This is a genomic window from Acidobacteriota bacterium (genome assembly GCA_038040445.1).
Lineage (GTDB): Bacteria > Acidobacteriota > Blastocatellia > UBA7656 > UBA7656 > Onstottus_A > Onstottus_A frigus.
The window spans coordinates 1-386,787 of record JBBPIG010000002.1 but is presented as its reverse complement, the minus strand read 5'-3'; the positions used below and the strand labels follow the sequence as shown (position 1 = coordinate 386,787).

Genomic DNA, 386,787 nt, shown 5'->3' with positions numbered 1-386,787 from the left:
CTTCGCCCCAAAGCTGCCCGTGCCCGTGCCCAGCAGAATCGAGACGGTGTCGCTATAGTAGTTCGCCACCGCCAGATCGAGCGCGCCATCGCCATTGAAATCGCCCACCGCGACTGAGAATGGACCGAAGCCCGTGCCGAAGTCGGTCTTCGCCCCAAAGCTGCCCGTGCCCGTGCCCAGCAGAATCGAGACGGTGTTGCTATTAATGTTCGTCACCGCCAGATCGAGTTTGCCATTGCCATTGAAATCGCCCACCGCGACTGAGAGTGGATTGTTGCCCGTGCCGAAGTCGGTCTTCACCCCAAAGCTGCCCGTGCCCGTGCCCAGCAGAATCGAGACGGTCGCGCTATTAGCGTTCGCCACCGCCAGATCGAGCGTGCCATCGCCATTGAAATCGCCCACCGCGACTGAGCGTGGACTGTCGCCCGTGCCGAAGTCGGTCTTTGCCCCGAACGAAACGGTTTGGGCCGCCGCCTCTGGTTCAAGCAGTCCGCCCAACATAACCACGAGCAGCAGGCTGAGCCACAGAACACGCGAAAGACGGATGAAGCCGAGGCGAAAGGGATCGCCCGGTAGAGCAGTGTTGGCGCCCGTGCCCAGCAGAATCGAGACGGTGGGAAAGCTTCGTCGTTGCATTTTGGATCTCCTTTTCTGACTGAATCTGGCAGTCGGCCGCTCAATTTGTGGATGTGATTTCAGGGTTTTCATGGAAGTAATCTCCTTTCTAAGAATCTCTATTGCGTCATAGCTATGATTGATCTATGAACCTGTGAAAATGAATTCCTGCGAGAGTGCGCCGTTGGGATTCAACACTTGGAGCTTGTCACCCGGTTTGATCCTCTTTGCCAGCTTCTTTGCGACCAGTTGTCTTGTATTTTCCGACTTCTTAGTTTGCAGCTCGAAACCGTTGCGCAACATCACGGCATCGGGGCCAAAGTTCTCGCCAAACAGGACGAGCTTCTTGCCGGTTACCAAAGTGCCGGTAATTACTGGGACTCCGCGGCCCGTCCAGGTTTCAGTGTCTGGGTCGTACAGTTCGGAGCTGTTGAGTAAGCCGGGGAAACCAGTCGAACTAGCCCCTCCGGCGGTCAGGACCCTGCCGTCAGGCAGAAGAGTAACCGTGTGAGAGGAGCGAGGCGCGTTGAGTCTAGCAGTGAGGCTCCAGGTCCCGGTCTCCGGGTCGTACAACTCGGCGGTGTACCTTCCTGCAACCAGGACTTTGCCACTGTGCAGGAGAGTCGCCGGATCTCCCGCTCGACGCGTGTTGAGGCTCCCTGTCGTTTTCCACGTCTCGGTGTCTGGGTCGTATAGCTCCGCGCTGCTGATCAGGGGGTATTCATCGCTTAAGGTAGCATTGTCTACGCCCCCCGCAACCAGGATCTTGCCGGTTTGGAGCAGCGTCGCCGTGGGTCCGTAGCGATGTTGGTTGAGTTTGCCTGTCTCACTCCATGTTCCATTCGTTGGGTCGTACAGTTCGACGCTGTCGAGCACGCCAGTATCAAAGGGAGAGTCTCCCCCGGCTACCAGAACCTTGCCGTTTTGGAGCAGCGTCGCCGTGTGTCCGTAGCGATGTGTGTTGAGTTTGCCTGTCTCACTCCATGATCCAGTCGATGGGTCATACAGCTCGGCGCTGCTGAGAAAGACTGTGCCAGTTAAGCCGGTGAATCCTCCTGCTACCAGCACCTTGCCGTCTGGAAGCAGCGTCGCCGTGTGAAGTCTGCGCGTCGTGATCAGATTGCCGGTAGCACTCCACTTGCCTGTGGCGGGATCATACAGCCACGCGCTGTTAAGAGGAATGTTATCAAACCACCCAGCGCCCGCGGCGACGAGCACTTTGCCATCAGTCAGGAGGGTCGCCGTGTGACCAACAAAACGCGGCGCTTGGAGGTTGCCGGTAACGCTCCACGTTCCGGTCTCCGGATCGAAGAGCTCTGGATCCGGGAATTCCGTGCCATCGGAACCAATGTCTCCTCCGACTATGACGACCTTACCGGTGGTCAGGAGAGTTGCTGTGTGGGCAGAACGGCGCTTGTTCAGGTCGCCAGGGATGCTGGCACCCATTGACGTTTGAGTCGTCGACACGACTGTCTGACCGGTCGCGGCCAGCACGCCGACCAGCGCCAGGAGCAGACTAGCTGTGTGCTTCGCGCGGCTGATTCGATTCCTCAAGTGATGCATTTGTTCAATTCGTGAGTCAGATTTCATAAGTTTCTCCTTCGTCATAAAGTCGAGATGATCCTCATCTCTTGCACCGGCTCGCTTCGTTGTCACTGCCCTACGAGCCTGTGAAAGTGAACTCCTGCGACAGGGTGCCGTTAGGGTTTAGCACCTGTAGCTTTTCGCCGGGTTTGAGCTTCTTGCCCGCCTTCTTCCCGATCAATGCGGTCTGCGGATTCTGGGGATCGTTCTTGGTCGTCTGCTCTACTCCGTTACGCAGTATCACCGCGCCGGGGTCAAAGTTCTCGCCAACGACAAAGAGCCTCTTGCCCTCGACCGAAGCGCTGACGATCGTTGGGATCGCGATTGGGGCCGTCGGATCATAGAGCTCAGCGCTGTTGAGGGGCTCCGCGCTGTTGAGGGTGCTGCCGCTTTGGCCCCCTGCGACCAACACTTTGCCGTTGGACAGTAGCGTCGCTGTGTGATGAGAGCGAGGCGTGCTGAGGTTAGTGGTGGTGTCCCATATCCCGATGGCCGAGTGATATCGCTCCGCGCTGTTTAGTAAGGAACCGCGATTCCAATCATCTCCTCCCGCGATCAGGACCGTGCCGCCAGGCAGCAGCGTCGCGCTATGACTATTGCGGGCCGCATTGAGAGTGCGGGTATCGCTCCACGTCCCGGCGGCTGGATCATACAGCTCCGCGCCGTTTAGAGATCTCGGAGGCGAATTGTATCCCCCTGCGACTAAGACCTTTCCGTTGGGCAGCAACGTGGCCGTGTGAAAAATAGGGGCGGCATTGAGGTTTGCGGTGACGCTCCACGTCCCGGTGGCCGGGTCGTATAATTCCGCGCTCGCTAAGGTGGAGTCGAGGTTACCATCGTCCGATCCTCCCACGATGAGAACCGTGCCGTTTTCTAGTAGCGTCGCCGTGTGCGCATAGCGGGCTGCTATGATGCTGCCGGTGACGCTCCACGTCCCGGTGGCCGGGTCGTATATCTCCGCACTCTTGAGAGGGAGATTCAAGTCGGAGCCTCCCACAACTAAAACCTTGCCGTTTTGAAGCAGTGTCGCTGTATGCCAAAAACGGACCGTGTTAAGGTTGGCAGTGCTGCTCCACGTCCCATTGGCCGGGTCGTATATCTCGGCGCTGTTGAGAGCGAGGTTATCAAATCCTCCTGCGACCAGAACCTTGCCGTCAGGCAACGGGGTCGCAGTGTTGACGATTCGAGGTATGTTGAGGCTGCCGGTATAGCTCCACGTCCCAGTGGCCGGGTCGTATAGCTCCGCACTGTTAAGGATGCGGTTATCAAAGCCGCTGCCCCCCGCGACTAGGACCTTGCCATTGGGCAGCAGCGTCGCCGTGTGACTGTGGCGTGCTGCGTTGAGGTTGCCAGTGTTGTTCCCAGCCGAATTCGCCGCTGGCACAATTTCGGATTGGGAAGAAGACTGCTGATTCCAGCAATAACCCGGCAAAGCAAGCCCGCTGGTCAAGCAGATCACTGCCAGTATCACACCAGCCGTATGCTTCACCAGGCTTGCTCGATTCTTCCAACAAAGCAGTCGCTCAATTTGTGGATGAGATTTCAGAGTTTCCATCGAAGTAATATCCTTTCCAAGAATCTCTATTGCGTCATTATTCCGCACATCCAGGGCGCGCCCTCTTCGTCTTAGTGCCCATTACCCTTAAGTTTCTCGCGAGTTGTCATGTAGATGTCGGACATCCCATCGCCGCCGGCGCGGCCTGAGCCGAAGTACATGGTCAAGCCGTCGCGCGACAGCGTCGCCCGCGCATCGGTTGCCGCGCTGTTGATCAGGGGGCCCAGATTGGTTGGCGTCGACCAGTCATCGGCGGTGGTCTCGCGGCTCGACGTCCAGATGTCCAGGTTGCGGGTTACGCCGGTGAAGCCGTCCCGGTTCGAGTCAAAGACGATTTCGAGTCCGTCTTTGCGAACGTTCGGTCGAACATCGTTGAATGCGGTATTGAGTCCGGGAGCGAGCTGCGCCGGGCCGAAATCGACGCTGAAGTAGATGTCGGGGTCGATGCCGCCGGGTTCGAAACCGCCGGCCCGGTTGCTTGAGAAGTAAAGGATGGCGTGTCCGCTCTCGTCCTCGAAGTACGACGGGCCCGACTCGCTGTCTGTACTGTTGATCTGGCACCCGACGTTTTGCGGCTCCTCCCAGGCACCGTGTTTAAAGCGCGTGAAGTAGATGTCGTCCGATCCGCAGCCGCCGCTCCGCGCGCTGACAAAGAAGAGCCCGTGGCCCGGCACCGGCGTGGGGGACCAGTCGTTAGCGCTGCTGTTCACAGGCAGGCCGAGATTCTCCGGGGCTCCCAACGGGTCGTTCTTGCTGGCGCGGTGGGCGACCCAGATGTCCAGGTTGGCAGTTACGCCGGTGAAGCCGGGCCGATCTGAAACTATGTAGAGACTGAGACCGTCCGGCGACAGGATCGGGTAGCCCTCGTTGGACGTCGTATTTAGCTCCGAACTGGTGCCGGGGATCGATTCTGCGTTCACCGGCGCGCCCCAGTCGCCGAAGTGCTGCGCTGAGACGAGCGACGTGAAGGCCAGCGCCACCGCGACGCTGGCGCATGCTAGCAGTCGTGCATTCATCGCTTGTCCTATGCCATTACCGATTGACCTTTTGAATATTCTCGCTGCTCGGAGGGCGAGCGTTGGCTTGATGGTTTTCCTGGGCATGATTTTGTTGATCTCCTTTTCTAGACATGGATTTGTTTCACTCCGTTCGAAGGATCCGTTTGTGTCATTGCTGTGATGAGACGGTGAAAACGAACTCCTGCGAAATAGTTCCGTTGGTATTCCGAACCTGCAGCGTGTCGCCGGCCGTGATCTTCTTTCCCGCCTTCTTGCCGATCAACGCGGTCTGCGGATTCTGGGGGTCGTTCTTGGTTTCTGCTGGGCTTTTGGCACCCTCATCTATGAAGGCGTCGCCTGCTCGAAAAAGTGCTAACGCACTCCGAGATATTGTTCCGAGCTGAACTCACCGCTGGCGCAACTGGCCAAATGCTTCGCGCGCTTTACTCGGTTTCTCAAGAGGATGCGATGGCTGAATCTGCGAAGCTTTCAATGGGTATTGTTTTGCTCCGGAAGACTTCATCGCATTATTGGTGCGCCAATTGCGCGAGTGTGGTAGCTTATGGCGTTAGCATCTGGGCTCCTGCTCGCATCGCGCAACACCGGAGGGTTCCACGGACACTCCCTCAACCCACGAGATCACTCAACTGCTCGTCGCCTGGAACAACGGTGATCGGGTGGCACTGGATCAACTCATGCCTCTGGTCCACACAGAATTGCACCGCATAGCCCGCCGCTACATGGTTGCCGAGCGCCCCGGCCACATTCTGCAGACGACGGCGCTGGTCAATGAAGCCTATCTGCGGCTGATCGATTGGAAAAATGTCGAGTGGCAGAACCGCGCTCATTTCTTCGGGCTGGCGGCCCAAATCATGCGGCACATCCTTGTAGATTTCGCCCGCGCCCAGGCTCGCGAAAAACGCGGGGGCGGCGGGCTGAAGGTCTCTATTTCGAAGGCCGCCGACATTGAAACCGAGCGAAGCGCCGATCTTGTGGCCCTCGACGATGCGTTGACAGCGTTGGAGAAGCTTGACCCGCGACAGGCTCGCGTTGTGGAGCTGCGCTTCTTCGCAGGGCTGAGTCTGGAAGAGACAGCCGAAGCTCTCAAAGTCTCTGTCGGCACGGTCCGCCGCGACTGGAGCCTGGCAGAAGCCTGGCTTTATAGGGAGCTGAGCGAAGGGAGAAGAGATGACTCCTGAGCGTCACCGCAAAGCCGGTCATCTCTACCACGCGGCTCTAGAGATCGAGCCTGAAGCGCGGGCGGCCTTTCTCGATGGGGAGTGCGGCGAGGACGAGGAGTTGCGCCGCGAAGCCGAATCGCTGCTCCGTGCCCACGATAGAGTCGGAAATTACTTCGTCGCGCCCGCCCTTGCGATAGCGGCAGGGCTCGTCGCCGGGCGGCAAAACCTATCGCTTGCGGGCCAGAGCCTCAGCCATTACCGCGTGCTGTCATTGATCGGGGCAGGCGGGATGGGGGAAGTCTACCTGGCCGAAGATACCAGCCTGGGGCGCAAGGTCGCGCTCAAGCTTCTGCCAAAAGAATTCACCGAAGATCCTGATCAGGTGCGCCGGTTCGAGTTGGAGGCGCGCGCCGCCTCAAGCCTTAACCACCCGAACATCGTGACGATCTTCGAGGTTGGCCAGGTAGACGGGCGCCACTTCATCGCCACCGAATACATTGACGGCCAGACGCTGCGAGAGCACCTGTCCGGTGGTCACCTTGAGGTACGTGAGGCGCTCGATGTGGCGGCGCAGATCGCGAGCGCGCTTAAAGCGGCGCACGAGGCGGGGATCGTGCATAGAGACATAAAGCCGGAGAATGTCATAGTGCGGCCAGACGGGTTGGTCAAAGTTCTGGATTTCGGTTTGGCAAAACTTGTCGAGCAAGAAAACAAGGCTCTTATGGGACTGGACGCAACCACTAGGAATCAGACGGCGAAAGGCGTGATTCTGGGAACGGTTAATTACATGTCGCCCGAACAGGCGAAAGGCGAACGGGTTGACGAGCGGACAGACATTTTCAGTTTCGGCGTGGTGATTTATGAAATGCTGGCGGGACGAATACCGTTTGAGGGCGATTCGCTGTCGGAAACTTTCGCTAATTTGATCAATACCGAGCCGCAGCCGCTTTCAGGTTCTGCTTCAAATGTGCCGGACGAGTTGAAGCGTATCGTTGCCAAAACGCTCCGCAAAAATAGGGACGAACGTTATGAAACGATGAAGGACGTTCTCACGGATTTGAAGGACTTGAAAGAAAATCTCACCCTGGAAAACAAATTAGAAAGGTCGCTTTCGTCTGATAGACAAAAGGCAACCGCGGTTTTGCAAGCGACGACGGGAGATGCGAACAAACAAACCGCGGAAACACAGCACGGTTTTTCAGTGACTGTCAGACGCCATAAACCGGTTTCCGCATTTGCGCTAGCCGCATTGCTCGTCGGCGTAATTGCAATTGGCTATTATTTTTTCTATAGGGGAAAGACAGCTTCGAGCGCGGACGGTACGAAATCAATTGCCGTCTTGCCGCTCAAACCAATCAATACAGCGAACCGGGTTGAGATTTACGAAATCGGTATCGCCGATTCCCTGATTCACAGAATCAACTCTATGAAGGGTATTATCGTCCGCCCCTTGAGCGCTACACGCAAATATGCCGACATCAACCAGGACTCGCTTACCGCCGGGCGGGAGCAGCGGGTAGATTACGTTCTCGCGTCGAGTTATCAATTGGCAAACGGGAAAATCCGCGTCACCGCACAGCTTTTGAATGTGGCGAGCGAGCAGATTGAACAAACTTATTTGATCGAGAAAGACGCGGGTGATGTTTTTGCGATGCAGGACGCGATTGCGGGCGAGGTTGGAAACAAATTGCTGGCGCGATTCTCAACTACTTCAGGCAATCCGACGGCCAAGCGCGGGACGACCAATGAAGACGCGTACCGGCTCTATCTGCAGGGGATGTATCTATACGACAAAAGAACCGTGGCGGACGCGCAAAAGGCGGTTGGGCTCTTGGAGCAAGCCATTCAGTTTGACCCTAATTATGCCCGGGTTTGGGCGGGAAAGGCGCATGTACACCGCGCTCTTGGCAATTTCGGAGGTAACACACATGAAGAATATAAAAAATCGATTGAAGCGATAAATAACGCATTAGCATTGGACGAAAATCTGGCTGACGCGCATAGCGCCTTGTGTGAGAACAAATTTTTCTACGAATGGGATCTTGACGGAGCCGAACGGGAATGCAAACGCGCCATCGAATTGGACGCCAACTCGGGTCGGGCGCATGACATGTATGCGCGTTACCTGTATGGTCGCGGACGTTTTGACGAAGCCATTGCCGAAATTAAGACCGCGATAGACCTTGAGCCGACGTCGCTATTTATCCAGCGAAATTATGGTGTCAGCTTGTATTATGCCCGGAGCTATCCAGAAGCGATCACCCAATTCAAACGAGTGTCAGAAATCGATCCGAATTTTGTTGCAACTTACGCCTGGCTTGTTCCCGCATTGAACGTGCAAGGCAACGAAGCCGAAGCCTTTGAATGGTTTATGAAATGGCAGGCTGTACTGAAAACAGACGAAGAAACCGTTCAAGGTTATAAGAAAGCATATCAAACATCGGGATGGCACGGTGTCGGGCGTGAACGAGTCAAAAGATTTGATGAAGGCAAAATACGCTCTTACTTCCTGGAAGCGTGTTTGACCGTCCATACAGGGGACAAGGATAAAGCATTTGAATACCTGGAAAGATCGTATCAACGACGCGAATGGGGCATGCCGTATTTACGAATCGACCCGAGTCTTGATGCCCTCCGCGATGACCCGCGATTCGATGAATTGGTCAGGCGCGTTGCGTTGAAGTGAGGTAAAGGGCGAACGGGATGCGCGACTGGAGCCTGGCCGAAGCCTGGCTTTATAGAGAGCTGAGTGAAGGGGGAAGAGGATGACTCCCGAGCGTTACCAGAAAGCCGGTCATCTCTACCACGCGGCTCTAGAGATCGAGCCTGAAGCGCGGGCTGCCTTCCTCGATGGAGCGTGTGGCTCAGATGAAGAGTTGCGCCGCGAAGCCGAATCGCTGCTCCGTGCCCACGATAAAGTCGGCAATTACTTCGCTGCGCCCGCCCTTGAGGTCGCGGCAGGGCTCGTCGCCGGAAGGCAAAATCTATCGCTGATGGGCCAGAGCCTCAGCCACTACCGCGTGCTGTCATTGATTGGGGCAGGCGGGATGGGGGAAGTCTACCTGGCCGAAGATACCCATCTGGGACGCAAGGTCGCGCTCAAACTTCTGCCAAAAGAATTCACCGAAGAACCTGATCGTGTGCGCCGGTTCGAGCTGGAGGCGCGCTCCGCCTCAAGCCTTAACCACCCGAACATCGTGACGATCTTCGAGGTCGGCCAGGTAGACGGGCGCCACTTCATCGCCACCGAATACATTGACGGCCAGACGCTGCGAGAGCGCCTGTCCGGCGCTCAGCTTGAGGTAGGTGAGGCGCTCGATGTGGCGGCGCAGATCGCGAGCGCCCTTGAAGCCGCGCACGAGGCGGGGATCGTTCACCGCGACATAAAACCTGAGAATGTCATGGTCCGGCGCGACGGGCTGGTCAAAGTCCTGGACTTCGGGCTGGCGAAGCTTACAGAGAGGCAGAGTCGCTCGGGTTCTGAGTCAACGACTGTTGTGGATGTGGACACGACGCCAGGGCTGGTGCTTGGGACGGTGAGTTATATGTCGCCGGAGCAGGCGCGCGGACTGAAGGTAGACGCGCGCAGCGACAACTTCAGCCTGGGAGTGGTGATATATGAGATGGTGGCCGGGCGCTGCCCCTCCGAGGGGGCGACGCCGAGTGATGTGATAGCGGCGATCTTACAGAACGAGCCGTTGCCGCTGGCGCGGTTCGCGCAGAACGTCCCTGCCGAATTGGAGCGGATTGTAGCGAAGGCGCTATGCAAGGACAGGGAGGAGCGATACCAGACGGTCAGTGAACTGTCGGTTGATCTAAAGAGCCTGAAGCAAGAGCTGGAGGTCGAGGCGCGGCTGAGTCGCTCTCTTCAGCCGGATGGAAACGGTGGAAAGATAACGACAACAAGCGGCAGTCAGGCGGCGGTCGAGACTGTCTCGGAGTCTGCCGCAACGACTGGTGATGGTGCGACGGCACGTACGACATCGAGCGCCGAGTATCTGGTCAGTGAGATCAAGCGCCATAAGCGCGGCGCGGTACTCGCGGCAGCAGCCGTTGTCGTTGCCGTCGCGGCCGTCGCATATTTCTTCTACCCGGCCAGAAGCGGCGAGGCGATAGATTCGGTAGCGGTCTTGCCTTTCGTCAACGTGAGCGCCGACCCCAACACCGAATACCTCTCGGACGGCATCAGCGACAGCATCATCAACAGCCTCTCACGGTTGCCTAACCTGAAAGTCATCTCGCTCAACAGGGTCTTGCGTTACAGGGGGCAGCAGGTAGACCCGCAGGCAGTCGGGCGCGAGTTGAATGTCAAGGCTGTGTTGATGGGCAGACTGACACAGCAAGGGGATGGCCTGGCAATCAGCACCGAGCTGGTGGATGTGAGAGACAACCGCCGACTGTGGGGCGAGCAATACAGCCGCAAGCTGTCGGGTATCCTCGTCGTTCAAGGTGAGATCGCGCGGCAGATTTTAGATGGGTTGCGGCTGCGGCTCTCCGGCGAACAGAAAAACCAACTGGCTAAACCGTACACCGAGAACACCGAGGCTTATGAGCTTTACATTTTGGGCAAACATTACTTCCGTAAGCAAACAAAAGAGGCATTTGAGAAAAGCATTGATTACTACAAGCAAGCCATCGAAAAAGACCCGAACTATGCACTGGCTTATACCGGGTTAGCTTATACCTATTACTTTATGGTAAATCGTGGCTTCTGGACCACGAATGAGTACTTGCCAAAACTCGAGGGGGCGGCGCTAAAAGCGCTGGAGCTTGATGACACACTTGCCGAAGGTCATGTCTTCCTGGGGGTGGCTAAGTACAGTAATTTCGACTGGGCGGGATCAGAGAAAGAACTCAAACAAGCTCTGGAGCTTGACCCGAACTCCCCACTAGCTAACATCGCGTTTTCCAATTATCTGTCGAGCGTTGGGCGACCGGATGACGCCCTTCCCTATGCGAAACGGGCTGTGGAACTTGACCCAACGAGTCAAGCCGGAGGCCTTGCTAATGCGTATTTGGTTGCGCGCCAGTATGACAAGGCAATTGAGCTGTACCGGGAGGTGCTGGATAAGAACCCGGATAGACCTCAACCGCACGCTCTCCTTGGTGAGACTTATCTAGCAAAGGAGATGTATGAGGAGGGCGTCGCGGAGATACAAACGGCCGTGACCCTCGATAACGCACCGGAACGATGGGATAGACACCCGATGCTGGCATACGCTTATGCGGTGGCGGGCAGGCGCGATGAGGCCTTGAAAATACTCAACGAGCAGAAGAGGCTGGAAAAGCAACGCTACATCTCGCCTTATAACTTTGCGATCATCTACACGGGTCTCGGCGATAAGGATAGAGCATTCGAATCGCTGGAAAAAGGTTATGAGCAGCGCACACCGCTGATATATCGCCTCAAGAGCCGACCGATGTTCGATAGCCTGCGCTCAGACCGGCGATACGCTGAATTGCTGCGGAAGATGAACCTAACGCCGTGAGGTTCAAAGTTCAGAGTTCAAGCTTTAGCTTGCCAGCGGCACCAGCAACCTAAAGGTCGAACTCTGAACTCTAGGTCTGAACTTTGAATAACTCTGCGGAATTACGTTCCGCTATTACGTCTATATGAAGTAAGACGATGAGCAAGATTCAATCAATGCTTCTACTGGTGGCGTTGGGGACAGTCGGTGTGGCCCACGCGCAAGCGCCGACCGGAACAATCACCGGAGTTGTGACCGACGCGACCGGCGCAGTCGTGGCCGGAGCGCGCATCACCATCACCAATCGCGCAACCGGGCTGAGCAGGAACCTCACCACCTCTGCGGAAGGCGATTACAGCGCGGTGGCGCTGCCCCCAGGTGATTATCAGGTGACGGCAGAAGCAATGGGGTTTAGCGTCCTGGAACGCACGGCCACCGTCGAGGCCGGGACGACTACCACCGTCAATCTTCAGGTCCAGATCGGGATAACCGAAAACATAACGGTCAGCAGTGTCACTCCGCTAATCCATTATGACGGCCATCAGGTTGGCGGCCTGGTCAGCCGCAATCAAATTGAGAACCTGCCACTCAACGGGAGAAACTTTCTGGACCTTGCAAAGCTGGAACCGGGCGTGACCAACGCGACCCCGTCCACGAACAACCGCGTCTTTGTGCCGGTGCTCGGCACAGGTGTTTTTGTAGCCCCGCGCATCGGAAACACCCGCGTCACCGTAGACGGCGCAAACATCGTCACCATTGGCAACCTCAGCGCTATCCTGCAAATCTCCCAGGAGGTCGTGCAGGAGTTTCAACTCTCGACTGTCAACTTCGATCTTTCGACCAGCCTGACGACCAACGGCGCGATCAATATTGTGACGCGCTCCGGCGGCAACGAGTTTCACGGCAGCGGATTCTACTTTTATCGAGACCATACCCTGGCCGCCGACCCAGGTCTACAGCGTGACCCGAACAACCCTGACCCTTTCTTCCAACGGAGCCAGTTCGGCTATCATCTCGGCGGCCCGATCGCCCGCGACCACGCCTTCTTCTTCACTAGCTACGAGCGCAACGACCAGAGGGGCGTCTTCTCGGTCCAGCCGCGCACTTCCGAGTTTGCGCCGCTCGGGGGAGTCTTTCCCAGTCCTTTTCTCGGCAATCAATTCAACGTGCGCTTCGATGTTCGTCTGAACCAGGACCACAACGCCTTCATCCGTTACACTCACGACGGCAACAGTCTTTTTGGTCCCAACGAGGGCAACAGCAATACGCTGCCTTCGGCCTGGTCGCGCGTCAAGAACTGGGTGGATCAGAGTATTGGTGGAATCACGAGCGTCTTGTCACCTGGCCTCGTCAATGATCTGCGCTTCTCTTACTTTTTCGTCAGCACTGGAGAAACGCCCGCAACCGCCGAGGACTGTCCCGGTTGTTTGGGTGTGGGAGTCCCGCGCATCAACATTGCGGATGCGGAGGTATCGTTCGGCCAGGCGCGAGGGTTTTCTTTCGTCGGACGCCGCTATCAGTTGACCGAGAGCCTGGCGTGGCAGCGCGGTAATCACAGTCTCCGCTTCGGCTTTGATTGGGAGCACGCTGCCACTTCAACCCAATTGATCACTAATGAGCCCGCAACGATTCAGCTATATTCGCCGGAGGAGGTGCGGCGGTTCAATACGACGGCGGCGCCCTCGGCGCAGATTCCTCTGCCGTCATCATTCTCGACGCTAGATGACATTCTCCGGCTTTCTCTCCGTAGTCTCTTGACCGGCATTGGACCGGGCTTGACTCCCCAGCGTGACTTTCGCAAGCGCCGCCATCTGGATCTTTACCGCCTCTATGCGGCCGACACGTGGCGCATCGACTCGCGCCTGACTGTGAACTATGGTCTGGCCTGGTCTTACGAACCGAACAGTCTCAATACAGATCTCTCGAAGCCCAAACTCTTGACGGCGATCCTTGGCCCGGACGGTCTTGGTCCTCCTGTTGCGCAGAAAGATAACTTCTCGCCTACTGTAGGATTTGCGTGGGCGGCGACACGTGATGGCAAGACGGTGATTCGTGGGGGCGCGGGCCGTTACTTCGACCCTGTCAGCTTCAACGGACTCAATTTAGAACGAGAGCGTCTGGCACTGTCGCCGGCAGGTACGGGCCGAAGGACAAATATTTCAGGCACCGGCATCTTCCTTGATGGCCGGGCGCTGGATTTCCAAAGCCCCACCGCTTTTACCGGCGCTGATCTGCAAAACATCCTGCCAGGCATTCGCGCGAAGTTGCTGCAACAACGCAACCCGGACAACCGTGATTTCACTTTCCGCAACCTCGATCTCGACAAGGCGGGTTCAAATTTGTACGATCCGCTTTATGAAGCCCCGTACGCTTTGCACCTCAACGTAGGCGTGCAGCGGGAGATAGCCCGCGATCTGGTTCTGTCGGCCGACTTTGCCTGGCGGCGATTCCTTCACACGTTCCTCGGAGGAATCGACTACAACCACTTCAACCGCCGAATCAACGGTGTGCGAACCCCGGTGATTCCGTCGTGCACCCCCACCCAGCGGAACGATCTGGCCGCAATCTGTTCCGCGGGGCAGATCACGTTTGACAACACCACAGGCATCGCCCAGTACAAGGGGCTGCTCGTGAGAGTTGAAAAGCGCTTCTCGCGCCGGACACAGTTTCTGGTCTCCTACGCGCTGGGCAGCTTCAAGGGAAGCAACGGACCCGGTAACCAGGAACCTGGCACTGGATTCAACAACGACGACTGGTTCGAGAACTACGGTCCGCTGGCGACCGATCTGCGCCACGTCCTGAATCTCTCCGGCTTCGTCGACCTGCCCTGGCGGTTTCAAGTCTCCTTCAATTTATCCGCCTACAGCCGGCCGCCGTTCTCGGCCTTTGTGAGCGGAGTAGATTTCAACGGCGACGGCAGCGTAAACGATCTGCTGCCGGGGACGAGAGTGAATCAGTTCAATCGGGGGAGGGACCGTGATGACCTGGCGCAGTTGGTCGATAGCTATAACCAGGAGTTTGCCGGCAAACAAACCCTCGGCGGACAGCCCGCTCCGCGTGTGACGCTGCCCGCTGATTATACTTTCAACGACAGCTTCTTCACGCAGGACCTGCGCATAAGCCGCACGTTCCCGCTCGGCAGAGAGCGTGTGAGCCTCATGGTGTTGGGCGAGGTATTCAATTTTCTGAACACTGCCAACCTGGTCGGCTACAGTGGCAACATCGGCAATAGCGCGGAGTTCGGTCAGCCCGGCGCGCGATTTAGCCAGGTCTTTGGCTCCGGCGGCCCGCGGGCTTTTCAGTTAGGCGCGCGGGTCAGTTTTTGAGGATCTCGAGTTGCGTTTCGTAGCCAGGTCCGGGTCGGCTTTTTCGTGGACGGTGGCAACGCCGCTTGTGCCGCGACAGACGACGGAGGCTTCTGGATCGAGTGGCATTGCTGGATCTTCAATTCTACGGATGGGCGGGTAGATTCTACCTCACCTTTCGCGCTCGCTCTTTACTTTGCGATAGAGGTCTTCAGGCTTACTCGAGGCAGGCATTGTCTCAACAACAATGTAGTCAGGGATTTGGATATGAATAGTGTCGCCCAATGAATTGACGCGGGGAACTTCCCACACAATTCCGTTCCAGACGGCGAGATCGAACGACTCAGGGTCATCCGGCGCTCCGCGAATCCTGATCCATGCCTTCTGACCTTTTATCATTACTACTCAACTGCGACAACTCGACTGCGCCCCTGCTCAGCCGGCGGCGCGCCACTAGCTTGCACGCGGAAAAGGGGCCGCAGGACACAGCTACAAAGTTGCACACTTTGACCGGCAATTACAAGATAGCCATTCGCTCAGGCTCGCGGTCGGGAAGGGTGGCTTGCCCCCGCTGCCTCCTAAGCCTCTTCTAGACTCACAGCGGTGTATTCCTCAGCATTGACCACGCGGGGGCAAGCCACCCTTCCCGACCACGAGCTTGAGTATCACATCGCACGCACACATCATACACCGTCTTAGAAAGGTCCTTGTTGTCGGGGGGGGCCTGGCTTTCGCGCGCGCGCCACGCCGGTTGCGCTGACTGCGTCGCGGTCTCCTATCGATAGCAAACTACAACGGAGTGTCTATCAGCCCTGAGCCGCCTGCTCAGCCGACTCAGGCTTTTGCCCGGCCTTATCCGCTTCGTCTCCGTTCTGCTGACCTTGCTGGTCTTTTTGATCTGGGCTGCCGGCCGCTCCGCCGGCACCGCTTTGTGTCTGCCCGCCGACGGGAGGGGACTCGGGGGCCTGCTGTTCCGGTAGCTTCATGCCCAGATATGTCCCTGAGCTTATCCCCATCAGAGTAAGAAGGCTCGTGCCAAACTCCGGCATTGCCAGATGGCTCATAACGCTTCTGGCGAAGACCAGGCCGAGTACGATGGTCCAGACTACGATCTGAAAACGGTGAAAGGTGATGCCCGTCCCGTCGCCGAGGAGGTCGTTGAGCAAGCCCTTCGATTCGTCGCCGGGCCGCGGCCGGGTCGTTGTTGTATTGCGCTTGCCCGAATCTATTGCCGTCGCTCCAAGCGCCGTGCCTGCGCTGATGCCGATAAGCACAAGAACGCCCTCCGTTATCGTGTCGGTGTTCCCGGTAATCATCCAGATGAGAACGAAAGCGCCGATGACCATGAAGAACCAGAATGCCATCTGAGTGCGGGCGAGGCTGAAAGGGCCGAGCCTGGTGTCCGCGGATCCGCGCCGCCACAAAACAGAGAAGCCGGGCATGTAGCCCTGGCTGATGCCTGGATCGCGAAGCAAAGCTGTGCCTGCGGCGAGTCGAAAGAAGATGTACAGCACGACCAGGAAGAGAGCCATTGCGACTACGAACCATTTTACCGGAATGACGACGAGGTTGAATTTGGCTACGCAAGTTGGGAACTGCTGCTTGTCTTCAAGACCGACGCTGAATGTCATCACGCGCGGCTCGAAACCAGGATTGCTCAGCAAATCAGTCCACGCTTCCTTCGAAGCTGGAGTCCGCCTAAGGTGAAAGGTGAGGGTGTGGCTTCCGGGATCGACGGTTTCCGGATATAAGCCGGTTAGAGGCCTGGCATTCAAGTAAGGGACGAGTTTGAGCACTTGAGCGTGGGTGAGTCCCGGAATCCAGCTCGGCTCCTCGCCGTACGGCACACTGTTTTGATCGCCGGTCTGACTTGCCGAATTGTTGTTGGGAGGCGAAGCCGGTTGACTCGTGTTGGCGGCGCTCTGAGGAGCCGGCATCGAAGCCTGCGGTTCCGAACAGGACGGCCACGCTTCAACCCGGACGCTGACTCTATCCCCGAGGCCCGCCGTGGCTGTCGGGTCCAATCTAGGCGCACCACCGGCGACCGTAACCGGAAAACCGACAACTCTAGGTTGAGGATTGTTCTGCGCGTTAGCGGTGGCGGCACACGCAATCGCAAGCGCGAAACATCCGAACAAACCAAACGTCCAGCGGCTGGCTCTTGTCTGCAACATAGACCGACCTCCTCCTCAGTTGATTCGGGGCATCCTTGTTCGATTCAGTGTAAGGGAAGTTTCTTGCGCCCGCAGCCGGTCGGAATTCTATCATCACTGTCAACTACGGTCGCACTTCGGGTTGGGCCACGGCAGGCGAAAGGCGACGATCTGCCTGTGAGTCAGGCGAGCGCGGGGAAGTCACCAGCCGATCGCGAGTCAAATCACGGTAGTCACTATCTCGCGGATGCTGCGTTGGAGCTCGACGTCGTCCGTTATCGGGCTGCTTATCGCAACCTCACACGCCAGGTGGGGATGAATGCCGCTGCTGACTAGCTGCGCGGCGTAGACCAGCAATCTTGTAGATACGCCTTCCTCGAGCCCGTGGCCTTTCAGATTGCGCACCTTCTCGCCGATCAACACCAGATCGCGCGCGGTCTGCGCATCGACTTTGCCCTCGTGCATCAAAACATCGGCTTCGAGGTGAGCGGGCGGATAATCGAACTCGAGCCCGACGAAACGCTGCCGGGTTGATTGCTTCAGATCCTTGAGCACGCTTTGATAACCCGGGTTGTATGACACAACCAGCATGAACTCCTCGGGCGCTTGCAGTATTGTGCCGCGTTTTTCGACCGGCAAGATCCTGCGGTCGTCCGTTAGAGGGTGGATGAGAACTATCGTGTCCTTGCGTGCTTCGACAACTTCGTCAAGGTAGCAAATCGCACCGTACTTGACTGCGGTGGTGAGCGGTCCATCATGCCACACGGTCTCGTCGCCTTCCAACAGGAAGCGGCCCACGAGGTCAGTTGCTGACAAGTCTTCGTGGCAGGCGACCGTGATCAATGGCCGATTCAAGCGCCAGGCCATGTATTCGATGAACCGAGTCTTGCCGCAGCCGGTTGGACCCTTGAGCATGACCGGAAGCTTCGCGCGGTATGCCGCTTCGAACAGCCCGACCTCTTCGCCGGCCGGCAGGTAGTATGGTTCCCGGCTGATGACGTGTTTCTCTATTGCTTGTTCTACCGTGGCTTGATCTGCAGTCATATCAGGTTGGGGATCAAACACAAAGGCACAAAGACACTAAGACGACCTGGGAGCGCAGGCATCCCTGCCTGCTTGTTCTTGTGCGAGAGGCGTTTTGAAAAGAAGATAGCCATAGTGAAACGAGGCAGGCACGGATGCCTGCGCTCCCAGGTGCCTTAGTGTCTTCGTGCCTTTGTGGTTGAGTCTCGCGATTATCGGTCGTTCCTTTCCGCGATGCTTCGGCGTTGTGTATAATTCTTAGCTTTGAGCCCGGCATGCACTATTAACTGAGCGTATAACGAACCGGAATGATAGCATCGCGTAAGCGCGCGAGCAAAGATCAGGCAAGCAATGACGATAGCAGCAGCAATGAGCGGCGGCGTTGACAGTTCGGTCGCGGCCGCGATGCTGAAGCGGCAGGGCCACGACGTCGTCGGCTTCACGATGCAGTTGTGGAATCAGCGGCGGAGGCTTGCTCCCGATGAGGAGCCTCAGCCCTCGCGGTGCTGTTCGCTCGAGGACGTCTACGATGCGCGATGCGTGGCCCAGGATCTGGGAATCCCTTTCTACGTGCTCAACCTTGAAGAGGAGTTTGAGCGCGCGGTTGTCCGACCGTTTGTTGAAGACTATCTCGCGGGCCGCACTCCGATCCCGTGCGTGTCGTGCAACACCAAGCTGAAGTTTGCGCGGCTCGTTACCGTAGCGCGAGAGGTGGGCGCCGAACGCGTCGCGACCGGCCACTATGCCCGCGTGGAATACAATGAACAGAACGGGCGCTTCGTTCTCAAGAAGGGGCGCGATCTCTCGAAGGATCAGTCGTACTTTCTTTTTGAGATGACGCAAAAGCAGCTTGCGCGCGCGGTATTCCCGCTCGGCGATATCACCAAGTCCGAGGTGCGCGAGATCGCGCGAAGCATCGGGCTCGAGACCGCCGAGAAGCCCGAGAGCCAGGAGATATGCTTCGTACCTGACGGCGACTATGCGCGGTTCGTCGAGAACTATGCGCGATACGAGATGGGTGAGCCGAGCGTTCCCGCGGGCGAGATCAAGACTGCGGACGGCAAGGTGATTGGTGAGCACGCCGGATTGCACCGCTTCACGATTGGCCAGCGACGCGGCATCGGCATCGCGTCCAATGAGCCGCTCTATGTCGTCAAGATCGACGTGCCGCGCAATCAATTGGTGGTTGGCCGGCGGAGCGAGTTGTATGGAAAGTCGTTGAGTGCGAAGGGTGTCAACTGGATTGCGATCGCGCCGCCTGATCGGCCCCTTCGGGCGAATGTGCGCATACGCTATCGCTCGAATGACGCAGCGGCTACGATAACGCCGACTGAAACCGGGCGCGTTCGAGTCGAGTTCGATGAGCCCCAGGCCGCGATCACGCCGGGGCAGGCAACGATCTTCTATGACGGCGATGCGGTGGTTGGAGGGGGATGGATCGTATGACAAGTAAAAAGGCAAAAGTAAAAAGGAAAAAGGGAAGAGCGCTCTTACTTTTGCCCTTTGCCTTTTTACTTTTTACTTCTTGTGGGGCCGGTCGCGGAGACGCGGTTCCGGCAGGCGCGACTTCCGGGTATTGTCCCGTCTGCCGTATGAAGGTCAATGTGTCTGACAATTGGGCGGCTGAGATCTATTACAACGATGGAAAGAAGCTGATGTTTGAATCGCCGGGAGACATGCTTGCGCTCTACACATCTCCGAATAGTTACGACGCCGGCGACGCGCACAAAGATCGCGCTAACATTGAACGGATCACGGTGAAGGACTATCAGTCAAAGCAAACGGTCGATGCTCGAGAGGCGAAGTTTGTTTACAAGAGCAGGGTCGAGGGACCGATGGGACCGGACTTCCTGCCGTTCGGGAAGCGTGAGGACGCCGAAACGTTTGTTGGCGCGAACGGGGGAACGGTGTTGTCGCTCAATGAAGTGACCGGGGAGATGGCTCGCGACGTGAGGAAGTGATCGGGAGGTACCGTAGACTGTCCAGTCTGCGGATTTATTTTTCAAGATTACTCGGCGCCGCAGACTGGACAGTCTACGGTACACTGCGGATGAAGACACGAACTCCTTATGACAAGCTATAAATCAGTCATCAATGCCGGAATAGCCGCACTGGTACTGGGCCTTTTACCGCTCACCGTACTCGCTCAAGGCAGCGATCGCGTGGTCAAGGCAAAGGGATTCGCGTCGGTTGACGGCGTGCGGCCCGGCGACAAGTTCAAGGTCGCGGTCGCGGTTGAAGTGGGCGACGGCTACCACATAAACGCGCATCGACCCTCGCTTGATTTTCTGATCCCCACTACCGTCAAGTTCGAACCCTCCGCGGGCATCAGCGTTGCACAGGAAAAGTATCCCGCCCCGAAGCATCGCAAGTTTGAATTCGCTCCTGAAACGGAACTCGCTGTTCACGAAGGCACGTTGTTCATAACCGCCGAGGCGCAGGCTGACGGAACGATGCAGCAAGGCGCGGCCAACATTCGTGCGTTGGTTACCGTTCAAGCGTGCAATGACACTCAATGCCTCGCGCCATCGGACTTGACCGTCGAGATACCGATCAAAGTCGTCACGGCGAAACAGTCGATCAAGGAAGCGAACGCAGATGTTTTCGCCAGGGCTGCGGCTACGCCTGTTGCCGACGACGCAGAGCCTCAACAGGTCGGCGGTCTGGTCCAATACCAGGGAAGCTCTCAACCGCCGAACAAGATTGCCGAATTGATTTCGAGCAAGGGGCTGGCCCTCACGCTGCTGTTTGTTTTCTTATCGGGGCTGGTACTCAACACCACTCCGTGCGTTTATCCGATCATTCCGATCACGGTTGGCTTCTTCGTGAATCAGAGCGCCTCGCAAGAGGGCAAGCCCAGGCTGCGCCGAACATTTTCGATGGCGTTGATGTACGTGCTCGGCATGGCGATCACCTATTCGGTGCTCGGCGTGATTGCTTCGCTGTCAAAGGGCTTGTTCGGCGCCGCGCTGCAGAATCCGATCGTTCTTATTGTTCTAGCCGGCGTCATGGTCGCTCTGGCGCTGTCGATGTTTGGGGTATACGAATTCAAGCTGCCCGAGTCGTTGAACCGATTCGCAACCAGCAGCACTCAATCGACAAGCGGCATATTGGGGGCGCTGGTTATGGGCCTGACAATGGGAATCGTTGCCGCTCCGTGCATCGGGCCGTTTGTGCTGGCGTTGCTGGTCTTCGTAGGCGAGAAGGGCGATCCGGTCTACGGCTTCTTCATGTTCTTTGTGCTGGCGCTTGGATTGGGACTTCCATATCTGGTGTTGGGGACCTTTTCGGGCGCGATCAAGGCGCTCCCGCGATCGGGCATGTGGATGGTCACCGTGCGCAAGCTGTTCGGCCTGGTGCTCATCGGAATGGCGCTCTACTTCTTGATGCCGCTGCTTGGAGACTATTCGACGTACGTGTTTGTAGCGTTCTTCGCGCTGTCGGCGCTGTACCTGATCTTGTGGGAGGCGGGCAAGACCAAGCCCAAACAATTCGCGTGGGTATTGCGCGTAGTCGGAATAGGCGCGGCTGTCGTTGCGGTGATGTTGGCCTTGCCGAAAACGATCGAGGAGGAAATCGCCTGGCAGCCCTACAGCGAGCAGGCCCTGGCTGACGCAAAGAGAGACGGCAAGGGCATCATCATCGACACCTTTGCCGACTGGTGCATACCGTGCAAGGAACTCGACAAGCTCACCTTTACCGATGCGGCGGTGAAGAACGAAGCGGAGAGATTCGTCACGCTCAAGCTCGACCTCACCAGCAGCGACGAAAAGTCGGAGGCAGGCCGCGCCAGACAACGATTCGGAATTCGCGGCGTGCCCACGGTGATCTTTTTGGATGGCACGGGCCGCGAGCTTGGGGACTTGCGCCTCGAAGGATTCGAGAAGGCCTCGGCTTTTGTGGCAAGGATGAAGCAGGTCGAGTCTTCGCCGAGCGCCGGCGTGGTCCAGACGCTGGCGAAGAACACCGCCGACACCAAGGCGCCAGTCGCGGATGCAGCCTCGGGTGCGGCTCCCGAACCCGCGCCCGCAATCAGTTTGAATTTGCTCAATGGCGGAGCGCTTAGTCTCGAGTCGCTTCGTGGGAAAGTCGTGGTCGTAGACTTCTGGGCGACGTGGTGTGTGCCGTGTCTTTCCGAGATACCGATGTTCAATCAGTTGAAAAAGGACTACCAGCCTCGCGGAGTCGAAGTCGTGGCCATTTCGCTCGACGAAGAAGGCGCGGCGAAGGTGAAGCCGTTCTTGAAAGCTCATCCGATGGACTATACGCAGGTGATCGGGGATCGCAGCACAGCCGGCGCGTTTAACGTTGACGACTCATCGCTGCCGGTGACGCTGTTGATCGACAGGCAAGGCCGCATACGTATCCGGCACGTCGGCATCGTAAAAAAAGACGTGCTCGAAACCGAGATCAATCATTTGCTGAACGAGTAACTGTTGGCAGGTGCTCGGCTTGACTACTGCTTCTTCGAAATGTACGTTGAGGCGTATAGCGAAGGTACGATACCTCCTTACAGGATTAGAAGTATGCGAGAAATCCCGATTGCAAAAGCCCGCGACGAGTTGACCAGCTTACCGGAGCAACTCGCTGAGAAACTAGCTACCGTAGCCGTAACGCGGCGCGGCAAGCCCGTCCTGGCTGTCATGCCCTGGGAACTCTATGAGTCCGTCATTGAGACTCTGAAAATTATGGGCGATGAAGAACTCATGGCTTCTTTGAGGCAGTCAATACAGGAAGTCGCAGAAGGAAAGACAATTCCCTGGAAACAAGTTAAGAAGGAGCTCAATCTTAACGTACCAAGCAAAGAACCAAGGCACTGGAGTTTCACGCAATGAATGGTTATCTGATTTACCACCCAACCCGTCGTAGTTCTACATTTGGCGATATTACTGTCTATCACGATGGAACTACGGGCAATCAAGATCCCTATGTTTGGAATACAAAGTTTCTCCATACATACTGTCACATGACCCAAATGACTCCTAATATTGGGCAGATCAATTTTGGGTGAGCGGTGACTCGTTCCCAGACTTCTCGCACTTGTTCTGCGATCTCGTGTTTTCGATCGAGCGAAAGGATTACTGGCAGGAGGCGAATTCAATTTATAGGGATGAGCCCATGATCGAGTCGGAAGCAGCATACGTAGATCACTATCAGTGGGCCTTTTTTCAACACCACTTCAAAAGCAGAAAGCGTTTTACATTAAAGGCTCACCCTTTACAAAGTTTTCAGCCACAGAATGCAGATGCCACGCTGATAGACATTGTTCCCTTTCTAACTGGTTCGGGTCTGTCCTTAGAATCATTGCGCCATGGATTGAGGGCGGGCTTTAACTCGAAGCCGTTCTTACTGGGCGAGGTTACGTGCAAGCTATACGAATGGCTGAACCGAACTGCCGGTATTAAACTCATCGGAAGTAAATTAGAAGAAATACGACGAAATAACCCACAATTAGCAAGCCCGTCTCAGATGGATTTGCGGAATTGCGGACCCTGCATCAAAAGCTAACGGGTTAATGTAAGAGTGTTGGTGGGCGCCCGCCGCATATCTCAACGCGCTGTCTGTGACGACAGGCCCCGAACTTCACGCCCGCAACGCATTTTGAGCCTGTTCCTGTTTGTTACTTATCAGCCATTGATCACGGTCTGGGCAGCCACATCTCCGCTCATAACCGCGCTCTCGATCGTCGCGGGCAATCCTGTATCGGTCCAATCGCCGGCGAGTATCAAGTTCGAAATTGATGTTCGAGGGCCGGGTCTCAAGCTATCCGATTCCACTGTGTGTGACAGCGTCGCTTCGCGTTCTTTTACGATCACGCTGTGAAGTAACGAGCCTGCGCGGCTGGCCGGTAGAAGGTCGTGCAGCTCGCTGATAGCCATATCGACCAGATCGTTCCTTGTACAATCCACAAAGTCGCGCGCGGCGCTGATGATCACTGCCACCTGATTCGACTGTTTGCCTGCCGACAGAATCAGATCCTTGTTGAAGATCCACTGACTGCGAGTCCCCAACAACCCGACGAACTCGTGATCGATGATTGGTCTGTCAAGCCAGAGATTGATCGAAACTATCGGAGACGATCCCAATGCCATCAGCGAAGCGAACTCTTTGTTTTGCAGTTCCTCCGGCAAGATGGCGAACAGCGCTTCGGGAGGAACCGCGCTGATGAAGTAATCTCCTTCAATCCGCTGGCCGTCTTTCAACTCGACTGCGGCGACTACGCCTCGCTCGATGATGAGCCTTTGAACTTGCGCGCCGGTTTGAACGTCACCGCCTCTTGACTTGATGAAGTCGAATGCGCCGTCGGTGTAGAGGTCACTCAACCCAACTCGCGAGATCCCAATGCTTGAGTTTTTCGAACTGCCGCCGAAGGCTTCCTGCAAAACTACCTTTAGCATTCGGGCTGAGGCGATGTGGGGGCTTTGATTCAACGTTGCGACGACCATTGGATACCAAAACCGCTGTTTGATTCGCGCGGATTGCCCGAGCTCGTCGAGCCACTGATCGACGGTGAGCGCATCGGGAGAAAGGCTGCCGTTGCTCTTGATCGCGTGGCCTACTTTGAAGGCCCGAAGCTTATCGCCAAGACCAAGCCCTTTCATTTTCAGCAGGCCGGCGAGCACGTGCAGCGGAGCCGGAAGCGGTGGGCAATCGAAACTGGTGAAGCCTTCACGGTCGAGAAAATCGACTCGGGGCCGCTCTTGAAACTTGAGACGGTTGCGCCGCCCAATCGTTTCCAGAAACGCGATGGTGTGATGATAGCAGCCCATGAACAGGTGCTGCCCGTTATCGACTACATCGCCAGTCTTCGCGTCGATAAACGAATACGCGCGGCCGCCCAGATGATTGCGGCGTTCGAGCAGCAGCACCTCAAAGCCGCGCTCGCTGAGCCTGACTCCCGCGGTGAGCCCGGCGAATCCGCCTCCGATTATCACCACGCGCTTGGCCACGTTATCTCTGGAATTTGCTCTTCAGCCAGATGCTGATTGCGATTTGCAGCCGCCGGGATTTCGAGACTGTGACGCGATTCCGAAAAACATCAAACTGCACCGCGGCTATCTGGTCGAGCAGCTCTCTGTAGATCGAGCCCATGATGTCGGCGGCGAACATCGAAGGACGATCTTGATCGGGAAGGGAAGCGGCGGCCTTTTCGAAGTATGACCGAGCGCGAGCGTGCTCGTATTTCATCAGCTCGATGAACGGCGCGTTGTAGAGATTCGCGCGAAGCTCGCGTTCGGAATAACCGAATCGCTCGAGGTCTTCGACCGGTATGTAGATCCTCCCCCGCGCGATATCTTCCTTCAAGTCGCGCAGGATGTTGGTGAGCTGCAGCGCGAGGCCCAGGTTCACGGCATACTCCCGAGTGCGCGCGGACTCGTAGCCGAATATCTCGATGCATATCAGTCCGACAGCCGAAGCCGCGCGATAGCAGTATTCGCGAAGGTCGGCAAAGGTCTGGTAGCTGTGCCATTTCAAATCCATTTCCATTCCGTCGATCAAGTCGAGGAACGGTTGCTTGGGCAAATCGAACTCTTCAATCGAGCCGAGCAACTGCTCGCCGAATTCGCTGGCAGGGCTGCCCTGATAACAGGCTTCCACTTCGCCGCGCCAATACTCGAGCTCGGCGTAAGGATCGCGTCCCGTCTGGTCTTCATCGACTACGTCGTCGAGCAAACGGCAGAACGCGTAGACATTGTTGATCGCGTGCCGCTCGGAGCGGGGCAGCAGGAGAAATGAGTAGTAGAAGTTCGAAGCGGCCGCGCGCGCCAGCTTGCGCCGCGCTCCAAGCACTCGAGACACAGTTGACGAGACCGTCGAAGCCATCAGTAACGCCGAAAGCCTCCCTTGCTCGCCGCCACGGCAAGGATTCTTACCTTGTCCATCGAAGTGATCACCGGCCTGTGAGAGAAAACGTCGTAACCGTTCTGTTCGATTCGTTCGAGTATGCGCACACCGCCAAGCCAGACAGACCGCAGTTCGAGGCCCAGTCTCCCACTCACCGACGTGCACAGCGTTTTGCCGCGCGCGAACATCTCTCTCGCGCGTTCGACTTCAAACTTCATCAATCGCTTGAAGCCGTCGCTCGCACCGCGACGCATCAAATCATCCACGGTTAGATCGAAGCGCGAGAGGTCTTCGTCCGGCAGGTAGATGCGATTCTTTTCAAGGTCGATAGCGACGTCTTGCCAGTGGTTGGCGAGTTGAAGTGCCGTGCAAATGTCATCCGACCACCGATGATGCTGCTCATCTCGATAGCCGAACACCAAGAGTATCAGCCTGCCGATCGGGTTGGCAGACCGCCGGCAATAATCGAGCAACTGATCGAAGCTCTCGTATCTGCGAACCGTTACATCCTGGGCGAAAGCGGAAAGCAAGTCTTCAAACAGCGCGGCCGGCAAATCGAATTGTTCGACAGTGTGTGCGAGAGCAACGAAGACTGGGTGCCTCGCCCCGCCAGCCGGCGATTCCGCCAACATTCGCCGCCACTCATCGAGCAGATCAAGCCGCTCGCGCTCGCTGTAGTCGTGACCGTAGCCCTCATCGGCGAAGTCGTCCGCTATTCTGGCGAACGCGTAGATCGAATAGAAGTGCTTTCTCAAACGCTTCGGTATCAGCGCGGAGCCGACCGGGAAATTCTCGTAGTGCGAACGCGTCAACCGCTCGCAGTATTCATACGCGCGATCCAGCGGCCAGCTCCCCGCGGCGTCGAGCGGCTGCGTGATGGCCTGAGCGAGCGTGCTGGCGCCATGTCGTGTTGCTGTACTCATTTCCCTTTGATTGAAACCGATCAGTGCGTGAAATGTTTATATTGGCTTTGGGGTGGGAAGAAAGCAAGCGGACCCTGGGAGCGCAGGCATCCCTGCCTGCCTCTTTCGCGAACGGCTTATGGCCCTTCAACAGTGCTGGTGTGGCTTAATGCCTGGCAGGCAGGATGCCTGCGCTCCCAGGGGCGCACACCGGCGCCGCCGCGACCCTGACTCGTCGTTGCCTGGTGATTTTAAGCTTTGATTCAATGTGGGAGCGGGGCCCCGCTCCCAACCCAAGAGACTTACTCTGTGACTTCAGTGCGCGATCGCGGCGCGCGATGACCTCGATAGCGGTCTCGAGGGCGCCGTGCGCGTATGCTTCGTGCAGCATTGACGGAGCGCCTCATCCACCAGCGGCTCGACTACGCATTCCGACTTGCGGCATACGGTAGACATCTCGCTAACGACAAGGTACCGTGCGCGCTCGAGCATCCTCTTCTCACGAAATGAGAGCGGCTTGCTCATCGACAGGTAAGTGAGATTCTTCAAGACCTCTGCGACGTGAAAGATGTCCCCCGTCTTCATCCGTTCAAGGAATTCCTTGTAGCGGTCTTTCCAATCGATTGGGGGGTTCGTGAAATCCGCCGAGAGGGCTTTGAGGAGCCTGTCGCACTGGTTGTTGTTGATCGGCGACCTTAGACCTATTTCCACCGCGTTGGCGATCGGAACCATGACGGTCGATTCGGTCGCCTTCAGCCTGAGCAGGTAAAAGCTGTTCAGCATGCCTCCAACGTCGGTAGTGGTAATCTTCTCGATTACGCCTATACCGTGATTAGGATAGACAACCTTCTCGCCTATTTTGAAGCTCACAGATTCCTCCTTGTGACCATTTGAACGGAGTCGTGCCTCGGAGTGAGGACTTCGGGGAGTGACCTACCCATTGACATATCGAATTACTCAGTTTATTGACGACGAGCCGCGAACTGAACTCGTCGGAGGGTGCGTTGCGTGATCCGTAGGGCAAGTTCGGTTTTAGAACCGCTCACACTGCCCGTCCCACCTTGTTCATAGACCCAAACCGAAGTCTACAGTAGCCGGTCCAAAAGGGTCAAGCAGAAGATCGGAACCATTTATCATTTTCCATTTTCCATTTCTCATTTGTCATTGCTCACGGGACTGCTGCGGCGAATGGCAAACAGTCACACATGGAAAATGGAAATGACAAATGGAAAATGACCAATGTCATGGCATTGTGAACGAGACAATCCATACACGCCGCAGCGGACCGCGCTCCTTGCGCAGTACCTTGATGACGACATCGTCGCCACTCTTGAGCTCGCGGGTGATGCGGAGAAAATCTTCCTGGTTCGTGACCGGCTTGTTGTTCGTCTCAACTATCAAATCATCGGCAGTCAGATTGTTCTCGTCGGCGATGCTTCCAGGCTCTACGCTGACAACGAATGCGCCGCGAGCGCCGTCAAGCCCCTGAAGCCTTGCCAGTTCAGGCGTCAGCGTTTTCGCGTTGATTCCGAGCCCCGATCTGGACTTGCTGCGGTCTTGCTGATCTTCTTGCTTCTCGGGTGCGCGGCGCGGATTGCGCGGATCGAATGGAAGCGGCCGGTTCAGACGCTCTTCCGCTTCCTCTTTCCTCTCTTCGAGCTTCACATTGGCAGTTCGCCGCTCGCCGACCCTTATATACTCAATGGTGGCGAGGCTCCCAACCGGAAGCGAGGCGATTCGCCGAATAAGCTCGCGCGTATTCTTCACCTTCTGTCCATTGATGCCTGTGATCACATCCCCGCTTTGCAAGCCGGCCCGGGCAGCCGGGCTCGTATCGCTGGTGAGCTCCCGCACGAGCACGCCCTGGCCGTCTGCGATCTTATTCAAGCGGGCGATCTGCGGCGACATCTCTTGCGGATTGATCCCGAGGAAGCCTCGGCGCACGCGGCCTTCGGCAACGAGCTGATTGTAGATCTCAACTGCGGTCGCCGAGGGTAGAGCGAACCCTATCCCGTTGTAGCCGCCGGTGCTGGTCGCAATCTGAGTGTTGATGCCTATCACTTCGCCCGCAAGGTTCACGAGCGGCCCGCCGGAGTTTCCCGGATTGATCGCTGCGTCGGTTTGCAGAAACTGCTGGAATGGATTCGAACCGTTGTCGGTCACCCGATCCTTCGCGCTGATTATTCCCGCGGTCACTGTTTGCTCGAGCCCGAACGGAGATCCGATGGCGAGCACCCAGTCGCCGACCGTGAGCTTATCGGAGTCTCCCATTCGCGCTACCGGCAGCGGCTTGTTGCTTTCGATCTTGATCACCGCCAGATCGGTCTGGGTGTCGATTCCAATGACTCTTGCATCGGTCTCAACCCCGTCCCAGAGTTTGACCCTGATCTTGTTCGCGCGTCTCACCACGTGCGCGTTTGTCAGAATGAACCCCGCCGGGTTCACGATCACGCCTGAGCCGGTGCCCTCGCGCCCATACGCTTCGCTCTCCCATACCCTTATGTGAGCGACGCACGGCTCGACATCGCGCGCAGCTCGCGCGAAAGCGCCGGATAAAACGTCCGGGGCGATGGGCGCGCTACTGATCGATAGTCGGTTGTCTTCTGATTTGGCGCGTCCGATTCCGCTCACGATCGCGCCTACGGCGATTCCGATAGATAGGCAGCAGATCGCGATGAGCAGTATGATCACTCGCGCATAGCCGGATTTCGACCGGCTGTCGAAGTGGTTTACGGGCGGCTCGATTCGTTGGTACATAGCAACTCCTTCACAAGTCGGAACCCGATTTAGGATTGAATAGGTTATCGCGGTCGATTCACTTGGATTATATCAGAGGCTTGATTGATGTTGAAGATGACAAGGAGCCAGGTGGTGTCCTAGTTTGAACTATTCTCTGCGCAACCTCTGCGTTCTCTGCGTCGCCGCGCTGAATACTGGTGGCAAAACCTCACCGCCGAGGCGCAGAGGACGCCGAGATCGCGCAGAGAGTTGAAACTAGGACACTACGCCTTCTTCACTCAATTTGCGCATCACGACGTCGTTCAACTCTGATCGATATCTCAGACCTGTTGAGCCGCTTGCAAGCAACGCGTCTCTGATGCCGCCGTTCAGCTCATCGACCGTCGCATAGCGCGCCTCGGCAATCTCGCGGGTGTCGATCGGCTGAAGCTCGCCTCCGATCTGACTTGCCGTAAGAACGTGAGTGGTCCAGTCGATTAACCCACCATCGTGAGAAAACCTCACCCGCGCTCTCACGATGTACTTTTCGAGTGAGACTACCAGACCGGTCTCCTCGTGTGCCTCGCGCAGCGCTCCTTCTTCAAACCGCTCGCCCGGCTCAATTCCTCCCGACGGAGCGCGGTATGCGCCTGGCGGATACATCGGCTTTTTTATGACGGCAATGCGGCCATCCTTTATTATGAACAGAGTCACATCGTGAGCCCGGCCGTGCTTTTGGCTGCCGCGCACGATCTCGAACTCGCGTTCGTTCATTTCGTACGCGAGGGAAAGCTCCTCCGGCTGTCCATATTTCTTTTCCAGCTCGACAATGATTTCAGAGGAGACGTACATTGGGTATTGGTTGAGTTTCTAATGGCCTGTAACATGCGCTTCACTAGTGCAGTATCCGCGCAAATCGGTCGAATCAGTGTCATCCGTGGTCTATACACCGATGGGAATGCGATTGTTACACGAACTCATAGACCACCGATCACACCGATTTGACGGATTCGCACCGATTTCGTACCCATTTGATCGCTACCGAAAGGCTGTTGCAAGTCACTAGTATTACCTCATTTCATTTCGAGGCGGGCGACTTCACATTCTTGTCGAAGAAATCCATCACGGCCGGGAACGACGAAGCCACCACGCTTAGGTGGTCGCCATCAGGAACCTCCACGTAGCTAACCTTCAGGCCCGCTTTCTCAGCGGCCGCCGCCATGGTGCGCGAAAGCTGCGCGGGCGCTATCCCGTCTTGCGCTCCATGAACTATAATCGCCGGCAAGCTTTTCATCTTTTCCAAGAGCGCAGTCAATGCATCGCCCTGCACCGGCGGCCCGCCTGAGACGGCGGCGACCGCGGCGAACTTGTCAGGCTTGCTCGACGCAACAAGCCAGACCCCAAATCCACCCATCGAGTGGCCGGTCAGGTATATTCGCGAAGGATCGATCTTGTAATCGCGACTCACGGCGTTGATGACTTCAAACACGTCTTCCTGGCTGGGACCGCTGTACGCGGGAAACCGGCTTCTTCCATTCACGCCTGCCAGAATGTAGCCGCGCCGTTCAGCTTCGCTTTTCATGACGGCCGGATCAAAGAGCCCGCTGAAGTAATAGCGCTCGTCGCCAAGGGCCCCGTGTAGCATCACGACCAGCGGCTTCGGACTCGCGGCGTCGTAGCTCTTCGGAACATAAACGCGATAAGGCACCAGCTTGTTGTCGGAAGCTTGATAGGCGCGCTCGACTTCACCGCGCTCCGAGGCAAAGGGGTCCCGTCCCTTCGCAAGCGCCGAAAGTTCCGACTCGATGCGATCGATTTCCTGATTCGGATTGATATCGACCTCGCCTCTGGTCCCGTTCAACTGTGCAAGCCGCTGAAGCTGAAACTCGGGCGTGGCAACCAGGGCCGCAATCGCTTTCACCTTCGAGTCAGATGAACTCTTGATGCCCGAGATCGCTTTCGACATCTGAGAGATGCTGTCGTTGAAGTCGCTGATCGCGTAAATCTGCCGCTTGAGTTCGGCGATCTTCTGACCTCCTGCTTCGACTAGCGCGACCACCTGGTAAACGCCATCCGGCAGCAACAGACGGCGAGCCGAGTTGCTGCTGGTTTCCGCGATGCTCAGCCGTTCGGCAATGAGCAGCCGCTGTGACAGAGCCGGCGCCGCCGGTGCTTCGGCGGGCTTTGAAGCAGCTTCGCCGGAGACGATGACGAACGTTACCGTTGCCGCGGATGCAAGAGCTTTGTCGATGCTCGCCGGGAACATTCGAGTGAGCGACACCTGCAGCGTTTGATTCGGCTCGACGACCAGACGATCGGTTTCCAGCGTGAGCGAAGCGATAAACTTCTGACGCTCGTCCCACTTCTTACCGGCGAGAAGCGCTTGAGCTTCGGCTATCGCTTCGAGGATGCCGGGAATGTTGCCGCGCTTAAAAGCTTCCTCGCCTCGCTTGCGAATCGGTTCAACGCCAGAGAGGCTCGCCCCGGCGCGGCGTTTCTCGGTGTACAGCCGATTGAACTCTTCGTAGCGCGAAAACAGTTCCGACAAGAAGGGAATCTGCTGCGCAACCGCGCTTAGCTGACCGGTCGCGGTGATCGCGAGAAAGAGAAACGAAATGAGAGTTTGTTTCATCGGTGAGCCATCCTCACAGATTGATTTCCGACGCAGTGTAGCACAAACGCAAATGGTTCAGGGTTCGGAGTTCAGGGTTCGGAGTTCAGGGTTCGGAGTTCAGGGTTCAGAGTTCTGGGTTCAGAGTTCCGGGTTCAGAGTTCCGGGTTCAGAGTTCAGGCTTTAGCCTGGTAGTACCCTCCTCCTGCGACGCACAACCAGGCTAGAGCCTGAACTCTGAACCCTGAACTCCGAACCCTGAACCCTGAACTCTGAACCTTTTGCTCTTTGCTCTTTGCCTTTGCTATATTCCACGCACAACGAATTCAAATCCGGTTTCGAGGAGCCCACAAATGAGTGCTACCGAACGCGCCTCCTTCATGAACGACCCGAATCTGAAAGTCCTGATCGACGTTGCGCCGCTGCAGGCGCGTGTGCGCGAGATGGGCCAGCAGATCACCCGCGACTACACAGGCAAGAACCTTCATCTTGTAGGCGTGCTCAAGGGCGCATGTGTGTTTCTGTCAGACTTAATGCGGTCAATTGATTTGCCGCTGTCCGTCGATTTCATCGGCATATCCAGCTACGGGGCGTCGACCAAATCGTCGGGCGAGGTGAGAATCACGAAGGACCTCGACGTGAGCCTCTTAGGCAAGGACGTGCTGGTGGTCGAAGACATAATCGACACCGGATTGACCTTGAACTACATGGCGAACATCTTCCGCTCGCGCGAAGTGAGCTCACTGGCGATCGCGGCATTGTTGGACAAACCGGAGCGTCACGAGATTGCGATCGATGCGAAATACATCGGCTTCACGATCCCGAATCATTTTGTGGTCGGGTATGGCTTGGATGTAGGCGAGATATACCGAAACCTTCCCTTCATCGCCGTTCCCGAGGTGCCCGAAAACCTGATAAGAAAGTAACCGCCAGCCTTTCAGAAGTCGCAACGCTGCCAATCAGTTTCCAGAGGGATGAAAAAAACCATCGCGGCGAAAGCAAAATCTATTGGGCTCGCGGCGGTTGCGCTCAGCTTGATAGTCTTTTGTGCTCCGACACTGTTCTGCCAGGTGTCGGTTTCCGCCGAACCGCCCGATATTGTCCTCGAGCAACCCGACGATGTCGATTCGCGCCCTCTGAAACTCACACCGCATCGAGTCGTGTTAAGGATCATCTGCCCGAGCTCATAGACGCTGCGGTTAAGGGAGAGCAGATTGTCATAACAAAAGACGACCAGACTCGCGTCAGACTCGTGCCGCTTCAAAACGCTAAGCCTCGCCCGCAGTTCGGTAGCGGCAAAGGCCTGATCACAATGGCTGATGATTTTGACGAGCCGCTAAAGGACTTTGAAGAATACTCCTGACGAGAATCTTGCTCGATACACACGCCTTCCTGTGGTTCTGCGTTGGTGACAGAGTTCCTGGCGATCTCATCGGGTGCCGCCTTCGCATGAGCCTGGACCTTCTTTTGTCTGATTCTGGATCGAGGGCGACAACAACGCATCGAAGTTTGGTAGGCAAGTAGTATAATCTGCCGTGTCGCAGCTAGAACGGGAGGATATAATGACCGCATACAAGAAGTACGTCACGATCAAAGACCCGAAGAGCCTCGTCCTTACCGATCTGCCATTCAAGCAAGGTCAGGTGGTCGAGGTCGTCGTGATTGCTCAAGACAACGGCGAATTGGAAGAGCGAGTTCGCGGTTTGCAGGCGTTGCTCAAAGAGACTCAGGCCCTGCCGCAAGCGAAGGCGATAAGCGAGGATGAAATCGCTGCTGAAATAGAGGCTTACCGGGCTGGGCGATGAAGGTCATTATCGATACCAACGTGCTGGTCTCGGCTGCCTTGAAAAACAAAGACCCCGAGGCTGTGATTGTCTTCGTCACCGCCCAGCCAGACATCGAATGGATAGTCTCTCCACAACGATCATTTCGGTCTCGTTGTTCAAGAAGCTAGTCTGCGATGCTGCCCCCTGAGGCGAGCTTACTTAGGAGAAGTGCCGGCGCACCTAGCGAGTTGATAGCCCAGAGGTTGCCGACCTTGCGTTGATCGTTGCGCTGGACGGCGAACTTCTCGACCATATCTACGCTGTCGGCCATCTCGCCCAGCAGAGGTCATTCCGATGTTTTTGGCGTCACTATCCGTTGATGAGCCGTCTCGCAATCTCTTCGAGAACAGCTTCCGCTTTTCCTTCGATCTCTTCCTTCGTCTGATCCTGAATTGGGTGCGCGACGTAGACCGCATCAAGGTCTGATCTGCCGAGCGCGCTGGCTTGCGCGCGAGCAGCGGTCACGAACTCGGTGGTTGCCACAGGCACCGACGGGATTCCAAGGCTCTCGAGCTTTGTCGAATCGTGCAAACTGCACGTTGTGCACGAGCCTCAATCGGCGAGCGCCTCGATCACCGCGTCGCATTTCGCGTCGAGGAATTTTGCGATCACCGCGTCAGGCGCCGGCTTGGTGAAGGTAGGCTTCATAGCTCGAACGATCTCGGCGACGCCGTAACGCTGCTTCAACAACCGCTCGAGGTGATCGAGGAAGACGCTGCCGCCGGGCTTGCTTATGTCGAGCAGCCCGATCGTTTTGCCGCTCAGGCTACTGAGCCGTGCTGCCGGCTTCGAAAACACGCGCGGGGTTTCGTCGAGCGGGTTCACAAGGGTTGTTGGCATTTCACCTCCATCAGAAACAATCGACCACGGATTAGACGGATCAGACAGATTTGGCACGGATCTGTGTAGATCGGTCAAATCCGTCTGATCCGCGGTCTATACCGCAATTGGGTACGTAACCATCTGACTTCCTCTTGGGCCGGCTGCCCAACTGCCGATCACCGCCGAAAACTTGCCGGCGGTTCCCCCGGCGACCACGAGCTTGATTGCCGCGCGGTCGGGAAACTTCAAGTAGCAGGGCTCGCCGTCGATCACTGCCTGCCTGTAGAGCTTCACATACTGAGTCCCTTCGCCTGCGCCGTGTTGATAGTCTCGAATCGGAATGCCGGTGTTCTCAAATAGGAACTCGCGCACGGCTTGCTTGGTGAAGCCGTCGCGATGAAGCGTCTTCACGTGCTCGGGGCAAAGCACTACCAGCGCCTCGACGCCCGCGCATACCCGATATGACCACACCGTCGCAAGCGCGCGGCTGATTGCCTTCAAGATCTGTTTTCCCTCACGCGCCATATGTTCGCTTACACCGTGCGGCGGTTCAGCGGCGAACAGGGTCACGGTGCTCTGCTCGCGCCTGAAACCCATTTCGACGTGCAAAGGCAACCACGGATTCTCTTCTTCGTTTTCGGCGATGCAGTAGGAGAACTTGCCCGGGTTTCCGAGCGTGGACATATCGATCTCGCCGGGTCGCGCGCCTCCCAGATTGGTCAATACCAACTGCAGCGCGCGGCCCAGCGTGCTGTTCGCGCGAGCGACGTTGCTGAAGACGTTGCTTGCACAAGCGAAGCCCAGCTCGCCGCGAATCGGCCCGTTGACTATCACGAGCGGCGCGGCGAAATGAGTGGTCGCCTGCACACCGTGAATGTTGAAGCGCTCATCGCACACGGCTCGCACCAGCGGAATCAATACGCGCATCATCTCTGGCTTGCAACCTGCCATCACTGCGTTGGCGGCGATCTTTTCCACGGTTGCCGCTCCGTAGTTGGGCGGAATCAGCCCGATAACTTCATCTGGCGACGGCGAGGCGGCTGCGAGCATGCGCTCGACTCGATCGACGGTCGGCGGAATCACCGGCAGCGGATCGCCAAACGCCATGCAGTACTCGAAAGGGTCGATCGAGTCGTCCAGCTCGATGCGCGTAGCGCGCGCGGCTCGCTTGATGTAAGGGTTCGCTGCGGCTGCGAGGTCCCCTTCGGAGCCAGCTTCAAGATGCCGGGACGTGCATCCGAACTTGGTATCGGGCGCGCCGTCGAAGGGCTCGGCTATTGTGAGTGGTTCGCCGGCCATCGCCGTCGCGATTTCATTCAAGGCGCGCTTATCAAAGCCGCTTAGAGTTTGAAGGATGTGGCCGTCGCTGCCGATGAGGAAGAGTGTTGGCACCGCCACCGGGTCATAAATCTTACTGACGTTGAGGCCGTGATCAAGCGCGACCGGAAATTCTATCGGAGCTTGCTCGACCAACTCTCGCGTCGGGTGCTCACCGTCTTGAGATATGCCGAGAATGTCCGATGCCTCGCCAAGCTCGCGCGAGAGGCGATTGAGATAAGGAATCGTCAACCGGCAGGTCGGGCAATCCGTCTCGAAAAACACAACGAGGCGCGGCTTCGATTGACGGCCACTCTCAAACTCAGACGCTTTTCCATCCAGCCGTGTGAGAGAGAAGCTCGGAGCCTGTTGACCGGTTTCAAGCATAGCGTCGATCCACACTCAACCTGGGCCGATGGTCACGCCGCCGTCGATCACAATCACCTGGCCCGTCGTCCAATTGCCGGCGCGCGATGCAAGAAAAACCGCGGCTCCGGCGATGTCATCAGGCTCGCCGATGCGGCGCAGCGGAGTAGCCGCTTCAGCCTTGGCCAACAACTCCGGATTCTCCCACAGCGCGCGAGCGAAGTCGGTGCGGACAAGTCCCGGCGCGATGCAGTTGACCCGGACGTTTTGCGGCCCCCATTCGACAGCCAGGTTTCGCGCTAACTGAAAATCGGCGGCCTTCGAAATGGCATAGATACCGAGATGGTGCGAGCCTCTGAGCCCACCGATGCTCGAAACGACGATCACGCTGCCATCTTTTCTCCCGGCCATCTCCGGAATCACCAGGTTGCAGAGCCAGACGTTGCTGCGGACGTTTGAGTCAATGACCTTGGTGAACGCATCATCGCTCAAGCCGGACATCGGGCCGTAGTAGGGATTGACGGCTGCGTTGCACACCAGCACGTCGATCTTGCCGTAACGCTTCCTGGTTTCAGAGACGAGATGCTCGACGTCCTCTCGCTTGCCGATGTGGCAGGGGATGGCCGTTGCGTCGAGAGCTTCAGCCTTGATGGCGTTGGCGACTTCTTCGCAATTGTCGGCCTTCCGGCTCGAGATGACGACGTTGGCGCCGGCGCGCGCCAACGCCTCGGCGATCGCTCGTCCGATGCCCTTTGTTGAACCGGTGACAATTGCCACTTTGCCGGTTAGATCGAATAGGGGGTTTGACATTTGTTTCCTGGGATCAGGGAGTTTCGCGGAAGTTTAAATGGTGCCCCCGGCGCGACTCCAACGCGCGACCTTCCGCTTAGGAGGCGGACGCTCTATGCAGCTGAGCTACGGGAGCACATCGGTCCTAAACTAACAGATACTCTTTTCGCCTGTCTAGATATGCCGCGGATCAACTAGTCGTCGTACCTGAGCAACGACGCAATCTTGTAGCCTGGAAAGCGGTCGCGCCCCTTCAAGAAGTTCAGCTCGACAACGAACGCGAGCCCTGCCACGACTCCGCCGAGTCTTTCGACCAGGTCAACGACCGCGCGCGCCGTGCCCCCGGTAGCCAGCAGGTCGTCGGCGATTATGACGCGATGCCCTTCGCCGATCGCGTCCTTGTGAATCTCGAGTGTGTCGGTGCCATATTCCAGGTCGTAGGTTATCGACTCGATAGCGGCCGGCAACTTGCGCGGCTTGCGCACCGGTACGAACCCGGCTTTCAAACGATAGGCGAGGGCCGGCGCGAAGATAAATCCACGAGCCTCCATGCCTATCACCGTGTCGATGTTTGGATCATCTATGCACTCGACCAGGCGATCGATGGTGGTTCGAAGACCGTAAGCATTTTTCAGCAGCGTGGTGATGTCGTAAAACTTGATCCCCGGTTTCGGAAAATCAGGAACGGTTCTGATCATCTCTTTGAGATTGTCCACTAATGTCTCCTCGTTTATTCATCAAGATACAACATCGAATCCCGTGTAGCGCCCGGTCGGCTGCGTCCGTGTCTCGTCGACCTGAGTGACGTGACCGTAGGACGGTCCCTGTTCAAGCGCCGCGCGGAACTCGGCGATCGCCTCGGCCGGGCCTTCCGCGATTGCCTCGACGGTTCCATCTGCGAGGTTTCGAACGGCGCCGTCGACACCCGCTTGTCGAGCAGCTCGAATCGCGAAATACCGGAAGCCAACCCCCTGAACTCGTCCTCTGACTATGAATCGCCGAGCTACGGTCATACGCAAGCCTCGCAAGCTTCCGCGGAATCGATTTGGATCTGCCTTAGCTCACGAGTCTCGTCCCAGGAGTTTGTAGCCGAAGAAGTCCGCGATAGCCTTGCCGCTCGAAAAAGACGATTTGGTTTTGCCGATCGTCTTCGCGTTTCTTATATCATCCGTCCAGTCGTGTTGTCACCCGAAGCCGAGGTTAGGGGCGGGCAAACGGGCTGTGAGTCTTCTGGAAACTGACTACCGCTCTTTCGGACGGATCAGGGAACAAAGAACACACGGGGCTGATGGGACATCGGTTTTCAACGCGAGTGCCGGGCGGCGCTTCCCTTTGGCGGCAAGAATCACCTTGACAGAGCAATCCGGCTTTGAAATGATCGGGGCCGCCAAGTATCAGAACTGTGCAGAACGTCACATCGCGCCGGATTTTCGGCGTGATGTCCCGATCGGAATTGGTTTCCGTTAACGTCACAACCGCCTAGGAGGAACGACAATGAAAAACCAGAAGACAGTGCGTTTTTTCACCTATCTAGTGTTTGCTATGTGCGCCAGCGTTGCGGCCCTGGGTCAATCCTCAAGAGTTGATTCCGTTGCGGCTGTTGCTGCTGACCGAACGGAAGTGAGATGGCAGCCGCAGGTTGAATACGGCCGCATCGTCCTGACCGTGTCGGCGCCCAGCGGCGAAGTATTCAGGAAGGAGTTCGAGGCAGACGCTATTCCTTCGTTTAAGCTCACCGATGACAAAGGCTTCAACCTGCCCGACGGTTCCTACTCCTACGAATTGCGCGTGATCCCGAACCTGAGCCGCGAAGTGAGGAAGGCTCTGGCGGCTTCAAGGGAGAAGGGCAACACCGCGGAGGTCATTCAAGAGTTGCAAAAGAGCGGCAAATTGCCGGCCAGCGTCCCGGTTCAATCTGGCTCCTTTTTAATAGAGAAAGGCGCGGTTCTTACGGGATCTCCTGAAGATGGCGAGGAACCGCGAGAGCCGAAGCAGAACTCAAGTGGAGCCGCCAACGAGGTTCAGAGCAAGAAGAAGGGTAGCGGCACCGTCGTAATACAGGATGTGGTGACTCCGGACGATGTGATCATCCAGGGCAGCGCCTGCATTGGGCTGGATTGCGTCAACAATGAAAACTTCGGCTTCGACACGATCAGGCTGAAAGAGAACAACACGCGGATCCAGTTCGACGACACGAGTGGCGCCGGCTTCCCAACTAACAACTGGCAGATAAGGGCGAACAGTTCAGCGGCGGGTGGCGCAAGTTTCTTGGGGTTCGTAGACCAGGGCGCTGCCGGCAATTCGGAGGCTGGGACCATTGTGTTTGAAGTCGACGCGGGTGCGCCGGCCAACTCGCTTAAGGTGAGTAGCACCGGCCGAGTAGGGCTGCGCACTGCGACTCCGGTGTTGGATCTGCACATCGCTACAGGCGACACGCCGGCACACCGGCTGGAGCAGACCGCCGCGAGCGGATTCACGGCCCAGACCTGGGACATTGCCGGCAATGAAGCCAACTTCTTTGTGCGCGATGTCACCGGCGGCAGCCGGCTGCCCTTCAGAATCCGTCCCGGAGCGCCAACGAGCAGCATCGATATATCAGCCAGCGGCAACGTTGGGGTCGGGACGGCATCGCCGGCCGATAAACTTGACGTCGTGGGGCCAGTTCGAGCTTCGGGAGCGAACGGCGGGTTTCTAGCAGCGCCCCGGGACGGCAGCGGAGCGAACCAAATCTGGTATAACCCCACCGGAGACGACATGCGTTTGTTCAACACCGTGAACGGTGACGTCGTAACCGTTCAGAACGCCGGCAACGTCGGTATCGGGACGACGACTCCGGCCGGAAAGCTGGATGTGAACGGCACAATTTTCCAGCGAGGCATTCAGCTTTTCGCAGACTATGTCTTCGAGCCGACCTACAACCTCGAATCCATCGAAGAGCACGCCGACTTCATGTGGACAAACAAACACCTGCCCGCCGTGGGCGGCAGGAAGGTTGATGAGCACGGTCGAGAGGTCGTCGAGATCGGCGCGCGAATGCGTGGGATGCTGGAAGAGATCGAAAAAGCCCACATCTACATCACGACGCTCAGCGATAGGATCACCCAGAAGAACGCGGAGATGGTGAAGCTCGAGCGACAGAACGCAGAACTTGCCGAGCGACTGGCTCGCGTCGAGGCTATGCTCTCTACTTCGAAGGGCGAAAAGAAGTAGTCCGGAGCGTTAGAATGAAAATCAAAGGGGCGAGGGCCAACCTCGCCCCTCTTTCATTGGGCGTGGAGTCGTTCACGCCGATTCGCACCCGGCCAGGACACCGCGAGTGCCAACGCCCTGGTCTTCAGCTTCCCTCAAAAGAAAAAGCGAGAGCCGAATTCTGCTCTCGCTAATTCACTTGAAGCAATGGTCGGGGCGATTGGATTTGAACCAACGACCTCTCGGTCCCGAACCGAGCGCTCTACCAGGCTGAGCCACGCCCCGTAATGACGAAGCTGTATGATAGCCGCGCGCTTGCGGGCTTGTCAAAGCAGCGATCAACCAATTCAAGCTCGCAGTGGCGAATTCATTCGCTTGATCGAGACGAAACGAATAGATTCGTTACTACGAGAGCGAGTCCTTGGCGACTGCCTGTCCTTCAGTCAACATCTCAATAAACTTGCGAGCGGCCGCGCTGAGTATCTTCCCTTTGCGATGGATGATCCCAATCGGCCGCGCGAAACTCTCCGTAAAATTCACGGCGCGCAACGTGCCGGCTCGCACTTCGTTTTGAATCGTAGCTCGCGGGACGATGGTCACCCCCAGGTCGGCTTCGACCGATTGCTTGACGGTCTCGATGTTGTCGAGTTCCATCACATACTGCACACTGACGCCGCGGTCTCGCAGAATTTTGTCGACCGCTTTACGGGTTGGAATGTCACGCTCGAACCCGATGAACCGCTGCCCATCAAGACTGGCGATATCGAGTCGTTTTTTTGCTGCAAGCTCGTGTTCGGGGCTGCACACCAGAACAAGCGGATCATTTCCAAACGGTATTATTTCGATCTGAGGCCGAGGCGTCGGATAAGCCACGATCCCAATGTCGATCACGTGATTGATGACATCGTCGTACACCTTGTTGGGGCGGCTGTACTCGATGTGAACGTTGACTTGCGGAAACGACTTGATGAAGCGCTTAAGCACGGGCGACAGCTCGTGAATGCCCACGGAATAGATCGTCGCAACCCGCACCTGGCCGCTGACGATGTTGCCCAACCCTTTCATCTCCTCGGTGAGGCTATTAAAGCGATCCATGATTTCGCGACAACCCTGATAAAACGTCATTCCTGCGTCGGTCGGCACCAGGCTGCCCCCGCGGCTTCGCTCTACCAGCCTGCGGTTGAATTTCTCTTCTAAGGCGCGGATCTGCTGACTCACCGCTGATTGCGAGATGAAGTTTTTGGTCGCCGCCTTCGAGAAGCTCCGCGTGTCAATGAGATCGCAAAAGACTTTCAGAGACTCGATGTGCATTACCCCACCTTATTAGCTGAGCCTTTCTGCTGAGACTCTCTTATACCATAACTCGGTCAGCGCTCTTAACCCACGCCAGGCTTGCTCTCGACGGAACTGTTTGAAAGAGTAGAGACATGCGTCGGCGGTTCAGAGTGTGCTAAACGACGGCAGACTCTTGGAAGAAAACAGCCGATTCATCCGTCTAACGGGTTAAGGTTGCACGGAACGTTCATTGACGTGAGGGACAACTATGGAAGGCTTCTGGCAAGACTTGCGTTACGCGGCTCGGCTCCTTACCAAGTCTCCTGGCGTCACCGCGACCGCGATCATCGCTCTCGCGCTTGGCATCGGAGCCAACACCGCCATGTTCAGCTTGGTCAATGGGGTTTTGCTCCGTCCTTTGCCCGGCGTCCAGGGACCCGATCAACTCGTCACGCTCGAGCGCACGCAAAACGGAAAGGTGCAATACAGCTTTGGCTATCCGGACTACGTGGACTACCGCGACCACAACAGCTCTTTTGCCGGGCTGGCGGCGCATTGCGGGACGCCGCTCAGTTTCAACAACGGCGTGGCCGAGCGGCTGAGAGGCGACCTTGTCAGCGGCAACTACTTTTCGGTCCTTGGAGTGACGCCCGCATTAGGACGTCTGATTTCACCCGATGACGATGACCAGCCCGGCGCACACCCGGTAGCCGTGCTGAGCTACGGTCTATGGCGTCGAGCATTCGGCGGCGACCCGGACGTCGAGGGCCGCAGCGTGAAGCTGAACGACACCGAGTTCACGATTGTCGGCGTTGCCGGAAAGAACTTTAGCGGAACAGAAACCGGGGGATCCTACGACGTTTGGATTCCGATCAAGATGCAAGTTCAGGCGATGCCGAGAACGATGGGGCGCCACTGGTTCAACGATCGATCCGCTGGGTGGCTCGGCTTGTTCGGCCGGCTCAAACCAGGGGTCGCGGTGGAACAGGCTCAAGCGGAATTGTCGGCGATCGCTCGCGGGCTCGAGCAGAGTTATCCCGACACCGACGCAGGCAGGAGCGTCTCAGTTCTGGCAGGGGTCGGACTGGATTCCGATGACCGGGTAAGCCTCCGCAACTTTCTGGCGCTCTTGCTTGCGGCAGTGCTGCTGCTGCTACTGATAGCTTGCAGCAACGTCGCGAATCTTCTTCTGCTTCGGGCGACGTCGCGCAAGAGGGAGATTGCCGTGAAGCTGGCTCTGGGAGCCACTCGGGGCCGTCTCGTCCGACAGTTGCTGACCGAAGGCCTGATGCTCTCGTTGATTGCCGGAGCTTTGGGGTTGCTACTGGCTCCGTGGTCCGTCGAGCTGATTCTCGCCTTTCAGCAACCTGCTTACGGGCTGCGCGGCGTCGATATCACCCCAGACGGCCGGGTCCTCGCCTTCACTGCGGCGCTTTCGATATTGACTGCGGTTGTATTTGCTCTCGCGCCGGCGTGGCAAGCCTCAAAGGTTGATCTGGTGACATCGCTCAAGGATGGAGCGCCAAGTTCCGGACACCGCAAGTCGCGTCTGCGAGGGTATCTCGTCGTCGCACAAGTCGCGCTCTCGCTGGTGTTGCTCATTGGCGCGGGTCTCGCCGCGCGAACGATGCGGAAGGCGGTGACGATGGATCGAGGCTTCGACAGCGAGAATATGGCGCTGATGTCGATGGACCTCACAATTCGCGGCTATACTGAATCGCAAGGTAGAACGTTCTACGAAGAACTGATCAAACGGGTCGATGCACTCCCGGGCGTGATTTCCTCCAGCCTCGCGAAGACGGTTCCACCCAATGACTGGAGCGACAGGTTGTCGGTGTTTCACGTCGGTGAGCAGCCGCCTCTAGAGCTATTGCGCGCTCGAGACGATCTCGGCGTGAGAGTGGATGCGAACCGAATCGCGCCGCGCTACTTTCAGACGCTGGGCATCCCGCTCTTACAAGGACGTGAGTTCACCTACCAGGACAGAGTCGGCGCCACACCAGTCGCCATCATAAATGAACAGCTCGCCAGGAAGCTCTGGCCCGAGGAGAGCGCGATTGGAAAGCGGCTCTCAGTGCCGTTTTGGAACGATGCGTCTCGTCTTCCCGTCGAGATCATTGGAGTCGCCCGTGACACCAAGCATCGTTCTCTGCTGGCCGATATGCCTATGCTGCTCTACCTTCCGGAGCTGCAATGTTACGACGGGAGGGCGACGCTTGTGGCGCGCACCAGCGGCGATCCAAACGCGCTTATTCCGGCGATTCGCGGTGAGGTCGATGCGCTCGATAGAGACTTGACGCTGTATGCCGTGAAAACCATGACCCAGCAGATCGAAAGCACTCTGTGGCAGCAACGCACAGCCGCCGGGCTGATAGGCATCTTCGGGTTGTTGGCGCTCGGACTGGCGGCGATTGGCATTTACGGCGTGATCGCGCACTCGGTGGCGCAACGAACTCGCGAGATTGGAATCCGCATGGCGCTTGGAGCCGACGCCGGCATTGTGGTGCGGATGATCTTGAGGCAGGGACTTTTGCTAGCGTTGACTGGAGTGGCTGTGGGACTTGCGGCTGCGTTCGCATTGACCCGGCTCATGTCTTCGTTGCTGTACGGAGTGAGCGCAACCGATCCCGTTACGTTTGCAGTTTCAAGCGCTGCGCTCATAGGAGTGGCTCTGGTAGCCTGCTTAGTGCCAGCCCGCCGGGCTACGAAGATTGATCCGATGATCGCGCTGCGATGTGAATAGGAAACCCGGTAAGAGGAAGCGACGCAAACGCAAAAACTGAGCGGCCCTCTAAACTACTATCGCGCAACGCAGCAGAATACGCGGACAAACAGCACCCCATACAGGCCGGCCGGGGCTGAGGGTCCGCACCGATAGTCCAGAGAGAATTTGGATGATTGAGGGAGTTCTGGCGTCTGCCGTCATAGGGGGAAACCACGACCACCCCGCAGTCACAAATGGCGACGGTTTTACCGAGCGTTACCATGGTATTATCCCCGACGCTGCGCAATGTAATAAATGCCTTTGCGCTCTGGTCCAGAGTGAAGGGCTGAAGCAGGCCTGTGAATCAGAGCACCACCGTTGCCACAATAAGATTGAGGGAGGATAGGCGCTTATGTGGGCACTCAGGAAACGATTCTGGAACAGGATCGCTATGGCGAAGTTTAGCCGCAACAAACCGGCGGTGATCCCTATTCCGGGCGACGATAAACGCAAATTGAAGCCTGTAAGCCTTGCGAGCCAATTCTCCGGTATCCCCATTCCCAATATTCTGGTCGCCGATCACGTGCCCGCCGATGAGGCCGAAAGGCTTAAGCACGCGTTCTATGAGTTTCAGGTGGCGATGTACGGTGTGCTTTCTCCAATGGAGGACGGACTGCCCCCGATTGACGCCGATCCCCAAAAGGCGATTGATGAGGCGTACTCCAGCGCACACCGAGACTTGTTCCCTGTGCCGGTGTTGCCAGATGAGTATAAGAATCGAGCCGACCTCGGGCACTTAGCGGTTGCAGGTCCCTATGCTTGCTTCGTTGAGAAAGCGCCCGAAGGCGGTTACCAATGGGATTTTCGGAAACTCGAGCGCTACGAGCACCACGAAGGTCTGCGCTCGCTCGGCGTTCGAGTGAGATTCCGCGTCGACGAGCCGGCGCGGCGGCTTGAGGCGGCGCAGATCGAGTGCGAGTTGGGCGCCTGCAAACCGGGCGATGCGAACTGGGAGATGGCCGAGAAGATAGCGCTGTGTGCGGCTACGACGCATGTCTCGTTAGTACGCCACTTCAATTGGGTCCATCTCGCTTCCGGCGCGCCTCTGGCGATGGCGACGCGTAACAGCCTGCCCGCAAATCATCCGGTGAGACGCCTGCTGTGGCCGCACATATTTGGAACGCAGTACAGCAACGAGCTCGTAACGAAAGGCCAGATGGTCAAAGGCGGTGACTTCGAGACGATTTTCAGCTTCACCCACCAGGGTATGTGCAAGCTGTTCGAGGAAACGTACAACGAATATGACATCACCACTCTGGATCCCACGCTAGACGCCCAACGGCGCGGCATCAAGCACGCAGGTTTTGAAACACCAGCCCTGGCCAACCGCCAGGCCCTTTTCGACGTTATGCACGCGCATGCCCTGGCGTACCTGCACCTGTACTATTCCTCTGACCAACAACTACGCGCCGACGCAAGCTTCCAATCATGGATCGACGAACTTCAGCGAATGATACCCGGCGGCGTCCAAAAGCTGCTCGGGAGCCCAATCACGATCGAAAGCGCCGCCCGGTTGATTGCGGCGTTCATCTACCTTGCATCAGTCGAGCATGAGATTCTAGGCACTGGGCTCTGGAATTATCAGGTGTGGACTCACATCCAGCCGGCGCGCGTCTACAAGAACGGTCAGCGCGAGCCGCTCGATGTGTACCAGCGCCTGGTCAACGCCAACTTCAATCTTAACGTGAGCCGCGCTCAGCTTTTGCAGGACTTTTCGTACCTGGCAATTGACGAGCAGGGAGCTGCTGCCTTTCGGACTTTCCTGAGCGAGCTGCGCGGTCTGCAGGCTAAGCTGGAGCAGGAGCCTTTTGCGCACTGGAAGATTTATCCGGAGATCCTCGAGGCCAATATCAACGCTTGATCGGTCAAGCAATGTTTGTAGTTCGGCCTTCAGGCGGAAGTTTGTACGGCATTGCGAGAGAGCCAGCCTACGAACTTCCGCCTGAAGGCCGAACTACGAACATTGTTCGGGTGCAAAGCCTTTCGTTGAAAGCCTCTCTCCTCGTCACTACAATGCTCGAATGAGCGAGAACCCGCCGGGGCGAGCCGTGGGCTACATCGAACTCCTCCGCGGCAATCGCGACTTCCGCAATCTGTTCATCGGCCAGTTGGTCTCGCAAACCGGAGACTGGTTCAACTCAGTCGCGCTGTTTACTCTTCTGCTCAGTCTGACCGGATCAGGCGAAGCGGTCGGCTACATCCTAATCATCAAGCTGCTGCCTTCTTTCTTTGTCGGACCGCTCGCGGGCGTGGTCGCCGATCGATTCAACCGCAAGACGGTGATGATCGTATCCGACATCGTTCGCGGGTTTCTGGTGCTGGGCTTCTTGCTTGTGCAACGTCCCGAGCATGTATGGATCGTTTACGTGCTTGCGGCGATGGAAATAGCTGTGTCCACTTTCTTCGAGCCGGCGAAGTCCGCGGCTATCCCGAATATTGTCTCGAAAGAAGAGCTGATTCCAGCAAATGCGTTATCGGCTGCGTCGTGGTCAGTGACACTGGCCCTCGGCGCAGCGCTGGGCGGAGTGGTGACCGATGCCTTCGGGCGCAACACCGCTTTCATTGTCGATGCTCTTTCGTTCTTCGTGTCCGCCGGATACATCTGGGCGTTGCGCGCGCGCTTAACGGCCGAGAGGCCCGAGCGGGCTCAGCATCTGTCGTTGGCCGACGCGATAGGCGTGACCGACCTCATCGAAGGCGGGCGGTACTTAAAAACGAACCCTCGAGTGATGGCTCTTCTATTGGTAAAGAGCGGCTGGGGTCTGGGCGGCGGGGTGCTGCTGCTGCTGACGATCTATGGCAAGCAGATATTCCCGATTGGCCGCGACGGCGCCGCCTCGATAGGGCTGATGTACGCGGCTCGAGGGCTCGGCGCACTGATCGGGCCGATGATCGCAGGGGTCATCACCAGCGGTGAGCCGCGCACGATGCGAAAGGCGATCTCAATCGCGTTCTTCGTCTCGGCTGCGTTCTATCTTCTGTTCGCGCATTCGCCGGTGATGGCTGTTGCATTGATCTGTGTGCTGGGCGCGCACTCAGGTGGCAGCATTCAATGGGTTTTTTCCACTACGCTTTTGCAGATGACGGTGCCGGACAGATTCCTTGGCCGAGTGTTCGCTCTCGAGATGGCGCTGTTGACTCTAACGATGTCGGTCTCGACTTATGTGACGGGGCTAGGGGTGGACTACCCGGGACTTGGGGCGCGGCGAATGGCGACCGTTCTTGGTTTAGCCTTCGCGGTTCCCGGCATCGGATGGTTGATGCTGCAGAGATGGCTTGATCGAGGCGATGAGAAGGCTCGCGTTCATCCCTCGCTTGAAGTCGAGCCAGGGACGGAGAAATCTTATCCGCCAGTTTGAGGTCGCTCGACTTCGACGGGGCGAGCCGACTCCATTAAATAAATTCTATTTGACTATCCCACCGCTCGGATGATATTCAGTTCGCCAACATGAAAAGCTTTTGAGCCCAACCTGATCCTTCTCGAAGCCTCGCGGCGCGGTCCGAGCGATGGCGGCGAGTGGAACGACGCAACGGTGAACCGCCGTAAGTGCGGCTGAACCTGACGCGTACGTCCATCGTTCTCAATTACTGTTCTCAACCGACAATTGAAGGCTAATGAATGGAAGCGAGAAAACCAGAACTAAATGATGCCGCATCTTCGCACGAGCAGGCGAGAGATGATTCGCGAAATGATTCAGGAGTCAGGGGCTGGGTAAGCTTTCTCCGCGAAGCCGTCGTCGGCTCGCAGCAGGACTTCACCGAAGGCTCGATCGGGCGCGCCATCTTTCTCCTAGCCGTGCCGATGGTGCTCGAGATGATGATGGAGTCGCTGTTCGGCATCATCAACGTCTTCTGGGTCGCCCACCTCGGCGCCGAAGCGACAGCCACCGTGGGAATAACCGAGTCGCTCCTGACGATGGTCTTCGCCGTCGCGATGGGCTTGAGCATGGCTACCACCGCCACCGTCGCGCGTCGCATCGGCGAAAAGGACCATCACGGGGCTTCGGTCGCCGCGGTTCAATCGATCATTCTCGGCATAGTCGTTTCCATTCCGGTCGCGATCATCGCCATCGCTTTCGCGCCGCAAATGTTCAGGTTGATGGGCGCCTCGCAAGGCGTGATGGCGATTGGCACCGGATACGCGCAAGTGATTCTCGGCGGAAACGTCGTGATTATGCTGTTGTTCCTGATCAACGCCGTGTTTCGCGGAGCCGGCGACGCTTCGATCGCGATGCGAGTGCTGTGGATCGCAAACGTGATCAACATCGTTCTCGACCCGTGCTTGATCTTCGGGCTGGGTCCGTTTCCCGAGCTCGGCGTGACCGGCTCAGGCATAGCAACGACGATCGGACGCGGTGTGGGCGTCTTGTTTCAGCTTTGGTATCTGTTCAGCGGAAGAGGGCGGGTCAAGGTTGACTGGCATAGAGCGCGGCTCGATGCTCAGGTAATGCTCAGACTGGTGCGCATCTCGCTGGGAGGAATGTTCCAGTTTCTAGTGGCCACGGCGAGCTGGCTCGGGCTGGTGCGCATAGTAGCGGTGTTCGGTGATGCGGCGCTTGCGGGCTACACGGTGGCTTTGCGAATCATCATCTTCGCGATCTTGCCGTCGTGGGGCATGAGCAACGCGGCTGCGACGCTGGTGGGTCAGAACCTCGGGGCAGGGAAGCCGGAGCGCGCGGAGCGGTCGGTATGGGTGACCGGCTTCGCCAACATGTGCTTTTTGGGATTGGTGGCGATCACGTTCATCGTTTTTGCCGAGCGGCTGATCGGCATATTCACTACCGACCCGGCGGTTGTTCCATACGGCGTGTCCGCGTTGCGATTCATCAGTTACGGTTACGTGTTCTACGCGTACGGAATGGTGATGGTGCAATCGTTCAACGGGGCGGGTGACACGAACACCCCGACGGTTATCAACCTGTTTTGCTACTGGCTGGTCCAGATTCCACTGGCTTACAGCCTGGCAATTCCGTTTGGGTTTGGGGCGAAGGGAGTGTTCGCGGCGATCACAATAGCCGAGTCGTTGCTGGCAGTGGTGGCGATCGTGGTGTTCCGTCGAGGAAAATGGAAAGAGCAGAAGGTGTGAATTACCGACGCCGGAGATTGTTGGTCAATCAGAGGACGATGCCCGAGCAGTTAACCCTGGAAGGGTGTCGGTACAAAGCCACGGGTGAGTCCGCGAACCCGTGGAGTGAGGCGGAAGGGGCAACGATAACCCGCGAAGCGGGTGGGGGAATAAAGCCACGGGTGAGTCCGCGAACCCGTGGATCGGGTCAGGTGGGCAGACAAACCCGCGAAGCGCGTGGCGGCCAACACGCTCATCGCGCCTAACTCCTTTAAGACGGTGTTTCTCAAACATTGCACCGTCGCAACCGCTTCGTTGACCGTCACCCTCTACGCGGGTTCGGGAGCTTTGCTGTCGTACGGCCCACGGGTTCGCGGACTCACCCGTGGCTTTATTCCGGCATCCCTCCGGGATTGAACCGGGAACTCGAATCGATACTTGGAGGTTTGAGCGATGGACATATCAACTGTTTCAACTCCTAACGCGCCCGCGGCCGGGGGACATTACTCTCAAGCTGTCGTCTACAACGGGCTCGTGTTTGTAGCCGGCCAGCTCCCCATCGACCCGCTCACCGGCGAAAGACTCACAGGTTCAATCGAACAGCAGACCGAACAGTGCCTGAAGAACATCGATGAAATCCTCAAAGCGGCCGGCAGCCGTTTGAGCCGGGTGTTGAAGATGACGGTGTACATTTCCGACATCGACTTGTGGAGCGCAGTGAACACTGTCTACGCCAGAATGATGGGCGATCATCGGCCCGCGCGGGCTGTCGTCCCGGTCAAGGACCTCCACTACGGATTCAAGATCGAGATAGAAGCTGTTGCCGCCACCGACGCTTGATCGCTTGCGGTGGCAACGGCGCTTGAGCTTTCGGTTGGTTTTGATATTGTTCTGGTCTTCAACGATCAAGCAAAGCCAGGGGTCCGCGAACCGTGGAGCTATCTATGATTCGAAAGATATTCCATCTGGTGGTCCTTACCGGCGCATGCTTCGCCGCGTCGATGAACGCTAACGCCAGCCAGCTCATCGAGTCAAAAATCGAAACGAAACTCTTGCCTGCGCCGGTTGAATACAACGTCCTGCTTCCCGATGGATACGAGACAGCGAAAGACCCGCTGCCTCTGTTGCTCTTCTTGCATGGCGGCGGGGGTGATCGAGGCTTCCTCAATCGAATGCGCGCCACGATCGACGACATGTGGAAGGCGGGTACGCTTCCGAAAATGGTGGTCGTCACGCCGAGCGCCTCGCGATCATTCTACATGGATTACAAGGACGGCTCGCAGAAGTGGGAGTCGTTCATCATCGGCCCGTTTCTCGAACACTTGAGGCAGACCTACAAGGTCACCCGCGAACGCAAGGGGACCTTGCTGTTCGGAATCTCGATGGGAGGCCTGGGTGCGTTGAGGCTTGGTTTCAAATTCCCTGACCGGTTTGAAGGGATTGCGGCGCTCGAGCCGGGCATCGATCCCGCGCTGAAGTGGAAAGACGTCAAGCCGCGGAATCGATTCTATCGCAGCGATGAGTTGATGCAGACGATCTTCGGCAAGCCGTTTGACGAAGCATATTGGGAAGCCAATAATCCCGCCTCGATTTGTGTTGCGAACGCCGACAAGATTCGCGCTTCGGGATTGGAGATTTATTTCGACGTCGGCGGTCTGGACGCTTTCAACATCCACGAAGGCACGGAGTTCATCCACCGCGTGCTTTGGGAGTACAAGATTGCGCACGAGTATCATCTGGTGCGCGGCGCGGATCACGTTGGGCGCACGCTTCGGCCTCGCACGACTGAAGCGCTCGAGTTCCTGGCTCGGGTGTTGAATCCACCGGCGGCCGACGCGGAGGCAGAGGCGCTGCATCAACGGCTTGAGCCGATGAAGCGCGCGGCGGAGAAGAAGCCGTAACGTAGTTAGTTCTTTGCGGCTTTGCGTCTGAGCGTGAGGCCTTCAACGCAAAGACGCAAAGGCGCCAAGACCCCTCACCCGCCTCTCGCGAAAGTGTTACGTGACCGCGCACCGATTCTTGTGGTAAGTTCACCGGCGCAGTTGCTCTCAAACTCTTCCCAGGAGGCTGAATGTCGAACTCGAAAGATCTCCAGCAGGGCTCTCCAAAAGTATCGCGACGAGAGATGCTCAAGCTCACCGCCGCCGGCGCGGCCGGACTCACTTTTCTTCAACGGCGCTCGGTCGCGCGGACGCTCTCGAAAGAAAGCTTTCTCGATCTAACGGCCGTCGAGCGAATCGCCGATCGCGACACGGCAACGCTCAAGCCGCCGCTGCTGATCGATCTTCAAACCCACGTGTGGTGGCGCGCCGGCGGAATCGCAAAGATGTCGCCGCGAGGCGAGACCTTTCTCAAGACTCTGGCTGGCGCGCGAGCCTCGGTCATCGGGCGGCCGGTGCCGGTCGCCGACATGGGCCGCGTGATGCTCTTCGACGACATCTTCATGCAAAGCCAGACCGACATCGCTTTCCTGAACAGCTTCGGAATGAAGGGGGCCTTTGACGGCATCGATCTCTTCCCTCCACGCGAAGCGGCGATGATCCGTTCGATGGCGCCCGCGAGAATCAGGGTGCTCGGTTGCGTCGATCCGCCTGATGGCAAATCGGCGGTCGAGTCGCTCACATATCAATGCGAGGCGCTAAAGATCGACGGCCTCAAACTCTATCCTCCCGGACCCGACACGCGCGGTTGGCGGATGGATGATGAGAAGAACACCTACCCGCTCTACGAGGTGCTGCGGAAGCACCGCGTCAAGAACGTAACCGTCCACAAAGGTCTGCCCGGCATATTCCTCGAGGACTACTGTCACACCGGCGATATGGTTCGAGCGGCAGCCGACTTCCCGGATTTGAACTTCATAGCGTTTCATTGCTCGTATCCGTGGGACGCGGAGTTGGCTGATTACGGGAAGAAAGCGAAGGTGAAAAACATCTACGCTGAGATGGGCGCCATGGCGCAAGTGATGGTTCAAGCTCCAGAACGGTTCGCAACGATGCTGGGAACGTTGATCGATGGACTGGGAGCGGATCACATTCTGTGGGGAACGGACACGCCGGTGATCGGCCCGCCGCACTGGCAGATTCAAGGCTTCCAGGCGTTCACGATTCCCGACCAGATGATCGAGAAGAACAACTACAAGCAGCTCACCACCGAAGTGAAGAACAAAATATTGGGCGAGAACGCCGCGCGCTTGTTCAATATTGACATCAAGGCGGCGCGCAAGGCTGTCGAGGGTGACTTGCTGTACAAGCTTCGTGAAGACGGCAACCCGCTGCCGGTGGTGGTGGACATTAACAAGCTTCGACGGCAGTGACTGCTCGAGAATAGAAACAGAAAAGCAAGAGAGCGATGAGAGTGACGCGACGTGAAATGCTGCGCGGCGCCGGCAGTTTTGTCGGCGCCGCTCTGCTTGGCGAAAGCGCGATCGGCCGGATCAAGCGCAAACGACCGCGACGCAGCCGAGAAGTGAAGAGCGTCCGCGTTGGCGACTTGGGACCGCTTTCCGGAGCGAAGCTGTTTGAAGATGTGATCGCGTACTACAATCGCGGCGAGCATCGAACCGCGTCCGAGGTGGACCTGCGAACTTCGCAATGGCTGGCTGAACAACTCCGCGCGGCCGGCTTGAAGGCGACATTTCAATCTTTTGAGCTGCGGCAATTCCTCATTCATCAGACCAGGCTCGCGCTTGGCGATAGAAACATCAGGGCGTTTCCACTGTGGTTCCCTCATGCAACCGGTCCAAAGACGATCGACGCAACACTGGCCGTGTTCGACAAAGGCGCCGAGACTCGGTCATCGCAGGGCGCAATCGCGCTTGTGAAGTTTCCGTTCGATGCTCGTGCGGCGGTGGTCAACGGTTCGGGGCACGCTGAAATTATCTCTGGCGCCGCGAAGGCCGGGGCGTCCGCGGTTATTGCCATAACTGAGGGACCGACAAAAGAGATCATCGCTCTGAACTCACCGGCTGGAGTTGAACCGTGGCCGATTCCCGTCGTGTTGGTGGGGCCTCGGGACGAGGCCGGGCTTATGGCTGCGGCGAGGTCGGGCGCAAAAGTTTCGCTGTTGCTGGAGGGCGAAGATGATCGCGCGGCGAAAGCGAAAAACGTCATCGCTACGATGGAACGCGGAAAAGACTGGATCGTCGTTTCAACTCCCCAGAGCGGATGGTTTCGCTGCGCGGGCGAGAGAGGTCCGGGCATAGCGCTGTTTCTGGGACTCGCGCGATGGGCAAGCCGGCGCCCGTCTGGCGCCAGCTTCTTGTTCGTCTCGACCTCGGGTCACGAGCTGGGCGGGGTTGGAATGAAGGCTTTTCTGAAAGAGCTAGCCCCGCCGCCAGAGCGCGTCTTGTGTTGGCTGCACCTGGGAGCCGGCATTGCGACTTACTCGTGGGAGGAAACGGCGACGGGCTTGAAACGGCTTCAGGAGCCAGATTCAAGGCGATACTTGATGACTAGCCGTGATCTCGTGCCGGTTCTCACCGATGCATTTGCAGGCCTTTCGGGATTGACCCCAACGGTAGACCGCGCGGTTGGTGAGTTCGAGTTCATGCTAAAGGCCGGCTATCGAACTTTTGGAATCGCAGCCGGGCATCGGTTTCATCACACACCAGCGGACAGTCCCGAGATGACCGGGCCGGAGATACTCGAACCAGTGGGTAGAGCTCTGTTGAATGCTTTGGAAGCGGTGGAAAGGTCAGCAAGGGTCTGAGTACGCTAAAGCTCGTCATAAATCGTTGCACCCTCCCCTGCCGCAAAGAATGAGGAGTATCAGGTAGGAAAACGGGATTACCGGAATTAGCGCGGCGTTCTTGAGCTTTTCCCTGAAAGTTGTTTTGAATTTCAAAGCGACTGTTTTGATGTCTGAATCCGCTATGACTAGCACTTTACCCCTCTTTCTGATTTCCGTTCTGCAGTCATTGCGATCATGGCAATTATGGTCCCGCCGGTAACCCTCGACTTGCTCTCCTGTCTTGAGTGTGACCTTGATGTTAGGACACGAGCCTTGCCGAAGTTCGATCCGCTTGATGTCCTTATCAGGGATTGTTTGAATAGCTCCCTTCAGCTTGATCTCAATTTGGTCGCGCTGATGCCTATACAAGTCGCTCTCGATCTTGCGGCCGCTATTGAGCGTAATTCGGACGTGCTCGCAAACTGATGGATGTTGACCGAGGTCGCTTTGCAATGAGTTCGCGTTGGACTCCTGCTTTGGTTTCGCAATTGCGCTTAAGGGTGAGAGCAATAAACTCGCTGCTATGAACGAGGAAACCAGACGATGCATGATTTCGCTCCTTTCAAGATCGCGTTGTCGCGCGATTACCAGGCCACGCTACGCCCCACGATGAACTTGCGACAAGCCCGGTTGTGACACTTCCTGGATTGACACAATGCGCTTAGAGCCGACGTCTGTAGGATTGGTTTCAGCTCTCCAAAAGCCGACGCTATATCGATCTATCTAAGCCAAAAAGTCGAAAGCCGAGAACTGAGTCCCAACTCAAGTTTCTTGGCAAAAACCTGTAACGAAGCTCAGAAACCCCTTGACACGTAAGCCTTAGCGAAATAAGATAGAAGTGCTCGAAATCCAAGTTCTGCAACCTAGCAGACCACCAAAGGAGACAGGCTCGTGGCCAAGAAGCTCACCCTCCCCCTTCTCGTCGCTCTTTGTTTAATCGCGCTCGCAATCGGCAGTTCCAGCAGCGCCAATTCCGGTAACAAGAAAGACGTCACCTTCACCCGTGACGTCGCGCCGATCTTCCATAAGAACTGTGCGGAATGCCACCGTCCAGGCGAAGCTGCGCCGATGTCGCTCTTGAGCTACAAGGACGCGCGTCCGTGGGCTCGGGCGATCAAGGAGAAAGTCGCCACCAAACAGATGCCGCCCTGGCACGCTGACCCGCACTATGGCGAGTTCTCGAACGATCGCCGCTTGAGCCAGGCTCAAATCGAGACGATCTCCGCTTGGGTGGATCAAGACGCCAAGGAAGGCGACCCGAAGGACTTGCCGGCGCCGCCGAAGTTCGTCGAAGGCTGGATCATCGGCAAGCCCGATATCGTTTTGCCGATGCCCGAAGAGTTCACGCTCGAGGCTTCAGGGCCGGACGAGTATCAATACTTCGAGATCCCGACCAACTTCAAAGAAGACGTCTACGTTCAGGCGGCCGAAGCGCGGCCAGGAAACCGCAAGATCGTGCACCACATCATCGCGTTTGTTTCGCCTCCGTCGAAGGACGGCAAGCAGATGCAGTTCACCAAAGAACAGATCGAGAAGTACCAGCAAGACGCTGAAAAGAAATCCATGTTCCGTAAGGAAGGCTTCCTGATGCGCATGAAGCCGGGTATGCCCGTCCACGACGACGGTTGCGCGCTTCCCAACGGCGGGAACGGCGAGTCGCTGGACACGAAAGAGGAGTCACGCGGGTTTGATCTGCTTGTTGGCTTTGCGCCGGGGATGCCTCCGGGAGTGATGGAACCGGGTACAGTCAAGAAAATCCCGGCAGGCTCGAAGATCCTATTGCAGATGCATTACTCGAAAGCGACCGGCAAAGTCGAGAAGGATCGCTCATCGATCGGGTTGGTGCTGGCGAAGCAGCCTGCCGACAAGCATGTCTACACGCACGGAATCGCCAACGTCTACTTCCAGATTCCTGCGGGCGCCGACAATCACAAGGTCACTTCGTGCTGGACCGCGAAGGAAGACATTCACCTTCAAACCTTGATGCCGCACATGCACCTGCGCGGGAAGGCGATGAAGTTCGAAGCTATCTATCCTGACGGCCGTTCCGAAGTCATGATCGATGTGCCGAATTATAGCTTCTCGTGGCAGACGGTCTACTACTTGAAGAAGGCGATTGCGCTTCCGAAGGGGACCAAGATCGTCGTAACGGCGTTGTTCGATAATTCGACCGGGAATAAGTACAACCCGGACCCGAAGCAGGTGGTGCGTTTCGGCGATCCCACGTATGACGATATGATGATCGGTTGGATCAGCTACACGGTTGACAAGCAGCGCTTGCGAGACGAAACGGCGCTCAATCGCGCTGGTAAATAGCGCCGTCGTCGTGGAGACACTGACGCAAAGCAAACACGAAGTGGAACTTCGGGAGGGCTTGAAGATGAAAAGAACCTTGTCGGTTTCGATGGTGCTGGTGGCTGGGATACTGGCGGCAAGCATGATGTTGTCGGCTTCGATCAGCGCAAGCTCTGGCAGCAAAAAGGAAGTTACTTTCAACAAGGATGTGGCGCCGATCATTTACAAGAACTGCGCGGAGTGCCATCGCACGAACGACATCGCCCCAATGGCGTTGATGAGCTACAAGGAGGCTCGGCCCTGGGCGCGTTCGATAAGAGAAAAAGTGCTGACGCGTGAGATGCCGCCCTGGAGTCCCGACCCGAAATACGGCGAGTTCACCAACGATCATCGGCTCGCTCAGAAGGACATCGACACGATCGTCGCCTGGGTCGATCAAGGAGCGAAAGAGGGTAACGCAAAGGACCTGCAGCCGGTCCCCGAGTTCACCTCAACGGGTGGTTGGCGGTTAGGCAAGCCCGATGCGGTGTTCGATATCGGCAAAGACTTCACCGTCAAACCAGGAATGCCGGACACGATAGAGAACTTCATCGTTCCCACGAACTTCAAAGAAGACAAATGGGTATCGGCCGCAGAGATTCTTCCAGGGAACCGGAAGGTCGTTCATCACGTAATCGCCTTCATCCAGACACCTGAGATGATCGAGCAGTTCAAGAAGGGTGAAGGCCGCGCCCGCGCTGTGATGCAGAGCGACGTCTTCTATCGCGACGGGACGCTGCTCAAGGTAAAGGCGGACGCACCGGTAATTGACGACGGCTGCGGCAACCCGAACGGCGGGTCGGCTTTTAAGCGCCCGAGCGCCAGCGAAGGCGGCGACGTGTTTGGGCTGTTTCTGGCCGGGTACGCGCCGGGAAAGGGTATAGATGTTTTTCCGGCCGGCACGGCAAAGAAGGTACCGGCGGGTTCGATGCTGGTGTTTCAGATGCATTACTCGAGCTACGGCGGCAAATTCGATGGCGCGCAGGGCGATCGAACCAGGCTGGGACTGCACTTCGCGAACAAGCCGCCTGAGAAGTCTTTGAATACGGTTGGGATTCAGAATCATTACTTCAAGCTCCCAGCCGGTGATGGAAATCATGAGGTGACTGCGTGCTACACGTTCGACGCGGATGTACGCTTGACCAGCTACATGCCTCACATGCATCTTCGTGGCAAGGACATGCGCTACGACGTCATCTATCCGGACGGACGTAAGGAAACGCTACTGTCGGTTCCGAAGTTCAGCTTCAACTGGCAGACTATGTATTATTTGAAGCGGCCGGTTTCCCTGCCGAAAGGCACGAAGTTGATCGTTACGGCGCACTTCGATAACTCGGACAAGAACAAATACAATCCCGATCCGGCGAAGACGATTCGCTGGGGCGACCCGACCTACGAAGAAATGATGATAGGTTGGATGGAATACTATGTAGACGGCTCCTCCAGGATGGAGAAGCCGGACGCGACCGCGCGAAAGTAATAGCTTGATGGTCGCGCGGCTGTTTCGATTCACCAGAGGTTGCGCGTAGCGCGGCAAAGGGGACTAATGAAGAAAGCGATTTCGATGAGTGTTGGACTGGGGTGCCTGGCGGTGCTCGGGTTTATTTTCTCGCCGTTGACGCGCGCCAGTGGACCGGGCACGGCAAAGGCAGTCACGTTTTCCAAGGATGTGGCCTCGATCCTGTATAACAATTGCGCCGTGTGCCACAGGCCAAACGACATCGCGCCGATGACGCTGCTCAGCTACAAGGAAGTGAGGCCGTGGGCTCGCTCGATCAAAGAGAAAGTAGTCAATCGCGAGATGCCGCCCTGGAGCCCCGACCCGGCTTTCGGGGAATTCACGAACGATCACAGGTTGGCCCAGAAAGACATTGACACGGTTGTTGCCTGGGTCGATCAGGGCGCCAAAGAAGGCAACGCAAAGGACCTCCCGAAGATGCCCGAGGTTGTCGGCGGCGGATGGGAAGTCGGCAAGCCGGACGTCGTGCTTCAGATGGCCGAAGAGCATGTAGTCAAGCCGGACGATCCGGATCAATACATCAACTTCTTCATCCCGACCAATTTCAAGGAAGACGTCTGGGTACAGGCGGCCGAGATACATCCCAGCAACAGGCGAGTCGTGCATCACGTGATCGCTTTCATCCAGACTCCGCAGATGATGGCCAAGCGGGTCGAAGACGCGAAGGCTAAGGGCGAGAAGCTCGGAAAACGCGCCGCAGGCGGTTCGGGGTTGTTCTATCTGGACGGAAATCTGAGACGCGTAAAAATGGACGCGCCGGTGATTGATAACACTTGCGACCAGAAAGTCGCGGGCGGCCGGCAGCCAGGCGGGAACGGTGAAGGTGAGAACGAGGGGATGCTGCTGGCCGGCTTCGCGCCGGGAACGGGGAACACTGCTTATCCTCCCGGCACCGCCAAGCGACTTCCGGCTGGTTCGACTCTGATGTTCCAGATGCACTACTCCGCTTTCAGGGGCTCGCTCAAAGAGTCTGTGACTGATCGCACCAGCATTGGGTTGATCTTCGCCAAGCAGCCTCCGGACAAGATGGTCCTCACCAGCGCGGCCGCCAACGTGACGTTCAAGATTCCGGCAGGCGACGGCAACCACGAAGTCGTCGCGTGCCAGACGGTCCCGCGCGACATTCAAGTGATCAACTACATGCCTCACATGCACCTTCGCGGGAAAGACATGAAGTATGAGGCTATCTATCCCGACGGAAAACGCGAGACGCTGTTGTGGGTGCCGAAGTTCAGCTTCAACTGGCAGTCGGTTTACTGGTTGAAACGGCCGGTGAATATTCCCAAGGGCACGAAGTTAATCGTGACCGCTCACTTCGACAACTCGACAAAGAACAAGTACAACCCCGATCCGAAGAAGGATGTCAGGTGGGGCGATCCGACTTACGATGAAATGATGATCGGTTGGATGGACATCACGATCGACAACCCGATGAAGGCTCCGAAGCCTGACGCAGCGAGGGCTAGCGGTAAGTAATCTTGAATCTAGCACTGCGAACAATGGGCGCCGGTCACGGCAAAGAAGCTTTGCCGTGGCCGGCGCGTAGTGTATAAGAGAGAAACTGGAGACTGGCGCGACGCCGCCGGGCTCGTTAGGCTAGGGGAAGAGGAGCCTTAGTATGAAGAAAGCGATTACACTCTTGTTTGCCGGAACAGCCTTAACAGCGTTTTGTTTTCTTCTTTCACCGACGATCGACGCGAGCGATTCGAAGAAGGCCGTAACCTTTACGAAAGACGTCGCGCCGATCTTGTACAAGAACTGCGCTGACTGCCATCGGCCGAACGATATGGCGCCGATGTCGCTGCTGACCTACAAGGACGCGAGGGCGTGGGCCCGCTCGATCAAAGAGAAAGTGGTCACTCGCCAGATGCCGCCCTGGCACGCGGATCCGCACTACGGTCAGTTCTCGAACGACCGCACGCTAACGCAGCAGGACATCGATACGATCGTCGCCTGGGTCGATCAAGGAGCGAAAGAAGGCAGCGCAAAAGACCTTCCGGCCCAGCCTACCTTCCCCACAGATTGGAAGATCGGGAAACCCGATGTAGTTCTCTCGATGCAAGAGGATTACACCATCGAAGCCAGCGGTTCCGACGAGTACATCAACTTCACTATGCCGACCAGCTTCAAAGAGGATGTGTGGATTCAGGCCGCTGAGATTCATCCCGGCAACAGGAAGGTCGTACATCACGTCATCGCGTTCATACAGACTCCGCAGATGCTGGCTCAATGGAAGAGCACTGGGGGCCGTCCAAGCGCCCAGTCCATTTTCTATCAGGATGGTACGTTGGTTCGCGCGAAGCTGGACGCGCCGGCCTACGATGACGGCTGCAGCGCGCCCAACGGCGGGCTCGCTCGCGGCAGCGGCCAGGAAGGTCTTGGGTTCCCCTTGTGCTTCTACACCCCCGGCAAAGATATGGATGTGTTTCCTCCGGGCACGGCCAAGTCGATTCCCGCTGGCTCGAATATAGTCCTTCAGGTTCATTACTCGAAGACGACCGGCAAGGTTGAGAAAGACCGCAGCAGCGTGGGGCTGTTCTTCGCCAAGGGTCCGCCCGAGAAAGTGCTCACGTCGTTCGGCGTTATCAATCACTACTTCAAGATTCCCGCGGGCGCCGACAACCACGAGGTCAAGGCTTGTTACACCTTCAGCCGCGATGTCGAGCTGTTCACCTTCCTTCCGCACATGCACCTGCGTGGGAAGGACATGAAATACGAAGCGATCTATCCAGACGGCAGGCGCGAGACGGTGCTCTTCGTTCCCAATTACGACTTCAACTGGCAGACGTTGTACAAGCTCGAGAAACCGCTCCTACTTCCAAAAGGGACGAAGATGCTGGTCACCGCTCACTACGACAACTCGGAGAAGAACAAATACAACCCTGATCCTACGAAGACGGTGCGATTTGGAGACCCGACCTATGACGAAATGATGGTCGGGTACTTCGACTACGTCTCGGCGGCGCGAGCCCGCAAGGTCGCGAAGATCGACCTCAAGACGTACGACACATACGCGGGCGAATACGCGATCGGCCCGCAGCTTTTCACGATCATCAGGGAAGGCGACAAGCTGATGTTCTCGGTGCCAGGACAGGGTAAGGTGGAAGCGTTCCCTGAATCCGAGACCAAGTTCTTTTTCACGGTCATCGACGCGCAAGTTACCTTCGTGAAGAATGAGCGGGGCGACGTAACCGAGCTTATCTTTGAGATCAATGGCATGAAGCTGCGCGCGAAGAGAGTGAACAAGACAGCTTCGAGCGGCGCAGGTAAATAGGCTTTGCGCTCGTCATCAATCCGGTAGCATGCAGACGTTCACTGCGGTATCTTAGACGCCAAGGTCGCCCGATGATTTTCCAGGGCAAAGTATCTTGTTTGAAGCGAAGGAGAGAAGGATGAAAAGAACTCTGGGAGCCTCGATCACCGCTCTTTTCCTGGGAGCTTTCTGTGCTGTTGCTGTAGCCAGCGGTCCCGATGTGAAGAAGAGCAACGTTACGTTCGCTAAGGACATCGCGCCGATCTTCAATAACAACTGCGTAGGGTGCCATCGACCCGGCGAGATCGCGCCGATGTCGCTGTTGAGCTACAAGGACGCGCGGCCGTGGGCGAAGTCGATCAAAGAAAAGGTCGCGACCGGTGTGATGCCGCCCTGGCACGCCGACCCGCACTACGGTACTTTCGAGAACGACCGCCGGCTCTCGCAGAAGGACATCGACACAATCGTAACCTGGGTCGATCAAGGCGCGAAGGAAGGCAATCCCAGGGACCTGCCACCGTCGCCGCAGTTCGCAGGCGGGTGGAACATTGGCAAGCCGGACGTCGTCTTCTATCTGCCTCAGGAATTCACCGTGCCTGCAAGCGGCGTCGTCGAGTACAAATACTTCAAGGTCCCAACCAACTTCAAACAGGATATGTACATTCAAGCAGCCGAGATTCGTCCGGGCGAACGCGGCGTCGTGCATCATATAATCGTCTTCGCCCAAAGCGCGAAAGACCCGCAGCGCTTGATAGTCGGCTACGCGCCGGGCGAGCAGCCCGCGGTAATCGGCAAAGGACTCGCGCGCAAGATACCCGCCGGCTCGGATCTGATCTTCCAGGTTCACTACACGCCGAACGGGACGGAAACGAAGGACAAGTCTTACGTTGGATTCGTTTTCTCGAAGGAGCCGCCAAAGGCCGAGATCATGACGCGGCCGATTATGAACGCAAGGTTCGCGATTCCGCCGGGCGATCCGAACTATCGCGTCGAGTCGTCCTACACATTCACTCAGGACTCGCACGTCTACTCTCTGATGCCGCATATGCATTATCGCGGTAAGGACTTTGAGTTTCGCGCGACGTTCCCGGACGGCACGACGAGAGTTCTGCTGTCGGTGCCGAAGTATGACTTTGCGTGGCAGACCTACTATGTGCTGAAAGAGACATTGGCCGCGCCGAAGGGCACGCGCATCGACTGCCTTGCTCACTTCGACAACTCGGAGAAGAACAAGTATAACCCCGATCCGAAGAAGGAAGTGCGCTGGGGCGATCAGACTTGGGAAGAGATGATGATCGGCTGGATGAGCTACACCGTCGACGCTCCGCAAAGCAAGGTCGACGTCAGCCAGAACAAACAGTAGCAGCGGTCTGATTCTCTCGCTTAGAACTTTCGGTTAGAATCAAAGGGCCGATTCAACCTGCACGGTTGGGTCGGCCCGAGTAATATGACGGCAAAAGGCAAAAGGCAAAAGGCAAAAGTAGCGGCGCCAGGCTCGGCGTCGTGGCTGCCGCGGGCCCACCCACTCAGACGCTCTTTGCTCAGTGTTCTTACTTTTGCCTTTTGCCTTTTGCCTTTTGCCTTCACTTCCGCGCACGAGCCGATAACGACAAAAGTCAGGTTCAACAAAGAAGTCGTGCGCACCTTGCAGCGGAGTTGTTTGGGATGTCATCACACCGGCGGCATAGCTATGTCGCTAGCTACCTACGACGAAGCCCGCCCGTGGGCGAAGGCCATCAAAGAGGAAATTCTCGAGAAGCGAATGCCGCTGTGGCCCGCGGCTAAAGGCTACGGCGAATTCCGCAACGCGCCTTCGCTGACGCAACGCGACGTAGACTTGATAGTTAATTGGGTCGAAGGCGGCGCGCCCAAAGGTGACGATAAAGACTTGCCGGCAGCCCCGTTGTTCTCGAATGACTGGCAGTTGGGCACACCCGATCTTATTCTCAAGCCGGAGATCGAATCGAAGATTGAGGCCGATGCCAACCAGTACCGGACCTTCGAACTGCCGACTCACTTGAAAGAAGACCGTTGGTTGACAGCAATTGATTTGCAACCCGGCAACGGATCAGTGGTCCACTGTGCGGCACTGTACGTTTTGAAAAACAATGTGGGCGTGCAGCCGCCGCCGATGATGCCTGTCAAGAACGAAGAAGCGGCCTCTCCTGCGGATCCAGCGAATGCGGTAGTGCTTGCGACATGGATGCCAGGGCAGAAGACGGTCCGGTTTGATGATGGTGTCGCACGGCTGCTGCCCGCCGGCTCTCGCATAGCAGTCAAGATTCACTATCGCGGCTCGGCCGAAGCAAGCAAAGACGTGAGCGCGGTCGGCCTCTACTTTGCAAAGACTCCGCCGCGCAAACAGGTTCAGGAGTTCGCAATCACCAATCCTGACGCAATCATTCCTGTCGGCGCTGAGTTTCATCGATTGAAGCTGTCGTTCACGACGCCGGGCGACACAGAAGCAATCGCGATTCGCCCGAACGTGCATCCGCTGGTCGTTTCACTTCAGGCGACTGCATACCGGCCCGATGGCTCGGAGGAAGTGCTGATATGGACTCGCGGCTATCAGTTTGACTGGGAGCCAACCTATTACTTCAAGCAGCCCGTCGCCTTGCCTAAGGGCACGCGAGTCGAAGTGATTGCCTACTTCGACAACTCCGAAGACAATCAGAACAACGCGAGCAATCCACCTAAATCGGTGCGATGGTCCGAGCTGACTGCGGACCCGCTGTGTGCGCTTCTAGTCGCGAGCAACCGCGCCCTCACTGAGGGTGTGACCACGCGCTGACACCGTCAGCTCGGCGTTGGACAAGCCGAAGTATGGAAATAATACCCAAAGTAGTTGTGAAGATTGCCCTTTCTGGAGTCTAATATCCTCCAACGCTTGGTAGAGGAAGGAGACCTCAATTATGAAGGTGTTGCTCGTCTATCCGGAATTTCCGGAGACCTATTGGAGCTTCAAGCACGCGCTGTCATTCGAGGGCAAGCAGTCTGCTTTTCCACCCCTGGGACTGCTGACAGTTTCGGCGATGCTGCCCGAATCCTGGGAGCGAAGGCTGGTGGACATGAACGTGCGCTCGTTGAAGCAAAAGGACGTTGAATGGGCCGATGTTGTTTTTGCCAGCGCGATGATTGTTCAACAGGACTCGCTCAAGAGTGTGGTCAAGCTGAGCAAGTCGCTAGGCAAGCGAGTCGTCGTCGGAGGCCCGTTCGTCACCACCACCTTGCAACCGTTAGAGGGAGCCGATCACGTCGTGCTGGGCGAAGCCGAAGAGACTTTACCCGACATCATCCGTGACCTCGAGCGCGGCGAGGCTCGAGCTGTGTACGAAGCGCCCGAGCGTCCGGCGATGGCGCTAACGCCGATTCCTGACTTCAAGCTTGCCGATATGAGGCGCTACAGCGCGATGTCTGTTCAATATTCGCGCGGCTGTCCCTTCAATTGCGAGTTCTGCGATATCATCGAAATTTATGGCCGGGTTCCGCGAACGAAAAGCAACGAGCAGATGCTGCTAGAGCTGGACGCGCTACGCGACACCGGATGGCGCGGGACGGTATTTATCGTCGATGACAACTTCATCGGGAACAAGAAGAACGTCAAAAAACTGCTGCCCGACCTGGCTGAGTGGCAGGAGCGGCATGGCCGTCCGTTCACCTTCATCACCGAAGCCAGCGTCAACCTCGCCGAGGACGATCAACTGCTCGGCGGGATGCGGCGAGCCGGATTCAACCGCGCGTTCCTGGGAATCGAGACGCCGGTCCAGGAAAGCTTGAAAGAAGCCCAGAAGGGTCAGAACATGCGGCACGACCTTCTCGAATCGGTCAAGAAGATTCAGAGCTACGGCATTGAGGTGATGGCCGGTTTTATTGTCGGTTTCGACAACGATCCCGACGACATCTTCGATCGCATGATCACCTTCATAAAGGAGAGTGCGATTCCGCTGGCGATGGTCGGGCTGTTGACTGCGTTGCCTAACACGCAGCTCTGGCGAAGGCTGAACGGGGAAGGACGGCTGCTCGGCGAGAGCGGTGGAAACAATACGCATTCGGACCTGAACTTCATCACGCGAATGGATTCAACCCGGCTGGTGGAGGGCTACAAGTCGATCTTGCGAACGATCTACGACACTCGCGAATACTACGATCGCGCGCTTGAATGTTTGAAGCGAGTCTCGCAGCCCGGACCGAAATCACAGCGAGGGAACTCATTTATGCGAGATGTGTCCGCGCTGACGCGAATCACGCTCAAGCTGGGCGTGCGAGATCGCGACCGGATGGAGTTCTGGCGGTTCATGACCCAGACACTCGCGCATCATCGCGGAGCGTTTGCTGATTCGATGAGGCTGGCAGCTATGGGCTACCACTTCCGCAAGCTGACTGAGACTTATTGCGAATAGTGTACTGGGGCAATTCGCAAACGCCACTTGGTGGAATTACGCTCGACCTAACGAGCACGTCCCCGACATTGTCTGCCGCCAATCCAGCAAACGGGGTTGGTGGATCGTTCAAACTAGTGGCCCGTAACATCGCTTCACGTGAAGGGCGGTATCCGCGCAAATCGGCCGAATCAGTGTCATCCGTGGTCTATGGCAATGCGATCCTTAGGAACCGATAGACCACCGATGACTCGGGTTTGACGGATTCGCACTGATTTCGTACCCGTTTGATCGCTAGCGAAACGGCTGTTACAGGGCACTGGCCAGGAAGCAAACAATGAAGGCTGATGTTTTCCACAAGAGACAATCTCCTTTTCAGTTCGTTCTTGATGAATTACTTCCGATTCGTCCGGCCGTCAAACAGATGTTCGGGTTCACCTATGTCTACCTCGACCAGAAACTCCTTCTCTCAGTCCGCGATAGCGCTAAGCAGCCGCGGTTCAATGGCGTTTGGCTTTATACTCTGGCCGAACACATTGAGAGCCTGCGCAAGGAGTTCCCCCAGCTACCGAGGCGCTCCTTCTGGAGATCGGGGAAGAATGCCTGGGTGATTCTGGCTGCCACGCTCGAGGACTTCGAGGAGTATGCTCTCCGGGCCTGTGAGCTGATCCTAAAAGGGGATCAGAGGGTTGGTAGAGTAACCCGTCGCGGTGGAGCCCGCTAAGTCGCTCGAGCTCACGCGCACCTCGGCTTGAGGATCATCTCTCAAGTTGAAGCCACGCGGCCTCGTTCGGCATTGGACGCTCTGCCGAAGTTCATACACCTTCGTTTGACAATTACCTTGACTGACTACCAAGAGCGGCAAGGCGGGCTTGCCGATAATTCTGCTACGGAGCAAACACATGAAGCGAGTTCTGTCACCCGTGATCGTAGTGCTGATGCTGGCGCTTGGCCTGCAGGCGCAGACGGCGCAGGATGAGGCCCCACTGACCAGGCTGCTGAAGGAGTTTCTTGACGGCGCCTCGCGCAACGACGCCGCGATTCACGACCGGTTCTGGGCCCAGGACCTGATCTATACCGGCTCGTCCGGGCGGCGGATCGGCAAGGCGGACATCATGCGGGATCAGCGCTCGGCGTCGGCCCCCAAGCCCAGAGATCCGGCGACTACTTACGCTGCCGAAGACATTCGAATTCAGCAGTACGGCAATACCGCGATAGTCGCGTTCCGGCTGGTTGGCACGACCATGAAGGAAGGGAAGAGCGAGACCTCGAACTACTTGAACACCGGCACCTTTCTCAAGCGCAACGGCAAGTGGCAGGTCGTGAGCTGGCAGGCGACCCGGATGCCGCGCTCAGAAGAAGACGCCAAGAAAGAAGTCGCTGCAAGCGAGGCCGCTTTTCATAAGGCCATACGCGCTGCGGATATCAAAACACTGGAATCGTTGATGGATGAAAGCTTCATCTGGACGCATGCCGCCGGAGAGCAAATGACCCGGCAGCAATTGCTCGATCAACTCGGATCAGGTCGCTTGAAGTATTCGAAGCTGGAGACCAACAACGTGACCGTCTCGGTGTATGGTGACACGGCGGTTGTGCGCGGAACATCGCCGCGTCAACGCTCGTCGATCCCCGGCTCCGAGGGCACTGGAGATGCCAGCCCGTTCACCGCTTTTTACACGCTGACGCTTATCAACAAAGGCAGTGGTTGGAAGGCTGTGGCGATGCAGACGAGCCGGACGTAACTTGGTGGCTGGCAACGTGTGTGATACCTAATCGCAGGCCCGGTCTGCGGCCTTTCGCGGTCTAGTCCGGCTCTTGCGGAATCAGATTGCCTGATCGCAGCTTTGCGATTGGAGATGCCTTTCAAACTTCGACGGCGCATTCAAGGAGGTCGACATGTCGCTAAACGGAAAGCACGCGCTGATCACCGGCGGCTCCCGTGGCATTGGCAGGGGAATCGCCCTGAAACTGGCGGAGAGCGGCGTCAAAGTAGCCGTCCACTATTACCAAAACGAGGCTGCCGCAAGAGACACGCTCGCCGAAGTCCGCACGCGCGGATCGGATGGTGTGGTGGTGCAGGCTGATGTTATGCATCCGGAAGAGATCACCAGTATGGTCCGGAAGGTGAAAGAGGCCTTTGGGAAGATTGACATCTTCGTGAGCAACGCACGCCCCGAGATACCGGCGTTCTTCCAAGGCCCGTTGGACATCACGCTGGAACAGTGGGACGCAGCGTTTGATTCACAGGCGAAGGCGTTCCTCGTTGCGGTTCGAGAGGCGATTCCACTGATGGGCGACGGCGGAAGAATCTTCGCAATCACCTACGCCGAAGGGAGCCGCACTGGCGGGTTGCAACCCTGGGTTGGCATGGGCTCAGCGAAGGCAGCGCTCGAGTCACTCGTTCGTTATTTCGCGGTAGCCCTCGCCAAACGCGGCATCACGGTGAATGCGATCAGCCCCGGATGGACCGAGGACAGCGTATTGAACACGCTGCCCGAGGAAGCGCAAGAACTTCTTCGCAATTGGCACCAACGCGGGTGGACTCCGATGGGGCGCCTCGGAACGCCGGAAGATATCGGCAACGTTGTGTCGCTGTTTTGTTCGGCTCAAGCTAGCTGGATAACGGGACAGGTGATATATGCGGACGGCGGCGCGTCGTTGATGAATCCGGAGGTCCCTACTGAAATACAATTGGGATAGTCCCGTTGCAAAACCGGTGAGTTGCAGTATAATCCGTGTCGGCTCGTAGTAAGCGATATATTACAGACCCGCTCACGTGAGATTTGGTTACTTCGCTTTAGTCAGTTCACAAACTACGAGGGATCACGAGAACTATTATGCTAAGATGCCCCCACTGTACGGTCGCATTTCACGACATCTGGGCTGAACCCCACCTTCAACAGGACGGTAAACGTAACTGGAATGTACGCCATACGCTCTGCCCTTCCTGCCGCGAATTGACTATAGAACTTGTTGTATACACTCTACAAGCTGGTCATAATGTACGGACTTTACAAATTAGGATTTATCCCAAGGCCTCAACTCGTTCACCCGTCGCGCCAGAGGTGCCCGAGCCTCTCTCGTCGGACTACACAGAAGCCTGTCTGGTTATGCCTGATAGTGAGAAGGCAAGTGCAGCATTGAGCCGCCGTTGTCTTCAGATGATTCTTCGAGACAAGGCTGGTATAAAGCACGGAAATCTAAGCGATGAGATTCAGCAGGTCATAGACTCGAGACAACTACCCTCGCAGTTGTCGGACGCGGTTGATGCAGTAAGGGTAGTAGGAAACTTTGCGGCTCATCCGATTAAGAGCACTAATACCGGCGCGGTGATTGAGGTTGAACCACAAGAAGCAGAGTGGCTGCTCGATACCCTCGAAGCGCTATTTGATTTTTATTTTGTGCAGCCAGCAATACTTCAGAAGAAGCGCGATGCGCTTAATCAGAAACTTACGGATGCGAGCAAGCCCCCTTTAAAATAGAGTCTGATATGTGGCAGCCTAAACATCGCTCGCGTTGCACATCCGGCACGTTGCCGTATAATCCGGGTCGGCTCGGAGTAAGTGGTGTATATATCACACGTCGGGCTGCTTCGTCATTCTTGCTCATGCTCCCTAGTCGCCGTATGGTTCTGCGACCTTAACGGAGTCTGATCCGATCTTGATTACACGGCCCAATCGCCGTGGTATGACTACGGGGACCATTCAAAGTTGGACCTCCAGAGGTGAATTAGCGCTATGAAAAGATTCCTGGTATCTCATCTATGGTGGATTACATTGTTGCTCGCGCTTTCTATGTTAATAGCACACACCCTGTCATTTCAGCCGATCAAGATAGATAACACTTCCATAATTCTCCTACTCGTCATCCTTCTTAGCCCTTTCATTTCGGCTATCACAAAGATCAAGATAGGTGATTTCGAGGCGGAGATTGATCCGAAGGAAGTAAAGAGAATAAGGGAGGAAGTTTCTGCACAGATCACTGAGTCTGAGAGCGACGCTCCTAGGCAGGTCCTAGAAGCCGAAAATACCACCAAAAGCATTAAGGCATTGGCTGATACTGATCCAATTCTTGCCCTGGCGAAGCTTAGGATCGAGTTGGAGAAAGCCCTCAACAAGCTCTACCGGATAACGCATAAAGATAATCGGGATCGCCGCTCTAAGACCGCAGGCCAGCTCGTGCATATACTCTCTAACACAGAGATATTGCCACCAGAGATTGCGCGTTCAACGCGCGAAGTTATTTCAATCTGCAACAGAGCTATTCACGGAGAAGATATACAGAGGGAAGATGCAGAATCTGTTGTCGCGAGTGGTTCCTCCTTACTCTATCAACTCTCCTTTTACATGACTGAGTACTTATTGAAGCCCTTCGAGTCAACCACGATTGATAAAGCTACTTTAGATCAATTCTGGAATTCGCGCTATAAAGTGATCGCGATTGTACCCTTGGTGGACAGTCCTGTTAAGAACACTTACATTTTTGATCAAGAGGAACTCGATGAATATCTTGAGGGCTATGATGAATATGCAGAATTTATTGTAGAAATGAAGAAGCTAGACTCAGCCGAAGAGGTCTGAAAGCGCATGCAACGGAGGTCGCGAAGCGCAGTTCGCGTGATACCTCGGGTTGCTCAGGCCGTGAGCTGACAGCCTGTCGTCGAGATCAAGGCGGCTATCGAGCCGTGTAACAGGGGAGCATTTATGGAACCGTTCATTGATGGGCGCTCTGCAAACTATAAAAGTCTTCAGTATATTGAGAACAAAAGCTGGATCTGCGGCTATTGCTCGCGCACAGTCTCATCGGATCGGGGTTACATGATTGGTCAGCACCAGGACGCGAGTGGCGCACAGACCGGAGGAGTCTACATCTGTCCGAACTGCCGCGGACCGGCGTTCTTTGCTCCGACAGGCTCGGTTCTTCCTTCACCGGCCTTTGGCACACCAGTACAACATCTACCTGAAACTGTTGAAGCCGTCTACGAAGAAGCGAGACGTTGTGTTGGAGTAACCTGCTACACTGGAGCCGTATTGCTCTGTAGAAAACTGCTGATGAACATTGCAGTTGCACAAGGGGCGCAAGAAGGTTTGAGGTTCATCGAGTATGTGGACTTTCTCGCCGCGAATGGGTATATCCCGCCGAATGGCCGACACTGGGTCGATCACATCCGCAGAAAGGGAAACGAGGCAACTCACGAGATAGTCCTAATGGAGGAGACGGATGCAAAGGAGATATTAGTATTTACAGAGATGTTGCTCAAATTCGTCTATGAGTTCCCGGCGATCGTGCCGTTGCCCAGCGCCAGCCCGCAAACAGCGTTATAACTCTTCAATACACATTTAGCGAGGAAAGACGCGCCGCACGATCGTCAGCTAGAACACCTTCGGCGATCGTGAGCCGAGAAATCGAAGGCATGGATACTCAGATTCTCATTGCGCTAGTAACGTCCGGGTCGGCCCTGCTCGTCGCGATTACTACTGGCATCCTTCAGTTTCTCCAGTCGCGTTCGTATAGTCGTCAGCAGAAGAGTCTTACGCGAGACGGTCGGGCCTGGGATATTGCGATCGAGCAGTGGCGCGAGAAGCAGAAGGCTATTCGCGAAAGTTCCAAAGCGATTCAGAGCTTCCAAGACGAGATGCTGCTCTTGATCAGATCTGCGCCGAAGTCATTGCTTGCCGCTGAACGACGCGAGCGCGTGCAACACGCCCAAGACGCGGTTATCACGGCATACCGTGAGCATCACAGCGTGTTTGATAACGACGAGCGTCGTCGCTTTCAGGTTGCGAAGGAAAAAGCGATCGAGATCTCCCTCTTTTTGGACATGACTGGCGTATGGGACGGCCAGTGGCTGGAGATCGGTGACCGCGAGGCCACCGAGATAGATAGGGCATTGTCGGTAATTAGCCAGAGCCAGCACGAACTGTTGCTTTCTGCTCTAAACGAGTTTTCTTCACTGGCTCTACCACGACTGGGTTGATCATGACCAAGAACCTCCGCCTCCTTTGGGTTGACGACGATGCGACGTCTCTGCTTCGTCCGTTGGGACTCTTCTTTGAGAGAGAAGGGTGGCTGGTGTCCGCGGCTGCAGACATCTCCACCGCTGAGCACCTGCTGAGGTCGGAGCCTTTCGATGTTGTACTGCTTGATCTGGTCTTTGACGATCCAGCTTCTTGGAGATCTGGCGGTCTTGGTGGCCTCGAACTCGCTGAGAAACTTCAAAACAAAGAACTCGGGCCGAAAAATGCTGATGTCCCGACCCTCTTCCTCTCGGTTGTGCCCCGAGATGAAATCGCCGAGAAAACGGGTGAACGGTGGACTGCCCACTATCACTTCGACAAAGCAGCGCTCCTCGATCAGGACATGATCAAGCAACTTTTGGCCGCGTTGAAGCAAGCCGCCTTGGCGAGAACGAAAGAGGGTGATGAAGTGGAACGGTGACAGGGTTCATCTAGGTGGCGAGCGACCTTCCAACTGGCCCTATGCTCCACAACCGCAAACTACTCGTCGCGAGGTACGCACCCTTAGACTGCAGCAGAAGCTGCTGCTTCGAACGATAGGAATGGTGGATAACTACCGACAGTTGCGACGGGGGCTCTGATGAATCACAGAAACCTTAAGCGGTACTTCCTTGCTCTCTTGCTCGTGTTGGGGTGCGTTGTCTTCGCCCGTAGAGGTGATGCGCAGAGGACTCCTAACAACTGGAAGCCTGAGATACCAAAGACCTGGGTGGACACCGAGATCGCCGCGTTAGAAATACCCCTTTCCGATCCTGCTAGCTCACCGAAGCATATTCCCGCTGATTACTACTACCGCATCCCTGTTCGGCCAATCTACAAGAGCTATCCGGTGTACGCCCCGGATAAAGAGCCGCCGGAATACATCGAAGGGCTTGGCAAGCTGGAACCAGAAATCATCTTCGATGCTTCAAAACTCAGGACAGAGCAAGATTGGATAAAGGCGGGCGAACTTGTATTCGACGCGCCCATAGGCACCGGCAAGTTGGGCGCCCTAGGGCCGAGTAGTGAGCTTTACCTGAAGAGGCGAAATGGTACTCAACAACAATAGCGCACGTTGCTAAGGACGGCACGTTACCGTTTTACCGCTACGTTATCTCGGAAAAAGGAGAGGTCGAGATTGGAATTCTCTCTTGCGCGATGTGCCACACACGGGTCATGCCGTACGGAAGAATCCCCAAAGGCGCGCAGGGCAATTCCCCGTTCGACCGCGCATTGGCCTATGACTTCCGATCAGCAGCCGACAAAGTTGACGCCCCACGGACCCTCGAACGTTTACTCTTTACCGTGCCCGGCGGTGACTCCAAACCGGAGAACAAGTTCGACAAGATGTCAGTTGAAGACCTTGCCTCGCCGCATGAGGCGATTCCGCCGGGAGTGTTAGCGCGTCATCGTTCGAGCCCGTCGTATCCGGTGCAAAGTACCTTCGCTGAAGGGTGTGTGGTATAGAGGGCCCTTCGAGCACAGCGGCTCCGTTGCTACTCTTGAGGATTGGTTTGACCGCCGACGCTTGCGAGACGACTATGTGCCGACAGGATTCAAGGGCTCTGAAGTGAAGACGCGTGCGGTGAAGGGGCAAGAGTTCGGGCTGGATCTTTCGGCGGAAGATCGTAAGGCGCTGATCGCGTCGCTGAAGACGTTGTGAGAGCGCCGGAAGGTTGTATGAGAATCATCGATCTCACTGCTGATAACACCCGAGCGGTCGAGCAAGCTGCGAGGCTTCTCGTGGATGGCTTTCGTGATACTGGTTCGGAGGCCTGGACGAATCTCGACGACGCTCTAGCGGAAGTGAGAGAGTCTTTTCAACCGGGGCGCATCACCAGGATTGCCGTTGACGAAGGGGGCAACGTACAAGGCTGGATCGGCGGGATTGAAGAGTAGACCGGACACGTTTGGGAGCTTCATCCGTTGGTCGTCCGCCGGGATTGGCAGAGGCAAGGAGTGGGTCGCGCGCTGGTGTTGGATCTTGAACAACAAGTTGCTCAGCGGGGGGGTACGACAATTATGCTAGGCACCGACGATGAGAACTCTCGGACCTCCGTGGGTGGGATTGAACTCTACCCGGACGTCTTGGGCAAGCTTCGAGTGATACAGAATCTGCGTCAGCATCCCTTTGAGTTCTATCAAAAAGTTGGTTTTGAAATTGTCGGCCTCATTCCAGACGCGAGTGGCTTTGGCAAACCGGACATCTGGATGGCAAAGCGTGTCGGGAAGCCCGAAGAATCCGTCTGACAGGTGAACGGGAACTTAACGCAAGGACGCAAGGGCGCAAAGACGCAAAGAACGAAGAGACTTTGCGCTCTTCGCGGCCTTGCGTCTTTGCGTTAAGCTTGGTTTCACGCTGAATCGAATACCACCGCGCCTCGCAGGCGCATAACAGGAGCGATAGAAATGACGCGAAGAAAATTCATCAAGACCAGTGGCGCGACGGCGCTTGCCGCGGCTGGGACCGCAGGCAGCGCGCTTGCCACAACGAACTCGACTCAGGCCAAAGCCGGGAAGAAGAAAGTATCCACTGATCGCGCTCCGAAGCCGGTAGGCCCGTATAGTCAGGCGATCGTCGCCGGCAACACGATCTACGTCGCCGGGCAGGGACCGTTCGATCCGAAGACCGGAAAGATGGCCGCGACTTTTGATGAGCAGGCGATCCAGGTCCTTGAGAACATCAAAGCCATAGTCGAAGGGGCTGGCGCCACGCTCGCCGACGTGGTCAAGGTGAACGTCTATCTCGCAGACCTTGCGAACTTCGGCAAGATGAACGAGGCGTACAAACGCTATTTCACCGAAGCCTATCCCGCGCGGGCGACTGTCGGCAGTCAGTTGCTCCTAGGGATGGGGATTGAAGTCGAGTGCATCGCAGTGAAGGCGTGAAGGGCACGTTAACGCAAAGACGCCAAGACGCTAAGGCGCGAAGAAGCTTTGCGCTCTTTGCGGCTTGGCGTCTTTGCGCGCGACCGGCCTCGGAGTGTTATGATTAAGACGGTGCGAGTTGGCGACATCGTGGGGTTTCGGACCTTCACCAGCGTGATTCGCTACGGAGAAGTTGTAGATGTGCTCGCGCGCGGCGAAGGCGGAAGGCCGAATCGCAGAGATGAAATCAGCGTGCGGCTCAAGCCTGACGGTCAGGTGGTGATGGTTCAACGCTGGCGGCTTGCAGAGCGCTACGATCGAAGGAAGATTTGATGCACTGCGGAACGAAAGAAGCCCAAATAAACTTAAAGCTAAACGTACTGCGGTGTATGGATCGCGCGCGTGTTTTGCGAGTACACCGGCGGCTCAGCGTTGGGGTTTGCGGCATCGTTCTGATACTGGTGTTAATCGCAACCATGGGGACTTCGCTAGCGCAGGGCAAGAAGAAAGCGCCCCGCAAGTCCGAACCGAGCCTCGCCCAACGAGTGGCAAAGGCGAAGGCCGAAGTCATCGCCGCCGCTAACGATTACAAGGCGAGTCTCGGAAAGCTGCTGGTGTTTCAAGAGAACGACGTGAAGGCCCTTGCCGAGACGCTTGAAAAGAGGAAGGCCTTGCTTGTCGAGAGCATCATTTCAAAAAAGGAAGTTGATGAGAGCGAACAAGCGCTGGCAGTCGCGCAAACGAAGGTTGCCGACACCAAGAAGCAGATGACTGATGCTGACAACTTGATTGCGGAAGCGAAAGCAGAAGAGCAATTGGCGAAGCTTGGGCCGTCGCGTCTTGGAGCTTATCAAACAACCGCCGCGCTGATTCGGTACAACGGGCCGGCGCACTGGGTGCTGACCGACGCCGCGAAGGTTCAAGGCTTCTTCGCGTTGAGATTCAATCATGCGCTACCCATAAGCGCGTTCGGACAAACAGCGGTTCACGACCACCTGGGCTTCGATCACCACAACTCGATAGACGTAGCCGTGAGCCCCGACAGCGCGGAAGGCCAGGCGTTGATGGCTTACTTGCGCAGCGCAGGCATTCCGTTCATCGCATTTAGGCATGCTGTTTCGGGTTCGGCTACGGGAGCGCACATTCACATCGGGTATCCGTCGAAGCGGCTTGGTAGGTAGACTGATCGCGATCACGCTTCGGGTTGGCGGTTGGGTTTAGCCTTAACTACTCGTCTTAACGCCCTCGTCGGAAGGCTTGTGGCGGTTATCGCCAGGACTGAAAGGCTCGCATCCCGCCCAACCGGCCAAAACTAGCGTCGCGGGCTCGCGTGTCTGCTTTAGGTCAAATACTAGGCTTACGACGTACATACACAGAAACTGTTGGCAGTGTTTCGGTCCATAATGGTGAAAGTCATCCCTTGCGAAAAGATCTGAATTGACGCATTGCCTTTGTTTGCGCTCATATCGATCTTGACGATTACCCTGCGGTCAGGGCCGTAGTGCTGCAGAGTAATGATACCGCCCTTCTTGATTAGTGTTCCTGTCCCTCCAATAGTAAGACCACTGCAAGTTGTGAACAGGTAGTCCCCTGTAATTGAGTTTAGCGTCAGGATACTCCCATTGCTGTCATCCCGGATGCAGGTGTCGAAAACTACGTTGTTGTATCGAGCTAGCACGCCCGGGAAATCTGAGTTGCTGGCCTGGCCTGCAACAACAATTCTGCCGTCACTCTGGATCGCTACGCCAGTCGCTCGGTCGCCATCGTTAGAGACAATGGTGATGACTTTACCGCCGGAGCCAAAGGTCGCGTCAAGGCTACCCGCGCTGGTGTATCGGGCCAGTCCGAAATGATATACCTCATCAAATCTGCTAGAGGTTTTAATCTGTCCTACAACGATGATCTTGCCGTCGGCCTGGAGGGCAACGTCAGTCCCAAGATCGTCGCCATTGAAAAAATCGGTTGTCACGTAACCGCAAAGGAACCTGCATTGTTGGAGTATCCAACAGCGACGATTTTGCCGTCATTTTGAATCAAGACATCAAGCGCGAAATCATAGCTGCTGGAAAACGCAGTGACTACCTTGCCACCTGGCCCAAACGTGAGGTCCGGGCTTCCATCAGCATTGTATCGGGCTAGCGCGAAGTCAGTATCACTGGGATTCATGAGAACGTCGCCTGCAACAACGATTTGGCCGTTGCTTTGGAGGGCCACTGAGAAAACGTCGATTTCGGCCTTAACCTTACCGCCTGCGCCAAAGGTTGCGTCGAGGCTTCCGTCGCTAGTGTATCTTGCTAGATTGCCGAGAACCCCTGAGGCAATGATCTTGCCATCACCCTGGATGGCGAGTGCTCTCACAGACTCCACAGTGGGGAAATGAGTCGTAACTTTGCCGCCCGAGCCGAAGGTCGGATCAAGACTCCCATTGATGTTGTAACGAGCCAATGCAAAATCAAATTCAAAACCGGCATTCGTAAGAGTGGAGATACCTCCGGCAGCGATCATCCGGCCATCGCTTTGGATTGCTATCGCGTTAAAAAAGAAGTTCGACCTTACTATCCCGCCCGAACCAAAAGTTGTATCGAGGTCGCCGTCCGCCGCCTCAACCGTCCGCATCATTGTCGATACCAAAAGCAAACCTATTAGACCGGCTGCCAAGTAATTGCGGACTACTGAGCCATACTTACGGGCATTGCCTAAAACCGGTGGAATCCTGTTAGTCATATAGAGTCCTTTTCTGGTCGATGCTGGCGGCATTACCCGGCCTACTGAACCAGGTGCCATGAGGCAGCATCACTCGCTAAGGTCTCAACTCGAGAGTCTTGAGGCCAAGGATAATTCCGATATCGCGTGGTGAGGATCCGTGCCTTCGAGGTGCTTGCGAGTCAAATCCTACATACACCCCGATTACTAAGCAAGCCCCTTCGCTCTATGCAGCAGCTCTCACGTGGCAACACGCACCAGCCTTGCACGCCGCAATCTCTCCCTGTAACCTGTCACCGTTCGTCGTCAGAATCGCCACGTTTCTTTCTCGGTTCAGCGGCGAACTCAAGGGAATCTTCTAGAGCAATCATCATGAATGTTGGCACTGAGTGGCTGGTTGACGCGGAGGGTTGTTCGGCAGAAGCTCTTCGCGACATCGACACGGTTCGCAGTGTTTGCGAAGAGGTCATCGCGGATCTCGGTCTGCGCGTTGTCGGCGATCCGATGTGGCACCAGTTCCCGCAGCCAGGCGGTGTAACCGGGTTGTACTTGCTCACTGAATCTCACCTCGCTTGCCATACGTTTCCTGAGACGGGACTAGCGACGTTCAATCTCTATTGTTGCCGTCCGCGTCCGCCCTTCGCCTGGGAAGAGCGCTTGCGCGCGATGCTTAACGCGAGTCGAGTGACCGTGCGAACGGCTGCTCGCGGCTCGCAAGCGGCTGCCGACCACGATTCACTCGAAGCAAGCGGCCGCCCTTCATTCGAGGCGCAGGTTTCGGAATTGACTTCAGCGCGTGAGGTGAGTCGCCGGTGAGTGTTGAAGTCTCCTGTCCAGCATGCGGCGCGCCAATCGCTTTCAAGATGGGCTCGTCCATCGTCGTCGTGTGCGAGTTCTGTCATTCAGTAGTCGCGCGCGGCGATCGCAAGCTTGAAGATCTGGGCAAAGTCGCGGACCTCGTTGAAACCGGCTCGCCGCTCGATGTTGGTTTACGCGGCGTGTATCAAGGCGTTCCCTTCGAGTTAACAGGACGCGCTCAACTCGGCCACGAAGCGGGCGGAATGTGGGACGAGTGGTATGCCGCGTTTCAAGACGGCCGCTGGGGCTGGATAGCAGAAGCGCAGGGCCGATTCTACCTGACTTTTCAGCAGTCCATCCCAGAGCAAAGCTTGATCCCGCCTTTCGAAATGATCCAACTCGGCGGGCCGGTGGCTGCTTTGGGAACCTCGGTGCCGTTGACCGTGGCCGAGAAGAGCGTTGCGACTCAGCTTGGCGCGAAAGGCGAAATACCTTACCGGCTTGTGCCGGGCGAAGAGTACGAGTTCGCCGATCTGTCTGGACCGAACGGTATCTTTGCGACGCTCGATTACAGTGAGGCCCCGCCGCTCGTGTTTGTCGGACGCGTAGCGACGCTCGCGGAACTAGGCTTAGCCGGCACGGCTTCGCCTGAGCGAGAAGCGCGTCGAGTCGCAGCGACTCAGCTTAACTGCACGCAATGCGGAGGGCCGCTCGAGCTGCGCGCGCCGGATCAGACTCTTCGAGTGACGTGTCCGAACTGCGGCGCGCTGCTCGATGTGAGTCACGGGCGGCTCGAGTTCATGCAGGCGCTTCAGCCGCCGAAGACTCCGCCGATCATTCCCATCGGCTCTGTCGGCGAGTTCGAAGGCGTCAAGCAAATGGTCATCGGGTTCATGGTCCGCAGCGTCGAGTTCGAAGGCGTGCGCTATTACTGGGAAGAATTTCTGCTCTACAACCCGCAGATCGGATTCCGCTGGCTGGTGCGAAGCGATGACAACTGGAGCTACGTGCAAGCGGTCCCGCCCGGCGACGTTTTTCACAAAACCGGTTCGTTCGGAGGCAAGGGCGACACGGTTCAGTTTCAGGGCGAGCGCTACAAGATCTATCAAGACGCGATCGCGCGTGTTGAGTACGTCATCGGCGAGTTCTATTGGAAGGTTGCCGTGGGCGAGCAGACGCGTGCTGTCGACTACGTTCATCCGCCTCGAATGCTGTCGATGGAGGCTTCGCTGGTTCAGCTCGGAGTGGAAGAAGACACCGAGCCCACGTCGAAGAAGAAGAGCAAGAAGGTGAGCTCGGCGCAGACGGGCGAGATCAACTGGTCGCTCGGGACTTACGTGAAACGCGAGGATGTCGAGAAGTCTTTTGGCATGACCGACCTTCCACGCACATCGAAGATCGCGCCCAATCAACTGTTTCTTCACAAGAAGGTCTACAAGTACTGGATCCTGATGTTGGCGGCGACCTTCCTGCTGGGCTTGGTGATAATTGCGACTGGCTCTCGCACGAAGGTCTTCGATCAGACGTTTGCGCTGCAGCCGGTCGCTAACGCCGAGGGCACGCAGGTGATCTTCAGCGAGCCGTTTCAGTTGAAAGGCCGGCAGAACCTCAGGGTGACTGCGCGGGCCAACGTCGACAACTCATGGCTGTACGTCGAAGGAGATTTGATAGACGACGCAACAGGGGAGGTTCAATCTTTCTCGATGCCGGTCGAGTATTATCACGGTGTCGATAGCGGCGAATCGTGGAGCGAAGGGAGTCAATCTCCAACCATTCACCTTTCTGCAATGCCTGCAGGCCAGTACATGCTGCGGCTCGAGGCGCAGTGGGAGAAGTGGCAGCAGCCGGCGACGGTCAGCGTCCGCATCGATCAGGGCGTCCCTCGGGCTCTGCATTTGTTCTTGGTGATGCTGTTCGTTTCGCTCCTCCCGTTGATGATGATGGTTTATCATTTCAGCTTCGAGAAGCGCCGCTGGGCGGATAGCGATTACAGTCCGTTTGGGAGTTAAGACAGTTCGGGGTTCAGAGTTCAGGGTTCAGAGTTCAGGGTTCCGGGCCTGGTACTAAGTTGTTCGAATTCCTGGGTACATTCAAGAGGAAGGAGAATCACGATGGCAACGTTTAAGAAGTTTGAAGACATTGAAGCCTGGAAAAAGGCCCGTGAGGTGACGCGCGAAGTGTATCGGCATTCGAAGGTTGGTCCGTTCTCAAGGGACTTCGGGCTCCGAGATCAGATTCGGCGCGCGACTGTTTCTGTGATGTCAAACATCGCCGAGGGGTTTGAGCGCGGCGGTACAAAGGAGTTCATGCAGTTTCTTGCAATTGCTAAGGGATCTGCAGGGGAGCTTGAGGCGCAACTCTACGTGGCGCTCGATCAGGCTTACATCAGTGAGGAGGACTTCGTCTCTCTTAAGAGACTTACCGGTTCCACAAAGCGGCTTCTTGGTGGCCTGATGGGCTACCTTCGCCAATCGGATATGAAGGGAGCGAAGTATAAGTAGACTTCACCAACCCGGAACCCGGAACCCGGAACCCTGAACCCGGAACCATGGAGGCCTTATGCTAACCAAACTCTATCTGATCATTGGAGCCATCATCATAGCCGGTTATGGATTCGTTGCGTTCACCGGAAAGGAATTCGGCGACCCTGAAAGACAGCGCGTGCCCGCCGACGTTAGGCAATCGCCGGGCGGCTACCGCTCGTTTCACTTCTGGCACGCAGGCTACCGAGGAGGAAAATAAATGCCCGCACACATGCTGAAGTTGCTCGACACCAAACTCACTTCCACTATCGCCCTGGTAGTGCCGATGAACCAGATAGTCGATCTGATCGTGGAAACGCTTGCGTTCACGCTGATCGGGCTGCTCCTGTTCGCGATTGCATTCTGGATCATCGTGAAGGTCTCGCCTTTTTCGATTCGCAAGGAGCTGGAGGAAGATCAGAACGTCGCTCTTGGAATCGTCATCGCAGCGGTGATAATCGGCATCGCGTTGATCGTCTCGGCCGCGATCCACGGGTAGTTGATGAACCGCACGCCTGTATTGTTTCTGAACGTGCTGATCATCGCGACCTGCGGGCTGGTGTATGAACTGCTCGCTGGAACGCTCGCCAGCTACGTGCTCGGGGACTCGGTCACTCAGTTCTCGCTCATCATTGGAATATACCTCTTCGCTCTCGGCGTGGGCGCGTGGCTCTCGCGGTTCATTGAGACCGGACTCGCGCGCAAGTTCATCGAGGTCGAGTTGGCGGTGGCGCTGCTCGGAGGCGCGTCAGCGCCGCTGTTATTTTTGAGCTTCGGGCGGCTGAGCTACTTTCACGTCGTCCTCTACGGCGTGGTGTTCGTCATAGGCGTGCTGGTCGGCCTCGAGCTGCCGTTATTGATGCGAATACTAAAAGACGTGCTCGATTTCAAAGAGCTGGTCTCGCGCGTGCTGACCTTCGACTATGTAGGCGCGTTGATCGCTTCGCTTTTGTTTCCTCTCTTCTTAGTGCCGAAGCTTGGGCTGGTTCGAACGTCGTTGGTGTTCGGACTATTGAACGCGGGGGTGGGCTTGTGGGCGACGTGGTTCATGCGGCCGCTGATCAAAGGCGAAGTGTCGGGGCTTCGCGGGCGAGCCGTCATCGTCATCGCGCTGCTGGTGATCGGCCTGATCAAAGCGAACGCGCTGACGACGCTTTCAGAAGACGAGTTGTTCGCCGACGAGATCATCTACACGCGAACTACGCAGTATCAGCGGATCGTCGTTACCAGAGGCCGCGCCGGATTTCAACTTTTCCTGAACGGGCATCTGCAGTTCAGCTCGGCCGACGAGTATCGCTATCACGAAGCCCTGGTTCATCCGGCTATGATGCTTGCGGGCTCACCGCGCAATGTGCTGGTGCTCGGCGGAGGCGACGGGCTCGCATTGAGGGAGATCTTGCGCCACTCGTCGGTCGAATCGGTCACCCTGGTTGATCTGGATCCGGCGATGACGAAACTGTCCGAAGCTTTCTCTCCTCTCGCCGAACTGAATGAGCATTCCTTTGCGGACCCGCGGCTTCAGGTGGTCAACGAAGACGCGATGATCTGGCTCGATGCCGCGCGCGGTCCCTACGATGCGGCGATTATCGATTTCCCCGACCCAAACACGTTCGCGTTGGGAAAGCTGTACACGACGCGCTTCTATCGCTTGCTGAAGGCGAGCCTGGCGCCTGATGCGGCCGTCTCGGTGCAATGCACTTCGCCGCTGTTCGCGAGGAGTTCGTACTGGTGCATAGTGAAGACGATCGAAGCGGCGGGCTTTGCGGTAAGGCCTTACCAAACTGCGGTGCCTTCATTTGGCGTGTGGGGGTTCGCGCTCGCTCGCGTGGCGCCGTTCGATCCGCCGGCTCGCGCGCCGGCCGGTTTGCGCTTCCTTGACGATCAAGCGATTGCCGCGCTGTTCGTCTTGCCTTCGGATTTGAGCGCCGTGCCGGTCGAGATCAACCGATTGGACAATCAAACGCTCGTCCGTTACTACGAATCGGAATGGAAGCGATTTGAGTGATAAGATCTGATCACATATTAAGAGGTAATTAGAGGTCTCTCACTCACGGGGACTAGTCATGCGAATATCAAGAACACTCACACTCAATGTTGTGCTGTCTGGGGTTGGAGCTCTCGCTGCACTTGCATTGGGTCAGGCTTCCGCCCAGGGCGACGACTACCTGAGATGGAGCGCGCAGCAAACTCAGACAATCGGCAGAAGCATGCGTAAGAGCGGTCGGGTCGGAAGCATCTGGAGCTTTCGTGGTCTCCATACGGAGCGAGCTTCGAACTACAAGTTGAGGGCGACGTGGCTGGCCCCTGAAGTCATAAGAGCCTCTGCCCGGCTTGAACAGATGCGAAGCCGGCTTTCCGAGGACACTACGAAGGCGCTGGTTGCCGAAGCTGAAGCGGCCGGCGACACCGTAATCATGGTGGAGATTGATCCTGACGAAGGTTCCGGTGTCATACCGCTCGAATGGCAGGCGTTTCTTCAGCCAAAAAATCTTAAAGAAGGCGATATCCAACCGGTGGGCGGAGTCAATACTCCAAAACTGCGCGCGGTAAAGGCGCTCGCTGGCGTGGCCGAGCGAGATTACAACTACGATGTTTTCTGGATGGTGTTCCGGCTCGCGACTGACCAGGGCCAACCGATACTCTCAGCGTCGGTCAAGGAGGCCGAACTTGTCGTTCGTATCTACAACAGGGAAGCAAGAGTGTCCTGGCTGGTTCCGGATTCGATTCGGAACAGAACTACGAGCGTTACAACGAAGCCCCCGGGTTGAGACCTGGCGTCTAAGGAAATCAAGGAGGAGATGATGTTAATACGAATCTGTATGGTTGTTTTGTGTTTGACCGGAGTTGCCTCTGGGCAGGCGGGCGCATCGAGCAGCAAACGCGGTGAGCGAGAGCGCCCTGATGTCATAGCGACAACAGGACTCGTCTCGACTAGTCCAACCGCAGCGGCAGATGCTCAGCCATCTGCCCGCCCGTTGGACCAGCGCGAGTTTCGCCTTCTCGCGACCAACAAGACATCGACGATGCAGAAGGAGATGAACGAGGCGGCCGACACGGGATTCCACTTCGAAGGCACAATGGGCGGCGAGACGTCCTTCGGCGGTTCGGAAGTCGTAGTCATCATGTCGCGAGACCCGTCCGCGCCAAAGAAGCGCTACGACTACAAGCTGCTTGCGACCAGCAAGACTTCTACAATGCAGAAAGAATTACAACAGGCTGGCAACGCCGGTTTCGAGTTCAAAGGCCAGTCTGTTTACTCGTCCACGTTTGGCGGCAAGGAAGTCGTCGTAATCCTCGAACGTGACTTAGAAGCTAAACCGGGGCAGTGGGAATACAAGCTTCTTGCGACGAAGAAAACTTCGACTATGCAAAAAGAACTGAACGAGGCCGGCGCCGAGGGATTCGTGTTCGTCGGTGTCACCGTGGGCGACACGCTGGTTGGGGGAAAAGAGGTTGTTTCGATTCTTCGCAGGCCCTCGTTAAAGTGAGAGCGCTACGAACCAAATCAAGGCTATCGGCGTGGTGCAAAGATCACAGGTGGGATAGGTGCGCGTCAGGGTTTTGAAATTCCCCCAACTGAAGTTGGGGGTATTTTCGAGAATCTGAAGCGCACCGCTTTGCATGAGTGGCTTGCCCCGCTCCTTTTGCAAAGTTAGGTTGACTCTCACAATCCTTGGACTGTTTCAACTCGATGCGTGCTGGTTCATCAAGCGGCCATAGCTTCACAAGACGCGAGGTGCTTGCGGCGTTTTTGGGTGTGCCGGCCGCGCTCGCAGCTTGTCGCTCGCATGAAGCGCCGCCATTGCCGCCGGGAGAAATCGTCGGCGCGTCCGACGTGATCGGTCATCGCATTCGCGACGGCCTCAGCATCACGCCTTCGCGCGATCAATGGGAGCGCACGCGCCTGGTCATCGTCGGAGGCGGCATCGCGGGGCTTTCGGCCGCGTGGAAGTTGCTTAAAGCCGGCTTCGAAGATTTTGTTTTGATTGAGCTTGAGAAGGCGCCGGGAGGAACCTCTCGCAGCGGAGCGTCGCCGCTCATCGCTTATCCCTGGGGCGCGCATTATCTCCCGGCTCCAATGAAAGAGAACACCGCGCTGGTCGCGCTGCTCGATGAGATGCGCATTCTGGAAGGCCGTGACAATGATGGCGAGCCTATCGTTGCCGAGCAGTTCCTATGTCGTGATCCCGAAGAGCGAGTCCACTATCGAGGCCGCTGGTATGAAGGTCTCTACCTCCATGCGGGAGCGAGCGCGGAAGACCTCGCGCAGTTCGAGGCCTTCAACGCCGAGGTCAGTCGATTGGTCGGGTGGCGTGACGCGCGAGGCCGGCGCGCGTTTGCGATTCCTGTTGCGACCGGAACTGACGACGCCGAAATCACTGCGCTCGACAAGTTCACGATGTCCGAATGGCTCGACCGCCGTGGATGGCATTCAGCGCGACTTCGTTGGGTGATTGACTATGGCTGCCGTGATGATTATGGATTGACGATCGATCAAACGAGCGCGTGGGCGGGACTCTTTTACTTTTGTTCGCGCGTGACCAAGCCCGGCGCCGAAGCGCGACCCTTGATGACCTGGCCGGAGGGAAACGGCCGGCTGGTGTCTCACCTTTACGGCAAGGTGAAATCGAAAGTCAGACTGGGGCTCGCGGGGGCAGAGATCATTCCGACTGATCCGAACGGGCGAAGCGGCGTGGATTTGATTGCTGTTGATCATGAAGGGCGGAACGCCACCGGGTTTCACGCCGATCAAGTGATCTTCGCTGCGCCGCACTTTTTGAGCAGCTACGTTATTCGGCCCTATCGAGAGAATCCACCGGCTCATGTCGCGGAGTTTCAATACGGCGCGTGGATGGTGGCGAATCTGTTTTTGAAAGACAGGCCGAAGGATCGCGGCTTCCCGCTGGCGTGGGACAACGTGCTTTACGAGAGTCCATCGCTCGGCTACGTTGTAGCGACGCATCAGCGCGGGCTGGATCGCGGCCCTACGGTGTTTACTTACTACTATCCGCTTTGCGATTCTGATCCACGAGCGGCACGATCAAAGCTGCTCGCCGCAGGTCGGGATGAATGGGCGGACATCGCGCTGACTGATTTGTCTCGCGCTCACCCTGAGATTCGCTCATTGACCGAGCGACTGGATGTGATGCGGTGGGGGCACGCGATGATAAGACCGAGACCTGGCTTCGTGTGGAGCGAAGCTCGGCGAGCCGCTTCGAAGCCGTATCGTGGAATTCACTTCGCGCATACGGACCTGAGCGGAGTGGCGTTGTTTGAGGAAGCGCTTTATCATGGCATTCGCACTGCTGAAGAAGTGCTGGCTGAAGTTGTACCGTAGACTGTCTAGTCTGCGGCATTCGGCAAGCGTCCGAGTTGATGGGTCCGCTGACGCGCAACTATTCGTTCTCTTATCCCGGCGGTTCTGGGAGTCCTCAGACTGGACAGTCTAAGGTACATCAATGAGCTCAATCGCAACCAACAACGCCGTTGATTCACCGAGTGTCCGCGTTTCCGCGGCGGCGCGTCACTTCCCGTGGTTGTTCTCCGCGCGCACAGACCTAACCGTCTTTCTCGGCAGCGCGGTGGTGTCTCTCCTCGCTCTGTGGATCGGCGCGCGCGCGGGAGTGCTCAACGGCGACGCGCCTGACTGGGCATGGGTGCCTGCGGTATTGTTGATCGATGTCGCGCACGTTTGGTCGACCAGCTTTCGAGTCTATCTCGACACAGATGAACTCAGGCGGAGGCCGTGGTTGTATTCGCTCGTACCCGTGCTCGGTCTTGCAATCGGAGTGGCGCTGTACTCTGAAGGTGAACTTGTCTTCTGGCGAGCTCTCGCTTACCTGGCGGTCTTTCATTTCATCCGGCAGCAGTACGGTTGGGTTGCGCTTTATCGAGCGCGTGCCGGCGAGCGCGATGCTATTGGAAAATGGATCGACACGGTTGCGATCTACGCGGCGACGCTGTATCCGCTGATCTACTGGCACACCCATCTGCCGCGGAGGTTCTGGTGGTTTCTGACTAACGACTTCGCGACGATGCCTTCGATGATCGAGCGAATCGCCGCGCCGATCTACTGGCTCGCGCTTGGTCTCTACACGTTCAAGTCTTTGTATGGTTGGCTCGTGAAACGGGAAGGGAATCCCGGCAAGGACATCGTCGTGGTGACGACAGCGGTCTGTTGGTATGTTGGAATAGTCGGTTACAACTCGGACTATGCTTTTACCGTCACGAACGTTGTGATTCACGGAGTGCCCTACTTTGCGTTGATCTATTGGTACAGCCGCGTGCGCATGAAGCAAACGGCCGGACGGGGCGTCTATCGGATCTTTGCGAAGGGTCCGGCGGTGTTTCTTGTCTCGCTATGGGCGATCGCTTACATCGAGGAGATGTTCTGGGATCGCGGCGTGTGGCAAGGCCGAAGCTGGCTCTTCGGCTCGCCGTGGGAGATAGGAACATTCAAGCTGGTGCTCGTGCCTCTGCTCGCGCTTCCTCAACTGGTTCACTACGTCCTCGACGGTTTCATCTGGCGCCGCAAGAACAATCCCGATTTCGCGCTCGTGCCGTCAGAGCCGCGCATCTAGCGGCACAGCGGACGGGGCACAGGCCGCGTACGCGGGCGAGAGCGTGTCCTTGAGATGTCTTCGGCGAAGAAAGGTTCAGCCTAAGCTCAGCGGCTGATTCGGATGTTACTCGCCAACGCGCGAGCCGGTGGTCGGAGAGCGTTGTTTGTAGCTCGCCGTAGAAGCCACCCGTCCTCCTTGAGGGACTCTACCGCTGTCGCCCGCTACGCGGGCTTGCCGCATAGCCGCGTGGCCGATTCCCAGGGCTGCGCAGACTTGCCCTGGGCTACACGCTGTCGCCCGCTACGCGGGCTTGTGCGATTTGGGTGGACGGACGGGGGCACCACTCGCCAGCTCCCAGGGCTGCGCAGACTTGCCCTGGGCTACACGCTATCGCCCGCATACGCGGGCTTGCGACCCCGTCGGATCGCCGACTTCCCACTTCACATCTCTGGGCGTTTTCCGATCTACGTCGCCGCCTTGCGGACTCCCTCACCGCCAAACGATAATCAAATCATCCACAATCGAGGTAAGCTGAAATGAGATTGTTCAAAGCATCGCTTCTTCTCTTGAGTATCGTTATGCCATTGACCACGCCAGCTCAGAACAAGATTTTCCCGTACAAATACTTCACCGACGATCTGCCTAACGGGTTGCGGGTCATCACCATTCCGACCGATTACCCGAACATCGTCGCGCTCTACATAGCCGTGAACACCGGCTCGCGCAATGAGGTCGAACCTGGCAAGTCGGGCTTCGCTCACTTGTTCGAGCATCTGATGTTTCGCGGCACGGAGAAGTTCTCGGCTGACGCATACAACGAAGCGCTGAAGAACGCCGGCGCGGATTCGAATGCCTACACCAGCGACGACCGCACTGTCTATCACACTGTATTCTCGAAGGAAGACCTCGATCAAATAATGATGCTCGAAGCCGACCGCTTTCAGAATCTGAAGGTGCCCGTGGATCTCTTCAAGACCGAAACCCGAGCGGTGCTGGGCGAGTATAACAAGAACGCTTCCAGTCCGGTGCGCAAGATCTACGAGGCGCTTCGCGAGATCGCTTTCAAATCTCACACCTATCAGCATACTACGATGGGCTTCCTGCGCGACGTCGAGAACATGCCGAATATGTACGACTACAGCCTCGAGTTCTTCAAGCGCTACTATCGGCCCGAATACGTGACCATCATCGTCGCCGGTGACGTTAAGCACGACGCCGTTTTGCAAATGGTCAACAAGTATTGGGCCGGCTGGAAGCGCGGCAACTACACACCGGAGATCCCAACTGAGGCTGAACAGACCGCCCCGCTATCCACCGAAGTTGCCTGGCCCACGCCAACGCTGCCGTGGGTCGCAGTCTCGTTCAAAGGTCCGGCCTACTCTGATGATCAGAAGGACAAGCCCGCGCTTGACCTGATCAGCAGCCTCGGTTTCTCGCAGACCTCGGATCTCTATCAGAAGCTGGTCATCAAGGAGCAGAGGGTTGACACGATCTTCGCCGATTTTGAAGACCATCGCGATCCTTACCTATTGACGGTTGTGGCTCGTGTCAAAGACCCGAAGGACATCGAGTACACGAAGGCGGAGCTGATCAAGGCGTTTGACTCGTACAGGACGACGCCGGTCGCGGCCGACAAATTGAACGCGGTGAAGTCGAATCTGAAGTACGGCTTCGCGCTGAGTCTGGATAACTCCGAAGCGCTAGCCGCCAACCTTGCTCCGTACATTTCACTGAAGCGCACGCCGGAAACCTTGAACAAGCTTTACGATTTGTACGCTTCGATCACGCCACAAGACATTCAGCAGATGGCCCGCAAGTACTTCGTCGAGACGAAGCGCACGACGGTGGTTCTCGCGCACAAGGAGAAACAAAATGCGAGCAAGTAGCCGGCTGGCGCTGATTGCAGTCACGTTGATCCTGGCGGTCGCCGCGCCGGGTATGGGCCTCGCGCGGGCCGGAAAGGCTTCCTCAAGCATGGCATCAGTGCTCCTGCCCAACTCTTCACCTCTGGTGAGCTTTCGTTTGCTGTTCAATGCCGGTTCGGCGTCGGACCCCAAAGGCAAAGAGGGAGTGGCCGCTTTGACCGCCGCGATGATCTCGGATGGCGGCAGCCGCGCGATGAGCTACGAACAAATCTCTGAGGCTATGTACCCGATGGCAACCGGCTTCGGCTCGCAAGTAGACAAAGAGATGACGGTCTTCGTTGGCACGACGCATGCCGACAATCTTCAAAAGTACTATCAAATCATCTCGGGCATGTTGCTCGATCCGGGCTTTCGCTCGGATGACTTCACTCGCCTTCGCACCGACGCGATCAACTTTTTGAAAGAGAGCCTTCGCGGCAACAATGATGAGGAGCTCGGCAAGGAAGCGCTGTACGTTTCGATTTACAATGGTCACGCGTATGGGCATCAAAACGTCGGGACGGTCGAGTCGCTCGAGAAACTGACGATCGACGATTTGAAGAGGTTCTACCGGGACAACTACAGGCGGGACAACTTCGTTCTCGGGCTGGCGGGCGGTTATCCGAAGGGCTTCGAAGAGAAAATTCAATCGGACGTCGCCGCAAAGCTCCCGGCGGGCGCGGCGTCGAAGCCCACGCTGGCTCAACCTGAGAAAATCAGCGGCCTCGAGATGCAAATCATTCAGAAGGACACGCCGGGCACCGCGATATCATTCGGCTTTCCGATCTCGGTCACGCGGTCCGATCCGGACTGGCCCGCGCTGTTACTGGTACAGTCGTATTTCGGCCAGCACCGATCGAGCAACAGCTACCTCTATAAGCGGCTCAGACAGATTCGCGGGCTGAACTATGGCGACTATGCTTATATCGAATACTTTCCTCGCGGGATGTTTCAGTTCGAGCCTGACCCGAACCTCGGCCGGCGCCAGCAGATCTTCCAGGTGTGGATTCGACCGGTCGAGCCTAAGAACGGAGTGTTCTCATTGCGCGCCGCGTTGTATGAGCTGAACAAACTTGTGCAAAGTGGAATGTCACAAGAGGACTTCGAGGCGACGCGGCGGTTTCTGACCAAGAACGTGAACGCTCTGACGAAGACACAGAACGCGCAGTTGGGCTACGCGATTGACAGCAAGTACTACGGCATACCCGGCTTCACCGATTATGTGCGCGATCAGCTTGCGAAGCTAAAGCTCGAAGATGCGAATCGAGCGATCAAGAAACACCTGCAAGCGGACAACGTTAAGATCGCGGTGGTGACGAAAGACGCCGAAGCGTTCAAGCAAGCGGCGGTCGAGGGCAAGCCTTCGCCGATCAGCTACACGTCACTGCCTCCGAAAGAAATCCTGGATGAAGACAAGATCATCGAGAGCTACAAGCTGAATTTCAATCCGACGAAGGTTGAGGTGATCCCCGTTGATAAGGTGTTTCAGAAGTAAGGGCCAGCCCGATGTCGATCCAAGCCGCGACCGACGTTTCAGTGTGTCGGCCTTGATCTCCCACGTCTAAGCTCGACGATGTGCTTAGGGTTGCAGCACATCTCGCCCAGTGTGTAGTCAGGCGCGGGTCGCACCTTGATGCCGTGCTCGCTCTCGGGCAGAGAGTTTACGGTGATGTACACGAAACGCTGAGTCATAACATAACCACAGCCTCGAACGCCAAATATCCAAGAGACGGTCGCCCGCGCCGTGGGTCCATTCCATGGCCAACAGTCATTCGGTCCGCGCCGATGGACCTGATCCCAACAACTCGACGTTGGCTTTCGTGAACATTCCCGGGTTGATCCTCTTTGCCATATTCCTAAGTCCTTTTCTCAGGGTTGCTTGTGTTTCGCACGATAGTATGACGTTTCTCTCCTCTCGACAATTACTTGTTTACAACTCAGCCTCGCTATGAATATAATCACAACTCCCCGAGTCCTTTTGGTACAGTTGTTCCTTTCACATCGCGCTCAGGTCAGAGATCGGTTCTAGCATACTTGAATATTGAAGAGGAGGAGCCTCGATGACGTCACATCGTGTACGTGCACGCGTGTTCTTTACTCTCGTTTGTTTCCTGCTCGCAGCCGTCCCGGCGCTCGCCGGCGATGACCGGAGACCCATTGACTGGAAACCCGTTGACCCGGCCCATCTCGCCTTGAAAGCGCCGGTCGTGGAACCAGACGCGGACGCAGAAGCGATATTCTGGGACGTGCAAGTGGACTTCAGCCCCGGCAAGACCGTGTTTGCGAACTACGTCCGCATAAAGATATTCACAGAGCGCGGCAAAGAACTGCGCAGCAAAATAGAACTCCTTTACTCTTCGAAGAACAATCGAGGACATCGCCGGACGCACCATCAAAGCCGACGGCACGATAGTAGAGCTGAAGAACGAAGCCATCTTCGACAGCACGCTTGTTAAGCTTCGCCGCGTCAAGATAAATGCAAAGACATTTGCGATGCCGGCTGTGGAACCGGGTGTGATAATTGAGTATCGCTGGCGCGAAGTGAGACACGATTCCTCGGGCTACTTCGCGCGTCTGAGCTTTCAGAGAGACATTCCGATTCAACTCGTTAAGTATACCCTGAAGACCTCCTCCGAGATATTTCTGGGCTTTCGCGCCAAGCCGTTTAATATGGCATCCACGCCGATGGTGATGGAGAAGGACAAACGTTTCAGCGATTCGATGACCAACGTGCACGGGTTTCACTATGAGCCTCACATGCCTCCCGAGGACCAGGTGCGCTCCTGGATGCCCGCCTTTTACCAGCCGTCGCGATACTCGATGTCAGTTGATTTCAATAAGAGTGTTTACGATGAATACACGTCAAAGATGAAGGTGAATGACGACATAAGACGAGCGGCTCAGGCGACGATTGCCAACGCCTCAACGCCGGACCAAAAGCTGGAACGGCTCTTCGACTTTTGCGGGACCAAAATCAAGAACATCAATGACGATGCGTCTGGTCTGACCGGCGATGACCTCGCGAGGTTGAAGGAAAATAAAAATGCCGCTGACACGCTGAAGCGCGGAATGGGCACAGGTGAGGATATTGACCTTCTCTTTGGCGCGCTCATAGACGGATTCCCTTTGTGCGATGAAACCAACACCTCTATGCGGCTTGGTGAGCCGGCGCAGGTCTCATATCTGAACCTCGAAGCTCGAACCTTTGAGAAAGAAAAAGCTCATCTTTCCATTGCTCTTGTTGGCGAGGTTGCTGAAGAGTTTTTCAACCTTCTTCATGTGCGCCTTAGCCTCGGCGTTTTTCGTTACGGTTGAACTGCTGTTCACCGAAAACTTGAACGGGTTGCCCACTTGAGGGTTTGAGCTGAGCTTCGCGCCAGTGCTGATGCGCGAATCCGCGATCGCTTCAATCACTTGCAAGTCAGGATTCTCATGTTTACCGTTTCCGCAAAAAACATAGTGGTCGGCGGTGACGGCTCGACAGAAGGCTTCATTAAGGTTGTGCTCGCTGCCGTGATGCTGGACCTTCAGAACATTAACGTGGATACCCCCCGAACCGTTCAGCTTCTTGATGTGTTTGAGACCCTTCAAGATATCTAAATGGTGACCGTCGCCTGTCAGAAGCAGCGTCTTTCCATTCTCTTCGACGAAGAACATCAGCGAGGCGAGATTCGGAGTTGTAACATTCTCGCGCTCGCCGAGTTTGAACGCCGTTGCCAAGTCGTCCGGCGTCAAGAGCGCGCTCATCTGCTCCGCCTGCGCGAGCTTCGGCAGAAGGAGGTCGTCGATCTCGGCGGCGCCAAAACTGGCCTCGTCTTTTTTGGCCGCTGCCTGTATGGATTTTAGCTGCGGTTTATTATCGGTCAGCCACTTGTTCCATTCCGCTCTCAGCTTCGTCAGGTCCGCGGAGAATGGCCCGATGATGGAGAACCGCATGCCGCCGAGTTTGATGGCGGCGGTGGTTGAGGGGCGTACCAGCATCAGCTTTCCCTTGGCCGGGACATTCAGTTTGATGCCGAGTTGAGCCGGGCTGACGCGCTTGGTCAGCTTGATCGCCTCGGCGATGCTTGTCACCAGCTCGTCCTGCGCCGACGCAAGCTCTCTGACGGACTCTCTCCCAGCGCCTGAGAGGATAGCCGCCGAAGCCGCCAGCATTTCCTCGATCTCACCGGCATTGTCTTTGATCTGGTCGTGAAAGGCGTTATGCCAAATCTGGGCGACCTTCGGCGGGCGTGGGGAATCGGGCTCCTTATGATTGGGGTTGTCGTTAGTCACCTGGAAATCATGAATGCGCCAGGCAACTTCGTCGTCCATCATTTGCAGCACGCCCGATATGTGATCCTGATCGATGTGCGAGACGTAAACGACGTCGATGTTCTCGCCGTTGTCGCGCAGCTTGCCCGTCGCGGGCGCGACGTGCTCTGAATAAGAGGCACGCATTCCGCCGTCGACCAGCATCCGTCGCCCGTCCGCGCCTGTCAGCAGAAGGCAGTCCCCCTTGTCGGATTGAAAGACGGTCAGCTTCATTTTGTTTTGTCCTCCCGTTGATTGATCATCGCCGCTTCTGCCAGGCAAGCATCGGGATCAATCCTTCCGAAGCCCGAATCATTAAGCCATTTGAAGCTTGCCCCGGGCAGAGGGCGGGCGGTGCGGATGATGATGCCTTCGAGTTGCGCCGCGGTGAGTTTCGGCTCAACGCCCAGCATCAGTCCGGCGACGCCGGCTACGAAAGGACTGGCCATGCTGGTGCCGGTCATCGAGATCCACAGGTCATCAGGCCCGGCGAAACCCTTGGCTGCGGGGATATTCGTGCCTGGAGCCGCCGTGTCCGGCTTGTTTCGCTCGTCCCGAGTTGGCCCCTGACTGCTTGTGATGTGGATGCGCTCGGCCGCGTCATCCAGGTTGGCCACACCGATAACGCGGTTGCCGCAGGCCAGCGAGCTGACCGATGAGTTGTCAACATTCGACGCTTCGGAAAAGAAGGAGGGGAATCGCCACATCTCCCGCTCGCCCAACCGGCCCTGAGGGCGCGGGTCGTCACGTTCGATCCATGCGTGATAGCGGCCGTCGCGCACCTCGCGCCCGAGCAAGCGTACCGTCCAGCGTCCGGCCTGCACTCCGACGATTCCCTTCTCGGAAAGCAGCGGCGAAAGGTAGATCGAAATGTAGTTGGCCCCGTTCGCCGGATAGTAAAGCTCATTGTAGATGCTCAGAAAACTCCCGTCCTTGAGTTGCCGATTCTCGATAAACTGGCGGGGCTCAACCGGGCCGATCCATTGCGTCGAATTGGGCGGACGAACCATCACAGCGAAGCGGTCCTGCGGGCTGTACCAAATCTCCAGCTCGTTCTCGGAAACATCCGCGATCCCGTTGCCCACCACTAGCCACTCGATGTCTTTCACCAGATCGCGTGCGGGGACGCCGCCACTGGTGTGGATACGGCCCATGACGAATCCGCTGTCGCCTTCAAAGGCGGCGACTTCTTGTCCGGCGTTGCCCGCGGCAACACAAACACAGCGACCCGGAAGGGACATCGCGGCGTCAATCCAGCGCGAGATCGCACTCGAACCATCGTGCGCGTGTCCATTGGTGCCCAGACTGATGTTGACCGACAGGCGCACAGGCTCCTTCCGTTTGGCGGAGAACTCGGCCGTGAGGTTGACGAGATAATCAACGGCGTCGGCAATGCGCGTCGAATCGTAAAAGGATTTACGCCGGTCCTGATCTGCCGCCGGAAGCGATATGACCACACCGGCGATCATAGCCTCAGGGCAGACGCCGCGATTGCCGGCAGCAATGCTAGCCACGTGTGTGCCGTGCGAGCCAACCGCCATCTGTGACTGCGGTTCTAACTCAAAAGGAGGAAGCTTGAGTTTGGGCGCGGCCGCAATCGCGGCATTCAGATGCTCTCGACGAAATTCCGATCCGTAAGCGAATTGCTTGACGCCTTTTGGGTGCGGGCGGGTCGAGCCTCCTTGATCCCAGATCCGTACGAACCTGGTCTGCCCGCCGGCATCAAGAAAATCGGGATGTGAGAAGTCGAAGCCCTGCACGTCTATGATTCCTATCAGCACATTCTCAGCGTTCTTCCTTTGCTGTGCGGTGCCGAATCGGCGCAGGGATTGGGAGGGCGCCGCGACTGATTTGGCGGAGACTGTTGGCGTGGGTGCGGCGAGCCGTTCGCCCAGCTCTATGTAAGTAACGTTGTCCCTGGCGGCAATCTCCTTGATCTTGTTGAGAGGAACCTGAGCGGTCACCAGATTCGATTTCCGCGCCCGCTCTCCGGGAAACTTTCGTTTCTGCGGCGCCGTGGCATCGAGTGTTTCGATGAAGACATTGGCGAGAATATCCGCGGGCACCTGCTTTTGTGTCTTGGGCATGACGCTTTTTGGAAGCTCGATCCTTTTCAATGGGACCGCATCCTCGCCGCGCAGGAGGGGAATCTCTTTGAGAAGCTTGGAGTTCGTTACCGAGAGCGACGAACATTGCTCGGCTCTTACCGTGTTAACCTTATCGCTCCCGTTGGCGATCATCCGAAGACGCGGTTGACACTTGCGACTTTGGTCACCCAAAACAAGTGGCTGCTTCTTTATTGCCATCGTGTCTCCTTTAGCAATTAAACCATCGTTCGAGCCGAAATCTGCTTCAGCAGAAGGAGGTGCTAACAGACGATTAAACTCACGTTAGAGCCTGCCGAGGATACTTAACAGGCTGAAATTTGGCGTAGCGGTGCATAACCTATCATCCCTTGCGCCGGGTTGCAATGGAATTTCCTTGCGAAACTCTTCAAAGCACGTTGAGCGCGCGAACAGCATTCGAGGGGCAACTTGGGGCGTCGTTGAAACTGTTCGTGCTCCCAAGAAAGTGAATTACCCGTGCAACGTTGTTACTCTCTCTCTCGATATGATGTAGCCCAGTTGCTCGATCATTTCATCGATCGTTGTTGGGAGGCCGGGTTCTCGTGCCGGTCCTTTGTAGCACAGACTTTTTTAGTCTGTGTCTGCGGCGGAACAATCGCCAGTGGTGCTCGTCAAGAGGTAGGCAGGGCCGCAGAGTCCAAAACGCCTTCAATGCCTCGCTTCCCGAAGCCGGTTCTAAACTGCAATCGTAGCGCTCGCGTAGCGTTGCTGACCCGATTCCGGCCCCTGCGACAGGGTTCCAACTCCTGATTTTCTTCGGACGGTCAAGACTGGCACTCTTGCAGGATCTCGCGGGCGTCTTCGAGCTCGGGCGAGCCGAGCCGCGTGAAGATTGCCACCGCCCGCTGGGCGTGGGGAAGGGCTTCGGCGGGCTTGCCCTGCCGCACCAGCGCTTGGGCGAGGCGTCTACTGTCGAGGGCAATCAGTTCCTGGCGGCCCAACTTTTCGGACAAGGGCAGTGCCTCGCGGGCCAAGGTCTCGGCCCCCGTCCAGTCTTCCCGATCCAGCGCCAGCGCAGCCAGACTGCCAGTGAAGTCGGCCACTCCCTCGACGTAACCGACCGCGCGGGCGACTCGTAGCGCCTCGCGATAATCTCGCTCCGCCGCCTCAAGATCGCGGCAGAGTTGCTCGGCACCCGCGAGGTCGTTCAGGGCGGTGGCCACGTCCACGCTCTCGACCGACAAGGTGCGCCACAGCTCGAACGCCTCCCGGTAGGCGGTGATGGCGGCGGCGTAGTCCGTCTTCAACTGGTGACCGATAAGAGATCCGCGCAAATCCGTCGAATCCGTTTCATCGGTGGTCTATCCGTTCGGAAGAATCGGTTTGCTAGTGCCGCATAGACCACGGATGACACTGATCCGGCGGATTTGCGCGGATACACGTCTTCACTGCGAAATGTCTGTTACACGCTCCTCTAGGTATGATCCGTGAAGATCGCCGCTGCTTCCTCGATGCTTGAAGTCACGCGGCATTGAGGAATGCTTTGGAGAAAAACCCTTCCGTAGGACTTCGTCTTCACTCGCGGGTCCAATATCGAAAGGACACCTTTGTCGCTAGTTGAACGAATCAGTCTGCCCAAACCTTGCTTCAAGGTGATCGCTGCTTGAGGCACCGAGTATTGATAAAACGAATTGCCGCCTTGATCGTCGATGTATTTCTGGCGAGCGGCGACGACCGGATCACTGGGGACCGCGAACGGCAGCTTCGAGATGATCACGCAGGAGAGCGCTTCGCCCTGAACGTCAACGCCTTGCCAGAACGAAGAGGTCGCAAACAACACCGCCCCTTCAGTCTTTCGAAAGCGATCGAGCAGACCTGTCTTTGAACCCTGGCCTTGAATGAAAGTTGGATAGTCGATCAAGTCGCGCACTCGCTCGTGCGTCTCGCGCATCGAAGCCAGGCTCGTGAACAGCACAAACGCGCGCCCTCGAGTCGCTTCCAGAATCCGAACGATTTCGTCCACCGACGCGTCCAGGAAGTCACGGCTTCGCGGGTCGGGCATGCCGCGGGGAAGATAAAGCACTGCCTGCTTCTTAAAATCGAAATGAGATTCGACGATCAACTCACGAGCTTGTCGAATGCCGAGCCGGCCGCGGATGAAATCAAAGGCTGCACCGGCGGTCATCGTTGCCGAAGTCAGCACGGCCGTTTGCAACTTGGCGAAGAGGTTTTCTTCCAGTATGCCGGACACGTCGATCGGCGTCGCATTGATGAACACGCCTCGGCCGCGTTTTTCGCACCAGTAGACGAAATCCGGCTGATCGCAGCTCACGACGAACTCAAGATCGAACTTCAGGCTCTGTGCTCGCCGAACGATGTTGTCGAGTTCCGCCGGCGGGTCCTTCACGACGCCGAGCATGGTTGTCAGACGATCGATGGCATTACTGAGCGCGATGTAAGCTTCACCGGTCGCGGTCGGTGTAAGGTTGTCTTCGCGATCGACTCGAGCGAACCGCGAGCTGCTCAGCGGATAGCGTCCATCCAGTGAAGAGCCGCGGGGCCGGTATGTGTTTCTGTTCGATTGCCACCGGCCACTGGATGGCGAAGCATTGCCGCCGCCTTCCGGCGAATCGTCGTCGAGGCTGCCTCCGCGAAACGATAGCCAGAACATATCCGATCGCTGAGTCAATCTCGCCAGCGCCTTTAGCAACTCTCCTTGCTGTTCGGGCTCTTTGATCGCGAGTTTGTTTGCATCTTGGACGAGGTCATTCACGCGGTAGTTCGAAACGCTTGTGCCGAAGTAAGAAGCGGCAACGTCTTCAAGCTCGTGCGCCTCGTCGAAGATAACCGTATTGTAGTCGGGCAGCACCGAGCCGTAGTCTCCGCCGCGCAGCGCGAGATCGGCGAAGAAGAGATGATGATTGACGATCACCACGTCGGCCTCCATCGCCTCGCGCCGCATTCGCGTTATGAAGCACGCGTCAAAGTCCGGACACTTCTGGCCGAGACACGTATCGGCTCGCGCGTCGATCTGGGGCCAGAATGAAAGGTCTTCGGGGAGGTCGGTTAGCTCGGCACGGTCGCCGGTTTTGCTCTCGGCCGCCCATTTCCGAATCTGATCGAAGTAATCGATCTCTTCGAGTCCTTGTAACATCGGCGTGCCGGCGGCCTTCTTCATCCGATGAAGGCAAACGTAATTCGAGCGGCCCTTCATGCAAGTGACTTTGAACTCACGCGGGATGATCTGTTGAAGAAAGGGAACGTCTTTTTTATGCAGTTGCTCTTGGAGGTTCTTTGTCGCGGTTGACACAAGCACACGGCGTCCGGCTGCGATGGCGGGTATCAGATACGCGAGCGTTTTGCCGGTTCCGGTTCCGGCTTCGATCAAGGCGAGGCCGCCGTCCTTAAGGATATTGTTGACAGCCTCGGCCATCTCGACCTGGCCGGGCCGGTATTCGTAGTTGGGATGATGTTGGGCGATTAATCCGCCCGGGCCGAATACTTCTTCCATTAGCCAAATCGTAGGCCCTGCAGTATAACCGAATGCAACCTGGTGAGGTAAGATTGCTCAGTGGCTCAACTCGGGTTTATGTTTTCAATCTCTTCATCAAGGTACTCTGTTTCGGCATCGTTGTAACGCTTCGCTAAAGCGCTGATTGACGAAAGTAGGTCTGACTCTTCTCCTACGGCTCGCCTCATGGTCGTTAAAAGTCCTATCCCGTCTTTAATCAATTCCCATTTCTTCCTTCTCCTCTCTGCCCAAGGCCCGGGTTCAGAATCGAGTGACGCTGAAATTGATAAGTCCTGTTGAAGTTTATCCAATTGGCGACGAGCAATCTCCTCAACTGCCTCGTTGATTCGAAGCGAGCGTGCGACCCACGCAAGCTGCGAAGCATCAGATATTCTCAAGGCAGCCTTAAACTCAGATCTCAATTCACTCATTTCAGCGCGTATTATTTGGAGAAGGGGATCCCTGTCAGCTTCTTGCAAATCGGCCAAGCTCGCGGGTTGACTGAGCGACAGTAATCTGATGATTGAGTTGACTCCTTGCCCACTCTCGAATGCTTCGCGCGTGGCGCCTATCGCAATTGCGATCTTCTCCCGATCTTCAAGTACCTCATGGTAAATACGCTCTTTGTGATACTCGGTATATCGAAGCGGACCGATATCAAAAATGTCATCTGTGCCAATTTCCCGAACCAGGACTACTGGTTGGTCAAAAGCCTGTCGGAGCCCCAACTCGAAGAGTACGTTTGGATTCCGACTGCTTAAGTCACATAACGCCATTGGTGATTCGATTAGCTTTTGCAAAATGTCCAGGTGTATGAGATTTGTCGCTCGAACCTGGTCTGCGCGAATCGGTCGAAACCCAGCCTTGTCACAAGCGGGTGCGAATATATCATCGAACACATGCTTAAAATGTCCCGGTGCGTAGCCGTCAGGATCACGTACCGGCATAACCACAAAGCACTCCTCGCCGTTGGTAGTGTGTCCTGGCGTAGTTTTGCTTGAGTCCATTCTAGTGCTCCTTGTCATCAAAGTCAGTTAAGTGTCACAGGATCCTCCAACAATTCGCGGACACGCTCGGCGTCACACTGACCGTATCCCGTAAACAAAAGACCGGCGCGAAGAGTTTCCGGGTGATTGCGGACGATCAATGTTTGCTCCAACACTGCTTGAGGGTTTGCAAAAGCAATGGTGACGGTGTCTAGTCCAGCGCGCGCTCTCTTTTTAACCATGCCAGAAGTTTGCTTTGAATCCAACCCCTTGGAACTCAAGAAAAGTGCGAAGGGCATTTGCTCGCGAGAAAACGTGTCAGCGATCACATTTATGGGTGACAGCGATCACGGCGAGCGCGCCTCGAAACGGTGTAGGCTGGAATTCAGCGTGCTGAGTGTTTTCGAGACGGCAAGGGAGTGGTGCGCACGAGGATTGGTTGGGATCGCTTGATATTAGAGATGTAACAGCCGCGCTGTGGACTCGTGTCTGAACCGCGGTGGTCGTGGAACACTTCGCGTAAGCAGCGGGTCTCAGAACAGTGCATTGCCTTGAAGCCCCCAAAAGTTGGCCCTTGTCAGCAGTCTTTGCAAGTGCTAGTCTGCGACATCCAAAGAGATGACGGAAACCGCAATGCAGCGTGTGACAGAGTTCCCGTTGTGGTTTTTCCGCTGCGGAGTTGACGGCTAAATGTCTCTAGAGGATTATTTGGCGGCAGCAGGGTATCCTAGCTAGGAGGCTGTTTTATGATTGACACCGCGACAAAAACGAAGAGAATAGTAGGCATGGCGAACGGTCGTCCACTGGCTCACCTGAAACAGGTCGATCCTGCAGTCTATGAATTGTTGATGAGACAGGAAAGACAGGAGCTAACAACTCTCAAGCTAATTGCCTCCGAAAACTTTGCTTCCCTAGCAGTTCTTGAGGCGACCGGATCAATCTTTACCAATAAATACTCTGAGGGTTATCCGGGAGCGCGCTACTACGAAGGGAACGACATTGTAGACGAGTTGGAAGAACTCGCTAAGACTCGGCTTAAGGACCTTTTCGGTGCGGAGCACGCAAATGTGCAGCCTTATTCCGGCTCGCCTGCGAATCAAGCAGTATATCGCGCGCTTCTCAAGCGGGAAGACAAGGTGATGGGGATGTCGGTCCCGGAAGGCGGCCATCTAACGCACGGGTGGGGTGTCAATTTCTCCGGAACGGACTACCAGCGTATCCCATACGGAGTTGATCACCGTACCGGGATGATTGACTACGACGTGCTGCGCGATACGGCGCTCCGTGAGCGGCCGAAGCTAATCTGGGTTGGCGGCACTGCTTATCCTCGCGTCTTCGACTATGAGCGCGCCGCCGAGATCGCGCGTGAGGTAAGCGCATATTTGGTTGCTGATATCGCACACGTAAGCGGGCTAATAGTCGCTGGTGCCCATCCAAATCCAGTGCCTGTTTGTGATGTGGTTACAAGCACGGCTCACAAGACTATGCGAGGTCCTCGTGGCGGATTCATACTAAGCCGCCTTGAGGATCGTTATCAGGAGCAATACCACGCGGATTCAAAATTCAATCTCGCAAAGCGAATCGATAGGGCCGTCTTTCCGCATCTTCAGGGTGGCCCACATATGAATACTATTGCGGCTCTTGCCGTGGCCCTTGAGGAAGCTACGACTAGGGAGTTTCGGGACTATGGCGAGCAGGTCGTTCGCAATGCGAACGCACTAGGTGTTGAGTTAATCAACCTCGGCTATCAGTTAGTGAGTGGTGGAACAGACAATCATATGCTGATCATGGATTTCCGGGATCGGCCCTTTTCAGGCAAAGATCTCGCGGTAGCCCTCGCTCAGGCAGGGATCATCACCAATTTCAATATGGTGCCAGGCGATCCCCGTAAGCCATCAGTTACTAGTGGTGTTCGAATAGGCACACCGGCAGTAACGTCGATGGGCATGAAAGAGCCGGAAATGGCCGTTATTGCGGGATTGATTGACCGAGTGTGCAATAGTCTCGATCGACCTTCCATTCACAAAATGGTTGCTGCCGATGTAGCTGAGTTATGCCAGCGATTTGCAGTTCCTGGTGTATGCGATCGAGGTGCGGTAGCGAGCAAGCCGCTAAGGCGACTTGAAAAGGTTCGGTAAAATCAAAAACGGTGCAATCATTCTCCTGCGACTCGCAACGACCACAACTTGCGGAGAGGGCTAACTGATGAAGTTTTCGTCCTTCGGTGTTAAGCCTCCAGGCTCTCTCGCTACCGCATTCCTTGCCACTTGTGACGTAGTTGTCATGTCGCAAACCCCGATCATGATTGGTAGGCGCTGCTAACGCGGCTTCGCAATCCGATTAAGTAATAACATTGGTTGAATACGTCAGTTTAATACGTCGATGGCTGGAGTATCTCGGATAGGCTGAAGTCTATGCTTGCTCTTGGTATAACGGGAGCCTCAGTTCAATGTGCTTATGTAGTGGACATCCTTTTGACAAAATAGTAGTATCGAGTGCCTTCGAAGGAGCCACCATAGTTCAGAAGTCAGATCTAATAGCAACAATTTGTTGGCTGGCCCCTTAACTTACAGGTTCAAGATGCAAGTTCTGGGTGATCTAATAAGCCTGCCACGGGATCGAACTGACTTACCTCTGCCTTGGTGGCATCGCGCGCCTCTGGGCTTCCAATCCTATACGCGATGTTACATATCGTTAATTGAAGGAAGGGAACGCCCGGTTGGTGATCTCATCGTGTCAGTGCTCGACCCTTTCCAGCGTCATCGGATGATACGCGTTGAGTGTCGTCGCCGGGATCAGCCCGGCGTCGTCGCTGGTGCCGTCGATGTAGTTAGCAATCTCAATATCGCGCTTGCCGAGTCAATAACAATGGAAGGAGGAGCGCTCCATGATATTACCTTGATATGTGAGCCTATGCAGGGCAGAAGAGCTTTCCCGGTCCGATCGCAATCCTTAAGGCGGACACTCACAGATCGGGGTTTTGAAAGGGTTCGTATCGAGCACTTTCCACAGCGACATGTCAGGTGGACCGATAAAGGCGAGGTTGAACACGGGTGGCTGATGCGCACCCGCTGGAAGAGAGAGATTGCCCGACGTTATGGGAGTCTAAGCAACAATATTGATTTGACCAAAGCTGTCGTTTCAGCCGATACGGATGAGCGCCTTCTCCGCTTCGTATTTCCTTATAAGGGAGCGAAAACCGTATCTATCGAGCATTCCGACCGGCCTGGAGCTTTGAAGGTGCTAACTCAAATTCTGGTTGACCGTAATCTCAACATACTATCCACGCTCTTAAGGCGCGGCGGAGCATCAGCGGGTAACGCTGTCCTAGTTGCCGTCTGTGAGCCGAAGGGTGGGAGCAACAGTGATGGTATTTTTGAAGGAGTAGAAACTGACCTTCTCGACCTTCCGCCAGAGTATTTGATAAAAGTGAACATGAACGATGGAATAGCTGGCGTTGATTCGGTTTACCCTCGTACTCCCGATGCAGTCGTTGCCCATGTTCCGAAGAACATTCTCTACCAGGTGCGGCATGAACAGAAACGCGTACCGGACGGCCAGATCCCAATCTTTGTCTCCCGTCGGTTTACTAGCGACTCTCGTGCCGAGCAAATTGCGCGCAGCGTTCGCGACAACCTGGTTGCTAACGGATGCATGGCGCTGGAGGCGTCCCCCGAACGAGAGCCAGAGGCCCCGGTCCTGATTTTTAATGAAGTCTCAGCGAAAATGTGGATCGCCGACGCTGCTATCGTTCTTGTCGTAGGTCTAAGTGGGTCCGACGTGCTGGGTAAGAATCTTCCATATGAAGCTGGATTCTTCCACGGGCAAAGCAAACCTGTCCTTCTCTTGGTGGAGGGTGGATCGGCTGATAGCCTGAGAGATTGGTCAAACATATATGGTATTTACGCGCCACATTTCGCTGAGGGCGGTCGCGCTTTTGATTCTGCCGCCGCTGATTCGATCCCTCAGTTAGTTAAGAGCTGGGTAGAAAAACTCCGACACTGAAAAGAATCTCCACTTTCGTCCATAATAGAGGCGGGTGTTTTGAGACACTGAAGATTCTTCGGGACGGTAGGATCTCGCGGCGCGTTCTATTGAAAGAACGTTCGGAAATTGTTCCTGGAGATGACCACCTGCGAAGCGAATTTTGGGGTGTCGGCAGGGAAGTTGGCATCGCGGTTGTTGATCTTTAGCTTGAGCGTAGTCCGGTCGCCGTAGTTCAGCGTGACCTGGCTTTGGGCCGGAGGAAGGTCTTGGGACTGGCCCCGTTTCAATACCAGAGTAGTCGGCTTGGCGTCATCGACCTGGTATTTGACCCAACTATCGCCGGTAGCTGCTTCGATCTTGACGAGGAGCGGCTCGCCAGCCGGCGCCGATGCCGGAGGCGAAGACGTTTCCGCGGGCGGCGGGGAAGCAGGCTCACCGGACGAGCGCGAGCCGGGTTGAGCCGCCGGCTGTTTCCCCGTTTGAGGAGCTTGCTTCGAAGGCGCATTCTTTTGCTCAGAAGAAGTGGCTTGCGATTCGGTTTCACCTCCCCCTTGATTGAGCTGCTTAACCAGAGCGATCACAATGATCACGATGAAAATCACAATTCCCGCGCCGATCACGATCGTCGGCCAGCTTGTGCGGGCAGGCGACTGACGAAAGGTGACCGGCTCGAAGCGGCGTGAACTCGCGGCAACGGGCGCTGCCGGTCTGGCGATACCGGATGAAGTGGGCGCCAGCTTGGTTATCTTCTCCGCCGGCGGGGTCTGAATGTTGGGTTGATCTGCTGGTTGTTGTTGCTCAATGGTCGGGCCCGCGACCTGTTCGAGATACAATCCTATCGCTTCGTCTTCGTTCATGCCGACGTGTTTGGCATATGCTCGGATGAAGGAGCGGGTGAAGATTCCGCCTGGAAGGATGGAGAAATTGTCCGTCTCGATGGCTTTCAGAAAGCGCGTGCCGATCCGGGTCGCTTCCGCTATTTCAGCAAGCGTGATACCGCGCTGTTCCCGCTTGTGTCTCAGTTCTTCGCCCAGTGTCGGCATATTAGCCGAGCGACCTCTCTAGCTCCTGCCATCAACTTGAAGGGGATTTGTAGATCGTCATCTTAAGACAAGGAGTTAAGGCTGTCAAGCAATCGCGCTGTGATGGTTATCTAGAAGTAGCCTAGAATTCAGTCTGTTGGCGATGCTATTGACGGGACTAGCAAAGACAACACAGACTAAAGTCCGTGCTACTTCGGGTGTGCTTGACGCTCTGCGCAGCAAGGACAACACAGACTAGAGTCCGAGCTACTTCGGGTGTGCTTGACGCACTGTGCACGTTTTGTTAGTTTCAGTCTCTCCGTGAGCACTCTCGCCAAAGCTCGCGCCCAAGCTCATTTAAAGCCGCAATTCTCGGAGGATTCTTATCTATGAATACCGAAGCACTAGGAATGATCGAGACCAAAGGATTCGTGGGAGCAGTGGAGGCCGCTGACGCAATGGTCAAAGCCGCCAACGTCGTACTTGTTGGCCGCGAGTACATCGGGGCCGGCTACGTGACCGTGTTGGTTCGCGGCGACGTCGGCGCTGTAAAGGCGGCGACCGACGCGGGAGCGGCTGCGGCCCGTCGCGTCGGCGAGTTGGTCAGCGTTCATGTAATACCGCGTCCCCATAAGGAGCTCGAGCAAGTGTTGGAATCGAGTGGGATCGTCAACCCTGGTGCGCAACTCGGCGGAGAAGCCCGCGGCCAGTTGACGGCTGGCGCGCAAGAGGACGGCAAGCGCTCGCTGTCTTCTCCTACCCCTTCGAAAGAGCGAGCTAAATAGGAAATCCGTAGTCCGTAGCAATTTGCCGGCTGCACACTTACGGACGGACTACGGACTCTTTGATTGAGCAGTTGTCATGAGCAGCGACAAGGACCTGAAATCCATCGAGCAGGCGCGAGAGCTTGTCGAACGAGCGCACGAAGCACAAAAGACACTAGGCGCGTTCGCACAAGAGAAAGTTGACGAGATCGTGGGCGCGATGGCCCGCGTAGCACTGGAAGACGCCTACCGCCTCGGCGAGATGGCCCACCTGGAAACTGGCTACGGTTCAGCGGCAGATAAGGCCAGCAAGAATCGATTCTCAGCCGAACAGGTTTATAACTTTATCAAGCCGATGCGTACCGTCGGCGTCGTTCGCCAGACCGACAGCATAATCGAAGTCGCTTCACCGCGGGGCGTGGTAGCCGCGATAATTCCTTCGACCAATCCGACCTCCACTGCCATCTTCAAAATCCTGATCGCCATCAAGGCTCGCGACGCAGTGGTGTTGAGCCCGCATCCGTCGGCTACCAACTGCATCAACGAGACAGCGCGGGTGATGCGCGAAGCGGGGGAAGCAGCCGGCTTGCCCGCAGGCGCGATCGGATGCATGACCGTAGCGACGATCGAAGGCACACAGGAGCTGATGAAGCACAAGCGAACCGCGGTGATACTTGCAACGGGCGGAATAGGCCTGGTGCGCGCGGCGTACTCTTCCGGCAAGCCTGCCTTCGGCGTCGGGCCGGGCAACGTCCCGGCGATGATCGAGCGCTCAGCCAATGTCTCGAAAGCTGTGCGCGATATTCTTACCGGCAAGTGTTTCGACAACGGGACCATCTGCTCGTCAGAGCAAGCGATCGTCGTCGAGCGGGCAGTCGACTCGCACGTGCGAGAGCGGCTGCTTGCCGAGGGCGCTTACTTCCTGGGCAAGGAACAACAGGACGCATTGACGCGGGTCGTCGCGACGGCCACTAACACACTCAATCCGAAGATTGTCGGCAAGAGCCCGAAGGTTATTGCTGAGATGGCCGGGCTCACGATACCCGACGGAACTCGCGTGCTGATCTGCGAGCTTTCCGGCGTGGGGCGCGATCATCCGCTGTCGATGGAGAAGCTCTCGCCGATACTTGCTTACTACGTGGTTGATAGTTTCGAACAGGGCTGCGAACGATGCGCTCAGATACTCAGATACGGAGGCATGGGTCACACCGCTTCGATCCACACCGAGAGCCGCGATGCCGCTCGCGAATACGGTATTCGCATGCCCGCGTCGCGAGTTGTGGTCAACAGCCCTTCGACGCACGGAGCGATTGGCTTCACAACCGACCTCGAGCCGTCGATGACGCTTGGGTGCGGATCGTGGGGAGGGAACGTTACCTCGGACAACATCTCGCCGCGCCATCTCCTAGACATAAAACGCATCGCGTTCGAGACGAAGCCGATCAATCACGCAGCCGCGCCGGCGCGGCCAGTAGCGCGGCCGGCGGCGACGGTCGATCGCGCCGAAATTGCCGCGCTTGTAGATCGGTTCCTGGCCGAACGCCGTGTTCAGCCACCCGCGCAACCGCTGTCGCAGCTTCCTAGCCCTGCCGGCACTTCGTTTGAGAGACCGCACCAACAGGCGCCATCGCAAGCTGCGCCGCCGGCGTCAACGAATCGAGCGAGCAACGGACGAGTCTACGATTTCGTCTGTGAGGAGGATGTGAAGCTCGCAATGGCGGCGCACGAGAAGATCTACATCAACGGCAAGACCATAATCACACCGGCCGCGCGCGAGCTTGGCGAAGAGCGAGACATATTCGCGCGAACCTAGGTGCGCTCCCGCAATTCCGTTGTGGGGTTGTGCTGGCCTGCCACGCGGCTATTGGGGATCGGAACGTTGACGGGCGGCTGGCGAACAGTTCACACGATGGGCGCGCGCATAACTAAACTCAAACCGGCCGGAGGATTCGCGGCGGAGACTGCCTGAGCAGCGACGCCTCGCTTCCTCCACCAGCCTGTTCGGGCCTTAATGTTGGCCCTAAGGCCAGGCGTCTCCTGAAGTATGGAAATCCCGCGGCAATCCGAAGTGTGGCCGTTGCGTGTAGTATGAAACTCCAAACGTTACGCGTGTCAATCTCGGGAATCTTCTGATGGAAGCGAAGAACTCCAGCAGGTTAGAGGGGAGGTTGTGGGAATGTGTGCTCGAGCGGGCTCTCAATTGTGAAGATGAAAGGCGAGCCGCGGCCCAGATCGCTCGCTACTGAAACCTGACCACTGTGCGCGTACGAGGTTGCTTGAATATCGTCAGCCGCAGCTTCCCGCTACCCTCGCACTTGCGCGAGCGCGGTTTTTTCCTGCGATTCAGTTCGATCGAAGGCTCCCGGTTAAGACCAGAGAATGCCGACGCTTTTCTCGACGCTTAGTACACGATAGCAAGACCGGTTCGTGCGGATATTCCAGTATGCGGGCAATCTATTCTTGAATGTCTAACCCTCGTGATTCGACTGAGAGGCAATAGCCGACTCCGACCATGCTCTCTATCCGAAGACCGAACGGCTGAAACGTCCGTCGCAGGCGATGAATGTGTACACGAAGGCTCAGTGAGTTGAATGGCGAGTCGCCCCACGCATAACGCCATATCTCTTCGGAGGGCACGATGCGATCGGCGTTGCACGCGAGCCGAGAAAAGATCAGAAACTCTTTGAGCGGAAGCGAAATCCGCTTTCCGCCGCAGGCGACGTAATAGTTGTCGTACTCTACGCGCAGGTAGCCATCATCGTAGACGTTTGCGTCTTGATCGTTGTTTGCGCGTGAGAGTTGCCTGAATGAGAATCTTGGTTCTGATGCCATTTGTTCGCCAAACCGGGGCCGGCCTGCTTGTTTCAAATTGCAAATCGGGATGGCTCACGCTCAAGTAGCCTCGGCGTGAGCCATCCCATACAGACAAAGCAAAGTCAGAGAACCCGACCGGCCTGTCCGTTTAGTTCTAAGGCTCGCTAAAACCTGAGCTTCAGCCCAAACTGCATCACGCGCGGCCCGCCTACCGTGTTTGTGATCGTTCCGAGATCAAGCCGGTCTTGCAGGTCGTTGTTGGGCGTCGCGAAGTTGACGTTGTTGAAGAGGTTGAAAACCTCCCAACGGAACTCGATGTTAACGTCTTCAACTATCCTCGTCGTCTTCGACAGGCTCACGTCAAATCGCTTCTGATTCGGCCCGCGAAGAACATTGCGCCCGATGTTGCCAAAGCCCCCAAGCGGGCTGGCAAGCACATCCTTGTTGAAGAAAGCCTCAGTCGGGTCGGCTCCCGTCCGCCTGAGATCGTCAAGTGTCGTGCCCGGTTTGAGGCTAGGACGCCCAAAGCCTAGCCGGTACAGTCCGCCCGCTCCGAGATTCAAAGAGAGCAGATCTCCCAGCGTTCGCGCTTCAGGCTCCGATGTAAAGATACTGAACGGAGTGCCGGACTGCGCCTGAATGAAACTGGCTATCTGCCAGCCTGTGAACAGGCGCGAATCGCTGCCGAAGCTTGGAATGTTGTAGACGAACGACAATGAGACGCGATGCGGCCGATCGTAGTCCGAAAGCGCACGGCTCGAGCGAACGTCTCGCTGATTGCCCTGAAGCACGAATCCGACGTTTGGAACGTCGGGCTTGCCGCCGCCTGCCGTCGAGCCGGGATCAGACGAGCTTGTGTCCATTGATTTCGAGAAGGTGTATGCGGCATTGAACTGCAATCCGTTCGACATCCTTTTCATCAAGCCAAGCTGCAATCCGTGATAGGTTGAATTGCCACTTGATGTGAGAAGCAGCGCTTCAGGTATGTTGAACCCGAGGCTCACCCCGCGAGCCTCGAACGGTATTATGACTCGCTGCGTGAGGTTGGGCTGGCCGTTCACAAGCGCAACCGGCTGGGAGAAGTTCAGGTCGATCTGGCCACTGAGCGGATTCGTGAATCCGAACGCCTTGCCAAGGCCGCGCGCGCGCGCCGTGCTTCCGGCATTGAGCGCGCCGCGCGGCGAGCCTGCCGCGACGTAAGCATCAACGAAACGCTGATAGATGTAGTCAGGGGTCGAAGGATCATTCAAATCGAATGGCTGATTGAACGCGAGAGCTTGCAGCAGCTTTGTCCCCTTAGTCCCAACGTATCGCGCTTCGATGAGCAGATTCTTGGCTAGCTCGTGCTGGAACCCCAGATTCCATTGCTGGATGTAAGGCGTGCGCAGGCCGCGGTCTATCGCCCGAAACTCGAACGTCTCGGCGATGTTACCGAGGGTGGGCTGTCCGGTGGCAGGATCATTCGCGTTGAGCGTGCCGTCCGCGCCTCTTGTCACGCCGGTGTTGTCGCGTATCTCATATACGCCGCTTCTGAGGATAATCCTGAACGGCAGGAACTGGCTAAACGGCAAGTTCGGATTCTGCTGCGAGAACGCGGTCAGGAAAGGAACGGCGTTGCTCGGGGCTGTCACTTCGATCTCGCGCAGGAATGGATAGTTTGAAAAGATCGTGTTGACGAACGCCGCAGATGGACGGTCAAAGAAGATTCCGTAGCCGCCGCGAACGACCAGACGGCTTGAGTCAAATGGGGTCCAGGCAAATCCTAATCGCGGTTGGAAGTTGTTCAGGTCCTCCCCTTTCAGCGTGTGGTTGTTATCGATTTTCACCGCGGTTGCGACCGTTGCGTCAATTGCGCCGAAACCCGTGGACTTTACATTCTTAGGCACGATGAAAGCGCTCGGCAAAAGGTTCGGTCCGACCTGCTCGAAATCCACGTTGCCGATGCGGCCGTTCTTTTCGGTGGGCCAAGCGAACCAGTCCCAACGCAGGCCGGCGTTGAGCGTCAGACGGCGCGAGACTTTCCAGTCGTCAGCCACGAACCAGCTCAAATCGTGCATGCGGAAATTCTTTTCGGTGATGCCGAACTGGGTATCGCCTTCGGTCGTCAACCCTCGAAGCAGCGACGTGAAGCCGCGCTGTTTTTCAAACTCGGTCTGCTGCTCTTCCGGCAAACTCGTGTCATAGAAGTGCCGCTTGTACTCGCCGCCCAGTCGCAGCGTGTGCGCGCCCCGCGTGTAAGAGAGAATGTCCGCTAACGTATAGGTCTGCTGCTTGCGCGTGTTGTAGGAGTCATTCGGGTATCCGAACGAGAAATTGAAATTCGGAGCGGCCGTGTAGTGTCCGAGACGGCGTGTGGCCAAGCTGTCGTCGAACAGCACGGAAGGGTTGAATTGCTGAATCGGCACCCCTGTCCCCTCAAGCACGCTCTCACTTGTGATGCCGTCAAACTGCGCGGCGCCCTGCCGCGTGTTATTCAGCTTGAAATAGCCAAAGCGCGCTTCGTTGACGGCCCGGCTGCTTATCAAGTGAATGTCAGAAACGGAAAGCGCCCGCGCGCGGTCATTACGCTCGAGGGTAAACGGGGATGCAAGGCTCGATGGATCCGGAAAGGGATCGAGGCCGGGGAAATTCGAGAAGAAGAATGTGACGGCCAGCTTGTTAGCCGTCGTCAACTGCGTATCGTTGCGAAGGGTGAACTGGTCTTGCTCGAACTCAGCGGGAAAGACCTGACGCAAGCGCGCGAGCGGATTTCCTTCAAGATCCACCAGCGGGACCCCATTGGCGTCAACCAAATCCTTTACTCCGGGAAGGCTGCTCGGCGCAGGGATGATGAAGCCGCCTGTTGCCGGATTCTTGAGGTTAAGCAGGTTCAGCGCAAACCTCGACACCTGCGAAGCGTTGAGGTTAAAGCCGGGATTGAGTTGCTTGAAAGCACTGATCAAAGCCGCAGCCGAGCGATCAGTTCCGACTAAATCCAATGCGCGCGGAAGCAGAGTGATGCTCTGCGCGGTCGGCACAAACCCAGTCTTGGCCTGCGTTCGCTGGTAGCTTCCGAAGAAAAACGACCGCTCTTTGATGATAGGGCCGCCAATAGCAAAGCCGCCTTCATTGCGGCGCGCCACCGGCCGGTTGATCCCGTCTTTGTTGTAGAAGAAGTCGTTCGCGTTGAACTTCTCGTTTTGAAGGAACCAGTAGAGTGAGCCGTGGAAGTCGTTGCCGCCCGACTTGGTTATCAACTGGAAGTTCCCGCCGCCGCTCCGCCCGGTTGAGGCGTCATAGAGGCTCGTCTGCAGCTTGACCTCCTGAAGCGTTTCAGGTGCGGGCGAAATGTTGTCCGTAAGCGAGCCTTCGTTCGAGGTGATGTTGGTGGTGTCAACGCCGTTAAACTGCAGGCTGTTTGACGTGGGGCGCAAACCGTTTACCGACGGCGAGAGATTGCCATTGCTGTTTGTGAGCACTGGCGGAAGGTCTGCGCTCACGCCTGCTTCGGCTGACAGCAGGTGAGTAAAGCTGCGCGTCGACGAAGGCACTTCCTGTAGCTCGAGCGAGTTGAGCTGACGGAAGGTTGTAGCTGTCTCGCGCTGCAACACCTCGCTCCCGGCAACAATGTTTACCGCCTCCTGGATCGCGCCGGGCTCAAGCTTGATATCGACGGTTCGCGGGACTGCCGCTTCGACCTCGACTCTCTCAGCAATCGCCTTCTTAAAGCCTGTGGTCTCAACAACGAGAGTATAAGTGCCAACATCAAGGGCGGTAACCTTCCATCGCCCTTCATGATCTGTGGTGACACTCCTGCTGGATTTCGTCGCGGCGTTGGTGATAGTGACGGCGGCGCCAGCCACCAGTGCGCCGGTTTGGTCGGTGACCGCGCCGGTCAATGTGCCGGTCGGACCCGACTGCGCCCAGGTCTTGGACCACGGTGTGGTGAAACCTGATAGCAGCAAGAAGACGATTAGTGTCTTCGCTAGTTTCTTGTAGAGAAATGGGCGGATATGCGTAGTTCTTGGCTTCATCAGTCTATGCCTCCTGCTCATGTTGAGAGAATTGTTTGCCTGGTTAGTCGATTCAAGTCGCCTGCGCAGACAACCCAGGTGGAAACGGCGAAAATTGGTATGTGTGTCGCCGCTTCAGCTTTGCAATCTGGCCATTCAGATGGCGGAGTCTAGCAGGGCACGGTTAATGAGTTATGAAGGTGACGTTAAATAGATGTGAAAGCTTTGCCGATGGAAGGTCATCTTACGAACCCGCAGAGTTCACAACTATTTCAACAAGAATTCATACTCTGATAACCCTGCTCGTTTAGATTTGCTTCATGGCAGGAATCACAATGGAACATACAGGGTTGCAAAAGATGTCAAAGAAGGTAGAGAAGAAAGCTAGACGGCTGGTGCGCAAAGCTGAGAATCGAGCCATGGTTATTCGCCGCGTGGTCCGAGACTATAACGATGCCGAGCGCATCTCCACGATTGGCGGCAATGCGCGCCAGCTCGAGCGTCAGAGGCAAATCGAACAAGCGGTGATGAAGTACAATCAGGCGAACAAGGCGATCGGGCGGCTTCGCAAGAAGATTCAATTGAAGGATAGGGATCCCCGCGATTTCCTACGCGACCTTTGAATCACTAAAGTGCCCATACTCTATTCTCCGTAGGCGGTATCTCCGGCTGGCTATGCTGTGTTCGCACAGGTGGCCAGTTACTGGCTGCTCCGATGGTCTTAAGGCGCGGATGCGAGCTACGAGAAGTCCAGGCCCTCAAGTGCCTCGTGCACCGCTGTTCTCTCTAAAAGCTTTTCCTCTTCACGCTTGCGCCGCTTCTTTTCATCCTTCTCGGCCTTCTGTTTCAGGAACACCAGGTACTTCTCGTTGGCGGCGTCCACCGATGAGCGGAGGTTTGGAAAGACCGGCTTGATTTCGCTGAGAGCACACTCGATCACCAGTTCGCTTTTTCTCACGTAGGCTTGTGCCTTTGGAGCGGCCGATCCCTTGCGATGAGATCGCCAGACGTCGTCAAAAATGTCTTCCCAATCTCGAGGCGGCTTAGCGGACAGCGCGAAAGGCACAACATAACGTTCTTTGCTGGCCGATGCCCGCCGCACTTTGCTCTCATCTGCTCGGGTGATCTTAATAGGCACGAAATCTATAACCATCTCCACCTCCGTTTGTCTTGATGAAAACGCGTTAGGGTCTCAGTTACCCCTTAGGTCACAACGGTAATTAAGTGGCCAAGAATTTACCACAGTGCGGAGTGGGATGCTATGACGCGCGCGTTAAATTCACGTGACGAGCGGATTAAATATTTGTAAAAGCCGCGACGCCGGGAAGAGGGAGAGAGCAGAGCTGATTGACCCGATTGAACAACTATGCTTGCGACGATCCCTGCCAGAAGATCAGATCGATTTTGATGAGGGAGTACTGCTGGCGAAGCAGTCGAACCTTCCGAGCGATGGCGGATACGCGACAATCCGGCGCTGCCACCTCAAGGTATCTGTTTTGCGCTGGTAGATAGAAGCCCGGAGTGAAGCTATCCACAAAGTTTCCTTCCTGGTCCCATTCGACGGAAAACGTGCGAGGTTTGTACCGCCAGAGGATTCGATGCGCTTCAAGCGTCCGCGCAAATTCTTCTTCAGATTCGTTCGCGAATTCGACGGACCAAAATGTGCAAATATCTCCATCGAGCCTTGCTCGGTCGATTCGATCCAATGCCGCGGATGAACTAAGTTCCAGCAGCAAGGTGTGTGCGCGGTGCTCATCAATGCGCCGATCGACCCGGGTGAGGTTGAATTGAGCTGTCTCAACGGCGTGCTCTTCTAGATAGCGGGTATTCATGATTCCTCCCTGTCCTGCTCGCACAGTCCGCGCGCTGTCAGCCGCGGCGAGGTGTGCTTCAGGGCGCTTAGCCGGCGTCCAGCTTCATGAAGGATAGGCGCGAAGAGTTAGATTGGTGTGGCCTCACTCTTAACTTTGTGTGAATTGTCCTAGCGAAGAAACCTCGCGCTTTTGGCTGAATTATTTGGGAGTCGGAAAGGTTCACAGAACATTCATCAACATTTGACGTGAAGTTCAACACGCTTCACTACCATGGACCTGGCCTGCGTTCCCTGGGGAACGCGAAGGGGCCATTCACTCTCGCGGGAAGATGTGGATGGCCCATAGAAGCTGAAATAGTTCTTCTGAGCAGCAAAGGCGCACAGCATACCATTGGCTTCGTAGTAGGGCAGGTTGTATTTGATTGACTCTGTAGCTTTGGGAACGGCTTTCCGAATCATAGCGCGCAGCTTGTTCAAGTGAGGTCTTTTGTGTGCGCTCAGAGAATCGAGGTACGAATCAACATCTTTGTGCTTGTCGGTCATTTGGTCTGCTTGGCTATCAATGATTCCAGAGGGCCGCAAATACCTGCATCAGCTTTTTCCGTGGTGGGCGCGACTGGCATCGCGAATGTAAAGCAAGAGCCGGCGCCCAGCTTGCTCACAACGGAAACCTCGCCGCCGTGCGCGCGTACCAGATGCTTGACGATGGCAAGCCCCAGCCCCGTGCCCTCCGTCTTTCGAGAGCGTGATTTGTCACCGCGATAGAGCCGCTCGAAGATGCGGGGCAGATCAGATGCTTCGATTCCGACGCCTGTATCCTCGACGCTTACGACAACACCCCCTTCTTGTTCTTCCGCCGTGACCCTGACGGAGCCGCCCGGCCGGTTGAACTTCACCGCGTTGTCAATCAAGTTGTACAGAATCTGTTCCAGCCTCGTGCGGTCGGCCTGCACGAAGACATCCTCGCCAATCGACGCGCTGAAGGAGATGTCGATATCTGCTTTGCGCGACTCGAGTAGAGCAACAACATCGGCGACGACAGGCCGCAGCCTCAAAGGCTTGAGGGTAAGCTCGACCTGACCCGACTCGATAGCTGAGAGATCCGAGATGTCCGAGATCAGTTCGCTCATCCGCGTGGCGTGTTTGAAGAGAGTTTCAACGAACCTCGTTCGGCTGGCCGGATCATCTATCGCGCCACTCAGTAGGGTCTCTGAGCAAGCCAGCATCGCCGTCAACGGAGTGCGCAACTCATGCGACAGGTTGGCGAAGAATTCTCGCCGGACGCGTTCGAGCCTCTCGAGTTGAGTGATGTCGAAGAAGATTCCCACCGCGAGATCGATGCCAAGCGACACGATGTTCAACTGAAAACTGCGACGTTCGCGGTCTGCCATTTCGACGCGCAACTCGACCGGCGTCTTGTCTTCTATCACGCGGGCGAAGGCCCTGTTGATTGCCGGATCTCGAGTCGCGTCCGTCAAGCGATACGCGCGAGCCGAGTCGACGACGCCAGATGAAGCCCAGGCCGGATCAATCTGCGAGCGTGCGGGCATCGGTTCTCCGTTGAAGCTTTCGCCGATTGTGCTCTCAGACGTTGGCCGACGCGTGCCCGGCTTACCCGCACTCGCCGCCGGGAGCTTGAATATCCGCGCCGCCGCATCGTTGTAGAGCGCGACGCGCATCTGTGAATCGACAATCAAGACGGCCTCGCGCATCGTGGCCAGCACGCCGGCCAACAGCCGATTCGTTTCTTCGGTGATCGCAGTTTGGCGCTGAATCTCACCCAGAGCGCCGCCATAACGGCCGAGTGCGTAGCGCGACACAAAGAAGGTCATCACTGCCACTACGATAACGGTGATGAGGTGCGAGTTGATCGCCGAGAGGTGTGGGAACAGCACTGTCTTGATAGTCTCGTAGACCACAAAGATAAGCAGCGCTCCAAAGGTCACCAACCAGACTCGTCGGGCAAGATCCTTCATACTGATTTTGGATTTTAGATTTTAGATTGTCGAACGTGGCGTTGGAGGCGCTGTTCCCTCAATCCAAAATCCGAAATCTAGAATCCAATTAGTTCTGCTTGCGGCTATCGACCAACCTATATCCTATCCCTGTTACTGTTTCAATCACCGAAGGATCGTCGAGCTTCTGACGAAGCCTTCGAATATGAACGTCCAGCGTGCGGGAATCACCGTAATAACTCACGCCCCACACTCGGTCGAGCAGCACCTCGCGCGTCAATACGCGACCCTGATTGCGCGCGAGTTCCGACAGCAAGGCGAACTCTTTGCGCGTCATCCGCACATCGCGCCCGCGATAGTTCACCGTGAAAGTAGAAGGATCGATCCTGAGCGATCCGTCGTCGAAGACCGGGCGATTGACCTCTGAACCCTCCGCGCGGCGCAGCGCGGCATTAACTCGCGCGACAAGCTCGCGCATGCTGAACGGCTTGGTTATGTAGTCGTCGGCGCCAATGTTCAAGCCGAGCACCTTATCTGTTTCATCCGTGCGCGCCGTTAGCATCAGTATTGGCACCTGCGCGGTCGTCGCTTCAGAGCGCAAGCGGCGGCACAACTCGAAGCCGCTCATGTGGGGAAGATTGAGATCGAGGAGTATAAGATTCGGCGGACGATCGAGTATCAGGTTGAGCGCGTCTTCGCCCGTCGCCGCCAGGCGAGCGCGAAAGCCTTCCCGTTCCAGGTTGTAACGGATCGAGTCGGCGATGTCTTCGTCATCTTCGACGATGATTATTGTGCGGAGGCGGGTCTGATCGCTTGCTACCATACAGTGTGTTTGATGACGTGTCCGCGTGCCATATAGACGATCTGCTCGCAGATGTTGGTTACGTAGTCGGCTATGCGTTCGAGATGCTTCAACACAAACAACCACTCGGCGCCGCGCGATACAGTTGATGAGTCGCGCGTCATTGCCTCAATCATCTGCGCGAAGAGTCTGTCGTAGAGCGCATCCACTTCATCGTCGCGCGAGATGGTTGCCTGCGCGCGTTCGGGATCGCCTGATGTGAAGGCGTCCAGCCCATCGACCAACATCTCCTGCACGACCTTCGCCATGGTAGACAGCTCGATACGCGCGCCAATCTCCGGTTGGTTGTTAAGCGAGAGCGCGTGTTTAGCAATGTTGACGGCGTGATCGGCTATGCGCTCGACGGTGGGCGCCGCTCGGGCGACCGATACGACGAAACGCAGATCGCTGGCCGCAGGCTGTTTGAGGACAAGCACGTCGACGCACATCTGGTCGATCTCCAGCTCCATTTGATCGATCGCGTCGTCCTCGCGAATAACGCGCTCAGCAAGGTCGGAGTCGCGCTCGATGAGCGCCCGCATCGAGAGCATGATTGCTTTTTCGGCGGCGCCGCCCATGATCAGCAGCTTGTCTCGCAGCAGGTCCAGATTGTCTTCGATGAGTCGCTTATGCATGCTAATAGTCCGTAGTCAGTAGTCCGTAGTCCGTGGTCCGTAGTCCTTAGACCTGGCTCGTAGTGGAGAGAGCTACGGACTACGGACCATCATTCATCCAAATCTCCCGGTGATGTAATCCTCAGTCATTCGCTTTTCGGGTTTCGTGAATATCTTTTCCGTTGTGTTGAACTCGATCAGCTCTCCCAGCCAAAAGAATGCCGTCCGGTCCGAGATGCGAGCTGCCTGCTGCATGTTGTGAGTCACGATCACAATCGTGTACTTCTGCTTGAGGTCGGCAATCAGCTCTTCGATCTTTTGCGTTGCTATCGGATCAAGCGCCGAAGTCGGCTCATCCATCAGAACCACCTCGGGTTCTACGGCGAGCGCTCGCGCAATGCAAACCCTCTGCTGCTGTCCGCCCGACAGCCCGAATGCCGATTCCTTCAAGCGATCTTTCACCTCGTCCCAGAGAACCGCCGCTCGCAAGCTGGCCTCGACCTTTTCAGCGAGTTCGGCCTTTGAGCGGGTCATCCCGTTAATTCTAAGGCCATAGGCGACGTTATCAAAGATCGAGCGCGGGAAAGGGTTCGCTTTTTGGAAGACCATCCCCACGCGGCGGCGCAACTCCACCACGTCCGTCGCAGGCGCGTACAGATCCTGACCATCCAACGTCACGCAACCCTCGACGCGAATTCCCGGGATCACGTCGTTCATTCGGTTCAAGGTGCGAATCAGCGTTGACTTACCGCAGCCTGACGGCCCGATGAAGGCAGTCACCTGTTTCGAGCGAATGTCGAGCGATATGTCTTTCAAAGCGCGAACGCGGCCATAGTAGAAGTTCAGCTTCTCGATGCTCATCTTGAGCTCCGGCGCCAACTCACCCGACTGGTTGTGGGCTTTGAACTGGGGGTCTACGGTTTCCTTTTCCATATAAGGGGCGCGTACGATTGTTCCTGCGAGATTTCGCCTTTGCATAAATGTTGATCTGACGCTCTGTCTATTGTGAGCTCGGCCATCACTCGGACCGCCATCGGATTCACGCTCGTCGGATTGGTTCCAGCGCTTGACACCTCGAACTCATCGCCGGCTAGCTCGCGCAACCAGCCTTCGGCCATCTGGCTGCGGCACGAATTGCCTGTGCAAAGAAGAAGCACGCGCTTTTTGTTTGGTAGCGCGCTCATTGATAACGGTTCCTCGCAAGGAACTTCACCGCGACGTTGATAGCCAGTATCATCGCAACCAGCACGAGCGTTGCGGCCCAGGCCATCGCGTGCCACTGCTCGTAAGGTGACCCTGCATAGTAAAAAATTTGATACGTAAGCGACGCGATCGGCTGATTTATGTCCGTGCTCATGTAATTGTAGCTGAGCGCAGTGAATAGCAGCGGCGCGGTCTCGCCCGCAATGCGAGCGATCGCAAGCATCGCGCCTGTTGCAACGCCGCCTGCTGCTGCCCGCAGCACTACTCCCAGGCTCATTCGCCACACCGGCGCGCCGAGCGCAAGCGCTGCCTCGCGCATGCTCTGAGGCACGAGCCGAATCATTTCTTCCGTGGTGCGCGCGACTATCGGCATCATTATCATAGCAAGCGATACACCGCCAGCCATCGCCGAGAAGTGACCCATCGGACGGACCATCACCGTCCATACAAACACGCCGACGACGATTGACGGAACGCCCGTCAGTGTGTCGATCAAGAAGCGCAGCGCGTTGCCGAACCGACTCGAAGCGAATTCGGCCAGATAAAGCCCGGCCAGTATTCCAACCGGTAGCCCAATTGCGGACGCTATCCCGATCAGGATAAGTGTGCCGACGATCGCGTTGGCGATTCCGCTGCCCGGTTCGCCGACAGGCTTCGGGCTGTTGATCAGGAAACTGATGTTCAATTCGCTCACGCCGGTAACCGCGATGTAACCGAGGATGACTATCAGGGCGATGATGACCAGCGCGGCAAATAGGCCGGTCATAAAGGTCATCACACTGCTCAGCAGTTTGCGACGCCGTTGACTACGCATGCGCAACCTTCCCTTGTCCGCGCGTCACTCCCCACACAAGCAGCCTGGCTAGCGCGTTAATCACGAAGGTGATTATGAACAGGATCAACCCAAGCTCGACCAGCGCGTGGCGATAAATCTCGGTCGTGGCTTCGGTGAACTCGTTTGCAATGGCTGATGCGATAGTGAAGGAAGGATCGAAGAGCGACGCCGAGATGTGTGGCCGGTTCCCGATGACCATTGTTACCGCCATCGTCTCGCCCACAGCCCGGCCCAGGCCGAGTATCACAGCGCCGGTTATGCCCGATCTCGCGTTTTGTAGCACCACCCGCGTTGCCTCCCACTTCGTGGCGCCGAGCGCGAGTGATGCTTCAGGCTGCGCTCGGGGAACTGCTCGCATGACGTCAGTCGTGACGGCGGTGACGATAGGCACGATCATGATCGAAAGGATTATCCCGGCGGTCATCAACCCAAGCCCGTTCGGATTCCCCTGAAACAGGGGAAGAAAGCCCAATGCGGATTGAATTCGCGGATACACCGAGTCGCGCAGCAAGGGCGCCAGCACGAAGATGCCCCATAAGCCGTACACTACCGACGGAATGGCCGCAAGCAACTGCACCAGAAACGAGACGGGCGTTGAAAGGACTCGTGGCGCGTGTTCCACGAGGAAAACTGCAATGCCTATGCTCACAGGCACGGCAATCAACAAGCCGATTATCGAAGACACTGCGGTGCCGTAGATAAATGGCAGTGCGCCGAACTCGTCGCGCACCGGGTCCCACACTTCGCGCCAGATGAAACTCAGGCCAAACTTCTCGAACGTAAGCATCGAGTCTCTGGCCATCTGAACAATTATCAATACCACCAGCCCGGCTATCGCTACCGCGAAAACAAGAGTCGTCAGCTTGAACACCCGATCCGCGAGGCGCCCCTTTCCAAGTGACGACGCGAGTAACGATGCGACCCACCTGGGAAATGAACGGAGAGGAGCAGCAGTCGACGCCGCGCTATCTGGTGTCACAGGATTCATGAAGACATTCCGGAACTGGACTTGCAGCTAGCTCGTGCGAAGCGGCTTACCTTGATAGGTGATCGAGTCGATTTTTTGCTCGGCCTTCTTGACCACCTCTTGCGGAAGCGGAGCGTAGAGCAAGTCTTTCGCCATTTGCTCGCCATCGTGAATCGCCCACCATAAGAAATCGACGAGCGCCTTTCCCTTCGCTTGATCTTGCTGCTCTTTGTATACGAGCAGGTAAGTAAAGGACGAGATCGGGTATGCGCTGGCACTGAGCGAGTTTGTAATCGACACTCTGAGATCATCCGGCATCTGGCCCGCTGCTCCCGCGGCGGCCGCCGTGATTGATTCAAGCTCGGGGCGCACGAACCCTCCGGCGGCATTTCTTACCGAAGCATATGGGAGCTTGTTCTGCTCTGCGTAGATCAGCTCGACGTACCCTATTGAGTTCGGCGTCTGCTTTACTTGACCGGTTACGCCTTCATTGCCTTTAGCGCCCAGGCCTTTGCCCGGCCAGTTGACCGACGTTCCCGCGCCCACTTTCTCTTTCCACTCGGGGCTCACTTTTGAAAGATAGTCGGTAAACACGAAAGTGGTGCCACTGCCATCCGACCGATGCACGGTTGCAATGTCAGACGCGGGCAAATTTGCCCCCGGATTCGACGATGCGATTTGTGGATCGTTCCATTTTGTGATGTGGCCGAGAAAAATTCCCGCAATCGCTTCGGGGCTGAGCTTGAGGTCTGTCGAGACGCCCTGCAAGTTGTACGTAATCACATCCGCGCCCAGTACAGTTGGGATATGAAGGATCTCGCCTTTGGCTGTCTTGAGATCCTCATCTTTCATGGGCGCATCCGATCCGCCGAAGTCAACAGTTCGCTCCGAGATTTGTCTGATGCCGCCGCCCGACCCGATTGATTGATAGTCGAATTTCAGGTTTGGGTGGGCCTTGTTGTACTCGCTGAACCATTTCTGGTAGATCGGATTTGGGAAAGTCGCCCCCGCGCCGGTTAACCGTACCTCGGCGTTCGAACCCGTCGGTGAGCTCGTGCAAGCGCTGAGAACTAGTGCGGACAGCACGGCTACAAGGAACGCGGCGATGGTTCGCGCCGCTCTGTTTTGATTGATCATTTAGACTCGTGTCCTCCACGAAGAAGTGTGGAAATCCTAAGAGCCGAGTATAAAGACGCCGCGTTACAAAGTTGTGACATTAGCGTTAAGGCTCCGTTAAAAGGCCGTCCCATGGTTTGACGGTCGGCCGCACGCCTGGCTAGCCGAGTAGTCCATCCGCAGCAGTCCATCCGCAATTGCGGGAGCACAGGTTCTGTTTCAGAATCGGCCAACCGCTGCAATAACGGTGACCAGACTCGCGCTCAGCTTGATTGGCTTATCGGTTTGTTCTTGAGTTACCTTCCGTGGTCGCGAATCCTGCGATAGGGTGGGTTGTTGAGCCGGTCGAGCTGAGACGACCCCGATGCCTATTAGAAGTAGTGCACTTGCGCTCAAAAGCGAGAATGCGCAAATACGAAGTTCACGCGGTCGTTTCATATTATGAATACTATTCCAGCCAGGGATTGTTTTCTAGTTCTTGATCCTCGTGCCTTTGGCGCTAGTTTAGGATGCTTGTCTGGGCGCCTCATAGGTGTTGCGGCTGGCGCGAACTATCGCTCCGCTTCTCTTGCACTCAATGCGAACTTGGTGAAGCCGCCCGTCTCGGCGGAACTTCTCCGGCGGGTAGTACGCGATCGTGTAGGTCGAACGAATCTCTTCAGCAATCGCCTTGAACATCGGCGTTAAGTCTTTGTCAGCCGAAAAGTCCTTGCCCCCAGTTCGAGGCACGACCTGCGACACGTCGAGCAATGTCATGGCTCGCTGATTGGCGCCTACTCCAGCAATGTATGAAGGCAGTGTTATAGAGTAAACGGTCACCTCGGCATCATTCGCGCGGCGGATCATTTCAGACTGGTCCGGTGGACTGACGTTGTCGTAGCCATCGGTCAGCACGATAACGACACGGCGAAGTCTTCGGCCATTGCGGAAGCGCGGCGCCCGCTTGAGCATCGAAATCGCGCGGTCAATCGAGCCGAAGATTCTTGATGATCCTCCCACCTCGCCTAGTCGCTGAAATGCCTGACTGATCTTCCTTGCATCACTTGTGAAGTCCTGAAGCACGCGGGTTTCGCTGCTGAAAGCGATGATTGCGAAGAGAGATTCCGGCCGCACGAGCTTCACAAAGTTCTCGGTAGCTTCGCGCTGGCGGCTAATCTCCTCCTGCCTGATGCTGCCCGAAGTGTCAATCGCCACAACTACGGCGAGCGGACAGGTCAACGCCGCTTCCTCAGTCGCTTCAAAGAAGTCAATCTTCCGCGCCTCGCCGTCTTCGTAGATCACGAAATCGTCAGTTTTCAGATCGCGAATGAAAGTACCATCTTTGTCAGTAACCGTGGCATTGACCATAACCAGATCGGTTGCGAGCTTGATGGGCCTCTCATCCTGCTGGGCAAGAGCAGGCGCAACGACCAGCACCGTAGCCAATGCGCCAGCGAGACCGGCTTTACAGGGACTGCCTTTGAACGTTGAAGCTGCTTTCACTTTAATCCCAGACGCATCACATCTTCATAATATAAGCGGCCATCGCTAAGAAAGTCGACGAGCGCGGGCGCGAGTATTAATCTTTTTTGGGCATCTGGCTGACCAGGTAGGTAATGATAGCTATGAAAATCAACGCCAGGGTGATAATTACCAGCATAACACGGGGCGGGCTATTGGTCTGTTGCCCGTCTCCAGTCTCTGCTAAATCCGAGGGCATATGAAGGTCGCCCGTATTGGGGCGCATAATCCCGGTGACCCTACTCTGGTTATGCGCCAAGCTGTGAATGTCTTGCTCCGTGTATTGCCTGGTCGTCTCGGCGCCGTTTTTAGTCCTGCGCAATCGGTTCCACCCTCTATGTCTCTTGTGCTTCTGTTTGTTGAGCTGGTTTTCTTTCATAGCCATTTGATCCTTCTGAAATAGAGATAAAGGGAAACACCAACCGCTAGAATTGAGCCTAGTGCGCCGACATAGCCGTATCTCCATTTCAGTTCGGGCATAAAGTCGAAGTTCATCCCATAGATTCCGGCAATGAGCGTGATCGACATAAGAATAGCTGAAATCGAGGTCAATCTTTTCATGACCATATTCATTCGGTTTCCTGAAACCGACAAGTAGGCATCCATTGTCGCTCCCAGCAAATCGCGTAGAGTATCAATGGTGTCAGCGACGCGAATCAAATGATCGAAGACATCCTGAAAGTAGATGTAAGTCTCGCGTGAAAAGATTTGCTGTTCGCGACGCAGCAGCGTATTGAACACATCTCGCAAAGGCGTGACCGACCGGCGCAGGAAGAGCAAATCTTTCTTTATGCGGAAAATCTCTTCCAATGCTTCTGCCTGAAAATCCACGAAGATCTTATCCTCCAATTCATCCATTCGATCAGAAATCGCATCAAGCAGAGGCATATAATCATCCACAATTGCGTCTATGAGCAGATAGGCCAATAAACCCGTGCCTCTTTCAGCTAAATCCGTCCACCCCCGCCAGAGCCGTTCACCAGTTTCCAACGTGCGTATAGGCTGGCTATGAACAGTGACTAAATAGTTCTTGCCTAGAAAAATATTCAACTCGCGAAGTTCCAGATGTCTTTCCAGGACCAATTCAGCTTCATAAAGAACGATAAAGTAGTAGCCCTCGAACTCTTCAACTTTAGGGCGCTGATGTTCGTTGCGGCAGTCCTCGATCGACAGGGGATGAAAGCCAAATTCTTTAGCTAATTCTTCAAAATCGGCGCTTGTCGGATCAGCCACATCTACCCAAATAATATTGGATGGTATTGCGCAGAGCTGATTGATTTCATCAGGATCATCAATTTTGGTGAAAGTTTTGGTTTCACGATTGAGCACAAGCGTCTTAATCACAGATTACCTCATCGCTCCGGAAATGAATTCAAAGAAAGCAGCGCGCAATATTATCAATCAAACGCAAGACCATCAAATATGAATTAGTTCCTGCCCCTTCTCAATGAAGGTCTTCTTTTCTGTTAGGGCATTGTTGTGCGAACACTCGATAGGTTGAATTGCTGAAGCTTAGTAGTTAACAGGCGGGAGACAACACCTTGACTCTAGCGAACAAAGAAAAGCAACACTGCGTCCGTCGCAATCTCGGCAACGAAAAGTCATACCAGCATGAGCGGTAAGCGGACGCTCCATCAGGTAACGGACACAATTCTAGCTTGGTAATGGGAGCCCGCTTGATGAGCGCGGTCAGATTGCCGGTGACGATGTCAGGGATCCTGAAACGGGTCTGTCAGGCCTACTTGCTGTTGTTGTGCGCTTCGCCCTCGCGGGGCGCGGTGTATCCGTTGCGAGTGCGCGCGACCAATCGCCGTGTGCCGCCGTTCACTTGTACTTTCACAGCGCGGAACGAACCGTCTTTTTTGGAATTGGTCGGATAGTAGCCGATTGAATACTGCGTACGCAGATCGGTCGAGATCTGCTGTGCAATTGCGTGAACCTCTGATAGTTCTCTGGGAAAGAAGGCCTTGCCGCCCGTTTCTTCTGCAAGCTTGTTTAGAAGCGTCTCAGCCTTTTCTTTCGCGCTCTTCTTAAACAGACCCGAGTCCCGATCTAGATCGCTGATGAATCCAATCAGGTAAATCTGAACATCGATCTCCCGAAGATGACTTACCACTTCACCGAACTTGTAGTAGCTATCATTGTCGAGCCCGTCGGTCACCACCAGTACAGCCTTCCGGCGGTTCTTGCCTTCCTTGTTTGCGTAGTCGGCACCAAGGTACAGAGCATCGAGCATCGCGGTCTGACGCGAAGCGACTAGTCCGTTGAGCGTATCGATCACATCATTGATGTCGCCGCTGAACTCTTCTAAAAGCTCCGGCTGGTCCTTGAACTCTATGACAGCGATCTCGTCGCCGGAGCGACTCTCTTTCACCAGGTTGGTCGAAGCCTTAACGACGGTGTCCAGTTTAGGACGCATCGAGCCGGACGTGTCGATCGTGAAAACCAGCGATACCGGCACCTGGTCGCGGCTGAAGAACTCAATCTTTTGGGCGAGCTTGTCTTCACTCACCGCGAAGTCCTCGCGCTTCAGGTCCATGACCGGCTTGTTCGACGGATCGACAACCGTCACGTCGAGCAATACCAGGTCGGTGCCAATGCGTATGGGTGCGTCATCCTTCTGTTGCGGCTTCTGTTGCGACTCGTCGTCTTTCGGCTGCTGCGGTTTCTGGAGTTTGGGCTTGTCGGGTCGCTGCTGACCGGCGCCGGCTAGTGACGGTGAAGGAAAGCCTGCGACAAGGAAACTGAGAGTGATAACCACGCCGGCGACGAAAGCCAATCTACCCGATTCGAACTTCATAACAGGATTCTACTCCGGGGTATCAATATTTGAAAACAGGACTCCGAGGCGTGGGATGCATGGATGCGCCTCAACCGTTGCCGAAAGCATGAACGGGAGGGCAGTTTGCGATTGCGGTCTAAAGCAGTTGTTACTTCTTGAACGATGGATATCCGTCTCGGTAGGTGAGCGACAGCCGGCCAAGGCCCCGCGGCGGATTCACCTTTACCTGAACCTTATGCCATTTGACTTCGCTGGCAATGTCAGTCGGATAGAAGCCGACGGAATACTGATGGCGAAGCTCCAATGCGATGCGGGTGCATATCTCGACAAGTTCGGGCTCATTGTAAGCGTTGGGGAAGAATGCGCGGCCGCCGGTCATCCGTGTCATTTCTTCAAGAATCCCACGGCCGAACCCCGCGAGCGAATCATTGACCGGATCCGTTATACCAATCGCGTAGATTTGCACGTCCGCTTCTTTGACCCTGTTGCGAAGTTCCTTGTATGTGTAGCGGCTGTTGTTGTCCTGACCGTCGGAGACTATCAGGAGCGCCTTCTTTGAGTGTCGGCCCTGCTGGACCTTCTCGACTGCAAGGTAGGCCGCATCGTAAAGCGCAGTCGAGCCGCGTGGATTGACGAACATCAGCTTGCCGAGAATGCTGTCTCCCGATGTGGTGAAGTCTTGAACGAGCTTGGCGCGATCATTGAAACCTATGAGGAAGAAATCGTCGTCATTGTGTGAAGTCTCGATGAAGCGGCGCAGCGCGCGAATGGATCGGCTGACGCGCTCCTTCATGGAGCCGGATACATCGTAGACGATCCCAAGGGAAACCGGGGAGTCGTCATCGGTGAAATGCGCTATCTGCTGCTTCACCTTGTCGTCGAAGACTTCAAAGTGGTCTTTGCCCAGTCCGGTGACGAATCTGCCATAAGGATCGGTGACGCTTATGATCACGTTGACGACTTCGGTGTCCAGGATGATCTTCCCGTCAGCTTGTTTCTGTACCTTGTTATTGTCGGGTTTTGCGGCGAGCGCGTTGTCGTCGGCGCTTGTCTTGACCGGGGCGGGTGTCTCGGAAGGCTTGGCCTTTGCGGGTTCGACTTTTGGGGCCGGGGGCGAGCCTTTATTATCCTGTCCGGCCGATAGAGCAAGGATTTGGGACAGCGCTAGAACGACGAGCGCGGTCAAGAAGGCGCACGCGAGATTCTTTTTCATGACGATTGCCCCCGGTTTCACGGCTAGCCTCGAAGGAGGCTGACCTATTAAGCCCGGCTCGAACACCAAACGTCAGGCGGCATCCGCTGTCGCCACCGCAGGTTTCTTGACGATTCAGAAAGAGCGCCGATCAGAACAACCGGCTGAGTGCTGCTGCCGCTCCGCGGACGCTCCAGATGCTTTGCCCGTCCACGAGCGAGTTCATTCTAACCATAAACAAAGTTGCAATCAAGCTTGTAGTGCTTGATTCGTGATTTCTTTGTGCGATCGTTCCAACACCGGCATCACCCTCGCTCAGGTCACCGCTCCGGAGAACTCGAACTCCGCAGCCGTCGCCCTTGCCCGCCTTGTCAGGATTCGAGCGCCTTCGATTTTGCGGTCACGCCGGCTGCAATAAGGGAAGGCATTTACTGATCGGATGCACGCATCTCGATGATCAGCAGAGACGAGTTGGGAACAATTTCGATATCGAGCGTGTAAGCCTGCCTGGCGAGCGCCTTAGCCTTGAGCGTATATCGACCCGGCGGAACTGGTCTGTTGAGTCTAAACTCGCCTTCGGAGTTGGTGCTGGCCCAGGTCAGCAGACTCGTTTCAGTTACGCTGATCTCTCCAAGCGGGAGAAGCCCAACCAGCGCGCCGGCGATTGGCTTGCCGCCCGCAGCCGACCTGACGAGTCCACGAACGCTGATGAGCTTCGATGACTCGATCATTTTCGGCGCCACGGGAGCCGGCTGGCTCACTGCGTTTTTGTCGTCTAGTTGGGCAACCATCGCGGCAACAAGGTGAGAGGGTCGCAGAAAACCTACCGCGCCAAAGCGGCGATAGTCGTCGGGAAAGCCATCGCCGTCTCTGTCGACCGCCTGTTCATCGGCGAGTACCTTTGTCGGGATGCCGACCAGCTTGCCTTCGCTGTTAACCGCCGCTCCTCCGCTGTTGCCGTGGATCACGCGGGCATTGGTCTTGATCCAGTTCGCCAATAGATCTTTGCCCTCGACGACACCTCGATTGATTGTGACGGTCGAACCGCCTCTCTCGGGAAAGCCGATGATGAACAGGTCTTCCAAAAGGCTGATTTTGCGCGAGTCCGCCATCTCGATGCTGGGAAAGGTGAACGACTTTGGAACTGGATTACCGGCGGCGTCCGATTCCACGCGCAACAAAGCCAGATCGTATTCCTTGTTTATCAGCAGAGGCTTGACTCGATATCGAGCGGAGGATGAAAGCGCGTCGCCGTCGCCGGAAAGACTAACGAAGATCTCGTCGTATGAGCGGCTGGTCCGGGTGTTTAAGATGACATGGTAATTGGTGACCAATACTCCGTCGGCGCGCACGACTACCGCTGATCCTCGTACGCGCGGACCCAAATTGGAAGAATCGCTCGAGTTGCGAACCGAGACGAGCGCCGTCGAAGCGATGGCCTGGCGGACGAGGGCGCGAGCCTCGGGCGATAGGACGGCTTCCTTGTTTGCAGATTGTCCCCTGGCCGCCGGGACAATGAACATGCAAGCGGAGACGGCCGCCACAGCGAGGAGAGCTGCCGCCAGCCTGATTCTACTGGGAAGAAAAATTCTGATCACTTGTGCTTGAGCCGAATCTCGAACGGAGCGATCTCGCCCGACTTGAGCTTACCGCCTCCGCCAGTGTCGGGAATTGCGACGACTGAGCCCTTCACGTCTTTGTCCTTGCCGGGAGCGAGAATGATGTCTCGTGAACGGACCTTGTTGTTGCCCTCACCTTGCGGCACGACCGGCGTGACCTTCTTGGCGATACCACCTTGCAGCTCAGCGGCAGCGCTGGAAGCCGATTCCGAGAAACACCCCTCTGGTTCCTTGAGCGCAGCATCCAGAAATGGAATACGATCGCGGGACATGATCACCTGAAGGACCTCGGTTCCTTTCTCCTCGTCGAACTGCATAGTGAGGTTGCCCGGTGGAATGTCATATTGCTCGTCGGGGCGTACCGCGTTGTCCGCGGCGTCCGGATTGGGGAACATAAGGCACCTCTTCCCGCTTGGCTGGATGTTCACGACGTAGATGAACCCCTCGAAGTTGCTTTGAAATTGGATTTTGATCCGATCCCCGGCCTTGAATTCATTACTCGGGTCGACGGGGACCCGGAGCGCGCCGTCGATCTTCTCCACGAGAATGCTCATCGCATCCGACTTCTTGCTGATGAACAGTCCGCGGGCGCGAGCGGCCTCGGTGTTCTTCTTGGTATTTTTGACTTGCGCAGTGGATGTTGCCGTCGACGTTATCAAAGTCATGGCGGCTAGTGAGGCAAGTGTGAATCTGGTTATGCGTTTCATTGATTATGCTCCTTCTCCTCGCCGACTCAGTCCCCATGTTTCAGTTGGATCGTAGCGATGAGTTCCTCGTTGTCCTTAAGGTTAATATTCTGCAACCACGTCGCGAAGCGGGCGGGTGGCTTGCCGGGAATGGTTAGTCGACCCGCCGCCTTTCTTATCTTCTGACGGGAGGCGTTGATGAGATCGTCAATCAGGTCACGTTGGACAATTGGGTTCTCGTAGTCGTCATTGACTGCTGCGACGCGACCGGGAAGCTTATCGTAAGGATCGCGGCTGAACACCACTATGAAGTTCTCGCGACCCGTTGGTGGGTCCATTCTCCACCAGCAATCATTCGGGTCAGCGAAACTAGGGCAGAAAGATGGCACGACGTATTCCTGGTTCTTCTTCACCTCGTTGAGGCCATTGTTAGATCGCGGGTCCGGGAACACGAGCTTCCCGTCGCCGTTGTTCATCCGATGAATCACATATAGGTATCCGTTCTGGTTGGTCGTGACGGCGAGCTTAAGCTGGTCCCCGGTCTGGAAGACCTGATTCGGGTCGGCTTCCCGCTGAACGTTACCATTACCCCGCTTGAGCATGCGCCACTGAAGAGTCAGGAGGTTACCTTGCTGAGTCTTTGGGAGCTTACGGGCCGTCGGGCGATCAGGTTTCTTGACTCGGTCGACTGTGACGACTTTGTCCCACAACGGCGCGCCTTGTTTTTGTGCATCGACGCCGGGCACGAAGATCGCGGGAACGAGCAGCGTCAACGCTGCCGCCGCAATCAGGCAAGTTTTCGATAATCGAGATCGCATGGATTTATCCTCTAGCTTATTCACTTACTGCGCGCTCGCAGAAGCGCCTGGATTCCGGGATCGTCCGCGGCCACGACGCAGCGAATACCGACCGGCGTTTTAAGATCTTTAGGGAACACTCTCGGGAGATAGTTCCTATAAGACGTTCGGGCTTCATTGGGCTTGCTGGCCGTAAAAAATGTGCCTCCCTTCATCACTCGCCCGTCTTTGTTGTAGTTGGTGTCGGGCGTCTTGTTTCCTTCGTAAGGTCTATACGGAGCATTGACCCACTCGGCGGCGTTGCCTGCCATGTGCAACACGCCGTAGAAGCTGAGGTCTCCGGTCGCCTGGGTCACCGGAACGGGATTCCCGGTTGCAATGTTAGCTCGATCCGGCGTGAACTCGTCGCCCCAAGGGTACAGGCGCTTCCTGTGAGCGACCGGGTCCCAGGAGGCAGCCTTCTCCCACTCTTCTTCCGTCGGCAACCGCTTGCTCGCCCAACTCGCGTACGCTAACGCGTCCTCGAAGGGGACACCTAACACAGGGTTGTCGGGCTTGCCGGTGAAGTAGTTCGGATCGAACAGAAAATTTGGGGGAGAAGCCTTGCCTGTCTCATCGCAGAACTTCTTGTACTGCGCGTTCGTCACTTCATACTTGTCGATATAGTACGCGGGAAGCGTGACTGGGTGTGCGGGGCGTTCGTCGGCCTCGTGATTGTTATCGCCCATTTCGAAATCGCCCGCCGGTATAGCCACCATCGCTCCGCCGTAGTCAATCGCCGCGGGCAGCAGTTGGGCGTCGCAGGCTTGTATCTCCCCCTTGCCACCCTTGAGCGTGGTCATGAAATCGGTGAAGCCTTCGCGCGAGACTCGAACCTTCACCTCGCCCGGATCGATGCCCGACACTTTGAGCGCGCCGTCAGCAGCGACCGCCTCGCGGGGAACCTCATTGATGAACACCTGGCTGCCGGACGGCGCGCCCTTAACGACCAAAACGAAGCCCGAGCCGGCCGAGGGGGAGGAACCGCGCGGCCACACTATGTAAAGAATCGCCGCGATCACCACCAGAATCAGCACGCTGCCGAGCCAAACCCATTTCGCGCTGCGCCGCTCCGGTCTGGTGACCACTTGATCAGCGAGTGGAGGGTCGGGCAGATCCCTGACCGTGGCCGGCGCCGCAAGAATGGGAGCCGAGGGCGCTGGAATCTGAGGCGGCGTCGGCTCTGGCCGTTGAGGTTGAGTAATCGAAGGACTCATCTCGGTTCGCGCGTAGGTGTTGACGTCGCCGCGCGCTCCGGATGTCTGGCGCGACGACTCAGCGTGGCCCGTGAAAGCCGGGCCGGTATTTACGCGCGTCTGCGGGCCTTCATATTGACCTGTTGCTCTTCCTTCAGGCGTAGTGAGCGGGCCGGTCACCACTCCGCCCATCATTTGCGTGCCGCTATGCACCACGCGGCTCAGTTCAGAAGCAAAGGCTTCCACGGTTGGCGTTCGCGAATCGCGGTTCCGCTCGAGGCCGGCCATCACTGCGAGCTCGACTGCCTCGCTCAGGGAAGGCGCGACCGCGCGGAGGCGGACTGGCTCGCTCATTACGCGCTTCATCATCACCGCCTGTGGATTATCCCCTTCGAACGGCAACCGTCCGCTGAGCATTTCATAGACGATGATCGCAAGAGAATAAATGTCCGACCTTGGATCCAGCTCTTCGCCGAGCAACTGCTCGGGTGACATGTACACAGGCGTGCCAAGCACGAAGCCCGTCTTGGTCAGGTTATCGCCGCCCGGATCAGCCAACGCCTTCGCGATCCCGAAATCGAGCACCTTTACGAAGTCGGTGTTCGCGCCTTTGCGGGTGATCATGATGTTGTCAGGCTTGAGGTCGCGATGAATCATGGGTAACGCATGAGCGGCAGCCAACGCTTCGGCGATTTGATTGGTTATGTGAACGACGCGCTCGATGGGCAATATGCGGTGCTCTGCGATCACTCGCGACAGAGGTTTGCCATCGATGAACTCCATCGCAAGAAAGAGCAATCCTTCATCGGTCTGACCGGAATCATAAACGGTCACAGCATGAACGCTGTCAATGCGGACGGAATTCCTCGCTTCGCGCTTGAATCGCGCGATCGCATCGTCTTTGCCTGGCGACAGGCTGGTCATCAGTTTGATTGCGCAGACGCGGAGGTTCTCAGTGTGAACGGCGCTGTAGATCGCACCCATCCCTCCTTCGCCGATTTTGCGAATGAGCCTGTATCGGCCGCTCAAGAGTTTGCCGATCATCGGATCAGCATCGGACGAATCAATCGATATTAGTTTTGAGCGGTCGTTAGGACAGACTTCAAGCTGATCGTCGAAGTCCCTACCGCATTGCGGGCAAATTTTCATGCTTTGGACGAGAAACCTTGAAATGATGAAGCTCTCGCAAAGCGAAAACTATATTAGGTGGTAAGCTTTGTCAAGATAACGGGTCTTTGTGTGTGTAACGGGTCTTTGTCTTCGCGGCGGGCATCTGACCCGTATGAAAAAGAGATTTGGCGCGAGTGCCAGCATGGTCTTATGAGACCTTGCGCCTATCCGGCATCGTGTCCACCTGCCTTTCGATCATTCGATACAGCGTCTTGCGGTCCACGCCCATCACCTGAGCGGCGCGCGACTTGTTTCCTCCAACCGCGCTCAACACGCGCAGCAAATAGCTGGATTCAAGCTGACCCAGCGTAGGCATGTCGCCATCTGGAATCACTTCGTTCATCACCGAGGCCACCCTGGGTGTCGATACGAATTCCGGCGGCAGGTCCTCGATCCTGATAATGCCGCTACTCAGCGCGGCGAGCTGCTGCATCAGGTGCTTCAACTCGCGCACATTGCCTAGCCAGGCGTATCGCTCCAAAGCTACCAGCATCCGCACATTCACGCGCTTCTTGGAGTTGGTACCCAGCGGACGGAACTCGCCCTCTTGCAATACGCGCAGCAGCTTTACCTGAAAAGCGGGGCTGGTCTCGGTCACTTCATCCAACAACAGCGTTCCGCCGTCGGCCTCTTCAAACAATCTCAGCCTGCGAGCGCAAAGTTCCGCGAAAGGCCTCGAGTACCTGGAAACCGGTTAGTCCGTCCATTACCACATCACAGAAGACAAGGTCGAGTGTTTACTCGCCACCCAGGTCCAACGCTTCTCTACCGCTGGCGGCGCTCCACACCTGATAGCCCTGCTCCACCATAGCGTCCTTCACCAATTCTCGAACCGAGTCTTCGTCGTCGACTACTAATATCTTCATAGCTTCCTCGCTCGGAGACCTCAAAAACGAGGAGGGCAAGCTCTGTTCCTTTTCTTCCAACATATCAAATCCCCCGCTCAGATAGAGTTACTCATGATTTGGCTGATCGCTGTGTGGATTGTTGGCACGCATGCCTTCAGATCGATGGGGATTAAGTCCCCACGGAGGCGGCGCGCACACACAAATGCATCAGCGAAGCTTTTTCGCGGGGGCAAAGGTCACAAGGAACGAGAGCTCGAGACGTGGTGGGGATCAAGTCGTCTCGCGCCGGATATCCGGATACCTCATTGCACTGTTCTCATTTATGCAATTGCTGGTTCTGGATCAATGATTCTTTTCATGCGTCCTGGAGCGCAGGCATACTGCCTGCCTCTTTTCTGTTTCTTTTCTCACCTAACGCAGGCAGGATGCCTGCGCTCCCAGGAGCACTCGAGACGCGCGGTACACACGCCCGCACCCTGAAGCAATTGAAGACTGGGTGCGGCGCGTTGCAACGTTCACCATTGTGAGCGTCACAGGGAGCTGGACTCCTTCAAACAAGAGCAGTACCTAAACCGGTACTGTGCGTTATCATTGAAAACTTCGAGGCGGCTATGCTAGCTTGGGCGGAGGTTGGTCGTTCAGATGAATCTCAAGCGTTGTTCTTCGCGAGCTATCAAGCGCATCTATCGCTTTTGGATTTCGGCCTCTTTGGATTTTGGTCTCGTGAACGCGATCATTAGAAGCTCGCGCGTTCAGTTATTCGTTGCGGCCCGCGCAGCCGACCAGCCGGTCTTTGTTTTAGGGACATCGTGGAGGTAAGGAGCGCAAAAGCTCCAGTTAGCTTGAGCAAGGAAACCGTCAAGAAAGCCAAGGCCCCAACCGGCGAGTCAGGAACGGATAACTCTCTCGCCGTTTGGCTGCGTCTCCAAAAATCCCTCGCCGAGAGAAACGGAATAGCTCTCACAACACTCAGCCGCGATGGCGCTGTGATAGGGCGCATCGAGAACGACAACAGCATATGCCGCGCGATGCGAGTTTCCGCTGAGCGCGCGCCTTTGTGCGCCGCCGATTGCGGAGCTGCTTACAGCAGGGCGGTTGCGGCGGGCGCGCAATTCAACTTCACCTGCCACGCCGGGTTGCACTGTTTTGCTATACCGGTGGCCATCGATCAAAAACAGGTGGTGATCCTTGGAGGGCGGTCGTTTGCCTCAACTTCCGAGTACGCCGAGTTTCTGCGCCGCCACGAAACCCTCGCAGGAGTCGAGAGCGGCGACTGTCTAAAGAACCTCAAGTTCGTCGAGGCCCGTGAGTTGACCCAGGCGGCCGAGATTGTAGGCTCGACCGCTTCATATCATTTTCAGAACGCGCGAAGGTCTGAGCATCAAACGGAGAGTACTGGCGACGGCTCCCCGAGGTTGTTAGACGCGCAACTCGAAATCGTCCGTCTCACCGACGAGCTCGAAAGCAGAAAACGATCGATCGGGCAGTTCTATGAATTTCTTCGAGGCATCGCCTCAACGCTTGACTCTCAGAAGGTATATCATTCGCTCCTCGAGAAATTTAGTGACATGATGAAGGCCGAGCGCAGTTCGCTGATGATCTTCAACCAGGAATCCAACGAGCTTGCCCTGGAAGTGGCTCTGGGAGCGGATCTCGACAGCGTGGGTCCGATTCGTCTGAAGCTGGGCGATCCGATAGCCGGCGCGGTGCTGGAAAGCGGCGTTGCTCTCGTAGTGAACGACGCCGATAACGATTCGCGGGTGCCACGCGGGCGAACTGGCGGCTACAAGACCAAATCATTTATCAGCTATCCGATCACCCTGGGCACGCGCAAAGTTGGAGTGATCAATCTGACGGACCGAGCCGGCGGCGTCCCTTACGAGAAAGATGACCTGATGATACTCGAGATGATGGCTCCTCACCTGGCGCTGATCATCGACCGGACCGAATGGGCCAAGAAGGCCGAAACTTTTCAGCGGATGTCTTTAACGGATCCGCTGACCGGATTGCCGAATCGACGCTATCTTCAAGACCGGCTGTTTGAGGAGGTCGAGCGGTCAAAGCGCTACAACACGCCACTGTCTTTCATGATCATCGACATCGATCGGTTCAAGAGCTACAACGACGTCTACGGACACACGAATGCGGACCGGGTGCTGGTGAAGACGGCCCAGATACTCCGAGGGTCCATTCGCGCGATAGACATGTCCGCAAGATTCGCCGGCGACGAGTTCTGTATTGTGCTGCCCGAAACAGAACTTGGCGACGCGGCCCGCATCGCCGAGCGGTTGCGCCAGTCGATATGCGACGCCGAATACACCACCGAGCAGGGCGAGTTGATGGGGCAGGTGACCATAAGCACCGGCATTTCTTCATTCAGCGCTTCTCGGCAGACCCCTCTGGCGGTCATGGAGACCGCGGACCGTGCCCTCTATCAAGCAAAGACCCGCGGCCGCAATTGCGTCGCTGTTTATGAAGACTTACACGCGGCCGACTGAAGCGGATGAACAACGCCGGCGCAATTCGAATAATGAGCCGCCTCCCTGATGAGGAGTTCGTCGACCGCGAGCGCGAGGTCGCCAAAGTCTGTGCCCTGGCGCGAACCTGCCTTGAGACCCGCGCGCTTGATTCGGTCAATGCCGCGCTTTTGTTTGGCGCACCAAGAGTGGGCAAGACCGAGATACTCCGTAAGAGTTTCGACCGCCTCTTCAACGAAGGCGGCGAGGTCATACCGATCTATTACGCGCTCCGGCGCTCATGCCTGAATCCCGACGGATTCGCGCAAGACTATTTTGCTCAGTTTCTCTCACAGTTTGTGGCGTTCAGACGCAACGATCCCGGGTTGATTTCGTTGGCCAATGAGCCGCTATCAGTGATCGCCCGCGCTGGGCTCCCCGAAGATTATCCATTTCTGCGGGCGATGGTTGATTCATTCGCGCCGGCATCTCAGTCGGGAGACGCGTCGCGGCTGATGCGTCTTACTCTCTCCGCTCCGGCCCTTGCCTGCGGGCACGCGAGTCTCAAGCCGCTGTTGATGATTGACGACTGGCACGTGCTCGCGGGCACCGAGCTTCACACCGAGTTTCTCCGAGCCTTAGCTGGAAACGGCGCGGTTGGACAAGCGAGTGCCGCATACGTGCTTTCAAGCCTGCGGCGAGCGATCACCGGGCTGATTCCTCCTGACGAAGACCTGTTCGAGCGGCTCGAGATTATTCGCGTAGAGCAAGTAAACGAGGAGCCTCTCGAGGAGCTCATACGCCGGCGGGCCGAACTGCTTGGAGTGGAAATCAGCGACTCGACGATTGAGTTGATGACAGAGCAGCTCAATTGTGACGTCTTCTACACACGCGCGATTCTCGACGCGGCAGCTTCGCGCGGGTCGTCGCTGAAAACTTTCATCGAGTTTGAGCGGCTCTACACCGGTGAAGTCCTCGGCGGCCGAATCGGCGCCTACCTGAACTCACTCTTACACGAAGTTGCTCCCGAGCCCGGTGCTGGGCGCGCCGTGCTTGAAGCGCTCGCGCTTGTGGTGGAGGCGGGTTCTCGGGTTCCCATCGATGCTGTCGCCGAGCGCATTGCGGAACACACCTCTGATGGAGAGGCGCTGCTGGCGCGTATGCACTCACGCGAGCTTCTCGAAGCAAGCCACGGCTTTGTGAGCGCGTCCCAAGATTCGGTGCTATCGGATTATGTAAACGCGAGATACCGCAGCGAGATTGCCGGCGCGCCGAGGCCCGCCGCTGGAGAAGAGCTTCTGGGCGAAAAGCTCAAGCACTCGTATCGTCTGATGATGTCGCGCTACAATCGCGCGATTCAGTCACAGCTAGTCGAGCTGTTATCGCGCTTCGACTTTCAGAACGTGCCCGCAAGCCTGTTCGATCAAGCTGCTTATGACAAGCGATATCGCGGGATGAGCCGCGTGCAGGTCCGCCGGGCGCTCGACGATGAACAGGAGCGAGTGCGAATCCCGCAGATCGTAGTGGTCCACGATGCAGGGGCGGGTGAGCAACCCGGCGTCAGTTGGCGATTGTTCGCCGCGACCGGGTTTGAAGGCGGCATCTACACTGAAGCCAACGAAGTGCTTTGGCTGGTCGCGCTGATCAACTCGAAAGAGCCGCTCGACGTTGAGACGCTGGGCCGGATCGATCAGCCGCTCGAGGCGGCGCTGCGCGCCCGTAGAGCAAGATCCGGTCTGGAGCCCCAGGCTGTTCGCTGGTACATCGGCAAGGAAGGCTTCTCGGCGCTCGGGTCTGAGTGGCTAGCGAGCTTGCACGCATACCGCTCGACGTTTTCTCATCTCGATCTGATTCAGGACTACCTGACCAGGCTTGCGCTTGGCGCAGAAGCGCGCCCGGCGAGTGAGTTCGAGCTGGTGATTCCCATCGAAGACGAAGCTGAGTTGATCGCCGCGCGCACCGCCGAGCAAATAGCTCGCGCGGCAGATTTCGATCAGGAGTCGATCAATCAGATCAAGACCGCTCTGATCGAGGCGTGCATCAACGCGGCCGAGCACGGCGACAGTCCTGACCGAAAGATCCATCAGCGCTTCGCAATTGACGAAGATAAGCTTATAATCACCGTCTCGAACAAGGGAAAAATGTTCGGCAGGGCGAACGGACAATCGACCCCCTCGATTGCAGCCCAGCCGGCGAAGGGCGCGCGCGGCCGCGGACTTCACATCATCCGCGCACTGATGGATGAGGTCGAATTCGAACGCACCGACGACGGCACGCGCCTGGTGATGACCAAGTACCTCAAACGCCCCCGCAGTCAATAGCAGGAAACATCACTGATAGCAGTAAGCCGGAGCCGGCCGCATTCGCGCCGGCGCCCGCTGTTTTTGTGGAGGAGACGCCATGAGTGCTGCCGAGATCAGAGCCAGGCTTATTGAGGACGCGGCGGTAATTTATCCCGGCCCGTACCTCAATCAACTCAGGGGAGAAAGCATCGAAAGCCAGTGTCAGGAGTTTCTCGCGAGCGGCGTGCGGCGCATCGTAATCAACTTCGAGGAGACCGAGTTGATCAACAGCATCGGCATCTCGATACTCCTCGGAGTGATCGAGTCGGTGAACCGCGCGCAAGGCGCGCTGGTGCTGTCGAATCTGAACGCTTCGAATCGCGAGTTGTTTGAGATGCTCGGTTTGATGTCGCACGTCGAGATGGTGGACACCGAAGAGATCGCGCTTCTGAAGCTGGGTGGCGAAGCTTTGCAAGCTGCGAGCTAAGAGGGGATTTCTTATTTTCCATTTTCCATTTGTCATTTTCCATTTGAAGAGGCGTTGCTTCGACTACTTCTGGGTAACAAATGAAAAATGACAAATGGAAAATGGAAAATGCAATCGTTCTCCCTCTCTCGAGACTTCTCGCGATTATTAACTTAGGAGACCAAATGAACCTCACGCTCAGGAAGATGCTGCACAACTTCAGCGCGCTAACCGACCTCGCAAGCGAGATCAGCTCGACCCACAACTTCGAAGAGGTCACTCGCGCATCGCTTCACACTCTGCTTGGCGCTCTGGCGATTCCACGCGGGGCGATTGCACGGTACACGGCTCGGCCTCGCCAATTGAAGATCACGGCAGCGAAGGGAATCGCCGGAGCTGTGGGCCTGCGCATCGCTCTCGACCGCGATGAAGTCGAGCGTCTCACCAGGCGCGCGCAGCCAATATCGATCCACGCCGAAAGCGATGGGCTTGCGCACTTTGTCGAGCGTAACGGCGAGATGCTCACCCGCTTGCGAGCGCACATCTCTGTGCCGATGATCGCGCGCGGCGAGCTGATGGGTTTGATATTCCTGTCCGAGAAGTTCACTCGCGAAGCGTACAGCGACGAAGACATCGAGATCATCGGCGCGATCTCGCGAAACATCGCAATCGCTTTCTACAACCACCGGCTGATGGTCATGCACAAACGCAAAGCGGAAGAAAACCGGCGGCTCTATGCCGAGATGCGCCAGATCTACCGCGACACGGTTCGCGCTTTCGGCGCAGCCATCGATTTGAAAGACGCCTATACCAGCGGACACTCGGATCGCGTCGCGAGGTATGCCGAAGCCTTAGCCCGGGAGATGGGGGTGACCGGCCAGGACCTGGAACACATCAGCGTAGCCGGCTACCTGCACGACATCGGGAAGATTACAGTGGATCGCGCGATTATCAACAACCCTCGTCCGCTAACCGACAAGGAATTCGGCGAGCTGAACAAGCATGTGACGACCGGCTTCGAGATATTGTCGAACATCCGTCACCCGTGGGACGAGATCGCTTACATGACCAAGTGTCATCACGAAAAAGTTGACGGCACAGGGTATCCGCAAGGGCTGAGAGGCGACGAGATACCGCTGGGCTCAAAGATCGTGACGCTAGCCGATTCATTCGACGCGATGATGACCGATCGACCTTATCGCTCCCGTTTGTCGTTGGAACAGACGCTGGCGGATTTGCGAAAGCACACCGATAAGCAGTTTGATGGAGAAGTAGTCGCGGCGTTCTGCCGGCTGTTATTGAAAGAGATCAACGGCACGACTCGCGACCGGGTATTCATTCCGATGATCGGTTTGAAATTCGATCGAGTAGCGATAACGGCAACGCTCGACTCGATGCTTGCAGAGCTGGATGGATCGAAGCCACAGTACCGGTCAGCAGCGTCGTGATTTCTTTGCGGCTTAGCGTCTTTTGCGACTTTGCGCGAAACGAAGTTCAGGGCATTTTGGGCGACGCTTCGGGCAGCGGGCTTGAAGATCACACGTTTGATTTCTTGCACTTCCTGGCGAACGTCCGCCACGTCTCCTTCAAGCTTCTGAAACCTGATGTTGACGACCTCAAAGTGCGAGTCAATCACTTTGAACTTTGCGTCCAGCAACTCCTTGAGATCGCTCTTCAGGTCATCAATGCGGCGATTGGTCTCTTGCTGAGTGGTTTTCGCCAGATTGTGCATCGTCACAATCAACGTGATGACGACGCCCAAGCCAGTAAGGATTGTGGGGTAGATCGTGGCATTCATTTGTATGCTCCTTCAATCGTCCCCCCCAGGTGGACGAACCGCAGTTTGGGCTTTATCTGTTTAGCCCAAGCAAAGTAATCGTCAAGAAGATAACACGACGATGAGGAGTGACCAAGAAGGGCGTTAGTTTTTTGCGTCTTCGCGGCGTCTTTGCGCCTTTGCGCGAAACGAAATCAATCCTTTTCCTGCGTGAAACTAATGGACAGGTTGTATCGGCGATGATGATCATTGGGAGATAAGAGTTCCTAAGGTCGCGCGGCCTTCCTCGATGTCTTCAGCATCCATTCTAGAATGCACGTTGTGAGACTTGAGAAATCCGTTCGCTTCATCGATGGTCAAATCCAGAATCTCCGCCAGCCGGCCGAGGCTAATGGCGTCGGCGCGAAAAGCTTCGAGCACGGCTGTCTCCAATAGCTCGCGGGCGATTTCGCCGCGGCTTTGCTCGAAGATGGTCTCTGGAATGATGAGGGTCACGCCCATTTGCTGCTCCTTGTTGGCCTAAGTCGCGTCATACTCGGGCATCATTGTTTTCCTCAAGAACCTCTTTCCTGAAGTGCTCGGTCTGTTCGGGATGCGCAAAGCGGGGACTCCCAACGTAAGCGATAGGCGGCGTTTCGACATCCGGGACGATGACATACACTCTTGCCTTGTCGGGTAACCGCGCGTCGGCGGGCAACCGGATTCGACCATTCTCTACGAGGCCTTCGTATGTTGTTACTTTCATATCTCGCCTCACTTCCTGAACATACACCCGAATCTAGCACAAGGTACTGATGGCCGTCTAACTTGGACGCTCCGGGCCTCAGGTCACGAAATTGATATTCCGCTATCACTGAGTTACCGCTTATAGGTAAAGCCAATCAAGGCAGATCTCAATGACTTTCAGCATCCGTCCCCGCGTGGAACTCATGAAGGTCTCACTGATTCCTAGGTGTGACCCGAGTGGAGTTGATGAGTGGAGGTCAGATACTTGAGGTCAACCCCAAAGGGGTTGCATCTCACAGCCCAAGGTTGCCGTACTCGGCTACCTTGGGACCGATGACGCGGGAGTGGCCCAACCCTGAAGGGGTTGTGGCTCAGGCGATTCGAATAATCAACAATCTATCCTACCCGTAGCGCGACCAGAAGCCGCAACCCCGTTGGGGTTGCCTGAAACCGATGACCCCTCGTTCCCAAGGTAGCTGAGTACAGCAACCTTGGGCTGAAGGATGCAACCCCTTCGGGGTTATACTTGCTTCAACACCTTACTCAACAGCTTCGGGGATATGCAAGCTTCAACGTTTTACGTGCCGCCGCGTTTGCGATTTAGTTCCGCGAGCGTAGCCTTCAATTGATCGAACTTCTCGCCGGCGTCTCGATGCTTACCCTCGGCGGACAGCCGCTCGTAGTCCGAGATTAGTTGCTGCGCTTGCTTTACAAGGCGGTCGATGTCGGATGAACTGGCTTGCGCGGTCGGTGCACCCGGCAGCGGTTCCTTCGACGGCGTCTGAGCGTCAGCCTGAGTCAGCTTTCCCGACTGTGTTGCTTGTCCAGGCGCCAGCCCGGGAATGAGCAGGCTGAGCGCTTCGTCAAAAGTCTTTGCCGCTTTCAGTTGGTCTTGCGTTGCGACCGCCACTTGTCTCAACTCCGGAAGCTTCGATGCAGCTCCCTCGGCTTGCAGATAGAATGGCTCGACGTACAACAGAGAGTCGGCGATGGGAATGACCAGGAGGTTGCCGCGCAGCAGCTCCGAACCCGTTGAATTCCACAACGTCATCTGTTGCGAGAGCACCGGGTCCTGATTGACGCGAGCCCTGATTTGCCCCGGTCCGTTCACGGTCACGTTCTTCGGAAAGGTGTATACAAGTGTACGTCCGTAGTTAGCTCCATCGCTGCGAGCTGCCATCCATCCAATCATATTGCTGCGGCCCGGACCAGACGGGGTGAACGGGAGGATGTTCACGAACTCGAGCGAAGCATTTTGCTCGGCGGGCAACTTCATCAGCACGTGATAAGGCTGCATCGGCGGAGCTTCAGCGCCTTGCGCAGCCTCGCCGGTGGCGATAGCCCACAGATCCTCGTGATTGTAAAACGTCTGGGTGTTCTGCATGTGATACAGCGCGTAGACGCGAGCTTGCGCGTTTACAAGCAGGATCGAGTAGCGAACGTGCGCCATCAGATCATCGGGCATCTCGCTCTTCGGGTGAAAGAGTTCAGGGAAGATGTCTTGATAAGCGCTGATGATCGGGTCATCGGGCTCGAAGACATAGAACCTGACGCTCCCTTCGTACGCGTCGACCACCGCCTTCACTGAATTGCGCATATAGTTGACGCTGCGATCGCCGACCTGATGAGCGGCTGAGTAAGGAAACTGATCCGAATGCGTAAAGGCATCGATGATCCAGTAGAGCTTCCCGTCGCGGCCTATGACAATGTAGGGGTCGTCTTCGAACATAAGGAACGGCGCAATCTGCTGAACTCGGTCGCGCACGTTGCGGCGCATCAACACCCGGCTTTCAGAGTTGATGTAGTCGGAGAAGAGCAGGTTTGTTCCCTCTCCCAGATAAAAGCTGAGCGCGAGCTGCCGCATGAGCCCGCCTACCGGTATCCCCGCGTCCGATTCGTACGTAGTGTACGAATCGACATTCCCGGGCGCCGGGTAGTTGAACTCCGGAGGTGTCGCCCCCTGAGGCTTGGTGTGCACGTATACATGCGTGTTGCTCCCCTCGCCGAAGTAGATCTCCGGCCGGGTGACTTTGATCTCGGGAACCGAGCTCTCGACCGGCATGTTCTTGAGCACCAGGTTCGGCATTCCTTCGGGAGTGAATTCGGTGACGGTGTTCATTGTCACGCCGTAGCCGTGAGTGTAGACGACGTGCTGATTGATCCAGTTCCTCGACTGGTCAGGCAGCTGTTCGACGTTCATCTCGCGCGCGGACAGCATCACCTGGCGTAGCCTGCCGTTTATCACGTATCGATCTACATCGGGCAGATTGAAATCGTAGTAGGTCCGAATCTCTTGAATCTGAGCCAGCGTCGACTGAAGCGCGCGTCTGTCCCACAGCCTGACGTTGTCCAGCGTGTCGCGATTAGCCTGAACCTGCTCCGCTGTCAGAGTCGCTTTGGGCTCGAAGGGCCGTTCCTCGAAGCGATCGATCGCGAATGCGTGACGGGTCATCTGTATGTTGTGGTCGATGAACGCTGCTTCCTTCGCCAGCTCATTGGGCTTTACGGAAAGCGAGTGGAAGATGGAAGGGATGATCCCGAGGCCAAGCACCCACGCCACCGCGACGATCACCGCAAGCGACACGATTGTTCGCACTCGCTTCATGACGAATGCATTGCTCGCTGCCACGATCGAAGCCAGCACCAGAAGACCGATCATTATGTTCATCGCCGTCAACCGCACGTTCGCGTCGGTGTAGTCGATTCCGGTGAACAAATCGTGACGGCTGTGCAAGAGATCGAATCGGTCGAAGTAGGTCCTCGCGGCAAGCGTCAGGCCGAAGAACGCGACAGCGAGACTGATTGCAGAAGTAGCCCGGCGGCGAATGTCCTGGGTTATCGTGCCCCTCGCTTGCTCGAAGTACCAGACATAACCCGACGCCGCCCCGATGGCGATCAACATGACCACCGAGACCGTTTGCAGCCAGCCGGCTACAAGCTCGAGCACGGGCAGCTTGAATAAGTAGAAGCTGACATCGCGCCCAAAGATCGGATCGCTCAACTGAGCCGGCTGTGAGTGAAGGTACAACGCGAACTGAGGCCACTCCTGGCTCATGCTGATGCCCGACAGCAACGCGATGGCAGCCGCCAGCACCCATACACCGGGACGATAGATCCATGGCAGGAAGTTTACGTCTTTGATGTCTTCGACTGAGGTGAAATGGAACCTGGGACGCTCGGTAAGCTCGGGTAATACACGGTTCAAGAATAGGAACGGCACGCGAACGATCAAGAATGACAGAACGAAAAAGATGAGGAAGAGCAGACCGCCCAGACGGAACTTGTACCAGTATACTCTTGCATAACCGACTGCCGAGAACCACAGCGAGTCGATGTAGATGTTCAGAAGCTGCGAGCCGAATAACATAGCCGCGACGATTATCAGAACTGCGACGATAAGTCCGACTCGTCGCTTGCGGGGCTTGATGTCGATCAGCTTGGGGGTGAACAGTGGGTCGTCTTCCATAGTGCCAATCATAGAGAAGCAGGATGGCAAAGGCAACGTGCCGACGGGTGCGCGTCAGCTTTTTGCGCATCACCTCTGACAGCGACTATGAAAACTCAGGGAATACCACCCACGGAAGTGGGTGGTAATCCCGGAGTTTTTCGACGTGCTGTCCTCGCGGACCGACGACCGATTTGCGCGGATACGCTCCTTCACTAGTGAAGCGCATGTTACAGGCTATTCGTGGGCGATTCACTAGCGGTTCGCGTCCTGAAGCTCCGTCCTGTTGCTGCGATAGGGCTGGAAGCCGCGTCCCCAGTCGACGCCTATGATCTCGAGGCGAATTCGGTCGCCGTCCACTTGCACGACCAGGAAATGATAGGGGTTGTCGCCGGGATTCATTCCGGGTCTTACCACGTGATCCAGCGATACCTTCTCCGAAGCATACGTCTTCAAATACTCCCGCAAGTCAGGCTCGCCGCGATATGGATAAAGCGGCGCGCCGCCTCCGCCGGTCACGATCTGATCGATACGGCGTTTGTTTCCGTCCGAGTCTTCGTAACGTTCGACCCAGTGCTCGAACAAGTGCTCGTGTCCGGTGAAAAGAATCGCCACGTGATGACGCCGGAACAAAGGCATGTATCTCGCTCTCAACGCCGCGGACGGCGGCTCGACTACTGCGCCACCGTGCGGGCCGGAGGAGAAGGGTGGGTGATGGAAGAAGGCTACTATGTGGCGATAGCGCTTGCGATCCAATCCTTCGAGTTGAGACTTTACCCACTCGAACTGCTTATCGTCGGTTGCTATGTTCGAATCAAGCGCGATGAAGAACGCGTTGCCATAGCCGAACGCATAAGTCGGATAGCCATCCAGCCGGCGCGCCGCGCCATTTGGCGGGATCAGATTGGCGATTGCCGCGAGGTAGTTCCGAAGTCCTTCCTTTCGCATCGGAGACTCCAGTGCGTCAGACCCACTCACGTCGTGATTGCCGGGCGCCAGGGAGTAGGGGACGCCGCCCTCGGTGGTGATTCGATTGATCAGATCCACGAAGCTCTTGTTCCACTGCCGCGCGTCTCTGCCGTTTACTACGGCATCGCCGCTCTGTAGAACGAAGCGCACCGGAAACGGACCGCTCGCTAGCCGTTTGATTGTGGCGACCATCGAATCGACGATAAGCGAATGCTCGTACTGCTCCTGAACGCCGTCGCGTCGCCCGCGAGTGTCACCGTAGACGATGAATGAAAAACGCGTTACTTCAGCCGAAGCCGCCTCTGCGGGAAGCGGATTAACAGGAGCCGCGATCGCGCGCACTTGCTCGGGAGGCGGCGCCGTTTGGGCTGAGGCGGCGGGCTGTTGGCGTGCTGGTTGTGCCGCTCGCCCAATCGCCGGTTCGTCTAGAGCGAGCTGTACCCAGAAGCCAACAAGGAGCGATAGCAAGATGGCGAGGCGGCGAAGCATAGGCATTCCCCTTTCGGTCGGTCGAATAGAACAAGGCAAGAGGTTACTTCGGCTCGCAGAAGGTGGCAAGGAAAAGCCGGACATCGACTGAGTTTGTGGGCAATCTAGTGACCTGTAACATGCGCTTCTCTAGTGAAGGCGGATATCCGCGCAAATCGGTCGAATCAGTGTCATCCGTGGTCTATGGGCGCTGGCAATGCGATTTCTTACGAACTCATAGACCACGGATGACGCGGGTTTGACGGATTCGCACCGATTTGATCGCTAGCGAAACGGCCGTTACAAGTCACTAGAAATCATCCGGTTCCGCATCACGACAACCTGAAACTGCCGGACATCGCAATCAGTTCAGCTTTGCCTGGTTCTGGCGGATTGACTTCAGATGTTCGCGGATCGTGTTGGCGTCCGCGGCGTAGGGAGCAAGTTCGAGGTACCGCTTAAGCTCGGTGATCGCGTTGGCGGTGTCGCCGACTGATGCGAGAAGCAATCCTCGATCTCTTATGTGAGTCGCCGAGTGCGGATCGATGAGCAACATTCGCTCAATCGCTGCCAGCGCTCTGCGATGATCGCTTGCCGCGTAGATGCCGAGAAGGTTCGACAGCATCCGGGTAAGGATTTGTTTATTAGTCACCGGTTGGAGGTGCGCGGGCTGCAGCTCGATTTTGCCGCCGCTCATTTCCGCTATCAACTCCGCGCATCCGGCATCGCCGAGGAGCCGGCCTCCATTGAAGGGGTCGATGAAAACATCCCCACTCTCAGCTTCGTGTTTAGCGATGAAGTGGAACGGCATCCCCACGCCCTTGACCGGGAATCCGAGTCTCCGGGCAACTTCCATGTACACAATTGTCAGCGCGATTGGTATGCCAGTTCGCCGATCGATCACTTCGTTCAGAAAGCTGTTCCGAGGATCGTAGTAGCTTTCCCGGTTGCCGTGAAAGCCCAGGCGTTCAAACAATGTGGCATTCAGGGCAGTGATCATGCCAATTGTGTCGCTTGCATCTTCGGCGCGGTCGCGCGCGAGATCTCCGAAGAGATCGAGCTTTTCGAGATAGGCTTCAACGTCCAGGCGCGGATACTCCTCTGCGGCGATGAGCAGCGCAGCTTCTGCCAGATTGACCTGCTCATCGTCGCGCGAAACCATCTCGGCGAATAGAATTCGCGCGTGCTTTCCACTTTGCGTTGACACGTTAGGTCCAAATCAAAAGGGCTGACGGTTGTAGCGTCAGCCCTCGAATATTATCACGGACGCAGCGGTCGTGCTTCAGTCGCCGGCGCGCGAGCGAACCGGCGCCGAATGCTTGCCGTCGGTCTTGAAGTTCGTCCACAAGAATGTGTACGAGTGGTCCGCCACCGAGATCATGTATTCCCATCCGTGGCCGCCGGGATACATGTGAAACTCGTGTGCGAGACCGAGTTTTGTCAGCTTCTCGTCAAAAGATTTGTTGGGCTCCTGAAATCCATACCGATCCTGCTCGCCGCAGTCGAAGTAAATCTTGATGCCCGATTTCTTGATCGCCGCCAGATTCTGTTCGACTACGAACACCGGATTCGCGGCACGGAAATATTGCTCGTCGGGCGGATCGCCAAAGATTTTTCCGACGAGTCGAGAAACAAACATCGAGCGCTGGTCGCCGCCCTGCGGATGCGGCAGCTCGGGGACGAGAGCGGCGCAGTGAGTGGTCACGGTTGAAAACATCTCCGGGTGCTTGAACGCAAGCAGCAGCGCACCCCAGCCGCCCATTGAGATGCCCTGAATGGAGCGCGTCGCCGGGGTCCCGATGGCGCGATAGGTCTTCTCAACGTAGGGAATCAGGTCTTTGATTATCGCGTCCTCGTAGCGCAGGCCGTTCTTCGCGTTCAAGTAGAAGCTGTTCTCGCCCGCAGGCGAGACTATGATGAACTCGCCGATCTTGCCCTCGTCGCGCAATTTGCTGATTGCGGCCGCGACGCCACGGCGCTCGAACTCTCGCTCGTTACCGTTCATCCCGTGAAGGAAGTAGAGCACGGGATAACGCCGCTTGGTGTCGCGTTCGTATGAAGGAGGCAGCACAATAGCGAACTTCAGCTCCTTGCCCAGCGACTCCGATGGAAGCGAGCTGTACTGCACGCCGCCCGGGGTTGGTTGCGCGGAAGAAGAAGTTTGCGGGGTTGCGGCGGCCTGTCGCGGCATCAAGTGCGCGGCGACGTTCGCAACCAGAGTGATCATCACGGAAAGAATTCCGATGGCGAGCTGCATGAGAAGATCCATTTGTTAACCTCTGAACCGCGGTCCGTCGCTTGGGAAGTGATTGACGTTGACGTTTGCCGCGGCGGCGTCGGAAAGATCTATGATCGCAGCAGCGTTGATGGCGGCTGCGATGGCGATTGTCTCGCTGATTTCCTCCGGTGTTGCGCCGGCCTCCAGCGCTTTTTTGAGGTGGCCGTCGATGCAGCCCTGACACTTGGCCACCAGCGACGCGGCGATCGAGATCAACTCCTGTGTCTTTGTGTCGATGTGTTTCTTTTCCGAGAAGTAGATCTCGCGGTAGAACTCGCCATAAATGCGGCGCATCTTCGGCTCCAGCATCGAGTACGATGACGGCCTGCCGTCTTTCTTCTCTTGAGGATTGGAAACCGGGATCTCGGGTTCGGCCGCTTCCTTTCTTGCATCAGCCTGTGGCGCCAACTTGCTGTCCATACTCACTCGTCTCCTTAGCTTGAAATTCCTAGAGCGTCACCGTCAGCGCCCGCCGCCGCTGACCATCGTAACGCTTATACGCGCGAGCCGCCTCGAGAGTCTCAAAAAACTCTTTGAAGTGTCATCAGATTTCGCAAGCGCATCAACCTCAGCATTTCTACCACAGAGAAAGTTCGTTATTCAACGTCGTCGCCTCTGATGCGGATCGCTTCAATGTGGAGAAACCGGGTGATGCCCCGCTTCGCGCATCGCCATAGCTGCGGCGATTGCGGCTCGCGGATTCACCATTCCCCATCCCTGCCGGTCGACTTCAACGTGAGGAAGCCTTACCGCGGTCCTGATCAATGCGAGTTTGATTTCGTGGGGCTTCAAGTCGGGAACGGCTTCTAACATTTGAGCCGCGATGGATGAAACGATCGGCGCGGCGAAGCTGGTCCCGTCGACATGCTTGTAGTGACCGCTGATCACCTTGTTGTCGCGTATCTTGATCCACACCACCTGACGCAAGAGGTAAGGCGCAAGTTCCGTTGCGTGGTCGAGGTCTTCGTCCACACCAGGGTGCTGCCTGATTATCTCGCGCAACGCTGAGTCGGCTGCGTTTTCAAGCTGCGACAGGAGCATCGCTTGTTCGGCGGTCGGAGTGCCGGGCAGTATCGGGGCGGCTATCCAGATGCCGGGCGCGATGACTTCGGGCTTCTGCAGGCCGTCAATCGTCGGACCGTAGCTCGAGCGATACATATCGTTGTCCCCGAAGTCGAGATTGTTCTTATCGTCGAGTCCGCCTACTGCTATCACCGAAGGCGCCGATGCGGGCGGCAGTACCGGGTGATTCGCCAGATGGCCGGAGTTGCCGACGGCTGCGACAACAAGCAAACCTGCGCGAGTCGCGTCTTCCGCAATTCTCGACAGTTCGTCGGAAAGGTAACTTGCTTCGTAGTCGCCTCCCGCCGAGATGTTCACGATTCGAATGTTGAACTCTTCGCGATGCCGGATCACCCAGCGAAGCCCGCGCGCTATGTCGGTGTGACGCACGCGCGAGGACACCCCCACTTTCACTAGCACAAGGTTCGCTTCGGACGCGATGCCTCGATAGAGCCCGCCCGACAGATACCCGTTGCCGGCGGCGACTACTGAGGTCATCATCCCGTGCCACGAAGAAGCTTGCGGAGTGGTCAGGTCGCTCGGTTTTGCCCGCTCAACCAGGTTTACGTATTTCAGCACCCGATCGCGCGGCAATGCGAGATCGGGATGCCCATAGAAGCCTGAGTCGAGGAAAGCGATCGTGACGCCGCGCCCGCGAACCTCGTCCGGCGCGTCGAGCCGCATAGGTGTAGGCACGACCTTGAGCTCCTGCGCGGCGAATTGCGGAAAGGCGGCGCAGAGCTCGTCGTGGAGCCTCGAGTATCGGAGAACACAATCTATGCAAATCGGTTTGCCCGGCTCCCATGAGTGCATATTGACCGCCAGCAGAGGGTGGAGCGAGTCGTGGACGGCGCCCGAACCGGCGATCTGCTCGACGTCTACCTCACGCCGGCAGACAGGACAGTAAGCTGAGAGTGGCTGCATGGGATTCACCTTAATGGAAAAGCAATTGGCTATTCTAGCTATGGGGGAGGCCGGCTGCAAACAGAGTTGTCCGTTGGATACCATCGTGCTTTAAGCCCAATGCTAATCCTCACCGCAACGAAATAATGGAGGGGTGGTTGTCTTAATTTGATCGAATGAGCAGCAATCGTCGCTTTGGACTGGGAGCGGTTGATAAGAGGTTTGAATTAAGACACCTCGGAAGAGGGCACCCGTTCCAGCGGTCTGTTTGCCACGTGCTATCATTTCAGTTCACCAATAAAGCTTATGAACGACGCCAAGGAGCGAGCATTCCGCTACGACCTGTTTATCACGCCGGACTGGCGCGACCGATTCGACGCGCTGATCAACGACAGTATCAAACTGCCGCTCGAGGGACGCATTCTCGACGTCAACTGCGGCACCGGTGGTCACACGCTGGAACTCGCCGAGCGCCTGCGCGGCAAATGCGAAGTGATAGGAGTTGATCCGAGCGTTGAGCGCATCGCGCTTGCTCGTGCGAAGGCCCAGGTCGCGAAAGCGGATTATGTCACCTTTGAGCAGGGCAGTGCTTCCGACCTGCCTTTCGACAGTAACGAGTTTAGTGCGATTATCGGGGACGCCTCCATGCTGCCGGCGAACGAGATCCAGGATGTGCTTGCTGAGATGGCGAGGGTGGCTCAACCCGAAGGCCGCGTAATTCTCAAACTCTCTACGCGTGGAAGCTTCGAAGAGTTCTTCTCGGTTTATTGGGAGGCTCTGCTCGAGGTCGGAATGGCCGATGAGGTGTGGGCGGCGCTCGAACTATTGATCAATGAGCGGCTCACGGTGTCTGACGCCGAGGGTATGGCCGGGCGCCTAGGGTTGCGCAAGGTCGAGAGCTTCATCAGTAGAGAAGAGTTCAGCTACGCGACCGCGGAGGATTTCCTGGAGTCGCCGCTGATCAAGGATGTTTTACTTTCCGAGTGGCTCGAGATCGTGCCAAAGGCAACCCGCGACGAGGTTCGCCGACACCTCGTATCGATCATCGATCGCGAGCGGCACGACGCCGCATTCGAGGTATCAATCAAAGCTGCGGTGATCGTGGGACTGAAGATAGGAGGATTCGTTCAACAGTAGCCCCCACTCGGCTAAACCGCGCTTCGGCAGGCGAGTGCAATCATCCCCCGAAAGGCGTTCCAGACTTGATCACGTACACGACGTAACCACCTTGGGCGATCAATCCCAAAACGCCGATTACCAGACCCGCCGTCGCCGAACCACGCCCGTCTTCCACGTAAGCAGCTTTCAGAGTTCGGGCCGCCATCGCAGCGAGAGCAATGGCGGCCACACCCATGATTAGACCGATGAACGGGAAAAAACTTGTGAGCGCAAGAATGACCGAATTGTTCGCCCTCTCCTGCGCCTTCTCGATTCTGGAATGGTAGTCTACCTGTTGGATGATCCCGCCGTGACGTTTGGTTTTGGCGCCGACAACCGGACCGTCAGTCTCGGAGAACAACGTACCAACCGTTGCGCCGCAGTGCGAGCAGGTGGCCACGCCAACGCTGAGCGGCATTGCACATTCGTGGCAAGTCTTCCTTAGAGATGACATAGGGATGACATACGAACCCGGGGCTGAGCTATTGAATTGCTTCGAGGCCCTTTCTAGCACAACAAGCCTTTGCCTTCAAGCATTGACTCGCACAGCATCGGATCGGAGTTGCGCACAACCGGATGATCGCAGGTACGGAAGGGAACTGTCGTGAGCGAAGAGGGAGCCTCGCGCGATCACCTCTTATGGAGCGAGATGCGCCCGGTGTAAGCCGTGAGAGAAAGGCGCGAGCCGCCTTTGAGATACGTGCCCGAGACGCCCTTTGGCCCGCGAGATGACCCGCTCATGCCTGACAAAAACGATCCGAGGCTTATGTTCTCGCTGAAAGCGCGAGCATTTAGGTTGAACGATGTCGCGCTCGGCAGAGTCACATCGAGGTCGCCACGCATCGATTGAAGGCTGTAGGAACCGCCTTCGTGCAGCTCACCATCGAAGAATATGTCACCGCTGGTTACCACGACGTCGACGGCGGGGCTGCTCATCTTCATAAGGTGAACGTCGCTACCGATAGAGGTGACGCTGACGTGTCCGGTGATCCCTCGGATCTCGATCTCTCCCATGTAGTTCTTGATAGTCACTGATGTGTCGGGCGGCACGGAAACGTCGAAGTCCGCCCGGCCCAACCTGAGGTTGGGTTTCGTCGAGATGGCAATCTCGTCACCTATTACCCGGTCTTCGATCCGAACGGACTCGGCGGCGGTGGCGCGCGCAAGGATTGTCTTCTTTTCCCATGCGACAACGCGAATCCTGCCATTCACATTCGAGAGTGTCAAATGAGCCGGATGTTGTGGGGTGTAGGTTCTTTCGAACCGCTGAGACGAGTCAGCCGAGATCGGAACGATTGCGAAACAAAAGAAGGCGAGGGCAGCAAGCAGGATCGAATACTTCATCGTTGCGCGTCTCGTGTAGCTCTTCTGAACCATCGGTGGGAACACCAGACCTCAACGTAGGAGCTTAGTGCTTAGTATTAAAACTTTTCAAAGCCTTCGAGCAAGCGAACCTTCTCCCGGTAGGCAGTGAGCATCAACTCCTGCGACACGTCGTCGGCCGGGTTGTCTTTCAACTGATGGCGGCACTCGACCAGCGATTGGTCGATATATAAAAGGTTTCGCTCAAACGCGGTCCGAAGCTCCGGGTCCCAGGAGTTCTTGCGCTGCTCGACCGTTTCACTCAGACGGCTGATCTGCTTCTCGATCTGCTGCATATCCGCTTTTGAGAGAGGCGTGACAACCGAGGGCGGCACATTCGCCCCGGCTGTGGGTGACTCAAGAGTCCCACCGTCGCGCCGCGAGACCATCACGCTGATCGAAACGACTATAACCAGGGCTGCTGCGCCCGCGATGATTTGCGGGACCGACAGATTGAAGTTAACCGTCCTAAGACTGGCCAACCATCTCAGCGGCCATGACCAGAAGCGCGGCTTGAGCTCTTCGACCCCGGATTGAATCCGCGGCCACAACGGTGTAGCCGGCGATTGCAGTGGAAGCTGCTGGCTGAAGTGAACGATCTGGAGCAGGTCGTCGCGGACAGCGCGGCACGGCTCGCAGTCGGCGAGATGCCGTTCGATGTTGACTTGTTCGCCCAGCTCAAGCGCGCCGTCGATGTATTCAGATAGTAGTTCTTGAGAGTGCTTACAAACCATTTGATCTTTTCCTGATCCAAATCTCGGCCAGCGACACAATCCCGGTCACCGCTTGGTCAAAAGCTCGCGCAGGCGCATACGCGCTTTGTGCAATTGCGACTTCGAGGTGCCGATGGTGACGTCCAGCAAATCAGATATTTCCTCGTGCTCATAGCCCTCTACGTCGTGCAGCACAAACACAGTTCTGTAGCCCGGGGGCAGTTGCGATACAGCCTTCTCGAGTGCAAGCCTGTCGACCATCGAGATCCGGCGAGTGCTCTGAAGCGGCGTTTCGACGACATTGTTGAAGTCGCCCTCTTCGCTCGTATGCTCGAGCTTTACTCCACGTCTGCGAAAGTGCATCAGCACTTGATTAACCGTCAGGCGGTGCAGCCAGGTGGTGAACGCTGAATCGCCGCGAAAGCTTCCGATCTTCTTGTAGACTTGCAGGAAGACCTCCTGAGTAAGATCTTCAGCCAGCGAGTCGTTCCCGAGCATTCTAAGACAGAGCGAGTAGACTCGCCTGTGGTGCTGCTCATACAGTTTTTCAAAGGCTGCCGAATCACCAGCCGCCGCCGCTCTAGCCAGTTCGAGGTCCGACGCTGGTTTGATTCGTTCGCCGGTCACGGTCATCGTCAACGTGTTCGTGATGTAAGCCATGACCTCACAGCTTGTGATGCGATGGCCCTAAATCCGGTTGCTCCAGGATAATAGCACTTAAACCGGATGAATTGAATTCGTTAGGGGAAGGATATGCTGCATTTCAGCGAGATTCACGGCAGGAAGGAAACAATATCTAAGCTGGCGGTTCCACCGGCAACATTCAGTGACAACCGCCAGCTTCACCAATATCAGGGTGGGCGGCAACCGCGATTATGGGTTTCTGGATGAGCGCGCGCCCGCCCCGGACGTCGTCGTCCTGGCCGGCATGCTTTCGACCGCAGCATTGGTAAGCAGATGAATCTCAACACGGCGAGGCAGAGTTTGCATGTTAGTAGCTGCTTCTCTGGTGGAGGCATTCTGCATCGAAGGCCGCGAAGCGCCGAAACCGACGGCAAACAATCGCATAGCCAAAAGACTGGACAGCGTTGCCGAGGAACTCCAGGCGTGTGCGTGATGTTGACGAAACTCAGAGGCGGAAGCCGCGTGAAAAAGAATTGACCGCCTGCGCACGCAAGGTAAAATTGGACCGAAGCTGATTCAGTCCCTACACACGCGCCCAACGCCGAATTCCCCTAGAGACTTCTGTTTTCATGCATTCACTTTATTATGTGCTTACTGACCAGCACCGGGAGGAGTTCGCTCCGGTTCGATGCAACGAGCAAACGGTGTCGCGTTTGGTGCGTTATTTTGAGGACGTTGTAACTGAAAACAAACTGCCGGCTCTGGTGATCGAGGGGCGTTGTCTAAGCGGCGAGCCGTCACGAGAGACAACGCGTCTGGCGAATCTGGCCTCAGCCTCGCGCCGCGTTTATTTGTTTTCTTGCGACTCTGGGTGTCGCGCGCACGCGTGGGATCCCGAGCCTTCCTTGAGGCTCACGGCGCTGGAGGAGCAAGATTATCACGGAATCGAAACTGGCCCGTTCATACTCGTAATGGAGCCGCGCTTCTGCGGCTTGCTAGCTTCGTGCGCCCTCCCCGATGATGGGAACAATCACACCAAAGCCTATGATATGGTGTGGACGTTCGATCTCAATGTCGTGTTCACGGCGATCGAATATCTGATGGCGCGGGTTAACGCTCAGAAGCCACAGGAGCGCGAGCGTTTTGAAGCGTATTTAAACGCCTGCACACCTCGCAGTTCATCGCTGAGGCTCGCGCTTGCTTTCATGACCAAGGTGACGATGCTTATGCAGCGCCAGAACGAGCTCGAGATGGCTACCAATCGCATAAGCTCGGCGATCTCAAGCAAGCTTGAGATCGAGCCGATACTTCAGTCTGCGGTCGAGGAAGTGGGCCGCGCGTTGAGGGTGCGCCGGGCGGCTCTCGTGCTATGGCAAGAGGGAACAAACCTGCCCGAGGGAATGAGTATCTACGAGCGGCCTGAAGTGTCCCGGTTTGACGATGGAACTGACTCGCATCTCGGCGCCTCCGGCGGAGACTCGGCGAACAACCATAATAAAGAGGCGCCTTCTGCCTCGCGCGCCGCCGATCAGGCGAACAGCGAGGAGTCGTTGGTCGCGCAGACGGACGGCGAAAGTAACGATCGCCGGCTAGCTACGCCGTGCTCACTGGAAGTGCCGATCTCATATCGCAACGATATCATCGGTTCGTTGGTTATCGAAGACGATACAGCCTTTCGCAACTGGGAAGACGAAGAATTGTTGATGACGAAAACCGTTGCCGATCAGCTCGCGGTCGCCATAAGTCACGCGCGCCTGTTTCGTTCGGTGCAGACGCAAGCGATGACCGATGGGCTTACCGGCCTGTTTAACCACGGGTACTTCCAGGACCGGCTCGATCGTGAAACGAAGCTTGCGGATCGCAACAATGAGCAGGTCTCGCTCATTCTGCTTGATCTGGATCATTTGAAGCGCATCAACGACACCCATGGTCATCGCGCCGGGGACGCGGCGCTGTGCCACGTCGCTTCGCTAATGCAAACCGCCGTGCGCGAAGTTGACGTTTGTGCTCGATACGGGGGCGAGGAGTTTGTAGTGATTCTCCCTGGGTGCGATCGCGAAAGCGCCATAGAGGTCGCCGAGCGGCTACGGGAATCAATAGCTTCGACGTCGATTCAAAAACTCGGTCAGGTGACCGCGAGCATTGGCGTGGCTACTTACCCGACGGGCGCAAAGAACAAAGAGGAGTTGGTGGAGATGGCCGACCGGGCGATGTATCTGGCAAAAGCTGCGGGACGCAACCGAGTGCGGACGCTCGCTCACCGAAGCTACTCGGGAATCGATGTTAGGTGAGAGGTCTGAAGTCTGCAATCTGCAATCTGAAATTTCTGAGATCCGCAATCGACAATCGCCAATCGGCAATCGGAAATCTCAAGTCTTCAATTCTCAATTCTCAACTTGCCTCTCCGCGAAAACACCTTGATGTTCCCAACCAAAAGCTTTTCATCAAACTCCCTCTCCAAATCCCGCGCTAGCCACGCGTTTTCCCGAATTCGCAGATCGAGCGGGTCGCCCTTCTGTATCAGTACCGTCGCGATATCTGCAGGAATGCCGTTATCGAGTTGATGCCACCGCAGCGAACCTTCGTGGACTACGTCCGAAAAGCGCAATCCTCCCTGTGACACAAGCGGCCCAAGTGCGCCCGTGTGCATCAATATGAATCGACCGGGTGGATTCGCTGTCAGAAACGAAGCCACTCGCGCGCGTTCCCGCGCCGGCCGTGCGTTCACTCCGTTGCGATAGCCTTCTTGATAGACAGCAAGCTGCGCGGGTCCCTCCGAAATCAAATGCCAGTATTGCGCGGCAACAATCAGGCATACTACGGCGCCGGCCCATCGGCGCGCCGAGCCTTTGAACGCCAGAATCGCCGCTGGCGCAAACAGCGCAACGCCGAGCACGTGAGGCAAGCCATATCGAATGTTGAGGAGCCCGAAGGCGCTCAACGGGAATACCTGAATTTCTCCTCGATACAGACTGAAGGCGTGAAAGAAGAAGGGTAGAATCAGCAAGGCTAACGGCGAATGTTCTACAAACGACTTCCGCTTTGCGATGAGCGATCTTGTTAAGCCCGCCGCGCTCAGCAATAGAACAAACGGCCCGGCGCATACCGCTGTAGACGCCGCCATCACCAGAACATCCAGTCCGGCGTGCCCGGTGAACATCGTCGACCAGCCGAAGTTGACCCGATTCTGGAATGATATCCCGCGCGCCGAGTTCGGTCCGGTGAGGAACTCGACCGCGTTTCCATAGATCGCCCAGTTGTGCCACAACCAGTACAAGGGACCGACTGCGACAATCCCCGAGAAGATCGCACTCATTTTGAGCTTCTGCTTCCAGTCACCGCGTGAAGCGAGAGCGACGACGAGAACCGAAAGTGCGGCGACCGGCCACGCTTCGTAGCGGGCCAGAGTAGCCACGGTCATTGCAACGGCCCCGGCCATCAGCCGTTTCGTGGTCTGCTCGTCGACCCATCTCTGCAGCAGATAAACCGCCGCAACCAGCGCTCCCATAAGTACCAGCTCGGCCATCGGTGTCGACTGCATATACAGCACGCTGGGATTGAACAGGAAGATCCCGGCCGTCAGCGCGGGCAGTGCTTCTCTCCATGCCCCGTCCTCTTTGCGATAGAAGGTCCTCGCCAGCATGTAGAGCGACAATGCGGCGATGACAAACGAGATCATCGAAACTACGCTGCCCGCCGCGCCGCTGCGCCACATCCAGTCGTTGGTTACCAGCGGCAACATCAATACCGTCTGAAGCGGAAGCCAGGGAGAGCCAATTTGAATATATCGTCGCCACACCGTGTCGTCGGGTGAGTCTACGACCTTCCGAGCGATGTTGACGTGCGCGACTCCATCGCCATAAACGTTGGTCATATCGTTGGCGAAAAAGTACAGGAACGCTAAGATGGATAGAATCGCGGCGATGATTGCTACCGCAAGAAGCGGACTGACCTTTGAAGCCAGAGTCCCTCCGTGAAGAGCCTTATACTGATGGACAAATGATAAATTACAAATGGAAAATGGAAAATGGAAAATAGACCGAATCGGCGATGAGTTGCTTAGTTCATTCTCCATTTTCCATTTCACATAAAGCTCGCCTCTGCCTCGGCGATCACTCTGTGTATTGCATGCACCTCGGCGACTAGCTGCCTGAACATATCGGGCAGCAGCGCTTGCGGGCCGTCCGATAGAGCCTGCTCGGGATGATTGTGGACTTCGACCATGATACCGTCGGCGCCGGCAGCGATTGCTGCGCGCGCAAGCGGAATGACTTTATGGCGCTTGCCCGTTCCGTGAGACGGATCGACGATGATTGGAAGATGAGAGCGGTTCTGCACCGCGGGAACAATCGACAGGTCCAGCGTATTGCGCGAATGGTCAGCGAAAGTGCGCACGCCCCGCTCGCAAAGAATCACGTTGTAATTGCCCTCGGCCATTATGTACTCGGCTGCAAGTAACAGCTCATCGAGCGTCGCCGACATTCCACGCTTGAGCATCACCGGCTTATGCCCTTGTCCCACCCGGCGCAGCAACGAGAAGTTCTGCATGTTTCGCGCGCCGATTTGCACGATGTCCGCATAGGCCTCGACCAGATCAACCGTGTCGGTGTCCAACACCTCGGTCACAATGCTAAGCCCGAATCGCTCGCGCGCCTCAGCCAGAATCTTCAATCCCTCCTCACCCAGTCCCTGAAACGCGTAAGGCGACGTGCGGGGCTTGAACGCGCCGCCTCTAAAGAGCTTCACCCCGGCAGAGGCGACTATTTCAGCTATCGCCATCGTCTGTTCATAAGACTCAACCGCGCACGGTCCTGCGATGATTGCCGGCTCGGGCCCGCCGATCTCTACATCTCCGGCGCGTACGATCGTGTCGTCGTGTTTGAGATCCCGGCCGACGAGCTTGTAAGGCTTTGAGACTCTGATCGCTTCGGCGACCCCGGACAGCATCTCGAAGTGAGTGGGATCGATCGCCCCAGGATTGCCGGTTATGCCAATCGCCGTGCGTGTAGCTCCGGGCATCGGATGCGGCTTGAAGCCGAGCCCGCGTATGACTTTGAGCACTTCTTCCACCTGAGCTTCGGTGGCGCCGGGTTTCATTACGATTAGCATTGCTTCACATCCTCTCGGGCGCTTCAATACCCAGCACATCCAACGCGAGGATCAACTGCCTCCGCACCACCGTCGTGATCGCAACCAGCAATGCGCGCCGCGCCGCGTCCTGTTCCGACAGCATGTGATGATTGTGATAAAAGATGTTGAACCGCTGCGCGAGCTGGAAGGCCCACTTCGCGACAACCGCTGGCTCGAGCGCGGCGACCGCGATACGCACAACATCCGCAAGCCGCTCCGCCAGATAGAGAACCGGCCACAGATCATCGCCGTCTTCGCCGCCGAGCAGTTCGCCCAACCGTTCGCGCGGCACTTGCTGAAGCTCCGATGCGCTCACGTCTATGCCGGCATCAGTCAGCTTGCGGAAGATCGAGTTGGCTCGCACGACCGAGTACTGAAGGTACGGCCCTGTTTCACCGTCGAAGGCCAACGCTTCTTTGAAGTCGAAAGATATTATCGAATTGCGCGTGAACTTGAGCAGAAAATACCGCAGCGCTCCGACCGCAATCTTGTGCGCCGCCTGGCGTTGTTCTTCGGCGCTTAACTCGGGATGACGGCTCGCTACTTCAGCCAGAGCATTCGCCTCGAGCTGATCTATGAAATCATCCGTCTTCACGCCGAGTCCCTTGCGTCCGGACATGCTAACCACGCCGCGCTTGCGATCTTCCTCTGACACCTGTTGCCCAAGCTGCTCCGCGGTAGCCGTGGTCAACACGACTTTTTCATAACCGAGATGCGCGCTGCGTTCGACTCGCTCGTCGTGATCCACCGCCATCACCCCGAGCTTTACGTAGTGCTGCGGGTACGCCTGGCCGATGTCGATCACATTGAAGAAAGCCGCGCCGTTTCCGAACTGAGGATGCGCGGGGTCATTCTTGTTCGGGTCAGAACTGGTGATCCACGCGACGTGGTTGTCTGGATACGTGTGAAACTTCCTGTAGTAGAAATCAATGTCGAGCTGTCCCAGCTTCCAAAGGTGAAAACTGATGTCCTTGCCGGTGTAAGTCACCGTGCCGTTCGAGCGCACGATAACCTTATCGAGTTCGTGCTCGCCGTCTTCGGCTTCGTCCGATTCGTCATTTGACCTCATCACCCAGCATCCGGCGAGCTTACCTTCGGTCACGTACTCGAGGGCGCCACGTTCTTTGAGCAACTCAAAGGTACGGCTCCACAGGTTCATGTGCAGCACGTCCGACTCGCGCGGCAGCAAATCGTATTCGATTCCCACCCGGGCCATCGTGTTCAAGTGACATTCGAGTATCCGCATCGAGATGTATTCGGCCATCTCGAAGATCTCGCCGTCACCGGCTTCAAGACCGTGCAGCGCTTCGGTTCGAAACGCCAACCGCGAAGCATCTTCCTCGTAAAAACTCCCGACTCGCGCGTAGAGGTCCCAGCAGTAGTAATCGAACTTCTCCTCGATGGCTTTGATCTTTTCAAGGGTCATGTGTTCGAGGTGCTTGAAGCCGACGACCACATCGGCGACCTGAACTCCGGTGTTGTCGATGTAGTTCTGTATTTCAACAGTTTCTCCAGCGGCGCGGAGCATTCGGACTGTTGTGTCGCCCAGCACGGCATTGCGCACGTGACCGATGTGCGCGGCCTTGTTGGGATTGACGGCGGTATGTTCGACGATGATCTTTCCGCCCAACTGAGGCGAAACCGGTTGGGGCTCGCCAAGCGAGCGCAGCACGAAGTCAGCTCTATCCAGATAGAGATTCAAGTATCCCGCGCCGGCGACTTCAACGCGGACGACTCCCGGCACGCTGCGCATCTCATCGGCGAGCCGGGTGGCGATGTCTCTGGGATTCTGTTTCTGACCGGTCGAGGCTTTCAATCGTTTGGCGAGTTCGAACGCCACAGGAAACGCCAGATCGCCAAGCTCGGTACGAGGCGGGACTTCGACTTGAATCTCGGCCAGGTCGATATCGAAGGCCTTGTTGATAGCGGCGCGCACTTGCTCGCGCATTGTTTCCTGGATGGTCATTGGCTAAACGGCGCTCCGTGTCGCGCGCAGAAAAATTTCTGCTGAGTGTCGAAGCCGGAAATCTTATCAGCGGGGAATTGCTTTTGAAAGGTGTGTGCTTTCGTTCGGTACGGGAAGCGAAAGGAGACTCGCGCGCAGCCCTCACAAAAGACGGATAACGGTGAAGCCTTCGCCTTCCGCGGCATTCGACAGATTGCCGTCGGCCCCGATGAACACTCGACCACGTGGGCGATTGCCGCACCACACCAGGGCCGCACTCAACTGAAGCGCATCAGCCGCCCTAAGCTGGTGGCTGCTCAACAGACGCTCGGCCCGATGCCTCACCTCCTCCGTTGGCTGGATTTCATTCCATCGATGGCGAAGGTGTTCAAGCCGCTCCAATGCTTGCCTGCATTCACTGGGCGTAATGTGCCCTTCGCGTTTCAGACGGTTGAATGAGCTAACGGCTTCGACAGCCGTTGCCCACCACACAAGCTGCCTGGCGTGGATGCGAGAGGTCTGTCGTGCGCGCGCCGACTGCGGCTGGTAACAACACAAGGGAACAATTCCGCTGGTATCCCAAAAGGCGGTGAGAGGAGTAGCAGCCGCAGCCTTGCGTTGGCGCTTAGTCCTCATCCCTCTCCTTCTCAAGAGCTGTTCGCAAAAGCGCGGGTGCTACCCTCGGTGCTGGGAGGTCCCAGAAAGAATCGTCAATGACTCCTTCGCCGAGACGAAGTTTTCCCTGCGCGGCAAGCGCCTTCAGTTCGTCATCCTGGTGAGCAGAACGAGCCAGGGGCACGATCCTGGCAATAGGTAGATTCCGATCACGTATCACGATTTCCTCGCCCGCTCTGACCTCATTTAGGTAGAGACTGAGCCGGTTTTTCAGTTCTGCGATATTGACGGTCTTCATAGTTCCGACCTCGAAAACCGCAAACGGCATATGGCCATAAGGGATTCCCTAGATGGCCATAATAGCTTCATTAAGACGGCAAGTGCAAGATCCTCCCTACGTTACCTCTGACCTCTGAGGTCTGACCTCTCAGTTTTGACCTCCGGCTTCTGACCTCTACTTCTGACTTCTGATATCATTCAGCCCGCACCATGCCCGGGAACCAAGGCTGGCTGTCAAACCCTTACCTGATCAGAAAGGAGATTCATCGATAATGACGCTTCGACGCTTTGCCTCACTCATCCTTTTAATCACAGCCCTACACATCCCACTTGCGGCCCAGGACCCAGCCCAAGACGCAGCAAGGGTGAAGGAGCGGTACACAAAATATGAATATCAGATTCCCATGCGCGATGGAGCTCGGCTCTACGCCGCCGTCTATGTCCCAAAAGACACTTCGCAAAAATATCCGTTTCTTTTGACGCGCACGCCTTACAGCATCGCGCCCTATGGTGTCGATAACTATCGAGCCTCGTTAGGACCATCAGAGCATTTTGAGAAAGAGGGTTTCATATTCGTCTATGAGGACGCGCGTGGACGGCATATGTCCGAACGTGAGTTCCTGCAAGTGCGCCCTTATCAGCCGAACAAGAAGTCCAATAAAGATATCGACGAAAGCACCGACACCTACGACACCATCGAATGGCTGCTCAAGAACATTCCAAACAACAACGGCAGAGTCGGCATGGTAGGCATTTCGCAACCGGGCTTTCACGTCGCCGCAAGCTTGATGGACGCGCATCCGGCGCTCAAAGCGGCCTCGCCGCAGGCGCCGACTGCCGACTATTACATGGGCGACGACGTCTATCACAACGGCGCCTTCATGCTCGGAGCGAATTTCGGGTTCTATGGCTTCTTCACTCCGCGAAAAGGCGAACCCACCGTGCCGAAGCAGCGACTTGATTTTGATTTCGGCACCCCCGACGCTTACGAATTCTTCTTGAAGATGGGTCCGCTCGCCGAGGCCAGCAAGAAATACTTCAGCGGCGAAGCGGCTTATTGGCAGGAGATCGTCGATCATCCAAACTATGACGAGTTCTGGCAGTCCCGGTCGCTATGGAAATTCATGAACAACGTCACGCCCGCCGTTCTCAACGTAGGCGGATGGTTCGATGCTGAAGACCCGATGGGGCCCCTTCACATCTACCGCGCAGTGGAAAAGCACAACCCGAACACAACGAACCTTCTGGTGATGGGACCGTGGTGTCACGGCTGCTGGGGGCGCGGCGACGGCGACAAGTTGGGCAATTTGAATTTCAACGTAAAGACAGCGGCGTTTTTTCGCGAGCAGATTCAATTTCCGTTCTTTATGCACTACTTGAAAGATAAGCCGATGGATATGCCCGAAGCGTGGATGTTCTTAACCGGGCTAAACGAATGGCGAAAGCTTGATGCTTGGCCGCCAAAAGGTCTGCAACCGAAGACGCTCTACTTTCGCGCCGGCGGACGCTTGAGCAGCGACGCGCCGGTGGAAGACGACCGTAGCGCCTTTGATGAATACATCAGCGACCCGAACAAGCCTGTGCCTTATGTTGGCTACGTCGCGGACGGAATGACGCGAGACTACATGACTGAAGATCAGCGGTTCGCGGCTTCGCGCACGGATGTTCTGGTTTATGAGACCGAGCCGCTCGAAGACGATCTGACCATAGCCGGAGCGATCAAAGTGACTCTGCAGGTTTCAACCTCAGGCACGGACTCGGACTTCGTAGTCAAGTTGATAGATGTTTATCCTGGCAGCTATCCGACGCCTGCACCGCCTCCGAATCAGCCAGTGCCAGCCAACGCGGTGAAGATGGGAGGTTATCAGCAGTTGGTGCGCGGCGAACCTTTTCGCGCAAAATTCCGGAACGGCTTCGAGCGCCCGGAGGCCCCAGTGCCAATGATCCCCAACAGGCCTACACAGATCAGCTACGATCTACCGGACATGTATCACACTTTTCGCAAGGGTCATAAGGTGATGGTGCAGATCCAGAGCAGTTGGTTTCCGCTGGTTGACCGCAATCCGCAGAAGTTCATGGACATCCCGAAAGCGACGGCTTCAGACTTTCAAAAAGCCACGCAGAGGGTCTACCGCTCACGGAGTCTGAGCTCATCGGTGACCGTGTCGGTGGAACCGCGTGCACGGTTGTGATCGATATGAATGGCCAGATTTGTTTTTCGCACTCGTGGGCCCGGCGGTTGTAAAGTAGGATAAATCTTTAGCACTGTATAGCAGACAGCGGACGTTGCTGGGCGCGGCACATCAAATCTGATGTTGTATTCACATGGACTTCATAGTAGAGTTTTACGAGACCGAAGCAGGAACGTGTCCCGTGCGTGAGTTTCTGGACGACTTGAAAGCTAGCGATCCAGAGGACTTCGCGGCGGTCGTCGCAGGTCTTGCAAAGTTGCGGAGCCGCCAGTATCACCGGGAGCCATTGTCCAAGGCGGTTGGGGACGGGCTGTTTGAACTGCGCCACGTGGGCGAGCTCAATACCCGCGTGTTGTGGTTCTTCGCCAAGAATCGCCGGATCGTCGCGGCGCACGGGATCCGCAACAAAGCCCGGGCCATCCCGGCTCGCGATCTGCGGCTCGCGAGGGAACGGATGCGCCAGTGGCGCAAGAGAGCAGAATGACTAAGAAGACCAATTTCGACCGTTACCTCAAGGAGCAACTAAGGGACCCAGCTTTTGCAGCCCGCTTCGAGCGCGCCGGCGAGGCTTGGGATGTGGCGCTGCAAATCGCCGCGCTCCGCCAGCAGGCCGGACTTTCTCAGAAGGACCTAGCCAAGCTTCTCAAGACCTCGCAGCAGCAGATCAGCCGCCTTGAGTCCCCCGTCTACGAAGGCCACTCCCTTAGTATGCTGCGCCGCGTTGCCGACGCGCTGCAGGCGCGGGTTTGCATCGTATTCGAACCGGCGACGAGTAGAAAGGAAAAGCGGGTAGCAGAATCCGCCGCGAAGTACGGCGCGAAGCGTGCAGCAGCAAAACGGAAATGAGTCCAACCCGAAACAACATTCGCGAGCTCACCAAACGCGTGGTTGCGGTGCAGGAACAGGCCCGATCGCTGGGCCTTTTCCCGGGCGATCGGGAGCTGCTCGAGTGCCCGAAATGTGGACTGCTCGAGGATGTTTTGATGGGCGGAAAACTGATAACTTACCACGCCGGTGCTGAAGGTCAGGATACGGGACTCCGCTTCAAGGAGCTTGCTGAAGGCAAGTTCAGCTGTCCTGCATGTGGCGGGATCGTTAAGGAGCGGTAACCACGCCGCCAATGAAGACGCAGTGGAGTACGCGGTAAGAATCAGCAAGGGCTTCACCGACTATTGTCAGCCTTCCATCCACGCGTCCGAATCGCCTCGCTGAACAAGTCCGTTTTCTAGTCTCGCTTCTCCTTCAACTACGCTCGGCCGGACACTTCGCCCGTTTGTGTGTTAACGCGGACGACTTCACCCTCTTTGATAAAAAGCGGAACCCGCACGGCGAGACCGGTCTCCAATGTCGCTTGCTTGGTTGCTCCTCCGGCTGCCGTGTCGCCGCGGAGCCCTAACTCTGCAGTGGCTACCGCGAGATCGACGAACTGCGGCAGTTGAAGCGAAACAGGAGTGCCGTTGTATCTCAATACCTCTAGAGTCACACCCTCTTTGAGATAGCCGGCATCAGCGCCGACCGCTTCGGCTGAGAACGTAAACTGCTCGTAACTCTTCTCATCCATGAAATGAAAACCGTCCGCGTCACTGTAAAGAAAAGAGGCGGGCGCTAGCTCAACATCCGGTTCCCCAAACTTCTCGCTCGAACGGAAGCTCTTTTCCAGGACCGCGCCCGTCAATAAGTGACGCAACTTCGTACGTACCATCGTCGCTGCGCCGCGCGCCGTCGGCGATGCAAAGAAAACGTCGAGGACCACATAGGGCTGCCCGTCAACCTCGATCAGTAGTTTGCGTTTTAGTTCGTTGGCTGCAATGAGCGCCATTCAATTCATTCCTCTCGAGCTCGAGCAAGTTTGGCCAGCGTCCGCAGCCTGCCCGTAAAGTACATCATTCAAACCTTGCTGACAAAACCATCACCGCAAAGGCGCAAAGAACGCAGAGATCACGCAGAGAAAGAACCCGGAGATCACGCATAGAAAAAGCGCTTCAGCCTCTGCGCTACCTGCGCGTCCTCGGCGCCTCGGCGGTGAGACTGTCTTAACTCCAAATGAAATTCCAGCACTAGCAAAAAATCAGATCGCTTGACTTGCACAGATGCCGGTTTATAGCATCTCCGTCTTGCCGAGGTGCCAACTTGTCGACTGTGCTCACTTGCATCACCGATGAACTTCGATTCCTGTTCGACTGCGCCCGCACAGGTTGGTCGTTTCGCGCAAAGACGCAAAGACACGCGAAAACGCAAAGACGCGAAGACGCAAAGGGACATTCTGAGGAGCGAGCTTGATGCGAGTCGTGTACTTCGACTGCTTTGCTGGGGTGAGCGGCGATATGACAATCGGCGCGCAGATAGATCTGGGCGTCGATCTCGAATCGCTCAAGCAACAACTCTCGTCGCTCCAACTTTCTGGTTATGAACTAAACAGCCGGCGCGTGCAGCGAAGCGGGATCGCGGCGACCAAGTTCGATGTCGAAATCGATCAGAGAGCGCAGCCGGAGAGAACGCTTGCCGACATTCGGTCGCTGATACTCGGATCGAGCGTATCGGAGCAGGTGAAGGATCGAGCGGTTCGAGTCTTTGAACGCCTGGCCGAAGCTGAAGCCCGAGTTCACGGGACGACGCCAGACAAAGTTCACTTTCACGAAGTGGGCTCGGTTGATTCGATCATCGACATCGTAGGCGCGATGGTCGGTTTCGAGCTGCTCGGCGTCGAGCGGTTCTTCTGCTCGCCACTGAGGGTCGGAAGCGGGTCAGTGCAGACGCAACATGGACGATTGCCGGTTCCTGCTCCGGCTACGGCGGAACTTCTACGCGGCGTCACGGTGTACGCGGGTGAAATTGAAGGCGAGTTTGTCACGCCGACCGGCGCCGCGATCGTGGCGACTCTTTGCGAAGAGTTTGGGGCGATGCCGCAGATTAAGGTGGCCGGCGTCGGGTATGGCGCCGGAACTCGCGATCCTAAAAGTTTTCCGAATGCGTTGCGACTGATGATTGGTGAGATGGAAGAGCCGAAGAGTGGTGTCGGCGGGATTTCTGAAAACGCCGGGGAAGGGAATGCCGCGTTGAAAGTAGACGAGACGATTGCAGTCGTCGAGACCAACATCGATGACATGAACCCGCAGGTCTACGGCTTCGTGATGGAGCGCGCGTTCGCGCTCGGAGCGCTTGATGTGTTCATGATTCCGGCTCAGATGAAAAAAGACAGGCCGGGTGTTCTTTTCACGATTCTGTGCCGGCCTGAAGCGTCGGAGGCAATGATCGAGCTGCTGCTTGTTGAGACTACAACGCTGGGCGTTCGCTACTACGAAGCGAAGCGACGTGTGCTGGAGCGCGCAATCGAAGAAGTCGACACTGAGTACGGGCGGGTGCGCATAAAGGTAGCGCGTGACGGCGCTCGCACGCTACACTTTCAGCCTGAATACGATGATTGCGCGCGACTGGCGGTTGAGACGAATACGCCGCTGCTTGAAGTGCAAGCGGCCGCTAGCGCCGCGTATAGAAACAAATTGAACCAACTCGATTAAGACGAGCAGATGATGACGAACTCGAAGAAAGCAATCGAACGGGAGGGGCTGGCGAAGCGGAATGCCTTTGATGGATCGAAGGTCGAAGCGGGCGTGCGGTTGATCCTCGAAGGCATCGGCGAAGACCCGGCCCGCCCTGGCATTGAGGGGACGCCGCGACGAGTTGCGGTCATGTATGAAGAGATATGCGCCGGCTTGCACAACGATCCGCGCGAGTTCCTTCACGTGTTGCCCTCTGAGACTCACGACGAGATGGTGATCGTCAAAGACATACCTCTGTATTCGATCTGCGAGCATCATCTGTTGCCGTTCTTTGGAGTGGCGCACATCGCTTACATACCGAAGGACGGGCGAATCGTGGGGCTGTCAAAGCTCGCTCGCGTAGCCGACCTGATGGCGCGAAAGCCTCAGATTCAAGAACGGCTGGCCACCGAGATTGCCGACTTGCTGGACGAGATGCTGCGCCCGACTGGAGTGATGGTCGTCATCGAAGCCGAGCATATGTGCATCGAGATGCGGGGCATCAAGAAGCCGGGAGCGAAGGCGGTCACAAGCGCGTTGCGAGGAGGCTTCTTGAAGGACCAACGCACACGCGCGGAAGCGATGGCGCTTATTCGGGATCACGACAGGTAAGGACCGACGACGGACGACCGCCGACCAACGAGCAATCGATCAGCAGTGGGGGACCTGAATCAATAATCAAGGACTCACGACGAATGCGGAGATACGTCGATGGTATCTGCGCCGCGTAGCTACAATTCGCGAACTGGTTGAACAATGGGTCAAACAAGGCCTCTCGGTGCGCGAGAGAGCTGAACGCTCGTGGCAAATCCGCCACGATGCGCGCAGGGACGCACGGTCGATGATGGCCGATTCTAGTGAAGTCGAACTGCTTAGAGAAAGAGATATCGCCAAGTTCGGCAGCCCCGATGGACCAACATTCGACTTCCTCATCGAACGCCTCAACGAGGCCGGTCTTGCAGGCGACGCGGTCTATGAGGCAATAATTGACCAGGCATGCAGAACAGATGCAGAATTAGACCAGAAGCTGGATTTGTGAGCGCGAGGTGAAACGTGACCGCAAATGTGCGCAGTTATCTTGAAGAGAGGGTAGCCTGGAGGCGAGGCGTTGACCCCAGCTATCCTTTTGAGGCCGAGTTCGATAGCGACAAGCTTCTGATACGGCTGAACGACTTTCCCGAACAGAGCCTCTACACCCTTATGGTGAATGATGAAGAAGTTCTGAGTTTTGATGACTGGCCGGAACAGTGGCCGAGGCCCTAGGTCGCGCCATCTCATTCAACCCACATAATCGCCAACATGGGAGAGAACACCTTCTACGTAACAACGCCGATCTACTACGTTAATGCGAAGCCACATATCGGACACGCGTATCCGACCCTGGTCGCCGACACTCTCACGAGGTTCTACCGGCAGCGCGGAATCGATTCATACTTCCTGACCGGCACCGATGAACACGGCATCAACATCGAGCGAGCTGCCGCTGCGCGCGGTATCGAGGTCAAGCAGCAGGTCAATGAAATCGTCGACGAGTTCAAAAGTGCGTTTGCTTCACTTGGAATCGAATATGACCAGTGGATTCGCACCACCGATCCGCGGCACGAGGCTGCCGTTCAAAAGCTCTGGCGAATACTCGACGAACGCGGCCACATCTACAAATCGAGATACGAGGGATGGTACTGCGGAAACTGCAATGAGTACAAAGATGTGGATGACAAGATCGCCGAGCCGCTCTGTCCGATCCATGAACGGCCGCTTGAACGGCTTGCCGAGGAAAGTTACTTCTTCAGACTGTCTGAGTTTCAGAGGCCGTTGCTCGAACACTACGAGAAGCACCCTGAGTTTGTGCAGCCGGATGTCCGGCGCAATGAAGTGATCTCGTTTGTCGCGGGCGGGCTCAAGGACCTCTCGATAAGCCGCGTTTCGGTGAAGTGGGGAGTTCCGGTTCCCGGCGACCCGGCCCACACGATATATGTTTGGCTGGATGCGCTATCCAACTACATCACCGCGCTTGGATGGGGCAGCGATCAACACGAGTTGATGGATCGTTATTGGCCGGCATTGCACCTGGTCGGAAAAGACATTCTCAGGTTTCATGCAGTCTACTGGCCTGCGTTCTTGATGGGGGCGGGCATCGAGTTGCCGCGCACGGTCTTTGCACACGGAATGTTGCTGCGCGGCGGGCAGAAGATGGGCAAGACGCTGGGCAACGCCATCGACCTGGGCGTGCTCAAGAAACATTTCGCTCCGGATCTAATCCGCTACTTCCTCCTCAGAGAAGTCGCGTTCGGTCAGGATGGCGAGGTCACGTATCAAGCGCTGATCGATCGCGTCAATTCAGACCTTGCAGATGGGCTGGGAAATCTGGCGAGCCGCACGCTCACGATGATCAAGAACTATTTCGGTGGGGTCCCGCCGCGTCCTGGGTGTGATAGTGCCGAAGAGCCCACGGACGTCAGGCTGCGGATAAATGACGCGAAGCGAAAGTTCGACGAAGAATTCAACGCGCTGAATTTTTCACGCGCGCTCGAAGCTGCATGGACGGGGATTGCAGGAGTGGACAAGTTCATCAGCGACAACCAGCCGTGGAAGCTCGCGAAGGATGCTTCTGCGCGGCCCCAGCTCGAAAGCGTGCTTGCAACCGCGTACGAAGCGTTGCGCCATCTCGTTTTGGTTGTTGCTCCGGCTTTGCCGGCGACATCGCGTGAGATATGGAGTCAGATGGGGCTCGCGGGTGATCCGCTCCGAATCGATCCGAACGAAGCAAAGTGGGGCGAGTCCGTTGACGCGTCAAAGATCGATCGCATCAGTCCGGCATTTCCAAAACTCGATAAGGGAAAAATAATGGCAGAGATCGAAAACGAAAGCGCGGCGCCAGTCGGTGAGCAGGCTAAGCCACAAGAGAGCGCCGGGCAACAAGCGGCAAGTGAAAGTGCCGCACCCACAGGGCAACAAGCAGCGACAAGCGAAGGCTCTGCGACGGCTGACCGGCAGGCAGGGATGCCTGCGCTCCCAGGGCAAATAATCACTATCGATGATTTCGCTAAGGTGGAGTTGCGGGCGGCGACTGTGCTCGAGGCAGAGAAGGTCCCCAAGGCCGACAAGCTGCTGCGATTGATTGTTGATGTTGGTGAAGCGCAGCCGCGACAGATTCTCGCCGGCATAGCGGAGCACTACACGCCGGAGGATGTTGTGGGCCGCAAGATAATCGTCGTGGCGAACCTGGCTCCTCGCAAGCTGCGCGGACTCGAGTCTAACGGAATGCTGTTGGCAGCCTCGATTGAAGAGAGCGGACGGCCGGTGCTGGCGACATTCGGTGAAGAGGTGCCGAACGGCGCGCGGTTGAAGTAATGACGGTTCAGAGTTCCGGGTTCAGGGTTCCGAGTTCTCGAAGTTCAAGTGTTCGGAATTTCGGGGTTATGTAAGTGAGGTTCGACAGCGCGTCCGAATGAGTCTCAACCAAAACCCTGAACCCTGAACCCTGAACGCGGAACCATCGATCATCCCCAACGTCTGCACGCCTCGATGTAGTTCATGGGCTCCAGCTCGCCGGCGACCTGCAGGCGATTGACCATTTCGCTTACGACCTCGATGTCCCGCGAATGGACCGATATCGTTTCGACCTTGTGTGTTGCGAATGTCACTTTAGCCAGCTCCAGCCATCCATTTTCAAACTGATACTGCGATCGCCTCTTGGTTACTCTGGTTTCAGCGACGGCGGGCGACGATGCGGCGAGCGCCTTAACGAAGTCCTCTTCACTAAAGCTCGCGGTTGAGAGAACAGATTCCGGCAGCTCGACGCTCAACAACCGCGCAGCGTCTTTCAACCTGTCGAGCGAGACCGGAAACGGATAGGTAAACTCGGCGCTTTCGTTGTACAGCTCGAACAGTCCTGGCCGGGTTTCGAATAGCAGCTTGAGCTTTAGAACCCACCCGCTTACGTATCGGCGCAGCTTGACGTTCTGATCGCTGTGCGGCGCAACCAGGTAAATGTCTTCGCCGCGAAGATCGCTCAACCCAAGCCTGATCGGATAAGCGCGTACCTTTGCGGCGAGGCTCTTGCTGATTGGCCCAAACGCCCGCCACTCCCAAATCTTTCCTTCTTCTGGAGACTTTGTCATCGGTGCGTTGGGATAATTATAAGCGACTGGCGCCAGATGTTGTAACGCTATTCGGCCGGACCACAACTTATGGTAAACTGCGCGATCAGAAAAACCCGCACTCGCGCGCAGGAGTTTGTCCGAATGGTGGAAGACAGGATCATTTCCGCAGGCGCTGATGGCGACGAGGAGAAACAGTTTGAGTTGAGCCTGCGACCCAAATGGCTGCGCGAGTACATCGGGCAACACAAGGCCAAAGAGAATCTATCGATCTTCATTCAAGCGGCTCGCAAACGCGGACAAGCTCTTGATCACGTTCTGCTCTACGGTCCGCCGGGATTGGGGAAAACAACGCTCGCGCACATCATCGCCAACGAGATGGGCAGCGACATTAAATCCACCGCCGGGCCGGTGATCGAGAGGGCCGGTGACCTTGCGGCGCTGTTGACGAATCTCGGCGAGGGCGACGTGTTGTTCATAGACGAGATTCACCGGCTCAACCCGACCATCGAAGAAGTGTTGTACCCGGCGATGGAAGATTATCAGTTGGACATTATTATCGGGCAGGGACCTTCGGCTCGATCCATAAAGTTGGAACTGCCGAAGTTCACGCTGGTAGGGGCAACCACCCGCGCCGGGCTCATCAGCGCGCCGCTGCGTGGGCGATTCGGCATTCCGCTCCATCTGGATTTCTATCCCGTCGCTGATTTGGAAGTGATAGTGAACCGCTCAGCCGACATCCTCGGTGTAAAGGTCGACGCCACAGGTGCGCTCGAGATAGCCAGGCGGTCGCGCGGCACTCCGCGAATTGCAAATCGCTTGCTGCGCCGCGTCCGTGACATTGCCGAGGTGCTTCACGACGGAGACGTAACCGGCGATGTGGCTGCCAGGGCGCTTGATCGCATGGAGGTGGACACGTTCGGGCTCGATGAAGTTGATCGCAAACTTCTGCTAACGATCATAGAGAAGTTTGACGGCGGGCCGGTGGGACTGGGAACGCTTTCGGCCGCCATCAGCGAAGAAAAAGATGCGATCGAGGAGATCTACGAACCTTACCTTTTACAGATCGGGTTTCTGAATCGCACGCCGCGCGGGCGCACGGCTACCCGCCTCGCCTACGAACACCTCGGGCTGGATTTCAGGAAGACCGGCGGCCACGCCGACCAGGCGACGCTGTTCTAGCGTCGGTCTCCGACGGCGATCAAGTCAGAGAATTGCGAACAGTAGGAACGAAAGCCTCCACACCCGGGGGTTCGTCAGTCAGTTAGACCAGAGCGGCCGAGACGGCCGCGCTCCCCGGGGCAGCCGAGACGGAACGATCCCGTGGCTCATTTTCCCTGCAACCTTTTCGATTCACCTGCCACCTACGAGTGAACTAAGCAAGCACCAAGACGGAGAAAAAGTTGAACTTTCAATCTACCAGGCCGTTTTGGAACGCAAGCACCGAGGCGGGCAGTGATCAGGCGGTTCGGAGATAGTGATGCAAAGACTCAACAGATCAGGACACGCACCAAAAGGCCCGGCGTTCTTTTTGTTCTTAGGCCTTGCCATCGTGCCGCTCTCGCTAAGGGCCGCAGGGTTTCAAGTCAGTTTCAATCCAAGTCTCTCCGCAGCATCGGATGCCTGGCAGCAGATAGCCGATGTGTTTGGCGCGGGGTATCAACCGGCCCGCACGTCCGATTTGGCTATGCCAAGTGACTCAGGCCGAGAACCGTTGAAAGCCGACGACGATTCCGCTTGCCCGCCTAACGAACTTGCGTGTGCGCGTGAGAATGTGGAGTCATCGGGGAGCGTGCAGGATGTCCCCCCCGTGCTGGTCGTGAAGGCGAGTTCCGAGCGGGGCAAGTGTCCCGCCGCCGCGTCGCGCTCATCTGCAAGCGCGAGTCGAGTCGAGCTCGGCTTCGCTGCGGCGGCAATTGTCCAGCGTGGCATCGAGTCCGCAGCGATTCAGATCAGGCTCCAAAAGCATGCGCGAGCGTTTGAAGCGCTGAGTGCCATCAAGCTAGAGACGGTGACGCGAGAGGAACTCCTGAAGAATATTGAGAAGCGCATGGTCGAGCGGAGCTTTGAAACCGTCAAGACCCTGCCGATACGGCAGGGCTTCAGGATGTTTGTTCGAGTGAAGCCTCCGGTTACTCCTTCTGCAACCAAATCGGCCGAGACCAGAGTGCGCGCTGCGCTGGCGTCTGCACGAGGGCTCGAGCTCGAGCGAGCATGTCTGACCAGCGCGCCACCAGCAGCCAGCCCGGACAACGGCGAGTTGTAAGAGACCTCAGCAAGGAATGGCATATGCCGCGTCAGTGATCGCTAGTGCGATCACTGACGCAGAGCCGTGCCGGTCCAGACAGTTCACGTCAACTCAACGCGCGAAGCTAACAGGGTCTTTCAGTCCATCACGAGTTTTAACCAATATCGGAATCTGTGAACGCGTGCGCGACAAAAATTGACGCCGGACACCTGCGGCTTTAGAATACAAAACGAACCCCAAAAGCCGCCCCTGGGAGGAGATGGATGTCCGATAAGCGGAAGATGAGAAAAAAGATGCGGGAGCTGTTGCTCTTCATTCCAAACCTGATGGGATTGTTGATCGGCTTGTTACGAGATGAGCGCGTTTCTCAAGCCGACAAAGCAATCCTTGCGGGCATAGTCATGTACGTAATCGTCCCGATTGACATTATTCCCGACTTCATTCCCTTCATCGGCCAGGTGGACGATTCTTACCTTCTTGCGATTTCAATATTGAGGCTCTTGAACCGCGCCGACCGCAGAGTTGTTATGGATCACTGGAAGGGTCAGGGCAACATAAAGGAACTGGTCGATAGCATCGCGCGGATCGCCGAGTTCTTCCTGCCGAAGCCGGTCAAGAATGTCTTACGAGGGCGCATAGAGCCAAAAAGCCCGCTGACTGTCGTCGCCGATGCGCCGGCCGGGGGCCCTAGCTAAAGGGCGAGCTTACAAGTTAGCCTTCCACTTGCGCGCTTGCCTGAGTCTCACGAAGCGCGTTGAGCATCTTGTCGTGGATCCCGCCAAACGAGCCGTTCGACATTATCACCACAACCTCGTCGCCTCTCAGGCGTGGCGCGAGATCGAGGACGATCTCATCAGGCGAAGCAATGTAGTGAGCTTCACGACCGCGGATGCGGAGATGCTCTAACATCTCGGCGGGCGAGATCGCGGTTTCCGCCGTGTAACGCTCGGGGTGAAACAGGCGGGCGATAATTATTTCGTCAGCTTCAGCAAGCGCGATTTCGAACTGCTGCTGAAAAAGCCTTATCTGCGCCGTGTAAGAGCGAGGCTCGAAAATCGCGACGATGCGGCGGCCAGGATATTTTGCGCGGGCGGCTAGTAGAGTCTCGCGCACCGCGGTTGGGTGATGCGCGAAGTCATCGATCACTGTGATTCCGCGAACGTGTCCTCGGACTTCCAGGCGGCGCTTGACGCTTTTGAATTCCGCGATTGCCTCGGTGACTGCGTTTCGATCGAGGCCAAGCACCTCGCAGGCTGCTATGACGCCCAGGCAGTTGCGCACGTTGAACAGACCGGCGAGGGGGCATGTGTAGCGGCCGAACTCGCGTCCTTCGACTCGCACCGTGAATTCCGTCATCTCGGTTGAAAAACTAACATCGTCCGCGCGCCACCTTGCGTCACCATCGATACCAAAGCTCTCTACGCGGCAGAATGCGCGCGGCGCAAGCTCTCTCACCAGATCAGAGTCCCATCCCGCTATCAATTGCCCACGCCCGGGAATCAGATTGACCAGGCGGCTAAATGCGAATTTTACTGCATCGATATCGCGGTAGATATCCGCGTGATCGAACTCGACGTTGTTCAGGATTACGGTGTCAGGCAGATAGTGCATGAACTTCGGCCCTTTGTCGAAGTACGCGGTGTCGTACTCATCGCCTTCGATTATGAAGTAAGGGCCGTCTGCAACGCGGAACGAGGAGTTGAAGTTCTCCGCTACACCACCGATCAGAAACGACGGCCGTGCACCGGCGCGTTCCATGGCCCATGCCATCAATGAAGTCGTCGTAGTCTTGCCATGCGTCCCGGCAACAACGATTGAGTGGCGGCCTCGAATAAAGTTGTCCTTAACGACTGCGGCCATCGAGGTGTAGAACATCCTCTCGTTGAGCGCGAACTCGAGTTCAGGATTGCCCCGCGTGATTGCGTTGCCTACGACGACGACATCGGGCCGCTCGGAAAGGTTCTCCGGGTTGTAGCCCTCGCGCACTGGAATCCCGAGGCGTTGCAACTCGAGCGACATCGGTGGGTAAACGTTCTCATCTGAACCGGTGACTTTGTGTCCTTGTTCGACGAGCACCCCAGCGAGCGAGGCCATGGCCGTGCCGCATATCCCAATCAAGTGGTAGTGCTTCTTTTCCAGATACTCTCCTCCCGATCAAATCGAGTCAGAGTATAGCGGTGCGGACTCTTCTTGAAAAGTTTTACGGGCCAATCACTTGCACCGCGTCTGTGTGTATGGAAGAATTTCGGCGCAACCTTTGTGCGTCCGAACCGTGAACTCTTTCATGTCAAACCTTGCACGCATACTCTCGATTGGCGGCGCGCTCGTTGCTCTCGCGGGATACGGTCTGAATTCTCCAAGGGCGGAGGGACCATCGCACTTCGAGGTAACCGTCAGCCCGGCCGCCGATCTTGATCCTCGCGATGAAGACCGCAATAGCCGTAGTCGCGAAGAACGACCATGTGATAGTCGGCGCGTCAAAAGTGATTTCAGGCGGTGGAACTGCAGGACGAGCCGACAACCTGGTGGCGAACTATTTTTCGTCAGATGAAGGCCGGTCGTGGTGGAGCGGCCTGATAAGCTTGTTCGCGTCGAAAGCCCTGCTGGACGCGAAAATGTGTCGAATTCGTTCTTTTTTACTCGGTGATGGAAATCGGGTGTGAAAGCTCTAAGGTTCGATGAAAGTCTCAAGCTTGTACGCGACGCGCCGGTCCCACGGCGCGAGGGAGAAGCGCTGGTCCAAGTGATCTGCGCCGGCATTTGCAATACCGACCTTGAAATCGCGAAAGGCTACGCCGCGTTCAGGGGAACGTTGGGGCACGAGTTCGTAGGCCGCGTGGTTGACTCGCCCGATCCCTCGCTTAATGAGCGGAGAGTTGTAGGAGAGATCAACGCCGGGTGCGGCCAGTGTGCGTTGTGTCTGGAAGGCGACCCCAGACACTGCGCGGCCCGGACGGTGCTTGGAATCAAGGGGCGCGATGGGGCCTTCGCTGAGTTCTTGTCGCTTCCGGTTTGCAATCTGGTTGAGCTACCAGAATCGGTGAGCGATGAAGCAGCCGTGTTCGTTGAGCCGCTTGCAGCCGCATTCAGCATTCTCGACCGAGTTAACATCAACAGTTCCCACGAAGTTGCGGTGGTAGGAGACGGCAAGCTCGCGCAGCTCGTCGTATTGGTGATGGCTCAGACGGGGTGCTCGCTGACCGTCGTCGGAAAGCACAAAAACAAGTTGGACCTTGCGCGAAGCTTTTACGCTCATTGCTCCACGATGGACGCCCGCGCACTCAATCAGGAATGCAAAGCGCGGTTCGACGTTGCAATAGATGTAAGCGGATCGCCGTCAGGACTTGCGACTGCGTTGGAGATTGTTAAGCCAATAGGAACAGTTGTCCTGAAGTCCACACATCATGGAGCTACATCGCTGGACACGTCTAAAATCGTCGTTAACGAAGTGACCATAGTCGGCTCGCGTTGCGGGCGCTTCCAACCGGCGATAGAACTCATTGCCAGCGGCCGCGTAGATTTGAGCCCGTTGATATCGCGGCGACTGCCGCTTGAAGACGGCTTGCTTGCATTCGAAGAGGCGGCAGCCAAGGAGAACATGAAGGTCATCTTACAAATTGCTTGAGTATCAACGACAGCGCCGCTAAAGACCCGCCTGCCTTGAATCCGGCTACCAGAACCCATTCCAGGGAACATCGAGCGAAGAAACTTATTGACAGCGCGAAGGCCCAATGTTATAAACCCGGCGAAACGTCTACCATATCTTGGGCTAGGCGGCTAAAGGACCTACGATATTTAGGAGGCACGATGAACCAGGGCGATTTGATCGAGAAGGTGGCAAAGCGGGCCTCGATCAGCAAGGCGGAGGCCGAAAGAGCGATCAATGCGGTGAAGGAGGCAATCGCTGATAGTCTGCGAAAAAACGACAAGGTAACTCTGGTCGGCTTTGGCACATTCGCTGTATCACATCGCAGAGCGCGCCGGGGACATAACCCGTACACGGCGGAGCGAATAAGAATACCGGCTACCAAGGCGGTCAGATTCAGCGCGGGGAAGCAGCTCAAAGAAGCCGTCAACAAGCGGAAGAAATAGTTGGAACACAACCGCGGAGCAGTCCAGGTATCCAGTTTCATAAGCCAGGCATAGCCGTCTCGTCGATAAACCATCAGCAACCTGCCAGCAACGCGACCGCCGCCCCCAGCATCCAGCTAATGCACTAAAAGGTGCGCGATTGAACTGAAAGGTTGAAGCCCAATAGGCGACATTTCGCGAGTTCAACGTAAGCCCTGTTATTTTCCAAGTTGACTAAGCGGCAAAAGTGGAATAGATGTTGCGGGACTAGAGGTCGAAGCAAGTAGGTTCCAGCGCGGCCAGCGTAAGAGTTTTCATCGCGCCCAGCATAGAAAGGTGTTTTGCACGAGCACTGATGGTGCTATTCTAGACGGACTAAGGTTGTATGAAGAAAGTTTTCCTCATAATCACGCTCTCGCTATTCGGTGCGACCGCAATGGTCGGGGCTCCAGGGAGCGGTTCTACCGTCTTTGCACAGAAGAAGGACAAGGACGAGAAGAAGAAAGACCCTCCGGGACCGCCCGTCATAAGGGACAAGGGAAAGCAAGACAGGCCGAAGGAACCGCCTCCCAGGAAAGACAAAAAGCCCTCATAAGGTCAGGCCTTTGTGTCCTTAAAGCTCGCCAGCGCTTCGCTCTCGTCAGAGAAGATTTCGAACACACCATCAAGCCTCGAAATAGCCAGAATGTTTCTCACCGACTGCGAAGGAGAAAGCAACTTCAGATGGCCTTTCTGTTTTAGCACCGAACGGTAGGACTTGATCAGACTACCGACCCCGGTGCTGCTGATGTAAGTCACGCTCCGCAGATCAAGCAAGAAACTGATCTCGTCTTCCTCCAAAAAGCCTTGTACCATTTCGAAGAGCTGATCGGGTCCTTCGCCGGGGTCAAGGCGCCCGGTTATCTTGATGATGCGGACTGAGTCCGCTTTTCTGCTAATTGCTTTAGTAGGGCGTCTCATCATAACCAATAACTCTTTCCTGAAATCCTACGCAGGCGGGCCAGAAAACAGTGGGCGCTACTGGACTCGAACCAGTGACCCCTGCGGTGTGAACACAGTGCTCTACCAACTGAGCTAAGCGCCCTTTAAGGGGGAAAAGGTTAGCAGATGCCATCACGGATTTCCACCGGAGACGAGCTATTCCTACTACCCTCTAGGCGGTATGTGCATCTGCGAGGCACGGTATGGCTTTCGCCCTTCGCAAGAACTAGAACACGAAAGGCGCGGATCTACTTTCACTGGTAAGAACAACGACGACGTTTGTTCCTTCCGGCCCAAGATTGAGTTTTCCTTTAGCCAGAAACTGTCCGAGGGATCCGTCTTGCTCGAAAATTACAGGCTCGAAGATCAGACCGTTGATTAGGATAAGAGAGTTTGCCCGGAAGTTCTCGCCGAAGACCCACAGCTTCTTTACTCCCTTTACTTTCACGCGGGTGATCGCCGGGACCGACGGCAAGCCTGCCCCTTCACTCGCACGGATGTTTATCGAGAACCACTTCCCATCCACGCGTAGTGGGCTGCCGGAGTCGAACACTTGAACCGCGAAAGAGTACGAACTAGCAAGCGAAGGAACACCGTCAATAGTGCCGTTTGTCGCAAGATTCAGTCCGGGCGGTAACGCGCCTCCAACAAGACTCCAGCGATACGGCGGCGTTCCCCCGGCTGCGGTCAGCGTTGTGTTATAGAGCCGGCCGACGACACCCTCGTTCACGCCAACGGTCGTGATGCTTACCGGCGTGCCTCCGGGAGCGGGCCCGCTTCCGCTTGATGCTGGATAGATCGCCGCCGCACCTGCCTTGTCGTCCGTACCCAGCGTAGCATCGCGTCCGCGCCCACGCGACGAAGCCCACATGATTGCCGATGGATCGGCTGAATGGTCGAGCCCTATCGAATGTCCTAGTTCGTGGCACGCAACCTCGGCTAGATTCGCCGAGTTTGCGAGGAAACAATCCATACCTCGGTTGAATATTATGTCCGCTTCGAGGAGTCTGTTGAACGTCGTTCCGGCAATGACCTTCGACTCGCGGGTCCAACTGATCGCGGTCAATGCCACGATACCGGAGCAGCCGACCGCCCGATCCAACTGATTCAAACAATCCCCGAACGAGACGGTGTTGGTGCCGTCAATTGAAATCCCGCAACTGCCTGACTGACCGGCAGTCTGAAGCCGGATCGCCGCGCCGCTCTGGTTAGGCCAGGCGTCCATCGCTCGCGCAATCTCAGCGGCGCCTCCTCCTGCAACCGGTGACCCGCTCGGATTGACACGGTAAGGTATCGCCTGACCCGCGTCGGCTTCCATCCACCGTACGCCGCCGCTAAAAAACGCAAACTCAGGCGTGAAGCCGGGCGATTGCTTTTTCTTGCGCACGTACTCGGGAGGGATTTCAAGCAAAGGTTGCGTGCGCTGCTCGGATTCCACTTCAGCTATGCGAGTCGCCTCTCGCCGGAGCGTTTGCTTGATCTTCCGGATGTAGACATCCAAGGGAGCCAGATTTGTGATGTCGCCAGTGCTGTGACTGGCGAGAAACTCGATCTCATTCGCCCGGATGGCGCGCTCGACAAATTCTTTCCCGGTTGTGTCTTCTATGACCGAGAACTTGCCGATGGAGGCGTGAGCGGCATGGAGGCTGCCATCGGCTCCCGTATTCAGGAACAAAAGCACGCGCCCACCCACTCGAAATTCGGGTTGTCCAAAGACGCGGATGCCTGATTCGCCGACCGCCCCTCCGAGCTGCTTCAGCACAATCGTCCTTTCGGTTATCTCTCCCTTCAGCACCCGGTCTGTGAGCACTTCAACATAGGTCCACACAATCGCGCCTGGGTCGTCCCAAGCGCTAGTCACCGAGACGACTCTGCCGCTGACAATCAACCGCGAGTTCACGATCAATTCGGTGTCAGTGAGCATCACCGCCGTTGTCGCTTTGACGGGCAGGGTGAAAAGACAGAGGAGGATTGGGTACAGAACAACCTTGGGCAGTTTTACGTCAAACTGCTTCATAAACATTCACAACCTTTCATCTCAATAAGAACAGTCCCACCCGGAAACGGGTCGGTTATTTAACTCGTGTGCGCAGCGAACTTTCGTCGCAGACAGTCCGAAAACACCCTCTAATGAAGACCAATATCTGCTGTATCAAAAGAGGCATCAGCTTGTTGATCGATTTCTTGTCGTCAGGCGCGCATTGAAACATAGCAAGCTTCGAGTGTCAAGGAACCCAGCTTGGAGATGGTTCAAAGCGAGCTTCGCATTGTCCCTGAGCTTAGACGAACAAAAGTCGAGAACAGTTTGCCTGCCCCACTGCGGCCGGTGTTCGATTGTACTGGCTGTCATTGCGAGCCACTGACAACTCTACTATCAGGAGGTTGGCGGAACCAAATTCGGATGCGGGGAGAAGGGGCCTGAACCAAGCTTATGCTTATACCGACGTGCGGGATTCTTCTCTGCGCTCCGGCTCGTCGCGATGCTTGCGGTCGTCGTCGCCATACTTGCGATCGTCGATCTCGTTAGGAACTTCGCGTATTCCCGTCTTGAAGTGACGGATGCCTTCACCAAGACCTTTAGCGAGCTCCGGTATTCGACGCGCGCCGAACAGGATTATGATTATCAGCAGGATGATCAGTATCTCGGGCATTCCAGGCATGTTGTGCTCCTTAACAAGAATATCTGATGAAGCGATTCTAGACCTCGCCTCAAGGCGTGTCAAACATAAACCCTTGAGCCGTCTATTCTCTCGAGCCGTTTCTTGCTTTTGATATTGTGAGCCGCTATCATAATCCGCGCATCAGGCCAAGTCCTCGTGACCGGCGCGGCGCTTTAGACAGACGGCCAGGAAACGCTTCAAAGAAACCAGGGATTCTAACTAGTCTCGCTTTGCTCGCGAGGACCTGGAATACGTTCATATGCCTCTTGAATGCCCTAAGTGTAACTCTCCCGTTGCTCGCGAAGGGCAGCGCTTTTGCTATCGGTGCGGGCAGGAGCTGAACGCCTATTACGATTCGCTGAAATTGAAGATCAATCCTTCGGAGCCGGTCCCTGTACTGAGCGACCCCGGCTCAAGTGCAAACGTGCAATCCGAGGCTCTCGCAGGCAAGAAGCCGTTGCCCGCAAGCACTGTGGTCCTGGATGCGAATGCATTCGGCAGCGCGGACCCGGCTGCACCGGCCACCCCGCCGAAGGCGAGCCTGAAGATTCTCCTTCCGACGGGCGATGTGTTTGATCGAGAACTCAAGAACGAGGAAACTCAAATCGGCAAGGGGCCGCGCAACGACATAGTGATCGCCGATCCGGCAGTGTCCAGCGCTCATGCGATGGTTCGCCTCGAGGGCAGTGGATACACGATCAATGACATCGGGAGCCGCAACGGCACCGTCGTCAACGGCGAGCGAGTCACCGCGCCGCGACAACTCAATCACGGCGACGTGATCGGAATGGGGCTCTCGAAGCTGACCTTCCGGATTACTGACTACAGCGAGACCGGCGCGTTTGAGATTGAGCAGGCTGCGGCCGCAGGCAAACCCGCAGCGCCCCCACCGTTGACCGGGGAATCGCTCGCCCTCGCTGTGGTGGCTGCTGGACTTGCCTCAAAAGCCGATGTTGATCGCGTTCGCAGCGGTAAGAGCGGCCGGACGCTCTACCTCGCGTTGATCGAAGAGCGGCTGACAGATGAAGAAAGCTTGCGCGATCTGATGAGCCGCACGTTTCAGATTCCGGTAGTCGATTTGAACAAGACGCAGATTGACGAAGCCGTCGTTGCGGAGTTTCCTCCCAGGCTCGCGCGCGAGCACCAGTTGTTCCCTTTCGCGAAAGAAGCGGATACGACTCTCCTTGCAGTGGCCGACCCTACCGACACCGGCGCTGTCGAAAAAGTACGGCGTGAGGTTCGTTCGCAGATAAGCATTCGCCTCGCTACCGCAACGCAGATACGAGAAAAAGCAGATCATTACTATGGGCCGAGGCTGATCGGTGTGCTGCCGTCTGGAGAAAAGCTCGAGTACCTAATCGACAAACACGAAGTCGGAATAGGGAAGGCCGCGCACAACCATATCGCGCTGTCTGATCCGACCGTGAGCAACACTCACGCGATCGTGATAGCCCGAGACGCTGGCTACACCATTGTCGACCTGGGCAGCCGCAACGGTACTTTCATCAACGGCGAGCGGCTCGGTTCGCAAGCGCACACGCTCAGACACGGCGACAAAATTCAACTGGGGCAGACGGTGTTCACCTTCAGAAATCCGGGCGAGACTTCTGCTAACGTTACCGCGGTATTGTCCGGCGAAGCGTTGGAAGAAGTGAGAAGACTCGCTGGAATAGCGGCTGCGAAAGGCGAGAAAGGCGATACCGGAGAAAGGGAAAAGCTCGCGAAGGCTGCTGACGAATCCAAGCCGGAGGCTTCGGCTCCGGCCGAGAATGCTCTTGGAGCATTGGCGGCCTCGCCTGATGGCGCGCCTCCCGCGCAAGGGAAGTCGGACGCGGTCGTCGCAGGTGACGGCACTACCGAGGCCGAGAAGGCTGAAAAGAAGAAAAAGAAAAAGAAGAAAAAAGGTGGCGACGAGCGGATGAAGGCCGCCTACATCGGCGCCACGAGTCGAATAGTTGCTCAGGTGATGAGCGTTGTGTTGGCTGTGTTGCTGGCGGTGTTGTTGCCAATTTGGATGCGATCGGGACCTGAGAAGCCGGTCATCGAAACCGGCACGAAGGGCAAAGCTAAAATGAAGCTTCAGGGCGCAGGCATCCCGTTTCAAGGCGGGCGCTTTGAAGCCTCAGGCGCCGTGCACGTTCCGGGAAGCAACGGCGTTCTCATTGTTGACGACGGCAGGCCGGGCGAAGTTCTATGGATGCAAGTCGACGAATCGGGGCAGCAGGTTGGCCAGATCAAGCCGATTCCGCTTGGAGCGGTGGTTGAAAATCCTGAAGGCATTACATCGGACGGAAACTTCTTCTACATCGTGGGCTCCCAATCTCAGCCAAACGCCGGAGAGCGCAATGCGCTGGTGAGATTCGCCTTTGATGCGGCGAGTCAGAGTGTACCGAAGGCAGAAACAATGACGAACCTCCGCGACTTTTTGATTGCCAACGTCCCAGAGTTGAAAGATGCAGATAAGAAAGGCAGCGCAGGCGGTCTAAACATTGAAGGAATCGCCTGGGACTTCAAACGCGGGCGCTGGCTGCTTGGCCTGCGCGGGCCCCTCGGAAAAGATGGAAGCGCGTTCATCGTGGCCATCAAGCTGCGTAACCCAGCCGGCTCATTCTCAGTGGATAATCTTCAGCTTGCCGAACCGAGTGCCATCCCGTTGAAGCTTGGGGGGCTTGGCGTCCGCGACATCCAGTACGACCCGGAGTCCAACTCATTCCTGATCATTTCCGGGGCGCCCGAAAATGTCGACAAGAGCGAGTTCACTCTGTGGGAATGGACGGGCGACCAAGGCGGATCCGAGGCTGCGCTTCGCAGGGAGCAGGATCTCGACCCGAAGATGAAGCCCGAGGGAATAACTCACGTCGAGATCGGCGGACGGAAATTCATATTCGTTGTCTGCGACGACAGTGTTTACTTCAAGCTCGACTATGCCGAATCGCAATAGCTCGTCAGTTCTCCAATTTCGGCGAGAAAAGTGTTGCACGTAACCCTTCATTGTACTAAGATCGTGCCGTTCCCCGGACTTTAGACCCAGCCTGCATCAAGGGCTGTGCCCCTACTTTACTCACAATCTCAGGTCAAAACCGATGACTGGACTGATCGGCGCGCCGCTGAGCCTCACTCAGAATCGGCCCGCCAAAGTACTCATTATCGACGATGAGCCGAATGTTCTTTCAGTGCTCAACTCCTTGCTGGGCGCCACGCATCATTGCAAGACCGCCACCAGCGCGGTCGAGGCGATGGAATACCTGAAGGAAACGACGTATGACCTTGTCCTATCAGACATAGTGATGCCAGGTATGAGCGGGCTCGAGCTCCTGGCGGAAATCACCAGACACTCGCGCGACACTGTAGTCATACTGATTTCAGGCAACCTGAACATCCAGAGCGCAATTGAAGCCATGCGGCGCGGCGCGTTCGACTATGTGACCAAACCGTTCGATCTGTCTGACGTCGAGTCCGCCGTTGCTCGCGCGCTTCGCCACCGCTCGCTGCTAAGAGCTAATCATCAGTACGAGCAGCACCTCGAGCATCTCGTTAGTCTGCGCACTAGCGAGCTGACCGTCGCAAACACGAATCTAAACTCGACGCTGGAGAAACTGTATCTGAACTATCGCGCAACGCTCCGCGCGCTCGCGGCCGCCCTCGAAGCCAGAGACGTGGAGACCAAGGGCCACTCTGATCGAGTGGTGTCGTACTGCCTCCGCCTCGGCAAACAAATCGGACTGAATGACCGTGAGTTGATCACTCTGGAAAACGGCGCGCTGCTTCACGACATCGGCAAAATAGGCGTCCCCGACGGAATACTGCTCAAACGTGACGCACTTACGGAAGACGAGTGGAGGTATATGCGTCGCCACGTAGAGTTCGGCGCGCAGATCCTGCGAGGGATCGATTTCCTCGAAGGCGCGACTGATATCGTAGCGCAGCATCACGAGCGCTGCGACGGGAGCGGATATCCCAGCCGAATCGAGGGCGATCAGATATGCCTGGGCGCTCGCATATTCGCAGTTGCCGATGCGGTCGATGCCATGACTTCCGATAGACCTTACCGAGCCGCGCGTTCTTTCGACGACGCTGCGGAGGAGTTGACGCGGTGCTCGGGCGCGCACTTCGACCCGGTTATCGTGCAAGCGTTCACCGAGGTGCCGCTCGACGGCTGGCGAGAGATTCGGCATCTCTCAACGGAGCCGGGGCTGACGATGAAGGACGCCAGAACCGGCGTCGATATTCGCTACTCTGTTCTAACCATGTCGGGAGAACAGGTCGCGAGCGGATGGGCCAGATGAAACAAAACAAAAGGGTGAACCTGCAAAGCTTTTTTCCGGGATCGCTCTCCTCGCGTCGCACGAGCGTTTTTCGACTGACGGGCGCCCCGAGGGACACGTTACACGTCCCCAACTTTTTACTTTTGCTTTCGCTATGAGACTCTCTTTCAAGAACCGATTTTTCTCGCGCCGCGAAGATCAGGCGCGCGGATGCGCGCTTATCGACAAGATAGTTGCGCTTGCTCAGTCATCATCCGACTTAAGCACCGCGCTGCGCAGCGCTGCCGACGAGATCGGCGGCACACTAAGGCTTGAGCGCGTAGCCATCCTCATTCGAGATGAAAGCGGAATGAGGCGAACGGGGGACTACTGCGCGAGCGGCATCGGCCCCGTCGAAAGGGAGAAGCTTCGACAGCTTGACATCGAGATTGCGCGGGACGTCGGCTCGCACGCTTCAGTGCTGGAAATATCGGATGCGACATTAGACCCACGGGTGAGCCGGTGGCTCGCGCGCGGAGCCAATAGAGGGGAAGAGTCGGCCATCAAGTCGATCCTGTTAGTTCCGCTTGTGATCGATTCAGAAACCGCCGGCGCGGTCCTTCTCTATCAGGGCAGCAAGCGGCGCTGGTCCGCTCAAGACAAGCACCTCGCGCAAGCCGCGGCGTCTACGCTGAGCCTCACCATACACCACTTTCAGTCACAGGAGCGGGCAACAAGCGCCGCCGGCCGCGAAGCACTCATAAACCGGTTGTTGACCGCCATCAGGAGCGCGGCCCGCGTTGATGAAATATTGAAGCTCGCCGTCGACGGCATCGGGACGACGCTAAAAATGACCCGAGTCGTGATCTATAAGCACCGCGCCGGCGACTCGAGCGGAGACTCCCGCTTTCTTGCTCGAGCCGAGTACCGATCAAGCGTGCTGGTGCCGACCCTGAAAGACAGCGAGCTCGACCTTGAAGGGAGCCCGCTGCTGGCCCAGTTGCTTTCGGGCCAGATCATAGACGTACCCGACACCAACGAGAGCGATCCCATAATGCGCGCGGTCTGCGTACGGCTCGGCGTGCGCGCAATAGCGCTGGCTCCGATCAGCTACGACGGACACACCGTAGGCACAATTGCGCTCGAGCAGTTCGACAACCCGCGGGTGTTCTCGAAAGATGAGATGAAGCTCCTCGAGTTGGTGACCGAACAGACTGCGGTGGCTCTCTATCAGGCTGAGCTTTATCGCGAAGCGCAAGAGGCAGCGCGACGCGATGCGCTCATCAGCAAGATCGGTTCAGCCATTCACAGCTCGCTCAATTCGGATGCGGTGTTGCAAGCGATCGTCAACGAGCTGGGCGTCGCGCTTTCCGTTTGCCGCTGCCGCCTGGCGCTGCTTCCTAGCCCCTTGCCCGAGATGGTTCCCGTCACCCACGTGTACGTGGCCGAGTGCTGCTCTGCCCGCCCACCAGTGTTGAACGAGATTCAAACGGTGAACAATCCGTTTTTGCAGTCGGTACTCTCGTCGGATAGACCAGTGGCGGTAAGCGATCCTTCGAACGACCCGACCCTTGCTCCGCTGCGAATCCGAATCGCGGCCGGCAGCGTGAAGGCGATTCTCACGACGGCAATTCGTGTCCATGGCAAGCCGATCGGAATACTGAGCCTTCATCACTGCGACCAACCCCACACGTGGACGCCATGGGAAGTCGATCTTGTAAAATCGGTTGCTGATCAAGCGGCCGTGGCCATACGCCAGGCTGAGCTGTATCGCGAGGTTCGCGAATCGGCCCAGCGCGCCTCTCTGGTCAATCAAATCGTCGCTTCCATTCGACGCTCGCTGGACCTGCAAGAGACCCTACGGGTGGCGGTGCAAGAAGTCGGCCGCGCGCTGGGAGCGAACCGAACCTACTTCCGCAAGTTGATCCGAAATGAGAGCGTCATCGTCGCCGAGCATTTGAGCGACCCGGCTCTGTCATTAAGTCACGTTTGGACATCAGCCAACGACTATATTGGCAATTACGTGCTTGAGGCCCGGCGGACGCTGATCATAGACGACGTGCGCGCTTTCGCGGCGGCATACCCCGATCTGGCATCGACGGTTAGAACGTGGCAGACCGAGCCACTCACCCTTTCGCAGATCGTGTGTCCGATATTTGTCAATGGATCATGTTGGGGCGGTCTCTCGATCAATCAGACCGACCGCGTTCGCAAGTGGACCGCAAGCGATATTGCGCTAATAGAAACGGTCGTTGCGCAGGTCGAGGTCGCAGTCAGCCACAGCAATCTGTTTCAGGAGACGAAGCAGTCGGCCGAACGCGCGGCGCTTATCAGTCACATCATTCACGGCATCAACCAGTCAAACCGGCTGGATGAAATATTCCCGGTTGTAGCGCGCGAGCTCGGGGAGCATCTTGCGGCGGACAGAATTCTCGTAACGCGGTTCAATGAGCTGAGCAGGGAATGGAAAGCCGAATGCGAATACAGCGACGGGAAGGTTTGTAGGCCTGATACGGCATACCGCAGTGAAGACTTGATGACGTTCGCCGACCTCGTGGGAAACGACGTGATCCTGTGCTGCAACTCCGAAGAGGACGAGCGCCTGGATAGGCGCGCTCAGGAATCGCTTCGCGCGGCCGGCGCCCACTCGTTCATGTCGGCGCGGCTCTCCTACGAAGGCGCGCCGCGCCTGGTGATCACGGCTATCATGAAGTCGGGGCCGCGCAACTGGACCGACGACGAAGCGGAAGTGGTGCGCGCCGCCGCCGCCCAGGTCGTCATCGCGCTGCAGCGCGCGGAGCTGTTCGAGCTGGTTTCGCACGGCAAGGTACAGTGGGAAGCCACCTTCGATGCGCTTAGCGATGGAATCTTCATCTTCGATCAAAACGGGGTGCTGCGGCGCATCAATGCGGCGGCTGCGGCATTTGAAGGCGCTGACGTGCGCGAGTTGATCGGCCGGAGGTGTTGCACCCTCCTGCAAGGTGTTGAGGGCGAAACGTGCCGCGTCGCGCAGGTGATGAAGACAGGAAGACCCGCCACCTTTGAGCTTGTGCCAGAGCGGTTGTCGCGGCCCGTCCTGGTTACCATCTCTCCAGTCACAAATGGCTCCAGAAACCATTTTGGCCTCGGCGATAGCTTGCGCGATAACGGCGATCATGCCGGTCCGCGCGGCGCGGTCTGCATAGTAAGAGATCTGTCAGAGCTGCGAGCCGCGGAGGCGGTCGCCCGCGAGCAGCGCAGCTTCCTCGTCAAGCTGATCGAGCACGCCAATGACGCGATACTTGCGTTCTCGCCTGAAGGCCGCCTGATCTGGTTTAACGAACAGTTGATCAAGCAATCCGGATACTCGCGGCAGGAACTTGAATCGGGTGACTATCGGCTGTTTGTTTTCGGCGATCAGAAGAAGGTCGCGATCGAGCGATTCACGCGCGCGCTCGAAGGCGAAGCTCAGACGTTCGAAATGAACGTCGCTAGGAAGAGCGGCGAGAACCGGCTGCTCCTGCTCACCCACACGCCGATCTACGACGAAGGGCGAGTTACCAGCATCCTTTCGATTGCTCGCGACATCACCGAGGACCGCGTGGCGAGCGAGCGCGCGGCCCAGGCTGATAAGCTGCGCGCGCTGGGTCAACTGGCGTCCGGGGTAGCGCACAACTTCAATAACATACTTGCCGCGATACTGGGACACGCTCAACTGATAAAGCGCGATTGTCCGGATGAAGGGCTGGCCCAGCGCATCGATATCATCGAGCAGGCCGCGCTAGACGGCGCCCAAACGGTGAAGCGCATTCAGGCGTTTGGAGTTCAGCAAAACGAAGGGTTGAACGAGGCGATTGATGTCAATCAACTGATTCAAGATTCGACCACGCTCACCAAGGCTCGATGGTGCGACGAAGCGCAAGCGCGCGGCCTGCAGTACGACGTCGACCTGGACCTTCACACAATTCCCGGCGTGAGAGGGTCGGGGTCGGAGTTGCGCGAGGTGTTCGTAAACATCATCCTCAACGCGCTGGACGCGATGCCGCAAGGAGGCCGCCTGCGAATCGCCACTGACCTAAAAGACGGCTTCATCCACGCGAGCTTGACCGACAGCGGAATTGGAATGACCAGCGACGTTTGTGAGCACGTATTCGAGCCGTTCTTCACGACCAAGGGCACGAGCGGCATAGGACTGGGGATGGCGGTAAGCTACAGCATCATCGAACGCCACAACGGCCGCATCGAAGCGCGCAGCAGCCCGGGCCGCGGCACTACGTTCACCATAAGTCTGCCGGTAGCCGACAGCGTTCAGAAGCAAGTTGTGCGCGATCGCAGGGCTCGCCCGCGATCGGCAAATGTGCTGGTGGTGGACGACGATCAGCGGGTTCGCGACGCGCTGGTAGGCATGCTGAACTCGGCCGGTCATCGCACCGATCATGCGGGAAGCGGGCACGAGGCTCTTGCCAAGCTCGAGCATGCTCAATTCGATCTCGTGTTCACCGATCTATCGATGCCCGAGATGGATGGCTGGGCGGTGGCAAGCGAAGTGCGCCGCCGCTGGCCGGGAGTAAAGGTGGTATTGATAACCGGGCATGCCGTTTCGGCTGAGACCGTTGACGACAATCGCGACCTTGTGAGCGAGGTGATCTTCAAGCCAATCCTCTTTGACGATCTCAGCTCGACGCTGAGCCAGGTGCTCTCCTGATCTGAACGCTTCGCGGTTCAGAGTTCCGGGTTCAGGGTTCCGCGTTGAGCTCCGGGTGCACAGATCCGCAAGGAGCCACGGCGAGCAGAGTAAAGCCCGCAACCTGATCAACTCCGCCTTACCGCATTGTAAGACTTGCCGTATACTCAACCGCGTCCAGAGTAACGATATATGTCATCGCTGTTAAGTTACTTAACCGACAAACGACGCCTGCTCGCAGACAGCTATGAAGCCAACTGTTTGGCAATAGCACGTGATATTGCCAGATTGCTGATCGATGTTGGACATCAGCCTTTCATTGCGTGCTTGCATAAGGAAACGGTCAGACCAGGATATCGATTTCACCACCCTCTCATTCCGAAGAAGTATTACGGCAGTATCACCTGGACAAAGCATTATGTGTGCTGCTGCGAGGGCCTAGTCTATGATCCGATGCTCGAGGAGCCGGTAGGGATAGAACAATACAGCAGGGCAGCGTTTGGTGAAGACTTCCCGCTGGAGAGCTTCGTCCCAAAAGAAGCAATGGAAGGGTATATGGGGCGACACTCATTTTGAAGAGGCTGGCGCCTAAACGTGTTAAGACTTCGACGCGGCCTGGGCACCCTCTCCCTCAGACCCGACCCGAGCGGCCACGCAAGTCGCCGTTGAACATACACTATGACCGCGCTTGACTAAAAGAACCCGAGCCGAATTGCCGCGGCGTCGCGCAGCAGCCGCTCTTCTGCTACACCTCACTCGCGGAAAAAAATCGTACCATTCAAAAAGTTCTGCATCGTGGCATGACGAAGTTCCGTCTATTCCAGTTAAGAGAAAAGAATCCACTGAAGGAGAATCGATATGCCAAAGAAACAGAAAGCCAAGGTACAAACAGGCCAGCAGACCAAAGAGGGGTTTGTCGGCACCAGGTTTGAAGCGCCCGACGTCCCTGATTACGTCGTGGTCGAACTGCGTTACGAGAGCCCTGTTGCATTCACAGCGTCGAGATTTGCGGCGCCTGCCGCCGCCGCTCCGCAGTCGGAGAAGCTTAACGAGGTTCTGGCGAAGTATGATGTCGCGGCCATACGCTCCCATTTCGGCTTGAAATCAGCCGCGGTTCGTGCGCGGGTTGGAATCGCGGCGGCTTTGCCTCCGGAGCCCGACCCTGACAAGTTCAAGGACAAAGGAATGGACACTGAGTTCATTCAAAGCGGTTTCGTCCAGGTCGTTCCAAAGAACAGCCGCGATGCCGGCAAGATCGCAAGAGAGCTTAACCGGAAGGAGGCGGTCTGGAAGGCGTACGTCGCACCGCGTCCCGTGCCCGCGATGCCTGCCGGTACAGCCCCCGGAAGCCGCAACTTCGAACCGGCACAGGGCTATCTTTACGCGCCCCCAAATGGCATCGGAGCCGCCGAAGTATGGAGCCTCGCAGGAGCGAAAGGCAAGGGCATCACAATCTGCGATATCGAAGGCAACTGGAACCGGCAGCACGAAGATTTGCCTTCGGGCATTCAACTCATCGGCGGCACCGTGATCGATGATCTGGGCTGGCGAAACCACGGCACCGCGGTGCTGGGCGAGATGATTTCCATACCCAACAACAAAGGGACAGTTGGCATCAGCCACCAGGCAAAGGCCGTCGTTCATTCGGCTATAGTCGGCGGAGTGTTCAATACGGCCGCTGCAATCAATAACGCGGCGAATTTCTTGAAGGCCGGGGACGTAATCCTCATCGAGTTGCAGGCCACCGGGCCAAACGGAAAATTCGTTGCTATGCAGTTCTGGGGCGACATCTTTTCTGCCATTGTGGCAGCCACCGCTAAGGGGATTACCGTCGTTGAAGCGGCGGGCAACGGAGATGAGAACTTCGATCTGGCGATCTTTAATGGAACCGGTTTGCAAAAAGACAGCGGCGCGATAGTAGTAGGCGCAGGTGTTCCTCCGGCGAATCACGTTGACTTTGATGGATTCGGAGCGTCGCTCCCCTCGTACACTTCGCTCGGCGTACCGCGTTCGCGCATCTTCTTTTCGAACTATGGTAAGATCGTCAACGTCCAAGGCTGGGGTTGGCATGTTACGACGCTGGGATATGGTGACGCACAAGGCGGCGCTTCAGAGAACTCCTGGTACACTCTTCGATTCTCGGGCACTTCAAGCGCTTCACCGATCATCACTGGAGCCGTCGCGTGTCTTCAAGGCCGGGCGAAAGCCAAGAATGGCTCGCCACTCCCGCCGCACAAAGTCAGAAAGTTCCTTATGAATACGGGCACCCCCCAAGAACCCGGTCCAGGCGTGCCGTTGACGCAGAACATTGGTCCGCTGCCGAATCTCCCGATGGCGATGAAGAAAGTCTGATCTGGATGGTGCTGAGATGATTCCACCGGTGACGTTGCCCTCTGATAGCAAGATCAGGATTCCTGTGGATTTGAAATTGAAGACCGGATGGAGGCTTGACCGGAGCCGCCGCGTCTTCGAGTCGGACTCTGGCGAGAAGTTTACACCACGTGGCGATCTGCCTAAGAACAGCAGAATAGTCTACAAGGTGCCGACTCTCGCCGGGGCCGACCCGTCGAAGCTGTCGAAGCACGAACGGGAGTTACAACGCTATGTTCAGGTGATTCTGCCGCCGGGCGAATCGCCTGCGGATTATGTCGATGTTATTCGCAAATGGCCGTGTGTCGCGGAGGCACACATTGCGCCCGAGATAAGCTTGCCAACTCAGGCGTGAGGCTTGCTTTCACGAAGCCGTCTAACCACGCCGCTTAATCAAACAGGCGCTTGACCCGTTTCGGCTCGAAAACGTAGGTTTCTACCTGGCTGCTGACAAGACGAGAGTGATTCACTTCAGTCGAAGCAACAAGCCAGGCTCATCGAGATTCGACTTTCTCGGGTTCGAGTTTCTCTGGGACAAAGACCGCGCGGGCAAGCCTCACGTAGCGCGCCGAACTTCCAGAAAGAAACTCCTCGATCGCCAACTTCACCCAGTGGTGCAAGCAGAAGCGCAACGTCAGGCTCCGTGTGCTCTTCCCGCTGCTGAACCGGAAGCTCCGTGGGTATTACAACTACTCTGGAGTGAAAGGGTATGCTGCCGGAATCCAAGAGTTCTACGGCAGGGCAATGGAGATTCTGCTGGAGTGGTTGAACAGAGGAAGCCAACGTTTGAGTTTCAAACTGGCAAGGCTTCAAAGACCTGTTGGATCATTTCGAGGGGCCACGGCCACGGATCAAGACACGGCTGAGGAATAGGGCTGGGGCTGGCGGTGAGCTACAGCATCATCGAACGGCACGGCGGCCGCATCGAAGCGCGCAGCAGCCCGGGCCGAGGCACTACGTTCACCATAAGGCTGCCGGTAGCCGATAGCGTTCAGAAGCAAGCGAAGCGCGATCGCAGGGCTCGCCCGCGGTCGGCAAATGTGCTCGTGGTAGACGACGATCAGCGGGTTCGCGAAGCGCTGGTAGGCATGCTGAACTCGGCTGGTCATCGCACCGATCATGCGGGAAGCGGGCACGAGGCTCTTGCCAAGCTCGAGCGTGACCAATTCGATCTGGTGTTCACCAATCTTTCGATGCCCGAGATGGAAGGCTGGGCGGTGGCGAGCGAAGTGCGCCGCTGGCCAGGTGTAATGGTGGTATTGATAACCGGCCACGCCGTTCCGGCTGAGACCGTTGACGACAACCGTGAGCTTGTGAGCGAGGTGATCTTCAAGCCAATCCTGTTTGACGACCTCAACTCGACGCTGAGCCATGTGCTTTCCTGATCAAACGCAGCGGGCTTTCGCAAGAGACCGCGCGCCGAGGCTGGTTCTTATTATTTGTTTGCGTCTGCTTCCTCTGCCCAGAAAACCCACTCTACGCCATTGCGGTGTTTTTCGCGCGGCTGAAGCGTGCCACGTTGTTCGAGCAACTCGCGCGCGCCGCGTTGTACGCTAGCGTAGAGGTATTGTGCAATATCTGCAAACATCCATCCCCGATTAGCCAGATCGGTCTTATTGAAAGCGCTTTCGAGTTGTTTGCGCCGCTTTTCAAACAGGTCAGCCACACGCTCGGCCATCTCTTGGCAAGCAGCTTCAAACTCGGCGCGTTCATCCGCTCTCACGACAGGAAAGTTAGGCTCGTAATAACGCTCGGTGGGATACTTCCTCTCCCACTCTTCAGATTCACGTAAGAGCTCACTGGCCATCATTTCACCGATGTGCCTATGAATACTTGGTTGCGAAAGATCGAGTTCCTTGGCAAGCTGCGCTATTGTCTTCGGCTCCTTACCTACCGAGTTTATGATGCTTTCCTTTGTGCCGTCAGGGAGCAGCTTCTTTTGAGAGATACTAGCCCATGGATCACCGTACCCACTCTGCGACGACACACACTCGCAGGCGAATCGTAGCCCCTTGTATTCATTCGGATCGGTCATCAAAGCTCCTTTACAATTCAAGTATTAGGATGCATGCTAATAGCGTTGCGGCTAAGGCGACGCCAGTTAAGAGTTAATACTAGCTGATTACAGCCGCGACCAAAAATGCCGGAAGGCATTTACTCAGGTGGACGCTCGCAGGGAATGCGTACCAGTTTCAATGGAGGTAAGAGGAAATGGATGACGACGTCAAGCAAATCAACACATCCACGCAGCACCGCGACTTTGCGTTGCAAGGCCACGGACAACAAGAAATCTCACCTCACAAAGCCCGCGCTATGCACTTCAAAAAACTTGTCTCTTTAGTGGTGATCCTGCTGGCCGGCGTTGCATTTCTGTTCCTGTACATTGACAGGGGCCGAGCCCAGGATCAATCAGCCGCTCAGGTACAGCTCCAAAAAGCGAAAGTGAAAAGTTTCGACGATCAGATCACTGCTAATGCAGAGAGGATGATGGACGAAGGCAGGCAAACTTTTCGGTTTGATACTTTCGGTGATGAAGCTTTCTGGGGCGATCTGCTTAAGCTCCATCAGGCAATTGAGGGTGCAAGCTTGGGAGGCGTTGGGCCGGGCTTGACTCCGACGGCAGCGCTCGGTCTCGGCTTGAAAGTAGACCTCGACGCCCTTCCCAAACAGTTACGGAAGGACTTGGAAAAGGGCCGCGTTGATCTCAACAACTCTGCCACCACGCTTGCTCTGCTGAAACTCAATGCTGTAATAGGAGTGAAGGGAATCTTTCAGGGCGACAGGTTGAAATCAGTTGGGATCACGTGCGCTATTTGTCACTCCTCGGTTGATAACTCGCTGGCTTCGGGTATAGGCCATCGCCTTGATGGGTGGGCCAACCGCGACCTCAATGTAGGCGCAGTCATCGCTCTTGCCCCCGACCTCAGTTCGGTTGCGAATCTTCTTGGCGTGAGCCAGGACACTGTCAGACAGGTGCTTCACAGTTGGGGGCCGGGAAAGTTTGATGCAGAGTTATTCCTGGACGGCAAGGCATTCAATCCGCAACAGATCTCCAACCGTGTTGTGACAGGCACGAATGTGCCTGGCGCTACGTTGATACCGCCCGCGTTCGGACTTGTAGGAGTGAACCTTCACACCTGGACCGGATGGGGATCGGTGACACACTGGAATGCCTTCGTGGCTAATCTTGAGATGCACGGAAAGGGCAGGTTCTTCGATCCTCGCTTGAATAACGCTGCGCAATTTCCTATCGCCGCATCGCACGGCTTCGCCGATCTGCCACACATTAATCCTGACGATGACCTGATTACAGCCAAGCTTCCGGCGCTCCACTTTTATCAACTTGCGATTCCCGCGCCGAAGCCCCCGGATGGTAGCTTTGACCAAGCCGCAGCAGACCGCGGCGACAAGCTGTTTGAAGGCAAGGCGGGATGCAACAACTGTCACGTGAGCCCAATCTACACGGAACCTGGCTGGAACCTGCACACGGCGGCAGATGTTTGCATTGATGATTTTCAGGCCAATCGCGGCCCGGACAGGCGGTACCGCACATCGCCCTTGAAAGGATTGTGGTCGCACCAGAAAGGCGGCTTCTTCCACGATGGTCGCTTTGCGACTTTGCTGGATGTCGTTAATCACTATAACACTTGCTTCACCTTGGGTCTGACCAATCAAGAGAAAAATGATCTGGTTCAGTACCTATTGTCGCTTTAGCTGAGTGAAGGCTAGCTCGCTTGAATAGGCTTCACCGGGGTACGAATGCTTACCGAGAAGCCTATGCAAGCGAGTTGTGATGAAACCGGTTAGTGCTCCTAGCTTGATAACGAACGTTCAGTGAGCAGAAAGGGAGGTACCTACGGGTTCGCTCGCTGACCCGGAGAACGACACCACTGTTGGATCTCTCGCCCGACATTCAAGTCGCTTGGTCGCCAAAGCTCTTAAGGATCATCCCGGGCAGTTTGCCCGGTGTTCTGCTGGCTTGTGAGCGTCAACGCGCGCTTGCTAGAATTCGCGTTGTGAAACCTCACTCTGCTACCGGCGTTAAACTCAACAACAAGGCGCATCTCCGATAGCCCCGGGCGCGGCTTTGTTAGATTTCTCCGCAGCGAGAGGATGTGTATGAAAAAGTCTCCCACGATCTCGATCAGCGTTCTGCTGGCGGCGTTGGCGCTCGGCTCACTCGCCTTTGGGCAAGCCGGGGGCGACGTTCGCCGTCGAACCATAGCAGTCACTTACTTGAAAGATCCTGTCTCCGTGCAATTGGCCGGCACCACTCTCAAACCGACCGCGCGCGGCGAAGCTACAGTCGAACGGTGGCGCAAACGAAACGAGAGCGAGATAGATATCACCATTCAAAACATGAACCCGGCATTCAACTACGGAGCCGACTATACGACTTATGTGTTGTGGGCCATCACGCCCGCTGGGCAGGTGGATAACCTGGGAGAGTTTCGTCTTTCGGGCAGCTCGGCTCGGCTCAAAACGGCGACTCCGCAACAGACCTTCGCAATGATCGTAACCGCCGAGCCTCATTATCTGGTGAAGCTGCCCTCTCGCATGGTAGTGCTCGAGAACCTGGCGCCAACATCCAAAAACGTTCAGGTGCAAGTCTCGGAGATCTCCTTCGCCGGCGACTCGGGCAAGTACTACACCGATACGAGCGTGCCGGCGCTTGCCGAGCGAGACTACAACAAGACTCCGATGGAACTTCTGCAAGCAAGACGAGCGGTGCAAATCGCCCGGCTGGCTGACGGCGAGCGTTACGCCCCCAACGACTTCAATCAAGCGGCGAACTTGCTCAATCAAGCTGAAGACGCGTTTCGTCACGGCGCGAAGGTCCACGACGTAGGCCGAATCGCGCGCGAGTCCATAACGATGGCCGTCCGCACCCGGGACATCGCCGAAGAGCGCGCGCTAGCGGCCGAGCGGCGGGCCGAGATCTCCCGGCGCGATGCCGAGGTGCGCCGCGCGACCGATACAGCTTCCGATCTCAGCTCGCAGTTGGCCGACACCCAGTCGCGATTGAGGGCTTCCGAGATCGCTCGCGAGAACGCGCAAGACCAACTCGATCGGGTGATGCGTGAAGCCGCTGATGCGCGAGCGGAAAATCGCTCACTCAAATCCGAGACCGACAGGCTGCGCAACCAGGCTGATCGCCTGAGCCAGGACCTCACGGAAGCGCGCGGGCGCGTTGCCGAGTTGCAGTCGCAGTATTCTTCGACAAACGCGAAGCTGAACGAAACCTCCACAAGAGTCGAAGCAATGGAGCGGGCTGAGCGCGAAAAGCAGCTAGCCGAAGGTCGCCGCCGGGACTTCGCCGCGTTGCAGGCGGGAGTTGCCGCGCTCATCACTGTGAAGCCAAGCGGGAACGGCTTTGCAGCTACGCTGAGCGATTCATTCTTCGTGCTGAACCAGACGACTCTACACGTGAGAGTGAAGTCGAAGATGGACGCGCTTGCGAGATTCATCGCAGCTCATGCGGACGCCGCGTTCTCTATCGAGAGCCATTCAGACTCGCGGCCCAACGCGGACGCTTTTGCGCTGGGCCGCGCACAGGCAGTAGCAGACTATTTGGCGGCGCTCGGCGTCTCGCGTTCGAGCTTCAGAGTCGAATCACGCGGCGCGACGATTCCGGTCTCGGCGCGAAAGACATTGGCTGCGCGCGCGATGAACCGGCGAGTAGAACTTGTATTTGTGGCGCCCTGATAAGCCATGACAGGCTGGACCGGATCCCGCCAGACGTATGGTTGGCGTCTGGCGGGACGGTTTTCTCATTGAAATACCGCGCAGAACAGATTAGCCTCTAGAAGCGTAATCGCCTTCCGCAACTTCAGCTCGAGGTCAACATCAATGTATTGCCCGAAATGCGCAACGCAAAACGGCGACGACACGAAGTTCTGCCGCTCGTGCGGAAGCAACTTAAGCCTGGTGCCGCAAGCTTTGACTGGGCGTTTGCCCGAGGCTCGTTCAAGGAGACGTGGCCGGCACGACTTTGAGCGCGGCGGCCCGGCCAGTTTGGCCAACGGAATAACCAAGGTGTTTGTCGGCCTCGGGTTCCTGCTTGTATCCCTTGCCCTCGGGCTGAGCAATGCCGGGAGGGGATGGTGGTTTTGGATGCTCATTCCCGCGTTCGCCTCGCTTGGCAAAGGCGTCGCCGAAATCGTCAGCGCAAAATACGGCTCCCACCTGGCGCCGGGAGCGAACCAAACCGCTATGCCGGCGGGGGCTAGGACTGGAGAACTTCCACCTCCTCGCAATGAAGTCCTCTTCCCGCCACCCAGCGTTACCGAACAGACCACGCGTCAGCTCGACCCGACAAGGGATCCTTACCGGCATAGCGATTGAGACGCGGATTTGGTGCCGTTCCTCAAATCACTCTCAGTCTTTCCGCACACTGCACGATTGAAATCGAGCCTCCGAGCTAAGGTCTACTCGGATCCAAGTTTCGATTTCGATTCCGCTGCCGAGCCTTGTAGAATTAACCGCCTTTGTTTCATTCGCAACAAGGCGCGGCGAGGAGAACAGTTGATGCGAATCAGAATAGCTCTTTGGGTTCTTTGTAGCGTTGTAGTGTTACCGGCGCACGCGATCGCGCAGCTCAAGCAATCGCCGCCTGAAACAACAATCACTATTCTTCAGCTAAACGACGTCTATCAAATCTCACCGGTTGACAGAGGTAAGCGCGGCGGCATGGCTCGCGTGGGAACTCTTCAAAAACAGATTCGCGCTCAGTCGCCGCACACGTTGTTTCTGCTTTCGGGTGATTTCATTTCGCCGTCGGTTGCGTCGCGCCTGTTCAAAGGGAAGCAGATGGTAGCTGCGCTCAACGCCGCCGGTTTGGACATCGCCACTCTGGGCAATCACGAATTCGACTTCGGGCCAGAGGTGTTGCGCGAACGAATGAGAGAGTCGCGGTTCGCCTATACGATCGCCAACGTGTTTGACAGGCGAACCGGCAAGCCGTTTGGCGGTGCAAGCCGGTACATCATCCGCGACCTGGGCGGCGTGCGCGTGGCGATCTTCGGGTTGTTGCTGGCTGAAACCGCTTCGGTGTCCGCGCCCGGACCGGGAGTTCGGTTTGACGACCCAGTCACTGTGGGCAGGCAACTGTCCCGCGAGCTTCGCAGGCGAGGCGCGGACATCGTAATCGCGTTGACGCATCTGCCGATGCGCGACGACAAGCGGCTCGCCGCTGAAGCTGATGTTGACCTGATTGTCGGAGGCCACGAGCACGAGTTGCTCGAGTCGTTCGCCGGCCGCGCGCTCATAATGAAGATGGGCTCCGACGCTCGCAATCTCGGCCGCATTGATTTGAATGTCGTTCGTTTGGCGGCCTCGCGGAACTCGCGATCGAGCGTTTCGCGCGCGCGATACAAGCTTCAATCAGCCGACTTTCAGGCGATCCCGGTGACCGACAGCGTTCCGGACGATCCGGAGGTCGCAGCCGTCGTCCGCGAGTACGAGAAGCAATTGAACGCCAGCCTCGGCGAAGTGATCGGTAAAACGTCGGTGGTCCTCGACGCTCGAGCGTCGGTGATTCGGCGCGGCGAAAGCAATCTTGGAAACTTCCTTGCGGATGCCTATAGACAGGCCCTGGGAGCCGATTGCGCGTTAGTCAACAGCGGCGGCATTCGTTCGGACGCGACTTATGGACCCGGCGATCTAACCAAGAAAGACATCCTCTCGATCTTGCCATTCGAAAATACGCTTGTGAAGGTGCGGTTGACCGGCGCGCACGTTAAGCGGCTTCTGGAGAACGGCGTGAGCGTCGCCGGGAAAGAAGACGGCCGGTTCCCTCAAGTGTCCGGGATCATATTCACGTACGATGCCGGTCGGCCAGTGGGGTCGCGGGTTGTCAGCATTGAAGTCGGAGGTAAACCAATTGAGCCGGAGAAGGCTTACACGATGTCTGTGAACTCTTACCTCTGGGGCGGTGGTGACGGCTATGACTTAAAAGGCGTAGCGCTGTTGATCAAACCTGAAGAAGGACCAGTCGAGCCGGACGTGGTTATGGAAGCGGTCCGGAAGTTGGGAACGATTGCTCCACAAGTCGAAGGTCGAATCAAATCCGTGAGCGGGAACGGGAACCAGAGATCCCGCATGGCAAATAGCGCGAACGTTAGTCTGTATTATTCGATGAGATGAGCGGTCACCTCGGTCACTCTTAGGTCTTAGCTCTTAGCTCTTTTTGCTCTAGCTGTTTGCTCTTCGCTCTTCGCTCTTCGCTCTTCGCTCTTTGCTCTTTGCCATTCACACCGGGCGTTTGAAACCCCGTTCAATGTCGCGCAGTCCCATCCGCATCATGATCGGCCGGCCGTGAGGGCAGGTCATCGGGTTCTGCGTCTTCATTAGCTCATCGATCAGCCACTGCATCTTCTCAGACGTGAGCGGCATATTGACCTTGATCGCCGCTTTGCACGCAAGCTCGGCGGCGATCTTGTCACGCATGCGTTCGATGGTGAAATCGCGCCGCTCGCGCTCGACTACCGCGAGCACTTCTCGCACTACAGCCAGCACGTCGCCCGCCCCGAGTCCAGCCGGCGAGGTCTTGATCGCGATGGTCCGCCCAGATAGCTGCATCGTTTCGATCCCAATGTTTTCGAGTTCGCTTTGAACGATGACGAACGCTTCTGTTTCAGCCGGAGTCAAGTCGATCGTCGCCGGTATCAGCAGTGGCTGCAATCCCGCCGAGCGCGCGAGTCGAGCATCGCGAAACTGCTCGAACAAGATTCGCTCGTGCGCGACGTGCTGATCGACCAGCAGCAAGCCTTCCTCGTCGGTCGCCACGATGTAGCTGTCACGAATCTGGCCAAGCGGCTTTATACCGTGTCCCAGCCCGGGCAGCGCGTTTGACTCGAGCGGTCTCGCTTCGCCCTCCAATCTAATCGGCTCAGCCGAGGGTCCCGCGCAACCAGACTCGATTGATTCTGCGTGTTCGGCCGCGATAACAGGAAAGTCGTTCGTTTGTGCGAAATCTTCCTGCCATTTTTCTCCGCCAAGCGGCGAGTTGTTGCGGGTCGCAGGCCTCGCGCTCGGGCGCGCAGCATCGGCCCCCGCAGCATCGGCTATCGTATCGCCGCCGACCGCTCCAGGCTGTCTATCGACGCCCGGACTTTCGCGCGGTGAGCGCGCCGTGGTGTCGAAATCAGCCGATGGCCAGCCTCTCCGCTCGACTGCTCCCCGGCTCGGCGCAACCGCACCCTCGTTCTCCGCGCGTGATCTCGCGACGCCGGGGACTTGCGTAATCGGTTGGGTAGACCGCAGCGCTTCCGCGACCGCGTCGCGAACGAAAGCGAGCACCGCGCCCTCGTGAAGGAATCGCACTTCTGTTTTTGCGGGATGAACATTCACGTCGACTTCCGCCGGCGGCGCTTCGATGAAGAGAACCGCCGCGGGATAGGTCCCCGAAGGCATCATCGAACGATAAGCCTCGCTTAGCGCGCGCCCTATCAATTGATCGCGGACGAATCGGCGGTTGATGAACAAGTATTGCGCGTCGCGCGACGACCGTTGCTCCTGCGGGTTGGACACGAAGCCCGAGATTTTCAGACCGTTGGCCTCGCCGTTGACTTCGACGAGCTTGTCCAACCGCGAGCCTCCGAGGACCTGATAAGCGCGCTCTTTGAGCGATTGCGCGGGAGCTACGCGAACCACGTCGCGGCCGTTGTTAACAAGCAGGAAGGACAATTGCGGGTTGGCTAGCGCGTAGTGTTGAACCAGGTTGGCGATATGAAAGCTCTCGGTCGCATCGCTCTTGAGAAACTTGCGGCGCGCGGGAATGTTGAAGAAGAGTTCGCGCACTTCCACTTCCGCGCCGGCCGGCCAGGCGATATCGCGCACGGCGACCAGTTTACCGCCGTTGAATTCGACCTCGGTGCCTTCGTTGTCGCGCGCAGTCTTGGTGCGCAGGAAGAGTCGAGAGACCGATGCAATAGAAGGAAGCGCCTCGCCTCGAAACCCGAGCGTATTGATGGCTTCCAGATCATCGGCTGTGTGCAGCTTCGACGTAGCGTGTCGTTCAAAGGCGATGATCGCGTCATCGCGAGTCATGCCTTCGCCGTCGTCAAGGACGCGGATCAGGCGTTTGCCGCCGGTCTCGACTTCGATGTTGATCTTACTAGCTCCGGCGTCGAGCGCGTTTTCGAGCAACTCCTTCACGACAGAAGAAGGCCGCTCTACGACTTCTCCGGCGGCGATTTTGTTGGCGAGCGAATCGGGCAGTACTTTGATCTTGGACATTGGCGCTGGAATCTTATCGCAGGCTGGGGTGAATGACTACCGGGCTAGCATAGACTTTAAGATCGGCGCGCAGGCAACCGAGGATGAGTGCGAGTCCCAACGGCGACATCGACCCTGTAGGCCTTGTGATTGCGGTGTTCGAGGTGAGAGAGTCGCTGATCGCTTCCAGCCGGCTAGGCAAAGAGATTCTTCACGATGAAGATTGCCAATGAGATCACGCCTGAGAAAAAGCCAAGCCAACTAATGGTATCTCGGACTCTGTCGTTTATTTCCAAACTTAACCTTTGTAGCATCCGGCTCTTTAAGCCCGTGACTCCTTCGGCGATCCTAGACAAGTCACCAATTGTTGAAAGCGCAGTGTACGCTCTGCCCATCGTGCCTCTCATTACGATAGCAGCGTCCATCACCCAAGAACCCAGGTACGTGTCGCCATGCTGAATGAATGGCATGTAGTCATCGGAAAGGCCCAGCCCGCCGAAGTAAGCCCGGACCTCGTGATTAACAACATTATCGAAGGTGGCAGTCCAGATACCTCCATTTTCGCGCAAGAATGCATTGCCACCATCTCTAGAAAACCAAGCATCTGGAAAGTTATTTAACCAAGTTAGAGTTTCTTGGTTAAGTTCGATCTTAAATTTGAGGCGTCTGTTTCGTATTGTTTTGATGCTTCCAAAATGCGAAGATACGCTTAAGTTTCGGCAGACCAGCTTGAGGAGAGACATTCTTGCACGAGGAACTAATGATCGTTGAAGAGGCCGTTGCCGCTTCGAATAACATCGAAGAGCTTGAGCGATTGTACTCTCTCCGGCAGCCGATACAGGTGAGAAGGTTCCTCGGTGAGCATGCTTTCTTGGTTCCTCTTCTGGTTGAGGCTTACGACACAGCAACCCGTTACTTCGCACCGTTGTCTTACGCTCTTGAGGTGATTGCCGATCCGGATAGCATGGACGACCAGCAGTTGGTGCTCTTCCTCGTCCTTCAGCTTACACCTGCCGAGGCCTTTGCAAAACTGCAGCGATTCGACAACGAGTGGTGGCTTGACGCTATGGACGCAGCACAAGGCCCCCTGTGCATCAGTCTGGAGCTCCATTGAGCTTTGATTGGTCAGACTATCTGCGTTCTTTCTTGCTCCACTCACGCCGGTCTGTTATCACTAGCGAGCCATGATCAGACACGTCGTCTTCTTTAAGTTCAAACCGGAAGCAAGCGTGGCAGAGCGCCGAGCGGTGCTCGATGAACTACGCGCACTGCCTGACAAGATCGATGTCATCCGCTCGTTCGAAATCGGCGAGGACATTATGCATTCGGCTCGCGCGTGGGACGCGGTTTTGATCGCCACTTACGACGATCTGGAGGCGCTCGAAACATACACACGCCACGACGATCACGTTGAGGTCGTCTTGAAGCTTCGTGAAATTTGCGACGCCGCCGGCTCTGTCGATTACGAATATTAACTTACGCGGTAGACGTATGGTCGTGGATAATCTTCCACCCGTCGGGGAACTTTCGAAACGTCAGCGTGAACAACCCGCCTGATTCGCCGCTCGACATCTTCAGATGAAATCGCCCGCGAACGAATGCGGCGCTCGGCCCGAGCAACTCAATCTTCAGATCCAGGAATTCCAGCTTGCCCATTTCGGTTCCCGCGCTTTGATACCGGTTGCGGTATCGAGTCAGTGTCTCTTCCCAACCGGCGACCCTCGTTCCGCCCGAATAGAAGGTCAGATCGGGCGAGCGCCAGTAACCCTGCATAAAGCTTTCAAGGTCGCGGCGGTTCCACGCCTGGACCTGGCGATCCAGCACGTCGCGAATCTCTCGCGCCGCGCGCGGCTCCGGGGTGCTCTTCTGCTTCGCGAACGCTGGAACCGCCGGCATTAGCAGCAAACCGGCGCATATTCCAAAACCGATATTGACCAGGTTCTTTCTGAGCATCGAAATGTACCTCACAGGATTGGTCTGTGATCGGGCGTTGATCATCGTTCTGGCGGAAGCTGGAGAGTTCTTAGCGTCCTTTGCGGGTCTTAGCGTTCTTTGCGCGAACCCCGTTTCTCGCAAAGGACGCAAAGACTCGCAAAGGACGCTAAGACTGAGTTACTCCTTGCTTGCCGTTGCAAGATCGATCGCCTGCAGCTCGGCGTAATCGTCATAGGCAAGAACGTCGGGCCGTTTTTCCAGCGACGTGAAGATGTTGAACACGTCGCGATCTCCTCGTCGCGCAGCCCGTTTCTCTTCAAGCCGCCGCTTGCGGATCTGACGCAGCTTCTTCAGCGCCGCGAAAAGAGACAAGAGAAAGCCCGGCTGAAGTCTTAGCGGAGCGGCCAAAGCAAGCAATGCCACCCACATCGTATGCGAAGCCATCAGCCGCCCATCATGTAAGTTGACCCAGTGGTAGATCAAACGATTTCGCTGCTGCATCCGCCACACACGGCGCTGATTGACCGTGCGCATAGTGGATGAAACGCGATGATGCACGACCGAACGCGGCTCGTAGACTACCGAAAGACCTCGCTTCCACGCGCGATAGCTGATATCGACGTCTTCCCAGTAGATCGGCGCGAACAGACTGTCGAATCCTCCGATCTCGAGGAACACCCGGCGATCGAACATTGCCGAGCCGCCACTCGCGAACGCCGAGTAACGCGAAGCAGCGTCTCTCGATTCGGCTGCTTCCTCGCCCGGGATGGCGGGCACACACACATAACTGCGATGGACTCGAATAAAGCCGCCGGAAAAGCTTCCCAGTTTCCCGCTTCCACATTCGCGGCCGCTTTCGAGATCGAAGACTCGGCAGTGAGCTGCAAACACCAAAGGGTCTGCGAAGTTCTCGACCAGCGGCGCGATCGAGCCCACACCGACGTCAACGTCGTTGTTGAGAAGGAACACCAGCGGGTACCGGGCTGACTCGAACCCGCGATTGCATGCGGGGCCGAACCCGCGATTGGTTTCGTGCCTGATTAACCTGAGACTCGGCGATATTTGCTGACCGCTGAAGGCGTGGCTTTCAGGATTCTTGATGTGGCCTGCGTTGTTCAGAGCTGCCGCGCGCACCGGCGTCTCTTCTACGAATCCCCGATCGAGCAGCCATCCGGCTGTGTCATCGACACTGCCGTCGTCGACGATGACGATCTCAGTTGGAGCGTCGAACTGTTCGCTGTATTGGATTGCGGCGGCGATCACGGATTGCAGGAACCGCTTGAGCAGCTCAAGCCCATTCCAGCTTGGGATGACGATGCTGACGGCTGGCGTCACGTTAGTGCCGATGATGCTTTACCGCGCCCGAGCTGCTGCCAGGGTTGGCCATCTGCTCGAGCGTTTCGAGGCTGCCGTGGCTTCCGAGCGCGACCAGCGCATCTCTTTCTTCGATTATCGTGTCGGCGGAAGGGTTGAAGATCATAGCTCCGTCCGCGCGCCTGATGCCGATGACGATGACGCCGTGTTCCGAACGGATGCCGGTGTCCTTCAACGGACGTCCGATGAACGGCGATTCGTTGCCTATTTCTACCTGTTCTATTTCAAGCTCGAGCCGCTCACTCATCGTCGCCAGCTCGATGAAATCGGCTACTGCTGGACGAAGCAGCATCTGCGCCATCTTGGTCGATCCGGTTAAGGCAGGAGACACGACTTTGTTGGCGCCCGCCTTCACCAGGCGGCCAACCGCCGCTTCGTCGTTGGCTCGCGCGATAATTCTGAGCTCCTTGTTCAAGTCTCGCGCAGTCAGCGTTATGTAGAGATTGTCCGGGTCGGATGATACAGCGCAAACGATACCGCGAGCGCGCTCGATGCCCGCAGCCTTGAGCACATCCTCGCTGGTGGCGTCGCCCATCAACACCATGTGGCCTTGCGCAAGCAGGCGGTCTGCGATGGTTTCGTCGCCTTCGATGACAACGAACTCGTGGCCGCTGCGGGCGACATCGCGGACAACACCGGCGCCCACGCGGCCGGCCCCGCATATGATGTAGTGGCCGCTGAGCTTATTGATATCCTTGTACATTTTTCGCTTCCCGAAAGTGGATAGCAGCTCGGACTCTATCACGGCCTGCGCGGCGGATGACAGCGCATAGCCGAGTGTGCCAACACCCAGGATGATCAGAACCGCCGTGAAGTAACGAGCGCCCTCGGTTGTATTCTCAGGTTCGCCGTAGCCAACGCTTGTGAGAGTGATCAACGTGAAATAGAAGGAGTCGAACCATGACAAGAAAGGAAGGATCAACTTGAAGCCAAGAGTACCGAACGCGATCAGACCGGCGATCGCGCTAAGTGCAATCTGGAGTTTCTTCTTCGGCGACATAAAGGTTGAACGTGAAGCTGTATGTTATCGTCGCGGGAGGTTTGAAGCAAGAAATGGCAACGGCGGCTCGTAAGCTTTCGGGGAACTTCGGCGGGCGCGAAAAAAAGGAGGCGCAACAATCGCGCCTCCTTTGAAGGAGAAAGCTTATGACGCAAAGCCTTGCACGACCCGATTAGAGTCGCGTTTACAACTGCGGGCGGCGTGTGGTTGGAAGCTCTCGTTTCTCGAGCGTCACGTTGAGAGTTTGTTCGGCCCGATTGCGGACAATCTTAACGGCCAACGGGCCTTCCGTCTTGGCTGAGAGTGCCTTGACCAGCGCCCGCACGCTGTCGACCTTTTCGTTTTCGATGGCGATGATCACATCTCCGGCCTTGATTCCTGCTTTTGCGGCGGAACTGTTTTCATCAACCGACGCGACGAGCACACCCTTGCTGTCTTTCACTCCAAAGAACTCGGCTAGCTGATCGGTGAGCGACTCGGCGCTGATTCCCAACCGTCTTCCGCTGAAGAATGAATACTCGCCGGGATTAACAAAAGCGAAGTCGCCAAAGTTCGGCGGCAGCGCCTTCAGGGTTCCTTGATGCTCCTTCATTGTTTCTTCATAGAGCTTGAGCGATTCTTCGGCTCGCTTCATCGATTCTTCGTTCTGCTTCCAGAACTTCTCGTTGAACTCGGGCCCGAGCGACTTGAAACTTTGAAGAGACCGCTTCGCCAAAGCTGTGGCGAGCGTTTGCCGGGAGTTGCCGCGAACGATCTCAATCTGGACCGTGCGGTCGGCGGGAGTCTCGTTGAGCAGTCGCTGCAGTTCACGAACGCTGTCGACGCGGCGCCCGTTGAACGACACGATCACATCGTTCTCTTTCAGCCCTGACTTAGCAGCCGGACTGTCGGCGACTACTTTCATCACCACCGCCCCTCGCTCTTCCTTCAAGCCAAGCTCCCTGGTCCTCTCGGGCGTGACTTCTTCAAGATAAACGCCGAGGTAACCGCCCTCGCCTGCTCCAAGCTCAAGCCCAAAAAGGCCAGGAGACTGTAATAATGCCTTCTCCTTCTCCTTCTCGACCTGCTCCTTGCTCTCTGGCTGGTCCTTACTCTTTGCTTTGTCCTTTTGAGCCGCGCCGCTGGCGATAGCGACCCCGGCTCCAACCGCTGCGATGAGCAGTATGATCAAAGAAAGGCGTCTGAGCATTTTATACCTCCGAAACTCTTCGAGTTGTGAACTGTGCTTTCAGGCTTCAGCACGCCCAGGAAGAACAAAAGTTCCAAAACCTGCGTCCTGCCCGGGCCGTTATCGTGAGACGGTGTCCCTCGAACTGTTGCCGCTTCGGGTGGCTCTTAGCACGAGGCTGGTTAGCCTGGGTGCGCGCTCCAAAACCCTGGCAACAAGGCCTCCTGTTGGCGTTGAGAAAGCGGCGGCCCTAAGCAGACCGGCGACCTTCATGCGATTGTCAAACTCATGCTCGTAACGACGGGTATAACAGGCAAGCACAGAGTCAAGAAACGACGATGAGGCACTCCCAGACATTGCCATTCCGACCCGCGCCGCCGAAACACCCGAAGGGACTTGACCTGCGATTGCTTCGAACACTGCATCGGCCGCCATCTCGCCGGTTCTCAGGGCCATCTGGATTCCAGTGCCGGTAAAAGGATCGATCATTCCCGAAGCATCGCCGATCGCGATGACGCCGTTGCGCTCGAGGCGTCTGCGTCCAAACGTGAGAGGTCCGGCGCTGTACCACTTCCCCACGATCTCGGCGCCTTGCAGCCGCTCGCGCGCAAGACTGTTTTTCATCAAGGTGTGTTCGATGATGCTTGAAGGATCGCCTCCCGCGCTTTTCAAAGCGCGCTGGTCAACTATGAAACAGAGATTGACGAGGCCGTCTTCGACCACCGACATACCGCCGTATCCCTGTGGGAAGAAATAGAGCTCGACCTGGTCGTCGATGCCTTCGACGCCTTTGAAGTGTCCCTTTAGCGCGTAGAGCCGCGAGCCGCGGCGGCCGGCGATGCGTTCGCGCTTACCAAGCATCAAACGTGAATTTCTACCGGAGGCATCGATGATCAGCGGCGCTTCGAAGCGGACGCTTGCACCTTCCGGTAGCGACAATGCTTCGACCCCGCGGAGTATGCCGTCAGTGAATACACAGCCCTTCACCGCGACGCCTTCCAGGCACACAGCTCCCGTCTCTCGCGCGCGGTCAAAGAGAATCTGATCGAACCGGGCGCGGCTCAAGCTCATCGCCCACCCGGCGTCGTCCGATATCTTTGAGATATGAGTTTGAACTGATTTCCCGGTTGCCAGGATCAGACGCACGCCGGTTATCTTTCGTGCGCCGGCGGCGAGCATGCGGTCCATCACCCCAAGTCTTTCGAGCGGCGCAAAGCACTCCGGCGTTATGAACTCGCCGCACAGTTTTCCCCTCGGCATGCGTTTCTCTTCAAGCAACAACACGCGCGCGCCGCGTTGGGAAAGAGATATCGCAGCCGACGAACCAGCCGGCCCCCCGCCGATGATAATTGCGTCGTAATCAAACATAAAGGATAGTCCGTGGTCCGTAGTCCGTAGCTACGGACTACGGACTACGGGCTACGGACTACTACGGACTACGGACGTCTGCGACAAGTGACAATCGATACGGAAATACTCGTTTCACCTGACGATTCTTCAAGCCCGCGCGTTGTGCCAGATCATTCATCTCATCGGGAGTGAACGCTCTGAGCACCGACACGGGTCCATCGTTTCGGGTCAAGAAACTCGCTCCCAGTATCGGAAACGCGATCCGGGTGAAGTAGTACGGCACGAGATTTCTGACGAGATCGTTGACAATAACCGCGCGCCTGGCGATTCTGCCGAAGTCCGCCAGTAAGCGAACAACATCTTCGTCGCGAAAGTGATGAAGGAAAAGCGATGCAGTAACGAAATCAAAGCTGCGGGAGGCGAAGGGCAGCTTCAACGAATCGGCTCGCACAAGGTGAACTTCGGAGCTGACTCCTAATCGCGTGGTAGAAATCCTGAGGTTGCGCTCGCTGATATCGACGGCGGCAATGAACGGTTTGAGGCCGCGTTGCTTGAAGCTTTCAGCAACCGCGATCGGAATATCGGCCGAGCCGGTCCCAACGTCCAACAGCGATACTGCCTCCGTGGTCCCGTCTAAGCACGTTGAGAGCGCCCGCAGCACAACCTTCCTTCCCCCGAGGAAGCGATTTACGCGCCGCAAGTCGGACAGGCTTCTGGCGACATCGTTGTCGGTGCCCTCGCCGGCATCAAGCAGCTCCTCTTCGTAGATTCGTTTCGGTGTCAGCATTCTTGTCTCTCGAGCGCGTCAATTCTCTCGATGTCTCGCCCCCGGACGCCTTCGGACAGCCATCATATCCTCGATTGGTCCTTTCGTTAAGCGGCGAGCCACACCCGGGGAAGCCTGGCGACACAAGGGAGAGATGACATACATAAGGAGAGCCTGCTTGACTTTGCGAATGGCACCCAATAAAATCGCTCTGACTAGAGGAATTATTTGAGCTATTAATCAGGATTCACCAGTCTCAGCCCCGCCATTTTGAAGAACATCGTAGGAGGGAAGGGCAGCTCCGTTCCCCAGAGGTGCCTCGATGGCAACTAGAGAAGTACTCGGCAGTCACCGCATCGATGAGATGGTAGCTGCCGGTCAAGCTGCGCTGGACCAGAGCCGGTTCGAGGAGGCGGCGAATAATTTCAAGTCCGCCCTCCGGCTGGGGCCGCGATCCAACGACGAAGAGGCGCAGATTCGCTGTCTGCTAAGCGTGGCGCTCGAGAAGCGCGGGCTCAATCCTGAACAGCTTGAAGCCGTTTCCAAGTATGGAAAGCCAGCCGACTTTGACCGCTTATCCGAAGCATCGCAGATGTCAGTACTGATCCGGCTGGGATTGGGCTACTGCTTTAACAACGACATACCCAGGTCGATCGCGCTCTTCAACCAGGCGCTACATCTGGCGCGCGCCGCCGATGATCACGTGCAGATGGGCGAGTGTTACTTCGGGATGGGCCGGGCTTACAGCGTTTTCTCGGAACTTCGTATTGCGCGTGATCAGTACTCATCGGCGCTTGAGCACTATAGGCAGGTTGGCAATTGGAGCAAGCTGGCCGAGTCATACATCAACATCGGGTACATCAACGCGCGCGAGGGTGATTTTCGGAACGCCCTACATTCGGTGAAGCAGGCGTTGACGATCATCGGGAACCGAGATGAGCCCGACCTGTTGGGCCGCGCTCACTGGTATCTCGCGGTGGTTTATTCGAACCTGGGCGAGGTGGACAAGGAAATAGCCTCTTGGGAAAGATGCATCGAGGATTTTAAGCGCGCGGACAACCCGAAATTCGTTGCCATCAACCAGAACAACTTCGCGATGCAGCTCATACGGTTTTGCGAGTGGGCCCGCGCCGAAGAGCTTGCCAAGTGCGCGATTGAGACGCTTTCCAAGGTGAACAGCGTTGCGGCTCAGGGAGGGGCGTACGATACTTTAGCCCAACTCTACCTTTTGATGGGAAGGCTCGACGAGTCGGATCGCGCACTTGCGACGTCGCTCGAGATTCTTTCCTCGATCAAGAACGGCGAGTGGGCCGAAGCCAGCACCCAGATGACCATTGGACGCAGCCACCTGGTAAGAGGAAATACGGAGCTTGCCATCGCGCCTTTGGAGCGAGCTGTAGACATTGCGACGCGGCGAGGGGAACAGCATGACCTTCCGGAGGCGCGGCTCTGGCTTGCCGAGGCGCTGCTTCAAAACGGCCGGCTGCAAGAAGCGCGCGAGCTTGTCGAAAACGTGCGAGCATTTCTTCGCGAAGCGCCGAACCTGCTCGTATGGGGACTGCTGATGCGAATGGTCGCGAAGATCGAAGTCGCTGACGGGTACACTGCCGCGGCGATCCAATCGCTCGCGCAGAGCACATCCATCTACACGCTCAGACGTAACGACTACCATTGCGCGGTGAATCAGGTATTGCTAGCCGGGATGATTGAGAGACAGGGCAACATCGGGCTCGCGATAGCCGAAGTGGAATCGGCACTCGAAGCGTTCGAGCGCCTTGGCGCCGCAATCGACGCGCGCAACGCCGGAGTTTTTCTCGAATCGCTAAGAGCGAAGTCCAAGCCTGATGAGTTACCGGAGAACGGTGAACCTCGAAACCTTGAAGTTGGACGCTCCGACAGCCGTCCGTCCATCGCTCAAGGCCTCGCCTCGGCCGTCGACGGGTTCATCGCCCATCGCCTGGTGCAGGCATCGGTGTCGCGCGATCTGCTGCTGCACGAGCTTGTCTCGATCGTGCGGGACCAATCATCGAGCCGCGGAGTGGTCGTCGCCGAGATTCTCAACGACGAATCCGCAAAAAGAGAGGCCCCGAGGTTGAGAGTCGCGGCTTCAATCGGGCTTAACCAGGCAGAGCAACGTGAAAGGATCGATTTCCTTCACACGCTTTCGCCCGAACACTACCGAAGCCAATCTGTCTACCGGATCAGCGACAATCAGGAGACGGCCTATTTGCTTCACATCGTCGATCCGGGATCGCAGCGCTACCTGAATGGCGCCGTCAACATGAAGCCTCTGCTCTCCATAGTTGAGCAAGGGTTGGAGACACAGATTCTCAGGACCAAGAGCCGGCGCACGCAGGTGTTCGATCCGGCACGATTGCTGGCGCAGGTCGAGCTCCCCGGTTTCATCTGTGCAAGCCGCGCGATGAGTCGCGTGCTCGAGCAGATCTACAAGATTCGATCCTCCGACGTCACCGTGCTGATTACCGGCGAGTCGGGCACAGGCAAGGAGTTGATCGCGCGAGCGGTGCACGCAGGCAGTTCGCGGCGCATGAACGTCTTTCTACCGTTCAACTGCTCGGCCGCGCCGCATGACATGATTGAGAGCCAGCTATTCGGATTTCGGCGAGGCGCCTTCACCGGAGCCATCGCCAACAGCGAGGGCATCATTCGCGGCGCCGAGCACGGCACGCTCTTTTTGGACGAGATTGGCGATCTGCCGCTCACGCTTCAGCCAAAGCTCCTGCGGTTCCTGCAGGAAGGTGAGATTCATCCCATCGGGGAGAGCCAGCCGCAACGCGTCGACGTGCGCGTCGTGGCGGCCACCAACGCGGAACTCGAGCGTGCGGTTGCCGAAGGCCGATTCCGCGAAGACCTCTTTCACCGCATAAACGTTATCAGGGTCCACGTGCCGCCGTTGAGACAGCGACGTGAAGAGATTCCGGCCCTAATCAACCACTATATGAGTCAATATCAGCAGGAGGCGGCGAAGAATGAGATCAGACTCTCCGAGGAAACAGTCGACCTTATGGTGGTGTACGACTGGCCTGGCAATGTCAGGCAGTTGTGTAACGAAGTGCGCCGCATCGTTACCTACAGTGAATCGGCTACGATCGTTACTCCGGAAACTCTCTCTTCCGAGATCGTGCGAGCCAGCCGTGAACTCGATGCCAGCCCGGCCAGCTCAAGAAAACATGCGCCCTCGATGCAGATGAGTACTGACTCGACGACGCTGGGCGAGGCGGTGGAAGAGTTGGAGCGTCGAATGATTCAAGAGGCCCTTCGCCGCTCGTCAGGTAACATAGCCCGCGCGGCGAAGGATCTGGGACTCTCGCGAAAGGGACTCTATTTGAAGATGGACCGCTTGAACTTCGGCGACTGAAGCATGCGAAACGCGTTGCGCTACGTTAGCAGCGCGCCATGGTAGGACTCTCACGCCCGGTAATTCTTATCAGCATGGCTCACGTCGCCAGTCTCTCAATGTCTTCCCCTTGTCAAAAACGAGAATCAGTCGCCGGCAGACGGTGCCGCCGCTTTTATTGTCCTGAGATCCCCTGACATGATCCGAGCGATAATCAAATGCCCAAACTTCACTGCCATCTGCGAGTGTCCTTGAGGTGGGCGGCCCTAGCCTTTTAGCTACGTCATCTTGTGTCGCTTGATCAATCATACTCCGCAGAAACTCATGCGGGTCGGTGTACACCTTCTTAGTGCAAGCACTGAATAAAAGAGCAATCAAGAGCACGACGAAAACCGATCCGAGACGACGCATGACCTCGCGATTAGTAAGCTCTGGCATTCTCTCTACCGTCAAAGCAGGAGGCTTCTGTGTCTGCTGCGAGCGCCACGTCGCCTCGGTTATTAAACGCGTGTGATCCATTGATACGCCCTTCGCAATCACACGCATGAGGCCCAGGGCAAATACGAAGAAGCCGCATTTGAGTATCAGTGGGCGCAAGGTAGCCTGCGAAACGCCCCAGAGGTCACGGCGTCACTCGGGCGGATACATGCCTTGCTCGGCAGAAGAGACAAGGCGCAGGGCGCGATAGACGAATTGATACGGCTGTCGGCAGAGCGTTACGTGCAGCCCAATTTCATTGCAGTCATTTACGTGGCTCTTGGAGAGAAGGATCAAGCGTTCCAATGGATCGAGAGGGCATATGCCGAACGTGACGCAGACCTGTGTCTGCTAAGAGTTGATCCACGACTGGACAGCCTGCGTGGCACCCGAGGTTTAAGAGCCTGCTGCAACGAGTCGGCCTCGCGAATTCGAACCATCTCACATCATCAGAATGACTGTTTCAACCCCCGTTTGCGGTCAGCCTGACTGAACCAAAGCCGCCCCGACGTCAACCGGAGATCCCACATAAGCCTTGCTATTGCTTGAATAAGCTTCGCTCGTGATAGAGCGGCATCACGTTTGAAAAGAATCCAACGCCTAGACTAGTTGGTATTCATCCATTTTGAGACTCAAGGCACGGCGGTACTTATGGAGTGGCTCAAGAACGATCTGAAGCTGTTCAAAGCGAAGGGCTTGGTTCTACTTGCATTCTTGACACTGGTGACCGGCTTTCTGCTTGCACGGGCATCGGCAGAGGTGGCCATTGGGGGCTCACAAAGACTACTTGTCTGGTTGCTACTAGCTCTGATCGTAGCAAGAACTTCCGCGCGACATGCACTATTTTTCAAGAACGGCAGCGGAGTCTCTTTCCCGGAGGCACTGATGTTTTTTGCTGTCGTAATGCTGGGGCCATATCACGGCGCTTTGCTTGGCGCCGTTGACATGTTCCTTTCGAGTTGGCGCCTCAGGCTTAAGCCGACCGACTATCTGATTAATCTTTCCAACATTTCCATCTCGGTCTACGCATCCGGCAAGGTCTATTATGCGGTCGCACTCCGGATGCATACGGTAGAGCCTGTAGGATCATCTGGTCAGAAAGCATTGACCGTCGCTGCGCCAATCGTCGCTATGGCACTTGCATACTATGTGTTGCAGTTTGCGATACCGGTATTGGTGTCGCTGCTCACTTCCCTAATCAAGATAAAGGACAGGATTCGCGGAACATTCCCATGGGAACCGATATCACTTCTAGCCTGCGCTACAGTGGCAGGATTGATCAACTATTCCTTCGTCAATTTCGGACTTCCGACTACTGCCGTGATAATGCTTGCACTGATGCCGGTGCCCATAGTCATCTATTACGCGTTTAAGACCTATCACGACAAGCTCGACGAACAACAAAGCCACTATCAGAAACTCACCAGCGTCTACGATTCGATTCTGGAAATGCTCGCGATGGCCATCGACGCCAAAGATGACGTCACTCACGATCACATTCAGCGAGTGAAGTTGTTCGCGCGCAGGATGGGTGAAGCTGTCGGCCTGTCCGAGTTGGAAATCGAAGCGCTCAAGGCAGGCGCGCTGCTTCATGACATCGGCAAGATCGGCGTGCCCGCTTACATCCTCAACAAGCCCGGCAAGCTAACCGAGCACGAGTTTGAGCAGATGAAGATGCACACGATCATCGGCGCGGACATGCTCTCTAACGTCGATTTCCGTTATCCGGTCGTGCCAATCGTTCGGCATCATCACGAGCGATGGGACGGACGCGGCTATCCCGATGGCCTGAAAGGCGAAGGGATCCCGATCACCGCACGCATCATCACGCTCGTGGACAACTACGACGCGCTTCGCTCGGACCGGCCGTATAAGACCGGGATGACTCGCGAAGCAGCGCTCGCATACATAAAGGAAAACGCGGGCACTTTCTTCGATCCAAGTCTTGTGGAAACATTCCTGTCGATGGCAGACCAGCTCGAAGTTGAAGCCGTGAACTTCAAGCCGCCGCCAACCAACAAACCCAGTAAGGTAGAAAGCGCGGCGATGGCGAATGCGCGGCCGGCCGCCGGTTTCGATACTGCGCCTCAGGTCGACCGGGCTGCCGCCGCTCTCAACTCAATCGCCGAGACCAATCAACGAGTGACCGCGTTGTACGAAATGTCTCGCACGCTGTCGAGCATTCTCTCGCTGGAAGACACCGTCGCCATACTAACGAATCGCCTCTCGAAGCTTATTCCGTTTACGACCTGCGCGATCGCTCTGTTCGACGCGTCGCGGTCAGAGTTTGAAATAGTCCACGCGACCGGGCTGCACGCTGAGAGATTCATGAAGCGTCGCATGCCCGCCGAAGCAGGAATCACCGGATGGGTAATAACCAACCAGCGGCCGATGTACAACACCAACCCCGTGCTTGACCTCGGGTTCCTCGGCGCGGAAACCGCGAGCGCTTATAAAGGTGTGGTTGTCTTTCCGCTCATCAAGAACGAAGAAGCCATCGGCGCGATCGCCCTCTATTCTACAGAACTCGCGGCTTATGGAAGCGAGCACATACAGTTATTGGAATCGATCTCGCAGCCGGCGTCCGATGCCGTCCACAATGCGCTCACATTCGAACAGGCGCAACGCGACGCTTTCACCGATTCCGCAACAGGGCTGGCCAACGAACGCGCGCTGATCACCCAGTTCGAGCGAGAGCGCGCAAGGAGTCATCGGATTGGGACCGCGCTTTCGCTAATCGCGGTGAACGTCAATCATTTCGGCTTTGCCACCACCGGCGGCGAGAGCATCAGGGAACAAAGCCTGGCCCAACTGTGCCGGCTAATCAAGCGGCACGTGCGTGAGACCGATCTGGTGGCGCGCTACGAGAGTGACTCCTTGATCGCCTTGCTGCCCGAGAGCGGGCGGAGCGATGCTGCCGAGATATGCAGCCGCATTGGAAGGGAAATCATGATGGCTGGGTTTGACCACGATCTATCCGTTAGCGTAGGACTCGCGACGCTCCCTGATGACGGAGCCAGCTTCGAGGACCTACTGCGAGCCGCGCGCACATCTAAAGTCGATTCTGTGGGAACAATGCCCGACTTGGCGTTAATCAGCTTTGAGAACCGAGCAACCAAAGCGCCGAGTTGAGAAGCTCGTAGTTTGTAGTCCCGCCTTCAGGCGGAAGCTTGTACCTGACCGCCAGCCCTCGCCACGAACTGCCGCCTGAAGGCGGGACTACGAACCGCTCCCAAGTGTGTAGCAGGTACACGCAAGGATAGTTGATACACAACTCCAATAACCTCCGCCTCGATCCCACTTACAGTCGCGTGATCGCAAGTGTGTAGTGGGTTCCCATTTCTATCTACCCTGCCGGTCACTCCCTCAAGCAGCTAAGTTACTGACTTCAAACATGCGGCAGCTAGCCCGCTCCTCACGTCTGCGACGGCACGCACATTGCCAACCCTAGTGACGTGAGAAACAAGGGGTTGTAAAAGCTGCTCTCAAGTTGCCGTCACAACCCAGTCACAGAAAACAAGAACTACAAAGGAGACCATGATGCGAAACGAAATCAAGATAGTCGAAGACGGAGTCATCTTCGAGTTGGAAATCGAAGAAGTGGAAGAAGTGGTTGCACCCGCGGTGATAGTCGGCCACTAAGAATCAACAACCGAACCTGCGAAGGGCGCGGTGACAGTGAACTGAAGCGCATCATCCACAAAGCACACAGCCACAGGATGATCCGCCAAGATTCGAAGCCACCGCGCCCTTCGTGCCTTCATTCATATGGACACACAAGAACAACACCCCGGACTGTATTGCCTGTACCCGCCGCGCCTCGGCGCCGAGGTCGATATCACCGAGCAGATCGAAGCAGGCGTTACGCGTTACGTCGTGCGCAACACCGCTACCTCCCGCTACTTTCTTCTTAAACAGCCCGAGTACAGAATACTGAGTCAGTTCGACGGCACACTGACGGTTTCGGATGTCGCGAGCGGCGGACCTCAAGCCAATGGTCCGCGCGTGACAAGCGCGACGCTCGTAAGATTCCTTGGCAAGCTCGACTCGTTCGGTCTGCTGGCGCGCGGCGGCACGGATGGTTCGATCGCCGGTCACCGGCCTGAGCGCGGGCTCTACGTCAGATTCCACCTATTCAACCCTGATAAGGTGCTGGCGTGGCTCGATCGGGTTTTTGGCTGGGCGCTCACCAAACCTGCCATTGTGTCTTCGTTCGTGCTTATGCTGATCGTCGCTTTTGGTATGCTTTCCAGAGTTGATGAAGTCTCAACCTATACATCCTACCTCTATCGTGAGTATGGCATTGCGGCAATTCTTGGGATAACGCTAACGATAACTGCGCTGCACGAGTTCGCGCACGGACTGGCCTGCAAGCACTTCGGCGGGGATGTCCGCGAGATGGGCGTGTTGCTGATTTATTACGTCTTGCCGGCCTTCTATTGCAATGTCACGGATATCTACCGCATGGGCCGCAAGCGCGAGCGCCTGTGGGTGATCTTCGCCGGCATCTACTGGCAATTGATAGTAAGCGCCCTCGGCGGGTTGGGTTGGCTTATTGCAACTCCGTACTCGCTGTTGGGGGACCTGTCGCTGCTGGTTTTCATTGGCGGGTCGTTCAACATCCTTATCAACTGCAATCCTCTAATCAAGCTCGACGGCTACTACGCGCTTTCGCAAGCGCTCGGCGTTGTTAATCTGCAGGCTCGTTCCTCTGATTACGTGCGATCCCTATTCGCAAGACTTCTGGGCGAGCCACAGAAGAGACAGGCGGATTCTCAAAGGCCGCTGCTCTATTTCAGCTATTGGATCTCGTCGATTCTCTATTCCGTGATCTTGATCTGGCTCATCCTCGGATGGGTAAGCGGCGAGCTGATGGACGGATTGCGATTCCTGGGAGTGTTGCTAACGATGCTCCTGACCGCGTTGCTAACTGAAAGATGGTGGAAACCGATTTTGACCGAAGGACGTGCTTTGCTTGCTTCATCCCTCGCTAACGCTCGACGTGAGAAAACGTCCGATGAGCGGTTCGTGGAGCGAGCATTAAGCACGATCGAAGGAGTACCCAGCATGTCAGCACAAACAGTTGTAGACAAGCCAACCTCGGAGCAGAACAGCCCCCAAAGTGAGACTCGAAAGGCGTGGTTTCCAAAGCGCCGCAAGGTTATCAAGCTGGGTTTCGCGTTGATTGTGATCGCAGTGCTCATCGCGCCCTGGGAAGCGGCTACCGGAAGCGACTGTACCCTACTCTTGCCACCGGACCGTGAGGGCGTAGTGCGCGCTAACACCGATGCCGTGCTGGCCGAAATCTACGTTCAGCCGGGCGATGCTCTCGCCGAAGGCGCAAGAGTGGCGCGCCTCTCCAACCCTGAAATCGAAGACCGCCTCACGCAGTTGAGCGCGGAGATTGACCGGCTCAACACCAACAATTCGAGAATAGAGGACGATCTCCGCGTGCGAAGCGAGAACGTGCTTTCGGCTAACTTTAAAGAGACCGACCGCAAGCGTCTGGCAAATGAGCTTAAGGATGAGTCGGCTCAAATCGCCAACGCGGAAAAAAGCGCTCAGCGCTCTCAACCGCTTCCGGCCTCACTCACCGTTCTTCAGTCGGAAATAGAGCTGAAGCAAATCGAGCTCGATCGCAATCGTCGAGAGGTGGAGCGCTACAAGAAGCTGTTCGATCAAGGGCTGGTCGGCGAGCAGATCTATGACCGGGCTGTCGCCGAAGCGCGGCTGAGTGAGACGGCACTTCGCGCCGCCCGCGCACGACTGGACGCGGCTCTTGTAGACCACCACAGGCTAACAAGCGGCGCCCAGACAAATTCGCTGGTGGCGGAAACCGAAGCGCGCGCCGCTCGCTCAAACTTCGAATCGTTGATTGCAGAGCTACACTCGAATCGGCAGCAGCTCGAATCGCTCCGGCACAGGCATGAGATACTCAGGCGCGAGTCTGAAGGCATGGCAATAGTGACGCCGAAAGCCGGAGTAGTGCTTGGTGAAGATATGCGCAAGATGGTTGGTCGCCGCTACAGCCGCGGTGAAGAGATCTGCCGCATTGGCGAGATCGGGAAGTTCTTCCTCAAGATTGACGTGAGCGAGCGCGAGATCGGCAGCGTCAGACTCGACAGTCCAGTCCGGTTCAAATTGAAGACGATGCCCGGCCGCGTATTCACCGGCCGAGTCTCGAAGATAAACGCCGAGCCAATTCCAAATGAGCGCGCTCAGCGGTTTTATCCTGTTGAGGTTTTGATTGAGAATTCTGATGGGCTGCTGCGTCCAGGGATGACCGGTTTCGCGCGCATCAGTTTCGGCCGGCAGTCTATCGGCCTAATCCTGGCGCAAAAGATTTGGCAGGCGCTAAGGCCGGAATTGTGGTTGTTCTGAGGTCGATAGAGCCTCGCAATTTTATGTCGTTCGTGGAGCTGCCGGGCTTACCCAGGGAAGGTCGAAGGACGGCCGCCGCCGATCATCGGCGGCGCGACGGGTCCAAGGAGACAACTGACTGCGAGCTGCTATCGGTTTCGCTCTGGTTCGCCCTTCGAGTGTCCAAACGCGTGCGTGAAGAACCCTTTCAAGCTTCGCGTTAGCCCCGCTGGTTCTTCGCCGCCGCGAACGACCAGCACCGGACACTCGGCGCGGTTGACGATCTCGCGGGTGATGTTCCCCATTATGTAACTCCGAAGGTTGCCGCCCTCCGGTGAGGAACCCGTCACCACCAGGTCGTAATCGCCGCGACGGATCTCCTTAAACACCTCGCTGATAACCAGCCCGTGCCGCAAGCGCACCTCGGCAGAGACGCCCATCGCTTCAAGCGATTCCTTCTCGCGGCGCAGGTTCTGGCCAAGCCCCAAGCTCGAGTGCAGCAAGAGATTCACGTCTTCTTCCATCCGGATCAAATCGGTAAAAACCGCCGGCGGCTCTGCCATGACGTGAAAGAGCGTGATCGAGGCGCCGGCGGCTTTCGCTATCGCGCCGGAAAACTCGACCGCGCGGTCGATGTACTTCTCGCCGCCGCTGCAGACCAGAATGCGTTTGATGGTCTCGCGATTTCCGATCACAACCAGCACCGGAGGCGCGACAGCTTTTATGATCTTGTAGGCCTTCGCCGACATCAGGAACGGCCCACGAGTGCCCTTGCGTACGGCCCCGATCACCGCCAGGTCGTAGGTCGTCTCGTCGGTGCGTTTGACTATCTCGTCGATGGGCTCGCCGGCTTTGGCGATCACCTCCGCGTTTACGCCTCGCTCCTTGAGGAGTTGTTGCGCGCGGCGGAGCGAATCGAACACCGCGTCCTCGTCGCCCGGCTTTTCGGTTATTCCCAGAAGCGTGGTCTCGGCCCGAGACTTTTCGGCGATGAGCCCGGCAAACCGTACCGCGTTCTCCGCCTGAGCGGAACCATCGGTGCAGATCAAGAGTTTCATAGACAATCCTACAAGGTGAAGAACTGGCATTGCTCTCGAGCCCGAGTCTGGAGCAGCTTGCCGCCAGCCGAATGCTCCACGCTCACGATGATATAGCACCCGACCTCGATTGTTGAAGCCGCAGAGCGAACAGCAATCACCCGCGGATCATCCAAGGCTAGTGCGTCAGCTTGTGGAGTTGGCGGGTGAACAGTAAGATTCAATTAGTTTACGGGGGATGTAAAAATGCGCTGCAGAATATTGCTTCTAACTCTGAGTCTAATAACCTCGTGTCTATCAGTGTCCGCTTATCAAACCAGGCCATCGCAAAAAGCCGAAGCGCCAACGATTGCCGAAGTCGTCAGGCGATTCGCGGAAGCTGAGACTCAGAACAAGATCGCGCGGAATAACTACATGTTCACGCAGGACTTCGACCTGACAACGTTTGGAGAAGCCGGCTCCGCAACGGGGCGGTTTCATCGAGTCTCTGAGATAGTTTTCGACGACCGGAGCAACAGAATCGAGAAGATTACTTTCTTCCCTCCCTCGACGGCTGGGGTGAACCTGACCCCGGAGGACATGCAGGACCTGGCCGGCGTGCAGCCGTTCGCGCTAACCGCCGAAGATCTTCCCAAATACCAGGTCGACTACGTCAGCAAAGAGAAGATCGACGAGTTGAACACGTACGTTTTCGATGTGAAACCGAAAGCAATCGTCAAAGGCCAGCGCTACCTGGAAGGTCGCATATGGGTTGACGATCAAGATCTGCAGATCGTTAAGGTGGCTGGCCGGGCCGTTCCTCAATTTGATGAGAACAAGTTCCCACGCTTTGAAACATATCGAGAAAACATCGATGGTCGCTTCTGGTTTCCGACCTACGTCTACTCGGATGACGTCCTGGAGTTCAAGAAGGCAGCCTCTATCCATTTGCGCATAGTCGTTCGCTACACAAACTACAGGAAGTTCAGCGGCAGGATTCGCGTAGGCGATGAAGGCGAGGCGGCAAATGAGGACGACGTGAAAGCGGCGGAAAAGAACAAACCGGGAACGCCTTCCGTTAAACCGCCGGATCCAAACTCCAAGCCGGACGCGAAGAAGCCCCCAAAGAAGCCTTGATGCATGATGCTCGACATTGTTCGGACGATCGCCGCATGCCTGACCATCGTGGCGACCGGCCCATACCCGTCAGCTCCCGCGGCTCCTCAGAAGTCCCCGGCTGAAATACTTTCGGCGGCCGCCGAGCGCGGTAAGGATCTGCTTGCCGCGTTGCGCGGATACACCTATTATGCCGAGCTTACGATCGAGACCATCAGTCTGGCCGATACGATAACCGGCAAGTACTACCGCTTCTCCAAGATTTCATTCGACCGCAACGGCAATCGGCAAGAGAAGGTCCTCGATAACACGTCGACCCTGCCTAAAGATGTTTACATCGGCACAAACAGCGCTAATAACCTGACGCGCGTCTACCAGTTCACGATTACTCCCGAAACGCTCAATGTCTACGAGTTGAACTACGTCGGCCGCGAACGCGTCGACGAACTGACCACTTTTGTCTTCGACGTGAAACCCAGGATTAAGATGCCCGACCCCGATAGGAGTCACGAGCGATACCTCAAGGGCCGCGTCTGGATTGACGATCAAGATCTGTGCGTCGTCAAAGTGGCCGGGGAAGCGCTTCCCGAACAGAGCGGGCATACAACTCCGAAATTCGAGACTTACTTTCAGAATCACGATAACTACTGGTTCCCGGCGTACACGTCGGCGGACTACAGTGTTAGGCTCGGGAGTTATTCTACTCGCGTGAGAGTTAATTTGCGCTTCACCGGCTACACGAAAGCGAGCGGGAAGGGATGACCGCTGCCACCCATACTGCCGACACGATTCAGCTTTCAGACGCCCGCATTACGTGCGCGCTCCTGGTGTTCATCGCAGCGCTTGCCCTGTACGCTTACACTCTTGCTCCAACCGTCACCCTGGTCGACAGCGGCGAGTTAATCGTGGCCGCGCGGTCGCTCGGCGTGGCTCACCCGCCCGGCTTTCCTCTGTACGTTCTGCTGGCGCATTTTGCCACATTAGTTCCGATGGGCAACGTGGCTGTTAGAGTGAACTTCGCGTCGGCGCTCTTTGCGGCGCTGGCTTCATCGTTCGTCACGCTCGTTGTGATTGAGGCAATAACAATCACGCGGTTGTCGAATCTTGTACACAGACCTCGAAAGAAGGCAACTCGCGGAAAAAGTGGAAAGAAGACCGCGCCATTCGCACAACCTCAAGACTCTCCCGCGCATGCGCGATTCTTATTGGTTGTTTCGTGCATGGTGTCGGGGCTATTGTTGGCCTTCTCGCGAACACTCTGGGGCTACGCGACGATAGCCGAGGTCTACACACTCAACTCGCTGCTGATACTTGTCGTCTTTCTGCTGATGTTCCGCTGGCGGCGGAGGATTATCGAGCACCGCGGCCAAAAGCAAGATCCTGTTGGAGCGGATCGGGTATCGCCGAGCGACAAGCCGCTCTATGCGGCTGCGTTCTTCTTTGGCCTTGCGCTCGGCGTGCACCACGTCACCGTAGGATTGATGTTGCCCGCGCTCGCGGCCCTCGCCTTCACCACTGAAGGCCTGAGGTTCTTCAAGAGCAGGAGACTGCTTTATGCCGCGTTGTTCGCATTCGCGGGAGTTGCCATCTACGCGTACCTGCCGCTAGCAGCTTCGCGGTCGCCGACAATGAACTGGGGTGACCCTCGCACATTCGAGCGGCTGTGGTGGCACGTGACGGGCAGACAATATCAGGTTTTCCTTTCCTTTTCGTTGCAGACGATGGTGAGCCAGTTTGGCGGCTTCATCAAGCTCACGGCAAGCGAGTTCGGTCCGTGGTGGCTGCCCGCCGGACCGGTGCTGGCGATCGCCGGACTGGTCGATGTCTATCGCCGGGAAAGAGCCGCGTTCTGGTTTCTGGCGTTGGTGATCGCCGCAGATCTGGTCTATGCGCTCGGGTACGAGATCGCCGAAGACAAAGACGCGTATTACTTGCCCACCTTCATCGCAATGGCAATCGCCGCGGGCTTCGGCGCGAACTGGCTTGTGAAGATGCTGATCTCGTTACGCCCAGCGTCGAGGGCCTCGCGCTACATTGCCGCCGCGGTTGTACTGCTTGTGCCTGTGGCAGCGTTTTGGGGGAACCTGCCCTACGACAACCGAAGCCGATACTTTATCGCGCAGGATTACGTCGAGAATATTCTGTCCACGATTGAGCCAGGCGGCCTGTTGCTCACGCGGGATTGGCAGGTTTATTCGCCGATGCTATACCTCCGCGAAGTCGAACGGCGCCGGGACGACGCGGTGGTCATCGACGTAAATCAGCTTCGGCGCTCCTGGTACTTTGATTATCTCGAGCGTACCTACGCGGCGACGATCGAGCAGAACCGGGATAAGGTCGAAAGCTTCTTGGAAGACTTGCGTCATTGGGAGCACGATCCCGAGCTTTACGAGCGCGACGTGTCTTTGAATCAGCGAATCAGTGCGCGATTCTACGATATGATTCTCGCGTTCGTGACCAACCACATTCGAACCGCGCCGGTCTACGTCACTTTGGACATCGCCGCAAACCGTGAGGGAAAGGACGTGGAGTTGACTAAATCGCTTGCCGACCTGTATCAGTTCGTTCCGCAAGGCCTGGTTTTCCAGGTGAGGACCGGTCGCGAGTTCTCGGAGCCTGCCGATCCGCAATTGATGACACGAGGCTTGGCGGACGAAACGCTTCGATTCGAAGACAACGATGTGGTCAAGGTGAAAGTGCTGCCGGTGTACGTCACCATGCTGTACAACCGAGGTCGATATCTTGCGGCAAATGGCCGCCACGAGCAGGCGATTGAGGCGTTCAGGCAAGCGCTTGCTGTGCAGCCCGGCTTTACTCTCGCGCAGCAAGCGATCAATGAAAGTCTCAACGCTATGCGCAAGTGGGCACCCAACAACGCTCACTAACGCACCCAGGCGCTCCGCTTCGACCTCTTTCTCACAGGGCCGGTTTCGGTGCAGGCGGACGTTTCCCCCAATTTGCACGGACGAGGTTTTTGCGAGAAGGTGTTTCTTCTCGAATGTCGCGGCCCATCTCGCAATCGCTTTATGCGGCTCGCCTCAGCTTGCTGAGCTTTTGATTGTAGGGGCCTTCCGCCCGGTCGGGATCAGGCCGGTTCTCAAAAGCCAACTCGATAAAGCGAGTGATCGTGAGACGGGCCGCGTACACGCCATCAGCGCCGTGCTCGACGGCAGCGATGATCGACCTGATTATCCGGCGAACGTGCCTGCACTCTTCTTCGCCGGCGATCTCTTTGATGAGGCGCAAACTCAGCTCGCAACTCTCTGCCTTGTCAACGATCAGTAAAGCGGCCAGGGCTATTAGCCAAGATAAAAACACATCGCCGCCCGTTGAGCCTCGCGGATTCGCAGGTTGCCGGCAAGGTCTCGGATCTCGCGTTCAGGGAGAACCAAACCCTTCGGATAGTTCCTCTTCAACTACTTGCGCTTTTGGTTGCTCTTTTTGTTATACTCATCGGCGTTCCTTTAGCCCGCGAGGGTGTTTTGAGCAGACAAATACTTATGCACCCTCGTGCGTGGATGGGAGGTAGGTCGTCACCAGCGGTGGTGGCCTACCCCCAATTTTTAGATTTATTTGAATATTTGGGTTGTTTCAGAAGAGGGCAGGAGGCGCGCGAGGCGCGATGCAACTTAGCACGCGGTCGAGGATGATTCTTCCTATCCCAATGTTTGTGATCGCCCTCGACGCGGCAATCCGGATTAACGATCTTTGAAAAGCATCTCTTCGGGCGGGCCAAGTGAAGGCGAAGGCGCTGACCGCCAATTCCTTCTGTTCAGGTTGAGTCCTTTGTAAGGTGTCAGCTTCAGGTGCGCGCTTGACTGCTACGACAGATGGCGTAGCGGACGCTCGCTTGTCTGCAATCTCATCGCGCGTTTCGGCGAACTCTGGATAGACAGGTGCGAACGGTGAGGCAAGAGCGATTGCGCAGGCTGCCTCTGCTTCCACGAGGCGCCCCAGTTCGGCGAACTCTACTGCTAGAGCGTTGTGATAAAAATTGAAGTAAAACGGATGCGGTTTGGCTGCGAGCCGCATGAGTGGCAGAAGGCCTTCGAGATCGGCTAGTGCTCCGTGGTGGTCGCCTTTCGCGCTCTTGAGCGCGCTAATAGTCAAGCGGGGGAAAATCGTGGTGATTAAATCATGCTCTCCACCGGCGCGCAGTGCTTCGAGATAGAATCTGCCCGCCTCGTCAAGGTCGTTATGCTCGTGATGTATGGCGCCCAGGGTCTGCATCGCTCGCGCTCGACAGTTGGCGGTCGGACTATCTGCAATCTTCTCGAGGAGAGTTCGGGCCTCGTCAGTTTGGCCTCTCCGCTTCATTATCAAGGCGTAATAGTAAGTCCCGGCTTGTTTAGCTTCCGGCAGCGCGAGATTCAACAGAATCTCACTGACCTCAGCGAGCGCTTCCATATCGCGTAAGCCAATGGAATGCTCCGCGATTCGAATCAAATTGGTTACAAGGCGATGGAATACTTCTTGTGAATACGAGGCTCGAACGAGTTCGAGCTCGATAAGACGTTGGCACAATGATCCATGGCCGCGTGCAGTACGCGATTCGGCAAATTCCGCTAAGGAGGACGATAAGTTGGCCAAGAAACTATTGCTCACAGCAGTTTGCCTGTTAGTTCTTCCAATCCTCAATTCACCATCCGGTGCGAGTGGCCAGAAAGGCGCCGTTGCCTTTCAATCGGTCGCTCTTGCCGGTCACGTTATCGTGGGCGGCTGGTGCGAGTGCGGCGGCAGCACGCCGGGTTGCATCTGCGACCCCGGTGAAGTACCTGGGGGTCAACGCGCCATGCCGGTGTCGGATCAAGCTAATGATTCTTTGAATCCGGGCGCTATTCCAATACCGGAAGCGTTGCCTGACCTTGACTTTGGCTCAGGCGCGCTTTTGCTGGCGCTTGCTTTCTTCTTATGGACTAGATTGCGGGCATAACCTCCCAACCGCATTCTCGTACATGTTCGAATGAAACTCTATGGCCGTCGCAACCAATCGCGGCTGGGGTGATGTGTGCCACCCCATCGGGCGGCATTCTACTATAATTACTGAATCATTGCACCTAGAATTCTTATTGAGAAATGCTTCATACCTGGTAGAGCGCCAGATCGCAGGGCCGGGAAGTGGCATCTCGAGTCACCACTCACCGGCCACGCATCGAGAATCACGCCTTTGCTTCCTCGCCTTCTCGGCAGATTTGCGTTACAACTATGATCACGTCAAAGCTCAGGAATCTAACCATGGCCGAGGCTGACCATATCAACACTGTCCCAGGACGCTCGCTGAGCGCCGGGGAAATCTACACCGAGATGAAACGACGGCTTGAGCAAGGCGCGCGTGCCGCGATGGCAACCGTTGTAAAGACGCGCGGGTCAACGCCTCAACAGGTTGGCGCGAAGATAGTGATATTTGACGACGGCTCATTCATCGGGACGGTGGGCGGTGGGTGTGTTGAAGCAGATATCTGGGCTGAAGCGCACGAAGTGCTGCGCACAGGCCAGACCGACATCTATCACTTCAATTTGAATGACGAATACGAAGATGCCGAAGGCATGGTCTGCGGAGGCCAGATGGATGTTCTCATCGAGCGATGGGCCTTTGACGAGCAGTAGGTCAGATAACGCCTGCCAGTATGCGGCCGGCATTGTTCGAAACTGTTGAACGAAGAACAACGCGGACCTCACCCGCCTCTATAGATATCGTCTTGCATTCCTGTGCTAGACTCTCGATATGTCCGACCAGCGCGTGCTCATAGTGGACGATGAGGAACCCGCGCGGCAGGGTCTCAGCGAAGTAGTCGCCAGATGGGGCTACGCGACAGACACTGCCGCCGATGGGCGCGAGGCTGTCGAGCATGTTGAGAGCTTCGCTCCTCACGTTGTTATCACCGATGTGGTGATGCCAAACCTTGACGGATTCAAGCTGCTGGCTCATCTCAGAACGGAGCACCCGGAGACCTCGGTGATTCTGCTGACCGGTCAAGGTTCTGTTGACGCGGCTATCCGCTCTGTCAAAGACGAAGGCGCTTTCTACTATTTTGAGAAACCCATTGACATGCGCAGGCTTCAGCTTGTGCTGAGGAAAGCCGCCGAGTACAGCAGCGCGCGACGTGAGAACGAATTGCTTCGCCGTCAGCTTCGCCAGTACGGCGCGTTCGGCGATATGGTTGGGGCATCCGACGCAATGCGCGCGGTCTATACCGTAGTCGAGCAGGTGGCTCCTAGCGCGGTGTCGGTGCTTATCACCGGCGAATCAGGCACCGGCAAGGAGATGGTTGCGCGCACGCTTCACAAGCTCAGCCCGAGGGCTAACCAACCCTTTATCGCCATCAACTGCGCAGCGGTGCCCGAAACGTTGATGGAGTCAGAGTTGTTCGGTCACGAGAAAGGCGCATTCACCGGCGCGGCTAACCGGCGCATAGGCTGCTTCGAGCTGGCTAACAACGGCACGCTGCTGCTGGACGAGATCGCCGATATGCCGTTTCTTCTTCAAGCAAAACTCCTGCGCGTGCTTGAAGACAAGAAAGTGTGGAGGCTCGGCTCAACTAAAGAGGTCAGCGTTGATGTGCGCGTGATCGCGGCGACCAACAAAGACCCCGTGAAGGCAGTCCAGCAAAGCACTCTGAGAGAGGACTTGCTGTACCGATTGAACGTAATTACAATCAAGCTTCCGGCGTTGCGTGATCACCGCGACGATGTTCCGCTGCTCGTTCAGCACATGATCGACGAGCTGAGCAAGCGGCATAACAAGGCGGCGCGACTCATATCCCAAGAGGGAATGGAGACGCTGCTGAGTTATCATTGGCCCGGCAACGTTCGCGAGCTTCGCAACGTGATCGAACGCGCGGTTGTGATTTGCGACGGAGAACAAATAGAGCAGCGCCATCTGCCTTTTCACATCACCGGCCAGGAACCCTCACCTACCGCCGACGCCGTGATGATACCGATCGGCATGCCCCTTGAAGAAGTCGAGCGGCGAGTGATACTCAGCACTCTTGCTCGCACCGAATACAATAAGACGCGAACTGCTGAAACTTTGCACATCAGCCTCAAGACACTTCACAACAAGTTGAAGGCGTATAGAGAGGCCGGTCTGATAAAAGAGGAAGGGTAGGCGCGGATCCTTAAACTCGAATCGTCTCGTACAAACATGGCGACGACAGTAACCGTTCAGGAACATCTACAGCACACCGACCAGGCGGAGGCCGGAATCACGGAGCAGGCGCCCGGTTCACCCTGGCTGAAGCTGGGTGTCCGCGCTCGCCAGATTGCCCTGATAACCCTGCTTGTAGCGCTCGTAGTCGTGCTCACGACTGCGGTTAACATCGCGCACTTGACGGGGGTGATCGTCAGCCGCACGCAGGAAGAGGCGCGCCAGTTATCGCGCCAGATTGAATACGCCGTAAGGCAGGAGCTTGCGCACAACAGCGCTGCCGATCATTCGAATGACTATGCCGCGCTCGCTAGCGAACACTCCGGTGTGCGGGGGCTGATGGAGTCAACGATCGTCAGCTCGCGCACAATCGCTTACCTTTATGTAACCAATGTTAGCGGTGAGATAATCACCGACGCCGAGGGACGGCATGAGTTGGCGGCTAACCGGTACATGATAGGCGACGTACCGACTGACCGCCCTAACCTTGACCGTTTGGCCGATCAGAGCGGTTACGTTCAGCTAGCTCGAGTGTTGCTTGGTCCGCCCATTTACGAGTATCACAAGCGGCTGGAGGGTGAGGGCTCCTTTGCTGCCGAGCTTCATGTAGGCGTGTCTGCGGCTGGTGTTCAGCGTGAGCTGGGCTCTCCGGTGAAGACCAATTTGATTATCGGGTTGTTGGCAATTGTCGGAGCCGCCATTGTCGCGATCAGCTCGGCGAACCTGCTCCTGAAGCCTCTCGAGGCGATATCGACCAGCATCGATCGATTGGGACTAATAGACGAGCCCGGAACCATCAGCGATTCACCCCGAGACCAAACGGTGACCGGGGTGACTTCGCGGCTCAGACAACTGGGCGAGCGGCTTGCCGGCGAACGAAGCGAATTGGAAATAATGAGAGGCCGCTTGCGCCAGGTGGTAAGCCACCTAGAGGAGCGGCTGCTTATGATAAACCGCGAGGGCCGCGTGATCCTCGCCAGCCCCGACGCGGAACAGACATTGGGGCTTGATGATATTGAGCTCAGCGGGCTGCCCATAGACGAGACGCTTGGCGCAGATCATCCCCTGGTCGTGACCATAGAACGCGCCTTCGCCGAGAGGAGGTCGATAGCGCGAACGACTCTGCACCTTCCCGGCACCCCGCATCCTCGCCAACTTCTGGCTTCCGTCCAGTATATCGAGGACGCCGGTGAACCCGTGGGTGCGCTCGTCAGCATGCGCGACTACGAGTCGTTTCAAAAGCTCGAGTCCCAATGGGACCTGGCGAAAAAGCTGGCCGATCTCGGGCGCATCACGTCGGGCATCGCCCACGAGGTCAAGAACCCGCTCAACGCGATGGTAATTCACCTGGAGATTCTTCGTTCAAAGCTCGAGTCGGGACACTCGGATCCCAGACCCCAGCTAGAAATACTAGACTCCGAGATCAAACGACTCGATCGAGTCGTGCAGACCTTCCTCAACTTCACCGGACCGGTCGAGGTTCATCTGCAGCCCATCGATCTGAATACGATTGTTAGCCAGGTTATCGCGCTGGCTTCTACCGAGGCGCAGGGGCGCGGAGTGACGATCAACAAGCATCTCGATCCGGGCCCGCTTGTGATAAAAGGGGACGCCGACCTGCTCACGCAAACGCTGCTCAACGTAATCATTAACGGCTGTCAGGCGATGTCCGAGGGCGGTCCCCTGAAAGTAGCGACGTCGCGCGGCGACGATGGTTCGGCGCGAATAGCCATAACCGACCGGGGCATCGGAATCGCTCCCGAAGATCAGGAACGGATATTCAATCTCTACTACACCACAAAGAAAGGCGGTACCGGCATCGGGCTGGCTCAAGCGTTCCGCGCAGTGCAGCTTCACGGCGGAGAGATCCGCTTTGATAGCCAGGTCGGTGTGGGCACCACCTTTGAAATCATCCTTCCCGCGGCCCCGTAATCCAAGCGCGCAGAACAAGACTCTCAACGAGTACACGTGATGGCTCACGGTTCATCAGAGTCGCCGGTGAATGAAAATGAAGATGGAACTAGAGAATTCTGCGATCAGTCAAACTCATCGGTGAGCGGCTGCCGGCCGCCAAATCCACCATCGGTCTCGTGCCACCAGCCTATTTCATCCTCGTCGGGTTTCCAGCACAGGTACACGATGCGCCCATCGCGATCGAAAGGGAAATCTACCAGGCCGGTGCGGAAGTCTTTGACATGTACGCCGAGGTATTCAATCTCCTGAATGACTTCACTGAACGCGATCATGTGAGCAAGATAGGCTGGACCCTGCAGACTGCCACCGCCGCCCTCGCTGGCCTTTTCTCTCGCCAGATCGATCTCGACGCGCATATCCAGCAGCGCTTCGCGCTCTCTAATGACGCGCGCCAGCAGCTTGCGCAGGCGCGGTATCAGACTGCGAGCTTCGCTCAGAGTAAACACTCTGACCTCTTCAGGTTCTTCGTCGTACATTGTTCGTTTCCCGCTTGAGAGTGACGGCATTAATGCTGCACCAGGCGGCCGTCAGGGTCAAGACAGGAGGTGGCGGGCGCTCAAGGCCACGCTGCGCGGTCATCGTCTAGGGCGCTGGCGTGTGGGCTGATTGAATTCAGGGAACCTCGACCCCGCGCCCAGCAGCGCGATAGTCGCTCGAGTGTCGGCGATCAACCGCCGCCGAACCGTGGCGCGCAGGCGTTCGCTGCGCCCGTCCGTCCAGTGATCGATCAAAAGCATCATCCGATGCCAGCTCGCTTCAAGCTCATCGGCAATCAACGATATCTGAGTTATGTCATAGGGAACGGCGATCACCTCGCAGCCGAGCCGGGCGAACACCGACAAATACCTGGCCGTTGCCAGATCGGGGCAGAGAAGTCTGCGGTTGCCAACCTTGAGCTCGATGCCCAGCAAAGTATGAAGCACATCCACGGACGACTTCTTTACCGGCGCGCGCAGCTCGTACTGCCGCGTTCTCTGAGAGCGGACTTTGTCGCGGTAAATGGAAGTGATGCACAGATCGCCGAGTTGTTGAGCTACCTCGGAGGCGATGTCTTCGGCCTTAACCGGGCGAACACGGCGCGAGAGATGGCCGTCGATTGATTCAATGATTGTCGGTTCAGTTTTCATCGAGTTAGCTTGTTTGTCTGCATCAAGAGCTTGTTTGTCTTCACCGGCTGAGTTCAAAGCTACCGTCGCCTTTCTCAAGCTCGGGGTAGGGAAGTTACCGACACCTCTCTCAATCCAGTTCGGGGTTGGGAAGCTACCGACGCCTTTCTCAAGCTCGCGGTCGGGAAGGGTGGCTTGCCCCCGCTCCGCTTCAAGGGATACTTTGCTCTGCCCAAGAGCGGGGGCAAGCCGCCCTTCCCGACCGCGAGCTTGAGCCTGTGCGCGTCCAACTTGTGAGAGCGAGTCGAGGAGTCGCCACTCGCGACGCGCGCAGATTCACTTTCGCGCCTGCGACATCTGGTCGCGCGCGTGTTCGAGCGTATCCAGCACTCGGCCGGGCAGAATACCAAGATAGAGAGTCCCGAGCAGTGCCAACACTATCGCTGCAGCCATCGATCGGGCGACCCGCGGCGCTTTGAAACCGGTTGCCGGCTCGGCGAAGAACATTGCTACAATCACACGCAAATAGTAGTACCACGAGATCGCGCTGTTGATGACGGCGATCACCACAAGGACGTGAAAGCCTCCCGCCCAGGCCGACTTGAAGACCAGAAGCTTTGCGACGAATCCGCCGGTGAGCGGGATGCCGGCCAGACTCAACAGAAACAGCGACAGCGCGCCCGACAATCCCAGCGACTGAAATCCGATTCCCGCGTAGTCACTAATCTCGACCCGTTTGTCGCCGCGGCGCGCGATCAGCTCGATGACTCCGAAGGCGCCGATGTTGATCAGCACGTAGCTCAGAAGGTAAAACGCGACCGCTCGCCAATCGCCCGCGACAATCCCGATCAGCGCGTAACCCGCGTGCGCGATTGACGAGTAGGCGAGCATGCGCTTGATGTTGCTCTGGACGATCGCTACCAGATTGCCAATCGTCATCGTCAGTATCGCCATTACGACGAGCGCGTCTGTCGCGGCTGACTGCAAAGTGTGCAAGGCTCCGGTGCTTAGTGCGAACGGCATAGCCGCGAACGTCAGTATGAACACTCGGGAGAACGACGCGAACGCAGCGGCCTTCGAGCCGGTCGAGAGAAACGCGGTGACCGGTGTTGGCGCGCCTTCGTACACGTCGGGTGACCACACGTGGAACGGAGCGGCCGCGACTTTGAAGCCGAAACCGACGATCATCATCGCCGCTCCCGCCAGCAGCATTGGCCCTGAGAATAACTGCCCCGGCGATGCGATCCGCTCCTTTATGAGTTGTAGATTCGTGGTAGCAACCGGGTTGGCGGCAGGGTTGAATGTCGCGCCGTAGACGAACGCGATCCCGTACAGCAGGAACGCCGTCGAGAAAGAGCCGAGGATGAAGTACTTCATAGCCGACTCGTTCGAGCGCAGATCGCGGCGACGATAACCGCACAACACATAAGTCGATATCGAGGTGATCTCGAGCCCCAGGAAGATCATCACCAGATCGTTCGCCGCCGACATGAAAAGCATGCCCGTCGTTGCAAACATCAGCAGCGCGAAGTACTCGCCTGCCGGAAGCGATTCGTCTTCTACCCAGCGAAGCGATATCAACACGGTCAGGAACGTCACTATCAGAAAGATCATCGCGAAGAAGAGCCGAAAATCATCGGTGATGATCATGCCCTTGAAAGAACTCTCGCCGTTGCGTCCCCAAAGGCTGACGACTGCGACGGCGGCTGCGATCAATCCCAGCAGCGACACGGCGCCCGCGACTCGGCGTTCGATCTTGCGAGCCAGCGCGTCGATCATCATTATGAGCACCGCAACCGAGGCCGTGATCGTCTCAGGCAGGATCGCGTGATAGTTGATTCCGAGGCTTTCCATTTAGCGTTCTTCTATGACGATCGTGTTGCGGTTCGCTTCTGCGGCAAGCTCAGCAGCCGGGGTGACGCGCGCCTTGATTGATTGAATTGCCTGATTGCTGCGTGAAAGGAAAAGGCCCGGATACACCCCCATCGCAATGACCAATACGACAATCGGCGCGAGCACCAGCTTCTCTCTGAAGTCCAGATCGGCGAGCTTCAGGTTGGAAGTGTTGCGAACTTCGCCGAAGATAACGCGCTGATACATCCACAACATATAGACCGCCGAGAGGATCATCCCGAGCGCAGCAAGCGACGCGAAGAGCTTTGCGTGCGGAAGCAGAGTCGATGTGAACGTGCCGATCAGGATCAGGAACTCGCCAACGAATCCGTTCAGCAACGGGAGCGCGATTGACGACAAGGTTACGATCATGAAGAAAGTCGAGAACACCGGCATAACGTTGGCCAGGCCTCCGAACTCGGCTATCAATCGCGTGTGCCGGCGGTCGTAGATCATCCCGACCATGAGGAACAGCGCGCCGGTGGAGACTCCGTGATTGAGCATCTGATACAACGCGCCTTGCATGCCTTGATCGGTGAAAGAAAAGATGCCCAGCACGACGAAACCCAGATGGCTCACGGATGAATAAGCGACCAGCTTCTTCAGATCAGGTTGGACCATAGCCACCAGCGCGCCGTAGATGATTCCAACTACGGCGAGCGAAGAGATCAGCACGGCCCACTGATGCGAGGCGTCCGGAAAGATCGGCAGGTTGAATCGCATCAAGCCGTAGGTTCCCATCTTGAGCAGCACGCCGGCCAGAAGCACTGAGCCTGCGGTTGGTGCTTCAACGTGCGCGTCCGGAAGCCAGGTGTGAAAAGGGAAAAGCGGGACCTTTATTAAGAACGCCAGCGCGAACGCCCAGAACAACCAACTCTGCGTCGTCGCGTCCAGGATCAAGGCGTGAGTCCTGACGTCGTTGGTGATCGTCGCGATGTCAAAGGTGTAGTTGAGCGTTTGACTCCCGTGCAGCCAATAAAGCGCGATGATGCCCGCAAGCATCAGCAGCGAACCGACCACAGTGTAGATGACGAACTTCAGCGCCGCATATATGCGCCGCTCGCCGCCCCATACTCCAATCAGAAAATACATCGGGACCAGCATGACTTCCCAGAAGAGGTAGAACAGGAACATATCCATCGCGACGAATACGCCGAGCATTCCCGTCTCGAGCGCGAGCATCGCGGCGAGAAACTCGCGCTGGCGTTTGTGGATCGAGTTCCACGATGATAGCAGCGCAAGCGGAACCAGAAACGTCGTGAGGATGACGAGCCACAAGCTCAAGCCGTCAATCGCGACGTGATAGCGAACCCCCAGCTTGAACGCATTGATCCATTCGACGTTTGTTTCGAATTGAAGCCCTGTGCCTTTGTCGAAACCGATCGGCAGCGCGAGTGAGACAGCGAACGTCGCGAGAGCGAAGAGAAGCGCCGTCCATTTGAGGACGCTTTCGTTTGGTTTGTCGCCTCGCCCGATTAGCAGCAACGCAATCGCGCCGGCAAGCGGAAGCAAAATGATGATTGTTAGTAGGTACTCGCCCATCTCGACCTGTACGGGCGGCCCTCCGTGGCCGCCCCTCGCTCCTTAGCTTCCGTGAGTGCGCTATGCGACTGAGGGGCGGCCACGGAGGGCCGCCCCTTACATGCTCAACTTGATTACGAAATAGCCGATTATCAGCAACGCGCCGAGTACTACAACCGCGACGTAGCTTCGAGCCAACCCCGACTGCAAGTAGCGCAACGTCCCGCCGAACAGACCGGCGAGCTGGCCCGCGCCGTTCACTGCGCCGTCTATGATGCGAACATCGATGAACTTCCACAGAACGTTGATCGCGCCGGCTTTGATCGGTTGAATGACCGTCGCATCGTACACTTCATCGACGTAGTACTTGTGTTCAAGCAATCGTGGCGGTTCCCAAAGCGGTTTGCGATTGAACCAAACCCAGCCCATCGCGATTCCTAGTATCGCTATGATTGACGAGATCAGAGTAAGTGTTATCTCTAGGCCGTGATCTTCAGCGGCCGGAGCATGAGCCGGCTGGGGCACGGATTCGCGAACAAGCGGTGCGACCCGCGCAGGGTTGGGCTCGGCGCCATGAGTGATTTGTTCCCGGGCGATCGAGGGCTCGAGAAAACGTTCAAAGTAGTTCGAGATTCGACCGCCCGAAAGGCCCTCGGGCACCCCGAGGTATCCGGCGAGCGCCGCGCCGACGGCCAGTACTACAAGAGGGATGACCATCGAAACCGGCGATTCGCGTGGAGGACCTCCGTGATGCTCATGCTCGCCTGCGGCAGAATGAGGGGCTGTAGCTGATTCTGAGGAGCCAAACCTTTCTTTGCCCCAGAACGTCAGCACCATGAGCCGAGTCATGTACACGGCGGTCAGAAGCGCTGTTATTGCTCCGACGGCCCACAGCACTGTTGGCCACGAACCCGGAAGCACATTCGTGGTGAACGCGCTGAACAGTATCTCGTCTTTGCTGAAAAACCCCGCCAGCAACGGCACGCCCGAAATCGCAAGCCAGCCAACGAACATAGTCGCAAACGTTATGGGCATGTACTTCTTCAAACCGCCCATGCGCTTCATATCCTGCTCGTGATGCATACCGATGATCACTGAGCCGGAACCGAGGAAGAGCAGCGCCTTGAAAAACGCGTGAGTGAAGACGTGAAAGATGCCTGCGCCGAAAGCGCCTACGCCGCACGCGAGGAACATGTAGCCGAGTTGCGATATAGTCGAATACGCCAGCACCTTCTTGATGTCCCATTGCGCCAGCCCGATCGTCGCCGCGAACAGCGCGGTAGCCGCCCCGATTATCGCCATGATCAGCATCGCGGTCGGCGCGTGCGTGTAAATCGAGCTTGCCCGGGAAACCATGTACACGCCGGCCGTGACCATCGTCGCGGCGTGTATCAAGGCGCTTACGGGTGTTGGGCCGGCCATCGCGTCGGGTAGCCACACGTAAAGCGGTAGCTGGGCGCTCTTGCCGGCCGCGCCAACGAACAAGAGCAAGGCGATGGTGGTTATGCCTCCGGCAAAGATAGCCGGCCATCCGAGCGGGTCTGCTGCCTGCGCCATCGCCCAGTTGAACGCCCCGTGAACGCTCCGCGCAGGATCGTCGAAGTAGAAAATCGTGCCGGCTTTCGAAAACAGCAGCATCACTCCGAGCGCAAACCCAAAGTCGCCGATGCGGTTGACGACGAACGCCTTCTTCGCGGCGTCGTTGGCGAAGTCCTTGGTGAAGTAGTAGCCGATCAGCAGATAAGAGCAGAGCCCGACGCCTTCCCATCCGACGAACATCATCAGGAAGTTGTCACCGAGCACCAGCGTCAGCATCGAGAACATGAAGAGATTCATGTAGGCGAAGAACCGCCAGTATCCCCTGTCTCCGCGCATGTAACCGGTCGCGAACACGTGAATCCAAAACGCGACGAAGGTGATAAACAGGATGTAGATCGCCGATAGTGAATCTAAGACGAACGAGGCGTCCGCGCGGAACGAACCGACGCGAATCCAGGTGAACAGATAGTCATAGAACTTCTGTCCTTGTTCCAACTCGGCGTGATGCTTGAAGAAGAGGTAGAACGAGAGTATCGCCGACACCGCGACCGTAGAGCAGGCGATGAGCGCAATCAGGCGCTCGCCCATACGCTTGCCGAACAGCCCCAGGATTGCGGCGCCAACAAGCGGCGCAAGGATAATCGCGGCTAGCATTTTCTAAGCATCACTTTTCACAGCTTCAGCGTATCTACTTCGTCAACGTTCAGCGACTCGCGGTTGCGGAAGATGGAAATGATGATCGCAAGCCCAACCGCAGCTTCGGCGGCAGCTACAGTCATCACGATGAAGACAAACAGTTGGCCGCCGACGTCGCCGAAGAAACCTGACAACGAAACAAGCGTCAGGTTAACCGCGTTCAGCATCAGCTCAATGCACAAGAATATAGTTATGGCGTTGCGCTTTATGAAGACCCCGACTCCGCCTATTGTGAAGAGCAGAGCCGAGAGTCCCAGATACCACGACAGAGGAACCATTGTTCTAATCTCCCTCGCGTCTCGCCAGCACCATCGCTCCGACAACCGCCATAAGGATCAACACGGAGGTCACCTCGAACGGAAGCAGGTAATCCGTGAACAGCGCAGTGCCTATGCTCCAGGTTGTGCCGACAGCCTGCTCGGCGTTTGCGGTCGGAACCGCGGGAAGGGTGCGCGCGGGGACGAGTTGAATAACATAAAACATTTCAGCGATCAGCAGCCCCGCAAAAGGAATTGCAAGATAACGCAGTCCCTTTTGCTTTTCGATCTGAGGCTGGTCCTTCGGCACGTTCAAAAGCATTATGACGAATATGAATAGCACCATTATCGCGCCGGCGTAGACGACGATCTGAACCGCGGCGATGAACTGCGCGCGAACGGTCAGATAAAGCGCAGATAGTGACAGCAGCGTTCCGATCAGCGACAGCGCGCCATAGAGCGGGTTTCTCTGAAGCAAAATATTCAGCGCGCTCGCTAGCGCGAGTACGCCGAAGATGATGAACAGTGCCTTTTCTAAGGAGAGTTCCATTTAGCGGTCTACTGCATGAACAAGATCACTGTTGAAGTGATGATTATGTTGATAATCGCCGCCGGCAGCAGAACCTTCCAGCCAAAGCGCATCAGTTGGTCGTAACGGAAGCGCGGCACGGTATAGCGAATCCACATAGCCGTAAAGATCAAGGCCAGCACTTTGACGACAAAGTAAACAGGTCCCAGGATCGGCAACCTTCCAACGAATGGGCCGTTCCACCCGCCGAAAAACAGCGTCGTCGATATGGAAGAAGCGGTTATGAGATTCAAGTACTCGGCCATCTGAAACATCACGAAACTCATCGCTGAATATTCCGTGTGATAGCCGGCGACAAGTTCCGAGTCCGCTTCCGGCAAATCAAAAGGCGTGCGATTGGTTTCGGCAAGCGATGCTATATAGAAGATAACGAACACGAACATCAGCGGGAAACGAAATATGTTCCATCCCATATGCCCAAGCCCGACGCCTTGCTGATCAACAATGCCCACGAGATCAAGCGTCCCGGCGTAGAGCAAGACGCTGACAATTGACAGCCCCAGCGCAAGCTCGTAGCTGATCATCTGCGCGCTCGACCTCAACCCTCCCATCAGCGAGTACTTGTTGTTTGACGACCAACCGGCAAGCACGATGCCGTATACGCCTACCGATGTCAGCGCGAGTATGTAGAGCAGCCCGACATCCATCCGCGTGACGTGCAGCTCCACTCGGTGACCGAAGAGCGTGATCTCGCTGCCGTACGGTATCACGATGAAGGTCATCAAGGCCGGGATCAGCGACAGCGCCGGAGCGAGTATGTAGAGCCAGCGGCTCGCCTGAAGCGGAACGAGATCTTCCTTAAAGATCATCTTCAGTCCATCGGCCAAAGGCTGAAGCAACCCCCACGGCCCCACTCGATTCGGCCCGACACGCAGTTGTATCCAGCCCATGACTTTGCGTTCCATGAGCGTGACGTAGGCGACTGCCGTCACCAGGATGAGAAGGATTACGATGGTCTTGATTGTCCACTCGAGCAGGAGGTTAGCCATAAGATCTGATCGACGTAAAGGCGAGCTCAAACTCTCATCATCTGTTCCAATCGAGAACGCCCTTGCGCCAGACGTAAACCAATCCGACGAAGAGGACCACCATGAAGACCATCATCTCGCCGTAGAAAACGTACTTCAAATGCCCGTAGGTTTCTGACGTCACCACGCCTCGAAAAATCACCGCCCAGGGGACAAGAAACACGGCTTCGATGTCGAACAGCAAGAAGGCCATCGCAACGAGGTAGAACTTGACGGACTGACGTTCGCGCGCAGTGCCGACCGGCTCGACTCCGCACTCGTATGGCATGAGCTTCTCGGCGGTCGGGCGACTTTTTGCGGCCAGCCGCGAGAGAACAATAATGACTGCTGCCATGCCGGTTGCGATGATCAGGATCAGAAGAACGGGAAGGTAGTTGACCATTATCCGGTTTGCTTGTCTCTTGTTTATGCCCGACTCTCGGCGCGACCACTCTGTACGGCTCAAAATCCGGCCGCCATTTGAGACTAGGCATCTTATCGCCTGCTGAAAATTAGTGTCAAGCAAGAGAGGCAGTGGCGTCGCGCACTTACGGTTTAACACTCATTGCAGCGACGGAGAAAAGTATTGTTGCTGAGTGTGGGTTCGATTAACATCGTGGCGAACCCGTCACCAAAGCCGGGTTGCCCTTAAGCTTCAGCCAGGCTCGAATGCGACGCAACCGAAATTGAATTCGGCATATCGGAACTGACTATGTACTTTAAGTGCGAGTACTGTAGCGGCGCGATTGATGAAGGCGAGACGAAGTGCGGAAATTGCGGCGCTCCATTCGTTCGCAACGACGCTGCCCGACCGGACTTCCGATTCTGCCCGCTCTGCCATCGCAGGCTTCTGGCGCTGGGCAGCCCCGCATGCAACTACTGCGGGCGGCTGCTGCCTGACGAGTACATAAAGGCCCGTGAGTCCGATCTCAAGCGAATAGCTCAAGTCAAAGAGGGGGAGGAGACGAGCGAGGTCGGCCGGAAGCTGGATGAACTGATTCGCCAAACCGCCATGAGCGGGCGAAGACGGGCTCCGTCGCCCCTCGGCTCGGTTGACATCGCGAGTCTTATCGATCTTTTAGAATAGGCTGCAGTTCAGAGTACTGGCTTTAGCCTGCAGAGAAGGCCGTTCAGAGTACAGGCTTTAGCCTGCCCAACTGCACTCGAGGTTAGCTCTTGCCGGCGTAGCGCAGGGGATCGACCGGCTGATCATTTTCTCTTATCTCGTAATGTACGTGCGGACCGGTTGACCGGCCGGTGCTTCCGGCGTTGCCAACCTGATCACCGCGTTTCACTCGCTGTCCAGCCTCGAGTGAGATTCGCGAGAGGTGCCCGTAACGACTCGTGATTCCATTGCTGTGATAAACGATTACCAAGTTACCGTAGCCCGCGTGGGGAGCCGCATAAATCACCAGGCCATCTGCAGTCGACGTGACCGGAGTGCCAAAGTCCACCGCGATGTCGAGCCCCTCGTGAACCTCGCGTCCTTCACCGTTGAATGGATTGCGCCGCATTCCGTACCCGTCCGTCACGTATCCGTTCACGGGCAGCCCCCTGGGAATCGAGGCCAATCGAAGAATGTCGGAACGCAATCGATCGTTGATATGCCGAACCTCGCGCTCGAGGTGATCGGCTGCCTTGTCGAGGGCTACAACGGTCTCCGGTCCGCCGATTCCCACCAGTTCATCGATCTCAGGCGAGTGCTCCATCCTGGCCTTTCGAGCCAGTTCCTTTGACATATCCTCGACGTATGAGATCTGGCCTTTTAGCCTCGCATAAGAGTTCTGATAGGCGTCGTTGGTTTGTTTGAGGTTCTCGTTCTCCGCCTTGACGGCTACGTACTTAAGGTTAAGGGCTTCATGCTGCCCGAGTCGCAGCACGCCGAAGATAACCAGTGCAACAGAGATGATTCCAAATCCGGCGGCGGCGCGAAGAGAGTTGCGATGAATGCTAAGCTGTCTGACTTTTGATGTTCGACTTGGAGAGATCAGGAAGGTATAGACCCGGTTATCGTTCGACATTCAGGACTCCTTGCCTCTTCAGTGTATGAAGATGTTGCCAGGTCCCACTGCAACACCAGAACAGCTCTACTGCTTTTTACCAGGTGGGATGATTCCGCTCAAACAGAACGCGCAGGCTATCACACGGTTCAGGCGGACCGCAATAGGGAAGGGATCAAAAAACGTAAGCGTAAGAAATTTGCAATAAAGTGGCTTCGGTCTCGCCGGACCGGAGTTCGGGGAGCTATTGAATGTCAGCAATTTTGCCCTCGACGAAGACAGCCTTCATGTCAGGGTAAGCGCAGACAATTCTCAGAGCTTGTTGCGTTTTCACACTTGCGCAGCACGGCTTGGGGAAAGGACCTTGAAGATGATCCATGCCGCCAGTGCCAGAAGCACAAGCAGTACTGCGACACCAAGAAGCTTTAGGACGAAAGTCGCTAGCGTGAGCAGAAACACTGCCAATTTGATGGCTATTGCGAAAGCCACGAGTCCGAGTACGAATCTGATAAATCCCACGACTAACCCCCTATCGAGCTTTGCGACGGAACATCTAGAGCTCCGTTGCCGCTGATGTCGCCGTCAGTTGACGAGAGCCTTTGCCTGTGTCGGGCGAGCTGCGCTCGCCTGAATGATGATGTTCTTGTAAGAAGTCCTCAACTTGATCGTCGGGCCATCCAGTCCGAGCGCTGTCACAAGGCTGTTCCGCACTTTCTGTTCAAGCTGGCTGAAGCCAATCGGCTGAATCTGGCCGTTCGCGCTTTCAGCGTCGAGGTGGAAGCGGCTCGACTGTGGGATAACGATCTTGATCTGGCCGTGGTTGTTCTGGACGTCGATATCGCCGGACGGTTCGACCGCGGACATTAGAGTTACATCGCGATAGCTCGTTTCCACGTGTACGCCCTCATAGAAATTCTTCACCACTACGTCGCCGTGGGTTGTCTCGATTGCAACGCTGCCCTTTACGTCTTCGACGTTAACCGAGCTCTGCTCCGCTTGCACTTCCAAGTCCCCGGCTATTGAAGAGATCTGAAGGTTGCTGTTGGACGACAACACTCGCAAGTCGCCGCTGATGTTCTTCGCGCGAACGTCGGAATGAGCGGCATCTATGACGATATCCGCGGTCCGTGTTACATCAACGCTGGCGTGCTCGGTCTTGAGTTCCGCGGTCTCTTCCAATCCCTGCGCGACTATTCGGCAAAACGGCGCGTTCACGCGCACCGGCCCGGAGATGTCCCGGAGATCAACCGCACCGTTGCTTCCGGTGCTTGCGGCTATGTCTACGCTGCCGACCACATTGGATATGCGCGCGCGTTTGGCGCCGGTAACCGTCAAATTGCCCTCGATATTCGCAGCGGTAACGTCGCAGTAGCTAAGGGCGAGATTCACGTCGCCTTTGATTCCAGTTAGGTCTGCCTGGCCATAGCTCGCTCTTGCGGTCAGGCTGCCGTGAATACCGTTAGCGGTGACCGCTCCGTAGCTGTCGGTTATCGAAATACTAGTATATGAAGGCACCTCAATCTGAATGTCCGTCGTGAACTGATCGGCGACCTGGTCTCGGTTCGTCGTTATGGAGAGGCCGTCTGCCGTTTGATTCATGATCAGGCGAATCCGATCGGCGATCTTGCGCGCGTCATCCTGGCTCCAGCCGCGAACGCCTTTTATCAGAGTTGCTCTAACCGCCGTGCCCCCTCCGGTGATCTTGACGCTTCCGTAGCTGTTATTGATGAAGATCGTCATCCCCGGCTTGATGTCGTTGCTGATAACAGGCTGATCGGTAAACGCATACGCCTCGCCCACGACCGAGTCGCGCAAACCGCTGAGGAAGCTCGGCAACCGCAACGCGGAAAGAACCGACGGGTTATTGGCTGCGCGGTTAGCAAGTACGCCGGTGGCCACAATCAACAAGACGACCAGCACTCGCATTGGAGTAAAGACTTGAGGAGGCGGTCCCTCAGCGTGACGATGTGAGTAGTATCGGACCAGCTCTACGCTGGCGAAGACAACCAAAAGAAGGACCCAGTAGCGACCGTATACCTGCAAGGCGTTGAGGCCCGGTTGAAAGCGGGCAGCGAGAAACAGAACGCCGATAACTATCAGAAGCATCCCGACTAACGGCGAGCGCGGCTTGCGTTCGACGGCAAAGCCCATCACTCGAACTACTCCCGCGCAGATCAGAAAAACGGGCCATAGCTGCATCAGCCATCCTGCAACCCCTGACCCCGCCGGAGCCAACACCAGAACGAGTCCCGCAGCCAGGAGCAACAGCCCAAGCAGCAAAGTTCCTCTTCTGTTCTTGCGTCCTGCAGACAACTTTCGTTCTACCTTCGACCAGCCGGACGAGACAGCCGTCCGCTGCGTTCGGATGATCGCTCATTGAATCTTCCAGGCACCAAAGAGTACGGTGGCGGCGCAGGGTGCTGATCGTAACTCTCGTCGCGCGACCGCTTGAAGTATCGCGTCAGCAGGTAGCCGCCCAATATGATCAGAGCAATGGGAAAGAGCCGCACGAATGTCACGAATGTAATGAACGCGAAAGGCCTAAGGATCTGAACAACCAGAAGCAGCCCGGCCGTAATCAGCACGACTCCGATCAGCGGCGCGCGTTTGATTAGAGACCGCTTGAACCGCTGTTCATCGGCCGCGGCGCTTTCTCCGCAGGCGATCAAGTTCGCAGTGCGATACGCGTCGACGATTGAGTATAGGTAGAAGGCGAGTCCTGCGAGAGCAAAGAACCCCGAGCCTACTCGAATGGCGGTGAGTTGGAAGAGTCCAACTATGGTCGCGAAGTGGACAACGCCTTTTATGTTCTGGTGATTGTAGACGGCGCCCATGCCGGGGAGCAAAGCGAACAACGCCGCCAAACGCGCCCTGCCTCTTGGTCTGTCGCTGCTGTAGTTTCGTGAAAGGCCTTCGACCCCCATCACTATGCAGTCCTGGCAATATGCGTAACCTTTTATTCGGTGATCGCAAGCGCGACAAAGTGGTCGCGCACAACTAGAGCACTGGACTCGAGCAACGCTTCCGGTGTGGTACGAACAATACATAATCAGTCCTGCCTAAAATGAAGTCCTTTTCGGCTAGCTCCACCGACTAGAACGCTTTGCTTCCAGCCAGGGTTCAAGGAATCGCTGCGATCGCGCAGCCTAATTCCTCTCGCGCATCTGTTCGGGCCGGTTCGAATTCGGTTCTGGGTTTTGATCGTGGCTGTCTTTGCCGTCGGGCTTGGTCTCGCCGCCCAGCGTATCCCAGAACTCGCCAATCCCCAGCCCGACGCGTTCCAGGCGAGCGACAACTTCGTCGGTCTGGGTGTAGACGTCGGCGCCCTTCGTATACAGCTCGGAAACCTTGACGTTAGCCTGGCGATAGATGCCGGCAACCGTCCCGTCGTCCGAGAATCCAAACAACAAAAGACCGAACGTGGCCATCGCAAGCGAAGCCGCCGTCGCAAAAGTCCACCGCGCGCTTTCGGTTGTTCGAGGGATGAGGTGTCCTGCAAAGGCGGTTAAACGATCGGCAACGCGGCGTCCGAGGCGCGGGCTCCGCTCAGGCATCATCGCAATCAGACGGGCAAGCAAGGGCTCGGGAACGTCCACTTCCTCGAACGTGTGCACTGAATGACAAGCGGCTACCGCATACACGACACCGGTAAGCAGCGTCGAACACTCGTCACACTTCTCGGCATGGTCTTCAAAACAGTGGTAGGTCTGGGCTGGCACGAAGCCATCAAGGAACTCCGTAATCAATTCTTCAAATCCGCCGCAGCCCAGGGGCCCGTGCTCGGCGGGAATCGTGGCAAGCATTGTCTCGAGCCTCGCGGGCGCTTCAAGTTCGTCGTGCTGCCTGCAAACGGAGATGACCGCTTTCACATCGTCCATCAGTGCCCGGCACGCGCGGCACTGAAGCGCGTGCGCTCGAAAAAGGCTCACGTCCCCGGCCGAAAGCAAGCCGTCAAAGTAATCGCTCAGCCGTTCCTCGAATCTGTTGCAATCCATCTGTTCCTAGCGGAGCAAACTCCGCCCTCCAAAATCAGGCCCGCACCGGCCGAGTGACTCAGCCAGTCAGGGCGTTGTATTTCTTACTCGCGCAGTACGACAGCCACTGAGCGCTGATCGTTTGGCCTCTGACTTCGGGCTACTGATCGCTGGCCGTCTTAGTCAGGGTTCACTTTCATCCGGCGCAATACCTTGGCCAATTCAATCCGGCCCCGGTTGATGCGGCTCTTCACCGTGCCCTCGGGTATCTTCAGAAGATCTACAATATCCTGATACGTCAATTCCTCGATGTCTCGAAGGATGACGCACTCTCGCAGGTCAGGAGATAGCTTGTTAATCGCCGCGAGCACCTGCAGTCTTCGCTCCTGGCGTTCAAGCGTTCGCTGTGGGCTGTCGCTGGCTGAAGGGAGATGATACTCGTGGTTGGCCAGGTCGTCGCCCGATTCGGTCGGCGTTCGCTGCCGTTTGCGATAGTCGTCGATGACCAGATTCCGAGCCAGGCGCATCAGCCAGTTCGACAAATCCCCGAGCGTCGGATCGTACTGTTTCAACGAGCGGTATACGCGGATGAAGACCTCCTGCGTCAGGTCCTCCGCCGCGCTGTGACTGGAGGTGAACCGGTAGGCGAGATTGTATATGCGCCTCGAGTATTGGCGCACAATCTCAGACCACGCCTGCTGGTCACCTTCCACACAACGCTGAACCAATTCAGCATCGGTCGATGTCAACGCGAGTTGTGCTCCCACCTGTCGCCTTCTCGCAAGCTACTCGTTTAGCTTCCCGATGTTATGGTGAAGTCTTCCAAACTCGCTAAACGAGACGGTGACGGAAAATGTTTCAAGCCCGCCCGCAGCCGCTCCGCCTGGGACCGCGATTGCCATGCGGAGCCTCCATATTTTGTGCTAGAATCCCCGCTTGCCACAGTCCATAGCGGCTGCACTTCAGTATAAAAGACGTCGAGGGCGTCAGAAATCCGAGCTTGATTTCGCGAAAAGTATAACACGGGGAGCGTCGGCGCTTTGAGTGGAAGAGTCAAAACGATCTTAGGCTTACTGGTGGGCGCGCTGTTCGTCTATTGGTTCGTTCACAAGCTCAACTGGCTTGAAGTCCGGAATGAGGTGCGCGAGGCAAATTGGAGCCAGCTTGGCTTGGCCCTCGCGCTACTCGTTGGTACCTACTTCGTGCGAGTGCTCAGGTGGCGTGCGCTGCTCGAGCCGATGGCCCGTCCTTCCCTCCGTGCCTTGTTTCAGGCCACGATGATCGGCTTCACCGCTCTCTTTCTTGTAGGCCGCGCCGCCGAGATGATAGTCAGACCGGCGGCGCTTTCAGTTAAAGAGCCCGTGCATCCTTCGGCCAGTTACGCCACAGTAATGATCGAGCGCGTGTTCGACATGGTGATGGTCGTTGTTTTCTTCGCGGTGAATCTGGTCTTCTTCGAGTATATCGCGCGAGATGCTGATGCAATGCGGATGTTCGGCTGGATCAAGCTAACCGGCGTGCTGTTGCTGCTCATCGCCGCAGCCGGCATATACGGTCTGTCTGCTTTCAGACGAGGACGCAACGGCGCGCTCACGTATCTTGAAAGGAAGCTTGGCTGGCTGCCGCAAAGCGCGCACGCGGCCGCCATGAGCCTGCTGAGACATATCTCGGAGGGGCTTGCGGTGCTCCACGATGCGCGCGGGCTGACGGTCACTGTGTCATACACGGTTTTGCTCTGGCTGATGGTAGCGCTTGCGCACTTGTTAGTCGTGCGGGCCTTTGGGATTTCGTACGCCGAGGTTCCTTTTACCGGCGCGGTGTTTGTGATGGGTCTTTCGATGCTGGGCTCGGTTGTGCCGACACCTGGGGGCGCGACTGGACCATTTCACACGGCGACCGCCGCGGCGCTTGCGTTTCTCGGAGTCCAACCGAACAAGGCGGCTTCGATAGCTATAGTCCTGCACGTTGTGATATTTGCTCCGGCGATGGTATTCGGCTTGTACTATCTCGCGAAGGAAGGTCTGTCGCTTGACCGGTTGAGACACATCGGCGAACAGAAGAATGGCGAACAAAGGGCCGACGCAGCAGTCACGCACACGCAGGAGAATGAAGGAGCGATGGCTGCACGCGGATGATAATCCATGCATAAAGAGAGATTTCTATGAAGTGTCCGTTTTGTTTGCATGTGGAGGACAGGGTAGTCGATTCGCGCGAGAGCCGCGAAGGCGACGTGATACGCCGGCGCCGTGAGTGTTTGAAATGTGAGCGCCGCTTTACCAGTTACGAGCGTATCGACGAGATACCGTACATGGTCGTGAAGAAGGACGGCACTCGCGCGCCGTTCTCACGTGAGAAGGTGCTCTCGGGAGTCATGAAGGCTTGTGAGAAAAGGCCGATTCCAACCGCAAAGATCGAAGCCCTGGTGAATCAAGTCGAGAAGTACGTCCAGGAGTCACGCGAACGCGAGCGCTCGACTGAAAGAATAGGCGAGTTGATAATGCGGCGGCTCAAAGAGCTGGACAAGGTAGCTTACGTCCGCTTCGCATCGGTCTATCTCGATTTTAAGGATGTGTCCGAATTCATGAGCGAGCTTCGCTCGCTGGTGCGCACCGGCCGGGTCAAGTAGTGGCCCGGTGAAAACAGCATGAGTGCGTCAGACATATTTGAATCCACCGCAGACTTCGTTGCACGATTGCGCTCACTGAGAAGCCTGCGGCGCGACCGAAAGCTGGAACTTCGCTGCCAAGTGATCAGGAAGCCCCTCTCTCGCAACGAACGAGATGAGGTGTTCGGGAAGACTGCAGGTCGGTGCCATATCTGCGGGGGCCTCATCGAGGGGGCATGGGAGGCTGATCATGTCTTTTCACATTCGCTCGGTGGCCAGCATGCAGCGGACAACTACCTCCCTGCTCATCCAATCTGCAACAACTATCGCTGGTTTTACGGCCCAGAAGAGCTTCAGTGGATTCTGAAGCTAGGTGTCTGGCTTAGAACACAGATTGAAAGCGAGACGGTCTTGGGCCGACTTGCAGCCAAGGCGTTCTGCTCCCGCGAGCGCGCGCGCGCAGGTCGGCGCAGAGCAGGCAACCTCGAACCAGGGACTGCACGCAATGACGACCGCGCGACTCTGCTGGGCAATTCGCGAGGCTTGGGACGGGGCCGTCATCGGTGAGCTATGCGGTGGGCCGACTAAAGAGGTTATCGCTTGAAGAGCAGCGTCAACTGATAAGGCAGATCGAATTGTGAAACAAGTCATTGTAGACGAGAACTTGCTTCGCGAGATCGTCGACCGGCTGGTCAAGGCGATCGACCCGGACCGAATAGTTCTCTTCGGCAGTCGAGCGCGGGGCGGCGAGCGAGGCGATAGTGACATCGATCTGCTGGTTGTTAAGGACTCCGATGATCCCCCACACCGACGGCTGATTCCCGCCTACCGCGCACTAACCGGAATCGGTGTTCCCAAAGACATTCTCTGGCGAACTCCTAGCGAGATTAGAGACTGGGCGGGCGTCCAAAACTACATCGCTACACGTGCCTTGCGCGAAGGAAGAGTGCTCTATGAAAAACGAGCTTGACCTGGCGCGGGCTCTGATGAGCAAGGCCGAAAGCGATCGGCGTATGGCTGAGATCGGCATCGAGCATGACGGGCCTTTGGACGCCGTCGCCTTTCACGTCCAACAGACCGCTGAGAAGCTGCTTAAGGCCTTGCTTGCGTCGCGAAGCATTGAATGTCCGCGGGGATAGACAGGGACGTACTCTATGTATGACAAGGAACTGGTATTAGGAGTCTTATCGCGGACATTGACTTCCTGCTATGTCAAACGATCAATCTGTTAGACCCTATCAAATCGTCTTGGATACAAACGTGCTGGTTACCGCATTCCGCTCGCGGCGCGGCGCGTCTCACAAGCTCGTCACTTTGCTCAAAGACACACGCTGGCAAGTTAATCTTTCCACACCGCTTGTCCTGGAGTATGAAGAGGTGCTGAAACGCCCCGGCCTCGTTACCGGATTCAGCAATGAGACCATAGATGTGTTTCTAGACGGTCTCTGTGCTATTTCCAATCAACATGATATTTTCTATCTGTGGCGTCCGTTGGCACGGGACCCTGATGATGATTTCTTGTTAGAGCTTGCAGTTCGAGCCCAAGCAGATTTCATCGTTACATACAACACGAGCGATTTGCTACCGGCGACGCAGTTTGGCATCGCGTTAGTTACGCCGAAAGAGTTTTTGCAACGGATGGGAGAACTTGCATGACAACCATAGAAACACAGATCCCCGAGTCGCTCTACAACCAGGTCAAGTCGCTCGCCGAACGTGAAAGCATAACCGTTGACCATCTCGTGGCAATCGCGTTAGCGGCACAAGTATCCGCTTGGCTCACGAAAGACTACATAGCGGAACGCGCCCGTCGCGGCAGTTGGGATGAGGCTCTAAAAGTGTTGGCTCAAGTCCCCGATGTCGAACCTGCTGAACACGACAGGCTCTAAACAAAGGCGTATGCCAAACGATCTCGTCAGCTCATGTAAGAGCTACATCGCAATCCGCGCAAAGCCCGCAGCAGAGGAGACTCATCGAAACGTTGAAGGGAGTGCCGGCCGCAGAACCCAACGCGTGAGTATGACCATCAGCTTTGACAAAGCCCGTGAGAAGCTTGGAATTTGATGGGGCCGGCCTGTGCTAGAATTCGCGTCGAGGTGATGAAGACCATGGCTGCGAGAGTTCCCAAAGAACCAAAAGGAACTAAGCTGAAGCTAGTGTGTGAGATTCGTGGCGGCGAGCCGTACGAGTATTATCCTCTCGGCAAGTACATCGTAGCCGCCCCTGGCGTTTGCGGCGGGCGGCCGACGATCAAGTATCACCGGCTCGATGCCCTGCACATCATCGGCTTCCTGGAACGCGGAGACAGTCCGAAGCAGATCGCACGCAACTATCGCATTCCCGTCGCGGCCGTGCATGAAGCAGTTAAGCTTGCGTCACTCTACGATTATGAAGAGAGCTATTCATAGAAAAGGAAGAGAATTGTCCCTCAACTTATGTCATCACTAATCGAACCAGAAGAGATTCAAATCGAGCGAAGCGATGAGCAGTTAAAGCTGCCGGATTCGCTTCCCGTCTTGCCGCTTCGCGACATCGTCATCTTTCCTTACATGATCGTTCCCCTGTTCGTGCAGCGCGAACGTTCGATTCGAGCTGTCGAGCAAGCGCTGGCCGAGAATCGAATGATCATGCTCGTGGCCCAGCGCGACCTCGAGAAAGAGGAACCTTCGGGTCCCGATCTCTACAATTATGGGACTGCCGCGTCGATCATGCGGATGCTCAAGATGCCCGATGGCCGCATACGGATCCTTGTCCAGGGGCTCGCGCGCGCCAGCGTCACGCGCATCGACGAGAACCTTCCTCACCTGCTCGCTCATATCCTGCCGCTCGCCGACACCGAGCCCGACGCCGATGAGCTCGAGCTGGAGGCCCTCATACGCAACGTGCGAGCCTCGCTCGAGCGCGCGATCACTCTTGGCAAAAACATTTCCGGCGAGGTCATGGCCATCGTCGCCAATCTCGAAGACCCCGGCCGTCTCGCCGACGTCGCCGCTTCAAACCTCGAGCTCAAAGTCGTCGACGCTCAAAGCGTGCTGGAGAAGCTCAATCCTTCCGAGCGCCTTCACCGCGTCAACGAGCTGCTTGCCAGAGAGATCAACGTGCTCATGGTTCAGCAGGAGATCAACACTCAAGCTAAGGGCGAGATCGATCGCAGCCAGCGTGAGTTCTATCTGCGGCAGCAACTCAAGGCGATTCAGACCGAGTTGGGTGAAGGCAACGAACTGGGCGAAGAGATAACTCAGTATCGCGAGAAGATGCTTCAGGCCAAGCTGCCCGAAGCCGTCGAGGAAGAAGTCGACCGGCAGATCAAGAAGCTCGAGCGCATGCATCCCGACGCCGCCGAAGCGGCGACTCTTCGCAACTACCTCGACGTGATGGTTGCGCTGCCCTGGTCCAAGGCTTCCGAAGAAAACCTGGACCTCAAACGAGCTCAGACGATTCTCGACGAAGACCACTACGGGCTCGATAAGGTCAAAGAGCGAATCATTGAAACGCTCGCCGTACGGAAGCTGAAAGAGAAACTGAAAGGCCAGATACTCTGTCTGGTCGGACCGCCGGGCGTCGGGAAGACCAGCCTGGGCCGCTCGATCGCGCGCGCTCTCAACCGCAAGTTTCAGCGGCTGAGCCTGGGCGGCTTGCACGACGAGGCTGAGATTCGCGGCCATCGGCGGACTTACATTGGAGCGATGCCCGGCCGCATCGTTCAATCCATTCAGCAGGCGGGAACAAACAATCCACTGATAATGCTCGACGAGATCGACAAAGTTGGCGCCGACTTCAGAGGCGATCCATCGTCGGCGCTCCTCGAAGTGCTCGACCCCGAACAGAATTTTTCTTTCCGCGACAATTATCTAGGCGTGCCGTTCGATCTCTCGAACGTTATGTTCATGACGACCGCAAACATGCTGGACACCGTGCACCCCGCGCTGAGAGACAGGATGGAGGTCATCCGCCTGGCGGGGTACACCGAAGAGGAAAAAGTCGAGATCGCTCGCCGCCACATCATACCCAAGCAGATGGAAGCGCACGGCATCACGCTTCGACATATGGCCATCAGCCGCTCGGCGCTGAAGGGAATCATTCTCCAGTACACGCACGAAGCCGGCTTGCGGCAGTTCGAACGCGAGATCGCCGGCATCAGCCGCAAAGTTGCGCGCCGAGTCGCCGAAGGAAGCGACGCGCTCGTTCGCGTGACCGTAAAGAATCTTCACGAGTTCCTCGGCATTCCTCACGTTTATCCGGACGAAGTGCTCAAGAAGGATCAAATCGGTGTAGCGACCGGGCTCGCCTGGACTCCGGCCGGCGGCGACGTGCTGTTTATCGAAGCGCTCCTTACGGCCGGCAAGGGATTGCTGGTGCTCACTGGTCAACTGGGTGACGTGATGAAAGAATCGGCACAAGCCGCCCTGTCGTGGGCAAAGGCGCACGCCGAAGAGCTGAACATCGATCCCGAGAAGTTCGGTAAGTTCGACATCCACGTGCACGTTCCCGAAGGCGCGATCCCGAAAGACGGACCCTCCGCGGGAGTAACACTCGCCGCAGCCATGGTTTCGGCGCTATCGGGCAAAGCGGTGAAGCGCTCAGTGGCGATGACCGGCGAGATCACCCTGCGCGGAAATGTGCTGCCTGTTGGAGGCGTGAAGGAAAAGGTCCTGGCCGCGCGCCGCGCTCGCGTGAACACGATCGTGTTGCCTCAACAAAACCGCCGCGACCTCGAAGAGGTCCCTAAAGAGTTGCAGAAGGAAATCACCTTCGTGTTTGTCGATTCGGTGCAACAGGCGTTGAGGACCGCGCTTCTGTAGCCCCGAGGTTCAGGACATCGACCAGCCACAGGGGCCGAGCCCCAATTGTTTCAATTCTGTTGCGAGCCGCTATTTCATTGACGGCCTGGAATTTAGCGTGATATAAAAGCCGCATTAGGCAGGTGTGCAAACGCCAAACGGTTGAGACTGCGACTCTGCCCCTCGGTGACCGAGCAATTGAATCAGTCACGTGAGTCGCGACTTCATCCTGACATTTTGAGAACAGGAAGGTAAAACCCATAGATGAGGCTAGCAACAGCGGCGAGTCGTGTTCCAGTTGTGCTACTTCTTTCGTTATTGCTCATCGGAACCGCCGGACCAGTGCAAGCCCTCGGCGGGTCACAGCAACCGGCCTTACCCACAAGCACTCGATCTGTCATTGACCGCGCGGAGGAAGCGTGTCTGCGCGGCGAAGAAGCGTTCGCGAAGGGCTTGCCCGACATCGCTCGCAAGATGTTCGATCACGCGCTCGACACCGTTTTGCAATCAGGGATAGACCTGAAGACCGATACCAAGCTGGCAGCTTACTACCGCACTCTTCTAGATCGAATACACAAGCACGAAGCTCAGCCCGGAGACGTTCACGACGCGGCTGATCGGCCCGAGGTAGCTGAGCCTTCGGTGCTCGACGAAGTTTCTGAGATCAAAGAAGCCGAACTCGCGATGGTCACTCCGGATGGAGTGAAGATCTTCGGCCGTTACGATTTCGACTTCGCGGTTGCGCCGCCGGTGTTTCAGTTCATCAACTTCTTCGTTGCCGGTCGCGGCCGTTCTACGATGGAAGCCGGGCTCCAACGTTCGGGTCGCTATCGCCAGATGGTCGAGAAGGTCTTCAAGGAAGAGCGTGTTCCGACCGATCTGATATGGCTTGCCCAGGCGGAGTCGGTCTGGAAGCCTAACGCGCTATCACGCGCCGCGGCGAAGGGCATCTGGCAGTTCATACCTTCGACCGGCACGCGTTATGGATTGGCGCAGACGACGTGGATCGATGAGCGGTCTCAACCCGAGAAATCGACTCGCGCCGCGGCGAGGTATCTGCGCTGGCTGCACGACCATTTCGCAGGGGATTGGCTGCTTGCGATGGCGGCTTACAACTCGGGCGAGAATCGAGTAGATGGTGCGATCGCCAGATGTGGTTACGCTGATTTCTGGGAACTGTACAAGCGAGGACTGCTGCCGCAAGAGACTCGCAACTACGTGCCGGCGATTCTTTCGATCATCATTGTCAGCAAGAACCAGAAGCGTTACGGTTTTGATGTAAAACCGGATACCCCGCTCAACTACGACACCTTTGAGGTTCCTGCGCAGACCGATCTAAAGGTGGCCGCCGATCTAATCGGCGTGCCCTACGAAACAATTCAGGACTTGAACGCCGAGCTGCGGCGGGGCACCTCTCCGGCAGGTCAGCGCTACACAATTAAGCTCCCGAAGGGAATGAAGAAGCAGTTCGAGATTGCGTACGCCGATTTGCCCGAGACGCAGCGTGTGCGCAAGATCGCCGTTCCCAGCGAGGAGATCGCCGAACGATACCGCAGCGCGTACCGGGTTCAAGTCGCCTCTTATCAGGTGAGAAGGGGTGACACGCTCGCTTCGGTCGCGCGCCGATCGGGTGTCTCAGTGAAGGAGCTTGCCAGGCTGAATCGCATATCGTCGCGCGGCGAGTTGCGCAAGGGCCAAACGGTCAAGATCCCCAAGGCAGTGCGCGCATCGCGAGGCCGCCACGGGCGTGTTGGTCGCTATCGAACATTGCCCGCCGTGCGTGGGCGCCACCGCGGCTCAGTGCGAACCCACTCGGCCCGCCACACCTCTTCGCGCCGCCACCGGCGCTAGAGCCACCCTGGGAGCGCAGGCATCCTTGCCTGCCTCTTTCTTGCGCAACGCCAAGCAGGCAGGGATGCCTGCGCTCCCAGGGCTCCGTCTTCGCTTAGTGCATCACTGGGGCAGGGAGAAGCGCCCGAGATGCCCTTACGGGTCTCTCAACTACGCCTTGCTACGCAAATAATCATCCGTGCCTTCGATCCAGTCGACCCGAATCGGCGAGAACACATCCATTTCGTCGGTGTCTTCAATGGCTTCGGCGCTGTGGTGCACAAACGCAGGAATCAGCAGTGTCTCACCGCCTCGAACGACGATCTCGCGCCCGTCGATTAAGAACTTCAGCGCGCCTGTGAACACTGTCGTCAACTGCTCGCTTTCGTGATTGTGCGTTGGAACAAGGCAGCCCTTCTTTAGAAATATCCTCGCCATCGTCATCTGCTCGCCGGAGATGAAGCGCCGGCTGAACAGTTCGTGTACTTGCTCTTCGGGCATCTCGTTCCAGTTGTATAGCTTCATTGTGATCCTCCGTTTGGATTGTTTTCGAGGAGAAAGAATCACTGCGGTCGTCGGTCCTCCGTCGTCGGTCCTCGGTCATTCTTACGCTAGAGTGGCGGTCGTCACCTGTGATTCTTTGGACGCGCGCACCATCTCGACAAATAAGCGATGCGCGCGCGCGTCTTCAGTAAGCTCGGGATGAAACGTGGCGGCGAGTATGCCGCCCTCTCGAACTAGAACGGGTTCGCAACCTAAACGAGCAAGGACCTCGACATTCGGACCGGCGCTCGTGATCCGCGGCGCGCGTATGAACACTGCTTCAATTGGTCCGCCTTCGATCGTTGTTTCGACTTCGGCGATAAAGCTGTCAATTTGACGTCCGTATGCGTTGCGCTCGATTCTTATGTCAATCAACCCTAGCGAAGCCTGAGCCGGATTATACACCTCCCGCGCGAGCAGAATAGCTCCTGCGCACGTTCCGAAGATCGGCCTGCCTGCGCGAACAAAGCGGGCGATGGGTTGGCCGAGATTCTCTTCCTCGATGAACTTGAGCATCGTCGTGCTCTCGCCGCCTGGCACTATCAGGCCGTCTATTGCATTGAGCTCGTCGGCGCGCCGGACTTCGATCGCATCCAAGCCGATGCGTCGAAGCGCCCGGGCGTGCGCGTCGAAATCACCTTGAATTGCCAGCACGCCAACCACGCTGCTAGTCATCGTCGAAGTCATAGTCGATTCGCATCACGGCTGAGTCGGCTTCGGTAAAACCGTTCTTGATGTAAAACCCTCGGCGGTAACTCTCCCTGGCGCGATTGGTTAGGAGTTCGAGCCGCCCGCAGCCGGAGTGCCTGGCGATTCCTTTGGCCTGTTCGATTAAGGCTCTACCAATGTCCCGGCCGCGCCATTCGGGTGCGACGACCAACTCGTCGATGGTCACCAGGTTCGCCGTCAGACGAAGCTGAGGCCGTCTCGATAACGTCGCCAGGCCGATCACCGCACCGTCAGCTTCCGCGAGAACTATGAAAATCGAAGGGTCTTCCATTGCGGCGTGGTAGACCTCCACGAACCGCGCGAGCGACAGACCGGGATAGCCTAGCGCGCTCATCAACCCGAACACGGCCTGAAGGTCGCCCTCGGTCGCAAGGCGGATGATGATGCCCGGCAAGATCACTCTCGTTACCATCCTCGAGTCTGGAGTAAGTCGCCTTCTGCCATCTTCGATACGTCGAGTCCTCGCATCGCCTCGCCCAGTTCTTCGCTTGCTTCGAGCACGGTCTTTGGGTCGCCGAAGTGCGTCGTCGCTTTGACGATGGCTCGTGCGCGAGTCGCCGGATCGGACGATTTGAAAATGCCCGAGCCGACAAATACCGACTCCGCGCCCAATTGCATGCACAGCGCGGCGTCCGTGGGCGTCGCTATTCCGCCCGCGGCGAAGTTTGGAACCGGCAGCCGGCCTTCGCGTGCAACGAGGCGAACCAGCTCGTAGGGAGCGCCGAGCCGTTTCGCTTCGGCCATCAATTCCTCTTGTCCCAAGATCGTCAGCCGCTTGATGTCATGCGCAATGCGTCGAAGATGACGCACGGCCTCGACGATGTTGCCGGAGCCCGCCTCGCCCTTGGTGCGAATCAGAGCCGCGCCTTCGCCGATGCGGCGGAGCGCTTCACCGAGATCGCGCGCCCCGCACACGAACGGGACTTTGAATTGCTGCTTGTCGATGTGATGCTCTTCGTCGGCTGGCGTCAACACCTCGCTCTCATCGACGAAGTCGACGCCGAGCGCCTCCAATACCTGCGCCTCAGCAAAGTGGCCAATGCGCACCTTGGCCATAACGGGAATGTTGACCTCAGCCATTATCTTGCGAATCTTCTTGGGCGAAGCCATGCGAGCCACCCCGCCTTCGGCGCGTATGTCGGAGGGCACGCGCTCAAGCGCCATCACTGCCACGGCGCCCGCGTCTTGCGCGATTCGCGCTTGCTCGGCGTTGGTGACATCCATTATCACTCCGCCTTTGAGCATCTCGGCGAGCCCGGTCTTTAAGCGAATCAAGTTGTCGTTCATTGCTGTCCCTCCCGGAAGCTCCAAGAATAGTGTTAGCCAACAAAGATCTCGCCGCGTCCGGCGATTACGACTCCACCGCCTACGCGAACTGCCGTGACGTCGCTGGTCGCCGGATCGACATCGACGTCGATGTACAACAAGCTGGGCCGTTTCATCTCAAAGCCTTGTTCGCTCACGATCTTCGTAGTCGCTTCGGCTTTGACGAGCCTGTGACGCACAAGGTAGAAACCAAGCGGTCCATTTGCTGATCCTGTAGCTGCGTCTTCGCTCACACCCGCGGCGGGCGCAAACACACGGCAATGGACTGTGCTTGTCGGGAGCACCGTCTCATGCGTGAAGACCAAAACCGTCGAGGCGCCGACGTCGTTGCTGATGCGTTCGAGTTCGCCGGTGTCCACTCTGATGTCTCCGATGGCGGCGCGGTTTGCGACCGGCACGATCATAACTGCGATGCCGTTGAAAATCGTTTCGACCGGCAGTCCTGTTTGTCCGATCCGTGACGCGTCAAGCGAGAGTGCCTTTGCCAATCGAGCCACATCGGAATAAGCGCCGCGAACAATCGGCAACGGCTGGGTCATCGTCGTGCGACCGGGCTGACCACTGTCGGTTCTAACCTCAACGTGGATTGGGCCGACGCCCGCTTCCAGGGTGACTGAAGTCAGCGGTTCGCTCCACGGTTTCATTCGCTCGGCGACTATCACATAAGCCGAGCCGACCAGCGGATGTCCGGCGAATGGAAGCTCGCGCGCCGGTGTGAAAATCCTCACGCGATAATCGCCGCCGCGCTCGGGCGGAAACAAAAACGTCGTCTCTGAATAATTCATTTCACGCGCGATGTTTTGCATCATCGCCGGCTCGAGCCCCGAGCCGTCTGTAAACACTGCCAACTGGTTGCCGCCGAATCGCTCGTCGGTAAACACATCGGCGATCACGAATTGTTTGCTGTTCATGTGAGTCTCCGTTTGAGAACACGTGCGATGCGCTTGATACCCTCCTCGATCATCTCTGGTTTCTGATTTGAGAAGTTGAGCCTCATGAAGTTGAGCTTCGGTTCGCAGGCGAAGAACGAAGTGCCGGGAACAAACGCGACCCGTTCGGCTACCGCTTCTTTAAAAAGCTCCTCCGCGCTGACGCGTTCAGGCAATTCGAGCCACAAAAAGAGGCCGCCCTCTGGCCTGGTCCACCTGGTTTCGGACGGGAAGTATCGCGCTATGGCCGATAGCATCATTTCACACCGTTCTCCGTAGACCCTGCATAGAGATGCGACGTGCTGGTCGTAATCAAAGGTCTCGAGCAACCGCGCGGCTGCCCGCTGTTCGATCGTGCTGGTATGAAGATCGGCCGCCTGCTTGGCTATCACGACGGTTTGAAAGATCTCCTCCGAGGCTGTTAGCCACCCAAGCCTCATTCCCGGGCTGAGAGTCTTAGAGAAGGTGCTGATGTGGATGACCAGCCCCTCGCGGTCCAAGGCGGCCAGCGACGGCGTCGGCTCGCCCGTGTATCGAAGCTCGCCGTAGGGATTGTCTTCGAGAATCGGAACCCGGGAGCGCGCGCACAGCTCGAGCAACTTCAACCTTCGTTGATATGAAAGCGTGGTGCCCTTCGGGTTGGAGAACTCGGACACGATGTAGATCAGGTTCGGCTTGGAACGCTCGAGGGCGCTTTCGATTTGGTCGACGCGCATGCCTTCGTCGTCGCTTTCAATCGGAATAAAAGTCGCTTCGTGTCCGCAGAAGGCCTGGAGTGCAGCGAGATAGCTTGGGTTCTCGACAACAACCGCATCGCCGGGTTCGAGAAAGATTTTTCCAACGATGTCGATGCCCTGTTGTGAGCCGGTGGTGATTAACACTCGATCGGCAGTTGTGGCGATGCCGCCCTTCTCCATTCGACGCGCGATCCATTCCCGCAGCGGACGCCAACCTTCTGTGGTGCTGTATTGCAACGCGGCCGGCCCGTCGGCGGCGAACACATCGGCATATGCCTGAGCGATTGCGGCCACCGGGAACATCTCCGGTGCGGGGAGGCCTCCGGCGAAGGAGATGATCTCCGGCTGCTCGGTGACCTTGAGCAACTCGCGAATCGCCGATACATGCATCCGCGACATTCGGCTCGCAAAGCGATGACTATTCCCGTCGAGAACTGCCGGGGGCATCACTTCGATTGATCTGCGTTGAGTAGCCATTCATCTCCTCCGTTTTCTTTTTGCAGCATCACAGCTCATCTTCGAGTCCGTTTTGCAGCGCTTCGGCGGCGCTGTTTTGGAGCAGCGTCCGGTGACGCGGGCGTGATGTGCGAGCCTTCCTTGATTGAGGACGTGACCACCGTGGTGAGTGTCCTGGTCACCCCGGGGATGTGGCGCAGTAGATCCGATATCAGGCGGTCGAGACTATTCGTGTCTTCGGTAACGACCTTGAGCAGGTAAGAATCAGGGCCGGTGATGCGATGGCATTCGAGAACGTCCGGCAGGGCGAGAATCCTCTTTGCAAAGCCCTCATTGTACTTCGGGTGCTCGATGCGAACCCCAATAAATGCTGTGATGTCCTTGCCCAGCTTCCGCCCATCGACTCGCGCCGTGTAGCCGGTGATGATGCCTTCCTGTTCGAGCTTTCGCATTCGCTCGGCCACTGCCGGCTGTGAAAGACCGACGGCGGCCGCCATTTCCATCTGTGTCGCCCTGGCGCTCAGCTGAAGCAAATCGAGAAGCTTATAATCTATCGTGTCTAAGTTCATTTCAGTAAGATAATCCAAGTAAATGTCGAGTGCGCTTATAATATCCCCGCCAATGGCTGAGGTCAACAAAAAAGTTACGCATTGGACTCGGTATGAATCTTCGCTATGAACCTCGAGGTTTGAATCATAGCAACTGGCGGTTGACATAACGGCTGGCGGCCCGCAATCTCAGATAAAACTCATCAATCGATCAGGAGGCCTGGGTGGCGGCATGGAACCTCACGCTTGAATACGACGGCACGCGTTACCACGGTTGGCAGGAGCAAAGAAACGCACGCACCGTTGCGGGGGAGATTCGCATTGCGGCTGAAGAATTCTTTGCAAAGCCCGTAGAGATCGCCGGAGCGGGGCGCACCGATGCTGGAGTGCATGCGCTCGGACAAGTCGCCCGCTTGCGAACCGATTGGCGACAAAAGCGTGTCGATCTGCTTACCGCACTGAATGACAGACTGCCTCCGGACATCAATGTTCTAAGAGTCGAGGAAGCGCGAGGGGGGTTCGATCCGCGAAGGGCAGCGTTTGCGCGCTACTACCTTTATCAGATCTCGACCAGACGCACCGCGTTCGCCAAGCGGTTCGTGTGGTGGGTGAAAGACAAGCTGGACCAGGCGGCGATGCGCGAGGCGGCGCAGTCGCTCCTGGGACGCCACGACTTCGCGCGCTTTTGTGATAAGAGGGCCGGCGAAGGCTCAACGATCGTGGTTGTCAACGATGTGCAGTTTGGGACTGACGGAGATCTGCTTCTCTTCCGAGTTGGCGCGTCGCACTTTCTCTGGAAAATGGTGCGACGGGTCGTCGGAGCGCTGGTAGAGGTTGGCCGCGGATCGATCGGCGCCGCCGAATTCGCCAGCCTCATTGACTCGCGGCCTGCTGCTGGCGACGCCGGTCGGTTCGACGTTGCCTCGCACACGGCGCCGCCTTCGGGGCTGTTTCTTGAACGCGTCGTGTACGAGAAGAATGAAAAACCGGGGCCACTTTCACCGGCGTTTCCGGCGCGAAGAGAGTGACGACTATCGCCAGGCTTGCTACGAGTCTAAGGGAAACTTTGCCGGCGTCGTGGCCGAGGTAGTCCGGCGGGCACGATGACGGATGTACTCCACCAGCATCGGCAGCACCGAGATGAGCACAATCGCTATGACAACGAGCGAGAAGTTATTCTTGACGATCTCGAGATTGCCGAAGTAGTAACCCGCGAAGACGCATATCGCGACCCACGCCACTCCGCCGATCACGTTATAGGCTATGAACCGCCAGTAGTTCATTCTTCCGAGGCCCGCAACAAAAGGCGCAAAGGTCCTGACGATGGGTATGAACCGCGCGATAATTATCGTCTTGCCGCCGTACCGTTCGTAGAACGCATGCGTCCGGTCCAGATGCTTCTTATTCAACAGCCGGACGTTCTCGCGATGAAACACCTTCGGGCCCACCCAGTGACCCAACCAGTAATTGACCGTGTCGCCTACGATGGCCGCAATCGACAGAAGCACGAACAGCCAGAATACGTTCAACGATCCCAAAGCGGCAAAGGCTCCCGCGGCGAATAGCAGAGAGTCGCCCGGCAGGAAAGGCGTAACGACCAGCCCGGTCTCGCAGAAGACAATGAGGAACAGGATCAGATAGGTCCAGGTCCCATACTGGCCGATTATGTCGTTGAGATGTTTGTCGAGGTGAAGAAAAAGGTCTATCAGCTTGCTGATCAATTCCATATGATTCCGAGCGCCGGACTAACGACGCACTTCGATCGACTCCTCCGCGGGAAATTAGTTCGGCCAGCCGTGCCGCCCGATAAGCTTAACAAAGACGCAGGCATCGTGGTTCTCCTGAACAATGCCGCTTTCGGTCTTTATCACGCGAACGAGCGTCTGATGCTCGGCGTCGCCTATGGGAATCACCAGCCGCCCGCCGACTGCTAGCTGCGCGACAAGCGGTTCGGGCACATCGGGGCTGCCGGCTGCGACGACGATCGCGTTATAGGGAGCGTGATCGCTCCAACCGATCGTGCCGTCGAACCATTTCACCGTCGCGTTGTAGCAGCCCAATTGCCGGATGTTCCTTTGAGCCGACCGGGCGAGCTCGCTGATCCGCTCAATCGCGAACACGCGCCCGGCAACCGCCGAGAGCACCGCAGTCTGATAGCCCGAGCCCGCTCCGATCTCGAGAACCGTTGAATCTTTGTCCACCTCCGCAAGCTCGGTCATCCGAGCCACCATGTAAGGCTGAGAGATTGTCTGCATCTCACCGATCGGCAGCGCGTGATCCCCATAAGCTTTTGCCTCCAGCGCTTCGGGCACAAACAGGTGACGCGGAATCTCGCCCATTGACTTGAGCACGCGTTCGTCGCGGATACCGCGGGTCCGCAGCAGATCGATCATCCGAGCGCGATGAGACTGGTATAGGTCGGCACTGGAAGCTTGTTCTACCGTGTGGTTTGTCATTTCGATTGTTCGTCCAAAACCATGTTCCAGTCTCGCAGTTTGAACTCTTCGAGCATGCGGTAGTCGGTCATGTCGGTACGCAACGGAGTGATCGATACCAACCCGCGCCCCAGCGCTTCGTAGTCGGTCCCGGCTTCTTCATTCCAGGCCAGCGATTCTTCTCCAATCCAGTAATATTTTCGCTGCCGGGGATCGGTCCCTTCGATTATGTTGGGTCTGATGTTTTTCGTTCCTTGCCGGGTGATCCGAGCGCCGCGAATCGGGCCGGGTGGGATGTTGACGTTGAGCAAGGTTCCTTGCGGTAAGCCGTCGCCGAGCACCCGCCTCGCAATCTCGGTCGCGAATTCCGCGGCTGCAGCGAAATCGAAATTTGTCCTCTGAACCAGGCTCACAGCGATACCGGGAAGGCCGTATATCGAAGCCTCTAACGCGCCGGCAACCGTGCCCGAATAGGTAACGTCCTCACCCAGGTTGCCGCCTTTGTTGATGCCGGAAACGACGAGCGAGGGGAGATCACCTTTCAGCAGATGGTTCATCGCAAGCGTGACGCAATCGGTCGGCGTGCCGTCCACCGAGAAGTGATGGTCATCGATCTTTTCGATTCGAAGCGGGCGCGTCAACGTGAGTGAATGCGAAGCCGCGCTCATTTCGTGAGCGGGCGCGACGACCAGCACTTCGCCGAGTGCCCCGAGCGCCTCGGCCAGTGCGATTATTCCCGCCGAGTGTATTCCATCGTCGTTGGTTACCAGTATCTTGGGCATACGTTAGGTGCGCGCAAAAACGAGAAGGCCCAGGACGAAAGCTTGCAGACTCGGACCCGGGCTTTGACGCCGTTTTGGCGGGATTACACTTTGGAGGGTCTCTGTCTCAGGTCTTCCGTGCTGGGTCGGGATTCTAATCGGGACGACTGGATTCGAACCAGCGACCTCTTCCACCCCAAGGAAGCGCGCTACCAGGCTGCGCCACGTCCCGTCCACATAGATGCTCATGCATCGTCACGTTCAACGTTTGATGCTAGCATCCGTGTTTAGACGTGTCAATAAATCCTCAAGATCGCTCTTGATCATTCGCAGCACACGGCGGGTTTGCGGTGAGGTTGATTGATGTGCTGTTGATGAAGTTGCGGCGCCACGCTCAACGGTTTCCGGTGCGTGCTCCTCGGGAAGCCTCACCCGTGCCGAGCCTCCTCGGATCTCGTCAAGAAGTCTTTTTTTCGCTCCGGCGATGGTGAATTTTTCTTCGTAGAGCAAATCACGGATTCGAAGAACCATCTCTACGTCTTTGCGGCGATAGACTCGCTGACCGGCTCGGTTCTTTTGAGGCGCGAGCATCGGGAACTCAGTCTCCCAGTACCGAAGCACGTGCGGCTGGACCTTTATCAGATCGCACACTTCTCCGATCCTGAAGAACAACTTTTCGGGAATTATTGATGCGGATTCCATGATTTTATCCGCGCCTTAAAGGGCTGAGCTTGCTCGAGCTCTCAAACCGAGCGCATCGACCGCGACGGTCTGAAGACCAGAGCCCGATGACCGCCAAGTTCAATCGGCTCACCGGTGATGGGGTTTCGCCGGCTCCTTGGTTTGCGATTCACGACTTCGAGGGTGCCAAAACCGATTATGTGAATCCTCTCGCCTGTCCGGAGCTGGCGCTTGACGATATCAAACAGCAAATCGACCAGACGTAGCGCTTCGCGATTTGTCAGGCCGCCGTGATGTAGGTGAACAACCCGTGCGATGTCGGCCTTGGTCATTGCCCTGCCCCTTGCTCGAAGTACAGTCCCGAGGCCGGCGTCCACCAGACTGAGAGCGCGGATTATGGCCGCAGAATCCGCGCAGCCCTATGTTAAGCAAACAAGCGAACGGTGTCAATGACTGCTGTAGCTTGGAAACCCTTAGCTTTGACAGCGGTTTAGCTGGGCAATGTGAAGGCAACGCTCAAGGGGCAGCGTGGGCTTCAGCTTGTGGTCTCCTGAAGAACATCACCCAGGCAAAAGATAGCGCGGGCTTCAGCCTAAGCCTCCCGAAGGACATCAAACAGGCTAAAGCCTGCGCTACCCCGTGAGGCCCGTGCTACATCGCGGCTGCGGATTCTGTTTGCGCTGAAAGCGCGGGCCGGCGGTCGAATCGCACCCCGACTTTGAAAATCTCGCTGAACCATGTGGACTTGCGCTCTGCCGACCACATCTCCAACTCGCACTCACCTGCGCTTGAACCGATGAACGTCACGTTACCGTCGGCCACCATGCAGCGCACATCGCTTATCAACTGTCGATGTGAGCGGTCGAGCCCGTCGGCTATCTGGAGTATCGAAGCCAGGCGAAGCATCGTCGCTCGCTTGCCGCGGTCGAGCCCGTAATAGTCTTCGTGCTCGCGGCGCGAACGCGCGTCGTTTGATTTCCTGGGAAGCGAGCCGCGATGATACCGCACCATCGTGGCCATCACGGCGATCTCATCCCCGCTGAAGCCGGGCATCTCCGAGTTCTTTATGAGATACAAACCATGACGGTGGTGATTGTTGTGTGCGATGTGAAATCCGATATCGTGAAGAATCGCCGCGTATTGCAGCAGCTTGCGATCCTGTTCGCTTAGCTGGTGCACCTCTGCCGTATCATCGAATATCTGCGTCGCCAGCCGCGCGACGTGATGCGAATGAGTCACATCGTAGTCGTAACGTCTTGCCACAGACAACACCGACCGGCCGCGCACATCAAGAGTCGAATCATCAGTCACCGGATACAACAGCGCATCTTGGCGGCCCGAGGGTGCGAGCGCCGGTACTTGAATCTGCGGAACCGCATGTATTTCGCGCCTGCGCCGCAAGTAGTTGAGTATTACTCCCTCTCTAAGCGACCAGTCGCAACTGGTTATCTCGGTCGCGCCCAGATCGGAAAGTATGTACTGCAGCAGCAGTCCGCCCGCGACAATGATATCGGCGCGCCCCTTCTCAATTCCCGGAACGCGACGCCGCTCTCGAAGAGTCATACGCGCCAACTTGCGATTCAACCATTCGATTTGATGCAACGTGACGGTCTTGTTGAAGGATTCATATTCGGGCACGCTGTCACTTCCGTAGGGTTCATCGCCCTGCACCAGCGCGCTTGCCATGTTGAGCACCGTGCCGGATGAACCGATGACGAAATCATAACCAACCCCCTTGATCTGCCAGGCCGCTCGGGTGAAGTCAGCTCTGATGTTTGCGATCAAGCGGTTGCGTTGTTCGGTCGAGATCGGATCGGTGTTGATGAATTTTTCGGCGAGCCGTACCGCGCCGATGCGCAGCGACAACAACAACTCGGGCTCGCCGCCGCCGGTTATGATGAACTCGGTCGAGCCGCCGCCTATGTCGATTATCAGAGCCCGCCGGTTGTTGAAGTCAGTGACTTCAGAGACAGCCATCGCTATCAACCGCGCTTCTTCGACACCCGGCAGCACTTGAACGTCCAGACCGACTTCCTTCCGAACCCGGTCAATGAACTTGGCGGAGTTACGGGATTCGCGAACTGCGGAGGTGGCGGTTGTGATGATCGGATCAGCGCCATTGTGCTCAGCCATCTTCTTGAATCGCCCGAGTGTGGTTATAGCTCGCTCGATGGTTTCTTTTGAAAGGCGATGCTCGCGCAGTGTGCCGGCGCCCAGCCGGACCATTTCCTTCTCGCGGTCGATGATTTCAGGATGCTGGCCTTGCACGGCTCGAACGATTACGAGGTGGATCGAGTTTGATCCGATATCTATGGCTGCAAGTTTCATAAGCGGCGTTGGTCCTCGGTCTCTATTGCTTCCCGTTTCTAATTCGTTATCTGAGCACTGAACCACAGCTTCATTATTTTTCGGGAAGCCTGGCAGTAGTAGCCTTGATGCTGTAATCCAGCCAGCCTCTTTCGTTAGTATTCTTGCAGCGCTGGCGGAGTATCTCAAGAGCTTTCAGCCGCGCTTCAAGCGACTTTCGGTGATTGGATTCCGCTGCCAGCGCGATGTCAGTCAGATGGAGAGCAGCGATGGCGTCTCCGGCCTGCACGCGCGCGATGGCGAGCGCGGCAATCGCGTCAGGCCCGCCGGCCAGCTTAACCACGTCAGGGTAGACCGAAGAGGCGGGCCTGTCATACATCGTCGAGGGATTGAGATCGAACCATCCGACGTAGCCTTCATAGATCCCTCGGATCGACCACACAAGGTTGCCGTAGCTCTCCCCGAGGTCGAGCGCCTGCGGCAGCTTGATCTCGCGCATCAGCGTGTAGACGTCCTTGCCGGCGTTCATTCCTTTGACCACCTCGTCATGGACATACTGAATAGCATCGCGATAGCGCGTCAGCCGGCGCGTGATTTCGTCATTTCCGGGAATGGGACGCCCGTGGCTCGGAAGAACGATCTCAGGCTTGAACGCCAAAATGGTATTGAGCGAGTTGACGTAATCAAGCGCCCATCGCGGGGGGGTCCCGCGCAGTGTGTAAATGTTCGGGAATGACTCGTAGTAGTTGTCGCCGGTGAATGCCGCCTTGTACTTTGGCACCCAGACCGTCAGGTGGTCGTATGTCTCGCCCGGCGTGCGATAGATCTCGAACTTGACTCCGCCCAGCGTGAGCTCGTACTTGTCGTCGAAGAGAATAGTCGGTTGGATCTTCGCGCCGTAGTTGCCCGCCCACTTGCCAGCTTCGGGAACGGGCAAACCGAATTGCGCAGCGTTGCGCTTTCCGTAGAAGCCAGCGAGCCGCGTCTGATAGTGCACGAACTCGACGTGATTCTTTTGAGCGATGATCTGAGTACCGGCTTCCTTCCAGAGCGGCAGGCCTCCGGTGTGATCGCCGTGCGCGTGGGTCAGAATAATGTACTTGATTGGTCCTTTGTTCTCGGCAGTCAGCAGTTGATGGTGCCTTCGCGCGTGCATCGCGATCGAGGTGTCGATGATCACGTTCCCTTCGCTGGTGGTCACCATGAAAGTGTTGCCGAAGCCCTGGACCATACTGATGGCCTCGTTGACCTTGACGACTTTGTCGCCGATTCGGAGCAGGTCGCTCGGGTTGTCGGCGACCATTCCTTGTTGACCGCGCACGACAAAAGAGTTGCTGGTTGTCAGAAGCACCGCCAGACAAAGGCAAATGCGTAGGAAGAGAAGTTTCATATATAGCTCCGGGCGTTGAAGGGAAGTCTTGCGCTGAATTGAAGGTGACTGTTTACCGCACGGGAATGAGCTATGTCAATGTGAGAGACTGAGCCGAGCTTGGGTAGTGTCCTAGTCTTGTGTTGGTTGAGTGCTATGGAAACCACATCAGGCCGACTTTCAACTGATGAGATTATCCTTGCGGTGGCTCAGTTGAGCCTGCCGGAGATCGAAGAAGTGTTTGACCATGTCCTGGCGCTTCAGGCTGAACGCAAGGCGGCGCATTTGTCACCTGCGGAGTCTGCATTGCTGGTCCGCATAAATGAGGGTTTGCCGGCAGACCTATTGGAACGCTTGGCCACTCTCAAGGCCAAACGCAAGCATGAGACAATCTCCGATGCCGAATACGAGGAACTGACTCGGCTCGGAGATCAAGCTGAGGAGCTTCACGCTGACCGATTAGCGGCGCTGGTCGAACTCGCGAAACTGAGAGGAGTCAGCTTGCCCGTCCTGCTGGATCAACTCGGCATTCATTTCCCCGATGATAGCTTTGTACATGAAATAGAGCGGAAGTTTCGACGCCTAGTCATGCCGCAAGGCAGACACGCCGAGGAACCTGGATGAGTAAACTCGGCACGCGCGGCAAGGACATTGAAGATGAAACGCTTGATCTTCTGGCAGGCGATCAGAATGACGAATACGGTAGAGTCGAGCGAATCCTGAAACGAAAGCGCTATGCTTGGAAAGATCCCGAGCTTGCAAGACCATCTCGGTCTTCATGAACTTTCTCTCCTCGCTAACTTCCTGCCTTCACGCTCTAGTTCCTTTCTGTTCTGTTTTTTGCTGAGCGCTTCTGAAAGACTCAATCTGTTGTTAGGGTTATTCCGGCATTTCAAACGCGGCGTTGGATTGCTACGATCTCTGAAATGCAGAACTGCAAGGTCATTATCCAATACGATGGCACGAACTATCACGGCTGGCAGGTGCAGCCGAATGGCCGCACGGTTCAGGGCGAGCTCACCAGAGCGCTCTCGATCCTCGATCATCGCCCCGTCACCGTTTACGGCGCCGGACGCACCGACGCGGGCGTACACGCTGAAGGCCAGGTCGCAAACTTCTTCGTTGAACGTGACTTCGAACCCCGTTGGTTGCGGGACGCGATCAACGGCAATCTTGACCGCGATATTCGCGTCCTGGATGTCGTGCCCGTCTCAGATGCGTTCAACGCTCGCTACTCGGCCACGCAAAAGACCTATCGGTATCGCATATGGACTGGTGATGTGGTCAGTCCGTTTGTCTATCGATACGTTCATCATTATCGCGCGGGACTCGATACCGTGGGGATGGAACGCGCCGCCGCCGCCCTCCTCGGTACGAACGACTTCAGCGCGTTCACCGTTGCAAACTCTGAAGTCGAAGACCATGTTCGCACGCTTAGCCGCCTGGATATCGAACAGGAAGCGGACGAAGTCTCGATCATGGTCTCGGCTGATGGCTTCCTCCGTTACATGGTCAGGACCATTGCCGGAACGCTGATCGAAGTGGGGCGAGGTAAGCGAACGGCGGCTAGTGTAGCCACAACAATCCAGAGCCGCGATCGCGCAAATGCCGGTCCTTCTGCTCCTGCCAACGGGTTGACTTTGGTTTGCGTGGACTATTAAATTGACGAGTGTCGAGTAGCCCCCGTTGCTCGTCGGATTCACTCATCGCTTCAAAGAAATAATGACCATTAATATTCCTAGAGAGTCTGAGAGCGTCATCGAGAGCGGTTCCGCGGACGAATTCCTTCTCAGGCAAATCGACTCAGCCAGACTCCCATCGCACATTGCGATCATCATGGACGGCAACGGCCGGTGGGCTGCGCGGCGAAATCAACCTCGCGTTGCCGGGCACCGCGCCGGCGCCGAGGCTGTGCGCGCAACTGTTGAAGCGTCGGCCAGGTTGGGCATCTCTTACCTTACGCTCTACGCGTTCTCGGCGGAGAATTGGAAGCGCCCCCGCCTCGAAGTGGAAGCGTTGATGGGATTGCTGCGCGAGTTTCTTCGCAAGGAAATCCGTAGTCTCAAAGCGAACAACATCCGTTTCCAAACCATCGGCCGAGAGCAAGGACTCGAGAGCGCACTCCGGCGCGAGATTGATCGCGCTCGGCGCGAGACCGCTGACAACAGCGGAACGGTGCTCACCGTGGCGCTCAACTACAGCGGGCGATCGGAATTGGTTGAGGCTTGCCGCGAGATTGCCGCCGAGTGTCGCGCCGGGGGCCGCGACCCTTCAGAAATAACCGACTACGATATCGAACAGCATCTGTTCACCAGGGACCTGCCGGATCCCGATCTTCTCGTTCGCACCAGCGGGGAAATGCGCGTGTCGAACTTCTTGCTCTGGCAAATCGCTTACAGCGAGATATACGTGACCGAAGTGCTTTGGCCCGACTTCCGCCGCGCGAATCTTTTCGAAGCCGTCATCGAGTATCAGAAGCGAGAGCGGCGATACGGCGACGTCAAACCGGGGGCAAAGAATTCACTGATCGCCGCAAACATGAAATGAGTGGTTGGTGATCCGTGATCCGTGAGGCGTGAAACGGGTGCGTGGAACGTGATGCGTGAGGCGTGATGCGTGACGCGTGATGCGTGACCGGATCGAGGCTATGAACGCGCACTTCCACCTCATCCGGTCACGCATCACGCATCACGCATCACGTTTCACGCATCACGGTCCACGCATCACCTTTATGAAACGTATCCTCACCGCCATCGTCGCGCTTCCCATCCTGCTCTACGCCGTCTGGAGCCAATCGCCATACTTTTTCGTGGCCCTGACGACCATCGCCGTTGTTCTCGCTTTGGGCGAGTTTTATAGCCTGGCATCAAAGGTTGGCTGCAAACCGCAAGTTGTTCCCGGATACGGCGCAGGGCTGGTGGTGATTGCGAGCTTCGTCTTCGAGGAACCGGCACTAACGGTCGCAGGGATAGCTGCGCTGTCGATCGCGTCGCTCTCGGGAGCGATGTCTCAGCCGAACGATATCAAGAAGTCGCTGGTGTCGGTTTCGGCAACTGTCTTCGGCGTTGTCTATGTGGCTCTACTTGCGGGTTGTCTGGTCGGAGTTCGAATGATGTCCGAGGTAGCGTCGTCGACGCCCGTTCCTCATCTTGTCTCGAAGCTGCTAATGACGTTCTTCGCCATCGTGATGATGACCGACACAGGAGCGTACTACACGGGGCGCGCGATTGGACGTCACAAGCTTGCTCCGCGCATCAGCCCGGGCAAAACGATAGAAGGGGCGATCGGTGGGTTCGTGATGGCGGTCGTCGCCGGCTACCTTTGCAAGCTGACCTTCTTTCATGAAATCCCTGTTGTGCACGCGTTGGCGCTTGGCGCTGCGATGGGAGTGATCGGGCAGATCGGTGACCTCGCCGAGTCAATGTTGAAGCGCGGCGCCGGCGTGAAGGACTCAGGCGTTTTATTGCCTGGCCACGGCGGAATGCTGGATCGCGTCGACAGCATCCTGTTCTGCGCGCCTGTGCTCTTCTATTACTCGCGATTGTTTGCCACGAACTTCTAAGCGGAGAAGGTAGGATGAAGGATGAGGAAGAATCGTTCATCTCACGTCTATCAGTCTTCGGCTTACGCGCCCTTCGAGATGTTGGGCCGGTCTGGCTCGCGCTCGCCCTTCTGACGACGATTCCATATGCCGCCGCCGCTCTACGCACTCCTAATGGCTACGCGTTCACTGGAGTGCTGACCGCGTACGACGACACCTTCACCTACTTTGCATGGATAAGACAGGGCGCTGATGGTTGTCTGCTCATGTGTGACCTGTTCACCTCTGAGCCGCAATCCTGTGAGTTTTTTCTGCCGCTGTGGACCATACTCGGGGCAATCGCTCGGGTCACTCGAATGCCTGTAGCGCTGACGTTTCATGCCGCGAGACTCCTCGCGGGTCTGGTGCTCTTACTCGTCGCGAGTGCGCTCGCTGCCAGCGTGATGAAATCCCGAACGCGAGTGCGGTACTCGCTGTGGTTATATGCGATGTCGGGTGGCTTCGGGTGGCTTGTTTATGCCGTGAAAAACAGAAGCGACTTGTTCGGCGTCCACGCAGCATCGGGCTCAGCGGACTTGAACATGCCCGAGGCGATCGCGTTTCGGTCGGTCTTCGCGCAGGTGCATTTTGCAGTGGGAGCAGCTCTGATTTTTGCTTCGATCAAGCTGTTGTCCAGCGCCCTCGTCGAGAAGAAACCAAGCCGGGCGCTTATCGCGGGAATCCTGGTATCGCTGCTTGCCGTTGTGCATCCGTATCTGGTCGTCGTGGTTTGGGGAGTGGCGGGAGTGGCATTGCTAACGTGGCCGTGGTGGAACGACGGACCGAAAAGACGGCGCTCGTACTATAACGCGGCAATTGGTGTGGCGGCTGCCGGGTTTACCGCCGGGACTATTCCAGGCGTCGCGTACATGGTTTATCTGAACCGATCAAACGAAGTCTTACGCGAGTGGTTGCGAATAACGGATACCTTGTCGCCCCCGCCCTGGGAATACGCTCTCGGCTTCGGCATCGTGGCGATGTTGGCTGTGCCTGGCTTTTTCCTGATGTGGAGGACTCGGGCGCCGCACGGCCGCTTGCTTCTCATTTGGGCTCTCGTGCAAACCGCGATGCTCTATGCGCCGTTGAGCTTCCAGCGGCGGCTCGTTGAAGGTCTGCAGTTGCCGCTTTCGATAGCGGCTTCAGTTGCGCTGTTCTGGATCGTGCGCAAAGTTTTCAAACGGCCCGCCGGGGCGCATTACCGAAAATTGTTCCTGGTTGGCGCTGTCACGTTTGGTTCCCTCACGAATGTTGGTTTCGTCATCGGGCAAATGATCGCGCGAGGACCTGGCCCTGAGTCTATCGATTCTACCGATCCAAGACGATACGTGCCCCTTGATTTGATTGCGGCTTTCGACTGGTTGAGAGCGAACACAGATCGTGATGCCGTGGTGTTCTCGTCTTATTTTACGGGCAGTCTTGCCCCGTCAATGACCGGCTTGCATGTGTTTCTTGGTCACTACGGGCAGACAATCCACAGTGATGAGAAGGGGGCTCAAGTCACCGCGTTCTACGGAGGGACGATGAATGACGAGGTTGCGCGGGAGTTGTTTATGGAGCACCGAGTGCGCCATGTCGTGTACGGACCATTTGAGAGGGAGATTTCGGATAGCTTCGCGCCGCCCAGTTGGCTCAAGCTTGCATATCGGCATGGTGATGTTGAGATTTTTGAAGTTACTCAGGAACTCGGTTCACTGGCGCCATGACAATTCTCAAGCTGGCGGTCGGGAAGGGTGTCTGGCCCGCTTAGCGTACTTTGCGAGTCTTAGCGTGCTTTTGCGAGAAATACGGTTCGCGCAAAGAATGCAAAGACTCGCAAAGGACGCTAAGCGGGGGCAAGCCACCCTTCCCGACCTTGATCCTGAGTAAGGTTCTGTTGTTAGCCGAACCAGCGAGCTGTGTTGAGTAAATACGGTGAGGAATGGCAGATACTGGTCTATTACGGGCGACATCTTCGGGACGGCGGCGGAGAGGCCGATTAACGGCGACGCGAGCTGTCGTCGTAGCGCTCGCCGTTGTCGCCTTGTTGAGCGGGTTCTACTTCGCTCGCAAGAGCGGCGCTGATCCGAATGTTTACGGGAACGACTTTAGCGTCTACTATCACGCCGCGCGCGAGGTGATCGCCGGCCGCGACCCATACCAGCACTCGCTGGGTGACTGGACGCCTTACATTTATCCGCCGCTTCTTGCAGAGCTAACCGCTCCGTTCGCTCTTTTGCCTTTGCCGGTGGCCGCTTACTTTTGGTTTCTGATCAATGTTGGGTCGGTTGCTGCCGCCGCCTGGATGTCAGCTAATCTTGCGAGTGACGGCAAAAAACGCGACTCTGCAGCACTGAAGCAATCCGTCGACGAGTCGTTTGCGTGGCGAGCGGTAATTGCGGCGAGCGCGGTGGTGATCGTTTTCCGCTTCGTGCTCGACAGTTTGAGTTTGGGACAGGTTAATCCGCTGGTTGCAGCGCTCTCGGTTGCTCACGTGTACCTTTACGCGCGTGACCGAAAGGCACTATCGGCGGTCGCGTTGGTCTTTGCTGTTTCGATCAAGCTGACCCCGGCAGTGCTGCTCGTGTATCACATCGCCAAGCTCAGATTGAAATTCGCGGCAGCCTGCGCCGCGCTTCTGGTTGCAGTCACAGCCTTGAGCTTCTTGCCGTTTGGCGCGCACAGCACTGATGCTTTTCGAGTGTTCGTGAACCGGACCGTGAAGAACGAACAGGGCTACGACTTTGCGTACGCAGGCAATCAATCATTGCGCGGTGCGGTCGCAAGGCTCACGGCGCACGCGAATGAAGCCGCCCAGCCCAACAACGAAGGGTCATCTCGCCGGCCGGGGGACGCAACGACGTTGCTAATCTCGATTGCGCTGCTCGCCTTGGCAAGCTTCGCAGCGGTCCGCGCTCGAAGCGACCTGGCCGCCGCGGCGCCGTTCTTTTGTTGCATTGTGTTGCTCTCGCCGCTTAGTTGGAAAGCACACTACGTCATTCTGATCTTGCCAGTGACGTTACTGTTCGTGCGGGCGAGAGCGTCGGCTAAGGCGCCGAGGTGCTTGATAGCTGCGGCGTTGCTCGCTGCATTTGGCCTCTTCAATCTTACAAGTCCGCGGGTGATCGGTCTTGCGGCAGCCGAATGGGCAGACGCCCACTCGTTAGTTTTCGCGGGCGCGCTATTGATCTTCATAGCCTGCGTCGCAAGCGCTGGTAAGCAGGTGCGCTCCCAGGACTCGCAGGACTCGAAGTTTGGCAAGCAACCTCGCGTTTGCTAATCTGAACCATCGAGATCAGCGGAGACTACATGAGCACGAAAAAGCGCACCGAAGGAAAGGCCGAAACGAGCTCGGGTATTGAGATGAAAACCGTCTTCCGGCCCGAGGACGCGCCGGTAGACTACGAGCGCGATTTAAACGATCCCGGCGAGTTCCCGTATGCGCGCGGACCTTACGAGACGATGTATCGCGGCAAGCTGTGGACCATGCGGCAGTACGCGGGATATGCATCGGCGGCTGATTCGAATGCTCGATATCGATACCTTCTTGAGCAAGGGCAGACCGGGTTGTCGGTCGCGTTCGATCTACCAACGCAAATGGGTTACGACTCGGACCATCCGATGGCGCGCGGGGAAGTCGGCAGGGTCGGCGTCGCGATCGACACAATCGAAGATATGGAAATGCTGTTCGATCAGATTCCGCTCGACAAAGTCTCCACGTCGATGACTATCAACTCGACCGCCGCGATACTGCTCGCGATGTACATCGCTGTTGCCAACAAGCAAGGCGTCTCGCCCGACAAAATTTCGGGGACGATTCAAAACGACATTCTGAAGGAGTACATCGCGCGAGGCACTTACATCTATCCTCCTCGCGAAAGTCTTCGGATCGTGACCGACATTTTTGCTTACTGCGCCCGCGAAGTGCCGCGTTGGAACACGATCTCGATTTCGGGTTATCACATTCGCGAAGCCGGTTCCACGGCCGCCCAGGAAGTGGCCTTTACGTTGGCGGATGCAATCGCTTATGTGCAGGCTGCGGTGGACAGCGGTCTGGACGTCGACCAGTTCGCGCCGCGCATGGCGTTCTTCTTCAACTCACACAATCAGTTTCTGGAAGAGGTGGCAAAGTTCAGGGCGGCTCGCAGGTTGTGGGCGCGAATAATGCGCGAGCGCTTCAACGCCCGCGATCCACGATCTCAGATGCTTCGCTTCCACGCGCAGACCGCCGGCTCATCGCTGACTGCTCAGCAGCCGGAGGTGAACATCGTCCGCACGACGATTCAAGCGCTGGCGGCGGTGCTGGGCGGAGCGCAATCGCTTCACACGAATTCGATGGACGAAGCGTTGGGGCTTCCAACCGAGCACGCCGCGCGCATCGCGCTTCGAACGCAGCAGGTGATCGGTTATGAATCGGGTGTGCCCGACACGGCCGATCCGCTCGGCGGGGCGTACGCAATCGAACACCTGACCAATGAGATCGAGCGATTGGCTTCCGACTACATTCAGAAGATCGACGATATCGGCGGGATGCTGCGAGCAATAGAGAAGGGGTTTGTTCAGCGCGAAATCGAGCACGCGGCGTACGAGTATCAGCGCAGAGTTGAATCGGGGGAACAGACGATCGTCGGCGTGAATAGATTCACGTCAGACGAGTCGGCTACGGTGCCGTTGCTAAGGATTGATCCGGAACTCGAGCGGCAGCAGATCGAGCGGCTCAATCGCGTGCGTGCGCGCCGAGATGGAGACGCGGTGAGTGCGGCGCTCGATGAAGTGGAGCAAGCCGCTCGCTCTGATGAGAACTTGATGCCTCGCATCATTCGAACCGTTGAAGCTTCCGCAACGCTTGGCGAGATATCCGACCGGTTGCGCGCGGTGTTTGGAGAGTACACCGGCGCGAGCTATGAATAATCCGAATCTCTCTACTTTCAGGACCAACGGCACGATCGCCGGTCAAACCTGTTGAAAGCGCCTCAGTAGGCCGAAGTGATGACTGACAACATTCTTGAAGTCAAAAACCTCAGCACTCACTTCTTAACCCGGGCCGGCACTATCAAAGCCGCGGATGACCTGAGCTTCGCTATCAAGCCCGGGTCGACGCTCGCGCTTGTCGGAGAATCCGGCAGCGGCAAGTCGGTCACCAGCCTCTCCATCATGCGATTGGTTCCGTCGCCAGGAAAAATCATGGCGGGCGAGATCATATTCAATGGCCGCGACCTCATGAAGCTCGACAATGAGCAGATGCGGCGGCTGCGCGGTCGAGAGATCGCTATGATCTTTCAGGACCCGATGACTTCGCTCAATCCTGTCTATACGGTCGGAGACCAAATCGCCGAAGCAATCGAGCTTCACGAGGGTCTTCAGCCCCGGCAAGCTTGGAAGAAAGCTGTTGAGATGATGACCCGTGTGAAGATCACGGATGCCGGGCGGCGCGCGAAGGATTACCCGCACCAACTGTCGGGAGGCATGCGCCAGCGGGTGATGATCGCTATGGCATTGTCATGCAAACCCAGGCTGCTTATCGCCGACGAGCCGACCACCGCGCTTGACGTGACGATTCAGGCCGAGATTCTCGAGTTGCTTCGAAACTTGAGAGCGGATTTCGCTCTGTCGATGCTGCTGATCACCCATGATCTCGGCGTCGTCGCGGAGACCGCGGACCGCGTAGCCGTGATGTATGCGGGGCGCATCGTCGAAGAAGCTTCGGTCCGCGAGATCTTTCATAACCCGCGGCATCCTTACACTGAAGGGCTGTTGCGTTCGGTGCCGCGTCTTACGGAAGAAGGGTTGAAATTGCGCCGGCTTCAGACGATCGAAGGCGCCGTGCCAAATCTGTTGCATTTGCCTGAGGGTTGCAAGTTCGCGCCGAGGTGCGCGTATGTGATCGATCAATGCAAGAAGGGCGAGGTCCCACTGATTGCGGTGAGCGACGAGCATCGCGCGCGATGTATTCGATATGATCAGGTCGGCGATGAACCAGCAAAGACTCATTCTGAGCGCTCAAGCAACGCGCAAACAAAAACGGGCGTTGGCATGTCGTAAAACGGCCACTTCTGACTCGCGGCAACTTGAATTGAACAGATGACCGTTGAACCAAATTTAGTCGAAGTACGGAACCTCACGAAACATTTTCCAGTGGGCAGTGGACTCCTCGGCATCGGGCGCGACGCTGTGAGAGCCGTCGACGACGTCAGCTTCAGCATCCGTCGAGGTGAAACGTTTGGCCTGGTGGGTGAATCGGGCTGTGGCAAATCAACCACGGGACGCTGCATCCTCAGACTGATCGAGCCTACATCCGGCGGCGTGAGCTTCGACGGCCAGGACTTGCTCGCGCTGAGTTCTAACGATCTGCGCCGGCTGCGGCGAGATATTCAGATTATCTTTCAAGACCCGTACTCATCGCTCAACCCACGAATGACGGTGGGCCGGATCGTCGGGGAACCGCTTACCATTCATCGTATCGGCGATCGAGGCGGGCGGCGGGATCGCGTAGCGGAATTGCTCCGGCTGGTCGGACTCGAACCCGAGCACGCGGATCGCTATCCGCACGAATTCTCAGGCGGCCAGCGGCAGCGGATCGGCATCGCCCGAGCGCTGGCGCTCAATCCCAGATTCATCGTTTGCGACGAGCCAGTGTCGGCGCTCGACGTATCAGTTCAGGCGCAGGTGGTGAACCTGCTTCAAGATCTGCAAGAGCAGCTCGGTCTGACGTATTTGTTCATCTCGCACGGGCTGTCGGTGGTCGAGCATATCTCCACTCGGGTCGGCATCATGTATCTCGGCAAACTGGTTGAGATAGCTTCCAGTGAAGAGATATTTCACAATCCGCTTCATCCGTACACGCGCGCCCTGCTGTCTGCCATACCGATTCCCGATCCGGAGATTCGACGTGAACGGCTGCGGTTGACGGGAGACATCCCCACGGCAATCGAGCCTCCGTCCGGTTGCCGCTTCCGCACGCGCTGCCCGATCGCCGAGCCTCGGTGCGCAGACTCAGAGCCTCAACTGATCGAAGTGAGTTCGGGTCATTTTGTTGCGTGCATGGTGGTTGCGCCATCTGAGAAAACCTAGTAGGCTCACGAGGAATTTTGGACTTTAGATTTTCGATTTTGGATTGATGAGTGATGACTGCAATCCAAAATCCACAATCTAAAATCCAAAATCTCACACTGCCCTCAGGAGATAAACGAAAATGAGTCAGCCCGAAGATCAGATCCCTGCAACCCCGCCGTATGGCGCGCCTCACCAGCAAGACCAAACACCCGTTGATGAACCTGCGCGGCTTGGACCCCTGGCCAGGCTCACCGGCGTGTTGCTGTCGCCCGGCGAGACGTTTGCGGATGTGAATCGAAAACCAACCTGGATTGCTCCGATGATCATCGGCATCGCGACGGTTCTTGCTTCAACGTTCTTCTTTCAATGGCGAGTGCATCCCGATTGGGATTCGATCATGCGCAACCAGATGAAGAAGCAAATGGAGAAGAGCAACCAATCGCTCACCGAAGAGCAGATGCAGCAGCGCGTCGACTTCGGGAAGAGTATCGCGAAGTTCTCTCCAATCATCGCGGCGGTCTTCACGCCGATCATCTATGTGATACTCGCCGGCATCTTCGCGCTTGGCCTGATGTTCATCCAAGCTAAGACAACATTCAAGAAGATTCTATCAGTAGTCGCGTGGAGCTCCGCCGCAACCGGGATTGTCGCGACCGTTGTGACCATGGCTTCGCTCATGGTGCGCGACGAGGAGGGCCTTCGAAGCATCGACCCAACCCAGTCGAGCGGTATAGTGCCGTCGAATTTGGCGGCGTTTCTTTCGTCCGAGACGTCGGCTGTGATCAAGTCCGTAGCCGGCTCGATTGACATCTTTTCTATCTGGTTCTTGATATTGTTAACGATTGGCTTTGCAGCGATCGCCGGATCACGCAAGATCACAACCGGAAAGACGGCCACGGTGGTCTTCGGCTTCTGGGCAGTGTATGTTCTGGTCAAAGTCGGTTGGGCCGCGGTGTTCGGAGGCTAACGTAACGACTGGACGCCTGATAGTGTCCTAAACTTGTGTTGGTCGACTAGAACACTACCAAGCTAGCGCGTATTTGGACTGCGGTGGCGTCTGTGCATTCCACCGCTTTTGGTTCTCCCGACGAAGCCACAGAAAGCCAACGCACAAAAGCCGCCGCAGTCCAAATATTCCGTCGCCCGTCATCGGTCTTGCGCCAGGGCACTTGCGAATATCAACACAAGATTAGGACACTACCCGACGCCTAGCACTCACCGTCGGTGGCCTGTCGCGCAACGTTGGGTGCAGGGCTCGATATTAATCCGCTCATGCATCTTAGTTGGAGCGCCGCCGCGTCCTTGCAATCTCATCAACCGCCACTCGTGATCCCGGGGTAACGAAACTGGTTTTCTTGAGGGAGGCCCGGCCGACTGCCGGACGACTTGCTCTGCGGCACAATGATTGCTCCAACCAGGACGTGAAAAAAACGGCAGCCAATGACATCACAAAGACAAAGCCGCGAACCGGCGTCGATATGGTCGACCTCATGGAGGAGATGCTGTTTCAGCGTGCAGCCAGCGGGTTAAGGCCGGTGCTGTATGTCTCATCCTACACTGATCTTGAATGCAGCATGCTTATGTTGCTCGACGACATGGGCGAGGTTCAGTGGTCAGGTTCGAACCAGCCCGTTGCAAAACAAGCCGGCTATTACATGGTCACAAACTAGACGCCGGTGCGACAATATGCCTCAGTGCGGTGTATCGCCTTAGGACGTCTATTCTCAGATCTGTACACGCTGACGGGTACTACGAAGAGTCTATTCGTACCTTAGTGCCTCGATTGGATCCAGGCGAGCGGCTTTCATGGCGGGCCACATCCCAAAGATCAAGCCCACGGAACAGGATACAACAAACCCAAGCACGACTGCCCACAAAGGAATCACCGAAGGAAGCGTCGGGGCCAGTTGTCTGAGCGCCAGGCTGATCACCCAACCGGCAAAGATGCCGATCACCCCGCCCACGGCAGTTAATGTTATAGCCTCAGTCAGGAACTGCCAGATGATATCGCTCTTTCTGGCCCCGATCGCCCGGCGTACGCCGATTTCCTTGGTCCGTTCGGTAACCGAGACAAGCATAATATTCATCACGCCGATTCCGCCTACCAGCAAGCCAGCCGCCGATAGCGGAAAGACGATGACGCTGGCGACTGAAGCGAACTGCGAGATCACTTCGAAAATTGAGCCGGGTGTGCTGATGCCGAAGTCGTTCGGTTTGTCGTTGGGCACGCCGCGACGGCGCCGCATCAGCTCGGTTATTTCATCGATGAGCCTGCCAAACCGATCGGGCCTGGCTTTCACGTTGATGGTGATGTCATCGATCTCCGGGTGATCGCGCTTGAGCGTCTCGAACGGCAATATCAGTTGCCGGTCTTCGACGGGGTCGCCGCCGAACAGTCCGCCTGGCGCCTTTTCCATCACGCCAATCACGTGATAAATCTTTCCGTCCACTTCGACTTCCCGGTCGAGCGGGTCGAGCGCGCCGAAGAGGGTCTCAGCGATCGCCGACCCGAGGATAGCGACCTGTGACCGATGGTCCTGCTCGGCCGGGGTGAAGAATCGGCCGCTCCTGATGTACACGTTGCGAACCACGTCGTAGTTAGGCCACACGCCGAAGATCAGCGGCCGGTTCGCTTCGATGCCTTTGTGTTTTACGACGGGCTGCGTGCCGCCGGGTCCGAAAGACCCTACAATCATCGTGGGGCTTACGCTCTCTGCCGAGGGAAGCTCGGCAACCGCTCGCGCGTCGTCGATGGTCAGGTTCTTACGCGAGCGCTCGGATTGCGAAGGACGGCTGAACCGAATCCCGATGTTGTCCCATTTGGTGACGAACACGATGTCAGGGCCGAAACGTTTCGTTTGTTCCAGCACAAACTCGCTGAGTCCCGTCAGGAACGACGAGATGGCGATAACGGTCATCGTGCCGCCGATCACGCCGAGCATTGTCAGAGCGGAACGCACCTTGTGCGTCCGCAGCGTGTCGAGCGCCATCAAAACGTTTTCGCCGATCTCTTGAATATGCATAGCAGTAGTGCGTGATTGTTGATTCGTGATGCGTGATGCGTGATGCGTGACCGGAGGTCAGAGTTCAACCACTCAGTCACGCATCACGCGTTACGAATCACGCATCGCTGCTCACGAATCACGGTTCACTTATCATTACGTTCCTTCCTAATCTGCTCGCAACGCGGTGATCGGATCGAGCCGCGCGGCGCGGTTCGCAGGGTAGAGCCCGAAGAATACTCCGACGAGCGTTGATACCGAAATCGCGATGACCGGAGCCCAAAGCGGGATGGCCACAGGCACCGGCACGAATTGCTTCAGGATGGCCATGCTGACGACTGCGAGCAGCAGACCGATCAGACCTCCGATTCCTGACATCATCGCCGACTCGACGAGAAACTGCATGAGTATGTCTCGCCGAGTCGCTCCGAGGGACTTACGAATCCCGATTTCGCGCGTGCGTTCGGTCACGCTGGCGAGCATTATATTCATAATCACGATGCCGCCGATCACCAGCGAGATTCCGACCACCGGAAAAGCCACGGCGGCGACCACGCTGACGATAGATCCGAGCAATTGCTCGGTGGCTTCATCGGTGGCAATCGAAAAATCATCCGGCTTGCTGTAGTCGAGCTTGTGACGGGTGCGCATCATTACTCGCACCTGATCCTGAACCTTCTCGGGAGGGACATCCGGGCGCCCGCGGATGATGATTCGAAAAGTGGGCGAGCTTCGCTTGCCGAATGCCTTGAAGAAAGTCAGCAGCGGAAGCTGAACAAAATTGTCCTGAGATTGCCCGAGCACGGAGCCTAGCTTCTTAGCCACTCCTATAACCGTATACAAATCCGGGCCGATCTTTATGTCTTTGCCGATCGGATCGATTTGCGGGAACAAGCCCTCTGCCACCTCAGAGCCCAGGAACGCAACATCCTTGCGGCTTTCGTTGTCGAAATCGTTTATGTACCGGCCCTGCGCTATTTCAGTGCTTGAAAGCAGCAAGGTATTCGGGGTGACACCTTGAACGCCTACGCCGTCCAGGGTGACGTTCCCGTATTTGACGGGCTTCGAGCCGCCATCCTGCGCGCCGATTTGCTCGGCGAGGGTAACCGATTCGCGCAACGCCGCAAGGTCGTCGATTGTCAGGTCGGGGTTGCGGCGAAAGGCGTCGAGGAATTTCTGAAAATCGCCGAAGCTGGTGACGCTGGCTTTCTGCAAGCTGAACACACCCGCGCCGAGCGTCGCAATCTTCTCTTTGATATAAACGTTCGCGCCTTCGATGACAGTGGCGACAGCGGTGACCACTGCCACGCCGATGATGACACCCAGCAGAGTGAGGAACGACCTCAGCTTGTGGGCCATTATCGAAGAGAGGGCAATGGCGGCGGCTTCAATAAACTTGTTCATAGAATGCGATGCGTGAAGCCCGTGCGATTCCCGATTATAGCAACTGGTCAGGGTTTGCATAATGCCCGTCCGGAGAGTTACCCGATCAAATCGGAGCGACCGAGCTTGTGACTGATGCTTGTTATGCCTAATGGCCCGGAATATAATGACAGCGTCTCTTCGACAAAGGATTGAACTATGAAAGTCTTTCTCAGCTATGCCAAGTCAGACGAGAAGTTGGCAAGAAGGATAGGAGATGGCCTTAGTCAGGCTGGTTTGACCGTTTGGGACTATAGACGTGACGTATTGCCGGGTGACCTTTGGTCGGAGAAGGCAACCCAGGCACTCCGAGGATCTGATGCGATGGTTGTCCTGCTGACCCCGGACGGTGTCCTCTCCGAACAGGTCCGCTGGGAGATTGAATACGCTCTAGGCAGCCAGGCGTTCAAGAACCGTCTGATCCCAGTCATCGTCGGTTCACCGGATAAGATCCAAAGAAACAGCGTTCCTTGGATCCTCTGGAGACTGCAGACTATCAGCGTCCCGGAGCATGGGAACCAGAGGAAGGCAATCCAACAAATCGCCCAAAGACTCGCACAAGCTGCGTGAAGCGTGCGCGACAACCGATTCGACCCACAACAGGTACATGTGACGCCGGTCCCATCTTTTTGTGCATTGGCCGGTTAAGCTCAAGAGAGAGCGATTCTTTGGGAGGAGACTATGCCCCAAAGAGAAGTCTTCCTTTCTCACTCGAGCCAGGACCGCAAGTTTGCTACTGAACTGGCCGAAGTGTTGCGGCGCCATGGTATCCCCGTGTGGTACAGCAAGACTCATATTCGTGGAGCGCGGCAATGGCACGACGCAATTGGCCGCGCACTGGCAAGATGTACGTGGTTTGTCATCATCCTCTCGCCAGGCGCCGTTGATTCGATGTGGGTGAAGAACGAATTGCTCTTTGCCCTAAACCAGCGTCGCTACAGAGACAAGATCGCCCCGGTGCTTTACAAGAAGTGCAAGTACGAGAAACTTTCCTGGACACTGTCCAGTTTCCAGATAGTGGACTTTACAGAGTCGATCGAGGAGGGCTATCGCGAGCTTCTGAAGGTCTGGGAAGTTGACTTGATACGCCAAAGCAAAAGAAGAGTCGGGCTGCGCGTACGAGAAAGCCTAGGCGAAAATCAGGCTAGGCTTCTTCTCGCAACAGCAGAGCTAAGGATCGAGTGACCTTTACCTTCGCTCGTCCAGATTGATGCGGCCGTCGAGGATGTGGAGCACTCGATGAGCGTGCTCGGCGATGTCGTGTTCGTGGGTGACCAGGATGATGGTATTGCCCTGGAGATGAAGCTCATCGAAAAAGCGCATGATCTCGTGCGATGTTTGCGAGTCGAGGTTTCCGGTCGGCTCGTCGGCCAGCAGGATCGACGGATTGTTCACCAACGCGCGCGCGATCGCTACGCGCTGGCGCTGACCGCCCGACAGCTCGTTAGGCTTGTGATTCATCCGGTCGGTGAGGTCGACACGTTGAAGAGCCAACTTAGCCATCTCGATTCGCTGGCTTCGCGGCGTGCCGTTGTAGATCAGCGGTAGCTCGACGTTATGCAGGGCGGTCGCGCGCGGCAGCAGATTGAAAGTCTGAAATACGAATCCGATCTCTTTGTTCCTGATGTGAGCGAGCTCGTCGTCATCCATCTCGGATACTAGCTTGGTGTTGAGAAAGTATTGCCCCGAAGTCGGCGTGTCGAGGCAGCCGATCAGATTCATCAGAGTCGACTTGCCTGATCCGGACGGGCCCATGATCGCAAGATACTCGCCGCGCTGCACGTCGAACGAAACGCCGCGCAGCGCATGCACTTCCTCAGCTCCCATCTGATAGGTCTTCCAAAGATCGTCCGTGCGGATCACGCTGTCGGTTCCCGCAGCCGCGCCCAGATAGGCCAATTCCTTGTCGAGCACTGCTTCTTCGATCATCATATCGTCGCCTCTGGTTGTTTCTGAATGGTCCCCCATCCCTCCTGCTATTTCTTCTCTTCAACCTTAACTGGTCCAGCTTCTCGTTTGACCTGATCGCCGTCTTTCAGCGTGCGCAGCGTCTTGTAAGGACCAATGATTATCTCGTCGCCCTCGTTCAGCCCGCTCTTGATTTCGATCTCCTGGTCGCCCTTTATACCCGTGGTGATCGGGGTGAAGTGGCCTCGTCCGTCTTTGCTGAATACGAACACGCCCTCAACCTCTTTCTTCTTCGATGAGCCGGTCGCGGGCTGTTCCGCGGGCTGCTGGTCCTTTGGCGCCTCGCGGGGAACTATCGCTTGCAGCGGCGCGGTCAGCACCTCGACAACGGTCGCCGTGGTGATGACCGCGGTCGACGACATGCCCGGCCTGAGTTTTTCACGAACCGGTTCAGTAGGGTTGAGCTTGATCTTAACGACGAAGTCTTTGGCTTCTTGAGTGTTCGCTGACTGCGCAATTGTTTGACCGGATCGCGTGATGGCGGAAGCACCCTTCTCAATCACTTCGCCGTCGATCTCGAAGTCGCCCAGAGCATCAACCTTCACTTTGGCTTTCTGACCTACCTGCACATCGGCGATATCGGTTTCATCGACTTTGACCTCGGTATTGATCTGCGACATATCCGCAACGGTCATCAGCGGTGTAGTCGAAAAACTCGCCAGTGCATACTCGCCGACTTTGACGGGCAAACTCGAGACTACCCCGTCGATTGGCGAGAATCGTGTCGACTTCTTGAGCTGGTCGGCCTGGCGCGCGAGATCCGCCTGACCCTGTTTGACGCGCGCTTCGCTTGAGTGGAAAGACGCTTTCGAGCGTTCAACTCCAAGCTCTGCATCGTGCAGCAGCACCTTCAGTTGAGTTATGCGGGACTGCTGGGAATTGACCACGGCTCGGGCCTGATCGTAGCGCGACTTGGCCGAATCGAATTGAGACTTGGTGGCTACACCGTTCTCGACCAATTGCTGATAGCGATTGTACTCGCTTTCTGCGTTAATGAAGTCGGCCTTGGTGCGCTCGAGGTCGGCCTCGGCCCCCACAAGATTGGCCTTCGCCTGATTGATATTGTTCTGGGCCTGCTGCACCGCAACCTGTTGATTGGCGGCGTCGGCCTGCGCTACGCGAACCGAGGCCTCGCCTGCGGTTACCGCGAAGCTTGATTGAGTCGGGTCTACGCGAACCAGCGGCTGACCCTTCTTAACCGGATCCCCTTCGCTGACAAAAATCTGTTCGACACGGCCGGGAACTTCCGCAGTCAGGTTATACAGGTGTACCGGACGGATGTCGCCGGACGCAGTCACCTTCGATTCAAGCCGCGATTTGCGCTCGACCTTTCCTACCTGTACGGGTTCACCTTCCTTTTTCTGGACGGCTTTTGAGAGGATGACGATTGTGATCAGGCCGATGACTGCCGCCGTTATTATTACAGTCTTCTTCTTACGTGTAGTCTTGAACTGCATGGATAAAGATTGTCCTCCGAATGTTTTAAGCGAACATGCAACCGCCTCGTAGTACGCCCTTGTTCTTCTAGAGGTTTCAATAAATCTAAGCGCTTGCTACGACGATTACCTCAGTCCCTCGCTCGCTGTTTCTGCTCCTCTGCTCGATCGATTTGCCGCCGCATTGCCTCACATTGTGCAAACGAACCGCCAACTCGGTTTATTAACATGGTCCTTAAAGCATGATGATAGCGAGTGCGAGGAAACCATGTCAAAGAAATACGTTTCAGCGCATCGAGCGGAGTGCAGCCGGGGAGTGGGATGGCGCTCGTGCAACCGAATGATCGGCGAAGACGCCGGAACAATGCCGTGAATGACGCTTAGTAGACGTGGCATCGAGGGCATGCGTTAGATTCTCGCGCACCATGGTGGGCCGCTTCCGCTGGACCCATAGCGGCTGGCTGAGTCCGGCGACGCTTTCGAAGGCTGGGTTGCCCGGTGATGACCTTGTCTATCCACAGGAAGCCGCTATGCGGCCTGGCCTGTGCTCCCGTGCTCGGCTGTCGGTAGGAAGCCGCGATGCAGCCACCGCGAAACTCTGATGCGCACTGTCGGGGCATTTGCTGATTCAAACTAACGGAACCTTGTGTTATCCTAGTATCCCCCTTCCTTATGAACGAAAAATCGGGACATCTAGAAGAAGCCTGCCCCAACTGCGGTGCAGTCGAAAGCGAGCCTGATTCCACCTTTTGCCAGACGTGCGGCTCGAAGCTCAGCTCTGCCCTGCTCCAGCCACCGGCACCCCCCAACGCGTGTGAGCCCGGCAAGATCATAGCGGGCCGCTTCATCGTTCAATCGCTGCTTTGGACCGCTCCGACATACAACGCTTACGAAGCATTGGTGCAGGGTTCTTCCTCGTTACGTCACACGATTATCGAGCAGAGGCTGAGCTTCGACGATCCGCTTGCCGGAGTGTCGCCGGTCACGCCTGAGGGCAGCGATCAAGGGAGAGTTTCCGGTTCTCTCGAAGAAGCCGCTCCCGCGTTCGAGCGATTTGGGCTGTTCAAGCCCATCGAGCACGCGATCGACGGCGACGACGTGTACATAGTGCTCGAACACATCCGTGGGCAGGCCGTCGCGCACTTCGATCAGACTGATGAGAAGGAAGCGCGCGCGATCGGTCTGCAGCTTTGCGTGCTTGCGGAGCAGTTCCACCGGCATGGATGGGTCTACAACGGATTCGAGCCCTACGGCATCGTGCTGGACCAGGAGAAACATGTGCGACTGATCGGCTTCGATCGTGCGCGGCAGGCAGGCACCGCGGTCCAGGACGCGCCGATTTATCCGAGTCGCGGGTTCACGGCGCCGGAGCTGTTCAGCCCCGACGCAGTCTACGACGTCAGGTCCGACGTTTATTCGATTGGCGCGATGTTGCACTTCTTGCTAGCGGGGGAAAGCGCAACCATGGGCGACACGTCGGGCCTTTATCCAATCGCTACAGTCTTCCCGAACTTCGAGCGGCTTCTGGCGCGCGCAATTGCGGAAGAGCCCGGCGACCGGTTTCAAAGCATAGCTGAGCTTCGCGAAGCGCTGACTGATTTGAATCTGCCGGTGTTGTTGCAATCTGGTCATTTCACCGATGTCGGTCTGATTCGGGAGTTGAATGAGGACAGCGTGCTGGCGCTAAACCTGACGCAGTATTACGAATCGGTCCAGACGCAAATAGGGCTCTACATCGTGTCGGACGGGATGGGCGGCGAGGCTGCCGGCGAAGTAGCCTCACGAGTCACAGTGCGCGCGGTCGCCGAATGGATGACCGAAAAGTTGATCTCGGCTTCGCTCAAGTCGACCCACGATGAGAAGATTGCCGCGCCCACTCAGACTGGAGGCTTGCGGCTGGCGGTTGCTAACGGTCACGAGATGGCTACCACTGAGATGTTGAAGCAAGCCGTGATCGCTGCGAACCGCGAGGTGATGGCTTACGCGGCTGCCAATCCACAGGAGCGCGGATTGGGCGCCACGGTGACAGTGGCAATGGTGGTTGGAGAAGTGCTGACCATTGCTCACGTCGGGGACAGCCGCTGCTACTTGCTGTCGGGCGACCGGCTCGAACAACTTTCGGAAGATCACTCGCTTGTTCAGAAGATGGTCAACACGGGCAATCTCTCGCGGACCGAAGCGCGCAGTCATCCTTATCGCAATGTGATCTACCGCTCGATCGGCGCCGACGAGCAGATCGAGATAGACATCGTGCGTCGAAAGCTCATCAGCGGCGACATGCTGATGCTGTGTAGCGACGGGTTGAACGGGATGCTTGGCGACGATCAGATTCGCGACATCCTCTTAGTGAACCCCGATCCGAATGCCGCAGCAAAAGAGTTGGTCGTAGCCGCCAACGCCGCCGGTGGCGAAGACAACACTTCAGTACTGGTCGTGCGGATTAGTTGATACCCCCCCCCAACATAGGGCCCCAACTTAAGCTAAACAGTTTCAAGGCCAAATCCTTTGCGCCTAAGTTGTCCGGCGAGCGAGCGAAAGAAACATAAGCCTCGAGTAGCGATCGAACTGATCGCGGTGGTCGCTGATCAAACTCGCCCGCGCGACGGCGCGAAACGCTAAGCCAGTCCGCTTGATGCCGCGTGATTCATTGCGAGTCCGCTCCGGCCATGCATGCTCGAGCAAGCTTCTTACCTTCGGGAAATCCTCATCAACTATCGCGCCGGGCGTAGCAGCACGCAGAGTCGCGACCGCCGCCCGGAAGTTCATATCCGATCTGACCGACAGCGGCGAAACCAATCCGGAATAGTCGAACGCATCGGACTTGATTCGGAAACTCTGATCCAAAGAAGCGGTGTAAACGTCGAGCAACGTTTCTTCTGAACGATACTCGGACGTATCAAGCACGCTGGCCGGCTGAGCGCTCCTTCGGCCGATGCCCTCCGTATAGTCCACACGCTTGTTGCGCAGCTCGCCCAGCACCAGCAGTTTTATTTCGGCTTTGTTCACGGTCATCTCCGCGCCGGAGTGAAAGACCCGAATCTGGTCGTCAGTCAAAGTGAGGCGGCGCGCGCGGAGAAGTTCGCGGTCAAGCTGCATTTCTTCATCGGCAACCACAACGGCTCTCAATCCGCATGTGCGAACCAGCGCGACGATCATCTCGGCTTCAGCGCGAGTGCGGCTCCGCGCGAGCGGAACGGGCTTTTCCGCGCCGATCAACGCCTCGGCTTCCGCCAGCTCGAGCTGCAGCGCGGAGGCAAACGCCACAACAACGCTTTCATTGGAGCGCGCGGGGGAGCGTGCGGGGAAGGGCTCGAGTATTGTGTTGAACGCGTGATCGGCGGGATCGATGTTCCGCTGAGGCGGCGCGGACTGGATGCTTGCGAACGGCAATGACTCGCCGCAGTAGATACATTCGCCGCGAGCGGCAGGCGTTCGCCGCTGACAGCGCGGGCAGTTAGTCACGTCTTGGCTCAAGGGTTTCTCACTCTCGGGGCTGAGTGGTTGTGAGGGCTCGGCGGGAATTATACACGAGGGAACAGGTTGATCGGGAGCCGGAATTGAAAATTGACAATTGCAAATTGAAAATTTTCAATTTTCAATTCTCCAGCCCCTAGACTCCTTCACCCTGACCGCTGAACACCCGCCATGCTACATTCATCCTTATGAAGCTTCGCGATGCCCTAACTCGAAAGAAAATCATTATCGCTTCTTCGGTCCTCGTAGTTGGTCTGGTAGTCGCCGGTTTCTTCGCTTTGCGCCGCCCGCCCCGAGTCGCGATGGATCGCTATGTGCCGAAGGACGTTCTGGCGTATGTCGAGATCAACAATCTTGCAGATCTGATCGATGGTCTGACAAGCACGAAGGCCTGGCGCGAACTGGCGCCGGTGCTCGGGCTTTCCAGTCAGCTTCGACAGGTTGGCTTCGCGGCAGACTTGATTGGCCGCTCCGGTCTCGGTCCCGACGAAGCCGTGGTTGCCGGCCGCGCTCAATACGCCATCGCGATCACCGGCATTGAGTCCAAAGCGGGAGAGACTGAAGAGGGCGCCTACCTTCATCTGAAGCCCGATTTTGCGCTGATAATCGAGACTCATTCGAACCCCGAGACTGCGTCCCGGCTTGTGGGTGAGCGAGCCTCGCTGATTGCACAGCGTATCTACGGAGAATCCGTTGTTGAGCTCTCGGATGACTATCGCGGTTCGCGTTTGCTGGTTTTCCATGGCCCGGACGCTACGCGGCAGTTGGTAGTTTCATCCACGGGAAGCGTCATAATCGTAGCCAATCAAGCGAACGCGATGAAGTTGTGCCTCGACGCGATCGCTGGGCGCGCCGCTGCTCTCGCCGAAGATTCGACGCTTAAGCGGATGCGCCCGGAGGTTGGACGCGACCCGTCGGCCTTCGCGTATGTGACGCCGAGCGGGATCGAGAAGCTTGTGGAGTTGTGGCCGGTGTTGATCGCCGGTCGCGGACCTGTGCCTGAGGGCATCAGCTTGTTTGCCGATCTTATCGAGCATATCTCGAAGCAAGCCGGAGCCGGGGTGCTTTATTCTTCTGAGTTCGGAGAAGGCGGGGTCACCGAAACATATCTTACGGTTCTGCGTCCGCAGATCGCGGAAGCGTTGAGTCAATCCTTGAAGTCGGCTTCGCAAGCGGGCTTTGCGTCGCTGGGAATGATCCCCCGGACCATCGAGAGCCTGGTGCTCCTGAATGTGGAAGGAGCCGGTGAGCTGCCCGAGCGCGTTCTTAAACAGCTCTCGCCAAATATCGATGTAGTAGCGGGTGTTGCGCTTCGAGAGTTCGTCATAAGCTTTCGCGAACCATACGGGCTTGCGCCGTCGGATTCGGTCGGCGATGCGCTGGGTAGCGAAATCGCGGTGGTCAGTTTCGGCGACAGCCAACCGAGCCAACCGAGCCAACCGAGAATGATGCTTCTTCGTGTGAATGACCGGTCTCGAATCGCGCCGATCGTAAACAGGTATTTGGCTCGCAAAGCGGCCAGGATTACGGCCGAACAAGACACCGGCATCGAAGTCCTGGTTTCGTCGAACGAGGACCGGCGCGCGGCGGCTTTTGTTGGAGACTTTCTCGTACTCGGGACCCGCGATCAGATTGGGACGATCATCGCCACGCAAGCGAACCGTGACGGCATCGACGGTGATGAGCGGCTCAAACAAGGTCTCTCGACTCGTCCGGCTGAAGCTTCGATAGTCTCTTATCGTCCTCGAGTTGAAGATGCCGGAAAGCTATTGCTTGGGATCTCGAAGTTGATGCGTGTCAGCGACGGCTCACAAGAGTTACTGGATCGAGATGAGGCGCGAAAAGCGATCGATCGTCTGCCGCCCTCAATAAGCTTTACAGAGTTTCGCAGCTACGGCGTCTACACTCAGACTCATTCAGCGGTAGGGAATTTCAGCTCGATAGCTTCGCTCATTGGGAGCGGAGAGTGACCGGGGGAGCGAGCGACGCGCAATGAAAAATAGAAAATGGAAAATGGAAAATTGGAACGGCTAGATTTTCCATTTTCCATTTGTCATTTATCATTGCGGTCCTTCATCCATTTACTCCGTCACCGCGGGTTGAGCCCAGCACGGCGGCGGGAGTCTTTCTTCTTCGGCGGCGAAGGATGCGAGAGCGGCGGCGTTCGCGAACTTCGATGCGATCGCGCACCTTGCCGTAGAACTTGGTGAAGTAGTCGTACATCGACCACAACGCAAAGAACACTACGAGCCACAGCATCGCGCGGCCCGCGCCGTAGCAGAGTATGCGGAACTCATCGAGCGACATCGCTCCGTTGCTCGCGATTGTCGCGAGCGTGCGGCCCATCTCTCCGAACGAAGCGAAGGGGACTTCGGAGTTGACCCCGTTCGGCGGCTGAAGCCCTGAGGGTCCGCCAGGCGAGCTTCCCAGAATCAACAGCGTCACCGAGATCACCTGGGTCAGCATCTTGAACTTGGCCTTCTTTGATGCGCTGATGGTGAAGCCTTCGGCGGCGGCGATCGACCGCAATCCCGACACGGCAAACTCGCGGCCGATGATGATCACGATCGCCCAGGCAGGCGCGAGCCGGTTCTCGACCAACGACACCAGCGCGGCAGAGATGAGCAACTTGTCGGCGATCGGATCCAGCAGGATACCCAGTGTAGACACCTGTCCGCGCTTTCTCGCGATGTAGCCGTCTGCCCAGTCCGTGATTGAAGCGCCTACGAACAAAGCAAGCCCGAACAGTTGTTGAGGTATGCCCAGCCAGTCGCTTGGGAATTTCGTCAGCAGGACGACGACCAGCAATGGGACGACGAATATTCTGGACAGCGTTAGCGCGTTCGGAAGGTTCAAGTTCCAGTTTCCTGAATTAGTCTCTTGGGCACAAACGTTAAAGCCAAGACGAGGGCGATTAGTCGAAGCGGCACATCCTTGCTTCTTACCTGCTTGACTATATTTTTACCCTGCTTCATTGTCAATCCGCGTCTACAGATAAATTCGAATACGGATGAACAAGCGGGTGAAATCCGGTGGGCAACTTTTTTTATAGCTTTGTTCATCCGCGTTCCGATTTGCCGCATCTAACTCAACCGGCAAACGACTTCGGATGTGCGCTCTCATTCACAAGATGAAACTTACTCGCGGCCGGGCGCTCATCGCAGCGGCGTTGGGCGCTTCGTTGCTGATTGCCGTCATCCTTATTTATATCGTCCGGCTCAACCGGAGCCTCGCCGGTGAGCGAGAACGCCAGACGGCGGCAACGCGCGTCGAAGTCGAAGAGCACTCGTTGCGCGCGCCTTTGACTGACGGTCTGACTTTGTATCTGAACGCCTCCGATGTGCGAGCCGTCGCAAGCTTCAAGGGGGTCCGTTACCTGGCGACGTCCGGCGGGCTGATCGCTCTCGATGAGGGTGGCAATGTTAAGCGGCGATTTACCACGCTCGATGGATTGCCTGACAACGACCTGACCGCGTTGGCTGTTTTTCGCGAGCGGCTGTTTGCCGGCACCGCGAGTGCCGGGCTTGTGGCGTTTGATGGGAACGGGTTTACCGGTTACCGCTTCGCGAGGCCCAAGGCGACGCGCGTCAGCGTTCTGGTTCCAACCGAGAGCGAACTCCTGATTGGCACCCTCGATGGAGGGCTATTCGAATACGACGGCCAGCAGTTCTCGCGCCGATTCAACTCGGCTACAGGAGCCGATTTCAGCCGAGTGACTGCGCTGCTGCCGTTCGAGTCACGGCTGTACATCGGGACTCAAGACAGCGGGTTGTACGTCTGGCGCGAGGCCCATATCGAACACCTCACTACGAATGAAGGGCTGCCCTCTCCGCACGTGACGGCGATGAGCGTGCTGCCGGCGAGTTCGTCCGATAAAGGATCGGTCGCGATTGCGACCGACTTCGCAGTTGTCGCGCTCAATGAAGCAAATGAGATCAAGCCGATCTCGAATCGCCCGAACATCACCTCGCTTGCGGTCAGCGGTGAGCATTTGTGGGCTGGCCTGTTTGGCGGCGGCATCGTCGATCTGAATGCCAACGTGGGGAGTAGGCGAGGCCGCGCTAATGAAAGCAGATCGAGTCTGTCTGAAGCCGCGGGCATACCGGCTTCCGCGCCGGCGATAGTTTGCGCGAGTGACGGCAAACTGTGGGCGTTGACTTCCGAGGGAGCGTTCGTGCGCGATGAGCGAGGCAGCAGCCCCGCGTTTGAATCCCTGGCTGCACCGCTTGTAGGCGATCGAGTCTTGAGCTCAGGTCACATAACCGCGCTCGCGTCTGACGGAGCGGGCAGGTTGTGGGTTGGGTACTTCGATCGCGGAATCGATTTGATCTCGGCGGAAACAAGCGAACGGCTCTCCCACATCGAAGACGATCGCGTGCGCGAGATCAATCACCTCGCTTTTGACAACCGCGAGGACCGAATGTTGGCCGCGACGTCGCGGGGGCTGGTGGTGTTCGGCGGCGCTTTGAAACAAACGGTGATGACCCGCGAGCAAAGCGGCTTGATAAACGATTCGGTTGCGCACGTCACCCTTGCTGATATCGATTCGCGGTTGTTGGCTACGACCGGCGGACGGGCTTTGGAGAACCTGCGGGGTATCCAGGGCCGGGCGGTGGTGCTTGCGACGGCGGGAGGGCTGACCGAAGTCATCGGCGGCCGGACTCGCTCGATCACCGCGTTTCACGGGCTTGCGAGCAATCATCTCTATACGTCGGCCGCGGTAGGCTCTCGCCTATTCGCCGGGAGCCTGGCTGGTCTCGCCGAGATCGAGGGCTTGAGAGTCTTACGCACCTACAAGACTTCGAATTCGCGCTTATCGCATGATTGGGTGACCGCGCTTGCGGAAGCGGATGGCACGCTTTATGTGGGCACCAACGGCGGCGGCGTAGACGCCCTGCTTCCTACCGGCGAGTGGATGACCTTCGGCGATGAGATTGGGAAGGTCGAGGTCAATCAGAACGCGATGCATTACGATGGAGAGCGGCTTTATGTTGGGACTAGCGACCGGGGGCTTTTAGTCTATAATACGCGCGATCGAAAATGGTCTCGGATCAGCGCTGGACTGGCGTCTCAGAACGTCACGGCGATAACGAGTGATGATCGGTTTGTTTATGTGGGCACATTCAACGGGTTGGTACGAATTGAAAAAAGAGTCGTCCAATGAAGCAAGAATAGACCACGGATCACGCGGATTAGACCGATGTACACGGATCATCCGTGAAAATCCGCCCAACCCGCGCGATACGTGGTCTATTCTGGAACGAACGTCGGCGAAGATCCTGATAGCGGTCGCCTTCCTGATGTTCGCGCCAGCAGTCGCTCGTGCTCAGTCGGGCGTGCTCATCCCCTCGAGCACCGAGAAACCCGATCCATCGGTGCTCTCGCTTGACGAAATGAGCGTGAATGTTCTGATCGACAATCAGTATGCTCGCGTTCGAGTGACTCAGATCTTCGGCAATCGCACCGATCGCGTTCAAGAAGGCCGCTATGTTTTCTTGATCCCGACTACCGCGTCGATCTCGGACTTCGCGGTGTGGGATGGAGACGTGCGAATCCCTGGAGTCATTCTCGAAAAGCGCCGCGCCGAAGAGATCTACACAGACCTCGCGCTGCAATCGATCGACCCCGGTTTGTTGAAGCAGGAAGGCGAAGACACCGCAAGCACGGCATTCACCGTTCAGGTCGCGCCCATACCCGCCTACGGCACCAAACGGCTAGAGCTCGAGTACACCGAATTGCTGCCGGTCGACAATCTTGAATCTTACTTCTCGTTTCCGTTAAAGCCGAGCGAGTACGGCGCTCAGTCGGTCGGTCATCTCGAGATCCGTTTGCAACTCACTTCGCGTGTTCCGATGAGCGACCTGAGCATCAAGGGCAAAGCTTATCCGCTGAACTTCATCGACAACTCGGCGCAATATAAGTCGGCGACCTTCGCGGCCAACGACTTTCAACTGACCGAAGACTTTGCTTTCAGCTACGGCTTGAACGTCCGAGGCACGGCGTTCGAGTTCCTGGCATACCGGGCGCCCGAACGCATCACCGCCGACGAGCTCCGCGATCCGCGATTGGCCGAGCGCGAGCCTGACGGCTACTTCGAAGCCGCCGCCGTCTTCAACCAGGGCGGCCGCTCTCCCGGAGCTTCTTCGCCGCCGCCTGCTCGATCGATTCTAGTGATGCTCGACACGTCGCTGTCGATGCAGTTTGAAAAACTCGACCGCGCTTACGAAGCGGCCGAAGGCCTGCTGCGCTCGCTCACGCCACAAGACACGTTCAACGTGATGCTGTTCAACGACGACGTCGCGGTCTTTAGCAACAACGCCGTAGACGCGCGTTCGGATCAAGTCGAACGCGCGCTCGCTTTCATCAAGGCGAGCTACCTGTCGGGCGGCACCGATGTAGGCTTGGCTCTGGATCGCGCGGCCAGCTTGGCGAAGGCCATGCCTTCAAGAAAAGAGCGTTCGATCGTGATGATCACCGACGGGAACTCGACGCTGGCGACCACGCGCACGAAGGCGATAGTCGATCGATTTCAAAAGGCGAACGACTCCGGTCCGCAAGCTCGGTTGTACGTGTTCGGCATTGGCTCTGACACAAACCTCAGATTGTTGGGTGAGCTGGCGCGCGCGTCTCGCGGCTACTTCGATTGGAGTCGCGAGACTGATGATCTCTCGTTCAAGCTGAAGTCATTCGTGAGCAAAGTCGGCCGCGACCCGATCGATTCATTGAAGCTGCAAAACGCCGACGCCTCGAACTTCTACCAGGTCTATCCCGATTATGAAGCGACGGCTTATGACGGAGCGAGGTTGTCGTTCGTCGGCCGCTACAAACGCCCGGGGCCGGCTTCGCTCACGTTGACCGGGAATGAAGCCGGCAAACCGGTTCGGCTTACGCAAACTGTCGAGCTTCCCCAACGTGACGACGCGCACCCGCATGTTCCGCGAATGTGGGCGCGGGCTCGCGTCGATGCGCTGCTCCGGCAAATCGCGCTCGACGGCGAAACAAAAGAAGCGATCGACGAGATCATTGCGCTGTCGAAGAAGTACAAGTTCGTGACTCCGTACACCTCGTTTCTTGCGGCGCCGCGCTCGCTGCTTCGTCCGCGAGTGATCCGGCCGGGTGATCCTGTGCTGAAAGTGCGAGCCGATGAGTCGATCACCGAAGTCACCGCCGTCTTTCCATTCGGTCTGACTAAGCGAATGACCTACATCAAGAATGAAGACGTTTGGGAGACGCGGTTCATCGCTCCGCGCGAAATGGCTGATGGGGTTTATCACTGCCGGTTGGTGCTGGTTGATCGGCAGGGCAGGGCCTATCAGGAAGAGAAGAGCTTTGTGATAGACAGCCGGCCGCCTCGGCTTCAAGCGTCCCTGGGTCAAACGTCGAATCAAACTGTCGCCCATGCCGGCGAAGATTTGGTGGTCACGGTTCGAGCAGACAGCGACACTCGGGTGATCGCGGCGCGCATCTTCGGCTCGCTGCCGGCGCCGGTTGTGTGGGACGCGAAGGCAAAGGCCAACATCGGACACTTGAGGATACCGGCCGGCTTGCCGTCGGGGAGTTACACGATTCAGATCACGGCGGAGGACTTCGCTCATAATTCGAGCGTGGTGGAGTTGGTTGTTGAGGTTATTGGCGGTGCCTAAGCGGGTGACTGAGATGTTTGGCGATGGACTTGGAGCGCCTGCTCGCGGGTCACGCTCGGAAAGTTGTCGAGAAACTCATCGAGCGTGAGACCGGCTTCAAGATTAGTGATCAGAGCGTCGATGGGAACGCGAGTGCCAGTAAACACCGGAGTGCCGCTAACGATTTCAGGATCGACGGTTATTGGAAGGCTTTCGATTTCTTTTTCGTCAAGCACGAGTGTCATAGCTTTTAGTTCCTTTGGAGAGGAGTGTACAACACTCTGTACGCGAATTAAAAATACCTAAACGCTGGGGAGTTGAACGGTTGAGGTGTTAGGAGTTGAACGCAAAGGCGCAAAGAGACGCAAAGGCGCAAAGATACAAGAATGACCGATTCGCCGCCGCGTCCTTGCGCCTTCGCGTCCTCGCGTTAAGAACGACCGGTTGATATGCGCAAACGTATCTATTCAACAATCGCAATAACGATCGCGCTAGCGTCCCTCGCTGTTGCCACGTTCGTCGTAGCGCAGAAGTCCGCCCAACGAAAACGAGTGGCGCACAAGCCGTCGCCTGCACAACGTGCTGCCAAACGAAGACCTGCTGCTAACCGCAATACTACTGCGATCACCGGGCCGGCCCGGCCTGCTGATCCCAATCGCGCGCCGCAGAAGCTTGTAGACGATGCGTTGTACACCAACGAAGAGTTCTTCGGAAGTCAGTCATCCGTCGCCAGGCCTTACGCAATCGCGCTTCAACGAATCGATGCGCTGCTTGCCAGGTATCCGAAAGACCCGAGGCTCCATCTGTACGCCGCGAGGCTTTCGGAACGAACCGGACAGTTTGATAGGGCTATCACCGAGATGCGCGGGTACGCGGACCTGAGAGGACGCTCGCGAGATGCGCTTCGAAGGCTGGCTGGTTTCTATGATCACCGCGCGCGGTTCGCCGATGAAGTGAGAACGCTTCAGGAATTAGCCAGGGCATCAGCAGCCAGCGAGCGAACGGCGATCTACAAGCGGGCTGCGGAGCTGGTTCGCACGCGGTCATTGAAAGAGTTCAAGCCGGCTGATTTCTTCGCCGAACTGGTAGCCGCCGATCCTTCGAACATTCAGCCGATCAAAGACTACGTTGAAGAACTCCAGCTTGCGAAGCAGTACAGAGAAGCGCTAGCGGTGCTGGCTTCATACCAGCCGAGGTTTCCCTCTGAGCTTGCTTATTTTCTGCGGAGCCGTTCCCAGATTCTCGAGACGACCGGCGACCGCCGCGGCGCCGAAGAAGTCTACGCGCCGGTGTTTGATCCGAACTGGCCGCGAGCGCTTGCGGGTGATTACTACGAACTGTTACGGCGCTTTGGCCGCTATCGAATCGTTCGCCGCGCGCTCCAGGAACGCGTTAGAGCGGGCGCGACTGATCTTGATACCGTAACCCGGTTGTTCAGCGTATACACCTACGAAGGCGGCTACGAGCAAGCCGCGCGGTTGCTGCTCGAGCTTGAAGACCGGCGCGCCGGCAAGAAGTCGCCGGCAGGCGCTCAGCCACAAACCGGCGCTGTTGCTTCTTCGTCGTGGACTCCGCGCGAGCTTGAAACGGTAGCCGGGATGTTCGCCTCGGTAGGGCACTACGATCAGGCGTCGCGGTACCTGTACACGTTCTATCTGGTCGGCGGTCTTGAACCCGGAACTTCATCGCGCGAGGAAGCGCTATACCGTTTGTTCAAAGTGATGCTCGACGCTGCGGGCACTCCAACCCGCGTGGGCGGTGGGGACCTCTCGTTCTACCGCGACATCGCTGAAGTCGATCAAAATCCCGGCTTCTTGAACGGCGTGCTGTCGCTTGTACTTTCGGGCACGAGTCCATCTCAAGAGTTCGCCACCGAAGAGAAAGCCGCCGCCGGTTACTTCAACCGCGCATTCGCCTATCGCATCTTCACCTCGTTCAAGCAGGAATATGCCCAATCGACACACCTGCCTGAGATGTATCTCGGGACGGTCAACGTGTTCGCGTCGCTTCTGGAGCACAAGCTGGCCATTGAAGCAGGCCGCGAGTTTCAAAGGCTCTATCCTGAGTCGCCTCGCTATGCGGAGGTCTCGCTTCGGATCGCGGATTCTTACGTAGCGCTGAAGGACCGAGCGAATGAGCGCGCGGTGCTTAGTGAATTGCTCGATCGCTTAGCGCGCAATCAACCGAAAGGCATTCCGCTGGTCGCCGTTTCGCCCAAGCATTGGAGCTACGGCATCACGCCCCAGATCGAAAACCTCATCGACAAGATCAAGTACAACGCCGAAGCCTACAGCGATACCTACGACCCGACCGACGACAAGGCCGCGACTGACGAGAGTGAGGACAGCGAGACCGAATCCGAAGTGACCGACGTCGAGCCGCGGCCCGCTGAGAACGAAGCCAGACGGGGGCCGGCTTACAGCAGCGTGCTCGAGCGGTACGTGTCGTCGCTTGCGGCTGAAGACAAGAAGACCGAGACCGTCGCGTTCTTCTGGGGTGAGATCAAGAAGCACCCGAAGGAAGAAGGTCTGTACGAGCGCTTCCTGCGATGGCTGGGCCAGGCTCAATTGATCAACGACCAGTTGAAGGCTTACGACTCGGCGATCAAGCAGTTCGATTCGAACACCTGGTATCACCGGCTGGCTCGCTGGTACGTGCGGCAGAAACGCGGGAAAGATCTTACGAGGTATTCAAGGCAGTTGATTTCGGTTTTCGATGAAGACGAAATCACGGATTACCTGCTGCGCTTCGCCGGCTACGGCGCGACGGCGGCCGGTGACGCGATGAATTGGGATGAGCGATTGGCCTTTGATTTGTACAGCTTTGCTCGCACGCGTTTCCCGAGGAATGTGTTCTTTGTGCGGGGCATGCTGAGTTATCAAGAGAAGAATGATCGCGCGCAGTGGGAGAAGCTTTCGACGGAATACTATTTCGCGGACCGGTCGATTCGAGAGGCATACCTCGCGTGGCTGTCGAAGCAGGGACAACTCCGGGAGCGGTGCAACAAGGCTCGCACAAACGGGGGCGCTGGAGTCCTGACCACGTACAAGATTTTCGGCGCCGACGCCGCGCTGTGGATTTCGCATCACGACGAAGCGCTCGATGCGTATCGACAACTGGTCGCGCTTTATCCAGGTGAGCCGCAGTATGCTGACCGGCTTGCCGACCTGACTCGTTCATTCGGACAGCAGTCGGACAAGCTCTTCGAGGAATCGGCCCGAGCTTTTGCGCAGATGGCGGATATCTATCCGTCCGATCATTCCTATCGAATCAAAGCGGGCGAGGTCTACGCTCAGCTCGGCGATTTCAAACGGGCAGCCGAGCAGTGGGACAAGCTGATTCAGATCGAGCCCGGCGAGCGGAACACCTATTTGGAAGTCGCCACCGTCTTCTGGGACTACTATCAATTCGATCAAGCCATTCGCGTGTTCAAAGAGCTGCGCAACGCGACAGGCGAGCAAACCATTTACGCGTATCGAATGGGCGCGGTCTACGAAGCCAAAGGCTCCATGGATTCGGCTATCGCAGAGTACGTCAAGGTCCTGTCTGAACCCGGCGAGGGCCGCGATACCGTGGCAAAGCGACTCGCTCAGCTTTCAAAGCGAACGGGTCTGGCTGAAAAGATCGTAGCGGCGTATGAGCGGGCTCGTTCGGCCAATCCAGCCGACTGGCAGTTAATAATCGGGTACGCAAACTACCAGGCCGAGCGCGAACAGCAAGCCGATGCGCTTGCGATGCTTCGCACCGAGGTCGCGAGATCGAGCGATGTCGCGTTCCTCGAATCGGTGCGTGATCTGTTCCGCGCGATACTTCGGCCGGAGGACGAGCAGCAAGTTATTACCCGGCTCATGACCGTAGCGCGCGACGAGCGCGAAGCGATGATGTATCGATTGCAACTCGCTTCATTCCTCGAACGTCACGGCCAGGTCGATGCCGCGATTGCGCTCATCGATAAGCTGGCCGGCGATTATCCGACGAACGTCGGGGTTGTTGAAGAGTCGGCGCAGTTCTATTGGCGCGCGGGGCTGCTCGACAAATCGCTCGATCTGTACAAGCGGACTCTGGCTCGCGCGCTCGGGACGAATCGGCGCAGCTTCGCGCTGCTGCTGGCGCGCAGACAAGTGGACGCGAACAAGCTCGCGGAGGCGGAGGCAACGTTGCGCGCGTTCTACAACGAGAACCGCTTCGATACCGAGGTGTTCGGCGAGCTGGCGCGAACGCTTGGAGCTGAAAACAAGCTCAACGAGCTTGCCGCGCTTTATCAGGAAGCCTTCAAGGAGGCTCGCGAAGCCGGTTTGGGGGGAGAGGAGACTCGGGCGCGGGTGGCCGACCTTCGCGCCGGGATGATCCGCGCGCTGGACTCGCTTGGCAAGTATCAAGAGGCGGTCGATCAGCACATCGAGGTCATCAACAGCTTTCCCGAAGACACGGACCGGCTCGCGGCCGCGATTGAGTATGCGGAGCAACACAGCTTGATCGAACGGCTCGTCGGTTACTACGAGAAGTTGTCGAAGGAGTCGAACAAGAATTATCGCTGGCAATTGGTGCTTGGCCGAATCTACGAGCGGAGAGGAAATCTCGCCGGCGCGGCAGAGCAATATCGAATAGCGGTGTTAAACGAGCCTCAGCGGTCGGAGCTACGCTTCACGCTGGCGTCGGTGCTAACCCGCCAGCGCCGCTACGATGAAGCGATCGCCACGCTGCGCGAAGGCTGGACGCTTGCCGGCCGCGATCCGCAATGGTTGATCGAGGTCGCCCGGATTCAGGTCCAACAAGGCCAGCGCGACGAAGCAGTGAAGACGATTCGTCAGGCGCTGGCAGCGAAGAAGAACGCGACTTCCGAGGCTCAAACCAACATAGCGGCTCAACTGGCGGCGTGGGGATTGAACGGCGAGGCTGTGCGGATATACGAGCAGGTCTTCGCCGAGTTGCCAAAGAAGCTCGAAAGCGACGAGTACGTCCCGAGCGCGAGCTTTGCCGGCTACGTTAAGGCGCTGATTCGCAGCGAGCCGCCCGCCGGGGCGTATCAAAAGCTCGAACGGTTGCGCGCGCAGTTCTTCGCGATTGCCGAGAACACTCAGGAATACAAAGCGAAAAGCATCGTCGAAGCTATCGATCGAGCGATGCGCAGCGACTTCGGCAAAGGTGTGATTGAATACGCGGCTGCCGATGAGACGCCGGCGCTCGCGTCAGCGCTTCAAGCCTCGATCGCGAAGCTGACCACGTACTCCGACGCCGCGGCGCTGCAACGTTATCTTGGAATCGCGCGGGGCGCAGCTCTGGTCGAAGTCGAAGAGCAGATCCAGATTCGGCTAAAGGATGCGGCGTTCGAAGCGCGGCCAAAGAACTCGCGGACGGTCACGGCGCAAGACACCGCTTATTACGGCGAGCTTCGAGCGACCGTCGCCTTCTACGGCCGCCACGCTGCGTACGGGCGCGCGGCCGAGCTGCTTACGGCCGAGTTCAGACGCGATCCATACAAGAATCGCTTCGACTATCAGAACCAGATCGCGACTCAATACCGGCTCGCCGGGGATCGCGATCGCGAGGTCGAGTGGCTGCGTGCGGCGTATGCCGGCGCGAGCGGCGATTTGACGACTAACTACACCGACTGGGTCGACCGTTATCTTTCGCTGCTGCACGCGTCTAGTCAACGAAGCGAGCTTCAGCGGCTGGCTTCGACCTACAGCGCATATCAACTGCAGCTCATCAATTTCCTGGTCGAGAAGAACGAAAAGCTGCTGGCGCTGGATGCGATCGCGAGCGCCAAACAATCGCCTGCGTGGGTGCAGCAACGCAGCGGTGAGGTCGGGCTGTTCCTGAAGGACACGTCGCCGGAGAACGAACCATTTTTCAAAGAGGCGCTCGACATCAAGCCCATCGGGCAGATGCTCGGACGGCGAATCGAGGGAGGCCGCGCTCTGGTTGGAAGCGACTGGTTCGCCGGGTCGCGGAATTACGGGTATTGGCTTGGACTGGTGGGCCGCGAGATCGACAGCCGCAAATTTGTTGCCGGTGAGATTGAAGGTCATCCATCAAGCGAGCGCGCTCAGTTGGAACTCGCTGCGTATTATCTCGACCGGAAGAACACCGCCCGCGCGTCCGATCACGTTGCGCTGGCGAGTGAGCTTGCGCCCGGCGAGAGAGATGTTGCGGTGATGCGCGGAGCAGTTGCGCTTGCGAGCCGCGACCACAAAGGCGCGCTCGACGCGTGGGGCGCGATTATGAGCGGCCGTGTGACGATTGCCGATGCGCAGGCTTACTTGAAGGTGATGGCCGACAACGGTTTCTTGCTCGAAGCGCTGCCGCGACTGGAGAATTTCCTCGTCTCTTTCGTCAATCGTGCGTCGCGGGACAGGCGGGCGCCGGATCGAATAGAAGCCATCAAGCCGCTCGTTCGCGAGATCGCCGATCGCGCGCGCCAAGATTCGAAGACTGCGAACGACGTGGCCACGTTCTTCCACAACGCGATCAACGGCATGCCCGGCGACATGGTTATCGGGCGCATGCTGATTGAAGAGAGCCTGCTCCCGGAGAACACACTCGCCGGCATCTACCGCACAATGCATCAGCGAATTTCCGACCTCGCGTCATCGGTGTTAGGCACCCCGGCATACGAAAATGGATTCTACAGCGGAACCGAGTACGTCTACCCCGCGCGCGAGCTTGCTACCTGGCGGAAACGACTGGCCGACTACCTGATTCGCACGCGCTCTTTTGATGAAGCGCGGCTGTTGATCGCGACTATCAAGCGCGAAGTGAGTGACCTGTCGATCGCGCTCGAGGGCGACGAAGAAGGCTCTACGCCGGCCAGCCGATACTATTGGTTGCCGCTTGCCTCGGCATTGATCGAGCTTCGCGGCGGACGCGACGCGGCTAAGGCAATCACGGAGCTGCGTCGTTACTGCGGGCTCGAGAAGACAGAAGACGGAAGGCAGAAGGCGGAAGGCAGTCAGGACGAAACCGGTTTGCACGAGCGTTGTTCGAGGGCTTATGTGCTCTTGTTGGCCGAGGGCCGCGAACAAGACGCGGACGCCTTGCTCTACGACGCTTACACCAGGCAAGTGCGGTCTCGGTACTCGGATGACGCGGTCCTTGCCGGGTTGGCGGAGATCGAAGCGCGCCGTGGCCGCGGCGACGAAACTTCACGGTTGTTGAAGCTTCTTGTTGAGCGTTCAACCGAAAACGCGAGGGCTTTGCAGCTCGCAGCGGAGACCGCCGCTCGAACGGGGCGCTACGGCGACGCGATTGAGTTTCGCGAGCAGATCGCGCGCGCCAATCCTGACAACGCGACAAACAAGCTCGAGCTTGCGCGCGCGATCGCGGCGTCCGGCCGAGCTGTCGACGCGGTCGATCGGATCATCTCGTTGATCGGGGAGCGAGCTACACCCAACACCGTGCGCGCCCAGGCGGCGGAGGTGCTCGGCGAGTTGGTGAGAGCGGATCGTTCGCTTGCGTCGCGCGGCGCTTCCTCGCTCGATCAGCGTGGCCGGAGCGATGCGGCCGCAATGCTGGCGCGGGCGGCCGTGTATGAAGCGGCGGGCAATCGTGAAGAAGCTCGCGCGGCGCTTGCGAGTGTGAATGCCGGACCGCTTGCGGCGGTCGCGCAGATGAAGATCGGATTGATTGCCGCTGCCGCCGGGCGCGATGCAGAAGCGGTGACCAGCTTCGAGCGAGCATTGTACCTGGACGCCGATGGCGAGATCACCGAGGCGATTGCTTTCCGGGCGCCCGGACCACGGGCGCAGTTGATCATCCTCTACGGCAAGAATGGACGCGACCTGGCGGCGATTCGTCTTGCGGAAGGCGAGCAGTCCGGTTCCCAGCCCTCGATCAGCTCGGCAGTGCGAAGAGCGCTTTCTTCGGGAGCGGGGCGCAGAGAGGCGCAGGCCAGTGTTTCATTCGAACCGTCTCTCGAGATTGCGCGATCGAGGATGGCGGGGCTTAAGACGCTCGCAGAGATGAATGAATCGATTGCGTCACGACTGGTTGGAGAGCTGTTGGCTTCGCTTGTCGAATCGGCGGCGAAGCTCGGGGAGTATGATCGGGCAATGGCGATTGAACGGTTGCGAGCCGCAGACGCGGTGAAGCCGGAAGAGAAGACGGCGATTGAGAAGCGGCTTGCGGAGATAATGGCCGCCGAAAAGGCAAGGCAATTGAGGCTCGCGTTGCTAACACGGATCAATCGCTCGAACGCGACCGAATCGATTTACGCGATGCGCGTGCTGGGAAAGGAATAGTCCGCGGATGACACGGATAAGACGGGTTTGCACGGATCAGATCGGCGAGAATCCGTCGAATCCGTCCTATCCGTGGTCTATTCGAGACTTGAGGACCGGATTTATGAGAACGAGGAAGCTCATACTATCGATTGCCGTTTTGATACTTGCGGTATCGCATCGATCTGATGGACAACAAGCGAGGCCGGTTGCCGAACAGCTCAGGCTCGCCGGAGTGATGCCGCGCGGCGCAATCGTGTACGTGCAGGCAAACGATTTGGGGGCGTTGCTCAAGACCTGGCTCGCTTCGCCTGTGCGTTCTCAGTTTTACGACAGCGCGAGCTTCACGGCGTTTCAGAAGTCGCGTGTGTACCTGAAGCTTCAGGATCGCAAGAAGGATTTCGAGACCGCGATCGGCTTCGGGCTCGACGAGAAACGGCTAGCCGAGCTTGCGGGCCGCGCCTCGGCCGTTTCGATCTATGATATCGGTAAGATCGAGATGGTTTTCGTCACCGAAGTCCCGCGCGCCCGAGCCGTCGCGTCCGTACTCTTCAAACAAGCGTCGCAGTTTTCGGAGCGGTCGGCCGATGGAACTTCATATTACGTCCGCGATGTTACCACCGACGGCGGACGGCTGAATCAGCAGTTCTGCTTTGCGTACGTCGAAGGCAAGCTGATTGTGACCACCACCGAAGGATTGATGATCCGCGCTATGGGCAACGCGAAGGCGGTGGGCTCTGACTCGCTGCTCTCCGATGTCGTAGGGTTGGCCGGCGAAGCTGCTGGATTCGCGGCGCACGACGTAACGATGTGGCTCGACCAGGAGCGATTGAACCGCAATCGCTACTTTGACAACTACTGGATTCATCACAACGCAGACGGTGCCCTGGCGGCCATCGAAACCGGGCTCATAGATTTGAGAATCGCGCGCGACGGAATGACCGAGCAGCGATGGTTCAAGATGGGGGTTGGGGGTCAGAGGGTAAGGGTTAGCGCGATGTCCGGAGAGCAGTTCGCGGCGCTGATGAAGTTTGCTCCCGCCGACGCGCAGCTCGTTCAAGTGCGCGGCACTGCTGCAAAGGAACAGTTACCGTCAGCGATTGAGCAAGCCCTATTCGGAAAGCTCCCCGAAGAATCGTGGTCGCCGGCGGAGATCCCCGATCGCACTCGCAGCTCCGGCAATGACGATGAGAACACGCGCGCTGAGCGCTACAGCCGGCTCGACGCTCGCTTCGATATGGACGTTGACGACGAACAGGCGCCGAAGCGCGGCTCGGGAACCGGCGTTAAGGCTACGGGGACGAAGACTTCATATGAGGTTACCGGCGGCGGCTTCACGAAGAGCGTTGAGTCCATTCTCACGGGACTTTCACCGGCAGCCTATTCCGAGCTTGTAAGATCAAAGACGGAAGCGGGGAAGCCGTTCGTGAGATTCGAGCGCGCCATCGTGGCTCAGTTGAAGGAGGGAGCCGCCGTCAACCGGGAGATGTTGGAGCGCGCGATAGTTGACGAGTTGCGCGCGAGGTTTGTAGTTGCCGGCACACGGCCGCGGCTCGAGTGGCAGGATCAAGGCGCGGTTCGTTTTGTTGCGCAGTCACTTCTGGAACAGGGCGCGGCGTACTCAGTTTTGGGAAACTACCTTGTGCTGGCGTCGAGCAAAGAGTTCGCCAACGACATCCTGCAAGCTGCGAAGGCCTCAAGCTCGATGGAAAAACCCGATGCGCCGGTTGATTTCTACGCGCTGGTTCGGGTGGCCGCTGCTAAGCCTGTCTTCGACACCTTGATGTCGAAGCTCGACGGGCGGGATCAGCAAAGTAAACCGAAGCCAAAAAGGGACGACGAAGAAGAGCCCGAGGTGAAATTCTTTAGCGAGAACTTGTCGAGCCTCGTTGCCGCGTCGGATATCCGCGAAGTGCGCCTCAGCCGGGCGTCCGTCAGCGCGGTGATGACCGAGCGGGTTGTTTATTCTTGGTAGTCAGTAGTCCGTAGTCCGTAGTCCGTAGTCCGTGGTCCGTAGTCATTGATCAGTTAGTCGATTGGTCCATCGCCACTATCAGCAGCCGCCAGGCTAGAGAGCTACGGACTACGGACTACTGACTCTCCCCTCATTGCTCTGCTGTTGGCTCTACTGCTATTGTTTCTCTCGGCTCAAAGACCACCCAATTCCGGACAAAGAGGTATAGATGCTTCGAAAGGTAGCTGCTCCAGTCATTTGTTCTATCGCTATGCTCTTTGGCGGCTGCGCGCTGCTCTCTCACGAAGCTCCCGCCGAGGACGTCGATAAGGCTGCGACCCTGTTTTTCCAGCGGCTCGACAAGGGCGAATACGATACGATTTATAACGACGCGGCGAAGAAATTCAAGGCGAACAAGTCCCGGGAAACGGTCACAGAAAACCTCACACAACTAAGGGCCTTTGGAAAGACCCTCGGATTTGTCCGGGTAAGTATGCAGTTTCAGGGCGAAGGCAAGGACCGGATGGTGTTGCCGGTTTACAAGGTCCAGTTCGAGCAGGGGAGGGGAGAAGTTACGTTGATGTTCCAGGATGATAGCGGAGAGTGGAAGCTGTTCGGTTTCGCCCTCAAGCCGAAGCAGTAGTCAGTAAGCATAGACTTTAGTCTGTGCCGGTTAAATCGGTCGGCATAACCCAACCAGACAGACTGAAGTCTGTGCTATTCCAGGAGGCTTCAATGCGAATGCGCTTAGCATTTTGTTTCCTCGCCATCGCGCTGTTTGTGTCCATCTCAGCGGTGAGTGCGAATCGCGAATCAAAGGGCGTCAGTTCCCGGTCGCCGGTAAAATTCGCCGTCCACGAAAGCGGCTCGATCAGTGCGAGTTCTTACCGAAGTCCCGGGAAGCTTCACAAAGCCATGGTTTCTACCGAGGATCTCGAAGCGCTCGCTCAAGCAAAAGCATCGGGGGCGATTGAAATCTCTGACTACGGGTCTTACAAGCTGTTTGCGATGGATGACGACGCACTCCAGAGCGCTGAGGAGCTGAGTGCGGGCGGAGACCATACGTCAGTCCTGCTTCCGAACTCCCTTGGTTCGCTGGTCGTGCGCGACGATCTAAACGTGCTGCTCTTACGATCCGCAGCAATTGATACAACCGATGTCGAAACGACGGGTACCTTCGTTGGAATGGGCCGCCCAGCCGCGTCGTACGGGTTGCATTCTCTTGCTTCGCCAATCGGCGACGATAGCGGGTTGCTTCGCTTGGTGCAATTCGTCGGCCCAGTCAAGCGAGCGTGGCTCGAGCAGCTCGAAGCGAGCGGCGTTGAGGCCGTGGCTTACGTGCCGAACAATGGCTACCTCGTGCGAGCTGATTCCAACGCGCGCGGGCGGTTGATGAGCCGCAATCAAATTGCCGCAGCGCGTGGCGAAGGCTTTATTCAGTGGGAAGGCCCGTTCCTTGACGAACACAAGATTCATCCCGCGCTGAGAGAAGCTGCCGGCGGTGAATTAACGGTTGCCGTCCAGCTCGCTCTTGGGAAGGGCGAGCAAAATGCGCGAGACAACGCCGATGTAAAACAAGCCAGAAAGCTGGCGTCACGGGTGTTAGTTGACGCTTACGGCGTGCTCAATTTCACCAACTTGCGAATCAAGATCGACGCTGGCCGGATCGCCGGCCTTGCCGCGCTGCAAGGCGTGGTTAACATCGAACCGTGGACTGCTCCTCGGTTAATGGACGAACGCGCGGGGCAGATAATCGCCGGGCAATTGACGGCCGATCTCACGGCGGCCCAAGGTCCTGGCTACGCGACATGGCTCGCCGCCCACGGGTTTTCATCCACGTTCAATTTCGCCATTGACGTCTCTGATAGCGGATTGGATCGCGGGGCGATAACGCCCGACAAGCTGCATCCGGATTTTCTCGATTCCAATAAACAGAGCCGCGTGCTTTACGCGCGCGATTACACCTCGGAGCTTGATCCCGGGGACGTTGCCGGACACGGCACGATTAACCTGTCGATTGCCGGCGGCGGGAGCACGTCTTCGGACAAAGACTTGCGCGATACTTCGGGTTTCAATCACGGTTTGGGAATCGCGCCGTTCGCTCTGCTCGGCTCGTCCAAGATTTTCCAATCCAACGGGGCGTTCGATCTAGTCGATCCTTATACCAAACTTGTCTCGGATGCTTATCGCGACGGCGCCCGCGTGTTATCGAACAGTTGGGCGGAGCTTTCGAACACGTATTCGATCGACGCACAAGAGTACGACACGCGCGTACGGGACGCAGCGCCCGATCAACCCGGCAATCAAGAGGCGACAATATGCTTCGCGGCTGGAAACTCAGGATCGGTCCAACGCATCGGCGCACCAGGCACGGCCAAGAATGTGATCTCGGTGGCGGCGGGAGAAAACTCGCGCAAAGACGGCACTGATGGCTGCAACGTGAAGGATACCGACGCGGACAGCGCTATGGACATTGCCTTCTTCTCGTCCGGGGGGCCCATTTTTGATGGCCGGATAAAACCCGACATCACCGCGCCGGGTACGCATATTGAAGGCGCGGCATCGCAAAACCCGCTATTCGACGGATCAGGCGTGTGCGGCGAGGATTTCGGCAAACCTTACTTCCCGAAAGGGCAGACCCTTTACACCTGGTCTTCGGGAACGAGTCATTCGACGCCGCAGGTCGCCGGCGCCGCCGCGCTGGTACGTCAGTTCTTAATCAACAAAGGCGAGCCGCCAACCTCCGCGCTTATCAAAGCGCTGCTGCTCAACACGACTACTTACATGACCGGCAATCTTGCGGGCGGCGATCTTCCCCAGGTGCGGCAGGGCTGGGGTCTGTTGAATCTCAATCGCGCGTTCGACACAACGCCGAAGATACTCGTCAACCAGACGAACACGCTTACCGACAGCGGTCAGGAGTTCGTCATCACCGGTGAAGTCAAAGACTCGACGCAGCCGTTTCGCGTGACACTAGCGTGGACTGATGCGCCCGGGTTTTCGGGCGTCGCGCCCTGGGTAAATAATCTGGACCTGGAGGTCACCATCAATGGTCAGGTCTATCGCGGCAACAACTTTTCGGGTCAGGCTTCCAAACCCGGCGGCGATCCCGACACAAAGAACAACGTCGAAGGGGTATGGCTTCCGATTGGCGCCGTCGGCAGCTTTGTCGTCCGAGTGAGAGCCGCCAACATAGCGGGCGACGGCGTTCCGAGTAACGGCGATCCTACCGATCAGGACTTCGCGCTCGTTGTCTACAACGGCGAAAAGAAAGATGTTCCGGTCGCGACGATTGTGAATGTCACGCTCGCGGGCGGCGCGGACGCGTTTGCCGACCCGGGCGAGACGGTTTCGCTCAGGCTCAGCCTTGGCGATCTTTCGCCGATCGCGCTTACATCGGCTCACGGGACGCTCTCATCGACGACCACCGGCGTAACAGTCACCGTTGCTGGTGTTGATTTTCCGAACATCGCCCCGGGCCAGAACGCCGAGGGCTTGTCTGCTTTCACGTTCACGGTAGCCGGAAGCGTGGCGTGCGGCAGCGTGATCAACTTCGTGCTTGACGTGACCAGTCTCGGGTCAACATCGAGAGTGCCATTCGCAGTCGCGGTGGGAAATACACAAGCGGCGCAGTTCTTCTCCGACGACATCGAGGCGGGTGAGTTGAAGTGGACCCACGGGAGCGGCGTCAAGAAGAAGAAATTTCGTCAAGACACGTGGGTGATTGCTACGAAGCGAGTCCATTCAGGGACAAGCTCGTGGTTCACGCCCGACCCGGGATCTCAAGTCATCGACGCCCATCTCGACACCGTTGCGATTCAGCTTCCGGCCGACTCTCGCAACTTGCAGTTGGTCTTTTTCCACACGTTCGAATTCGAGCGAGGGACGTTCGACGGCGGGGTGATTGAAATATCGACTGGAGCCGACTTTGAAGACCTCGGCTCAAAGATCTTGAAAGGCCGCTACACCGGAACGGTTTATGAGTTCACTTCGAACCCACTTGCCGACCGGCCCGCCTGGGTCGAAGGCCGGCTGGGGACGTTCCAGCAGGTGGTGGTCGACTTGAGCAGTTTCGCGGGCAAGACGGTGACGATCAGGTTCCGAATCGGGACTGACCCGGACGGCAAAGGGCTTGGTTGGTACATCGATGATGTGAGCTTGCGAGGGGACCGGGTCAATTGCACGCCGGTTGGGTTGGAGCAGTGAATATTTCTCAATGCTGATCTGAACCTTCGCGAGGGCGACCGGGTTGACGAACGGATGGCGTGGTAGACTGGTGCAACGCGGCGGGCCACGTATTTTGCAGCAGACAAAAGGAGATTCTTGCTATGCCGGAGCCGGAGGACAGACGGTGGGGAGTATAAACTGCTCCAAGCCAAAGTTGACGGAATAGGCACTTTCAAGTTTCAAATTCGCGGCTGGGCGATTACTCTAATGGTCGCGTTTCTCGTCAGCGGGACTGCTGCAAACATCCCAAGCGTCGCATTCCTCTCCAGTCTTTTCGTTGTTGGCCTGTTCTACCTTCTTGACAGCAATCAGCAGGTCTGGCAGAACTCATTCACTAGGCGCTTGCGCGATCTGGAGAATCAGCTTGTTAAGGGTTCACATGATAGCCGCAGTGCCCGGAGTCCCGGAATCGTTTATACGATTGCCATGACAGCCCAGACCGGGAATCGGGTTCGCAGATTCCTCTTTTCCTGGGAGGCGCCATTGTTCTACCTGCTTCTCACGGTGCTCATCCTTGCATTCACGGCGGCTAGCATCCTTCGAGCGGATCAGGACCAAAAGCCAATCAAGATTCAAATAGTGTCGCCCTCGGAAGTGCCGATCACAGGAGCTCAGCAATGACTGATCAAGGAAAAACATTCCGAGAGCAGGCCCTGGAAGCAATAAGCGACTTGGTTAAGAGCCGCGATATCGAGTTCTATATGGACATGGCCCTCGACGCTATCGGCAGCAAACTGGCGAGAAACCCTCTGTTTCAAGACCTCAGCATGGATCACAAGGCTCCCGGTATCTCAGAGGTTCTGGACGCATTGGTTCGCGCGGAAATTCTCCCAGAGGAAGCCGCTTTGCTCCCAGACGAATTCGAGGAAGCCATTGGAGATTTGTACCCTTTCGGGAGCACGCCAAGAGAAAGGCCAGGGGAGCTCCTTACTACTCTGCACAAACACCTGCAGGATGCGATCGAGTCCCTTGCCAAGAAACACTCTCAAGCGAAGCCCCCCAAGGAGAAGGGGGCGTGACCAATAAAAGCCGACAATCTCCAAGGGTCCCGCGTGAACTCCACCGCCAACTTGAAGTCGGTGGCCTTCCGTGGGCAGTCTTGGCACGAAGAGCCCACGAGATCGTGTTGTTTGGCTCCAGGGCACAGGGTATGGCAGGCCAGGATTCCGACTGGGATCTCTTCTGCGTAGGCGAGGGTTCGACTTCAAGAGTTGGGTCTGTCCATCTCGTGTGGGTCCCTTCCGCCGAAACGTTCACAGAGAAGTGGCTTGGTTCCGAGCTGGCTGGCCATATAGCGGCCTATGGAGTATGGCTTCTCGGCACGAGCCACTGGCGGGAGCGAGTGTTTGTCTCACCAATAGCAGTGGCACACAAGCAAAGACTCGTGAAAGCACGACTCGCAGCGCTGGATAGATATCAGCACGACTTAGCCCCCGCGCGTCGTGCGTACTACGGTCTACGTATCCGGCGGGATGTCCAGCGCCTGTTGATTCTTCGCGGTGGCGGGGCCGCCGTACCAGCGTCGCCTCTGCTCGATCGGGCATGGGCCGCATCGATGTCTCGCGAACGCTGGATAGGAATCTGCCAGAGCCTGGACGTTGACATCGACGCTGCCGATCAAACGTGGCGTATCGTATCGTCAATCCGTAAGCCAGCGCGACCGCCTTCGACGAAGCCACGAAGCATTGCGCGATGAACCCTTCCTGAGTTTCGAGGCTGGCCAAGGCGAGCCTTGGCCAGCCTACTCTGGAGCCACCGACGTGTCAGCGCCCGGCTACAACGCCCGCAGGAACGCAACCAAATCCTTCTTCTCCTGCATCGCCAGATCAAGTCGCAGAATCAGATTGAAAAACTCGACTGTGTCTTCCAATGTTAGCAACCTTCCGTCGTGCAGATACGGTGGCGATTCCTTGATGCCGCGTAGCGGGAAGTTCTTGATCGGACCTTGAGCCGTGATCATCATCCCGCCTTCCATCCGAGGCTTGAAAAAGCGCTCGACCTTCAGATCGTGCATCAGGTTGTCCGTGTAGTAAGGCGCTGTGTGGCAGACCGCGCATTGAGCTTTGCCGAAGAACAGATCTTCGCCGCGTATCTCGCTCTCGGTTGACCTCGTCCGGTCGAGGCGGCCAAACAGGTTCAGCTTCGGCGCGGGCGGAAAATCGAGCAGCTCTTGAAATTCAGCCATGTTGTGAACTTGCGAGCCACGCTCCAAAATGCTCAATCCTTTTTTGCTCGCAAGCACCGGGTCGCCGTCGAAGTAGGCTGCGCGCTGTTCGAACTCAGTGAAGTCTTCCACGCTTTTTAGGGCACGTTGCGATCCGAACAAACGCTGGATGTTGACGCCGCGCAGCGAAGGCGTCTCGATCCGGCGGCGAAACTCTTGCGGCCGTACGTCGCCGGCAAGGTGCGTCGCCCCTGACGTGTGTCCGTTGACGTGACAATCGAAGCAGGTCACGCCACGCATGCCGTCGGGCTTTTCGGTCTTGCGATCCGCCGTGGCGTTGAACTGCTGCTGGGGAAACTGAGTGAGAAGCAGACGCAACCCATCGAGCTGTTTCGGATTGAGGATGCCGTTGAAAAGCTCGTAGAAGTTGTCGATCGTTACCGTTTGACCTTTGGATACATCGCCAAGGTCGGGCCGAGTGATCAGGAACATCGCCGGTGGAAATTCGGGTAAGAAGTGCTCCGGCAGATCGAAATCCATATCAAATCGTTCAAGCCTTGCCAGTGCTTTGACCTCCGCCTGCGGAAAGACCATGCCGCCCACCGGATGGGCGATATGCGGGAGAGGAAGGTAAGGGAACACGCCCTTCTCTTTAATCTCGTCGGGCGACATTTTGCCGAGTTGCTCCCAGGTCACGCCCTTGAGCCGCGCCGTAGGGCCAACCGGAATCTGCTTTCCGCGAGTCATCTTCACGTTCGCGTCGACGCGGCGGCTCAGATCGTAGCGCGCGTCGAGCAGCTTTTGATGCTCGGCCATCACCCGCGCCTTCGCCCCTTTGTCGCGTTTCAGCACCACGGCGAAGGGCTCCTCGACCACCCCTCCAAAGGAAGACGGCTGTTGCTGTGCGCGTGCTTGCGGACTGACGTAGATCGCGGCAGCACCCATTACGATGAAGACAAGTGTCACGAGCATCTTGGTTCGTTTTGATGTTGTCATAGTCCTCCGTTCCCTGGTTAGGATGTGATCATCGATGTCACATGTACTGTAGACTGTCCAGTCTGCGGACAGCACAACCGCAGGCCGGACAGTCTACGGTACATTCGCGTTCGCGGTGCAAGCCCGCGCATGAGCAATAACACGCGAGGAGCAATCTTATTCCGCGACTGTGAGAGGAATACTTTACTCGGTTGCGTGTTATTCTTAGGGAAGTCATCGAGAACTGAATGAGCGAAGCCGGCCATCGCAACTCCACGTTTACCAATGGTGCCCTTGAGCACCTCGATGCGCTCTACGGGTTTGCCATGGCATTGACCCGTAATCGGACTGAGGCTGAGGACCTTGTACAAGAAACATATCTGCGGGCCGTTCGGGCTTTCGGCCGGCTGATGCCCGACAGCAATCTCAAGAGCTGGCTCTTTGCCATAATGAGAAACGCCTGGCTCAACCAGCTTCGGCATACGCGCGGTGGGCCGCGATTTGTAGAGCTTGATGCAGAAGAAGACGGCCGCGCCCAATGGCTCGACCACGTTGCCAACGACCCGCACGTGGTCTATCTCAGAAAGCTGGAGTGCGAGGAAGTCAGAGCCGCGATTGAGAGCCTTCCGTTGCCGCAACGCGAGATCGTCGTGCTTCGTGACATCGAAGGATTCAGCTACCAGCAGATTGCAAGCATACTGGGATGTCCTGCCGGCACTGTTATGTCCCGGCTTGGGCGAGCGCGAGAAAAACTCCGGCGATTGCTCGCCGACTGGCGGACAACATCCGCGACGAGATCAGCTCGAGCGAATTAGAGTATGAATCAGTGTGACGAAATCCGTGCCCAGATGACTTTCCATCTGGACGACGAACTGCAAGGCAATGAACGAGCCGCGCTCGAAACCCATTTGCGTGGCTGCGAGGCTTGTCGGAGACTATTCGAGGGTGAGCAGCGCTTTCTCGAGGTCATCCGCGCTTCTCAGCCTCTTCATGTCGCGCCTCTAGAGCTTCGGGCGAGGGTCGAACAGGTGCTTGCGGATACGCCTTCTCCCCACGCAGCCTCGAAGCGATTGCGTCATCGCATACGCTGGTCTCTCTGGCCAGGTGCTACTACCGCTTCCGGGCTTATTCACTCTCGCCGTGTTGCGGCTTTGGCGGCAGTGGCCGCTGTAGCGTTGCTGATTGGCATCTGGGGTGTAACTGAGTACCGGAAGCAACGCCCCAATCCTCCGTCCGACTTTGCGTTGATGGCAGTAGACACTCATCAGCGACATCTGCGAAGTCAGCTTCCGCTCGAGATTGCATCCGCCGTGCCCGAGCGAATCTCAGCGTGGTTCGCAGGAAAGGTCCCTTTTAGCGTGAAGCTGCCGAACTATCAGGAATCGTCGGGGCAGGAGAAGCTCTACGACCTCGAAGGGGCGCGGTTGGTTGGATATAAGAATGACTATGCAGCCTACGTTGCTTATAAGATGCGGTTGCGGCCGATCAGCCTGGTAGTGACGTCAGAGGCGGTCGCCCGGCCCTCGGGGGGCGAAGAGATAGTCTCCAAAGGCCTGACGTTCCATTTCGACTCGATTCAGGGATTGAAGGTCATCACCTGGTCAGATCGAGGGCTGACCTATGCGCTGGTATCTGACCTGGAAGAACGCGGCCAGCAGTCTTGCATAGTGTGCCATCAGGGTACGAGAGATCAGGACTTCATAGAGAGTTTGAAACCAAAGCAAGTTTCAGATGGATCGCTGCGCTAAAGGTTACCCAAGTGAGGCCAGCAGGCAGGGATGCCTGCGCTCCCAGGAGCCTCAAGTTCGCGCTAGCCGGCGAAGCTTACGCTTGAACTCGCCCGGATCAACGCGGTGCTTGAAAGCCTTCACTCCGTCGATGAAGATCACCGGTATGTCTAAGCCGTATCGCTCGCTAAGCGCCGGGTCTTGGTCGATGTTGACCTCTTCCAATTCGAACTCGCCGTCGCAACCAGAAGCATTAATCGCCGCCTTCGCCTCGTCGCACAGGTGGCAGCGTGGCCGTGTGTAGATTGTCACCGTTGCTCTTTTCATCTGAGTCATAAACCAGACCCGCGCTCTTCAGTGGCTTTGCTTGACAAACTTTGCGGCGACATGCTAAAACCCGATCACTTCATAATAAAGCAGTCCGGTTGTAAAGTTCAGGCTCGATGAGAAACGTTCAGCAGAATTCATACAGTATATGTCGGCGAGGCGCGTCTGGCGCACTCGTTGGAACACGTCGTACTAATCGTCTCTCTAATGATGGACGGAATCGTGGAGACCTCCAGCATGGACACCGTTCAGGATGCGAACCAGAAGGTTGAGGGCGAGGACAAGCAGACAGTAACCGCAACGGCAGAGAAAGCTACACCACCGGCGCCGAAAGCGTCAGCATCAGCAGACAAACCTAAAGCCGCCGCTAAGCCGGCAGTCGGCACTTCGGCAGGGGCTAAGAGCAAGACTGTAGAAAGCGCGCCACCCGACCCAGTCAACAAGATGCGCCGCCGGTTCATATGGACCGCAGTCGGCGCCTCCCTTGCGGTTAATTTTCTGATGTTCCTGCGCTTCTTCCTTCCGCGTACCATCTTCGAACCCAGCACCGTATTCAGAGTCGGATACCCGACCGATTTTGGATTCGGGGTCGACACGAAATTCCAACAGCAATACCGCGTCTGGGTCGTTCGCAACGCCGAAAGGTTGTTTGTGATTTACGCCCGATGCACTCACCTTGGGTGCACGCCCGACTGGAAGCCCGGCGAGAACAAGTTCAAATGCCCGTGCCACGGAAGCGGATATACCAGCGAAGGTATCAACTTCGAAGGACCCGCGCCGCGTCCGATGGATCGCGCTCACGTAGAGCTTGATCCGACGGGGCAAATCGTAGTCAACACCGCTAAATTGTATGAGTGGCCGAAGGGCGACGTGGCGCCGGGCCACTTCGACGAGCCGGGCGCGTTCATACAGGTGTAAACCGATTCGCTGTTTTGATTCGAACGTCCTGTGTTGCAAGTCTTCGCTCTCTAGCACAATCCACCGCGGAGCTTAGTAATGGAACCTGAGAAGCCTGACAAACCCGAAGTGAAGACCGGCGCGGCTGTGACTGTCGCAGAGGAAGCCCCGCCGAGCGTCAAAGAAAACGTCAAAGAAGAGATCGAACTTCTGAAGAAGAAGATTCAGAAGGACTCTGTTCTTCAAGAGCTCGACGACCTCAAGGACCCGACAAAGACTCAGATCTACAAATCGATGTTTCGGGTCAAGCACGAGCCGACGCCGCGATCGCGGTCGCTGGGCGTGCTGACAAACGTTTTCTTGCATCTGCACCCGGCCAAGATCAATCGCGACGCGGTGCGCTTCAGCTACACATGGGGGATGGGCGGCATCACCTTCTATCTTTTCATCGTGCTCACCTTCACCGGCATCCTGTTGATGTTCTATTACCACCCGTCGAAGGGGCAGGCTTTTCAAGACATCCTGTATCTCGAGAACGATGTGCCGTTCGGCAAACTGCTTCGCAACATGCACCGATGGGCGGCGCATTTGATGGTGATAACGACCTGGCTGCACATGCTTCGCGTGGTGCTTACGGGCTCGTACAAAACGCCGCGTGAGTTCAACTGGTCGGTTGGCGTTGTGCTGTTAGTGCTGACGCTGCTGCTGAGCTTCACCGGCTACTTGTTGCCCGATGATCAGCTTGGGTTCTGGGCGGTGACGGTGGGGACGAACATGGCTCGCGCGACTCCGGGCCTCGGAGCCGAAGGGCCGTTCGGCCCGCAGATGGGAATGTCGCTGTACAACGACGTGCGGTTCGCGCTGCTGGGCGGATCCATCGTCGATGCGAACGCGTTGCTTCGGAGCTACATCTGGCACTGCATAGCGATCCCGGTTATCGCCAGCGTCCTGATGGCCGTACACTTCTGGCGAGTGCGCAAGGATGGCGGCATATCGGGCCCCGCGCCTGTTCAGCTTGAGTCAGAGATGAAGGCGCCCGGAGCGAGGGCGGTGAAGAAACAAGTGGGATGAATCGGTTTAGGGTTCGGGGTTCGTGGTTCCGGGTTAACCCTGAACCAGGAACTCTGAACCCGAAACCGCCGGAGGCTTAATGGATTGGGCACAACTCTGGACTATCGTGTCGGCGCCTGACAACGTGCCAATTGTGGCAATGTTGTTCCTGGTTCCATTCTTCATGTGGATGGGCCTTAGCCAGGCGCGGGCGAATGACCGGCTTGCGGAGCAACTAGAAGCCGATCCCAAGCTTGCCAAAACGCATCATCGCAAGACGTGGCCGTGGAAGCCGCACTGGTCACGTGAGTTGCACGTATGGCCTTACCTGCTGAGGATCGAGTTCCTGGCCGTCCTCATTGTCACAGTTGTCCTCTTCGTCTGGTCGATTACTCTCAACGCGCCGCTCGAGGAACCAGCGAACCCCAACCTGACGATGAACCCGTCGAAGGCGCCCTGGTACTTTCTAGGGCTGCAGGAGATGCTGGTTTATTTCGATCCGTGGATCGCCGGTGTGGTGATGCCTAGCTTGATGATCGTCGGGTTGATGGCGTTCCCATACCTCGACTCGAATCCGCTGGGCGTCGGCTATTACACCTGGAGGCAGCGCAAGGTCGCCATCGGCGCGTTCTTGTGGGGCTTTATCATGTGGATCATGCTGATCTTCATCGGGACGTTCATTCGAGGTCCGGGTTGGGTATGGTTCTGGCCGGGTCAAACGTGGGACCACAACGTTCAGCTCTATGAGATCAACCGCGACCTTCCTGACATTTTCGGGGTTACGTCGCAACCCTGGAAGGGGATTTTCGGCTTGCTCGTGATAGGAGCTTTTTACTTGATCGCCGGGCTGCTGATTCACATCATCATCACGTGGAGTAAGTTCGAAAAGAAAATCTTCGAGCGAACGACGTTATTGCAGTACTCGATCTTTCAATTCTTCGCAATAACAGTGCTGGTGAGCATGCCGGTGAAGCTTTTGATAAGGCAAGTATTCCGGATCAAGTACGTGATGGTTACGCCGTGGTTCAATATATAGGAGCGATACGACCTATAGGACCAATACGAGCTATAGGGACAGGACTCTAAGATGGCAGACACTACTGAAAGCGAGCAGTTAGAGAAGAGGGCCCCAGAAACTCCTGAGCTCGACCCGATTGCCGACCAGTCGATGAGTGGCGCTCTATTGATATCTTCGCTCTTGCTGGTCGTGACGCTTCTCTGGTCGCTTTACGACGAGGTTTACGGACAGCGGCCATGGAGGAGCTATCAAAAGGATTTCGTCTCAAAGTACGAGGAGTTCCTGGACACAGCGAAGGAGCGGCAGGGCAGATCGGAAAAGGAAGTTGCGAGCTCGCCCGAGTATCAGGAACTCGACGCGGCCTATAAGGAAGCCGCCGCCGCCGCCAAGGCGAAGACAGATCCCATCGACGCGCAGGGCAAGAGACTCGACGACAAGATTACAGCGGTAACCGCGCCCTTCACCGACGCGCGCTCCTGGATCGTCGCCAAGACTTATGAGCTTGAAGTGACGGAGAGCGAGTCCGGAAAGAACAGCCTTCGCGCCGCAATAGAAAAAAAGAAGCAAGAAAAGATCGACTTCACCATGCCCAACGATGAGGGCAAAGAGGAAGAGAAGTCGCTAACTTTCACCGAGCTCGAGACTCTTTACAATAGCTTGAGGGACGAGAAAGCCCGCCTTGGGGCTGAGCGCGTTCAGATCACTCAACCTCGCGACGCTGCTCAGAAGAAGCGCGACGAGTATATGCTAGACCACCTCGCCGGCTTGACCGCGCAGCAGGTGGGCGGCCTGCAGAAAAAAGTCGAAGACTTTAAGTTCGAGATCAAGCAGATCAACGTAGGCGGCGTAGTGATCGACCGGTGCGAGTCTTGCCACCTCGGAGTCCGTGAACCGATCAAGCTAACCCGGAAGGATATGGGCTGGACCGGGGAAGACCCCAGCGAGGACGCTGCTGCCGCGGCGTTTGTGTCGCATCCAAACAAGGACCTGCTTAAGACGCACGATCCCGATCGCTTCGGTTGCTCGACCTGTCACGGCGGCAACGGGCGCGGCACGACTTCGGTCGAGAAAGGTCACGGCAGATACAAACATTGGTTGTGGCCGATGTACTACAAGGAGAACATGGAGGCTGGGTGCAATCAATGCCATAACCGCGACCGCGTGCTGCAGGGGGCGAACGTGCTGAATCGCGGCAAGGACCTGTTCCAAGTTCGCGGCTGTGCCGGGTGCCATCGCTACGAAGCGTTCGATCGGGAAGCCGATGCCCTCAGCAACGCTCGTCAAAGCATCAAGACTCTGGACCTCGAGCGCGATAATCGAAGACGCGAGATCGCGCAGACGAACGCCGCGGCTGACGGGGCATCCACCGACGAAGAAGCCGCACTGCTTCGAAAAAAGGCCGAAGCGCTTCGTCAGATGATTTCACATGTGGACGCGCGAATCGACGAGTTCGATATTCAAGCCAAGTACCTGATGCAGGACGTGAAGAAGATCGGGCCGAACCTGAAAGAAATCAAGGCCAAGCTGCGCAAGGACTGGATCCCGGTTTGGCTCGCGGATCCGCAGGCATTCCGGCCCGGAACGAAGATGCCGACCTTCCGCTTCCTCAAGAACGAAGAGATCGAAGCCGTTTCTGCTTTTCTCTGGCAATCCGCGATCGATGTGAAGTTGCCTTCTCAAGCGCAAGGCGACGCGGCTCACGGCAAGGAGTTGGTCAAGACGCTGGGTTGTCTAGGTTGCCATTCGATCAACGGTCAGGCGATCGACATGGGTGATCAGATTATCGGCGGAGACTTTGCCGCGAATCTCTCGCGCGTGGGTGAGAAAGCGAATTACGACTATATCGTCCGCTGGGTGCACAATCCGCGTGAGCGGCTTGCGCCCTACTCGCCCACATTGAAGCGTGACCTTACCCCGGCCGACTATAAGAAGAAGAACCTTCCTTTTGTGTTTGACGACGATCATTCCAAGAGCCCGGTCGATGGGCGTGAGCTTCAGATCCAGAACATGACGGTGATGCCGAACTTCCGGCTGTCAGATCAGGACGCTCGCGACATCGCCACGTTCTTGATGCAGCAGAAGCGGCCTGGTGTCGAGTATAAGAACGCTTCGTTCCTGGACGATACCTCGCTGAGGTCGCAAGGCGAGCAGCTCGTGCGAAGGTACGGATGCGCGGCGTGTCACGAAATCAAGGGCATGGAAGATGAGCAGCGAATCGGAACCGAGCTGACCTTGGAAGGAAGCAAGCCGATCGAGCGGCTCGACTTCGCTCTGTTGCAAGAGCCTGCGATGCAGGGCAAGGATCCGATTACCGGCGAGCACATCAAACGCCGAAGCAGGGAATCGTGGTATGACCACAAGGGCTTCTTCGAAAACAAGCTTCGAAGCCCGGACATCTACGACCGAGGCAAGACGAAAGCGCCCGACGAGCGCTTGCGGATGCCGAATATCTACCTGCCCGACAGCGACGTCACCGCGCTCGCGACTTTCCTGCTCGGCAGCGTTGAAACGAATCTCCCGGAATCTATGCGATACAACCCGGCCGGCGGGAAGAAAGCCGTCCAGGACGGCTGGTGGATCGTTCAGAAGTACAACTGTATGGGTTGTCACAACGTGTTGGTGGGCCAGGACTCGATCTTGATGGGACTGCCGATGTATCAGAGCGCTGACGGGAAGGAACAGTTACCCCCCAGGCTCACAAGCGAAGGCGCGCGGGTCAATCCGGACTGGCTGCTGCGCTTCTTGAAGGACCCCTCGCAAGTTGCGCCCTCCGAGCGAGCGTCGCTGGCGCAAGCCATTGCCGGTCACTCGCAAAGCGGAGGCGACGATTGGAGCGAGAGCCTCGCGCTGCGCGCCCAACCTGGTTTGAATCGCAACGGCGTGAGGCGATATCTGATGGCGCGCATGCCGACGTTCAACTTCTCGCCCAACGAGCTGCAAGCGCTGGTGAACTTCTTCATGGGCGCCTCGTCTCAAGCTCAACCGTACATACCCGAGCGGCTCGATCCACTGGCGACCGAAGAGCAGGGCATGGCTCGCGCGCTGTTCAGCTCGAATGCCGCGCCTTGCTTGAAGTGCCACATGACCGGCGATCCCGCGCACGACGCGCGAGCGACTGCGCCAAACTTCCTGGTCGCACCCGAACGATTGAAGCCAGCCTGGACTCGACGGTGGCTGCTTGATCCGCAGTTGATCAGCCCGGGCACTTCGATGCCTTCGGAGCTGTTCAAACGCGACCAGTCTCACGATCGATGGGTGTTCAACGGTCCGACTCCGCCGTCATTCGAGACCTATGAGAAGGATCACGTCGATCTGCTTGTAAGATATATGTTCCAGATTTCACCCGAGGAACAGAAACGGCTTGGCACTGGTGGCGGTGCTCCGAGCACGGCTCCCGCTTCAGCCGCGGGAAAGACGGCGACGATGGATCGAAAGTCTCGCCGGACAGGTGGGCGGGGAACAATTGCGGCAATTCGAGCGCCGTAGAGCCCTGGGAGCGCAGGCATCCCTGCCTGCCTGGCGTTGCTCAAGAAGAGAGAGCAGAGATGCCTGCGCTCCCAGGGAAGTCTGATTGATGAGTCGAAATAACTTTTCAAAGCTGAGATCTTCCGTTCGAGTAAGAGATTAATCAGCAATCGGAGAAAGCAATGTTAAAGAGAATCGGAACGGTTTGTGTAATGCTGACACTGGCGACGCTGTTAATCGCCGTCGGCTGCGGAAAGAAGCAGCCCGCAGCGGACGACAAGGCGGGCGATGGTTCCTCAAAGCCGCAGTATGCTTCGAAGGGCGATGAAGGCACGATCACCGGGAAGATCACCTACGACGGCACTCCGCCCACGGGCAAAAAGATCGACATGAGCCAGGACGCCAATTGCGCGTCGGCGCCGGGCGACAAGACCACCGACGATCTACTGGTCACTGACGGCAAACTCGCTAACGTGTTCGTGTACGTTAAGAGTGGTCCAGTCGACAGGTTTACTTTCCCGATACCGTCCGATCCGGTGGTGTTGGACCAGCAGGGTTGCAGGTATCACCCTCGGGTGCTGGGCATTCAGACCAACCAGATGCTCGAGGTGAAGAACAGCGATAAGACCACTCACAACATTCATCCATCCCCGAAGGTGAATCAAGAGTGGAACCAGATGCAAGCGCAGGGCGCTCCTCCGATCGAGAAGAAATTCACCCGGGCAGAGACGCTGATTCCGGTCAAGTGCAATCAGCATCCTTGGATGAAGGCTAACGTGGGGGTGCTCGGGCACCCGTGCTTCGCCGTGAGCGCGAAGGATGGTTCTTACACCATCAAGAACGTGCCGCCCGGATCTTACACGCTGGTCTTCTGGCACGAGACGCTGGGCGAGAAAACTCAGCCGATCACGATCGCCGCCAAGGAGTCGAAGGCGCAGGACATAACCTACAAAGCTGGAGCTACCGCTCGAGCGACGTCAATGCAGATTGGACCGGCGTTGGTGTTGCCATAGTCGTTGATCGAGTATCGAGAGGCTTTGATTGATTGATCAAAAGGGTACGCCAGTAAACGGGAGACCGAACGTTGGGCTTCACCGGCTTGCGATCATACTTTCTTGCATGACCGGCGTCTTGCTGGTGGCCGGCGCGCTGGTCACCAGCAACGAAGCGGGAGATTCGGTGCCCGACTGGCCGGTCTCATTCGGGCGCTGGTTGATCAGCTCAGATAACTTCAAGGCGAACGTCCGCTACGAATACTCGCACCGCTTCATCGCGGGCGTCGTCGGCGTGACGACGTTGCTCCTTGCAGTATGGACATATTTCAGCGAGCGTCGGTCCTGGATGCGGAAACTGGGACTGATCGCGTTCGCAGGCGTCGTCGCCCAGGCCGGCATCGGCGGATTGAGAGTGCTCTTTCCCGAATATAAAGCGCTGATCGCGGTGCCCCATGCTCTGGTGGCGCAGAGCTTTTTCGCGGTCGTCATCGCCGTCGCCGTGTTCACTTCGCGAAGCTGGTGGTCGGCGCCGGAAGTCAAAGCGGATGCCGTCAGTTTGCCGCTTCGCAGGCTGGCGGGGGCCGCCGTTGGCGCGGTGTTGATTCAGCTTGTACTAGGGGCGGGGTTTCGCCATCAGGCTTTTGGCATCATTCCACACATCGCCGGCGCTCTGGTGGTAACGCTGTTGATCGTTTCAACTGTGGCAGTGGTGATGCAGCGTCACAAGCGCGAAGACTATCTGGCTCGTCCGGGCAAGCTTGCGGTTGCGTTGCTGGTGGTTCAACTCGGCCTGGGCGTGGCGGCTTATCTCGCGAGACTGGGTTCAGTGGGAGACCCGCAGCCGCTCGAGCCGATGATCTCTTTGACCGTCGCGCACCTAGTTGTCGGAGGGCTGACACTTGCCACGATGGTTGTGCTCGCGCTGAGGTGTTATCAAGTGCTTGCCCCGCAAGGCGAGCAAGTCATCGACGGAGTCGGCGCGCGCGGGCTTCAGACATCAGCCCGAGGAGCGGCTGTTTAGAAACATGGAATCACTCGCAGGACAGGTTGTGATCGATCGAGCGAGCTTATCATTTGCCGATAAGTTTTCCGCTTATGCCGAGCTTACCAAGCCGCGCATCACCTTTCTGGTCGTGCTGACAGCCGCCGCTGGGTTCTGCATGGGTTCTGGTGCCGGGATTGATTATTTCCGGCTGTTTAGTACGTCGCTGGGAATTGCGTTGCTATCGTCGGGACTCTCGACTCTCAACCAATACCTCGAGCGCGACCTGGACCCCTTGATGCGGCGGACGCAAGCGAGGCCGCTGCCGGCAGGAAAGCTCTTGCCCGTTGAAGCGGCAGTGTTTGGCAGCCTGCTTTCGGCGGTGGCGATCGTGTATCTCGCGGTCCTCATCAATCCGTTGTCCGCGCTGCTCGGCGTCGCGACACTGGCCGGCTATCTGTTCGTGTACACTCCGCTCAAGACCAAGACTACGTTGTCAACGGTTCTGGGCGCGTTCCCGGGCGCGATGCCGCCGTTGATCGGATGGGTAGCCGCGCGTGGCGAGATCACCGTCGAGGCGTGGGTGCTGTTCGCGATTCTGTTCTTGTGGCAGTTTCCGCACTTCCTTGCAATTGCGTGGATGTATCGCGACGACTACGCGCGCGCTGGAATCAAGATGCTGCCGGTGGTTGAACCTGAAGGCAGAGTCACCGGTCAGCAGATCATCAGCTACACGTTGCTGCTCGTTCCGGTGAGCCTGCTGCCTGGAGTGATGGGACTGGCGGGCTCGGTCTACCTGGCGGGCGCGGCGATACTCGGTTTGGGATTTTTATATTTCAGCGCGCGGGCTGCGCTCGTTCGGACGACCTGGCAAGCGCGACAGTTGCTTTTGGCTTCGGTGCTTTATCTGCCAATCTTGTTTGGACTGATGGTGCTTAATAGATAGGTTCTTGGTTCCGAGTTCTGAGTTCCGGGTTCCGGGTTTGAATCAGACCTGAACCACGAACGCTGAACCCGAAACCCGGAACCGCGAAGAGGAGATATGGGCAAAACTACGGGCATCCTGATGTTCATCCTGGCAATCGTCTCAGTTCTGCTATTCATTGGCCAGGATTTGATATTCGGCTCGCGGCTATTTTGGTTTCCCGAGGGCATCTCTGAGCACGCGCCGCTGATTGATGCGCAATTCATGCGAACGCTCGTCGTCGTAGGTATAGCATTCACCGCTGCTCAGGTTGCGCTTGGTTACGCAGTGATTCGCTTCGGGCGTAAGGGCGATGCGCGAGCAGTCTACAGCCACGGCAGCAACAAGCTCGAAGTAACGTGGACCATTGTCACGGCGGTCGTGTTCGTCGTGCTGGCGGTACTCGGCCAGCGGGTCTGGGCCCAGTTGCATCTGACCGCCGCCGCCGACAACGCTGCACGGGTCGAGGTAGTCGCCCAGCAGTTCCAATGGAATTTCCACTATTCCGGCGCAGACGGCGCCTTCGGCCGGACCGAAGCGCGATACATCGACGACTCTGCGCTCAATTTTGTCGGGTTGGATCCAACTGATCCCGCCGGCAAGGACGACGCGCAGTTGACGACGCTCATTGTTCCGAAGGACCGCCAGGTCGAGTTGACGCTGAAGTCTAAGGATGTAATACACAGCTTCTTCGTGCCCGCCCTTCGGTTCAAGCAAGACACCGTGCCCGGCATGGCTATCAAGGTCCACTTCACCGCGAACAAGGAAGGAAAGTACGAGATACCTTGCGCGGAGCTGTGCGGAAGTCTTCACCACAATATGAAGAGCAACATGATTGTGATTCCGGCCGACGAGTTTGATCGCTTGATGGCTATGTCGGAGGAAGCGTTCAAAGAACAACTGGGCGAGTTGACTAGTCGATACCAGTACTAGGAGAGCGACAGGAGAAAGTTGCAGAGCCTTCAGTCTCAAGGCTGGAGTCTTAACTTTCCTCACAGGAGGCGGAAGATGGCAGACGTGGTTCATCCAGTTCACGGCGAAGTTCATCGCCACCCCGCGCCAACGGGGTTCATCCGAAAGTGGGTATTTAGCACTGACCATAAGGTTATAGGCATCCAGTACTGGTGCCTCGCTTTGTTCTCGGTCTTCATCGGTATGGCGCTGTCGCTGCTGATGCGCTTGCAGCTTGGCTGGCCGGGTGAGGAGTGGGGCTTTCTCAAGACCTTGTTCCCCAACGCCGCCGAGAACGGGACGATCTCCGGCGAATTGTACCTTTCAATGCTTACGATGCACGGGACCATCATGGTTTTCTTCGTGCTGACGACTGCGCCGCAGGGTGGCTTCGGCAATTACTTTCTTCCGATTCAAATCGGTGCGGACGACATGGCTTTCCCGGTTTTGAACATGATGTCGTTCTGGATTACGTTCCTGGCACTGGTGGTTTTGATTTCGGCATTCTTTGCGGATTCACTCGCTCCTATGTTCGGCATGACTGCTGCTAGCAATGTGATTGGGCCGATTGGCGGCTGGACGGGTTACGCGCCGCTCAGCGCGCTCGGAGAAAAAGCAGGACCTGGGCAGGGGCTTGGCGTGATCTTGTGGATTACGAGTATCGCGCTGTTCTGCATCGCATCGCTGCTGGGGGCTCTGAACTTCATCACTACGATGCTGAACATGCGAGCGAAGGGCATGTCGCTGATGCGGCTGCCGCTAACGTGCTGGGCGTGGTTCACGACCGCGGTTCTGGCGCTGCTGTCATTCCCGGTGCTGCTTGCAGCGGGAATCCTTCTCCTGCTCGATCACCTGGCAGGCACGAGCTTCTTCATTCCGGGCAACTCGTACGTAAACGGCAAGCTGATAACCGAGCACTCGGGCGGATCGCCGATCTTGTGGCAGCACCTTTTCTGGTTCTTCGGCCATCCCGAAGTCTATATTGCAATCCTCCCGGGCATGGGTTTGACCTCGCACATACTGGCTACGTTCGCGCGCAAGCCGGTATTCGGCTACCGCGTAATGGTGTATGCCCTCTTCTCGATCGGGTTGCTGGGGTTCTTCGTTTGGGGCCATCACATGTTCATCAGCGGAATGAGCCCTTATTCGGCCATCGCTTTCTCGCTCATCACCCTCACCATCGGCGTGCCTTCGGCGATCAAGACCTTCAATTGGCTGGGCACGTTGTGGGGCGGGCAGATTCGGTTCACCACACCGATGCTGTTTGCGATCGGGTTTGTATCGCTGTTCGTATCGGGGGGCATCACCGGCCTGTTCCTCGGCCAGACCTCGATTGACCTTCCGCTCCACGACACCTACTTCGTCGTAGGACACTTTCATTTGATCATGGGAGTGGCGGCGATCTTTGGAATGTTCGCCGGCACTTACTTCTGGTTCCCCAAGATGTTCGGCAAGATGATGAATGAAGGCATGGGCAAGCTGCACTTCTTCATCACCTTCATCGGCGTGAATGCTATTTTCATTCCGATGCACATCATGGGAATGGCCGGAGCAACGCGGCGCTACTCATTCCACTTTAATCCGGTCACCGGCGAAGGACTGCACTACTTGAGCAACATGACTCCGCTCACGCGCTTCGTTTCCTACGCGGCGTTTTTCACCATCGCTGGACAGTTGATCTTTCTGGTCAATCTGGTCTGGAGCTGGGCGAAGGGGCGCAAGGCTTCCGAGAACCCCTGGGAAGCAACCTCGCTCGAGTGGACAATACCGTCTCCGCCGCCGCACGACAACTTCGCCGGGATCCTGCCTGAAGTTCACCGAGGGCCGTATGAGTACAGTGTGCCGGGCGCGCCAAGAGATTTCATGATGCAATCGGAGCCCGGCGCCGCTGAGGTGCATGGAGACTGATTCGATTTGCGATTTTAGATTTTGGATTCCGGGAGATCCGAACAATCCAAAATCCAAAATCTAAAATCCAAAATCAAGAAATGCCGACTACGCTGACAACAGACGTCGAAATAAAACCGGGCATCGGAGCCGGGGGCGGTAAGCTGGGCCCCGGCGGTGATCCGTTTGGCTCCGGGCCTGCCGGCTCGAAGGACTGGCCCCCGGGTTGGACTAGCGAAGACGCTATCGAGCCCGAGAAGTATCGCATAGGCATGTGGGTAGGGCTTGCCAGCATCCTGATGCTTTTCATCGCGCTGACCAGCGCCTACATTGTTCGAGGCGTGCCGGCGCTTAGCGGCGGCGACAGCGACTGGCTTCCAATCGCCATGCCGGGAGTCTTGTGGTTCACCACGGGAGTGCTGCTGGTGAGCAGCGTGACCATCGAGTTTGCGCGCCGGGCATTGAAGCGAAATGAGTACGCGCGCTTCAAGAGGTGGATAAGCCTGACCACGTTGTTCGGTGTCGCGTTCCTGGTGGGCCAGTTGATAGCCTGGCAGCAGCTCGCGGCTCAAGGCGTCTTTATCAACAGTCATCCGCACAGTTCGTTCTTCTACCTGCTGACGAGCCTGCACGGAGTGCACCTGCTGGGCGGGGTCATCGCGCTTTCTTATGTTACCGTTGCCGCGCTTCGCATGCGTATCGGGTTCAAGCGCAGAACGGCTGTGGACGTGACGGCGATCTATTGGCACTTTATGGATGGGTTGTGGATTTATCTTTTTGGACTGCTGTTTTTCTTTCGATGAGACCTGGACGAGCGGAGGCAAATAGATGGCGGAAGCTAGAGCAGAAAGTCTGGCGGTGAATGATTGGGGCGGAGGAGTGCATCCCTATCGCGTCGGACACCGCAAGCTGGGGATGTGGCTGTTTATCATGTCGGACTCGCTGACGTTCGGCTCGCTGCTGGTAGCTTACAGCTATGCGCGGGTCGCAAGCGTGAACTGGCCCACGCCTTTTCCGTTCCAGCCGAGCATCATCTTCTCGACCACGATGACGCTGGTGCTGCTATCCAGCTCGCTTACGATGGTCTTCGCGGTGGCCGCTTCGAAGCGCGGCAAGAGAGGGGCCGCCCGCAAATGGATCCTCGCCACGATGGTGCTGGGACTGACCTTCATCGTGCTGCACGCGATGGAGTGGAATCACCTGATAGTCGAAGGGCTCACACCGTTCGAGCTGCCAGAGGAGTGGAAGACGGCATGGCCCGGCGCGTCACCGCTGTTCGGCTCGACGTTCTTCGGCATCACCGGGCTGCACATGTTTCACGTCTTGACGGGCGTCATTTATCTGGGCGTGGTCGCCACGCGCATAAAGAAACTGAATGACGATGTGGAGGTGGCCGGTTTGTATTGGCACTTCGTCGACCTGGTGTGGATGTTTGTGTTCCCGCTGATCTATTTGTTGTCGGTTGACTATCAAGGAGTGATCAAACCCTGACTTGGCGAGGATGCTAATGGTGGAATCGAAGACAAGAGAAATCAAAGCGTTGAACGTGGTCCTGCTGGGACTGTCTGCGTTATCGATCGGAGCCGCTGTGTGGGCCGTGGCCTCGGATCGCTTCAAGGCCGGGACGGACGACGTGTTTCTGGTTCTGGTTTGCCTGATGCTGGCGCTGCTGTTCGCTGTGCCCCCGTTGATGTGGGCACACGCTAATGGAATGTTGAAGAACCCGTTCGCCGATGAGGCGGTTGAGGGAGGGGCGGCGATGGAAATGGAAGCTGGCCATGGAGAGCACGGCGGGAGCAACCGCGAGAACGTGATCGTGTGGGGTGCGTTGCTCGCGCTCACTGCGATCGAAGTCTTCCTGGCGTACATTCAGATTAATGTTACTCTGATGTTGATCATCCTTATGGGAGCTTCGATCATCAAAGCGGCGCTGATCGTCGCCTACTTCATGCACTTGAAGTTCGAGAGGCTGAGCCTGATCCTGACCATCGTGCCCACGCTTGTAGTGTTGCTGTGCCTGTTTGCTATACTTTTCCCGGACAGTTTCCGATTGCACAATATGAGACCACCTGAGCCGGTGCAGCAGCACGTTGAACACGAAGGGTAGCTCCACGTAGTTGCTTCAAAAGAGAGAGATGAAATCATCACGCATATTGTTGATAGTCGCGATCGCGGTTGGCTTTGTCGCGCTAGCCGGGGACCCGGCGTTTGCCCAGTGCGCGATGTGTAGGGCGGTGATAGAAAACTCGGTGGACGCGACTGCGGCGAGCAGGGGGTTGAACCTCGCGGCGCTGGTGTTGCTCATCCCGCCGGTAACGATCTTCGCCGGGCTGTTCGGAGTGTTCTACCGCTATAGGAACGTTCAGGGGCGGAGAGAGCAGTCACTCGATTAACAGAACCGCAAGGGCGTCGCTCGCCGGCGGCCTGTAGTGAAGCGGCAATATCGGCTGTCTAACACGGGCGCCCACGCGGAGGCGCCCTTACGAGTCTTTGGCAATTAATATGTCGATCAGCTTCCTACCTACGTTCAACGCGATCTTAAACGCTACGACCGGGATCCTGATAGTGATGGGGTTCTTGTTCATTCGGCGCAAGCGTATTGCCGCTCATCGCGCGTGCATGTTAGGTGCGGTCACTACTTCAAGTCTGTTCTTGATCTCCTATCTCGTTTATCACGTCGGCTTCGGCGCAGGAGTGACGCGCTTCGCGGGAACTGGTTGGGTGCGGCCCCTCTATCACACGATTCTAATTTCACACACGATACTGGCGGTTACAATCGTGCCCATGGTAATCGTGACTCTTAGGCGGGCGCTTCGCGGTTCGTTCGACCGTCACCGCGCCATCGCTCGATGGACCTTTCCGATGTGGCTCTACGTCTCGGTGACCGGTGTGATTGTTTACTTGATGCTTTACCATATTTATCCTTCGCGTTGATGCCTTGGATCGTATGCAGGTATGAACCATGTGGGCAGTTGCTTGGGTCGTTGTACTCGATGTTGTGACATTTCTCCCGCCGTGGATCGGTGGCCCGGCCCAAATTGATCCTAGACCGCGCGTCGCGTCAGACCATGTCATCGAGCGCATTCAACCGTCGGCGCTTTCCGGGTTGCCGAGGCGAATTACTCACTTCTTGGCGAGCGGCCGGTATACGATCCCCGTTGTGGCCGAGAACCCTCACCATCAGAATGTGGTTCGCGGGCAGTTCGCAAGGCGAGGACAACGGGATTGGGCGGTGCTGGCATCGCGAGGTGGGTACTCGACTATAGTCGTGTTCTGGGGCGGCTCGACGCGCAAGCCGGCATTTATAGCCAGGAAGTTGGACAGCGCTATTCGCGTCATTGCGAAAGCCGGACCACGCTACATTCTGGAGCACTATCGCGCCTACGGCGGGCCGAAGCCGCCGTCGCCATTGGACCACGATGGAATCGATGACGGGTACTATGAGAAAGCGTCGATGGTGTGGTACCTCCATCGAGGCAAGTGGTACGAACTTCAAGGCTCCGACTAGTGAAGACCGTCAATCTGCTCCGCCAGGATCAATGAGTTCATGCACCAGGGCGCTATGACCAATACCCAATCGCGCCGGCGGCCGGCGCAGCAAGAACAAAGCAGCCTCGGTGAAATCCCGGGCTTTCCCTTTGAGGACTTCGACCAGTTAAGAGCGGCGACCGCCATACGAAGCTTCAACATAGGAGTCGATTCGTTGGCCGCGGCAGAATGGTCCGAGCGGTTCAACACCAAGTTCAAGAAAGCCATCATCGCCGGGCTTTCTTTGCTGTTGGTAGTCGCGGCCATCGCTGCGGTCGTCGCCGCGGTGTTGATTGGCGAGTACTGGCTGCTTGCGGCGCTGCCCATTCAGGCGTTTGCCTTCTACCTCTCTCATCCGTCGTCGCCGTTGCACAAGTGGGTGACTATCGGTGGAGCGGTTTCAGTAGCGGTGTTTCTCGATTTGTTGTTCAACGGCTTGCCGATCGCGGCGGCGTTGGTGGCTTACGCGGGATTAACCTTCGCTGGCGTGCGCGCCGCCGGATACATAACGAATGCGGCGTTTCGCAGGGCTCTCCTGTTGGATGAGAGTCTGTTTCTGGCGGCATATGCTGACGGCGCATGTACCCTTCGCAATAATCAAACAAAGGTCGTATATTCGGCTTGATTCTTCGCTCTGTTGGAAGCCTTTGCTTGGCTAATAGTGCGCCCCTGGAATCGAATTGGGCAGAGACGCAGTAGGCTGGTGTGAAGGAATCTCAAACTTCTGGTTGGGGGCCGCCCTCCGTTAGGAGGGCCATGTTTATATTTATAGACGCCAATCAGGACCACGCCGCCCTCCGTTAGGAGGGCCATGTCGGTTGGTGATGGGGATTGGTTCTCACCTCCAGGATTTCTATGCCACAACCTGACTGAGAATGATCTCTGACCTGTGTGAGGCGAGGAAGTATGAGCGGAGCGCGGAAACATGGCCCTCCTAGCGGAGGGCGCGTGCATCTCCCTCACTGGGTCTATAAACATGGCCCTCCTAGCGGAGGGCCATGCCCAGCCTTCCAGTTGCGGGTTTTCTGGGAGACAATTTAACAGTGACCAACCATCAACCTCTCAGCGACGCCGAGAGTACATCTCCACAAAGCCGAACTCCCAGCCGCAGGTATCCGTGGGCGATCCTTGTCGTCTTAGTCCTGTTCGTCGTAGTGCCATTCATCTCCTGGTACGGAACGTGGTTCGGCAGGCCGCTTTCAGACGCCAAGATGACGGAATACCTGCACGATCGGAACAAACCGCGCAACGTTCAACACGCGCTTGCGCAGTTGGGGAATCGTATCATCGGCGGGGATCAATCGGTGAAGCGCTTCTACCCGGATGTCATCGGCACGTCTCAGCATCAACAGGCCGAAGTGCGAATGACCACCGCCTGGGTGATGGGTCAGGACAATACTTATCAGGATTTTCACTCAGCGCTTTTACCTCTCCTTAAGGATCCGAGTGCCGGTGTACGCCACAACGCCGCGCTCGCGCTAGTGCGCTTCGGGGATTCATCCGCGCGGCCGGAGCTGATCGCTATGCTCCAGCCGTACGCTGTTCATGCTGAGAGTGGCGGCGCTGTCGAGTTGATCGTCAAAGAGGCAGGTATCGCTGTTGCGGCGAATGCTCCGCTCGCTCGAATACGGCAAGGTGACGGAAGCGCCGTCGAGACGCGCGCGCCGGAAGCAGCCCGAGTCGACAGCATACCGGTTGCGGACGGGGCTAAGATCGACGCCGGCGCTGAGCTGATGACGCTCGCGCCTTCGACCGAAGAAGTTTGGGAGGCCTTGCGAGCGCTGTTCATCGTCGGGCAGTCTGAAGACATTTCATACGTGCAGCGATACGCGCGTCCGATTTCAACGATGCCGGATAGGATTCAGAAGCAAGCGGCCTCGACCTTGGAAGCCATTCGCGAGAGGGCGGGGAAGGCGCAGTGATGTATCGAGGTGATGTACCGTAGACTGTCCAGTCTGCGGAAGATCGTCGCCAACCTGTACTGTAGACGGTCCAGTCTGCGGAAGATCCAACGCGCGAGTTACTTCGAGCATCTTGCTTGGGCAATACGGGTTTTCCGGTTGCGAAGCGCTCCGCACTTAACAGTCTAATGTACGTGCTAGGGATTGAGCGTGAAACCGGTCCGGTGTTCCCACTCACTGGTGTCCATCATTTCGATCGCATCCCAGGGACAGCCTTCAAGGAACATACCATCGGGACCTTTGGCCGTGCACAGCTTGCAGCCTATGCAGAGGTTCGGATCAACTTCGATGACGCCGTTAGGATAGTAGTTCGGATCGGGGACCCAGAACATGCACGCGTCGACGGGGCAGTACTCCACGCAAGCGGGAGAGCCTGCGCAGCCGGTGCAGTTGTCCAGGATGACGGCAAGAATCTTTGGCTTTTTCTTCCTGAGGTCGGGCCGGCCGTGCGACATCGGCTCCATCTTCACAAACGGTTCGATCATCTCCGCAGCTTCAGCCATCGCGTCTCCTAAGAATGATTATGTCCAGGTACTGCCCGCTCGATTTCGTTAAGAGTGAATCTACCACAAAACTGGTGACGCACAAAAGCGCAGCGCATCGGCCGCGAGCGTATTCGTCTGGCACATGCCCGCCCTCGTCAGAGTCTATTTGGACTGCGCCGCCACCCAAACAGGATTCAGCTCAGGCAGCGTCTACGGCGGCGCTTTGGCTTCTGCGAGCGTTCCGAATACACATCGCTTTGTTTGAGAATTGCTCTGCTCAAGGGTGCAGGCACAAGCTGGGGTCTCAGATGCGATGGTATTGGACTGAGCCGCCAAGCCAAAGCGCCGCCGGTCGGGCGCCGATGAAAGATGCGGACCGAGGGCGGCGCACTCCCAAATTCACTTGATCTGCCCGTTCGCGCGGGCCTTGTTCATAAGGTTCGTCACTTCTTGTTTTCTACTCGTCAACTCGTCAGGGCTCAGCCCGCCGGCGTCGATGTACTTCTGCAGGTTCTCCGCAGCTTTCGCGAAGTCTTGTGAGCTCTTGTAAGCGCCATACAATGTCAGATGAACATCCGGCAAGTCTTTCATCTCCGGAAACGCAGCCGCCACTTTGAGCGCTTGTTTGCCGTCTTCGATTGCCGCGGGCAACTCGCCCTTCAAGAAGTGATTCATCGAGCTGGTCTCGAGCACCAGCGCCAGCCTTCGCTTCTCCGGGAGCTTCTGCGCGAGGCCGAGCGCCTCGTTCAAACCCAGGCGCGCTGCATCCAGGTAGCCGGCCTTTTCCTGCGCAGAGAGTTTTCTCGAGTTGAACTGCACGAACCGGGTCCGCGTCTTCGCCACCATGTGATGAGCTTCCGCCATCACGTTATTGTTCGCATAGTTCGCGTGCCCGAAGATCACGTGGGAGATCGACAGCCGCTTGAGTCCGGTCGAAAACTTCACCTTCTTCTCGCTTACTTTCTTGAAAAGCTCGAGCGCCTTCTCGGCCATCTTAATCGCTTCCTTTTGTTTTTCCTGCGAAGGTTGATAGGTGAGCGCGTCGGCCAATGCCAGATAAGCCGCCGGATAGCTCGGATCGTCATTGATCGCGAGTCTCAACTCCCACTCGGCCTGTCGAGGCTTGCCAAGATAATGCAGTAAGTCTGCAAGCACCACTCGCGCGAATGCGAAATCGGGATGCGCGTTTGTTACGTCTCGCAGGTCTCGCTCGACTTGATCGAGGTTGGCGACCGCATTGAAGCGGGCTTCCGCAAGCAAAGTCTTCGTCTCGTAATCGCTGGGGCGGAGCTGAAGCGCGCGCTGAAAACTCTTCACTGCTTCCTTTTCCAGACCGAGCGATTGCTCGGCGCGTCCGCGATACACCAGCGCCTCGGCGTAGCTGCCGCCGTCCGCCTTGGACTTCGAATCGAATTTGTCGTTCGCCTGATTGAGCTTTTCGACTGCTTTCTTGTAGTCCTGCTTGTTGAAGAGGTCGACACCCGCGCGCAAGAGATCTTCGGCATCCTTCGGGGCCTTCACATCGGGAGGCAGATAAACGTTCACCTGTTCTCCGGGGTCGGTCAACGTGTCGTCGGCCAGACCGCTTTCGCTGAAGGCAAAGTTGATTGTGAACGGATAGCTCTTGCCGGCTTCAACTCGCGTCGGCCATTCGCGTTTCGTGCCTGCCTTCGAAAACAGCAGCCGGTGTTCGCCGGCCGGAACTCTGAAGGATCTAACCACGCCCTTCTGAAGAGTTGCTTCAGGTTTGTCATCGATGGCCACATCGACGCCGTCGATGTCCGGGACGCGGATCTTTAACAACCCGAAGCCGCCTTTCGCTCCTTTCGACGCAAGGTTGGCGTAGGTGACAACAGACAGCGCCAGGTAGTTCGCCTCGACCGCGGTGGTACTGGCATACGGGTGTTGTTTGTTGTCGGTCATCGGGGGCACTCGCTCGTCCAGGTACTGGACGATCTCGTCGAAGGTGACTTTGCCATCTTCGTTCGCGTCGCCGGCGCCGCTCAACCCTTCTACCAGGCAGTAGGTGAACACGCCGTGGTTGAAGTCATCTTTTTCATAAGAGCGTTCGGTCTGTCTGGCTGCCGAAATGAATCCGACTCCCTGGGGAATCTTGTTCATCAAGTCCAGGTATCGCTGATTCGCGACCGTTGAATCGTCCACGCCTCGTCCAATCAACTGCACGCCACCGCTGTAACATGTGTCCGACAACACGAGGCCTTTCCTGGCTTCCAGCCCGTCGACCGTTTGGCGGAAGGCTTCCATCCTCAGGGCGGTCTTCTCGGGTTCGCGAAGGTCGCTGTCGTAGAGCAAGAAGTACGGAATATCGCGGGAGGTGTTTGTCTTCGGGTCAATGGTAGGTATGACGCCCCCGTGAGCTGCTATGTAGATGACGAAGAAGTCATTCGGTTTCGCTTGTTTTAGTTTCGCGAGCGCAGCCACAACATTGGCCTTGGTTGCGGCCTCATCCAGAAGCGAGATTATGTGATCCTCCCGAAAGCCGCCGCCTTCGGGGCTCATCAGAAACTCGCGCATGGAGTCGGCGTCTTCAGCCGCGTGCTTGAGGTTCGAGATGTGATTGCCATCGAGGTCTTGATCGCCGTACTGGTATCGCGAGACTCCAATCAACACTGCCCACAATCCAACCGGCGGGCCGCTGGTTGAAGACATCTCGATGTTGGTGGCTCCTACTTTGATCTTTAGCCCACGCTCTCTCGTTTGCGCCTCGGTCGTTCGAAACGCGGCCGGCAAGAGCAATGTTAACAAGAGCGAAGCGACTGCTGCGCAGCGCGAAATTGGAAATCTTGACATGCTACTTCTCCGTTGTTGCGCGAAAGCTGAAGGATCAGTCTGCAAGAAACGATGCAGAGCAGCCTGTCGGGGCTACATCGCCCTTCAATTCACACTCAGAACCATCACGGCTTGATCGTCGGAGGAGGAACCGGGGTGATCTTCTGACCTCCTCCTGAATTTGCAACAGCAATGCCGATGCCGATCCCCGCTCCCGCCGCGGCGGCCGACATAAGCGTCGTGTTACGCGCGGTCCAGAACGTAGGGTTCTGAACGTTTGTCTGAATGCTGACGGATGCGTTGGTCCCCTCCACCTTTGCCACAATCGAGGCTGCGCATCTAGCGGCCCCGGCGACCAACGGCACCGCGGCGATTCCGCGCTTGTCAGTCTTCTGCACCAGAGTTAGTCCAGCAAGCGCTCCCAAGCCAAGCGACCCGAGACAGGGGTTGCCGAGCGAGAAGAGCACCGGAAGGTCAGGAAGCGGTTTGTCGTTCTTATCGGTCACCTGGACTTGAACCTGTCGAGTGCTGCGCGCCCGAACGCTCAACTGCGAGCCGGATGATACCGGCCGTCCCAGTTCATCGACGACACGAATGTTCACGTCTTGCGGCACCGGCTGATCCTGGACTCGAACCAGGCCAACAATTCTAGTAAGCGACGCGCGCTCTTCTTGCACCCGCACGCTGAAACTCGCGCCGCGCGATGCGATGAAAGCCGACGTGGCAGCCTCCACGTAGGCTCCAGCGCCGGCGTTCAGCTTCACGTCAATGCTTCCCTGTGCGAGCGAGGCCACGAGCACCCGGTAGCCGGCGTCATCGGACGAGGCGCGGGCTGTTGCGATTCTAACCATTGCGCCTCGCGCGAGCGTGACCTCACCGATCGAGTCGAGCGCCACTCGCGCCGTACGATCGGCGAGCACCTTGATCAGCTCGCCGCCCCAGATCAACTCTCCGCCTTGTGCGATCCGGCCGTCAATCGCAACGGCGCCGCGGCTCAGGGAATTCACTTTGATCGCGCCTATCGGGCCAAAACCCGCGGTCGCGTAAAGCCGGATCGGTCTCTCTTGATCTGCGCTGTTGTCACCCGCGAACACCGGACCGGGCGCCAGACCGGCCGTCAAAGCTGCTATCAAGAGGAGTCCGGTCGCGGCATATCTTAGGTTCATTCAGTTCCTCCAACGTGGGCGTCCGATGCTGCGGGCGCCGGTCCCGGTGTTATGGAAGCGATGGGTTGAGCTTTAGTGCTGGCGGATACAATGTAACGCCTCGCGCCCGCTTGAGCAATTGGATACTCGAGGCAACTACTGCCGACGCAGAAGCAGATGAAGAGCCAACGGTGCTCGTCTCTCCATCGAACACTGTCAGCCGCACGCCAGTGACTTGAGGGTTATCGATTGCACCGGTGAACCTCTGCTCGACGCTGAAGCTCTGACCTCTGACCAGATTGGCCGAGCTTAGTGCTGCGGCGAGGTCGATCTCGAACGGCCCGGCGACTACCTGACCGCTGCTGTCAAGGAACTCATACTTTGCGCGGCTCACGTCGAGATTCGAGTCGAACAGAGAGTAGCCGACGATGATATCGTTGCCGTTTCGAGTAAAGGTTACGACAGGTGGTCTGCGCGGATTAACCGGGTCGATCAGAACAACGCCCGTCGCGACGCGAGCTAAGAGGGGGATCTCGACATTCGCTGCGCCGTTCTGCCTAAAAACTATCTTCGAAGTTACGGTCTCGGGTAAGACGTTAGCTGCCGCGAGCCCGCTCGTCTTGCCCGCGACTGCCGGTATCAACGCTCCGAACTTGACACAAATAGTTTGCCCCTGACCCGGCTGGAGTGTCAGCACCGATCCGATGTCAAACGGCGTCAGAGTCAAGTCTCCAGTTATGACGCTCAAACTGAAATACCTCGAGTCGTTCGGGTCAGTGATTCGCCCGTTGTTCACATCGCTGCCAGTGCGCACGATCGAGTCAAGCGTAACCGACAACGTAGTGAACCCGACGTTTGCAAGTGTGAAGAATGAGCACGGGCTGTTTTTCGGCTTAGGCGGCTTCCGCGACGGAGCCGCCGCCGCCGTGAAGTCGATCGACGTCTTACCGCCGGGGATGGTGGCCTTCAACTCCGGGCCGCCTACGCCGACAACGAAAGAGCAGCTTGCACTGTTGCGCACCGCGTCGATCGCCGTGCAAGTGACCGTCGTCGTTCCCGCTGGAAAGCTCGAGCCGGACGCCGGTATGCATACCACGGTCACGCCTGGACGGTTGTCGGTTGCGGCAGGAGGTGGATAGACAACCACCGTTGAAGTCTGTCCCGCCGGCAGAGTAGCGCTCACGTTTGCCGGGCACGTGATCACCGGAGCGTCCGCGTCGAGCAGGGTAACCAAGAAGGAGCAGCGGTTGAGATTCTCGGACTCATCAATAGCCGTGCAGGTGACGAGCGTGCTTCCAGCAGGAAAAGTCGCTCCCGGTGGCGGGACACACTGGACGCTGGCAGCCGTGCAATTGTCGGACGCGGTGGCCGCTGGATAATTAACCACAGCCGATGACTGGCCTGCTGGCAAAAGGGCTGTAAAGCCGGTCAGGCAAGTGATTCTGGGCGGAGTCTCGTCTACAACCGTGACAGAGAACGAACAACTCGAACCGCCCGCAAGGGAACAATTGACCGTCGTTGTGCCCACCGCGAAGACCGATCCTGGTGACGGTGCGCAAGTGAGTGCGCCGCAGTCGCCAGCGAACGCCGGCAAAGGGTAAGACACAGGCGTGCTGCACGATGTGGCGGTCGGTGAAGTGGAAGCGAACAGATCAAGAGGGCAGGTAAGCGTACAAGTTCCCGATATGACCGCGGTGTTGGCGGTGGCCGAGTTGTTGCCCGGGTTCGAATCGCTCGACATCCCACTGGCCGTCGCAGTGTTGGTGATTGTCGCGCCCGGCGCTGCATTGACATTTACCACGAGAGTGATTGTGACCGACCCGCCAGAGGCAAGTGCGCCGAGCGAACAGGCGACTGTGCCAGTGCTTCCCACTGGAGGTGTAGTACAAGTCCCTGGGCTTGTTAGCGAAACGAACGTAGTGCCAGCAGGTACAATGTCGGTAAAGGTGGCCCCTGGGTCGGGGTCGGGTCCGTTATTCGTGACCGCAATTGTGTAAGTAATGTTCGAGCCGGTCACAACGGGGTCGGGTGAATCGGATTTGGTGATTTGGAGATCGGACCCCGTCCCCAGCGCAGTGACGGTCACGCACTGCGAGAACTCTGAGGTATTTCCACTTGGATCGGTCGCCGTTGCGGTGACAGCTTCCCCGAGGCTCGTCGCACTCGCCAGTATCACGTTAATGTTGGCGTTGCCGCTGCCGTTGGTTGTCACCAGCGTCGAGCCGAGAAAAGTCTCGCCCTCGCCGTTGCCGGACGGGTCGCAGGCCGGGTTGGCGAAGAACTCAATGGTGAAGTCTGTGCTCGCCGCCGAGTTGAGCGTCCCCTGAATTGTCGTGTTGGTGCCCGAGCTCATGGCGGAGGTGATCTCGGGAAAATTCTGCAGGTTATTCGGCCCGCTGTCGCCGTCGCCCAGGTCGTTCGGCGTCACGCCGTCAGGGCTGAGGTCGATTCCCAACTCCCCGTTGGAGAATATGGAATTCGAGAGAATCACAATCGCGTTAGCCACGCCGGAGGCAACAATCACCCCGTCGAGGACGTTAAAGGCGATGCGGTTCCCCGCGCCTGCCGCCGTACCGCCGACCGCGGTGCCCGAGGCTAGAATGTTGACGCCCCACTCGCCGTTGCCGAGGGCGGCGGTGCCGGCGGCGTTGGTGCCGATGAAGTTACCCTGGATCAGGCTCCCCGCCCCGTTCGGCTGGATGTCTATCCCCCGAGCGCCGTTGCCGGAAATGACGTTGCGCGCCTGGGCCGTCGTCCCGCCGACGAGGTTGTTCGAGGCGCTATTTTGTATGAGAACGCCACTGCCCGAATTCCCGATGGGGGCGGTGCCGGCGGCGTTGGTGCCGATGAAGTTGCCCTGCACCATGTTGCCGTTCGTGGTGGAACTGTCGAAGGAAACGCCGTCGCCGCCGTTCGTGCCGGAGATCACGTTGCCGGCGCCCGGCGCGGTCCCGCCGATGATGTTGTTAGACGAGTTAAAAAAGAAGACCGCGCTATTGTTGTTCGGCACGGCGCTGGTACCGGTGACGTCGGTCCCCATGAAGTTCCCCTGGATCAGGGTCCCCGATGAGTTGACGCCTTGGTGGTTGATGGCGTCGTTGCCATTGCCGGAGATGAGGTTGCGAGCCGCCGCGGTGGTCCCGCCGACCACAGTGTTGGGAGCGCCACTGATGAAGACGCCGTCGCCTCCGTTCGGCAGGGCGTCGATGCCGGCGTTGTTGGTGCCGATGAAATTGCCTTCAATCAGGGTGCCGGTGGCGCCGGCCCCCTGAATCACGATCCCACCACTCCCGTCAAAGCGGTTAACGACCAGCCCGCGAATGGTGCAGCCCGCGGCGGTGATCGTCAGGCCGTCGAGATTCAAATTGCCCCCGTTCAATTCGATGAGGGGAGTGCCGGCAAAGCCCGGTTGCGTGGTGCCGTCTATGGTCACGGCTTCGGTGATGTCTGGCAGAGCTGATAGCACGTTGATCGTCTGCTGTCCCGTGCCGATGCTAAAGGTGATTGTGTCTGCGCCCACGGTTGCGTTTGAATCCACGATTGCTTGTCGCAGTGTTCCCGTGTCCCCGTTGGGAGCTGGATCCACTCCGCCATTGTCACCGCTGCTACTCACATTGAAGGTATTCGCTAGGGATGTAATTGCCACGGACGGCGCAGCCCCTCCCTTTCGAAGGATGACCAGATCGCTGAGCGCATCGGAATTCAATCGCATTGGAAGAACGGCTATCGGCGCGCCCTCGACGTCGAAGGAAACAGACTGAAGACCCAAAGCTTTCTGTTGCCGGGTCGCGGCGCTGGCCGCGATCACGTGCAGCTTTTCGCTTCCGGAATCAACTATCACTAGACTATCCGATGGAACGCTGGACACTCGCGCCGTAACCATTGCAGTGGCCAGTGGCCAATACCCGGTGCTCAAGATTTCGTCTTTCCACCTCTCGATCCGGTTGGGTTCCTTCTTCTCTTTTGCGTTGACCGGCGTCCGCCTCAGCAGGTGGACGTTGCCCTTGTCTGTAAGCAGTGACAGGCCCGTCGTCTGATCGCCTTTGAAGTTGCCTATTGCGAGTGACCGCACCGCGAAGGCAAGGGAGCGCCGGCTGATACGCGCTCGAGGAACTTTCCTCTGTGCTATCTCACCCATCGATAGCTTTCGATCGCGCCCGTACACAACGATGAGATCGCTGCCTGCCGCCACCACGAGATCCGCAGTGTAATCGTCATCCAATCTACCTAGCGCCATTGCCGTCGCCACCGCCGGCAGAGCAAATGTCTCAGGTTTGGCTCTCAAAGCTCCTTCCGGGCCTTCGAAGACCAGAGCCTGCGGCCCACCCGCCGCAGCTATTCCAACAATCAAATCGGTCAAGCCGTCAGCGCGATTGATTTCTCCCGTGGCCAACGCAGTCACTGTACCTGAAAGCTCGAGCTGTCTGGCCGCGCTCAGATTGCCGTGCCCGTCTCCGAGGAAGAAGTGCAGAGCACGGCCACCGCGAGCTGCCGTCACAACGTCCCAGTGACCATCGGCGTCGAAGTCTCCACAACCGATGAAGTCACCGGGCCGCGGTGTTTCGAGGGCCCGCGCGGGCGATAGGAAGGGCGCATTCGTAAAAGTGCCGGCGGCCCTGCGTTGCTGAGCTTCGAGCGTATTGGGATAGATCGAATCGACATTGCCGCGGTGCAGTGTAAGTACTCCGCCGTTTGGCGCAGCGTATCCGGTGACGAGGTCCGGCACGCCATCCTCGTCAAAATCGGACGAGGCAATCGCGAGAGGTTGAGCAAGGTTCTGTTGCAGCAGCCGTTGAGCTTCCGGATCGCCGGCGTAAGCCGTTAGCAGTTCGCGACCATCGGCGAGATTGATTCGAGGCGCGCCCAGGCCCACTGCGTGTACGGTTGCTCGATCACCAAGGCGGGCGAGCTCAGGCGCTACGGCTTTCGATATCGAGTTGCTTGCCGAAGTCTTCAAGAACACGCTGAATGGAAGCAGCATCAGAGCCAATCCCGATGCCATCCAAGCGAAAGCGAACTGCCTTTTCATGCTTCTTTCCTTCTCGGTGAGATCAGTATCACCGCAGCTACGAAATCGTGTCTAGGAACTGGCCGTGAGTGCGATGGGCCTCAATCCGTCGGGAGCAGCGTAGCTCGTTTCGGGAGGAGCGCTTCGCGGCAGCGACGGCGTCAGGTGTTACAAAGATCCAATCACCACGCTAAGTGTGTTAGTCCGTTTGTGAACCAACCTAGCAATCACGCGCGCTAGGAGCAGATGGCGTTGCTATTGATTTGCGACGAGCGCCTCGCTGTGTGGACCTCGAAAGAATATTCGCGTACCTATGAAAAGTAAAGGCGCGGGTAGGACGCTACCCGGATCTTCAATTCAGAACGGGGATTGCCGCCGCGCCCTGAGGCGCGCATGATGATGACTCCGCAGTCTTTAGCATAAAGCGGAAGATCAAACCGGAGAAAGAGCATGCCACAAACACACCACACTGAGCGCCACTTCACCGCGAGCGCAACCGTGCGAGACGTCGTTATAGGAATGGCCGACGGGCTGACCGTACCGTTCGCGTTGGCGGCAGGTCTTTCAGGGGCGGTCGATTCCACTGCTATCATCGTGACCGCCGGGCTCGCCGAAATTGCCGCCGGCTCGATCGCGATGGGTCTCGGTGGATACCTGGCGGCGAAGAGCGATGCCGAGCACTACGCCAGCGAACAACGCCGCGAGCAAAAGGAAGTCGCCGAAATACCCGAGGAGGAGATGGAAGAAGTAGCCCAGGTCTTTCGGGGTTACGGGCTTACAAGAGAACAAGTCGCTCCGGTGGTACACGCGTTGAGTGAACGGCCGAAGGCTTGGGTCGATTTCATGATGCGATTTGAGCTGGGTCTGGAGGAGCCTAAGCCCGAGCGCGCGCGTATCAGCGCATTGACGATCGGCGGCGCGTACATGGCTGGAGGGATGATCCCGCTTACGCCCTACATTTTGATTTCAAGCATCCACCGCGCGCTGCTTTTCTCGGTGGCGGTCACGCTGGTGGCGTTGTTTGTTTTCGGCTTTATCAAGGGCCGATTCACTACAGCGAGGCCTTTTAGAAGCGCATTGGAAACCGCGCTTGTTGGAAGTCTTGCGGCAGGCGCGGCCTTCCTAATCGCGAAGGTGATCTCATAGAACGCCGATCACTCAAAAGCGGCACTGATAGACTCCGTCGACCTAGAGCTAGTGACTTATGGTATCGGCGGTGCGGTCGGAGCTAACCAAGGCGCTTATCAACAGCTTCCGCAGGCGCAACTCATACAATGCTTCTTTCATCTGTGTCGGAATAGCATCTCGTGACGCGCTGCCTACGCTGTGAGGTCGCTCCTGTGTCATCTCTTCAGAGAGAGCACGTATGAGCATACTCACGCGGTCTAGTTCTCGCTTCCCATTCACGCTGTTCAGCATAAATCGTTCGCCTTTCCTTGTTCTCAACTGCTCGTTAGAAGTGGCGCGCAAAAATCGAAGGAGGATGATGTCGCCCTGTTACTTCATCCTTCCAACATCGACTCTCACAGCGCTCTTTGAGTTTTGCGGTAACCGATTGGGCTACCTTCACCGGCTAAGGTTTCGGAGCAGCAAAGAGTTGCAATGGCTGTGCCACGCGCAATACGTCAGCTTGATCGAGCTAATTGTTGTACAAGCATAACGTCTCAAGACATCACCTGCCCAGGTAGCACGACTTGTCACGAGGCGATGACAGATCGTGTAAGTCCGTCAGAGTTAATGTCCCGAGAGGTTGCTATGCGACCTGTGCGACAGCTATAACGATTGATTGAAGATCACCAATCTGAATGGGCACTACCGAATAACGTAGAAATCTTTTGCGCGCTACCGGCATACATATACGAGCACACTCCTGGAACGAAGCGCCGTTTTGGGTAGTCGTCTCAATGCCAATTTATGTAGGACTAGCACCGAAATGAAAGGAGACTAGACCGTGACCCACAAAGTAAAGTCAGGAGAAACCCTCTTGCGAATTGCCCAGGCCAATGGGATTACGCTGGCTCAATTGCTCGACGCCAACCCTCAATTCAAGACACACCCAAATGCCATAAACGTGGGCGATGAGGTGACAATACCAGGTAACACCGAGCCTGAACCGGTAGAGACTAGCCCTGGTCCTACCATTGGAACGAGATCTCGACCGGCTGCGGCGGGCAGGACATTGGGAAAACTATCTGAGAGATTTGAAACGAGTGGAAGGGGACCCGGCACTGTATCAGGCGGAGAAGGAGATCCTGGCGGGCCGTCATATGGCTCCTATCAGATGACGAGCAAGCCTGGAGGAGGGACGGCAAAACGGTTTGTCCGTCAGCCAGGCTTCGCGTTTGTGGAGAACTTCAGGGACCTCGACCCGGGCACCCCCGCCTTCACAGCAGCTTGGAAGAACCTTGCTGCCACCCACGCAGAAGCATTTCAAGAAAGCCAACACGCTTTCATCAAGAAAACTCACTTCGATCCGCTGGTTAACAAAATCAAAACCGAGAATGGATTGGATGTCGAGAGCAGGTCCGGCACACTGCAGGATGCCGTGTGGTCGACTTCCGTTCAGCATGGTAGCGGCAGTTCTATTGTCGGTGCGGCGATCGGCGCCGTCCGTGTCACCCGCGAGGATGCGGGATTCGATGGCGCGCTCATAAGCGCGATTTACGCTGAGCGAGGAAGGAAAGGCTCGAACGGCATTTTAGTCCATTTTCCGAGGGCCTCACCCGCGGTGCAGCGGGGCGTGGCAAACCGATTCAAGGAGGAGGAGAAGCTTGCTCTGAAGATGCTGCGCGAGGAATTGGGCGGTTGATAATTGTGCGGCCGGTTGAAATCCAGAAGGGCGTTGATGTCGGGTGCTCAATGCTCAGGACACAATGCCTTATCAGCTCAATCATCACGCGAAGATCAGCTTTATTCCGGCAATCGTAAGCACGATAGCCAGGAGCTTCTTGATGAAACCGGGAGAGAACTGCCGGCTCCCGAGATAAGAGCCGGCCGCCCCGCCCGCTACGGCGGCAACAGCCATGGGTAACGCAAAGAATGGAAGCTGTTTGGTGCTGCTGATGTTGCCGAGCAGACCGGAAATCGAATTGACAAGAATGAACAGCGCCGAAACGGCGGAAGCAGTTTTGGTTCTGGCCCAGCGCATGAAAATCACCAGGGGGGTAAGAAAGATGCCGCCGCCCGTTCCCGTCAACCCCGAAAGAAGTCCAAGCCCAGCCCCCACCGAAATAGCTATCGGTCTTGAAGGCTCCGTCGGCTCGTGATCGCGCCCTGTCTCAATCAAAAAGCGCGCGGCCGAATAAAGGAGAACCAGGCCAACAAGAATCTTGAAAGCTTGAGTCGGCAGGTTGATGTAGCCGCCGAGAAAAGCGAAAGGAGCCGACAACACTGCGAACGGCCAGAATAGACGCCACGAAAAATGGCCTGCCTTCCAGAATTGCCACGCAGTCAGACTGGCTACAAGAATGTTCAGCACGAGAGCTGCCGGTTTGATAACCGGCGGCGCGAGCCCGAACAGAGTCATTACGGCGATGTAGCCGGATGCTCCGGCGTGGCCGACCGACGAATAGAGAAAAGCTACGACTAGAATCGCGACGCAGATCAACAGCACATGATCAACCGGCATTCGGGTGGCTCCTTTGAGGTTCTAGCCCTGCACAAAATGTCAACGACTTTAGCTAGCGAGTCGCCTTCTCGCGAGCGTTTGTCATGTGATGCGTTGGCTTATTGAGAAGGGCGCATACTACCATCGTTGATACGCCCTATCAACGCTGCGGCCGCTAATTCTTGACCGCCCGGCTAGCGGTAGTGTTCTAATCTTGTGTTGGTCGACTAGGACACTTATCAAGCGACCGCGTATACTGCGGTGGCGTCTTTGCGTTGCCACCGCTTTCTGTCGTTTCGTGGGCGATAACCAAAAGCGGCGGCAACGCACAAAGGCCGCCGCGGTCCAAATATTCCGTCGCCCGTAATCGAGTCGTGCGCCCGGCCACCTGCAAATATCAACACAAGATTAGGACACTACTCGGCTAGCACCGATCGCGCGGGGCGCTGTATCATGCGCGTGCTTCTCACATTTCAAATCAGGAGGGCTACATGCTTTTCGGAGCAGGAATATTCGCAACCGATTATGCGATTCGTCCGGACGAACTGGCTCGCGAGCTCGAACAACGCGGGTTCGAATCGCTTTGGCTGCCGGAGCATACGCACATTCCGGCAAACCGCCGCACACCTTATCCCGCGGGCGGAGATCTCCCCAAAGAGTATTGGCACACCCACGACCCGTTTGTCGCGTTGACTGCCGCGGCGATTGCTACAACAAAGCTACGCGTCGCGACGGGCATCTGTCTGATCATCGAGCGCGACCCGATCACAACGGCGAAAGAGGTAGCCAGTCTCGACGTTCTCTCCGGCGGCCGATTTGTCTTCGGCATCGGCGGCGGATGGAACGCCGAAGAGATGGAGAACCATGGCACTAATTACAAGCAGCGATGGCGAGTGCTCCGCGAGCGAGTGCTTGCAATGAAAGAGATCTGGACCAGGGATGAAGCCGAGTTTCACGGCGAGTTTGTCAACTTCGACAAGGTCTGGTCGTATCCAAAACCGCTGCAGAAGCCGCATCCGCCGATACTGATGGGCGGCGACGGTCCTACTACTTTTGACAGGGTGATCGAGTTCTGTGATGGATGGATGCCGATTGGGTTTCGCGTGGGGAATGTTTCGGACAAGATCGCGGCTCTTCGTCAGCGAGCTGAAGCGGCCGGACGCGATCCGAAGTCGATTTCGATAACGATCTTCGGAGCTAATCCCGAGCCCGCTGCCCTCGAACAGTTGGAAAGCGCAGGAGTCGAGCGAGCGATCTTTATGCTTCCGCCCGCCGAGCGCGACACTGTGTTGCCCTTGCTCGATAAGTACGCTTCGTTGATTGGGTGAAGAATGTTCTTTCGGCTACCGCTTAGAGGATGGCTGCATTCAGGCAAGCGGACAAGGACTCCGAGGATTCCGAGCCGGGGTTGAACAGCAAGTGGCCCCATTGAAGCGAATGCCCCCGCCGCTTGCGGCGGGGGCATTCGCTTCAATGGGGCCACGCGTCTTCACGCGTGGAAACTTGCTGCAACCTTCAAGATGAAACCCTATGAAGAACGCTTCAATGGGGCCACGCGTCTTCACGCGTGGAAACTCGGCTCGCAATTGAAGAGGGCAAGAGACGCGCCGAGCTTCAATGGGGCCACGCGTCTTCACGCGTGGAAACCTCGCGCATGGAGTCTTCTACTCGTCGGCGACCTACGCGCTTCAATGGGGCCACGCGTCTTCACGCGTGGAAACCGCGGCGGCGGCCTTCGAACCAAGACCGACTCGACAGGCTTCAATGGGGCCACGCGTCTTCACGCGTGGAAACCTTCTTCTCTTCTCCTCTTCTCTCTAAATCATGAGAAGCTTCAATGGGGCCACGCGTCTTCACGCGTGGAAACGGTACGGGCGCGCAGGGTAGCTTCGCGGGAAGCCTTGCTTCAATGGGGCCACGCGTCTTCACGCGTGGAAACCTTCAGACGGCACCGCAGCGTTCCAAATCTTCCAAGCGCTTCAATGGGGCCACGCGTCTTCACGCGTGGAAACCAGCGCCGCGATTGCGAAGTCACCGCTGCCGTCGCTTTGCTTCAATGGGGCCACGCGTCTTCACGCGTGGAAACCCGGACAGGTGCCGGTCAGGACGAACCCACCAGCTACGCTTCAATGGGGCCACGCGTCTTCACGCGTGGAAACGACTTGACCGAGGCCAACCAATGACCTACCGCGCACGCTTCAATGGGGCCACGCGTCTTCACGCGTGGAAACGCACAAAGGCGAATTCGCTGACATTGCATCCCCACGCTTCAATGGGGCCACGCGTCTTCACGCGTGGAAACGAAGGGAGAACCGGCCCGAGTCCGCGAGGGTAACGCCGCTTCAATGGGGCCACGCGTCTTCACGCGTGGAAACCGGCGATCGCGCTGATGCACGAACAAGAGAAAGCGTTGCTTCAATGGGGCCACGCGTCTTCACGCGTGGAAACAGCGGCGCAAGATAGTAAGGCTCTGTGAGACTCTCGGCTTCAATGGGGCCACGCGTCTTCACGCGTGGAAACTCTTCGATGCAGTTGGCTAAAGAGATTGGCATCACACAGCTTCAATGGGGCCACGCGTCTTCACGCGTGGAAACACCGCGGACACGTTCTCTCGCTTGCAGGAGGACATGCTTCAATGGGGCCACGCGTCTTCACGCGTGGAAACTAGAAAACCGACTGGTAAGAGGCGCGGGAGACCGAGGCTTCAATGGGGCCACGCGTCTTCACGCGTGGAAACCATTCTTAGTCTGATCAAGCCGACCGAGTGCTGCCGGCTTCAATGGGGCCACGCGTCTTCACGCGTGGAAACGCTTCGGGGCATATTCGGATCGACGCAACGTCACGATGCTTCAATGGGGCCACGCGTCTTCACGCGTGGAAACGACACGGAGATCGGTCTGGTCGGGCAGTACGCGCAGGCTTCAATGGGGCCACGCGTCTTCACGCGTGGAAACTTCGGGGAGTTGGATTGGGCCAGTGGAGTGTTAGAGGCTTCAATGGGGCCACGCGTCTTCACGCGTGGAAACACCGTATTAGACTTTCACACGGACCTTCACGACACCATGCTTCAATGGGGCCACGCGTCTTCACGCGTGGAAACCACAGGCCCGCGATCACGTCTTCCCTCGCTATCGGTTGCTTCAATGGGGCCACGCGTCTTCACGCGTGGAAACTGTGTCATTCGCTAAGTTATAAGCAACATTATAAGCGGGCTTCAATGGGGCCACGCGTCTTCACGCGTGGAAACCTTTCGCCGGGGTCTTGCAAAACAGCGTGTCCTGTCTGAGCTTCAATGGGGCCACGCGTCTTCACGCGTGGAAACTCGCAAGGTTCATCTTGTGGCGACGCAACGAGATCGAGAAAAGCTTCAATGGGGCCACGCGTCTTCACGCGTGGAAACCGCTTGATCCGTAGCGCGATGTGCGGCTCGCAGTGAACGCTTCAATGGGGCCACGCGTCTTCACGCGTGGAAACAGGGTGTTTCGCTACAAACTGACGGGAGAAAAAGTGGCTTCAATGGGGCCACGCGTCTTCACGCGTGGAAACACACGGCAAATCCGACACCAGTCGCCGGCAGTGACCGCTTCAATGGGGCCACGCGTCTTCACGCGTGGAAACCCCGCTCACCTTCTCTGCGAACTTCGCCGCCTCCTGGCTTCAATGGGGCCACGCGTCTTCACGCGTGGAAACCAGCCAGTCACTCGTTATCGTCAACACAACCGTGTCTGCTTCAATGGGGCCACGCGTCTTCACGCGTGGAAACAGTGGCGTGCGTGCGGAGGAAGCTACGCCAGCTTCGCGTGCTTCAATGGGGCCACGCGTCTTCACGCGTGGAAACATGCGCTTCTCCGCTGCGCCGTGACCGAAATGGTCGCGCTTCAATGGGGCCACGCGTCTTCACGCGTGGAAACAATCCAAAATCAGTCGCCTTTAGATAGTGAGAAGAAGCTTCAATGGGGCCACGCGTCTTCACGCGTGGAAACAAAGTGTGCTGGACACCTACAAAGGATTGGCAACGTGGCTTCAATGGGGCCACGCGTCTTCACGCGTGGAAACAACATGAACAGTAGCCAAAAAGTTTGAGTATGTTTTAGGCTTCAATGGGGCCACGCGTCTTCACGCGTGGAAACAACTGTAAAATCTCTTATTGAGACATCTGCTGAATTTCGCTTCAATGGGGCCACGCGTCTTCACGCGTGGAAACCTCATTTGTCCTGTAATACGGGCGCAAGCGTAAGACCGCTTCAATGGGGCCACGCGTCTTCACGCGTGGAAACCAATGACGAACTGGCCCTGCTTGTAACTGGCCGGAAAGCTTCAATGGGGCCACGCGTCTTCACGCGTGGAAACGCTGCGTATCAGCGGGGAGCAGATCGAGGAACTTCGCGCTTCAATGGGGCCACGCGTCTTCACGCGTGGAAACTCTCTACTACAGACATCCTACGTTTCTACGAGCTTGAGCTTCAATGGGGCCACGCGTCTTCACGCGTGGAAACTCGAACGACGCCGGCGCATGAGATGGTTTACCTGCTCACGCTTCAATGGGGCCACGCGTCTTCACGCGTGGAAACTGAAGATCCGACAATGGACGCGATAGGCTTTGCGGCGGGCTTCAATGGGGCCACGCGTCTTCACGCGTGGAAACGGCGCGCCCTCTAACGTCACCTATCAAAGAGCTTAAAAGCTCGAAAGCGAGAGCTTGCCGATCAAGCGCCTCAAGCCTACTACTCATCTCCTCATCGTTCAAGTCAACTCCTTTAAATTCAACAAGCGAGCGCCTCCCGGCAATGCGCGCATCGGTGAACCGCTCGCATGCCAATTTACACAATCAATGTCCGGCGTTCGAGATCTTCCGTCTTCAACCGCTTGCCTATCGTCTCGATACTTTGCTTTCCTCGTGCATCCGCCGGACCGATGTCTATCAGCATTACCTGATCCTCAAGGTGGTCCAAGATGGGGCTGAGGTCTGAAATCAGAAGTATACGCTCCGATGCTGACAGGTCACAGCAAAACACCGAGTATTGAAGCGGTTCTCCGTAGCCGAGCATCGTCTTGTGAACCAGCCGCAGCCGCTTCGGATCGCAGATGTCGTAACTCACGATATACCTTGTCTTCATTTAGCTACCTCGTACAGAACGGAGCGTAACCTGCGATCTCGCCCGTCAGAAAACGTCCCAACAAACGAGCTTGGACTTCAAGTATTCGCCGATAGCTGACCGAATAGCCGAACACCGGATGCGTCACCTCGGTATCAAGCCTTCGCTCGTACGCCTCGAGCACTCGCTTCCTGCCGTCCGGCTTAAGCGCCACAGACCCGGCCCGAGAGATGAAGTCCGAAGGCCGTATCTCGCCGTTGTTGATCAGCCCTATCACAACCGAGTCGGCTATCAAAGGACGAAACTCTTCGATCAGATCCAGCGCTAACGCCGGTCTCCCGTATCGAGGCTGATGGAAGAAACCGAGGTAAGGATCAAAGCCTGCTCCAATAAGCGTTACAACCATGTCTTTAGTCAGCATCGAGTACATAAACGACAACAACGCATTTACCGGATCGCGCGGCGGGCGCCGGTTGCGCGACGTGAAGTCGAACGTCGCGCACGCGTTGTCGCTCACCTTGAGCATCCGTGTGAAGTTGCCGAAGTAGTCACGCGCCGCGCTGCCCTCCAGCCCGAGAAGCTGTTCGAGGCTCGCCGCCTTCTCCGCTCTGTGCCGCCATTCAGCGAGGCGATGAATCACGTTGTCGGTGAGCTCACGCCCGTTGCGGCGAAGCAGGGTGCGCGAGTTGCGAATCTTACCCGACACGAATGCTTGTGCCAGGTACAGGCAGAGATTCTTCTCACCTGCCGCCTGAAACTGTCTTCGTCGCAGCTCGATGTTCTTGTGAGGCGGCGGGGTCGTCACAGCCGACAGCCATCCGCCATATGAGAGATGTAGTATCGTCACATCGCGCGCAGCCAGTTCGCGCAACGCCTGCGCGGATAACTGCACGTTGCCGAAAAGGCTGAGCTGCGAGACCTGCATCAACCTCGCCTTGGCCACCACTTCTTTCCTGTCGCGAATCTCCAGAAGGTCACCCTTCAAGCCTACGCTGTGGCCCTGACCCTGCACGTACAGCGCAAGCTTGTCGTCGCGCGCGGGCACCAGATTGCGAACGCGCGGCTCGGGTCGAGAATCCGGTTCTTGAAGCGGCAGCGGCAGTTGAGATGGGCCCAGCAGGTTCACTTCATCTGGTAGACAGATCCCGACGAGTGAGCAGCGCGGGCACTTTGGCGAATCAACAAGCGGCGGCGGTATCTGCCCCGACTCCGCCGTGCTTCGAGCTTCGTTGAGCATCTCCAGTGTGCGCGCTATCAGCTCAGCGGTGAAAGGGACCGGCACGCGCTCTTGAGATTTCGCGTAGTAGATCACTCCTTCATCACAGTTGTAGCCGTTGTCGCGAAGCAGCAAGCCTTGAAGACAGAGCTGTACGCGCTCGGGCTCCCACGCCCGCTCGGGTGTGTCGGGCGCCGAGCCGCGCTTGTAGTCAACAGGAGTTACCCATCCACTCTCGCCTTCAAGTAAATCAATCCGAGCAATCGCGCCGAGCTTCTCCGAGCCGACGTCAATCGAGCGCGCGTGAATACGAACCGAGTCCTCCAAATCAGCGGCGGCCGGCGCCGAGCCTGATTGAGTGTCCACGCGGCGATGAACGAACTTGCCTTCGAGCGTGTCGGCGGAGTGGTCCCACTCCTGTTGGACGTATTCGAGATAGAACAAGCGGGGACAGTATGAGAACTCGTTGATCATTCGAGCGGGGAATTGTTCTGGTGAGAGGGATTGGGCTGATGACATCGGCAGACCTCCTTCGCTTCAGGTCCAGACTGCGAGGCTCGTCTCGCATGTTCCGGGTTTCCGGTCTAGTTGTTTCGGACTACAGAGGCTTCGCTTTTCGTTAAGCGCGTCTGAGAATTCAGTCTTTGATTACGCGCTTCAGACAATTGCGTTATGCGTGGTAGCTATTAGTACGTTGAAGGCTCGAATAGGATAGGGCGAAGTTCGAGGAAAGTCCACGCTTAATTGTTGTTTCGTAGTCCCCGTTTCGTAGTACCCGTTTCGTAGTACCGCCTTCAGGCGGAATCTTGGCCATTAGGCGACTAAGGAACTTCCGCCTGAAGGCGGTACTACGAAACGGGTACTACGAAACGGGGACTACGAAGCCAACTCTAGACGTCCCACTTCTTACCGTAGTCCAATAACGGATACTCACCCCATATCCGTGTTGCTTCGTCTCTCCCCACTAGCTCAAGGAATTCCTTCGCGCTCGACCATATCCAATCCTGCCATTTGTCGACGTAGCCGTGGTGAACGGGGTTGTGATGTATGTAGTTGACCGTCGCCCAGAAGTGCCGATCCGAACGGATAGCCCGATCGAAGGCCCGGTGCCAGACCTTTCGTCCCCTGGCGCCGTCCTCCTGATTCCATTCGTAGGATGAACGGCCATGGAATTGACCGAGCGTCTTAGTTAGCCGCTTCAGGTCGTCGGTCCGCACTAACAGATGATAGTGGTTTGGCAAGACGCACCACGCGTAAGTCTCTGTTGCTGCCTGACGGCAGGCAGCCAGCACGCAGTCTTCGCAATCGCTCATCCGGGCTGGCTGTTTTCCGATTATTTGAGCGTGCTCGAAGCAGGCAGCGCTGACGAGGTACGTGTCGCTGATTCCAAGGTCCCAATGGGGCGGCGAGTGAAGCGGCTGATGGCGGCGTCGGCGGTGCTCGACGATTTCGGCGCGCTGGGCAGGGGTCATTTTACGATAGTCGTACATTGCTCGGTGAATGGTAGTTCGCGTTTCGTAGTCCCGCCTTCAGGCGGAATCCTCGTTGAGTCTACGCCCGCCACCTTGTCAACGTGGGACAACGAAGGGATTACAAACAAGCTCAGATTCCGCCTGAAGGCGGGACTACGAAACGCTCCCACTACGAAACGCTCCCACTACGAAACGCTCCTGCTAACGGACTACGAGACTGGCAGAAACAATCCCAGCCCGAAGTGACAGGCGAAGCCTACCGCGATTGGGCCGCGCACCGGCTCTGGAAACTCGATCTCGAACCCGGCTAAGCCGTTGCCCTTCGTCCCGTTGTATCTCGTTGTATGAAACTCCAACCATCGCACCAATGGCCGGCCTTCGACTTGATAGCCTTTGACACGCTTGATCGAGACGGGCTCGGGCAGCCCGCGATTCTTCAGCTCGCGAATGAGTTGCCCTTCGGGAAGATCGCGAGGCCTTGGAGGTTTACCGCCTCCTCGATTGGGAAAGCGCGGCAGCGAGAACGGCGTGACCGATCTCCAGCGCCGAGCCTCGGCGAAGATCGAAACCTCTTTTCCAAAGATCGAAACGTCCGAGAGCATCTCTTGTCCGCCAAGCCCGGTGAGCACCATTCTGACTTCGGGCCGATTCCCCGAACGAAAGATAGTTCTGAGGGACCCGAGCGCTTCCAGGTCGCCTTCATCGAAGCCTCGCGGAGCATAGATGGTGATGTGATCGATCCGCCCGTCGTGATCCTCGTCGGTAGGGAAGTAATGAGCGTGCTCGTGCCCTTCGAGCGGAGTCCCGTCGGTGAGTTTGCCGGTAATGGCTTCGGAATGAGAGGTATCAACTCGATTGCGAATGAGCGCTCGTCGAACTTGCTCAGCGAAGGGCAGGGAGTCCTGAACCAGCGGCAGCACCGTTGAATCGAGCGCGTAGTGCGCCACCAAGGTTACGGTTTTCGTTTTGCTCCTTCTGCGTTCCGGACTGAACTGGCGCGGCGTTAGGATGCCCGCCGGTCGCGCGTAGGTCACCCAATGCGTTCCAGTCGGTTCAAGTTGTTTGTTCTTGCGCATTGTTGATGTATCAGTCTCAAGAACCTTCATCAGTTTGTCAGCATCCAGTTCCTCATGGGGCATCAACAAGCGGATGGTCTCTTGTCCGCTGAGACTGGTGGTGCTATCAAACGGCAGACTGTTGATCTCGAGATTTGCAGAAAGCCCTTCCACTTCTCCATCGCCGAGCAGTTCCGCCTCGCACCAAGATTCTGCACGCCCAAAAGTGCCGAGGGCAGTTAGCAGCGTCGCTAGCGCTACGCGGTCGGCTTCGTCAAGGTTGGCTTCATGCCACACCCAAGAGAGTTCATCTTGCGGGCCGAGCGCAACGAACGTGTCAAAAAAGAACGGAATGTCTACTACTGTGATCTTTCCGTCTGTTTGTTTCTTTGGTGTTCCGTGCGCGTTGTCGTAATGACGCGTGTGGGCGACCGCAGCCAGTGGCAAATGAAACTCCGGCGGTGTGCGCAGCGCGGCCACGATCCGACGCAGTTGCTCCTCCGTAACCTCATTCAGACACGCGCGGCGTGCTGTGGCAATCAGCGAACGCAGCAAGCGAAACAATGATGGCGGGTACTCAACGACGCCTTCGTTCACGTGATGCCCCCAGGGCGTAGCGTGCAGCCTGCCCGCGAGAAACCGCATTTTGATGGCGATCATTGCGCATCTCCTTCTGGGTTGGTTAAGGCGGCGGCGTTATCCGTCGAGACATCCTTCTCCTTCTCAGCCTTCTTCAACGCCTCTCGGGCCTTCTTCAATGCCTTCTCAGTCAGAGTCGGCGCCGTTATGAGGGTCTTGGGCGACTCGCCAAAATCACAATCCTTAATCAAATTGGGTAAGCTCGATTGAAGTTCCTGAAGAAGCTCCACCGAGGGAGCGAAAGAGAGTCCCTCGGGACGCTTGACGGCCAGGCACTTCAGTTCAAAATCACAGGCGGTTCTAAGTCGCATTCCGCCTTCGAGGAATTTCACTATCTTGTAGATGGAGAGCGCGACCAGCAACCTGTTGGCGGGGTCGCCCAGTCCGTAACCGCGCATGGAAGCGAGATCGAGGTTGAAGTAGGCGACAACGCTCTCGGCTACGTATTCAGTTCTTGGATAAGGGATACTCTTGGCTGCATCGAGATTTTTCTTCTGCTCGATCCCGGAGTAGCGAGCGAGAGCATCAACGCCCGTTGGGTCAACAGTTTCATTTTTGACTCCGCCGCTGGTTGCGGGAGCTACGTTGATCGCTTCAATGAAACTTGAGAGAAGGCGCTGCAATCGAGCGCGTCCCCCTGCTATGTCTTTTCTAGCAAAGAAGACTCCATGCAGAAGCGAGCAAGGGTCCAGCTTGAAAACGCCCTTCGCTAGAGCCCTTCGATTCACCTCGCCTCCATCCACCTGTTGAATCGAAGTCAGGAGATTTTCTCTGAACACCTTATCGGTGATGATATAAATCGAGTTTAGCCGGTGTGCTTCCCGAATCGAACTGGTTTTCCGGGTGTTGCCCAAATCGACAACGACATGCGGCAACCCCTTTAGCGGCTCCGCGATTTCGTCTTTCGCGTCGTCCCAGCAGACCGCTTCGAGGCGGTTGGCCATTGACTGCGCCGACTCAACCAGCAGCATCGGCGTGCCATCCGGTCGTTTGTAGACTGCTGCGCCCAGGTCTGGAAACCCCGTCGGCTGGAAGCGATCTCCTTGAACTGGGTGAAGTGATGCCTCCACAAGTAAGCGAGGTTGGTCTTCCAGCGCGTCGAGCATCTGTTGCAGTTTGTCGGTCATGTATTCTCCTTCGATTGTTAATATCAAATTACGTTGAACACTGCGGCCCTGCGCGAGCTGAAGCGGATTGTGCTTCTCCGAATGATGCTGATCAGCTCGTACGGTGGCTTCGTGTTGTGATCATCCTGGGACAACTGGGCGCAGGACCAGTGCGGCTAACGACGCGACAGACCGTACGCCAATCGGGACCAGTAGTGCGGCCGCTAGCCGCGCACCTTCATCTTCTGGAAAGTGGAGCTGACTGGAGAATGGCACAAGTCCCGAAGAGCGTAGCCTTCGCTCGGCGGTCTCCAGAGCGTCGGTGATTCGACCCGCGCGTAGCAGCGGGACTATGCTCGGCTCATGCCGAATCGTTACGGGCTCGCCAAGTGGCGCCCGGCTCAGTTCGCCGTCGGGAAGAAAGAGTAATTTCAGGAGCGCGTAGGCTCTTGGCAGCGAGGGCGGAAGTGCGATCGATGCGCCGGTCGATCGCGCGGTGACTGCGCTCCAGTCGATGAGAGCGAGACCGCGCAGCAACTCTTCAATCCGCTCGTCATCTGTCTCGGCGCGAAGGAATAGATCAATAGCACCGAGTGATGCGAACTGTTTGCTCGACAACGCCGGATGTGAGGCGCCAGCAGTGCGTGCATCTATGGAACACCGGTGCAGGACAGCGGCAAGATTGTTGGCGAGGGATGCGGTGCTCCAAACAGCACCAGCATCATCACTGGTCCAGTTGATCCCGGCCTTGGTGATTTCGACCGGCTCAATGTTAGTGCGGAACGGGCCGCGCTTGCCCTCGCCCGTGATCGAAGCAATCCCGGTAGCGAGTTCAAACTCGAATGAGTTGTCGTCGCACTCGACAGCCCAGCGCTCTGTTAGACCAGCGAGCGGTCGCAATCCTTGTTCGTCGCGGAATCGTGGGGTTCTCGCAAGATCGTTTTCTGCTGAACCAAGCGCGACAAGAGTAGCCCGCAGATGCTCTGCCTCTCCACTGGCGCACAGATTGAAGATGGCGTCTTCTATGCTTGTCCGCGCACGAACGAATCGAGGCGGTGTACGCTTGGCGTCCCTTGTTGCTCCGCGCAATCTTTCAATCCAGCGGTCCACGTCATAGATCAGAGCGGAACTGGGCCGCTCGTGCACCTCGAAGCGTCCGAGCGGCGCTGCAAGATTGGCCTGTCCGTTGCGCTCGATGAAACCATATCGCTGGAAAGCATCAATACCACGGTCAACGCCAAGCTCGGCTACGGCGCGCGCGAAATCAAAGCCGGACCTGGCCACGCGCTTCTGCGCGCCGCCAAACTGCACGCGCCCCTCGCCGAAGATATGCGCGACTTCCGCGAAGCTCGCTAAGCGGGACCACAACGGCAACCAGATTTCAGCACGCATTTTCTCGCCACCAACGGCAGTGCCGTAGCCGACGGCGGAGTTTCTGGCGGTGAAAGGAAAGGAAGCTCGCGACCGCGCTCCGGCAGCGAGTTGACGAACGGTCGCGCTCGCCAGAACGAGTGTGCCTTCGATGGCGAGAATGAAGTCCCAGGGGTTCACAAAGGAACCTCCGCTCACTCCCTGCGATGCGTTCGCGCCGCCAGCGCCCGCTGGGTGGAATTGGCCGACGGCGGCGTTCACCAACCTCGCGGACCGATCGAGAAAGAGTGCGCCGCGAAGCTGCTCTTCGCTCTGCTGAGTTCTTTTGTCTATGTCCCTCGGCCGGCCGGCATCTGCTATCAGCTCTGGGAGTACTTCCCGCAAACGCCCCATGAGGTTCTTAGTGAATTCCAAGTGCCCATCGATTGCGCCCGAGCCAAGCAGCGGAGATTCTGAATTTGTCTCGCTAAGCACGAGTGCAGCGTCAATCCAGCTCACGGTCTGATCGCCAAGACGATTTCGGCAGGCTTGAACGATCGTGTCTTTTCTGGCGACACGACCTATCTTCTTCAGCGCGCCTCTCAACTTCTTAACTTGGCCCAGTAGCTCTTTAAGGGTTCTGGCACGGGTCTGCTCATCATCGCCTAACTCGTTCTTGTGAGCTCCAAGTTGATCAATTGTCATCTCGGCTAGAGGAGTGGTGTCCTGAAGAGAAGAAAGCTGTACCCTGATAACTGAAACGAGATCCTTCCACTCCTCACTCCTACTATCGTTGGAGTTGGCTGTTGCTTCTTCAACCAAGCCAATCATCTCTCGGACATTCAGATGACTTATGGAAGGCAACTCCGGGAACTGCATTATCTGGTTGATGACTTGACGATAATTTTCAAGTCGCTTGCTGTTACTAGCTTGAATTGCTTCTCGACCAGAAGTGTCATCGCCATCGTAGAATCCACTCCCACCATTCCACGGTGCGACGATTGGGGTTGGACTGTACTGATTGAGGAAGAACGCGACCAGCTCATCTGCCGTCTTTTCTGTTTCCAACGCGAACGCATCGCCACGCCAAGCCCCGCGTACCTCGGCATCGAAGCATTGTTCGGACACGAGCCGAAAGATGCCCAGCGCTTTGAGATAGTGAATCAACGGTTCAGGTGCGCAGCCACGGAGCAAGATTTGATTTCGCATCACACCGTCTCCTTCGCCCAGTAATCTTGTGGATTGCTGCTCGCCCGAACGTCGGCCGCGCGGATCAGGGCTTCAAGAAACGCCAAGCGGAAGACGCCGACGCGGTCGCGGAGCGTGATCATTCGCTCCAGCCACGAACGCGCGCCATCTTCGCTCGCGCCAAGCAGCATCGGTTCGAGATCGAGTGTGACAGCGGGTTTGGTTAGATCGCCGAGGTCGAGCGCTGGCAGTTCGTCATTGTCCCAGATGCCGCGCGCGAATTTCTTCTCGCGGTCGTCAGGTTTGTCTTCGCCCGGTAGAGCCCGGATGCTCAGGCGGACTTTGCCGTGATGACACGCAGCTAGGTAGACGACCAGATCGCTCGCGTCGGTCTGCAGCAGCGCCAGCGCGCTCGCCAGTTCGTGACGAAAGCGTGAGCGTTGATGTCCACGCTTTCCATTCGCCGACGTCCGACTTCGATCCGATTTGGCGAGCAGGACTTCGCTCAAAGAATCTTCCATTCCGCGATGCAACGTTTCCTGAAAGACTTCGTGCGCCTTGCCCCAATCATGATGGTGGGTGGCGATGACCAACTCGTCCCGATACTCATCAAGCGCAAGAGTGCTGAGGGCTTGTGTGATCGCTTCGGCGGCGGTTCGGGCTTCCCGTGAATGAGCAGCGAGCGTTTGCACGTACCGCTTGAAGCTGTCCGGGTCGTCGTTTAACGCGTCGTTTTGGTCTGTCTCGACTTCAACGACAGGCACGGTCCGCTTGAGGTTCTTGTCCCAGCCGGTGAGCTGATCGTAGCCGCCAGCCTTGACGTCGACCAGCAGCGTCAATCCAGGACGCAGCTCCTCTTCACTGATCTTTTGCCATTCCCCGTCAAGCGCGTCCCACCGCCATGCCCGACGCGCCGTCTCTTTGGTCTTGATGAACTCTCTAAACTCTCCGATTGAAACCGGGCATAGTTCGTCGTGCGCCAGTCGCGGCTCGTGGCGGGTCGGCTCCTGCCCGTTGAGGTTCCGCCATGCCACCGAGACGTCACGTACATCACCGCCGCGCACGAACCGTGAGACATCGAGGTCGAAACCGGACAGGTCAGGCGTCGTATCAAAGAGGTCAATGAGATCGCGGCGGCGCAGCACGTGCGCTGGCGCAAACTGATCGTGGTGGGCGATCTTCTCGAGGTCGGCGGGCGACCCTGATTGCATCTCCTGCAACAAGCCCTTCGCCGTCTTCAGATTTTCCCAGTCGTAGGGCAGCGCGATCTTGCGTAGTTCCTTTTCGCCAAGTTCCTCTTTGTTAATCAGCTTCGCATCACCTTGGTCGAGCGGCAGATCAACCCAATAGATAAGCGCTTCTTCAGGCTCGCCCGTGCGATTGCAGCGACCGAAACGTTGCACGAGACTGGCGTAAGGCGCGAGGTCGGTGATGAGCAGACGGGACGATATGTCTACACCCGCTTCAATGACCTGGGTTGCAATGATGATTTTGCCGTTGCCGGCCGGCTTTTCGTCTAGCATCGTCGCCCACAGCGCCCGCTCTTTTGGGCGAAAGCGCGAATGCATCAGCTTTAGTTCGTCATTCGAGAAGCCCTCAGACAGCGCGCTGTAGAGTTCACGAGCGCGCGCGACGCGGTTTACGACGGCAAGGGTCTGTGTCCCTGGCTTGTGTTGCCTCTTGATGAAGTCTGCCAAACCATTGGGCGTGCGACAATCCGGCGGAGCTTGCTCGACGATCTTCCTCGCGTTCAATCGTTGTTCGAGTATCGGTGTGGCGCGGTCAGTCTCGGAAAGCTCCAGCTTCGTGAGGGCGTCGACATGCGAAGCCCAATCAACCGTCTTCAACCACTCGCGGTCGAGTGTTGCTGACATCCAAATCGAATGACACGGACCAAAGGTCCTGAACTGCTCACGGAATGCGGCGAGTTGCGTCGAAGTTGCCAGGCCGTCACTCATCAATTGCACTTCATCAAAGACCCAGAGGCAATCGTTGTTAAGCAGTCCGTAGTGGATAGGCCACTTAAACCGGCTCATTGCATAACCGCGGTTGAGCGCACGCGAAAGCAGCATGTCTTGCGTGCCGATCAACAGGCATTCGCGTTCCGGTTGTGCTTCCCATTCGTTGTCAACATCGCCACCCATCAGAACGTGAATGCCGAAGCGATCTTGTAAGCCCAGCCGCTTGACCGCTTCGATTGCGACGCGGTGGGTCTGCTCAACTAGCGTGCGCATTGGCAGGCAATAGATCAACCGCCGGCCGACGGTAGGGTTACTTTGAAGCCGTCGCCACAGCCACGCGCCCAACACTGCCGCTGTCTTACCCGCGCCGGTCGGTACGTTCACCAACGAAGGCATGACCTCATCAGTTGCTAGCCGCGTTTGATAGTCGAACGGCTCAAGGCCAAAGGCTGTTTCGAAGAAGTCGCGGAAGTCTTTGTTGGGTTCACTCATCGATGCTGCTTGTCCTTTCACTTTTCATACATCTTCAATCTTCAAGCTCTGCGATAACTTTTCGCGAGGCTCGATGCGCACTGCCTCTGGCGCGAGCACCCGCACCTGAAAGCCGTACTGCATCACAAATCGTTTCACACCATCAAGCGCCGTCACCGTCATCCCGATTTGCAGGCGACCGTGCGGCAACTCCTCGCGTTGCTACATCGGGTGAAACGGCGCGCGCTCTCACGCATCCAGCGCGATTGGTACTCGTCGAACTCGATCACTATTTCACTGGCTGGCTGCCTCGGATCATACCGAAACCGGAGTCGAGATAGCCCGTCAGGTCGAAGCCCCGGAGGCCCGTGGAAATGTTCGTCGGTCACTACGAGTTCATTTGCTATTCTGAAGTTAACGAGCAAAACGAGAGGCAACGCTGTCTGCGTGGATCTCTTACCCAGGAGTTCGGTTGCGTTAACCGGGCGCAAGACTATCCGAACCCTGCGCGTCGTGTCAATGATTACGCGGTGAGTTCTGTAGTTCCGTCCCTAAACGGGCAACAGGGTTTACGCCGTGGACAGCAACCGCGTAGCAGTTGACTAAAGTTTGGAATTTCAACCCACGCAGTGGGCGGCGGCGTGTAGCCCAGGGCAAGTCTTCGCAGCCCTGGGTTAGCATGCGGCCGGCGACCGAAAGCCCACGCAGTGGGCGACAGACGAGTAGACGAGTAAGCGATGTGCGAAGCTTCTGCCGCCCGTTGCGCGGGCTTGCCAGCCAACGTGCCGACCTCCCAGGGCTGCGCGGACTTGCCCTGGGCTACACGCTTTCGCCCGCTACGCGGGCTTAGCAACCAAGAAACTCTCTCCACAGAGTTTCAATTCGCAGCTTCAAAGCTTCGTCGCGAAAATTATGCAAGTAAGGTGAGAACTTCTTTTTCTTGGTGTTGTACAAATCGAAGATCCCAACGGTTTGGTCTGCCACCATGATGTAAACTCTCGCGAACTGCTCGTTGTACACTCGATCAAAGCGAGCGTCAATTCCCTTGACCATCAGGAATTCGATCCAGGTCTCCGTCTTTTTGATCAGCTCCGCGGCCAGGGTCGTCTCTACAACAGCAGGCTGAATCGACATGGCGCCCTTCTTGGCCAACAAGTCTGCTCTATCATTCCAGCGATTCCCGGTGTGACTATCAACCTTGTGCCAATGAATCTTGATGGGGCTCTCGCGAACGAACCTGGCATACTCTTGGGTCAGAGGCTGATTTGTCTTCCATCGGCCCGTCGCCCATTTCTCAATCCCGAGGTAGTCGTAATAGATCGAGACCTCATTGATCGAATGCTCGCGGCACCAATTCAAAGCCTCCTTCACGGCAATCAGTTCGCCTGCGACCTGACGCGTGTCATTGACCTCGGATGCGTCGACCGCCCCGGACAGTTCATCCACTACGTTGCCATCTTTGAGTATGACCGCGCCGTAGCCTGTTGCGCCGTTGATGAACGATCCGTCGACGTATATCTCATACGTTGAGTCAGCCTGTTTGCTGGCGGGCGACCGCCCCTCCCAGCATTCTTGCAACAAGGGCGCGATCGATTTGTCCTTTAACTCGTGCGTCTTCAGCGAGAACGAATCTGACTTCGCGCTGTAGTAAACAACGGCGGCGCCAAAGTCTTTTTCCTTGCTTGAAACGGCGATCTTGAGTGTGTATTCGCGAAGAGAATCGTCGATGATTTCGGCCTCAATCCCGGAGGCCTTTAGCGCGCGGATGAACTTGCGGGCGCGGCCGCGCAGCTTAGGTTCGAATTGATATTTAGCCACAAACGGATTCTGAATCAGAGATCGAGGGCGGTCAATCGGCGGCGATGCAAGGGAAAAGTGCACTTGCAGTTTCGCCTAGCAGGCTGCTGAAAAAATCGGTAACACACAACGGTTACGGCCAATCCCACCAACGCAGTTGGTGGTTCGTTCATACCCAGCCTAACTCTCCGCTCGGATTCACTTTCCGGCTGATGACAGCCAGGTTGGATATGAACGATCCACCAACTGCGTTGGTGGAATTCGGGACCGCCGCCCTGTGCTGCGTGTAGGCTGAGTATGAACGCACCACCAACTGCGTTGGTGGGATTGCACCTGAATACTTGTGTGGTCATCGACTTTTTCAGCAGCCTGCTAGGGCTTCACGGGTTCACGTGTTTGGTGCATCCGGCGGGCCCTGGCCTTCCGGCTAGATGTTCTCAAACGTCACACGCCCCTGCTCATCGCCAAGCGTGGTGGGCTGGTCAGTGTCCGGTTCGCGATTTCCTGCGTGGACCCAGGCGATGGCGAGCCCCCGAACCCTGGCGCGCGCGACTATCTCGCCGGTGCCGCCCTCGCCTTGAGCATTCTGGCCATCCCAGACTGTTATGAGCACGTCCGCATTGTTCAATACGTACTCTCCCGCCGCTTCGTATGCCTCTTCTCGTGTTGCCGCTGAAGACATCTCCTCTATTTGATCGGCGCGTTGCAGCAAACTCAAGAACTCCGCACGCGACGTTTCGGATTTGAAATCGCTCAAGTAATCAGACTTGGGGAGCGGCAAGGGCACGATCAGTCCGGCACCCTCCCGCGCAAGGACGCGACGGGCCGCGATGCGGTCGGCGCCTTCCGCGAGCGCCGAGATGATTGTCAGCCGCTCTCCCGGAAACGCCTGCTCGATTCGCCGAATCGCCTGTTCCACGCCTGCTTCGATCTTGTCCGGTTCGGCCAGTATGCGATGTCCCGTCACTCCGATGCGTATCAAGCGTTCCCCTTTCAGAAATGTCCGGCAAACTTCAGTTTGTCGCTAACCTTCACTGCGAAACTTTTACAACGGTGTAGCCTGCCTGCGCTAATATTTTCGGGATGCCTCGAACCAGCACTCGATCTTTCTCTTTCTCTTGCTCGGGCAACTCGCCGGGTCCGATCGCCGCCGCTTCACCAGGACTGAGACGCGCACGCTCATCGTCAGCCGGCTTGCGCCAGGCCAGCAAGTCCTTGTGGAGTTGGTTTGACTTGTCAGTTTCGGGGGCCCAGCGCCATCCTGCATCGATCTTGGTCTTCATCCAGCGCTCGTGTTCCATTGCCGCCAACATCTCCAGGTCCGCGCCGGGAAAGTCGAAGGGCGGCTCATTGCTGCGAGCGGGAATCATCACATATCCCGCGCGGGCGAGCTTGTTTGAAATATCACGCACGTTGCTCCGATTTTGTTGCTTCTCGTCTTCGGGGAGTTCCGAGTAAGGCCTCAGCGAGCTATGGGTCTTCAATTCGTCGTCAGTCTGCTGACCGAGCCTGTAGCCTCCATCAAGCAACTCCTGGACGAATACTTCGTGCGCCGCCTCCGCCAGTTTCTCGAGCAGCTCGTCCTCGAGTTCCATCCTCTGCACCAGCGCCTGGAAGTCATGCGCGTCGACGTGTAGATCGAGTTGCTCCACAGCGGGCAAACACGATCGCTCGAAGCGGTGCTTGCCTATGAGCTGGCTCATCGCGATGACTGATTCGATCGATCGAACACCGTGTTTATACTTGCTCGTATGCAACAGCGCCCTGAGCACGCCCGAGTCAATATTCAACACGTCTTTGTCGCGCTTCCGTTCGAAAAGCTGGGCAGCGTCGCGGCTCAGGATCGAGCGCAACAGAATCGCTCGGCGGATAACGTAGTACGGATCGGACGTCGTCTTGGGGGGATTAGGACCGAGGATGTTCACGTAGCCTTTTAGCCTGCTGATGAAGTCGGGCCCCTTTACATCGCGGAAATCCTGCTCGGACATGCCCTCACCAAAGGACCCCATCGTCTCGCTGACGCCCCCGGCGAAAACGAATATCGAGCGTCCGATCGGGTGGCTGATCTGTCCCTGTTGAAAGCGGCCGTCTTGCATCGGAGCGAGAAAATGGCGAAGCCATCCGAATCGCTGCCCGTTGAGAGTCGTGTCGAATTCGTCCCAGAAAACCAGAGGGATCAGCCCGGACAAACCTGCATCGCGCACTTGATGCAACGCGTCGAGCACATCACCGGTGTCGCTGAACTGCGAGAGGTTGAATTCAAGTACCTTGATCTCTCCCGGTCTGAGCGATTCCGCGACCTGAATGACGCCGAATGATTTGCCCGAGCCTGGCGCTCCGAACACAGCGATTGAGAGCGGGCGCTTTTGGCGCTCTTTGCGGCAATACTCGCTGACAAGCGCGCGTATGCTGCGGAAGCTTTCGATCTCACGGCGGTCGACCGTCAGCAGGTTTCCGAACTGCCCGAGCGGCACATCTTTCAAGGCTGCTTCCGCCCCTTCTTCCACGATCTGCTCCGCAACCTTGCCCAGGCTATCCGTGTACCGGTCTTCAAGAATGGTCCAGAACCCTCGCTCCAGTTGCCTTCGCGTCTCGGCAGACGGCTCGGTAACATAAATCAACGGGTCCTGAACCTCGGCCACCGAGAATTGCGACGAGTCCTTGCTTAGCTCGGAAGCGATCAGCGCGGCCGGGAATGCGAGCGCGGCGTCAGGCGCCGGCGCACCCCGAGCACCGTATCCCTCCAGGTGAAGCTTGCGCATAGCGCCGAGTCCGCTTTGAATTCCTCGATCGATGTCCGGCGCCGCCGCCGACAGCATCAACTGCCGCGCGATGCCCGCGGTCAAACAGGACGTGTAGCCGATCATGTTGCCTTCGTAATTCTTCCCCCACATGCCTTCGATCACTTTCGGGTCGAAGAACAGACGGCACCTGGGCGCGGCATCCTGCCGTCTCGAAAGCAAGAGTGCGCCAGCGGTGTCGAACGAGATCACCACGTGAGCGCAGTGTGAGAGCGCGTTGACTCGCGGGTTGTGAACGAGTTCCCAAGCCAGGTCTTGCGCCGTGCGTTCCCAGGATAGCTCGCGGCTGATCTGCACTTCCGTAAGACGGAGATCGTTAACCGACATCACGACGATGAGCCGGCCGGCATGGTGCTTGTGCAGATGGTCCCACAGTTCTCCCTGCGCAACGGGCCGCGCCATCTTCAACAGGATCCAGGGCTGCGCGTTCTCACTCGCCAGCGTTCGTGGCCAGAGTTCAGGATGATCTCGAAAGCCAAGGTCCGCATCATCCAACACAACTATCTCGGCTTCAGGCGTATCGTCCTGCACCCGCTTCCACTCGGCCGCACCCGCGCCGGTTGTGCATCGGTCGAGCCCGAGAAATTCACCGACCCGCCATGCCTGCGGCGGTTTGTCTTTGCCGCGAGAACTCTTGACATCGTAATCGAACAGCGACCACATCGCATATGAGTGATGGAATCGAAGATCAGCGGGGAGGGCTTGATCTCGGGGAGCTCCCATCTCGCGCAATGAGTAGTCGGCCTGTCCGGAAAGCCTCAACTCGCCGGCAACGGCTTCGATCAGATCGGCGAGCAACGCGGCCCCCCCTCGCTGCCAGTAAGCGCGCGTGCAATCATCCGCGTTCCACGCATCTCCGCCGCTATCCGAGCGCCGAGTGCGGGCGAGGTTCCAATCCATCGTCACGTCTCCGGTGACAACTACAACTTTGGGATTATGGGTGTTGGTCATATGTGCTCTGAGGCTCGATGGGTGGTCGTGTGCTTCGTATCGTACTTGCCGGGCCCCGTCAGGAAAGAAGCACTTCGGGATGCTGGTTCGCAACGCTGAGCAATTTCAGGGCGGCGTCGCTGGGCACGCGCAGACCCTGTTCCCATGCCTGCAAGGTTTTGACGCTGACATTGAGCAGGCGCGCGAACACCGCTTGCGAGAGGTTCAACCGTTGGCGCAGATCGATGATTTCCCGTTTCGACATCGGCTTGGGCGGCGCTGGAAGCACAGTGATTCGAGCGTTGATCTGTTCGCCGCGGGAGAATTGCAACGCCTGGTCAAGCGATTGAATCAATTCGCCAAACAGCTCATGGCTCATGTACTTGTCTGTCTTCAGCTTCCTGTTTTCTCTCTTATTGGTGGGCTTCATGACTCATCCCCTTTGTTCGCCTCTTTGATCCTCGCAATCGCAGTAGCAACCTGCCGAACCTGCTCCGGTGAAATGTTGGACTGCTGGTTCTTGCTGAAGAATAGCAGCAAAAAGATGCGGCCGCGATCTTCAAGATACAGATAGATGTAACGGAAGCTCCCGCTTTTTCCGCGTGAGCTGTGCGGATCAGCGATGCGCCCCTTGCGCGCGCCACCTGTGCCCCTAATCATCGGCCACCGCTCCGGGTCAGCCAGTAGATCAGCCTGAATTGCATAGAGCGTCTCGAATGAAGCCAGTGCCTCAAGCTGACGCGAAAACACCGGGAGTTCAACGAACGTATAGAGCTTTCGGCTTTCCGCGCTCACGGGGTCATTCTCCTACCAGGTAGGATAGGAGTCAAGTTCTTAGGGGTTCTCAATCTTTGCCTCGACTCAAATTCCCCTCGGCGGCTCAGGTTTATTTACCTTGAGACGCTTCCACCGAGGGGGTTGCGGCCCACGGTAGCCGCTACACAGCGCCGACACGTTTCGTTCATCATGGGCGTCAGAGGCGCAACCCCGTTGGGGTTGGGACCCATCGCGATCCGGCGTCCCAAGGTAGCCGAGTACGACAACCTTGGGCTATGAGATGCAATCCCGTTGGGATTGTCCTCTAATGTCGGTTGAGTTGACTTGCATCTCACTCGCCAATCTCAACCTGCTACTCAATGTCCGAGCGTCGTTAAGCGCGCATCAGCCCGGATTTCTTGCATCCCGCAAAGCATTCGTCGCGGCACAACATTCGCCTTCGGGAAATGCTGTTATGCAAAGACCAGGCGATACAATCCAGAACGTCAAGCAAGCGGGGCCGCGGCCTCACACAGAAGCGCTCATCCTGATGCGCGGCCTTGCTCGGCGCTACAAGAACCTGGTCAACAGAATCAGCAAAGCCGAGATGAATGCTACCTTCATTGAGTACGAGATGTTTCAACTCTTGAAGATGATGGAGGAGATCTTCGATCAGGGCGCCAAAGACCTCGCGGGCGATGTTGGTCCAATCTCTGGCCGGGAACCGCAACCGAAAAGCAATAAGCCGCTTCGGTATCTTGCGGAATCGGGAACGGCATTGCTCGAGATCAAAGCCCGCCCTGATGGGATGGCCGACATCCGAATCGATGGCGGCAAGCAATTTACACTTCCTCCGACGCTGGCGGATCTGATGACTGCTCTTTCAATCGACAACGGGTTGAGCGAGGACGCATTTGTGGGATGGAAGACGATCAAGGAAATCGCCGAGTATCTGACCCGGCAGTCGGGCAGGCCGGTAAGCAAGCGAGCGATCACTCAAAATGTTTACCGGCTGCGCAAGGAGCTTTTCGACCGCGGAGGCGTGAACCCGTATCTGGTTCAGACCAACCGCCGGCGCGGAGTCAGATTCGCCCTGCGGCGTAAGCCGAGCCCGGTGATCACCAGCGACCGGTGATGATCGTTATGAGCATAGGCCGGATAAACGCTCTTGTCGCAGGGCGAAGGGCGCAATGCTAACGGTGATGTTGGGCCTGCGTTTCTGACGCCGCGAATCGACGCGCGATCATCAATGTTCGGGGAATGTATGGCTCATCTATGGGTAAGAGACGAGGCGGAACGATGGGCGGTCTTACCGCTCGGACACGAGGCGTTCACGTTGGCGGCTAATCCACCCCAACCGATTCGCCGCCCGCTCGGCGAGGGCGACGCGCTCTCCAGCATCTTGCTGGTGAGCGCTCGTGGCGCCCAGAGCCCTGACTGGGTGCTAGTCGCCGCGGCGCGCTCGGGCGTTAGCGTAAACGGCGTGCCCCTCGCCGCGGGAATGCGGGTCGTCGTGGATCGCGACGAGATTCACATCCCCGGCGCCGGCAGTCTCTACTTCTCAACTGAAAGCCTTGCCAGAGTCGAGGAGTTGCCGGGTTCCGGTCAAACCTTGTTCTGTCCCCGTTGCAAGCAGGGGATTGAGAACGCCTCAAGCGCCGTCAAGTGTCCAGGGTGCGGCGTGTGGCACCATCAGACTGAAGAGTTGAATTGTTGGACCTATTCCGAAGTCTGCGCGTTGTGCGCTCAGCCAACCGATCTGTCGGCGGGCTTTCAATGGACGCCCGAGGAGCTGTGAAGTGCGAGTAGCCAATTCCAGTGATTCACAGAAGAGCGTCGTGGTTGTAGGCGCGGGCGGCAACATAGGCTCGCATCTGGGGCCTCACCTTGCGCGAATGCAACAGGTCTTCAGCGTCGCGTTGATCGATAGGGATATCTACGAATCGTCGAATCTTCAGACGCAAGACATAACGCCGAACGACGTCGGCAATCGAAAAGCGGTCGTTCAAGCTCGCCGGCTCAAACGAATCAACCCGCGACTTCGCGTTCAAGCGATCGCCGATGCAGTGGAGCGCGTACCTCTGGGCAAGCTGCGAGCGGACGTGGTTCTTTCGTGTCTTGACTCGCGCATTGCTCGTCAGCGAGTGAATCAGTTCGCGTGGCGGCTTGGGGTTCCGCTGATTGACGCCGGTGTTGAAGCGGGTGGCTTGCTCGCAAGAGTCAACGTCTACGTGCCGGGACCTGATACACCGTGCCTAGAATGTGCGTGGGACGATCGCGACTATGACGCGCTCGAGCAGACCTATGCTTGCCTCGGCTTCACCTCGAACGCGCCAGCTACGAATGCTCCGTCGAGCCTTGGCGCATTGGCGGCGTCGCTTCAAGCGATCGAGTGTCAAAAACTTTTGACCGGACAGATGGATCGAGCCGCGGTAAGTAAGCAAGTGTTGATTGACGCGTCATACCACAAACACTATGTCACGGCTTTTAGCCGCAATCCAAACTGCCGCTTCACAGGTCACGAAGTCTGGCAGATCGAAAGACTGAATCGGTCAATCGATGAGATCAGCCTCGAGCAAGCCTTGAGTCTCGTCCCGGCGGCGGCGGGCGAAAACGGTTCGGGGCTGCAAGTTGAAGGCAAGCCGTTTGTGAAGCGGCTGACTTGTCCAGGCTGCGGAGAGACACGCTCACTGTTGCGGCTCGAGTGTTCGCTGAGTGACAGGCAAAGAAAGTGCGGTAGGTGCGGGCAACGGATGATCGCAACGGGCTTCGACTTGCTGGAACGCCTGAATGCGGCCACTGTTTCGCGCAATGCGTTGGCGCGCTCACTTCGCAGCCTCGGGCTACGGCCGGGCGATGTGTTCAGCATCGATGAACGCAGCGCTGAGCACCACTATGAGATATGAAGCCAACGGACGTCCAATTCAGGTGTTAAGCGATGGCCCACTTGTGGATGCAAGTCGAAGCGGGTCAATGGACGGTGAAGCCGCTCGATGACTGGTTCAACTTCCTTGACTATGACGCGCGCGATTTGGCGCCCCGACAACGCGACGATCGTAGTGAGCGCACTGTTGCAGTCGTGCGAGTCGAGGAACCGATGGGTTCGCTGTGGACCGCAAATCCGCTTTGGGTATTGACCGCGGGCAGCCAGGCCAAAACTCGAGTCAACGGCGGTGCCTTGTTAGATCGGTTTCGTTTGCTCCAGGATCGCGACGAGATTCGGATCAGAACGAAGCGGTTCTACTTCGCTGCTAAGAGCCCGCCGATGGTGATTAAGTACAGGGGGCTAACTCGGGAACGCACGAAGACCGGCCGGTCATATGCCCGCAATGTGAGCGGTGTATCGAACCGTTCACCCAGGCCGTGTGTTGCCCAAAGTGTGAGAGCTGGCATCATCAGTCAGAAGATGAACCGTGCTGGACGCAGAGTGAGTCGTGCGCGGTGTGTTCGCAAGCCACAGACTTGCACGCACAGTTTGAGTGGCGCCCTGAAGACTGAGAGGCTCACTGCACTGCGCTCTTCGGCGGAGAGTTAACACTATGGCTGTGACTCTTGAAAATCTTACCGGCGACGACTTGCCATCGCTGGTACTCGATGAAATCAGCGGGATTGCCACGATCTCAAACCTGGGGCCCGGCGATTCGCCGTGCATGAAGATGCCCGATGACGCCTGGGACGAGCCACGATTACTCTCATGCTGCTCGCTTTGCCGCGAGCCTCTAAAATATAATCCGTTCGTCGTAGATAACCGAGAGAATCCATTCGTCATCAACTGAAGCTGGTCACTCTGACAATGATGCGTTGCCGGTACCATGTGTCCAAGCTGCCAGCCGCCGCTGCGATTCAACCCGCGTCTCGAAGCAGGCTGGCGACGCTAACTGGTCACTCGGCGGCAGTGGGCGACTGCATGTTCTCGCCAGATGGTAGATACATTCTCTCCGGCGGGTTCGATGGAACAGCGAGGATCTGGGATTCTGATACAAGGGCCAATCTAGCGACACTAGAAGGACATGCCGGAAGGGTCCGAGCCAGCTTTCTTGCGGATGGCTGCCGGATTGCCACCTGCTCTGATGATGGGTCGGTCAGGTTATGGGACCTCGACAGGGGGCAAACGATTTGCCGTTGGATCGGAGACTTGAGTGGAGCAATAGCTGTCAGCGCCGATGGCCGCCTGGCCCTGGGCACGAAACGCAGCACCATCGTGCTTCTGCGGGCGGAGCACATCATCAATGGAGCGGCTGTAGTTACCGCGTGGAAGGGCTCTTCGAGACTGCCGTGGGTATCGGCAAAGCGGCTCGGCGCCGGATGTCCTGCGTGCCGCCGATGGTCGCCGGTGCGGGATTCTGAGCTGGGCACAGAACTGCCTTGCCCGAGCTGCGGCAGTCGTCTCAAGCTGAACCCATTCACCATCAACTCGAACTGGCGATCGATTGCGAAGGCATGGAGCAGACGAAAGGGATAACGACAAGCTCATTAGCAGCGGGCAGCGACCACCAGAGGACCGCGGAACGTTGAGAAGAATGTCGCAAAACCTAACTCATCCGAAATCCGGCCGCGAGGAGTTGCAAGACTGGCAGCGGTTTATTCGCGGCGAGAGTCACATCCTGCGCGAGCGCCCGGCGCTGCTCTTTCAGCAGGCCGCCAACCAACCTGACTCGACTGCTCCCGCGCGAGAGGCGAAGAACAAATTCGACAGCGGACTTGAGAAGCGCCCTTGGCTACGCAGGGCCAATAAGGTTCACGCAGCCTCGCCGTGTCTGGCTACGATGACGGGCCACGAGCGAGGGGTTACCTGTTGCATGTTCTCGCCGGATGGAGCACGCATACTCTCCGGTTCAGGTGATGGCACGCTTAGACTTTGGGACGCGGGAAACGGGTCTGAGCTGGCTGTGTTGGCAGGCCATGAGGGGACGGTCGAGTCGGCAGACTTTTCGCCCGACGGTTCTCTCATACTGTCAAAGTCAAACAGCAGCTATGCAGGAAATACCCGGGAAGTAATCAAGCTGTGGAATGCGATGACTGGCGTCTGCTTGCATACGTTTCAAATATCGGACGCCAAAAGCACAAGGGTAAACTCCTGCCGGTTCTCGCCCGACGGAGCGCAAATCCTTGCCGCCGGAGGCGAGTTTTACCCAAGCCGCGAGATTAAGGTCTGGGACGTGAGGAGCGCTCGCGCGTTGTTTGCGGCAAGCGGCGAAAAGGAGATCGGCCTTTGTCATTTTTCACCCGACAGCAGGAGGATATTTGCCGTGTGGGGCGATATGTCTGCAAGCACCTTGAAGATATTCGAACAGCGCTCGGCGCATTATCAAGAGATCTTGTCCTTAACAGGCGAAAAGGTAGACGGCTGTAGCTTCTCGCGCGACAGCAAGCGGATAGTCGGGGCATGGGGCAGCGCGGTGCGAGTTTATGATGTCGAGTCGGGCGCCAAGGTTTGCGAGTTCCCGGCAAAACCGGGCCTGGGTGCTGCTTGCAGGTTCTCGCCGGATGGCCGGCAGGTGCTTGTAGGATCGGACAACCTGGTAGAGTTACGTGACGCAACCTCCGGCACACTCATAGAGTCGCTGAGAGGGCACTGGCTGTTGATGGTCGATTGTGCTTTTTCACCAGATGCGAGCCGCATAGTTTCACTGGCGCATTCGTTCGACCGCGAAAGCGCAGAGTTGAAGCTGTGGGATGCGAAGACAGGGCGCGAGCTGGCTTCCGTTTCAAGCCAGCGTGACTCGGTGATGACGGATGATATGATCGAGAAGTTCGCTTTCTCGCCCGACGGGACAAAGCTTGCCTTTGTTAATCGCCACACAATCAAGTTACGCGACACGGAAACTGGTGCTGAACGAGCAACCTTCGAGGGCCACGGTTCGACAATCCGAGCCATAGCCTTCTCGGCTGATTCAAGCCTGCTCGTGTCGGCATCCGGCGATTCAACTTTGAAGCTCTGGAATGCCTCGGCAGTTACTTCAGACGAAATCGAGGAGCGCCACTCGAAATTCGTGTCGGCGCTCGTTTTCTCGCCCGACGGCAGCCGGCTGGCCTCGGCTTCAGGCGATAAGACCCTCAAACTCTGGGACACCCGAAGCGCGACGGCTCGCCTTACGCTAACCGGCCATGAGATTGGAATAGGAGGCTGCGCCTTTTCACCTGACGGCGCAAAAGTTTTGTCCTGGGGCGGTGAGTATTCGAAAGGTGAAATAAAACTTTGGGACGCGGCGACGGGCGAGCTCCTGGCTGATCTGGCTGGACACGAAGACACGGTGCGGCAATGTGCATTCTCGGTCGATGGCACGCAGATCGTCTCCGCCGGCTGCGGCGATCACACATTGAGGTATTGGGATGCCTCTTCGGGGACGGAATTGATGCGCCTCAGCCTTGGGAACTCACCCGAACACCTCCAATTCGTCGCTAAATTCTCTGCTGACGGGAAGCATCTGCTGTGCAGCAGCGCTTGGGGCCGGTTGATGATTCGGAATGGGGCGACCGGCGCTCCTCTACTGGAACTGGAAAAAGGGTGCGCGCCGTGCCATTTTTCTCCCGACGGCAAGCGCGTACTTGCAGGGGGTGTGATATTGGATTCAACGACCGGGAAAGAACTGGTCACTTTCGGCGGGGCTACCGATTTCGGGGGGCGAGGTTCTCGCGATTTCGGAGGGAGTAGTTCCCGCGATGACAGTTGCATATTCTCGCCTGACGGAACGATGGCGGCGTCTTCTTCGGGCTACGGCGTTGTTAGGCTAAGCAGCGGCGAAAACGGCGCGGAGCTGGCGACATTTGAGGGATCATACCCGCTGGCGTTCTCCCCGGATCAAAGGCTACTCGCCTGCTCGGGTGGAAGGGGGAAGTTGAGGGTTTGGGATATTGCAAACGGAAGAATCGCCTGCGACTACGAAGGAGGAGCACATGTAGGGTCACTGGCCTGGAGGCCCGACGGCTTGCAACTCGCTGCAGGGGGTTCCTCCGGCGAAGTTCACTTTCTCACTCTGGAGAACATTCTTCGCGGGCCACTGATTGTGACTGCACGCCGGCGAAAGCGGCGGCGAAGAAAAGGAGCGGAAGAAGCAACACCCGCACCCGCTTTCGATCATGCTCTAAACTGTCCGGCCTGCGGGAAGTGGAGCGACGTGTTAGCGTCGGCAATAGACTCGGAGCTTTCTTGCGCCGGATGCGGAACTCGGGTGAAGCTTAACCCTTTTACAATTGAAATGGATTGGCGACTGCTCAAGGGAAGGCCTAATCGCGCTTCGACCAAAAGAAGCGGAACCAAAAGCACCGGTGCAAGCTTGTCGCCCAAAGCTCGCAAGAGTTTGCCAAAGAACATCGCCGGTGAAGCAGGCATAACCGAAGCCGAGCAAGCTTCTCTCCGACAACTTGTTGCCCATCTTATTGATGTACCCGCGAAGGAAGTATCAGGAGAGTTGGCCGTTGACATCCCCATCCCGCACCGAAAAGCAAATCCTGATAGTGCTTCGCGTCTCAACCTGGAATACCAGCGAGCGTTGGCCCGGTGGAAGGAGTTACCTTGGTGGAAACGGTTGATACTAAGAAGGCCCGCTCGCCCGGTGGGGATTTGAATTAGTTGCGCCAGTTTTCGCACCGAGTAATGAAGTACGCCAATCGCTGGAGGGGCAGTTATGGGACAAACTACAAGAACATTTCGAGTCTTCGTCAGCTCTACTTTCAGCGACCTGATAGAAGAGCGGAACGCGCTTCAGAAGTATGTCTTTCCGCGGCTGCGCGAACTCTGCACGCAGCACGGCTGTCGCTTCCAGGCGATAGATCTGCGATGGGGAGTGCGCGACGAAGCCGGGCTCGACCAGCAGACCATGAAGATCTGCCTGGACGAGGTCTCACGGTCACAGCGCTCTTCGCCGCGGCCGAACTTCATTGTGCTGCTCGGCGATCGGTATGGCTGGCGACCGTTGCCCGCTGAAATTCCAGCTAACGAGCTCGAAGCCATTCTCCCGCGCGTCACGCCGGAGGAGAGAGAACTTCTCCTCTGGACGGACCAGCAGCCCGAAAACAACAAGGGTTGGTATCGATGCGATGACAACGCCAAGCCTCCCGTCTACAGACTCCAGCCGCGAAGAAAAGAAAGTGAGTTTGCTGACTTCAACACGTGGGAGAAGGAGATCGAGCGGCCACTGCGCGGAATACTACTCAAAGCAATCGAGGGAATGAACCTGGCGGAAGGCGACCGCAAGAAGTACGAAGATTCCGCGACGGAACAGGAGATCGACGCGGGTGCGATGACCGTTAGCGACGCGAACGAACATGTCTTCTGCTTCTTTCGCGCTATCAGCGCGCTGCCGGAAAGCCAGAGCGCTAGAGATTTTATCGATGTGGACGAAACCGGGTCGTTGGACCGCCAGGCGAGCGACAAGTTAAAAAGTTTGAAAGGCCGGGTCGAAAAGCGGCTGCCTGGAAACTTTCATCACTACACCGCGAGCTGGACTGGCGGTGGTATCACGGCCAATCATATCGGCGTTTTGCCGGAAAACCTTGAAGAGTGCATGAGGCTGCTCGAGGACGAGAGCGCAAGCACCGGGTTGTGCTTTGACGTCTGGCGACGGCTGGCAACAGTGATCCTCGAAGAGATCGCGCGGCTCGAAAAGATCGAGGCCCTCGAAAAAGAAGTCGCCGATCACAAGGACTTCGCTGAGAACCGCGCCAAGTCATTCATCGGTCGAGCGTCTATTCTCAAAACGATCCTTGATTACGTTGCGCGGGAAGACCGTCATCCGCTCGCGGTGTGGGGCGAGTCCGGTTCTGGAAAGTCTGCTTTGATGGCGAAGGCGATTGCGGATTGCGCATCGCGGATTCCTAACGCCGTGCTTGTGTCGAGATTCATCGGGGCGACTCCCGGATCATCCGATGCGCGGTCGTTGGTTGAAAGTCTTTGCCGCCAGGTGACTCGGATCTACGGCGGGGACGAGACGACGATTCCAACCGAATACAAAGAACTGGTGAAAGAGATGCCGCAACGGCTCGCTCTAGCGCGGCCGGACAAGCCGCTGGCCGTCTTTCTCGATGCGCTCGATCAACTATCGGACGCCGATCACGCCCGCAATCTGATCTGGCTTCCCGGCGAGCTACCCGAGCACGTACACCTGGTCGTCTCTACGCTTCCTGGCGAGTGCAAGGTTGCGCTCGATAGAAAGCTGCCGTCGAACCTGTTGAAACTCGAACCGATGCCAAGAGCAGAAGCAGACGAATTGCTGGAAGCCTGGTTGGCGGACGCGGACAGAACGCTGCAGTCGCCACAGAAGAATGAAGTACTGCGCATGTTCGACGCCTCCGCCAGACCTACGGGCGAAAGTAGCGGGAGTAGAGAGCAAGGTGGAATGCCGCTCTATTTGAAGCTGGCATTTGAGGAAGCGCGGCGGTGGAAGTCTTACAGCCCGATAGCCGACCTGGCCGGGGACATCCCAGGGATCATTCGTCAGTTGTTTGAACGGCTTTCGCTGGATGCCAACCACGGCAAGGTCGTGGTGTCGCGGAGCCTGGGCTATCTGGCTGCGTCAAAGAACGGCCTAACCGAAGACGAGCTACTCGACGTGCTATCGCGAGACGAAGAAGTGCTTGGGGATTTCAAGTCTCGCGCGAAGCACACGCCGCCCGAAGAGCGATTGCCGGTGATCGTCTGGTCGCGTTTGTATTTCGACCTTGAGCCATACCTGGCCGAGCGTAGCGCAGACGGCGCATCTCTGATGAGTTTCTACCACCGTCAGCTTCGCGAGGTAGTGGAAGAGACCTTCCTGGCGGGGAATGACAAGGGCGCGCGCCATTCGAGTCTAGCTGAGTACTTCGCGAGTCAGGAGTTATTCGAGAAGGAGAAGAAGACTCCGAACATCAGGAAGCTGTCTGAGCTTCCGTATCAGCAGACGTATGGCGAGAAGTGGGACGAGCTTCACGCCACGCTGACTGACTTTGAGTTTCTCGAAGCCAAATGTACTCACGTTTCGGTGATCACGTCGGGAAAGGGCGAGGACGCGAAGACGATCCATGGCGGTGTGTACGAGCTTCAAGAGGACTACCGCCGCGCGCTCGAGAAGTTCCCAGCATAAAAGTCTCCCGGAACAGGAAGGCGAGATGCCCCCTCCATATCAAACGGCGCGCGATGAGTTGCAAGAATGGCTACGGTTCATTAGCGGCGAGAGTCACATCAACGCAGACTGGGCGCCGATTGCTAAGGCATGGCTGGGTGAGAGATGAAAACGGACGGCCGCGTAGGTGGATCGTGGTGTGATATTAGTCCCCGTGTGAAATAGGTTCCCTCCGACTGAAAGGCTGCTGGGTTGAGGGTCTGGATGTCACAAGAGCAAATCCGTCAGCACTCGAAGCGCGAAGAACTGCAAGACTGGCTGCGGTTCATTCGCGGCGAGAGCCGCATTCTACGAGAGTACCCTCACCTTCTCTTTCAGCAAGTGGCCAACCACCCCGACTCGACCTTGCCGGCGCAAATGGCGCGGCAGCGGTTTGAGACGGGACTTGAAAAGCGCCCATGGCTTCGGTGGATCAACAAACCTGACAGCCTCGCGCAGTGCCTGATGACTCTGGAGGTCGGCAGCGAAGAGATTGGAGCCTGCGCGTTCTCGCGGGACGGAACGATGTTGGTGTCCGGCTCGGCCGATGGCCGAATCACCGTGTGGAACGCGCTCAACGGTGAACAGGTCGTAACCATGAGTGTCCGGCGTGACCGGAAAGCCGAAGACATACGCACTGCTCTGCTCTACTTGCGGGGACTCAGCGATGTGGGCGGCGTAAATCGGGACAACTGGATCACCGCCCTGGCCGTTTCACCCGACTCCAGTCTCATTATCTCCGGTGAAAAGGAAGGTTCGGTGAAGCTGTGGGACGCGACAGCCGGAGCCGAGATCGGCGAGCTTGGAAAACAAAGACACAGAGTGACGGTATGCGAGTTTTCGCCGGATGGGCGCTTTGCCGTCTCTGGCGGCGGGGACAGCGGTTTCCTGTTGAGGGCCCCGGTCAGTGAGCTGACGCTGTGGGAAGTTCAGAGCCGCACGGAGGTCTTCCGACTAACCGGGCACGAAAACCTGGTCAATTGCGGCGCGTTTTCTCGTGATGGTTCCCGCCTGGTTTCAGGATCTGATGACCAAACGCTTCGCGTATGGGATGTCACTTCCGGCCAGACATTGGTTACGCTTTCCGGGCACAACGGTCGTGTAGTCGGCTGCTGTTTCTCCAGTGACGGCCGCAGCATCATCTCGTTGGCAAACTCGTCGGGGCAAATTGAGATAAAAACCTGGAACTCAGAGACTGGCGCAGCGATAGCGAGCGTCAACGGGCCGCGTGGGCATATCTCTCATTGTGATTTCGCGCCCGACGGCGCCAGGGTGGTGGCGAGTTCCGACTCCCGGCTGTTCTTCATCGACTCTCGCACAGGCGCAGACCTCGCCAGTCCGGGTAGTCACTCTTGGCCGATCAGGGCTTGCGCTTATTCACCAACCGGCCGTGAAGTCGCCTCGTCGGCGGGAGAGTCCCCGCTGGGCGGTGAGCTTAAGTTGTGGGACGCAAGCGCACGCGGAATGACCGAGCGCCCCGAACGTGATCGAGGAGGAGTGTGGAGTTGCGCATCGAAGCTCGACGACTGGCGCGTTGTGAGGGTCCTCCCCGGCCCGAAGCTCGAAGTATGGCTTGAGAATAGAGGCCAGTTGCTTTCTTCGTTGGACGTCGGAGGGACTCGGATTTCGACTTGCGCTCTGTCGCCGAAGACGGACCACCTCGCTGCGAGCCTTGAGCCCGCATCAGAGCGCGGCTTCCACTCGCTTCGGATATGGAACGTGGACAGCGGACGGCAGGTAGCAAAACCTGCGCGCGTTCACGAAGAAGTGTCAGAGTGCGCGTTTTCGCCAGACGGTGGCCGCGTAGTCGTCGGGTCCCAGGGCCTCGAGCAGCCAGGAGCTGTACAGATCTGCAATGCCGGGACTGGCCGGATTTCACTTGCCCTTTCCAGGGTCGTGGGTCGCGTAAAGGCCTGTGCGTTCTCAGTCGATGGGAGAGACGTCTTTGTTTCCTCTGAAGCGCCCAAGCAGGTTTCAGTCGAGCTGGCAAAGCAACTCGCCCAAATTGGGTCGCCGCCGTCCTTCGAGCGAGATACGCATCTCGCGGTCTGGGACTCTCTCAACGGGACCAAGCTCGTTAGGTTCCACGGTTACAGTAGTCCAAACGCCAGGTGGGCGGTGTCTCCAGACGGCAGGCGCGTTGTTTCGGGCTATTTTGATCAGACCGTTAGAGCCTGGGACGTAGGCACGGCAACTCAGCTTGCGATTCATTCTCATCATTCGGACAAGCTAACAGACATACGCTACTCGCCGGACGGCCGCCACTTTGTGTCCACATCGGGCTCCGAGACGATCATGTGGAGATCGAGTAACGAGACGCGGGTGTGGACTGTGGAGCATCGAGACGAGAAGACCGAAGGTTGTTCTTTCACCAGCGACGGATCGTCTGTGGTCGGGGCCTTTCAGCAAGGTCGGATCACGGTTTGGGACGCGAGATCGGGGGAGGAGATCGCTAACTTCTTTGGAAGAGGTTACGCGAGGTTAGTCTTCTGCGGCGCCGACGCTTCTTTTGCGGTGCCTGAGGGCAAGACAGGATTGAACCTGCTCAGCCTGGCAAATCACAAGCCCGGTCCGCCCGTCACGACTGCGATCCGCTTGTGGCTGTCTCCACACTCGGGAAGGATGCTGAGGTTCTTCTCGGCAGCGCGAGGGGGAGTCTGGGATGACCAAATGACCGCTCAGTGCGCGTGGTGTAAGGAGCGGTTTCCCGTACCGGTGCGGGTCCTGGACGTGATCGCCGGAGTGACACGCGACGCCAATTTCGTGGCCGAGCGGTCGCCATGCGCCGCATTGCCTGACGAAGCCTGGGACGAGCCACACCTGCTCAGCGATTGCCCCCTCTGTCATCGGCCGCTGCGGTTTAACCCGTTCATCGTTGACACTCGGGCTGCCCCGCGGACCAGGGTTGTCGAGGACCAGTGAATCTGTCTACAGGTCGGTCAAACGAGATGTTTCAGTCGCGCGAGACACTTCGCAATCAGTTGCGCGACTGGCTGCTCTTCATTCGAGCAGAGGGTCACGTCTTTCAAAAATATCCTCAGTTGGTTTTCCAGCAGTTCAGAATTGCTTTCTAAAGCGGGTCTCGTTCCGCCGCCATGGCCATAGACACGAGTTGATCAACAAATATGCGGTGGGCTTCGTGCAGCATGACAAGAAAGCTATGCCGCTAACATAACGCTTCGCGTTTTGAGCCACGATCAATCGTTGAGTCTATGGTCGTCAGGAGCCAATCAACTCGGGAACTCAACGAACGCGATGCGAGGCAGCTTGATTTCTTTGGTTTTCGGTCATCGCATAGTGGCATAGTGCTCGCACTATGCAATGAGTTCTGACACGAGTCCGACCTGTGCGGCCAGGCAGCATGATCAACGGAGCCGTGAGCGATGCTTCTAACAAGGACAGTACAATGAAGTGGAAATATTACATTCCTCACGTTTGGGAGTCTCCTGAAAGCAGAACGGTTTGGGAGGATGTGTGGCTGTTGCCCGAAGATGGCAGCAACGAAGGCAAGTCATACTGGTTCACTCTCAACGCGCTTACGTTCGGCGCGGCTGGTATCGAGGGCGAGTATCCCGAGGACCCCGATGATCCACTCTGCGGGTTTGGCGGTTCCCAACTCGTACGAGAGATGAACCTTCGGCTGCTCGGCGACAGAGACTATTTCATAACTCCGCTGCTCGACATGGTTGCGCGAATCGACGACTTCAATATGCACGAGCTGCTCGAGTGGACGAAACTTTTCATCAGAGATCATTTCGGCGATCCTGAACCCGAGCTTGTGCAGGGCGACTACCAAGACTTCGGCGGCGCCAACCGCCATGCTTCGGAGATCGGCAGGATTAACGAGGCGTTCGACGCCGGGGTCCCCGAAGAGGACATTATCAATTATCGCCCGGGAGACGCCGGCGATCCTCGCGCTTGACGACGAAGCCCAACTCAACTGCTGCTGTTCTCAACCTCCCAACCTCAACTCCTCAACTCGGGCAGACGTTCAGGATCTTGCAGCTCGCGCTCGGTCCGGGTGACTCCGGGGTGGGTTTGGGAGCGTACGGATCCTTCATGCAAGGGGAGTCGTTTCAGCCGACTCATGCCTCCTGGATCTTTGAACACCTGTGAATCATTCATCATTCACCATCGCTTTCCAGGCTGCGGCGATGGGGCGCCAGTCGGCATTGATGGTAAAAGGATTGAGCTTGACGCTCTCGCCGCAGTGAGGGCATGGAATCACCGCGCCGAGCGCCGATGCGGCCACCTCAGACCACACCCGGCATAGCGGACAGCCAAAATGAATAGGTGCCTCCAGGGAATCCAACGGCTCCGGATTGTGTCGCCATGGGGTTATGACGATAGGACCGATGGATCTCAACTCATTTCTCTTTACCGAAGGCACTTCTGCGGCTGGAAGCGCCACATTCTCCGCTTTGGCTGACTCTGCTTCTGAAACATCAAATGGCCGTCGCTCCTCGTCACGCGATGTTGCGGTTAAGCCTACATCCGTCTTATCGACCGCATCAGATTCGCTGTCAGCAATGACGTACGTTTCCTGCGTGTACTCTGGTCCGGTTTCACTTTTCCTCACTTTCCAGGCTTCGGCGATGGGGCGCCAGTCGGCATTGATGGTAAAAGGATTGAGCTTGACGCGCTCGCCGCAGTGAGGGCATGGAATCACGGAGCCGAGCGCCGATGCGGCCCCCTCAGACCACACCCGGCACATCGGACAGCCAAAATGAAGGCGCGCCGACGAATCCGACGGTTGCGGATCGTGACGCCACGAGGTCACGATGAAGGGACCGAAGGAAACGTTGTGGAGCCGCAGAATCAAGAAGTGGCCCAAGCGGTCGGCCGCCGCTAGATTACCGCCCCTGGGGCTCCAAGCAGTAGCCTTGTCCGGGGCTTCGAGTTGATATTCGCAAATCTGTACTCCTGTCTGAGCATTCAGAAGCATCAGGCTACCCCAGGAAGCCGAAACGATGCTGCCATCGGGGGAAAAGGCGCACGCCGTCACGCGCCCGTGGCCCGCAAGGGTGGCCAATTCGGCTCCTGTCTGAGCATCCCAAAGTTTGAGAGTTCCATCCTCGGAACCTGAAACGATGCGGCTGCCATCGGGGGAAAAGGCGCACGCCACCACCTCCTCCGTGTGGCCCGAAAGGCTGGCCAGTTCGGTCCCTGTCTGAACATCCCAAAGCTTCAGGGTCCTATCCACGGAAGCCGAAACGATGCGTCTGCCGTCGGGGGAAAAGGTGCACGCGTTCACCCGTTGGATATAAGACGTTAACCACTCGTCGTAATAGCCTATAACGTCTGTGTGGCCCGCAAGCGTTGCTAAGCCGACTCCTGTCTGAGCATCCCAAATCTTCATATCCTCGGAAGCACCGGGAATCTCAGAAGATTGTTTAGTGATGTTGATGACCGCGCCGCGCGCGCGAGAAACGATGAGGCTGCCATCTGGGGAAAAGGCGCACGCCACCACCTCCTTCGTGTGGCCCGTAAGGCTGGCCACTTCGGTCCCTGTCTGAGCATCCCAAAGCTTCAGGGTCTTATCCTCGGAAGCCGAGACGATGCGGCGGCCGTCGGGGGAAAAGGCGCACGCCGTCACCTTGTTCGTGTGGCCCTTCAGGGTGCCCAGTTCAGCTCCTGTCTTAACATCCCAAACCTTCAGGGTTTCATCCCGAGAAGCCGAAACTATGCGGTTGCCATCGGGCGAAAAGGCGCACGCCGACACCCCATCTGTGTGGCGCGCAAGGGTCGCCAGTTCGGCTCCTGTCTTAGCATCCCAAAGCCTAAGGGTTCCATCGTCGGAGGCCGAAACGATGCGGCTGCCATCGGGGGAAATGGCGAACGCCTCCACGTCATATGTGTGG

At 57.1% G+C, this 386,787-nt stretch carries 315 protein-coding genes, 4 tRNA genes, 4 pseudogenes and 1 CRISPR repeat array; of the genes and pseudogenes, 174 read left to right on the top strand and 149 right to left on the bottom strand.

Going from position 1 to position 386,787, the window contains the following annotated elements; translation table 11 throughout:
• The 4 genes from AABO57_03810 to AABO57_03795 form a co-directional block, all read right to left on the bottom strand.
• Positions 1 to 636 (bottom strand): VCBS repeat-containing protein (locus AABO57_03810; protein MEK6284843.1); only part of this gene is annotated, 636 nt, incomplete at its 3' end.
• 123 nt (positions 637 to 759) lie between these two features.
• Positions 760 to 2,205: a kelch repeat-containing protein gene (locus AABO57_03805; protein MEK6284842.1), complete on the bottom strand. Its 1,446-nt coding sequence runs from the start codon at positions 2,203 to 2,205 to the stop codon at positions 760 to 762.
• A 70-nt stretch (positions 2,206 to 2,275) separates the two neighbouring features.
• Positions 2,276 to 3,754, bottom strand: coding sequence for a kelch repeat-containing protein (locus AABO57_03800; GenBank protein ID MEK6284841.1), 1,479 nt, complete (start codon positions 3,752 to 3,754; stop codon positions 2,276 to 2,278).
• A 71-nt stretch (positions 3,755 to 3,825) separates the two neighbouring features.
• Complete coding sequence (locus AABO57_03795; GenBank protein MEK6284840.1) at positions 3,826 to 4,857, bottom strand: hypothetical protein; 1,032 nt, start codon at positions 4,855 to 4,857, stop codon at positions 3,826 to 3,828.
• Between the two features lie 470 nt (positions 4,858 to 5,327).
• On the opposite strand from AABO57_03795, the gene AABO57_03790 reads away from it, so the two are divergent.
• From AABO57_03790 to AABO57_03775, 4 genes are all read left to right on the top strand, one after another.
• Positions 5,328 to 5,951, top strand: a complete 624-nt coding sequence (locus AABO57_03790) for a sigma-70 family RNA polymerase sigma factor (protein ID MEK6284839.1) — start codon at positions 5,328 to 5,330, stop codon at positions 5,949 to 5,951.
• Positions 5,941 to 8,619, top strand: a complete 2,679-nt coding sequence (locus AABO57_03785) for a protein kinase (protein MEK6284838.1) — start codon at positions 5,941 to 5,943, stop codon at positions 8,617 to 8,619. Before AABO57_03790 ends, AABO57_03785 begins: the two co-directional genes overlap by 11 nt.
• A gap of 79 nt (positions 8,620 to 8,698) precedes the next feature.
• Positions 8,699 to 11,422 (top strand): protein kinase, encoded by a 2,724-nt coding sequence (locus tag AABO57_03780; GenBank protein ID MEK6284837.1) that lies wholly within the window; start codon positions 8,699 to 8,701, stop codon positions 11,420 to 11,422.
• Between the two features lie 137 nt (positions 11,423 to 11,559).
• Positions 11,560 to 14,727, top strand: a complete 3,168-nt coding sequence (locus AABO57_03775; GenBank protein ID MEK6284836.1) for a carboxypeptidase regulatory-like domain-containing protein — start codon at positions 11,560 to 11,562, stop codon at positions 14,725 to 14,727.
• Between the two features lie 150 nt (positions 14,728 to 14,877).
• On the opposite strand, the gene AABO57_03770 is transcribed toward AABO57_03775, so the two are convergent.
• The 3 genes from AABO57_03770 to AABO57_03760 all read right to left on the bottom strand — a co-directional run bounded on the left by AABO57_03770 (position 14,878) and on the right by AABO57_03760 (position 17,903).
• Positions 14,878 to 15,105: a hypothetical protein gene (locus tag AABO57_03770; protein ID MEK6284835.1), complete on the bottom strand. Its 228-nt coding sequence runs from the start codon at positions 15,103 to 15,105 to the stop codon at positions 14,878 to 14,880.
• A 407-nt stretch (positions 15,106 to 15,512) separates the two neighbouring features.
• Positions 15,513 to 16,880 carry a hypothetical protein gene (locus AABO57_03765; protein ID MEK6284834.1) on the bottom strand — a complete coding sequence of 456 codons (1,368 nt, stop codon included), beginning with the start codon at positions 16,878 to 16,880 and terminating at the stop codon, positions 15,513 to 15,515.
• 198 nt (positions 16,881 to 17,078) lie between these two features.
• Positions 17,079 to 17,903 carry a CbbQ/NirQ/NorQ/GpvN family protein gene (locus AABO57_03760; protein ID MEK6284833.1) on the bottom strand — a complete coding sequence of 275 codons (825 nt, stop codon included), beginning with the start codon at positions 17,901 to 17,903 and terminating at the stop codon, positions 17,079 to 17,081.
• A gap of 330 nt (positions 17,904 to 18,233) precedes the next feature.
• On the opposite strand from AABO57_03760, the gene mnmA reads away from it, so the two are divergent.
• The 4 genes from mnmA to AABO57_03740 all read left to right on the top strand — a co-directional run bounded on the left by mnmA (position 18,234) and on the right by AABO57_03740 (position 22,717).
• Positions 18,234 to 19,328 (top strand): tRNA 2-thiouridine(34) synthase MnmA, encoded by a 1,095-nt coding sequence (gene mnmA / locus AABO57_03755; protein MEK6284832.1) that lies wholly within the window; start codon positions 18,234 to 18,236, stop codon positions 19,326 to 19,328.
• Complete coding sequence (locus AABO57_03750) at positions 19,316 to 19,843, top strand: nitrous oxide reductase accessory protein NosL (GenBank protein ID MEK6284831.1); 528 nt, start codon at positions 19,316 to 19,318, stop codon at positions 19,841 to 19,843. The genes mnmA and AABO57_03750 overlap by 13 nt, the downstream gene beginning before the upstream one ends.
• A 108-nt stretch (positions 19,844 to 19,951) precedes the next feature.
• On the top strand, positions 19,952 to 22,315 hold the full coding sequence (locus AABO57_03745) for a cytochrome c biogenesis protein CcdA (GenBank protein MEK6284830.1): 2,364 nt from the start codon (positions 19,952 to 19,954) through the stop codon (positions 22,313 to 22,315).
• Between the two features lie 3 nt (positions 22,316 to 22,318).
• A complete protein-coding gene (locus tag AABO57_03740) occupies positions 22,319 to 22,717 on the top strand; it encodes a type II toxin-antitoxin system Phd/YefM family antitoxin (GenBank protein ID MEK6284829.1) in 399 nt (132 codons plus the stop codon).
• A gap of 792 nt (positions 22,718 to 23,509) precedes the next feature.
• Here the strand turns inward: AABO57_03740 and hpnE are convergent.
• The 7 genes from hpnE to AABO57_03705 form a co-directional block, all read right to left on the bottom strand.
• A complete protein-coding gene (gene hpnE / locus AABO57_03735) occupies positions 23,510 to 24,832 on the bottom strand; it encodes a hydroxysqualene dehydroxylase HpnE (protein ID MEK6284828.1) in 1,323 nt (440 codons plus the stop codon).
• Position 24,833: 1 nt separating this feature from the next.
• Complete coding sequence (gene hpnD / locus AABO57_03730; GenBank protein MEK6284827.1) at positions 24,834 to 25,706, bottom strand: presqualene diphosphate synthase HpnD; 873 nt, start codon at positions 25,704 to 25,706, stop codon at positions 24,834 to 24,836.
• Complete coding sequence (gene hpnC / locus AABO57_03725) at positions 25,706 to 26,650, bottom strand: squalene synthase HpnC (protein MEK6284826.1); 945 nt, start codon at positions 26,648 to 26,650, stop codon at positions 25,706 to 25,708. The genes hpnD and hpnC overlap by 1 nt, the downstream gene beginning before the upstream one ends.
• Positions 26,651 to 26,944: 294 nt before the next feature.
• Positions 26,945 to 27,499 carry a CarD family transcriptional regulator gene (locus AABO57_03720; GenBank protein ID MEK6284825.1) on the bottom strand — a complete coding sequence of 185 codons (555 nt, stop codon included), beginning with the start codon at positions 27,497 to 27,499 and terminating at the stop codon, positions 26,945 to 26,947.
• Positions 27,500 to 27,871: 372 nt separating this feature from the next.
• Positions 27,872 to 29,386 carry a trypsin-like peptidase domain-containing protein gene (locus AABO57_03715; GenBank protein ID MEK6284824.1) on the bottom strand — a complete coding sequence of 505 codons (1,515 nt, stop codon included), beginning with the start codon at positions 29,384 to 29,386 and terminating at the stop codon, positions 27,872 to 27,874.
• 237 nt (positions 29,387 to 29,623) lie between these two features.
• Positions 29,624 to 30,199, bottom strand: a complete 576-nt coding sequence (locus tag AABO57_03710) for an NUDIX hydrolase (GenBank protein MEK6284823.1) — start codon at positions 30,197 to 30,199, stop codon at positions 29,624 to 29,626.
• 226 nt (positions 30,200 to 30,425) lie between these two features.
• Positions 30,426 to 31,979: an alpha/beta fold hydrolase gene (locus AABO57_03705; protein MEK6284822.1), complete on the bottom strand. Its 1,554-nt coding sequence runs from the start codon at positions 31,977 to 31,979 to the stop codon at positions 30,426 to 30,428.
• Positions 31,980 to 32,338: 359 nt separating this feature from the next.
• Here AABO57_03705 and hpt point away from each other — a divergent pair, with 359 nt between their 5' ends.
• The 3 genes from hpt to AABO57_03690 all read left to right on the top strand — a co-directional run bounded on the left by hpt (position 32,339) and on the right by AABO57_03690 (position 33,763).
• Positions 32,339 to 32,884 (top strand): hypoxanthine phosphoribosyltransferase, encoded by a 546-nt coding sequence (gene hpt, locus AABO57_03700; protein MEK6284821.1) that lies wholly within the window; start codon positions 32,339 to 32,341, stop codon positions 32,882 to 32,884.
• 48 nt (positions 32,885 to 32,932) lie between these two features.
• The gene (locus tag AABO57_03695) at positions 32,933 to 33,148 is read left to right on the top strand and encodes a hypothetical protein (protein ID MEK6284820.1); all 216 of its coding nucleotides are present in this window, start codon (positions 32,933 to 32,935) and stop codon (positions 33,146 to 33,148) included.
• A 372-nt stretch (positions 33,149 to 33,520) separates the two neighbouring features.
• Positions 33,521 to 33,763, top strand: coding sequence for a hypothetical protein (locus AABO57_03690; protein ID MEK6284819.1), 243 nt, complete (start codon positions 33,521 to 33,523; stop codon positions 33,761 to 33,763).
• A gap of 330 nt (positions 33,764 to 34,093) precedes the next feature.
• Here AABO57_03690 and AABO57_03685 read toward each other — a convergent pair whose 3' ends face one another.
• The 6 genes from AABO57_03685 to AABO57_03660 all read right to left on the bottom strand — a co-directional run bounded on the left by AABO57_03685 (position 34,094) and on the right by AABO57_03660 (position 38,091).
• A complete protein-coding gene (locus AABO57_03685) occupies positions 34,094 to 34,624 on the bottom strand; it encodes a UGSC family (seleno)protein (GenBank protein MEK6284818.1) in 531 nt (176 codons plus the stop codon).
• Positions 34,625 to 34,720: 96 nt separating this feature from the next.
• The gene (locus AABO57_03680; GenBank protein ID MEK6284817.1) at positions 34,721 to 36,310 is read right to left on the bottom strand and encodes a TlpA disulfide reductase family protein; all 1,590 of its coding nucleotides are present in this window, start codon (positions 36,308 to 36,310) and stop codon (positions 34,721 to 34,723) included.
• Positions 36,311 to 36,325: 15 nt separating this feature from the next.
• The gene (locus tag AABO57_03675; GenBank protein MEK6284816.1) at positions 36,326 to 37,099 is read right to left on the bottom strand and encodes an SDR family oxidoreductase; all 774 of its coding nucleotides are present in this window, start codon (positions 37,097 to 37,099) and stop codon (positions 36,326 to 36,328) included.
• 38 nt (positions 37,100 to 37,137) lie between these two features.
• Positions 37,138 to 37,214: transfer RNA gene (locus tag AABO57_03670), tRNA-Arg, on the bottom strand.
• 58 nt (positions 37,215 to 37,272) lie between these two features.
• Positions 37,273 to 37,794, bottom strand: a complete 522-nt coding sequence (locus tag AABO57_03665) for an adenine phosphoribosyltransferase (protein ID MEK6284815.1) — start codon at positions 37,792 to 37,794, stop codon at positions 37,273 to 37,275.
• Positions 37,795 to 37,815: 21 nt separating this feature from the next.
• Positions 37,816 to 38,091: an acylphosphatase gene (locus AABO57_03660; GenBank protein MEK6284814.1), complete on the bottom strand. Its 276-nt coding sequence runs from the start codon at positions 38,089 to 38,091 to the stop codon at positions 37,816 to 37,818.
• A gap of 481 nt (positions 38,092 to 38,572) precedes the next feature.
• On the opposite strand from AABO57_03660, the gene AABO57_03655 reads away from it, so the two are divergent.
• Positions 38,573 to 40,288, top strand: coding sequence for a hypothetical protein (locus tag AABO57_03655; protein MEK6284813.1), 1,716 nt, complete (start codon positions 38,573 to 38,575; stop codon positions 40,286 to 40,288).
• Positions 40,289 to 40,475: 187 nt separating this feature from the next.
• Here AABO57_03655 and AABO57_03650 read toward each other — a convergent pair.
• Both AABO57_03650 and AABO57_03645 read right to left on the bottom strand, forming a co-directional pair.
• Positions 40,476 to 40,552, bottom strand: a tRNA-Pro gene (locus tag AABO57_03650).
• A 120-nt stretch (positions 40,553 to 40,672) separates the two neighbouring features.
• Complete coding sequence (locus AABO57_03645; GenBank protein ID MEK6284812.1) at positions 40,673 to 41,578, bottom strand: LysR family transcriptional regulator; 906 nt, start codon at positions 41,576 to 41,578, stop codon at positions 40,673 to 40,675.
• A gap of 232 nt (positions 41,579 to 41,810) precedes the next feature.
• On the opposite strand from AABO57_03645, the gene AABO57_03640 reads away from it, so the two are divergent.
• From AABO57_03640 to AABO57_03500, 29 genes and pseudogenes are all read left to right on the top strand, one after another.
• A complete protein-coding gene (locus tag AABO57_03640) occupies positions 41,811 to 44,285 on the top strand; it encodes an ABC transporter permease (protein MEK6284811.1) in 2,475 nt (824 codons plus the stop codon).
• A gap of 412 nt (positions 44,286 to 44,697) precedes the next feature.
• The gene (locus tag AABO57_03635) at positions 44,698 to 46,167 is read left to right on the top strand and encodes a lipoxygenase family protein (protein ID MEK6284810.1); all 1,470 of its coding nucleotides are present in this window, start codon (positions 44,698 to 44,700) and stop codon (positions 46,165 to 46,167) included.
• 160 nt (positions 46,168 to 46,327) lie between these two features.
• Positions 46,328 to 47,665, top strand: coding sequence for an MFS transporter (locus AABO57_03630; GenBank protein MEK6284809.1), 1,338 nt, complete (start codon positions 46,328 to 46,330; stop codon positions 47,663 to 47,665).
• Between the two features lie 260 nt (positions 47,666 to 47,925).
• The gene (locus tag AABO57_03625; GenBank protein ID MEK6284808.1) at positions 47,926 to 49,392 is read left to right on the top strand and encodes an MATE family efflux transporter; all 1,467 of its coding nucleotides are present in this window, start codon (positions 47,926 to 47,928) and stop codon (positions 49,390 to 49,392) included.
• Positions 49,393 to 49,824: 432 nt separating this feature from the next.
• Positions 49,825 to 50,211: a Rid family detoxifying hydrolase gene (locus AABO57_03620; protein ID MEK6284807.1), complete on the top strand. Its 387-nt coding sequence runs from the start codon at positions 49,825 to 49,827 to the stop codon at positions 50,209 to 50,211.
• Positions 50,212 to 50,315: 104 nt separating this feature from the next.
• Positions 50,316 to 51,272 (top strand): alpha/beta hydrolase-fold protein, encoded by a 957-nt coding sequence (locus AABO57_03615; protein ID MEK6284806.1) that lies wholly within the window; start codon positions 50,316 to 50,318, stop codon positions 51,270 to 51,272.
• A gap of 170 nt (positions 51,273 to 51,442) precedes the next feature.
• Positions 51,443 to 52,684: an amidohydrolase family protein gene (locus AABO57_03610; GenBank protein ID MEK6284805.1), complete on the top strand. Its 1,242-nt coding sequence runs from the start codon at positions 51,443 to 51,445 to the stop codon at positions 52,682 to 52,684.
• Positions 52,685 to 52,719: 35 nt separating this feature from the next.
• Entirely contained in the window at positions 52,720 to 54,078 is a 1,359-nt protein-coding gene (locus AABO57_03605) for a hypothetical protein (protein MEK6284804.1), read from the top strand.
• A gap of 912 nt (positions 54,079 to 54,990) precedes the next feature.
• Positions 54,991 to 56,415, top strand: a complete 1,425-nt coding sequence (locus tag AABO57_03600; GenBank protein ID MEK6284803.1) for a cytochrome c — start codon at positions 54,991 to 54,993, stop codon at positions 56,413 to 56,415.
• Between the two features lie 64 nt (positions 56,416 to 56,479).
• The gene (locus AABO57_03595) at positions 56,480 to 57,913 is read left to right on the top strand and encodes a thiol-disulfide isomerase (GenBank protein ID MEK6284802.1); all 1,434 of its coding nucleotides are present in this window, start codon (positions 56,480 to 56,482) and stop codon (positions 57,911 to 57,913) included.
• 66 nt (positions 57,914 to 57,979) lie between these two features.
• Entirely contained in the window at positions 57,980 to 59,428 is a 1,449-nt protein-coding gene (locus tag AABO57_03590; GenBank protein MEK6284801.1) for a thiol-disulfide isomerase, read from the top strand.
• A 142-nt stretch (positions 59,429 to 59,570) separates the two neighbouring features.
• The gene (locus tag AABO57_03585; protein ID MEK6284800.1) at positions 59,571 to 61,226 is read left to right on the top strand and encodes a thiol-disulfide isomerase; all 1,656 of its coding nucleotides are present in this window, start codon (positions 59,571 to 59,573) and stop codon (positions 61,224 to 61,226) included.
• Between the two features lie 118 nt (positions 61,227 to 61,344).
• On the top strand, positions 61,345 to 62,568 hold the full coding sequence (locus AABO57_03580) for a cytochrome c (GenBank protein MEK6284799.1): 1,224 nt from the start codon (positions 61,345 to 61,347) through the stop codon (positions 62,566 to 62,568).
• 327 nt (positions 62,569 to 62,895) lie between these two features.
• Positions 62,896 to 63,996 carry a hypothetical protein gene (locus AABO57_03575; GenBank protein MEK6284798.1) on the top strand — a complete coding sequence of 367 codons (1,101 nt, stop codon included), beginning with the start codon at positions 62,896 to 62,898 and terminating at the stop codon, positions 63,994 to 63,996.
• A gap of 121 nt (positions 63,997 to 64,117) precedes the next feature.
• Positions 64,118 to 65,605 (top strand): radical SAM protein, encoded by a 1,488-nt coding sequence (locus tag AABO57_03570; protein ID MEK6284797.1) that lies wholly within the window; start codon positions 64,118 to 64,120, stop codon positions 65,603 to 65,605.
• Between the two features lie 316 nt (positions 65,606 to 65,921).
• The gene (locus tag AABO57_03565; protein ID MEK6284796.1) at positions 65,922 to 66,308 is read left to right on the top strand and encodes a hypothetical protein; all 387 of its coding nucleotides are present in this window, start codon (positions 65,922 to 65,924) and stop codon (positions 66,306 to 66,308) included.
• 178 nt (positions 66,309 to 66,486) lie between these two features.
• Positions 66,487 to 67,326 (top strand): nuclear transport factor 2 family protein, encoded by an 840-nt coding sequence (locus AABO57_03560; GenBank protein ID MEK6284795.1) that lies wholly within the window; start codon positions 66,487 to 66,489, stop codon positions 67,324 to 67,326.
• Between the two features lie 154 nt (positions 67,327 to 67,480).
• Positions 67,481 to 68,284 (top strand): SDR family oxidoreductase, encoded by an 804-nt coding sequence (locus AABO57_03555; protein MEK6284794.1) that lies wholly within the window; start codon positions 67,481 to 67,483, stop codon positions 68,282 to 68,284.
• A gap of 137 nt (positions 68,285 to 68,421) precedes the next feature.
• Positions 68,422 to 69,066 carry a DUF4145 domain-containing protein gene (locus AABO57_03550; GenBank protein MEK6284793.1) on the top strand — a complete coding sequence of 215 codons (645 nt, stop codon included), beginning with the start codon at positions 68,422 to 68,424 and terminating at the stop codon, positions 69,064 to 69,066.
• A 255-nt stretch (positions 69,067 to 69,321) separates the two neighbouring features.
• Positions 69,322 to 70,164, top strand: coding sequence for a DUF4145 domain-containing protein (locus AABO57_03545; GenBank protein MEK6284792.1), 843 nt, complete (start codon positions 69,322 to 69,324; stop codon positions 70,162 to 70,164).
• Between the two features lie 237 nt (positions 70,165 to 70,401).
• A complete protein-coding gene (locus AABO57_03540) occupies positions 70,402 to 70,908 on the top strand; it encodes a DUF4145 domain-containing protein (GenBank protein MEK6284791.1) in 507 nt (168 codons plus the stop codon).
• Positions 70,909 to 70,997: 89 nt separating this feature from the next.
• Positions 70,998 to 71,561, top strand: coding sequence for a hypothetical protein (locus tag AABO57_03535; GenBank protein ID MEK6284790.1), 564 nt, complete (start codon positions 70,998 to 71,000; stop codon positions 71,559 to 71,561).
• Positions 71,562 to 71,563: 2 nt separating this feature from the next.
• The gene (locus tag AABO57_03530) at positions 71,564 to 72,022 is read left to right on the top strand and encodes a hypothetical protein (GenBank protein MEK6284789.1); all 459 of its coding nucleotides are present in this window, start codon (positions 71,564 to 71,566) and stop codon (positions 72,020 to 72,022) included.
• A 159-nt stretch (positions 72,023 to 72,181) separates the two neighbouring features.
• Complete coding sequence (locus tag AABO57_03525; GenBank protein ID MEK6284788.1) at positions 72,182 to 72,649, top strand: hypothetical protein; 468 nt, start codon at positions 72,182 to 72,184, stop codon at positions 72,647 to 72,649.
• A 611-nt stretch (positions 72,650 to 73,260) separates the two neighbouring features.
• On the top strand, positions 73,261 to 73,479 hold the full coding sequence (locus tag AABO57_03520; GenBank protein MEK6284787.1) for a hypothetical protein: 219 nt from the start codon (positions 73,261 to 73,263) through the stop codon (positions 73,477 to 73,479).
• A 15-nt stretch (positions 73,480 to 73,494) separates the two neighbouring features.
• A pseudogene (locus AABO57_03515) lies at positions 73,495 to 73,830 on the top strand (GNAT family N-acetyltransferase).
• A gap of 159 nt (positions 73,831 to 73,989) precedes the next feature.
• Positions 73,990 to 74,469 (top strand): Rid family detoxifying hydrolase, encoded by a 480-nt coding sequence (locus AABO57_03510; GenBank protein ID MEK6284786.1) that lies wholly within the window; start codon positions 73,990 to 73,992, stop codon positions 74,467 to 74,469.
• A gap of 99 nt (positions 74,470 to 74,568) precedes the next feature.
• A complete protein-coding gene (locus tag AABO57_03505) occupies positions 74,569 to 74,781 on the top strand; it encodes a hypothetical protein (protein MEK6284785.1) in 213 nt (70 codons plus the stop codon).
• Entirely contained in the window at positions 74,781 to 75,629 is an 849-nt protein-coding gene (locus tag AABO57_03500; protein ID MEK6284784.1) for a hypothetical protein, read from the top strand. The genes AABO57_03505 and AABO57_03500 overlap by 1 nt, the downstream gene beginning before the upstream one ends.
• Before the next feature lie 176 nt (positions 75,630 to 75,805).
• Here the strand turns inward: AABO57_03500 and AABO57_03495 are convergent, their stop codons facing one another.
• Both AABO57_03495 and AABO57_03490 read right to left on the bottom strand, forming a co-directional pair.
• Complete coding sequence (locus AABO57_03495) at positions 75,806 to 76,417, bottom strand: delta-60 repeat domain-containing protein (protein ID MEK6284783.1); 612 nt, start codon at positions 76,415 to 76,417, stop codon at positions 75,806 to 75,808.
• The gene (locus AABO57_03490) at positions 76,414 to 77,172 is read right to left on the bottom strand and encodes a delta-60 repeat domain-containing protein (GenBank protein MEK6284782.1); all 759 of its coding nucleotides are present in this window, start codon (positions 77,170 to 77,172) and stop codon (positions 76,414 to 76,416) included. Before AABO57_03490 ends, AABO57_03495 begins: the two co-directional genes overlap by 4 nt.
• A 351-nt stretch (positions 77,173 to 77,523) precedes the next feature.
• Here AABO57_03490 and AABO57_03485 point away from each other — a divergent pair, with 351 nt between their 5' ends.
• The 12 genes from AABO57_03485 to AABO57_03430 all read left to right on the top strand — a co-directional run bounded on the left by AABO57_03485 (position 77,524) and on the right by AABO57_03430 (position 90,433).
• On the top strand, positions 77,524 to 77,967 hold the full coding sequence (locus AABO57_03485; protein ID MEK6284781.1) for an S-adenosylmethionine decarboxylase: 444 nt from the start codon (positions 77,524 to 77,526) through the stop codon (positions 77,965 to 77,967).
• A complete protein-coding gene (locus tag AABO57_03480; GenBank protein ID MEK6284780.1) occupies positions 77,964 to 79,958 on the top strand; it encodes a DUF4178 domain-containing protein in 1,995 nt (664 codons plus the stop codon). Before AABO57_03485 ends, AABO57_03480 begins: the two co-directional genes overlap by 4 nt.
• A 102-nt stretch (positions 79,959 to 80,060) precedes the next feature.
• Entirely contained in the window at positions 80,061 to 80,450 is a 390-nt protein-coding gene (locus AABO57_03475; GenBank protein MEK6284779.1) for a four helix bundle protein, read from the top strand.
• A 58-nt stretch (positions 80,451 to 80,508) separates the two neighbouring features.
• Entirely contained in the window at positions 80,509 to 80,691 is a 183-nt protein-coding gene (locus tag AABO57_03470) for a hypothetical protein (protein ID MEK6284778.1), read from the top strand.
• Entirely contained in the window at positions 80,692 to 80,970 is a 279-nt protein-coding gene (locus AABO57_03465) for a DUF350 domain-containing protein (GenBank protein MEK6284777.1), read from the top strand.
• Positions 80,971 to 80,973: 3 nt separating this feature from the next.
• Positions 80,974 to 82,476 carry a polyamine aminopropyltransferase gene (locus tag AABO57_03460; GenBank protein ID MEK6284776.1) on the top strand — a complete coding sequence of 501 codons (1,503 nt, stop codon included), beginning with the start codon at positions 80,974 to 80,976 and terminating at the stop codon, positions 82,474 to 82,476.
• 58 nt (positions 82,477 to 82,534) lie between these two features.
• Positions 82,535 to 83,239 (top strand): hypothetical protein, encoded by a 705-nt coding sequence (locus tag AABO57_03455; GenBank protein ID MEK6284775.1) that lies wholly within the window; start codon positions 82,535 to 82,537, stop codon positions 83,237 to 83,239.
• A 33-nt stretch (positions 83,240 to 83,272) separates the two neighbouring features.
• The gene (locus AABO57_03450) at positions 83,273 to 83,959 is read left to right on the top strand and encodes a hypothetical protein (protein ID MEK6284774.1); all 687 of its coding nucleotides are present in this window, start codon (positions 83,273 to 83,275) and stop codon (positions 83,957 to 83,959) included.
• Between the two features lie 203 nt (positions 83,960 to 84,162).
• A complete protein-coding gene (locus AABO57_03445; protein MEK6284773.1) occupies positions 84,163 to 85,809 on the top strand; it encodes an FAD-dependent oxidoreductase in 1,647 nt (548 codons plus the stop codon).
• A 121-nt stretch (positions 85,810 to 85,930) separates the two neighbouring features.
• Entirely contained in the window at positions 85,931 to 87,052 is a 1,122-nt protein-coding gene (locus tag AABO57_03440; GenBank protein MEK6284772.1) for a hypothetical protein, read from the top strand.
• 560 nt (positions 87,053 to 87,612) lie between these two features.
• A complete protein-coding gene (locus AABO57_03435) occupies positions 87,613 to 88,920 on the top strand; it encodes a pitrilysin family protein (protein ID MEK6284771.1) in 1,308 nt (435 codons plus the stop codon).
• A complete protein-coding gene (locus AABO57_03430; GenBank protein ID MEK6284770.1) occupies positions 88,907 to 90,433 on the top strand; it encodes a pitrilysin family protein in 1,527 nt (508 codons plus the stop codon). The genes AABO57_03435 and AABO57_03430 overlap by 14 nt, the downstream gene beginning before the upstream one ends.
• Positions 90,434 to 90,471: 38 nt before the next feature.
• Here the strand turns inward: AABO57_03430 and AABO57_03425 are convergent, their stop codons facing one another.
• Positions 90,472 to 90,630 carry a hypothetical protein gene (locus AABO57_03425; GenBank protein ID MEK6284769.1) on the bottom strand — a complete coding sequence of 53 codons (159 nt, stop codon included), beginning with the start codon at positions 90,628 to 90,630 and terminating at the stop codon, positions 90,472 to 90,474.
• A gap of 374 nt (positions 90,631 to 91,004) precedes the next feature.
• On the bottom strand, positions 91,005 to 91,385 hold the full coding sequence (locus AABO57_03420; protein ID MEK6284768.1) for a hypothetical protein: 381 nt from the start codon (positions 91,383 to 91,385) through the stop codon (positions 91,005 to 91,007).
• On the opposite strand from AABO57_03420, the pseudogene AABO57_03415 reads away from it, so the two are divergent.
• Positions 91,306 to 91,611: pseudogene (locus tag AABO57_03415) on the top strand (DUF3857 domain-containing protein). The gene AABO57_03420 and the pseudogene AABO57_03415 overlap by 80 nt on opposite strands.
• A 504-nt stretch (positions 91,612 to 92,115) precedes the next feature.
• On the opposite strand, the gene AABO57_03410 reads toward AABO57_03415, so the two are convergent.
• The 5 genes from AABO57_03410 to AABO57_03390 all read right to left on the bottom strand — a co-directional run bounded on the left by AABO57_03410 (position 92,116) and on the right by AABO57_03390 (position 99,815).
• On the bottom strand, positions 92,116 to 93,465 hold the full coding sequence (locus tag AABO57_03410) for an MBL fold metallo-hydrolase (protein ID MEK6284767.1): 1,350 nt from the start codon (positions 93,463 to 93,465) through the stop codon (positions 92,116 to 92,118).
• Positions 93,462 to 95,537 carry a S8 family serine peptidase gene (locus AABO57_03405; protein MEK6284766.1) on the bottom strand — a complete coding sequence of 692 codons (2,076 nt, stop codon included), beginning with the start codon at positions 95,535 to 95,537 and terminating at the stop codon, positions 93,462 to 93,464. Before AABO57_03405 ends, AABO57_03410 begins: the two co-directional genes overlap by 4 nt.
• A 584-nt stretch (positions 95,538 to 96,121) precedes the next feature.
• Positions 96,122 to 96,604, bottom strand: a complete 483-nt coding sequence (locus AABO57_03400) for a tetratricopeptide repeat protein (protein ID MEK6284765.1) — start codon at positions 96,602 to 96,604, stop codon at positions 96,122 to 96,124.
• Positions 96,605 to 96,771: 167 nt separating this feature from the next.
• Entirely contained in the window at positions 96,772 to 98,808 is a 2,037-nt protein-coding gene (locus AABO57_03395) for an ATP-dependent DNA helicase (GenBank protein MEK6284764.1), read from the bottom strand.
• A gap of 65 nt (positions 98,809 to 98,873) precedes the next feature.
• Positions 98,874 to 99,815: a hypothetical protein gene (locus tag AABO57_03390; GenBank protein MEK6284763.1), complete on the bottom strand. Its 942-nt coding sequence runs from the start codon at positions 99,813 to 99,815 to the stop codon at positions 98,874 to 98,876.
• Positions 99,816 to 100,579: 764 nt separating this feature from the next.
• Here AABO57_03390 and glyA point away from each other — a divergent pair.
• Positions 100,580 to 101,932, top strand: a complete 1,353-nt coding sequence (gene glyA / locus AABO57_03385) for a serine hydroxymethyltransferase (GenBank protein MEK6284762.1) — start codon at positions 100,580 to 100,582, stop codon at positions 101,930 to 101,932.
• 922 nt (positions 101,933 to 102,854) lie between these two features.
• Positions 102,855 to 103,799 (top strand): hypothetical protein, encoded by a 945-nt coding sequence (locus AABO57_03380; GenBank protein MEK6284761.1) that lies wholly within the window; start codon positions 102,855 to 102,857, stop codon positions 103,797 to 103,799.
• Between the two features lie 86 nt (positions 103,800 to 103,885).
• Here the strand turns inward: AABO57_03380 and AABO57_03375 are convergent, their stop codons facing one another.
• Entirely contained in the window at positions 103,886 to 104,824 is a 939-nt protein-coding gene (locus AABO57_03375) for a helix-turn-helix domain-containing protein (GenBank protein MEK6284760.1), read from the bottom strand.
• Positions 104,825 to 105,192: 368 nt separating this feature from the next.
• Between AABO57_03375 and AABO57_03370 the strand changes: the two are divergent.
• The 3 genes and pseudogenes from AABO57_03370 (at position 105,193) to AABO57_03360 (ending at position 107,530) form a co-directional block, all read left to right on the top strand.
• Positions 105,193 to 105,456 (top strand): annotated as a pseudogene (locus tag AABO57_03370) (BMC domain-containing protein).
• Between the two features lie 208 nt (positions 105,457 to 105,664).
• Complete coding sequence (locus AABO57_03365) at positions 105,665 to 107,380, top strand: aldehyde dehydrogenase family protein (GenBank protein MEK6284759.1); 1,716 nt, start codon at positions 105,665 to 105,667, stop codon at positions 107,378 to 107,380.
• Positions 107,381 to 107,398: 18 nt separating this feature from the next.
• A pseudogene (locus AABO57_03360) lies at positions 107,399 to 107,530 on the top strand (inorganic phosphate transporter).
• A 491-nt stretch (positions 107,531 to 108,021) separates the two neighbouring features.
• On the opposite strand, the gene AABO57_03355 reads toward AABO57_03360, so the two are convergent.
• Together AABO57_03355 and AABO57_03350 are read right to left on the bottom strand one after the other, a co-directional pair.
• Positions 108,022 to 108,399, bottom strand: a complete 378-nt coding sequence (locus AABO57_03355; GenBank protein MEK6284758.1) for a winged helix-turn-helix domain-containing protein — start codon at positions 108,397 to 108,399, stop codon at positions 108,022 to 108,024.
• Positions 108,400 to 108,545: 146 nt separating this feature from the next.
• Positions 108,546 to 112,394 carry a TonB-dependent receptor gene (locus tag AABO57_03350; protein ID MEK6284757.1) on the bottom strand — a complete coding sequence of 1,283 codons (3,849 nt, stop codon included), beginning with the start codon at positions 112,392 to 112,394 and terminating at the stop codon, positions 108,546 to 108,548.
• A gap of 314 nt (positions 112,395 to 112,708) precedes the next feature.
• Here AABO57_03350 and AABO57_03345 point away from each other — a divergent pair, with 314 nt between their 5' ends.
• A complete protein-coding gene (locus AABO57_03345; GenBank protein MEK6284756.1) occupies positions 112,709 to 112,996 on the top strand; it encodes a hypothetical protein in 288 nt (95 codons plus the stop codon).
• 116 nt (positions 112,997 to 113,112) lie between these two features.
• Here AABO57_03345 and AABO57_03340 read toward each other — a convergent pair whose 3' ends face one another.
• The 22 genes from AABO57_03340 to AABO57_03235 form a co-directional block, all read right to left on the bottom strand.
• Positions 113,113 to 113,526, bottom strand: a complete 414-nt coding sequence (locus AABO57_03340) for a hypothetical protein (protein ID MEK6284755.1) — start codon at positions 113,524 to 113,526, stop codon at positions 113,113 to 113,115.
• Between the two features lie 211 nt (positions 113,527 to 113,737).
• Positions 113,738 to 114,205 (bottom strand): hypothetical protein, encoded by a 468-nt coding sequence (locus AABO57_03335; GenBank protein MEK6284754.1) that lies wholly within the window; start codon positions 114,203 to 114,205, stop codon positions 113,738 to 113,740.
• Positions 114,206 to 114,420: 215 nt separating this feature from the next.
• Positions 114,421 to 114,729, bottom strand: coding sequence for a DUF1801 domain-containing protein (locus AABO57_03330; protein MEK6284753.1), 309 nt, complete (start codon positions 114,727 to 114,729; stop codon positions 114,421 to 114,423).
• Positions 114,726 to 116,162 carry an ATP-binding protein gene (locus AABO57_03325; GenBank protein ID MEK6284752.1) on the bottom strand — a complete coding sequence of 479 codons (1,437 nt, stop codon included), beginning with the start codon at positions 116,160 to 116,162 and terminating at the stop codon, positions 114,726 to 114,728. Before AABO57_03325 ends, AABO57_03330 begins: the two co-directional genes overlap by 4 nt.
• Before the next feature lie 88 nt (positions 116,163 to 116,250).
• A complete protein-coding gene (locus AABO57_03320) occupies positions 116,251 to 116,964 on the bottom strand; it encodes a response regulator transcription factor (protein MEK6284751.1) in 714 nt (237 codons plus the stop codon).
• The gene (phoU, locus tag AABO57_03315; GenBank protein ID MEK6284750.1) at positions 116,958 to 117,617 is read right to left on the bottom strand and encodes a phosphate signaling complex protein PhoU; all 660 of its coding nucleotides are present in this window, start codon (positions 117,615 to 117,617) and stop codon (positions 116,958 to 116,960) included. Before phoU ends, AABO57_03320 begins: the two co-directional genes overlap by 7 nt.
• Before the next feature lie 93 nt (positions 117,618 to 117,710).
• Positions 117,711 to 118,475 carry a phosphate ABC transporter ATP-binding protein PstB gene (pstB, locus tag AABO57_03310; GenBank protein ID MEK6284749.1) on the bottom strand — a complete coding sequence of 255 codons (765 nt, stop codon included), beginning with the start codon at positions 118,473 to 118,475 and terminating at the stop codon, positions 117,711 to 117,713.
• 35 nt (positions 118,476 to 118,510) lie between these two features.
• Positions 118,511 to 118,780 (bottom strand): hypothetical protein, encoded by a 270-nt coding sequence (locus tag AABO57_03305; protein ID MEK6284748.1) that lies wholly within the window; start codon positions 118,778 to 118,780, stop codon positions 118,511 to 118,513.
• Positions 118,777 to 119,565, bottom strand: a complete 789-nt coding sequence (pstA, locus tag AABO57_03300) for a phosphate ABC transporter permease PstA (GenBank protein MEK6284747.1) — start codon at positions 119,563 to 119,565, stop codon at positions 118,777 to 118,779. The genes AABO57_03305 and pstA overlap by 4 nt, the downstream gene beginning before the upstream one ends.
• 40 nt (positions 119,566 to 119,605) lie before the next feature.
• Positions 119,606 to 120,622 (bottom strand): phosphate ABC transporter permease subunit PstC, encoded by a 1,017-nt coding sequence (gene pstC / locus AABO57_03295; protein MEK6284746.1) that lies wholly within the window; start codon positions 120,620 to 120,622, stop codon positions 119,606 to 119,608.
• A gap of 27 nt (positions 120,623 to 120,649) precedes the next feature.
• A complete protein-coding gene (gene pstS / locus AABO57_03290; protein ID MEK6284745.1) occupies positions 120,650 to 121,738 on the bottom strand; it encodes a phosphate ABC transporter substrate-binding protein PstS in 1,089 nt (362 codons plus the stop codon).
• Positions 121,739 to 122,221: 483 nt separating this feature from the next.
• The gene (locus AABO57_03285; GenBank protein MEK6284744.1) at positions 122,222 to 123,199 is read right to left on the bottom strand and encodes a VWA domain-containing protein; all 978 of its coding nucleotides are present in this window, start codon (positions 123,197 to 123,199) and stop codon (positions 122,222 to 122,224) included.
• Positions 123,200 to 123,275: 76 nt separating this feature from the next.
• A complete protein-coding gene (locus tag AABO57_03280) occupies positions 123,276 to 123,539 on the bottom strand; it encodes a hypothetical protein (GenBank protein MEK6284743.1) in 264 nt (87 codons plus the stop codon).
• Between the two features lie 53 nt (positions 123,540 to 123,592).
• Positions 123,593 to 124,561 (bottom strand): magnesium/cobalt transporter CorA, encoded by a 969-nt coding sequence (gene corA, locus AABO57_03275; protein ID MEK6284742.1) that lies wholly within the window; start codon positions 124,559 to 124,561, stop codon positions 123,593 to 123,595.
• 394 nt (positions 124,562 to 124,955) lie between these two features.
• On the bottom strand, positions 124,956 to 126,017 hold the full coding sequence (locus AABO57_03270) for a VWA domain-containing protein (protein MEK6284741.1): 1,062 nt from the start codon (positions 126,015 to 126,017) through the stop codon (positions 124,956 to 124,958).
• 130 nt (positions 126,018 to 126,147) lie between these two features.
• Positions 126,148 to 127,212 carry a VWA domain-containing protein gene (locus AABO57_03265; GenBank protein ID MEK6284740.1) on the bottom strand — a complete coding sequence of 355 codons (1,065 nt, stop codon included), beginning with the start codon at positions 127,210 to 127,212 and terminating at the stop codon, positions 126,148 to 126,150.
• 407 nt (positions 127,213 to 127,619) lie between these two features.
• The gene (locus tag AABO57_03260) at positions 127,620 to 128,789 is read right to left on the bottom strand and encodes a trypsin-like peptidase domain-containing protein (GenBank protein MEK6284739.1); all 1,170 of its coding nucleotides are present in this window, start codon (positions 128,787 to 128,789) and stop codon (positions 127,620 to 127,622) included.
• Complete coding sequence (locus tag AABO57_03255) at positions 128,786 to 129,517, bottom strand: DUF4384 domain-containing protein (protein ID MEK6284738.1); 732 nt, start codon at positions 129,515 to 129,517, stop codon at positions 128,786 to 128,788. Before AABO57_03255 ends, AABO57_03260 begins: the two co-directional genes overlap by 4 nt.
• A gap of 26 nt (positions 129,518 to 129,543) precedes the next feature.
• Positions 129,544 to 130,314, bottom strand: a complete 771-nt coding sequence (locus AABO57_03250; protein ID MEK6284737.1) for a DUF4384 domain-containing protein — start codon at positions 130,312 to 130,314, stop codon at positions 129,544 to 129,546.
• Positions 130,315 to 130,334: 20 nt separating this feature from the next.
• Positions 130,335 to 132,572: an SUMF1/EgtB/PvdO family nonheme iron enzyme gene (locus tag AABO57_03245; protein ID MEK6284736.1), complete on the bottom strand. Its 2,238-nt coding sequence runs from the start codon at positions 132,570 to 132,572 to the stop codon at positions 130,335 to 130,337.
• Between the two features lie 274 nt (positions 132,573 to 132,846).
• The gene (locus tag AABO57_03240; GenBank protein MEK6284735.1) at positions 132,847 to 133,338 is read right to left on the bottom strand and encodes a sigma 54-interacting transcriptional regulator; all 492 of its coding nucleotides are present in this window, start codon (positions 133,336 to 133,338) and stop codon (positions 132,847 to 132,849) included.
• Between the two features lie 97 nt (positions 133,339 to 133,435).
• Positions 133,436 to 133,564 carry a hypothetical protein gene (locus AABO57_03235; GenBank protein MEK6284734.1) on the bottom strand — a complete coding sequence of 43 codons (129 nt, stop codon included), beginning with the start codon at positions 133,562 to 133,564 and terminating at the stop codon, positions 133,436 to 133,438.
• A gap of 824 nt (positions 133,565 to 134,388) precedes the next feature.
• On the opposite strand from AABO57_03235, the gene AABO57_03230 reads away from it, so the two are divergent.
• The 5 genes from AABO57_03230 (at position 134,389) to AABO57_03210 (ending at position 140,626) form a co-directional block, all read left to right on the top strand.
• Positions 134,389 to 136,044, top strand: a complete 1,656-nt coding sequence (locus AABO57_03230) for a diguanylate cyclase (protein MEK6284733.1) — start codon at positions 134,389 to 134,391, stop codon at positions 136,042 to 136,044.
• 5 nt (positions 136,045 to 136,049) lie between these two features.
• Positions 136,050 to 138,323, top strand: coding sequence for an ATP-binding protein (locus AABO57_03225; GenBank protein ID MEK6284732.1), 2,274 nt, complete (start codon positions 136,050 to 136,052; stop codon positions 138,321 to 138,323).
• Positions 138,324 to 138,402: 79 nt separating this feature from the next.
• Entirely contained in the window at positions 138,403 to 138,771 is a 369-nt protein-coding gene (locus AABO57_03220; protein MEK6284731.1) for an STAS domain-containing protein, read from the top strand.
• Positions 138,772 to 138,935: 164 nt separating this feature from the next.
• Complete coding sequence (locus tag AABO57_03215; GenBank protein MEK6284730.1) at positions 138,936 to 140,198, top strand: HD domain-containing phosphohydrolase; 1,263 nt, start codon at positions 138,936 to 138,938, stop codon at positions 140,196 to 140,198.
• Positions 140,199 to 140,254: 56 nt separating this feature from the next.
• Positions 140,255 to 140,626, top strand: coding sequence for a hypothetical protein (locus AABO57_03210; protein ID MEK6284729.1), 372 nt, complete (start codon positions 140,255 to 140,257; stop codon positions 140,624 to 140,626).
• A 147-nt stretch (positions 140,627 to 140,773) separates the two neighbouring features.
• Here AABO57_03210 and AABO57_03205 read toward each other — a convergent pair whose 3' ends face one another.
• From AABO57_03205 to AABO57_03170, 8 genes are all read right to left on the bottom strand, one after another.
• A complete protein-coding gene (locus tag AABO57_03205) occupies positions 140,774 to 141,028 on the bottom strand; it encodes a UPF0175 family protein (protein MEK6284728.1) in 255 nt (84 codons plus the stop codon).
• 28 nt (positions 141,029 to 141,056) lie between these two features.
• Positions 141,057 to 141,272 carry a hypothetical protein gene (locus AABO57_03200; GenBank protein ID MEK6284727.1) on the bottom strand — a complete coding sequence of 72 codons (216 nt, stop codon included), beginning with the start codon at positions 141,270 to 141,272 and terminating at the stop codon, positions 141,057 to 141,059.
• Positions 141,273 to 141,830: 558 nt separating this feature from the next.
• Positions 141,831 to 144,719, bottom strand: a complete 2,889-nt coding sequence (locus tag AABO57_03195) for a UPF0182 family protein (GenBank protein ID MEK6284726.1) — start codon at positions 144,717 to 144,719, stop codon at positions 141,831 to 141,833.
• 234 nt (positions 144,720 to 144,953) lie between these two features.
• Positions 144,954 to 146,156, bottom strand: a complete 1,203-nt coding sequence (locus tag AABO57_03190) for a metallophosphoesterase (protein MEK6284725.1) — start codon at positions 146,154 to 146,156, stop codon at positions 144,954 to 144,956.
• A 343-nt stretch (positions 146,157 to 146,499) separates the two neighbouring features.
• A complete protein-coding gene (locus AABO57_03185; protein ID MEK6284724.1) occupies positions 146,500 to 147,342 on the bottom strand; it encodes a transglutaminase-like domain-containing protein in 843 nt (280 codons plus the stop codon).
• A 75-nt stretch (positions 147,343 to 147,417) separates the two neighbouring features.
• Positions 147,418 to 148,404 carry an alpha/beta hydrolase family protein gene (locus AABO57_03180; GenBank protein MEK6284723.1) on the bottom strand — a complete coding sequence of 329 codons (987 nt, stop codon included), beginning with the start codon at positions 148,402 to 148,404 and terminating at the stop codon, positions 147,418 to 147,420.
• Positions 148,405 to 148,407: 3 nt separating this feature from the next.
• A complete protein-coding gene (locus AABO57_03175) occupies positions 148,408 to 148,833 on the bottom strand; it encodes a carboxymuconolactone decarboxylase family protein (GenBank protein MEK6284722.1) in 426 nt (141 codons plus the stop codon).
• A gap of 210 nt (positions 148,834 to 149,043) precedes the next feature.
• The gene (locus tag AABO57_03170) at positions 149,044 to 150,399 is read right to left on the bottom strand and encodes a S8 family serine peptidase (GenBank protein ID MEK6284721.1); all 1,356 of its coding nucleotides are present in this window, start codon (positions 150,397 to 150,399) and stop codon (positions 149,044 to 149,046) included.
• Between the two features lie 285 nt (positions 150,400 to 150,684).
• Here AABO57_03170 and AABO57_03165 point away from each other — a divergent pair, with 285 nt between their 5' ends.
• Positions 150,685 to 151,515 carry a class I SAM-dependent methyltransferase gene (locus AABO57_03165; GenBank protein MEK6284720.1) on the top strand — a complete coding sequence of 277 codons (831 nt, stop codon included), beginning with the start codon at positions 150,685 to 150,687 and terminating at the stop codon, positions 151,513 to 151,515.
• Positions 151,516 to 151,555: 40 nt separating this feature from the next.
• Here the strand turns inward: AABO57_03165 and AABO57_03160 are convergent, their stop codons facing one another.
• From AABO57_03160 to AABO57_03145, 4 genes are all read right to left on the bottom strand, one after another.
• Positions 151,556 to 151,954, bottom strand: coding sequence for a hypothetical protein (locus tag AABO57_03160; protein MEK6284719.1), 399 nt, complete (start codon positions 151,952 to 151,954; stop codon positions 151,556 to 151,558).
• A gap of 212 nt (positions 151,955 to 152,166) precedes the next feature.
• Entirely contained in the window at positions 152,167 to 152,880 is a 714-nt protein-coding gene (locus AABO57_03155) for a DUF4097 family beta strand repeat-containing protein (GenBank protein MEK6284718.1), read from the bottom strand.
• Positions 152,881 to 152,957: 77 nt separating this feature from the next.
• Positions 152,958 to 153,632: a zf-HC2 domain-containing protein gene (locus AABO57_03150; GenBank protein ID MEK6284717.1), complete on the bottom strand. Its 675-nt coding sequence runs from the start codon at positions 153,630 to 153,632 to the stop codon at positions 152,958 to 152,960.
• Between the two features lie 45 nt (positions 153,633 to 153,677).
• Positions 153,678 to 154,271 (bottom strand): RNA polymerase sigma factor, encoded by a 594-nt coding sequence (locus tag AABO57_03145; GenBank protein ID MEK6284716.1) that lies wholly within the window; start codon positions 154,269 to 154,271, stop codon positions 153,678 to 153,680.
• A 166-nt stretch (positions 154,272 to 154,437) separates the two neighbouring features.
• On the opposite strand from AABO57_03145, the gene AABO57_03140 reads away from it, so the two are divergent.
• The 3 genes from AABO57_03140 (at position 154,438) to AABO57_03130 (ending at position 156,526) form a co-directional block, all read left to right on the top strand.
• On the top strand, positions 154,438 to 154,572 hold the full coding sequence (locus AABO57_03140) for a hypothetical protein (GenBank protein MEK6284715.1): 135 nt from the start codon (positions 154,438 to 154,440) through the stop codon (positions 154,570 to 154,572).
• Between the two features lie 27 nt (positions 154,573 to 154,599).
• Positions 154,600 to 154,728, top strand: a complete 129-nt coding sequence (locus AABO57_03135; protein MEK6284714.1) for a hypothetical protein — start codon at positions 154,600 to 154,602, stop codon at positions 154,726 to 154,728.
• Positions 154,729 to 154,864: 136 nt separating this feature from the next.
• Positions 154,865 to 156,526: a sensor domain-containing diguanylate cyclase gene (locus AABO57_03130; GenBank protein MEK6284713.1), complete on the top strand. Its 1,662-nt coding sequence runs from the start codon at positions 154,865 to 154,867 to the stop codon at positions 156,524 to 156,526.
• An 86-nt stretch (positions 156,527 to 156,612) separates the two neighbouring features.
• Here the strand turns inward: AABO57_03130 and AABO57_03125 are convergent, their stop codons facing one another.
• The 5 genes from AABO57_03125 to AABO57_03105 all read right to left on the bottom strand — a co-directional run bounded on the left by AABO57_03125 (position 156,613) and on the right by AABO57_03105 (position 162,223).
• On the bottom strand, positions 156,613 to 158,310 hold the full coding sequence (locus AABO57_03125; GenBank protein MEK6284712.1) for a hypothetical protein: 1,698 nt from the start codon (positions 158,308 to 158,310) through the stop codon (positions 156,613 to 156,615).
• An 8-nt stretch (positions 158,311 to 158,318) separates the two neighbouring features.
• Positions 158,319 to 159,344: a 3-deoxy-7-phosphoheptulonate synthase gene (aroF, locus tag AABO57_03120; GenBank protein ID MEK6284711.1), complete on the bottom strand. Its 1,026-nt coding sequence runs from the start codon at positions 159,342 to 159,344 to the stop codon at positions 158,319 to 158,321.
• A 4-nt stretch (positions 159,345 to 159,348) separates the two neighbouring features.
• The gene (gene argS, locus AABO57_03115; GenBank protein ID MEK6284710.1) at positions 159,349 to 161,331 is read right to left on the bottom strand and encodes an arginine--tRNA ligase; all 1,983 of its coding nucleotides are present in this window, start codon (positions 161,329 to 161,331) and stop codon (positions 159,349 to 159,351) included.
• A 141-nt stretch (positions 161,332 to 161,472) separates the two neighbouring features.
• The gene (locus AABO57_03110) at positions 161,473 to 161,946 is read right to left on the bottom strand and encodes a type II toxin-antitoxin system VapC family toxin (GenBank protein ID MEK6284709.1); all 474 of its coding nucleotides are present in this window, start codon (positions 161,944 to 161,946) and stop codon (positions 161,473 to 161,475) included.
• On the bottom strand, positions 161,936 to 162,223 hold the full coding sequence (locus tag AABO57_03105; GenBank protein MEK6284708.1) for a type II toxin-antitoxin system prevent-host-death family antitoxin: 288 nt from the start codon (positions 162,221 to 162,223) through the stop codon (positions 161,936 to 161,938). Before AABO57_03105 ends, AABO57_03110 begins: the two co-directional genes overlap by 11 nt.
• A gap of 253 nt (positions 162,224 to 162,476) precedes the next feature.
• Here AABO57_03105 and AABO57_03100 point away from each other — a divergent pair, with 253 nt between their 5' ends.
• From AABO57_03100 to AABO57_03085, 4 genes are all read left to right on the top strand, one after another.
• Positions 162,477 to 164,396: a CocE/NonD family hydrolase gene (locus AABO57_03100; protein ID MEK6284707.1), complete on the top strand. Its 1,920-nt coding sequence runs from the start codon at positions 162,477 to 162,479 to the stop codon at positions 164,394 to 164,396.
• Positions 164,397 to 164,529: 133 nt separating this feature from the next.
• Positions 164,530 to 164,880 carry a type II toxin-antitoxin system RelE/ParE family toxin gene (locus AABO57_03095; GenBank protein MEK6284706.1) on the top strand — a complete coding sequence of 117 codons (351 nt, stop codon included), beginning with the start codon at positions 164,530 to 164,532 and terminating at the stop codon, positions 164,878 to 164,880.
• Positions 164,877 to 165,242 (top strand): helix-turn-helix transcriptional regulator, encoded by a 366-nt coding sequence (locus AABO57_03090; protein ID MEK6284705.1) that lies wholly within the window; start codon positions 164,877 to 164,879, stop codon positions 165,240 to 165,242. The genes AABO57_03095 and AABO57_03090 overlap by 4 nt, the downstream gene beginning before the upstream one ends.
• Positions 165,239 to 165,505 (top strand): hypothetical protein, encoded by a 267-nt coding sequence (locus AABO57_03085; protein MEK6284704.1) that lies wholly within the window; start codon positions 165,239 to 165,241, stop codon positions 165,503 to 165,505. The genes AABO57_03090 and AABO57_03085 overlap by 4 nt, the downstream gene beginning before the upstream one ends.
• A 137-nt stretch (positions 165,506 to 165,642) precedes the next feature.
• On the opposite strand, the gene efp is transcribed toward AABO57_03085, so the two are convergent.
• The gene (gene efp, locus AABO57_03080) at positions 165,643 to 166,215 is read right to left on the bottom strand and encodes an elongation factor P (protein ID MEK6284703.1); all 573 of its coding nucleotides are present in this window, start codon (positions 166,213 to 166,215) and stop codon (positions 165,643 to 165,645) included.
• 460 nt (positions 166,216 to 166,675) lie between these two features.
• On the opposite strand from efp, the gene larC reads away from it, so the two are divergent.
• From larC to metG, 5 genes are all read left to right on the top strand, one after another.
• Entirely contained in the window at positions 166,676 to 167,914 is a 1,239-nt protein-coding gene (larC, locus tag AABO57_03075) for a nickel pincer cofactor biosynthesis protein LarC (protein MEK6284702.1), read from the top strand.
• 12 nt (positions 167,915 to 167,926) lie between these two features.
• Positions 167,927 to 168,547 carry a GTP cyclohydrolase I FolE gene (gene folE / locus AABO57_03070; GenBank protein MEK6284701.1) on the top strand — a complete coding sequence of 207 codons (621 nt, stop codon included), beginning with the start codon at positions 167,927 to 167,929 and terminating at the stop codon, positions 168,545 to 168,547.
• 229 nt (positions 168,548 to 168,776) lie between these two features.
• Positions 168,777 to 168,974 carry a hypothetical protein gene (locus AABO57_03065; protein ID MEK6284700.1) on the top strand — a complete coding sequence of 66 codons (198 nt, stop codon included), beginning with the start codon at positions 168,777 to 168,779 and terminating at the stop codon, positions 168,972 to 168,974.
• A gap of 14 nt (positions 168,975 to 168,988) precedes the next feature.
• On the top strand, positions 168,989 to 169,198 hold the full coding sequence (locus tag AABO57_03060) for a hypothetical protein (GenBank protein MEK6284699.1): 210 nt from the start codon (positions 168,989 to 168,991) through the stop codon (positions 169,196 to 169,198).
• Positions 169,199 to 169,234: 36 nt separating this feature from the next.
• Positions 169,235 to 171,286: a methionine--tRNA ligase gene (metG, locus tag AABO57_03055; protein ID MEK6284698.1), complete on the top strand. Its 2,052-nt coding sequence runs from the start codon at positions 169,235 to 169,237 to the stop codon at positions 171,284 to 171,286.
• Positions 171,287 to 171,435: 149 nt separating this feature from the next.
• Here metG and AABO57_03050 read toward each other — a convergent pair whose 3' ends face one another.
• Complete coding sequence (locus tag AABO57_03050; GenBank protein ID MEK6284697.1) at positions 171,436 to 172,056, bottom strand: hypothetical protein; 621 nt, start codon at positions 172,054 to 172,056, stop codon at positions 171,436 to 171,438.
• A 123-nt stretch (positions 172,057 to 172,179) separates the two neighbouring features.
• Here AABO57_03050 and ruvB point away from each other — a divergent pair, with 123 nt between their 5' ends.
• The 3 genes from ruvB (at position 172,180) to AABO57_03035 (ending at position 174,978) form a co-directional block, all read left to right on the top strand.
• The gene (gene ruvB / locus AABO57_03045; GenBank protein MEK6284696.1) at positions 172,180 to 173,217 is read left to right on the top strand and encodes a Holliday junction branch migration DNA helicase RuvB; all 1,038 of its coding nucleotides are present in this window, start codon (positions 172,180 to 172,182) and stop codon (positions 173,215 to 173,217) included.
• Between the two features lie 298 nt (positions 173,218 to 173,515).
• Complete coding sequence (locus tag AABO57_03040; protein ID MEK6284695.1) at positions 173,516 to 174,301, top strand: hypothetical protein; 786 nt, start codon at positions 173,516 to 173,518, stop codon at positions 174,299 to 174,301.
• A gap of 245 nt (positions 174,302 to 174,546) precedes the next feature.
• Positions 174,547 to 174,978: a DUF1232 domain-containing protein gene (locus tag AABO57_03035; protein MEK6284694.1), complete on the top strand. Its 432-nt coding sequence runs from the start codon at positions 174,547 to 174,549 to the stop codon at positions 174,976 to 174,978.
• A gap of 16 nt (positions 174,979 to 174,994) precedes the next feature.
• Here the strand turns inward: AABO57_03035 and mpl are convergent, their stop codons facing one another.
• Positions 174,995 to 176,401 (bottom strand): UDP-N-acetylmuramate:L-alanyl-gamma-D-glutamyl-meso-diaminopimelate ligase, encoded by a 1,407-nt coding sequence (gene mpl / locus AABO57_03030; GenBank protein ID MEK6284693.1) that lies wholly within the window; start codon positions 176,399 to 176,401, stop codon positions 174,995 to 174,997.
• A gap of 305 nt (positions 176,402 to 176,706) precedes the next feature.
• Here mpl and AABO57_03025 point away from each other — a divergent pair, with 305 nt between their 5' ends.
• From AABO57_03025 to AABO57_03010, 4 genes are all read left to right on the top strand, one after another.
• Complete coding sequence (locus tag AABO57_03025; GenBank protein ID MEK6284692.1) at positions 176,707 to 176,946, top strand: hypothetical protein; 240 nt, start codon at positions 176,707 to 176,709, stop codon at positions 176,944 to 176,946.
• Positions 176,943 to 177,908 carry an alcohol dehydrogenase catalytic domain-containing protein gene (locus tag AABO57_03020; protein ID MEK6284691.1) on the top strand — a complete coding sequence of 322 codons (966 nt, stop codon included), beginning with the start codon at positions 176,943 to 176,945 and terminating at the stop codon, positions 177,906 to 177,908. The genes AABO57_03025 and AABO57_03020 overlap by 4 nt, the downstream gene beginning before the upstream one ends.
• Before the next feature lie 182 nt (positions 177,909 to 178,090).
• A complete protein-coding gene (locus AABO57_03015) occupies positions 178,091 to 178,375 on the top strand; it encodes an HU family DNA-binding protein (GenBank protein MEK6284690.1) in 285 nt (94 codons plus the stop codon).
• 364 nt (positions 178,376 to 178,739) lie between these two features.
• Complete coding sequence (locus AABO57_03010) at positions 178,740 to 178,949, top strand: hypothetical protein (GenBank protein MEK6284689.1); 210 nt, start codon at positions 178,740 to 178,742, stop codon at positions 178,947 to 178,949.
• Between the two features lie 2 nt (positions 178,950 to 178,951).
• Here the strand turns inward: AABO57_03010 and AABO57_03005 are convergent, their stop codons facing one another.
• The 4 genes from AABO57_03005 to tatA all read right to left on the bottom strand — a co-directional run bounded on the left by AABO57_03005 (position 178,952) and on the right by tatA (position 181,995).
• Positions 178,952 to 179,317 (bottom strand): STAS domain-containing protein, encoded by a 366-nt coding sequence (locus AABO57_03005; GenBank protein ID MEK6284688.1) that lies wholly within the window; start codon positions 179,315 to 179,317, stop codon positions 178,952 to 178,954.
• A gap of 48 nt (positions 179,318 to 179,365) precedes the next feature.
• A tRNA-Val gene (locus AABO57_03000) sits at positions 179,366 to 179,438 on the bottom strand.
• A gap of 123 nt (positions 179,439 to 179,561) precedes the next feature.
• Positions 179,562 to 181,358 (bottom strand): matrixin family metalloprotease, encoded by a 1,797-nt coding sequence (locus AABO57_02995; GenBank protein MEK6284687.1) that lies wholly within the window; start codon positions 181,356 to 181,358, stop codon positions 179,562 to 179,564.
• Positions 181,359 to 181,770: 412 nt separating this feature from the next.
• Entirely contained in the window at positions 181,771 to 181,995 is a 225-nt protein-coding gene (tatA, locus tag AABO57_02990) for a twin-arginine translocase TatA/TatE family subunit (GenBank protein MEK6284686.1), read from the bottom strand.
• A 259-nt stretch (positions 181,996 to 182,254) separates the two neighbouring features.
• Here tatA and AABO57_02985 point away from each other — a divergent pair, with 259 nt between their 5' ends.
• From AABO57_02985 to AABO57_02955, 7 genes are all read left to right on the top strand, one after another.
• Positions 182,255 to 184,936, top strand: a complete 2,682-nt coding sequence (locus AABO57_02985; protein MEK6284685.1) for a DUF3616 domain-containing protein — start codon at positions 182,255 to 182,257, stop codon at positions 184,934 to 184,936.
• A gap of 142 nt (positions 184,937 to 185,078) precedes the next feature.
• Entirely contained in the window at positions 185,079 to 186,281 is a 1,203-nt protein-coding gene (locus AABO57_02980; GenBank protein MEK6284684.1) for an HD domain-containing phosphohydrolase, read from the top strand.
• Between the two features lie 133 nt (positions 186,282 to 186,414).
• Positions 186,415 to 190,923 (top strand): GAF domain-containing protein, encoded by a 4,509-nt coding sequence (locus AABO57_02975; GenBank protein ID MEK6284683.1) that lies wholly within the window; start codon positions 186,415 to 186,417, stop codon positions 190,921 to 190,923.
• 171 nt (positions 190,924 to 191,094) lie between these two features.
• Positions 191,095 to 191,478, top strand: a complete 384-nt coding sequence (locus AABO57_02970) for a hypothetical protein (GenBank protein MEK6284682.1) — start codon at positions 191,095 to 191,097, stop codon at positions 191,476 to 191,478.
• 282 nt (positions 191,479 to 191,760) lie between these two features.
• Positions 191,761 to 193,254, top strand: coding sequence for a S8 family serine peptidase (locus AABO57_02965; GenBank protein ID MEK6284681.1), 1,494 nt, complete (start codon positions 191,761 to 191,763; stop codon positions 193,252 to 193,254).
• A 16-nt stretch (positions 193,255 to 193,270) separates the two neighbouring features.
• Complete coding sequence (locus AABO57_02960; protein ID MEK6284680.1) at positions 193,271 to 193,627, top strand: hypothetical protein; 357 nt, start codon at positions 193,271 to 193,273, stop codon at positions 193,625 to 193,627.
• A 514-nt stretch (positions 193,628 to 194,141) separates the two neighbouring features.
• The gene (locus AABO57_02955; protein MEK6284679.1) at positions 194,142 to 194,657 is read left to right on the top strand and encodes a response regulator; all 516 of its coding nucleotides are present in this window, start codon (positions 194,142 to 194,144) and stop codon (positions 194,655 to 194,657) included.
• A 50-nt stretch (positions 194,658 to 194,707) separates the two neighbouring features.
• On the opposite strand, the gene AABO57_02950 is transcribed toward AABO57_02955, so the two are convergent.
• Positions 194,708 to 195,307 (bottom strand): winged helix-turn-helix domain-containing protein, encoded by a 600-nt coding sequence (locus AABO57_02950; protein MEK6284678.1) that lies wholly within the window; start codon positions 195,305 to 195,307, stop codon positions 194,708 to 194,710.
• A 449-nt stretch (positions 195,308 to 195,756) separates the two neighbouring features.
• On the opposite strand from AABO57_02950, the gene AABO57_02945 reads away from it, so the two are divergent.
• The 4 genes from AABO57_02945 (at position 195,757) to AABO57_02930 (ending at position 201,417) form a co-directional block, all read left to right on the top strand.
• On the top strand, positions 195,757 to 196,986 hold the full coding sequence (locus tag AABO57_02945) for a hypothetical protein (protein MEK6284677.1): 1,230 nt from the start codon (positions 195,757 to 195,759) through the stop codon (positions 196,984 to 196,986).
• A gap of 405 nt (positions 196,987 to 197,391) precedes the next feature.
• Positions 197,392 to 198,978, top strand: a complete 1,587-nt coding sequence (locus AABO57_02940) for an OmpA family protein (protein ID MEK6284676.1) — start codon at positions 197,392 to 197,394, stop codon at positions 198,976 to 198,978.
• A 144-nt stretch (positions 198,979 to 199,122) separates the two neighbouring features.
• Positions 199,123 to 199,617 carry a zinc ribbon domain-containing protein gene (locus AABO57_02935; GenBank protein ID MEK6284675.1) on the top strand — a complete coding sequence of 165 codons (495 nt, stop codon included), beginning with the start codon at positions 199,123 to 199,125 and terminating at the stop codon, positions 199,615 to 199,617.
• A 183-nt stretch (positions 199,618 to 199,800) separates the two neighbouring features.
• A complete protein-coding gene (locus AABO57_02930) occupies positions 199,801 to 201,417 on the top strand; it encodes a 5'-nucleotidase C-terminal domain-containing protein (GenBank protein MEK6284674.1) in 1,617 nt (538 codons plus the stop codon).
• 105 nt (positions 201,418 to 201,522) lie between these two features.
• Here the strand turns inward: AABO57_02930 and mutL are convergent, their stop codons facing one another.
• On the bottom strand, positions 201,523 to 203,511 hold the full coding sequence (mutL, locus tag AABO57_02925; protein MEK6284673.1) for a DNA mismatch repair endonuclease MutL: 1,989 nt from the start codon (positions 203,509 to 203,511) through the stop codon (positions 201,523 to 201,525).
• A 173-nt stretch (positions 203,512 to 203,684) separates the two neighbouring features.
• Positions 203,685 to 204,233 carry a hypothetical protein gene (locus AABO57_02920; GenBank protein ID MEK6284672.1) on the bottom strand — a complete coding sequence of 183 codons (549 nt, stop codon included), beginning with the start codon at positions 204,231 to 204,233 and terminating at the stop codon, positions 203,685 to 203,687.
• 17 nt (positions 204,234 to 204,250) lie between these two features.
• On the opposite strand from AABO57_02920, the gene AABO57_02915 reads away from it, so the two are divergent.
• Positions 204,251 to 204,604, top strand: coding sequence for a hypothetical protein (locus AABO57_02915; protein MEK6284671.1), 354 nt, complete (start codon positions 204,251 to 204,253; stop codon positions 204,602 to 204,604).
• 70 nt (positions 204,605 to 204,674) lie between these two features.
• On the top strand, positions 204,675 to 204,965 hold the full coding sequence (locus AABO57_02910; GenBank protein MEK6284670.1) for a Dabb family protein: 291 nt from the start codon (positions 204,675 to 204,677) through the stop codon (positions 204,963 to 204,965).
• A gap of 1 nt (position 204,966) precedes the next feature.
• Here the strand turns inward: AABO57_02910 and AABO57_02905 are convergent, their stop codons facing one another.
• The 6 genes from AABO57_02905 to AABO57_02880 form a co-directional block, all read right to left on the bottom strand.
• Entirely contained in the window at positions 204,967 to 205,443 is a 477-nt protein-coding gene (locus AABO57_02905) for a nuclear transport factor 2 family protein (GenBank protein ID MEK6284669.1), read from the bottom strand.
• Positions 205,444 to 205,602: 159 nt separating this feature from the next.
• On the bottom strand, positions 205,603 to 206,760 hold the full coding sequence (locus AABO57_02900; protein ID MEK6284668.1) for a glycosyltransferase: 1,158 nt from the start codon (positions 206,758 to 206,760) through the stop codon (positions 205,603 to 205,605).
• A gap of 1 nt (position 206,761) precedes the next feature.
• The gene (locus AABO57_02895) at positions 206,762 to 207,799 is read right to left on the bottom strand and encodes a potassium channel protein (protein ID MEK6284667.1); all 1,038 of its coding nucleotides are present in this window, start codon (positions 207,797 to 207,799) and stop codon (positions 206,762 to 206,764) included.
• 184 nt (positions 207,800 to 207,983) lie between these two features.
• Complete coding sequence (locus tag AABO57_02890; protein ID MEK6284666.1) at positions 207,984 to 208,988, bottom strand: PDZ domain-containing protein; 1,005 nt, start codon at positions 208,986 to 208,988, stop codon at positions 207,984 to 207,986.
• Between the two features lie 99 nt (positions 208,989 to 209,087).
• Positions 209,088 to 210,335 carry an NAD(P)/FAD-dependent oxidoreductase gene (locus AABO57_02885; GenBank protein ID MEK6284665.1) on the bottom strand — a complete coding sequence of 416 codons (1,248 nt, stop codon included), beginning with the start codon at positions 210,333 to 210,335 and terminating at the stop codon, positions 209,088 to 209,090.
• A gap of 61 nt (positions 210,336 to 210,396) precedes the next feature.
• The gene (locus AABO57_02880; GenBank protein ID MEK6284664.1) at positions 210,397 to 211,104 is read right to left on the bottom strand and encodes a methyltransferase domain-containing protein; all 708 of its coding nucleotides are present in this window, start codon (positions 211,102 to 211,104) and stop codon (positions 210,397 to 210,399) included.
• A 301-nt stretch (positions 211,105 to 211,405) separates the two neighbouring features.
• On the opposite strand from AABO57_02880, the gene AABO57_02875 reads away from it, so the two are divergent.
• From AABO57_02875 to AABO57_02865, 3 genes are all read left to right on the top strand, one after another.
• The gene (locus AABO57_02875) at positions 211,406 to 214,462 is read left to right on the top strand and encodes a sigma 54-interacting transcriptional regulator (GenBank protein MEK6284663.1); all 3,057 of its coding nucleotides are present in this window, start codon (positions 211,406 to 211,408) and stop codon (positions 214,460 to 214,462) included.
• Positions 214,463 to 215,803: 1,341 nt separating this feature from the next.
• A complete protein-coding gene (locus AABO57_02870; GenBank protein ID MEK6284662.1) occupies positions 215,804 to 218,050 on the top strand; it encodes an HD domain-containing phosphohydrolase in 2,247 nt (748 codons plus the stop codon).
• Between the two features lie 636 nt (positions 218,051 to 218,686).
• Complete coding sequence (locus AABO57_02865; protein MEK6284661.1) at positions 218,687 to 221,299, top strand: efflux RND transporter periplasmic adaptor subunit; 2,613 nt, start codon at positions 218,687 to 218,689, stop codon at positions 221,297 to 221,299.
• Positions 221,300 to 221,427: 128 nt separating this feature from the next.
• On the opposite strand, the gene AABO57_02860 is transcribed toward AABO57_02865, so the two are convergent.
• Entirely contained in the window at positions 221,428 to 222,336 is a 909-nt protein-coding gene (locus AABO57_02860) for a universal stress protein (GenBank protein ID MEK6284660.1), read from the bottom strand.
• A gap of 225 nt (positions 222,337 to 222,561) precedes the next feature.
• Here AABO57_02860 and AABO57_02855 point away from each other — a divergent pair, with 225 nt between their 5' ends.
• Genes AABO57_02855 through AABO57_02845 form a run of 3 tightly spaced genes read left to right on the top strand, consistent with a single transcriptional unit; the run spans position 222,562 to position 226,295 of the window.
• Positions 222,562 to 223,431 carry a hypothetical protein gene (locus AABO57_02855; GenBank protein ID MEK6284659.1) on the top strand — a complete coding sequence of 290 codons (870 nt, stop codon included), beginning with the start codon at positions 222,562 to 222,564 and terminating at the stop codon, positions 223,429 to 223,431.
• A 3-nt stretch (positions 223,432 to 223,434) separates the two neighbouring features.
• Positions 223,435 to 224,172 (top strand): hypothetical protein, encoded by a 738-nt coding sequence (locus AABO57_02850; protein ID MEK6284658.1) that lies wholly within the window; start codon positions 223,435 to 223,437, stop codon positions 224,170 to 224,172.
• Positions 224,169 to 226,295, top strand: coding sequence for a DUF2723 domain-containing protein (locus AABO57_02845; GenBank protein MEK6284657.1), 2,127 nt, complete (start codon positions 224,169 to 224,171; stop codon positions 226,293 to 226,295). The genes AABO57_02850 and AABO57_02845 overlap by 4 nt, the downstream gene beginning before the upstream one ends.
• A gap of 139 nt (positions 226,296 to 226,434) precedes the next feature.
• On the opposite strand, the gene AABO57_02840 is transcribed toward AABO57_02845, so the two are convergent.
• Positions 226,435 to 226,656, bottom strand: coding sequence for a hypothetical protein (locus AABO57_02840; protein ID MEK6284656.1), 222 nt, complete (start codon positions 226,654 to 226,656; stop codon positions 226,435 to 226,437).
• A 345-nt stretch (positions 226,657 to 227,001) separates the two neighbouring features.
• Complete coding sequence (locus AABO57_02835; GenBank protein ID MEK6284655.1) at positions 227,002 to 227,817, bottom strand: tetratricopeptide repeat protein; 816 nt, start codon at positions 227,815 to 227,817, stop codon at positions 227,002 to 227,004.
• 175 nt (positions 227,818 to 227,992) lie between these two features.
• Between AABO57_02835 and AABO57_02830 the strand changes: the two genes are divergently transcribed.
• From AABO57_02830 to AABO57_02815, 4 genes are all read left to right on the top strand, one after another.
• Positions 227,993 to 228,343: a hypothetical protein gene (locus AABO57_02830; GenBank protein ID MEK6284654.1), complete on the top strand. Its 351-nt coding sequence runs from the start codon at positions 227,993 to 227,995 to the stop codon at positions 228,341 to 228,343.
• 302 nt (positions 228,344 to 228,645) lie between these two features.
• Positions 228,646 to 229,017 (top strand): XdhC family protein, encoded by a 372-nt coding sequence (locus AABO57_02825; GenBank protein ID MEK6284653.1) that lies wholly within the window; start codon positions 228,646 to 228,648, stop codon positions 229,015 to 229,017.
• A 118-nt stretch (positions 229,018 to 229,135) separates the two neighbouring features.
• A complete protein-coding gene (locus tag AABO57_02820) occupies positions 229,136 to 230,518 on the top strand; it encodes a sigma-54 dependent transcriptional regulator (GenBank protein ID MEK6284652.1) in 1,383 nt (460 codons plus the stop codon).
• A gap of 36 nt (positions 230,519 to 230,554) precedes the next feature.
• Positions 230,555 to 232,489: an ATP-binding protein gene (locus AABO57_02815; protein MEK6284651.1), complete on the top strand. Its 1,935-nt coding sequence runs from the start codon at positions 230,555 to 230,557 to the stop codon at positions 232,487 to 232,489.
• 104 nt (positions 232,490 to 232,593) lie between these two features.
• On the opposite strand, the gene AABO57_02810 is transcribed toward AABO57_02815, so the two are convergent.
• The 9 genes from AABO57_02810 to ndhC form a co-directional block, all read right to left on the bottom strand.
• Positions 232,594 to 233,007 carry a DUF2203 domain-containing protein gene (locus AABO57_02810; protein ID MEK6284650.1) on the bottom strand — a complete coding sequence of 138 codons (414 nt, stop codon included), beginning with the start codon at positions 233,005 to 233,007 and terminating at the stop codon, positions 232,594 to 232,596.
• 99 nt (positions 233,008 to 233,106) lie between these two features.
• Positions 233,107 to 233,658, bottom strand: coding sequence for a hypothetical protein (locus AABO57_02805; GenBank protein MEK6284649.1), 552 nt, complete (start codon positions 233,656 to 233,658; stop codon positions 233,107 to 233,109).
• A 315-nt stretch (positions 233,659 to 233,973) separates the two neighbouring features.
• Positions 233,974 to 235,491, bottom strand: coding sequence for an NADH-quinone oxidoreductase subunit N (locus AABO57_02800; protein MEK6284648.1), 1,518 nt, complete (start codon positions 235,489 to 235,491; stop codon positions 233,974 to 233,976).
• On the bottom strand, positions 235,492 to 237,072 hold the full coding sequence (locus AABO57_02795; GenBank protein MEK6284647.1) for an NADH-quinone oxidoreductase subunit M: 1,581 nt from the start codon (positions 237,070 to 237,072) through the stop codon (positions 235,492 to 235,494).
• A gap of 96 nt (positions 237,073 to 237,168) precedes the next feature.
• Complete coding sequence (gene nuoL / locus AABO57_02790) at positions 237,169 to 239,244, bottom strand: NADH-quinone oxidoreductase subunit L (GenBank protein ID MEK6284646.1); 2,076 nt, start codon at positions 239,242 to 239,244, stop codon at positions 237,169 to 237,171.
• A 17-nt stretch (positions 239,245 to 239,261) separates the two neighbouring features.
• Positions 239,262 to 239,564 (bottom strand): NADH-quinone oxidoreductase subunit NuoK, encoded by a 303-nt coding sequence (nuoK, locus tag AABO57_02785; protein ID MEK6284645.1) that lies wholly within the window; start codon positions 239,562 to 239,564, stop codon positions 239,262 to 239,264.
• A 4-nt stretch (positions 239,565 to 239,568) separates the two neighbouring features.
• Positions 239,569 to 240,093, bottom strand: coding sequence for an NADH-quinone oxidoreductase subunit J (locus AABO57_02780; GenBank protein MEK6284644.1), 525 nt, complete (start codon positions 240,091 to 240,093; stop codon positions 239,569 to 239,571).
• 8 nt (positions 240,094 to 240,101) lie between these two features.
• Positions 240,102 to 241,121, bottom strand: coding sequence for an NADH-quinone oxidoreductase subunit NuoH (gene nuoH, locus AABO57_02775; protein ID MEK6284643.1), 1,020 nt, complete (start codon positions 241,119 to 241,121; stop codon positions 240,102 to 240,104).
• Positions 241,122 to 241,158: 37 nt separating this feature from the next.
• The gene (ndhC, locus tag AABO57_02770) at positions 241,159 to 241,545 is read right to left on the bottom strand and encodes an NADH-quinone oxidoreductase subunit A (GenBank protein MEK6284642.1); all 387 of its coding nucleotides are present in this window, start codon (positions 241,543 to 241,545) and stop codon (positions 241,159 to 241,161) included.
• Between the two features lie 306 nt (positions 241,546 to 241,851).
• On the opposite strand from ndhC, the gene AABO57_02765 reads away from it, so the two are divergent.
• Positions 241,852 to 242,226, top strand: a complete 375-nt coding sequence (locus AABO57_02765) for a hypothetical protein (protein MEK6284641.1) — start codon at positions 241,852 to 241,854, stop codon at positions 242,224 to 242,226.
• A gap of 82 nt (positions 242,227 to 242,308) precedes the next feature.
• Here the strand turns inward: AABO57_02765 and AABO57_02760 are convergent, their stop codons facing one another.
• The 5 genes from AABO57_02760 to AABO57_02740 form a co-directional block, all read right to left on the bottom strand.
• Positions 242,309 to 243,160 (bottom strand): M23 family metallopeptidase, encoded by an 852-nt coding sequence (locus tag AABO57_02760; GenBank protein MEK6284640.1) that lies wholly within the window; start codon positions 243,158 to 243,160, stop codon positions 242,309 to 242,311.
• Positions 243,161 to 243,721: 561 nt separating this feature from the next.
• Positions 243,722 to 245,338 (bottom strand): DUF4097 family beta strand repeat-containing protein, encoded by a 1,617-nt coding sequence (locus tag AABO57_02755; protein MEK6284639.1) that lies wholly within the window; start codon positions 245,336 to 245,338, stop codon positions 243,722 to 243,724.
• A gap of 122 nt (positions 245,339 to 245,460) precedes the next feature.
• On the bottom strand, positions 245,461 to 246,063 hold the full coding sequence (locus AABO57_02750) for a hypothetical protein (GenBank protein ID MEK6284638.1): 603 nt from the start codon (positions 246,061 to 246,063) through the stop codon (positions 245,461 to 245,463).
• Positions 246,064 to 246,285: 222 nt separating this feature from the next.
• The gene (locus AABO57_02745; GenBank protein ID MEK6284637.1) at positions 246,286 to 247,134 is read right to left on the bottom strand and encodes a zf-HC2 domain-containing protein; all 849 of its coding nucleotides are present in this window, start codon (positions 247,132 to 247,134) and stop codon (positions 246,286 to 246,288) included.
• 158 nt (positions 247,135 to 247,292) lie between these two features.
• Positions 247,293 to 247,880 (bottom strand): sigma-70 family RNA polymerase sigma factor, encoded by a 588-nt coding sequence (locus AABO57_02740; GenBank protein ID MEK6284636.1) that lies wholly within the window; start codon positions 247,878 to 247,880, stop codon positions 247,293 to 247,295.
• 273 nt (positions 247,881 to 248,153) lie between these two features.
• On the opposite strand from AABO57_02740, the gene AABO57_02735 reads away from it, so the two are divergent.
• The 9 genes from AABO57_02735 (at position 248,154) to AABO57_02695 (ending at position 256,350) form a co-directional block, all read left to right on the top strand.
• Positions 248,154 to 249,248, top strand: coding sequence for a lysylphosphatidylglycerol synthase transmembrane domain-containing protein (locus tag AABO57_02735; protein MEK6284635.1), 1,095 nt, complete (start codon positions 248,154 to 248,156; stop codon positions 249,246 to 249,248).
• A 26-nt stretch (positions 249,249 to 249,274) separates the two neighbouring features.
• The gene (gene nrdR, locus AABO57_02730; protein MEK6284634.1) at positions 249,275 to 249,739 is read left to right on the top strand and encodes a transcriptional regulator NrdR; all 465 of its coding nucleotides are present in this window, start codon (positions 249,275 to 249,277) and stop codon (positions 249,737 to 249,739) included.
• 616 nt (positions 249,740 to 250,355) lie between these two features.
• A complete protein-coding gene (locus AABO57_02725) occupies positions 250,356 to 250,688 on the top strand; it encodes a nucleotidyltransferase domain-containing protein (GenBank protein ID MEK6284633.1) in 333 nt (110 codons plus the stop codon).
• On the top strand, positions 250,672 to 250,857 hold the full coding sequence (locus AABO57_02720; GenBank protein ID MEK6284632.1) for a HEPN domain-containing protein: 186 nt from the start codon (positions 250,672 to 250,674) through the stop codon (positions 250,855 to 250,857). The genes AABO57_02725 and AABO57_02720 overlap by 17 nt, the downstream gene beginning before the upstream one ends.
• A 70-nt stretch (positions 250,858 to 250,927) precedes the next feature.
• Entirely contained in the window at positions 250,928 to 251,374 is a 447-nt protein-coding gene (locus AABO57_02715) for a putative toxin-antitoxin system toxin component, PIN family (GenBank protein ID MEK6284631.1), read from the top strand.
• Entirely contained in the window at positions 251,371 to 251,607 is a 237-nt protein-coding gene (locus AABO57_02710) for a hypothetical protein (GenBank protein ID MEK6284630.1), read from the top strand. Before AABO57_02715 ends, AABO57_02710 begins: the two co-directional genes overlap by 4 nt.
• 219 nt (positions 251,608 to 251,826) lie before the next feature.
• Positions 251,827 to 252,126 carry a DUF433 domain-containing protein gene (locus AABO57_02705; protein ID MEK6284629.1) on the top strand — a complete coding sequence of 100 codons (300 nt, stop codon included), beginning with the start codon at positions 251,827 to 251,829 and terminating at the stop codon, positions 252,124 to 252,126.
• Between the two features lie 27 nt (positions 252,127 to 252,153).
• Entirely contained in the window at positions 252,154 to 254,520 is a 2,367-nt protein-coding gene (lon, locus tag AABO57_02700) for an endopeptidase La (protein ID MEK6284628.1), read from the top strand.
• 243 nt (positions 254,521 to 254,763) lie between these two features.
• The gene (locus tag AABO57_02695; GenBank protein ID MEK6284627.1) at positions 254,764 to 256,350 is read left to right on the top strand and encodes a transglycosylase SLT domain-containing protein; all 1,587 of its coding nucleotides are present in this window, start codon (positions 254,764 to 254,766) and stop codon (positions 256,348 to 256,350) included.
• Between the two features lie 150 nt (positions 256,351 to 256,500).
• On the opposite strand, the gene AABO57_02690 is transcribed toward AABO57_02695, so the two are convergent.
• The 7 genes from AABO57_02690 to AABO57_02660 all read right to left on the bottom strand — a co-directional run bounded on the left by AABO57_02690 (position 256,501) and on the right by AABO57_02660 (position 261,618).
• Entirely contained in the window at positions 256,501 to 256,854 is a 354-nt protein-coding gene (locus tag AABO57_02690) for a cupin domain-containing protein (protein MEK6284626.1), read from the bottom strand.
• Between the two features lie 81 nt (positions 256,855 to 256,935).
• Positions 256,936 to 257,547, bottom strand: a complete 612-nt coding sequence (gene pdxT / locus AABO57_02685) for a pyridoxal 5'-phosphate synthase glutaminase subunit PdxT (GenBank protein ID MEK6284625.1) — start codon at positions 257,545 to 257,547, stop codon at positions 256,936 to 256,938.
• A complete protein-coding gene (locus AABO57_02680; GenBank protein ID MEK6284624.1) occupies positions 257,540 to 258,013 on the bottom strand; it encodes a GNAT family N-acetyltransferase in 474 nt (157 codons plus the stop codon). Before AABO57_02680 ends, pdxT begins: the two co-directional genes overlap by 8 nt.
• Entirely contained in the window at positions 258,007 to 258,888 is an 882-nt protein-coding gene (gene pdxS, locus AABO57_02675) for a pyridoxal 5'-phosphate synthase lyase subunit PdxS (protein MEK6284623.1), read from the bottom strand. The genes AABO57_02680 and pdxS overlap by 7 nt, the downstream gene beginning before the upstream one ends.
• Positions 258,889 to 258,920: 32 nt before the next feature.
• Positions 258,921 to 259,838 carry a PhzF family phenazine biosynthesis protein gene (locus tag AABO57_02670; protein MEK6284622.1) on the bottom strand — a complete coding sequence of 306 codons (918 nt, stop codon included), beginning with the start codon at positions 259,836 to 259,838 and terminating at the stop codon, positions 258,921 to 258,923.
• Positions 259,835 to 261,070 carry a PLP-dependent aminotransferase family protein gene (locus tag AABO57_02665; protein MEK6284621.1) on the bottom strand — a complete coding sequence of 412 codons (1,236 nt, stop codon included), beginning with the start codon at positions 261,068 to 261,070 and terminating at the stop codon, positions 259,835 to 259,837. The genes AABO57_02670 and AABO57_02665 overlap by 4 nt, the downstream gene beginning before the upstream one ends.
• A gap of 35 nt (positions 261,071 to 261,105) precedes the next feature.
• A complete protein-coding gene (locus AABO57_02660) occupies positions 261,106 to 261,618 on the bottom strand; it encodes an Lrp/AsnC family transcriptional regulator (protein MEK6284620.1) in 513 nt (170 codons plus the stop codon).
• A 203-nt stretch (positions 261,619 to 261,821) separates the two neighbouring features.
• Between AABO57_02660 and truA (AABO57_02655) the strand changes: the two genes are divergently transcribed.
• Positions 261,822 to 262,625 carry a tRNA pseudouridine(38-40) synthase TruA gene (gene truA / locus AABO57_02655; GenBank protein ID MEK6284619.1) on the top strand — a complete coding sequence of 268 codons (804 nt, stop codon included), beginning with the start codon at positions 261,822 to 261,824 and terminating at the stop codon, positions 262,623 to 262,625.
• An 18-nt stretch (positions 262,626 to 262,643) separates the two neighbouring features.
• On the opposite strand, the gene AABO57_02650 is transcribed toward truA (AABO57_02655), so the two are convergent.
• The 8 genes from AABO57_02650 to AABO57_02615 form a co-directional block, all read right to left on the bottom strand.
• Positions 262,644 to 263,324 (bottom strand): DedA family protein, encoded by a 681-nt coding sequence (locus tag AABO57_02650; protein MEK6284618.1) that lies wholly within the window; start codon positions 263,322 to 263,324, stop codon positions 262,644 to 262,646.
• Between the two features lie 54 nt (positions 263,325 to 263,378).
• Positions 263,379 to 264,053 (bottom strand): protein-L-isoaspartate(D-aspartate) O-methyltransferase, encoded by a 675-nt coding sequence (locus AABO57_02645; protein MEK6284617.1) that lies wholly within the window; start codon positions 264,051 to 264,053, stop codon positions 263,379 to 263,381.
• Complete coding sequence (gene surE / locus AABO57_02640; protein MEK6284616.1) at positions 264,050 to 264,814, bottom strand: 5'/3'-nucleotidase SurE; 765 nt, start codon at positions 264,812 to 264,814, stop codon at positions 264,050 to 264,052. The genes AABO57_02645 and surE overlap by 4 nt, the downstream gene beginning before the upstream one ends.
• A 137-nt stretch (positions 264,815 to 264,951) precedes the next feature.
• Positions 264,952 to 265,025, bottom strand: a tRNA-Pro gene (locus tag AABO57_02635).
• Positions 265,026 to 265,054: 29 nt separating this feature from the next.
• Positions 265,055 to 265,495 (bottom strand): MerR family transcriptional regulator, encoded by a 441-nt coding sequence (locus AABO57_02630; protein MEK6284615.1) that lies wholly within the window; start codon positions 265,493 to 265,495, stop codon positions 265,055 to 265,057.
• A 41-nt stretch (positions 265,496 to 265,536) separates the two neighbouring features.
• Complete coding sequence (locus tag AABO57_02625; GenBank protein ID MEK6284614.1) at positions 265,537 to 265,806, bottom strand: HU family DNA-binding protein; 270 nt, start codon at positions 265,804 to 265,806, stop codon at positions 265,537 to 265,539.
• A 319-nt stretch (positions 265,807 to 266,125) separates the two neighbouring features.
• Positions 266,126 to 267,802: a Ppx/GppA phosphatase family protein gene (locus AABO57_02620; protein ID MEK6284613.1), complete on the bottom strand. Its 1,677-nt coding sequence runs from the start codon at positions 267,800 to 267,802 to the stop codon at positions 266,126 to 266,128.
• Between the two features lie 73 nt (positions 267,803 to 267,875).
• Positions 267,876 to 269,171, bottom strand: coding sequence for an MBL fold metallo-hydrolase (locus tag AABO57_02615; GenBank protein MEK6284612.1), 1,296 nt, complete (start codon positions 269,169 to 269,171; stop codon positions 267,876 to 267,878).
• A gap of 135 nt (positions 269,172 to 269,306) precedes the next feature.
• Here AABO57_02615 and AABO57_02610 point away from each other — a divergent pair, with 135 nt between their 5' ends.
• From AABO57_02610 to AABO57_02555, 12 genes are all read left to right on the top strand, one after another.
• Positions 269,307 to 269,774, top strand: coding sequence for an STAS/SEC14 domain-containing protein (locus tag AABO57_02610; protein ID MEK6284611.1), 468 nt, complete (start codon positions 269,307 to 269,309; stop codon positions 269,772 to 269,774).
• Positions 269,771 to 269,932 (top strand): hypothetical protein, encoded by a 162-nt coding sequence (locus AABO57_02605; GenBank protein ID MEK6284610.1) that lies wholly within the window; start codon positions 269,771 to 269,773, stop codon positions 269,930 to 269,932. Before AABO57_02610 ends, AABO57_02605 begins: the two co-directional genes overlap by 4 nt.
• Positions 269,933 to 270,076: 144 nt before the next feature.
• Positions 270,077 to 270,811, top strand: a complete 735-nt coding sequence (truA, locus tag AABO57_02600) for a tRNA pseudouridine(38-40) synthase TruA (GenBank protein ID MEK6284609.1) — start codon at positions 270,077 to 270,079, stop codon at positions 270,809 to 270,811.
• Between the two features lie 61 nt (positions 270,812 to 270,872).
• The gene (locus AABO57_02595; protein MEK6284608.1) at positions 270,873 to 271,697 is read left to right on the top strand and encodes an isoprenyl transferase; all 825 of its coding nucleotides are present in this window, start codon (positions 270,873 to 270,875) and stop codon (positions 271,695 to 271,697) included.
• 184 nt (positions 271,698 to 271,881) lie between these two features.
• Positions 271,882 to 272,712: a phosphatidate cytidylyltransferase gene (locus AABO57_02590; GenBank protein ID MEK6284607.1), complete on the top strand. Its 831-nt coding sequence runs from the start codon at positions 271,882 to 271,884 to the stop codon at positions 272,710 to 272,712.
• A 14-nt stretch (positions 272,713 to 272,726) separates the two neighbouring features.
• The gene (locus AABO57_02585; protein MEK6284606.1) at positions 272,727 to 274,433 is read left to right on the top strand and encodes a hypothetical protein; all 1,707 of its coding nucleotides are present in this window, start codon (positions 272,727 to 272,729) and stop codon (positions 274,431 to 274,433) included.
• A 215-nt stretch (positions 274,434 to 274,648) separates the two neighbouring features.
• Complete coding sequence (locus AABO57_02580) at positions 274,649 to 275,986, top strand: glycosyltransferase family 87 protein (GenBank protein MEK6284605.1); 1,338 nt, start codon at positions 274,649 to 274,651, stop codon at positions 275,984 to 275,986.
• A 29-nt stretch (positions 275,987 to 276,015) separates the two neighbouring features.
• Entirely contained in the window at positions 276,016 to 277,617 is a 1,602-nt protein-coding gene (locus tag AABO57_02575) for a methylmalonyl-CoA mutase family protein (GenBank protein MEK6284604.1), read from the top strand.
• A gap of 78 nt (positions 277,618 to 277,695) precedes the next feature.
• Complete coding sequence (locus AABO57_02570; GenBank protein MEK6284603.1) at positions 277,696 to 278,748, top strand: ABC transporter ATP-binding protein; 1,053 nt, start codon at positions 277,696 to 277,698, stop codon at positions 278,746 to 278,748.
• Between the two features lie 39 nt (positions 278,749 to 278,787).
• On the top strand, positions 278,788 to 279,777 hold the full coding sequence (locus AABO57_02565; GenBank protein MEK6284602.1) for a dipeptide ABC transporter ATP-binding protein: 990 nt from the start codon (positions 278,788 to 278,790) through the stop codon (positions 279,775 to 279,777).
• Between the two features lie 121 nt (positions 279,778 to 279,898).
• Positions 279,899 to 280,726 (top strand): Yip1 family protein, encoded by an 828-nt coding sequence (locus AABO57_02560; GenBank protein ID MEK6284601.1) that lies wholly within the window; start codon positions 279,899 to 279,901, stop codon positions 280,724 to 280,726.
• A gap of 454 nt (positions 280,727 to 281,180) precedes the next feature.
• Positions 281,181 to 281,429 carry a hypothetical protein gene (locus tag AABO57_02555; protein MEK6284600.1) on the top strand — a complete coding sequence of 83 codons (249 nt, stop codon included), beginning with the start codon at positions 281,181 to 281,183 and terminating at the stop codon, positions 281,427 to 281,429.
• Positions 281,430 to 281,519: 90 nt separating this feature from the next.
• Here the strand turns inward: AABO57_02555 and AABO57_02550 are convergent, their stop codons facing one another.
• Positions 281,520 to 282,782, bottom strand: coding sequence for an ABC transporter permease (locus tag AABO57_02550; protein ID MEK6284599.1), 1,263 nt, complete (start codon positions 282,780 to 282,782; stop codon positions 281,520 to 281,522).
• A gap of 147 nt (positions 282,783 to 282,929) precedes the next feature.
• The gene (locus tag AABO57_02545) at positions 282,930 to 284,165 is read right to left on the bottom strand and encodes an ABC transporter permease (GenBank protein ID MEK6284598.1); all 1,236 of its coding nucleotides are present in this window, start codon (positions 284,163 to 284,165) and stop codon (positions 282,930 to 282,932) included.
• Positions 284,166 to 284,342: 177 nt separating this feature from the next.
• On the opposite strand from AABO57_02545, the gene AABO57_02540 reads away from it, so the two are divergent.
• Both AABO57_02540 and AABO57_02535 read left to right on the top strand, forming a co-directional pair.
• The gene (locus AABO57_02540; GenBank protein ID MEK6284597.1) at positions 284,343 to 284,753 is read left to right on the top strand and encodes a toll/interleukin-1 receptor domain-containing protein; all 411 of its coding nucleotides are present in this window, start codon (positions 284,343 to 284,345) and stop codon (positions 284,751 to 284,753) included.
• A gap of 111 nt (positions 284,754 to 284,864) precedes the next feature.
• Positions 284,865 to 285,368, top strand: a complete 504-nt coding sequence (locus AABO57_02535; protein ID MEK6284596.1) for a toll/interleukin-1 receptor domain-containing protein — start codon at positions 284,865 to 284,867, stop codon at positions 285,366 to 285,368.
• A 3-nt stretch (positions 285,369 to 285,371) separates the two neighbouring features.
• Here AABO57_02535 and AABO57_02530 read toward each other — a convergent pair whose 3' ends face one another.
• Together AABO57_02530 and AABO57_02525 are read right to left on the bottom strand one after the other, a co-directional pair.
• Positions 285,372 to 286,010 (bottom strand): ABC transporter ATP-binding protein, encoded by a 639-nt coding sequence (locus AABO57_02530; protein MEK6284595.1) that lies wholly within the window; start codon positions 286,008 to 286,010, stop codon positions 285,372 to 285,374.
• A 149-nt stretch (positions 286,011 to 286,159) separates the two neighbouring features.
• Positions 286,160 to 287,608 carry an efflux RND transporter periplasmic adaptor subunit gene (locus tag AABO57_02525; GenBank protein MEK6284594.1) on the bottom strand — a complete coding sequence of 483 codons (1,449 nt, stop codon included), beginning with the start codon at positions 287,606 to 287,608 and terminating at the stop codon, positions 286,160 to 286,162.
• Between the two features lie 651 nt (positions 287,609 to 288,259).
• Between AABO57_02525 and AABO57_02520 the strand changes: the two genes are divergently transcribed.
• Positions 288,260 to 290,035: a protein phosphatase 2C domain-containing protein gene (locus tag AABO57_02520; protein ID MEK6284593.1), complete on the top strand. Its 1,776-nt coding sequence runs from the start codon at positions 288,260 to 288,262 to the stop codon at positions 290,033 to 290,035.
• 63 nt (positions 290,036 to 290,098) lie between these two features.
• Here AABO57_02520 and AABO57_02515 read toward each other — a convergent pair whose 3' ends face one another.
• Positions 290,099 to 291,061, bottom strand: coding sequence for a hypothetical protein (locus tag AABO57_02515; protein ID MEK6284592.1), 963 nt, complete (start codon positions 291,059 to 291,061; stop codon positions 290,099 to 290,101).
• Positions 291,062 to 291,249: 188 nt separating this feature from the next.
• On the opposite strand from AABO57_02515, the gene AABO57_02510 reads away from it, so the two are divergent.
• A complete protein-coding gene (locus tag AABO57_02510) occupies positions 291,250 to 293,031 on the top strand; it encodes a hypothetical protein (protein MEK6284591.1) in 1,782 nt (593 codons plus the stop codon).
• A 103-nt stretch (positions 293,032 to 293,134) separates the two neighbouring features.
• Here the strand turns inward: AABO57_02510 and pgsA are convergent, their stop codons facing one another.
• Positions 293,135 to 293,917: a CDP-diacylglycerol--glycerol-3-phosphate 3-phosphatidyltransferase gene (gene pgsA / locus AABO57_02505; GenBank protein ID MEK6284590.1), complete on the bottom strand. Its 783-nt coding sequence runs from the start codon at positions 293,915 to 293,917 to the stop codon at positions 293,135 to 293,137.
• Positions 293,918 to 294,170: 253 nt separating this feature from the next.
• On the opposite strand from pgsA, the gene AABO57_02500 reads away from it, so the two are divergent.
• Both AABO57_02500 and AABO57_02495 read left to right on the top strand, forming a co-directional pair.
• Positions 294,171 to 296,225, top strand: a complete 2,055-nt coding sequence (locus AABO57_02500; protein MEK6284589.1) for a hypothetical protein — start codon at positions 294,171 to 294,173, stop codon at positions 296,223 to 296,225.
• Positions 296,158 to 298,704 (top strand): VIT domain-containing protein, encoded by a 2,547-nt coding sequence (locus AABO57_02495; GenBank protein ID MEK6284588.1) that lies wholly within the window; start codon positions 296,158 to 296,160, stop codon positions 298,702 to 298,704. The genes AABO57_02500 and AABO57_02495 overlap by 68 nt, the downstream gene beginning before the upstream one ends.
• Here the strand turns inward: AABO57_02495 and AABO57_02490 are convergent.
• Positions 298,701 to 298,928 (bottom strand): DUF433 domain-containing protein, encoded by a 228-nt coding sequence (locus AABO57_02490; protein MEK6284587.1) that lies wholly within the window; start codon positions 298,926 to 298,928, stop codon positions 298,701 to 298,703. The two genes, AABO57_02495 and AABO57_02490, sit on opposite strands and share 4 nt — an antisense overlap.
• Before the next feature lie 204 nt (positions 298,929 to 299,132).
• Between AABO57_02490 and AABO57_02485 the strand changes: the two genes are divergently transcribed.
• From AABO57_02485 to AABO57_02465, 5 genes are all read left to right on the top strand, one after another.
• A complete protein-coding gene (locus AABO57_02485; GenBank protein MEK6284586.1) occupies positions 299,133 to 306,923 on the top strand; it encodes a tetratricopeptide repeat protein in 7,791 nt (2,596 codons plus the stop codon).
• 103 nt (positions 306,924 to 307,026) lie between these two features.
• A complete protein-coding gene (locus AABO57_02480) occupies positions 307,027 to 308,877 on the top strand; it encodes a hypothetical protein (protein MEK6284585.1) in 1,851 nt (616 codons plus the stop codon).
• A 208-nt stretch (positions 308,878 to 309,085) separates the two neighbouring features.
• Positions 309,086 to 309,499, top strand: coding sequence for a hypothetical protein (locus tag AABO57_02475; GenBank protein MEK6284584.1), 414 nt, complete (start codon positions 309,086 to 309,088; stop codon positions 309,497 to 309,499).
• A gap of 92 nt (positions 309,500 to 309,591) precedes the next feature.
• Complete coding sequence (locus tag AABO57_02470) at positions 309,592 to 313,062, top strand: S8 family serine peptidase (protein MEK6284583.1); 3,471 nt, start codon at positions 309,592 to 309,594, stop codon at positions 313,060 to 313,062.
• A 638-nt stretch (positions 313,063 to 313,700) separates the two neighbouring features.
• Positions 313,701 to 314,102: a hypothetical protein gene (locus tag AABO57_02465; protein ID MEK6284582.1), complete on the top strand. Its 402-nt coding sequence runs from the start codon at positions 313,701 to 313,703 to the stop codon at positions 314,100 to 314,102.
• Positions 314,103 to 314,857: 755 nt separating this feature from the next.
• On the opposite strand, the gene AABO57_02460 is transcribed toward AABO57_02465, so the two are convergent.
• A complete protein-coding gene (locus tag AABO57_02460) occupies positions 314,858 to 316,243 on the bottom strand; it encodes a cytochrome B6 (GenBank protein ID MEK6284581.1) in 1,386 nt (461 codons plus the stop codon).
• Between the two features lie 227 nt (positions 316,244 to 316,470).
• On the opposite strand from AABO57_02460, the gene AABO57_02455 reads away from it, so the two are divergent.
• Positions 316,471 to 317,037 carry a sigma-70 family RNA polymerase sigma factor gene (locus AABO57_02455; protein MEK6284580.1) on the top strand — a complete coding sequence of 189 codons (567 nt, stop codon included), beginning with the start codon at positions 316,471 to 316,473 and terminating at the stop codon, positions 317,035 to 317,037.
• 3 nt (positions 317,038 to 317,040) lie between these two features.
• A complete protein-coding gene (locus tag AABO57_02450; protein MEK6284579.1) occupies positions 317,041 to 317,970 on the top strand; it encodes a zf-HC2 domain-containing protein in 930 nt (309 codons plus the stop codon).
• Positions 317,971 to 318,021: 51 nt separating this feature from the next.
• Here the strand turns inward: AABO57_02450 and AABO57_02445 are convergent, their stop codons facing one another.
• Entirely contained in the window at positions 318,022 to 318,261 is a 240-nt protein-coding gene (locus tag AABO57_02445) for a glutaredoxin family protein (protein MEK6284578.1), read from the bottom strand.
• 252 nt (positions 318,262 to 318,513) lie between these two features.
• Between AABO57_02445 and AABO57_02440 the strand changes: the two genes are divergently transcribed.
• The 17 genes from AABO57_02440 (at position 318,514) to AABO57_02360 (ending at position 335,935) form a co-directional block, all read left to right on the top strand.
• Entirely contained in the window at positions 318,514 to 319,194 is a 681-nt protein-coding gene (locus AABO57_02440) for a Rieske 2Fe-2S domain-containing protein (protein MEK6284577.1), read from the top strand.
• Between the two features lie 273 nt (positions 319,195 to 319,467).
• Positions 319,468 to 320,244, top strand: a complete 777-nt coding sequence (locus tag AABO57_02435; GenBank protein ID MEK6284576.1) for a cytochrome b N-terminal domain-containing protein — start codon at positions 319,468 to 319,470, stop codon at positions 320,242 to 320,244.
• 79 nt (positions 320,245 to 320,323) lie between these two features.
• Entirely contained in the window at positions 320,324 to 321,259 is a 936-nt protein-coding gene (locus tag AABO57_02430; protein ID MEK6284575.1) for a cytochrome C, read from the top strand.
• Between the two features lie 51 nt (positions 321,260 to 321,310).
• Positions 321,311 to 324,727 (top strand): c-type cytochrome, encoded by a 3,417-nt coding sequence (locus AABO57_02425; GenBank protein ID MEK6284574.1) that lies wholly within the window; start codon positions 321,311 to 321,313, stop codon positions 324,725 to 324,727.
• Positions 324,728 to 324,888: 161 nt separating this feature from the next.
• On the top strand, positions 324,889 to 325,719 hold the full coding sequence (locus AABO57_02420; protein MEK6284573.1) for a hypothetical protein: 831 nt from the start codon (positions 324,889 to 324,891) through the stop codon (positions 325,717 to 325,719).
• A 28-nt stretch (positions 325,720 to 325,747) separates the two neighbouring features.
• Positions 325,748 to 326,722, top strand: a complete 975-nt coding sequence (locus AABO57_02415) for a COX15/CtaA family protein (GenBank protein ID MEK6284572.1) — start codon at positions 325,748 to 325,750, stop codon at positions 326,720 to 326,722.
• Positions 326,723 to 326,726: 4 nt separating this feature from the next.
• Complete coding sequence (cyoE, locus tag AABO57_02410; protein ID MEK6284571.1) at positions 326,727 to 327,629, top strand: heme o synthase; 903 nt, start codon at positions 326,727 to 326,729, stop codon at positions 327,627 to 327,629.
• A gap of 96 nt (positions 327,630 to 327,725) precedes the next feature.
• Complete coding sequence (gene coxB / locus AABO57_02405; GenBank protein ID MEK6284570.1) at positions 327,726 to 328,580, top strand: cytochrome c oxidase subunit II; 855 nt, start codon at positions 327,726 to 327,728, stop codon at positions 328,578 to 328,580.
• A 75-nt stretch (positions 328,581 to 328,655) separates the two neighbouring features.
• Positions 328,656 to 330,506, top strand: a complete 1,851-nt coding sequence (locus tag AABO57_02400) for a cbb3-type cytochrome c oxidase subunit I (GenBank protein ID MEK6284569.1) — start codon at positions 328,656 to 328,658, stop codon at positions 330,504 to 330,506.
• Between the two features lie 80 nt (positions 330,507 to 330,586).
• Entirely contained in the window at positions 330,587 to 331,288 is a 702-nt protein-coding gene (locus AABO57_02395; GenBank protein MEK6284568.1) for a cytochrome c oxidase subunit 3, read from the top strand.
• Between the two features lie 25 nt (positions 331,289 to 331,313).
• The gene (locus AABO57_02390) at positions 331,314 to 331,976 is read left to right on the top strand and encodes a cytochrome c oxidase subunit 3 (protein MEK6284567.1); all 663 of its coding nucleotides are present in this window, start codon (positions 331,314 to 331,316) and stop codon (positions 331,974 to 331,976) included.
• 19 nt (positions 331,977 to 331,995) lie between these two features.
• Positions 331,996 to 332,592, top strand: coding sequence for a cytochrome C oxidase subunit IV family protein (locus AABO57_02385; protein MEK6284566.1), 597 nt, complete (start codon positions 331,996 to 331,998; stop codon positions 332,590 to 332,592).
• Between the two features lie 28 nt (positions 332,593 to 332,620).
• The gene (locus AABO57_02380) at positions 332,621 to 332,878 is read left to right on the top strand and encodes a hypothetical protein (GenBank protein ID MEK6284565.1); all 258 of its coding nucleotides are present in this window, start codon (positions 332,621 to 332,623) and stop codon (positions 332,876 to 332,878) included.
• Positions 332,879 to 332,987: 109 nt separating this feature from the next.
• Positions 332,988 to 333,419 (top strand): DUF420 domain-containing protein, encoded by a 432-nt coding sequence (locus AABO57_02375; GenBank protein MEK6284564.1) that lies wholly within the window; start codon positions 332,988 to 332,990, stop codon positions 333,417 to 333,419.
• Positions 333,420 to 333,447: 28 nt separating this feature from the next.
• Positions 333,448 to 333,993, top strand: coding sequence for a hypothetical protein (locus AABO57_02370; GenBank protein MEK6284563.1), 546 nt, complete (start codon positions 333,448 to 333,450; stop codon positions 333,991 to 333,993).
• A gap of 54 nt (positions 333,994 to 334,047) precedes the next feature.
• The gene (locus AABO57_02365) at positions 334,048 to 334,638 is read left to right on the top strand and encodes a hypothetical protein (GenBank protein MEK6284562.1); all 591 of its coding nucleotides are present in this window, start codon (positions 334,048 to 334,050) and stop codon (positions 334,636 to 334,638) included.
• Between the two features lie 373 nt (positions 334,639 to 335,011).
• Positions 335,012 to 335,935: a HEAT repeat domain-containing protein gene (locus tag AABO57_02360; GenBank protein ID MEK6284561.1), complete on the top strand. Its 924-nt coding sequence runs from the start codon at positions 335,012 to 335,014 to the stop codon at positions 335,933 to 335,935.
• Positions 335,936 to 336,111: 176 nt separating this feature from the next.
• Here the strand turns inward: AABO57_02360 and AABO57_02355 are convergent, their stop codons facing one another.
• The 4 genes from AABO57_02355 to AABO57_02340 all read right to left on the bottom strand — a co-directional run bounded on the left by AABO57_02355 (position 336,112) and on the right by AABO57_02340 (position 345,423).
• Complete coding sequence (locus AABO57_02355) at positions 336,112 to 336,477, bottom strand: 4Fe-4S ferredoxin (GenBank protein MEK6284560.1); 366 nt, start codon at positions 336,475 to 336,477, stop codon at positions 336,112 to 336,114.
• Positions 336,478 to 336,858: 381 nt separating this feature from the next.
• Positions 336,859 to 339,270, bottom strand: coding sequence for a caspase family protein (locus tag AABO57_02350; GenBank protein ID MEK6284559.1), 2,412 nt, complete (start codon positions 339,268 to 339,270; stop codon positions 336,859 to 336,861).
• A 104-nt stretch (positions 339,271 to 339,374) separates the two neighbouring features.
• On the bottom strand, positions 339,375 to 340,415 hold the full coding sequence (locus AABO57_02345) for a hypothetical protein (GenBank protein ID MEK6284558.1): 1,041 nt from the start codon (positions 340,413 to 340,415) through the stop codon (positions 339,375 to 339,377).
• A 49-nt stretch (positions 340,416 to 340,464) separates the two neighbouring features.
• Complete coding sequence (locus AABO57_02340) at positions 340,465 to 345,423, bottom strand: HYR domain-containing protein (GenBank protein ID MEK6284557.1); 4,959 nt, start codon at positions 345,421 to 345,423, stop codon at positions 340,465 to 340,467.
• Between the two features lie 429 nt (positions 345,424 to 345,852).
• Between AABO57_02340 and AABO57_02335 the strand changes: the two genes are divergently transcribed.
• Together AABO57_02335 and AABO57_02330 are read left to right on the top strand one after the other, a co-directional pair.
• A complete protein-coding gene (locus AABO57_02335) occupies positions 345,853 to 346,548 on the top strand; it encodes a VIT1/CCC1 transporter family protein (protein ID MEK6284556.1) in 696 nt (231 codons plus the stop codon).
• Positions 346,549 to 347,353: 805 nt separating this feature from the next.
• Complete coding sequence (locus AABO57_02330) at positions 347,354 to 348,211, top strand: LysM peptidoglycan-binding domain-containing protein (GenBank protein MEK6284555.1); 858 nt, start codon at positions 347,354 to 347,356, stop codon at positions 348,209 to 348,211.
• A gap of 84 nt (positions 348,212 to 348,295) precedes the next feature.
• On the opposite strand, the gene AABO57_02325 is transcribed toward AABO57_02330, so the two are convergent.
• Positions 348,296 to 349,030: a sulfite exporter TauE/SafE family protein gene (locus AABO57_02325; protein MEK6284554.1), complete on the bottom strand. Its 735-nt coding sequence runs from the start codon at positions 349,028 to 349,030 to the stop codon at positions 348,296 to 348,298.
• A gap of 470 nt (positions 349,031 to 349,500) precedes the next feature.
• Between AABO57_02325 and AABO57_02320 the strand changes: the two genes are divergently transcribed.
• On the top strand, positions 349,501 to 350,337 hold the full coding sequence (locus AABO57_02320; GenBank protein MEK6284553.1) for an LLM class F420-dependent oxidoreductase: 837 nt from the start codon (positions 349,501 to 349,503) through the stop codon (positions 350,335 to 350,337).
• A 139-nt stretch (positions 350,338 to 350,476) separates the two neighbouring features.
• Positions 350,477 to 353,654: direct repeats of the CRISPR family, unit length 36 nt; unit sequence GCTTCAATGGGGCCACGCGTCTTCACGCGTGGAAAC.
• Between the two features lie 175 nt (positions 353,655 to 353,829).
• Here AABO57_02320 and cas2 read toward each other — a convergent pair.
• The 13 genes from cas2 to AABO57_02255 form a co-directional block, all read right to left on the bottom strand.
• On the bottom strand, positions 353,830 to 354,126 hold the full coding sequence (cas2, locus tag AABO57_02315; protein MEK6284552.1) for a CRISPR-associated endonuclease Cas2: 297 nt from the start codon (positions 354,124 to 354,126) through the stop codon (positions 353,830 to 353,832).
• A 4-nt stretch (positions 354,127 to 354,130) separates the two neighbouring features.
• The gene (cas1, locus tag AABO57_02310; GenBank protein MEK6284551.1) at positions 354,131 to 355,840 is read right to left on the bottom strand and encodes a CRISPR-associated endonuclease Cas1; all 1,710 of its coding nucleotides are present in this window, start codon (positions 355,838 to 355,840) and stop codon (positions 354,131 to 354,133) included.
• A gap of 371 nt (positions 355,841 to 356,211) precedes the next feature.
• Positions 356,212 to 356,811, bottom strand: a complete 600-nt coding sequence (locus AABO57_02305; protein ID MEK6284550.1) for a transposase — start codon at positions 356,809 to 356,811, stop codon at positions 356,212 to 356,214.
• Between the two features lie 191 nt (positions 356,812 to 357,002).
• Entirely contained in the window at positions 357,003 to 358,508 is a 1,506-nt protein-coding gene (csb2, locus tag AABO57_02300) for a type I-U CRISPR-associated protein Csb2 (GenBank protein MEK6284549.1), read from the bottom strand.
• Positions 358,505 to 359,614, bottom strand: a complete 1,110-nt coding sequence (gene cas7u / locus AABO57_02295) for a type I-U CRISPR-associated RAMP protein Csb1/Cas7u (GenBank protein ID MEK6284548.1) — start codon at positions 359,612 to 359,614, stop codon at positions 358,505 to 358,507. The genes csb2 and cas7u overlap by 4 nt, the downstream gene beginning before the upstream one ends.
• A 120-nt stretch (positions 359,615 to 359,734) precedes the next feature.
• Positions 359,735 to 362,152: a type I-U CRISPR-associated protein Csx17 gene (gene csx17 / locus AABO57_02290; GenBank protein ID MEK6284547.1), complete on the bottom strand. Its 2,418-nt coding sequence runs from the start codon at positions 362,150 to 362,152 to the stop codon at positions 359,735 to 359,737.
• Positions 362,152 to 364,584 carry a CRISPR-associated helicase Cas3' gene (gene cas3, locus AABO57_02285; protein ID MEK6284546.1) on the bottom strand — a complete coding sequence of 811 codons (2,433 nt, stop codon included), beginning with the start codon at positions 364,582 to 364,584 and terminating at the stop codon, positions 362,152 to 362,154. Before cas3 ends, csx17 begins: the two co-directional genes overlap by 1 nt.
• Before the next feature lie 24 nt (positions 364,585 to 364,608).
• Positions 364,609 to 364,773, bottom strand: coding sequence for a WYL domain-containing protein (locus AABO57_02280; protein MEK6284545.1), 165 nt, complete (start codon positions 364,771 to 364,773; stop codon positions 364,609 to 364,611).
• 636 nt (positions 364,774 to 365,409) lie between these two features.
• Positions 365,410 to 366,381, bottom strand: coding sequence for an RNase H family protein (locus AABO57_02275; GenBank protein MEK6284544.1), 972 nt, complete (start codon positions 366,379 to 366,381; stop codon positions 365,410 to 365,412).
• A 406-nt stretch (positions 366,382 to 366,787) separates the two neighbouring features.
• Positions 366,788 to 367,342: a hypothetical protein gene (locus tag AABO57_02270; GenBank protein MEK6284543.1), complete on the bottom strand. Its 555-nt coding sequence runs from the start codon at positions 367,340 to 367,342 to the stop codon at positions 366,788 to 366,790.
• A gap of 49 nt (positions 367,343 to 367,391) precedes the next feature.
• The gene (locus AABO57_02265; GenBank protein ID MEK6284542.1) at positions 367,392 to 370,112 is read right to left on the bottom strand and encodes a RyR domain-containing protein; all 2,721 of its coding nucleotides are present in this window, start codon (positions 370,110 to 370,112) and stop codon (positions 367,392 to 367,394) included.
• Between the two features lie 58 nt (positions 370,113 to 370,170).
• Positions 370,171 to 370,521 (bottom strand): helix-turn-helix domain-containing protein, encoded by a 351-nt coding sequence (locus AABO57_02260; GenBank protein MEK6284541.1) that lies wholly within the window; start codon positions 370,519 to 370,521, stop codon positions 370,171 to 370,173.
• Positions 370,518 to 370,886 carry a type II toxin-antitoxin system RelE/ParE family toxin gene (locus tag AABO57_02255; GenBank protein ID MEK6284540.1) on the bottom strand — a complete coding sequence of 123 codons (369 nt, stop codon included), beginning with the start codon at positions 370,884 to 370,886 and terminating at the stop codon, positions 370,518 to 370,520. The genes AABO57_02260 and AABO57_02255 overlap by 4 nt, the downstream gene beginning before the upstream one ends.
• Positions 370,887 to 371,322: 436 nt before the next feature.
• Here AABO57_02255 and AABO57_02250 point away from each other — a divergent pair, with 436 nt between their 5' ends.
• The 10 genes from AABO57_02250 to AABO57_02205 all read left to right on the top strand — a co-directional run bounded on the left by AABO57_02250 (position 371,323) and on the right by AABO57_02205 (position 384,848).
• Positions 371,323 to 371,982, top strand: a complete 660-nt coding sequence (locus AABO57_02250; protein MEK6284539.1) for a hypothetical protein — start codon at positions 371,323 to 371,325, stop codon at positions 371,980 to 371,982.
• A 129-nt stretch (positions 371,983 to 372,111) separates the two neighbouring features.
• The gene (locus AABO57_02245; GenBank protein MEK6284538.1) at positions 372,112 to 372,645 is read left to right on the top strand and encodes a PHD finger domain-containing protein; all 534 of its coding nucleotides are present in this window, start codon (positions 372,112 to 372,114) and stop codon (positions 372,643 to 372,645) included.
• 1 nt (position 372,646) lies between these two features.
• On the top strand, positions 372,647 to 373,753 hold the full coding sequence (locus tag AABO57_02240) for a ThiF family adenylyltransferase (GenBank protein MEK6284537.1): 1,107 nt from the start codon (positions 372,647 to 372,649) through the stop codon (positions 373,751 to 373,753).
• A gap of 32 nt (positions 373,754 to 373,785) precedes the next feature.
• Positions 373,786 to 374,382, top strand: coding sequence for a hypothetical protein (locus tag AABO57_02235; GenBank protein MEK6284536.1), 597 nt, complete (start codon positions 373,786 to 373,788; stop codon positions 374,380 to 374,382).
• Between the two features lie 4 nt (positions 374,383 to 374,386).
• On the top strand, positions 374,387 to 374,623 hold the full coding sequence (locus tag AABO57_02230) for a hypothetical protein (protein ID MEK6284535.1): 237 nt from the start codon (positions 374,387 to 374,389) through the stop codon (positions 374,621 to 374,623).
• Between the two features lie 359 nt (positions 374,624 to 374,982).
• A complete protein-coding gene (locus AABO57_02225) occupies positions 374,983 to 375,309 on the top strand; it encodes a hypothetical protein (GenBank protein ID MEK6284534.1) in 327 nt (108 codons plus the stop codon).
• A 58-nt stretch (positions 375,310 to 375,367) separates the two neighbouring features.
• A complete protein-coding gene (locus tag AABO57_02220; protein MEK6284533.1) occupies positions 375,368 to 378,415 on the top strand; it encodes a hypothetical protein in 3,048 nt (1,015 codons plus the stop codon).
• Between the two features lie 60 nt (positions 378,416 to 378,475).
• On the top strand, positions 378,476 to 380,908 hold the full coding sequence (locus tag AABO57_02215) for an AAA family ATPase (protein ID MEK6284532.1): 2,433 nt from the start codon (positions 378,476 to 378,478) through the stop codon (positions 380,906 to 380,908).
• 243 nt (positions 380,909 to 381,151) lie between these two features.
• Positions 381,152 to 383,848: a WD40 repeat domain-containing protein gene (locus tag AABO57_02210; protein MEK6284531.1), complete on the top strand. Its 2,697-nt coding sequence runs from the start codon at positions 381,152 to 381,154 to the stop codon at positions 383,846 to 383,848.
• A gap of 484 nt (positions 383,849 to 384,332) precedes the next feature.
• The gene (locus AABO57_02205) at positions 384,333 to 384,848 is read left to right on the top strand and encodes a hypothetical protein (GenBank protein ID MEK6284530.1); all 516 of its coding nucleotides are present in this window, start codon (positions 384,333 to 384,335) and stop codon (positions 384,846 to 384,848) included.
• Positions 384,849 to 385,043: 195 nt separating this feature from the next.
• Here the strand turns inward: AABO57_02205 and AABO57_02200 are convergent.
• A partial coding sequence (locus AABO57_02200; GenBank protein MEK6284529.1) for a WD40 repeat domain-containing protein occupies positions 385,044 to 386,787 on the bottom strand: 1,744 nt, incomplete at its 5' end.

Excerpts from the sequence above, each read along its gene's own strand:
- AABO57_03805 (MEK6284842.1), bottom strand. The coding sequence starts at position 2,205 with ATGAAATCTGACTCACGAATTGAACAAATGCATCACTTGAGGAATCGA.
- AABO57_03800 (MEK6284841.1), bottom strand. The coding sequence starts at position 3,754 with ATGGAAACTCTGAAATCTCATCCACAAATTGAGCGACTGCTTTGTTGG.
- AABO57_03795 (MEK6284840.1), bottom strand. The coding sequence starts at position 4,857 with ATGCCCAGGAAAACCATCAAGCCAACGCTCGCCCTCCGAGCAGCGAGA.
- AABO57_03785 (MEK6284838.1), top strand. The coding sequence starts at position 5,941 with ATGACTCCTGAGCGTCACCGCAAAGCCGGTCATCTCTACCACGCGGCT.
- AABO57_03780 (MEK6284837.1), top strand. The coding sequence starts at position 8,699 with ATGACTCCCGAGCGTTACCAGAAAGCCGGTCATCTCTACCACGCGGCT.
- AABO57_03775 (MEK6284836.1), top strand. The coding sequence starts at position 11,560 with ATGAGCAAGATTCAATCAATGCTTCTACTGGTGGCGTTGGGGACAGTC.
- AABO57_03770 (MEK6284835.1), bottom strand. The coding sequence starts at position 15,105 with ATGATAAAAGGTCAGAAGGCATGGATCAGGATTCGCGGAGCGCCGGAT.
- AABO57_03765 (MEK6284834.1), bottom strand. The coding sequence starts at position 16,880 with ATGTTGCAGACAAGAGCCAGCCGCTGGACGTTTGGTTTGTTCGGATGT.
- AABO57_03760 (MEK6284833.1), bottom strand. The coding sequence starts at position 17,903 with ATGACTGCAGATCAAGCCACGGTAGAACAAGCAATAGAGAAACACGTC.
- mnmA (MEK6284832.1), top strand. The coding sequence starts at position 18,234 with ATGACGATAGCAGCAGCAATGAGCGGCGGCGTTGACAGTTCGGTCGCG.
- AABO57_03750 (MEK6284831.1), top strand. The coding sequence starts at position 19,316 with ATGGATCGTATGACAAGTAAAAAGGCAAAAGTAAAAAGGAAAAAGGGA.
- AABO57_03745 (MEK6284830.1), top strand. The coding sequence starts at position 19,952 with ATGACAAGCTATAAATCAGTCATCAATGCCGGAATAGCCGCACTGGTA.
- hpnD (MEK6284827.1), bottom strand. The coding sequence starts at position 25,706 with ATGGCTTCGACGGTCTCGTCAACTGTGTCTCGAGTGCTTGGAGCGCGG.
- hpnC (MEK6284826.1), bottom strand. The coding sequence starts at position 26,650 with ATGAGTACAGCAACACGACATGGCGCCAGCACGCTCGCTCAGGCCATC.
- AABO57_03715 (MEK6284824.1), bottom strand. The coding sequence starts at position 29,386 with ATGTACCAACGAATCGAGCCGCCCGTAAACCACTTCGACAGCCGGTCG.
- AABO57_03710 (MEK6284823.1), bottom strand. The coding sequence starts at position 30,199 with ATGTACGTCTCCTCTGAAATCATTGTCGAGCTGGAAAAGAAATATGGA.
- AABO57_03705 (MEK6284822.1), bottom strand. The coding sequence starts at position 31,979 with ATGAAACAAACTCTCATTTCGTTTCTCTTTCTCGCGATCACCGCGACC.
- hpt (MEK6284821.1), top strand. The coding sequence starts at position 32,339 with ATGAACGACCCGAATCTGAAAGTCCTGATCGACGTTGCGCCGCTGCAG.
- AABO57_03695 (MEK6284820.1), top strand. The coding sequence starts at position 32,933 with ATGAAAAAAACCATCGCGGCGAAAGCAAAATCTATTGGGCTCGCGGCG.
- AABO57_03690 (MEK6284819.1), top strand. The coding sequence starts at position 33,521 with ATGACCGCATACAAGAAGTACGTCACGATCAAAGACCCGAAGAGCCTC.
- AABO57_03680 (MEK6284817.1), bottom strand. The coding sequence starts at position 36,310 with ATGCTTGAAACCGGTCAACAGGCTCCGAGCTTCTCTCTCACACGGCTG.
- AABO57_03675 (MEK6284816.1), bottom strand. The coding sequence starts at position 37,099 with ATGTCAAACCCCCTATTCGATCTAACCGGCAAAGTGGCAATTGTCACC.
- AABO57_03660 (MEK6284814.1), bottom strand. The coding sequence starts at position 38,091 with ATGACCGTAGCTCGGCGATTCATAGTCAGAGGACGAGTTCAGGGGGTT.
- AABO57_03655 (MEK6284813.1), top strand. The coding sequence starts at position 38,573 with ATGAAAAACCAGAAGACAGTGCGTTTTTTCACCTATCTAGTGTTTGCT.
- AABO57_03645 (MEK6284812.1), bottom strand. The coding sequence starts at position 41,578 with ATGCACATCGAGTCTCTGAAAGTCTTTTGCGATCTCATTGACACGCGG.
- AABO57_03640 (MEK6284811.1), top strand. The coding sequence starts at position 41,811 with ATGGAAGGCTTCTGGCAAGACTTGCGTTACGCGGCTCGGCTCCTTACC.
- AABO57_03635 (MEK6284810.1), top strand. The coding sequence starts at position 44,698 with ATGGCGAAGTTTAGCCGCAACAAACCGGCGGTGATCCCTATTCCGGGC.
- AABO57_03630 (MEK6284809.1), top strand. The coding sequence starts at position 46,328 with ATGAGCGAGAACCCGCCGGGGCGAGCCGTGGGCTACATCGAACTCCTC.
- AABO57_03625 (MEK6284808.1), top strand. The coding sequence starts at position 47,926 with ATGGAAGCGAGAAAACCAGAACTAAATGATGCCGCATCTTCGCACGAG.
- AABO57_03620 (MEK6284807.1), top strand. The coding sequence starts at position 49,825 with ATGGACATATCAACTGTTTCAACTCCTAACGCGCCCGCGGCCGGGGGA.
- AABO57_03615 (MEK6284806.1), top strand. The coding sequence starts at position 50,316 with ATGATTCGAAAGATATTCCATCTGGTGGTCCTTACCGGCGCATGCTTC.
- AABO57_03610 (MEK6284805.1), top strand. The coding sequence starts at position 51,443 with ATGTCGAACTCGAAAGATCTCCAGCAGGGCTCTCCAAAAGTATCGCGA.
- AABO57_03605 (MEK6284804.1), top strand. The coding sequence starts at position 52,720 with ATGAGAGTGACGCGACGTGAAATGCTGCGCGGCGCCGGCAGTTTTGTC.
- AABO57_03595 (MEK6284802.1), top strand. The coding sequence starts at position 56,480 with ATGAAAAGAACCTTGTCGGTTTCGATGGTGCTGGTGGCTGGGATACTG.
- AABO57_03590 (MEK6284801.1), top strand. The coding sequence starts at position 57,980 with ATGAAGAAAGCGATTTCGATGAGTGTTGGACTGGGGTGCCTGGCGGTG.
- AABO57_03585 (MEK6284800.1), top strand. The coding sequence starts at position 59,571 with ATGAAGAAAGCGATTACACTCTTGTTTGCCGGAACAGCCTTAACAGCG.
- AABO57_03580 (MEK6284799.1), top strand. The coding sequence starts at position 61,345 with ATGAAAAGAACTCTGGGAGCCTCGATCACCGCTCTTTTCCTGGGAGCT.
- AABO57_03575 (MEK6284798.1), top strand. The coding sequence starts at position 62,896 with ATGTCGCTAGCTACCTACGACGAAGCCCGCCCGTGGGCGAAGGCCATC.
- AABO57_03570 (MEK6284797.1), top strand. The coding sequence starts at position 64,118 with ATGAAGGTGTTGCTCGTCTATCCGGAATTTCCGGAGACCTATTGGAGC.
- AABO57_03565 (MEK6284796.1), top strand. The coding sequence starts at position 65,922 with ATGAAGGCTGATGTTTTCCACAAGAGACAATCTCCTTTTCAGTTCGTT.
- AABO57_03560 (MEK6284795.1), top strand. The coding sequence starts at position 66,487 with ATGAAGCGAGTTCTGTCACCCGTGATCGTAGTGCTGATGCTGGCGCTT.
- AABO57_03555 (MEK6284794.1), top strand. The coding sequence starts at position 67,481 with ATGTCGCTAAACGGAAAGCACGCGCTGATCACCGGCGGCTCCCGTGGC.
- AABO57_03550 (MEK6284793.1), top strand. The coding sequence starts at position 68,422 with ATGCTAAGATGCCCCCACTGTACGGTCGCATTTCACGACATCTGGGCT.
- AABO57_03545 (MEK6284792.1), top strand. The coding sequence starts at position 69,322 with ATGAAAAGATTCCTGGTATCTCATCTATGGTGGATTACATTGTTGCTC.
- AABO57_03540 (MEK6284791.1), top strand. The coding sequence starts at position 70,402 with ATGATTGGTCAGCACCAGGACGCGAGTGGCGCACAGACCGGAGGAGTC.
- AABO57_03535 (MEK6284790.1), top strand. The coding sequence starts at position 70,998 with ATGGATACTCAGATTCTCATTGCGCTAGTAACGTCCGGGTCGGCCCTG.
- AABO57_03530 (MEK6284789.1), top strand. The coding sequence starts at position 71,564 with ATGACCAAGAACCTCCGCCTCCTTTGGGTTGACGACGATGCGACGTCT.
- AABO57_03525 (MEK6284788.1), top strand. The coding sequence starts at position 72,182 with ATGAATCACAGAAACCTTAAGCGGTACTTCCTTGCTCTCTTGCTCGTG.
- AABO57_03520 (MEK6284787.1), top strand. The coding sequence starts at position 73,261 with ATGAGAATCATCGATCTCACTGCTGATAACACCCGAGCGGTCGAGCAA.
- AABO57_03510 (MEK6284786.1), top strand. The coding sequence starts at position 73,990 with ATGACGCGAAGAAAATTCATCAAGACCAGTGGCGCGACGGCGCTTGCC.
- AABO57_03505 (MEK6284785.1), top strand. The coding sequence starts at position 74,569 with ATGATTAAGACGGTGCGAGTTGGCGACATCGTGGGGTTTCGGACCTTC.
- AABO57_03500 (MEK6284784.1), top strand. The coding sequence starts at position 74,781 with ATGCACTGCGGAACGAAAGAAGCCCAAATAAACTTAAAGCTAAACGTA.
- AABO57_03490 (MEK6284782.1), bottom strand. The coding sequence starts at position 77,172 with ATGACTAACAGGATTCCACCGGTTTTAGGCAATGCCCGTAAGTATGGC.
- AABO57_03485 (MEK6284781.1), top strand. The coding sequence starts at position 77,524 with ATGAATGTTGGCACTGAGTGGCTGGTTGACGCGGAGGGTTGTTCGGCA.
- AABO57_03475 (MEK6284779.1), top strand. The coding sequence starts at position 80,061 with ATGGCAACGTTTAAGAAGTTTGAAGACATTGAAGCCTGGAAAAAGGCC.
- AABO57_03470 (MEK6284778.1), top strand. The coding sequence starts at position 80,509 with ATGCTAACCAAACTCTATCTGATCATTGGAGCCATCATCATAGCCGGT.
- AABO57_03465 (MEK6284777.1), top strand. The coding sequence starts at position 80,692 with ATGCCCGCACACATGCTGAAGTTGCTCGACACCAAACTCACTTCCACT.
- AABO57_03460 (MEK6284776.1), top strand. The coding sequence starts at position 80,974 with ATGAACCGCACGCCTGTATTGTTTCTGAACGTGCTGATCATCGCGACC.
- AABO57_03455 (MEK6284775.1), top strand. The coding sequence starts at position 82,535 with ATGCGAATATCAAGAACACTCACACTCAATGTTGTGCTGTCTGGGGTT.
- AABO57_03450 (MEK6284774.1), top strand. The coding sequence starts at position 83,273 with ATGTTAATACGAATCTGTATGGTTGTTTTGTGTTTGACCGGAGTTGCC.
- AABO57_03445 (MEK6284773.1), top strand. The coding sequence starts at position 84,163 with ATGCGTGCTGGTTCATCAAGCGGCCATAGCTTCACAAGACGCGAGGTG.
- AABO57_03440 (MEK6284772.1), top strand. The coding sequence starts at position 85,931 with ATGAGCTCAATCGCAACCAACAACGCCGTTGATTCACCGAGTGTCCGC.
- AABO57_03435 (MEK6284771.1), top strand. The coding sequence starts at position 87,613 with ATGCCATTGACCACGCCAGCTCAGAACAAGATTTTCCCGTACAAATAC.
- AABO57_03430 (MEK6284770.1), top strand. The coding sequence starts at position 88,907 with ATGCGAGCAAGTAGCCGGCTGGCGCTGATTGCAGTCACGTTGATCCTG.
- AABO57_03425 (MEK6284769.1), bottom strand. The coding sequence starts at position 90,630 with ATGACTCAGCGTTTCGTGTACATCACCGTAAACTCTCTGCCCGAGAGC.
- AABO57_03410 (MEK6284767.1), bottom strand. The coding sequence starts at position 93,465 with ATGAAGCTGACCGTCTTTCAATCCGACAAGGGGGACTGCCTTCTGCTG.
- AABO57_03405 (MEK6284766.1), bottom strand. The coding sequence starts at position 95,537 with ATGGCAATAAAGAAGCAGCCACTTGTTTTGGGTGACCAAAGTCGCAAG.
- AABO57_03395 (MEK6284764.1), bottom strand. The coding sequence starts at position 98,808 with ATGGAAGAAGTATTCGGCCCGGGCGGATTAATCGCCCAACATCATCCC.
- AABO57_03390 (MEK6284763.1), bottom strand. The coding sequence starts at position 99,815 with ATGGACTCAAGCAAAACTACGCCAGGACACACTACCAACGGCGAGGAG.
- glyA (MEK6284762.1), top strand. The coding sequence starts at position 100,580 with ATGGCGAACGGTCGTCCACTGGCTCACCTGAAACAGGTCGATCCTGCA.
- AABO57_03380 (MEK6284761.1), top strand. The coding sequence starts at position 102,855 with ATGCGCACCCGCTGGAAGAGAGAGATTGCCCGACGTTATGGGAGTCTA.
- AABO57_03375 (MEK6284760.1), bottom strand. The coding sequence starts at position 104,824 with ATGCCGACACTGGGCGAAGAACTGAGACACAAGCGGGAACAGCGCGGT.
- AABO57_03365 (MEK6284759.1), top strand. The coding sequence starts at position 105,665 with ATGAGCAGCGACAAGGACCTGAAATCCATCGAGCAGGCGCGAGAGCTT.
- AABO57_03355 (MEK6284758.1), bottom strand. The coding sequence starts at position 108,399 with ATGGCATCAGAACCAAGATTCTCATTCAGGCAACTCTCACGCGCAAAC.
- AABO57_03350 (MEK6284757.1), bottom strand. The coding sequence starts at position 112,394 with ATGAAGCCAAGAACTACGCATATCCGCCCATTTCTCTACAAGAAACTA.
- AABO57_03345 (MEK6284756.1), top strand. The coding sequence starts at position 112,709 with ATGGAACATACAGGGTTGCAAAAGATGTCAAAGAAGGTAGAGAAGAAA.
- AABO57_03340 (MEK6284755.1), bottom strand. The coding sequence starts at position 113,526 with ATGGTTATAGATTTCGTGCCTATTAAGATCACCCGAGCAGATGAGAGC.
- AABO57_03335 (MEK6284754.1), bottom strand. The coding sequence starts at position 114,205 with ATGAATACCCGCTATCTAGAAGAGCACGCCGTTGAGACAGCTCAATTC.
- AABO57_03330 (MEK6284753.1), bottom strand. The coding sequence starts at position 114,729 with ATGACCGACAAGCACAAAGATGTTGATTCGTACCTCGATTCTCTGAGC.
- AABO57_03325 (MEK6284752.1), bottom strand. The coding sequence starts at position 116,162 with ATGAAGGATCTTGCCCGACGAGTCTGGTTGGTGACCTTTGGAGCGCTG.
- AABO57_03320 (MEK6284751.1), bottom strand. The coding sequence starts at position 116,964 with ATGGTAGCAAGCGATCAGACCCGCCTCCGCACAATAATCATCGTCGAA.
- phoU (MEK6284750.1), bottom strand. The coding sequence starts at position 117,617 with ATGCATAAGCGACTCATCGAAGACAATCTGGACCTGCTGCGAGACAAG.
- AABO57_03305 (MEK6284748.1), bottom strand. The coding sequence starts at position 118,780 with ATGAGCGCGCTACCAAACAAAAAGCGCGTGCTTCTTCTTTGCACAGGC.
- pstA (MEK6284747.1), bottom strand. The coding sequence starts at position 119,565 with ATGACCGGCCTATTTGCCGCGCTGGTCATCATCGCCCTGATAGTCATC.
- pstC (MEK6284746.1), bottom strand. The coding sequence starts at position 120,622 with ATGAATCCTGTGACACCAGATAGCGCGGCGTCGACTGCTGCTCCTCTC.
- pstS (MEK6284745.1), bottom strand. The coding sequence starts at position 121,738 with ATGATCAATCAAAACAGAGCGGCGCGAACCATCGCCGCGTTCCTTGTA.
- AABO57_03270 (MEK6284741.1), bottom strand. The coding sequence starts at position 126,017 with ATGAAGTTCGAATCGGGTAGATTGGCTTTCGTCGCCGGCGTGGTTATC.
- AABO57_03265 (MEK6284740.1), bottom strand. The coding sequence starts at position 127,212 with ATGAAAAAGAATCTCGCGTGCGCCTTCTTGACCGCGCTCGTCGTTCTA.
- AABO57_03255 (MEK6284738.1), bottom strand. The coding sequence starts at position 129,517 with ATGAAACGCATAACCAGATTCACACTTGCCTCACTAGCCGCCATGACT.
- AABO57_03250 (MEK6284737.1), bottom strand. The coding sequence starts at position 130,314 with ATGCGATCTCGATTATCGAAAACTTGCCTGATTGCGGCGGCAGCGTTG.
- AABO57_03245 (MEK6284736.1), bottom strand. The coding sequence starts at position 132,572 with ATGATCGGCAAACTCTTGAGCGGCCGATACAGGCTCATTCGCAAAATC.
- AABO57_03235 (MEK6284734.1), bottom strand. The coding sequence starts at position 133,564 with ATGAAGATATTAGTAGTCGACGACGAAGACTCGGTTCGAGAATTGGTG.
- AABO57_03225 (MEK6284732.1), top strand. The coding sequence starts at position 136,050 with ATGAACAACGCCGGCGCAATTCGAATAATGAGCCGCCTCCCTGATGAG.
- AABO57_03220 (MEK6284731.1), top strand. The coding sequence starts at position 138,403 with ATGAGTGCTGCCGAGATCAGAGCCAGGCTTATTGAGGACGCGGCGGTA.
- AABO57_03215 (MEK6284730.1), top strand. The coding sequence starts at position 138,936 with ATGAACCTCACGCTCAGGAAGATGCTGCACAACTTCAGCGCGCTAACC.
- AABO57_03205 (MEK6284728.1), bottom strand. The coding sequence starts at position 141,028 with ATGGGCGTGACCCTCATCATTCCAGAGACCATCTTCGAGCAAAGCCGC.
- AABO57_03200 (MEK6284727.1), bottom strand. The coding sequence starts at position 141,272 with ATGAAAGTAACAACATACGAAGGCCTCGTAGAGAATGGTCGAATCCGG.
- AABO57_03195 (MEK6284726.1), bottom strand. The coding sequence starts at position 144,719 with ATGGAAGACGACCCACTGTTCACCCCCAAGCTGATCGACATCAAGCCC.
- AABO57_03190 (MEK6284725.1), bottom strand. The coding sequence starts at position 146,156 with ATGCTTCGCCGCCTCGCCATCTTGCTATCGCTCCTTGTTGGCTTCTGG.
- AABO57_03180 (MEK6284723.1), bottom strand. The coding sequence starts at position 148,404 with ATGGATCTTCTCATGCAGCTCGCCATCGGAATTCTTTCCGTGATGATC.
- AABO57_03175 (MEK6284722.1), bottom strand. The coding sequence starts at position 148,833 with ATGGACAGCAAGTTGGCGCCACAGGCTGATGCAAGAAAGGAAGCGGCC.
- AABO57_03170 (MEK6284721.1), bottom strand. The coding sequence starts at position 150,399 with ATGCAGCCACTCTCAGCTTACTGTCCTGTCTGCCGGCGTGAGGTAGAC.
- AABO57_03165 (MEK6284720.1), top strand. The coding sequence starts at position 150,685 with ATGAACGACGCCAAGGAGCGAGCATTCCGCTACGACCTGTTTATCACG.
- AABO57_03160 (MEK6284719.1), bottom strand. The coding sequence starts at position 151,954 with ATGCCGCTCAGCGTTGGCGTGGCCACCTGCTCGCACTGCGGCGCAACG.
- AABO57_03155 (MEK6284718.1), bottom strand. The coding sequence starts at position 152,880 with ATGAAGTATTCGATCCTGCTTGCTGCCCTCGCCTTCTTTTGTTTCGCA.
- AABO57_03150 (MEK6284717.1), bottom strand. The coding sequence starts at position 153,632 with ATGGTTTGTAAGCACTCTCAAGAACTACTATCTGAATACATCGACGGC.
- AABO57_03145 (MEK6284716.1), bottom strand. The coding sequence starts at position 154,271 with ATGGCTTACATCACGAACACGTTGACGATGACCGTGACCGGCGAACGA.
- AABO57_03135 (MEK6284714.1), top strand. The coding sequence starts at position 154,600 with ATGTTAGTAGCTGCTTCTCTGGTGGAGGCATTCTGCATCGAAGGCCGC.
- AABO57_03130 (MEK6284713.1), top strand. The coding sequence starts at position 154,865 with ATGCATTCACTTTATTATGTGCTTACTGACCAGCACCGGGAGGAGTTC.
- AABO57_03125 (MEK6284712.1), bottom strand. The coding sequence starts at position 158,310 with ATGGAGAATGAACTAAGCAACTCATCGCCGATTCGGTCTATTTTCCAT.
- aroF (MEK6284711.1), bottom strand. The coding sequence starts at position 159,344 with ATGCTAATCGTAATGAAACCCGGCGCCACCGAAGCTCAGGTGGAAGAA.
- argS (MEK6284710.1), bottom strand. The coding sequence starts at position 161,331 with ATGACCATCCAGGAAACAATGCGCGAGCAAGTGCGCGCCGCTATCAAC.
- AABO57_03110 (MEK6284709.1), bottom strand. The coding sequence starts at position 161,946 with ATGAGGACTAAGCGCCAACGCAAGGCTGCGGCTGCTACTCCTCTCACC.
- AABO57_03105 (MEK6284708.1), bottom strand. The coding sequence starts at position 162,223 with ATGAAGACCGTCAATATCGCAGAACTGAAAAACCGGCTCAGTCTCTAC.
- AABO57_03100 (MEK6284707.1), top strand. The coding sequence starts at position 162,477 with ATGACGCTTCGACGCTTTGCCTCACTCATCCTTTTAATCACAGCCCTA.
- AABO57_03095 (MEK6284706.1), top strand. The coding sequence starts at position 164,530 with ATGGACTTCATAGTAGAGTTTTACGAGACCGAAGCAGGAACGTGTCCC.
- AABO57_03090 (MEK6284705.1), top strand. The coding sequence starts at position 164,877 with ATGACTAAGAAGACCAATTTCGACCGTTACCTCAAGGAGCAACTAAGG.
- AABO57_03085 (MEK6284704.1), top strand. The coding sequence starts at position 165,239 with ATGAGTCCAACCCGAAACAACATTCGCGAGCTCACCAAACGCGTGGTT.
- efp (MEK6284703.1), bottom strand. The coding sequence starts at position 166,215 with ATGGCGCTCATTGCAGCCAACGAACTAAAACGCAAACTACTGATCGAG.
- larC (MEK6284702.1), top strand. The coding sequence starts at position 166,676 with ATGCGAGTCGTGTACTTCGACTGCTTTGCTGGGGTGAGCGGCGATATG.
- folE (MEK6284701.1), top strand. The coding sequence starts at position 167,927 with ATGACGAACTCGAAGAAAGCAATCGAACGGGAGGGGCTGGCGAAGCGG.
- AABO57_03065 (MEK6284700.1), top strand. The coding sequence starts at position 168,777 with ATGATGGCCGATTCTAGTGAAGTCGAACTGCTTAGAGAAAGAGATATC.
- metG (MEK6284698.1), top strand. The coding sequence starts at position 169,235 with ATGGGAGAGAACACCTTCTACGTAACAACGCCGATCTACTACGTTAAT.
- AABO57_03050 (MEK6284697.1), bottom strand. The coding sequence starts at position 172,056 with ATGACAAAGTCTCCAGAAGAAGGAAAGATTTGGGAGTGGCGGGCGTTT.
- ruvB (MEK6284696.1), top strand. The coding sequence starts at position 172,180 with ATGGTGGAAGACAGGATCATTTCCGCAGGCGCTGATGGCGACGAGGAG.
- AABO57_03040 (MEK6284695.1), top strand. The coding sequence starts at position 173,516 with ATGCAAAGACTCAACAGATCAGGACACGCACCAAAAGGCCCGGCGTTC.
- AABO57_03035 (MEK6284694.1), top strand. The coding sequence starts at position 174,547 with ATGTCCGATAAGCGGAAGATGAGAAAAAAGATGCGGGAGCTGTTGCTC.
- AABO57_03025 (MEK6284692.1), top strand. The coding sequence starts at position 176,707 with ATGAAGACCGCAATAGCCGTAGTCGCGAAGAACGACCATGTGATAGTC.
- AABO57_03015 (MEK6284690.1), top strand. The coding sequence starts at position 178,091 with ATGAACCAGGGCGATTTGATCGAGAAGGTGGCAAAGCGGGCCTCGATC.
- AABO57_03010 (MEK6284689.1), top strand. The coding sequence starts at position 178,740 with ATGAAGAAAGTTTTCCTCATAATCACGCTCTCGCTATTCGGTGCGACC.
- AABO57_03005 (MEK6284688.1), bottom strand. The coding sequence starts at position 179,317 with ATGATGAGACGCCCTACTAAAGCAATTAGCAGAAAAGCGGACTCAGTC.
- AABO57_02995 (MEK6284687.1), bottom strand. The coding sequence starts at position 181,358 with ATGTTTATGAAGCAGTTTGACGTAAAACTGCCCAAGGTTGTTCTGTAC.
- tatA (MEK6284686.1), bottom strand. The coding sequence starts at position 181,995 with ATGCCTGGAATGCCCGAGATACTGATCATCCTGCTGATAATCATAATC.
- AABO57_02985 (MEK6284685.1), top strand. The coding sequence starts at position 182,255 with ATGCCTCTTGAATGCCCTAAGTGTAACTCTCCCGTTGCTCGCGAAGGG.
- AABO57_02980 (MEK6284684.1), top strand. The coding sequence starts at position 185,079 with ATGACTGGACTGATCGGCGCGCCGCTGAGCCTCACTCAGAATCGGCCC.
- AABO57_02975 (MEK6284683.1), top strand. The coding sequence starts at position 186,415 with ATGAGACTCTCTTTCAAGAACCGATTTTTCTCGCGCCGCGAAGATCAG.
- AABO57_02970 (MEK6284682.1), top strand. The coding sequence starts at position 191,095 with ATGTCATCGCTGTTAAGTTACTTAACCGACAAACGACGCCTGCTCGCA.
- AABO57_02965 (MEK6284681.1), top strand. The coding sequence starts at position 191,761 with ATGCCAAAGAAACAGAAAGCCAAGGTACAAACAGGCCAGCAGACCAAA.
- AABO57_02960 (MEK6284680.1), top strand. The coding sequence starts at position 193,271 with ATGATTCCACCGGTGACGTTGCCCTCTGATAGCAAGATCAGGATTCCT.
- AABO57_02950 (MEK6284678.1), bottom strand. The coding sequence starts at position 195,307 with ATGACCGATCCGAATGAATACAAGGGGCTACGATTCGCCTGCGAGTGT.
- AABO57_02945 (MEK6284677.1), top strand. The coding sequence starts at position 195,757 with ATGATGGACGAAGGCAGGCAAACTTTTCGGTTTGATACTTTCGGTGAT.
- AABO57_02940 (MEK6284676.1), top strand. The coding sequence starts at position 197,392 with ATGAAAAAGTCTCCCACGATCTCGATCAGCGTTCTGCTGGCGGCGTTG.
- AABO57_02935 (MEK6284675.1), top strand. The coding sequence starts at position 199,123 with ATGTATTGCCCGAAATGCGCAACGCAAAACGGCGACGACACGAAGTTC.
- AABO57_02930 (MEK6284674.1), top strand. The coding sequence starts at position 199,801 with ATGCGAATCAGAATAGCTCTTTGGGTTCTTTGTAGCGTTGTAGTGTTA.
- mutL (MEK6284673.1), bottom strand. The coding sequence starts at position 203,511 with ATGTCCAAGATCAAAGTACTGCCCGATTCGCTCGCCAACAAAATCGCC.
- AABO57_02920 (MEK6284672.1), bottom strand. The coding sequence starts at position 204,233 with ATGTCTCTCCTCAAGCTGGTCTGCCGAAACTTAAGCGTATCTTCGCAT.
- AABO57_02915 (MEK6284671.1), top strand. The coding sequence starts at position 204,251 with ATGATCGTTGAAGAGGCCGTTGCCGCTTCGAATAACATCGAAGAGCTT.
- AABO57_02910 (MEK6284670.1), top strand. The coding sequence starts at position 204,675 with ATGATCAGACACGTCGTCTTCTTTAAGTTCAAACCGGAAGCAAGCGTG.
- AABO57_02905 (MEK6284669.1), bottom strand. The coding sequence starts at position 205,443 with ATGCTCAGAAAGAACCTGGTCAATATCGGTTTTGGAATATGCGCCGGT.
- AABO57_02895 (MEK6284667.1), bottom strand. The coding sequence starts at position 207,799 with ATGTCGCCGAAGAAGAAACTCCAGATTGCACTTAGCGCGATCGCCGGT.
- AABO57_02890 (MEK6284666.1), bottom strand. The coding sequence starts at position 208,988 with ATGCTCAGACGCCTTTCTTTGATCATACTGCTCATCGCAGCGGTTGGA.
- AABO57_02885 (MEK6284665.1), bottom strand. The coding sequence starts at position 210,335 with ATGTTTGATTACGACGCAATTATCATCGGCGGGGGGCCGGCTGGTTCG.
- AABO57_02880 (MEK6284664.1), bottom strand. The coding sequence starts at position 211,104 with ATGCTGACACCGAAACGAATCTACGAAGAGGAGCTGCTTGATGCCGGC.
- AABO57_02875 (MEK6284663.1), top strand. The coding sequence starts at position 211,406 with ATGGCAACTAGAGAAGTACTCGGCAGTCACCGCATCGATGAGATGGTA.
- AABO57_02870 (MEK6284662.1), top strand. The coding sequence starts at position 215,804 with ATGTTTTTTGCTGTCGTAATGCTGGGGCCATATCACGGCGCTTTGCTT.
- AABO57_02865 (MEK6284661.1), top strand. The coding sequence starts at position 218,687 with ATGGACACACAAGAACAACACCCCGGACTGTATTGCCTGTACCCGCCG.
- AABO57_02860 (MEK6284660.1), bottom strand. The coding sequence starts at position 222,336 with ATGAAACTCTTGATCTGCACCGATGGTTCCGCTCAGGCGGAGAACGCG.
- AABO57_02855 (MEK6284659.1), top strand. The coding sequence starts at position 222,562 with ATGCGCTGCAGAATATTGCTTCTAACTCTGAGTCTAATAACCTCGTGT.
- AABO57_02850 (MEK6284658.1), top strand. The coding sequence starts at position 223,435 with ATGATGCTCGACATTGTTCGGACGATCGCCGCATGCCTGACCATCGTG.
- AABO57_02845 (MEK6284657.1), top strand. The coding sequence starts at position 224,169 with ATGACCGCTGCCACCCATACTGCCGACACGATTCAGCTTTCAGACGCC.
- AABO57_02835 (MEK6284655.1), bottom strand. The coding sequence starts at position 227,817 with ATGGAAGCGCTCGCTGAGGTCAGTGAGATTCTGTTGAATCTCGCGCTG.
- AABO57_02825 (MEK6284653.1), top strand. The coding sequence starts at position 228,646 with ATGGCCGAGGCTGACCATATCAACACTGTCCCAGGACGCTCGCTGAGC.
- AABO57_02820 (MEK6284652.1), top strand. The coding sequence starts at position 229,136 with ATGTCCGACCAGCGCGTGCTCATAGTGGACGATGAGGAACCCGCGCGG.
- AABO57_02815 (MEK6284651.1), top strand. The coding sequence starts at position 230,555 with ATGGCGACGACAGTAACCGTTCAGGAACATCTACAGCACACCGACCAG.
- AABO57_02810 (MEK6284650.1), bottom strand. The coding sequence starts at position 233,007 with ATGTACGACGAAGAACCTGAAGAGGTCAGAGTGTTTACTCTGAGCGAA.
- AABO57_02805 (MEK6284649.1), bottom strand. The coding sequence starts at position 233,658 with ATGAAAACTGAACCGACAATCATTGAATCAATCGACGGCCATCTCTCG.
- AABO57_02800 (MEK6284648.1), bottom strand. The coding sequence starts at position 235,491 with ATGGAAAGCCTCGGAATCAACTATCACGCGATCCTGCCTGAGACGATC.
- AABO57_02795 (MEK6284647.1), bottom strand. The coding sequence starts at position 237,072 with ATGGGCGAGTACCTACTAACAATCATCATTTTGCTTCCGCTTGCCGGC.
- nuoL (MEK6284646.1), bottom strand. The coding sequence starts at position 239,244 with ATGCTAGCCGCGATTATCCTTGCGCCGCTTGTTGGCGCCGCAATCCTG.
- nuoK (MEK6284645.1), bottom strand. The coding sequence starts at position 239,564 with ATGGTTCCTCTGTCGTGGTATCTGGGACTCTCGGCTCTGCTCTTCACA.
- AABO57_02780 (MEK6284644.1), bottom strand. The coding sequence starts at position 240,093 with ATGGAACTCTCCTTAGAAAAGGCACTGTTCATCATCTTCGGCGTACTC.
- nuoH (MEK6284643.1), bottom strand. The coding sequence starts at position 241,121 with ATGGCTAACCTCCTGCTCGAGTGGACAATCAAGACCATCGTAATCCTT.
- AABO57_02765 (MEK6284641.1), top strand. The coding sequence starts at position 241,852 with ATGTACTTTAAGTGCGAGTACTGTAGCGGCGCGATTGATGAAGGCGAG.
- AABO57_02760 (MEK6284640.1), bottom strand. The coding sequence starts at position 243,160 with ATGTCGAACGATAACCGGGTCTATACCTTCCTGATCTCTCCAAGTCGA.
- AABO57_02755 (MEK6284639.1), bottom strand. The coding sequence starts at position 245,338 with ATGCAGCTATGGCCCGTTTTTCTGATCTGCGCGGGAGTAGTTCGAGTG.
- AABO57_02750 (MEK6284638.1), bottom strand. The coding sequence starts at position 246,063 with ATGGGGGTCGAAGGCCTTTCACGAAACTACAGCAGCGACAGACCAAGA.
- AABO57_02745 (MEK6284637.1), bottom strand. The coding sequence starts at position 247,134 with ATGGATTGCAACAGATTCGAGGAACGGCTGAGCGATTACTTTGACGGC.
- nrdR (MEK6284634.1), top strand. The coding sequence starts at position 249,275 with ATGAAGTGTCCGTTTTGTTTGCATGTGGAGGACAGGGTAGTCGATTCG.
- AABO57_02720 (MEK6284632.1), top strand. The coding sequence starts at position 250,672 with ATGAAAAACGAGCTTGACCTGGCGCGGGCTCTGATGAGCAAGGCCGAA.
- AABO57_02715 (MEK6284631.1), top strand. The coding sequence starts at position 250,928 with ATGTCAAACGATCAATCTGTTAGACCCTATCAAATCGTCTTGGATACA.
- AABO57_02710 (MEK6284630.1), top strand. The coding sequence starts at position 251,371 with ATGACAACCATAGAAACACAGATCCCCGAGTCGCTCTACAACCAGGTC.
- AABO57_02705 (MEK6284629.1), top strand. The coding sequence starts at position 251,827 with ATGGCTGCGAGAGTTCCCAAAGAACCAAAAGGAACTAAGCTGAAGCTA.
- lon (MEK6284628.1), top strand. The coding sequence starts at position 252,154 with ATGTCATCACTAATCGAACCAGAAGAGATTCAAATCGAGCGAAGCGAT.
- AABO57_02695 (MEK6284627.1), top strand. The coding sequence starts at position 254,764 with ATGAGGCTAGCAACAGCGGCGAGTCGTGTTCCAGTTGTGCTACTTCTT.
- AABO57_02690 (MEK6284626.1), bottom strand. The coding sequence starts at position 256,854 with ATGAAGCTATACAACTGGAACGAGATGCCCGAAGAGCAAGTACACGAA.
- pdxT (MEK6284625.1), bottom strand. The coding sequence starts at position 257,547 with ATGACTAGCAGCGTGGTTGGCGTGCTGGCAATTCAAGGTGATTTCGAC.
- AABO57_02680 (MEK6284624.1), bottom strand. The coding sequence starts at position 258,013 with ATGGTAACGAGAGTGATCTTGCCGGGCATCATCATCCGCCTTGCGACC.
- pdxS (MEK6284623.1), bottom strand. The coding sequence starts at position 258,888 with ATGAACGACAACTTGATTCGCTTAAAGACCGGGCTCGCCGAGATGCTC.
- AABO57_02670 (MEK6284622.1), bottom strand. The coding sequence starts at position 259,838 with ATGAACAGCAAACAATTCGTGATCGCCGATGTGTTTACCGACGAGCGA.
- AABO57_02665 (MEK6284621.1), bottom strand. The coding sequence starts at position 261,070 with ATGGCTACTCAACGCAGATCAATCGAAGTGATGCCCCCGGCAGTTCTC.
- AABO57_02660 (MEK6284620.1), bottom strand. The coding sequence starts at position 261,618 with ATGAACTTAGACACGATAGATTATAAGCTTCTCGATTTGCTTCAGCTG.
- AABO57_02650 (MEK6284618.1), bottom strand. The coding sequence starts at position 263,324 with ATGGAATTGATCAGCAAGCTGATAGACCTTTTTCTTCACCTCGACAAA.
- AABO57_02645 (MEK6284617.1), bottom strand. The coding sequence starts at position 264,053 with ATGACAAACCACACGGTAGAACAAGCTTCCAGTGCCGACCTATACCAG.
- surE (MEK6284616.1), bottom strand. The coding sequence starts at position 264,814 with ATGCCCAAGATACTGGTAACCAACGACGATGGAATACACTCGGCGGGA.
- AABO57_02630 (MEK6284615.1), bottom strand. The coding sequence starts at position 265,495 with ATGGAATCCGCATCAATAATTCCCGAAAAGTTGTTCTTCAGGATCGGA.
- AABO57_02625 (MEK6284614.1), bottom strand. The coding sequence starts at position 265,806 with ATGACCAAGGCCGACATCGCACGGGTTGTTCACCTACATCACGGCGGC.
- AABO57_02620 (MEK6284613.1), bottom strand. The coding sequence starts at position 267,802 with ATGAAACTTGCAGCCATAGATATCGGATCAAACTCGATCCACCTCGTA.
- AABO57_02615 (MEK6284612.1), bottom strand. The coding sequence starts at position 269,171 with ATGAAACTTCTCTTCCTACGCATTTGCCTTTGTCTGGCGGTGCTTCTG.
- AABO57_02610 (MEK6284611.1), top strand. The coding sequence starts at position 269,307 with ATGGAAACCACATCAGGCCGACTTTCAACTGATGAGATTATCCTTGCG.
- AABO57_02605 (MEK6284610.1), top strand. The coding sequence starts at position 269,771 with ATGAGTAAACTCGGCACGCGCGGCAAGGACATTGAAGATGAAACGCTT.
- truA (MEK6284609.1), top strand. The coding sequence starts at position 270,077 with ATGCAGAACTGCAAGGTCATTATCCAATACGATGGCACGAACTATCAC.
- AABO57_02595 (MEK6284608.1), top strand. The coding sequence starts at position 270,873 with ATGACCATTAATATTCCTAGAGAGTCTGAGAGCGTCATCGAGAGCGGT.
- AABO57_02590 (MEK6284607.1), top strand. The coding sequence starts at position 271,882 with ATGAAACGTATCCTCACCGCCATCGTCGCGCTTCCCATCCTGCTCTAC.
- AABO57_02585 (MEK6284606.1), top strand. The coding sequence starts at position 272,727 with ATGAAGGATGAGGAAGAATCGTTCATCTCACGTCTATCAGTCTTCGGC.
- AABO57_02580 (MEK6284605.1), top strand. The coding sequence starts at position 274,649 with ATGGCAGATACTGGTCTATTACGGGCGACATCTTCGGGACGGCGGCGG.
- AABO57_02575 (MEK6284604.1), top strand. The coding sequence starts at position 276,016 with ATGAGCACGAAAAAGCGCACCGAAGGAAAGGCCGAAACGAGCTCGGGT.
- AABO57_02570 (MEK6284603.1), top strand. The coding sequence starts at position 277,696 with ATGACTGACAACATTCTTGAAGTCAAAAACCTCAGCACTCACTTCTTA.
- AABO57_02565 (MEK6284602.1), top strand. The coding sequence starts at position 278,788 with ATGACCGTTGAACCAAATTTAGTCGAAGTACGGAACCTCACGAAACAT.
- AABO57_02560 (MEK6284601.1), top strand. The coding sequence starts at position 279,899 with ATGAGTCAGCCCGAAGATCAGATCCCTGCAACCCCGCCGTATGGCGCG.
- AABO57_02550 (MEK6284599.1), bottom strand. The coding sequence starts at position 282,782 with ATGCATATTCAAGAGATCGGCGAAAACGTTTTGATGGCGCTCGACACG.
- AABO57_02545 (MEK6284598.1), bottom strand. The coding sequence starts at position 284,165 with ATGAACAAGTTTATTGAAGCCGCCGCCATTGCCCTCTCTTCGATAATG.
- AABO57_02540 (MEK6284597.1), top strand. The coding sequence starts at position 284,343 with ATGAAAGTCTTTCTCAGCTATGCCAAGTCAGACGAGAAGTTGGCAAGA.
- AABO57_02535 (MEK6284596.1), top strand. The coding sequence starts at position 284,865 with ATGCCCCAAAGAGAAGTCTTCCTTTCTCACTCGAGCCAGGACCGCAAG.
- AABO57_02530 (MEK6284595.1), bottom strand. The coding sequence starts at position 286,010 with ATGGGAGCTGAGGAAGTGCATGCGCTGCGCGGCGTTTCGTTCGACGTG.
- AABO57_02525 (MEK6284594.1), bottom strand. The coding sequence starts at position 287,608 with ATGCAGTTCAAGACTACACGTAAGAAGAAGACTGTAATAATAACGGCG.
- AABO57_02520 (MEK6284593.1), top strand. The coding sequence starts at position 288,260 with ATGAACGAAAAATCGGGACATCTAGAAGAAGCCTGCCCCAACTGCGGT.
- AABO57_02510 (MEK6284591.1), top strand. The coding sequence starts at position 291,250 with ATGAAGCTTCGCGATGCCCTAACTCGAAAGAAAATCATTATCGCTTCT.
- AABO57_02500 (MEK6284589.1), top strand. The coding sequence starts at position 294,171 with ATGTGCGCTCTCATTCACAAGATGAAACTTACTCGCGGCCGGGCGCTC.
- AABO57_02495 (MEK6284588.1), top strand. The coding sequence starts at position 296,158 with ATGATCGGTTTGTTTATGTGGGCACATTCAACGGGTTGGTACGAATTG.
- AABO57_02490 (MEK6284587.1), bottom strand. The coding sequence starts at position 298,928 with ATGACACTCGTGCTTGACGAAAAAGAAATCGAAAGCCTTCCAATAACC.
- AABO57_02485 (MEK6284586.1), top strand. The coding sequence starts at position 299,133 with ATGCGCAAACGTATCTATTCAACAATCGCAATAACGATCGCGCTAGCG.
- AABO57_02480 (MEK6284585.1), top strand. The coding sequence starts at position 307,027 with ATGAGAACGAGGAAGCTCATACTATCGATTGCCGTTTTGATACTTGCG.
- AABO57_02475 (MEK6284584.1), top strand. The coding sequence starts at position 309,086 with ATGCTTCGAAAGGTAGCTGCTCCAGTCATTTGTTCTATCGCTATGCTC.
- AABO57_02470 (MEK6284583.1), top strand. The coding sequence starts at position 309,592 with ATGCGAATGCGCTTAGCATTTTGTTTCCTCGCCATCGCGCTGTTTGTG.
- AABO57_02465 (MEK6284582.1), top strand. The coding sequence starts at position 313,701 with ATGACTGATCAAGGAAAAACATTCCGAGAGCAGGCCCTGGAAGCAATA.
- AABO57_02460 (MEK6284581.1), bottom strand. The coding sequence starts at position 316,243 with ATGACAACATCAAAACGAACCAAGATGCTCGTGACACTTGTCTTCATC.
- AABO57_02455 (MEK6284580.1), top strand. The coding sequence starts at position 316,471 with ATGAGCGAAGCCGGCCATCGCAACTCCACGTTTACCAATGGTGCCCTT.
- AABO57_02450 (MEK6284579.1), top strand. The coding sequence starts at position 317,041 with ATGAATCAGTGTGACGAAATCCGTGCCCAGATGACTTTCCATCTGGAC.
- AABO57_02440 (MEK6284577.1), top strand. The coding sequence starts at position 318,514 with ATGGACACCGTTCAGGATGCGAACCAGAAGGTTGAGGGCGAGGACAAG.
- AABO57_02435 (MEK6284576.1), top strand. The coding sequence starts at position 319,468 with ATGTTTCGGGTCAAGCACGAGCCGACGCCGCGATCGCGGTCGCTGGGC.
- AABO57_02430 (MEK6284575.1), top strand. The coding sequence starts at position 320,324 with ATGGATTGGGCACAACTCTGGACTATCGTGTCGGCGCCTGACAACGTG.
- AABO57_02425 (MEK6284574.1), top strand. The coding sequence starts at position 321,311 with ATGGCAGACACTACTGAAAGCGAGCAGTTAGAGAAGAGGGCCCCAGAA.
- AABO57_02420 (MEK6284573.1), top strand. The coding sequence starts at position 324,889 with ATGTTAAAGAGAATCGGAACGGTTTGTGTAATGCTGACACTGGCGACG.
- cyoE (MEK6284571.1), top strand. The coding sequence starts at position 326,727 with ATGGAATCACTCGCAGGACAGGTTGTGATCGATCGAGCGAGCTTATCA.
- coxB (MEK6284570.1), top strand. The coding sequence starts at position 327,726 with ATGGGCAAAACTACGGGCATCCTGATGTTCATCCTGGCAATCGTCTCA.
- AABO57_02400 (MEK6284569.1), top strand. The coding sequence starts at position 328,656 with ATGGCAGACGTGGTTCATCCAGTTCACGGCGAAGTTCATCGCCACCCC.
- AABO57_02395 (MEK6284568.1), top strand. The coding sequence starts at position 330,587 with ATGCCGACTACGCTGACAACAGACGTCGAAATAAAACCGGGCATCGGA.
- AABO57_02390 (MEK6284567.1), top strand. The coding sequence starts at position 331,314 with ATGGCGGAAGCTAGAGCAGAAAGTCTGGCGGTGAATGATTGGGGCGGA.
- AABO57_02380 (MEK6284565.1), top strand. The coding sequence starts at position 332,621 with ATGAAATCATCACGCATATTGTTGATAGTCGCGATCGCGGTTGGCTTT.
- AABO57_02375 (MEK6284564.1), top strand. The coding sequence starts at position 332,988 with ATGTCGATCAGCTTCCTACCTACGTTCAACGCGATCTTAAACGCTACG.
- AABO57_02370 (MEK6284563.1), top strand. The coding sequence starts at position 333,448 with ATGTGGGCAGTTGCTTGGGTCGTTGTACTCGATGTTGTGACATTTCTC.
- AABO57_02365 (MEK6284562.1), top strand. The coding sequence starts at position 334,048 with ATGACCAATACCCAATCGCGCCGGCGGCCGGCGCAGCAAGAACAAAGC.
- AABO57_02360 (MEK6284561.1), top strand. The coding sequence starts at position 335,012 with ATGCCCAGCCTTCCAGTTGCGGGTTTTCTGGGAGACAATTTAACAGTG.
- AABO57_02355 (MEK6284560.1), bottom strand. The coding sequence starts at position 336,477 with ATGGCTGAAGCTGCGGAGATGATCGAACCGTTTGTGAAGATGGAGCCG.
- AABO57_02350 (MEK6284559.1), bottom strand. The coding sequence starts at position 339,270 with ATGTCAAGATTTCCAATTTCGCGCTGCGCAGCAGTCGCTTCGCTCTTG.
- AABO57_02345 (MEK6284558.1), bottom strand. The coding sequence starts at position 340,415 with ATGAACCTAAGATATGCCGCGACCGGACTCCTCTTGATAGCAGCTTTG.
- AABO57_02340 (MEK6284557.1), bottom strand. The coding sequence starts at position 345,423 with ATGAAAAGGCAGTTCGCTTTCGCTTGGATGGCATCGGGATTGGCTCTG.
- AABO57_02335 (MEK6284556.1), top strand. The coding sequence starts at position 345,853 with ATGCCACAAACACACCACACTGAGCGCCACTTCACCGCGAGCGCAACC.
- AABO57_02325 (MEK6284554.1), bottom strand. The coding sequence starts at position 349,030 with ATGCCGGTTGATCATGTGCTGTTGATCTGCGTCGCGATTCTAGTCGTA.
- AABO57_02320 (MEK6284553.1), top strand. The coding sequence starts at position 349,501 with ATGCTTTTCGGAGCAGGAATATTCGCAACCGATTATGCGATTCGTCCG.
- cas2 (MEK6284552.1), bottom strand. The coding sequence starts at position 354,126 with ATGAAGACAAGGTATATCGTGAGTTACGACATCTGCGATCCGAAGCGG.
- cas1 (MEK6284551.1), bottom strand. The coding sequence starts at position 355,840 with ATGTCATCAGCCCAATCCCTCTCACCAGAACAATTCCCCGCTCGAATG.
- AABO57_02305 (MEK6284550.1), bottom strand. The coding sequence starts at position 356,811 with ATGTACGACTATCGTAAAATGACCCCTGCCCAGCGCGCCGAAATCGTC.
- csb2 (MEK6284549.1), bottom strand. The coding sequence starts at position 358,508 with ATGATCGCCATCAAAATGCGGTTTCTCGCGGGCAGGCTGCACGCTACG.
- cas7u (MEK6284548.1), bottom strand. The coding sequence starts at position 359,614 with ATGACCGACAAACTGCAACAGATGCTCGACGCGCTGGAAGACCAACCT.
- csx17 (MEK6284547.1), bottom strand. The coding sequence starts at position 362,152 with ATGCGAAATCAAATCTTGCTCCGTGGCTGCGCACCTGAACCGTTGATT.
- cas3 (MEK6284546.1), bottom strand. The coding sequence starts at position 364,584 with ATGAGTGAACCCAACAAAGACTTCCGCGACTTCTTCGAAACAGCCTTT.
- AABO57_02265 (MEK6284542.1), bottom strand. The coding sequence starts at position 370,112 with ATGACCAACACCCATAATCCCAAAGTTGTAGTTGTCACCGGAGACGTG.
- AABO57_02260 (MEK6284541.1), bottom strand. The coding sequence starts at position 370,521 with ATGAAGCCCACCAATAAGAGAGAAAACAGGAAGCTGAAGACAGACAAG.
- AABO57_02250 (MEK6284539.1), top strand. The coding sequence starts at position 371,323 with ATGCAAAGACCAGGCGATACAATCCAGAACGTCAAGCAAGCGGGGCCG.
- AABO57_02245 (MEK6284538.1), top strand. The coding sequence starts at position 372,112 with ATGGCTCATCTATGGGTAAGAGACGAGGCGGAACGATGGGCGGTCTTA.
- AABO57_02235 (MEK6284536.1), top strand. The coding sequence starts at position 373,786 with ATGGCCCACTTGTGGATGCAAGTCGAAGCGGGTCAATGGACGGTGAAG.
- AABO57_02230 (MEK6284535.1), top strand. The coding sequence starts at position 374,387 with ATGGCTGTGACTCTTGAAAATCTTACCGGCGACGACTTGCCATCGCTG.
- AABO57_02220 (MEK6284533.1), top strand. The coding sequence starts at position 375,368 with ATGTCGCAAAACCTAACTCATCCGAAATCCGGCCGCGAGGAGTTGCAA.
- AABO57_02215 (MEK6284532.1), top strand. The coding sequence starts at position 378,476 with ATGGGACAAACTACAAGAACATTTCGAGTCTTCGTCAGCTCTACTTTC.
- AABO57_02210 (MEK6284531.1), top strand. The coding sequence starts at position 381,152 with ATGTCACAAGAGCAAATCCGTCAGCACTCGAAGCGCGAAGAACTGCAA.
- AABO57_02205 (MEK6284530.1), top strand. The coding sequence starts at position 384,333 with ATGAAGTGGAAATATTACATTCCTCACGTTTGGGAGTCTCCTGAAAGC.